Genomic DNA, 457,638 nt, shown 5'->3' with positions numbered 1-457,638 from the left:
GTGGGCGACGAGGTCCTCCGGTTCGATCTCCCAGGCGTAGTTGCGGATGTAGCGGCGGGTGCGGGCGATGTGCCGGCCCGCGCGGATGATCTTCGGGAGGTCGTCGCGGTCGTCGATCCAGCGGGTGTCGGAGGGGGATCCCGCGTCCCGGATCAGCAGGGTTCCCGTCCCCCGGTCGGTGAGCGCCTGCTTCTCGGCGGTGTCCGCGTCGACCGGGCCCTCGGCGCCCAGGCCGACATGGCAGTGGGCGTCGACCAGTCCGGGCAGCGCCCAGCCCGCGACGGTGGTGATGTCGCGGGCGCCGGCGGGGCGGTCGTAGGAGATCCGCCCCCCGACCACCCACAGCTCGTCACGGACGTCCTCGGGGCCGGCCAGGACCCGCCCCTTCACGTGCAGCACCGCGCCATCGCTCATGCACCGCACCCTAACGGCCTACGGTTCGTCCTTCCCGGCCTGGTCGGAGGTCTCCTCCTCGACCTCGGCCATCGCCGGGTCGAGCAGCCGGGAGAGGAAGTGCCGGGTGCGCTCGTGCTGCGGGTCGCCGATGACCCGCTCGGGGCTGCCGTCCTCGACGACGACGCCGCCGTCCATGAAGACGACCCGGTCGGCGACCTCGCGGGCGAAGGTCATCTCGTGGGTGACGACCATCATCGTCATACCCTCGCGCGCGAGCCGGCGCATGACGGCGAGGACGTCCCCGACGAGTTCGGGGTCGAGCGCGGAGGTCGGCTCGTCGAAGAGCATCACCTCGGGGCCCATGGCGAGCGCGCGGGCGATGGCCACGCGCTGCTGCTGGCCGCCGGAGAGGGAGGCCGGGTAGGCGTCCGCCTTCTCCGCGAGGCCGACCCGGGCCAGGTTCTCGGCGGCGATCCTCGCGGCGGTGGCCCTGTCCCGCCCGAGGACCCGGCGCTGCGGCAGCGTCAGGTTCCCGGTGACGTCCAGGTGCGGGAAGAGGTTGAACTGCTGGAAGACCATGCCGATGCGGCGGCGTACGGCGTCGATGTCGACGTCGGGGTCGGTGACCTCGGTGCCGCCGACGAAGACCTGGCCCTCGGTGGGCTCCTCCAGCAGGTTCACGCAGCGCAGCAGCGTCGACTTCCCGGAGCCGGAGGGGCCGATGACGCAGACCACCTCGCCCTGTCCGATCTCCAGGTCGATGCCGCGCAGCACCTCGTTGTCGCCGAAGGACTTGTGCAGTCCGCGTACCTCGATCTCCGGGCGGGTCACCGGATCGCCTCCTGTGCCTTGGACTCCATACGGCGGACGACGAAGCTGAGCGGGATGGTGACCAGCAGGTAGCACAGGCCGGCGACCAGGATCGGCGTGGAGTTGGCGGTCGTGCTCGCCAGGTCGCGGCCGAACTTGGACAGTTCCCGCTCCTCCAGGGTGACGCCGAGGAACAGCACCAGCGAGGAGTCCTTGAAGAGCAGGACGAGTTCGTTGGTGAGCGGCGGCAGGATGATGCGGAAGGCCTGCGGGATGATGATGGAGACCATGGCCTTCGCGGGCGAGAAGCCGAGCGAACGGGCCGCCTCCGTCTGCCCCTTGGGCACGGCCTGGATGCCGGCGCGGATTGTCTCGGCCATGTAGGCGGCCGAGACCAGGCCGAGGGCGAGGGCGACCTTGCCGTAGGTGCCGCCCGGGATCTCGGTGCCCGGGAACGCGAGCGGCACGGCCACGCCGACGAAGATGAAGATCAGCAGGGCGGGCAGCCCGCGGAAGATCTCGATGTAGATGCCCGCCAGCCAGCGGTAGGGGCCCACGGAGGACAGCCGCATCAGCGCGATGACCATGCCGAGGACGAGTCCGACGACGAAGCCGGACAGCGTGTAGAGCACGGTGTTCTTCAGCGCCAGGGTGATGACGTCGGGGAACATCTGCCGTGCGATGCCGGCCTGGGCGAACTGGTTGCGCAGCCGGCCCCAGTCGGCCGTGACCGCGAAGGCGATCACGGCGGCGGCGAAGACGGCGTACTGCGCGCCGCGGGACAGGGTCCGCTTCTGCCGCCGGGTCAATCCCTTCCTCTTCGGCCCCAGCGGTACGTCCGTGTCGCTCATGAGGCCGCGGGAGAGGCGACGGAGGCGTTGTACGGGCCGATCCACTTCTCGTAGATCTTCTTGTAGGTGCCGTCGGCCTTGGCGTCCTTGAGCGCCTTGTTGATGGCGTCGAGCAGCGCCTTGTTGCCCTTCTTGACGGTGAAGCCGTACTGCTCACCGGTCTTGAGGTTGTCGACGACCTTGAACCTGTCCGCGTTGGCCTTGTCCTTCAGCCAGCCCTGGACGACCGGGTAGTCGATGACGACGGCCTGGACCTGGCCGGTGCGCAGGCCGTTGAGGACCGCGTCGGAGGACTCGAAGGAGACCGGGTCGTAGCCCTTGTTCCTGACGTAGTCCTCGCCGGTGGTCTGCGCCTGGGCACCCAGCTTCTTGCCCTTGGCCTTGACGTCGGCGAGGGACTTGACGCCGCTCTTCCTGTCGACGAGGACGGCCTGGGTGGCCTCGAAGTAGGGGTCGGAGAAGTCGACGTTCTTCTTGCGTTCGGCGGTGATGGTCATGCCGGCGGCGGCCAGGTCGCACTCGCCCGAGTTGAGGAAGGCGCCCGTCTTGAAGTTCTCGAACGGCGTGTCGCGGATGTTCTGCGGGACGCCGAGGTCCTTGGCGACGAGGTCGATCAGGGAGACGTCGAAGCCCTGCACCTTTCCGTCGACCTCCGACTGGAACGGCGGGTAGGGCAGGTGGGTGCAGGTGGTCAGCCGGCCGGCCTTGGCGAGGTGGACGCCCTTGACGGTGGTCTTGCCGCTCCCCCCGCCGTCCGAGGAGCAGCCGGCGGCCACTAGCACGAGCCCGGCGGTCGCGGTGGTGGCAGCCAGGAGGCGGGTCCGGCGCCCGAGGAGCGTTGTCATGGGGGGATTCTCCTATGCGGGAACGAAGGGTTTCGATTATAAGGAAATGTTGGGGTCTCTCAAATCAAACCGGTGACTTCAGAGCCGTCCGGCCTAGGAAGTCACCGGTCGGGGAGCGGGTGGGAGCGGAGAGTTACGCTCGTCCCGGCCGTCTTCCGGCGGCCCCCGTGGAACCTCGTGAGCGAAGAGAGCACCGCTGTGACCCACCCCTTCCTCGACCTTCCCCCGCTGAGTGCCGAGCGCTTCGCCGCCATCGAGGACCGGGTGGCCCGGCTGTTGGACACCCGGCAGACCGTCCTGGTCACCCAGGGCGAGGCACTGCTGCCGCTGGAGGGCGCGATCCGCGCGGCGGCCGGTCCGGGCACGGTGGCCCTGAACGTGATCACGGGCCCGTACGGGCAGACCTTCGGCAACTGGCTGCGCGACGCCGGGGCGACCGTGCACGATCTGTCCATCCCCTTCCACACGGCGGTGACCGCCGCCCAGGTCCGGGAGGCGTTCGCGCGGCACCCGGAGACCGACTTCGTGTCCCTGGTGCACGCGGAGGCGGCGACGGGCAACACCAACCCGGTCGCGGCGATCGGTGAGGCGGTACGGGAGCAGGGCGCGCTGTTCTACCTGGACGCGGTGGCCTCCGTGGGCGCGGAGCCGGTGCTGCCGGACGCGTGGGGCGTGGACCTGTGCGTGATCGGGGCGCAGAAGGCGATGGGCGGCCCGGCGGGCGTGTCGGCGATCTCGGTGAGCGAGCGGGCGTGGGCCCGCATGGCCGCCAACCCGCGCGCCCCGCGCCGCTCCTACCTGTCCCTGCTGGACTGGAAGGAGCGCTGGACCGACGCCGGCCGCACGGCACTGCCGCACGCGCCGGCCCAGCTCGAGATGCTGGCGCTGGAGGCGTGCCTGGAGCGGATCGAGTCGGTGGGCCCTGCGACGGTGATGGCCCGGCACCGGGCCGCCGCCCTGGCCGCACGGGCCGGGGCGGTGGCGCTGGGCGGGGGCCTGGAGCCGTACGTGTACGAGGAGAGGGACGCGGCGCCGGTCGCGACGACGCTGCGGGTGCCGCCGGGCACGGTCGCCTCGGAGCTGGTCGCCGACGCGCTGCGGTCCGACCCGGCCCTGCCCCTGGCCGCCGGCGGCGGGGCGCTCGCCGGGGAGATGATCCGCGTCAACCACTACGGGCCCGACGCGACCCCGGACGCCGTCACCGAGTCGCTGACGGCTCTGGGCGGGGCCATGGCCGGCCGGGGCCTGGCCGTGGACCCCGAGGGTGCCCGCCGGGCCGCGGCGGACGCCTGGCGCTAGCCGCCGCCCACGTGTTCCCGGGGGCTCTGCCCCCGGGGGCACCGAATCGTGAATTCAATTCCCCTTCACCATTCCCGCCAATTTCGCGGGCGATAGCTTCCGGTCTCCTTCTGCCCGATTTTTGCAGAGCTAAACAAGAGACTTTGCGAACGGATTTTCCGGGCGTTTCCGGACTGTGACACAACCCACAGATGCACCCTTTTGTCATTATTTGCTGCAGGGCATCTCGGGCATATCGCCGAAGCGACCCTCCGTCACTCCCGTCACTCCCGTGCATTTTCTAATTCGCCTCGCTAAATTCGTGACGCATGACTGCCGCACTCGCAGACCTGCTCATCGAACGGCCGGCGACGACGGACGGAGCCGCGCTCTGGCGTCTCGCCAAGGATTCGGAAACCCTCGACCTCAACTCCTCCTACAGCTATCTGCTGTGGTGCCGGGACTTCGCCGGCACCTCGGCGGTGGCGCGCGGTGCGGACGGGGAGCCGGTCGGTTTCGTCACCGGATACGTGCGGCCGGACCACCCGCACACCCTGGTCGTCTGGCAGGTGGCCGTCGCCGCCGCCCAGCAGGGACGCGGCATCGCCGCCGCCCTGCTGGACGGCCTGGCCGGCCGGCTGGTCACCGAGCACGGCATCACCGCGCTGGAGACCACCATCACCCCCGGCAACACCGCCTCCGAGCGTCTCTTCACCTCGTTCGCCGAACGCCACGGCGCGCAGGTCACCCGCGAGGTGCTGTTCCCGGCCGAGCTGTTCCCGGACGGCCCGCACGACCCCGAAGTCCTGTACCGCATCGGCCCGCTGACCGCGTCCACCGCCCACTGAGGAGCGATTCACCGTGACCATCACCCAGCCCGACCTCAGCGTCTTCGAGACCCTCGAGTCCGAGGTGCGCAGCTACTGCCGCGGCTGGCCCACCGTCTTCGACCGCGCGCAGGGCAGCCGGATGTACGACGAGGACGGTCATGCGTACCTCGACTTCTTCGCCGGTGCCGGTTCGCTCAACTACGGCCACAACAACCCCGTCCTCAAACGGGCGTTGATCGACTACCTGGCGCGGGACGGCGTCACCCACGGCCTGGACATGTCGACCACGGCCAAGCGGTCGTTCCTCCAGACCTTCCAGGACCTGGTGCTGCGCCCGCGCGACCTGCCGTACAAGGTCATGTTCCCGGGCCCGACGGGCACCAACGCCGTCGAGTCCGCGCTGAAGCTGGCCCGCAAGGTGAAGGGGCGCGAGGCGATCGTGTCGTTCACCAACGCCTTCCACGGCATGTCGCTGGGCTCCCTCGCCGTCACCGGCAACGCCTTCAAGCGGGCCGGCGCGGGCGTCCCCCTGGTGCACGGCACCCCGATGCCGTTCGACAACTACTTCGACGGCAAGGTCCCGGACTTCCTGTGGTTCGAGCGGCTGCTGGAGGACCAGGGCTCCGGCCTCAACAAGCCCGCCGCCGTGATCGTGGAGACCGTCCAGGGCGAGGGTGGCATCAACGTCGCCCGGCCCGAATGGCTGCGCGCGCTCAAGGAGTTGTGCGAGCGCCAGGACATGCTGCTGATCGTCGACGACATCCAGATGGGCTGCGGCCGCACCGGCGCCTTCTTCTCCTTCGAGGAGGCCGGTATCACGCCGGACATCGTCACCGTGTCCAAGTCGATCAGCGGTTACGGGCTGCCGATGTCGCTGTGCCTGTTCCGGCCCGAGCTGGACGTCTGGGAGCCCGGCGAGCACAACGGCACCTTCCGCGGCAACAACCCCGCCTTCGTCACCGCCACCGCCGCACTGGAGGCGTACTGGGCGGACGGCGCGGCCATGGAGAAGCAGACGCGGACCCGTGGCGAGCAGGTCGAGCAGGCGCTGATCGCCATCACCGAGGAGAACCTCGCCGACGTGCGGGAGTACCGCGGGCGCGGTCTGGTGTGGGGCCTGGAGTTCCGCGACAAGCAGCGGGCCGGCCGGGTGGCCCAGCGCGCCTTCGAACTCGGGCTGCTCATCGAGACCTCCGGCCCGGAGAGCGAGGTCGTCAAGCTGATGCCCGCGCTGACGATCACCCCCGAGGAGCTGGACGAGGGCCTGAGCATCCTCGCCCGCGCCGTCCGGGAAACCGTCTGACCAGCAAGGAGGAGAGTGCATGATCGTCCGATCGTTCGAGGACATCGAGGGCACCGACCGGCACGTCAGGGCGAAGTCCGGCACCTGGGAGAGCAAGCGGATCGTCCTCGCCGAGGAGCGGGTCGGCTTCTCCCTGCACGAGACCATCCTGTACGCCGGGACCGAGACGTCGATGTGGTACGCCAACCACGTCGAGGCCGTCGTCTGCACCCGGGGCGAGGCCGAACTGACCGACCGGGAGACCGGGAAGACGTACACGATCACCCCCGGCACCATGTACCTCCTCGACGGGCACGAGCGGCACACGCTGCGCGTCAAGGACGACTTCCACTGCATCTGCGTGTTCAACCCGCCCGTCACCGGACGGGAGGACCACGACGAGAACGGCGTCTACCCTCCCCCAGAGCCGAATGCCTGGGGGGACCCCCAGCTCACCGAGCCCGAGGAGGTGTGACGCACGATGACCACCGCGACCGTCACCGACCTGTACCCCACCCGTGGAACCAGCGAGGTCGCCGTCCCCCGCCGGGACCCCGTCCTCTGGGGCTCCCCGGACACCCCGGGCCCGGTGCCGACGGCCGAACTCCAGGCGTACGAGCGGGACGGCTTCCTCACCGTCGACCAGCTCATCACCCCGGACGAGGTCGAGGTCTACCGGCGTGAGCTGGACCGGCTGGTCGCCGACCCGGCGATCCGCGCCGACGAGCGCTCCATCGTCGAGCCGAGGTCCCAGGAGATCCGCTCGGTCTTCGAGGTGCACCGGATCAGCGAGGTGTTCGCGAACCTGGTGCGTGATCCGCGGGTGGTGGACCGGGCCCGGCAGATCCTCGGCTCGGACGTGTACGTCCACCAGTCCCGGATCAACGTCAAGCCGGGCTTCGGCGCGAGCGGCTTCTACTGGCACTCGGACTTCGAGACCTGGCACGCCGAGGACGGCCTGCCGAACATGCGCACGGTGTCCGTCTCGATCGCGCTGACCGAGGACCACGACACCAACGGCGGCCTGATGATCATGCCCGGGTCGCACCGGACGTTCCTGGGCTGTGCCGGGGCGGCGCCCGAGGACAACCACAAGAAGTCGCTGCAGATGCAGGACGCGGGCACCCCGTCGGACGAGGCGCTGACCGCGCTGGCGGGCGAGCACGGCATCCGGCTGTTCACCGGCCCGGCCGGGTCGGCGACCTGGTTCGACTGCAACTGCATGCACGGCTCCGGCGACAACATCACGCCGTTCCCGCGCAGCAACGTCTTCATCGTGTTCAACAGCGTGGAGAACACGGCGGTGGAGCCGTTCGCGGCGCCGGTGCCGAGGCCCGAGTTCATCGGAGCGCGGGACTTCACCCCCGTACGGTGACGTGCGGGACCAGCGGGCCGGGGCCTCCTTTCCGTGGGACGGGGAGGCCCCGGCCCGGTCGTGTCAGCTCGCCAGTGCCTGGAGCAGGCGGTCCACGTCCGCGGCGGTGTTGTAGAGGTGGAAGGCCGCGCGCAGGTTGCCGGCGCGGTCGGAGACCTCGATACCCCACTCGCTCAGCTCCTGCTGCCGGGAGCCCAGTCCGGGGACGGAGACGATCGCCGAGCCGGGCGCCGGCCGGGGCTCATGGCCCAGGTCCGCGAGTCCGGCCCGGAACCGGTCGGCGAGTCCCACCGTGTGCGCGTGGACGGCGGACAGCCCCAGTTCCTCGATGAGTTCGAGCGAACGGCGCAACCCGGCGTAGCTGAACAGGGCGTGGCTCAGATCGAACCGGCGCGCGGAGTGGGCGAGTTCGCTGACCGGGCCGTAACAGCTTTCCCACGGCGTCTCGGCCGCGACCCAGCCGGCGAGGACCGGGACGAGCCCGCCGAAGTCCTCGGGGACCGTGAGGAAGGCGGCGCCGTGCGGGCCGAGGAGCCACTTGAAGGCGACGGAGGCGGTGAAGTCGTGGGCGCCGGCGTCCACCGGCAGCCAGCCGGCGGCCTGGGAGAAGTCGACGTAGGTGCGGGCGCCGTGCGCGCGGGCGGCCTCGCGCAGGGCGGGCAGGTCGGCGAGCCGGCCGTCGGCGGACTGGGCGGCGCTGACCGCGACGAGCGCGGTGCCCGGCCGGACCGATTCGGCGATCCGCTCCAGGGGGACGGTGCGGACCTTGAGGTCGCCGCGGACATGGAAGGGGTTGAGCACGGACGTGAAGTCGTCCTCGGCGGTGAGGACCTCGGCGCCGGCGGGCAGCGAGGCGGCGATCACGCCGGTGTGCGCGGCGACCGAGGCGCCGGCCGCGACGCGGCTTCCGGGAACGCCGACGAGGCGGGCGTAGGCGGCCCGCGCCGCCTCCACGTCGTCGTACAGCGGGAGCAGGGGCCGGCCCTCGGCCCGCAGCAGCGCCGCTTCCCCGAGGGCGGCGACGGTACGGGCGGGCAGCAGACCGTTGCTCGCGGTGTTGAGGTAGATGCTCTTCCGGCTGAACTCGGCGCGGACGAGGCTCTCGAACGTCTCCGTGGTCTCCATGGCTCCACTGTGCGGCCGCCCGGGGTCCCCGTCCATGGCGATTTTCCGCGTGGATCCGCCTGGTGGTCCTTGTACCTGCGCCCCGGCCTGCGGTCTCAGCGGTGCGGCGGCAGCGCGCACCCGTCCGGGCCGCAGGCCTGCCCGCCCTCCCCGCCGACCGGCTCCAGCACGGAGCGCTCGCCCCAGGCCTGGGCCAGGGCCCGGGTGAAGACCTCGGCGCTCTGGGCGCCGGAGACGCCGTAGGTGCGGTCGAGGACGAAGAAGGGCACGCCGGTCGCGCCGAGCCGGGCGGCCTCGCGCTCGTCGGCGCGGACGTCCTCGGCGTACGCGTCGGGGTCGGCGAGCACCGCGCGGGCCCGGCCGGCGTCCAGTCCGGCCTCGGCGGCCAGCTCCACCAGGCGCTCGTCGCCCTCGGTGAAGACGGACCGCTCCTCGGCGAAGTTGGCCCGGTAGAGAACGTCGACGAGTTCGTCCTGCCGGCCCTGCTCCCTGGCGAAGTGCAGCAGGCGGTGCAGGTCGAAGGTGTTGCCGTGGTCGCGGCCCCGGGTGCGGTAGGGCAGGCCCTCGGCGGCGGCCTGGGCGCCCAGGTTGTCCTCCCCGGCCTCGGCCTGCGCCTCGCTCATCCCGTACTTCCGGGTGAGCATCGTGATCACCGGCTGCGCGTCGCCCTTGGCCCGGTCCGGGTCCAGCTCGAAGGAGCGGTGCACCACCTCGACCTGGTCGCGGTGCGGGAAGGCGGCCAGCGCCTTCTCGAAGCGGGCCTTGCCCACGTAGCACCAGGGGCAGGCGATGTCGCTCCAGATCTCGACGCGCATGTCTTGGGCTCTCTCCGGTTCGTACGGACGCGGGGACGCTCCCCGATCGGTACGTGAACCTTCAAGCAGCCGGTTTCATTCCCGGGCCGGTACGGGCAGGCACAGGAAGAGGTGGTGGTCGTCGGGGGCCGGCGGATGGGCGGGGTCCGGGGCCCAGCCCTGGCGGGCGTAGAAGGCCTGGGCGCGGTGGTTGTCCACGTGGACGTCGAGGACGGCCCGGCGCCTGCCGTCGGCGCGCCACTGCTCGACGCAGGCCGCGTGCAGCGCCGTACCGATGCCGGCGCGCCAGCGGTCGGGGTCGACGTGGAACTGGAACAGCTTCACGGTGTCCGCCGGGCCGTCCTGCGGGGGCCGGAAGGAGGCGACGCCGGTGATCGCGCCCCGGTCCACGACGCACAGCACCTGGCCGTCGGGGCGCTCGACGGCACCACGCCAGGCGGCGGTCCAGTCGGTGCCGTCGTCCGGGAGGCCGTCGGGGTAGTACGTCGAGCGGGCGCGGTGATGCAGCGCGGCGATCGTCCCGGCCTCGGCGGTCAGGGCGGTGCGGATCACCCGGGCGCCTGTCACACGGTCATTGATCATGCAACGGAGGACGTGGCCGGCCGCGGCCCGGTTCCGCCGGGCCGGGCGAACTGGGTCCGGTAGACGCTCGGGGTGAGGCCGGTGCGGCGGACCACGTGGGCGCGGAGCGAGTCGGCGGTGCCGAGACCGCAGGCGGCGGCGACCTGGTCCATGCGCAGGGTCGTGGTCTCCAGCAGTTCCCTGGCGCGCTCCATGCGCTGGTGCAGCAGCCACTGGAGCGGGCTGACCCCGCTCTCGGCGTGGAACCGGCGGGTGAGGGTGCGCACGGAGACGCCCGCGTGCCGGGCCAGGTCGGTCAGGGTGAGCGGCTTGTCCAGGTTGCGCATGGCCCAGCCGCGGGTGTCGGAGCAGACGGTGCCGCGTTCGGGCGGCAGCGGGGTGTGGGTGAACTGGGTCTGACCGCCGGGTCGTACGGGGGCGACCAGGGCGAGCCGGGCGACCTCGTTGGCGACGGCGGCGCCGTAGTCGGGGCGGATGACGTGCAGACACAGGTCGATGCCGGCGGCGTAGCCGGAGGAGGTCAGGAACTGGCCGTCCTGGGCGTAGAGGACGTCGCCCCGGACGTCGACGTCGGGGTGGCGGCGCCGCATCTCCTCGGGCGTGCGCCCAGTAGGTGGTGGCCCGGCGGCCGTCGAGCAGCCCGGCCTCGGCGAGCGAGAACGCCCCGGTGCAGAGGGAGGCGATGCGCACGCCGTTCGCGGCGGCCTCGCGCAGCGCCCGGAGCACCCGCGGGTCCGGGGCGAAGGGCCGGCCGGCGCCCGCCACGATCACGGTGTGCGCCCCGCGCAGGGCCTCCAGGCCGTACGGCACCCGCAGTTCCAGCGTGCCGGTGGTGGCCACCGGTCCGGCGTCGGGTGCGCAGATCACCACCTCGTCCCGCTGGCCCTCGGCTGCGCGCTGACCATCCCGCCGCTGACGGTGGTGTGCTGGACGCCGTGCCGGCCGAGCGGGCCGGGCTGGCGGCCGGGGTGCTCAACGCGGCCCGGCAGGCGGGCGGCGGACTGGGGATCGCGGTCTTCGGGGCACTGGTGTCTGGGGGTTTCGTCGCGGGCATGCGGGTGAGCCTGGCCGGTTCCGCGGCCCTGTTCGCCCTGGCTTTCGTCCTAAGCTGCCGCCTGGGGCGCGGCCCGGCCGGCTCCTGAGGACTCGGGGCCCCGCCGGCGGGGCCCGCGCCCCCGCCGGTCAGCGCTCCAGTACCCCGTTGAACCGCCGGGGAAGGTTCAGGGGGTTGTCGTCGCGGAGTTCCGCGGGCAGCAACGCCTCCGGCGCGTTCTGGTAGGCGACCGGCCGCAGCCAGCGTTCGACGGCCGTGCCCCCCACCGAGGTGGACGTGGAGGTGGTCGCCGGGTACGGACCGCCGTGGTGCTGGGCCGGTGCCACGGCCACCCCCGTCGGCCACCCGTTGACCAGCACCCGCCCGGCCAGCGGGGTCAGTTCGGCGAGCAGCTCCGGGCCCCGGCCGTGGCCGGCGGCCTCCTCGGAGGACAACTGGACGGTGGCCGTCAGGTTGCCCGGCAGCCGCGACAGCACCGCCGTCGCCTCACCGTCGTCCTCGTACCGGACCACGACGGTGACCGGTCCGAAGCACTCCTCCAGCAGCAGGTCGTACGCCCCCTCCTCGGTGAGCCGGCTCGCCGGCACGGTGAGGAACCCGGGGCTGACCGTGTGCTCGTCGCCCGGGCCCGGCGTCACCGGGGCCTCCACGCCCTCCAGGCCGGCGCGCTCCCGCACCCCGGCGACGAAGTTGTCCCGCATGCGGTGGTCGAGCAGCACCCCGGCCTCGGTGTCGCCGACGGCGTCGGCCAGCGACTTCACGAGCCGGTCGCCGCCCGTGCCGGACGGCACCAGCACCAGGCCGGGCTTGACGCAGAACTGGCCGGTGCCGAGGGTCATCGACCCGGCGAGCCCGCCGCCGATCTCCTCGGCCCGCTCGGCCGCGGCGGCCTCGGTCACCAGGACCGGGTTCAGCGAGCCGAGTTCGCCGTGGAAGGGGATCGGCACGGGACGTGCGGCGGCGGCGTCGAAGAGCGCCCGGCCGCCCCGTACCGAACCGGTGAAGCCGGCCGCGGCGACCAGCGGGTGCCGGATCAGCTCGAGGCCCGCCTCGAAGCCGTGCACGAGGCCGACGACACCCTCGGGGATGCCGTGCCCGGCGGCGGCCCGGCGCAGCACCCCGGCGACCAGTTCGGACAGGGCCGGGTGGTCGGGGTGCGCCTTGACGACGACCGGGCAGCCCGCGGCCAGCGCGCTCGCGGTGTCCCCGCCGGCGACGGAGAAGGCGAAGGGGAAGTTGGACGCGGAGTAGACGGCGACGACGCCGAGCGGGACCTTGTAGCGCCGCAGGTCGGGGACGGGCGGGGTCGCGGTGTCGTCGGGGTGGTTGATGATGACGTCGAGGAAGGCGCCCTCGTCGACGATGTCGGCGAAGGCCCGTAGCTGGTAGGCGGTGCGGGCGAGTTCGCCGGTGAGCCGGGCCGGGCCCAGCGCGGTCTCGGCGTCGGCGGTCTCCACCAGGGTGTCCCGGGCCGCCTCCAGGTCCGCGGCGGCCGAGCGCAGGAAGGCGGCGCGGACCGCGCGGTCGGCGAGGGTGCCGCGCGCGGCACCGGCCGCCCGGACCGCCGCGTCCACCTCCTGGGCCGTGGCCTCCACCGCAACCTGTTCACGCTGCTTCCCGGTGCGCGGGTCGACGCTCCAGACTGGTGCTGATACCACCGCGGGGTCCCTCCAGTTAAGGCCGCAATACTGGGTCAACCATCAGCCGCGTTCGATATACTGAACACTGTCTCTGATGATGAATACGCTGCTCGGAGACTATTTCCCGGCGATTGAAGGGGTCAAGCGCGATGTCGGCTGGCGAGACAGGCGGGGCGCAGGTCAAATCCGCGGTACGGACGGTCGAACTGCTGGAGTACTTCGCCGGCAAGCCCGGTATGCACTCCCTCGCGGCCGTCCAGGAGGCGGTGGGGTACCCCAAGTCCAGCCTGTACATGCTGCTGCGCACACTCGTGGAGCTGGGCTGGGTGGAGACCGACGCGACGGGCACGCGGTACGGCATCGGGGTGCGCGCGCTGCTGGTCGGCACGTCGTACATCGACGGCGACGAGGTGGTGGCCGCCGCCCGCCCGACCCTGGACCGGCTCTCCGACGACACCACGGAGACCATCCACCTGGCCCGGCTCGACGGCACCAACGTCGTCTACCTCGCCACCCGCCAGTCCCAGCACTACCTGCGCCCGTTCACCCGCGTCGGCCGCCGGCTGCCCGCCCACTCCACCTCCCTGGGCAAGGCCATCCTCGCCACCTGCACCGACGAGCAGGTCCGCGCCCTGCTGCCGCAGACGCTGCCCGCGCTCACCGAACACACCATCACCGACCGGGAGAAGCTCATCGAGGAGCTGCACCAGGTGCGGGAGCAGGGCTTCGCGGTCGACCGCGAGGAGAACACGCTGGGCCTGCGCTGCTTCGGCGTGGCGATCCCGTACCGCACCCCGGCGCGGGACGCCATGAGCTGCTCGGTGCCGGTGGCCCGGCTGACCCCCGCCCACGAACAACTGATCAAGGACGCGCTGTTCGACGCGCGGGACCGGCTGACGCTGGCGACCCGCAGGCTCTGAGCCCCGACACCACGAGCCGGGGCCCCCGCCGCGTCCGTCGGCCCCGGGCGCCCGCGGGGTCGTAGGCTCGGGCCCCATGGAGATCGTGCTGCGCGCTGTCGAGGACGACGACCTGCCGGTGTTCTTCCGGCAGATGACCGACCCGGAGTCCCTCCGGATGGCCGCCTTCGGCCTCGACGTCCAGGGCGACCGGGCCGCCTTCGACGCCTGGTGGCAGCGGCTGCGGGCGTCCGACGCCGTGTCCCGCACGGTGCTCGCCGACGGGCGGGTGGCCGGCAGCGCGGCCGTCTACGGCGAGCCGGGCGGGCGCGAGGTGACGTACTGGATCGACCGCTCCGACTGGGGCCGGGGACTGGCGACGGCGGCCCTGCGGGCGCTGCTCGCCGAGGTGCCCGAACGGCCGCTGTACGCGCGGGCCGCGGCCGACAACGCCGGCTCCCTGCGGGTGCTGGCGAAGTGCGGCTTCCGGGAGACGGCCCGAGCCCAGGGGTTCGCGAACGCGCGGGGCCATGAGATCGAGGAGGTCGTCCTCGTCCTGGGGGACTGAGGGACTGGGGGACTGGGGGACTGAGCGGGGCGAGGGACCGGGGAGGACATGCAGGAACCGGCCTTCCAGGATGAACGGGGCATGAGAAAAGGGGGCGTACGGGAACGATTGCCCCGCCCCGCTCGTCTTCCGGGCGGGATGAACACAACGATCAGGCGGGCGTCCGTCTTCGCGCTGCTGCTCGTGCTCGCTCTGCTGGTCAGGGCGACCTGGGTGCAGTTCTACGACGGCAAGGCCCTCGCGGACGACAACGACAACCGGCGGAACGCGATCGAGACGTACTCGCGGCCCCTGGGGAACATCATCGTGGCCGGGAACGCGATCACCGGTTCGGCCCGGACGAAGGGAAGCGACCTCGCGTACAGGCGGACGTACACGGACGGCAGGCTCTACGCGGCGGTGACGGGCTACGCCTCACAGGCCTACGCCCCCACCCAACTGGAGGGCGTCTACCACGACCTGCTCAACGGCACCGACAACCAGCTCAAGACCGTGCTGGACACGGTCACCGGGGAGCGCGCCGATCCGGGCGACGTCATCACGACGATCGACCCGGCCGTGCAGAAGGCCGCCTACCGCGCGCTCGGTGACAACAAGGGCGCGGCCGTCGCGCTCGACCCGAGGACCGGCAGGATCCTCGCCGTCGTCTCGACGCCGTCGTACGATCCCTCCGCCCTCACCGACGCAAACACCGCCGGCGCCGCCTGGAAGCGGCTCACGGCGGACAAGGAGAAGCCGCTCACCAACCGCGCGCTGCGCCAGCCGCTGCCGCCGGGCTCGACGTTCAAGCTGGTCGTGGCCGCCGCCTCGCTGGAGGACGGGCTGTACCGGAACGTGGACGAGCACACCGACAGCCCCGACCCCTACACGCTGCCGGGCACGGTGCGGGTACTGGCGAACGAGAACAGGTCGGCTCCGTGCCGGAACGCCTCCATCCGTGTCGCCCTCCAGTACTCCTGCAACAACGTCTTCGGCCACATGGCCGTCCGGCTCGGGCAGGACAAGGTGCGGGCCATGGCCGAGAAGTTCGGCTTCGACGACGACCGGCGGGACGTGCCGGTACGGGCCTATGCCAGCGTCTATCCCTCCGGGATGGACAAGGCGCAGACGGCGCTGTCCGGCATCGGCCAGTTCGACGTCACCGCCACTCCTCTCCAGATGGCCATGGTGTCCGCGACCATCGCCAACGGCGGCAAGCTGGTCTCGCCGCACATGGTGTCGCGGACCACCGACAGCGGCGGTGATGTGGTGAAGGACTACGACAAAGACGCCGGCACCGAGGAGGTCCTCAGCCCCGCCACCGCCGAGCAGCTCCGGTCGGCGATGGAGACGGTGGTGAAGGAGGGCACCGGCACGAACGCGCTGATCGACGGGGTGACCGTCGGCGGCAAGACCGGTACCGCCCAGCACGGCGAGAACAACAGCAAGACGCCGTACGCCTGGTTCACCTCGTACGGCAGGTCCGACAGCGACGGCAAGGAGGTCGCCGTCGCGGTGATGGTCGAGCAGTCGGACGCGGCGCGCTCGGAGGTCAGCGGCAACGGGCTGGCGGCGCCGGTCGCGCGGGCGATGATGCGGGCGGCGCTGAAGTAGGCGGTCCGCGCGGTGCGTTCGCCCCCTCGTGCGGGGGGGTCTCGGTGTGCCACAGTCGGGTTCGGCCGGCCACATGGCGTCCGGCCCCCCGCACAAGAACGCGAAACGATCACTGCTACGCTTCCGGATCTCCGTCCGGGCGCTCCTCCGGACCCTCGCATGTCATTCACATGACACTCACAGAGCCGCACCGAGAAGAGGTCACCCGTGGGCACAGTCGTGGACGACGCCGCCTCCGTGGAGTTCCATGCCTTCTTCGAACGGCACTACGCCGAACTCGCCCGGCTCGCGCATCTGCTGACCGGCGAGGCGGACGCCGCGGACGACCTCGCGGCGGACGCGCTGCTGGCGCTGTGGCACCGCTGGGACCGGGTGCGGGCGGCCGACCATCCGGCCGCGTACGCCCGGGGCGTGGTCGCCAACCTGGCCCGCACCCGGATCCGCAGCGCGGTGCGCGAGCGGCGGCGGATGGCGCTCTTCTGGTCGCGCGGCGAGGAGCGCACCGACGGACCGGACGTCGCCGGTGCGGTGGACGTCCAGGAGGCGCTGCGCAGGCTGCCGTTCCGGAAACGGGCGTGCGTGGTGCTGCGGCACGCCTTCGACCTGTCGGAGAAGGACACCGCGCTGGCGCTCGGGGTGTCGGTGGGTACGGTGAAGAGCCAGACGTCCAAGGGCATGGCCGAACTCCAGCGGCTGCTCGGCCCGCGGCACGATCCGCGGCGGGTGCACGCGGCGATGGCGGTCCGGGGCGGCGAGAGCGGAGGAAGGAACCGATGAGGCAGCAGGACGTGCACGACGAGCTGCGCGCCCGGCTGCACGAGGCGGCCGGGGCCCACGAGCCCGACCGCGCGCGCATCCTGGCGCGCATGGAGCGGGGCATGGCCGCGCCGTCCCGGTCCGGCCACCGGGCCGGACGGCCGCCGGCGTCCGGCTGGTTCCGGGTGGCCGCCGCCACCGCCGCGGTGGCCGGGGTGCTCGCGGTCGGCGGGTACGCGGTGGCGTCCGCGGTGAAGGACGAACCGCCGGTGCGGCGGACCGTGGCCGCGTCGCCGTCCGCCACGCCCACCCCGTCCCCGGACGCGCCGGCCCGGCCCTCCGCCCCGGCGCGCCCGACGCCCGGCGGGCACGGCACCGGGCCGTCCCGCACGCCGGCGCCGCCCCCTTCCCGCATGCCGGGCGCCACCGCCCCGGCCCGGCCGCCGGCGGCGCGCGCCGAGCAGGACGGCCCGCTGTGGTCGGACGGTTCCGTGGACGCCCACAGCAACGACTTCTGGGCCCAGAGCAATCTGACCCTGAGGACGACGGAGCCGCTCACCGCCCTCACCGTCCGGCTGAAGGTCGCGCAGACCGGCGGGGTGACGTCCACGGGCGCCTGGCGCTCCCTTCCCGAGGCGGACTTCAGCCAGAGCGTCGAGGAGCGGGACGGTTTCCTCGTCTACACCTGGACCCTGAAGGCGGGCCGTACGGTGCCGGCGGGCCGGTGGGTGTTCGCGGGGCAGTACGACCACGCGCGCGGCGGCCGGGACGCCAAGGACGACTCGTACACCATGACGGGCACGGCGGACGGCCACGGCCACGCCGTGGCCGGTGACTTCGCCCCGCACCGCGACGGCGACGGCGGCTCCTGAGCCGGGCCCCCGTCCACCGGCTGCGAGCCGCCCGCCGGCCCCCGCCACGGCACGGTGCTGCCGGTGACGGGAGCCGAGTACGAAAGGCTGCTCAGGACCTACCGCCGAGCGGACGGGGGACGACCCGTCAGGAGACGAAGTACGTCGGGTTCGGCAGCTTGTAGGTGCGGTCCGCGTACCCGCCGTCCAGGTCCGAGTACTGGTCGCCGAAGTTGGCGATGATCTCGTACCCGAGGTCCTTCTCGATGTGCCTGCGGGTGCCCGCCTTGTACTGCACGGTCGTGCAGGTCCAGGTGCCCGGGGTGGCGCAGTCCTTCAGATAGGCCGGCGGAGCGGCCTTGTCCTTGAGGAACATGTGGTCGGCGTCGAGGTTCACATCGGCGCCGACCTTCTTCAGGTTCTGCACGGCGGCGGTGCGCTGGGCCTCGCTGAGACCGGAGTTGTAGAACACCTCGACACCCCGGGACGCGGCGTAGCGCACCAGCTCCGGGCTGCCGAAGACGGCCGGGCGGTCGGCGCGGTTCACGTAGTCGGCCCATGTGGTGCCGTTGTACGTGTAGTTGTAGCGCTTCTCGTAGTCGAGGCTGAGCAGCAGCGTGTCGTCGATGTCGAAGACGACGGCCGGCTTCTCGCCCCGGTGGTGCGCCTTGCGGGCGGCCTTGTCGATGGCGGACGTGGCGGCGGCGTCGATGCGCGCCAGGTCCTTGGCGTACGGGCTGTCGGGGGACGCCTGGTAGACGCCTTGGCTGTCCGCGGCGGTGCCGTAGTACGTGTCGATGTCCTTCACCAAGAGGCCTATGTTGTAGGGCTCGTGGGTGGAGTTCGCCGTCGACTGACCGGCGGTGGCCGCGCCCGCGCCGTAGAGCGCCGCACCGGCGACGACACAGGCGGCGCCGGCGGCGGCCGCCTTGAGGGACTTCCTCATGAATTCTCCGGGTCTGGTGGATGAGAGTGATGTACCAGGTCACGCACTGTCTACGCGCATCACACACGGACGGCGAGGTCTTTTACCCGATCGATACGCACACACGGGCTGCTGACGGCCCGTCAGTCTCTCGCGGCCCACTTCTCTTGCCACCCCATAACCCCGTCGTTTAACATAAGATTTCGTATTGCAAATAAAATCCCGATCGGCAGATCGTGGCCATACAGGGCTCGGACCGGCGCATTTCTCACAGCACTTGGGGGATTAATTGGGGGGCTTCCGCGTCACCGACCGCGACCGGGCCGTACGCATCACCGGAATGGGCTGGACGACAGCGCTCGGAGACGGCCTCGACGAGGTCTGGCAGCACCTGGGAGACGGCCGCAGCGGAATACGGCCCCTCCCGGACGACGGCCCGCTGCCCGCGCCCGCCGCCGCCCTGCTGACGGACGACGGCCAGGACCGCACCCCGACCCGGCGCCAGGTCCGGCTCGCCGTGACCACCGCGTCCGCCGCCCTGCGCGACGCCGGCTGCCCCGCCGGGGACGTCGACGCACTCGTCCTCGGCAGCAGCCTCGGCCCCCACCTCGACGACGCCGCCGAGACCCCGCCGCACGCCCTGACCGCCGCGGTCGCCCGGCAGCTCGGCGTGGCCCGGTCCGTCTCGGTGAGCACCGCCTGCTCCTCCGGCGCCGACGCGGTGCTGACCGGGGCCGCCCTGCTCACCCGCGGTGAGGCCGAGCGCTGCCTGTGCGGCGGCATAGACCTGCTGACCGCGGGCAAGCTCCTCGGCCACCAGGCGCTCGGCACCCTCTCCGCCTCCGGCACCGTCCGCCCCTTCGACACCGGCCGCGACGGCACCCTCTTCGGCGAGGGCGCCGGCTTCCTGCTGCTGGAGACCCCGGCCGCCGCCGCGGCCCGCGGCGCCCGCGTCCTGGCCGAGCTGGCCGGCTGGGGCGCCTCCAACGACGGCACCGGGCCGACCGCCCCCGACGAGACCGGAGCCGGAGCGGTCCTCGCCGTCCGGCACGCCCTGGCCCGGGCCGGGGCCGGCCCCGGCGACATCGCGGTGGTCAACGCCCACGGCACCGGGACCCGCGCCAACGACACGGCGGAGGCGGCCTGTTACGGCACCGTCTTCGGCACCGCCCCGCACCCGGTCGTCTTCGCCACCAAGCCCGCCCTCGGCCACACCCTCGGCGCCACCGGCGCGCTGGAGGCCATCGCCCTGCTCCTCGCGCTGCGCCACGGCAGCGTGCCCCCGGTCCTGAACACCCGCGCCGTCATGCCCGAGCTGACCGTGCCCCTGGCGGCCGGCGCCGGCCGCCAGGTCACCGGCTCCCTGGGCATCAGCCTCACCCTCGGCTTCGGCGGCTTCAACACCTGCCTCGTCCTCGCGGCACCGGAAGGGAGTACCGCGTGAACCGCACCCAGTGGTGCCCCGAGGGCGCCGTGGTCACCGGCGCGGCCACCGTCGAGACCGACGACCCGGGCACGGTCCGGCGCCGGATCGCCGGGGTCTACGCCGACCCGGTGGCCTGGCTGCTGGCCGAGGCGGTGGCGGCCGCCCTGGCGGAGTGCGGGGACGCCGCACCGGACCGGCCCGCGGAGGTGGGCCTGATCGGGGTGAGCGAGCACGCCGCACGGCACACCCTGCGCGGGCTCGCCGACGCCGTCCCGCGCGGCCGGCTCTCCCCCATGCGGTTCGCCGGCGCCGGGCCTGGCTCCCTGGCCGGCACGGTCTGCTCGGCGTTCGGCTTCCACGGGCCGGTGTCGATGCTGCCCATGCCGCTCGCGGCGGCCGTGGCGCCGGCCAGGGCCCTGTGCGGCGACTGGCTGTTCGGCGACCCGCCCGGCGCGGCGCACGTCCTGGTCGTCACCCACACCACGACCGACGAAGGCAAGCACCAGGCGCACTGCCTGGTCGTCAGTGGGCCGGCGCCCACGCGGAGGCCCCGGAGAACATGACCGCGCAGAACATGACGGAGCAGCACCTCGACCCCACCGCGGTCGGCGATTTCCTCACCCGTACCGAAGAGGTGTCGCCGACCCAGGACCCGCCTGAACCGACCGCTCTGGTGGACCGGTTCGCCGCACTGCCCGCCCCGCCCGGCGCGGTCGTCGTCATCGCCCTGCCGAACGGCGTCCGCGCCCTGCGGTTCTTCTTCGCCGTCTCCCTCGCCGGGCACACGCCCGTGCTGCTGTCCCCCTCGACCCCGGCCGGCCGGGTCCGTGAGGTGGCCCGCGAGCTGGGCGCCTGCGCGCTGGTGCGGGCGGCGGTCAGGACCGAGGGCGTCACCGGCGTCACCCGCGCCGGCGGCGCCGACATCGGCGTCTTCACCGACTGGCCGTACCGGCACCACGGGCCGGGCCGGGTCATCCTGATGAGTTCCGGCACCTCCGGCATGGCCACCGGCTGTCTGCACCGGATGGACGCCCTGCTGCGCAACGCCGGCCGCCACAGCCGTTCCATCGGCCAGCGGCCGGCCGACACCGCGCTGGTCAGCCTGCCCGTCTACTACTCCTTCGCCCTGGTGGCCCAGGTCCTCGGCGGGCTGGTCAGCGGCTCCCGCCTGGTCATGGCGGGACCGCCGTTCTCGGTGGCCGACTACCTGGACACGGTCACCGCCCGGAACGTCACCCTGTCCTCCCTCACCCCGAGCCTGGTGAAGTCGGTCGTCACCGCCGGCGGTGAACTGCCCCCGCCACTGCGCACGCTCACCGTCGGCGGTCAGGCCCTCGACCCGTCGTACGTCTCCCGGCTGCTCAAGCTCAATCCGGAGCTGGGCCTGTACGTGACCTACGGGCTCACCGAGGCCGGGCCGCGCGTGTCCACGCTCGCCGCGCACCGCGAACCCCCGCACCGGCACGGCTCGGTCGGGCTGCCCCTGGACGGCGTCGAGGTCCTCACCCGGCCCGCCGACACCGGGGAGCGGGAGCTGCTGGTGCGCTCCGACACCGTCTACCGGCGCCGGGTCGGCGAGCCGGCGCCGTCCAAACGCGGCGATCTGATCGAGCCGGACCTGCTGGCCACCGGCGACATGGGGCACGTGGACGACGACGGGTACGTGTACGTCCACGGCCGCTCGTCGGACTTCGCGGTGGTGCGCGGCGAGAAGGTGTCCACGGCGACCGTGCGCCGGGCCGCCGAGTCGCTGCCCGGCGTGGTCCGCGCCGCGACCAGGATCACCGGCGCCGACGACGACTCCGCGGTGGTGGAACTCGACGTCTACGTGGACGCCGCCGCACCCCCCTCGGAGGCGGAGCTGCGGCGGCACCTGCGGTCCCTGCTGACCCGCAACGAACTGCCGCTGGCCGTCCGCATCCAGCCCCTGCGCGCCGGCGAGCACCACAAGTGACGGCGCCGGAACCGCTCACCCTGTACTGCGTGCCGCACGCCGGCGGCTCCGCCCGCAGCTTCGTGCGCTGGCGGCGCGAGACGCCCCCGCGGGTGCGGGTGCTGCCGCTGGAGATCGCGGGCAGGGGCCTGCGCTCCCGCGAGTCCCGGCCGGCGACGCTGCGGGAGGCCGCCGCCGACCTCGCCCACCGCGTCGAACCGCCCGGCCGGTACGCGCTGTTCGGCCACAGCATGGGCGGTCTGCTGGCCTACGAGACCGCCCGCGCCCTGCGCGCGCTCGGCCGGCCCGCCCCGGCGTTCGTCGTCGTCGCCGCCACCCGCCCGCCGCATCTGCTCGGCGACTCCCCGTACGGCCCGCTGCTCGGCCCGGGTGACGACGACGCCCTCCTCGACGCGCTCGCCGGCCACGGCCGCATCCCGCCGGAGCTGCGCAGGTCCCCGATGCGGCACCAGTTCGTGCCGGTCATCCGCGGCGACCTCGCGCTGGTCGCCGGGCACCGTCCCGACCCCGTGCCCGAGCCGCTGGAGAGCGACCTCGTCAGCTGGTACGGCACCGGCGACCCGGACACCCCGCCCGACGTGATGGCCGGCTGGCGGCACTACACGCGCGGGGAGCACCGCGTCGAGGGCTTCGAGGGCGGCCACTTCTTCCCGCACGAGCGCTTCGAGGAGGTCACGGCCCGCCTCCTGGACCTCGCCCACCGGCCGGCGGACCACTGACAGGGGAACCCGGACGACGAGCCACCGTCCGGCCCGGAACCACCGCCGGACGGACCACCGACGGGCTCCGGACCGCGCCGCGAGGACCACCGGCGGGCGGGGGGCCAGGGCAGCGAGCGGGCCGCCGCCCCGCGGAGGGGTGGCGGCCTCGTCCGTACGGTCCGGTCAGTGCCGCACCGGGCAGCCGTTCCCGCCGCCGCGCACCGGGGCGTCGGTGTCGTGCCGGGTGCCGAGCAGCCAGTAGGCCTCCTCCGCCGCCCGCCACAGCTCCGGGAACAGCGTGAGCTGGGAGCGGGCCTCCAGCGTCGCCAGTGACCGGCCGCCCAGGCTCTGCGGCAGCCCGGCCGCGTCCGTCTCGGCGCTCTCCTTGCGCAGACCGGGCTGGCCGCCTAGCTGGGACCACACCATGATCAGGTGGTGCTGCTTCCAGCCGAGGACACTGCCGTCCAGCCGCAGCATCGCCTCGCGGACCAGGGCAAGGGTCTGCGCCTGCGGCGAAGCGGGGCCGGTGCGGCCGTCGTCCTGCTGGGCGATCAGGTCCTGGAGGGAGAGCCCGGCGCGCTCCACCGCCTGCTCGTACGCCTTCCACACCGGCCGGGCCACGCGCCGCAGGTTGCGGTAGCCGGGCGAGTCGAGCCCGGTGGCGTCCTCGGGCAGGGCGTTGCGCATCATCAGCAGGCCGTGCTGCGGCAGGTGGTCGGTGATCAGGCGCACCGCCTGCACGGTGATCTCACTCAGCGCGGTCGCCCGGTCGAACAGTCGTACCGCCTGGGGGTGGCGGTCGTGGTCCAGGTGGGTGAGGGCGCGGCGCAGCTCGTAGTGGATCTGCACCCAGGCGTACTCGGTGATGAGGTGCGCCACCTGGAAGAACCGCTGGTCGGGATGTTCGGTCTCGCTCTCCGGGACCAGCGCGCCGAGGGCCTCGGTGAGGTGCAGGACGCTCTCGTAGTTGCTGCCCCGGTCGAAGTCGTACGACAGCAGCGCGTTGGGCTCGTCGGGGTTCAGCGAGCGCTTCACCGTGTCCCTCCCTTGGTGAACTCGATCAGCCAGTGACCGGGCAGCTCGAACTTCCTCGCGTCCGTGAGGGTGAGGCCCACCGCGCCGCCGAGGGTGCGCAGGTCCTCCTGGCTGCGCTCGCGCCCGCCGAGCAGCACCAGCATCAGCAGGTCGGCGTAGCTCGCCATCACCGGATCCTTGCCGCTGTCCAGCAGCCGCTCCACGACGACGACCCGGCCCCCGGGCTCCAGGGCCTCGGCGCAGCGGCCGAGGATGCGGCCGGCGTCGCGGTCGCTCCAGTTGTGCAGGGTGTTGGCGATCAGGTAGACGTCGCCGCCGGCCGGCATCGGGTCGAAGAAGCTGCCCGCCACCAGCTCGCAGCGGCCGGCCACCGGGCTCACCGTCCCCCTGGCCTCCTCGATCACGCTCTCCAGCTCCAGCAGCGTGCCCCGCAGCGCCGGGTGCTCGGTGAGCAGCTTCAGCAGCAGGGAGCCGTTTCCGCCGCCGACGTCGACCACGTGCCGGACGGAGGACCAGTCGTAGCTGCGGGCGAGTTCGGGGACGAGCCGGTTGGCGATGCGGGCGATGCCCGCGTTGAACGACTTCTCGATGTCCGGGTGGGCCTCCAGGTCCGCCCAGAAGGGCCGGCCGTGCGCCTGCTCGTACACCGGCGCACCGGTGCGTACGGCGTCCATGAGCAGCCCGATGGCCGGTTCGAAGCGGGCCTCCATCGCCCGGCTCGGGTCCTCGTAGTCCAGCCAGCGGCGGAGGTTGCCCGGGTGGTCGCCGAGCAGCACCCGGCCCACGTCGGTCAGCTCGTAGGCCGTCTCCCCGCCCTCCGGGGCCTCGGTCCGGGTGAACAGGCCGAGCAGGCTGACGTAGTGCAGGACGCGGCCCAGGGACTGCTCGTCGGTGCCGGTCTCGGCGGCCAGGGCGGACACCGTCCGGTGCCCCTGCTCCACCAGGTCCGGCAGGCGCAGGGTGGCGGTCACACGCACGGCGGTGGGCGTGAACCCGGAGCCCAGCGCCAGGATCGTGTTCAACGGGTCTTGACGGAACACGCAATTGCTCCTTGTCGTTCTCGTTCAGCGTTTTCGCCGGGCTTCCCCGAGAAATACGGGAGGCGTTTCAGGGGGTTCTCTCGATCTCGTCGAGGGCGTCGAGGAACCGGACGAGGTCTTCCTGGGTGCCGAGCGACGTGCGCAGGTATCCGGGAAATCCGAACAGCCCCGCATTGCGAACGAGAATTCCGTGGTCGGCGGCGAGGCGGTCCTGTGCGAGCGTGCAGTCCCGGGCGGCGACCGCGACGAAGTTGGTGACGGAGGGCAGGTGGGCGCGCCCGCGGCGGTCCAGTTCCGCGGTGAACCAGCGACGCCGCTCGGCGGTGGACCGGCGCACCCCGTCCAGGAAGTCCCGCTCGCCGAGGGCTCCGACGGCCGCCGCCTGCGCGAGCCGGTTCACGCTGAACGGCAGCGCGCGCAGCGTCCGGCGCAGTACGGCGATCAGCGCGGGCGGGCCGACGGCGTAGCCGACGCGCAGCGCGGCCAGTCCGTAGGCCTTGGAGAAGGTGCGCAGCGCGAGGACCGGCGCGTCCCCGCCCAGCAGGTCGCGGGTCTGCGGGGCGTCGGGCCCGGCGAACTCCATGTACGCCTCGTCGAACACCAGCGGGACCCCGCTGCGCGTGGCGGCGTCGGCCAGCGCGGCCAGCTCCTCGCGGGTGTGGGCCGCGCCGCTGGGGTTGTGCGGGTTGCAGAGGTAGCCGATCCCGTGCCCGGGCAGCCGCGCGGCGAACGCGTCCACGTCGATGTCCGTACCGGCCGGCGGTACGGCGGTGCAGCCGCGTCCGGTCAGTTCCAGGCAGGTGCGGTAGCCGGGGAACGTGCCGTCGGTGACGAGGCCGGGCCGGGTGCGGTCGCCGAGGGTGAGGGCGGTGGCCAGGACGAGTTCGTCACTGCCGTTGGCGACGGCGATGTGGTCCGGGGTCACGTCCCAGTGCTCGGCGAGGGCGTGGACCAGGTCGTGGCGCTCGGGGTCCGGATAGACGTTCACCCGGGCCAGCTCGCGCTCGGCCGCCCGGAGGGCCGCCTTGCCGGCGCCGTAGGGGCTTTCGCTGAGGTGCAGGCGGATCAGGTCGTCGGCCCCGGCGACGCGCGTGTTGAACGGCTGTCCGGGGCCGGCGGGTGTCGCGTTCCCGTCGGCGGTGGGGGGCGGGGTCACTGATGGTCACCCAGCAGGACGCCGAAGCAGTAGCTGCCGACCTCGGCCTCCAGGGTCAGGAAGCAGTGCTCGCTGCCGGCCGGGATGCGCATCACGGCGGGTGAGAGCAGCTCGTGCCGTACGCCGTCGAGCTGGACCTCGATGCGGGCTCCTCCCTTGTTCGGGGAGACCAGCAGGTACAGCTCGTCCACCGGGTGGGTGTGCGGCGCGGCGACGGGTTTGCCGATCAGCGCGGTGAGTTCACCGCCGGCGAGCTGCACGGGCAGGCCGCCGAACATGTCGGCGGTGAGGTAGAAGGGCGCGGGCTGGTGATGGCCGGCCACGGCGAGCGGGATGGGCAGGTCCCCGATGATCTCGGCCTCGCCCGGACGTCGGTCGCTCATCACTGGGCCTCCAGAACGAAGAGGTAGGTGTGCGGGGCGCCGAAGGGGATGGTCCGGCGCAGGTGCAGGCCGCCTTCGCGGAAGAGGTTCTCGTACTCCTCGCGCGTGTAGATCGGGACGCCCATCAGGGCGTGCGCCAGCTCGAAGCCGGTGGAGAACACCGGCAGGGTGTCGCCCTCGCCGCGCGGGCGGACGGTGGTGTCGCCGAGCAGGAAGGTGTGCGCGTGGGGGAACGCCTTGCGCAGCGCCGGGATGACGTCCCGGCGCGTGCGCGGGTCGACCAGCAGGTCGTGCAGGAACATGAAGCTCATCGCGACGTCGACCCCGTCGGCGCCCTCGATGCGGCGGCCCCGGAAGAGGACGTCGAGGACGTCGGCGCAGATGGGCTGGACGCGGTCGGTCAGGCCGTGGCGTGCGACGGTGCCGGCGGCCAGCCGCGTGGCCGAGGCGCTGATGTCCAGGCCCAGTCCGCGGGCGCCGGGGCGGGACTTCACCAGCCGGGACACGCGCTCGCTGATGCCGCTGCCGAGGTCGGCGAGGACGGAGAAGTCGAGTTCGGCGATCTGCTCGTCGAGGATGTGCCGCATCAGGGCCAGGTCGGCCTGGGCGGAGCCGAGCGCCACCATGCCCTCGTCGCGCCGGACGTCCGTGCCGAAGACGCGCTCTCCGCGCGTGATGGACGCGGCGTTCGCGAACACGTCGTGGTATCCGCCGACTCCCCAGGTGAAGAACCCTATTTTGCGGCGGAGATCGTCCCAGGCGGGGGTGGGCGCGACCGTGTCGCCGGTCAGGACGAGATACCCGAATGTCTCCGCGGCGGACAGCAGCCGGCGGAGAACGGTTTCGTCCAGTTGCCGCGCCCGGCAGTAATCCGGGACGTCGAGCCGGCCGTTTTCCTCGAACCAGGTGAACAGGCCCAGTTGTTCCAGGGCGAAGACGACGTTGGTGGAGATGAATCCGTTGAACGCGGTGTCGGCGTCGAGCGGGGTCTTCGCGCCTCCCCGCCAGTCCGCGGGGAGGAGAACACTGTCGCTTGCCTCTTGGATGCCGTCGCGGGAAACGGGAGCGGTCACAAGAAGAGCCTTCCTGATTCAGTCGGGGCCGACGACATTCGGGTCACGGTGCGGCAGATCACGTGAGGGGGGACGTGGTGGCGATACGCTCCACGGCAGCCGCCAGTTCGCGCACGGTGGGGTGGTCGAAGAAAAGCCGGTTGGGCAGGCGTACACCGAGTTGCCGGCGAAGCCGGATCAGCACCTGCGCGGCTTTGAGGGAATGGCCGCCCGCTTCGAGGAAAGGGGTGTCGTCGTCAAAGTCGTCATGCCCGAGTACGTCGGTCCAAGCGGCCCTGACCTGGTCGGTCATCGTCGGCGAGGGCCTGGAGGCGGACGCGTCGGAATGCGTCGTGGGATGCGGTTGCGGACGTGTTCTCACACCGTCGTCGGTCAAGAGGGATTCCCCCGTGTCATCGCGGCTCACGATTGAGGCCCCGAATACGGCGCAGCCGTGGAACGGCGGCGCACAGGGGCGTGTGACTGTATGCGCTTTATCTTCTTGATCCCCCGTGGAAACAGACGCACAACCGGTGGATCAAACCGGTTCGGTCCCCGAGCCGAATGCTCGCCGTGGTGGCCAGATTGCCGTTGTCGGAGCGTAGGCAGCAGCCATCGGGCCAGTCAAGGGTCGTTCGTCGGCCACACTCGGCCGTATCGACTCAGGCCAAATGATCGACACTTCGCGTCATCAGCCCGCACGAGGGTGCGCCCACCGGCCATCCGTTGGCCGAAAAGAAGGTTGACGGCCGAAATCTGACGCCCTTACAGTCTGAGTCGTTTGTGAACGCAGTATTTCAGCATCGCGTTCGGCGGTGATCTGGATCCGGCGTGACAGGGGGAATCATGTACGCCGCCACGGGGAGTACGCATCGGCCGATCGGCCGCATGTACACATCAACGAAGTAGCGTCTTGACTCCGTTCGATATCAGGGGCGTTCGGCCGTCCGACCCGCGGCCGTCGGACCCTTCAGGGCCGTAGCCGGCTATTTCGTTTCACGTTCTACTTTCCTTCGTCCGGTGTCCCTTCCGGCCGCCCGCCGTGCGCGGTCGGGCCGTGCGGGCACCGGTGTTCTCACGAGACGCTCCGGGAAACGTGTTGAGGCATGCGATTCTGGGCGCCGGCGGAGTGGGGCTCGCCCTCGGGGCGGCCCTGGCCCGCGGCGGCCACGACGTCACGCTGGTGATGCGGGAGTCCACCCGGGCCCGCTACTCCGGCGTGATCGACGTCCACAGCAGACTGCGCGGCGACCACTCCGTGGCGGTCCGCGCGGTGGGCCGGCTCGACGAGCCGGTCGACGTCCTGTGGGTGACGGTGAAGGCACCGGCACTCGGGGCCGCCCTGTCCCGGACCGGTCCGGGACCGCTGCCGGGCGCGGTGGTGCCGTTGCTCAACGGGCTCGACCACCCCGCCCTGCTGCGGGAGCGGTTCGGCTCCCGCCAGATCGTCGGCGCGATCCGCGTCGAGGCGGAGCGGACGGGGCCGGGCCGGGTGACGTGGAACTCCCTGTTCGCCGAGGTCAGCCTGGCGGCGACCGAGGGCACGCCGGCCGGGTCCGGCGCCGCCACGCCCGGCTCCGCCGCACCATGTGCGGACGGACCATGTGCCGACAGGCCGTGTGCCGACCGGCCATATGCGGACGGACCACATGCCACCCCATCAGGTGTCGGTGCACCACATGTCGGTGCACCACATGTCGGTGCACCACACACCGGCGCCTCGCGCGCCACCGCGTTCGCCGGTGTGACCGCGTCCCTCGCGGACGCGGGCATCGCCTGCACCACCGAGCCGGACCCGGCCCGCGTTCTGTGGCGCAAGCTGGTCCTCCTGCTGCCGCTGGCCCTGGCCACCACCGCGGCCGACGGCCCCCTGGGCGCCGTCCGGCGGCAGCCCGGGCTGAAGGCGCTGCTGCACGGCGCGGCGCGCGAGGCCTGCGCCGTCGCGGCGGCCGAGGACGTCGCCGTCGACGGGCCGGGCCTGCTGCACACCCTCGACACCCTGCCCGGCCGCACCGACACCTCCCTGCACCGGGACGTGGCCACCGGTGTCCGGCCGACCGAACTGGCCGCGCTCACCGAGCCGGTACTGCGCCGCGCCCGGGACCACGACCTTTCCCTGCCGGCGATCACCGAGCTGGCGCGCCGGGCCGCGGAGCGGGAGCGGCGCGCCGAGGCCCCCGCGCCGCACCGATCCACCTACAGCAAGGGAGAAACGTCATGACCCTCGGTTCGGGCGAGAAGCAGGCCGAAACCCTGGAAGCGACGCTGAAGGAGATCCTCGTCGACGACCTCTTCCTGGACGTGCCCGCGGAGCGCATCGGGGACGACGACGGCCTCCAGGACGTCCTGGGGCTCGACTCCCTCGGTTTCGTGGAGCTGCGTGCCCAGTGCGAGCAGCGCTTCGGTGTGACGATCACGGACGCCGAGTTCACCCCGGTCCACTTCCGCTCCGTCCGCACGGTCGCCGGTCTGGTGCGCACCCTGCGGGCGGACGCCGCCGGCGAGCACGTGGCGGTCCCGAAGTGAGGACACCGGCCTCCTCCGAGCAACTGGACGTCTGGCTCGCCTGCCAGCGCGAACCGGATTCCGACCGCTACAACATCACGGTCGACCTGGAGTTCGTCCCGGGTGTCGACGTACCGGCACTGCGGGCCGCCCTCGGCGACGTGCTGCGGGCGCACGCGGCGCTGCGCGGCTCCTTCGCCACCGAGGGCGGCGAGCTGTGGCACGACACCGAGGCGGAGCCGCCCCTGGCCTTCGTCACCGACCGGCTGCCCGGCCGCTATGACCGGGCCGAGGCCCTCGCCCGCGCGGTCGTCGCCGGCCGCGCGCCCTTCGACCTCGCGACGGCACCCCTGCTGCGGGCGGCCCTGCTGACCGGGGACGGCGGCGCCCTGCTGGCCGTCACGATGCACCACATCGTCTCCGACGGCTGGTCCAGCCGGATCCTCGCCGAGGACCTGGTGACCGCGTACCGGTCCCGGGCGGCGGGCGGGCCCGGCACCGCACCGCGCGCCACGTCGCACCCCGCGGACCGGAGCGACGCGGAAACCGACGACCGGACCGGCACCGGCACCGACGACCCGACCGGCGCCGACGCGTACGCCGACGCCGACGTGGACGCACACGCCGACACCGACGGCTACGCCGACGCCGAGGAGTACTGGGCCGCGGTGCTGCACGACGCCCCCGCCTCCCTCGCGCCGCCGCACGACCTGGTGCCCGAGGACGGCTTCCCCGGGCCCTCCGGCCGGGTGGAGGTGCGGCTGCCGGACGAGGTGACCTCGGGCGTCCAGGCCCTGGCCACGGCCGGCCGCGGCTCCCCCGCCGTGGTGGTCCTCGCGGCCTGGTCGGTGCTGCTGCACGCGTGGGCCGGCGAGTCCGAGGGCGTCCTCGGCATGGTGTTCGCCGGCCGCCGGGACGCCGACGCCGAGCGCGTCGACCTGTTCAGCCGGGTCCTGCCGATACGCGACCGGCTGGACCACGAGGACCGCTTCACGGACGTGACCGCCCGGCTGCGCGAGCAGATGCTCGACGCGATGGAGCACACCCATCTGCCGATGCGCCGGCTGCGCGAGATCCGCAGCGAACGGTCGGACGGCCCGGGCGTGGAGCGCACGGCGTTCATGTACACGCCCGCCTACGAGGACGAGTGGCAGGCCGGCGAGGTCACCGTCCGCCGTTTCGACCATCCGGACGAGACGACGAAGTACGAGTTCTCGGTCAACGTGCTGGAGGGCTCGGCCGGCACCCGGCTGTGCGTCTACTACGACACCGCCCGCTACCGCCACGCCACCGCCGAGCTGTTCGCCGAGGAACTGCGCGAGCTGCTGGCCCGCGCGGTGGCCGCCCCGGACACCTCCTGCGGCGACCTGCTCGCCGCGTGCGACCCGGGCCTGTCCCAGGTCGCCGCGCACGGCGCGCCCGCCACCGCGCCGGCGCCCGGCATCCCCGCGCTGGTCCTGCGGCACGCGGCCGGCCGGCCGGACGCGGTCGCCGTACGCCACGGGGACCGCGTCCTCACCTACGGCGAACTCGGCGCCCGCGCCGGGGAACTGGCCGGCTGGCTGCGCGAGCGGGGCGCCGGGCCCGGTGACACCGTGGCCCTGCTGCTCTCCCCCGGCCTCGACACGCCGGTGTTCTGGCTGGCCAGCGCCCTGGCCGGGGCCGCGTACCTGCCGCTCGACCCGGCCTACCCCGAGGCCCAGCTCCAACTCATCGTGGACGACGCCCGCCCGGCCGTCCTCGTCGTCGACCCGGACTGCGGGCACACCCTCGACGTGCCGCGCGACACGGCCGTACGGCTGGACGAGGTACCGGCGCGGGCGGGCGGGCCGGCCGCGCCCGAGGTCCCGTACGACGACGCGGCGACCCTGTGCGTGCTCTACACCTCCGGTACGACCGGCCGGCCCAAGGGCGTCGTCCTGCCGCACCGCGGGCTGGCCCGGCTCCTCCAGCGGCCCGACTTCATCCCGCTGGACGAGACGGACGTGGTCGCGCAGTTGTGCCCGCTCAACTTCGACGGCGCCAGTTACGAGATCTGGGGCGCGCTGACGCACGGCGCCGAACTGGTCGTCCTCGACAAACACCTGGTGCTCAGTCCCCGCGAGATGCGCAGGGTCGTCCGTGCGCGCGGGGTGACGACCCTGCTGGTGACGACGCCGCTGCTCAACCGGATCATCGAGGACGCCCCGGACACGCTCCAGTCGCTGCGGCGCGTCTACTTCGGCGGCGAGCTGATCTCCGTGCGGCACATGCGCCGCGCCCTGCGCTGGAGCCGTCCCGGGGTGCTCCTGCACAGCTACGGACCCACCGAGAACTCCTTCACCTCGACCTGGTTCCCGGTCGCCGAGGTCGCGGCGGACGCCCGCACGGTCCCCATCGGCCGTCCGGTGCCCGGCACCGAGGTGCGGGTGGTGCAGGAGGGCGGCACCCGGCCTGTCCCGCGCGGTGTGCCCGGTGAACTCCTGCTGGGCGGCGCCGGGCTGGCCGACGGCTACCTGAACGCGCCGGAGCTGACCGCCGGCCGCTTCGTCACCGACGGCACCACCCGGCTGTACCGCACCGGTGACCGGGTGCGCTGGACGCCGGAGGGGCTGCTGGAGTTCATCGGCCGCGACGACAACCAGGTCAAGATCCGCAGTCAGCGCGTCGAACTCGGCGAGGTGGAGGCCGTGCTGGACGCCCATCCGGCCGTCGAGTCGGTCTTCGTCACCACCCGTGTCAACGGGCGCGGCGAGAAGGAGATCGTCGCCTACGCGGTCGCCGCGCCCGGCACGGACGCCGACGGGATCGGCCGGCACGCCAGGCTGCGGCTGCCCGCCTTCGCCGTCCCGAGCCACCTGGTGCTGGTGGACGAGCTGCCGCTCACCCCGACCGGCAAGATCGACCGGCGCCGGCTGCCGGACGTGGACCGAGGGGGACACGCCCTGAAGCCCGCTCCCGCCGCACCGGCGCCCACCGCCCCGGCCGCGACCGCGACCGTCGCTGCGGCTGCGGCTCCCGGCCCGGCCTCCCTGCTGGACGGCGTACGGGCGGCCTGGCGGGCGGTGCTGGGGCACGACGGTTTCGGTTCCGACCGCAACTTCTTCGACGCGGGCGGCCATTCGCTGCTGCTGGTGAAGCTGCGCGAAGAGCTGAGGCTGGCGACCGGCGCCGACGTCCCGGTCATCGACCTGCTGCGGCACGTCACCGTCCGGGACCAGGCCCGCCTGATCGCCACCGCCCACCGTCCCACGGCCGCCCCGGCGGCCACGCCCGCCGGGGCGGCCGTACGGCGGCGGCCCGCACCGCGCACACCGCCCGGGTACGCGGCGCCGGAGCGGCGGCCCGTGACGGGCGGGGCCCGGCACCATGTCCTCGCCCTGTCCGCCGTCACCGCGGAGGCCCTCGCCGTGGCCCGGGAGCGGCTGGCCGCGTATCTGGAGGCGAACCCGCGGGTGGCGCTGGGGGACGTGGCGCACACCCTGGACCGGGGGCGGGAGCGGTTCGCGCACCGGTTCGCCGTGGTGGCGGACGGCCGGGAGCAGACGGTACGGGCCCTGCGCGACGGTGCCGGCCACCCGGCCGCGCCGCCCGTCCCGGGACCGGCCCCCGCCGTGGTGTTCGCGTTCGCGGAGGCCGGTGACGGCAGCGCCGACGCCCTCACCCGTCAGGTGTGCCTCGCCGGCCGGTTCGCCCAGTGGGGGGTGACCCCGGCGGCGGTGCTCGGCGCCGGCCCGGGCCGGATCGCGGCGGCCGTGGTGAGCGGGGCCCTCGGCATGGAGGAGGCCCGCCGGTACGCGGCCGACGAGTCCGGGACCGTACCCCTGCCCGGCCGCCCCGGTGTGCTGTGGAGCACCGCGCTCGGTCCGGTCACCCCCGACGGGCCCGCCCCGCGACAGGCGCACCTGGCCACCGGGGCCGAGCCCGCCAAGCTGCTCCAGGTCGTCCGCGACCAGCTCGGCGAGGTGGCCGTCCTGGAGCTGCCCGCGGCGGACCTGGACGACGAAGCCCTGCTCAGGGCACTCGCGGCGCTGTGGTGCCAGGGCGTCGGGGCGCGGCTGACCCCGGACGGCACGGCACGCCGGCCACGGCTGCCCGGCCACCCCCTGTCCTGGGCGACCACCGCCCGCGCCGACCACTCGTGAACATCCCCGAAGGAAGGTCCGCATGCCGCACGTACGTGGCGAAGCCGCCGTTCTCGTCGAACCCGGGCGCCTGGAGGTGGAGGACGTCGCCTTCCGGGAGCTGAACGAGGACGAGGTGCTGGTCCGCAACACCGTGGCCGCCATCTGCGGCAGCGATGTGCACCGGGTGCGCGCCGAGTCCCCGTTCTTCCGGGACATGCGGGACCACCCCTACCCCTGCCCGGCGGGATATCCGGGGCACGAGGGCGTCGGCCGGGTCGTGGAGAGCCGGTCGGCGCGGTTCGCGCCGGGCGACCTCGTGCTGACCGTGCCGAACCACGCGTACATGGCGTCGTTCGCGCGCTACCAGACCATCGCCGACCGGTTCCTGCTGCCGCTGCCGGACACCGGTTCGCCGACGGTCCATCTGATGGCGCAGCAGCTCGGGACCGTCGTCTTCGCGCTGAAGCGGTTCTGGCCGGAGCCGGTGCCCCAGGGCCGGACGGCCGCCGTCGTCGGCATCGGCTCGGCCGGCCTGCTGTTCCTCCAGATGCTCAAGCACCGCGGCTTCGAGCGGGTCGTGGCGGTCGATCTGGAGCCGGGACGGCTGGCGGTGGCGCGTGCGCTCGGCGCGGACGCCACCGCGCACGTGCCCGGGCAGAGCGCCGAGGAGGTCGTCATGGAGCTGACCGGCGGCGCGGGCGCCGACCTGGTGATCGAGGCGGCCGGCACCGACGGGGCGCGCGTGCACGCGATGCGGATGGTCGGCCAGCAGGGCCGGCTGGGCTTCTTCGGCATGCCCGAGGACTACGACATGCGCATTCCGTACGCCCATCTCTTCGTGCGCAACGCCCAGTTGATCCACGCGGTGGGCGGCGCCCAGCTAGAGCCGGGGCTCGCCTCCTTCCGCACGGCCCTGGACCTGATCGGGGGCGGCTCGATCCGCGTCGACGACCACATCACCCACACCTTCGACATCAAGAACATCGCCGACGCCCTCGACCTGGCGCACCACCGCGGGGACGGGGTCGTCAAGGTCGCGCTCACCTTCGACTGAGGCAGGGTCGCATGTCAGAACTCTCCGATCGTTCCGGCCCGGTGGCCGTCATCGGTGTGGGCGGGCGGTTCGCCGACGCGCCCGACGTCGAGGCGTTCTGGGACAACCTCGTCGCGGGCCGCGACTGCTTCCGGCGGGAGCCGGTGCCGGTCGTGGAGGACCTGGGCGGGGACCGGCTGCGCGTCCACTCCTGGGGGTGGGCGCCGCACCGGGACCGCTACGACAGCGCGCTCGTCGGCGTCGAGGGCCTGGACCCGCAGCACGGCATCCTCCAGGAGTCGCTGTGGCAGGCGGCGGAGGACGCCGGGGTGCGGCTGTCGGCGATCGCCGACCGGACCGCCGTGTACGCCGGCTGCGCCCGCACCAAGCACGTGCCGCGGGCCGCCTTCGACGACGTGGTGCACGTCGACCCGACGTTCGCCGGGCCCTACTTCTCCTACCTCCGTGACCTGTGGGGCGAGTCGGTGATGCTGGACTCGGCGTGCGCCACCTCGGCCGTCGCCGTGCATCTGGCCTGCCAGAGCCTGCGCGCCCACAGTTGCGACTACGCCCTGGCCGGGGCGGTGGCCGTCCAGGAGGACGCCGACGGCACCTACGTGCGCACCCCGCGCAGCATCTACTCCACCGAGGGCATCGTGCGCCCCTTCGACCGCCGGCACAACGGCGTGGTCCCCGGTGACGGTTCCGGGGCCGTCCTGCTGCGCCGGCTCGACGACGCGCTGCGCGACGGCGATCCGGTCTACGCCGTCATCCGGGGCAGCGCCGTGACCAACGACGGCCGCGCCAAGCCCGGTTTCGTCATCCCCGGTGTCGACGGCAAGGTCCGCGCGGTACGCCGGGCCCTGGAGGCGGCGGGCCTGACCGGGGCCGACGTCGACTACGTGGAGACGCACGGGGTCGGCATCCCGCTGAACGACCAGATCGAGGCGACCGCCCTGATCGAGGCGCTCGGCACCGAGGGCGAGCCGGTGGCGGTGGGCTCGGTGAAGGCGTCCGTCGGCCACTGCGACACCGCGGCCGGCATGGCGGCCCTGATCAAGACCTGCCTCGCGATGGACCGCGGCTTCCTGCCCGCGACCCCCAACACCGAGGACCCCGTCGAGGAGTTCACCGGGCGCGGCGCGCGCTTCGGCATCCTCCCCGAGGGCCGCCCCTGGCCCGCGCACGGCCGCTCCCGCACGGCCGGCCTGATGTCGGCCGGCGTGGGCGGCACCAACGCCTTCCTCGTCCTGGAGGGAGCACCGTCGCTCTGACGCTCCCCCGTTCCCGCACCGAGTCACAGCAAGGAGTACCCATGTCCGTCAACGCCGACCTGTACATCGAGGTCAAGGACTTCTACGCCCGCCAGATGCGCGTCCTGGACGACCTGGACATCGAGCGGTTCACGGCCACCTTCACCGAGGACGGCTCGGTCGCCCACCCGCACCGCGGGGAGAAGGTGGAGGGCCGCGAGGCGATGCGCGCCAAGATGAAGAGCATGCTCCCGATGTACGAGGGGCTGGTCACCCGGCACTGGTTCGACCACTTCCTGATCGAGCCGGCCGGCGACGACGGCCTGCGCGTCACCTACTACTCGCTGGTGACCCAGACCGACACGGAGGACCAGATGCGCTTCTTCTCCTCCTCCAGCGTCGAGGACCGCATGGTGCGCGTCGACGGTGAACTGCGCATCCGGGAGCGGGTCATCCACCGCGACAACCCGAAGTTCGGCCGCGTCATCTGACGATCCGCCGCCCGAGCGGGCCTGAACGAAGGAGGGCAGAGCAGATGGCAGAGCCCTGGGAGCTGCCGCCGGCCGCGTGGAACGACACGGCACGGCCGTTCGAGGACCAGGTGAGCATGGTCGACCTGATCGAACGGCGCGTACGGGAGAACCCGGACGCCCCGGCCGTCCGCCTCGGGGAGGGGGAGGTCAGGACGTACGGGCGGCTGTGGGACGACTCCGGTCTGCTCGCCCGCTTCCTGAGCGGCCGGGGTGCGGGCCCGGGCGCGTTCGTCGGCATCCTGCACGAGAACTCGTACGACAGTGTGCGGGCGGTCGTCGGGGTGCTGCGCACCGGCGCCGCCTACGTGCCGCTGGACGCGCGCTGGCCGGCCGCGCGGATCGCCGCCCCCGTGCGCCGGCTGGGGATCGGCTGGATCGTCACCGGACGCGCCCTGGCGCGCCGCGCGGAGGAGGCCGGGCACCTCGCGGGCACCGGGCTGCGGCTGGTCTGCACGGATCTGCGGGCCCCGGCCCCGGACCCGCTGGACGCGGAGGCGGTGGGCCTGCTGTGGGACACCGTCGCCGAGGACGGGGACCAGGCCCGCGCCTCGGGCTTCAACCGGAACCCCGCCGACGGCGTCTCCGACGAGCAGATCGGGACGTACGTCTCGCATGTGCGCGACCTGGTGCTGTCGGTGACGGACCGGCCCCGGGTCGTCGAGGTGGGCTGCGGTGCCGGCCTGATCGCCTGCGCGCTGCGGGACCGGGTCGCCGCCTACACGGGCGTCGACGTGTCGTCCGTGGCCCTGGAGCGGGCCGGCCGGGAGTACGGCGGGGGCGCCCGGTTCGTGCGGGCCGCCGCCGACGGGCTCGGTGACGTGGTGCCGCCGGCGAGCGCCGACGTGGTGGTACTGGCCAGCGTCGCCCAGTTCTTCCCGGGGTTCGAGTACCTGCGGTCCGTGCTGCGGGACGCGCTGGGCGCGCTGACGCCCGGCGGGGCGGTGGTCCTCGCGGACCTGGAGGAACCGCGCGAAGGAGGGGAACCGGGTCATCTGCGGGTGCCCGCCGACTGGTTCGGCGCGCCGGCCGCCGGGCTCGGTCTGCCGGTGCGGGCGGAGATCCACCGCCGCGAGGGTGACGACTGGCCGGCCGTCCTGCGGGACCGCTACGACGTCGTCCTGCGCCCGGCACCGGCGGAGGGCGGGGAGCCGTACGAGCCGGTGGTCAGCACGTGGAGCGACGTGGAGGCCGCCCGCGGTCTGCCGCTGCCGGCCGGGCCCGGTGCCGGCGACACCGCGTACGTCATCTTCACCTCGGGCTCCACCGGTGTGCCCAAGGGCGTGTCGGTGCGCCACCGCAGTGCCGTGAACGTCATCCAGTGGGTCAACGAGACGTACGCGGTGGGGCCGGACGACTGTCTGCTGTGGGTGACCGCGCTGACCTTCGACCTGTCGGTGTACGACCTGCTGGGCGTCCTGGCGGCGGGCGCCAGCCTGCGCGTCGTGCCGGCGGACGAACTCTCCGACGGCGAACGGCTGATGGAGATCATGCTGCGGGAGCCGGTCACCTTCTGGGACTCGGCACCGGCCGCGCTGAGCATGGTGATGTCCTTCGCGCAGGAGGCGCCGCCGGATGCCCCGGAGCCCCGTCTGCGGCTGGTCTTCCTCAGCGGCGACTGGGTGCCGCTCACCCTCCCCGACCGGGTCCGGGACCGTTTCCCCGGGGCCCGTGTCGTGGCCCTGGGGGGCGCGACGGAGGCGACGATCTGGTCCAACCACTTCGACGTCGGCGCGATCGACCCGGAGTGGACCAGCGTGCCGTACGGCAGGCCGATCCGGAACGCCCGCTACTACGTCCTGGACGAGGACCGCAAGCCGTTGCCGGTCGGCGTGGAGGGCGACCTGTACATCGCGGGCGTGGCCGTGGCCGACGGGTACGTGGGCGAACCGGAGCTGACGGCCGCGAAGTTCACGGCCGACACGGTCGGCGGGCCGGTCGGCGAGCGGATGTACGCCACCGGCGACCGGGCCCTGTGGCGCGCCGACGGCAACCTGGAGTTCCGGGGCCGCCGGGACGACCAGGTCAAGGTGCGCGGCTACCGGATCGAGCTGGGCGAGGTGCTGGCCGCGCTGCGGCGGGTGCCGGGGGTGGTCGACTGCGCGGTCACCACGCTGCGCGGCGAGGACGGCCCGCAGATCGTGGCCGCCGTGGCCACCGGGGCGGCGGAGCGGGAGCTGTCCGGCGGGTTCGTCCGCCGAAGTCTCGCCGGGGTCCTGCCGAGCTACATGCTGCCGGAGCACGTGCTCGTCCTGCCGGCCCTGCCGGTCGGCCCCACCGGCAAGGTGGACCGCGACCGGCTGGCCCGGCTGGCGGCCCGCCCCCGCGGACGCCGGGCGCGCTGACGGCGCGGGCGCGGGGCGCCCGGTGGAGCGGTCGGACCGCCGGGCGCCCGCGGGCTGCTCTCCAGCCGGTCAGCCGCGCACGCCGAGCTTCCACACCATCGCCGCGACGGCGTCGCTGTTGACGTCGAGGGCGTGCCGGTCGATGTCGGCGGGGGTGTCGCAGGCCAGGTGGTAGCAGACGTCCATGGCCAGGCCGGCGGTCCCGCCCCACTTCGCGGCCTGTTCCGGGGTCTTGATCTCGGCGGACCCGGTGAAGATACCGCCCACCGGGACGTGCTCGGCGAGGAACGGCTCGTGGTCGCTGCGGCCGTTGAGCGCGGTGGCGGGCTCGGTGGGGATGCCCTTGGCGTCGAAGAAGGCCTTGAAGTGCCGGGCGACCTCGGGGCTCTGGTCGTAGACGAAGTACCCGGGGTTGGGTGAGCCGATCATGTCGAAGTTCAGATAGGCGCTGATCCTGGACAGTTCGGCGGGCGGCAGGCTGTTCACGTAGTGCGTGGAACCGATGTAGGTCTCCTCCTCGGTCCCCCAGAAGGCGAACCGGAGGTGCTGGGCGGGGGCGGCCTTCCTCGCGGAGACCGTCAGCGCGGTCTCCAGGATGGCACCGACGCTGGAGCCGTTGTCGTTGATTCCGGGTCCCGTGTCCACGGAGTCGAGGTGCGCGCCGACCATGAGCACCTTTCCGGAGCGCCCGCCGTGCGGCCAGTCGGCAATCAGGTTCCAGCTTTTCTTTCCACCGAACTCGAATTGCTGGAGGGAGGTTCTGTATCCGGCGGCGTCCAGTTTCCCCCGGACGTATTCGACGGACGCCTGATATCCGGCCGTGCCGTGGGCCCGGTTGCCGTGGTGGGCGTCGGCGATCTTCTGGAGCGCGTCGAGGTGCCGCATCACCCCGGTGACGGAGATGTCGGGCACATCACCTGCCTGAGCAGGCGCTTCGGCGTGCACACCGGCCGTTCCCAGGAGTAGCAGGGACAGCGTGGAGGCCGCGACGACGGCAGAACGCACGGATGTGAATGGCACTGCGCATTTCCCCTCTGCGATGCGGGTGCGTGCATGTCCGATCAGGGGATCCCCCGTGACCGCCCCGAATATTTCACGACACCCGCCCGGACGCACCGCCCTTTCCTCGGCCTTCACAAACGGAATGAAGTGGACGCCCGTTTCCCGCCAGGGCGAAATCTCGCGAATTCATGCACGAATTCGCCCGGGTATCACGCGACGGCGGGCACGACGGCGACGGAAAAGGGGACAATTCCTGGCGTGTTTCCTACGCCCGGCCCGCCCGCCGCGCGACGGGTCCGGTCAGCGTTCCCTCCAGGGCGTCCAGTCCCCCAGCCAGGCTGCCCTGGTCGCCGCCGCGGCCTGCTCCCGGGTGAGCTGGGGACGGTTCTCCGGGACGGTGATCACCGCGCCCGGGCCCCTGTCGCGGTACTCGGCGAACCGCTGCCGCTGCCAGGGGTGGGCGGCCGACATGTCGGTGTAGGGGGCGGCCGTGTCGATGCCGGGGCCGAGCCAGGTCTCGCGGACGGTGAGCATCGGGCGGGCGGTCGGGTCGGAGCTGGGCACCCAGGGGCGGGCCAGCTTGTAGTAGCCGTCCGGGGCCTCGCTGGTGACCCGCCCGCGCAGGACCAGGTAGCCGCGCAGGTCGGCGACGGCCGTGGAGGGCGCGAGGACGAAGCCGTAGGGGGCTGCCGCCAGGTCGGTGCGGTCGAGGGTGCGGAAGTGGCAGTTGTCGTAGACGGCGGTGGCCCGGCCGAAGACGAAGTCGACGTCGCCCTCGACATGACAGTGCGCGTAGTACTGGCGGGCGAGGACGCCGAGGGCGGTGGAGTCGGCGTAGAGGGTGTCCTGGTGGCCGAGGAAGCGGCAGTGCAGGAAGGCGCCGCGGTCGCCCTGCACCTTGGCGGCGACGGCCTGGGTGCCGGTGATGTCCGGGTGGTCGGCGCGCAGCCAGTCGTTGGCGAAGGTGATCCAGCGGGCGGTGAAGCCGTCGGCCCGGACGGTGGTCGTCGCGGAGCCGGAGGTGCCGTAGGTGCCGCCGCCCGGCTTGGGGGTGCCGGCCGCGTTGTCGTACACGATGACGACGTCGCGGGGGTTCTCCGAGGCACCGATCCAGGTCATCTCCGTGCGGCCGGCGTCGACGGCGACCGTCTCCCGGTAGGTGCCGGGCGCGATGACCAGGGTCCGTCCGCTGCCGGTGGCGGCGGTCACCGCTTCCTGGACGGCGGTGAAGTCGCCCCGGCCGTGCGGGTCGACGTACAGGGTGTCCGGGGTGAGGCGGCGGGCCGGGGATCCGTACCGGCCGAACGGGCGCGGTGCGGCGGCGGCCCGGGCGGGCGCGGACGCGAGGCCGGGCGCGACGGCGGCCACGGCGCCCGCGGTGAGGAAACCCCGTCGGGACAGGGGCATGGGTGTGCTCCTTCGGATGCGGCTCGGCCGGGGGGACGGGGGCCGGGGACGGGCCCGGCCCCCGGGGTGTCAGCGCAGGCGTCCGGCGCCCGCGTGGTGGCCGACGAGTGCGGGCACGGCCTGCGGCCGGTCCACCCGGGTGCGCAGGACCGGAGTCCAGCCGGCCCCGGGCCGCAGGATCTCGCCGGGCACCTGGGCGTTGTGGGCGGCGATGAGGTCCACCGGCGTGCCGTTGACCCAGTTGTCGGCGGCGGTGACCGGCGCCTCCTTCCACTTCTTCAGCACCGACCCGGCCAGGACGCCGTCCGGCAGGGTGAACGCGTTGTGCTCGGCGACGAGCTGGGACTCCATGCCGATGCCGTAGCTGTACGAGTAGCCGTCCCCGGCGACGAAGTGGTTGTCGTACGAGTCCACCTGTCCGAAGCGGACGCGCGGGGCCCGCTCGACCAGGTTCCGGAACAGGTTGTGGTGGAAGGTGACCTTGAGGTGCCCCCGGTCCACGGCGGCCGTGGCGGCGCTGTCGCTGTTGCCGATGAGGATCGTCTTGTCGTGGTCCTCGAAGACGTTCCAGGAGGCGGTGACGTAGTCGGCGCCCTTGACGATGTCCAGCTCGCCGTCGTGCTGTTCGTAGATCCGGCCGTAGTAGGACGGCAGGGTGCTGTCGGGGTGATCACCGTCGGTGAAGGTGTCGTGGTCGATCCACACATGGGCCGACCCGTGGACGACGGCACTGTCGTACTCGGAGTTCCAGTTGCCCTCGGCGGTGTCGGTCGGGTCCCACTGCGGGAAGCAGTCGAGGGGGCTCTCGAAGGCGAGGTTGCGGACGATGACGTTGTCGGCGCCCTTGATCTGGAGGCTGGCGCCCTGGAAGCCGGCGTCACGGCCGATGCCGACGATCGTCGTGTTGGCGGGGACGGCGGCCTTGACGAAGGCGTCCTGGCGGGCGGCGGAGGCGCGGCGCAGGCCCTCGGGGCTGTCGTCGGGCTCGTTGTCGAGGGTGCGCGTCCGCCCCCAGACCGCCGGGTCGTAGGTCTTCAGATAGGTGGCGAAGTCGTAGCCGGGGACGGCGAACGAGTCGCAGCCCGGCCCGTCGGCGTCGATCGTCCCCTTCACGCGGACGATCTTCGGCGTGCTGCCGCCGTCGGCGAGGGCGGCCTCGAACTGCTCCCAGGTGCTGACGGTGTACACGTGCGCGGGGTCGGCGGCGGCCCCGCCGGTGGTGCCGGTGCCGTAGGACGCCCAGCCGTCCCGGGCGGGCAGGACCTGGCGCTCCGGCCCGGTGCGGTGGCCGGTGCGGTGGCCGGTGGCCGGGCCGGACGCGGCGGCGGTGCCGGTGAGGGACAGCACGAGGGCCGTGCACCCCGCCAGCGTTGCTATGACACGTCCATGACAGTTGGATGTACTCATGGTGCGGCTCTCCTCGGTGACGGTCAGGACCGCGGTGCGGGCGGCCAGGTGATCCAGGACGCCGGAACGTCCTCGTGCAGCCGGACGACGTCGTGCCGGGCCAGTACCCGGGTGCGCAGCAGCTCCCGCGCCACGAGCCGTGCCACGGCGATGGCGCCCGGCGGGTTGAAGTGGGTGTTGTCCTGCTCGCTGGCGGTCCAGTTGAAGTAGGTCTTCGTCCCCTCCACGCCGAGTCGCTGCCACAGCGCGAGCGAGAGCGCCTCGATGTCGAGCAGCGCCACCCCCTCCTCCCCGGCCAGCGCCCGCATCGCCGCCGGGTAGTCGCCGTGGGTCGGCAGGGCGTTGCCGTCGGCGTCGAACCTGCGGCGCTCGACGGGGGTGGCGAGGACGGGCCGGGCCCCGCGGGACCGGGCGCCCGCGACGTACCGCCGCAGACACTCCTGGTACGTCGTCCAGGGCTCGGTGTACCGGGCGGGGTCGGTGGCCTTCTCGTCGTTGTGCGCGAACTGGACGAGCAGCAGGTCACCGGGCCGGATCGAGGCGAGGACCGCGTCGAGCCGCCCCTCGTCCAGGAAGCTTTTCGAACTGCGGCCGTTCACCGCGTGGTCGGCGACGGTGACGCCCTCGCGGAGGAAGAAGGGCAGTGCCATGCCCCAGCCGGTCTCCGGGGCCTCGCCGGCGTCCTTCGGGGCGGCCGTGGAGTCACCGGCGATGTACAGGGTGCGGGGACGGCGCCCGGCGGCCCGGGCCGTGCCGGTCGCGCCGAGGGCGAGGGGAGCGGTGGCGACAGCGGCGAGCCCGAGCTGTCTGCGCGTGAGAGACAAGGGGGTGCCTTTCGGACGCGGGGAACTGCGAAGGGGGTTCGGGGCGGGTGTCCGGGTGCGGCTCCGCCGCGGGGGCGCGGCCGGCCGGAACCGCCCGGCAGGCCCCCACGGGCCGGAACCGCCCGGCGCTCAGTGGTTCTTCTTCCAGTCGGCCTGGGCCTTGTCGAGCTGGTCGGCCAGTGTGTCCAGGAACTCCTTCGCGCTCAGCCTGCCGAGCAGCACCTTCTGGAAGTTGGACTCGTTGTCGGCCTTGGAGAGGGTGTTCCAGTCCGGCAGGTAGTACGGCAACTGCACGACCTTGGTGCCGGCCCCGCTCAGCGCCTCGGCGGCGAGCCGCGTCGGCTCCGACGCCCGCACCCACGCGTCCCGCGCGGCCTCGAGGTTGGCCGGCACCTGCCCCGCGACCCGGTTCCACCTGCTGTTGGACTCGTGCGAGGCGGCGAACTCGATGAACTTCCAGGCGGCGGCCTTGTGCCGGCTGGACCTGAACAGCGCGAGCCCGTCGACCGGGTTGGACACCTGCACCCGGGTGCCGTCGTCCAGGGTCGGGTTGGGCACGCCCTTGAACCTGCCCTTCAGCGCCTTCTCGTGGTCGGCGTAGGACCCCAGGTTGTGGCTCAGCATCCCGATGCTGCCGGAGTCCCACTGCGCGACCATCTTGGTGAAGTCGTTGTTGACGTCGGCGGACGGGGTGTCCTTCTTGTACAGGCCGGCGTACTTCTCCAGCGCGGCCACGTTCCTCGGGTCGTTGACGGTGGTCCGGTCGCCCTTCCAGAACGACGTGATCCCGCTCTGCCCGTACATCGCGTCCAGGGCCTGCGCGATGGAACCCTCGCCGCCGCGGATGGTGTACCCGAACCGGTTGCGGTCCCGGTCGGTGAGCTTGCCGGCCGCCGCGTAGAACTTCGTCCAGGTGGTCGGCGGGTCCAGCCTGGCCGCAGCGAACAGATCGGTGCGGTACCACAGCGTGCCGTTGTTGGCGGAGGTCGGCACCGTGTACGTACGGCCGGCGCCGCCGGCGGCCTTCACGCTCTCCAGGAACTTGGCGTTGAGCCTGCCGTTCAGGGAGCTGCCGGAGATCCGGTCGTCGAGCGGCTCCAGCGCACCCTGCGCGGCGACCTCGGCGAGCATGGCCGTACCGACGCCGCCGACGTCGGGCAGGCCGCCGCCCTGGATGGCGGTGTCGTACTTGGACTGGACGCTCGCGGCGGGCACGCCGACGTACTTGACCTCGATGTCGGGGTACTTCTTCTCGAAATCGGCGATGATCTGCTTCCACACGTCGGTGCGGACACCGCCGTTGTTGTCCCAGAACGTGATCGTGCCCTTGCCGGAGCCCTCGTCCCCCTTGTCCCCCGCGCTGCCGCTGCCGTCGTCGCCGCAGGCGCCGGCCGTCAGGGCGAGGACGCAGGCCAGGGCGGCGGCCGAGGCGGCCCGTCTGCTGGTGCGGATACGGATGCTGCTCTTCATCGGTCGGCTCTCTTCTTCTCTGCTGGTTCTCTTCTGGTTCTCTTCCGGATCCAACGGAAGGGGTGAGGCGGTGGCACGCGTGGCGGGGCCTACAGAGGGCTGATGCGGAACCGGGTGAAGGTCGCCGCGCCCGCGGGTCCCGGCCCGCCGGGCGCGGTGGCGAACAGGCCGAGCAGGGCGCCGACCCAGCGCCAGGGGGTGGCCGCGAAGACGGGTCCGGACGGGCGCGGGCCGTCCCCGAGGTCGTACCGGAACCGGCAGCGCGCCCCGGCCCCGGTCTCGATCCGCAGCCGAGCCCGGCCCCCGGGAGCGGGGCACGGCACACCGGCGTCGCGTTCGCCGCCCCACGGCGCCGCGGCCGGGGCGGGCGCCGCGCCGTCGGCCGCCTCCGCGAACCGGTGCACGAGCCGGACCGTCCCGTCGGTCCCGCCCTCCAGCCCGATCCAGGCGTAGGCGTCCCCGAGCACCACGAGCCCCGCCCGCGCGCCCGGCTCGGTGCCGTCCAGCCGCAGTTCGACCTCGACCGCGCCGGGTGGGCCGGGCAGCCGCTGGGTGAGGATGTTCGGCAGTCTGCGCAGGTCGTCGGCGTCGGCCGAGCGCAGGCAGGTCAGCCGCAGGCCGTCCCCGGAGTGCTGGGTGGCCCAGCCGTCGCCGGGGTTGGCGGTCCACTGCCACTGCCGGCCGTACCGGCCGCCGGGGAAGTCGTCGTCGGTGGCGGGCGCGGCGGGCGGCTGCGGCGGCAGGGCGGGCCGCCGGTGCACGGCGACCGGGGCGCCGTCCGCGCCCAGTACGGGCCAGCCTCCCCCGCTCCCGGCTTCGCTCGAGCGGGAGGTGCCCTCATCGCCCCAGCGCATCGGCTGGAGGTGGACGACCCGGCCGTGCGCGCCGCGCTGCTGGAAGTGCAGGAACCAGTCCTCGCCGGCCTGGGTGCGCACCCAGCCGCCCTGGTGCGGCCCGTTGACGTCGGTGTCCCCCTGCTCCAGGACGATCCGCTCCTCGTACGGGCCGAAGAACCCGCGCGAGCGGAACGCACCCTGCCAGCCCGTCGCCACTCCCCCGGCGGGCGCGAGGATCCAGAACCAGCCGTCGTGCCGGTACAGCTTGGGGCCCTCCAGCGTGAACCAGCCGGGGATGCGGTCGCCGTCCACGATCACCTCGCCCTCGTCGAGCAGCGAGGTGCCGTCGGGACGCATCCGGTGGCCGGTGAGGCGGTTCTTCACGCCGGAGCGGGACCTGGCCCAGGCGTGCACGAGATAGGCCTCGCCGGTCTCCTCGTCCCACAGCGGGCACGGGTCGATCAGGCCCTTGCCCGGCTCGACCAGGTGCGGACGGGTCCAGGGGCCCCTGATCCCGGGGGCGTTGACCTGGAAGATCCCCTGGTCGGGGTCGCCCCAGAAGATCCAGAAACGGTCGTCGTGGTGCCGCAGGGACGGCGCCCAGACCCCGCGGTCGTGCCGGGGCGCCGCGAACTCCTCCTCGGGTTCCAGGCGGGCGAGGGCGTGGCCGACGAGGGTCCAGTTGACGAGGTCCCGCGAGTGCAGCAGGGGCAGGCCGGGGACGCGGCCGAAGCTGGAGGCGGTGAGGTAGAAGTCGTCGCCGACCCGGACGACGTCCGGGTCGGACCAGTCGGCGTCCAGCACCGGGTTCGTGTACGTGTCGGGGGTGCTCATGGGCCGACCGCCTTCCGGACCAGGGCCGCCGCCTCGTCCGGTCGCAGCCGGCCGTCGGCGACGACGGTGACGATCCGGCGTACGACGGTCCCGCCGGGCGCGACGGCCAGCCGCTCGCCGTGCGCCAGGGAGGAGCCGACCCCCGGGTACTCGGCGGCCCGCACGAACCACGGGTCCCGCCGGGTCTCCTCGGTGGCCCCGGCGAAGACCAGCGTCCAGTCCGCGCCGGCCAGCGCCAGCCAGTCGGCGCGGGTGCCGTGCACCTCCGTCTCGCCCTCCCGGCCGGCGGTGAACACACTGGGCGTCCCCTCCTCCTTGCGGGCCCGCCAGAAGAAGCCGCCGTAGGCCGCGCCGGGCCGCCCGTTGGTGGCGGGGCTGCCGATCGACACGGGACCGGGGGTGACGTTGGTGAGGGAGAAGGTGAAGTCCAGCGCCCAGGCGGTGGCGGTGAGCCCGGTCGCGGCGACGGTACGACGCTCGCGCAGCAGGTTTGTTCCGGCGGCGGCCCAGCGCAGCTCCTCCACGAAGCCGTCGGGGTCGCGGAGCTGGAAGCCGGTGTGCCGCTGGACGCCGTGGTTCTCCAGCTCGGCCGGCCCCCGGCCCCGGACGAAGGTCCGCCCGCCCCAGAAGTTGTGCCCCTCGACGTCGGGAACGGCGACACCGACGCCGAGGTGGTGCGCGTGGTCGGCGGGGGACACCTCGGTGACCGCCGTGCCGGCCAGGGTGGTGACGGGGTGCAGGTAGGGGCGCGGGGAGAGCCGGGCGGGCAGCTCGGGCCGGATGACGTACCGGCCGACCGGACGGCCGGCGGCCCGCAGGACCAGGGTGTCGGTCGACGTCATCGGGTGCTCACCTCTTTCGACGGCGCCCAGGAGGCGCCCAGTTCGGAGTAGAGGGCGAGGCGGTCGGCCGCCGCCGCGACCAGGTCCTCGATGCCGGGCACGACCCGGCGCCGCTCGGCGGGCAGCAGCCGCCAGGCGTCCGCGGGCAGCGGCACCGGGTCGGGGGCCGTCCGGACGGCCTCGACGACCCGCATGAAGGCGCCGGTGTCGACCGGCGGGACCAGCAGCGCGTCGCCGCCGGCCAGGTGTCCGGCCAGGTTCTCCAGCAGGTCCGTGCGGCCGTACACCCGTTCCTCGGGGCCGTGGCCGGCCCGCTGGAGCAGCACCCGGTCCTGCTTGTACCAGAAGGTGATCCGGCCGGCGCCGCCGTGCACCACCACGTACGGCTCCCCGGGCCGTTCGGCGCACAGGGTCGCCGCGACCGTCATCGGGCCGCGGGGGGTGCGGACGCGGACGCAGGAGGTGTCGTCGGATTCGATGGCATTGGCGTGCAGCAGCTCGGTCTCGATGCCGGTGACGTCCTCGGCGCGAGTGGTGCCGAGGACGGCGAGGCCGGTGGCGACGGCGTGCGCGAGGGGGTTGGTGAGCACGCCGTCGACCACGTCGGTGCCGTTCAGGCGCCGCCGGCCGGCCCAGGGCGCGCGCCGGTAGTAGGCCTCGTCGCGGGCCCAGGCGCCGGCCCCGCCGACGCCGGTGACCTCGCCGATCGCGCCCTCGGCGACGAGGCGGCGGATCGCGGGCACGGCGTGCGAGCCGAGGGACTGGAAGCCGATCTGGCAGACCACCCGGGCCTTCGCGAGGCCGTCGGCCATGCGGCGGAACTCGGCGTAGGAGGGCGCGGGCGGCTTCTCCAGCAGCACGTGCGCCCCGTGCTCGGCGGCGGTGAGGGCCAGGCCGGTGTGGGTGGGGATCGGCGTGCAGATGACGGCGATCCGGGCGCCGGTGGCCGCCAGGAGCGCCCCGAGGTCGGCCGACTGCTCCGGTGTGCCGAGGCCGTCCGGGATCTCGTCGGCGGTGAGCGGGGTCAGTTCGCAGATCCCGGCCAGCCGGAGGGTGCCCCGGGCCTGGAGCCGGCGGATGTTGTCCAGGTGCCAGTGGCCGTGTCCGCGCGCGCCCGCCAGGACGACGGGTACGGTCATGGGGTCCTCCCCGCGCCCGCGCCGCGGGCCGTCCGCCGGGAGGTGACCGGGTGGTGTGTCATCCCTTCACCGCCCCCGCGCTGAAGCCGGTGATCAGCCACTTCTGGATGAAGGCGAACACGATCACCACGGGTACGGCGGCGATGATGCCGCCCGCCGCCAGGGCGCCCAGGTCGACGCTGTCCGCGCTCATCAGGGTGTTGAGGCCGACCGGGACGGTCTGCTTGCTCTGGTCGGAGAGGAACATCAGGGCGAACAGGAAGTGGTTCCAGGCGTGCACGAAGGCGAAGGAGCCGACGGCGATCAGTCCGGGCCGCAGCAGCGGCAGGACGACGATCCGGAAGGCGGTGAGCCGGTTGCAGCCGTCCACCCAGGCGGCCTCCTCCAGCGAGTAGGGCACGTTCCGGATGAACCCGCTGATGAGGATCATCGACAGCGGCAACTGGAAGACGGTCTCGGCGAGGACGACACTGCCGAGGGAGTTGATCATCGACAGCTTGGCGAAGATCTGGAACAGCGGCACCAGCAGCAGCGCGCCCGGCACGAACTGGGAGCACAGCAGGGCCAGCATGAAGCCGCGCTTGAGCCGGAAGTCGAAGCGGGCCAGGGCGTAGCCGCCGGCCAGGGCGACGACGGTGGTCAGCAGCAGGGTGGCGACGCCGACGTAGACGCTGTTGGTGAAGTAGGTGCCGAAGCCGCGTTCGGTCCACACCTTCTGGAAGTGCTCGCCGGTCATGGGCCAGGGCACGAGCGAGGTGGAGCCGGCCGGGCGGAGCGCGAAGAGCAGGATCCAGTAGAAGGGGATCAGGGTGAAGAGGAGGTAGATCCCCAGCGGGACGTAGATCTGCCAGCGCGGCGCCTCGTCCCAGGCGCGCCGTTTCCGGCCGGCCGGTGCGGGCTCGGGCGCCACGCGCTCGGGTGCCGGAGCGATCTCGGTGATCACCTGGACTCACCTCCGAACTTGCTCAGCCGCAGATAGACGATCGAGCAGAAGAGCAGGATGACGAACGCCACCGTGGTCAGGGCGGAGGCGTAGCCGAAGTTGTGGGCGTCGACGCTGGTCTTGGCGATGTAGAGCGGCAGCGTCGTGGTCTCGCCGGCCGGGCCGCCGCCGGTCAGGGTGTAGAGCAGGTCTACGTTGTTGAACTCCCACACCGCGCGCAGCAGGGTGGCGAGGACGATCGCGTCCTTCAGGTGGGGCAGCGTGATGTGCCAGAACTGCTTGAGCCGGCCGGCCCCGTCGACCTCGGCGGCCTCGTACAGGTCCCGGGAGACGGACTGGAGGTCGGCGAGGAGGAGGATCGCGAAGAAGGGGACTCCGCGCCACAGGTCGGCGGCCACCGCCGCCGGGAAGACCGTGGAGGTGTCCGACAGCCAACTGGTGCCGTAGGAGCCCAGGCCCGCGTCGGCGAGGTAACGGGTCACGCCGGTCTGGGAGTTGTAGAGCAGCACCCAGATCGCGGAGGTGAGGACGCCGGAGACGGCCCAGGGTGAGAAGACGAGGGCGCGGCCCACCGCCCGCCCCACGAAGGTCTGGTTGACGATGAGCGCGAGGGCGAGGCCGAACAGCAGTTGCAACCCGACCTCCACCACGACCCACTTGGCACTGAAGGTCAGCGTGTCCCGGAACTGCGGGTCGTGGCCGAAGGCCTGGGTGAAGTTCCCGAGGCCCGCGAAGCCGTTCCGCCACGGCTTGGTGGGGTTGTAGTCCTGGAGGCTGTAGTAGAAGACGTTGAGCACCGGGTAGGCGATGAAGCCCAGCATGAGCAGGGCCGCCGGGGCGATCAGCAGGTACGGCAGCCTGCGCGGGGTCGCGGAGGCACGGCGCCGCCGGGGTGGCGCGGGCGGTTTCGCCACGGCTGCGGCTTGGGCCATGACTGTTCTCCGTTCACAGGGGGGCGGGTACAGCGGGTGGACCGGGGGGATCGGAGGAACCGGACGTAGGAAGCGCTTGCTACGTACACATGGGTGAGGGCCTCCACCCGGGGATGGGCGTCAGCCGGCGTACGGGTCCGGGACCGTGCCCGGCCTGGCGAGGAACTCGAAGTCGCAGCCGGTGTCGGCCTGCGTGATCTGCTCCTCGTAGAGGGCGCCGTAGCCGCGCTCGAACCGGGCGGGCGGCGGGGTCCACGCGGCCCGCCGGCGCTCCAGCTCCTCGTCGTCCACGTGGAGGTGCAGACCGCGGGCCTCGACGTCCAGGGTGACGAGGTCGCCGTCGCGCACCAGGGCCAGCGGTCCGCCGACGTACGACTCCGGGGCGACGTGCAGGACGCAGGCGCCGTAACTCGTGCCGCTCATCCGGGCGTCGGAGATCCGGACCATGTCCCGCACCCCCTGCTTCAGCAGGTGGTCCGGGATGGGGAGCATGCCGTACTCGGGCATGCCCGGGCCGCCCTTGGGGCCGGCGTTGCGCAGCACCAGCACGCTGTCGGCGGTGATGCCGAGCGAGGGGTCGTTGATGGTGCGCTGCATGGTCCGGTAGTCGTCGAAGACGACGGCCGGGCCCGTGTGCCTGAGCAGGTGGGGTTCGGCGGCGATGTGCTTGATGACGGCGCCGTCCGGGCAGAGGTTGCCGCGCAGCACGGCGACCCCGCCCTCGCTCGCGACGGGGTTGTCCCGGGGCCGGATGACGTCGTCGTCGTGCACCTGCGCGCCCTCGAGCTGTTCGCGCAGGGTGTCGTGCGACACGGTCGGCCGGTCCAGGTGGAGCAGGTCGGTGATCCGGGAGAGGAAACCGGGCAGGCCGCCGGCGAAGTGGAAGTCCTCCATCAGGTACCGCCGGCCGCCGGGGCGGACATCGGCGAGGACCGGGACCGTGCGGGCGACGCGGTCGAAGTCGTCCAGGGTGAGCCGTACGCCCGCCCGGCCCGCCATGGCGATCAGGTGGATCACGGCGTTGGTGGAACCGCCGAGGCCCAGCACGGTGGTGACCGCGTCCTCGAACGCCTCGCGGGTCAGGATGTGGGACAGCCGCCGGTCCCGGTGGACCAGTTCGACGACGGTCAGGCCGGCCCTGGCGGCCATGCGGTCGTGCCCGGAGTCCACCGCCGGGATGCTGGACGCGCCCGGCACGGTCACGCCGAGCGCCTCGGCGGCGGCCGTCAGCGTGGACGCCGTACCCATGGTCATGCAGTGGCCGGGCGAGCGGGCCAGGCCGCTCTCCAGCTCGGTCATCTCGCAGTCGCCGATGAGGCCGGCCCGCTTGTCGTCCCAGTACTTCCACATGTCGGTGCCGGAGCCCAGGACCTCGCCCCGCCAGTGGCCCGGGAGCATGGGCCCGGCCGGCACGAACACGGCGGGCAGGTCCACGGAGGCGGCGCCCATCAGCAGGGCGGGCGTGGACTTGTCGCAGCCGCCCATCAGCACGGCGCCGTCGACCGGGTACGAGCGCAGCAGCTCCTCGGTCTCCATGGCGAGCATGTTGCGGTAGAGCATCGGGGTCGGCTTCTGGAAGGTCTCGCTGAGGGTGGAGACCGGGAACTCCAGCGGGAAGCCGCCCGCCTGCCACACCCCGCGCTTGACGGCCTGGGCGCGGTCGCGGAGGTGGACGTGGCAGGGGTTGATGTCGGACCAGGTGTTGAGGATCGCGATGACCGGCTTGCCGAGGTGTTCCTCGGGCAGGTAGCCGAGCTGGCGGGTGCGGGCGCGGTGGCTGAAGGAGCGCAGCCCGTCGGTGCCGTACCACTGGTGGCTCCTCAGGTCCCGCGGGCTCCTGCGCGGTGCGTTCATATCGACCACCCGGCGGCGATGGCGGCGACCTCGGCGCGCTCGTCCTCGGGCAGCGGCCGGCTGGGCGGGCGGACGTCCCGGCGGCACAGGCCGAGCGCGGCGAGGGCCTCCTTCACGACCGTGACGTTGTTGGCGTTGCCGTGCGCGGCCCGCAGCTCCTCGAAGCGGCGGATCTGCTCCCACACCTTCATGGCGGCCGGGTAGTCGCCGGAGCGGAGCGCCTCGATCATGTTCCGGGAGACGGCGGGCGCGACGTTCACCAGCCCGGAGGTGAAGCCGGTGGCGCCCGCGGAGAAGTAGGAGGGGGCGTACGGTTCGGCGAGGCCCGCCACCCATACGAAGCGGTCCAGGCCCGCGTCCCGGGCGAAGGCCGCGAACCGGGCGGCGTCCGGGACGGCGTACTTGACCCCGATGACGTTCGGGCAGTGGTCGGCGAGTTCGGCGAGGCGGGCGCCGGGTAGCTGGGCGTTGCGCAGGTACGGCACCACGCCCAGCTCGGGGACGGATTCGGCGATGGCGCGGTGGTAGTCGACCCAGCCGGCCGCCGACACGTACGGGTGCACCGGCTGGTGGACCATGACCATGCCGGCGCCGAGGTCACGGGCGTGCCGGGCGGAGGCGGTCGCGGTGGGCAGGTCGTGCCCGACACCGACGAGGAGCGTGGCGCGGTCGCCGGCCTCCTCGACCGTCCACTCCGTGACCAGGCGGCGCTCGTCGGGGGTGAGGGCGTAGAACTCGCCCGTGTTGCCGTTCGGGGTGAGGGTGGTGATCCCGCCGTCGAGCAGGCGACGCAGCAGGGCCCGGTGGGTGTCCCGGTCGACGGAGCCGTCCTCGGCGAACGGGGTCACCGGGATGGCCACCACGTCGGCCAGGGCCGCCCGCCGGGTCTCGAACGTCACGCTGCTCATTGATGACCTTCCGCTGGGGGGAGCTCGGGGAAAGCACGGCGCACGAAGGACCCGATGTGGGCGTGCAGGGCGCCCGCCGCGCCGTCCGCGTCGCCGTCCAGCGCGAGCCGCAGGATCTCCCGGTGCTCGGCGGCCTCCCGCTCCCAGGAGGGGTCCGCCGCCCAGGCCACGGCGGAGACGAGGGCGGCCTGGTCGCGGACCTCGTCCAGCATCCGGCCGAGCAGCGGGTTGCCGCACGGCAGATAGAGGGCGCGATGGAACTCCCGGTTGGCCAGGGAGCGTTCGGCGGTGTCGGTGGCGGCGTCGGCGCGGGCGAGCGCGTCGCGGGCGGCGTCGAGGGAGGCACCGCGCGCGACCGCCCGCCGCAGGGCCTCCGGTTCCAGCAGCAGCCGCACGTCGTAGACCTCGCGCGCCATGTCCGCGTCCACCATGCGCACCGTGACGCCCTTGTACTGGCTCATCACGACCAGACCGGTCCCGGCGAGGGTCTTCAGGGCCTCCCGCACCGGGGTCTTGGACACCCCGAACTGCGCGGCCAGCTCGGTCTCGACCAGGGCCTGACCGGGTGTCAGCAGCCCGGTCAGGATGCGGTGTTTGATCGCGTCGAGCACGACCTGCGTGCGGGACGGGATCGGGGTGGGCACAGAGGTCATGCGGCCCTCTCGGATCTCACATATCGCGTCTCATATATGACGTACGAAGTACGACGCGTCGAAGGTAGGAGGGGGCACGTGTTTCGTCAATGCTTCTGACAAAGGAAGCCGCGACGATCCGTGAACGCGGTCTCAGAAGGTGTGCCGGTCGCCCTCGCGGGCCGTGCCGGCTGGCCGGCCGAGGACGGCGGCGGCCCGGGCGGTGGCCGACTCCCGGGTGAGGGTGGGCCCCACATGGGTCACGAGCAGTTCGCGCACGTGGGCGTCATGGGCGACGCGGCCGGCGTCCTCCGGCGTCAGATGGACCTGCCCGTGGTGTTCGCCTTCGCGATGTTCCCCGATGTCCGCCTCGCACAGGAACAGGTCGGCGCGGGCGGCGAGTTCGGTGAGCGCCGGGCACGGACCGCTGTCCCCGGAGTAGGCGAACACACTCCCCTGGCACTCGGCCCGCAGCCCGTACGCCTCGGTGCCGTGGGCGACGGCGCGCGCGGTGAGGCGCAGGTTCCAGTGCCGGACGTCATGGCCGTCGTACAGGCTCCGGAAGTCGAGGACGTCCTTCAGGAAGCCGACGTCCGGGTGGCCGAGGAATCCGGCCAGGCGCCGGGCGCAGTCCGGCGGGGCGTACACCGGGACCGGTGCGGGCGGGGTCATCCCGCCGAAGGCGAACGCGTAGGCGGCGGCGAGCAGGTCGGCGCTGTGATCGGCGTGCAGGTGCGAGACCCAGATCGCGGTCAGCCGCGCGGGGTCCGTGTACTGCTGCAACGCGGCGAACGTGCCGGGCCCCGCGTCCACCCACACCTCGGCGCCCCCGCCCGAGAGCAGATATCCGGAACAGGGCCGGCCCGGACCCGGGTGCGGCGAGGCGGTGCCGAGGACGGTGAGGGTGAGGGGCATGAGAGGGAGCGTACGACGGGGCCCGCGGCCGGGGCGCGGGAAGGGTGCACCGAGCAGCGTCCGACCCGGTTTCCGCCCGTCCCTCCCCGCCCCGCCGGGCCGCTCGGATGCGTCGCGCGCCACATGACCGTCAGGCGCCCGGTGCACCGGGCCCGGCCCACCGGCCGCCGCACGCACGCCGGGCCCGCCCGCCCCCTCCTACGGCCGCCAGCCCGGCTCCCGGCCGCTCAGCCCCACCGTCCGCTCCAGCAAGGACGCGTCCGCGGGGACGGGGACGACCGGGCCGAACGGCGCCTTCCCCCGGCCGGGGTCTTCGGCCGCGGCGAGCAGGAAGCCGTGGGCCGCGTCGAGGGCGGCGGGGTCGGGGGTGTAGTCCTGGCCGGTGGCGCGGGCCAGGTCCCAGCCGTGGATCACCAGTTCGTCGGCGACGACGGCGCCCGCGACCGCGCCCGGCAGGTCCACGCCGCCGGCGCGGGTGCGGCCGGTCCAGGCGGCCGGCTCGCGCCAGGCGCCGGCCAGCTCGTCGAGCACCCCGGGCAGCTCCTCGCGCCAGCCGGGGCCGATGTCCGGGACGACGGCGTCCGGGCTGGTGTCGGTCGTCGGGCCCAGGTTCTTGCGGGCGGCGTCACGGAACGCCACGGACAGCGTCAGCAGGTGGCCCAGCAGGTTCCGCACCGTGAGGTCCGGGCACGGTGTGGCGCCCGTCAGCCGCGCGTCGGTCACGGCCCCGGCGAGCCGCGCCACGATCCTGGCCTGCGGGCCCAGATCCACCCCGGTCATCTCTCATCACTCCCTCGGTGTCGGGTCCCCCGTACGGAATGCTGACCGGTGGATCCCCCGGAACTCATCGGCCGCCCGCCGCCGATATCCGGCACCTTGCCGATCCGGCAGGGGACGCCTCAGGCGCACGATGCGTCGGTATGACGACTTCCTGGACCGTGGTGCGTGTGTTGCGGGATCGCACGGCGGGGCTGTATCTCGCCGGTGCGGTGGTGTCCGCGTTCGGTACCTCCTCGCTGTGGCTGGCCTCGGGTGTGTGGGTGAAGGACCTCACCGGGTCCGACGGCCTGGCTGCCCTGTGCCCGCTCGCCCTGTGGGCGCCCACCCTGGCGGGGCCGGCCCTGGGCACGCTCGCCGACCGGACGCGCCGCAGACCCCTGCTCGTCGGCCTGGAGCTGGGCCTGGCGGGACTGCTCCTCGTGCTGTTCGCCGTCGACTCCCCCGGTCGCGTGTGGCTGCTGTTCGCCGTGCTGTTCCTGTACGGCGCCGCCGACGCCGTCCACGACGCGGCCGAGTCCGCCCTGGTCACGGCCGCCGTCGGCCCGGACCTCCGCGGCGATCTCAACGGGCTGCGGATGACCGTCACGGAGGGCATGAAGCTGGTCGCCCCGCTGACCGGGGCGGCCCTGTACGCGGCCCGCGGCGGCCCGGCGGTGGCCTGCCTGGACGCGGTCACGTTCGTCCTGGCGGCCGGGCTGTGCGCGCTGCTGCGCGTGCGGGAGCAGCCGCCCGTCCGGTCCGGCGACGGCTGGCGGACGCGGACCGCGGAGGGCGTCCGGCAGCTTTGGGGGCAGCCGGAGCTGCGCACGCTGGTCCTGGCGGGCGGTACGACGATGCTGCTGACCTCGCTCGGCAGCGCGACCGTGTACGCCGTCGTCGGCCGCCTCGGACACTCCCCCGCCTACACGGGCGTGCTGTACGCCGCCCAGGGCGCCGGCTCGGTGGTGGCCGGGCTGCTCGCCGGGCCCGCGCTGCGGCGGTTCGGCGAACACCGGTGCGCGGCGGCCGGGATCGCGCTGACGGGGGCCTCGGCGATCGCGCGGGCCGTGCCGTCGGACTCGGTGGTGCTGGTGTCCGGTGCCGCGGCCGGGCTGGGGCTGCCCTGTGTGCTGGTCGCCGTGCTCACCGCCGTGCAGCGCCGCACCCCCGGCCCGCTGCTCGGCCGGGTGACGGCCACCGCCGGCACGCTGGTCCTCGCCCCGAACGTGCTCGGGCTCGCCCTCGGGGCCGGCCTGGTGGAACTGGCCGGCCCCGGGCTGCTGCTGCCGCTCTACGGCGTCGCGCTGCTGCTGACGGCGATCCGGACGGCTCAGCGGGCGGCCAGCGCCTCCCGGACCGCCTCCAGATCCCCGTCCGATGCCAACCCGGCGTGATACAGCCGCAGTTCCGTGGCGCCCCGGGCACGCGCGCGGGCCGCGTCCGCCGCGAGGGTGCCGGGGCCGCCGCCCATCCCGGCGACGACCGTGAGGTTGGCGGCCAGCACCGTCCGCTCCCCCGCGTGCGCGGCGAACGGCGCCAGCGGGGCCGTGCCGCCCGTGCAGGGCACCACCACGCCGTCGGCGACGGAGAGGATGCGGGCGGGGTCGACGCCGGCGTTGGCGCCGCAGTGGTAGGACACCGGGTCGGCGTGCAGGAGCACCTGGAAGCCGGCGGGCGCGGCGGCGCGTACGGCGGTGACGGCCTCCTCCTGGAGGGTGTGGGCGGTGGTGTCGCGCCACGCGCGCGTGGCGGCCGCCGTGTCCGCTCCCAGGAGCCTGTCCACCGTCGGCCAGCCCTCGTCGTCCGCCGCGCCCCGCCACAGCGGTTCCAGCGCGGTCCGTACGGCCGCCGCCAGCTCGTCGGCGTCCAGGCCGTGTGCGCCGTAGCCGACGCGGCAGGACGGGCAGAAGCACAGGGACATCAGGTACTGCCCGGCCTCGCCGAGGCCGACGCCGGCCGTCTTGTCATGGGCGTGCAGGTGCGCCAGCCCGTACCAGCCGAGGGACTCCAGTTCGGTGCCGTGCGCGCCGGGGCGTACGGCGGCCTCGGCGGCCAGGTCGACCAGGTACGCGCGCGTGGCGGGCTGGGCGATGCAGGGCGCCCACGGGTAGCGGTCGCCGTAGGCGTTGACGACCGAGATGTCGGGATGCTCGGCGCCGAGGCGGGAGTTGTGCGCGAGGACGACCCAGGTGTGCACCTCCAGGCCGGCGGCGGCGAGGGCGTCGGCGGCCTCGCCGTAGGCGTTGCCGGGGGCCCAGCGGCCGGCGGGGTAGGGCCGCAGGCCGCGACCCGCCCAGCGGCCGCCCGGCGGGTAGAGGACGGCCGCGTACTCGGCGGTGACGATGCGGTGGCGGGGGTGGCGGGGGGTCAGGGCGCGGGTGGAGTGGTAGGCGGCGGCGAGGGTCACCTGGCCGACACCGAGTCCCGCGATGCGTGCGGGGGCCCCGGGGTCCCCGTTGACGTCCCAGGGGTACACGAACGCCGACGCCTTCACGCGGCCTCCTCCTCGTGCGCGCGGCCGGGCCCGCTCACGCGTCCCCCTCCAGCAGGGCGTAGCCGCGTTCGATCAGCCGGGCGAGCTGTTCGACGTGCTCCTCGGCCGGCTCGTGCAGCGGGGGCCGCACCTCGCCGACGTCCAGGCCGCGCAGCCGTACGCCGGCCTTGACGAGGGAGACGGCGTATCCGCGGCCCTGGGCGCGCAGTTCGACGAACGGGCGGTAGAAGCCGTCCAGCAGGCGGTGCGCGGTGCCCAGGTCGTCCGTCTCCAGGGCGCGGTGGAAGGCGAGGGCCGGTTCCGGCGCGAAGCAGAACACGGCCGAGGAGTACAGGGTGATGCCGAGGGCGCGGTAGGCGAGCTGGGTCTGCTCGGCGGTGGGCAGGCCGTTGAAGTAAAGGAAGTCGCCGGGGGCCTCGGTGCGGACGGCGCTGACGGTGCGCTGCATGAGGTCGAGGTCGCCGAGGCCGTCCTTGAGGCCGATGACGCCGTCGGTGCGGGCCAGTTCGACCACGGTCGACGGGGTGAGGACGGCGTTGTCGCGCTGGTAGACGATCACGGGCAGGGCGGTGGCCGCGGCGATCTCCCGGTAGTGCCGCAGCAGGCCGCTCTGGCCGGCGAGGACGAGGTACGGCGGCAGGGCGAGGAGGCCGTCGGCGCCCGCGGCCGCGGCGAGGCGCGCGTAGCGCACGGCGAGCGCCGTGCCGTAGCCGGCGCCCGCGACGACCGGGACGCGCCCCTCGGCCGCCTCGACGGCCGCCCGCACGCAGGCCTCGAACTCCTCCGGGAGCAGCGCGTGGAACTCCCCGGTGCCGCAGCAGGCGAACACGGCGGCGGCACCGGCCGCCACACCCCGGCGCACATGGGTGCGGTAGACGTCGAGGTCGAGTGAGCCGCCGGGACCGTAGGCCGTGACGGGGAAGAAGAGCGGCCCGCTCGGGTCACGGAGCCGGGCGGCGAGAGGGGCTGGCGTCACGGGCGCTCCCTGTCGGTGCATGTTTCTGATCGGCGTCCATATTTCTGAACAGCCTTACGCTACGGGCCGTCATCGGAGCGGGTCAAGCGCCCGAACGGGCAACACTGCGGCGGATTTCGCCCTGTCACGGCACACTTGACGGAGCGCGCCGCCGCTCCCTAGCGTGTCCACGGATGTGAATGCCGTCCACGCACGCGGCGTGTTGCAGCGGCACCGAGGACCCCAAGGAGATCGAAGGATGCCCGCTCCCCGTACCCTCCTGCTCACCGGTGCCGCCGGCGGGCTCGGCACCCTCATGCGGTCCCTGCTGCCGGAGTACGGCTACACGCTGCGCCTGTTCGACGTGCGTCCCGTCGAGGACGCGCCGGACGCGATCACCGCGGACCTCACCGACACCGAGGCGCTGCGCAAGGCGGTGCGCGGCGTGGACGCCGTCCTCCACCTCGCGGGCATCTCCCTTGAGGCGCCCTTCGAGAAGATCCTGCGGTCGAACATCGAGGGCACCTACAACCTGTACGAGGCCGCCCGCCAGGAGGGTGTGCCGCGGATCGTGTTCGCCTCCTCCAACCACGCCGTCGGCTTCACACCGGCCCCGCGCGCGGGCGAGCCGCTGATCCCGGTCACCACCCCGCGCCGCCCGGACACCTTCTACGGCCTGTCGAAGTGCTTCGGCGAGGACCTGGCCCAGCTCTACTGGGACAAGCACGGCCTGGAGACGGTCTCGGTGCGCATCGGCTCCTGCTTCCCGGAGCCGACCAGCGTCCGCATGCTCTCGGTGTGGATGAGCCCGGCCGACGGGGCCCGCCTCTTCCACGCGGCCCTGACCGCCGAGGACGTCGGCCACACCGTGGTCCACGGCTCCTCCGCCAACACGCGCCTGTGGTGGGACCTGGGCAGCGCGCGGGCCCTCGGCTACGAGCCGCGGGACGACTCCGAGCCGTACGCCGCCAAGCTGATCGCCGAACAGGGCGAGCCGGACCCCGAGAACCCGGCCCACACCCGTCTGGGCGGGCACTTCGTGAACGACCCGCCGATCTGGCCGTACTGAGGTCCCGGCGGCCGGGGCGGTCGTCGCGGTGGTGGTGCCGTGACCCGTTCGGCCGGTAAGGGAACGGTAAAGCGGTGCCGTTCGTTCACCCGGCATGACAGCTATGACCCCTGGCTCGAACATCTCCCTCTCGGCCGCGCGCGTGACGGTGGACGTCGCCGCTCCGGTGCGGCTCGACGTGTCGGGCCTGCTGCTCACCGCCGACGGCAAGGTGCGTTCCGACGACGATTTCATCTTCTACAACCAGCCGACGGGCCCGGGCGTGACCTACCGCTCCGGTGGCGGCTCGGCCCCGGACACGGTCACGGTCGACACCGCCGCCGTGCCGCCGGACATCGAGAAGATCGTCGTCACGGCCAGCCCGGACGCGGCCGGCCGGACCTTCCAGGGCGTCGAGCCGACGGCGACGATCAGGAACGCGGACGACGGCGCGGTGCTGGCCACGTTCACCCCGCCGCAGCTCGGCACCGAGACGGCGCTGGTGGTCGTGGAGGTCTACCGCCGGGGCGGCGCGTGGAAGGCGCGCGCCGTCGGCCAGGGGTACGCCGACGGACTGGCCGGCATCGCGACGGACTTCGGCGTGACGGTCGAGGAGCCGACCCCGGCCACGACCCCGGCCCCGGCCGCGACGCCGGCCCCCGTCGCGCCCGCGGCTCAGGTCGCGCCCCCGGCGCCGGCCGCGTCCGTGCCCGCGCCGTCCGCCGCCCCCGCACCGGGCGCCGGCAAGATCAACCTGGACAAGGGCCGGGTCAGCCTGGAGAAGAGGCAGACCGTGTCCCTGGTCAAGGACGGCCGGCCGCTGCTCTCCCAGGTGCGGATGGGCCTCGGCTGGGAACCGGCGTTCCGCGGCAGGGACATCGACCTGGACGCCTCGGTCATCGCCTACGGACCGCAGCGCGACCACATCGACAGCTGCTACTTCGGCAAGCTGACGATCCTGAACGGCTCGGTCAAGCACTCCGGTGACAACCTCACCGGCGAGGGCGGGGGCGACGACGAGGTCATCGTGGTCGACCTCGGCCGCCTCCCCCAGGAGGTCTCCGGCCTGGTCTTCACGGTGAACTCCTTCTCGGGCCAGAAGTTCACGGAGGTGGCGAAGGCCTACTGCCGCCTCGTCGACGCCGCGACCGACGAGGAACTGGTCCGCTTCGACCTCACCGGCGCCGAGCCGCGGACCGGCGTGCTGATGGCCAAGCTGGTCCGGCAGTTCTCCGGTGAGTGGGACATGACGGCACTGGGCGACTTCGTGAAGGCGCGCACGGTACGGAACATGGTGGACCCGGGAGCGAACGCGCTGTAGCGCGCCGGCTGATCACGCGGTTCCCCGCGCTCCTCCGGGCGCGGGGCTACGGCCGCAGGCCCTCCGTCAGCAGGATCAGGCAGCGGCGGATCTCCTTGCCGGGTTCGTCCGCCAGCTCCGACGCCGTGGCCATCCCGTGCGCCAGCCGCAGGATCTCCACCGGCTCCAGGTCGGCCCGCAGTGCGCCGTCCGCCTGCGCCGCTTCCACGAGCCGGCCCGCCGCGCCCTTCACCGCCGTACCGCAGGCCACGCCGCACGCCGTCGGCGCCGTCGGGGCGCCGTCCGTGACCGCCGCCCCCAGCAGGGCCTTCATGCCCCGCAGCTCGATCGTGGCGAGGCACAGCTCGTTCAGCCACTCCGTCAGCGCCTCGCCCGGCGGCAGCTCCCCGGCAAGTGCGTCGGCCCGGCGGCCCAGCGCCTCGATCCGGTCCACGTACGCCGCCTCCAGCAGCGCCTGCCGGGTCGGGAAGTGCCGGTAGAGCGTGCCCGAGCCGACGCCCGCCCGTCTGGCGATCCGGTCGAGCGAGGCGTTCTCCCCCTGCTCGGCGAAGGCCTCCGCCGCCACCGCCAGCAGGCGCTCGTGATTGCGCCGGGCGTCCGCGCGCATGGGTCTGACCCGCGTCATCCAGCAACTCCCTGCCGAGCCGCCGAACCGGCGACTTCCCCCGGATCCTATCGAGCGCCTGCTGGCCGGTCCGCACCGGCCGGTGGCGGGAGACGGACCCTCGGCCCCCCGGAGTGGACGGCACTCCGGGAGGGGGCCGCGGGGCGTCGCGGGCCCAGGTGGTGCGGCGTGCGGGTCAGCCGCGCTTCTGCCGCTTCCAGGGGCCGGTGATGGCGAGCATGATGCCCGGCGTCTGGATGTTGGCGAACAGGGTCCGGCCGTCGGGCGAGAAGGTGACGCCGGTGAACTCGCTGTACTCCGGCTCCTCGGCGGTGCCCATGTTCATCTCGTTGCGGGCGATCGGGTAGGTCCGGCCGCTCTCGGTGGCGCCGAACAGGTGCTGGACGCCCTCGCCGTCCTCGGCGATGACCAGGCCGCCGTACGGCGAGACGGTGATGTTGTCGGGGCCGTCGAAGGCGCCGTCGGCGGACGGGTCCGGGTTCACGCCGAACAGCACCTTCAGGGTCAGCGTGCGGCGCTTGGGGTCGTAGAACCAGACCTGGCCGTCGTGCTGGACCGGGCTCTCCGAGCGGGCGAAGGAGGAGACGACGTAGACGCCGCCGTCGCCCCACCACATGCCCTCCAGCTTGCGGGCGCGGGTGATCTGGCCGTCGGTGAACTGCTTGCGGGTGGAGACCGTCCTGGCGTCGCGGTCCGGGACGTCCACCCAGTCGACGCCGTAGACGGTGCCGATGCTCGTGGCGCGGGAGAGGTCGTCGACGAACTTGCCACCGGAGTCGAAGCACTTGAAGGCCTGGAGCACCCCCGCGTCGTCGGCGAGGGTGCGCAGCCGGCCGCGGCCGTGGCGGAAGCCCTCCGGCGGGGTCCAGCGGTAGAACAGGCCGTTGGGGCCGGCGGCGTCCTCGGTGAGGTAGAGGTGGCCGCGCCGCGGGTCGACGACGACGGCCTCGTGGGCGTAGCGGCCGAGGGCCTTGACGGGCTTCGGGTCGCGGTTGGCCCGGCGGTCCTCCGGGTCGACCTCGAAGACGTAGCCGTGGTCCTTGGTGAAGCCGTTCTTGCCGGCCTTGTCCTCGGTCTCCTCGCAGGTCAGCCAGGTGCCCCAGGGGGTGCTGCCACCCGCGCAGTTGGTGGCGGTGCCGGCGATGCCCACCCACTCGGCGACCTGGCCGCCGCGGCGGACCTCGACGACGGTGCAGCCGCCGGCCGCCGCCGGGTCGTAGACGAGGCCCTCGACGAGCGGCACCGGGTGCGGCCACTGGGCGCGGGCACCGGCCAGCTCGTGGTTGTTGACCAGCAGGGTGGTGCCGCGCGGGCCGTCGAAGGTGGCGGTGCCGTCGTGGTTGGACGGGGTGAACTCGCCGGACTCCAGCTTGGTCCTGCCGCTGTAGGTGACGATCTCGTACGTGAAGCCCGCGGGCAGGGCGAGGATGCCGTCCGGGTCGGGGATCAACGGGCCGTAGCCGACACCGTGGTGGTGGTCACCGTGCGCGGACCGCGCCTGAGCGCTGTCGGTGTCCGTGGCGGCCAGAGCGTTCGGCGCGGTGGCGAGCGCGCCGACGCTGCCCGCCAGGGCGACCCCGGCACCGGTGATCGCGGATTTTCTGGCGAAGTCCCTGCGGGTGAGCGACATGGTGTCTCCTGTGACGACGGTGGCGGTGCCGTGGAGGGTGGCGGGCCTCGGTTCGGCGCACACGCTCCCGCCCGGTGTTGAACACGGTCTGAACACCGGGGTACTTCGAAGGTCCCTGTTCAAGAACCCGTACGCACCGCCCCGTGGCCGGCCGGGGCCCAGGTCGGGACCGCCGCCACCGGCCCCGTCTCAACCGGCCTGCTGGGACCGGGCCTTGAACGCGGCCTTGCGTGCCTCCTTCGCCACCTTCTTGTCCGGGTGCAACCGTCCCATCGCCTCCAGCACGTCCGCGGTGGCGGGGTGCTCCACCCGCCAGGCCGCGGCGAAGAACCCGCTGTGCCGGGAGGCGAGACCCTCCACCAGTGCCTGGAGCTCCTCGGAGTTGCCCTCGGCCGCCAGTTGCGCGGCCACCGTGTCGACGGTGAGCCAGAACACCATCTCCTGCGACGGTGCGGGCACCCCTTCGGCGCCCCGCTCGCTCAGCCACACCCGCGCCAGCCCGCCCAGTTCGGGGTCGTCCAGCACCTCGCGCAGCGCCGGCTCGGCCTCGATGCCCACCAGCGACAGCGCCTGCTGGCAGCGCAGCCTGCGCAGCGGCGCAGCCGCGTCCGCGCCCCGCGCCGCCCTCAGCAACTCCCTTGCCGCGGCGAGAGGTTCGCGACGGTCGAGCCACTGCCCGGTCTCGGCCCGGGCGGCGTGCTGCCCGTACCGTGGCGGTGCCGTCGAGCAGCGCGTCCGCGCCGGCGTCGGCCAGGTCGCCGACGGCCGGCGCGTCGAACCCGGCCTCCAGCAGCCGTGCCCGCAGCCCGTACACGCCGAGCGGGGTGAGCCGGACCATGCCGTAGCGGGAGACGTCGGTGTCGTCCACCGGCGCGGCGGGCTCCTCGTCGGCGTCCGACATCAGCGCCTCGTCCACCGGCTGGTACTCCACCAGCCCGACCGGTTCCAGCACCCGGAACTGGTCGTCCAGCCGCATCATCGCGTCGGACACCTGTTCAAGGACGTCGTTGGTGGGTTCACCCATCCCGCTGGGCACGATCACCGAGGCGGCGAGGGCGGGCAGCGGCACGGGGCCCCCGACGGGATTCTCCTCACCGACGGTCAGGAGGTACAGGTTGCCGAGGACGCCGTCGAGGAACTCCGCCTCGGCCTCCGGGTCCCAGCCGAGTGACGAGAAATCGACCTCGCCGCCCTGGTCCAGCGCGTCGACCAGGTCGTCCAGGTCGGGCACGCTCGCGTCGGCGAGCGCGGTCTCCAGCGCGGCGCGCCACACGGTGAGCACGTCCTGCGGGGAGCCGGCGGTGAGCAGCTTCAGCTCCTCGCCCGTCCGGACGGTGCCGGCCTCCTCGTCCGCGATCTCCACCAGTCCGGCGTCCAGGGCGGCGCGCCAGGCCTCGCCGGCGTGCGCGGCGGCGTCGTCGCCGCTGAGGTCCAGCAGCTCGACGGCGGCCGGCAACTGTTCCTCGGCCAGTGAACCGCCGGCGTCCACGCGGGTGGCGGGCCCGGCCCAGTGGGCGAGGCGGGCCGCCCGGGAGAGCAGCGGCGTGGACAGCGCGGCACGCGCCAGCTCCGCTTCGGGGCGCAGCCGCGCGGGCGGCAGGGGGGAGCTGTCTGACATCGGCTGGTTCTCCTCGGACCGTGAACGGACTCAACCCCTCAGCCTAGACGGATTTCCACCCATGCCACCCGGTTCACTCCCGCGCCCACCGCCGTACATGGCCGAAACCTTGACAACTTCCCGTGCCAGGCAGGAGATTGACGCGCGTAGAAGTTGGGGGGACAACTGTTCACTCGGCTCTGCGCGTGTCACAGAGGGCCACCGGCCCGGCACGCTCCCGTTCCACCCTCGTCCCGGCGCTCACGCACGTCCCCGGAGGGATCCCCTTGCCGAGCAGGTCTTCCGCGCGCCTCGCCGCGCTCACCGTCGCCGCCGTCTGTTCCGCAGCGTCGGCCGTCGTCCTCACCTCGCCCGCGCACGCCGACGCGGTGCGCATCCACGACGTCCAGGGCACGACCCGGGTGTCCCCGTTCGCCGGGCAGAAGGTGTCGGACGTGCCCGGCATCGTCACGGCCACGCGCACGTACGGTTCCTCCAAGGGCTTCTGGATGCAGGACGCCACCCCCGACGAGAACCCCGCGACCAGCGAGGGCGTGTTCGTCTTCACCAGCTCCGCGCCGAAGGCCGCCGTCGGCGACTCGGTCACGGTGACCGGCACGGTCTCCGAGTACGTCCCGGGCGGCACCTCGTCCGGCAACCAGTCGGTGACGGAGATCACCAAGCCGGTGGTCACCACCGTCTCCTCCGGCAACGCCGTCCCGGCGCCGGCCGTCGTCGACGAGGACGCGGTGCCGGACGCGTACAGCCCGGCCGGCGACACCGCGGCGAACGGCTCCGTCAACGGCCTCACCCTCGACCCGTCGGCGTACGCCCTGGACTACTACGAGTCCCTGGAGGGCATGACGGTCCAGGTCCACGACGCCCGGGTGGTGACGGCGACCGACCCGTACAGCGAGCTGTGGGTCACGGTGAAGCCGCACGAGCACCGCAACCGCCGCGGCGGCACGGTGTACGGCTCCTACGACTCCCAGAACACCGGCCGGCTCCAGATACAGTCGCTGGGCGCAACCGCCGACTTCCCGAAGGCGAACGTCGGCGACACCCTGGGGGGCACCACCACGGGCCCGCTGGACTTCAACCAGTTCGGCGGCTACACCCTGGTGGCGAGCACGCTCGGCACACTGGAGAGCGGTGGCCTCCAGCGCGAGACGACACGGCGGCAGTCGGGCCGCGAGCTGGCGGTGGCGACGTACAACGTCGAGAACCTCGACCCGTCGGACACCACCTTCGCCTCGCACGCCTCCGCGATCGTGAACAACCTGCGGTCGCCCGACATCGTGTCCCTGGAGGAGATCCAGGACGACAACGGCGCCAAGGACGACGGCACGGTCGGCTCCGGCGAGACCGTGCGCAAGCTGATCGACGCGATCGTCGCGGCGGGCGGCCCCAGGTACGACTGGCGCACGATCGACCCGGTCAACGACCAGGACGGCGGCGAGCCCGGCGGCAACATCCGCCAGGTGTTCCTGTTCAACCCCGAGCGGGTGTCCTTCACGGACCGCGCGGGCGGCGACGCGACCACCCCGGCCGGTGTCACCGAGGTGCACGGCAAGGCGCGGCTGACGATCTCCCCGGGACGGATCGACCCGTCGAACGCGGCCTGGAAGAGCAGCCGCAAGCCGCTCGCCGGCGAGTTCGTCTTCCGCGGCAGGACCGTCTTCGTGATCGCCAACCACCTCAACTCCAAGGGCGGCGACCAGGGTCTGGCCGCGCAGTACCAGCCGCCGGTGCGCAGCTCGGAGATCCAGCGGCACGCGCAGGCCACGGCGGTGAACGCGTTCGTCAAGGACATCCTGTCCGCGCAGAAGAACGCCGACGTCATCGCGCTCGGCGACATGAACGACTTCGAGTTCTCCGGCACCGCGGAGATCCTCGAGGGCGACGGCGAACTGTGGTCGGCGATCAAGTCGCTGCCGAGGAGCGAGCGGTACACGTACGACTACCAGGGCAACGAGCAGGTCCTGGACCAGATCCTGATCAGCCCGGCGATCCGGCGCGGCTGCGACTTCGAGTACGACAGCGTGCACATCAACTCGGAGTTCAACGACCAGATCAGCGACCACGACCCGCAGGTGCTGCGGTTCCGTCCGTAGTACGGCACGGCGGGGCCGGCCGGGCACCTCCGCCCGGCCGGCCCCGCCGTTCGACGCCCACCGGCCCCGCCGGCCCGCGCTCACCCTTGGCGGCCGGCCCGGTACCAGAGCACGGCCCCGGTGACGGCGGCGGCGCCCACCGCGCCCGCGAGCAGTGCGGGCCCCGGGTGCCGCAGCGCGGCGCCCGCGGCGGACCGCACCGGGCGCGGCACCCGCTGGTCGTCCTCCACGGTGCGTCCGGCCCGCGCCGCCCGTTCCTGGAGGGAGTGCCCGCTCTCCACGGCCCGCTCCTGCACCCGATGACCGGCCCGCGTCATCCGTTCCTGCGCGCCGTGGCCGGCCCGCACGGCACGGTCCTGGACCAGGTGCCCCGCCCGGGCCGCCTGGCCCTGCACGCCGTGCCCCGCGTGCGCGGCGCTCTCGCGTAGCTGCACGGTCATGGCACCGGCCTTGTCCTTGAGATCGGCGGTCCGCGCCCGGGCCCGGCCTTTCACATCGGCCCTGTCCGCCAACTGGGCGACGGTGTCGCCGAGTCGGCTCCTGGTCTGTTCGATCTGCTGCCGCAGCTCGTCGGGGCCCTTGGCGCCCGAGCCGTGCGGGTTCGTGTCCGTCATCGGTGTGCCCTTTCCCTGCTCGCGTCGGCGTCCGCCCCGGCACTGCCGGGTGTCCGCTCGGGGCCGGCCGTGGGCCGGGCGTACGGGGTCGCGGTCACGGTGGTCCGCCTCCTTCCTCAGCGCGGCTTCCGGGTACCCGGGCCGAAGATCCTCAGCCGTGCGCGCCGCTCCCGGTGCCGCGTTCGCCGAGGCGCGCGAGCTGGGACTGCAACCAGTCGAGGCGGGCCTGCAACAGGGCTGCCTCGGCGATGAGTTCGGGCACGCCCGGCTCGGCGGCCAGCGCCGACCCGGACGGTGCGAAATCCGTACCGGCACCGCCGGCCACCACCCGCAAGCCCTGCCCGGCCAGCCGGGCGAACTCCGCGAGGGAGACGGAGGGGCGGCCCCGCACGCAGCCCGCGCAGGCCGGGGCGAGGGCACGCCGTCCGGGGCGGCCCCAGCCCGCGTCGGCGAACGCGACCGCCCTGATCCCGCAGGCGCACGGGCCGGCCGTGGCCGTGCGGACCCGCTGCCGGGCGTAGCGGAAGCCGCGCTCGAAGCGGATGTAGGCGCCGAGGACGGAGACCTCCAGCAGGACGGCCGTCCGGTGTTCGGCGGTGCACAGCAGGGCCTCGGCCGCCGCCCGGTCGTGCACGCAGTGGAAGCCGCAGTCGCACCGGCGCGCGGGCGGTCGGTGCCGGCGGCCGTAGACGCAGACGGCGTCGTCGAGCACTCCGTACGGCAGCGCGCCGCCGAGCGACACGCCGGTGAACCCGGCCCGGGTGCCGTCCTGGGACAGCACCGGGTGGGCGATCTTGTATCCGGTCGGCGGCTCCGTGGGACGTTCGGCCGGGAGCCGTGCCCTCATCGGGCGGCCGGGACCTCTTCACGGACCGGCTCGGCCGGTCCGGGGCGGACGGCCTCCTCGCGGGGCCGCGGCTCCTCCTCGCGGACGAGCGGCCGCTCCTCGGCGGTCCCGGTGGCCAGTGCCTTGCCGAGCTTCATGGCGCCTCCCATGACCTGACGTAGGTGCCCCTCCGCCCATAGTGACCCATGAGGGGCCGAGTGCGACACAGGGCGGGTGCCGACGCCCGACACCATCTCAGGATCACTCGATTGGAGAGCGCTCGACCTGGCGGGCGCGCAGCGGCTGGCCGTGCGCCTGGTGGCGGAGGGCTGCGACGGCCTGGTCCTCAACGGCACCACCGGCGAGTCGCCCACCACCACGGACGACGAAGAGGTCCTGCGGGGGCCCGCTGTAGTACGGCGTCACCACCAGCACGCCGTCGGCGCCCGCCTCACCGGCCGCTCGCGCCAGCTCCACGGTGCCGGGTGTCGGCGGTGCCCACGCCCGCCACGAGCGCGACCCGGCCGCCCGACCGCCTCCCGCACGGCCGCGACGAGCCGCGCGTCAGTTGTTGCTGTGCAGGATGTCGTTCAGGCCGCCCCAGACCGCGTTGTTCGGGCGGGCCTCGACGGTGCCGGTGACCGAGTTGCGGCGGAAGAGGATGTTCGAGGCGCCGTTCAGCTCGCGGGCCTTGACGATCTGGCCGTCGGGCATCGTGACGCGGGTGCCCGCGGTGATGTAGAGGCCGGCCTCGACCACACACTCGTCGCCGAGCGCGATGCCGACGCCCGCCTCGGCGCCGATCAGGCAGCGCTCGCCGACGGAGATGATCACGTTGCCGCCGCCGGACAGGGTGCCCATGGTGGAGGCGCCGCCGCCGATGTCCGAGCCGTCGCCGATCACGACACCCGCGGAGATGCGGCCCTCGACCATCGACGTGCCCAGGGTGCCGGCGTTGAAGTTGACGAAGCCCTCGTGCATGACGGTGGTGCCCGCCGAGAGGTGCGCGCCCAGGCGGACCCGGTCGGCGTCGGCGATGCGCACGCCCTTGGGTACGACGTAGTCCGTCATGCGCGGGAACTTGTCGATCGAGGTCACCTGGAGGTGCAGGCCCTCGGCGCGGGCGTTCAGGCGCACCTTCTCGATGTCGTCCACGGCGACCGGGCCGAGCGAGGTCCAGGCGACGTTGGCGAGGTGGCCGAAGACGCCGTCCAGGTTCTGGCCGTGCGGCCTGACCAGGCGGTGCGAGAGCAGGTGCAGACGCAGATAGACGTCGTGCGCGTCGACGGGCTTGTCGTCCAGCGAGGCGATGACCGTGCGGACCGCGACCACCTCGACGCCCCGGCGGGCGTCCGGACCGGTCGCCGCGGTGGCTCCGCCGCCCAGCAGCCGCGCCGCCTGCTCGGCGGTCAGCCGCTCGGTGCCGGCGGGGCCGGGCTCCTCGACCAGCTCGGGGGCCGGGAACCAGGTGTCGAGCACGGTGCCGTCGGAGGCGATCGTGGCGAGGCCGGCGGCGGCGGCGCCGGTGGTACGGGAAGCAGAGTCGGTCATGGAGGAAAACCTAACGCGGTCGGGCCACCGAGAGCGAACCGCGTCCCACGTGCCGGCTGCCCGGACACGCGGAAGGGGCCACGGCGCGCCGCCGTGGCCCCTTCTCGTGCGCTCTGCCGCGAGGACAGGCGGCTCAGACGTTGAAGCCGAGTGCCCTGAGCTGGTCGCGGCCGTCGTCCGTGATCTTGTCCGGCCCCCACGGCGGCATCCACACCCAGTTGATGCGCAATTCGTTGACCAGGCCGTCCGTCGCGGACTTCGCCTGGTCCTCGATGACGTCCGTCAGCGGGCAGGCCGCCGAGGTCAGGGTCATGTCGATCGTCGCGATGTTCGCGTCGTCGACGTGGATGCCGTAGATCAGGCCCAGGTTGACGACGTCGATGCCCAGCTCGGGATCGACCACGTCCATCAGGGCCTCACGGAGTTCCTCCTCCGAGGCCGGCTTCATCTCGACGGTGTCGCTCATGCGGTCTTCCTTTCGGCGTCGGCGCCGTTCAACGCCTGGGCCGTCGCGTCCTTCCACGCCATCCAGCTCAGGAGGGCGCACTTGACCCGCGCGGGGTACTTGGAGACCCCGGCGAACGCGACCGCGTCCTCCAGGACCTCCTCCATCGCGTCGTCGGGCTCGATCCGGCCCTTGGACTGCATCAGCTCCAGGAAGGTCTCCTGGATCTTCTGCGCCTCGGCGAGTTCCTTGCCGACCAGCAGCTCGTTCAGGACCGACGCGCTGGCCTGGCTGATGGAGCAGCCCTGGCCCTCGTACGAGACGTCCGTGATCGTCGAGCCCTCGTACTTCACGCGGAGGGTGATCTCGTCGCCGCACGTCGGGTTCACGTGGTGCACCTCGGCGTCGCCGTCCCTCAGACCACGCCCGTGCGGGTTCTTGTAGTGGTCCAGGATGACTTCCTGGTACATCGAGTCCAGCTTCACCTTTTCAGCACGCCCCTCAGCCGAAGAAGTTCCGTACGTGCTCCAGGCCGTCGACCAGTGCGTCGATCTCGGCCGGCGTGGAGTACAGATAGAACGACGCTCGCGTGGTCGCAGGAATTCCGTAGCGCAGGCAGACCGGACGGGCGCAGTGGTGCCCCACACGGACCGCGATGCCCTGCTCGTCGAGGACCTGGCCCACGTCGTGCGGGTGGATGTCACCGAGGGCGAAGGAGATCGCCGCGCCTCGGTCCTCGGCCGTCGCCGGGCCGATGATGCGCAGGTCCGGGACCTGCGCCAGACGCTGCACCGCGTACTCCGTCAGCGCGTGCTCGTGGGCGAGGATCCGGTCCATGCCGATCGCGTTCAGGTAGTCGATCGCCGCGCCGAGACCGACCGCCTGCGCGATCGGGGGCGTGCCCGCCTCGAACTTGTGGGGCGCCGGGGCGTACGTGGACGAGTGCATCGAGACGGTCTCGATCATCTCGCCGCCGCCCAGGAACGGGGGAAGGTCCTCCAGCAGTTCCTGGCGGCCCCACAGGACGCCGATGCCCGTCGGGCCGCACATCTTGTGGCCGGTGAAGGCCACGAAGTCGGCCTGGAGGGCCTGCACGTCCAGCGGCATGTGGGGGGCGGCCTGGGAGGCGTCGATGCAGACCAGGGCGCCGACCTCCTGGGCGCGGCGGACTATCGCCTCGACCGGGTTGACCGTGCCCAGGATGTTCGACACCAGCACGAAGGAGACGATCTTCGTCTTCTCGGTGATGATCTCGTCGATGTTGGACAGGTCCAGGCGGCCGTCGTCGGTGAGGCCGAACCACTTCAGCTTCGCGCCCGTGCGCTGCGACAGCAGCTGCCACGGCACGATGTTGGAGTGGTGCTCCATCTCCGTGATGACGATCTCGGTCTCGTGGTCCACGCGGTAGGGCTCGTCGGCCCAGCCCAGCATGTTCGCCACGAGGTTCAGCGACTCGGAGGCGTTCTTGGTGAAGATCACCTCGTCGCGGCTCGGCGCGTTGATGAACTCCGCGACCTTGTCGCGTGCGCCCTCGTACAGCGCCGTGGCCTCCTCGGCGAGCACATGCACACCGCGGTGGACGTTGGCGTTGTAGCGCTCGTAGTACTCGCTCATGGCGTCCAGTACCTGGCGCGGCTTCTGGCTGGTCGCCGCGTTGTCCAGGTACACGAGCTTCCGGCCGTCGTGGACCACGCGGTCCAGGATGGGGAAGTCCTTGCGGATCGCCTCGGTGTCGAGGAGGCCCGGCAGCTGTGTCACGCGGATGCGCCACCCTTCACGTATGCCTCGTAGCCCTCGTTCTCCAGCTTGTCCGCCAGCTCCGGGCCGCCCGACTCGACGATGCGGCCGGCGGAGAACACGTGGACGTGGTCGGGCTTGATGTAGCGCAGGATGCGCGTGTAGTGCGTGATCAGCAGGGTGCCGACCTCGCCGGTGCCGTGGACGCGGTTGACGCCCTCGGAGACGATGCGGAGCGCGTCGACGTCCAGGCCGGAGTCGGTCTCGTCGAGGATCGCGAACTTCGGCTTGAGCAGCTCGAGCTGGAGGATCTCGTGGCGCTTCTTCTCACCGCCGGAGAAGCCCTCGTTGACATTGCGCTCGGCGAAGGACGGGTCCATGTGGAGACGCTCCATGGTCTCCTTGACCTCCTTCACCCAGGTGCGCAGCTTGGGGGCCTCGCCGCGGACGGCGGTGGCGGAGGTGCGCAGGAAGTTGGAGACCGAGACGCCGGGGATCTCGACGGGGTACTGCATCGCCAGGAACAGGCCCGCGCGGGCACGCTCGTCGACGGACATCTCCAGGACGTTCTCGCCGTCGAGGGTGACGGTGCCCTTGGTGATCGTGTACTTCGGGTGACCCGCGAGGGAGTAGGCGAGCGTCGACTTGCCGGAGCCGTTGGGGCCCATGATGGCGTGCGTCTCGCCCTGCTTCACGGTGAGGTCGACGCCCTTGAGGATCTCCTTCGTGGCGTTGTCGGCCTCGACGGTGACGTGCAGGTCTCGGATTTCAAGCGTTGCCATGGGTGCCTCAGGACTCCTGGGAGAGGGAGACGAGAACGTCGTCCCCTTCGATCTTTACGGGGTATACGGGGACGGGGCGCGTCGCGGGGAGGCCGGACGGCTTGCCGGTGCGCAGGTCGAAGGCGGAGCCGTGCAGCCAGCACTCGATCTGACAATCCTCCACCTCCCCCTCGGAGAGGGAGACGTTCGCGTGGGAGCAGATGTCGTGGATGGCGAACACCTCGCCCCCGGTCCTGACGACCGAGACCGGCGTGCTGTCGATCTCCACGCGCTTGGGGGTGTCCTCGGCCAGTTCGCCCAGCCCGCAGACGCGTACGAAGGTCATGCGACCGAAGCCTCCAGCTCGTCCTCGATCCTGGCGAGCAGGCGCTCCTCGATGTCGGGGACACCGATCTGCTGGATCAGCTCGGCGAAGAAGCCGCGGACCACCAGGCGACGCGCCTCGTGCTCCGGGATGCCGCGGGCCATCAGGTAGAAGAGCTGCTCGTCGTCGAAGCGGCCGGTGGCGGAGGCATGGCCGGCACCGATGATCTCGCCGGTCTCGATCTCCAGGTTCGGCACCGAGTCGACGCGCGCGCCGTCCGTGAGGACCAGGTTGCGGTTCATCTCGTAGGTGTCCGTGCCCTCGGCGCTGGCCTCGATGAGCACGTCACCGATCCAGACCGCGTGCGCGTTCTCACCCTGGAGCGCGCCCTTGTAGACGACGTTCGACTTGCAGTGGGGGGCGTTGTGGGTGACCAGCAGGCGGTGCTCCTGGTGCTGTCCGGCGTCGGTGAAGTACAGGCCGAACAGCTCGGCCTCGCCGCCGGGGCCGGCGTACGCCACGCGCGGGTGCAGGCGGACGACGTCGCCGCCGAAGGTGAGGACCACGGACTTGTAGGAGGCGTCGCGGCCGATCAGCGTGTTGTGCTGGGCGACGTGGACGGCCTTGTCGTCCCAGTCCTGGACGCTGACCACGGTCAGCTTGGCGCCGTCGCCAAGGACGTAGTCGACGTTGGCGGCGAGCACCGCGTCACCGGTGTGGTCGATCACCACGACGGCCTCGGCGAAGGCGCCCAGCTCGATCACCTGGTGGGCGAAGGCGGTGCCGCCCCGGCCGTGGACCGCGATGCGGATCGGCTCGGTGAGGACGGTGTCCTTCGGGACGGTCACGACCGAGGCCTTCTCGAACGCGGAGTACGCCTGCGCGGCGATCCGGTCGACCGGGGTGCCCGCCCTGCCGATCCGCGCGTCGTCACGGCCGACGGTCTCGACGGTGACGCCCTCGGGGGCCCGGACGTCGACCTTCAGGCCGTCGCCGTTCGGGACGGCGGTGCCGTCGTGCAGTCCGCGCAGCCGCTCCAGCGGGGTGAACCGCCACTCCTCCTCGCGGCCGTGCGGGACCGGGAAGTCCGTCACGTCGAAGGACGGGGGCGCGCTCATGCGCGAGACGACGGTCGACTCCGCGGCGACCGCGATCGAGCCGGCGGTGGTGGAACCCGCCGGCGGGGGTCCCCCCGCTCTCGAGCGGAGCCGAGAGTGGGGGAGTTCTGGGCCTCAGCCATGGGCTGTCGTAGTGCTCTCTTTCTGAGTGAGACGTCTGCCGGTGATGGGGCGGGTCAGCCGACCGCGCCTTCCATCTGAAGCTCGATCAGCCGGTTCAGCTCCAGCGCGTACTCCATGGGCAGCTCTTTGGCGATCGGCTCGACGAAGCCGCGCACGATCATCGCCATGGCCTCGTCCTCGGAGAGGCCGCGGCTCATCAGGTAGAAGAGCTGGTCGTCGGAGACCTTGGAGACGGTGGCCTCGTGGCCCATGGACACGTCGTCCTCGCGGACGTCGACGTACGGGTACGTGTCCGACCGGGAGATGGTGTCCACCAGCAGCGCGTCGCACAGCACGTTCGACTTGGAGCCCGAGGCGCCCTCGCCGATCTCGATCAGGCCGCGGTACGACGTACGGCCGCCGCCGCGCGCCACGGACTTGGAGACGATGTTGGACGACGTGTTCGGCGCCATGTGGACCATCTTTGCGCCGGCGTCCTGGTGCTGGCCCTCGCCCGCGAAGGCGATGGAGAGGGTCTCGCCCTTGGCGTGCTCGCCCATCAGGTAGACCGCCGGGTACTTCATCGTCACCTTGGAGCCGATGTTGCCGTCGACCCACTCCATGGTCGCGCCCTCGTAGGCCACGGCGCGCTTGGTGACCAGGTTGTAGACGTTGTTCGACCAGTTCTGGATGGTCGTGTAGCGGCAGCGGGCGTTCTTCTTGACGATGATCTCGACGACCGCGCTGTGCAGCGAGTCCGACTTGTAGATCGGGGCCGTACAGCCCTCGACGTAGTGCACGTAGGCACCCTCGTCGACGATGATCAGGGTCCGCTCGAACTGGCCCATGTTCTCCGTGTTGATGCGGAAGTAGGCCTGGAGCGGGATCTCGACGTGCACGCCCTTCGGCACGTAGATGAAGGAGCCGCCGGACCACACCGCGCTGTTCAGCGACGCGAACTTGTTGTCGCCGACCGGGATGACCGTGCCGAAGTACTCCTTGAAGAGCTCGGGGTGCTCCTTCAGGGCGGTGTCGGTGTCGAGGAAGATGACGCCCTGCTCCTCCAGGTCCTCGCGGATCTGGTGGTAGACGACCTCCGACTCGTACTGGGCGGCGACACCGGCGACGAGGCGCTGCTTCTCGGCCTCCGGGATGCCCAGCTTGTCGTAGGTGTTCTTGATGTCCTCGGGCAGGTCCTCCCAGGACTCCGCCTGCTTCTCCGTGGAGCGCACGAAGTACTTGATGTTGTCGAAGTCGATGCCCGAGAGGTCCGAGCCCCAGTTGGGCATGGGCTTCTTCTCGAAGAGCTTCAGGCCCTTCAGGCGCAGCTTCGTCATCCACTCCGGCTCGGACTTCTTGCCCGAGATGTCACGGACGACGTCCTCGTTCAGGCCACGCCTGGCGGAGGCACCGGCCACGTCGGAGTCGGCCCAGCCGTATTCGTACTTGCCCAGGCCCTCGAGTTCGGGGTGAGCAGTCTCCGTGGGGAGAGTCATGCGGGGTTCCTCCCGGCCGTGCTTGCAGGTGCGTCAGTGGAAATCTCGGGGATGAACGTCGTGCAGACGCCGTCGCCGTGGGCGATGGTCGCCAGTCGCTGGACGTGGGTGCCCAGCAGCTCCGCGAAGACCTCGGTCTCCGCCTCGCAGAGCTGCGGGAACTGCTCCGCGACGTGGGCGACCGGGCAGTGGTGCTGGCAGAGCTGCTCGCCGACCGGTGCGCTGCGCGCCGTGGCAGCGTACCCGTCGGCGCTCAGGGCCCTGGCGAGCGCTTCGGCGCGCTTGTCGGGGCCGGCGGCCTCGATCGCCTTGCGGTACGCGCTCGCCTGCGCGGTGATCCGGGCGCGGGCGAAGGCGGCGACCGCCTCGGCGCCGCCCCCCTGCTCGGCGATCCAGCGGAGCGCGTCCACGGCGAGCTTGTCGTAGGACTGGTCGAAGGCGTCCCGGCCGCAGTCGGTGAGCGCGAAGACCTTGGCGGGCCGGCCGCGCGTGCGCGCGCCGTAGACCCGCTGTTCGCGCGCCTCCACGACGTCGTCGGCCACCAGCGCGTCCAGGTGACGCCGTACGGCCGCCTGGGTCAGTCCCAGCCGGCCGGCGAGTTCCGCGACGGTCGACGGCCCGTGGTCCAGGATGGACCGCGCGACCCGGTTGCGCGTCGAGCGCTCACCGGTCGCTAGCTCCTCCTGCGGGGTCCCCACCGGGGTCTCCCGAGCCTCGCCGACGTTTTTCACAACGCCATTGTTGCGTAATTCCTCGGAGCCTGACAAGCGGCGTCCGGATCACCGGGCGGTGCCCTGCGTCACTTAGGTGAACCTAATGTGACCTGCGGAAACGATCTCTGATCGATCATCCGGGGCGGGCCCGCCGATCAAAGAGGTGGCGTGGGACCGCCCCGTCGGGAAGACTCCCGGACCATGCCCATACCCCCTCCCACCGGCCCTCTTGTCACCCGGGACACCGTCGCCGCGGGCCTGCGGCTGCTCGGTGTCGGGACCGGCGAGATCCTTCTCGCGCATTCCTCCCTGAGTTCCCTGGGCTGGGTCAACGGAGGGGCCGTCGCGGTCGTCCAGGGCATCCTCGACGCCCTCGGCCCTTCCGGCACGCTCGTCGTGCCCGCCCACTCCACCCAGGTGTCCGACCCGGCGTCGTGGAGCAGGCCGCCGGTACCCGAACAGTGGTGGGACCGGATCCGGGCCACCATGCCCCCGTACGACCCCCGGACCACGCCCACGTACGGGATCGGTGCCGTCCCCGAGACGGTGCGGACCTGGCCCGGTGCCCTGCGCAGCGCCCACCCGCAGTCCTCCTTCGCGGCGGTCGGCCGCCGCGCGCGGGAGGTCACCGACGGCCATGCCCCCGACTGCCGGCTGGGCGAGCGCAGCCCGCTGGCCCGGCTGGAGAAGCTGGGCGCCCGGGTGCTGCTGCTCGGCGCGGGCTACGACTCCTGCACCGCCTTCCACCTGGCCGAGTACCGGACACCGGCACCGCGCGTGGAGATCGGCCGGCCCGCTCCCGGCGGCGGCTGGGAGACCGTGGTCGAGGTGTCGATCGACTCCGGCCGGTTCGACGAGCTGGGGCACGACTTCGAACGGGACCGGCCCGTCGTGCGCGGGACGGTGGGCGCGGCGGACGTACGGCTGTTCCCCGTGGCGGACGCCGTGGCCTACGCCGAGCGGTGGCTGCCGCTGCACCGTCCCCGGGAGGAGGAGTTCCCGCACCCGGCCGCCTGACCGGCCGGCGCTCTCCCTAGACTCTGGACTCATGCGAAGTGAGCCCGTGGTCCAGGTCCAGGCCCTGGTGAAGCGGTACGGCACGAAGACCGCGGTGAACGGCCTCGACCTGGTGGCCCAGCCGGGCGTGACCGCCGTACTCGGCCCCAACGGGGCGGGGAAGACGACGACCGTCGAGACCTGCGAGGGCTACCGGAAGCCGGACGGCGGCACGGTGAGCGTCCTCGGACTCGACCCGGTGCGCCAGTCCGCGCGGCTGCGGCCCCGCATCGGCGTGATGCTCCAGTCCGGCGGGGTCTACTCCGGCGCCCGCGCCGACGAGATGCTGCGGCACATCGCGCGGCTGCACGCGCATCCGCTGGACGTCGACGCCCTGATCGAGCGCCTCGGCCTCGGCTCCTGCGGCCGGACCGGCTACCGCCGGCTGTCCGGCGGCCAGCAGCAGCGGCTCGCGCTCGCCATGGCCGTCGTGGGCCGCCCGGAACTCGTCTTCCTGGACGAGCCGACCGCCGGGCTCGACCCGCAGGCCCGCCGCGCCACCTGGGACCTGGTGCGGGACCTGCGCGCCGACGGCGTCTCGGTGATCCTCACCACGCACCACATGGACGAGGCCGAACAGCTCGCCGACGACGTGGCGATCATCGACGGCGGCCGGGTCATCGCCCAGGGCTCGCCCGACGAGCTGTGCAGGGGCGGCGCCGAGAACACCCTTCGCTTCACCGGCCGCCCCGGCCTCGACGTCGCCTCCCTGCTCATGGCCCTCCCGGCCGACTGCACGGCCGCCGAGCTGACCCCGGGCAGCTACCGCGTCACCGGCAAGGTCGACCCGCAACTGCTGGCCACGGTGACCTCCTGGTGCGCCCAGCACGGGGTGATGCCGGACCGGATCTCGGTGGAGCGGCACACGCTGGAGGACGTCTTCCTGGAGCTGACCGGCAAGGAGCTGCGCGCGTGACCACCACGGGTACCTACACCCCCGCCCCCGGGGCCGCCCCGCTCCCCCGCATGATCGCGGCGCAGGCGGCACTGGAGACGAAGATGCTGCTGCGCAACGGCGAGCAGTTGCTGCTGACGGTCGTCATCCCGGCCCTGCTGCTCGTGCTCTTCAGCTCGGTCGACATCGTGGACACCGGCGCCGGCGAGGCCGTCGACTTCCTCGCCCCCGGCATCCTGGCGCTCGCCGTGATGTCCACGGCGTTCACCGGCCAGGCCATCGCGACGGGCTTCGAACGCCGCTACGGCGTCCTGAAGCGGCTCGCCTCCTCCCCGCTGCCGCGCTGGGGCCTGATGACCGCGAAGACGCTGTCGGTGCTGGTCACGGAGGTCCTCCAGGTGATCCTGCTGACGGCGATCGCCCTCGCCCTCGGCTGGCACCCGCACGGCAACCCGTTCGCGGTGCTCCTGCTGCTGCTCCTGGGCACGGCGGCGTTCTCGGGCCTCGGCCTGCTGATGGCCGGCACCCTGAAGGCGGAGGCCACGCTGGCCGCCGCCAACCTGGTCTTCCTGCTGCTGCTCGTGGGCGGCGGGGTGATCGTCCCGCTGGAGAAGTTCGGTGCGGCGGGACAACGGGTGCTCGGCCTGCTGCCGATCTCCGCCCTGTCCGACGGGCTGCGCGACGTCCTCCAGCACGGCGCCGGCATGCCGTGGGGCGACCTGGGCGTCCTCGCCGTGTGGGCGGTGGCGGGGCTCGCCGCGGCCGGGAGATTCTTCCGCTGGGAGTGACCCTCGTGAACGCGTGCACAAGCGGCGGCCTACGATGGTGGGCGTGCCAAAGCTGAACCGCGCCGACGCCCGGGCCGCCCTGCGCAACCCGCTCGCCCTCATCGCCGACCGCTGGAGTCCGGATCCCCGGACCGTCCGGCGGGCGGCGCTCGCCGCGCTCGTGATGTCGGTGGTCATCGTCGTGACCGGCGGCGCCGTCCGCCTGACCGGCTCCGGGCTGGGCTGCCCCACGTGGCCCACCTGCACCGAGGACTCGCTGACCACCACCCGGGCCATGGGCTTCCACGGAGTGGTCGAGTTCGGCAACCGCATGCTGACGTACGTGCTGTGCGCGGCCGTCGGCTGGGCCATCGTCGCGGCCCGTGCCCAGAAGCCGTGGCGGCGCGCCCTGACCCGGCTGGGCTGGGCGCAGTTCTGGGTGGTCATGGGCAACGCGGTGCTCGGTGGCGTCGTGGTGCTGGTCGGCCTCAACCCGTACACGGTCGCCGCGCACTTCCTGCTCTCCTCGGCGCTGATCGCCGTCGCCACGCTGATGTGGCAGCGCGCCCGGGAGGGCGACGGGGCCCCGCGTCCGCTGGTCGGCGCGGCGGTGCGGCAGCTCGTGTGGGTCCTGGTGGCCGCGTCGGCGCTGCTCATCGCGGTGGGCACGGTGGTGACCGGGGCCGGGCCGCACGCCGGTGACTCCAGCGAGGTCGAGCGCATCCCGATCGACTGGGAGAACGTGGCCAAGCTGCACGCGGTGCTCGCCTGGATCGTGGTCACGCTGACCTTCGCGCTGTGGTTCGTGCTGAAGGCGGTGGACGCCCCGAAGGAGCCGGTGGCGCGGACGCGGGAGCTGTTCGTCGTCCTGCTGTGCCAGGGAGCCCTCGGGTACGTCCAGTACTTCACCCATCTCCCCGAGGCCCTGGTCGCCGCGCACATGGCGGGCTCCGCCGTGATGTGGATCTGGGTCCTGCGCGTCCTGCTGTCGCTGCGGGAACGCCCCGCGCTCGTCGCGGACCTGCCGGGCCCCTCCGCCGAGGTGACGGTCGCCTCCCGCGCCTGACCCACCCGCACGCGGCGACGAGGGCGTCTCACCCGTGCGCGGCCACGAGGGCGTCGATCGCCGGGCCCAGGAAGGCACGGGTCAGTTCAGCGCGGCGGGCCCGCCGGGCGGGGTCCGGCGGGGCGGGGGTGCCGTAGCGCCGCCGGGCGATGTCCTCGACGACCTCGGCGGGCGCACCCAGTCCGGACAGCTCGCCGAGCGCCTCCTTCTTGGAGATCAGCCGCCCCTCGCGCAGAGTGACGCCGGCCCGGGCGTACGTCAGCAGGCCCAGGTCGACCCAGACGTCCTGCTGCCACCGCCGGGCCCGGTCCACCGCCGGCCGCCAGAAGTCGCGCTGGTCGCGCACGACGAAGTCGGTGAGCTGCCGGTCCGGCACCGCGGGCAGCAGCGCGGCCGGTGCCTGCCCGTACAGCACCCGGCCGAAGGTGTGCAGCTCGCGCCGGGTGACGGGGGTGACGGGACGGCGCAGCAGTCCGTCGTGCGCCCAGGTGAGGTGCGAGCGCCCGGGGCCGTCCAGGGTGGCCGGGGTCAGATAGCTGCAATGGAGATTCACGGCGAGCGGTGTGCCGCGCAGCTCGCGGTGCAGGCGCGCCACCTGCCGGATCCGCCCGATGCCCAACGGCCCGGGGAGTACGGAGATGAGGTCCAGGTCGCTGCGTCCCTCCTGGTAGTCCCCGCCGGCCAGGGAGCCGTGGGCCCACAGGGCGAGGGGGCGCAGGGGCGCGAGGTCGCGCAGGAAGCGGTCGAGCAGGGCGTCGGTCTGCATCGCCCCAGTCTCCGCGCCCGGGCGTACGGCCGTACAGTCTTATCCCAGTCCGTACACCCGGCGCGCGTTGTCCGCCGCGATCAGCCGGGCCACCCGCTGGGCGTCCGCCCGGACCCACGCGCCCTCGGCGACCCAGCCGCCCAGGACGCGGGAGAGGGCCTCGCGGAAGAGGCGGGCGCCGATGACGTGGAGTTCGGGCAGGCCGTGGGCGCCGGTGGAGAAGAGGATCTTGCCGAAGGGGGCCAGCTCCAGGATCTCGGCGAGGACCGTGGCCGCACGGGCGCCGGTGCGCACCAGGGCGGCGCCGGAGTCGGCGTAGACGTGCGGGAAGACGCCGGCCAGGTGGGCGGTGTGGCGGTGGTACGGGTAGCCGTGCAGCAGGACCAGGTCGGTGCCGAGGCCGGCCGTGGCCCGGATGAAGTCGGTGAGCAGCACCGGGTCGGTGCGGTCGGCGCGGTAGCCCGGCTCGCCGAGGCCCGCGTGCAGTTGCAGGGGCAGGCCCGAGGCGACCGCGTTCCACAGCAGGTGCCGCAGCAGCACGGGGTCCGTGAGCGCGCCGCCGACCCGCCGGCCGGCCAGCCAGCGGCCCGCCGCGCCCCGCACCTCCCCCGGCCCCGGGGGCTCCGGCGCGAGGGCCAGGCCGTGCCGCAGTCCCGCGACGGAGGTGAAGGCGACGGCGGTCGCCGCGGCTCCGTGCACGGACTCGGCGAGGTTGGCGAGGAAGGACTCGACGGTCCCGGAGGTGTCGGCGACCTGCTCGGCGAGCGGCTCCAGCCGGACGATCTCCCGGGCCTCGGCGTCCCCCGCCGAGGCCATCTCGCCGGGACCTGTGAGGTCCCCGGGCAGGCCCGTATCGACCAGGTAGGTGGTGATGCCGCTGCCCCGCAGCAGCCTGCGGCCCGCCTCCAGGGCGCCCAGTTCGCGGCGCCGGGCCAGATAGCGGGCGGGCGCGCAGTGCGGTTCGAGGCCGAGCAGGGGCGGGCACCAGCGCCGTACGGCGAAGCCGGTCTGGGTGTCGAAGAGGGTGGTGCCCGGCGCCGGGGGCCCCTCGGTGCGGGAGAGCTGGGCCTCGAAGGTGCCGAGGCCCAGCTCCGTCCGCAGTACGCCGTGGCAGTACTGGTCCACGAGGAACGGCGTTTCGATCATTCCGGCTCCCCGTGCGGACGCGCTGTGCTGCCTTGCACGTCCTAACGGGTGAACGGGGTCCGAGGTCGCGGCCGGGCCCCGCGCGCGGTGGCCCGCGCCTCGGCTCAGCCGTTGGCGGGGCCGCCCACCTGGATGCCGGCCATCCGCTTCCACTCGTAGGGGCCCGTGCGCACCTTCGCGGCGAACTCGCCGTCGAAGGACTCGTGGACCGTGATCCCGGACGCGCGCACCGCCCGCTCGGCGACGGCGCAACTGGGGGCCACCAGGTCCCCCCAGCCGCCGTCCTCGCCGACGAGGACGATGCGGGCGCCGCGCTCGCCGAGGTAGGCCACCTGGCCCTCGGCACCGCCGTGGGCCTTGGAGAAGGCGCCGATCCGCCGGGCGAGCTTCGCCACCGTGCGCTCGGTCCGGGCGTCGGCCTTCGGGTCAACCTGCTGCGTGTCTGCCATGGCCAGGATGCTACCGACGGGTAGGCCGAACGGCGACGGGAGGGGTGCGTGGCCTTGGCCACGCACCCCTCCCGTCGGTGTACGAGGGCTCTAGCGCAGGAAGGGGTCCACCGCGATCGCCACGAACAGCAGCGACACATAGGTGATCGACCAGTGGAAGAGCCGCATCTCCTTCAGCTTCACGCCCGTCTCCTCGGCCCTGGCCCGGTTCTGGAGCGCGTGCGCCTCCCACAGCCACCAGCCGCCCGAGGCCAGCGCGACCGCCGTGTAGAACCAGCCGGTGTAGCCGAGCGGGGTGAGCAGCAGGGAGACGGCGACCATGACCCAGCTATAGAGGACGATCTGCCGGGCGACGACCTTGTTGGAGGCGATGACCGGCAGCATCGGGACGCCCACGCGCGCGTAGTCGTCCTTGACCTTCATGGACAGCGGCCAGTAGTGCGGCGGCGTCCAGAAGAAGATCACCAGGAAGAGGATGAGCGGGGCCCAGGAGAGCGAGTCGGTCACGGCCGACCAGCCGATCAGCACCGGCATGCAGCCGGCGATGCCGCCCCACACGATGTTCTGGGACGTACGCCGCTTGAGCAGCATCGTGTAGACGACGACGTAGAAGAGGAGCGCGCCGAGGGACAGCCAGGCCGACAGCCAGTTGACGGTCAGGCCGAAGAGCAGGGTGGAGACGACCGCGAGGGTGATGCCGAAGGCCAGGCACTCGCGCGGGCCGACCATGCCGGTCACCAGCGGGCGCTGGGAGGTGCGGTCCATCAGGGCGTCGATGTCCCGGTCGATGTACATGTTCAGCGCGTTGGCGCCGCCCGCGGACAGGTAGCCGCCGACGCAGGTCAGCAGGACCAGCTTCAGGTCGGGCACGCCCTGCTGGGCCAGGAACATCACCGGGACGGTGGTGATGAGGAGCAGCTCGATGATCCGTGGCTTGGTCAGCGCCACGAATGCCTTGACACGGGCCCCGAACGGCCGGTGAACCGGGCCCTGGCTCGCACCGAGCACCCCCGCTGGACGGGATTCGACGGCCGTCACGCACACCCCTGACAGAGACATCCCAGCGAGCCTCCCCGTGGGAAGCGGGGACCAGGGCTCGCGCGTACCACGCCACTTTAGACGTTGCCCATACCCCGGCCTTCGCGGGGGTGGGGTCGTGTTGACGGGGCGGTCGACGGGGGCGTTCGGACGTGCGTACAGAGGCTCGATTGAGCAGTCAGATGAGCGGCTCCGTATTCATGTGCCACATGCCTTCCCGGCCAGTCGGGAGGCGGATCGCACCGACTCCCGGCAGTCTGTGAACACTCGAAAAAACGCACGTCCTCGCGGGGGTAGGCTCGACAACGGCCGGTGGGCGACAAGCACGCCGGCGGCCGGGTGGGCGTATGCCCCGAAGACCGGCGACCGACATGTGGAGAGGAGCCCTGACCCAGGGTGAGCACCAAGCCGACCACCACAGACCTCGAGTGGACCGAGCTGGACCAGCGGGCCGTCGACACCGCCCGCGTCCTGGCCGCAGACGCCGTACAGAAGGTCGGCAACGGCCATCCCGGTACGGCGATGAGCCTGGCCCCGGCCGCGTACACGCTCTTCCAGAAGGTGATGCGCCACGACCCGGCCGACCCGGAGTGGGTCGGGCGCGACCGCTTCGTGCTGTCCGCCGGCCACTCGTCCCTGACCCTCTACACCCAGCTCTACCTGGCCGGGTTCGGCCTGGAGCTGGACGACCTGAAGTCCTTCCGGACGTGGGGCTCCAAGACCCCCGGTCACCCGGAGTACGGACACACCAGGGGCGTGGAGACCACCACGGGCCCGCTGGGCCAGGGTGTCGCCAACGCGGTCGGCATGGCGATGGCCGCCCGGTACGAGCGCGGCCTGTTCGACCCGCAGGCGCCCGCCGGCGAGTCCCCGTTCGACCACTTCATCTACTGCATCGCCGGTGACGGCTGCCTCCAGGAGGGCATCTCCGCCGAGGCGTCCTCGATGGCCGGCCACCAGAAGCTCGGCAACCTGGTCCTGCTGTGGGACGACAACCACATCTCGATCGAGGGCGACACCGAGACGGCCGTGTCCGAGGACACCGTCAAGCGGTACGAGGCCTACGGCTGGCACGTCCAGCGGGTCGAGGCCCAGGAGAACGGCGACCTGGACCCGAAGGCGATCTTCGCCGCGATCCAGGAGGCCAAGCGGGTCACCGACCGGCCGTCCTTCATCGCGATGCGCTCGATCATCGCCTGGCCGGCCCCGAACGCGCAGAACACCGAGGCCGCGCACGGCTCGGCCCTGGGCGAGGAGGAGGTCGCGGCCACCAAGCGCGTCCTCGGCTTCGACCCGGAGCGGACGTTCGAGGTCGCCGACGAGGTCCTCTCCCACACCCGCCAGGCGCTCGACCGGGGCCGGCAGGCCAAGGCCGAGTGGGAGAAGTCGTTCCAGGAGTGGCGCAACGGCGACGCCGAGCGCGCCGCCGAGTTCGACCGGATCGCCAAGGGCGAGCTGCCCGCCGGCTGGGAGGAGAAGCTCCCCGTCTTCGAGCCCGGCAAGGCCGTCGCGACGCGTGCCGCCTCCGGCAAGGTGCTCCAGGCGCTCGGCGCGGTGATCCCCGAGCTGTGGGGCGGCTCCGCCGACCTCGCCGGGTCGAACAACACCACGATCGACAAGGACAGCTCGTTCCTGCCCGAGGGCAACCCGCTGCCCGAGGCCAACCCGTACGGCCGGACGATCCACTTCGGCATCCGCGAGCACTCCATGGGCGCGGAGCTGAACGGCATCACGCTGCACGGCAACACCCGCGTCTACGGCGGCACCTTCCTGGTGTTCTCCGACTACATGCGCAACGCCGTGCGCCTGTCGGCGCTCATGCACCTGCCGGTGACGTTCGTGTGGACGCACGACTCCATCGGTCTCGGCGAGGACGGCCCGACCCACCAGCCGGTGGAGCACCTGGCCTCGCTGCGCGCGATCCCGGGTCTGAACATCGTCCGCCCGGCGGACGCCAACGAGACCGTGATCGCCTGGCGCGAGATCCTGCGCCGCTGGACCAAGGAGTTCGGCAAGGGCCAGCCGCACGGTCTCGCGCTGACCCGCCAGGGCGTGCCGGCCTACGAGCCGAACGAGGACGCCGCCCGCGGCGGCTACGTGCTGTTCGAGGCCGAAGGGCCCGAAGGGCGGAGCGCTGAGGCGCAGGTCATTCTGATCGCCACCGGTTCCGAGGTGCATGTGGCCGTGGAGGCGCGTGAGCAGCTCCAGGCCGACGGCGTTCCCACCCGGGTCGTGTCGATGCCGTCGGTGGAGTGGTTCGAGCAGCAGGACCAGGGGTACCGGGAGTCCGTGCTGCCGCCGTCCGTGAAGGCCCGGGTCGCCGTGGAGGCGGGCGTCGGACTGACCTGGCACAAGTACGTCGGGGACGCCGGCCGCATCGTCTCCCTGGAGCACTTCGGTGCCTCCGCCGACGCCAAGGTGCTCTTCCGCGAGTTCGGTTTCACGGCCGAGAACGTGGCCGCCAAGGCGCGGGAATCCCTCGCCGCCGCCCAGCGCTGACGCTCACACACGACACGTAGGAGATGTATTCCATGACAGACGCACTCAAGCGCCTCTCCGAGGAAGGCGTCGCGATCTGGCTGGACGACCTGTCGCGCAAGCGGATCACGTCCGGCAACCTCGCCGAGCTGATCGACCAGCAGCACGTCGTAGGCGTCACCACCAACCCGACGATCTTCCAGAAGGCGATCTCCCAGGGCGACGGCTACGACCAGCAACTGTCGGACCTCGCCGCCCGCAAGGTCACCGTCGAAGAGGCCATCCGCATGATCACCACGGCGGACGTCCGCGACGCCGCCGACATCCTGCGCCCGGTCTTCGACGCCACCGACGGCCAGGACGGCCGGGTCTCCATCGAGGTCGACCCCCGGCTGGCCCACGACGAGCACGCGACCGTCGCCGAGGCCAAGCAGCTCGCCTGGCTGGTCGACCGCCCGAACACCCTGATCAAGATCCCCGCCACTCTGGCGGGCGTCCCGGCGATCAGCGAGGTCATCGGCCGTGGCATCAGCGTCAACGTCACGCTGATCTTCTCGCTGGAGCGCTACCGCGAGGTCATGGACGCCTACCTCTCCGGCCTGGAGAAGGCCAAGGAGCGCGGCCTGGACCTGTCGGGGATCCACTCCGTGGCGTCCTTCTTCGTGTCCCGCGTCGACACCGAGATCGACAAGCGCCTGGACGAGATCGGCACCGACGAGGCCAAGGGGCTGCGCGGCAAGGCGGCCCTCGCCAACGCGCGCCTCGCCTACCAGGCGTACGAGGAGGTCTTCTCCTCCGACCGCTGGAACGCGCTGGAGAAGGCGGGCGCCAACAAGCAGCGTCCGCTGTGGGCGTCGACCGGCGTGAAGGACCCGGCGTACCCGGACACCCTGTACGTCACCGAGCTGGTCGCGCCGAACACGGTCAACACCATGCCGGAGGCCACGCTGGAGGCCACCGAGGACCACGGCGAGATCGGCGGCAACACCGTCGCCGGCACCTACGAGCAGGCGCGTGCCGACCTCGACGCGCTGGAGAAGCTCGGCATCGCGTACGACGACGTCGTGCGCGTCCTGGAGGAGGAGGGCGTCGAGAAGTTCGAGGGGTCCTGGAACGACCTCCTGAAGTCGACCCAGGCGGAGCTCGAGCGCCTCGCCCCTTCGGAGGGCTGAGTTGTCACCCGTTTCCGGTTCCGGAGCGAACCCGCTTCGTGACCCGGCCGACCGGCGGCTCCCGCGTATCGCGGGGCCGTCGGGCCTGGTCATCTTCGGCGTCACGGGCGACCTGTCCCGCAAGAAGCTGATGCCCGCGGTGTACGACCTCGCCAACCGGGGTCTGCTGCCGCCGGGCTTCTCGCTGGTGGGCTTCGCCCGCCGCGACTGGGAGCACGAGGACTTCGCCCAGGTCGTGCACGACGCGGTCAAGGAGCACTCGCGCACCCCGTTCCGTGAGGAGGTCTGGCAGCAGCTCATCCAGGGGATGCGCTTCGTCCAGGGCACCTTCGACGACGACGAGGCCTTCGAGCGGCTGCGCGCCACCATCGGGGAGCTGGACAAGGCACAGGGCACGGGCGGCAACTTCGCCTTCTACCTGTCGGTGCCGCCCCGCTCCTTCCCGGTGGTCATCCAGCAGCTCAAGAAGCACGGCCTGGCCGACCAGTCGGGCGGTTCCTGGCGGCGCGCGGTCATCGAGAAGCCCTTCGGGCACGACCTGGCGTCGGCCGAGGAGCTGAACAAGGTCGTGCACGAGGTGTTCGAGCCGGACCAGGTGTTCCGGATCGACCACTACCTCGGCAAGGAGACCGTCCAGAACATACTCGCGCTGCGGTTCGCCAACACGATGTTCGAGCCGATCTGGAACCGGTCCTTCGTGGACCACGTGCAGATCACCATGGCCGAGGACATCGGCATCGGCGGCCGGGCCGGCTACTACGACGGCATCGGCGCCGCCCGGGACGTCATCCAGAACCACCTCCTCCAGCTTCTCGCGCTGACCGCGATGGAGGAGCCCTCCTCCTTCGGCGCGGACGCGCTGGCCGCGGAGAAGACCAAGGTGCTCGGTGCCGTTCGGCTGCCGAAGGACCTGGGCCGCAGCACCGTGCGCGGGCAGTACGCGGCCGGCTGGCAGGGCGGTCAGAAGGTCATCGGCTACCTCGAAGGAGGAGGGCATCGACCCGAAGTCGAAGACCGACACGTACGCGGCGGTCAAGCTGGGCATCGACAACCGCCGCTGGGCGGGCGTCCCCTTCTACCTGCGCACCGGCAAGCGGCTCGGCCGTCGCGTGACGGAGATCGCGGTCGTCTTCCAGCGGGCCCCGCACTCCCCCTTCGACCACACGGCGACGGAGGAACTGGGCTCGAACGCGATCGTCATCCGCGTCCAGCCCGACGAGGGCATCACGGTGCGGTTCGGCTCGAAGGTGCCGGGCACCTCGATGGAGATCCGGGACGTGTCCATGGACTTCGCCTACGGCGAGTCGTTCACGGAGTCCAGCCCGGAGGCGTACGAGCGGCTGATCCTGGACGTGCTGCTCGGCGACGCCAACCTCTTCCCGCGCACGGAGGAGGTCGAGCTGTCCTGGGAGATCCTCGACCCGATCGAGGAGTACTGGGACAAGCACGGCAGGCCCGCGCAGTACCGGTCCGGTACCTGGGGCCCCGCCGAGGCGGACGAGATGCTCGCACGAGACGGACGGAGCTGGCGCCGGCCATGAAGATAGACCTGACCGACACCACCGCCGGCGAGATCAACAAGGCGCTCGTCAAGGGCCGCCGCGCCATCGGCACCCCCGCCGTCGGCATGGTCCTCACCCTCGTCATCGTCACCGACGAGGAGAACGCCTACGACGCCCTGAAGGCCGCCAACGATGCCTCGCGCGAGCACCCCTCGCGCACGCTGGTGGTCATCAAGCGGGTCTCCCGCGGCCCGCGCGACCGCACGTCCTCACGGCTGGACGCCGAGGTACGGGTGGGCGTGGAAGCGGGCACCGGAGAGACGGTCGTACTGCGGCTGTACGGCGAGGTCGCCGACCACGCCGACTCCGTCGTCCTGCCGCTGCTGCTGCCGGACGCCCCGGTGGTCGTGTGGTGGCCGGTGACCGGGCCGCTGGACCCGGCGAAGGACCCGCTGGGCGCGCTGGCGCAGCGCCGGGTCACCGACACCTACGCCGCCGAGCATCCGGTGCGGGAGCTGTCGGCCCGCGCCGAGGCCTACGAGCCCGGCGACACCGACCTCGCCTGGACCCGGATCACGCCGTGGCGCTCGATGCTGGCGGCGGCCCTGGACCAGGTCACCTGCGAGGTGACGGCCGTCGAGGTGGAGGGCGAGGAGTTCAACCCGAGCTGCGAGCTGCTGGCGATGTGGCTCGCGGACCGGCTGGACGTGCCCGTGCAGCGGTCGCTGTCGTCCGGTCCCGGTCTGACGGCGGTCCGCATGGACACCAGTCAGGGGCCGATCGTGCTGGACCGGGCCGACGGCTCGCTGGCCACGCTGACCATCGAGGGCCAGCCGGCCCGCGCGGTGGCGCTGAAGCGGCGGGACACCGCCGAGCTGATCGCGGAGGAGCTGCGCCGGCTGGACCCGGACGACACCTACGCGTCGGCGCTGCGCTACGGCGTGGAGCGGCTGACGACGGTTCCGCGGCAGCAGGCGGCCGACGCGTCCGTCGCCGAGGCGGAGGCGCCCGTCACCGAGCCGGAGCCGGTCGAGGAGGCCGCGAAGGCACCCGCGAAGAAGGCGGCGGCCAGGACCGCGAAGAAGGCCCCGGCGAGGAAGGCGGCGGCGAAGTGAACACACCGCAGCTGGTCGTCCACCGCGACAAGGAGCTGATGGCGCAGGCCGCCGCGGCCCGTCTGATCACGAAGATCGTGGACGCGCAGGCCTCCCGGGGCAGCGCGTCCGTGGTCCTCACCGGCGGCCGCAACGGCAACGGCCTGCTGGCCGCGCTGGCGGCGGCGCCCGCCCGGGACGCCGTCGACTGGGGCCGCCTCGACCTGTGGTGGGGCGACGAGCGCTTCCTCCCCGAGGGCGACCCCGAGCGCAATGTCACGCAGGCCCGCGAGGCCCTGCTGGACTCGGTGCCGCTGGCCCCGGAGCGCGTGCACGCCATGCCCGCCTCCGACGGCCCGTACGGTTCGGACGCCGAGGCGGCGGCCGAGGCGTACGCGACGGAGCTGGCCAAGGCGGCCGGCCCCGAGGACCACGGTTCGGTGCCGGCCTTCGACGTCCTGGTGCTGGGCGTCGGCCCGGACACCCACGTGGCCTCGCTCTTCCCGGAGCTGCCGGCCGTACGGGAGACCGAGCGCACGGTGGTCGGCGTGCACGGCGCGCCCAAGCCCCCGCCGACCCGGATCTCCCTGACGCTCCCGGCGATCCGCTCGGCGCGGGAGGTGTGGCTCCTCGCGGCCGGCGAGGACAAGGCGGAGGCCGTGGCGATCGCCCTGTCGGGCGCGGGCGAGGTGCAGGCCCCGGCGGCGGGCGCGCACGGCCGGTCCCGCACGCTGTGGCTGCTGGACACCGCGGCGGCCTCGCAGTTGCCGCGGTCGCTGTATCCGCCGGCATCGCCGTGAGGCCGTGACGCGCCACCGGGGCGGCGGGAACTCTCCCGCCGCCCCGGTGCTGTTTCGGCGTCCTGCCGTCCTCGGCTCGGTCGTGCCGGCCGGAGGCCGTCCCGGGTCACTTGACGGACCCGGCCATCACCCCCTGCACGAAGTGCCGCTGGAACGCGAAGAACACGACCACCGGCACGATCAGCGACAGGAACGCGCCCGGCGCCAGCACGTCGATGTTGCTGCCGAACTGCCGTATCTGCGACTGGAGTTGAACGGTCAGCGGCTGGGCGGAGCTGTCGGCGAAGAGCAGGGCGACCAGCATGTCGTTCCAGACCCACAGGAACTGGAAGATGGCGAGCGAGGCGATCGCGGGACGGCCCACCGGCAGCACCAGCCGGGTGAAGATGCGCCACTCGCTGCCGCCGTCCATCCGCGCCGCCTCCAGCATCTCCTTCGGCATCTCCGCGAAGTAGTTGCGCAGCAGGAAGACGGCGAAGGGCAGTCCGTACGCCACATGGAAGAGGACGACCCCGGGGATCGTGCCGAACAGGCCGAGCGCGCCGAAGAGTTTGGCCACCGGCAGCAGGCCGATCTGCACCGGCACGACCAGCAGCGCCACCACGAGCAGGAAGAGGGGCTCCCGGAGCGGGAAGTCCAGCCAGGCGAAGGCGTATCCGGCGAGGGCCGCGATCACGACGACCAGGGTGGTGGCCGGCACCGAGATGAGCACGGTGTTCCAGAAGGCCTGGGTGATGCCCGCGTTCTTCAGCAGGGCCGTGTAGTTGTCGAAGGACAGCCGGCCGGGGTCGGCCAGGGCGGTCCACCAGCCGCCGCGGGCCGTGTCCCCGGCCGAGCGCAGGGAGGAGAGGAACAGTCCGGCGAGCGGGGTCAGCCAGACCAGCCCGATGACCACCAGGAAGGCCTGCACCAGGCCGCTGCCCAGGCCGCGCCTGATCGCGTTCATCGCTGACTCCTTCGGAAGCGGCGGACGTTGAACACCATCGCGGGGACGACGAGGAGCAGGAGCAGGACGCCCAGGGCGCTGCCGAGACCCTGGTCGTTGCCGCCGCCGAACGACACCAGCCACATCTGGGTGGCGAGGACGGTGGCGTCCTCCTGGACCGGGCCGGGCGCGATGACGTAGACGAGGTCGAAGACCTTCATCACGTTGATGACGAGGGTCACGAAGACCACGGTGAGCACGGGCGCGAGCAGCGGGACGGTGATCCGGCGGAAGATCTGCCACTCGTTCGCGCCGTCCATGCGGGCGGCCTCCAGGGTGTCGCGCGGAAGGGTGGAGAGCCCGGCGCCGATGAGCACCATGGCGAAGCCGGTCCAGATCCACAGGTAGGCGCCGATGATCGCCGGGGTGACGAGGGTCGGGCCGAGCCAGGAGACGCCCTGGTAGGGCGGGGCGAAGTTGGCGGCGGGCAGCCGCACCGTGTACGAGCCGTCGTGCAGGCCGGTGAAGCGGAAGGAGCCGTCGGCCGCGGTGGCCGTGCTCGCGACCGTCCTGCCGTCACGTACCGCCTCCACCCTCATCCCGGGCAGCCCGCTCTCCCGCGGATCGACCCTGCCCTGCTTGCCGCCCCCGCCGGGGGTGAAGTCCAGGTAGACGACGCCGCGCAGGTCGCCGGGGGCGGCCCTGGTGCCGGCCGCGCGGGCCGCGGGTGCCGCGTCGCGCGGCAGGTCACCGGGCAGGACGCCGACCATCGGGAGGGTCACCGTCTCGCCCGGGGTGGCACTCGTGCGGTAGGAGCCGTCCCGGTCCTGGGCGAGCAGTCCGGCGCGCCCGCGGGCCGTCGGGTACGTCGACGTCCCCTTGAAGGCGTCGTGGACGGAGACGACGGCGGCGTTGAGCACGCCCTTGTCCGGGTCCGCGTCGTAGGCGAGGCGGAAGATGATGCCGGCGGCGAGGAAGGACACGGCCATCGGCATGAAGAGGAGCAGCTTGAAGGCGGTGGCCCAGCGGACCTTCTCCACCAGGACGGCCAGGATCAGGCCGAGCCCGGTGAGCAGGGCGGGGGCGACGACCACCCAGACGACGGTGTTGCGGATGGCCTTGAGGGTGGCCGGGTCGCGGAACATCTCCGCGTAGTTGCCGCCGCCGACGAACCGGGTGCCGGAGGCGTCGAAGAAGCTCCGGCCGACGGAGAACAGCACCGGGTAGACGACGAGCGCGCCGAGCAGGAGCAGCGCGGGGAGGACGAAGAGCAGGGCGATCAGCCGGGTGCGCCGCCGGCCGCGGCGCACGCGCGCCGGGCCGGCGGCGGCCCGCGGGCCCGCCTGCTGTTTCTCGACAGTGATGGCGGTCATGGCGCGGCTCAGTCCCGGTAGGCCTTGGCGGCGGCGGACTCCAGCTTCGCGGCGGTCCCCCTGGGGTCGGACGGGTCGCGCAGGAAGTCCTGGAGGAGCTTCCACTCGCCGGTGCCCTTGGTGCCGCCGAAGGCGGCCGGTGCCTGGTCGGACATGTCGAAGCGGACCGAGTTCCCGGCGCCGGTCAGGGACTTGGCGGTGGCGCGGGTGACGTCGTCGCCGTACCGGTCGAGGCCGAGCTTCCTGTTGGGCGACAGGAAGCCGCCCGCCTTCGCCCAGACGGCCGCCGCCTCGGGGGTCGCCAGGTACTCCAGCAGCTTCATGCCGGCCTTGGCGTTCTTGGCGTCCTTGAGGACGACCGCCGCGTCACCGCCGCTGACGACGGGAGCGCTGCCGCCGCCGACCGCGGGGAAGGGGAAGAAGTCGGCGTCCTTGCCGATGGCCTTCCCGTACTGGTCGTGGGCGACGCCGGCGACGAAGTCTCCCTCGTAGACCATGCCGGCCCGCGGCTTCGGGCCGAAGACCTTCTCCACGGAGCCGGGGAAGTCGGTGTTCAGGGCCTCGTTCGGGCCGCCCGCGACGAGTTGCTTGTCCTCGAACAGCTTGCCGAGGGTGGTGAGCGCCTTCACGACGCTGGGGTCCGTCCACTTGAGCGTGTGGGCGGCGAGGGCGTCGTACTTCCCGGGGCCGGCCTGGGAGAGGTAGACGTTCTCGAACCAGTCGGTGAGGGTCCAGCCGTCCTGTCCGGCGACCGCGAAGGCGGCGAGCCCGGAGTCGGAGACGGTGCGCCCGGCCTTCAGCAGCTCGTCGTACGTCTTCGGCGGCCGGACCCCGGCGGCCGTGAGCGCTTCGGGGCTGTACCAGACGGTCGACTTGTGGGCGGCCTTGAAGTAGAGGCCGTACAGGGTGCCGTCGACGCTGCCGTACTTCTTCCACACGGGGGCGTAGTCGGCGTCGACGGTCCGCCGGGCGGTCTGCGAGAGCGGCGTGAGCCAGCCCTTCTTCGCGAACTGCTGCAGGACGCCGACCTGCGGGACCATCACGACGTCGGGTGCGTTGCCGCCCTCGATCTTGCTGCCGACGACGGTGGAGACGTTGTCGCCGGTGGACACGAACTGTGTTCTGGCGCCGGTCTTCTCGGTGAAGGCGTCCAGCACCTTCTGGAAGTTCTTCTGTTCGCTGCCGGACCAGACACCGGCCACGGTGACCGTCTGGCCGTCGAGGGCCTTGTCACCGCCGCCCGCGGAGACCGGTCCGCCGCCACAGGCGGTGGCGCCGAGGGCGAGCGCGAGGGCGGTGCAGCCGGTGAGCAGGGTCGTGCGTCGTCGCATCATCGTTGACGGACCTTTCCTAGGGGAATGGCGGTGGATCAGAGGCCGGTCAGCCACCAGGCGGCCGTGGAGCCGGGCAGGACGCCGGGCGGGCAGGGGCCGTCGCTGGAGAGCAGGGGGGTGCCGGGGGCCGGCGCGGGGGTGGGGGCCGTACCGAAGTTGACGGCGCAGACCAGTCCGTCGCCGCGGACGAAGCCGAGGACGCCGGGCGGGGTGTCGAGCCAGCGCAGGGCGCCCTCGCCCAGTTGGGGCAGCGAGTGCCGTAGCTGGAGGCCGTCGCGGTACAGGTGCCAGAAGGAGCGGGTGTCGGCGAGGGCCCGGTCGGTGGCGTACTCGGCGAAGTACGACGGCTGGGGCAGCCAGGGTTTGGCTCCCTCGGTGCCGGAGGTGAAGCCGAACGGCGAGGCCTGCCCGGACCATGGCAGGGGCACCCGGCAGCCGTCGCGGATGCGGGCGCGGCTGCCGGTGCGCCGGAAGATCGGGTCGGTGAGGACGTCGTCGGGCAGGTCGACGACCTCGGGCAGGCCCAGCTCCTCGCCCTGGTAGATGTACGCGGCACCGGGCAGGGCCAGCATCAGCAGCGCGGCGGCGCGGGCGCGGGCGGCGCCCAGTCCGCTGCCCTCGGTGGCGGGTTCGCCGTAGCGGGTGACGGTGCGGACCTGGTCGTGGTTGTTGAGGACCCAGGTGACGGTGGAACCGGTGCCGGCGATGTCCTGCATGGCCTCCGAGATGACCTTGCGGAAGGCGTCGGCGTCCCAGGCGGCACCGAGCAGGTCGAAGAAGAAGGCCTGGTGGAGTTCGTCGGGGCGGACGTAGAGGGCGTGTTCGCGGGCGGTGGGGACGGAGACCTCGCCGACCAGGAGGCGTTCGCGTCCGTCGCGGCCGGTGTACTCCTCGCAGACGGCGCGCCAGCGGCGCCACACCTCGTGCACCTCGGGCTGGTTCCAGGCGAGCGGGTTGACCGAGTCGCGGGTGCGGGCGTCGGCCTGCGGGTCGTCGGAGTCGGGCAGTGCGGGGTGCTTGTACAGCCCGGCGGCGACGTCGATGCGGAAGCCGTCCACTCCCCGGTCGAGCCAGAAGCGCAGGACGCGCTCGAACTCGGCGGGGACGCCGGGGTCGCGCCAGTTCCAGTCGGGCTGTTCGGGCGTGAACATGTGCAGGTACCACTGGCCGGGGCGGCCGTCGGACTCCGTGACCCGGGACCAGGCCGGGCCGCCGAACATGGCGTGCCAGTTGTTGGGCGGCGCGCTGCCGTCGGGGCCCCGGCCGTCGGCGAAGTGGAAGCGTGCGCGGGCCGGACTGCCGGGCTCGCCCGCCAGGGCGGCGCGGAACCACGGGTGCTCGCTGGAGCAGTGGTTGGGGACGATGTCGAGGAGCACCCTGATGCCGAGCCGCCGGGCCGCGGTCATCAGCAGGTCGAACTCGGCGAGGTCGCCGAAGACCGGGTCGACGTCGCAGTAGTCGGCCACGTCGTAGCCGTGGTCGTGCTGCGGGGAGGGGTAGAACGGGCTCAGCCAGATGCCGTCGACGCCGAGCTTCTTGAGGTACGGGAGCCCCGCCCGGACGCCGGCGAGGTCGCCGATGCCGTCGCCGGTGCTGTCCAGGAAGCTGCGGACGTAGACCTGGTAGATCACCGCGTCGCGCCACCAATGATGCCTGTTCAACCCTGTGGAACCTGTCTCTGAAAGGGGGCTGTTGTGCATGCATGTTAGGTAGGAGACGAGCAGAGGTGTCAACGAAGTGAACGAAAAATACTGACCAGTTGCGTGGATGAACAAGGGCAAATCGCCGCACGACGCACACAGTCGTGATGGCGGCGTTACCTAACAAGTAACTAAAGACGCCCCATGGTGTCGCGTCAGCGACGGGCGATGGCGTCGAGTTCGCGCGCCAGCCGGCGCACGGCCCGGCCGGGCGTCTGCCGCCCGGTGAGCGCGTCCTGCACGACCGCCTGCACGGCCAGGCTGACCTGGTCGTAGTGCGGGCTCCTGGGGCGCGGCCTGGCGGTCACGACCGCGGTGCGCAGGGTCGGCAGGTAGGGGAACCTTCGCACCAGCGCGGGATCCTCGTACAGCGCGGCGCGCACGGGCGGCAGCGCGCCCCGTACGAGCACCTCGCGCTGGACGGGCGCGCTGGTGAGGTAGGCGATCAGCCGCGCGGCGGAGTCGGGGTGCCGGGCGTGGGCGTTGACCGCGAGGTTCGAGCCGCCGAGGACGCTCGTCCCCGGCCCGTCGGGCCCCGGCAGGGGTACGGCGCCGATCCTCCCGGCGACCTTCGAGCCCGCGGCCGAGGCGACGGCGTACGCGTAGGGCCAGTTGCGCAGGAAGAGCAGCCTGCCGTCCTGGAAGGCCCGCTTGGACTCCTCCTCCTTGTACGTCAGCGCCTGCTTCGGTATCCAGCCCTCGCGGACGCCGCGGGCGAGGAAGCCGATGCCCTCGCGGGCCGCGGCGGAGTCGACGGTGACACGCCTGCCCTCGCCGCCGAGGATCGTGCCGCCCGCCGAGTACACGGCCTCGGCCGCGTTCACGGTGAGCCCCTCGTAGGGCAGGAACTGGCCCGCGTAGCCGGCGAGCCCGTACTTCGGCGCGATGGTCCGCGCGTCGTGCTCCAGTTCGGCCCAGGTGCGCGGCGGGGGCACGCCCTCCTTCGCGAGGACGTCCTTGCGGTACAGGAGCAGCCCGGCGTTCGTGACGTACGGCACCGCGTACAGCCGGCCGCCGTACGTCGCCGTGTCCACCACCGGCGCCAGGAAGCTGCGCAGCGGGAAGCGGTCGCGGGGCAGCGGGCTGATCCAGCCGGCCGCCGCGAACTCCGAGGTCCAGTCGACGTCGATGTTGAGGACGTCGAACCGGCCCCGGCCGCCGCCGCGCAGGTCGGTCGTCATCTGCGCGTGCGTCTCGTCGGCGGAGTCCGGCAGCTCGACGAGGGTGACCCTCTCACCGGGGTGAGTGCGGTTCCAGCCCCGCAGCAGGGGGCCGAGATAGCCGGTGAGGTCCCCTGCGGTGGCCAGGGTGAGCGGGCCGCGACCGCTGCGGGCGGCCTCGTCGGCACGGGCACCGGAGGCCACGTACCCTGCCATGATCACCACGAGTACGAGAAGGACCCTACCGGCGGCGTGCGTCCACCGCATAGGTTCCTCCCTGTACACCGGCACCACGGGCGTCTTCGCCCGGGGACAGAGGCCATGTATACCTGTTAGGTATGCGCGATACTAGGGCCTGGAGCACATGCGGCAGACAGGAGGACAGCACGCGTGCGCCTGCCCCTCCTGGCACTCCTCGCCCGCGGCCCGGCCCACGGCTACGAGCTGAAACAGGACCTTGAGCAACTGCTGGGCTCCGCGTACCCTCAGCCGAACATCGGCCAGGTCTACGTCACCCTCGGCCGCCTGGAGAAGTCCGGGCTGATCGAGGGCGAGGACGTCGAGCAGTCGAGCCGGCCCAACAAAAAGGTCTACCGCCTCACCGACGCCGGACGCGAGGCACTGCACGTCTGGTTCGAGGAGACCGAGGACGAGCCGCGGGTGCGGGACGAGTTCTTCATGAAGCTCGCCCTCGCCCCGCAGACCGGTCTCGCCGACCAGATCGCCCTCATCAACCGGCAGCGGCGCCAGTACCTCAACACCATGCGCGTCCTGTCGAAACTGGCCGCGGCCGAGGACCGGGACAACCGAATCGCCCATCTGCTGATCGAGGGCGCGATGCTGCACCTCCAGGCGGACCTCGACTGGCTGGAGCGGTGCCAGGAGGAACTGGAATGAGCGAGCACGCCGCCCCCGTGCTGCGGGCCGAGGGCCTGGTGAAGACCCACCACGGCGAGGGCGCGCCCGCGCGTGCCGTGCGCGGGGTCGGCCTGTCCGTGGCGCGCGGCGAGTTCGTGGCGATCACCGGCCCGTCCGGTGCGGGCAAGTCGACGCTGCTGCACCTGCTCGGCGGACTCCAGCGGCCGGACGAGGGCAGCATCTGGCTCGACGGCCGGTGCACGGACTCCTTCGGCGAGGCCCGGTGGGCGGTGGAGCGCAGGAAGTCCATCGGGATCGTCTTCCAGTTCTTCAACCTGGTGTCGAACCTGTCGGTCGCCGACAACGTCGAGCTGCCCGCGCTGCTGGCCGGTGTCCCGCCGAGGAAGGCCCGCGCCGAGCGCGCGGAACTCCTCGCCGAGCTGGGTCTGGAGGGCAAGGAGCGCAGCATGCCGGGCGAGCTGTCCGGCGGCGAGCAGCAGCGGGTCGCGCTCGCCCGGGCACTGGTCAACCATCCGCCGCTGCTGCTCGCGGACGAGCCGGCCGGCAGCCTGGACAGCAAGGGCACCCGCGAGGTGATGCGGCTGCTGTCCCGCTTCCACGGCCGCGGGCAGAGCATCGTCCTCGTCACCCACGACGCCCGGCTGGCCAGCGCCGCCGACCGGGTGATCAGCTTCTTCGACGGCCGCATAGCCGACGACGCCACGCTGGACGGCACCCCGCCGCCCCGGCGCGGCGGCATCTCCGCCGTACTGGAGCTGAGGGACTGATGGGCCGACCGCACACCCGCCCGCCGGCGAGCCGCCCCCGCGTGAGCCGCCCGGGACCGACGAGGCGGCCCCCGGCGCGGGCCGGACTGAGGGGCTGAGGCGGGTGCGGGCCGCTCTGCGCTGGGCGCACTCCGATCTGCGCACGCACCGCGGCGAGGCGCTGTTCCTGGTGCTGGCCACCGCCGGCATCGTCGCCTCGCTGTTGTTCGCCACCGCCCTGTTCGGGTACGCCACCAACCCCTGGCAGCGCACGTTCGCCGAGGCGCGCGGGGCACACGTGTGGCTGCACACCACCCCGGCCGCCGACACCCGTGCCGTGGCCCGGCTGGACGGCGTCACCGCGGTCGCCGGTCCCTACCGCACCGAGTCCGCCACCGTCACCGCCCGCGGCACCCGCGCCGCCGTGGAGCTGCGCGGCACCCCCCGCCCGCCCTCCGTCGGCCGGCCGCTGCTGACCGCCGGGCACTGGCTTGACCCGGCCGTGCCGGACGGCGTGGTGCTGGAGAGCAGCCTGGCCCGCGCCCTGCTGGCCGAACCCGGGGACACCCTGGCCCTGCCGGGCACGGCCCGCACCGTGACCGTCGAAGGGGTCGCGGACAGCGCCGACCCCCCCTACCGCCCGGGCGAGCAGCCGGGGCTGGTGTGGGCGTTGCCGTCCGCCGTACGCGCCTCCGGCGGCCAGGTCGTCGGGCTGCGGCTCGACGACCCGGCCGACACGGACTACGCCGTGCAGCGCGCCGTCACCGTGCTGGGCGCGGGCGTCGTCGGGGAGGTCTCGACCTGGCAGCAGGCCCGCGCCGCGGCGCAGGGCGAGAACCGTCTGCTGGGCCAGGTGCTCGGGCTGTTCGGCCTGGGCGCCCTGATCGCCGCCGGGTTCGCGGTGCACGGCGCGATCGCCACCCGCATCCGCGGACATCTGCGGGACCTGTCGGTGCTGAAGGCGATCGGCTTCACCCCCGGGCAGGTCGTACGGATCTTCCTGCTCCAGCACCTGGCGTACGCCCTGCTCGGCGCCGTGGCCGCGGCGGCGCTCACCGAGGCGCTGGGCAGCCGGGTCCCGGGACGGCTCGGGGACGCCGTGGGCGTGTGGCAGGGGCTGCCCGGGCACACCGTGGCGCTGTCCGCGGTGCCGACGGGCGCGGTGCTGTTCATCGGCCTGACCACGGGGCTCGCGGCCTGGCGGGCGGGGCGGGTGCCGCCGGTCCCGGTGCCGCGCCCGGCCGGGCCGGCGGGCGGCCGGCTGACCGGGCCGGCCCGGCGGGCGCTCGGCCTGCGGCTGCCGGCCGCGCTGGTCCTCGGCTGCCACAAGGCGTTCGCGGGGCGCGGCCGGTCCCTGGCCACCGTGGCCCGGCTGACGCTGCCGCTGCTGCTGATCGTGGTGGCGCTCAGCGCGTGGACCACGCTCGACCGCTTCCACAGCAGCCCCGAACGGATGGGCCTGCCCACGGCGCTCACGGTCCGCTCGGACGGCGCGCCGTCCCCGTCCGGCACCCGGGCCCTGCTGACCCGTGATCCCCGGGTCGCCGCCGCCTACCCCGGCGTCGAGGTGGCCGCGCTGGTCCCCGGGCAGACCGGGACCATCGCGCTGCGCGGCATCGGCACCCGCGCGGAGCCCTGTCCCCGCGTCCTCGCCGAGGGCCGGGCCGCCCGCGGGCCGGACGAGGCGGTGGCCGGCCAGGGCCTGCTCGACCTGCTGCACGCGCGGGTCGGGGACTGGGTGCGGATGACGGTGGGCGACCGGCCGCAGATCCTGCACATCGTGGGCCGCAGCATCGAACCGCAGAACGCCGGGCGGGTCGTGACCACGTCCCTGGACACCCTCCGCGAGAACGATCCGGGCGTGTCCGCGGCCTTCTGGGAACTGCGGCTGCGCCCCGGTGCCGACCCGCGGCGGGTGGCCGCCGCCCTCACCGCGGCCGGCCGCGGCCACCTTGACGTGCATCCGGTGACGAACCCGGCCGACGGGCTGTCCCCGCTGCGCGCGGTGGTCGCCGGGCTGATCGCCGTGCTGGCCCTCATCGGTCTGGTCGAGCTGCTCACCGCGATCGGCGGCACCGTCCGCGAGGGCGAGCGGGACGTGCTGGCGCTCCGGGCGATCGGGATGTCGCCGCGTCAGATCACCGGGATCGCCGTCACCGCGACGAGCTGTACGGCCCTGGCGGCGGCCGTCGCCGCCATGGCGCTGGGGCTGCCGCTGGCCCGCCGGCTGATCGACGCCCAGGGCGGCTCCAGCGGCATCGGGGCCGGGATCGCCCAGTACCCCGCACCGGGGCAGCTTGTCCTGCTGGGGTCGGCGGCGGTGCTGGGCGCGGCGGCACTGGCCGCGCTCCCGGCGGCCCGGGCGGCCCGCCGGCGCCTCGCGGACACGCTGAGCGCGGTGGGCTGAACCCGGCCCGCGGGGGCTGTTGCGCCGGGCCGGACGGCGCCGTACCGGACAGTGCCGGGCCGGGCCGGTCAGAGCCGGGGGCCGGCACCGCGATGTGTCAGCTACGGCCGCGCAGCTCCCGGTAGGCGGCGACGAGGGCCCTGGTGGACGGGTCGAGGCCGGGTACGTCGGTGCCTTCGGTGAGGGCGGGTTCGACGCGTTTGGCGAGGACCTTGCCCAGTTCCACGCCCCACTGGTCGAAGGAGTCGATGTTCCACACCGCGCCCTGGACGAACACCTTGTGCTCGTACAGGGCGATCAACTGGCCGAGCACGGACGGGGTCAGCTCCCGCGCCAGGACCGTCGTGGTGGGATGGTCACCGTGGAAGGTACGGTGCGCGACCTGCTCCTCGGCCACCCCCTCCGCACGGACCTCCTCGGCCGTCTTGCCGAACGCCAGCGCCTGCGTCTGCGCGAAGAAGTTCGCCATCAGCAGATCGTGCTGCGCGGCCAGTTCACCGCTCAGCTCCCCCACCGGACGGGCGAAACCGATGAAGTCCGCCGGGATCAGCTCGGTGCCCTGATGGATCAACTGGTAGTAGGCGTGCTGCCCGTTCGTGCCCGGCGTGCCCCACACCACCGGCCCCGTCCGCCACTGCACCGGCGTGCCGTCACGCTGCACCGACTTGCCGTTGGACTCCATGTCCAACTGCTGAAGATAGGCCGTGAATTTGGACAGGTAGTGGCTGTAGGGCAGCACCGCGTGCGACTGCGCGCCATGGAAATTGCCGTACCAGATACCCAGCAGACCCAGCAGCAGCGGGGCGTTGGCCTCCGGCGGCGCGGTACGGAAATGGTCGTCGACCAGCCGGAAACCCTCCAGCATCTCGGTGAACCGCTGCGGACCGATCGCGATCATCAACGACAGACCGATCGCGGAGTCGAAGGAGTACCGGCCGCCGACCCAGTCCCAGAACCCGAACATGTTCTCCGGGTCGATACCGAAGTCGCTGACCTTCTCCCCGTTCGTGGACAACGCCACGAAATGCCTCGCCACCGCCTTCTCGTCCCCGCCGAACGCCCGCAGCAGCCAGGTCCGCGCGGAGGTGGCGTTCGTGATCGTCTCGATCGTGGTGAACGTCTTGGACGCCACGACGAACAGCGTCTCGGCCGCATCCAGGTCCCGGGTCGCCTCGTGCAGGTCCGCGCCGTCCACGTTCGACACGAACCGGAACGTCAACTCCCGCGCCGCGTACGGACGCAGCGCCTCATAGGCCATCGCCGGACCCAGATCCGAGCCCCGATACCGATGTTGACGACGTTACGGATCCGCCGGCCGCTGTGACCGGTCCACTCACCCGAACGGACCCGCTCGGCGAACCCGGCCATCTTCTCCAGCACGGCGTGCACCTGGGGCACCACGTTCTCACCGTCGACCTCGACCACCGCGTCCCGCGGCGCACGCAACGCGGTGTGCAGCACCGCCCGGTCCTCGGTGACGTTGATCCTCTCACCGGCGAACATGGCATCGCGCAGACCGAACACGTCCGCCGCCGCCGCCAGCTCCCGCAACAACCGCAGCGTCTCGTCGGTCACCAGCTGCTTGCTGTAGTCGATGTGCAGATCACCGACCTGAAGCGTGTACCGCTCCGCACGGCCGGGATCGGCCTCGAACAACTCCCGCAAACGCGGCTGGTTCCCGGCGCGATGATCGGCCAGAGCCGTCCACTCGGGCGTCCGGTTGAGCCTCGTACGGCCGTCCGCGTTCATTTCCGACCTCCGCCTTCCGTCGTGCCTGTCCCAGCCGTTCCAACCTAGTTGATCAGCATGGAACGTGAGCCGGCACGTCGACGGCAGACCGGGGCGGCGCGCCGCACACGGCTCCGGCCAGGCACCCTCGGGTACCCGGCCGGTCGGTGTCGCTAGATCTCGCCCCGCAGTTTGGCGAGCGCCTCGGCGAGGATCGCCTCGCCGTCCGCGTCGCTGCGCCGCTCCCGTACGTACGCGAGGTGCGTCTTGTACGGCTCGGTGCGCGGCGGGTCCGGCGGGTTGTCCCGGTCCTGGCCGGCCGGGAAGCCGCAGCGTGGGCAGTCCCAGGTCTCGGGAACCTGCGCGTCGCTGGCGAAGCTCGGCTGCGTCTCATGCCCGTTGGAGCACCAGAAGGAGATGCGCAGACGCGGCGCGGACTCGCCGCGCTCGGCCTCGCCCATCGGCCCCGCCCCGACCCGGCTTCCTCGGATCGCGTTGCCACTTGCCACGGTCGTAACTCCCTGCGTGATGGTGCCGCGAAGCGAGTCGGCGTTTCGCTTCGCCGCGAGCGCCTCAGTCTACGTAAGGCCCAACGCGCGTCCAGTGACTGGAGTTACCGGCCCCCACATCAAGACGCAAGCCCCATGATAGGCCGCGCTCAGGATCGCGTACCGAACATGGGGCTTTACGTGCGAAACGGGCGGGTTGCGCTGTTCGCGTGTCAGCCGTTCGACTTCATCAGCAGGCCGAGGACGATGATGCACGCGAACCACAGCACAGCGATCACGATGGTGATCCGGTCGAGGTTGCGCTCGGCGACCGAGGAACCGCCGACGGAGGACTGCATGCCACCGCCGAACATGTCGGAGAGGCCGCCGCCCTTCCCCTTGTGCATCAGCACCAGCAGCATCAGCAGCAGGCTGAAGACGATCAGGGCGATCGAGAACCCCAAAACCACGGCTGGACCAACTTCCTCGGATTCTGATGGACGACGGGGCCGACGCTCCCGCGGGGGCTGGCAGCTCCCGTGACAGTTCCGGCCCCGCAAGGGTACGACGTATCGCCGCTACCGCCTACTCATGGCCGCGTCACTGGTCGCGGAACCGCACGATCCTGACGAACTCGTCGGCGTCCAGCGAGGCGCCGCCGACCAGGGCGCCGTCGATGTCGGCCTGAGCCATGATCTCGGCGACGTTGCCCGACTTCACGGAGCCGCCGTACTGGATGCGGATCTTGTCGGCCACGTCCTGCGAGTACAGCTCGCCGAGCCTGGCGCGGATGGCGGCGCAGACCTCCTGGGCGTCCTCGGCACCGCAGACCTTGCCGGTGCCGATGGCCCACACGGGCTCGTAGGCGATCACGACGGTCTCGGCCTGCTCGGCCGGCAGGTCCCTCAGACCGCCGTCGACCTGGGCGAGGGTGTGGGCGACGTGGTCGCCGGCCTCCCGGACGTCCAGCTCCTCGCCGACGCACAGGATCGGGGTCAGGCCGTGCTTGTAGGCGGCCTTGACCTTGGCGTTGACCAGTTCGTCGGTCTCGTTGTGGTACTGGCGGCGCTCGGAGTGGCCGATCACCACGAACGTGCACTTCAGCTTGGCCAGCATCGGGCCGGAGATCTCGCCGGTGTAGGCACCGGAGTCGTGCTGCGAGATGTCCTGGGCGCCGTACTTGATGCGGAGCTTGTCGCCGTCGACCAGGGTCTGCACGGAGCGGAGGTCGGTGAAGGGCGGCAGGACGGCGACCTCGACGGCCTCGTAGTCCTTGTCGGCCAGGGCGAAGGCGAGCTTCTGGACGTGCGCGATGGCCTCGAGGTGGTTGAGGTTCATCTTCCAGTTGCCCGCCATGATCGGCGTGCGGGTGCTCAAGGGTCAGTCCTCCAGTGCGGCGAGGCCGGGGAGCGTCTTGCCCTCGAGGTATTCGAGGGAGGCGCCGCCACCGGTCGAGATGTGGCCGAATGCGTTCTCGTCGAAGCCGAGCGTACGCACGGCCGCGGCGGAGTCACCGCCGCCGACGACGGTGAAACCGCCGGCGCCGACGAGGGCCCGGGCGACCGCTTTGGTGCCCTCGGCGTAGTCGGGGTGCTCGAAGACGCCCATCGGACCGTTCCAGAACACGGTCTCGGCGTCGGCGAGCTTCGAGGCGTACAGCTCCCGGGTCCTCGGGCCGATGTCCAGGCCCTCCTGGTCGGCGGGGATCTTGTCCGCGTCGACCACGGTGTGCTCGGTCGGGGCCTTGGCCTTCAGGTCCGGGAACTCCCGGGAGACCACGACGTCGACGGGGAGCACCAGCTCCACACCCTGCGCCTCGGCGCGCCGGATGTACTCCTGGACGACCGGGACCTGGTCCTCCTGGAGCAGGGAGATGCCGACCTCGTAGCCCTTGGCCTTGAGGAAGGTGTAGGCCATGCCGCCGCCGACGAGGATGCGGTCGGCCTTGCCGAGGAGCTGGTCGATGACGGCGAGCTTGTCGGAGACCTTGGCGCCGCCGAGCGCGACGACGTAGGGGCGCTTGACGTCGTCGGTGAGCTTCTTCAGGACGCCGACCTCGGTGGCGATGAGGTAGCCGGCGTAGTGCGGCAGGCGGGCCGGGAGGTCGTAGACGGAGGCGTGCCCCCGGTGCACGGCGCCGAAGCCGTCACCGACGTAGACGTCCGCGAGGGCGGCGAGCCGGTCGGCGAAGGCGCCGCGCTCGGTGTCGTCCTTGGCGGTCTCGCCGGGGTTGAAGCGCAGGTTCTCCAGGACGGCGACCCGGCCGTCGGCGAGACCGGCGACCGTGTCCGCGGCGGACTGCCCGACGGTGTCGGTCGCGAAGGCCACGTCGGAACCGAGGAGTTCACCCAGGCGGGAAGCGGCCGGCGCGAGGGAGAAGGCGGGGTCCGGAGCGCCCTTGGGGCGGCCCAGGTGGGAGGCGACGACCACCTTGGCGCCCGCGTCGGCGAGGGCCCTGACGGTGGGCAGGACGGCGCGGATACGGCCGTCGTCGGTGATCGTCCCGTCGGCCAGCGGCACGTTGAGGTCGGCGCGGACGAAGACCCGCTTGCCGCGTACGCCGTCGGCGAGAAGTTCGTCGATCGTCTTCATTGAGTGGACTCCTGAGGAGGGCTCGTGGTGCACCTGATCGTAAGAGGACGTGGTCAGTACGCGGGACAGGGCCCGGGCAGCGCGGCGGTGCGCTGCCCGGGCCCTGCGCCCACTTCGGGGTCCTGCTCCAGCGATCAGAGCTGGTTGCCGACGAAGACCGTGAGGTCCACGAGGCGGTTGGAGTAGCCCCACTCGTTGTCGTACCAGCCGATGACCTTCACGCTGTTGCCCTCCTGGACCATGGTCAGGGAGGAGTCGAAGGTGCAGGACGCCGGGGCGTTGACGATGTCCGAGGAGACGATCGGGTCCTCGGTGTAGTCGATGAGGCCCTTCAGCTCGCCCTCGGCGGCCTTCTGGAAGGCGGCGTTGACCTCTTCCTTGGTGACCTCGCGGCTGAGTTCCACGACGAGGTCGGTGACCGAGCCGGTCGGGACCGGGACGCGCATGGCCATGCCGTCCAGCTTGCCCTTGAGCTGCGGCAGCACCAGGGCGGTGGCCTTGGCGGCGCCGGTGGTCGTCGGGATGATGTTCTCGGCGGCGGCACGGGCGCGGCGCAGGTCCTTGTGCGGGAAGTCAAGGATGCGCTGGTCGTTCGTGTACGCGTGCACTGTCGTCATCAGGCCCCGGACGATGCCGAAGTTCTCGTCGAGGACCTTGGCCATCGGCGCCACACAGTTGGTGGTGCAGGAGGCGTTGGAGATGACGTGGTGGTTCGCCGCGTCGTACTTGTCCTGGTTGACGCCCATCACGATGGTGATGTCCTCGTCCTTGGCCGGAGCCGAGATGAGGACCTTCTTGGCGCCGCCGGCGATGTGCTTGGCGGCGTCGTCCTTCTTGGTGAAGATGCCGGTCGACTCGATGACGATGTCGACGCCCAGCTCGCCCCACGGGATGTCCGAGGGGTTGCGCTCGGAGAGCACCTTGATGGTGTGACCGTCGACCGTGATCGTGTCGGCGGTGTGGGAGACCTCCTGCTTGAGGCGGCCCAGGATCGTGTCGTACTTGAGCAGGTGGGCGGTGGTCGCGGTGTCACCCAGGTCGTTGACAGCCACGACCTCGATGTCTGCGCCCTGCTCCAGCAGTGCGCGGAAGTAGTTACGCCCGATACGGCCGAAGCCGTTGATGCCTACGCGGATCGTCACGAACCGATCTCCTCGTTGGTACGCCGGCCATGCGGTGCCGGCGAGCTCTGTTTGGGATGTCCCCGACCACCACCGACCCTACCTCTCTGCGGGCCCCGGGGTGACATCGAGATGGCGCATACACGGGCAGGCGGTCCGTACTGGTCAGTAGGGGTACGGACCGCCTCGGATCGGCAACGGTTTCATCCGTATGTGCGACGAATTGCGGGGCACTTTCGGCGCCATTTTCACTCGTTCGTGAGCGGGTCGGCTCACTTGATGGGCACCCCGTTCGCGCACCGTTGAGAAGGGGGTCCGCTCACCTGTCGAGCGAGTCGAACGCCTTCCTCAGCAGAGCCGCCCGGTCGGCCGCCGACGCCATCTGTTCGAGGCCGAATCCGAGCAGCACGGTGTCGTCCGTGGCGACCGCTGCGTACGTCCGGAACAGCGTCCCGGTGCGCGCCCAGTCCTTGAGCACCGCCGGGCTGCCGGGGGGAGGTCCGGCCGCCCTCCAGGCGCCCAGGGACGACTCGAAGCCCTCGGTCTCCCTCGCCGTGCCGCCCACCACCAGTGAGGCGTCGTCGGCCAGGACACCGTGGCCGCCGCTGCCGGGGTCGGTGACGTAGCCGAGCGACACCTCGACGGACTTCCCGGCGTACCCGCTCAGGTCGAAACTCACCTGCCGCCACCCGCCGGAGCTGCCGGTGAGGCTGTTCCAGGAACCGGTGGTGCCGGTCGCCGTGCAGGTGTTGCCCGTCAGCGTCAGGTAGTGCTTGAGCCACGGGTGCTCGCCGATCAGGAAGCCGTCCCCGCAGTCGGCCGGCACGGCCGTGCTCGTGGCCCCGCCGGCCTCCGGCAGGGTCGTCCAGTCGGCGGCGCCCGTGGTGTGCGCCTCGACCACCGCGTGGTCGTAGCCGGGCTCGGTGTCCCACAGCAGCCGCATGCTCAGGGCCGGCTTGTCGGCGGCGCCGACACCGGTGAGGTCGATGGTGCGGGTGAGTCGTTTGTAGGCGTCGTCGGTGTGCACGGCGGCGGCCATGGCGGCACCCGTGTACGGCCCGTACGGGTCGGCCGTCCCGGGGAACGTCCCCGCGCCCGCGCTCCTGAACTGCGGGTACGTGGAGTCCGGCAGCTCGTCGGAGGTGACGCCGTAGGTGCCCGCCCTGTCCAACGGGTTGCCGGGCGCGTCGCCGAGGGTGCCGGTGACGCCGTCGAGCGCGCCGGTGCCGGTGAAGCCGGTGGCCCCCTTGGTCGACGTACGGCTGAAGGCCCCCAGGTAGTACTGGCTGAAGTCGTCCGACAGGGTGCCGTCGCCGAGGTCGACGCTGCCGCCGGCCAGCTCACCGGCCTCGATCAGTCTGCCGCCCTCGTTGAGGTAGGCGCGCAGCTCGAGCTGGGTGGGGTTGGCCGGGCCCTTCGCCCCCGAGTAGTGCACGACCGTCCGGAAGTGCCGCAGCACGCCGAGCGCGTCGGGGGCGCCCTGGGTGGCCACGTCCCACACGAGGGCCCTGTGCCCGGCCGCCTTCAGCGCGTCCACGTACGCCCGCGCCTGGGTGGCGGCCGTCCCCTCCTCGGCGACGACGAGGGTGTCCGCCTTCGGGCGCTCGGCGACGGTGTACGTGAAGTGGGAGCTGGAGACCTTCCTGCCGGCCCTGGTCTCGCCGGTGAACCACACCTCGACCCGGTCGCCCGGCGCGCCGTCGCGCACCCTGGCCCGGTACTCGTCGAAGTAGAGGTTGTCCTCGCCGCCGTAGGTCTGCCCGCCCTTCCAGGGCCGCAGCGCCTGGTCGAGCGTACGGCCGCCGTTGACGCGGTACTTCAGCTCCTTGTCCCGGATCGCCTTGCGGACGACGGCCGAGACCTCCTGGTCCGCGCCCCGGGAGTACGACGTGGAGAACGCGGCCGGGGTGAAGTCGGCGGCGCTCAGACCGACCGAGGAGGCCGGCCTGTCGGGGTGTACGGCGGTCTCCGCGACGGAGAGCGCGAACGGGACGTTCTTCTCGAACTCCTGCCGGATCAGCTTCTCGTCGTCCGGGAAGCTGAAGACCGACCGGCAGTCCTGGGCCTTCCAGGCGTCGTCCGGATCGAGGTCCGACGCGGTCTGGCAGGTCGACATCTCCGGGGTGAACATCGCCATCCCGTTGACGTTCGACGCGTGGCCGTCCGCCTCGCCGTTGGTGGTGTACAGCTCCGAGGAGACCTGCGAACGGTAGCCGGGAACGGCCGGGTTGTCGGGGGTGCCGGCCAGCGCCCGGTAGAGGACGTCGTCGGGCGTGGGGGTGGCCACCTGCCAGCCGACGCCGTAGAGCAGCAGTTCGGCGGCGGAGTGGTAGTTGATGGCGTACCTGAAACCGATGCGCTTCTCGAAGGCGTCCAGCGCCCGGGTCTCGGGCTCGGACGCGGGGCTCGCGCCGCGGTAGGTCTGGCTGGTCGGGTCGGGCGACGAACCCTCGTCGTCGTAGCCCCACTTGTACGGGAAGTTGCGGTTGAGGTCGACGCCGTCACCCGTGCCGATGACGCCGTCGCCGTTGACGTCCCGCAGGTTCTTGCGCCACAGGCGGGTGCCGGCGTCCCGGAAGGTGTAGTCGTAGCCGTCCGGGTTGGCCGACAGGACGAACCACAGCTCGGTCGAGTCGACGATCTTCTTGACCCGCCGGTCGGTCGTGTAGTGGTCCAGGTAGTAGTGCATCAGACGCCGGGTCATCTCCGGGGTGATCCACTCGCGCGCGTGCTGGTTGGACATGTACAGCACGGACGGCTTGGAGCCGTCCCGCGACCTCTCGGCGTTCCTGGTGAGTCTGAGCGCGAGGATGTCCTGGCCGTCGACGGTCCTGCCGATGGACTCCACCTTGGTGAGACCGGGGTGGTCCCGGGCGGTGCGCAGGATCTCCTCCCTGAGCCCGCCACTGCCGCTGTAGGGGCGGAACACGCCCTGCCCGGCGTCCTCGACGCGCGCCCGTGCCCGGGCGGACAGGGTGCGCTCGGTGAGGTCGACGCCCTGTTCGCGCAGCCGCGCGGCCTGCTTGCCGGTGAGGTAGACCTCGACCTCCGTCCGGCCCTTTCCGGTCACCTGTTCGCCGAGTTCGCGGCCGTCCTGCCCCGCCTCGAGCAACAGGGGCACCTGCTGCCGGGTGACGTCGGCGCGGAAGACCCTGACCTCGTCCGGCCGGGGTGGCGCCGGACGTCCGTTCTGTGCCTGGGCGATGGGCGCAAGGCTCGCTCCGCCGATCAGAAGCGCGCCGACAGCGAGGATCGATCTCGCTCTGTGTCTCATGAACCCCCCTAGCGGTGGTCCGCCACAGCGACGAACCGCTGCCAGGCTCATGTCACTCCTTGATCGAGTCAAGAGCGCCTCACGGACACGCCGAGGGAGGCGGTGAACGAGCCCCGAACGGCCGGTGCCGAGGCTCCGACCGGTCCCCGGCACCCGCAGTGTGACGTATCGTCAGCCGACCAGGTTGTCCGCCAGCTCCTCGCTGAGGTTGGCGTCCGTGCCCGGGATGCCCAGGTCGGAGGCGCGCTTGTCGGCCATCGCCAGCAGGCGGCGGATCCGGCCCGCGACCGCGTCCTTCGTCAGGGGCGGGTCGGCGAGCGCGCCCAGCTCCTCCAGGGAGGCCTGCTTGTGCTCCATGCGCAGCCGTCCGGCGGCGGCGAGGTGCTCCGGCACCTCGTCCCCGAGGATCTCCAGGGCGCGCTGGACCCGGGCCCCGGCGGCCACCGCGGCGCGCGCCGAACGGCGCAGGTTGGCGTCGTCGAAGTTGGCGAGCCGGTTGGCGGTGGCCCGCACCTCCCGGCGCATCCGGCGCTCCTCCCAGGCCAGCACCGACTCGTGCGCGCCCAGACGGGTGAGCAGGGCGCCGATCGCGTCCCCGTCCCGGACGACCACCCGGTCCACACCGCGCACCTCGCGGGCCTTCGCGGCGATGGAAAGTCTGCGGGCCGCGCCGACCAGCGCAAGCGCGGCCTCCGGGCCCGGGCAGGTCACCTCCAGGGAGGAGGAGCGGCCGGGCTCGGTCAGCGAGCCGTGCGCCAGGAACGCCCCGCGCCAGGCCGCCTCCGCGTCACAGGTGGCCCCGGACACCACCTGCGGGGGCAGCCCGCGGATCGGACGGCCCCGGCGGCCGTCCACGAGGCCCGTCTGGCGGGCCAACTGGTCACCGCCCGCGACCACGCGCACCACGTACCGCGAGCCGCGGCGCAGCCCGCCGGGCGCCATCACGATCAGCTCGGAACTGTGGCCGAAGATCTCCAGGATGTCCCGCTTGAGCCGGCGCGCCGCCATCGCGGTATCCAGCTCCGCCTCGATCACGATGCGCCCGCTCACCAGATGGAGGCCGCCGGCGAACCGCAGAACGGCGGAGACCTCTGCCTTCCTGCAGCAGGTCCGGGTGACGGGGAGCCGGGAGATCTCGTCCTTCACCGCTGCCGTCATCGCCATGGGCCGATCCTCCTTCCATGCATCCGAAAAATACGGTCGTACGCGGCGGCCAACAGCTCCGGATCATGCCGGGGCGTTCCGTCGGTCCGGGCCACCGGCGCCAGCTCGACCGCGGCTCCCAGCCGCTTGGCGGCCTCGGTGAGCGATTCACGGTCGGGCACGGCGGCCTCGTCGGCCAGCACCACGTCCAGGGCGAGTTTAGGGGCGTGTCGGCCCAAAACCTCCAAATGACGCTGCGGTGAGAAGCCCTCGGTTTCTCCCGGCTGCGGCACGAGGTTCAGGGAGAGCACCCGGCGGGCCTTGGTCTCGGTGAGGGCGTCGAGCAGCTCGGGAACGAGCAGGTGCGGGATCACCGAGGAGAACCAGGAGCCGGGACCGAGGACCACCCAGTCCGCGTCCAGGACCGCCGCCACGGCCTCCGGCACGGCCGGCGGGTCGTGCGGCACCAGGTGCACCGACTGCACCTCGCCGGGCGTGAGGGCCACGGTCGCCTGCCCGCGGACCGTGTCCACGTCGTCCGGGCGCTGCGGATCGTGCCCCTTGACCAGGGCCTGCAGCTCCAGCGGCACGGCCGACATGGGCAGCACGCGCCCGTGCGCCCCGAGCAGCCTGCCGACCAGGTCCAGGGCCTGCACATGGTCGCCGAGCTGCTCCCACAGGGCGACGATCAGCAGGTTGCCGACCGCGTGGTCGTGCAGGTCGCCCCTGGAGTGGAAGCGGTGCTGGATGACCCGGGACCAGGTCTGGCCCCAGTCGTCGTCCCCGCACAGCGCGGCCAGCGCCTTGCGCAGGTCGCCGGGCGGCAGCACGCCCAGCTCGTCCCGGAGCCGTCCGCTGGAGCCGCCGTCGTCGGCCACGGTGACGACGGCGGTGAGATCGCCGGTGATCCGGCGCAGCGCCGTGAGCGACGCGGACAGGCCCATGCCGCCGCCGAGCGCGACCACCTTGGGCTGGGCGCCGCGCCGCCGGGGCCGGCCCCCACGGACCTCGGCCGGGCGGCCGGCACGGGCCTCGGGCACCCTGCGGCGCAGCCTGCCCAGCCGCGGTGTACGTCCTGTCATTCCCGTCCCATGTCCCGGTGCACGACCACCGTCTCCACGCCCTCGGCCGCGAGCCGCGCGGCGAGCTTCTCCGACATCGCGACCGAGCGGTGCTTGCCGCCGGTACAGCCGATGGCGATGGTCACATACCGCTTGCCCTCGCGGCGGTAGCCGGCCGCGATGAGCCGCAGCAGCTCGGCGTACCGGTCCAGGAACTCCTTCGCACCGGGCTGGTTGAAGACGTAGGCGGCGACCTCCTCGTTGACGCCGGTGTACGGGCGCAGCTCCGGGACCCAGTGCGGGTTGGGCAGGAACCGCATGTCCGCGACCAGGTCGGCGTCGACCGGCAGACCGTACTTGAAGCCGAAGGACATCACGGTGGCCCGCAGCTCGGGCTCCTCCTCTCCGGCGAACCGGGCGTCCATCTTGGCGCGCAGCTCGTGCACGTTCAGGCTGGAGGTGTCGATCACCAGATCGGCGTCGCCGCGCAGCTCGCGCAGCAGCTCCCGCTCGGCGGCGATGCCGTCCACGATGCGGCCGTCGCCCTGGAGGGGATGCGGCCGGCGCACCGACTCGAAGCGGCGCACGAGTGCCTCGTCGGAGGACTCCAGGAAGACGATCCTGCGGGTGACGCCCCGGGTGTCCAGGTCGGCGAGGGACTCGCGCAGGTTGTCGAAGAAGCGCCGGCCCCGGACGTCCACGACGACCGCGATCCGCGCCACGTTGCCCTGGGACCGGGCGCCCAGCTCCACCATGGTGGGGATCAGCGCGGGCGGGAGGTTGTCCACGACGAACCAGCCGAGGTCCTCCAGACACTTCGCGGCCGTGGATCTGCCCGCTCCGGACATGCCGGAGATGATCACCAGCTCGGGGATGGCCGCCTCGGGGGCCCCGGCTGTCTCGCTGCCCGTACTCACCTGTGCTCCGTTGTCCTCGCCCGCTCCCTGGCCGGCGTCCTGCCGGGCGACCTCGTCGCCCGTGTCGCTGTGCGTCTGTTCTCGCCGCGCTGTGGGCTGTGCCTCGTGCTCGGTCATGTCTCCTGCCCCCGTCGTCCGTCCGGGGGGCCCGTGGTCACGGGCTCCCCCGAGGAACCCCCCGTCGTGTCGGGTTCCTCGTCCTCAATAATCTCTCCGGTCGCCGTGTTCACGGCGGGTGCGGCCGGGACCGCCCGGGCGAGGGCCACGGCGATGGTCTCGGCCGTCTTCCGGCCTATCCCGGGCACTTCCTGGATCTGCTCGATGGTGGCGGACCGCAGTTTCTTCACCGAGCCGAAGTGCTTGATGAGCGCCTGCTTGCGGGTCTCGCCCAGCCCGGGCACGTCGTCCAGCGGGCCGGCCCGGAAGCGTTTGGCACGCTTGGTCCGCTGGTAGGTGATCGCGAACCGGTGGGCCTCGTCCCGGACCCGCTGGAGCAGGTAGAGACCCTCGCTGGTGCGGGGCAGGACCACCGGGTCGTCCTCGCCGGGCACCCAGACCTCTTCCAGGCGCTTGGCGAGCCCGCAGACCGCGATGTCGTCGATGCCCAGCTCGTCCAGGGCGCGCCGGGCCGCCGCGACCTGCGGCTGACCTCCGTCGACGACGACGAGTTGCGGCGGATACGCGAACTTCCTGGGACGCCCGTCGTCGTCCTTGAGGGAGTCGGTGACCACTTCCGGGCCGGCGAGCGCGCCGTCGCCGTCCGTGAGCACCTCCTCGGTGCCGGCGCCGTCGGCCCACTCCCCCGTCCGCTCCTTCTCGGCCAGGTAGCGCCGGAAGCGCCGGGTGATCACCTCGTGCATGGAGCGGACGTCGTCCTGGCCGGCGAAGCCCTTGATCTGGAAGCGGCGGTACTCGTTCTTGCGCTGGAGGCCGTCCTCGAACACGACCATGGAGGCCACCACGTCGTCGCCCTGGAGGTGCGAGATGTCGTAGCACTCGATGCGCAGCGGGGCGCTGTCCAGGTCGAGGGCCTCGGCGATCTCCTCCAGCGCACGCGAGCGGGTGGTCAGGTCGGAGGCGCGTTTCGTCTTGTGCAGGGCGAGGGACTGCTGGGCGTTGCGCTGCACGGTCTCCATGAGCGCCTTCTTGTCGCCGCGCTGCGGGATGCGCAGCGAGACGTTCGACCCGCGGCGGGCGGCCAGCCACTCCTGGACCGGCTCGACCGGCTCGGGCAGGGCCGGCACCAGCACCTCCTTGGGAACCGCGTCCCCGGTCTCCTCGCCGTAGAGCTGCTGGAGGGCGTGTTCGACCAGGGCGCCGGTGGTGACCTCCTCGACCTTGTCGGTCACCCAGCCGCGCTGGCCGCGGACCCGGCCGCCGCGTACGTGGAAGATCTGGACGGCCGCCTCCAGCTCGTCCTCGGCGACGGCGATGAGGTCGGCGTCGGTCGCGTCGGCGAGCACGACCGCGTTCTTCTCCATGGCCCTCTTCAGGGCCCCGATGTCGTCGCGCAGGCGGGCCGCCCGTTCGTACTCCATCTCCTCGGCCGCGTCCGTCATCTGCTTCTCCAGACGGCGGAGGTAGGTACCCGTGCGGCCGGTCATGAAGTCAGAGAACTCGTCGGCCAGGTCCCGGTGGTCCTCGGGGGTGATCCGGCCGACACAGGGGGCGGAGCACTTGTCGATGTAACCGAGCAGGCAGGGGCGGCCGGTACGGGCGGCGTTCTTGAAGACACCGGCCGAGCAGGTGCGCACCGGGAAGACCCGCAGCAGCAGGTCGACGGTGTCCCGGATCGCCCACGCGTGCGCGTACGGACCGAAGTACCGGACGCCCTTCTTCTTGTGACCGCGCATCACCTGCACGCGCGGGAACTGTTCGTTCATCGTCACCGCGAGGTACGGGTAGCTCTTGTCGTCGCGGTACTTGACGTTGAACCGGGGGTCGTACTCCTTGATCCAGGAGTACTCAAGCTGGAGCGCCTCCACCTCCGTGGACACCACGGTCCACTCCACGGACGCGGCGGTGGTCACCATCGTCCGGGTGCGCGGGTGCAGGTTCGCCAGGTCCTGGAAGTAGTTCGCCAGGCGCTGGCGCAGGCTCTTCGCCTTTCCGACGTAGATCACCCGGCGGTGCTCGTCACGGAACCTGTACACCCCGGGAGAGTCCGGGATGTCTCCCGGCCTGGGGCGGTAGCTGGAGGGATCGGCCATGTCTCACACCCTACTGGCGAGCACCGACACCGCGTCGCGCCTGTGGACGACGCCCGCCCCCCTGCGGCGCCCCGGGAGTGCGTCGGCGGCACCGCCGCCGCGATGTCCGCACCCCTGTCCGTGCGCCCTGTTCACCGGCCTCCTCACCAGCAATGCTCACCGGCGCGGCCCCCCGATGGCCCTCCCCCGCCGCCCCCGCCGCGAGATGGTGAGGTCCGGCCAGCCGTCCACTGCGGTCGGGCGCCAGGTGTTGTCGGGTCCTGGTCAACACGCTTCAATGCGGGGGAACTCGGGGCCGTGCACGCCTGCACACGGGCGCGGCGTGCCCGGCCACGGGCCCGCAGCGCCCACGGGGGTGGCCCGCGGACCCGCACAGACGGCCCGACCAGCCGGAGTGACACCTCACAGAAAGGCCCCTCGGCATGCGGCATGCCACAGAGCACGCGGACGTCCCCACCGCGGAACTCGACACGGCCCTGCGCGGCGGCCCCTTCCACGTGGCGCTGCGCGCCGCGATCGCCGCACGCGGACTGCCGCTCCAGCGCGTGCAGCACCATCTGTCCCGCCACGGAGTCAAGGTGGGCGTGACCAGCCTCAGCTACTGGCAGCAGGGCGCCCGCCGCCCACAGCGGCCCGAGTCGCTGCGCGCCGTACGAGCGCTGGAGGAGATACTCCAGCTCCCGGACGAGTCACTGATCCGGCTGCTCGCCGAGGTCGGCGAGCGCTCGACGGCCGGCCGTCCGGGGGGCCGCTCCTACCGCTCCCTGGTGGAGGCCTCGGACGTCCTGGACCGGCTCACGGCCGACCTTGGCTGGTCCGTGGACGGCGGGCTGCACACCCTGGGGCACCATGAATGCGTCCGGATCGGCGCCCGGCGCGAGCTGGCCGGCCGCGAGGCCCACCACATCGTGCGGGCCCACAGCGACGGCGTCGACCGCTTCGTCGCCGTCCACCACGGCGACCGGGGCTGCGATCCCCGCCGTATGACCGTGCGCGCCCTGGAGAACTGCCGCACCGGACGCCTGCGCTGGGACCAGGACACCGGCGTGCTGGTGGCCGAGCTGCTGTTCGACACCCGGCTGCGCTCCGGCGACACGTTCCTCTTCCGGTACGCCGTGGAGGACGGCACGGCCGGTACCGCTCGTGAGCATGTCCAGCGGTTCGGCTCTCCCGGTGGCCAGTACGCGCTCCAGGTGCGCTTCGATCCGGCCGCCCTGCCGGCCCGCTGCCACCGCTTCGCCCAGCACTCGCCGGCGGCTCCGCGCAGCGGCCGCCAGGACCTCGCCGTGACCGGCCTGCACCACTGTGCGCACGTGGTCGAGCCGCGCATCCGGCCGGGCATCGTGGGGATCGCCTGGGAGTGGGAGTGACGGACCCCTCCGGCCGCCTCTCCGCCCGCCACTTCGTGCGCGGCGACCGGTCCGGGCGGCCCGGGGTGACTTCGGGCAGCCCTCCGTCAGGTCGCCGGGCCGGCGATGATCCTGCCGTTCGCGGCCTTCACCTTCAGCTCGCCCAGGGGCTCGGTGGCCGGCGCCTGGACCACCTTGCCCGTCACGGCGTCGAACTCGCTGCCGTGGCAGGGGCAGACCAGAGTCGTCCCCCGCAGCTTGTTGATGGGGCACCCGCCGTGCGTGCAGATCGTGCTGTACGCCCTCAGCGTGCCGTTCCGGTCACGGCTGACCACCACGTTGTGGTCCTGGTAGAGCTGGGCGCCGCCGTTCACGACCTCGCTCTCGGCACCGAGATCGACCGGTGCGGTCGGGGTGGCCGCGGCAGACCCGCTCCCGCCCGGTGCCGAGCACGCGGCCAGGCCGAGCCCGGCGACCGGGGCGGCGGCGGCCCCTCGAAGGACGGTACGGCGGCTTGCCGAGGAGTGGGCGGGCATCTGGGGCTCCACAGGTCACGGGGTGTGCAGGGCGACGATACCCGGGGGTGGGGGCGCGCGGACCCGTGGGGCGGCAGGCGCTCACGTACCCGTTTACGCGGGGTGAGATGGTGAGATACCGTCCCGGTTCGGCCGGCCCGGGGCGCAGGCTGGGACGGCTCGGTCGGCGGCCCGGGTGCGCGGTTCGGTCCGGATTCACCTGTACCGGGGAACCGGCGGAGGGACCTGGCCGACTCGCGGCTCGGGCGGCGCAGGGACCGGGCCGCTCTCGGCTCGGGCGGCGCGGGGATCGGGGCCGCTCACTGTTCGGGTCCGCCAAGGAGGGAACCGCCTCATGATCGTCGTTGCCGGTGAGGCACTGATCGACCTCGTACCGCAGGGCCCCGGCGCCCTCGCGGTGCTGAGACCGGCGCTCGGCGGTGGCCCCTACAACACCGCCGTGGCCCTCGGGCGGCTCGGCTCCCGCACCGCCTTCTGCTCCCGGGCGTCGAACGACGCCTTCGGCGAGGCCCTGCTGGACGGGCTGCGGCGGGCCGGGGTCGACGTGTCCGGCGTACAGCGGGGGCCGGAGCCGACGACCCTCGCGGTGGCCACGGTCGACACCGCCGGCTCGGCGGCCTACTCCTTCTATGTCGACGGCACCGCCGACCGCCTGTTCTCCGGCCCGGTGACGCTGCCCGCCGGTACGCGCGCGGTGTCCTTCGGTACCTGTTCGCTCGCCCTGGAGCCGGGCGCGAGCGCCTACGAGGAGCTGATGCGTACCGCTGCGGGACAGGGGCTCTTCACCGCGCTCGACCCCAACATCCGGGTGGGGCTGATCCCGGACGCGGACGCCTACCGGGCGCGTTTCGAGAGCTGGCTGCCCTCGGTGACGCTGCTGAAGCTGTCCGCGGAGGATGCCGCGTGGCTCGGCGGCACCCCGCGCGAATGGCTGGCCGCGGGACCGGCGGCCGTGGTCGTCACCCGGGGCGGGGAGGGCCTGACCGTGTTCACCCGGGACGGCGGGGAGCACGCCGTGCCCGGTGAGAAGGTCGCCGTCGTGGACACGATCGGCGCCGGTGACACGGTGAACGCGGCCCTGCTGCACGGACTGGCCGTGCGGGACGCGCTGACGCCGGAGGCGCTCGCCTCCCTCGGGACGGAGGGCTGGACGCGGCTGCTGCGCTTCGCGGCCCGCGCGGCGGCGGTCACCTGCTCACGGGCGGGGGCCGAGCCGCCGTACGCGGCCGAGCTGGGCGGGCCGGCCGCGCTGTGAGCGGTCTGTTCTCCCTGTGCTGTTGACAAGGTACGGCCGGCCCTGCGGTGTACGGGGACCTGTCGGATCGCAGGACCGGGCTGGCTGTTGGTGGAACGAACGGCGCCCCGCGAGGAGTTCCCGCGGGGCGCCGGTTTCTGATGATGCGTCAGTCCGGGGCCGGAGGGCGTCCTGACCGCCTCCCGGTCCGGCCGGCTCAGGCCTTGCGGGTCCGCGTGGCCTTCTTCGCGGGCGTCGTCTTCTTCGCGGCCGGGGCGGTCTTCCCGACCGGGGTGCTATCGGCCTTGGCCGTCACCGTCTTCTTCGCCGGCGACTTGGCGGCGGCCGTCTTGCGGGCCGTCGTGGCCCGCGGCGCCTTGACCGGTTGCGCGTCGCTGACGCGGTCGGCGCCGAGGACCTCGCGCAGGAACTTGCCGGTGTGGCTGGCCGGAACACCGGCGACCTCCTCCGGCGTGCCCTCCGCGACCACCAGGCCACCACCGGCGCCGCCCTCCGGACCCATGTCCACGATCCAGTCGGCGGTCTTGATCACGTCGAGGTTGTGCTCGATGACGATGACCGTGTTGCCCTTGTCGACCAGCCCGCCGAGCACCGTGAGCAGCTTGCTGATGTCCTCGAAGTGCAGACCGGTGGTCGGCTCGTCCAGGACGTAGACCGTGCGCCCGGTGGACCGCTTCTGGAGTTCGCTGGCGAGCTTGACGCGCTGCGCCTCACCACCGGAGAGAGTGGTGGCGGCCTGGCCGAGGCGGACGTAGCCGAGGCCGACGTCGTTCAGCGTCCTCAGGTGACGGGAGATCGCCGGGACCGCCTCGAAGAAGTTCATGGCCTCCTCGATCGGCATGTTCAGCACCTCGGCGATGGACTTGCCCTTGTAGTGGACCTCCAGGGTCTCCCGGTTGTACCGGGCGCCGTGGCAGACCTCGCACGGGACGTAGACGTCCGGCAGGAAGTTCATCTCGATCTTGATGGTGCCGTCGCCCGAGCAGTTCTCGCAGCGGCCGCCCTTGACGTTGAAGGAGAAGCGTCCCGGCAGGTAGCCGCGGACCTTCGCCTCGGTGGTCTCGGCGAACAGCTTGCGGATGTGGTCGAAGACGCCGGTGTACGTCGCCGGGTTGGACCGCGGGGTGCGGCCGATCGGCGACTGGTCGACGTGCACGACCTTGTCGACCAGGTCGTCGCCCGCCACGCGCGTGTGACGGCCGGGAACGGTCCGGGCGCCGTTCAGCTCGCGGGCCAGGTGCGTGTACAGGATGTCGTTGACCAGCGTCGACTTGCCGGATCCGGAGACGCCGGTGACGGCCGTGAAGACACCGAGCGGGAAGGAGACGTCGATGTCCTGCAGGTTGTTCTCGCGGGCACCGTGCACGGTGAGCTGCCGGGACGGGTCGAGCGGGCGGCGCACGTCCGGGAGCGGGATCGACTTGCGGCCCGAGAGGTACGCGCCGGTCTGCGACTCGGTGTTGGCGAGCAGTTCCTTCACGGAGCCGCTGTGCACGACCTTGCCGCCGTGCTCGCCGGCGCCGGGGCCGATGTCCACGATCCAGTCGGCGACCTTGATGGTGTCCTCGTCGTGCTCGACGACGATGAGCGTGTTGCCCATGTCACGCAACCGGACGAGGGTCTCGATCAGCCGGTGGTTGTCGCGCTGGTGCAGGCCGATGGAGGGCTCGTCCAGGACGTAGAGGACGCCGACGAGGCCGGAGCCGATCTGGGTGGCCAGGCGGATGCGCTGGGCCTCGCCGCCCGAGAGTGTGCCGGCCGCGCGGTTGAGCGAGAGGTAGTCCAGGCCGACGTCGACCAGGAAGCGCAGCCGCTCGTTCACCTCCTTCAGGACCCGCTCGGCGATCTTCTTGTCGCGGGCGCTGAGCTTCAGTTCGCCCAGGAAGTCGGCGCAGTCGCTGATCGACATCGCGGCGATCTCGGCGATCGACCTGCCCATGATCGTGACCGCGAGGACGATCGGCTTCAGACGCGTGCCCTCGCACGTGGGGCAGGGCACCTCGCGCATGTAGCCCTCGAAGCGCTCGCGACTGGCGTCGCTCTCGGCCTCGCTGTGCCGGCGCTTCACGAACGGCACCGCGCCCTCGAAGGGGGTCGTGTAGACGCGCTCGCGGCCGTACCGGTTGCGGTACCGCACCTCGATCTGTGTCTTGTGGCCCTGGAGCAGAGCCTTCTTGGCGCGCTGCGGCAGACCGGCGAAGGGGATGTCCGTGCGGAAGCCGAGGGCGTCCGCGAGGGCGCCGATCAGGCGGCTGAAGTAGTCCTTGGTGTGCCCGTGCGACCAGGGGTGGATGGCACCCTCGTCCAGCGACTTGTCGGGGTCCGGGACGATCAGCTCGGGGTCGACCTCCATGCGCGTGCCGATGCCGGTGCACTCGGGGCAGGCGCCGAAGGGCGAGTTGAAGGAGAAGGAGCGGGGCTCCAGCTCCTCGAAGGAGAGGTCGTCGTACGGACAGTAGAGGTGCTCCGAGTACATGCGCTCGCGCTCGGGGTCGTCCTCGGGGAGGTCCACGAAGTCGAGCACGACCATGCCGCCGGACAGGCCGAGGGCGGTCTCCACCGAGTCGGTGAGACGGCGCTTGGCGGAGTCCTTCACCGTCAGGCGGTCCACGACCACCTCGATGGTGTGCTTCTCCTGCTTCTTCAGGACCGGCGGCTCGGAGAGCTGGACGGTCTGGCCGTCGACGCGCGCGCGGGAATAGCCCTTGGTCTGGAGGTCGGCGAAGAGGTCGACGAACTCGCCCTTGCGCTCGCGCACCAGCGGGGACAGCACCTGGAAGCGGCTCCCCTCCGGGAGCTCCAGGACCCTGTCCACGATCGCCTGCGGCGACTGGCGGGAGATCGGGCGACCGCACTCGGGGCAGTGCGGCTTGCCGATGCGCGCGAAGAGCAGACGCAGGTAGTCGTAGACCTCGGTGATCGTGCCGACCGTCGAGCGGGGGTTGCGGGAGGTCGACTTCTGGTCGATGGAGACCGCCGGGGAGAGGCCCTCGATGAAGTCGACGTCGGGCTTGTCCATCTGCCCGAGGAACTGCCGTGCGTACGAGGAGAGCGACTCCACGTAACGGCGCTGGCCCTCGGCGAAGATGGTGTCGAAGGCCAGGGAGGACTTGCCCGACCCGGACAGGCCCGTGAAGACGATGAGCGAGTCACGAGGCAGGTCGAGCGACACGTTTTTCAGGTTGTGCTCGCGCGCGCCACGGACGATGAGACGGTCGGCCACGCCGGTCCGCACCTTTCTAGAGAAGTGACAGGGGCGGGGCCCCCGAGCTTCTTCAGACTAGGGGGAGCCACTGACAACGCCGGTCGGATTGCCCGGTTGCATAACAACCCCCGACCCTCCAGCATGCCCGACGCCACCTTCGACGATATAGCACGTGCTTTCGATTTGCGGGCGAGGTTCCTCACCTTCACCCGAAGGTGTGGCCGCACTAGGGTCAGCACCATGATTGATCACGCTCATGACCTGGCACGTGTACGTGACGCGACCGACCGGCTCCTCGCCGCGGTCGCCGAACTGGACAACGCGTCACTCGCCCTGCCGTCACGGCTACCCGGCTGGAGCCGCGGGCATGTGCTCGCCCACCTCGCCCGCAACGCCGACGCGCTCGTGAACGTCCTGGAAGGGCGTCCCATGTACGCGAGCGCCGAGCAGCGCGACGCCGACATCGAGCGCGACGCCCCGCGCCCCGTGGCCGTCCAGCTCACCGACGTCCGGGAGAGTGCGGCCCGCTTCCAGGCGGCCGGGGACACGCCGGCGGACTGGACGCGCACCGTCGAACTGCGCAACGGGGTGACCGACTCGGCGGCCCGGATCCCGTTCCGGCGATGGGCGGAGGTGGACCTGCACCACGTCGACCTCGGGACCGGGTACGAGCTGGAGCACCTCCCGGCGGAGTTCCTGGAGCGGGAGACCGGCTTCCTCGCACAGCGGTTCGCCGGGCACCCCGACGTCCCCGCGACCCGGATCACGGACGGCTCGCGCGCGTGGAGCACCGGCCGTGAGGCGGACGTGCCCGAGATCACCGTCACCGGACGGCCGGCCGATCTGCTGGGCTGGCTCGCCGGGCGCCGCGACGGGGCGGCGCTGGAGGTGGAGGGCGGCGCGCTGCCGAAGCTGCCCCCGCTGTAGGACGACAGCGTCCGGCGGGTCTCCCCCGCTATAGGCTGGCCGCCATGACGTACTCCGGAGAGGTCAAGGTCGGCGGACCGGCGGACGTGCACGAGCTGAAGGACCTGATGATCACCAAGATCGCGGTCGGCCCGATGGACAACAACGCCTATCTGCTGCGCTGCCGGGCCACCGACGAGCAGCTTCTGATCGATGCCGCCAACGAGGCGGAGAGGCTCCTGTCCATGATCGGTGACGACGGCATCGCGTCCGTCGTCACCACACATCAGCACGGCGACCACTGGCAGGCGCTCGCCGGGGTCGTCGCCGGCACGGGCGCGCGCACGTATGCCGGCCGCGACGACGCCCCCGGCATCCCGGTGCCCACCGATGTCCTCGTCGACGACGGCGACGTCATCCGGGTGGGCCAGGTGCAGCTCACCGCGCGTCACCTGGTCGGGCACACCCCCGGTTCCATCGCGTTGATCTACGACGACCCGCACGGCCACCCGCACGTCTTCACCGGCGACTGCCTCTTCCCCGGCGGGGTCGGCAACACGCGCAAGGATCCGCAGGCGTTCGCCAGCCTGATCCACGACGTGGAGACGAAGATCTTCGGCGCACTGCCGGACGAGACGTGGGTCTACCCCGGGCACGGCGACGACACCACGCTGGGCACGGAACGGCCGCACCTGCCGGAGTGGCACGCGCGCGGGTGGTGAGCGGCGCGCGCCGGGCCTCACAGCGGCGCGCCTCGCTGTGAGCGCCCGGCGAGGGGGCGCCTCACCGATATGGTGCGCCGGAACCCGTACGCGCGAGGACGCGGCCCGGGCCGGCGTGCTCACCCTGCCTTCACGCGGGGCGTGCGCCCTGCTCGTACGCCCCGCGCGCGGCACGTACCCCGCGCCCCGTGTGAACATTTCGCGCGCACCGGGCGCGCATGCGCGCTCCCCCGGAGCGGTGTGAGGCGGTCAACTGGGGACAGCACCGCGCAGGATGACGGCTCCTGAGCGGCAAGGGCCGCCGGTCTTCACCCCGCCCTCGGCCGGCGGCCCGGGCTCCGGAACGCGCGCGTGGGTGGCTGTCTTCCCCTGCGTTCACACGGCCGCAACACCCGTTCCCAGTATGCGGACAACCACCGCGGTGACCTGGACATACGCGTCGTTCGCTGCCACTCTCCGGCCATGCATCCTGCTCATCGCCCCCTGCGCCGCGCGGTGGCCGCCGCGACCATAGCTCTGCTCGCCACCGCCGTCGGCTGCGCTCCGCAACCCGAGGACAGCGCGTCGGCGGCCCCGTCCGGGCCGGCCGCCAAGAGCTGCGCGAAGGGCGGGCTCGCCACCAAGACGTCGGGCAAGCTGACGGTGGCGACGGACGAACCGGCGTACGAGCCCTGGTTCAAGGACGGCAAGCCCGCCGACGGCAAGGGCTACGAGTCGGCGGTCGCCTACGCCGTGGCGAAGCGACTGGGCTACGACAGGAGCGCGGTCGTCTGGCAGAGCGTGCCGTTCAACAAGGCGTTCGCGCCGGGCGTGAAGACCTTCGACTTCGACATCAACCAGGTGTCGATCAGCGCCGAGCGCAAGAAGGCCGTGGACTTCTCCTCCGGCTACTACGACGTGCGTCAGGCCGTCATCGCGCTGAAGGACGGCAAGGCCGCCGGGGCGACGGACATCGCGGACCTGAAGAAGCTCAAGCTGGGCGCCCAGGTGGGCACCACGAGCCTCGACTACATCACCGACGTGGTGAAGCCGACCCGGGAGCCCGCCGTCTACGCCAAGAACGACCAGGCCAAGTCCGCGCTGCGGAACGGGCAGGTGGACGCCGTCGTCACCGACCTGCCGACCGCGTTCTACATCACCGCGGCCGAGGTGACGGAGGCGAAGATCGTCGGCCAGTTCGAGAACCAGGGCGGCGCGCCCGAGCAGTTCGGGCTCGTGCTGGACAAGGGCAGCGCGCTGACCCCGTGCGTGACCCGCGCCGTCGACGCCCTGCGCAAGGACGGCACGCTGGCCCGGATCGAGAAGCAGTGGCTCTCGGACGCCGTCGACGCCCCGGTGCTCAAGTGACGGTCACCCGGGGCGAGCCGGCCCGGGAGGGGGCGGACGACAAGAGCGGCATGGCCGCCCCCGAAGGCGGCGCAACCGGTGAGGGCGCTTCCGGTGACGGCTACGTGCCCTCCGAGCGGCGGCTGGCGCGCGAGCGTTACCAGCGCGCGCGTGCCCACCGCGCCACGGCCGTCGCGGCCCTCTCGACGCTCGTCACGGCCGCCGTGCTGTATCTGGTCGTCGTCGGCGCGCCGGGGTGGCAGCGCACCAAGGAGACCTTCTTCAGCGCGCACTACGCGCGCGAGGCGCTCCCGAAGGTTCTCGAGGGTCTGTGGCTGAACGTCCGTCTGCTGTTGATCTGCGGTGTGGCCGTCCTCGTCCTCGGCATGCTGATCGCCGTCGCCCGGACCCTGCGCGGCCCGGTCTTCTTCCCGCTCCGGGTGCTGGCGGCGGCGTACACCGACTTCTTCCGCGGCCTTCCGCTCATCATCAACCTGATGATCGTGGTCCTGGGCGTCCCCGCGCTGCGGCTCCAGGGCGTGACGGTCGATCCGGTACTGCTCGGCGGTACCGCGCTGACCCTGACGTACTCGGCGTACGTGGCGGAGGTCTTCCGGGCCGGCATCGAGTCCGTCCACCCCTCGCAGCGCGCGGCGGCCCGCTCGCTGGGCCTCACCAACCGGCAGGCGCTGCGCCACGTCGTCCTGCCGCAGGCGGTGCGCCGACAGGTGCCGCCGCTGCTCAACGACCTCGTGTCGCTGCAGAAGGACACCGGCCTGGTCTCGATCGGCGGCGCGGTGGACGCCGTCCGCGCGGCCGACATCATCGTGGGCCGCAGTCTGAACTACACGCCGTACATCGTCGCGGGGCTGGTGTTCGTGGCGCTGACCATCCCGATGACCCGTTTCACGGACTGGGTGACGGCCAGGATGGACAGGCGACGGGCTCAGGGAGGATCCCTGTGAATACCTGGGGAGGACCCCTGTGAGCACCACTGCGAGCACCACTGCGAGCGCCCCGGGGAGCAGCGCGCCCGTCCTGCGGATGGAGTCCGTCCGCAAGACCTTCGGCGGTTCGGTCGTCCTGCGGGACGTCGGCCTCGAGGTCGCCGCGCACACCGTGACCGCGCTGATCGGCGCCTCCGGCTCGGGCAAGTCCACGCTGCTGCGCTGCGCCAACCTCCTGGAGGAGATCGACGACGGCGCGATCTGGCTGGACGGCGAGGAGATCACCGACCCGCGTGCCGACCGGGACGCGGTGCGCCGCCGTATCGGCGTGGTCTTCCAGGCCTACAACCTCTTCCCGCACATGACCGTGCTCGACAACATCACCCTCGCGCCGCGCCGGGTGCACGGCGCCTCCCGGCAGGAGGCCGAGGAGAGGGCCAGGGGGCTGCTGGAGCGCCTGGGCCTGGCCGGCAAGGCGGACGCCTACCCGGACCGGCTCAGCGGCGGCCAGCAGCAGCGTGTGGCGATCGTGCGGGCTCTGGCCGTACGACCCCGGCTTCTGCTGCTGGACGAGGTCACGGCCGCCCTCGACCCCGAACTCGTGGGCGAGGTGCTGGAGGTGGTGCGCGACCTGAAGGACGACGGCATGACCATGGTGCTGGCGACGCACGAGATGGGGTTCGCGCGGGACGTCGCCGATCAGGTGTGCTTCCTCGACGGCGGGGTGGTGCTGGAACGAGGCACGGCCGAGCAGGTCTTCGGCGACCCGCAGCAGGAACGCACCCGGCGCTTCCTGCGGCGGATCGTGGAGGCGGGCCGGCTGTAGCGCTCCCGCGCGGGCCTACGCGTCCGCCCGCGCCGCCCCCAGCAGGGCCGCGACCCGCTCCACGCCGAACACGTAGCCCTGCACCCCGCAGCCGGCGATGACGCCGTCCGCGCGCAGCGACACGTAGGAGTGGTGCCGGAACGCCTCGCGCCGGTGGATGTTGGAGATGTGCACCTCCAGGACGGGCATGCCGTCGCAGGTGTTCAACGCGTCCAGGATCGCCACCGACGTGTGCGAGTACGCCCCGGGGTTGATGACGATCCCGCAGTGGGCGAGCCGTGCCTCGTGGATCCAGTCGACCAGCTCGCCCTCGTGGTTGGACTGCCGGAAGTCCACCGTACCGCCGTGCGCGGCCGCCGCCTCGGCGCACCGCGCCTCCACGTCGGCCAGCGTGTCCCTGCCGTAGATCTCGGGCTGGCGCTGGCCGAGCAGGTTCAGGTTGGGCCCGTTGAGAATCATGATCGGGGCGTTGGCCAGGGTGCGGGGCACGGTTCCTCCGGGTCCGTTCGGGGCGGTGCGTCGGCGACCGCTGCTCGCCCCCGGTCTATCACGGTGGCCGGAGCGGACAAGGAGCCGTGCGCGCCGGTCACCACGGCGCGTGCCCCGGCCCCGCGCGGCGCTTCCGCACGCCCCGTGACTCCTGATCGTTCCGGGCGGTTGACGCGGTATGCACGAGGTACGCCGCGTCAGCACACCGTCCATGCCGCGGCTCGCCGCCGCCTCACTCGCCGGGACGGCGATCGAGTTCTACGACTTCTTCGTCTACGGCACCGCCGCCGCGCTGGTCCTGGGGCCGCTGTTCTTCCCGACGTTCTCGCCGGTCGCGGGGACGCTGGCGGCGTTCGGGACGTTCGGGGTGGGGTTCGTGGCCCGGCCGCTGGGAGCGGCGGTCTTCGGGCATCTCGGGGACCGGCGCGGACGGCGGCCCGTGCTCGTCGCCGCCCTGCTGCTCACCGGCGCCTCGACGGTCGCGGTCGGCTGTGTGCCGTCGTACGGGACGATCGGTGTCGCCGCGCCCGTGCTGCTGCTCGTCCTGCGCTTCCTGCAGGGGCTGGGGCTCGGCGGGGAGTGGGGCGGGGCGGTGCTGCTGACGGCCGAGCACGCGCCCGCCGGACGGCGTGCCCTGTGGTCGAGTTTTCCCCAGGTGGGCCCGGCCCTCGGCTTCGTACTGGCCAACGGGATCATGCTCGCGCTGTCGGCGTCGCTGTCCACCGCGGAGTTCGCGCGGTGGGGGTGGCGCGTGCCGTTCTGGGCGGCCGGAGCGCTGGCGCTGGCCGGTCTGTGGCTGCGTTCGTCGCTCACGGAGAGTCCGCGGTTCCTGGAGATCGACGACCACGCGCGCGTGCCGCTCGTGGAGGTCGTACGGCATCACGGGCGGCTGGTGCTGCTGACGGCCGGGGCGCTGGCCGCCGGGTACGCGGTGTTCTACACGGTGACGACCTGGTCGCTGGCCTACGCCACGGAGCGGCTCGGCGTGAGCCGCCCGGTCATGCTGACGTGCGTCATGGCCGCGGTACTCGTGATGGGCGCGCTCACCCCTCTCGCGGCCCTGCTCGGTGACCGCTACGGGCGTCGGCCGATGTGTATGTCGGGGTGCGCGGCCAGCGTTCTGTGGATGCTTCCGATGGTCGCGCTGCTGGCGACCGGCGAGCCGCTGCTGATGTTCCTGGGCATCCTGGGCGCCCTGCTCGCCTTCGTCACCATGTTCGCGGTGATCGCCGCCTACCTGCCGGAACTCTTCGAGCCGCGGGTGCGCTGCACGGGCGCCGCCCTGGGCTACAACCTCGGCGGGGTGCTCGGCGGCGCACTCACCCCCCTCGTGGCCACGGCACTCGCGGAGCGGGGCGGGCGTGTCCCCTGGGGGGTGGGCGCATATCCGAGCGGTATCGCCCTGCTCAGCCTGGCGTGCTTCGCACTGCTGCCGGAGACCCGGCCGGTGCCGGTGGCGGCGGATCCGGTGACGGAACCGCTGACGGGTTGACCGGACGCACCCCGGGCGCTCGCGGGGCCCGGCGTGGGGGCGGGACCAGGCGTGGTGGCGGGCTCGGTGACGGCGGGTCGGGGGTGATGGCGGCCTCGGGGGTGATGGCGGCCTACGGATTGATCGCCAGCTCCAGGTAGGCCGCGAAGAGCACCAGGTGCACGCCGCCCTGAAGGGGGGTGGCCCGGCCCGGCACCACGGTCAGGGAACTGACGACCACGGTCAGCGCGAGCAGCAGCATGTGGGTCGAGCCGAGGCCGAGGACGAGCGGCCCGGACAGCCAGACGGAGGCGAGCGCCACGGCTGGGATGGTCAGGCCGATGCTGGCCATCGCGGAGCCGAGCGCCAGGTTGAGGCTGGTCTGCACCCGGTCACGGCGGGCGGAGCGCAGCGCGGCGATGGTCTCGGGCAGCAGGACGAGCAGCGCGATGATCACACCGACGACGGCAGGAGGAAGGCCCGCCGCCGCCACACCGGACTCGATGGTGGGTGACACTCCCTTCGCCAGGCCGACCACGCCGACCAGCGCCAGCCCGAGCAGCGCGAGGCTGCTCCAGGCGGTGCGTGCGGACGGAGGGCCGGCGTGGTCGTCCGCGGCGATGACCTCGCCCTGGTGGGTGATGGGCAGGAAGTAGTCGCGGTGGCGCACGGTCTGGGTGGCCACGAACAGCCCGTACAGGATCAGTGACGACACCGCGGCGAACGTCAGCTGGACCGTGGAGAACTCGGGTCCGGGCTTGCTGGTCGTGAAGGTCGGCAGCACCAGACTGAGCGTGGCCAGCGTCGCCACGGTCGCCAGCGCCGCGCCCGTGCCCTCCGGGTTGAAGACCGCCGTGCCGTGCCGCAGTGAGGCGACGAGCAGACAGATCCCGACGATGCCGTTGCAGGTGATCATCACGGCGGCGAAGACAGTGTCGCGGGCCAGGGTGGAACTCTTGTCACCGCCGTCGGCCATGAGGGTGACGATCAGGGCCACTTCGATGATCGTGACCGCGATGGCGAGCACCAGCGAGCCGAAGGGCTCACCCACCCGGTGGGCGACCACCTCGGCGTGGTGCACCGCCGCCAGGACCGCGCCGGCGAGAACCAGGGTCACCAGTGCGACCATCGCGCCGGGCAGGTTCCGACCCCAGGTGAAGACCAGGAGGAAGATCGCGAGCACCGGCACGAGGATCGTCCACTGCCGGGTGAGCGACCGCCACCGAGTGATCATGCGGCGATGCTCGCAGAGGCTTACAGAGTTCGCATTCCGTTCTTTTCGGATACCTCTCATCCTTTCCGGTGCGGGGCCCGGTGCCGGCGGGCCCCGTCCACCGGGCCCCGCCGGCACCGGCCGGACCACCGCGTCGCACCGGGACCCCGCGGAGCCGTCGGTGCGGTCAGGCGTCGGCGTTCTCCTTCGGAGTGCCTCCGTCCACGCGCGCCTCTTCCACGGCCGCCTGCTTCCGCGAGGCCATCAGGCTGGTGATCGTGGTGACGGCGAGGACGGCGCAGATCACGCCGAGCGAGACCGGGATGCTGATCTCCGGCACGTGCACACCGGACTCGTGCAGGGCGTGCAGCACCAGCTTGATCCCGATGAAGCCGAGGATGATCGACAGTCCGTACGACAGGTGGACCAGCTTCCTGAGCAGTCCGCCGATGAGGAAGTACAGCTGACGCAGACCCATCAGGGCGAAGGCGTTGGCGGTGAAGACGATGTACGGGTCCTGGGTCAGGCCGAAGATCGCGGGGATGGAGTCCAGGGCGAACAGCACGTCGGTGGTGCCGATGGCGAGCATCACGACCAGCATCGGGGTCATGACGCGCTTGCCGTTCTGCTGGATCCACAGCTTGGTGCCGTGGTACCGGTCGGCCACGCCGAACCTGCGCTCCGCGGCCTTCAGCAGCTTGTTCTCCTCGAACTCCTCGTCCCCCTGGTCCGCTCGGGCCTCCTGGATGAGCTTCCAGGCGGTCCAGATCAGGAAGGCGCCGAAGAGGTAGAACACCCAGGAGAAGCTGCCGAGGATCGCGGCTCCCGCGGCGATGAAGACGGCCCGCAGGACCAGGGCTATGAGCACGCCGACGAGCAGCACGCGCTGCTGGTACTGAGTGGGCACCGCGAACTTCGCCATGATCAGGACGAAGACGAAGAGGTTGTCGACGCTCAGCGACTTCTCGGTGATGAAGCCCGCGAAGAACTCGCCGGCCGGTTGTCCGCCGCCGAAGACGAGGAGACCGAGGCCGAACAGGCCGGCCAGGGCGACCCAGACGACGGTCCAGACACCCGCTTCCTTGACCGACACCTCATGGGGCTTGCGCCCGATGAGGAAGTCGACGGCGATCAGGGCGGCCAGGCCCACGATGGTGAGGACCCACAGGGTCAGGGTGACTTGCACTGCACCTCCGGCATTACGTAACGGCAAATACGTCAGCGTCGTCGCTGCCGGAGGTCTCTTCCACCCGCGTTGGGCCGGCGCCCCGGGACCGGAACCGGTCCGTATTGACGGGTGCGCCGCAGTCAGGGAGTACTCCCCTCCGCACGGAAAACACTACCTCAATGACCAAGGAATGGTAAAGAGCAAAGTAAAGATAGATCCAAAATGGCTGCTCAGAGGCCCTTTACTCATACTTGGGCAGAGCTCCGGCCACCCGCGCGAGCACCTCGCCGCGAGGTCGTCGGCGGCGCTCAGCCCCTGGTCGGCGAGGAGCGCGGGGAGGCCGCCGGCATGGCCCTGTCCCATCACCCGCACCTTCCAGACACCCTGTCTGCGGTACAGCTCCACGGCGGTCACCGCCGCCTCGGCGTCCAGACCCGTGAGGGTGTACGAGACGAGTTCGGTGCCGTCCGGGCCGCTGACCGTGGTGTGCGGGGCGGGGGCGGCACCGAAGCGGAGCGACCCCGTGGTTCCGGTGGGCAGGGCGAGGAACACCCCGAGGCGGTGCACGGCCTCGGGCAGGGCGGCCAGGTCGACGGCCAGGCGATGCTCGGCGGCGGCCTGCCGGGACACCTCGACGCCGGGCAGTGCGGGGGTGCCGGGGTGGGCCACCCACTGGGGGCCGCGCACGATGCCCCGCTCGTCGCCGAGTGTGGCTCCGGCCAGGACCGGCACCCCGGCCGAGATCCGGATCTCCAGCCGTACCCGGGACAGCGGGTGGTTCTGGCCGCGCACCAGCTCGGCCGTCATCGCCGTCGCCCCCTGTGTCGTGGTGTCCCGCGTGTCGCGCCCGAAGGCCGGCCGAACCTACAGATGCGGCAGGATCGCCGGCATCAGGTCCTGGAAGGTGCGGCCGCTGGCCGGGGCGCCGATGGCGGTCATCGTCCAGCCGGAGCCGGCACGGTGCACCTTGGCCATGATCTGGGCGGTGTAGTCGCCGCCGCCGGCCAAGGTGTAGCGGGCGAGTTCCTGGCCGTTGGTCTCGTCCACGAGGCGGCAGAACGCGTTCTGCACCTCCTGGAAGGTCTGGCCGGTGAAGGAGTTCACCGTGAAGACGATCTGGTCGACGTGGACCGGGACGCGCTGGAGGTCCACCAGGATCGCCTCGTCGTCCCCGCCCTGGCCGGCGCCGCCGACGCGGTTGTCACCGGTGTGGCGCACCGAACCGTCGTCGCTCACCAGGTGGCGGAAGAAGACGACGTCCTTGGGCTCACCGCCGGCGAAGAGGACCGCCGAGGCGTCCAGGTCGATCTCGCGGGTGCGGGAGCCGAACAGGCCGCGCCGCTTCGCCGCCTGCCAGCCGAGGCCCATACGGACCGCTGCCAGGGTGCCCCCGTCCTTCTTCTCCAGGCTGATGGCCTGACCCTTGGACAAGTTCACGGACACGGCTGATTCCCCTCTCGACAGTCCCCTGTTGCCGCGCCATGGTGCCGCGCGGTTGTCAGAACCCTACGCAGGGGCGGCGACGGCGCCGAACCCCGAACTGCGCTTTGTGTCGGTGTTGCAACACTTGGCGCAACAGCGACGTCCGGCACGGTCGCGGAGGTCAGGCGAGGCCGGCTTCCCGCATCTGCCGCAGTTCCTTCTTCATCTCGGAGACCTCGTCGCGCAGCCGGGCCGCGATCTCGAACTGCAGTTCCGCGGCGGCGGCGCGCATACGTTCGGTCATCTCCTCGATCTGTCCGGCGAGTTCGGCCGCCGGCCGGTCCGTCGGCACCGTCCTGCCCTTGGCCGCCTTGGCGTTCTTGCCGGCCTTCGCGCCCCTGGCCGCCTTGTCACCGAGCGAGGGGACGGGGGCCTTGGCGGCCTTGCCGTCCTTCGCCGCGCGGTAACCGGAGCCGAGGAGCTGTTCGGTGTCGACCTCCTCGCGGGCGATCTGCGCGACGATGTCGTTGATCTTCTTCCGCAGCGGCTGCGGGTCGATGCCTCTGGCCTTGTTGTAGGCGACCTGCTTCTCCCGGCGGCGGTTCGTCTCGTCGATGGCCTTCTCCATCGCCGGGGTGATCTTGTCGGCGTACATGTGGACCTGGCCGGAGACGTTACGCGCGGCGCGGCCGATCGTCTGGATCAGTGAGGTGCCCGAGCGGAGGAAGCCCTCCTTGTCGGCGTCCAGGATCGCCACGAGGGACACCTCGGGCAGGTCGAGGCCCTCACGGAGCAGGTTGATGCCGACCAGGACGTCGTACTCACCGGCGCGCAGCTCGCGCAGCAGTTCCACGCGGCGCAGGGTGTCGACGTCGCTGTGCAGATAGCGGACCTGGATGCCGAGTTCCAGGAAGTAGTCGGTGAGGTCCTCGGCCATCTTCTTGGTCAGCGTGGTGACGAGGATCCGCTCGTCCTTCTCGGTGCGCTTGCGGATCTCGTGCACCAGGTCGTCGATCTGGCCCTCGGTGGGCTTGACCACGACCTCGGGGTCGACCAGGCCGGTGGGGCGGATGATCTGCTCGACGACGCCGTCCGAGCGGGACAGCTCGTAGGTGCCCGGGGTGGCCGACAGATAGACGGTCTGCCCGATGCGCTCCTGGAACTCCTCCCACTTCAGGGGGCGGTTGTCCAGGGCCGAGGGCAGGCGGAAGCCGTGGTCCACGAGGGTGCGCTTACGGGACGCGTCGCCCTCGTACATCGCGCCGATCTGCGGGACGGTGACGTGCGACTCGTCGATGACGAGCAGGAAGTCGTCCGGAAAGTAGTCCAGCAGGGTGTTGGGCGGGGAGCCGGGCAGGCGGCCGTCGAAGTGCATCGAGTAGTTCTCCACGCCGGAGCAGGTGCCGATCTGGCGGAGCATCTCGAGGTCGTACGTGGTGCGCATCCGCAGGCGCTGGGCCTCCAGGAGCTTGCCCTGCTTCTCCATCTCGGCGAGGCGCTCCCCCAGCTCCTTCTCGATGTCGTTGACGGCCCGCTCCATGCGCTCGGGGCCGGCGACGTAGTGGGAGGCGGGGAAGACGTACAGGTGCTGGTCGTCGCTGATGATCTCGCCGGTGAGCGGGTGGAGCGTGGAGAGCGCCTCGATCTCGTCACCGAACATCTCGATGCGGACGGCCAGCTCCTCGTAGACCGGGAAGATCTCGATGGTGTCGCCGCGGACCCGGAAGGTGCCGCGGGTGAAGGCCATGTCGTTGCGGGTGTACTGGATGTCGACGAAGCGGCGCAGCAGCTCGTCCCGGTCGACCTCGTCGCCGATCCTGAGCGGGACCATGCGGTCCACGTACTCCTGGGGGGTGCCGAGGCCGTAGATGCAGGACACCGACGCGACCACGATGACGTCACGGCGGGTCAGCAGTGAGTTGGTGGCCGAGTGGCGCAGGCGCTCGACCTCCTCGTTGATCGAGGAATCCTTCTCGATGTAGGTGTCCGACTGGGGGACGTAGGCCTCGGGCTGGTAGTAGTCGTAGTACGAGACGAAGTACTCGACGGCGTTGTTCGGGAGCAGCTCGCGGAACTCGTTGGCCAGCTGGGCGGCGAGCGTCTTGTTCGGCGCCATCACGAGCGTGGGGCGCTGGAGCTTCTCGATCATCCACGCGGTGGTGGCGGACTTGCCGGTGCCGGTCGCGCCCAGGAGGACGACGTCCTTCTCACCGGCCTCGATGCGCTTGGCCAGGTCGGCGATGGCCGCCGGCTGGTCGCCGCTGGGCTGGTAGGAGCTGACGACCTCGAAAGGCGCCACCGTGCGTTCGATGTGGGAAACGGGCCGCATGTCATCCACCGTACGGCCCCCCACTGACAATGGGCCCCGGTCAGCGGTTCTGCGGGGTGGGATGGCCGTGGTGCTCGGGTCGGTGGCCCCCGTGGAGGGCGGGCCGGCGGTCCGCGTGGGAGGGGACGGCGGCGGCCGGCACGCCGGGCTTGTGCTCGACGGGCGTCCAGTCGGGGCGGCTCGTGACCATCAGCGGATCGAAGATCACGACCACGCCCGCGAGGAGCAGGAAGGCGAGCGGGCCGATCAGCATCGGCGCGAGCACGGACGCCTCCGGCGCGCCTCCGGTGGCGTGGGAGACGCTGTCGAGGTGAACGCCGAGGGCGGCCATCCCGGTGTAGTGCATGCCGCTGACCGCGAGTCCCATGACCAGGCTCGCGCCCACGCTCCACAGGAAGCCCCGGACGCGGCCGGCGGCCCACAGGGCACTGGTGGCGGCGACTACCGCTATGACGACGGAGGCGGCGACGGTGAACGTGTTGTAGGTGAACCGGCCGTGGAAGCGGACACCCGCCATGCCGAGGTAGTGCATGGAGGCGACGCCCAGACCGGTGATCGTTCCGCCGGTGAACAGCGGGGTACCGGTGGCGCCCCGGTAGCCGACGATGAAGATCCCGATACCGACCATGACGATGGCGAGACCGAGACTCGCGTAGGTGATCGGCCCGTCGTAGTGGATGGGGGCCCCATGGATGGAGAAGCCCATCATGGCGACGAAGTGCATGGTCCATATGCCCGAGCCGATCGCGGCCGAGCCGAGGGCCAGCCAGGCGGGCCGCCTGGAGTGCGTGACCAGCAGGGATCTGGTGGTGCAGCGCAGGCCGAGGGCGCTGCCGAGGCAGGCCATCAGGTAGGCCACCAACGGGGTCACGGCCCCGTAGCTGAATCCGTCGACCGTGCCTTGCATCGCGGCTGCCCTTCCGCCTTCTTACGTCCCGGAATGTTAGAAAATGCGCCCCCGTCCCAGGACCGCGCGGCGGTCAGGGTTGTCGCAGAGAGTATGACCCCCACCGGAATGGTCGAACGACTTCGCGGCAAAGAAACACGGCGTTGCCGCACTTGTGCGGCACTGGTCAGGGGTGGAGGAGATCCCCGTTCGGTCTGTGGTCATCGTGCGCCCGGGTGTTGTCCACGCTGTGCTGTCAGTCTGGTGCTGTCGGTATTCGCTCGACGCGAGGAGTACACATGTACGCGCGCGTGGTCGCCGCCACCGTCGCCACGGTCCTGGGCACGGGCACGGCCCTGCTGAGCCCCACCTCCGACGCCCGGGCGGGCGAGAACGGCCCACCCACGGTGATCGCCCACCGGGGCGCCTCCGCCTACGCCCCCGAGAACACGCTGGCCTCCGTCGACAAGGCCGCCGAGCTGGGCTTCTCCTGGGTCGAGAACGACGTCCAGCGCACCAAGGACGGCGTACTGATCGTCCTTCACGACGACGGTCTGGAACGCACCACGGACGTCGAGCAGGTCTTTCCCGGCCGCGCGCCGTGGAAGGTGAAGGACTTCACCGCCGCCGAGATCGCCAGGCTGGACGCGGGCAGCTGGTTCTCCCCCGCGTACGTCGGCACGCGCGTGCCGACCCTGACGGAGTACATGCGGCGGTTGGAGCACAACCACGAGAAGCTGCTCCTGGAGATCAAGAATCCGGAGTTGTACCCGGGGCTCGAACAGCAGACCCTGAAGCTCCTCGCCAACGTGGGCTGGCTGGACGACCGGCATCTGGGGCGGCTGATCGTGCAGAGTTTCAGCGCCGACAGCGTGCGGACCGTGCACGAGCTGAAGCCGGCGGTCACCACCGCCTACCTGGGTAGGCCCGCCGTGTCGGACCTGCCCCGGTTCGCGGACTTCGTCGATCTGGTGAATCCCTCGTACGACTCGCTCTCCCTGGGCTACGTCTCGGCCGCGCACGCCATCGACGGGCCGCACGGCAGGCCGCTCGGGCTGTTCGCCTGGACGGTGAACGACGCGGCCACCGCACGCCGGGTCGCCGGCTACGGCGTCGACGGGATCATCAGCAACAAGCCAGACGTGGTGCGGGCGGCGCTGGCCTCGGACTGAGCGGAGGGCGTTGTCAGTGGCGGGTCGTACCGTGGGCGCATGGACAGCCATGGGCGGGATGAGCAGCGGCTCGTGTGGGCCGTCGTCGGCACGGACATCGGCCCGCTGATGCTGGCAGCGACCGGCGACGGCCTGGTGAACGTCGTCTTCCACGCCTCGGACGCCGTGCGCCTGCGGGCGCTGGAGCGGCTCGCCGCCCGGCTGGGCCGCGAGCCCGTGGAAGATCCGGACGCACCGCTGCTGGCGGAGGCCGTGCGCCAGGTGCGGGCCTATCTGGCGGGCGAGCGCCTCGTCTTCGACCTGCCGCTGGACTGGTCGCTGATATCCGGGTTCAACCGGCAGGTGCTGCGCGAACTGGCGTCCGGAGTGCCGTACGGCACCGTGGTCGGATACGGCGATCTGGCGGGGCGGGTCGGGCAGCCCGGGGGTGCGCAGGCGGTCGGCGCGGCGATGGGCGCCAATCCGCTGCCGGTGGTCGTGCCGTGCCACCGGGTGGTGGAGAGCGGCGGTGGCATCGGCGGTTTCGGGGGCGGGCTGGAGACCAAGCGGAAGCTGCTCGCCCTGGAGGGCGTGCTGCCCGAGCCGCTGTTCTGACCGGCCCCCGCGCGCCGCGGCTAGTCGTCGTAGTGCCGGGCCTCGAATATGTTGCCGTCGGGGTCGCGGAAGTAGAAGCTGCGAGTGGCGGCGCCGCGGGCGCCGGACAGGCCGTGGTCGATGTCCGACACGGGGACACCGTGTTCGCCGAGGCGGACGCGCAGGGCGTCGAAGGCGTCGGCGGGCAGGGACAGGCAGACGTGATTGACGGGGTGACCCGCGCTGTCGGCCGAGCCGGGCAGCATCGTCATGCGTGCGGCGAAGGTACGCGGGGCGAGGTCGAGGATGGTCTCCTCGTTGACGCGTACGGAGGGGAAGGCCACCTTTCCCTCGGTGAACTCGGTGACCCTCGTCGGCTCCAGGCCGACGGCCGTCTCGTAGAAACGGGCTGCCGCGACGGGATCGGCCACCCACAGGACTATGTGGTCGAGACGTGTGGTGTTGTTCGTCATGCGGCAAGGCTGGTGGCGTCCCGCACAGGCCGCAAGCGTTTATTCGGTGCCGACGCCCGCCAGGGATGAGGGGTAACCGACGGACAGGAGGCGGGCACGTGGTGCTGGTGGTGTCGGAGGAAGTGCGGGAGGCGATCGACGCGGCGCGCCCGGTGGTCGCCCTGGAGTCCACGATCATCGCGCACGGCCTGCCCCGTCCGCGCAACCTGGAGGTCGCGCGGGAGCTGGAGGAGACGGTGCGGCGGGAGGGTGCCGTGCCGGCGACCGTCGCCGTGCTCGACGGGCAGCCCCGGGTCGGCCTGGACGAGGGGCACCTGGAGCGGGTCGCGAACGAGGACGGCGTCCGCAAGCTGGGCCACCGTGACCTGCCGCTCGCCGTGGCCGCGGGGGCGAGCGGGGCGACGACCGTGTCGGCGACGGCACGGCTGGCCGCGCTGGCGGGGATCCGGGTGTTCGCCACGGGCGGGCTGGGCGGTGTGCACCGGGAGTGGACGCTGACCCAGGACGAGTCCGCCGACCTGGGGCTGCTGGCGCGGACCCGGATCACGGTGGTGTGCGCGGGTGTGAAGTCGATCCTGGACGTGCCGGCGACGCTGCAGCGGCTGGAGACGCTGGGCGTGGCCGTCGCCGGATTCGGCACGGACCGGTTCCCCGGCTTCTACCTGTCGGACTCGGGCCATCCGGTCGACTGGACGCTGGACAGCCCGGAACAGGTCGCCGCCGTCATGCGCGCCCAGGACGAACTGGCCGCGCCGGACTCCGCGCTGATCGTCGCGAACCCCGTCCCGGAGGCGGAACAACTCGATCCCGGGCTGCACGCGCGCGTGCTCTCCGACGCGCTGCGCGCCTGCGCGGAGCGGGGTGTCACCGGGCAGGCGGTGACGCCGTTCCTGCTGGACCACCTGGTCCGTCACACGGACGGGGCCTCGCTGAGCGCCAACCTGGCGGCGGTGCGCGGCAACGTACGGCTGGCGGCGCGGATCGCCACGGCCTGGACCAAGGGGTGACCGCTGAGCGGCACGGGGCGCTGCTGGTCGTCGGGGACGTGGTCACCGACGTGGTGGCCCGGCACCGGGGGCCGCTGGCGGCCGGCACCGACACGGCCGCCGTGATCCGGACGCTGCCGGGTGGTGCGGGCGCCAATGTGGCCTGCTGGGCCGCTCACGCGGGCTGCGCGGACGTACGGCTGCTGGGGCGGGTGGGCGCGGACACCGCCGCGTGGCACGAGCGGGAGCTGGTGGCGGCCGGGGTGCGGCCCCGGCTGGTGGTGGATCCGCAGGCGGCGACGGGGACGGTGATCTGCCTGGTCGACACGGGTGCGGCGGCCGAACGGACGTTCCTGACGGACAGCGGGGCGTCGTTGCGGCTCGACCCCGCCGACTGGTCGGACACCCTGCTCGACGGCGTGGCCCGGCTGCATCTGTCGGGCTATCTGCTGTTCACCGAGCCGAGCCGGGCACTGGTCCGCAGGGCCATGGCCGCGGCACGCGCACGTGGAGTGCCGGTCAGCCTGGACCCGGCGTCGGCCGGCTTCTTGGTGGAGCTGGGAGTGGACCGTTTCACGGCGTTCGCGGAGGGGCTGGACGTGCTCCTGCCCAGCCGGGACGAGGTGTGTCTGCTGACCGGGGTGGTGGATCCGGTGGAGGCGGCGGCCCGGCTGAGCCGGCTCGTGCCGCTGGTGGTGGCCAAGGCGGGCGCGGACGGGGCGCTGGTGGCCCGGTCCGGTGCCGTACCGGTCCGGGTCCCGGCCGTGCCGGCGGCGCCTCGGGACACCACGGGCGCCGGTGACGCCTTCACGGGTGCGTTCCTCGCCGCGCTGCTCGCGGGGGCGGCGCCGGAGGAGGCGGCGGCGCGGGGCTGCCGGGCAGGCGCGGAGGCGGTGGAACGGGTGGGCGCCAGACCACCCCAGCCGGGACCATCACAGGCGGGACGCGTGGACTGACCCCGCGGAAGGTGTTCGCCGCTGCCGGCGGGAGAACGGTCCGGTGTCAGCCGGCCCTGCCACCTCGTCGGCCGGGCGGTGGAGTCGGGGGAACGAGGGCTACGCCTTGCGGCCCCACGCCGAGATCATCGGTGCGGTGGCCAGGTCCATGCCACCGGCCTCGACGTTGGCCAGGTGCTGGTCGATCTCCTCGTCGGTGGCCAGACCGGCGGCGACCAGCCGGGCGCGGATCTGACGGACCGTGGCGGCCTCCAGGGCGGTGCAGGCGGGTGAGGTCACGGGGAAGTACGCGTCGGCCTGCACGTCCTGCAGCCCGGCCTCCCGCAGCAGGCGCGGGAGTTTGCGGCCGTACGACAGGTCGGCGCCGCGGTCGGCGAGCAGCCTGCGGAAGCCCTGGCGCAGCCGGTTGGCGAGCCGCTGCTCGGGGCCGTGTTCGTCGGGGCAGATCAGGGGCTGGAGGGCGGGGTCGGCGTCCTCGACCAGCAGGTGTCCGCCGGGCCGCAGGGCCTGGATCATGGAGCCCAACGCCCGGTCCCGGTCCGGGACGTGAACGAGGACCAGCCGGGCGTGGACCAGGTCGAAGCCCTCCCCCGGGGGTTCGTCGGCGCCCACGTCATGGACGTGGACCTCCACCGGTGGACGGGCCGCGGCGGCGAACCGGGTCGTGTCGATGTCGGTGGCGATGACCTGGCCGGTCGGCCCGACCCGCTCGGCGAGCCAGGACACGACGGAGGTGCCGCCGGCGCCGACTTCCCAACAGCGCCAGCCGGACCGGACGCCGAGTCCTTCGAGGTGCCGGAAGGTCGTGGGGTCCAAGAGGGTGGCGAAGGCGTCGAAGCGCCGGCCTGCCTCGTTCTGCTGGTTGTCCAGGAGGTATCCGTCGGATCGCGTCATGCCGCGATCATCCCAGTCACCCGGCTTGTCCGGTTCGACCGACCTCTGTCCACAGGTGGGACACAAGCGGAACTCTTTGTTCCCACAGGCTCGCTCACGTTGTGTCCGGGACTGGCAGACTTGCCGGGCAAGGGCACGGAAGCACTGCACGGAGATCCACGCGAGGAGATCCAGATGTCGATGGCAGGGAATCTGCGGAAGGTCACGGGGCTGCGCGGAGTCGGCGGTCTGCGCAAGGTGGCGCGGCTGGCCCGGCGCCGGCCGCGCGTGGACCTGAGTCATCCCGCCAGGTCACCGCTGGGCTCGTCGGTGGTCAACTGCGTGACGTATCAGGACGGCGTGCGGGTGCCGGGCTGTGCCGACCTGGTGGACGCCGTGCGGCTGGTCCGCAAGAGCGGCGAAGGCTTCGTCTGGCTCGGGCTGCACGAGCCGACGGAACGTGAGTTCGCGGGTGTGGCCGAGCTGTTCGACCTGCATCCGCTGGCGGTGGAGGACGCGGTCGAGGCCCATCAGCGTCCCAAGCTGGAGCACTACGGGGACACGCTCTTCGCGGTGTTCAAGACCGTCTGTTACGTGGAGCACGAGCAGTTGACGGCGACCAGCGAGGTGGTGGACACCGGCGAGATCATGCTCTTCGTCGGCAAGGACTTCGTCATCACGGTACGGCACGGCCGGCACGGCTCACTGGGCCCGCTCCGTGAGGAATTGGAGGCGAACCCGCAGCAGCTCGTCAAGGGGCCGGCGGCGGTGCTGCACGCGATCGCCGACCATGTGGTCGACGACTATCTGAACGTCACGGACGCGGTGCAGGCTGACATCGACCAGGTGGAGACGGAGGTGTTCTCGGAGGACGGCGCCTGCCTCGATCCGGGCCGCATCTACCAGATGAAGCGTGAACTGCTGGAGCTGAAAAGGGCGGTGGTACCGCTGGGCCGTCCGGTGGAGGATCTGGCCACACGGCCCATACGGGTCGTCGATCCGGAGATACAGGCGTACTTCCGGGATGTGTACGACCATCTGATACGGGCGAAGGAGCAGATCGCCGCGTTCGACGAACTGCTCAACTCCATCCTCCAGGCGCATCTGGCGCAGGTGACCGTCGCGCAGAACGAGGACATGCGCAAGATCACGGCCTGGGCCGCGGTGATCGCCGTACCGACCATGGTGTGCGGGGTGTACGGCATGAACTTCCAGCACATGCCGGAGCTGCACTGGCGGTTCGGCTATCCGCTGGTGATGGGCGTGATGGCGGCGGCGTGTCTGGTGCTGTACCGGGGCTTCCGGCGCAACGGCTGGCTCTAGACGGCGGTGCGCCGGCGTACGGCGGCGCACCGCGTCGCCTGAGCTGGTTCGTCGGCTGGACGGGTGTGTCGGGTGGACGAGTTCGTCGGCCAGCGGTCGTCACAGTCGAGCGGGTGGGCCCGGTTCTGGTGACCGCGCCTCCGGGTCAGGTGCTCCAGGCCGGATGGCGCGGGTCGTCGGTGCGTACGAGAACGTCCGCCGTCCCGGCCGGGTCGGTCTCGGCCTCGTAGCGCGCGAAGGCAGGGAGGGTCCAGTGGTCGGTCTCGGGGGTGCGGCGGCGCAGGGCGCCCGGGGAGAGGAGGAGGTGCACGGTCAGGTCGAAGGGGAACCAGTGGTGTAGCAGGAGGGGGCCGTGGAGAAGCAGGATGCCGCGGGGCGGGAGTTGGACGTACGGGCTGCGGGTGGCCCGGTCGGTGGCGGGATCCCACAGGTCGGGCAGGATCCGCCCGGTGCCGCCGGGATCGAGCGGGCCGAAGACCTCCCGCCACAGGGCGCCCGTGTCGAACCATCCGCTGTAGTACGACTCCGCGTCCCGCCGCCCGTGCTCCAGCCGCAGGGAGGCAGGGCGCAGGAAGCCTCCGGCGCCGACCACGAGCGAGGGCCGGCCGCGCAGCCGCAGGGCCTCCCCGACGCGCTCGGCGAGTTCACCGGGCCGGGCGGCTGGGGCCCCGTCGAAGCCGACACGCGGCCAGGCCCCTCCGTCGGCCGGCTCCAGGCCGGCCAGCCGGTCGGCGAGCAGCTCGGCGAGCCGGCCCCAGGTGATCGCTTCGAGTCGCACAGAGCCCATGATGCCGGGTGCCCAGGAGACCGGTGGGGGCGCCGGGCTTCGAGCGGTACCGCATCGGCGGGCAGCGGCTCCGCGGCACCCCCGCGCCCCCGCCCGGAAGGGAGACAGGAATGCCTGATGGACGAGAGGAAGTCGCGACCGGAGGGAGGGCTGCAGGCGGAGGCCCGGGTGGGCGGCGGCGGTGGACGGGAGACATGAGCGGTGGACGGGAAAGTACCGCGTATGGCGTTTCCCACGACCCCCCGCTCCCCCGGCAGGCTGGTCGTCGTCCAGCCGCTGAAGCGGAAGCGGTGCGCCGGCTGTCGGCGCGGTCCGCTGTCGCTGCTCCTGCTGGAGGACGGAGCCCCGTGGTGCCTGGCCTGTGCCGACCTCGGACACCTGGTGTTCCTGCCGCGCGGCGACACGGCGCTCACCCGCCGGTCGTGGGAGGAGAGTTCGCTGTCGGCGGTGGTGGTGCGGTTCAACCGCCGCAAGAGCCGCTACGAACGCCAGGGCGTGCTGGTGGAGGCGGCGGCGCTGGCCCGGGCCGAGGCCCGCTGTCTGGCGGACGCGGAGGCGCGGCGCCGGAGGCGGGCGCGGGAGGCGCGGGGCAGGGCCATGGCGGACGAGCGGTTCGCTGCGGCGTTCACCGCCGAAATCCTCCGGCTGTTCCCCGGTTGCCCGGACGGACGGGCTCGGGCGATCGCGGCCCACGCGTCGGTACGGGGCAGCGGGCGGGTCGGGCGCAGCGCTGCCGGGCGCGTGCTGTCCGAGGGGGCGGTGACAGCGGCGGTGGTGGCGGCCGTACGGCATGTGGACACGCCGTACGACCGGCTGCTGATGAGCGGAGTGGCACGGTACGAGGCGAGGCGCCGGATCGCCCCGTCGGTGGAGGACGTGCTGCGGACGTGGCGGGGGGCCGGGGAGGAGTACGCGGGCTGAGGAGGCAGGACGACCCCGCCGCGGTGTGCGGAACGGTGCGCTCCTGTGGTGGCCGGCACCGGCCGCAGGGCCGGCTACCGGTCGCAGGGCCGTCGGCAAGGGTGGTGTGGTGCTGGTGCCGTGCCGCCGGCCGGCGCTGCCAGGAAAAGCCCGCCAGAAAGCGCTGTCCGCCACTCTGCGCGGTTGCCGGCGCGGACGTATCGTGGCCGCAAGAGCGGTGCCCGTCGAGGCCCCGCCCGTCGTACATCCGGTGCCTTCGGTGCCCCGTACGCGAGGAAGACGCCCATGGCCGATCCCAAGGGGTTCATGACCACGCCGCGCCAGGAGTGGCCGCGGCGGCCCGTCGAGGAGCGGGTGCGGGACTGGGACGAGGTCTACGTCCCGGGAGCGTTGCTGCCCATCATCAGCAAGCAGGCCGACCGGTGCATGGACTGCGGCGTCCCGTTCTGCCACCACGCCTGTCCGCTGGGAAACCTCATCCCCGAGTGGAACGACCTGGTGTCCCGGGAGGACTGGCGGGACGCGAGTGACCGGTTGCACGCCACGAACAACTTCCCCGAGTTCACCGGGCGGTTGTGTCCGGCGCCGTGCGAGGCGGGGTGTGTGCTGGCGATCAACCAGCCGGCCGTCACGATCAAGAACGTCGAGTGCGCGATCGCGGACCGGGCGTGGGAGGAGGGTTTCACCCCGGCCCGGCCGCCCGAGCGGTTGTCCGGGAAGACGGTCGCCGTCATCGGCTCCGGGCCCACGGGGCTGGCCGCGGCGCAGCAGCTGACCCGGGCCGGGCACACGGTGGCGGTGTACGAGAAGGATGACCGGATCGGTGGGCTGATGCGGTACGGCATCCCCGCGTTCAAGATGGAGAAGCTGCATCTGGAGCGGCGGATCGAGCAGATGCGGGCCGAGGGAACGAGGTTCCGTACGTCGACGGTGGTCGGACGGGACGTTCCGGCGGCGGAGCTGCGGGCCCGGTACGACGCGGTGGTGATCGCGACGGGTGCGACGGCGTGGCGGGAACTTGTGGTACCGGGCCGTGAGTTGAACGGGATACACCAGGCGATGGAATATCTGCCGCTGGCCAACCGGGTGTGTGAAGGGGACCTGGAGGCCTCTCCGCTGTCGGCCTCGGGCAGGCACGTCGTGATCGTGGGTGGCGGGGACACCGGGGCGGACTGCCTGGGCACCGCGGTGCGGGAGGGGGCCGCGTCCGTGACCCAGTTGGACATCTACGCCCAGCCGGGTGCCGAGCGCGACGAGGACACCGAGCCGTGGCCGACGTACCCGAAGACCTACCGGCTGTCGGGCGCGCACGAGGAGGCGCGGGACCTGCGTACGGCGCCGGCGGCGGACGCGGACGCGCGGCTGTTCGCGGCGTCCACACTCCGCTTCACCGGGGACGAGAGGGGGCGGGTACGGGCGCTGCACCTGGTGGAGGTCGACAAGCGGCGGCTTCCGGTGCCGGACACCGAGCGGACGCTCCCCGCCGACCTCGTGCTGCTCGCCCTCGGGTTCACCGGGCCCGGCCGCGAGGACGGGCTCATCGAGCAGCTGGGGCTGCCCCTGGAGCCGCGCGGCACAATCACCCGGGACGACGGCTTCGCGACCCGGGCGCCCGGGGTGTTCGCAGCCGGTGACGCGGCGCGCGGACAGTCACTCATCGTGTGGGCGATCGCGGAGGGGCGGGCGGTCGCGGCGGCCGTCGACCGTTACCTGACGGGCAGTTCACGGCTCCCGGCCCCGATAGCGCCCACCGACCGGCCGATGGTGGTCTGAGCGGTGTCCTGCGGCCGGGCGGCGCGCCGCCGGTTCCGGCCGGTGCGGCGCGGCCCGGCCGGTGCGGCGCGGCCCGTGCGGTGCGGCGCGGCCCGTGCGGTGTTAAGGGGGCCCGTGCGGTGTTGGAGTGGCCCGTGCGGTGTTGGAGTGGTCGAGCGTCGTCGCGGCGGTTGATGCGGTCCGCGCCTGCGAGGGGGTGCACGCCGGCGCAGCGACCCTGACCGAGTGCCTGGAGGCGCTCCTCCAGGACGTGGCAGTCCCGGCGCGGTGCGCCCTGGGGCGAGCGCCGCGCTGACCGGCCGGTGGCACGGGGCGGGGCCGGTCAACCGACGCGTTCGTCGGTGCCCGCCACCTTGCCCGTCGCCAGGGCCACACGGTTCCAGGTGTTGATCGTGAGGATCAGGGCGAGGACGTGGCCCAGTTCCTGGTCGTCGAAGTGGGCGGCGGCCTCGGCGTAGACGGTGTCGGGGACGCCTCCGTCGGCGACCCGGGTCACCGCGTCCGTCAGGGCGAGGGCGGCCTGTTCCCTCGGGGTGAAGAAATGACGGGCCTCGCGCCAGACGGCGGTCATGTGCAGCCGGTCCTCGCTCTCGCCGGCCTTGCGGGCGTCGTTGGTGTGCATGTGCAGGCAGTAGGCGCAGTGGTTGAGGTGCGAGGCACGGACCTGGATCAGTTCTACGAGGGACGGGTCGAGGCCTTCGCGGGCGGCGGCGTCGAAGCCGACGAGGGCGCGGAAGACCTTGGGCGCGGCCTTGGCGAGGTTCAGCCGGGGGCGGGTGGCCTCGGCGGCGGTTCCGGTGGCGAGTGCGGGGGTGGTGGTCGTGTGCGTCGTCATGTGTTCAATCTAGGGGACCGTAAAGACCGGCGGTAAGGTGCATTTCCATGACGGGATCGTGGGTCAATTCTGCGCAGAGCATCGGTGTCGACCTGCACCTGGAGCTGTCGGGGCCGGGCGGTCGGCGGGCGGCGCTGACCCAGGCACTGCGGGACGCCGTGCGCAGCGGACGGCTGGCCCCGGGCACCCGGCTGCCGCCGTACCGCTCACTCGCCGCGGACCTGGGCGTGGCCCGCAACACGGTGGCCGACGCATACGGGGAGCTGGTGGCGGAGGGCTGGCTGACCGCCCGGCAGGGTTCCGGGACCCGGGTCGCCTTGGGGGTGGTGTCTCCGCGTTCCGGCCGGCGCGAGAGCGCCGAGCCGCGGCGACAGGCCGTGAGCATGCCCGTGGAGGCTCCTTCACGCGCGCGTGGGCCGCGGCACGACCTGCGGCAGGGCACGCCGGATCCGTCGGCGTTCCCGCGTGCGGCTTGGGCGGCCTCGTACCGCCGGGCGCTGCTGACGGCGCCGAGCGAGGCGTTCGGGCCGGGTGACCCGGCGGGGCGCCGCGAGTTGCGGGAGGCCCTGACGGAATATCTGGCTCGCGCGCGCGGGGTTCGGACCGAGCCGGACCGGATCGTGATCTGCTCGGGCTTCGGGCACGCCCTTCGGCTGCTCATCACTCCGGACACGCCGGGCAGGCCGAACAGCCCGGGGACGCCGGGCAGGCCGGGTGCCGGTGGCGTGCTGCGCGGTCCGCTCGGCGTGGAGGCGTACGGGCTGGCCTTCCACCGGGATCTGCTCGCGGCGGCCGGCGTGCGCACCGTACCGCTGCCGCTGGACGAGGACGGGGCACGGGTGGAGACACTGGCCCGGGAGCGGGCCGTGCTGCTCACGCCCGCGCATCAGTTCCCGACCGGCGGTCCGCTGCACCCGGAGCGCCGGGCGGCGGTGATCGACTGGGCACGCGCGCGGGAGGCGGTGGTGCTGGAGGACGACTACGACGGCGAGTTCCGCTACGACCGCCGGCCCGTCGGCGCGCTCCAGGGCCTCGACCCGGAACGGGTGATCTACGTCGGCTCGGTCAGCAAGAGCCTGTCGCCGGCGCTGCGGCTGGGCTGGATGGTTCTGCCACACCGTTGTGTGGAGCCGGTGCTGGCGGCTAAGGGCGAGCGGGAGGCTTGGGCGAGCGTGCCGGACCAGCTCGCCCTCGCGGATTTCGTGGCCGGTGGATCGTACGACCGTCACGTGCGGCGGATGCGGCTGAGGTACCGGCGTCGGCGGGACCGGCTCGTCGCCGCCCTCGCCGCGCACGCGCCGCACATCGAGGTGACCGGTGTCGCGGCCGGGCTGCACGCGGTGCTGCGGCTGCCGCCCGGTACGGAGGGACCCACCCTGAGGGCCGCCGCACGGCGGGGCATCGCCCTGGACGGCCTCGCCGGGTTCCGGCACCCGGACGCGGCGACGGGGAGAGATGCGGACGGGGACGCGGAGAGCGATGTGACGATGGGCGAGGGACTGGTGGTGGGGTACGCGGCTCCCGCCGAACACGCCTACGGGGCGGCGCTGGAGGCGCTGTGCGGGGTACTGCCGCCGGGGTGACGGCCGGTGTGACGCCGGATGCCCTGAGCCGCCACCGGTTCCGCACGGCCCGGCAGCCGCGGCGCATCGCCTCTCACGTTCCGGTGACGGTCTCGGTGGCCGGTCGGCTCCTGCCTTGCCGTGCGGCACGCCGGGGACGCCGCAGCCGTCGGGTTGCCCGGTCGGTCAGTGGGCTGTCCGGGTTGCCCGGTCGGCCAGTGGGCTGCCGTGAGGGGGCCGGTGACAAGAAGCAGAAATGGTCGGCGCGGCGCGGGAGCGGGCCGTCCGACGGGGTCAGGACAGCAGGAAGTCGGCCTCCCCCGCCTTGGCGCCCTCGATGAACGCGGTTATCTCGTCCGTCGTGTAGATCAGCGCGGGCCCGTCCGGGTCGGTGGACTGGCGCACCGCGACCCGGCCGTCGGCCAGCTTCATCGCCTCCAGGCAGTTCCCGCCGTTACCGCCGCTCCACGGCTTGTGCCACCCCTCGCTGCCCAGCTCCCGCGCGGGCATCCCGTTGTAGACGCGTCCGCGCGGCTTGATGCGATCCATTCACAGCTCCTTGCGGAGATCCCGGAGGATCTCCTTCGTGCGTCGTGCCGTAGCGGCCTGCGCCGCCATGCGGTCCATGACCTCCAGGTGGGTCGCCACCTCGGTGCGCGCGTCCAGATAGACCGCGCCGGTCAGGTACTCGCTGTAGACCATGTCGGGCAGTTCCGGCATGGCGAATCGGAAGAGCACGAAGGGTCCGTACGTACCCGGATGCGGCCCGTTGGCGAACGGGGCGACCTGGAGCGTCACCTGGGGCAGCTTCGTAGCCTCGAGCAACTTGTCGATCTGCGCGCGCATCACCTCCGGGCCGCCGACCGGGCGGCGCAGGACCGTCTCGTCCATCACCGCCCAGAAACGGGGGGCGTCGGCACGAGTGAGCAGTTCCTGTCGTTGCATGCGCAGCGCGACGTGCCGCTCCATGTCGTCCGGGCTCGTCCGGCCCACGGCGCCGGATCTCAGCACCGCGCGCGCGTAGTCCTCCGTCTGGAGCAGGCCGGGGACGAAGTGCGGATCGTAGGAACGGATGAGGGCGGCTGCACCCTCCAGGCTGACGTACATCGAGAACCAGCCCGGCAGGATGTCGTGGAACCGCTGCCACCAGCCGGGCCTGTTGGCCTCCTCGGCCAGCCGGACGAAGTCGTCCGCCTCGTCGTCGGGGACGCCGTAGGCCTTCAGCAGCAGTTGCAGGTAGGGAATTTTGAGGCTGACCTCGGCCGTCTCCATGCGGCGGACGGTGGCGGGGGCGACGCGGAGGACGCGGGCGGCCTCCTCGCGCTTCAGGCCGGCGCGTTCCCGCAGGTCCAAGAGGCGCCGCCCGAGGACCACCTGGCCCACGGTCGGCGCGGACCGCGGTTCGCTCACGCTGCCACCTCCACCGAAAGCTCCGGAACCCAGGGCTCCGAGTTCCAGAGCTCCCGCAAGCTCCACCGAAAGTTTCCCGACAGCCCTACGGCGCCATTCGAAAGTGCATTCGAAGACCGGATCATGTCTCCGACGACTTCAATTGGCGCCGTTCATGGTGCTGTTGCGAGCAGTGTGCCACGCCCCCTGACCGAGTCATACAGCACTCTGCAATTTTCAGAGTGACACTTGCCAAGTGTCCGCGGCAGGGAGATAGTGACAGGCGTGATTCCGTCCGCGCCCTTAGGAACAGACGCCGCCGCAGACCGCCCCGGTCTCGGTGCCGCGGCGGGGGCACCCCCTCAGGGGGGCGTCGCCGAGCGCAGGTTCCGCTTCGAGCTGGCCGCCCGTCCGGGCTCCGTCGCCCAGGCGAGACGCCTGACGCACGCCCGGTTGACGGGGTGGTCGGTGTGCGCGGACACCTGCGACAACGCGGCCCTGGTCATATCCGAGCTGGTCACGAACGCGGTCGTGCACACCGCCAGCAGCCGGGTCGTGTGCGAGTTGCACGAGCACGGCGACACGGTGCGCATAGCCGTGCACGACGAGGGCTGTGCCCCTGGTGAACCCCACCCGTCCGCGCAGCGGCCCGACGAGGAGCACGGGAGGGGGTTGCTTCTCGTCGACGCGCTGTGCCGGGCCTGGGGTGCCCAGGGGCACGGCCCCGGACTGCTGGTCTGGGCCGAGCTGGCCCACCGGACCGACACGGCCCACGACACCGCCGAACCGCGCGGCGACCTCGGCTGGGGCGCCCGCCCCAAGCCGGGCCGCCCGGACGACTCCGGCGAGGAACAGCAGACCGAGGCCGACGAACACGGGCCGGAGCGGCACCGGCCGGGGATGCCGTCGGGGCCGGACGTGCAGGGGCGGTCGCGGCCGCACCCGCAGGAGCAGGGGCAGGGTGTGTCGGAACAGCACCGGCTCGGGGAGCCGGAGCAGTACCGGCATCCCACCACGGGTCAGCCGCTGCACCGGGCGCCCGAGCAGTATCGGCACGCTCCGGCGGACGGGCATCCGCACGTGACCGGGGAACAGCAGCACCGGCAGGGCAGGCATCCGGACCAGCATCGGTATGCGGCACCCGGCCGGCCCTTGCACCACGCCCCCGGGCAGTACCGCCGCGGGGAGCGCCCGTGACCGGCGTCGGCGCGCTCGGCGGCTCCGGCCGGTCCGCCGGCACCGGTGCGGGCCGGGAGGTCACCGTCGGCCTGAACGCCCTGGTGCGCATGCAGCGTCGCCGGCCGGCCGTGGATCCGGTTCGCCGGCTACCGGTGCCGGACGGTATGACGGTCCCGCTCGGTTGTGACGCCGTAGCCGTCCCCGACCGTCTCGGTCCGCTCGTCGTGCCCCTGCTGCCGCGGCTGGGATGCGTGTACGCCGACGGCTCCCACTGGTGGTGGATCGTTCCGTCGGACTCCGACTACGCCCTGCCGTGGCCGTACCCGGCGCACTACGCCACCGGTGCCCTGATCAACGGCACCGCCCGACTCATCCACCGGCCGGAGGGTACGGTTCCGTACACCCCGCCGATCCCGCTCTACCTCGCCCTGTGCCGGGTGACGGGGACGGCCCCCGACTGGTCGCGGGCCGTCCCGGCGTAACCACGGCGCCGGCGTCCGCCACCACCGCGTCCCCCACACCATCCCGGCCACCACACTCCCGCCGCGCGCACCCGCCCACCACACTGCGGCCCGCGCACACTGCCGCCCGCACACCCGCCCACCGCCTCTCGAACCACCTACGTCCCACCCCCGCGCCCCGTGCCCCCTCCGCGCCCCCCGTACGTCGGTTCGCGCCCTGCCCAGTCGGTGCGCCGACCGCGATAGTGGCCGTTCCGGTGGGGCGCGGGAGGTCGTGGTGAGGAAGAGACGGGAGGTGGTCCAGCCCGCGGTGTCGGAGTCGGAGCGGCTGCTGTTCGGCGGGCCGCTGCGGTACGACATGGGCTGGAACAAACACGCGGACGCCTTCCTGGAGCTGGGCTTCCGGGCGATGATGACCCGGCTCCCGGGCATGCTGGCGTCCAGTCTGCGGCTGGCCCGGCAGGCCGACGCGCGGGCCGCCCGGGTGGTCATGGCCGCGGAGGTGGGCCGGGGTGTGACCCAGGCGGTGAGCCTGCTGGCGGTGAACAGCGCGCTCGGCAAGCTGCTCACCGGGCCGGACATCGGGCAGCGGCTGCACTCGGCGGCCCCCGCCCTGGTCGTGCTGGCCTGCGTGATGCTGCTGGCCGCCCTCCTGCGAGCCGCCTCCACCTACGCCACCGGGCGGCTGGAGCCCAAGGTGGAGCGGGTGGCGACCGAGCTGTATCTGGAGCGGGCGGCGAACGTGGAGCTGGCCGCGATCGAGGACCACGCCTTCCACAAGCTGCTGGACACGGCGCAGTACGGCGCCCGGTCCGCGCGGCACATGATCGGGCACGGCACCCGGGTGATCAACTCGATGATCTCGCTGGTCACCGCGGCGGGCGTGCTCACCGTGCTGCATCCGGGGCTGCTGCCGCTGCTGGTCACCATGACCCTGCCCAGCGCCTGGAGCGCGCTGACCAACGCCCGGCGCCGCTACGAGTCCTTCCATACCTGGGTGCAGCACGCCCGGGCCGGCCAGTTGATCGGCAACCTGCTCACCGAGCCGGCCGCCGCCCCGGAGATCCGGGTGCACGGGATGGGACCGTTCCTGCTGCGCCACTTCCGGTCCATGTCGGAGACGGCGGAGGCGGAACAGGCCCGGCTGTCCCGGCTGGCCGCCCGGACCGGTCTGATCGCCGCTGGCTGGACGGGGCTGGCGACCCTCGCGACGTACGCGACGCTCGGCGCGTTGCTGCTGGCCGGCGCCATGGCCCTGTCGGTGGCGGGTACGGCGGTGATCGCGGTCCGCACGGGCGCGGCGAGCCTGGACACGCTGGTCCTGGCGGTCAACGAGCTGCACGAGGAGGCTCTGTTCGTGGGCGATCTCCAGCGGCTTTACGTCGAGGCGGCCGAGCGGGCCATCCCCGTGGGCGGGGAGCCGCTGCCGGAGCACCCGGAGGAGATCCGCTTCGAGAACGTCACCTTCAGCTACCCGCGTGACCCGCAACCGCGGACGCCGGGCGCGCAACCGCGGACGCCGGGCGCGCATCCGCAGGACGGCGGTGAGCGGAGCACCTCGCGTCCCGCTCTGGACGACGTCACCCTCACCCTGCCCCTCGGGCGGATCATCGCGCTCGTCGGCGAGAACGGGTCGGGCAAGACCACGCTGGTCAAGCTGCTGGCGGGCCTGTACACGCCGGACCGCGGCCGGATCCTGTGGGACGGCGTCGATGCCGCCTGTGCCGACCGGCGGCTGCTCGCCGAGCGCGTCGCGATGGTGGCACAGGACTTCAAGCGCTGGCCGTTCACCGCCCGGGTCAACGTGGCCGTCGGCCGCTCCAGCGCGGCCATCACGGAGGAGCGGCTGGCCGCTTCGGTCGCCGAGGCGGGGGCCGCGGACGTGGTCGCGGATCTGCCGCGCGGCCTGGACACCCTGCTGGCCCGCAACTTCAGCGGCGGACACGAGCTGTCCGGTGGTCAGTGGCAGCGGCTCGGCATCGCCCGGGCCGCGTACCGGCGCGGGAGCATCCTGATCGTGGACGAGCCGACGGCGGCGCTGGACGCGCGGGCCGAGCTGGAGGTGTTCGAGAAGATCCGGGCGCTGGCGGGCAGCGGGCAGACGGTGGTCCTGATCACCCACCGGCTGGCGTCGGTCCGGCACGCCGATCTGGTGCACGTGCTGGAGCACGGCCGTCTGGTGGAGTCCGGCACTCCGGAGCAGCTACTGGCCAGGGGCGGTGTCTACGCCGAGCTGTACACGCTCCAGGCGGAGCAGTTCACGGCGAAGGCAACGGCGGCACCCCGGAAGGTACCCTCCCCCAAGCCGGCCTGAACGGTTCCCGTCCGAGCCGTTCCCGTGGGCCGCCCCTCCCGCCCGAGCCGCTCCGGGCGGGGCCGGCGGAGGAACCGGCGCCGGCTGGCCGACCCACCCGCTGACCGGTACAACGGCTCACTCGACGGCCTCGCTCCCCCGCACGATGACCAGGAACGTGTCCGTGGCGAGATCCATGACGACCTCCGCGGCCAGCCCCTCCAGACGTCGCGCGTGCGCGAACTCCTCCGCGGGCCAGGATCCCCGCGGACCTCCGGCGGAAAAGCGCTCGAGCACCGTTCGCCCGTTCACCATCTCGCACCTCCAGAAAGCGTCGTTCGTGTAGGAGTTAACGCTCTGGAGAGGGGAAACGCCTCGCTCAGTGACGCGACTGATACCTTCTCGACACCTGATCGGCGCGGACCGTGAGGATCCGTTCACCTTGTGACACGAACAGGACCGCATGTGCCCGGTTCCAGGGTCGGGGCAGGACCGTCCGTGTCATAGGTCGTACTCGTCGTGGAGGCGGAGGCGGTCGCTGCCCGCGGGGTTGCGGCCGAGCACCGTCAGATCGAGCAGGTCGGCGGTGGTACCGAGTCCGTCCAGTCCGTCGTCGAACACCGAGTACGTGTGGAAGACCCGGTCGTGCTCGCGCAGGAAGCAACTGAGGCCGGGGCGCTCGACCAGTTCCCCGTCCGACTCGACGGTGGCCTCGAAATCGCGGTTGAAGTCTCGGCCGGGGTCGTGGCCGCAGTCTCCCCGTCCCGAGGAGTACCAGGGCACCGTCCAGCCCATCCGGGCCTTGAACGGCAGGATCCGGGTGAACGGCGCCCGGGAGACGGCCGCGAAGGAGGTGTGCCGGGCGCGCAGATGGGCGAGGTGGCCGACCTGGTCCAGGAAGGCGGCGCAGCACAGGCAGCCGCTTCCCCACTCCGGCGCGAACGCGAAGTGGTGGACGACGAGCTGGGCCCGCCCCTCGAAGAGGTCGAGGAGAGTGGCCTTGCCGTCGCCGCCCTCGAAGACGTACTCCGGGTCGACCTCGGTCACGGGCAGCCGCCGCCGCTCGGCACCGAGGGCCTCACGGGCCCGTCCGACCGCCTCCTCCTTGCGCAGCAACTCCTCGCGCGCCGTGCGCCACTGCTCACGCGAGACGATCTCCGGAAGCGACATGGGCCCTCCTGTCCGACGGTCGGTTCCGGGTGGTGACCGTCGGTCCGAGCGGAACTCATCGCCTGGTACGGAGCGTTTTTCGGCCAGTCTCGTCCGGGCACCGCTGCACCTCCCGGCGCCCGGGCCGCTGTGGACCGGTCATGCCGCCACGGGCAGCGGCACCCGCTCCCCCCGCGTCTCCAGCTCTCCCAGTGCCTCCTGCAGTCGCCGCGTGTGCCGGGGGCTGAGCCGACCGGTGTCGTCCAGCTCCACGGCGCAGGCCGTCGTCGTGTCCACGAGCCGTTCCAGCACCTCGGCGACGGCGTCCGTGCCCTCGGTGTGCCGGGCGAGGGCGGGCAGTTCGGCGGCGGCGACCGCGATGGCGGTACGGGCCTCGGCGAGGGTGCGGTAGGCCTCCCGGCGCAGCGCCCACCGCTCGGCGCGGTCGCCGGACCCGCCGAGGACGTGCAGGAGGTAGGCGTGCGCGGCGTTCTCGGCCGCGGTGAGCCGGGACCGTACCCCGCCGCCGCGCTGCCCCGGCATCGGCAGGTGCCCGACGAGCAGCACGAGCACGCAGGCCAGCAGTGTCTCGCCGATCCGGCCCACGGAGGCCTGCGGTTCCCCGCCGGCCATGACCAGGGCGAGGACGAGGACGGTGACGACGGCGGTGAGCGCCGCGAAGTGCCGGGTGGCGACCGGTACGAGCGCGCCGCACACCGCGACCAGCGCGACGAGTCCGGCCGGGCGGGGCAGGAGCGCCGCGCAACCGGCGAACACCAGGGCGCCCAGCACGGTGCCGGCGGCCCGGCACAGCACACGGGAGGCGAGCGGGCCGAGATCGGGCTTGACGAGGAAGACGGCGGTGGCGGGCAGCCAGTACCAGTGCTCGTGCTGCCCGTACCAGCGTGCGTGGTGCAGGGCCTGGGCGATGGCGGCGCTGGCGCCGAAGCAGAGGGCGACGCGCAACCCGTACTCTCGTCCGCCGACCCCGAGCGCGGCACGCAGCGCCCGTCGGACGCCGCGGCGCCGGCCGGACAGCCCGTGGTGGGCGCCCTCGCCCCGGTCGAAGACCTCGGCGGCGCGCAGCAGGGCGTCGTCCAGGGCTCGCAGGGCGGGCGCCGACCGGTGCGGCGCGGGCAGCGGGCCGGGGCCGGTGCCGGTGCGGATCGCCGTGGCGAGCCGCCGCGGGCCCTCCCCCGTCCGCGCCGGCACCGGCTCTCCCGCCCAGTACAGGGCGGTGGCGGCCTCGGCGAGCGGCAGCGCCGCCGCGAACCGGGCGTGCAGCCGTCGCTCGGCGGCGGAGCCGGCGTACCGGCGCAGCCGGGGCCCGGCGAGGGCGTCCTGGGCGTGGTCGAGGGCGGCGGTGAGCGCGGCCCGCCGGGCCGTGGCGTGCTCCCCGCCCACGGCGTCGAGGAGGGCGGCGACCGCGTCGTACACGTCGGCGACCGCCGCTCGCTCCCCGTCGAACCTGAAGTCCCCGGGGAGCGAGCCGGGGGTGGGCAGGGCCAGCCGCAGGACGAGCAGCCAGCCGGCCCCGGCGAGGAAGGCCAGGGCGCGCTGCCAGCCGGGCTCGGCCGCCGGCATCCCGGCCCCGACGGCCGCGGCGACGAGCAGTTGGGTCCCGGCGGCGGAGGCGACGGGCCCGATCGCGCTGACGGCTCCGGCGACCAGCCCCAGCAGGGTGAGTGCGAGGGTCAGCGGTAGGGCGGCGAGCCCCTGCCCGGCGTATGTGCCCGCCAGCAGCCCGAGGGCACCGGCCAGTGCGGGCACCCCGAGCCGCTTCACGGAGGCCCGCCGGCTGCCGGGCCGGTCGTTGATGCCGGTCAGCATCGCGGCGATGGCGGCGAGCACCCCGACGGCCGTCCGCCCGCCGAGCAGGCCGGCGAGCAGCAACGGCCCGGCGGTGAGTGCGCCCCGGGTCACGGCGCTCCAGGGAACGGGACCTCGCTGGGCACGGAAGGCGTGGGCGAGCCAGGGGGGTGCGGCGGGCCGGGACAACGGGGCTCCTGTTCGTACGAGGGCGGGGTGGGCCTTCGGACGACGGCGGCCGGCGGACTGTGTTCCCACCGTAGAGCGTGTTCCCGGTGCGAACGGTGTGCTCACGTTTCACCCGTGTGAAAGGTGCCTGGCCGACCGGTTTCTTTATGAACGCAATCCCTGGCCGCCCTCCCGCCGTGCCCGGCGACGGCCCGGCGTCCGCCCCGAGCCGGATAATTCGGATGCGGTCGCGGCCGGGAGGGGACGATCATCGGGCAGTTGCCCATGGACCGTCCCAGGAGCCGCTTCCATGATCCAGCGCGTCACCGTCCCCACTCTTTTCCCTCCGCCCACCTATTCCCACACCTCTGTCGTGGAGGCCGGCACCAGGCTGGCGTTCCTCGCCGGGGCGGTGCCGCTCACCGCCGACGGCCACCTGGCGGGCCCGGGAGACCCCGTACGCCAGGCCGAGCAGGTCATCGCCAATCTGCGCGAGCAACTGCAAGCCGTCGGCAGCGACTTGGAGCATGTGATCGCCACGGAGGTGTACGTGGTCAGCAGCGAGACCGCGACCCTGTCCGCCGTGTGGGAGGTGGTCGAGGCGTCCGGCCTGAGCCGGGGGCCGCACTCGTCCACGCTGCTCGGCGTCGCCTGCCTCGGATACACGGGACAACTGGTGGAGATCACGGCCACGGCCGTGGTGCCGGACGCACCTGACCACGCCTGACCGGCCCGAGCGGCCTGAGCGGCAGGCTCAGACCGCGGTCTCGGGGGCCATGTCCGCAGGCCAGGGGGCGTGGACGCCCGGCGGTGGCCGTCACAGCAGCCCGGCCGTTCGCGCCGCCGTGCGCAGCACCTCGCGGAGCATCTCGGGGGTGAGGCGGCCGGTGAAGGTGTTGCGCTGGCTGACGTGGAAACAGCCGAACAGGTCGAGGCCGTCGAGCGCGACCCGGGTGCCGTGGGCGAAGGCCGGACGGGGCCGGGGCACGGTCCAGCCCGCTTGCGCGAACGCGGGCAGTGCGGCCTGCCAGCCGAAGGCGCCGAGGACGACCGCGGCCCGCAGTGTCGGGCGGAGCAGTGTCAGCTCCTGGACCAGCCAGGGCCGGCAGGTGTCGCGCTCACCCGGGGTCGGCTTGTTGGCGGGCGGGGCGCAGTGCACCGGTGCGGTGACGCGGACGCCGTACAGCTCCAGGCCGTCGTCGGCGCGGACGGACGTGGGTTGCGAGGCGAGCCCCACGTCGTACATCGCCTGGTAGAGCACGTCGCCGGAGCGGTCGCCGGTGAACATGCGGCCGGTGCGGTTGCCGCCGTGCGCGGCCGGGGCCAGACCGATGATCACCAGCCGGGCGTCGGCGGGCCCGAAGCCGGGGACCGGCCGCCCCCAGTACGTCTCGTCGGCGAACGCGGCCCGCTTGGTACGGGCCACTTCCTCGCGCCAGTCGACCAGCCGGGGGCAGGCCCGGCAGTCGGCGACGCGCCGGTCGAGGCGGCCGAGGGTACTGCTGTCGTCCATACCGTCCCGTGTGCCCCGAGGCACTCAGGCGAACGCAGCAGGCCCCCGGCTCCCCCGGCGTCGACGGTCGGGCGCCAGGGCTGTCACCGTCGGCCCAGCAGGCCCAGCAGATCCGTGTTGTGCTGCCGCCGAACCCAGGCGATCAGGAGGAGGGGTACGACGAGGATCAGCGGGGTCGCCGCGTTCTGGCCGTCGAACGCGGTGAGCTGGACGATGAACGCGCCGACCATGAGCGCGCCGAGGGCGAGAGCGGCCACGGACTGGAGCACCGGTATCAACAGCGCGACGGCTCCGGCGAGTTCGAGCGCGCCGATCGTGTACATGGCCCCGCTGCCCCAGCCGATCTTGTCGAAGGCCTCGACGGCCGACGGATGTGCGATGAGCTTGGGCAGGGCGCTCGCGACGCCGTAGAACAGGGCGAGCAGCACCTGCACGGTCCGCAGGGCGATCCGTAGCCCGCGTGCCCGGCCGGTGGCGGGCGAGCCGAGGCTGCTCGTGGGTGTCGTGGTGCCGACGGGAGCGGTGGTCTCCGACATGGATGTCTCCTGGTGAAGCGGTGCAGTGGTGCCGGTTGCTTTCACCGAGGTAGACCGGCCGGATGCCGGAAACTCATCGCCGGAGCGACCCCGAAGACGCCTCCGGAAGGCGCCCCTCCAGGACCCCTCCGGGACGCACCGTGCCCCATGGCGCCCGTTCCGTAGGCGCGGTCCCGTCGGCCCCCTCCGCCGTCACGCCCTGGGCAGTGCCCTCACCCAGATCCCGTCCGGGGTCAGATACGCGTCCACCTCCAGTCCCGCCTCCGCCAGCGCCGATTCGAACCGCTCCTTGGTCAGGGGCCGGGACAGGAACGTCTGTGTCCAGACCGCGTCGGGGAACACATACTCGGCGCGGACCGAGTTCACCCCGTCCCCGACCGGTTCCGCCGAGAGGATCCGCACGGTGAACCCGCTGGGGTCGACCCGCTCCCTCGGCACATCGGTGTGGTAGTCCTCGCCCTCGCGCTGGATGAGGACGCAGCCACCCGCCGCCACATGCCGGACGCAGGCACGCAACAGGTTTCCGCGCACCTCCTCGTCACCGGCGTGCACCAGGAACGAAGCGAGCGTCACCACGTCGAACGTCTCGTCCAGGTCGAGGCTCTCGATGGGACTGCATATCGTGCGCGCCCCGCGGACCCGGGCCAGCATGTCGGCGGACTCGTCCACCGCCGTGACCGTGAACCCGCGCTCCAGCAGGGCGTGGGTCACCCGGCCCACACCGCTGCCCAGTTCCAGGATGTGCGCCCCTGCCGGTACCGCCGCGGCGATGACGTCCGGCTCGCCGCCCACCGGCAGCCGCGCGTACAACTCCACCGCGCAGCCGTCCGGGGTGATGGCACCCGGGCCCGTGCCCTCGTATCCCTCACGCGAGTCGATCCTCATGCCCGTACAACGGCCCACCTTCGCACGCCCGTTCCCCTCCTCCCCCGGTTCACCCCTTCGAGTTAATCGGCGCGGAACGGGAACCATCCGTGCCCGGTGTACCAGTGGCCGCCCGCCCGCAGATGGTCGCCGACCGCCCGCTCCACGGACGTACGGCGGGGCAGCCCGGCTGCCGGGAGGTCCGGGCCCCCGAAGACGAACCGGACGGGTTCGGTGTCGGCCGGTTCGGTCTCGTCGCAGGCGATGCGGAACCGCTCCTGGAAGCGGACGATGCCGGATTCGGCGGGCAGGTAACGCCGCAACTGCCGGTCGAGGAGCCAGGAGTCGCACAGTACGGCGCCCGGCCGTTCCTCGGGGAAGTGGAGGGGGAAGAACGCGCGGGCCAGCGCCAGGGAGCGGTCGCAGGCGGACGGGGTCAGCGGGCCGTGGAAGTCGGGGACGTGCAGGATAAGGCAGGGTGTTCCGGGTGCCGCGTCCAGTCCGGCCGCCGCCGTCACCCGCGCCTCACGGTCCCCGAGCCGCGCCCGCTCGAACTGCAACCGGCCCAGTTGGTACAGCTCCCCGCGGAAATGGCGGACCAGCCGGCGCCGCGACTGCACACCGGTCCTGCGGTGCCGCCCGCGGTACGCGGCCATGTGCCGGCCCAGGTCGGCCAGGGTGCGCCGGGAGATCTCGGCCGGGATGCCGCGTGCCCGGTGATACGCCCGCGTACGCGGGAGGGCGGCGACGAAGACGTACACGGGGAAGACACCGGCCAGTTCGGCCGGGGCCGCGGCGAACGGCTCGGCGAGGTCGGGTGTGCGGCCCGTGTCCCACGGTTCCCGGAACAGTTCCTCGACGCAGTCCGTCAGGAGCCTGAGCGTGCCCGGGTCCCCGGTCACCCTGCGCCACCGCGCGACGAGTTCGTTGATGTCCTCGTGCGGCACGGCCAGGTCGAGGAGCAGTTCGGGCAGGTGGTCGATGTCCGGCAGCACGTGCGGTTCCCCCTGTCGGTTCCGGCGGACGGCGTCGCCGCGCGCGTCTCACCGAGCATGATCGGCGGTGATCGTTCCCGTGCGCCCGGCGTCGCTCCAGGTCGCCCGGCGCACGCTGTCGCACGTCCAGTGGCCGCCCGTGGACCCGGCACCGTCCGGCCGGCTGCCACTCCCGGTCACCCGTCGAGCCCGCCCCGCACGCCGCCTCACATCGCCCCGTCGGACGTTGACGCACACCGCCCCATCGGGCGTTGATGCCCCTCGTCATCGAAGAGTACGGTGCGAAGGAGGAGTGGAGTGGTGGTCCGATGCGCACCGGCAGTGAACCGAGGACCGCGCGCAGCCCCCTGCGGGCGCGGTTCTGGCTGAGCGTGTGGGGGCTGCTGTGGGCGGTCCTCGGCACGGCGGCGTTCGTGCTGGCCGGGCGCCCCGGCTGGGCGGTGGCCTGCGGGGTGCTGTCGCTGGTGATCGCCGTCGACATGGCCATGATCCTCAGGCACCTGCGCCAGGGCCCGCACTACCAGCCGGGCCGTGACATCCCGCCGTATCGGCCGCCGGATGCCGGACCGCCCCGCCCACGGCCCCCCTACCCCCGGCCGCCCCACCCCGGGCCGCCCGGACACCGGCACCCGTGATCGACGGCACCGGCGCAACGGCCGGCCGGGCGAGCGCCGGAGCGGCATGCCGTCAGGCCTCGAAGCGTGCGGCCTTCAGGTAGTCCGGGTTCGGGTCGAGCGCGGCGGCCAGCCGGAAGTGGCGCTTGGCCTGCTCGGGACGGTTCTGGCGCTCGTAGGTGCGGGCCAGCGCGAAGTGCGCGAAGGCGTTGTCCGGTTCACGTTCCAGCACGATGGTGAACTCCAGCTCGGCCGGTCGCAGTTGTGCCGCGGCGAAGAAGGCACGCGCGCGCAGCAGCCGGGCGGCGGTGTTCTCGGGGTGGGCGGCGATGACTCCGTCGAGCAGCTTGACCGCGCCCTGCGGGTCCCGCGCGTTGAGCAACTGCTCGGCGGCGCGGAAGTCGATCACATGGGTTTCCGGCGTGGGTCCGATGGAACCGCTGGTCTGGGGCACGACAGAGTCCTTCCCTCGCTCCACCGTTGCAACGCTCCGCGCGGGGCCGCTATTCCGCGGCCGCGCCGCCCTCGTCCCGCGCCGTGCCCGCGCCCCGACGGGCTCGCCGTACGAGGTCGTCCCAGACCTCGGCGACGCGCTTCCTCAGCGTGTCCAGGGGTACGTCGTTGTCGATCAGGATGTCGGCGATCTCCCGGCGTTGCTCGCGGGTCGCCTGCGCGGCCATACGCGCGCGTGCGTCCTCCTCGGTCATCCCGCGCAGCCGGACCAGCCGGTCGAGCTGGGTCGCGGGAGCGGCGTCGACGACGATCACCACCTCGTAGAGCGGCGCGAGGCCGTTCTCGGTGAGCAGCGGCACGTCGTGGAGGACGACGGCGTCCTCGGCCGCGGTGCTCTCCAGCTCGCGGGAGCGGGCGCCCACCAGGGGGTGAACGATCGAGTTGAGGAGGGCGAGCTTCTCGGGGTCGGCGAAGACGATCGAGCCGAGCCGGGGCCGGTCGAGGCTGCCGTCGGCGGCGAGGACGCCGGTGCCGAAGGCGTCGACCACGGCGGCGAGTCCGGGCGTGCCGGGCGCCACCACCTCGCGCGCGACGCGGTCCGCGTCGATCAGCACGGCCCCGTGTTCCACGAGCAGCCGCGACACCTCGCTCTTGCCGGCACCGATCCCACCGGTCAGGCCCACTGTCAGCATGAGCGGAAGCTTAGGCCCTGCCGCTGCGGGCGGACCCGGCGGAGGCCGGTTCCGCCCCGCCCGGCCCGCCGACGGGCCGAGGTCAGTTCTCGCCCTCGCGCTCCGCCAGGAACCGCTCGAACTCCTGCCCGATCTCGTCGGCCGACGGGATGTCCACGGCCTCGGCGATCATGTTGCCCCGGGTCTCGGCGCCCGCGGCGGCGTCGTACTGGTGCTCCAGGCCCTGCACGAGCGCGGTCAGCTCCTCGTCGCCCTCCTGGATCTGCCGGTCGATCTCGGTCTGCGTGCGGTGCGCGTCCGTGCGCAGCGCGTGCGCCACGCCGGGCAGGACCAGACCGGTGGCGGCCGTGATGGCCTCCAGGACGGTCAGGGCGGCGTCCGGGTACGGGGAACGGGCGATGTAGTGCGGGACGTGCGCGGCGACGCCCAGGACGTCGTGCCCGGCTTCCATGAGGCGGTACTCGACCAGCGACTCGGCACTGCCGGGCACCTGGGCCTCCTCGAAGGGGCTGCGGTGGCCGGGGACGAGGTCGTTGCGGTTGCCGTGCGGGGTCAGGCCCACGGGGCGGGTGTGCGGGACGCCCATGGGGATGCCGTGGAAGTTCACGGACAGGCGGACGCCGAGCCGCTCCACCATCTGCCGCACCGCCGCCGCGAACCGCTCCCACTCCACGTCCGGCTCCGGGCCCGACAGCAGCAGGAACGGGGCACCGGTGGCGTCCTGGACGAGGTGGACCTCGATGGCCGGGACCTCGTAGTCGGTCCAGCGGTCCCGCTTGAAGGTCAGCAGGGGCCGGCGGGCGCGGTAGTCCACGAGCCGGTCGTGGTCGAAGCCTGCCACGAGCTGGTGGGGCAGCGAGTCGAGCAGCCGGTCCACGATCTGGTCGCCGGTCTCACCCGCGTCGATGTATCCGTCGAAGTGGTAGAGCATGACCAGGCCGGCCGACTCCTGGGCGAGCGCCATGTCGACCACGGCCAGGCCCTTCGGCTCCCATGCGTACAAACCCTGCGGATCAAGCACTGTGACCGCCCCTCCTCGTGTTCCCCTCCCACAACGCGGCCCGGAGCGGAGGAATTCCCGCGACACGCCGCTGATCAGCGATCTCGCGCGCGGCCCCTTGACGGCCCGTCACCTGGTCCGTACCTTCACGACGATTCGGATTCATGGTGAGGTTCGCCGTTCATGTAGGAGAACGTACGACAGGAGCACTCATGCGCGCACGCACGTCGCTCATCTCTCTGCTCGCCACCACCCTCGCCGCCGGCGCCGCCCGGCCCGGCGACACGATCCATCTGGCGGACGGCACCTACACCGGCAACTTCAAGGCGGCGACGCCGGCCACGGCGTCCGCGCGCATCACCCTGACCGGCTCCCCCCGGGCCGTACTGACGGCCGGCGGCGGCTACGGCCTGCACCTGAACGGCGCCTCCTACTGGACGGTCAACGGCCTGACCGTGACCGGCGGCCAGAAGGGCATCATGATCGACGCTGCCGAGGGTGTCGTCGTGGACGGGGTCACGGTGCACGATCTGGACATGGAGGGCGTGCACTTCCGCGACTCCAGCACGGATGGCGTGATCAGGAACTCCAGGATCTTTGACACCGGGAACGACGGCCGGGGCATGGGCGAGGGCGTGTACGTGGGCACCGCCAACACGCTCACCGACCGGAGCGACCGCATCCAGATCGTGGGCAACACGATCGGCCCGGACGTGGGCGGCGAGAACGTCGACATCAAGGAGGGCACGACGGGCGCCCGGATCATCGGCAACACCTTCGACGGGAGCGGCCTGACGGGTGCGGACTACGACGACTCCTGGGTCGACGTGAAGGGCAACGACGTACTCGTGCAGGACAACACGGGCAGCGGCACCACCAACGACGGCTACCAGACCCACACCCAGCAGTCCGGCTGGGGCTGCGGCACGGTCTTCGAAGGCAACCGGTCGACGTTGACCGGCGCGACCGGTCCGACACGTCTGGCCATCGACGTCACCAACGACAGCGCCACCTGCCGGACGACGGTCCACAGCACCAATACCGTGACGGGCGGCAGGGGCTTGACCAACGTCCAGGTGACGCCGTAGGCGGCTGGTTGGACCGCGCGGCAGACCACAGCCGGCAGCGCACAGCCGGGCGGGCACAACCGTCGGCAGTCCACCGCCGGCCGGGCGGGGAAGCATCCTGCGGCCCGGGAAACGCCTGAGGGGCCGTACCTCGAAAGGTACGGCCCCTCAGCCGACTATCGGCTAAGCCTCAGCGGCAGCGATCAGCTCTGGCCGCCGGCCAGCTTCTCGCGCAGCGCGGCCAGCGCCTCGTCCGAGGCCAGGGCACCGGAGGTGTCCGCGCCCTCGGAGGAGTACGAACCGCCGCCGCCGCCACCACCGGCGGACGCCGCCGGAGCCGCAGCCTCGCCACCCTCGGCCGCAGCGGCCTCGTCGGCCTCGCGGGACTTGATGACCTGCTGCTGGTGCTGCTCGAAGCGGGACTGCGCCTCGGCGTACTGGTGCTCCCACGCCTCCCGCTGGGTCTCGTAGCCCTCGAGCCAGTCGTTGGTCTCGGGGTCGAAGCCCTCGGGGTAGATGTAGTTGCCCTGGTCGTCGTAGGACGCGGCCATGCCGTACAGGGTCGGGTCGAACTCGACCGAGGCCGGGTCCGTACCGAAGGCCTCGTTGGCCTGCTTCAGCGAGAGGCTGATGCGACGACGCTCGAGGTCGATGTCGATGACCTTGACGAAGATCTCGTCGTTGACCTGGACGACCTGCTCCGGGATCTCCACGTGGCGCTCGGCCAGCTCGGAGATGTGGACCAGACCCTCGATGCCCTCGTCCACGCGGACGAACGCACCGAACGGAACCAGCTTCGTGACCTTGCCGGGCACGACCTGGCCGATCTGGTGGGTGCGGGCGAACTGCTGCCACGGGTCTTCCTGGGTCGCCTTCAGCGACAGGGAGACGCGCTCGCGGTCCATGTCCACGTCGAGGACCTCGACGGTGACTTCCTGGCCGACCTCGACAACCTCGGAGGGGTGGTCGATGTGCTTCCAGGACAGCTCGGAGACGTGGACCAGACCGTCGACGCCACCCAGGTCCACGAAGGCACCGAAGTTGACGATCGAGGAGACCACGCCGGAGCGGACCTGACCCTTCTGGAGGGTCGTGAGGAAGGTCTGGCGGACCTCGGACTGGGTCTGCTCGAGCCAGGCACGGCGGGACAGGACCACGTTGTTGCGGTTCTTGTCCAGCTCGATGATCTTGGCCTCGAGCTCCTTGCCCACGTAGGGCTGGAGGTCGCGGACGCGGCGCATCTCGACCAGCGAGGCCGGAAGGAAGCCACGGAGGCCGATGTCGAGGATGAGACCACCCTTGACGACCTCGATGACGGTACCGGTGACGATCCCGTCCTCTTCCTTGATCTTCTCGATGGTGCCCCAGGCACGCTCGTACTGGGCGCGCTTCTTCGAGAGGATCAGGCGGCCTTCCTTGTCCTCCTTCTGGAGAACAAGGGCCTCGATCTCGTCACCGACGGCGACGACCTCGTTGGGGTCGACGTCGTGCTTGATCGAGAGCTCGCGGCTCGGGATCACACCTTCGGTCTTGTAACCGATGTCGAGCAGGACCTCGTCCCGGTCGACCTTCACGATGACGCCGTCGACGATGTCGCCGTCGTTGAAGTACTTGATCGTCTCGTCGATCGCGGCGAGGAAGGCTTCCTCGTTACCGATGTCGTTGACCGCTACCTGCGGGGTGGTGGCGGTGGTCTCGGTGCTGCTCGTCATGTGGGAAAGGGCTCCGGTACGGACATTGAAGTCGTAGGTACTGCTTACGCCGGGAGCCCGTTTCGCTCTGAAGAAGCCGGACAGCCAAGGAAGCGCCACTTGAGCACCGGGTACCCGGTGGCGCCTCGACAACCGAGGGGACATACAACAGATGCGAGCGCAGCCTGCTACGTCTGAGGAGCGCAGGCCCGCAGCGCAACTTGTAGCATACGGGGGCAGCCGGGCAGGGTCAATGCGCGAAGGCGCACACCCGGGGCGGATCACCGCATACCCGGCACAAGAAATGTCTCAGCGGGCCGCGCGGGCCCGCAGAAGTCCTCCCGTGGGACCCCTGAGCGGGTTGGACGGAAGGATACGACGAGGGAGCCGATCATCCAAGAGCCGGAAGCATACGAACCGGAGGGCTCCGAGGGGTTCGAGCCGGAGGCCACCCGGCGTCACGCGGACGTCACGGAGAGCGCGCGGGCCAACCGCGGCTGGTGGGACCGCAACGCCGACGAGTACCAGACCGAGCACGGCACGTTCCTCGGCGACGACCGCTTCGTGTGGTGTCCGGAGGGCCTGGACGAGGTGGAGGCCGAGCTGCTCGGCCCCGCGGAGGAGCTGAAGGGCAAGGCGGTCCTGGAGATCGGCGCCGGTGCGGCGCAGTGCGCGCGCTGGCTGGCCGCGCAGGGCGCCCGCCCGGTGGCCCTGGACCTCTCGCACCGGCAGTTGCAGCACGCGCTGCGGATAGGCGGCTCGTTCCCGCTGGTCTGCGCCGACGCCGGCGCGCTGCCCTTCGCCGACGGGTCCTTCGACCTGGTCTGCTCCGCGTACGGCGCGCTGCCGTTCGTGGCCGATCCGCGGCTGGTGCTGCGTGAGGTGCACCGGGTGCTGCGGCCGGGTGGCCGGTTCGTGTTCTCGGTGACCCATCCGATCCGCTGGGCGTTCCCGGACGAGCCGGGCCCCGAGGGCCTGTCGGTGGCCTCCTCCTACTTCGACCGCACGCCCTACGTGGAGCAGGACGACGAGGGCCGCGCGGTCTACGTGGAACACCACAGGACGCTCGGTGACCGGGTGCGGGACATCGTGGCGTCGGGTTTCCGGCTGGTGGACCTGGTGGAGCCGGAGTGGCCGGCCTGGAACACCTCGGAGTGGGGTGGCTGGTCGCCCCTGCGCGGGCACCTGATCCCGGGCACGGCGGTCTTCGTGTGCGAGCGGGACCAAATCTCCTAGGCGGCCTCCACTTGGGTGCGCGCGTGGGAGCGGTTCTCGCCGTCGTACGACACTGGGGGCGTGATCCGTGACGACGCCCTCGACGCGCTGCCCGTGCGTTCCGCCCTGCCCGCCCTGACCGACGCCCTGGAGGGCGGCGGCGCCGCCGTGCTGGTGGCGCCGCCCGGCACGGGGAAGACGACCCTGGTGCCGCTGGTGCTCGCGGGGCTGGTCGGCGGCGGTCCCGCGCGGCGGGTGGTGGTGGCCGAGCCGCGGCGGATCGCGGCCCGGGCGGCTGCCCGGCGCATGGCCTGGTTGCTCGGCGAGAAGCCGGGCGACAGCATCGGCTTCACGGTGCGCGGCGAGCGGGTCGTGGGACGGCACACGCGCGTGGAGGTCGTGACGACGGGTGTCCTGTTGCAGCGGCTCCAGCGCGACCAGGAGCTGGCCGGTACCGATGCCGTCGTCCTCGACGAGTGCCATGAGCGGCATCTGGACGCCGACACGGTGGCCGCGTTCCTGTGGGACGTGCGGCAGACGCTGCGGCCGGACCTGCGGCTGGTGGCCGCGTCGGCGACCACCGACGCCGGGGGGTGGGCGCGGCTGCTCGGCGGGGCGCCGGTGGTCGAGGCGACCGGCGTGACGCATCCCGTGGACCTGGTGTGGTCTCCCCCGGCGCGTCCGGTACGGCCGCCGCACGGGATGCGGGTGGACCCCGCGCTGCTGGCCCACGTGGCGGCGGTGGTGCGGCGGGCGCTGGAGGAGCGGGAGGGGGATGTGCTGTGCTTCCTGCCCGGCGTCGGCGAGATCGCGCGCGTGGCCGGGCAACTGGGGGACCTGGGGGCGGTGGACGTGCTCCAGGTGCACGGGCGGGCGCCGGCCGCGGTGCAGGACGCGGTGCTGGCGCCCGGGGAGCGACGCCGGGTGGTGCTGGCGACGTCCGTGGCGGAGTCGTCGCTGACGGTGCCCGGGGTGCGGGTGGTGGTGGACTCGGGGCTGGCGCGCGAGCCGCGGGTGGACCACGCGCGCGGGCTGAGCGGGCTCACGACCGTACGGGCGTCGCGGGCGGCCGGGCGGCAGCGGGCGGGGCGGGCCGGGCGTGAGGCGCCGGGGGCGGTGTACCGGTGCTGGGCGGAGGCCGAGGACGGCCGGCTGCCGGCGTTTCCGGCGCCCGAGATCAAGGTGGCCGATCTGACGGCGTTCGCCCTTCAGGCGGCCTGCTGGGGCGTGCCGGACGCCTCCGGGCTGGCGTTGCTGGATCCGCCGCCGGGCGGGGCGATGGCGGCGGCGCGGGAGGTGCTGGCTGCCGTGGGCGCGGTGGACCGCGCCGGGCGGGCCACGGAGCTGGGTGTGCGGCTGGGCCGGCTGGGGGTGCATCCGCGCCTGGGCCGGGCCCTGCTGGACACCGCCGGTGGGGGCGCGGAGGTCGTCGCCCTGCTCTCCGAGGAGGTGCCGAGGGAGTACGGGGACGATCTCGCGGGTGCTCTGCGGCGTGCCCGGCACGGGGGTGACGCCTACGCGGGGCGGTGGGCCGCGGAGGTACGGCGGCTGCGGGCCGTCTCGGCGGAGGTCTCCCGTCCGCCCGCCGGAAGGGCGGACCCGGGTGGTGCCGTCCGGGTCGGACCCGGCACGGGTGACGACCGCCTCGCCGGGATCGTGGCGTCGCTGGCCTTCCCCGAGCGTGTCGCCCGGCTCGACGGCGGGTCGTATCTCATGGTCTCCGGGACGCGGGTGGAGCTGGGCGACGGGTCGGCGCTGCGGGGGGCGCCCTGGATCGTGGTCGCGGTCGCCGGCCGGCCCGGCGGGACGGGGCACGCGCGCGTGCGGCTGGGGGCCGCCGTGCCGGAGGACGTGGCGCTGGCCGCCGCGGGGGCGCTTCTGGAGGAGCGGGAGGAGGTGCGCTGGGCCGACGGGGACGTCGTGACCCGGCGCGTGGAGCGGCTGGGGGCGGTCGAGCTGGCCGTACGGCCCCTGAGGGACGCGCGTCCGGCACTCGTACGCGCCGCCCTCCTGGAGGGGCTCCGTCAGGAGGGACTGGGGCTGCTGCGCTGGCCGCCCGGGGCGGAACTGCTGCGGCAGCGGCTGGCGTTCCTGCGCACCCACCTCGGACAGCCGTGGCCGGACGTGTCGGACGAGGCGCTGCACGCGCGCGTGGACGAGTGGCTGGAACCGGAGCTGGGCCGGGCCCGGCGGCGGGCGGATCTCGGGCGGATCGACGCCGGGCAGGCACTGGCGCGGCTGCTGCCCTGGGCGGGCGGGGAGGCGGCCCGGCTGGACGAGCTGGCGCCCGAGCGGATCACCGTGCCGAGTGGGTCCAGGGTCCGGATCGACTACGGGGATCCGGAGCGGCCGGTGCTCGCGGTGAAGCTCCAGGAGATGTTCGGGCTCCAGGAGACGCCGGCCGTGGCGGGGGTGCCGTTGCTCGTCCACCTGCTCTCCCCCGCCGGACGGCCCGCCGCCGTCACGGCCGACCTCGCCTCCTTCTGGCGGGACGGCTACCGGGCCGTGCGCGCGGAACTGCGCGGGCGCTATCCCCGGCATCCGTGGCCCGAGGACCCGGCGGCGGCACGGGCGACCCGGCACACGAAGGCGCGGGCGGACCGGGGTTGACCGCGGGGAAGCGCGGGGTGAGGAGTTCGACGGGCTGCTCGCTTCACCGTCACCGACTTTGACGGGGCGTCGGATGGGCGCGGCGATGCGCGGGTGGGGCGACGACGGCGGGCGCCCTGTCCCGCCGGAGCGGGGAGGGCGCCCTTTCGGTCGTGTGCGGGCTCAGGAGGCGGCGGATCCCGTCGGGGACGGGGCGTTCGGGGACGGAGTGGTCGGAGTGGTCGGGGACCCGGCGGGGGCGACCTTCAGTTCGAGGGTGAGGGTCGCGCCGCCGGTGGTGGTGATGCGGAGCAGGAAGGTGCCGGTGGTGTCGTCCGCGTACAGCTTCGGCAGGGTGAGCAGGCCCTTGTCGTCCGTCTCCAGGGTGGTGAGGGTGCGTACGGGCTTGCCGTCGGCGTCCTTGAAGTAGGGGCCCTTGTCGTTCTCGGTGGCGTCGGTCGCGGACCTGACCAGGGTGGCGGTGGCCGCGACCTTGTCCGCGACGGTGCCCAGGTACGTCGCCTTCACCTGGACCCGGTCGGCGAACTCACCGCTCGGGGCGCAGGTCAGCGGGGTGTCGCCGATGCGGGCCAGGGCGTCGGCGGCGCGCGCGGTGACCGTGGCGGTGTAGTCGACGCCCTTGACCGGGCGGCCCACGACGGACACGGTGACCTTGAAGTCACCGGTCTTCTCGCCGGCCCGGAGCGCCGGGGCGAGCGCGACGCCCTTGGCGTCGGTGGCGACCGTCGCCACGGTCTCGCCGCCGGTGAAGGTGGCGTCGGTGCCGCCGGTGATGGTGAACCGGAGCCTGACCTTGGCGACCGACTTGCCGACCTTGGTCTCGGCGCGGGCGCTGATCCGGTCGGTGAAGGCGTCGCCGGCCATCGCGGTGAGCCTCCCCGTGCCCGCGTCCTCCAGGTGGTCCACCAGGTCGGTGTTGGACGGCGGGGGCGTCGGCGGGACGGGGGGCGTCGGCGGCTTCGGGTCGGGGGTCTCGTGCCCGCCGTTGCCGTTGCCGTTCCCGCCGTTGTCACCTCCGCCGTTGCCGTGGTCGCCCTTGCCGTCGTCCTTGCCGGGCCTATCGGGCTTGCCGGGCTTGTGGGGCTTCGGGGCGGGCTCGGTCGTCGACGGGTGTGTGGGCAGCGGGGAGACGGGGAGGCCGGAGCCGGTGTCGCTGCGGTGCTCGGGCACCCCGCCGGTGCCGTCGGGGATGGAGTGGGTGCCCTTGCGGTAGTACTCCATCCAGTTCAGGACCAGGTCGAGGTAGTCCTGCGAGTTGTTGTAGCTGAGGATCGCCCGGTGCAGCTCGGCCTCTTGGGACAGGTCCCAGCCGTTGCGGCACAGGTAGTGGCCCGCGGCGAGCGCTGCGTCGTAGACGTTGTTGGGGTCCTTCTTGCCGTCGCCGTTGCCGTCGCGGCCGGCCCAGGCCCAGGTGGACGGGATGAACTGCATGGGGCCGATGGCCTGGTCGTACGCGCTGTTGCCGTCGTACGCGCCGTCGTCGGTGTCCGCGATGAGCGCGAAGCCGTTGCCGTCCAACTGCGGGCCCAGTATCCGGCGCAGTGTGGTGCCGCCGGCGTCGACCTGGCCGCCGCGGGCCTGCCCCGACTCCACGTTGCCGATGGCGGCGAGGAGTTGCCAGGGCAGGTTGCAACCGGGCTTGGAGGCGCGCAGGTCGGCCTCCGCTTTCTTGTACGCGTCCAGGACCGTCGCCGGGATGCCGCCCTCGGCCCTGCTGACGGGGGTGGACGGGCCAGCGCTCGACGAGGGACTCGGGCTGGGGCTCTTCAGCGGGGGCAGGTCCGTGTAGTACGGCGAGTTGCCGGTGGCGTTGCCGTCGGTGTCCGGCGCGGGCGCGGCGGCACCGGCCGCCGTCTGTCTGCCGTGCTCCTCGCCGGCCGCTCCCGGAGCCTGGGACGCGGAAAGAGCCGCGACCGCCGCCGCAGCCACGGCGGTGCTCGCCGCTCCCTTGCGCAGTCGCCTGCCGAAATGCGCCGCCATGAAGTGAACCCCTCCCGTGGACGCCCGTGCGTCCGTCTCCGCCCGACTGCCTCGCTCTGGTGTGACGGTTGACCCGGTGCTGTGGTTGCCCCTGTTCCGCATTTCCATGTGTGCGATATGCGTTCGACCGCGCGTGAGGCACGGTGACGCAGGTGACCCTACGACAACTTGCTGTGAGCGGGCACCCGTTCGGACCCGATTCCGGTGGCCGGCCGGCGTTCGCCGGCGGGAACGTGCCCGCATGACGGTCCCGCATACTGGGGCGGACCCGATCACCGGCGCCGAGCCCCGGTCCGGTGACCGCTCCAGGGGGTTTCCGTTGCCGTTCACACTCAGCCATGCGGCAGCCGTGCTGCCCGCGATCCGCCGGGACGGGAGCGGCCGCGGCCGGCTGGTGCCCGCGGTGCTCGTCACCGGTTCCTTCGCACCCGACGTGCCCTACTACGCGGCCGGGATCCTGCCGGGCGGCATGGAGTCCGGCACGGTCACACACGCTTTCACGGGTGTCGTCACCGTCGACGTCCTCATCGCCTGGGCGCTCACGGGGCTGTGGCTGCTGGTCCGGGGACCGTTGCTCGCGCTGCTGCCGACGGCCCGGCAAGGAGCGCCGGCCGCCCTGCTGCGCCTCGGTGCGCCACGCGCGCGCGTGGGCGCCCGCGCGACGGGCCGGTGGTACGGCTCCGCGGTGCTCGGCGCGCTCACCCATGTGATGTGGGACGCGTTCACGCATCACGACCGGTGGGGGACGCGGCTGATCCCGGCCATCGGGCGGGACCGTCCGGCGGGCATGCCGTTGTTCACGTGGCTTCAGTACGGGTCGTCCGTGGCGGGTGCCGTGGCGATCGCCCTGTTCGTGGTCCGTGCGCTGCGGCGGGCGCCGGGCGGGACGCCGCCGGGGGTGCCCGTGCTGTCCGTACGGGACCGGTGGTGGGCGCTCGCGGTGATCGGCGGCTGCGCGCTGGCCGGAGCGGTGCAGCGGGCGGCGGGGTGGTGGGAGCACCGGGGGGCGGTGGTGCGGCCGTGGGAGCTGGTGCCCACCCTGTGCTTCGGGGTGGGCGCCGGGGTGGTGCCGGGGCTGCTGCTGTACGCCGTCGGGGTCAGGGTCCGGCGTCCGGCCGTGGATTTCGGGGCCCCTGGTGGGGCGACCGGTGCGGGCCGGGAGCGGCCGGTCGCTCGGTGAAGGACGCCACGAAGACGGTGAGGGTGTACCGGGGACGTGCCCTCGGGGGCTGCGTGAGCGCGAGGGCGAGGCAGGCGCGGGCCAGGCCGGCCCACTGGCGCCGGTCGGGGATGCGGGCCGTACGGCCGGCGAGCCGGCGCCGGAGGTCCCTGGTGACCCTGCGGACGGTGACGGCCAGGTCGGCCGGGTTGCGGGCGGTGCTTGCGTCGGCCGCGAGAGCCGGGACCCGCGTGGGGGGCATGGCCTGCGCCGAGAAGGTGTCCGCCCAGGCCCGGGGCACTGCCTCGGGCGTCCGGCGGTGAAGCATGCGTATACCCATGCCCGCAGTGTTGCGGCTGCGGGGGGTGGTGGGCGTTCTGACGGGGGCCACGAGAGTGACGGCCCCTGCGGGAAACCGTCCTGTCCGCCGCGCGGCATCCGGCGCGTTGCGCAGGTGGGGGGGGTACCGGGCGGCACCGGACTCCGACGCCGAGGGAATCGGCCGGCCGGGGTGGCCGACCGGCGCGGCGGCGGGGCGCGCCGATGGGACGGGAGGGGCTTGCGGGGGACGCGAGTGGCGCGGTGCGCGGTGGGCTCGGCGCCGCCGGGATGCGCCGCGGTGGTACCTCGTCGTCGCGGCGGAGAAACACCTCCTGGCACCGGGTGGGGCCAGGCGGCGCGATATCGCATGCGGTGAGGGCGGAGCCGACGCAAGCCGGCTGCGTGGTGGACCGCCGATCGGTGGGAGGGGCGTGTGAGGGGGGCGCCCCCGACCCGCCGGTGTGGTGCGTCGCCGGTCGGTGGGAGGGGCCTGCGAGGGGGGCGGGTGGCCCCGGCCGGGGAGGGGGCGTCGTGGCCGGGCGGCCGTGACGCCCCCTCCGGGCCGGGGGCGTGGGCTAGTGGGCTGCCGATTCCCAGTCCGGGCCCACACCCACGGAGACGTCCAGCGGCGCTCTCAGGTGGACGGCGTTCGCCATCTCGCGGCGGACGATCTCCTCCGCGGCCGCCCGTTCGCCGGGGGCGATCTCCAGCACGATCTCGTCGTGGACCTGGAGGAGCATGCGGGAGGTGAGACCGGCTTCCCGCAGGGCGTTGTCCACCTTGAGCATGGCGAACTTGACGATGTCCGCCGCGGTGCCCTGGATGGGCGCGTTGAGGGCCATGCGCTCGGCCGCCTCGCGGCGCTGGCGGTTGTCGCTGTTGAGGTCGGGGAGGTAGCGGCGGCGTCCGAAGAGGGTGGCCGTGTAGCCCGTCGCCCGGGCCTCGTCGACCGCCCGGCGCAGATAGTCCCGGACCCCGCCGAAGCGCTCGAAGTAGGCGTCCATCAGGGCCCGGGCCTCGGCCGCCTCGATGTTGAGCTGCTGGGACAGGCCGAACGCCGACAGGCCGTAGGCCAGGCCGTACGACATGGCCTTGATCTTGCGCCGCATCTCCGCGTCGACCGCGTCCCGCTCGACGCCGAACACCTGGGAGGCGGCCGTGGTGTGCAGGTCCTCACCGGAGGTGAACGCCTCGATGAGGCCCGCGTCCTCGGAGAGGTGGGCCATCACCCGCAGCTCGATCTGGCTGTAGTCAGCGGTCATCAGGGACTCGAAGCCCGCGCCGACCACGAAGCCCCGGCGGATCGCCCGGCCCTCGTCGGTGCGGACCGGGATGTTCTGGAGGTTCGGGTCCGTGGAGGAGAGCCGGCCGGTCGCGGCCACCGTCTGGTTGAAGGTGGTGTGGATGCGGCCGTCGCTCGCGGTGGTCTTGATCAGGCCCTCGACGGTGACGCGGAGCTTGGCCTGCTCCCGGTGCCGGAGCATGATCACCGGCAGTTCGTTGTCGGTCTGGTTGGCGAGCCAGGCCAGGGCGTCGGCGTCGGTGGTGTAGCCGGTCTTGGTCTTCTTCGTCCTCGGCAGGGCCAGCTCGCCGAAGAGGACCTCCTGGAGCTGCTTGGGCGAGCCCAGGTTGAACTCGTGGCCGGCCGCCGCGTGCGCCTCCTTCACGGCCTGCTGCACCGCGCCGGCGAACATCTGCTCCATCGCCTCGAGGTGCGCACGGTCCGCCGCGATGCCGTGCCGCTCCATGCGGGCGAGCAGCGCGGACGTGGGCAGCTCCATGTCGCGGAGCAGGTCCGCGGCGCCCACCTCCGCCAGGCGGCCCTCGAAGGCCTCGCCCAGGTCGAGGACCGCGCGGGCCTTGATCATCAGGGCCTCGGCCTCGGCCCCGTCGTCCGCGCCGAAGGCAAGCTGGCCGTCGGCCGCGGCGGCGGGGGCCAGCTCTCGGTGGAGGTACTCCATGGACAGCGCGTCCAGGTCGAAGGAGCGGCGGCCCGGCTTGACCAGGTACGCGGCGAGCGCGGTGTCCATGTGGACGCCCTCGACGGTCCAGCCGTGCTCGGCGAGGACGCGCATCGCGCCCTTGACGTTGTGGAACACCTTGGGGCGGCCGGCGTCGGCCAGCCAGGCCGCGAACGCGTTCTCGTCGGCCTCGTCCAGCTCGGACGGGTCGAACCAGACCGCCGCTCCCCCGGCCGCGGCGAGGGCGACCTCGGCGACCGAGCCGGCGCCCAGCGCCCAGGTGTCGACGGTGGCGACGCCCAGGGTGCCGGTGCCGTGCTCGGCGAGCCAGGGGGCCAGCTCGCCGGTGTGAAGGACGCTGCCGTCGATCTCGACGCCGTCGGCGGCGACCGGGGTGGCCTCGGCCTCCTCCGTGCCGGGGTCGACGGCGAAGAGGCGCTCGCGCAGCGAGGGGTTGCGGATCTCCAGGGTGTCCAGGACCATCGCGACGGCCTTGCGGTCGTACGGGGCACGCTCCAGCTCGGTGACCGCCCTGGGCAGCTCGACCTGGCGCTCCAGCTCGGTGAGGACGCGGTTGAGCTTGACCGACTCCAGATGGTCGCGAAGGTTCTGGCCGGCCTTGCCCTTGACCTCGTCGGCCCGCTCGACCAGCTCCGCGAACGAGCCGAACTGGTTGATCCACTTGGCGGCCGTCTTCTCGCCGACGCCGGGGATGCCGGGGAGGTTGTCGGACGGGTCGCCGCGCAGGGCGGCGAAGTCGGGGTACTGGGCGGGCGTCAAGCCGTACTTCTCGAGAACCTTCTCCGGGGTGAACCGGGTCAGCTCCGAGACGCCCTTGGTGGGGTAGAGCACCGTCGTGTGCTCGGTGACCAACTGGAAGGAGTCGCGGTCGCCGGTGACGATGAGCACGTCGAAGCCCTCGGCCTCGGCCTGGGTGGCGAGGGTGGCGATGATGTCGTCCGCCTCGAAGCCCTCGACGGCGAAGCGCTGCGCGTGCATCGCGTCGAGCAGCTCGCCGATCAGCTCCACCTGCCCCTTGAACTCGTCCGGGGTCTTGGAGCGGTTCGCCTTGTACTCGATGAACCGCTCGGAGCGCCAGGTCCTGCGCGAGACGTCGAAGGCCACGGCGAAGTGCGTGGGCGCCTCGTCACGCAGGGTGTTCGCCAGCATCGACGCGAAGCCGTAGATCGCGTTCGTCGGCTGGCCGGTCGCGGTCGTGAAGTTCTCCGCGGGCAGCGCGAAGAACGCGCGGTAGGCCAGCGAGTGCCCGTCCATGAGCATCAGGCGGGGACGCGTGCCGCCGGGGATCTTGTCGGTCTGCTTCGATGCTGTTTCTGCCACGTCCCCGATCCTGCCACGCCGCACTGACAGTCCCGACCGGGCGCCTCGGCCGGGTGGGCGCCGCCACGGTGACCGGGGGCCGGCACGGTGACCGGAAGCCGGTGGCGGGCGGTGAGGGCGCGGGGTCCGTCTGCCGTCGGCCCGCCCGGCGGCGTTGTCAGTGGGCCGTGGGAGGATCGTCCGCGTACTTGTCACGCGCAGTCGAAGGGGAGCGTGCGATGGCGACGAAGCCGCCCAAGGGTGATCCGGTTCAGGACGCGCCGCAGGTCGGGGAGCCGAAGCACGCCGCGGCGGGGCTGCCGGCCATCGGACACACGCTGCGGATCGCGCAGCAGCAGATGGGGGTGCGGCGCACCGCGCTGACGCTGCTGCGGGTGAACCAGAAGGACGGCTTCGACTGCCCGGGCTGCGCCTGGCCGGAGCCGGAGCACCGGCACGCGGCGGAGTTCTGCGAGAACGGCGCGAAAGCGGTGGCCGAGGAGGCCACCCTGCGCCGGGTCACGCCCGAGTTCTTCGCCGCGCACCCGGTCGCGGACCTCGCCGGCCGCAGCGGCTACTGGCTGGGCCAGCAGGGCCGGCTCACGCACCCCGTGTATCTCCCCGAAGGCGGCACGCACTACGAGCCGGTCGGCTGGGACCGGGCCTTCGACATCATCGCCGAGGAGATCGCCGCCCTCGGCTCTCCGGACGAGGCCGTCTTCTACACGTCGGGCCGCACCAGCAACGAGGCCGCGTTCCTGTACCAGCTCTTCGCGCGCGAGCTGGGCACGAACAATCTGCCGGACTGCTCGAACATGTGCCACGAGTCGTCGGGTTCCGCACTCAACGAGACCATCGGCATCGGCAAGGGCAGCGTCCTGCTGGAGGATCTGCACCAGGCCGACCTGATCATCGTCGCGGGCCAGAACCCGGGCACGAACCATCCGCGCATGCTGTCCGCGCTGGAGAAGGCCAAGGCGAACGGCGCGCGGGTCATCAGCGTCAATCCGCTGCCCGAGGCGGGTCTGGAGCGGTTCAGGAACCCGCAGACCCCGCAGGGCCTCCTCAAGGGCGCCGCGCTCACCGACCTGTTCCTCCAGATCCGCATCGGCGGCGACCAGGCGCTCTTCCGGCTCCTCAACAAGCTGGTCCTGGAGACGGACGGCGCGGTCGACGAGGAGTTCGTGCGCGAACACACCCACGGGTTCGAGGGGTTCGCCGAGGCCGCGCGTGCCGCCGACTGGGACGAGACGCTGGCGGCGACCGGCCTGACGCGCGCGGAGATCGAGCAGGCGCTGTGCATGGTCCTCGCCTCGCGGCGGACCATCGTGTGCTGGGCCATGGGCCTCACCCAGCACAAGCACTCCGTCCCGACCATCCGCGAAGTGGTCAACTTCCTGCTGCTGCGCGGCAACATCGGCCGCCCGGGCGCGGGTGTGTGCCCGGTGCGCGGGCACAGCAACGTCCAGGGCGACCGCACCATGGGCATCTTCGAGCGGCCCGCCCCGGCCTTCCTGGACGCCCTGGAGAAGGAGTTCGGGTTCGCGCCGCCGCGCGAGCACGGTCTCGACGTCGTACGGGCCATCCGCGCGCTGCGCGACGGGGAGGCGAAGGTCTTCTTCGCCATGGGCGGCAACTTCGTCTCCGCCTCGCCCGACACCGAGGTCACCGAGGCCGCGATGCGGCGGGCGCGGCTGACCGTGCACGTCTCCACGAAGCTGAACCGCTCGCACGTGGTCACCGGCGCGCGGGCGCTGATCCTGCCCACCCTGGGCCGCACCGAGCGTGATGTGCGTCAGAGCGGTGAGCAGTTCGTGACGGTCGAGGACTCGATGGGCATGGTGCACGCCTCGCGCGGGCGGCTGAAGCCCGCGAGTCCGCATCTGCGGTCCGAGCCGGCCATCGTCTGCGGCCTGGCGCGCCGGGTGCTCGGCGCGCGCAGCGTCGTGCCGTGGGAGGAGTTCGAGAAGGACTACGCGGTGATCCGGGACCGCATCGCGCGCGTGATCCCCGGCTTCGAGGACTTCAACGCGCGCGTGGCCCGGCCCGGCGGCTTCGCGCTGCCGCACGCCCCGCGCGACGAGCGGCGCTTCCCGACCGCCACGGGCCGGGCGAACTTCACGGCGGCGCCGGTGGAGTACCCCGCGCTGCCCGAGGGCCGGCTGCTGTTGCAGACGCTGCGCTCGCACGACCAGTACAACACCACGATCTACGGGCTGGACGACCGGTACCGCGGCATCACGGGCGGGCGCCGGGTGGTGCTCGTGCATCCCGAGGACGCGCGGGCGCTCGGGGTCGCCGAGGGGGCGTACGTCGACCTGGTGAGCGAGTGGCGGGACGGGGTGGAGCGGCGGGCGCCCGGTTTCCGGGTGGTGCTCTATCCGACGGCACGCGGGTGCGCGGCGGCGTACTACCCCGAGACGAACGTGCTGGTGCCGCTGGACGCCACCGCCGACACCAGCAACACCCCGGCCAGCAAGTCCGTCGTCGTACGCCTCGAAGGCCACACCGGGGACGCGGGGAGCCGTCTGGAACAATCGGCGACCGACTGAGCGTTTGCTCAGCAGAAGTCAGGTGGACGACGAACGGAGCCGGCCGATGGGTGAACAGCAGCGAGTGAAGTTCCCGCAGGAGGTCCTCGACGAGTACGCGGCGCTCGGGGTCGACCTGCCGGCCCTGTTCTCGGCCGGTCATCTCGGCACGCGCATGGGTGTGCAGATCCTGGAGGCCTCGGCGGACCGGGTCGTCGGGACGATGCCGGTGGAGGGCAACACCCAGCCCTACGGCCTGCTGCACGGCGGGGCCTCGGCGGTGCTGGCGGAGACCCTGGGCTCGGTCGGCTCGATGCTGCACGGCGGCAGCTCGAAGGTCGCGGTCGGTGTGGACCTGAACTGCACGCACCACCGGGGGGTCCGCTCGGGCCTGGTGACGGGTGTGGCCACGCCGGTGCACCGCGGCCGGTCGACGGCGACGTACGAGATCGTGATCAGCGACGAGGAGGACCGGCGGGTCTGCACCGCCCGGCTGACCTGTCTGCTGCGGGACGTCGGGCAGAGCGAGGGGACGCCCGCGCGGCCCGCCCAGAGCTGAGCCCGGCCCGCCGCACCGTCCGTCGGAGCGTCGTTCCGGCACCGCACCGCCCGCCCGGCGTCACCCCCGCGCCGCACTGTCCGCCGGGAGCCGATCCCGGCCCCCCGGAGCGTTGCCCCCCGCCGTCCCTCCCCTTAGCTTCGGCACATGGGACGGCGAGGAGGCCCCCGGCGGGGGGTGGGGTTCCTGGTGTACGGGCTGCTGGCGGTGCCGCTGTCGCTCTCCGCGACGGGCTGTGGCGGACCCGACGGCTTGGCGCACCCACCCCCGGGCCGCCCCGACGGCTCCGCGCACCCACCCCCCGGCGCAGCCGTCAGCCCCGGCGGCACCACGCCCGTACCCGCTCCCGCACCCGCGTCCACGTCACCCTCCGCGGCCTCCGACACCGACCTGTGCGCCAGGATCGTCGCGTACTGGTCGCGCAGGGCGCTCGGTGACGACACCTACGGCGACTACCAGTCGATGGGCCTGTCCCACGGTCAGTACCAGATCCTGAGGGACGTCGTGGACGCGGCCCGCATCACCCTGCGGCGCCAAGGAGCGGAAGCCGCCGATGAGTTGATTGACCGTCAGACGCGTCGGGCGTGCACCGAGCGCTATCGCCACGGGCCCCCGAGCGAAGGCCCCTGGACATGAGCGGCGTCGGCCCGCCGGAGCCAGGTGAGGGCACGCGCGCGCGGGACACCCGGCAGCCGCGGGGCCCGCGTCCGGCCGGCCGGACGCGCGCGGCCGTGGCCGCCCGGTACGCGCGCCACCGGCGCACCACCCTGGCGCTGGCCACCGCGACCGCCCTCCTCGGGGCCGGCGGCGTCCTCTACGTCACCCGGCCGCAGCAGCCACCACCGCGCCCGGCACGGCCGCGTCCCGAAGTGCCTTACCCCGCCCAGGTGGTGGACATGACCTACCTGGCGGACCGGCCCCCTCCGGCGGACGCCCCGCCGCACAGTTTCAGCTTCGCGGTCCTGCTGAGCGTGGCCTCGGGGCCGCCGGTCACCGTGACGCGCGTGACCCAGCCGTACGCGGGGCTGTCCCTGACGACGGAACCACCCGCTCCGTGGCCGACCGGCGCGGGTTCGGCGCGCGAGATCACCGTGACCATGCGCGTGACGAAATGCGGAGAAGTCCCCTGGGACGCGGGACTTCCATTCCTGGACGTAACTCTGCGTAATACACGCGTAATACAGGTACAGAGCTTCATCCTCGGCGACCGTTACGCACGGCACCTCTCCCACGCTGTGGAAGTAGCCTGCGGCAACAGAGTTCGGTAATCAGCAAAACGACCGAGACGCCTGGATGGATCATGGCACGTCCTGCGGGTTCTCAGAATGCGGACAGCGCGAATCCACCTTAATTCGTCTGTTCCCCCCACGTCGTACCGCTCTGCATTACGCCGTGTCATAACAAGAGCGTCACAGCCTTGGCCAGACACTCCTCCACGTTCCCCACACACGCCTAGAGTCACGGCCAGTCACCGCGCCATCGGAATCTCACTTCAGCGCGGCGCGCGACTCGGCCGTTTCCATGGGGAGACGGTTGTGCCTGGGGAAAGGACTGATCGTGCGTCAAGGTTCGCTTATCGCCATCACCGCCGCGCTGGCGGCGGGAGCGCTCACCCTCACCGCCTGCGGCTCGCGCGACAGCGGCGACAAGGGCTCGGACTCCGGCAAGGGTGACGGCGGCAGCACCGTCGTCATCGGCGTCGACGCCCCGCTGACCGGCGACCTGTCCGCCATGGGCCTGGGTATCAAGAACTCGGCGGACCTCGCCGCCAAGAACGCCAACAAGCAGAACCTCGTCAAGGGCGTCACCTTCAAGGTCGAGGCCCTCGACGACCAGGCGCAGCCGTCGGCCGGCCAGCAGAACGCCTCCAAGTTCGTGTCGGAGCAGAACGTTCTCGGTGTCGTCGGACCGCTGAACTCCTCGGTCGCGGAGTCGATGCAGAAGGTCTTCGACGACGCCAAACTGGTCCAGGTCTCCCCGGCCAACACCGGCCCCGCCCTGAGCCAGGGCACGGACTGGCAGACCAAGAAGGTCCGCCCGTACAAGGCGTACTTCCGCACCGCGACCACGGACGCCATCCAGGGCCCGTTCGCCGCCCAGTACGTCTTCAACACCGCCAAGAAGAAGAAGGTCTTCGTCATCGACGACAAGAAGACCTACGGCGCGGGCCTGGCCGCCACCTTCACCGACGAGTTCAAGAAGCTCGGCGGCAAGGTGGTCGGCACCGAGCACATCAACCCCGACGCCAAGGACTTCTCCGCGGTCGCCACCAAGGTGAAGAACTCCGGGGCCCAGGTCGTCTACTACGGCGGTGAGTACCCGCAGGCCGGCCCGCTGAGCAAGCAGATCAAGGCTGCCGGTGCCAAGATCCCGCTCGTCGGCGGCGACGGCATCAAGGACGACACCTTCATGAAGCTGGCGGGCGCCGAGAGCACGGGCGACCTCGCCACCTCCGTCGGCGCGCCGGTCGAGGACCTGCCCTCGGCCAAGCAGTTCGTCAACGACTACAAGTCCGCCGGCTACAAGGAGGAGTACTCGGCGTACGGCGGTTACGCCTACGACTCCGCCTGGGCCGTCATCGAGGCCGTGAAGAAGGTCGTCGACGCCAATGGCGGCAAGCTTCCCTCCGACGCCCGCGCGAAGGTCACCGCGGCCATGCAGGACGTGTCCTTCGACGGCGTGACCGGCAAGGTCTCCTTCGACGAGTTCGGAGACGCCACCAACAAGCAGCTCACCGTCTACGCCGTGAAGAACGGTGCCTGGACGCCGGTCAAGTCCGGTACCTACACGGGCTGACCCCCGCCCGCACCACCTGAAGAGCCGCGCGGGGCGCTGTTCCACTGGCGCCCCGCGCGGACTCGCATCCGGCCACATCCGTCGAACTTTCCGAACGCTCGGAGGACATGCGGTGCACGAACTGCCGCAGCAGCTGGTCAACGGCCTGCTACTAGGATCCATGTACGGGCTGGTCGCCATCGGCTACACAATGGTCTACGGCATTGTCCAGCTCATCAACTTCGCCCACGGCGAGATCTTCATGACGGGAGCGTTCGGCGCTCTCACCGTGTGGCTCTGGCTTCCCGGCGGCACCACCATGTGGATCGCGCTGCCACTCATGATCATCGGTGCCGTCATCGTCGCCGTCGCCATCGCGGTCGGGGCGGAACGATTCGCCTACCGTCCCCTCCGCAACGCCCCACGGCTCGCCCCGCTCATCACCGCCATCGGCCTCTCCCTCGCGCTCCAGCAGGCGGTGTGGGCCTGGTACCCGGAGGCGAAGTCCGCGCGCACCTTCCCGCAGATCGAGGGCGGCCCCTTCGAGATCGGCAGCGTCACCATCCAGACCGGTGACATCTTCCTGGTCGTCGCGGCCCCCCTCAGCATGGCCGTCCTCGCCTACTTCGTGATGAAGACGCGCACCGGCCGCGGCATGCAGGCCACCGCGCAGGACCCGGACACCGCCAAGCTGATGGGCGTCAACACCGACCGCATCATCGTGATCGCGTTCGCCCTGGGCGCCGCGTTCGCCGCGGTCGGAGCCGTCGCCTACGGCCTGAAGTACGGCGAGATCAACTTCCGGATGGGCTTCATCCTCGGCCTGAAGGCGTTCACCGCGGCCGTCCTCGGCGGCATCGGCAACATCTACGGAGCCATGATCGGCGGCGTGGTCCTCGGCGTGGCCGAGACCCTGGCCACCGCCTACATCGCCGACATCCCGGGCATGGACAAGTTCGGCAGCCAGTCCTGGGCCGACGTCTGGGCCTTCGTACTCCTCATCCTCGTACTGCTGTTCAGGCCACAGGGCCTGCTCGGCGAGCGCGTCGCGGACAGGGCGTGAGACCGATGACCACACAGACCACCGCACCCGACACCCCCGGCGCCGCCGGGACCCCCGCCCCGTCCGGTCTGCTGCCCCTGCCGGAGAAGGCCGGCCGCGCCCTCGCCCTCGGCGGCAGCGTGCTGACGGCCGTCTCCACCTTCCTCGCCTGGACGTGGACCCAGGACTTCCCCGGCGACCTCACCGTCTACGGCTACCCGGGCGGCCTCCAGGTCCTCGTCCTCATCGGCGCGCTCCTCGCCACCCTGTTCGCCCTGGCGGCCTACGGCGTCCGGGGCCTGGCCCGGCTGACGCCCGCCGGGCCCGGCGCGGCCCTGCGGTTCGCCACCCTGGCCGCCTTCGCCACCAGCTGGTACACGGTCCTCGCGATCGGCACCGAACTCGGCGGTCTCGTCAACCTGGAGCCCGGCGGCTTCCTCGTCGCCGTCGCCAGCCTCGCCGCCTTCGCCGGCTCCCTGGCCCTGCCGTTCCAGCGGCCCGAGCCGGAACCGGCCGACCCCGACGACAGCGGCTGGGAGAAGTTCAAGCACGGTCTCGCCCACCAGTGGGAGACGGTCAAGGCGGTCTTCACCGCCGGTCCCGCGCGGCCCGTGGGCCCGCTGCCGTCGTACGTCGAGATTCTGATCATCGTCGCGGTCCTCGGGCTCGGTCTGACCGTCTTCACCTACGGCATCGGCACCGAGTACGACGAACTGTTCGTCGGCTTCCTGATCACCGCGGGCCTGGGCTTCGCCGCGCTCAACAAGGCGGGGCTGATCTCGCAGGCCTCGCAGATCACCTCCCGGCACCAGAACATCACCACCTGCGGCGCGTTCGTCGCGGCGGCGCTGTTCCCCTTCACCCAGACGAACGACCAGTACGCGACCCTCGGCGTCTACATCCTGATCTTCGCCACCGTCGCCCTCGGCCTGAACATCGTCGTCGGCCTCGCCGGCCTCCTCGACCTCGGCTACGTCGCCTTCCTCGGCGTCGGCGCCTACGCGGCCGCCCTGGTCTCCGGCTCCCCCAGCTCGCCCTTCCACGTGCACTTCCCGTTCTGGGCGGCCGTCCTCGTCGGCGCCGCCGCCTCACTCGTCTTCGGCGTGCTGATCGGCGCCCCGACGCTGCGGCTGCGTGGCGACTACCTCGCCATCGTCACCCTCGGCTTCGGTGAGATCTTCCGGATCACCGCGAACAACCTCGACGGCACCTCCGGGCCCGACCTCACCAACGGCTCGAACGGCATCTCGTCGATCCCGAACCTCGACGTCCTCGGCTTCGACTTCGGCACCCAGCACGACATGGGCGGCTTCACCATCGGCCGGTTCGCCAACTACTTCTTCCTGATGCTGATCATCACCGCGGTCGTGGTGCTGGTCTTCCGGCGCAGCGGCGACTCCCGCATCGGACGCGCCTGGGTGGCCATCCGCGAGGACGAGACCGCCGCGCTCGCCATGGGCATCAACGGCTTCCGGGTCAAGCTGATCGCCTTCGCCGTCGGCGCCTCGCTCGCCGGTCTCGCGGGCACCGTCCAGGCCCACGTCACCTACACGGTGACGCCCGAGCAGTACCTGTTCGCCGGTCCCATCCCGCCCAACTCCGCGTTCCTGCTCGCCGCGGTCGTCCTCGGCGGCATGGGCACCATCAGCGGTCCGCTGATCGGCGCGGCCCTGCTCTTCCTGATCCCGAACAAGCTCCAGTTCCTCGGGAACTACCAGCTCTTCGCCTTCGGCCTCGCGCTGGTCCTGCTCATGCGGTTCCGTCCCGAGGGCCTCATCCCCAACCGCCGCCGCCAGCTCGAGTTCCACGAAGAGGCGGAAGCACCCACCCTCCTGACGAAGGCGGGGGCCTGACACCATGACCACCGACACCACCACCAAGGACACCGCCTCCGGCGCCACCCGGCCCGGCGAGACCGTCCTCGACGCCCGCGGCGTGACCATGCGCTTCGGCGGACTGACCGCCGTGCGCGGCGTCGACCTCACCGTCAACGCCGGCGAGATCGTCGGCCTGATCGGCCCCAACGGCGCCGGCAAGACGACCTTCTTCAACTGCCTGACCGGTCTGTACGTCCCCACCGAGGGCGAGGTCCGTTACAAGGGCGCCGTCCTGCCGCCCAAGTCCTTCAAGGTCACCGCGGCCGGCATCGCGCGGACGTTCCAGAACATCCGGCTGTTCGCCAACATGACGGTCCTGGAGAACGTGCTCGTCGGCCGGCACACCCGCACCAAGGAGGGCTTCTGGTCGGCCGTGCTGCGCGGCCCCGGCTTCCACCGCGCCGAGAAGGCCTCCCGGGAACGGGCCCTGGAACTGCTGCGGTTCGTGGGCCTGGACCACAAGGCCGAGCACCTCGCCCGCAACCTGCCCTACGGCGAGCAGCGCAAGCTGGAGATCGCCCGCGCCCTGGCCAGCGAGCCCGGCCTGCTGCTCCTCGACGAGCCGACGGCCGGCATGAACCCGCAGGAGACCCGGGTCACCGAAGAACTGGTCTTCGCCATCCGGGACATGGGCATCGCCGTCCTCGTCATCGAGCACGACATGCGGTTCATCTTCAACCTGTGCGACCGCGTGGCCGTCCTCGTGCAGGGCGAGAAGCTGATCGAGGGTGACAGCGCGACCGTCCAGGGCGACGAGCGCGTGATCGCGGCCTATCTCGGCGAGCCCTTCGAGGACGCGCCCGGCGCCGAGGAGGTGGCCGAGGTGGAGGCCGCCGAGGCGCACGCCGGGACCACGACGGACGCCGCGCCCGGCAAGGAGGACGACCGATGACCGCACTGCTGGAAGTCGAGGACCTGAGGGTCGCCTACGGCAAGATCGAGGCCGTCAAGGGCATCTCCTTCAAGGTCGAGGCCGGTCAGGTGGTCACCCTCATCGGTACCAACGGCGCCGGTAAGACCACCACCCTGCGCACGCTGTCCGGGCTGCTGAAGCCGGTCGGCGGACAGATCAGGTTCAACGGCAGGTCGCTGAAGAAGGTCCCGGCCCACGAGGTGGTCTCACTGGGCCTCGCCCACTCCCCCGAGGGGCGGCACATCTTCCCGCGCATGAGCATCGAGGACAATCTGCGCCTCGGCGCGTTCCTGCGCAACGACAAGCCGGGCATCGAGAAGGACATCCAGCGCGCCTACGACCTGTTCCCCATCCTCGGGGAGCGCCGCAAGCAGGCCGCGGGCACCCTGTCGGGCGGTGAGCAGCAGATGCTGGCGATGGGCAGGGCGCTGATGTCCCAGCCGAAGCTGCTGATGCTGGACGAGCCGTCGATGGGCCTGTCGCCGATCATGATGCAGAAGATCATGGCGACGATCGCCGAGCTGAAGGCCCAGGGCACGACGATCCTGCTGGTCGAGCAGAACGCCCAGGCGGCGCTGTCGCTCGCCGACCAGGGTCATGTCATGGAGGTCGGCAGCATAGCCCTGTCCGGCACGGGCCAGGACCTGCTGCACGACGAGTCGGTGCGCAAGGCCTATCTCGGCGAGGACTGAGTCCTCCGGCCGGTCGCACAGTGCCCCGCGTCCCTTCCGGGCGCGGGGCACTCGTCGGTCCTGGGCGGATGTCGGGCGGCGGGCGTCAGTCGTTCTTGGCGGACTTCTTCTCCTCGCTGTCCGCGATGACCGCTTCGGCGACCTGCTGCATCGACATGCGGCGGTCCATGGAGGTCTTCTGGATCCAGCGGAAGGCGGCCGGCTCGGTCAGGCCGTACTCCGTCTGCAGGACGGACTTCGCGCGGTCGACCAGCTTGCGGGTCTCCAGCCGCTGGGAAAGGTCGGCGACCTCCTGCTCGAGCTGCTTCAGCTCGGTGAACCGGGAGACGGCCATCTCGATCGCCGGGACGACGTCGCTCTTGCTGAACGGCTTCACCAGGTACGCCATGGCACCCGCGTCGCGGGCGCGCTCGACGAGGTCGCGCTGCGAGAACGCGGTGAGCATCAGGACCGGCGCGATCGACTCCTCGGCGATCTTTTCGGCCGCGGAGATGCCGTCCAGTTTGGGCATCTTCACATCGAGGATGACCAGGTCCGGCTTGTGCTCGCGAGCCAGCTCGACGGCCTGCTCACCGTCCCCGGCCTCGCCGACGACGGTGTACCCCTCTTCCTCGAGCATCTCTTTCAGGTCGAGCCGGATCAGGGCCTCGTCCTCGGCGATGACGACGCGGGTCGTCAGCGGAGGTACGTGCGACTTGTCGTCGTCGGGCACGTCTACGGGCTGGGGCGACTCGGCGGTCACGGGGGCTCCTCGTTCGGGGCAGGGGCGCTGCTGACAAGAGCCTACCTAGCTACGGTATGGTGGACGCGCGGAGGGTCGGGGGGAACCTTCGATCCTGCGAGCCCCGGTAGCCCAATTGGCAGCAGGCAACGGATTCAAAACCCGTACAGTGTCGGTTCGAGTCCGACCCGGGGCACTTTTCCTTGGTTTCCAAGGTCAGCATTCGGTTTCCAAGGTCAGCATGAAAGAGGGCCCCTCGGGTGAGGGGCCCCTTGTCGCGCGTCCCTACTTCGGGCTGTCGTCCTCGCCGATGTGATGGACCCGGACCAGATTGGTCGAGCCGGAGACACCGGGCGGGGAACCCGCGGTGATCACCACGACGTCGCCCTTCCGGCAGCGGCCGTACTTCAGCAACAGCTCGTCCACCTGTTCGACCATGGCGTCCGTGGACTCGACGTGCGGGCCGAGAAAGGTCTCGGCGCCCCAGGTGAGGCTGAGCTGGGAACGGGTGGCCGGCTCGGGGGTGAAGGCGAGCAGCGGGATCGGCGAGCGGTAGCGGGAGAGCCGGCGGGCGGTGTCCCCCGACTGGGTGAACGCCACCAGGAACCTCGCGCCGAGGAAATCACCCATCTCGGCGGCGGCCCGGGCGACCGCGCCACCCTGGGTGCGCGGCTTGTTCTGCTCGGTCAGCGGCGGCAGGCCCTTGGCCAGCATGTCCTCCTCGGCCGCCTCGACGATCCGCGCCATGGTGCGCACGGTCTCGACCGGGTACTTGCCGACGCTGGTCTCGCCGGAGAGCATGACCGCGTCCGTGCCGTCCAGCACCGCGTTGGCCACGTCGGAGGCCTCGGCGCGGGTCGGCCGCGAATTCTCGATCATCGAGTCGAGCATCTGGGTGGCGACGATCACCGGCTTGGCGTTACGCCTGGCCAGCTTGACCGCGCGTTTCTGCACGATCGGCACCTCCTCCAGCGGCATCTCCACGCCCAGGTCGCCGCGCGCGACCATCAGCGCGTCGAAGGCGGCCACGATGCCGTCGAGGTTCTCCACGGCCTGCGGCTTCTCGATCTTGGCGATCAGGGGCAGGCGGCGGCCCTCCTCCTCCATGATCCGGTGGACGTCCTCGGCGTCCCGGCCGCTGCGGACGAAGGAGAGGGCGACCAGGTCGAAGCCGGTGCGCAGCGCCCAGCGCAGATCGTCCTCGTCCTTCCGGGACAGGGCGGGGACGGAGACGGCGACGCCGGGGAGGTTCAGCCCCTTGTGGTCGGAGACGACGCCGCCCTCGACCACCCGCGTGTGCACGCAGGGGCCGTCGACGGCGGTGACCTCCAGGCAGACCTTGCCGTCGTCGACGAGGATGCGCTCACCGGGGGTGACGTCGGCGGCGAGGCCGGCGTAGGTGGTGCCGCACCGGTGGCGGTCGCCCTCGACGCCGTCCTCCACGGTGACGGTGAAGGTGTCGCCGCGTTCAAGCAGTACCGGTCCTTCGGCGAAGCGGCCGAGCCGGATCTTCGGGCCCTGAAGGTCGGCGAGGATTCCGACGCTGCGGCCGGTCTCGTCGGCCGCCTTCCGCACCCGCTGGTAACGCTCCTCGTGCTCGGCGTGGGTGCCGTGGCTGAGGTTGAACCGGGCGACGTCCATTCCGGCCTCGACCAGTGCCTTGATCTGGTCGTACGAGTCGGTGGCGGGCCCCAGAGTACAAACGATCTTTGCTCGGCGCATACGTCGAGCCTAGGCCTTACCCGCGGGTAGAGAATTGGCCCCGCGTGACTACTCAACAGACTTTCGGCAAAGGGATATTGACAACTGTTGAATTGAGTGCCGGGGTGCTCCGATGAGCGATGGTCATCAGATCGCAACCTGCCGGACCTGTTGACACAGGTCATGCTCAGGTCAGAATCTACGCGCGTCGTCGACCATGCGCCAAGGAGACCGAGAATGCCGCTGAACCGCCGGAAGTTCCTGAAGAAGTCCGCCGCCACCGGAGCGGGAGTGGCGGTCGCCGGCGCGGCGGCGGCTCCGGCGGCCCGGGCGGCGGACGGCAAGAAGCCCCAGCATCCCGCCAAGCGGTACTCCCTGACCGTCATGGGCACCACCGACCTGCACGGCCACGTCTTCAACTGGGACTACTTCAAGGACGCGGAGTACGCCGACAAGGCCGGCAACGCCATGGGGCTCGCCCGGATCTCCACCCTGGTGGAGCAGGTGCGCGCGGAGAGGGGCCACTGCAACACCCTGCTGCTGGACGCCGGTGACACCATCCAGGGCACCCCGCTGACCTACTACTACGCCAAGGTGGAGCCGATCACCGCCAAGGGCGGCCCGGTGCACCCGATGGCGCAGGCCATGAACGCGATCGGGTACGACGCGGCGGCCCTCGGCAACCACGAGTTCAACTACGGCATCGAGACGCTGCGCAAGTTCGAGGACCAACTGGACTTCCCGCTGCTCGGCGCCAACGCCGTGGACGCGAAGACGCTGCGGCCCGCGTTCCCGCCGTACTTCATGAAGACGTTCCACGTGCGGGGCGCCAAGCCGGTCAAGGTTGCCGTCCTCGGCCTGACCAACCCGGGCATCGCGATCTGGGACAAGGCGTACGTGCAGGGCAAGCTGGCGTTCCCGGGCCTGGTGGAGCAGGCCGCCAAATGGGTGCCGAAGCTGAGGTCGATGGGCGCGGACGTGGTCGTCGTCTCGGCGCACTCGGGTACGTCGGGCACGTCGTCGTACGGCGACCAGGTGCCCTACGTGGAGAACGCGGCGGCCGACGTGGCCCGGCAGGTGCCCGGCATCGACGCGATCCTGGTCGGCCACGCCCACCTGGAGATCCCGGAGCTGAAGGTCGTCAACGAGAAGACCGGCAGGACCGTCGTCCTCTCCGAGCCGCTGTGCTACGCCGAGCGGCTCACCCTCTTCGACATCGAGCTGGTGTTCGGCAAGGGCCGCTGGGAGGTCGAGTCGGTCTCCGCCTCGCTGCGTGACTCCAGCTCCGTCGCCGACGACCCGAAGATCACCAAGCTGCTCACGGACGAGCACAAGAAGGTCGTCGCATACGTCAACCAGGTCGTGGGCCGGGCGACCGGGACCCTGACCACGGTCGAGGCCCGCTACAGGGACGCCCCCATCATCGACCTGATCACCAAGGTCCAGGAGGACGTGGTCAAGGCGGCGCTCGCGGGCACCCCTTACGCCTCGCTGCCGGTGATCGCCCAGGCCTCGCCGTTCTCCCGGACCTCCGAGATCCCGGCCGGCGACGTCACCATCCGGGGCCTGTCGAGCCTGTACGTGTACGACAACACACTGGTGGCCAAGCTGCTGACGGGGGCCCAGGTGCGCGCCTACCTGGAGTACTCCGCCGAGTACTACGTCCAGACGGCCGCCGACGCCACGGTCGACGTCGAGAAGCTGACCAACGCCGGTGGCCGCCCGGACTACAACTACGACTACGTCTCCGGTCTGTCGTACGACATCGACATCGCCCAGCCGGCCGGGTCGCGGATCAGGAACCTGACGTTCCAGGGGGCCGCGCTGGACGACGCCCAGCAGTTCGTGCTCGCGGTGAACAACTACCGCGCCAACGGCGGCGGCGCCTTCCCGTACGTCGCCACCGCCAAGGAACTGTGGTCGGAGTCCACGGAGATCCGCACCCGGATCGCCGAGTGGGTCACCGCGAAGGGCGTCCTGGACCCGAAGGACTTCGCGTCGGTGGACTGGAAGCTGGTCCGCAACGGCACGCCGGTGTTCTGAACGACGTGAACGGCGTCGGTGCCCGCGCGGGCACCGGCGCCGGGCGGGTGCGGCCCCGCGCGGCGGGTCACCTGCCCTCGACCAGCGGGATCAGCCGCCCGGCGGGTCTGCTCTGCGGGACCCGGCCCGCGGGTTCCCGGAGTCCGAAACTGGTGAAGGCCGTGCGGGCGGCGAGCGGATACGCCTCCTTGCCCGTGAGCGAGTTGAGGATGGTGGCACTGCGCCAGGCGGCCAGGCCGAGGTCGGGGGCGCCGACGCCGTGCGTGTGCAGCTCGGCGTTCTGGACGTGGACCGAGCCGGTGACCGAGGGGTCAAGGACGAGCCGGAACTCCTCGTCGATCCGCGGCCGTCCGCCGCTGTCCCGGCGGATGTAGGGGTCGAGTCCGGCCAGGATGCGGTCGAGGGGACGCTCGCGGTAACCGGTGGCGAGGACGACGGCGTCGGTGGTGAGCCGGGACCGGCTGCCCTGCTGGAGGTGTTCCAGGTGGAGTTCCACCTGGGTGGTGGCGACCCGGCCGGCGGTGCGGACGCGGACGCCGGGGGTGAGGACCGCGTCGGGCCAGCCGCCGTCCAGGGAGCGGCGGTACAGCTCGTCGTGGATGGCGGCCAGGGTGCCCGCGTCGACGCCCTTGTACAACTGCCACTGGGCGGCGACGAGCCGGTCCCGGACGGGCTCGGCAAGGGCGTGGAAGTAGCGGGTGTAGTCGGGCGTGAAGTGCTCCAGGCCCAGCTTGGAGTACTCCATCGGCGCGAACGCCTCCGTACGGCCGATCCAGTGCAGCCCTTCCCGGCCGGCCGGGCGGTGGCGCAGCAGGTCGAGGAAGACCTCGGCGCCGGACTGTCCGGAGCCGACGACGGTGACGTGCCCGGCGGCCAGCACGGTGTCGCGGTGGTCGAGGTAGTCGGCGGCGTGGAGGACGGGTACACCGGGCGCGTCCACCAGGGGCCTGAGGGGGTCGGGCACGTAGGGGGCGGTGCCGATGCCGAGCACGATGTTGCGGGTGTGCGTACGGCCGAGGGCCTCGGCCTCGCCGTCGGCGTCGAGCTCGCTGTGGTCGACCTCGAACACGTCCCGCTCGGGGTTCCAGCGGACGGCGTCGACCTGGTGGCGGAAGTGCAGCCCGGGTAGCTGCTGCGCGACCCAGCGGCAGTAGGCGTCGTACTCGGCGCGCTGGATGTGGAAGCGCTCGGCGAAGTAGAACGGGAAGAGCCGGTCGCGGCTCCTGAGGTAGTTCAGGAAGCTCCAGGGGCTGGTGGGGTCGGCGAGGGTCACCAGGTCGGCGAGGAAGGGCACTTGGACGGTGGCGCCGTCGATGAGCAGCCCGGGGTGCCAGTCGAAGCCGGGACGCTGTTCGTAGAACACCGCGTCGAGTTCGGCGAGCGGCTGGGCGAGCGCGGCCAGGGAGAGGTTGCAGGGGCCGATACCGATGCCGACCAGGTCGCGCGGGGATGCGGGGTCGCGGCGTGGGGGGTGGGTCATCCGGGGGTGCTTCCTTCGGCGAGTGCGGCGAGTTCGACGAGTGTGAGCAGGCGGGCCAGGTCGTCGCGCCGGGTGTGGGGGTTGAGGAAGGTGGCCTTGAGCCAGAGACGGCCGTCGAGGCGGGCACGGCCGAGGACGGCCCGGCCCTCGTACAGCAGTCTGCGGCGCGCGGTGGCCACAGCGGTGTCGTCGGCCTCGGCCGGACGGAACAGGACGGTGCTGATGTCGGGCCGGTCGTACAGCGCGAAACCGGGGTGCTCACGGACGAGGGCGGCGAACTCGCGGGCCAGCGCGCAGACCTGGTCGACCAGGGCGCCGAGGCCGTCGCGGCCCAGTGTTCCCAGGGTGACGGCGATCTTCAGGATGTCGGGGCGGCGCGTGGTGCGCAGGGAGCGGCCGAGGAGGTCGGGGAAGCCGGCGTCGGTGTCGTCGTCGGCGTTGAGGTAGTCGGCGCGCTGCTGGAGGGGGGCCAGTTCGTGGGGGTGGGCGACGGCGAGGAGTCCGGCCGCGACCGGCTGCCAGCCGAGCTTGTGCAGGTCGAGGGTGACCGTGTGGGCGGCGTCGAGCCCGGCGAGCTTGTCGCGGTGCCGGTCGCTGAAGAGGAGGCCTCCGCCGTAGGCCGCGTCGATGTGCAGTCGGACGCCGTGGGCGGCGCACAGGGCGGCGATGTCGGGGAGCGGGTCGATGAGGCCGGCGTCGGTGGTGCCCGCGGTGGCCGCCACCAGCAGTGGGCCGGAGAGCGTGCTGAGGGCTCCGTCGAGGGCGGCCGGATCGAGAGTGCCGTCGGGTGCCGGGATGACGACCGGGTCGGGCAGGCCGAGCAGCCAGGCGGCGCGCGGCAGGGAGTGGTGGGCGCCCGCCCCGCAGACCAGCCGGACACTGCCGCCGTGGGCCTCGCGGGCGAGCAGCAGGGCGAGCTGGTTGGCCTCGGTGCCGCCGGTCGTGACGAGGGCGTCGGCGAGGCCGGCCGCGCCGGCCAGGGCGCGGGCGACGACGGCTTCCAGGGCGGAGGCGGCCGGGGCCTGGTCCCAGGAGTCCAGGGAGGGGTTGAGGGCGCTTGCCGCGAGGTCGGCGGCGGTGGCCACGGCGAGCGGCGGGCAGTGCAGATGGGCGGCGCACAGCGGGTCGGCGGGGTCCGCGGCGCCCTCGGCGAGGGCCTGGACGAGGGTGCGCAGGGCGTCCGGGTCGCCGGTGTCCGGCAGGACGTCCCCGAGGGCGTCGGCGACGCGCGCTGCGACGGCGTCGGGTCCGCCGGCGGGCAGCGGTCCGCCGCGCCGGACGGCGCCGGCCGCGAGCGCGTCCAGCACGGTGGTGAGCAGGGGGCGCAGGGCGTCGGTGCCGCCGGGCCCCGAGGCGAGCGGCGGCAGGTGCGGGGAGTGTCCTGCGCTCATGGGCTCTCCTGGCGGGCACGGGAACGTCCAGCGGGCTACCGGCTTGTGGGTGGACTTCCAGCTTGTACCGGAAGGGTGCCCTGCGTCCCGAAAGCCCGGTGAACGGAACCCGAAAGTGTGTACTGCCGTCCCGGGAGCCCCGTGGGGGGACCGGTCGCGCGCCCTGCCGGTTACGCCCGGAAGTCCCCGGCGTGGTCGCGGGCCCACCGGTCGAAGGGGCGGGCCGGGGCGCCGGTGAGCTGCTCGACCGTGCCGGTGATCTCCGGGGGTGTGCCGACGGTCTCGGCGAAGGTCCGCAGCAGGCGTTCGAGCATCTGCGGCGGCACGTGCGGGAAGAGTTCCGGGCCCGCGTCGGCCGGGTCGGTCTCCACGAACGTCAGCTTCCTGCCGAGTGCCGCGCCGATGGCCGCGACCTGGTCGGCGTTGCTGGTCGCCGCGGGCCCGGTCAGCCGGTACGCGGCGCCCTCGTGCCCGTCGTCGAGCAGGACGCGCTCGGCGACGGCCGCGATGTCGTCCTCGTGGATGGGCGCGGAGAGCCCGTCCGCGAAGACGCCCCGGACGGTGTCGCCGGCACGGATCTGCGGCGCCCACTGGAGCGCGTTGGTGGCGAAGGCGTTGGGGCGCAGGAACGTCCCGGCGAGCCCGCTGTCCCGGATCTGCCGCTCGGCGGTGGCGTGCATGACGTGGATGGGGTGGGTCTCGTCGGCGCCCTCCTGGATGATGCCGCTGGAGAGCAGGACGACGTGCCGTACCCCCTGGGCGCGGGCCGCCGCCAGCAGCGGGGCGGTGCCGGCCTGCGCGTACAGGAAGAACTTCGTCGCCCCGGCGAACAGGGCGTCGGGCTCCTCCGGCCGGAACGGCACCACCTCCGCCCGCGCGGGCAGCTCGGCCCGCTCCGGGTCGCGGGTCAGCGCGCGGACGGGCTGACCCGCGGCAAGGAGACGGTCTACGAGGGCACGGCCGACATTGCCGGTCGCGCCGGTCACTACGATCACGATGCCGCCTTTCGGGGGCTGGACTGATCTCTGACCGCCCGAGCCTAGGGACGGCGGCCGGTCCGGCGCATCGTCTCCAGGGACCAGCCGCGCCCTACGTCGTCGGGCCTACGTCCGAACGCCCCGCACCCTCGGGCCTACGCCTGGACCCGCGCCTCCTGTGCCGCGGCCCGGCCGGTCTCCCGTGCCGGCCGCCCGTCGCGCGCCCGGAGGGCGCGGGACAGGTCGTCCAGGCGGTCGGCGAGGGTGCGGCGCAGGGCCGGGGTGAGGTCGGCGTCGCGCAGACAGGCCTCGCCGAGACGGAGGTTCCCGGCGTCGACGGCGTGGGCCGGGAAGCACCAGCGGCCGGCGGCGACCCCGATGGCGGGGCCGCGGCGGGCGGCGACGGCGACCGCGTCCTCGTAGAAGCGCGGCACGTACTCCCGGACCAGCTCGGCCTGTTCGGGCTGCCAGAAGCCCTGCGCGGTGGCCGTGAAGAGGTAGTTGGACAGCGAGTCGCCGGCGAACATCGCCTCCCAGGCGGCGCGCTTGGCCCCGGGGTCGGGCAGCGCCGCACGGCAGCGGGCGGCGCCCTCCTGGCCGGTGGCGCTCGGGTCGCGCTCCAGCTCGGCGGCGATGGCGGCCTCGTCGGTGGCGCCGAGCACGGCGAGCCGGACAAGGACGCGCCAGCGCAGCTCGGGGTCGAGTTCCGGGCCGCCGGGCACCGTGCCGTCGGCGAGCCAGGCGGCGATGGTCTCGGGGCGGGCGGTCACGCCGATCAGGTGCCGTACGGCGATGAGCCGCAGCCCGGGGTGGTCGCCGTCCTCGGTGCGCCGCAGCAGGTCGCGGCAGAGGGAGGTGAGGGTGGCCAGGGCGGCCGGGCGGTCCTCGGGCGCCAGGTACTGGTCGGCGATCTGGCCGGAGGCGAAGGCGAGGACGCCCTGGGCGACGGCCAGGTCGGTCTCGTACGGGAGATGGGCGCGGGCCGTCTCCAGATAGGCGGCGGCCGGCAGCTCGCCGTCCCGGACGGCGTCCCGCAGGGCGTTCCACACGACCGCGCGGGTGAGCGGTTCGGGCAGGCCGGACAGGTGGGTGCGCACCGTCTCGGCGGACGCGGCGTCGAAGCGGATCTTGGCGTAGGTGAGGTCGCCGTCGTTGAGGAGGACGAACGCGGGTCGCGGGCCGGCGATGCGCAGGCCGAGGCCGCCGCCGGCGGGGAGGTCGGCTTCCACGCGCTCGCGCAGGGTCAGCCCGCGCTCGTCGTGCAGGTCGCGGTCGTAGACGCCGAGGGTGACGCGGTGCGGGCTGCTGCCGCCGTCCCCGGCGGTCGCGGTTTCGGAGAGGACGCCGGCGCTGCCCAGGTGCCGGACGTCGAGGTGCCAGGTGCCGTTGTCGGCCGTGACGCCGGGCACGAGGGTGTCGACGCCGACGGTGCGCAGCCAGCTATCGGCCCAGGCGTGGACGTCGCGGTCGGTGGCCGAGGCGAGGGAGTCGATGAAGTCGGCGAGGGTGGCGTTGCCGAACCTGTGCCGGGCGAAGTGGGTGTTGATGCCGGCGAGGAAGTCCTTCTCGCCGAGCCAGACGGCTAGCTGACGCAGCGCGGAGGCGCCCTTGGCGTAGGAGATGCCGTCGAAGTTGAGCAGCGCGGAGGCCGTGTCGTCGACGTTCTCGGGGGCGACCGGGTGGGTGGTGGGCCGCTGGTCGGCGTCGTAGCCCCAGGACTTGCGGGTGACGCCGAACTCGGTCCAGGGGTCGGTGAACCGGGTGGCCTCGGCGGTGGTCTGGTAGCCCATGTACTCGGCGAAGGACTCGTTCAGCCAGATGTCGTCCCACCACTTGAGGGTCACGAGGTCGCCGAACCACATGTGGGCCATCTCGTGCGCGATGACCATGGCGCGGGTCTGCCGCTCGGTGTCGGTGACGGCGGAGCGGTAGACGAAGTCGTCGCGGAAGGTGACCAGGCCCGGGTTCTCCATGGCGCCGGCGTTGAACTCGGGGACGAACGCCTGGTCGTAGGAGTCGAAGGGGTAGGGCTCCTCGAACTTCTCGTGGTAGCGGTCGAAGCACGCGCGCGTGACGTCGAAGATCTCGTCGGCGTCGGCGTCCAGGTGGGGCGCGAGCGAGCGGCGGCAGTGGATGCCGAAGGGCAGTCCGCGGTGCTCGGTGCGCAGCGAGTGCCAGGGACCGGCGGCCACGGCGGCGAGGTAGGTGGAGATCAGCGGGGTGGGCGCGGCCTGCCAGAGGCCGTCGCCGCGCTGCTCGGTGACGCCGTTGGCGAGGACGCTCCAGCCCTCCGGCGCCCGGACGGAGATCTCGAAGACGGCCTTCAGGTCGGGCTGGTCGAAGACGGCGAAGACCCGCTGGACGTCGTCCATGAAGATCTGCGTGTAGACGTACGTCTCGCCGTCACTCGGATCGGTGAAGCGGTGCATGCCCTCGCCGGTGCGGGAGTAGCGCATGACCGCGTCGACGCGCAGCTCGTGCTCGCCGGCGGTGAGGTTGCGCAGCGGGAGCCGTCCCTCGTGCAGCGACTCCGGGTCGAGCGGCCGTCCGTCCAGGGTGACGCCGCGCAGTTCGGCGGGCTTCAGCTCGACGAACGTCTCCCCGTCGGACCGGGCGGTGAACCGGATCGCGGTCCGGGAGCCGAAGGTCTCGTCCCCGGTGGTGAGGTCCAGTTCGATCGTGTAGCGGTGGACGTCGAGGAACTGTGCTCGGAGCTGCGCTTCGTCGCGCGTGAGTACGGACATGCAGGCCATGCTGCCTGATGGGGCCGACAGCGCACAGGGGCGGATCGGTACACGGCTTATGTCCTTTGTGCGCCCCTGGCCGGTCCGCCGCCCGGTCCCCCCGCCGGTCGGGCGGCCGGTCCGCCGGTCAGACGGCGTCCGCCGCGTCCCCGCTGTGGGTGTCCTCGGCGATCCGCTCGTGGTGCCGGATCACCTCGGCGATGATGAAGTTCAGGAACTTCTCGGCGAACGCCGGGTCGAGCTTGGCGTTCTCGGCGAGGCGACGCAGCCGATCGATCTGCCGGGCCTCGCGGGCCGGGTCGGCGGGCGGCAACTGGTGCACCGCCTTGAGCCTGCCGACCTGCTGGGTGGCCTTGAAACGCTCGGCGAGCATGTGGACGACGGCCGCGTCGATGTTGTCGATGCTGTCGCGCAGCCGCTCCAGTTCATGGCGGACCTCGGGGTCCACGGCACCCGTGCGGGAATTGCTGGTCGTCATGGACGCCAACCCTATGTGCTGGAGCGGCCGGCCCCCACGAGGTGTCCGGGGACCGGATCGCCGGGCGGATCCCCGGGGCCGGGATCCGCCTACAGTGGAGGGGAGTTCCGGCGTCTGAAGGGGGTAAGGACGTGGCGAACGGCGGACCGGTCGAGCACGGCTACCCGCATCTGGAGACGGTCCGGGCCGCGGTCACCGCGCTGTACCGGCGGCTGTCCCACGGCACCGTGGAGACGTTCTCGGCCAGCGTGACCCCCGCCGACGTCGCCTTCTGCGACACCGACGACCTGCATCTGGGCGCCCAGCGCGTGGCCCGCGAGATCGTGCGGCACTTCCGGCTGCCGGACGCGCGGCTGATCGTCGGCTTCCGGGAGATGACCCATGCGGCCAACGTGGAACTGACCTCGGGCCCGGAGTACTTCGTCGAGCTGAACGACCGGTTCCGTGCCCATCGCCGGGACATCGGCGCCGCGCTCGCCCACGAGGTGGCCCACGTCTACCTGCACCGCCTGGACCTCTCGTTCCCCACCACGGCCGAGAACGAGATACTGACGGACACCGTGACGGCCTACCTGGGCGCGGGCTGGCTGCTGCTGGACGCCTACCGGGAGGACGGCGTCTCCTCCCAGAAGCTCGGCTATCTCACCCCGGAGGAGTTCGGTTACGTCCTGGCCAAGCGGGCCCTGTTCTTCCACGAGGACCCGTCCGTGTGGTTCACCAGTCCGCAGGCCCACACCGCCTACGTCAGGGGAATGGCCCGGGCCCGCCGCGACGAGCAGCAGCCGCCGCTCACCGCGGCCGGCTGGGCGGGCCGCCGCCGCTACGCCCACGATCGCCGCCACGCCCCGGACGTGCCCCCGGCCGCCTCGTACGCCTTCGCCCCCGACGGCCTCGGTCACCTCCAGGTGACCTTTCCCTGCCCGACCTGCCACCAGCGGATCAGGCTGCCGGTCCGGGGGCGGGTACGGGCGCGGTGCGGGTTGTGCCGGACGGTGCTGGAGTGCGACACGTAGGTCGTGCGCCGTGGCCGGCCGCCCCGCATCGACACCGCCCGGACGTGCAACGGCGCCTGCCCAGTCGTCCGGTCGGGGACAGGCGGGCAGGCGCCGTCAGTGTTCCGTACGCCTTTGTACGGGACGTCTTCGTGGCCGCCGTCAGACCGCCAGGGCGCGGTCCGTCGGGCGGATCGGGGCCGGCAGGTCACTGGCCCCGGTCAGGTGGCGGTCGACGCCGCGGGCGGCCGAGCGGCCCTCCGCGATCGCCCACACGATCAGGGACTGGCCGCGGCCGGCGTCACCGGCGACGAACACACCCGGCACGTTGGTCTGGAATTCGGCGTCGCGGGCGATGTTACCGCGTGCGTCCAGCTCCAGGCCGAACTGGTCGACCAAACCGTTCTCCCGGTCGGTGCCGGTGAAGCCCATGGCGAGGGTGACAAGCTGGGCGGGGATCCTGCGCTCGGTGCCCGGCTTCTGGGTCAGGCGGCCGTCGACGAACTCGACCTCGGCGAGGTGCAGCCACTGCACGTTGCCGTCCTCGTCGCCCTCGAAGTGGGTGGTGGAGGCGGAGTAGATCCGCTCGCCGCCCTCCTCGTGCGCCGAGGTGACCTTGTAGAGGATCGGGAAGGTCGGCCAGGGCTGGTTCGCCGGGTGCCGCTCGTCGTTGGGGCGGGGCATGATCTCCAGTTGCGTGACGGAGGCCGCGCCCTGGCGGTGGGCGGTGCCCACGCAGTCGGCGCCGGTGTCGCCGCCGCCGATGACGACGACGTGCTTGCCCTCGGCCGAGATCGGGGCGGTGACGTAGTCGCCCTCCTGCACCTTGTTGGCCAGGGGCAGGAACTCCATCGCCTGGTAGATGCCCTTCAGCTCGCGGCCCGGCGCCGGCAGGTCGCGCGCGGTCGTGGCACCGGCGGCGATCACGATCGCGTCGTACCGCTTCTTCAGGTCGCGGGCGTTGATGTCGCGGCCGATCTCGACGCCGGTGCGGAAGCGGGTGCCCTCCGCGCGCATCTGCTCGATGCGGCGGTTGATGTGCCGCTTCTCCATCTTGAACTCGGGGATGCCGTACCGCAGCAGGCCCCCGACGCGGTCCGCGCGCTCGTAGACGGCGACCGTGTGGCCGGCCCGGGTGAGCTGCTGGGCTGCGGCGAGACCCGCCGGTCCGGAGCCGATGACCGCGACCGTCTTGCCGGACAGGCGCTCGGGGATCTGCGGGGCGACGTCCCCGGTCTCCCACGCCTTGTCGATGATCGAGACCTCGACGTTCTTGATGGTGACCGGCGGCTGGTTGATGCCGAGCACGCACGCCGACTCGCAGGGGGCCGGGCAGAGGCGACCGGTGAACTCCGGGAAGTTGTTGGTCGCGTGCAGGCGCTCCTGGGCGGCGGCCCAGTCCTCGCGGTACGCGTAGTCGTTCCACTCGGGGATCAGGTTCCCCAGTGGACAGCCGTTGTGGCAGAAGGGGATGCCGCAGTCCATGCACCGGCTGGCCTGCTTGCTGATGATCGGCAGCAGGGAACCGGGGACGTAGACCTCGTTCCAGTCCTTGACGCGCTCACCGACGGGACGGGTCTTGGCGACCTCGCGGCCGTGGTTCAGGAAGCCCTTCGGGTCAGCCATTGATCGCCGCCTCCATCATCTTCTCGGTGATCTCGGTCTCGGGGAGACCGGCTCGCTCGGCGGCGTCCTTGGCGGCGAGCACTGCCTTGTACGTGCTGGGGATGATCTTGCCGAACCGCTCCACGGCCGTGTCCCAGTCGGCGAGCAGCTTCGCGGCGACCGTCGAGGCGGTCTCCTCGGCGTGGCGGCGCACCACGTCGTGCAGCCACTGCTTGTCCGTGTCGTCCAGCGCCTCGACGGCACCGGCGTTGCCGGCGTTGACGTTGTCGCGGTCGAGGTCGATGACGTACGCGATGCCGCCGGACATGCCCGCCGCGAAGTTGCGGCCGGTCGGGCCGAGGACGACCGCGTGACCGCCGGTCATGTACTCGCAGCCGTGGTCGCCCACGCCCTCGGAGACGACGGTCGCGCCGGAGTTGCGGACGCAGAACCGCTCACCGCTACGGCCGCGCAGGAACAGCTCGCCGCCGGTGGCGCCGTAGGCGATGGTGTTGCCCGCGATGGTCGAGTACTCGGCGAGGTGGTCGGCCGCGCGGTCCGGGCGGACGACGATCCGGCCGCCGGACAGGCCCTTGCCGACGTAGTCGTTGGCGTCGCCCTCCAGGCGCAGCGTGACGCCGCGCGGCAGGAACGCGCCGAAGGACTGGCCGGCGGAGCCGGTGAAGGTGATGTCGATGGTGTCGTCGGGCAGGCCCGCGCCGCCGAACTTCTTCGTCACCTCGTGGCCGAGCATGGTGCCGACCGTGCGGTTGATGTTGCGGATGGCGACCTGGGCGCGCACCGGCTGCGCTTCTGTGGCGTCGTCGGCCGCGAGGGCGTCGGCGGCGAGCTTGATCAGCTCGTTGTCCAGGGCCTTCTCCAGGCCGTGGTCCTGGGCGATCACCCGGTGGCGGACGGCGCCCGCGGGCAGGTCGGGCACGTGGAACAGCGGCTTCAGGTTCAGGCCCTGGGCCTTCCAGTGGTCGACCGCGCGCTCGACGTCCAGCACCTCGGCGTGGCCGACGGCCTCCTCGATGGAGCGGAAGCCCAGCTCGGCCAGCAGCTCGCGGACCTCCTCGGCGATGAACCGGAAGAAGTTGACCACGTGCTCGGCCTTGCCGGCGAAGCGCTCGCGCAGGGCCGGGTTCTGGGTGGCGATGCCGACCGGGCAGGTGTCCAGGTGGCAGACGCGCATCATCACGCAGCCGGAGACGACGAGCGGCGCGGTCGCGAAACCGAACTCCTCGGCGCCGAGCAGCGCGGCGATGACCACGTCACGGCCGGTCTTCAGCTGACCGTCCGTCTGGACCACGATCCGGTCGCGCAGGCCGTTGAGCAGCAGGGTCTGCTGGGTCTCGGCGAGGCCCAGCTCCCAGGGGCCGCCCGCGTGCTTCAGCGACGTCAGCGGGGACGCGCCCGTGCCGCCGTCGTGCCCGGAGATCAGGACGACGTCCGCGTGCGCCTTGGACACACCCGCCGCGACCGTGCCGACGCCGACCTCGGAGACCAGCTTCACGTGGATCCGCGCCTGCGGGTTCGCGTTCTTCAGGTCGTGGATGAGCTGGGCGAGGTCCTCGATGGAGTAGATGTCGTGGTGCGGCGGCGGGGAGATCAGGCCGACGCCCGGCGTGGAGTGACGCGTCTTCGCGACCCACGGGTAGACCTTGTGGCCGGGCAGTTGGCCGCCCTCGCCGGGCTTGGCGCCCTGGGCCATCTTGATCTGGATGTCGTCCGCGTTGACCAGGTACTCGCTGGTGACGCCGAAGCGGCCGGAGGCGACCTGCTTGATGGCGGACCGGCGGGCCGGGTCGTACAGGCGCTCGGAGTCCTCGCCGCCCTCACCGGTGTTGGACTTGCCGCCCAGCTCGTTCATGGCGATGGCGAGGGTCTCGTGCGCCTCCTTGGAGATGGAGCCGTACGACATGGCGCCGGTCGAGAACCGCTTGACGATCTCGGAGACCGGCTCGACCTCCTCGACGGGGATCGGGCCCCGCTCCGACTTGAAGCCGAACAGGCCGCGCAGCGTCATCAGGCGCTCGGACTGCTCGTTCACGCGGTCGGTGTACTTCTTGAAGATGTCGAAGCTTCCGGTGCGCGTGGAGTGCTGGAGGCGGAAGACCGTCTCCGGGTCGAACAGGTGCGGTTCTCCCTCGCGGCGCCACTGGTACTCGCCGCCGATCTCCAGCGCGCGGTGCGCGGGAGCGATGCCGGAGGCGGGGTAGGCCTTGGCGTGGCGGGCGGCGACCTCCCGGGCGATGACGTCGATGCCGACGCCGCCGATCTTGGTGGCGGTGCCGTTGAAGTACTTCCCCACGAAGGTCGCGTCCAGGCCGACGGCCTCGAAGACCTGGGCGCCGCGGTAGGAGGCGACGGTGGAGATGCCCATCTTGGACATGACCTTCAGGACGCCCTTGCCCAGGGCGTAGATCAGGTTCTTGATGGCCTGCTCGGGCTCCAGGCCGTTCAGGAAGGTGCCGGCGCGCAGCAGGTCCTCGACGGACTCCATCGCCAGGTACGGGTTGACGGCGGCGGCGCCGTAGCCGATGAGCAGGGCGATGTGGTGCACCTCGCGGACGTCGCCGGCCTCGACCAGCAGGCCGACCTGGGTGCGCTGCTTGGTGCGGATGAGGTGGTGGTGGACGGCCGAGGTGAGCAGCAGCGACGGGATCGGCGCGTGCTCGGCGTCGGAGTGCCGGTCCGACAGGACGATCAGCCGGGCGCCGTTCCCGATGGCCGCGTCGGCCTCGGCGCAGATCTCCTCGATGCGCGCGGCGAGCGTCTCGCCGCCGCCGGAGACGCGGTACAGGCCGGAGAGGGTCGCGGCCTTGAAGCCCGGCATGTCGCCGTCGGCGTTGATGTGGATGAGCTTGGCCAGCTCGTCGTTGTCGATCACCGGGAAGGGCAGGGTGACCGTGCGGCACGAGGCGGCCGTCGGCTCCAGCAGGTTGCCCTCCGGGCCCAGCGACGAGCGCAGGGAGGTGACCAGTTCCTCGCGGATCGCGTCCAGCGGCGGGTTGGTGACCTGCGCGAAGAGCTGGGTGAAGTAGTCGAAGAGCAGCCGCGGGCGCTCGGACAGGGCCGCGATGGGCGAGTCCGTGCCCATGGAACCGATCGGCTCGGTGCCGGTGCGGGCCATCGGCGCGAGGATGATGCGCAGCTCCTCCTCGGTGTACCCGAAGGTCTGCTGGCGGCGGGTGACCGAGGCGTGGGTGTGGATGATGTGCTCGCGCTCGGGCAGGTCGCCCAGCTCGATCACGCCGGCCTCCAGCCACTCGGAGTACGGCTTCTCGGCGGCGAGGGCCGCCTTGATCTCGTCATCCTCGATGATGCGGTGCTCGGCGGTGTCCACGAGGAACATGCGGCCGGGCTGGAGGCGGCCCTTGCGGACGACCTTGGCCGGGTCGATGTCGAGGACGCCGACCTCGGAGCCGAGGACGACGAGGCCGTCGTCGGTGACCCAGTAGCGCCCGGGACGCAGGCCGTTGCGGTCGAGGACGGCGCCGACCTGGGTGCCGTCGGTGAAGGTGACGCAGGCCGGGCCGTCCCAGGGCTCCATCATCGTGGCGTGGAACTGGTAGAAGGCGCGCCGGGCCGGGGCCATGGTGGCGTGGTTCTCCCACGCCTCGGGGATCATCATCAGCACGGAGTGCGGCAGCGAGCGGCCGCCCAGGTGCAGGAGCTCCAGGACCTCGTCGAAGGAGGCGGAGTCGGAGGCGTCCGGGGTGCAGAGCGGGAAGATCCGCTCGAGGGCCTTCTCGTCCGAGCCGAACAGGCCGGAGACGAGCTGCGACTCGCGGGCCTGCATCCAGTTGCGGTTGCCCTTGACGGTGTTGATCTCACCGTTGTGGGCGACGAAGCGGTACGGGTGTGCCAGCGGCCACGACGGGAAGGTGTTCGTGGAGAACCGGGAGTGCACGAGCGCGATCGCGGAGGCGAAGCGGCGGTCGGACAGGTCCGGGAAGAAGGGCTCGAGCTGGCCGGTGGTCAGCATGCCCTTGTAGACGATCGTCCGGGCGGACAGGGACGGGAAGTAGACCCCGGCCTCCCGCTCGGCGCGCTTGCGCAGCACGAACGCCTTGCGGTCCAGCGCGATGCCCTCGCTGGCGCCTCCCCCGGGCTCCGTCCCGGTCACGAAGATCTGGCGGAAGGCCGGCATGGTGGAGCGGGCGGTGGCGCCGAGCAGCTCCGGGGCGACCGGGACCGCGCGCCAGCCGAGGACGGTCAGCTCCTCCTCGGCGGCGATCGTCTCGATGCGCGAGACGGCGGCCTCGGCGCCGTCCTCCGGGAGAAAGGCGATGCCTACCGCGTAGGAGCCGGCTGGGGGAAGGTCGAATCCGGCCACCTCACGCAGGAAGGCGTCGGGAACCTGGGAGAGGATGCCCGCACCGTCGCCCGAGTCGGGCTCGGAGCCGGTGGCACCGCGGTGCTCCAGGTTGCGCAGGACGGTGAGTGCCTGCTCGACCAGCGTGTGGGACGCCTCGCCGGTAAGAGTGGCGACGAAACCGACGCCACAGGCGTCGTGTTCGTTGCGGGGGTCGTACATACCCTGCGCAGCAGGGCGAGCATCCATGAACGACCAGTTCTGGCCGTTCTCGGAATGCTGGGACGGCTGGCGCGGCGTACGCATCGGCTCTCCCGTCGTCGTCATATGGCATGTGGCAGGTGCCGAGGGACGACGTTGGCCCTCTGCGTCAGATCAAAATTTCGTGCAGGTTACATGATGGAGCGGTTCTCGGGAACCGGATACTGCGTTCCAACATGCGGACGCCACGGTCGCGGCGGAGGTGCCGCGCGAACGCGGCGCGTGCCGTGGGTGGCGGCGGGTGCCGCGCTGTGGCGGCGAACGGTGTCGCGGGGGCCGTTACGGCCAGGATCGGTCGGATCCGCGTCCGTCGGCCCGGAGGGGCCGGGGGGAGCGTCATCGCCCACCCCGCAGGTGTGCGGCAGGCGTCATTGCCCACAGCGCTTACGGCTGATGCCCGGTGGTCATGCGCGCGAAACCAGCGAGTAACGGCTACTTATGCGGTCCCTCGCATAGCTAGCGGTCGCGCTATCCTACGGCCGTTCCGAACAGAGTGCCCAGGGCGTACGTCACACCGGCCGCCGCACCGCCGAGCGCGAGCTGCCGCAGGCCGCTGAACCACCAGCTACGCGCGGTCACCCGGGCCACGACGGCACCGCACCCGAAGAGGCCGACGAGGGCGAGCAGCACAGCGGGCCACAGCACGGTCGCGCCGAGCAGGTACGGCAGCAGGGGCAGCAGGGCGCCGAGCGCGAACGACCCGAAGGAGGAGACGGCCGCGACCAGCGGCGAGGGCAGGTCGCCGGGGTCGATGCCCAGCTCCTCACGGGCGTGGATCTCCAGGGCCTGCTCGGGGTCCTGGGAGAGCTGTCGGGCGACCTGCCGGGCCAGCCCGGGCTCGACCCCGCGGGCCATGTACAGCGCCGCCAGCTCGTCCTCCTCGTCCTGCGGGTGCTTGCGCAGCTCACGGCGTTCGACGTCGAGTTCGGCCTCGACGAGCTCCCGCTGCGAGGCGACCGAGGTGTACTCGCCGGCAGCCATGGAGAAGGCACCGGCGGCGAGCCCCGCGAGGCCGGTGATGATGATGGTGTGCTGGCCCACGGACCCGCCGGCCACGCCCGTCATCAGGGCGAGGTTGGAGACCAGGCCGTCCATCGCACCGAAGACGGCGGGGCGCAGCCAGCCGCCGTTGACGTCGCGGTGGGTGTGGTTGTCGCGGTGCGCCTCGTGGAGCGCGGCCTCGGTTTCGATGATCGCCATGCGGGTCCCCCAGGATAGCTAAGCCAAAGCTAACTTTGGACGAGATCTAGTCTTCGACAACTCCGAATCTACCCTCCCGATTCCTCGCCCGCCACCAAGGAAAGGCTGGGCTAACCTGCGGTTTTCCCTCGTGTCCACAGCGGTCGCCCGGCCCGCCCGAGAGGATGATCGGGACATGGCACCCGAAATCTTGAAACACCCCAAAAGACACAGAACGCTCAAAAGTGGTCGCTCGTCCGACCTGGCGGCAGCCGTCGCACAGGCCCGCCCCGACGCGGCTCCCGACACGGTGGCGGCCCACACCGTCAGCAGCGTCTACGCGGCGATGACCACGGCCACCGCCATCGCCGCCGGCTTCCACAACGGTATCGGCTTCGACACCCTGGCCCACCTCACCCGCCCGGAGGCGACCCGCCCATGACCCAGATCGCGGTCCTCGGCAGCACGAACATGGACCTCGTCACCTACGTCGCCAGGGCCCCGCAGCGCGGGGAGACCGTGACCGGGCGGGAGTTCCGTACGGTCCCCGGCGGCAAGGGTGCCAATCAGGCGATCGCCGCCGCCCGCGCCGGCGCCACCGTCTCGATGATCGGCGCGGTCGGCAACGACGCCTTCGGCATGCGGCTCCGGGACACCCTGGAACACTCCGGGGTGGACACCGACTCCCTGCGCACGGTCGAGGGCCCCTCCGGCACCGCGCACATCGTGGTGGACGACGAGGGCGGCAACTCCATCGTCGTCATCCCGGGCGCGAACGGCACCGTCGACCACCTCTCCCCCGGCGACGAGGGGGTGATCGCCTCCGCCGACGCCCTGCTGCTGCAACTGGAGATCCCGCCGGCGGCGGTCGTCGCGGGCGCGCAGGCGGCACACCGGCACGGGGTGCGTACGGTGCTGACCCCGTCCCCCGTCCGTCCGCTGCCGCCCGAACTCCTCGCCGCCACCGACCTGTTGGTGCCGAACGAATACGAGGCGATCACCCTCACCGGGCGCACCGACCCGCGCGAGGCGGCGGCCGCCCTGCTGGAGCTGGTGCCCCAGGTCGTCGTCACCCTGGGCGCGACGGGCTGTCTGTACCGGGCCCGGGGCACCGAGCCGCTGGTGGTGCCCGCGCCCCGCGTGACCGCGGTCGATTCCACCGGCGCGGGCGACACCTTCGCCGGCGCGCTCGCCGTGGCCCTCGCCGAGGAGAGACCGGTGCGCGAGGCCCTGTCCTGGGCCGCTGCCGCGGCGGCGATCTCCGTGCAGCGGGCCGGGGCGTCGGCGTCGATGCCGTACCGGCCGGAGATCGAGGCGCGGTACGGCACGTGAGGGCGACGGCACCGGCCGCCCGCACGTGCCGAGGGCGCCCGGAGGATCCCGGACGCCCTCGGTGCCGTACGTCCGGCGGTCAGGTCTTCTCGGCCGACTCCGCCTCGTTCTTCCGCGGCTCCCCGGACCCCTCGGTCCTCTCCTCGGCCCCGGCACCCGCCTCCGTACCGCCGTCGGTCCCGGCACCGCCGCCGGCCTCCGCGTCAGCGGCGGCCGGAGCGCCGGAGACGTCCGGCTCCACGACGGCCTCCCGGCCCGGCCGCTTCTTCGCCGACACCACGAGGTACGCCACCGCGAGCAGGAACACGACCAGGGCCGTCCAGTCGTTGAGGCGCAGGCCCAGGATGTGGTGGGCGTCGTCCACGCGCATGTACTCGATCCAGCCGCGGCCCACGCAGTAGGCCGCGACGTACAGCGCGAACGCCCGGCCGTGGCCCAGCTCGAAGCGGCGGTCGGCCCAGATCACGAGGAGGGCGACACCGACGCACCACAGGGACTCGTAGAGGAAGGTCGGGTGGTAGTAGCCCGGCACCCGGCCGCCCTCGGCGGAGGTGATGTGCAGCGCCCAGGGAAGATGCGTCTCCCGGCCGTACAGCTCCTGGTTGAACCAGTTGCCCCAACGGCCGATGGCCTGCGCGAACGCGATGCCGGGCGCGACGGCGTCGGCGTACGCCGGCAGCGGGACGCCCCGGCGGCGCGCGCCGATCCACGCGCCGAGCGCGCCGAGGGCGATCGCGCCCCAGATGCCCAGGCCGCCCTCCCACACCTTGAAGGCGTCCACCCAGTCACGGCCCTTGCTGAAGTACAGCTCGTAGTCCGTGATCACGTGGTAGAGCCGGCCGCCGACGAGGCCGAACGGGACGGCCCAGACGGCGATGTCGGCGACCGTGCCGGACTGTCCGCCGCGGGCGATCCAGCGCTTGTTGCCGAGCCAGACGGCAACGAAGACGCCGATGATGATGCAGAAGGCGTAGCCGCGCAGCGGGATGGGGCCGAGGTACAGCACCCCGTGCGACGGGCTGGGAATGTAGGCAAGTTCCATGGCAGGTCCGACGCTACCGTGCCGGGCCGTGGGGACGGCGGGCAGCCCGGCTACGGGTCCATAACGGGGGCGTGCGGGAGGCGCTCATCCCTGGCCGGCCGTCTCCACCAGCCGCTTGAGCCTGGCCGGGGACATCGTCCGATCCTCCATGATGTTCTTGCCGCCGAGCAGGACGGTCGGCGTGCTGTTGTAACCGGCGGCGCCCATGGCCCGGTGGGACTTGTTCACCCAGGTGAGGTGGGTGCCGTCCTTGACGCAGGTGCGGAACGCGGGGGTGTCCAGGCCCTTCACCTTGCCGGCCAGCCGGATCAGCGTGTCGTTGTCGCCGAGGGTGTCGACGCTCTCCTGGGGCTGGTTGTCGTACAGCACGTCGTGGTACTCGCGGAACTTTCCGGCGTCCTGGGCGCAGGCCGCGGCGTTGGCCGCGCGCAGGGAGCCGGCGCCGCCGAGGTTGCCGTCGATCAGCCGGACCAGGTGGTAGTCGACTCTGAGCTTGCCGGCGTCGGTCAGTTGGTGGAGGGTCGGCCGGTACACCGTCTCGAAGGCCCGGCAGGCCGGGCAACGGAAGTCCTCCCAGACGGTGAGCGTCGGCCTGGCGCCGTCCTTGCCGACCGGGATCGCGAGGCTGTCCTTGCCCTGCGCGCCCGAGGGCGCCACGACCGGGCCCGCGCTGCTGCCCTTGTCCTTGCCGGCGTGGGCGGCGATCACGCCGATCACCGCCGCGAGGCCGAGGACACAGACCACGCTCGCGCCCACGATCAACGTGCGCCGCCGCTTGTCCCCGGCCTTCTGCTTCTCACGCTCGACCGCCAGCCGCTCCCGGGCGGTGCGCTTTCCGTCACGGTTCTTCTCGCTCACACCCCCAGAACGAACCGGGGAGGCGCAGCGCGCCTCCCCGGCCCAAGGTCCACCCCTTCGAGTGACCGCGCCCCCTGGAAAGGGGATCCCGCGTGCGGTCACACCTGTCCGCGGACGCCCTTCGCCAGGTCCGCCGCCAGCTCGCGGACCGCCGCGAGGCCGGAGGCGTGGTCGGGGGCGTCCAGCATCCGCTTCACGAACGCCGAGCCGACGATGACGCCGTCGGCGAAGCCGGCGACCTGGGCGGCCTGGGCCGCGTCGGAGACGCCGAGCCCGACACAGACGGGCAGGCCGCTGCCGGTGGCACGGGTGCGCTCGACCAGCTCGTGAGCCTGCGCGCCGACGGACGCGCGGGTGCCGGTGACGCCCATGAGGGAGGCGGCGTAGACGAAGCCGCTGCCCGCCGCGGTGATCCGGGCGAGCCGCTCGTCCCGGCTGCTCGGCGCCACGACGAAGACGGTCGCCAGGCCGTGCTTCTCGGCGTGCTCCCGCCACAGCGCCGACTCCTGCACGGGCAGGTCGGGCAGGATGCAGCCCGCGCCGCCCGCCTCGGCCAGCTCGGCGGTGAAGCGCTCGACGCCGTACCGGTCGATCGGGTTCCAGTACGTCATGACCAGCACGGGCTTGCCGGTGGCCGCGTGGGCCTCCCTGACCGTGCGCATGACGTCCACGATCTTCACCCCGCCGCGCAGGGCGATGTCGTCGGCGGTCTGGATGACCGGGCCGTCCAGGACCGGGTCGCTGTGCGGCAGGCCGACCTCGACGATGTCGGCGCCGCCGTCGAGGACGGCCTTGACCGCCTCGATGCCGCCGTCCACGGTCGGGAAGCCGGCCGGGAGGTAGGCGATGAGTGCGGCGCGGCCCTCGGCCTTCGCGGCGGCGAGGGTGTCCGACAGCAACTGGATGGTGCCGCTCACTTGGCGTCCCCCTCGATCTCGGCGGTGTCGGCTTCGTCGGCGGCCACCTCGGCGTCGGTGTCGTACAGGCCGAAGTAGCGGGCGGCGGTGTCCATGTCCTTGTCGCCGCGGCCCGAGAGGTTGACGAGGACGAGGCCGTCCGGGCCCAGCTCCCTGCCGACCTCCAGGGCGCCGGCGAGGGCGTGGGCGCTCTCGATGGCCGGGATGATGCCCTCGGTGCGCGACAGCAGGCGCAGGGCCTGCATGGCGGCGTCGTCGGTGACCGCGCGGTACTCGCCGCGGCCGGAGTTCTTCAGATAGGCGTGCTCGGGGCCGACGCCCGGGTAGTCCAGGCCGGCCGAGATCGAGTACGGCTCGGTGATCTGGCCCTCCTCGTCCTGGAGGACGTAGGAGCGGGAGCCGTGCAGGATGCCGGGCTCGCCGGCGGTGAGGGTGGCCGCGTGCTCGCCGCTCTCGATGCCGTGGCCGGCGGGCTCGCAGCCGATCAGGCGGACGCCCTCGTCGGGGAGGAAGGCGTGGAAGAGGCCGATGGCGTTGGAGCCGCCGCCGACGCAGGCGACGGCGGCGTCCGGGAGGCGCCCGGCACGCTCCAGAAGCTGCCGGCGGGCCTCCACCCCGATCACCCGGTGGAAGTCGCGCACCATGGCCGGGAAGGGGTGGGGGCCGGCGACCGTGCCGAACAGGTAGTGGGTGTGGTCGACGTTGGCGACCCAGTCCCGGAACGCCTCGTTGATGGCGTCCTTGAGGGTGCGGCTGCCGGACTTCACGGCGACGACCTCGGCACCGAGCATGCGCATACGGGCCACGTTGAGGGCCTGGCGCTCGGTGTCGATCTCACCCATGTAGATCGTGCAGTCGAGGCCGAACAGCGCGCAGGCGGTGGCGGTCGCGACACCGTGCTGGCCGGCGCCGGTCTCGGCGATGACCCGGGTCTTGCCCATGCGCCGGGTCAGCAGGGCCTGGCCGAGCACGTTGTTGATCTTGTGGGAGCCGGTGTGGTTGAGGTCCTCGCGCTTGAGGAACACCCGGGCGCCGCCCGCGTGCTCGGCGAAACGGGGGACCTCGGTGAGGGCGCTGGGGCGGCCCGTGTAGTGGGCGAGCAGATCGTCGAGTTCGCGGGCGAACTCGGGGTCCGCCTTCGCCTTGTCGTACTCGACGGCGACCTCGTCCACGGCGGCGACGAGGGCCTCCGGGATGAACGTGCCGCCGAACGCGCCGAAGTAGCCTCCCGCGCTGGGCACCTGCCCCTCGGGGTCAGGGATGAAGAACTGGCTGGGCATGCGGATACCTCACGGTGAGTGTGGTGAAGAGACACTGATCGCCGTGGGGGCGGGGCTTGTCGGACGTCAGGCCGTTGGTGACCGGTCGCGCCCGCGCGGCGGTAGCCGCAGATCGAACAGAGCCCCGCGCCCCTGGAGGGCGCGGTGCCATCGACGGCCGTTCACCTGACCGGGTTCGTCCCCGATGACGTACCGCACGCGACGGCCGTGCACCCGGCGGGCGGGCGCGCGGCAGCCCCGCGGGCGGCAGCCGCGCGCGAGGCGGGCGTACCGGTCCACGGTCGTCACAGTGGTCGTCGTCCTCATCGGAAGCCAAGCCTAACGGGAGGTCAGCCGCGTCCGTGCCGCAATGCCGGATGCTCGCCCGCCGCCACCAGGTCGGCGACGGCCGCCTTGGGGTCGCGGCCGGTCACCAGGGACTCGCCGACCAGGACCGCGTCGGCGCCGGCGTTGGCGTAGGCGATCAGGTCGTGCGGCCCGCGCACTCCGGACTCGGCCACCTTGACGACGCTGTCCGGGATCTCCGGGGCGATCCGCTCGAAGGTGCCGCGGTCGACCTCCAGCGTCCTGAGGTCCCGCGCGTTGACGCCGATGACCCTCGCGCCCGCGTCCACCGCCCGCTCGACCTCGTCCTCGTCGTGCACCTCGACGATGGGCGTCAGGCCGATGGACACCGCCCGCTCGATCAGCGACTCCAGGGCCGGCTGGTCCAGCGCGGCCACGATCAGCAGCGCGAGGTCGGCGCCGTACGCCCGGGCCTCCCAGAGCTGGTACGACGTGACGATGAAATCCTTGCGCAGCACCGGGATGTCCACGCGCGCGCGGACGGTCTCCAGGTCGGCGAGGGAGCCGCCGAAGCGGCGCTGTTCGGTGAGCACGGAGATCACGGCCGCGCCGCCCGCCTCGTAGTCCGCCGCGAGTGCGGCCGGGTCGGCGATCGCCGCCAGCGCGCCCTTGGACGGGCTGGAGCGCTTGACCTCGCAGATCACCTTGACGCCGTCGCCCTTGAGCGCGGCCACCCCGTCCTTGGCGGCCGGGGCCTTCGCCGCACGCTCCTTGAGCTCGTCGAGGCTGACGCGTGCCTGCCGCTCCGCGAGGTCGGCACGGACTCCGTCGATGATCTCGTCGAGCACACTCACGCGAGCGGCCCCCTTTCAGGACGGTGGTTCTTCAGGTTCTGAAAACCCGTGGTCACTGCGATGGTATCCGCAGGAGGGCCGAGGCTTCGCATCCACTTCCGGGCGGTCCCACTACCTGGACGTTCGCTGTTCGATCAAGGGTGTAGCCAGCCACCGAACGGCAGGTTCCGGACGACGGTGAACACCAGCAGCAACGCGCCGAGCGCCCACAGCGGTGCCGGCCCGGGGTCGATCCGGACCGGCCGGCCGCGCGCCGCGCGGACCACCCAGACGGCCCACAGCACGGCGAAGCCCAGGCAGGCGGCCACCACCGGCGCGTTGTCGCGCAGGGCGGTGAGGAGGTCGCCGTGGACGAGGGCGTGGGCGCCGCGCAGCCCGCCGCACCCGGGGCAGTACAGGCCGGTGGACCGGTACAGGGGGCAGGCGGGGTAGTGGCCGGGCTCGTTCGGGTCGACGGCGCCGACGTAGGCGAAGGCCCCGCCGGCCGCCGCGAGCAGCCCCGCCGCGACGGCGAGCCGTCGCCGCACGGGCGGGGGCGGGGCGGGGCGCGGGAGGCTCCGCGGAGCCCAGCACGGGACCGGGGGGCTGTCGGCTTTCACCCGGGCAGCCTCCCCCACGCCCCGGCTCCGCGCACGCGGAGCGCGTCCGGCCGGGGGACGAGGGGGCAGGGCCGCACGCACGCGCACGGGTACGGGTCCGGTCAGCACCCGCGTGCGGAAGGAGGCCATCCCCCCAGGGGACGACGCGGGGGCCGGGTACGGCGAAGGGGCGGGCCGGGTTCCCTTCCGGGTCGCCGGGCCGCCCCTCGGGGAAGCGCTGTGCCGCTCAGCTCTCGGCGCCGGCCGGCTCGCGGGTCGCGGCGGGGGCGGTGTGCGGGGCGGGGCGCGACGCCTTGGGCTGGCCGAGACCCATGGCACGCATGATGGCGCCGACGACGCCACCGAGCACCACGACCACCATGCCGGCCCAGAAGCCGACCGGCCGGGCCATCACCATGAAGGCGCCCGAGACGCAGAAACCGATGAAGGCGATGATGACACCGGTCCAGGCGGCCGGGGTGTGACCGTGGCTGCTGCCCGCCATGACTTGCTCCTCGTTGCTGTGTACGTGTGCGTGTCGAGTACGCGTCGTACGTCGTGTCCGTACGGTTCCGAGCCCGCCCGTCACTGTCCGAGCCGGACGCTCAGTGCCCATTGTCCCGTACGCGTGCGGCCGCAGGACGCGGGGGTGGCGTCTGTTGCGCCACACCGGGCGACACGGGACCGCACCGGGCCCGGCCCGCCGCCGCGGCTCAGGCGCCGGTCGGGTCCTCGCCCCGGTCCAGGGCCTTCCAGATCTCCTCCGGCCGCTCCGGGTCGACCGGCCGGGCCGTGCGCCGCGGGCGGGGCGTGCCGCGCTCGTAGCGGCCGGACATCGCGGGCCACAGCCACCCGTAGCGCAGGGCGAGCAGCCCGGCGAGCAGGATCAGCAGGCCGCCGGCGGCCGCGACGTAGGGCCAGGCGGTGTGGGTGAGCGCGTCGACCGCGGCGGAGGTGTCGCCGCCGGCCCTGGCGGCCTTCTCGTCCAGGGCGGAACTGTCGGAGGCGCCCACGAGGGCGGCGGCGGCGATCCCGGCACCGGACAGCGCGAGCAGCCCGGAGACGGCGAGGCGGCCGGCCCGGCGGACGGCGAAGACGGCGACGAGCGCGGCGAGGCCCACTATGGCGAGGGCCGCGGGGACGCCCGTGACGTCGCTGCCCCTGGCGGTCAGCGGGAAATCGCCGCCGGCCACCGTCGCGGTGCCCTCCGCCCAGCGCTGCCGGGTCGCGAGCAGCGTCACGGCCGCGCCGAGCGCACCGCACAGGAGGGCCGCGGCGAGGCTGCGCCGGCCGGACCGGGCGGGTGCGGCGGCTTCGGAAGGGGGGTGAGGAACGGCAGTCACGTACTCCACTATCGCCTGGACCCCGGGCGAACCGTCACCCGGGGCCTTCTCGGGCGGGTGTCCTACCGGCTCAGCCGGTTCGCCGTGTGCACCGCCCGCAGCACGGCGGCGGCCTTGTTGCGGCATTCCAGGTCCTCGGCGGCCGGGTCGGAGTCGGCGACGATGCCGGCGCCGGCCTGGACGTACGCGGTGCCGTCGCGGAGCAGGGCCGTACGGATGGCGATCGCGGTGTCGGAGTCGCCGGCGAAGTCCAGGTAGCCGACGCAGCCGCCGTACAGTCCGCGCCGGGACGGCTCCACCTCGTCGATGATCTGCATCGCCCGGGGCTTGGGCGCGCCGGAGAGGGTGCCCGCCGGGAAGCACGCGGTGAGCACGTCGAAGGCGGTGCGGCCCGGGGCGACCCTGCCGGTGACGGTCGAGACGATGTGCATCACGTGCGAGTAGCGCTCGACGGACATGAAGTCGACCACCTCGACCGAGCCGGGCTCGCAGACCCTGCCCAGGTCGTTGCGGCCGAGGTCGACGAGCATCAGGTGCTCGGCGCGCTCCTTGGGGTCGGCGAGCAGTTCCTCGGCGAGGGCCTGGTCCTCCTGGGGGGTGGCCCCGCGGTGCCGGGTGCCGGCGATGGGGTGGACCATCGCGCGCCCGTCCTCCACCTTCACCAGGGCCTCCGGGGACGAGCCGACCACGTCGAACCCGTCGAGGCGGAAGAGGTACATGTACGGCGAGGGGTTGGTGGCCCGCAGCACCCGGTAGACGTCCAGGGCGCTCGCCGTGCACGGCGTCTCGAAGCGCTGGGAGGGTACGACCTGGAAGGCCTCGCCCGCGCGGATGCGCTCCTTGATGTCCTCGACGGCCCGCCGGAAGTCGGGGCCGCCCCACAGGGCGGTGTGGTCGGGCAGCTCGGAGGGCGGCAGGACGGCCGGCGGCTGGGCGACGGCGCGGGTGAGGTCGGCCTCCATGGCGTCGAGACGGGCCACGGCGTCCGCGTACGCCTCGTCCACGCCGGTGTCGAGGTCGTTGTGGTTGATCGCGTTGGCGATCAGCAGGACCGAGCCCTCCCAGTGGGTGGTCCATCACGGCGAGGTCGCTGGTCAGCAGCATGGTCAGCTCGGGCAGCCGCAGGTCGTCGCGCTCGCCGGGGCCGATCTTCTCCAGGCGGCGGACGATGTCGTAGCCCAGGTAGCCGACCATGCCGCCGGTGAAGGGCGGCAGGCCCTCCTGGTGCGGGGTGTGCAGGGTCTCCAGGGTGGCGCGCAGGGCCACGAGGGGGTCGCCGTCCACGGGGACGCCGACCGGCGGGGTGCCGAGCCAGTGGGCGCGGCCGTCCCGTGTGGTGAGCGTGGCGGCGCTGCGGACCCCCGACGAAGGAGTACCGGGACCAGGAGCGGCCGTTCTCCGCCGACTCCAGCAGGAAGGTGCCGGGGCGCTCGGCGGCGAGCTTGCGGTAGAGCGCGACCGGGGTGTCACCGTCGGCGAGGAGCTTGCGCGTGACCGGGATGACGCGCCGGTCGGCGGCCAGCTTGCGGAAGGTCTCGAGGTCCATGGCCGCTGACCTTACTGAGCGGAGGCGGTCGGGCCGGAATCGGCGGCTTCGAGGAGGACGTCCGCGTCGAAGCAGGTGCGCGCGCCGGTGTGGCAGGCGGCGCCCACCTGGTCCACCTTGACCAGCAGCGTGTCGGCGTCGCAGTCCAGCGCGACCGACCGCACGAGCTGGAAGTGGCCCGAGGTGTCGCCCTTGACCCAGTACTCCCGGCGGCTGCGGGACCAGTAGGTGCAGCGGCCGGTGGTCAGCGTCCGGTGCAGCGCCTCGTCGTCCATCCAGCCGAGCATGAGCACCTCGCCGGTGTCGTACTGCTGGGCGATGGCGGGGACGAGCCCGTCGGTGCTGCGCTTGAGCCGCGCGGCGATCTCCGGGTCGAGGCTGCTGGGGCGGGGCGTACCGGCCGTACTGGTCATGGGTGCCATTGTGCCGCGCCGAGCCGGCCGGGCGGCCGGGGCGTCCGGGGAGTGGTCACGGCGCCGGCCGGGGCCGTCCGGGGAGCGCGGTGGGGACGATGAGGGGGTGACGGGTGGGAGGACGGCCGGCGGGGCCGTAGGCTGGCTGCATGTCGACCTTCGCCAAGCGTGAACGGCTCCTTCTCGCCGACCTCTTGGAAACCGTCGGTCCGGCCGCGGAGACACTCTGCGAGGGCTGGCGCACCCGGGACCTGGCCGCGCACGTGGTCGTGCGCGAGCGCCGCCCCGACGCGGCGGGGGGCACGCTGGTCAAGCAGCTCGCGCCGCGCCTCGAGAAGGTGATGGCGGAGTACGCCGCGAAGCCGTACGAGGAACTGATCCGGCTGATCCGTACCGGCCCGCCGCGCTTCTCACCCTTCCAGCTCAAACAGCTCGACGAGGCCGCCAACATCATCGAGTTCTACGTCCACACCGAGGACGTCCGCCGCGCCCAGCCGGGGTGGAGTCCGCGCGAGCTGGACACGGTCTTCCAGGACGCGCTGTGGTCCCGTCTCGAACGGGCCGCTCGGCTGATGGGGCGGGGCGTACCGACGGGGCTGGTGCTGCGCCGCCCGGACGGGCAGACGGTGGTGGCGCACCGGGGCACTCCGGTGGTGACGGTGACCGGTGAGCCGTCGGAGCTGCTGATGTTCGCGTTCGGCCGGCAGAGCGTCGCCCGGGTGGACCTGGAGGGTGACGCCGACGCGATCGCCACGCTGCACGAGTCCCGGCAGTTGGGCATCTGAGAGGGGCCGCCCCGTGATCAAGGTGGCGATGACCGGCGTCTACGTGGACGACGTGGCACGGGCGCACGCCTTCTACACGGGCATCCTCGGTTTCGAGACCCGGCTCCACATGGACCTCGGTGACGGCACGCTGTTCGTCACCGTGGGGGCGCCCCAGGGGGCCCAGCCGGACCTCCAGCTACTGCTGGAGCCCGGCGAGGGACCGGTCGCGGAGCCGTACCGCAGGGCGCTGTACGAGACGGGGCTGCCGTGCATCGTCTTCTCCGTGGACGACATCCGGGCCGAGTACGAGCGGCTGCGCGGGCTCGGGGTCCGGTTCACGCATCCCCCGCGGAACCAGGGGCCGGTGCTGGCGGCGGTGTTCGACGACACCGTCGGCAATCTGGTGCAGCTCGTGCAGCCGAAGGAGTGAGGCGCCGTCAGCCGGGGATCTCCGCGCGGCGCAGGTCCGGCACGAGCAGGGCGACGGCCCCGCCGAGGCCGCAGACGACGGCGCTGACCGCGAAGACCGGCCCGAGGCCCCAGACGCCGATCGCGGCGGCCGCGAACGGCATGCTCAGCGGGGCGAGACCGAGGCTGACCAGGCCGGCCACTGCGGTGACCCGGCCGAGGCAGGCGGGGTCGGACTGGGTCTGGAGCAGGGCCCCGCACAGGGCGCCGCTGAGCCCTGCGAGCAGGCCGACGAGCAGGGCCACCCCGACGGCGGCGGTGAGCGCGGGCACGAAGGCGAGGGCGCCGATGGCGACGGAGCCCGCGACGCACGCGCACCCGGTGACCAGCCCCGCGCGGGGCACCCGGCCGCGCACGGCCAGCAGCAGTGAGGCGGCACCCGCGCCGGCGCCGAATCCGGCGAGCACCCATCCCATCCCGGAGGCGCCCCAGCCACGCCGGTCGGCGAGCAGGTCCCGGACTCGGACGGAGATCAGCAGCGGCACGGAGACGGCGATCAGCACGCCTGCCAGGGTGAAGGCCGCGCAGGCTCCGCCGACCGCGACGCCGAGGCCGCCGAGCGGGGCCCCGGCGACGTTCGCGAACCGGATGGCGAGGCCGCGCATGCCCTGCACCCGGGCCAACTGGCGGGTGCCGGTGATCCGGGCCGGGAGGGCGCCCACGGCGGGCATGAAGACGGCGTCGACGGTGCCGAAGACCAGCGCGAGCAGGGCGAGCAGCCACAGTCCGGGGCTGGTGAGGAACAGCAGGGCGGCGACCGCGAGGACGGCGGCGCAGCGCACGGCGTCGCTGCCGATGACGACCTTCCTGGGGCCCAGCCGGTCTGCGACCACTCCCCCGCCGAGCATCAGCACCGCCCTGGGCAACGCGCTGGCCGACATCACCAGGCCGGCCCGCGCCGGGCTCCCGGCCTGGACGGCCGCCCAGGACAGGGCGAGTTAGTAGACGCTGTCACCGAGCATCGAGCAGGTGTAGGCGCCGAGCCAGCGCAGGACGTTCGGGTCGCGGTGGGCGGGGCGGTCGGGCGTGGCGGGGGCGGGGGCGGGAGGTATGACGGTGGCGGTCACGGAGGGGTCCTCTCAGCCACGCATCCGACGCGAACCGGACACGAAGCGATGCGGATCGGGCGCGGATCGGGCGCGGATCCGGCACGAACCGACGCGGGCCAGGCGCGGGTCAGACGTGGATCAGGCGCGGGCCAACCGCGGGCCAGCCGCAGGTCAGCCGCGGAAGGGGAAGCCGTACGCGAACAGCGCGACGTGTTCGCGGCCCTCGGTGTCGCCCGCGGCCTCGGCGGCGCGGGCCCGCTCGTCGTGCCTGCGCAGCAGCGCCTCCAGTTCCCGCTTCAGCGCGGTGAGTTCCGCCGGGGTCAGCCGCATCCAGCACCCTAGATACGAAAGAGAAGTTGCACAATCAATCTTGCGCAACTTCTCTTTCGCATTCCTCGCGGGTGTCACCGCACCGGGTGCCCGGCCTCCCGGAGGGTCTGCTTCACCTCGCCGATCCGCAGGTCACCGAAGTGGAACACCGACGCGGCCAGCACGGCGTCCGCGCCCGCCTCGACGGCCGGCGGGAAGTCGGCCAGGGCGCCGGCGCCGCCGGAGGCGATCACCGGGACGGTCACGTGCTTGCGGACCGCCGCGATCATCTCCAGGTCGTAGCCGTCCTTGGTGCCGTCCGCGTCCATGGAGTTCAGCAGGATCTCCCCCGCGCCCAGCTCGGCCGCCCGGTGCGCCCACTCCACGGCGTCGATGCCGGTGCCGCGCCGGCCGCCGTGGGTGGTCACCTCGAAGGTGCCCCCGGCGGTGCGCCGCGCGTCCACCGAGAGGACCAGCACCTGGCGCCCGAAGCGCTCGGCGATCTCGCGGATCAGCTCCGGGCGCGCGATCGCCGCGGTGTTGACGCCCACCTTGTCGGCGCCCGCCCGCAGCAGCTTGTCCACGTCCTCCGCCGTGCGGACACCGCCGCCGACCGTCAGCGGGATGAACACCTGCTCGGCGGTGCGGCGCACCACGTCGTAGGTCGTCTCCCGGTTGCCGGAGGAGGCGGTGATGTCCAGGAAGGTCAGCTCGTCGGCGCCCTCGGTGTCGTACACCTTGGCCATCTCGACGGGGTCGCCCGCGTCGCGCAGGTTCTGGAAGTTGACGCCCTTGACGACCCGGCCGTCGTCCACGTCCAGGCAGGGGATGACTCGTACGGCCAGGGTCATGCGGACACCCCGGGTTCTCCGCCGGAGCGGAACGCCTCCACCTCGACCTCGACGACCAGACTGGGGTCGACGAGACCCGAGACGATGATCATGGACGCGGCGGGCCGGACGCTGTCGAACAGCTCCTTGTGGGCACGGCCGACCTCGTCCACGTCCCGGGCGTGCGTGAGGTACATGCGGGTGCGCACCACGTCGTCCCGGCCGAGCCCCACCTTCTCCAGCGCCGCCAGCGCCACGTCGAAGGCGTTGACCGCCTGCTCGTACGGACCGCCCCCGGCGATCTGGCCATCCACGATGGAGGTGCAGCCCGAGACCAGCACCAGGCCGTTCGGCAGGGCCACCGCGCGGGCGTAGCCGAACTGCTCCTCCCAGGGCACGCCCGTCGTCACACGCCGTACGTCACTCACCGGGCCACCGCCTCCAGGGCCTCTTCCAGGGTGAACGCCTTCGCGTACAGCGCCTTGCCGACGATGGCGCCCTCGACGCCGAGCGGTACCAGCCCCGCGATGGCGCGCAGGTCGTCCAGGGACGACACGCCGCCGGACGCGACGACCGGGCGGTCGGTGGCGGCGCACACGTTCTTCAGCAGCTCCAGGTTGGGGCCCTGGAGGGTGCCGTCCTTGGCGATGTCGGTGACGACGTAACGGGCGCAGCCCTCCTTGTCGAGGCGCTCCAGCGTCTCGTACAGGTCACCGCCGTCGCGGGTCCAGCCGCGGCCCCGCAGGGTCGTTCCGCGCACGTCCAGGCCGACGGCGATCCGGTCGCCGTGCTCGGCGATGACCCGGGCGACCCACTCGGGGGTCTCCAGGGCGGCCGTACCGAGGTTTACCCGGGTGCAGCCGGTGGCGAGGGCGGCGGCGAGGGTGTCGTCGTCGCGGATGCCGCCGGACAGCTCCACCTTGATGTCCATCGCGCCGGTGACCTCGGCGACCAGGGCGCGGTTGTCGCCGGTGCCGAACGCGGCGTCCAGGTCGACCAGGTGCAGCCACTCGGCGCCGGAGCGCTGCCAGGCGAGGGCGGCCTCCAGCGGGGAGCCGTAGGACGTCTCGGTCCCGGACTCGCCGTGGACGAGGCGTACGGCCTGGCCGTCGCGGACGTCGACGGCCGGGAGCAGTTCGAGCTTGGCCATGGTCTACAGGGTTCCGATCCAGTTGGTGAGGAGCTGGGCACCGGCGTCGCCGGACTTCTCGGGGTGGAACTGGGTCGCCCGCAGGGCGCCGTTCTCCACGGCGGCCACGAACGGCTTGCCGTGCGTCGACCAGGTGACCCGGGGCGCCTCGATCACCGGGTTGTGGCTCTCCAGGGTCCACTCGTGGACGGCGTAGGAGTGCACGAAGTAGAAGCGGGCGTCGGCGTCCAGGCCGGCGAACAGCTCGGAGCCGGCGGGCGCGTCGACGGTGTTCCAGCCCATGTGGGGCACCACGTCGGCCTGGAGCGGCTCGACGGTGCCGGGCCACTCGTCCAGGCCCTCGGCCCGGACGCCGTTCTCGATGCCGCGCGCGAAGAGGATCTGCATGCCGACGCAGATGCCCATGACCGGGCGCCCGCCGGACAGCCGGCGGTCCACGATCCAGTCGCCGCGGGCGGCGCGCAGGCCGTCCATGCAGGCCGCGAACGCACCGACGCCCGGCACCAGCAGCCCGTCGGCGTTCATCGCGCGGTCGAAGTCACGCGTGATCTCGACTTCGGCGCCCACGCGCGCGAGGGCGCGCTCGGCGGACCGGACGTTGCCGAAGCCGTAGTCGAAGACGACGACCTTCTTGGTGCTCAATTCCACACCTCCAGCCGCACGACGCCCGCGACGAGGCACAGGGCCGCCCCGATGGAGAGCAGCACGATGAGGCTCGCGGGCATCTTCTGCTTGACGAAGGAGATGATCCCGCCGGCCAGGAAGAGGCCGACGACGATCAGGAGGGTCGACAGACCGGTCATGGGTTACAGGGCGCCCTTCGTCGAGGGGAGGATGCCGGCCGCGCGCGGGTCGCGCTCGCTGGCGTAGCGGAGCGCCCGGGCGAGCGCCTTGAACTGGCACTCCACGATGTGGTGCGCGTTGCGTCCGTAGGGCACGTGCACGTGCAGCGCGATCTGCGCCTGGGCGACGAACGATTCCAGGATGTGCCGGGTCATCGTCGTGTCGTACGCGCCGATCATCGGCGCCATGTTCTCGGGCTCGGTGTGCACGAGGTACGGGCGGCCGGACAGGTCGACGGTGACCTGGGCGAGGGACTCGTCCAGCGGGACCGTGCAGTTGCCGAAGCGGTAGATGCCCACCTTGTCGCCGAGCGCCTGCCTGAAGGCGGCGCCCAGCGCGAGGGCGGTGTCCTCGATGGTGTGGTGGGAGTCGATGTGCAGGTCGCCGTCGGTCTTCACGGTCAGGTCGAACAGACCGTGCCGGCCGAGCTGGTCGAGCATGTGGTCGTAGAAGCCGACGCCGGTGGCGATGTCGGTCCGTCCCGTGCCGTCGAGGTCGATCTCGACCAGGACCGCGGTCTCCTTGGTGGTGCGCTCCACGCGTCCTATGCGGCTCATGCCTCAAGCTCCTTCTTCAAGTCCCGTACCGCGTCGAGGAACGCGTCGTTCTCCTGCGGGGTGCCGGCGGACACCCGCAGCCGTCCCGGTACGCCGTTGTCCCGGACCAGGACGCCCCGGTCGAGGATCCGCCGCCAGGCGTCTTGGGCGTTCCTGAAGCGGCCGAACTGCACGAAGTTCGCGTCGGACTCGGTGACCTCGTAGCCCATCGCGCGCAGTTCGGTGACCAGCCGGTCCCGTTCCGCCTTGAGCTGCTCGACGTAGCCCAGCAGGGTGTCGGTGTGCTCCAGGGCGGCCAGGGCGGTCGCCTGGGTGATCGCCGACAGGTGGTAGGGCAGGCGTACGAGCTGGACGGCGTCCACGACCGCGGGGTGCGCGGCGAGATAGCCGAGGCGGAGCCCGGCGGCGCCGAACGCCTTCGACATGGTGCGGGAGACGACCAGGTGGGGGCGGTCCGCCAGCAGCGGCAGCAGCGAGTCGCCGTGGCTGAACTCGACGTAGGCCTCGTCCACGACGACCATCGACGGCTTCGCCCGCTGCGCCGCCTCGTACAGCGCGATGACCGTCGCCGCCGGCACCGTGTTGCCGGTGGGGTTGTTGGGGGTGGTGATGAAGACGACGTCCGGCCGGTGCGTGGCGATCGCCCGCTCCCCGGCGGCGGGGTCGATGGTGAAGTCCTCGTTGCGCGGGCCGGGGATCCAGCCGGTGCCGGTGCCGCGCGCGATGAGGGCGTGCATCGAGTACGACGGTTCGAAGCCGATGGCGGTACGGCCCGGTCCGCCGAAGGCCTGGAGGAGCTGCTGGATGACCTCGTTGGAGCCGTTGGCCGCCCAGACGTTCTCGGTGCCGATCGGATACCCGCCGGTCCTCGTCAGGTATTTCGCCAGCTCGGTGCGCAGCTCGACCGCGTCCCGGTCGGGGTAGCGGTTCAGGTCGCGGGCCGCTTCCCGGACCCGCTCCGCGATCCGCTCGACCAGCGGTCCGGGCAGCGGGTAGGGGTTCTCGTTGGTGTTCAGCCGTACGGGCACGTCTAGCTGGGGCGCGCCGTAGGGGGACTTGCCGCGCAGCTCGTCCCGTACGGGGAGGTCGTCGATGCCGAAGCTCACTTGTTCGCCGGAACCTTCCATCCGAACCGCGCCTTGACCGCCGCGCCGTGCGCCGGCAGGTCCTCCGCCTCCGCCAGCGTCACCACGTGGTGGGCGACCTCGGCGAGCGCTTCCCTGGTGTAGTCCACGATGTGGATGCCGCGCAGGAAGGACTGGACGGACAGGCCCGAGGAGTGGCAGGCGCAGCCGCCGGTGGGCAGGACGTGGTTGGACCCGGCGGCGTAGTCGCCGAGCGAGACGGGGGCCCAGGGGCCGATGAAGACCGCGCCCGCGTTCCGCACGCGGTCGGCGACCTCGGCGGCCCGGGCGGTCTGGATCTCCAGGTGTTCGGCGCCGTACGCGTCGACCACCCGCAGGCCTTCCTCGATGCCGTCGACGAGGACGATCGCGGACTGCCGGCCCTTCAGCGCGGGCACGATCCGGTCCTCGATGTGCTTGGTGGCCGCGACCTGCGGCTCCAGTTCCTTCTCCACCGCGTCCGCCAGCTCGGCGGAGTCGGTGACGAGGACGGCCGCCGCGAGCGGGTCGTGCTCGGCCTGGCTGATCAGGTCCGAGGCGACGTGCACCGGGTCGGCGGTGGAGTCCGCGAGGATCGCGATCTCCGTCGGGCCGGCCTCGGCGTCGATGCCGATCCTGCCGGTGAAGTAGCGCTTGGCGGCGGCGACCCAGATGTTGCCGGGGCCGGTGACCATGTTGGCGGGCGGGCAGGACTCGGTGCCGTACGCGAACATCGCGACGGCGGTGGCGCCGCCGGCGGCGTACACCTCGTCCACGCCGAGCAGGGCGCAGGCGGCGAGGATCGTCGGGTGCGGAAGGCCGCCGAACTCCGCCTGCGGCGGGGAGGCGAGCGCGATGGACCCGACGCCGGCCTCCTGGGCCGGCACGGCGTTCATGATCACGGAGGAGGGGTAGACGGACCGGCCGCCCGGCGCGTACAGCCCGACGCGCTGGACCGGCACCCACTTCTCGGTCACCGAGCCGCCGGGCACCACCTGGGTGGTGTGCGTGCTCCGGCGCTGTGCGCGGTGGACCAGGCGGGCGCGGCGGACGGACTCCTCCAGGGCGGCGCGCACCGCGGGGTCGAGGCCGTCGAGCGCGTCGGCGAGCGCCCGGGCCGGGACACGGACGGATTCCAGCCGTACTCCGTCGAACTTCTCGGCGAAGTCGATCAGCGCCGCGTCACCACGATGATGCACGGCCTCGCAGATCGGACGCACCTTCTCCAGGGCGGCCGAGACGTCGAAGTCGGCTCGGGGCAGCAGGTCGCGCAGGGCGGGGCCCTCGGGAAGGGCGTCGCCGCGCAGATCGATTCGGGAGATCACAGTCCCAATTCTCTCAGACCGGCGTCGGGAGTCGTCCGCACGTATCAATGGCTGATACAGAACGCGGGCCAATGACTGGTACATAGGCTGGCCGGAACCCGGAAGATCCCCTTCACCTGCTGTGTTCCGAGGGTCACTCACCGGGCATGAACGGCTGTACGAAACTACTGGACCGGGACCGGACCGGGAGAGGACAACGGTGACCGAGGGGACCGGCATCCGCGCCGGGGACCTGCCGGACGACCTGACGGCGGCCGAGGCCGGCATGTGGCAGGCCTTCCGCAACGGCAGCGGCTACGACCTGAGCAGCGGAGACGCCATAGTGGACGACCCGCACGGCGGTCATCCGTGGGGTCCCGAACGCACCGTGCGGGCCCGCATCGTGTGCTGGCTGCTGCTGGACGGCCCGCCGGCGCTCGCGGGCCGGGTGTCCGCGCTGAAGCTCGCCGGCGTGCGGATCACCGGCACGCTGGACCTGGCGGGCGGCCAGGTCACGCCGTACCTGGAACTGAGCGGCTGCCGGTTCGACGAGGAGGTCCGGCTGCCGGAGGCCCGGTTCACGACCGTGCGCCTGGTGGACTGCTCGGTGCCGCGGCTGGAGGCGGCCCGCGTGCACACCGAGGGCGATCTGCACCTGCCGCGCTGCCGCTTCCAGAACGGGGTCCGGCTGACCGACGCCCACATCGGCACCGACCTGCTGCTCAACCAGGCGATCGTGTACCGCGACCGCAGCGGGCGGTCGATCGCGGCGGACGGCATGACCGTCGGCCAGGATCTCCAGGCCGAGCTGCTGGAGTCGCACGGCGAGCTGAGCCTGCGCGGCGCCAAGGTCGGCGTGTCGCTCAGTCTGCGCGGTGCGAAACTGGCCAATCCGTACGCCCGCCTGGCCCTGAACGCCCCCCAGCTCACCGTCGGACGCACTCTGTACCTGACCCCGGCCGGCGTCGGCAGCCCGCTGCTGAGCGGCACGACACCCGCGCGCGGGACGCGCATCCAGCGGTTCGAGTGCCGGGGCGGGGTGCGGCTGGACGACGGGCGGTTCGGGGACGCCGTCGACCTGGAGCGGGCCCGGTTCACCTTCACCGACGACCAGGAACTGTCGCTGCGCCGGGTGCAGACGCCCGAACTGCGCTTCCTCGGGGACCGGCCCGAGCGCGGCAAGGTGGTGCTGTCCGGCGCGCGGATCGTGAACCTGGTGGACCGCGCGAGTAGCTGGCCGGACGAGGGGAACCTGCACATGGGCGGGTTCACCTACGAGAACCTGGTGCCGCAGGGCCCGTTCCCGCTGACCCGGCGCCTGGACTGGGTGTCGGCGGCCACCGCCGAGTACGCCCCGGAGCCGTACGAGCGGCTGGCCGCGGTGCTGCGCGCGGCCGGGGAGGACGAGGACGCGCGCGAGGTGCTGCTCGCCAAGCAGCGCCGGCGGCGCGAGACGCTGCCGCTGGCGGGCAAGCTGTGGGGCCACGTCCAGGACTGGACGGTCGCCTACGGCTACCGGCCCGGCCGGGCGGCGGTGTGGATGACGGTGCTGTGGGCGGCGGGCACCCTGGCGTTCGCGCACGCCTACCATCCGCCGACCAACCCCGGTGGCCACCCGGCCTGGAGCCCGGCGCTGTTCACACTGGACCTGCTGCTACCGGTGATCGACCTGGGGCAGGCCGGCCAGTGGCAGCTTCGCGGCGGCTGGCAGTGGCTGGCGGCGGTGATGGTCCTGCTCGGCTGGATCCTGGCGACGACGGTGGCGGCGGGCGCGACCCGGCTGCTGCGGCGTAGCTGAGGCCGCGACACGCCACGCCGGGCACCCTACGCCTCGGCACCCGTCCTTCACCTCAGGGTATGGACGTACACAATTTGAACATTCATCCTTTACAGGTCCTTGACCCTGTGACGTACAACTTTCGCCGACTTGCCCGGACCCTCTGGCGCCGCCGGGACCTGCGGACTTTCAATGGTCGGCACCATGGCTCTGCTGCCCTCGTTCATCCGCCCCACCCGGATGGCCAAACGCTCCGCGCGCCCGACCGGACTGCCGCCGGCCGGGGACGAGACGGTGCTCGACGCACCCGACGACCGCCTCTCGCCCGCGCTGGTCGCCGCCGCCCGCGGCGAGTACGCCGTCGCGGCCGGCCTGCTGGCCGCCACCCGCGCCGGTGCCGAGTGGGAGAACCGGGACCGGTACGCGCGCCGCCTCGCCGCCTTCGCCCGCTCGCGCCCCGAGTGGTACGAGGAGTGGCGCGCCGCCGCCCCCGAGGACCCCGGCGCGCTGCTGGTCGGCGCCCAGCTCGCGGTGGACCGCGCCTGGCCGTCGCCGGCCCGCGCCGAGCTGCTGCGCGAGGTGAGCCCGCACATCACCGCCGCCGCCCGCGCGGACGACCGCGACCCGGTGCCCTGGCGGATCGCGCTGGACCACGCGCGCGGCTCACGGGCCGGGCACCGCTACTTCGAGGAGCTGTGGGAGGCCGCGGTCCGCCGCGCCCCGCACCACTACGGCTGTCATGTGGCCGCCCTGCGCTACCTCGCCGCCTCCTGGCACGGCTCGCACCACGCGTGCCTCGACTTCGCCGACCGGGCGGCGCAGGACGCCCCCGCCGGCTCGCTCGTCCAGGCCCTGCCCGCCCGCGCGGCCTTCGGCTACCTGACCGACGGCTGCGGCCCCGAGGTGCCGCGCGCCCGGCTGGACGCGGCGGCCGACCGGGCGATCGGGCTCTCCGGGCACTTCCCCGAGGCCGATCCGTGGCCCGCCGAGGTCCGCAACAAGCTGCTGTACGTCCTGCTGCGCCTGGACCGCCGGGAGGACGCCCGCACCCAGCTTCGGCTGATCGGCCCGTACGCCACGTCCTTCCCCTGGGAACGGTTCTCCGACGACCCGCTCGGCCACTTCCTGCGCCTGCGCGAGCACCTGCTGACGGCGGGGCCGCGCCCCCTCCCGGCCGGGCTGATCACAGCACCCGGGGACCCCCTCGGCGAGCACGGCGGACACGTCCGCGCCGACGACCACTAGGCTGGGGCGCCGTGACCACCGTCCGTCTCCCGCTCTTTCCGCTGAACTCGGTGCTGTTCCCCGGGCTCGTGCTGCCGCTCAACGTCTTCGAGGAGCGGTATCGCGCCATGATGCGCGAGCTGCTGAAGACCCCCGAGGACGAACCGCGCCGGTTCGCCGTCGTGGCCGTCCGCGACGGCCACGAGGTCGCGCCGAGCGCCCCCGGCATGCCGGATCCCACGGCCGAACCCGAACGCGGCCCGTCCGCCGGCTTCGGCCCCGACCTCGTGCGGGCGTTCCACAGCGTGGGCTGCGTGGCGGACGCGGCGACCGTCCGGGAGCGGTCCGACGGCACGTTCGAGGTGCTGGCGACGGGCACGACCCGCGTCCGCCTGCTGTCCGTGGACGCCTCGGGCCCGTTCCTGACCGCGGAGCTGGAGGAGCTGCCGGAGGAGCCCGGTGACGAGGCCGGCGCGCTGGCGGAGGGTGTCCTGCGGTCCTTCCGTCAGTACCAGAAGCGTCTGGCGGGCGCCCGCGAGCGCTCCCTGTCCTCGGGGGCGGAGCTGCCGGACGATCCGAGCGTGGTGTCGTACCTGGTGGCGGCGGCGATGGTGCACGACACGCCGACCAAGCAGCGCCTGCTCCAGGCGCCGGACACCGCGTCCCGGCTCCGGGACGAGCTGAAACTCCTTCGCGCGGAGACGGCCATCATCCGTAACCTGCCGTCGTTGCCGGCGTTCGAGCTGACGCGGACGCCGACCAGTCTGAACTGAGGGGGGACCGGCACTCTCGATGGCGAAGAAGCAGAAGCAGCAGTCCGGGGGCACGCCCGCGACGGTGGCCCTGGCGGCGGCAGGGGTGGACTTCACGGTGCACGCCTACGCGCACGACCCGTCCCACCCCTCCTACGGCGAGGAGGCGGCCCAGGCGATGGGCGTCTCCCCCGACCGGGTCTTCAAGACCCTGGTCGCCGACGTCGACGGCTCACTGGTGGTCGGCGTGGTCCCGGTGGCGGGCTCCCTGGACCTGAAGGCCCTCGCGGCGGCGGTCGGCGGCAAACGCGCCGCGATGGCCGACCCCACCCTCGCCGAACGCACCACCGGCTACGTCCGCGGCGGGATCTCCCCGCTCGGCCAGCGCAAGAAGCTCCCCACGGTGCTCGACGACTCGGCCGGGTCCCACTCCACGATCTGCGTCTCGGCGGGCCGCCGCGGCCTGGAGGTGGAACTGGCCCCGCGGGACCTGGCCGACCTGACGGACGCGGTCCTGGCCCCGATCGGCAGGGTCTGAGGAGAACGGCCCCGGTGCCCGCCGGCGGCAGGGACTGTGGCGACAGTCGTCGGCCGGCCGGGGCCGCGGAGGGCCGGGCGGGTGCCGGGCCGGGCGTCGCGGTCAGAAATGCGGATACGGCCGCTCGGTCACGGGTGCGGATACGGCGGCTCGGGGTCCTGCGGGCCGAAGAGCGCCGGCTCGGGGTCCCTCGGCCCGAAGAGCGCCGTGAGCCCGAGATGCACCAGCGCCCCGCCCAGCGGCCAGGCCAGCAGCGCGCCCTTCGCCCCGAGCTTCAGCGGCGCCGAGAACGTCACGCCCTTGCCCACGGCCCGCGCGTGCGCCAGCACGTCGGACCCGGGACCCAGCCACACGCCCAGCCGCCAGGCCAGCAACGAGCCGAGCAGCCCGCCCACGCCCAGTGCCACCACGACCGGCACACCTCCGCGCCGCCGCAGCAGAAAGAGGACCACCGCGCTGACCAGCCCGAAGGCGAGGCCCAGCAGCGCGAACGTACCGTCCACGCCGATCGCCTGCTCGCCCTCGGTGTCCTTGAGGTAGACGACCCAGTTCTTGTCGATCACGTCACCGACCAGCGGCACGTGCGGCGCCAGCCACCACCACAGCAGCCCCAGCAGCACCCCGCCGAGCGCCACCGCCACCGTGATCACGGCGGCCTCCCGTACTTCCGTCTTCATCCCGGGGCCGTCCTGTTCGTACGGACCCGCGCCCGGCGCCCCGGACGGCGGGGCCTGCCGTACCTGGTGCGGGGAGTCGTCGTGCGGGGGCGGAGGCGGAGTCAACGGTGCGGTCACCCTGACATCGTGCCAGGTCGCGCCGCGCGGCGCGTCACCGGACGGCGGCCCTGCGGTACGCCCGGGCCGCCACGGCCAGCGAGACCACTCCGACACCCGCGCACACCCCCAGGTCAACGAGGACGACCGCCCAGTCCGGGTGGGCCCCGAACGTGCGGGCGTACGCCTCGACGCCGTAGGTCGAGGGCAGCAGATCACGGGCCAGCCGTACGATCTGCGGCATCCGGTCGGCCGGCAGCACGCCCAGCAGCAGCGCCGCCGACATGCCCAACTGACCCAGCAGCGTGGCCAGCTCCGGCCGGGGCGCGAGCAGCCCGCAGGCGGCGCCGAGCCCGGACAGCGCGGCCCCGGCGAGCGGGATGACGGCCAGCAGGATCCACAGGTTGGACAGCGGCAGCCCGAACAGCACGCACCCGAAGACGGCGGTCACCAGCGTGCCCGGCACGGTGAAGGAGGCGTACGCCGCCGCCACGCCCAGCACCACGGCGGCCGGCGGCACCGGCAGCGTGGCGTAGTGGTCGAGTCCTCCGCTGGCCCGAAGCTGCCCGAAGTACTGCGACAGCAGGTTCAGCGCGACGAACGCGACGACCAGCACCGACGACCCGGCCACCACGGACTGGGCCTCGCTGCCGCTGTCGACGACCCCCCGCATCATCACGGTGATGCCGACGGACTGGAAGGTGGCCACGAACAGCAGGGGGATCCGCGCCACCCTGGCCCGGGAAAGCTGTGCCCGGTAGACGGCCGCCAGCGACGGCCACAGCCGAGCGGACGGCCCCAGCTCGGCGGGGCCGGGCGCCGTCTCGGGCACGGCCCGGGTGCCGCCCGGCACCACCTCGGCGGGTACGGCACTCACGGCGAGCTGCTCCCCTTCCCTACGGCGGTCGCGTGGACCCGTACGCACGGCGCGGCCCGGTGCGCTCATGCCCTCACCAGTCCCTGCCGGGCCGCGCCGCCCAGCGCCAGGTAGACGTCCTCCAGGCTGGGCGTGGCGAGCGTGAAGTCGTCCAGGGCGGCGAAGGCGGCGCCGCCGGTCACGGTGGCGACGACGGCGCGGGCCTCCTCGGGCGCGAGCCGGAGCGTCCAGCGCCGGCCGGACTCCACGGCCCGCTCGCCGAGGACGGCGACCTCGGGCACCTCCAGGGGCGGACGGTCCCGCCACACCAGCTCGACCCGTACCTCGCCGGCGACCTGCGCCTTGAGTCCGGCGGGGCTGTCGCAGGCGATGACCCGTCCCCGGTCGAGCACGGCGACCCGGTCGAGCACGGTCTCGGCCTCGATGACGTTGTGGGTGACCAGCAGCACGGTCGTACCGCGCTCGGCCCGGCGCCGGTCCACGGCCGCCCACACCGCGCGCCGGGCCACCGGGTCCATGCCGGTGGTCGGCTCGTCCAGCACGAGCAGCGGCCGTTCCCCGACGAGGGCGGCGGCGAGGCAGGCGAGCCGCCGCTGCCCGCCGGACAGCTTCTTCAGCGCCCGCCCGGCGATCGGGGCGAGCCCCAGTTCCTCCAGTACGGCGTCCCGCTCGGCCCGTGCCCGCCGTGCGTCCAGGCCGCGCAGGCGTGCGGTGGTCTCGGCGGCGAGGGAGACGGTCAGCTCGTCCAGGGCGGAGGACTCCTGGCCCAGGTAGGCGAGGAGCCGCGCCGCCCGCTCGGGGTGGCGCACGATGTCGTGCCCGAGGATCTCCACGCTTCCGGTGTCCGGCCGCAGCAGCCCGGTCAGTTGCCGTACGAGGGTGGACTTGCCCGCACCGTTCGGTCCGAGCAGCCCGAAGATCTCCCCGCCCCGCACGTCCAGCTCGACGCCGTCGGTGGCGCGCACCTCGGGGGTGCCGGGTGCGCCCCGCCGCCCCTTGACGGGCGGATAGGTCTTGGCGAGTCCGCGCACGCGTACGACCTCGTCGTACCGAAGTGCCTGTCCCGCGCGCGTACTCACAAGGGACGAGGGTACGGGGTCCGGGGCCTTTACTCGCCTTTGGGGCCGCTTCTCCCCGCCATCGGGACACGGCCGCGCCGCCGCCGACGGGACGGCCGCGCGGTACTCGGCGGGGTGGGTCGCGTCAGCCGGCGGGGTGGGTCGCGTCAGTCGGCCGCCGGCGCGCTCTCCGTCGCCGCCGGAACGTCGACCTCCCGCCAGAAACCGGCCCGGATGGCGTACCGGTCGTGCTCGTCGATCTGGTCATCCTTGTGGGCCAGCAGCCCGAAGCGGGCCGCGTAGCGCAGCAGCTCCCCGTCGATCCGGTGCGGGATCCGCGGGTACATCTGCGACAGCCGCTGACGGTGGTTCTGGTCGCCGCCGAGCCGGGACATCCAGCGGCGGGCGAAGACCTGGCCCACCTCGTACGGGTCGCCGCCGACGGTGGTGATGTCCTCCTCCCGGTCGGCCCAGCGCTGCTCGGCCGTGGTGAGCTGGGCCAGCGTCGGCATGGAGGCGGCCTCGGGCGGCTCGGTGACCGCGCCGGGCCGGTCGACCCAGCCCTTGTCGGAGGACCAGCGCAGGGTCGCGGTCGGCGGGTGCTGCGCGGACGGGGCGCCGGGCGCGCGCAGTGCGGCGAGGTCCTTGGGGGTCGGTACGGTCCTGGCGGCGGGCGTCCGCTCCTGGGCGCCGTTCTCCGTCCCGGCGGTGGCCGGCGGGTGGTCGGTCCGCTCGGCGGAGCGTTCGGTGGCCGCGGACGGCGCCGACTCGGGCAGCGGCGCGGACAGGATCGCGGCGATCTCGGGGCGGGGCACGGGCGGCGGCGCGCAGACCCCGGTCAGCTCCTTGGCGCGGACGGCCTGGGTGATCCAGGCGCGGTCCAGCACGCGCCGCTCGTCGGCCTCGGCGACCAGATCCTCCGACTGGTTGTAGTCGCCGTCGGCGGCCTGGACGGCCCACAGGTGGACGGCGACGCCGTGCTCCTTGGCCGCCATCATCCCCGGCAGCAGATCGCCGTCGCCGGTGACGAGGACGACGTCGGAACAGGCGCGGTTGCGGGCCAGCTCGGTCAGCTCGGCGTGCATGGCCGCGTCGACGCCCTTCTGGGCCCAGCGTCCGTCGCTGCGGGTGAGGGCGCCGAGCCGGACGGTGACCCGGGGCATCACGCGCAGCCGGCGGTGCTCCGGCTGGGGGACGCGGTCGGGGGCGCCGTCGAACCAGTAGATCCGCAGCAGCGGACGTTCGGTGTCGAACTCCGCGCGTTCACGCAGCGCCTGGATCAGGGCGGCGTGGTCGACGGTGATCCTGGACCGCGAGGGCTCACCGGCGAGGAGGCTGGCGGCGGCTCCCAGCAGATACCCGGCGTCCACCAGGACGATGCAGCGGTCCACGCGACTCACCCTCTTCCCGGGAGGTTTTGCTCCGGACTTCCCTCGAGTCTGCCCGACCGCGCGGGGGTTAACGGCCGGAACTCGATCTTCGGCGTGGCGTTTGCGGATCCCGCGTGCCCACCTGCCCTGTCACACACGGTAATTATCCGACATGCGCCTGATGTCAGCGTATGTGAATCTGGTCCCGTCCCTGGCCCCCAGAGCCCCCGCAGGAGGCAGATCCCCATGGCCAAGAACAAGAACCGCAAGCAGGGCGGCCCGCAGAACCGCGCCCCGCAGGCCGAGCAGGCCCATGAGCGCACGCACCGTCCGCCGGCGGAGGAGCAGGAGTCCTCGATGGCGGGCATACCGGGCAGCCCGGCGGATGTCGCGCGTAAGCAGCAGAAGCGCTTCGGCCACAACTGAAGGGCCGGAGCACAGGGCAGTTGAAGCCCTGACACCGTCAAGGGGCGCACCCGTGACGACGGGTGCGCCCCTCGACGCTCAGGGACCTCAGCCGGCCAGGCAGGACGGGCCGAGGAGCACCTTCAGGTCGCCGAAGAGCGCCGGGTCGGGCTTGACCCGGTGGCGGTCCAGCCGCAGGACGGTGGTCTTGCGCGGACCCTGGAGCTTGATACGGACCTCGCTGTCGCCCTTGTGGTGGCTGAGGATCTCGCCGAGCCGGCTGACCATCGGCGGGGTCACCTTCACCGAGGGGATGGTGAGGATCACGGGCGCGTTGGTGCCGGCGTTGGACAGGTCCGGGACCATCAGCTCCATGGCGACGAGGCGGGGCACGTCCTCGCGCTTGTCGAGCCGCCCCTTGACGAACACCACGGCGTCCTCGACGAGTTGGGTCGACACCAACTGGTAGGAGGCCGGGAAGAACATGCACTCGATGGAGCCGGCGAGGTCCTCCACCGTGGCGATGGCCCAGGCGTTGCCCTGCTTGGTCATCTTGCGCTGGAGGCCGGAGATGATCCCGCCGATCGTCACGACCGCGCCGTCCGCGTGCTCACCGCCGGTGAGCTGGGCGATCCCCGCGTCGGCCTTGTCGGCGAGCACGTGCTCCAGGCCGAACAGCGGGTGGTCGGAGACGTACAGACCGAGCATCTCCCGCTCCTGGGCGAGCAGATAGGTCTTGTCCCACTCGTCGGTGGAGAACTCCACGTCCAGCCCGAAGCCGGGTTCGCTGCTGCTCTCCTCGCCCATGCCGCCGAAGAGGTCGAACTGCCCCTCGGCCTCCTTGCGCTTGACCGCGACCACGTTGTCGATCATCGGTTCGTACTGCGCCGTGAGGCCCTTGCGGGTGTGGCCCATGGAGTCGAAGGCGCCGGCCTTGATCAGCGACTCCGTGGTCCGCTTGTTGCAGACCACCGCCTCCACCTTGTCCAGGTAGTCCGGGAAGGAGGCGTACTTCCCCTTCGCCTTGCGGCACTTGATGATCGACTCGACGACGTTGGTGCCGACGTTGCGGACGGCGGAGAGGCCGAAGAGGATCACGTCGTCGCCCTGGGCCGCGAAGTTGGACTCGGACTCGTTGACGTTCGGCGGGAGCACCTTGATGCCCATGCGGCGGCACTCGTTGAGGTAGACCGCCGACTTGTCCTTGTCGTCCTTGACGGAGGTCAGCAGGGCGGCCATGTACTCGGCGGGGTAGTTCGCCTTGAGGTAGGCGGTCCAGTACGAGACAAGGCCGTACGCGGCGGAGTGCGCCTTGTTGAACGCGTAGCCGGCGAAGGGGACCAGCACGTCCCACAGGGCCTGGATGGCCTCGTCGCTGTAGCCGTTCCTCTTCGCGCCGGCCTGGAAGATGGTGAAGTTCTTCGCCAGTTCGTCGGGCTTCTTCTTGCCCATCACGCGGCGCAGGATGTCGGCCTCGCCGAGCGAGTAGCCGGCGATGATCTGGGCGGCCTTCTGGACCTGCTCCTGGTAGACGATCAGGCCGTAGGTGACGGCCAGGACCTCTTCGAGGGGCTCCTCCAGCTCCTTGTGGATCGGGGTGATCTCCTGGAGCTTGTTCTTGCGCAGCGCGTAGTTGGTGTGCGAGTCCATGCCCATCGGGCCGGGACGGTAGAGCGCCGAGACGGCGGAGATGTCCTCGAAGTTGTCGGGCTTCATCAGGCGCAGCAGCGAGCGCATGGGGCCGCCGTCGAACTGGAAGACGCCGAGGGTGTCGCCGCGCTGGAGCAGTTCGAAGGTCGTCGGATCGTCGAGCGGGAGGCTCAGCAGATCGATGTCGACACCCTTGTTGGACTTCACCATCTTGACGGCGTCGTCCATGATCGTCAGGTTGCGCAGGCCGAGGAAGTCCATCTTCAGCAGGCCGAGCGACTCGCTGCTCGGGTAGTCCCACTGGGTGATGGTCACGCCGTCGGTGTGCCGGACCCAGACGGGCACGTGCTCGGTGATGGTCTCGCTGGACATGATCACGCCGGCGGCGTGCACGCCCATCTGCCGGACCAGGCCCTCGACGCCCTTGGCGGTGTCGATGACCTTCTTCACGTCCGGCTCGTTCTCGTACATCGCGCGGACCTCGCCCGCCTCCGAGTACCGGGGGTGGCCGGGGTCGGTGATGCCGTTGAGATCGATGCCCTTGCCCAGGACGTCGGCGGGCATGGCCTTGGTGATCCGGTCGCCCATCGCGTACGGGTAGCCCAGCACGCGCGCGGAGTCCTTGATCGCGTTCTTGGCCTTGATCTTGCCGTACGTGCCGATCATGGCGACCTTGTCGGCGCCGTACTTCTCCGTCACGTACCTGATCACCTCGACGCGCCTGCGCTCGTCGAAGTCGATGTCGACGTCGGGCATGGAGACGCGCTCGGGGTTGAGGAACCGCTCGAAGATCAGGCCGTGCGGGATCGGGTCGAGGTCGGTGATGCCCATGGCGTACGCGACGATCGAGCCGGCCGCGGAGCCTCGGCCGGGGCCGACCGCGATGCCGTTGTTCTTGGCCCACATGATGAAGTCGGCGACGACGAGGAAGTAGCCCGGGAACCCCATCTGGATGATGACGTCCATCTCGTACTCGACCTGCTTCTGGCGGTCCTCGGGGATGCCGCCGGGGAAGCGGCGCTCCATGCCGCGGCGGACCTCCTCCTTGAACCAGGTGACCTCGGTGTAGCCGTCGGGGATGTCGAACTTCGGCATCAGGTCGCGCTTCTCGAACATGCCGGTGGTGTCGACCATCTCGGCGACGAGGAGCGTGTTGGCGCAGCCCTCCTGCCAGGCGTCCGAGGAGTCGATGGCGTACATCTCGTCCGTGGACTTCAGGTAGTAGCCGGTGCCGTCGAACTTGAAGCGGTCGGGGTCGGAGAGGTTCTTGCCGGTCTGGATGCACAGCAGGGCGTCGTGGGCGCCCGCCTCGTGCGCGTACGTGTAGTGCGAGTCGTTCGTCACCAGCGGCGGGATGCCGAGCTTCTTGCCGATCTCCAGCAGGCCGTCGCGGACCCGGCGCTCGATCTCGATGCCGTGGTCCATCAGCTCCAGGAAGTACCGGTCCTTGCCGAAGATGTCCTGGTAGTCGGCGGCGGCCTTGAGGGCCTCGTCGAAGTGGCCGAGGCGCAGCCGCGTCTGCACCTCGCCGGAGGGGCAGCCGGTGGAGGCGACGATGCCCTCGGACCACCGCGCGATGGTCTCCTTGTCCATCCGGGGCCACTTCGTCAGCCAGCCCTCGGCGTACGCGTCGGAGGACAGGCGGAAGAGGTTGTGCAGGCCGGTCCGGTTCACCGCCCACATCGTCTTGTGGGTGTAACCGCCGGAGCCGGAGACGTCGTCCCGCTTCTGGTGCGGCTGGCCCCACTGGATCTTGCGCTTGTTGCGCCGGGACTCGGGGGCGACGTATGCCTCGATCCCGATGATCGGGGTGATTCCGGCCTTCTTCGCGCTGTGGAAGAAGTCGTACGCCCCGTGCAGGTTGCCGTGGTCCGACATGGCGATATGGGTCATGCCCATGTCGTTGCAGGCGTCGAACATGTCCTTGAGCCGCGCGGCACCGTCCAGCAGCGAGTACTGGGTGTGGACGTGCAGGTGCGTGAAGGGCGGCTTTGACACGGTTCGAGCCTCCAGGACAAACGTGCGTCGACGGGGGTCCCACGGGCTGTGGACAGTCTGGGGGACAGCGTCGAAGTCTATGCCCCCGCACTGACACGCGCGGGCCCCGTCCGCGTACCTTCGTGCGGGAACCGGGCACTCCCGCGTGGCGTCGCCCGTTGAAGACGCGGAAGCGCCGTCGTACGCGTTCCCGCACCCACACGCACCACCCGTCCCGCACCAGGAGGCACCCCGCGATGTCGGTCCCCCAGCTCAACGACGAGCAGCGCGGCGAGGAGATCCTCGCCGTCTTCGACACCGCCTTCGGCCGGCTCCTGGCCGCCGACCCGGCCGCGTTCCGGGTGAAGTTCCGCAAGATGGCGGCCTCGGCCTTCGCCTTCTACCGCGGCACGGCGGCCCTCTTCTACCACGACCTCGACGCCGAGAAGCGCGGCGGTCCGTACCTGGACGACCGCACCTCGCGCGTGTGGATCCACGGCGACCTGCACGCGGAGAACTTCGGCACGTACATGGACTCCAACGGCCGCCTGGTCTTCAACGTCAACGACTTCGACGAGGCCTACGTCGGCCCCTTCACCTGGGACCTGAAGCGCTTCTCGGCCTCCATCGCGCTCATCGGTTACGCGAAGGCCCTCGGCGACGAGCAGATCACCGAGCTGGTGACGGTCTACGCCGACGCCTACCGCGAGCGCGTCCACGCCCTGGCCACGGGCGCCAAGCGGGACGAGGTGCCGCCGTTCACGCTGGACACCGCGCAGGGCCCGCTCCTCGACGCGCTGCGTGTGGCCCGCTCGCTGACCCGGTTCGGCCTGCTGGACTCGATGACCGAGATCCGGGACTTCGAACGCCGCTTCGCCCCGGGCGGCGGCTCCGTCGAGCTGGACGCGGCCACCCGCTACAAGGTCCTGGCGGCCTTCGACGGCTATCTGGAGACGCTGCCGGACTCCTCCCTGGCCCGCCCGGACTCCTACCGGGTGAAGGACGTCGTGGGCCGGCGCGGCATCGGCATCGGCTCGGCGGGCCTGCCGTCGTACAACATCCTCCTGGAGGGCCACAGCGACGCCCTGGAGAACGATGTGGTGATCTACATCAAGCAGGCGCAGACCCCGGCGGTCTCCCGGCACATCACGGATCCGGCCGTCGCGGGGTACTTCCAGCACGAGGGCCACCGCACGGTGATCTCCCAGCGCGCCCTCCAGGCGCACGCCGACCCGTGGCTGGGGTGGACCGAGCTGGACGGCTCGGGCCAGTTGGTCGCGGAGGTCTCGCCGTACGCGGTGGACCTGGACTGGGGCGACATCGACGACCCCGAGGAGATCGCGGCCGTCGTCGCCGACCTGGGCCGGGCCACCGCCACCATGCACGCGGCGGCGGACGACCAGTCCGGCGAGTCCCTGGTGCCGTTCTCCACCGAGCGGGCCATCGACGCGGCGCTCGCGGCCGACGAGGAGGGCTTCGCGCCCCCTGCTGGTGGACTTCGCGCACCGCTACGGCGCACGCGCGCGTGCCGATCACCAGATCTTCGTGGACCTGTTCCGCAACGGCCGGATCCGGGGGCTGTGACGCCGCGGATTCACAGGCATCCTTTAGGGGTCTCTTACCCGCGTACGTGACAGACTCTGCTCTCGCTATGGACATATCCGGGACCCAGCTCAGAGCCGTGCGCGCGGCGCTGTTCACGGCCTTCGTCGTGACGCTCGGCACCGCGTCGCACGTGCTGCTGTCCCGTGCTCCGCTGCCGTCGGCCACCGTGGCCGCGGTCGCGGCCGGAGTGTTCGGCACCGCCTACGCGCTCGCGGGCCGCGAGCGCGGCTTCGGCCGGATCGCGGCCCTGCTGGTCCCGCTGGAGCTGGCCGCCGACACGGTGTTCACCACCGGCCAGCACGCCTGTTACGGCCGGGCGGGCGGCCCGGTCGCCGGCCCGCTGCGCGCGGTCGGTCTGGACGTGCTGTGCGAGGGCCGGGTGGGCACCCCGCTGGCCCAGGTGACCGGCGGCGACCGTAGCGGCGCCCTGCTCGCCCATGCCGGCCCGGCCGCCGCCTGGCTGCTGCTCGCCGCGCACGTCGGCGTGGGCCTGCGGGCCGCCGCCTGGCTGCGCCGGGGCGAGCGGGCCCTGGCCCAGCTTCTGTGCGCGGTGGCCGGCACGACGTTCCGGCCACTGCTGCTGGCGGTGGCCGCGGTCACCGTACGGGCGCTGCCGGCCCGCCGGGCGCCCCGCCCGGCGCCGCCCCGCACCGCGGCCCGCGACCGGCTCCTCGTGCACTCCCTGGGACGGCGCGGACCGCCGTGCTCCCCCGCCGCGGCCCTCGCCTGAGCCGTCCCGGCTCCCGCACGGCCGGCGGCGTCCGGACCCGACCAGTCCCCCACCCGCGTCCCGCGTACGACGGATGCGCGTCCCCCAGGGAGATCACCAGCATGAGCAAGCGGAACAGCCAGACGGCGAAGACGGCGGCCCGGGAGCGGCTGCGCCAGGAGCGCGAGCGGCAGGCCAAGCGCGACAAGGCCAGGCGGCAGATCATCGTGGCCGCCTCGATCGTGGCCGTGCTGGCCGCGGCCGGCGGCATCGGCTACGCCGTCGTCCAGAACAACAAGCCCCAGTACTGGGAGGCCGCGAAGGACGACAAGCTCGTCAAGCCGGCCCACGCCACGGGCGCCGACGGCACGACCGTCGTCCTCGGCAAGGCGAGCGCCGAGAAGACCCTCGTGATGTACGAGGACCCGCGCTGCCCGATCTGCGCGTCGTTCGAACAGGCGGTCGGCCCGACCGTGAAGAAGGACCTCGACGCCGGCAAGTTCAAGCTCAAGTACGTCGGCGCCACCTTCATCGACAGGAGCCTTCCCGGCGAGGGCTCCAAGAACGCGCTCAGCGCCCTGGGCGCCGCGCTGAACGTCAGCCCCGAGGCCTTCCTCGAGTACAAGTCCGCGATGTACGCCAAGAAGTGGCACCCCGAGGAGACCACGGACAAGTTCAAGGACGACGCCTACCTGATCAAGATCGCCGACACCGTCCCCGCACTGAAGGGCAACGCGGCGTTCCGCAAGGACGTGAAGGACGGCACCTACGACCGGTGGGCACTGGAGGAGTCCAAGGTCTTCGACAAGGACGGCGTCTCGGGCACCCCGACCCTGAAGATGAACGGCAAGAACGTGACGGGCCCCGACGGCAAGAACGCCCCCATGAGCGCCGCCGACTTCAACACCGCGCTGGACGCGGCCCTGAAGGGCTGAACCGACGCACGGTCAAAGAGCGGGCGAACTTTCGCGAGTTCGCCCGCTCTCGCGCGTACTGATCAGTAGCCTGATCGTTCGTGACCAGTCGATACAGATCATCCGAGGCCGCCCAGAGCCTCGGCACGCCTTTCCCTCGCCGCCGTACGGTCGTCAAGGCCGCGGCGGCGACCGCTGTCCTGGCCGGCCCGCTCGCCGCCGCCCTCCCGGCCCGCGCCGCCACGGACGCCCCCGCCTTCCTGCACGGCGTCGCCTCCGGTGACCCGCTGCCCGACGGCGTACTGCTGTGGACCCGGGTCACCCCGGTCCCGGAGGCGATACCGGGCTCCGGCACCGGCCCGGACACCCAGGTGAGCTGGGTCGTCGCCCGGGACCGGGCACTGACGGACGTCGTCGCCCGAGGCTCCACCACCGCGACCGCCGGCTCCGACCACACCGTGAAGGCCGACATCCGCGGCCTGGCACCGGCCACCGACTACTGGTTCCGCTTCTCGGCCGGCGGCACCGACTCCCCGGTGGCGCGCACCCGCACCGCGCCGGCGGCGGACGCCGACGTGTCCGGGCTGCGCTTCGGCGTGGTCTCCTGCGCCAACTGGGAGGCGGGCTACTTCGCCGCCTACCGCCACCTCGCCGCCCGCAACGACCTGGACGCCTGGCTGCACCTCGGCGACTACATCTACGAGTACAAGACCGGCGAGTACGCGGCCCGCGGCGCGGTCGTCCGCCCGCACGCCCCGGCCAACGAGATCCTCACCCTCGCCGACTACCGCATCCGCCACGCCCGTTACAAGACAGACCCCGATCTCCAGGCCCTGCACCTGAAGGCGCCCGTCATCGCGATCTGGGACGACCACGAGTTCGCCGACAACGCCTGGTCGGGGGGCGCGGTCAACCACACCGAGGGCGCCGAGGGCACCTGGACGGCCCGTCAGGCCGCCGCCAAACAGGCCTACTTCGAGTGGATGCCGGTCCGCCCGGCCGTCGCCGGCACCACCTACCGGCGGCTGCGCTTCGGCAAGCTCGCCGACCTGTCCCTGCTGGACCTGCGCTCCTTCCGCTCCCAGCAGGCGTCCACGGCCAGCGGCTCGGTGGACGACCCGGACCGCACGCTCACCGGGCGCGCCCAGCTCGACTGGCTGAAGGCCGGGCTGAAGGCCTCCGACACCAGGTGGCGGCTGGTCGGCAACTCGGTGATGATCTCGCCGTTCTCCTTCGGCTCCCTCACCGCCGACCTGCTCAAGCCGCTCGCCAAGCTGCTCGGGCTGCCGCAGGAGGGCATCGCCACCAACACCGACCAGTGGGACGGCTACACCGACGACCGCCGCGAACTCCTGGCCCACCTGCGCTCCAACGCCATCGGCAACACCGTCTTCCTGACCGGTGACATCCACATGGCCTGGGCCAACGACGTGCCGGTGGACGCGGGCACCTACCCCCTGTCGGCGTCGGCGGCCACCGAGTTCGTGGTGACCTCGGTGACCTCCGACAACCTGGACGACATCGTGAAGGTGGCCGAGGGCACGGTCTCCGCGCTCGCCTCACCGGCCATCAAGGCCGCCAACCGGCACGTCCACTGGGTGGACACCGACCGCCACGGCTACGGCGTCCTGGACATCACCGCCGACGCCGCGCAGATGGACTACTACGTCCTGTCCGACCGCACCGACGCGCACGCCACGTCGAGCTGGGCGCGCTCCTACCGCACCCGCAGCGGCACGCAGAAGATCGAGCGGACCTACGACCCGGTGTGACGCATCGCTCAGCCGAGCGTCTCCAGGAAGCCGAGTGCCACCCGCCAGGTGGCCTCGGCGGCCTGCGCGTCGTGGTCCGGCAGGCCGGGGTCGGTGTAGAGGTGCCCGGCCCCGGCGTACCGGTAGACCTCCACGTCGGCGCCCGCCCGGCCCATCTGGAGATACCAGGCGCTCAGCCAGTCGTCCGTCTCGAACGGGTCCGGCTCCGCCACGTGCAGTTGCACCGGCAACTCGTCCACCTGCGCGTTCGGCGCGATGTCGGAGGTGCCGTGCAGAAGCAGCAGCCCGCGCGCCTTGTCGTCGCCGAGGGCGAGGGTCTGGGCGACGGACGCGCCCAGTGAGAACCCGGCGTACACCAGCCCCCGGTCCGAGTACGGCGCCGCCGCCAGCACGGCCCGCTTCAGCAGCTCCTCCTTGCCGGTGCGCTCCTGGAACTCCATGCCGTCCTCGACGGTGTCGAACGTGTGTCCGTCGAAGAGGTCCGGCGTCCACACCTCGTGTCCCGCCGCGCGCAGCCGGTCCGCGGCCTCGCGCACCGCGGGCCTGAGCCCGTAGGCCGAGTGAAAGAGCATGATGTTCATGAGGCCATGGTGCCAGCCGCCGCCTTGGCGGCCGTATCGGCGGCCATACCCACACACGCTCGGAACACACATGTTCATCACCCGCCGAGCCCGGTTACGTTCGGAGGCATGGAGAACGTACTCCGCCCCCTGATCGTGGTGGGCAGCTCGGTGCTGCTCACCCTTGCCCTCGGCTGGGCCACCGACCGACTGCTGCGCAAGGCCGACGAACGCAACCCGGACTCGCCGCTGTGGGAACTGCTGCGGCGGGGCCGCATTCCCTACCAGGTGGTGCTGTGCGCCGCCCTGCTCAGAGGCTCCTACGACCAGGCGCAGCTCTCCGAGCAGCACCACACCGGCATCGGCCGCGCGCTGACGCTGGTGCTGATCGGGTCCACCGCCTGGCTGTTGATCCGGATCGCCGCCGCCGTCGTCGAGACCTCCTACAGCCGCTACGCGCGTGTCCACCGGGACGCGGCCCGGGTGCGCCGGGTCCGCACGCAGGTAGAGCTGATCATGCGGGTGGTGTCCGCGATCGTCATCGTGATGGCGATCGCCTCCATGCTGCTGACGTTCCCCGCGATGCGCGCGGCCGGCGCCTCGCTGCTGGCCTCCGCCGGCATCCTCGGCATCGTCGCCGGTGTCGCCGCCCAGTCGACCCTGTCGAACCTGTTCGCCGGGCTCCAGATCGCCTTCGGCGACATGGTCCGCATAGGCGACACGGTCGTCGTGGACGGCGAGTGGGGCACGGTCGACGAGATCACCCTGACCTTCCTGACCGTACGGACCTGGGACGAGCGCCGGATCACCATGCCGGTGTCGTACTTCACCTCCAAGCCCTTCGAGAACTGGTCCCGGGGCACCCCCCAGATGACCGGGACCGTCTACTGGTACCTGGACCACAGCGCGCCGGTCGAGGCGATGCGCGAGAAGCTGCGGGACATCCTGCGCGGGTGTCCGGCCTGGGACGGCCGCGCCTACAGCCTCCAGGTGACCGACACCACGCCGAACACCGTCCAGGTGCGCGCCCTGGTGACGGCGAAGGACGCGGACGACATCTGGACGGTGCGGGTCGCGGTCCGCGAACAGATGATCACCTGGCTGTCCGAGAAGCACCCCTACGCGCTGCCCCGGGTCAACACCTCCGAGGCCGTGCTCCCGCCCTACCGCGTCCCGTCCCCCGACGGCGCCTCGCTGCGCAAGGCCTACGAGTTCCCCCGCACCGGCCGGGGCTGACCGGCCCGGGGGCCGGGGGCCCGACCGCTGCAGCCGCAGCCTCCGCGACACAGGTCCCCGAGCCTGCGGCTGCGGCTGCGGCTGCGGCTGCGGCTGCGGCTGCGGCTGTCACGGATCGCCGCGGCCACCGGAACGGGTCACCGCATGCTGCGCACGTCGAGGTGGCGCAGCACCCGGTCCACGATCTCCGGATTCGCGCCGGGCTCGCTGCGCGCCGCCAGTACCTCGTGCCGCGCCGCGCTGAGCATCTCGTCCTGGATGCGCCGCACCCGCTTGAGCCGCCTGACCCGCTGGTGCTGCGCCTTCCGGCGCTCCTCCTCCCCCATGTCCGGACTGATCCGGATGCCGATGTCGAAGGCGCGCCGCAGCATCTGCTCGGAGAGGTCGTCGGGCAGGTCCTCCACCTGCTCGATCTCCCGCAGCCTGCGCTTCGCCGCCTTCGCGGCCCGCACCGCGAGTTCCTTCTCGAACTCCTTCTCCCCCTCGGAGTCGGCCCGCACGCCCAGCCGCCTCACCAGCCACGGCAGCGTCAGCCCCTGCACCACCAGCGTGGCGATGATCACCCCGAAGGCGATGAACACGAGCACGTCCCGCTGCGGGAAGGGCGAACCGTCGTCGGTCTTCAGCGGGATCGCGAGGACCAGCGCCACGGAGGCCACCCCGCGCATCCCGGACCACCACATGACGACGGTCTCCCGCCAGCTAACCGGGATCTCCTCCTCGTAGTTCCGGCGGGCGTGCAGCCGCTTGGTCAGCCAGGTGGCCGGCAGCAGCCACAGCAGCCGTACGACGACCACCACGCCCACCACGGCCGCCGACCAGCCCAGCAGCTCGCCCCAGCGCCCGCGGCCCGTGTGGATGGCGTTGTGCAGCTCCAGGCCGATCAGCCCGAAGGCGACCCCCGTGACGAGGGTGTCGATGATGTCCCAGAAGGCGTGCCCGGCCAGCCGGGTCATCACGTCGTCGGCGTCGGTGGCGTACTCGGCGAGGAACAGAGCCGTGGTGAGCACGGCGAGCACCCCGGAGCCGTGCAGCTTCTCCGCCAGCACGTAGGAGGCGTACGGCACCAGCAGGGTCATGCCGATCTGGAGGGTCGGGTCGCCCAGCAGGTCCATCAGCCTGTTCGCGCCCCAGCCCAGCACCAGCCCCACGGCCACCGCGACGACGGCGGACAGCACCAGGTCGAGCCCGGCCCGCCAGGGCGAGAAGGAGCCGCTCAGGGCGGCGGCGATCGCCACGTGGTAGAGCACGATGGCCGTGACGTCGTTGAAGAGGCCCTCGCCCTCCAGGATGGACACCAGGCGGCGCGGCAGCCCGAGCTGTCCGGCGACACTGGTCGCGGCGACCGGGTCGGGCGGCGCGATCAGGGCGCCCAGCGCGACGGCGGCGGCGATCGGCAGCCCGGGCACGATCGCGCGGGCGATCAGCGCCACGCACACCGTGGTCACGAACACCAGGGCGACGGCCAGCAGGAAGATCGGACGGACGTTGGCCGCGAACTGCCGCCAGGAGGTCCGGCGCACGGCGGCGTAGAGCAGCGGGGGCAGCAGCGCGGGCAGGATCAGGTCGGGCGGGATGTTCACGTCGGGCACGAAGTCGGCCACCGCCAGGGCCCCGCCGAACAGGGTCATCAGCACGGGCGCCGGCACCCCGAACCGGTCCCCGACCGGGACGCTCACCAGGGCCCCGAGCAGCAGGGCGAACAACAGGGCCAACTGATCCACGGACTGCGCTCCGGGCTCGACGATCACACGGCAGACCTCTAGCCTGCCACGACGCCGCCGCCCCGGCCGTACCGACGTCTCCCGGACCGCGCACCCGTCCCGCCGGGCGGCGGGGCTACCGGGAGCGGTGGGCGGGGGCTACGGGGAGTGGCGGGCGGGGGCTACGGGGAGTGGTGGGCGGGGGCTACAGGGCGCGGCGCATCGCCCGGTGCGGTATGCCGGCGTCCGGGAACTCCGGGCCGTACGCCACGTATCCCAGCCGCTCGTAGAAGCCCAGGGCGTGGGTCTGCGCGTGCAGGTCCAGGGCGGTGAGGCCCTGTGCGCGGGCGGTGTCCTCGATGGCGCGCACCAGGGCCGCGCCGACGCCGAGCCCGCGTGCCTCCCGGGTGACGGCGAGCCGCCCCAGGGAGCCCACCGCCGGGTGTCCGCCGGTCTTCGCCGCCGCCTCGCCGTGCAGCAGCCGCCCGGTGCCCAGCGGCACTCCGTCCTCGCGGACCGCCAGGACGTGCACGGCCACGGCGTCGCGGGCGTCGTACTCGATGTCCTCGGCGACGCCCTGCTCGGCCACGAAGACCTCTTTGCGGACCGCGAAGCAGGCCTCGCGGCCGGCGAGGTCCGTCACGACCCGGACGGTGAAGCGCGGGCTCACGCCCACGTCTCCTCCCGGACCTGGTCCAGGGCCTGCCGCAGGTCCTCGGGGTAGTCGCTGGCGAACTCCACCCACTGTCCGTCGCCGGGGTGCTCGAAGCCGAGCCGGACCGCGTGCAGCCACTGACGGGTCAGGCGCAGCCGCTTGGCGAGGGTGGGATCGGCGCCGTACGTGAGGTCGCCGACGCACGGGTGGCGGTGCGCGGCCATGTGGACGCGGATCTGGTGGGTGCGGCCGGTCTCCAGCTTCACGTCGAGCAGGGAGGCGGCGCGGAACGCCTCGACGAGGTCGTAGTGGGTCACCGACGGCTTGCCGTCCGCCGTGACCGCCCACTTGTAGTCGTGGTTCGGGTGGCGGCCGATCGGGGCGTCGATCGTGCCGCTCGTCGGGTCCGGGTGGCCCTGGACCAGGGTGTGGTAGCGCTTGTCGACCGTGCGCTCCTTGAACTGGCGCTTGAGCGACGTGTAGGCGCGCTCCGACTTCGCGACCACCATCAGGCCGGACGTGCCGACGTCGAGGCGGTGCACGATGCCCTGGCGCTCGGCGGCGCCGGAGGTGGAGATCCGGTATCCGGCGGCGGCGAGACCGCCGATGACGGTCGGCCCGGACCAGCCCGGCGACGGGTGCGCGGCCACGCCGACCGGCTTGACGATCACGACGACGTCATCGTCGTCGTACACGATCTCCATGCCCTCGACCGGCTCGGCTACCAGTTGTACCGGCGCCGCCGCCTGCGGCATCTCGACCTCGAGCCAGGCGCCGCCGTGCACCCGCTCGGACTTGCCGACCACCGCCCCGTCGACCTGGACCTTGCCGGTCGCGGCCAGTTCCGCCGCCTTCGTGCGGGAGAAGCCGAACATGCGGGAGATGGCGGCGTCGACGCGCTCGCCCTCCAGGCCGTCCGGCACGGGCAGGGTGCGGATCTCGGGAATCGTGCTCACCCGTCGAGTATGCCGGACGGGTGCCCTGCCACCGAACGGGCCTGTGGAAAACCTCCCGGCCGCGGGCCCCGCGGACCGGCGTGAGCGGCCTCAGTCCTGGTGGACCGTGCCGTCCGGGTCCAGGCCGCGGAAGGACAGCAGCACGATCAGGATGCCGCCGCACACGATCGCCGAGTCGGCGAGGTTGAACACCGCGAAGCCCTGGGGCGCGATGAAGTCCACGACCTCGCCCTCGAAGATCCCCGGCGCCCGGAAGATCCGGTCGGTGAGGTTGCCGAGCGCGCCGCCCAGCAGCAGGCCGAGCGCGATGGCCCAGGGGAAGCTGTAGAGCTTGCGGGCGAGACGGATGATGACCAGGATCACGGCGGCGGCGATGAGGGTGAAGATGATCGTGAAGGCCGCGCCGAACCCGAAGGCGGCCCCCGGGTTGCGGATGGCGTGCAGCTCCAGCCAGTCGCCGACGACCCGGATCGGCGCGTGGCCCTCCAGGCGGGCGACGACGAGCATCTTGCTGATCAGGTCGACGGCGTACGCGAACGTGGCCACCGCGAACAGCACGGCGATCCGGCGCCCGCGGCCGGTCCGCCGGCCCACCGGGGCCGGCCCCTCGCTCGCACCGGCCGGACCGGACGCGCGCGGGCCGGCGGACGTTCCGGCCGCCGCAGTCCGCTCGCCGCCGTCGTCCGGGGTGTCCGGCGTACCGATGATGCGCTCCGCCTCTGCCACGTGAGTCCCTCAACCTAGGTGCCTGACTGTGGACGAGACTACGGCACACCCCCACGGCCGCCGGCGTTCAGGAGCGGCGTTCCTGCTTCTGCTTGCACTCCACGCACAGCGTGGCTCGGGGGAAGGCCTGCATGCGTGCCTTGCCGATGGGGTTGCCGCAGTTCTCGCACAGGCCGTAGGTGCCCGCGTCCAGCCGTTCCAGGGCCCGTTCGGTCTGGTCCAGCATCTCCCGCGCGTTGGCGGCCAGCGCCATCTCGTGCTCGCGCGTGATGTTCTTGGTGCCGGTGTCGGCCTCGTCGTCGCCGGCACCGTCCCCGGAGTCCCGCATCAGACCGGCGACGGACGCCTCCGACGAGCTGATCTCCGTCCGCAGCCGCCCCGCCTCGGAGTCCAGCTCCGCGCGGGCCTCCGCGACCTCTTCCGGGGTCCAGGGGTCCTCGCCGGAGCGCACCGCCAGTTCGCCGGGCTCCACGGCGGCGGCCCGCGCCTTGGGAAGGGGGCTCTGTTCCGCCGTGACCGTGCCAGGGGTCTTCTTCGCAACCACTGTCGTGGCTCCCGTCTGCTTCGCGGCCCGCGCCGCACCCGCCTTCTTGGCCGTGCTCTTGTGGGCCGTCTCCGTGGAGACGTCCTCGTGGACCGCCCGCCCGCCACCGGTCTTCCTCACCGCCGGCTCCCTGGGGGCCGCCTTGTCCGTGGCCACTTTGTCCCCGGCCACCCTGTCCGTGACCTTGTCCGCAGCCGCCTTGTCCGTGGCCGTACTCTCCGTGGCCGTCCTCGCCGTGGGCCTCCTCGCCGTGGGCTTCCTCGGCGTCGCGGCCTTCCCGGCCGCGTCCGTCACAGCCGCCTTCTTCCCGGCCGTCTCCTTCGCGACCGTTCCCTTTCCGACGGCCTGCTTCACGGGCGTCTTCCGCACGGCCGCCTTCTTCGTGCCCGTCCTCTTCACGGCGGCTCTCCCCGCCGCCCGCTCCTGCGCCTCCTCCCCGTCCTCCCCCGCTTCCCGTTCCTCCCGCACAGCCGCGTGACCGGCTGCCGGCTTCCCCGCAGCCGTCCTCCTGGTGGCAGCTTCCGGGCCCGTCCTGCCGGTCGCCGGCTGCTGTACGGCGGTCTTCTTCGCCACCATGGCCGCGGCCCCTTCACATACTGTGATCTTGCTCGCGAATCGTGCTGGGACGATAAATCGACTTGAGTCCCGCGGCAACGGGGCACACCGCCCGATTCGCCCGCCCGCACCCCCCGAGCCACGGGCCTGCATCCGTTGTGCCCAGCTCCCCGCCCGGTAATCCGTCCGGTCCGGCCCGCGCGGACACCTGCGCCCGCCCCCTCGCCATTCGGGTCACGCGGCCCGGCCCGGGCCGGGCGTCCGCACCGCGCGGAAAACCGGTCCGCCGCTGTCCGCGGGGCGCCGTACACTGGGCGGAGCGAAAAGCGTGGATGGGGACGAGTAGCGGCGTACGCAGCCCAGAGCGACCCGGGGACGGTGTGAGCCCGGGGGCGAGCGCGACGTGAAGATCACCCCGGAGCCGCCGGAAGAAAGCCGCAGCCTCAGGGCGGCGGCCAGTAGACCCGGTATCGCGACCCCAATGAGGGGGCCCACCGGCGCGTAGGGCGCGGCGGAGGGCCAAGGAGGGTGGTACCGCGGGAGCGCGCCGCACACGGCGTAGACAGGATCGATGGCTCTCGTCCCTCCGACGGAAGGCAGCAAGTCCGTTGGAGGATGCTCGCAGATGACAGCGCCGACGTACCGCCAGGTGCCCGCACAGGTCGACCTGCCCACTCTTGAGCACGCCGTGCTCGACTTCTGGCGCGAGCAGAAGATCTTCGCCAAGAGCCTGGAGCAGTCCGAGGGTCGCCCCGAATGGGTGTTCTACGAGGGCCCGCCCACCGCCAACGGCATGCCGGGCGCCCACCACATCGAGGCCCGCGTCTTCAAGGACGTCTTCCCCCGCTTCCGCACCATGCGCGGCTACCACGTGGGCCGCAAGGCCGGCTGGGACTGTCACGGCCTGCCGGTGGAGCTGGCCGTCGAGAAGGAGCTGGGCTTCTCCGGCAAGCAGGACATCGAGGCGTACGGCATCGCCGAGTTCAACGCCAGGTGCCGCGAGTCGGTGACCCGGCACACCGACGCCTTCGCCGAGCTGACGACCCGCATGGGCTACTGGGTCGACCTGGACGACGCCTACCGGACCATGGACCCCGAGTACGTCGAGTCGGTGTGGTGGTCGCTGAAGGAGATCTTCAACAAGGGGCTGCTGGTCCAGGACCACCGGGTCGCCCCCTGGTGCCCGCGTTGCGGCACCGGCCTGTCCGACCACGAGCTGGCGCAGGGCTACGAGACGGTCGTCGACCCCTCCGTGTACGTCCGCTTCCCGCTCACCTCCGGCCCGCTCGCCGGCGAGGCCGCCCTGCTGGTGTGGACGACGACCCCCTGGACCCTGGTGTCCAACACGGCGGTCGCCGCGCATCCGGAGGTCACCTACGTCGTCGCCACCGACGGCGAGGAGAAGCTCGTCGTCGCCGAGCCGCTGCTCGCCAAGGCGCTCGGCGAGGGCTGGGAGGCCACCGGCCGGAGCTTCACCGGCGCCGAGATGGAGCGCTGGACGTACCAGCGCCCCTTCGAGCTGGTGGAGTTCCCGAGCGTCAGCGAGGGAACCGACGGGCACAGCCCCCAGCCGGCGCACTACGTGGTCAACGCCGAGTACGTGACGACCGAGGACGGTACGGGCCTGGTCCACCAGTCCCCCGCGTTCGGTGAGGACGACCTCAAGGTCTGCCGCGCCTACGGCCTGCCGGTCGTGAACCCGGTCCGCCCGGACGGCACCTTCGAGGAGGACGTCCCGCTGGTCGGCGGCATCTTCTTCAAGAAGGCGGACGAGAAGCTCACCGAGGACCTGGCGCAGCGCGGCCTCCTCTTCAGGCACCTGCCGTACGAGCACAGCTACCCGCACTGCTGGCGCTGCCACACCGCGCTCCTGTACTACGCGCAGCCCTCCTGGTACATCCGCACGACGGCGATCAAGGACCGCCTCATCCAGGAGAACGAGAAGACCAACTGGTTCCCGGACACGGTCAAGCACGGCCGCTTCGGCGACTGGCTGAACAACAACATCGACTGGGCGCTGTCCCGCAACCGCTACTGGGGCACGCCGCTGCCGATCTGGCGCTGCGAGGAGGACCACCTCACCTGCGTGGGCTCCCGCGCGGAGCTGACCGAGCTGACCGGCACGGACCAGTCGGGCCTGGACCCGCACCGGCCGTACATCGACGACGTCACCTTCGCCTGCCGTCACGACGGCTGCGGGAAGACGGCCACGCGCGTACCGGAGGTCATCGACGCCTGGTACGACTCGGGTTCCATGCCGTTCGCGCAGTGGGGCTACCCGTACAAGAACAAGGAACTGTTCGAGAGCCGGTATCCGGCGCAGTTCATCTCCGAGGCGATCGACCAGACCCGCGGCTGGTTCTACACGCTGATGGCCGTCGGCACCCTCGTCTTCGACCGGTCGTCGTACGAGAACGTCGTCTGCCTGGGCCACATCCTCGCCGAGGACGGCCGCAAGATGTCCAAGCACCTGGGCAACATCCTCCAGCCGATCCCGCTCATGGACCAGCACGGCGCGGACGCGGTGCGCTGGTTCATGGCGGCCGGCGGTTCCCCGTGGGCGGCCCGCCGGGTCGGCCACAACACCATCCAGGAAGTCGTCCGCAAGACCCTGCTGACGTACTGGAACACGGTCGCCTTCCAGGCCCTGTACGCCCGCACGTCCGGCTGGGCGCCCTCCGCGGCGGACCCGGCCCCGGCCGAGCGCCCGGTGCTGGACCGCTGGCTGCTGTCCGAACTCCACGCCCTCACCGACCAGGTGACCCAGGCGCTGGAGGCGTACGACACCCAGCGCGCCGGCAAGCTGCTGTCCGCGTTCGTGGACGACCTGTCCAACTGGTACGTCCGCCGTTCGCGCCGCCGCTTCTGGCAGGGCGACAAGGCCGCGCTGCGCACCCTGCACGAGGTGCTGGAGACGGTCACGAAGCTGATGGCGCCGATCACGCCGTTCATCACCGAGCGGGTGTGGCAGGACCTGGTCGCGCCGGTCACGCCGGGCGCGCCCGAGTCCGTGCACCTGGCGCCGTGGCCCGAGGCGGACCTGTCCGCGATCGACCCTGAGCTGTCGCGGCAGATGGTCCTGGTCCGCCGGCTGGTGGAGCTGGGCCGCGCCACGCGCGCGGAGTCGGGCGTCAAGACGCGTCAGCCGCTGTCCCGTGCGCTGATCGCGGCCACCGGCTTCGAGTCCCTCCACCCGGAGCTGCACGCGCAGATCACGGAGGAGCTGAACGTCGAGGGGCTGGCCTCGCTCAGCGAGGTCGGCGGCAGCCTGGTCGACACGACCGCCAAGGCCAACTTCCGGGCGCTGGGCAAGCGGTTCGGCAAGCGGGTGCAGGACGTGGCCCGGGTGATCGCCGGTGCCGACGCCGCCGCGCTGTCCCTCGCGCTGCGTGCGGGCACCGCGTCCGTGGAGGTCGACGGGGAGACGGTCACCCTCGCTCCCGACGAGGTCATCATCACGGAGACCCCGCGCGAAGGCTGGTCGGTGGCCTCCGACTCCGGTGCCACGGTCGCCCTCGACCTGGAGATCACCGAGGAGCTGCGGCAGGCAGGCCTGGCCCGCGACGCGATCCGGATGATCCAGGAGGCCCGCAAGAACAGCGGCCTGGACGTGGCCGACAGGATCGCCCTGCGGTGGACCTCGACCGACCCCGCCGTCATCGCCGCACTGTCCGAGCACAGCGCCCTGATCGCCGAGGAGGTCCTCGCGACCGACTTCGCCCAGGGCGAGGCGGACGGCACCTACGGCGACGCCTTCACCGACGAGGGCCTGTCCCTGACGTTCCGGCTGCGCCGGGCGTAGGCGCCCAGGCGTACGGAAGGGCCCGGTCTCCGGCAAGGAGACCGGGCCCTTCCGCGTGAATCGCCGGACCAGAGGTTCCCGCCCGGGTACCGGGCCGTGGGCTACCGCCCGGACGCCGGGCCGTGGGCTCCCGTCGGGATACCGGACCGGGCCTTCCGCCCGGATGCCGGCCGGTCCCGTCACCGCCGCGCGGTGTCCCGCACCCCGACGGCCGACGCGGGCGACCCACGCAAAAGGGGCGGGCCCCCGGACCGAAGTCCGGGGGCCCGCCCCTTGGGCGCTGCCGACGCCGTTGTCGTACTAATGCCCGGTGCTCAGTTGTCGTCCTCGTCGATCAGGAACCCGCGCATCGGCGAGGGCGCCTGGCCCATCGGGGACGGACCCTGCGGGCGGACCGGGGCCATGGGCTGGGTCATGGCCGGGGTCATCTGCTGCTGACCGCCGTAGGACGGGCCGGAGGGGCCGGGGTTGCCGCCCATCCCCTGGTTCCCGCCGTAGGACGGGGCGCTCGCGCCGGCCGGGGCCATGGAGGGCGCCGGGGACGGCGGCAGGGACGCGGCGGCCGGAGTGCGCGGCGGGGCCAGGGAGTCGTCGGCCTGGGTCTCCAGCTGACGCAACTGCGACTCGAGGTACGACTTCAGCCGCGTGCGGTACTCGCGCTCGAAGCCGCGCAGGTCCTCGACCTTGCGCTCCAGCGTGGCGCGCGCGGACTCCAGGGAGCCCATGGCGACGCGGTGCTTCTCCTGCGCGTCCCGCTCCAGGGCGTCGGCCTTGGCACGGGCGTCCCGCTCCAGACCCTCGGCGCGGCTGCGGGCCTCACCGACGATCTTGTTGGCCTCGGAACGGGCCTCGGCGATCGCCTGGTCAGCGGTCTGCTGGGCCAGCGAGAGGACACGGGCGGCGCTGTCGCCACCGGGGCCCTGACCGTGGCCGCCCATGGGGCCGCCCATCGGACCGCCCATCTGCTGCTGCATGGGCGGCTGACCACCCATGTGGCCCTGTCCCATGGAGCCCTGACCCATCGAACCCTGGCCCATGGAGCCCTGACCCATGGAACCCTGGCCCATGGAGCCCTGACCCATGGAACCCTGGCCCATGGAGCCCTGACCCATGGAACCCTGACCCATCGGACCCTGACCCATCGGGCCGGGACCCTGCGGGCCACCCTGACCGCCGGGGCCGGCGGGCAGCTGCGGGGCACCGCTCGGCAACTGGGGCGGACCACCCATGGGGCCGCCCATCTGCTGCTGCGGCGGGCCCGATATGCCGGCGGGCACCGGTGCGCCGGGACCTCGCATGCCCTGCTGGGGCATCCCCTGCTGAGGCATGCCCTGCTGCGGCATCCCCTGCTGGGACATCCCCTGCTGGGGCATCCCCTGCTGCTGCTGGTCCTGCTCCGGAGGCTTGCGCATGTTCTGCTGGTTCTGCGCGGCCGCGCGCGTGGCCGCGGCCAGTTTGGCGCGCAGGTCCTCGTTCTCGCGGAGCAGACGGGTCAGTTCGGCTTCGACCTCGTCGAGGAAGGCATCGACCTCGTCCTCGTCATAGCCTTCTCGGAGGCGGACGGTCGTGAACTGCTTGTTCCGCACGTCCTCGGGGGTCAACGGCATCTCTTCACCTCAACGTAGTCATCGGCAGTCGGCAAGACCGTATCGTCCATCCTCATCTCACGAAGTGCTGCGCAATGGAGATGAGGACGTAAACGATGATCATCAGTACGAAGAAGGACAGGTCGAGCGCCACGCCCCCGAGACGCAGCGGCGGGATGAACCGCCGCAGAAGCTTCAGCGGTGGATCGGTGACAGTGTAGGTGGCCTCCAGTACGACCACCATCGCCTTGCCGGGTTGCCACGAGCGGGCGAACTGGAACACGTAATCCATGACCAGTCGGAAGATGAGCACGACGAGGAACACCATCAGCGCGATGTAGATCACCTGCGCGAACACGCTCATGGCCTGCGGTTCCCTCTCCCCTGCTCCGTGCTTTCCGTACTGCGGTCCGGTCCTGCGTCTCAGCTCTGGTTGAAGAACCCGCCCTCTGCGATGCGGGCCTTGTCCTCCGCCGTGACATCGACGTTAGCAGGAGACAACAGGAACACCTTCTGCGTCACCCGCTCGATGCTGCCGTGAAGACCAAACACCAAACCTGCCGCAAAGTCGACAAGTCGCTTCGCGTCTGTGTCGTCCATCTCAGTCAGATTCATGATCACCGGGGTGCCCTCACGGAAGTGTTCCCCGATGGTACGGGCCTCGTTGTAGGTCCGCGGGTGAAGCGTGGTGATCCGGTAAGGCTCTCGTTCCGACACGACCTTGGGCATGATCACCGGTGCGTTCTTCTCCAGGGACTGACGTTCTTGTGTGATGGATGCCACGGGCGCGATCCGCGCCGGGCGTCCGGATTCCGCGGCGAGCGAAGTCGAACGGGCCACCGGCTCGCGCGGCGCGGGCGGTTGCGCGATTCGCACCTCTTCGTCCCTTTGGGACTGATGCGCACCATGCGGCTGATGTGACGGTTCGTGCCGTCGGTGGTCCCGCTCGGGCTCCGGGTCCAGCTCGGGCTCGAAGTCGTCGTCGGGGTCGAATCCGCGGCCGTCGTACCCATCGTCCTCCACGAGGCCGAGGTAGACCGCCATCTTGCGCATCGCGCCGGCCATGCTCTGAGTCCTCCGCTCTGTGGTGGATCGACTGACGACTGCCAAATGCCCGCGATCCACGTGGTCGTTGTGCCCGCCTTGACGGGCACTGACCATATTTTCTGCTGTGGTCCGACTTCCTGGCGACGTTACCCGAGCCTGGGGCGGACTCCGAGTACCGCACTGCCGACGCGTACATGTGTCGCCCCGGCGGCCACGGCCTGTTCGAGGTCCGCACTCATCCCTGCCGACACCATGGTTGCAGCCGGATGGGCCCGGCGCAGGTCGGTCGACAAATCCATGAGCCGTGCGAACGCGGCCTGTTCGCGTCCCGCGTATTCCCCGGTGAGCGGAGCGACGGTCATCAGGCCGTCGAGCCGCAGTCCGGGCGCGGCGGCCACGAGGTCGGCCAACTCTTCGATTCCGTCCGGGCCGACGCCACCGCGCTCGCCCCGGCCGTCCGCCCCCGCGTCGAGCGCGACCTGGAGGAGGCAGCCCACCTCGCGCTCCGCCCGTACCGCCTCCCTCGACAGCGCGGCGACGAGCCGGGAACGGTCGACAGACTGCACGATGTCGGCGTAACCGACCACGGAACGAACTTTGTTGGTCTGCAACTGACCGACGAAGTGCCACGTCAGGGGCAGATCCGCGCACGCGGCGGCCTTCGGGGCCGCGTCCTGGTCGCGGTTCTCGGCGACTTGGCGCACGCCGAGGCCGGACAGGATCCGCACATCGCTCGCCGGGTAGGTCTTGGTGACCACGATCAGGGTCACCTCGTCCCGCTCGCGCCCGGCCGCCGCACACGCGGTGGCGATGCGCTCCTCCACCTTCGCCAGATTCGCGGCGAGTTCCGTCTTACGGTCCGTCATGCCCGATCAGTCCAGCCACACATAGCCGGCGAGTCGCCCCGTGGTGCGGTCGCGGCGGTACGAGAAGTGGTCCTGCGACTCCAGCGTGCACACCGGCGACTGCGCCCGGTCGCACACCCCGAGCCCAGCGAGCTGCGCGTGCACGCCGGCGCTCACGTCGACCGCGGGCGTGCCCCAGCTCGTCTCGGCGTGCGCCGCCGGTTCGACGGCGGCCACCTCGGCGCGCATCGCCTCCGGCACCTCGTAGCACCGGCCGCAGACGGCCGGTCCGGTACGGGCGACGATCCGGTCCGGTACGGCGCCGAGTTCGACCATGGCCCGTACGGCGGCGGGGACGATCCCCCGGACCAGGCCGGGCCGGCCCGCGTGGGCCGCGGCGGCGACCCCGGCGACGGGGTCGGCCAGCAGTACCGGCACGCAGTCGGCGGTGAGGACGGCGAGGGCGAGTCCGCGCCGGGCGGTGACGACCGCGTCGGCCTCCGGCACCGGACGCCCGCCCCACGGCGCGTCCACCACGACGACGTCGGCGCCGTGCACCTGCTGCATCCAGACCACCGAAGCGGCGTCCAGACCGAGCGACTCGGCCGCCAGCTCCCGGTTGGTCCCCACGGACTCCGGGGCGTCGCCGACCGCGCCGCCGAGGTTCAGCGCCTCGTACGGAGCGGCGCTCACCCCGCCCCACCGGTCGGTGAAGGCGAAGTGCGCGCCGCTCACGCTCTCGCGCCGTCCTATCACTTGAGGAAGTCCGGGACGTCCAGCTCCTCGGCCGTGCTGTCCACGTAGGCGGGTCGCGGCGCCGGCGTGACCGGCGGCGGGACCGGGATGTCGGCCACCGGCTCGGGCGCCGGCTCCGGCTCCTCCTTCGGCTTCACGCTGCCCAGCGAGCCGAAGGACGGACGGCTGGGCTCGCTCGGCCGCACCGGCGCGGGCTCCTCGCGGCGGGTGGGCGCCGAGCCGGAGGCCGAGCCGAGGACGTTGTCCCGGCGGGCCGGCGGCTGGCCGCCGTCGAAGCCGGCCGCGATCACGGTGACCCGGACCTCGTCGCCCAGGGCGTCGTCGATGACGGCGCCGAAGATGATGTTGGCCTCGGGGTGCGCGGCCTCGCTGACTAGCTGGGCGGCCTCGTTGATCTCGAACAGGCCGAGGTCGGAGCCGCCGGAGATGGAGAGCAGCACGCCGCGGGCGCCGTCGATGGAGGCCTCCAGCAGCGGGGAGGAGATCGCCATCTCGGCCGCGGCCACCGCGCGGTCGTCGCCGCGGGCCGAGCCGATGCCCATGAGAGCCGAACCGGCCTCGGACATGACCGACTTGACGTCGGCGAAGTCCAGGTTGATCAGGCCGGGCGTGGTGATGAGGTCGGTGATGCCCTGCACACCGGAGAGCAGGACCTGGTCCGCGGACTTGAAGGCGTCCAGGACCGAGACCTGGCGGTCCGAGATGGACAGCAGCCGGTCGTTGGGGATGACGATGAGGGTGTCGACCTCTTCGCGGAGTTCCGCGATGCCGTCCTCGGCCTGGTTCGCGCGGCGCCGTCCCTCGAAGGTGAACGGGCGCGTGACCACGCCGATGGTAAGGGCGCCCAGATTGCGCGCGATGTTGGCCACGACGGGCGCGCCGCCGGTGCCGGTGCCGCCGCCCTCGCCGGCCGTCACGAAGACCATGTCGGCCCCCTTGAGGACCTCCTCGATCTCCTCGCGGTGGTCCTCGGCGGCCTTGCGGCCGACGGCCGGGTTGGCTCCGGCGCCGAGTCCGCGGGTGAGTTCGCGGCCGACGTCGAGCTTGACGTCGGCGTCGCTCATCAACAGCGCCTGTGCGTCGGTGTTGATGGCGATGAACTCGACGCCCTTGAGACCGACCTCGATCATCCGGTTGATGGCATTGACACCACCGCCGCCGACACCGATGACCTTGATGACTGCGAGGTAGTTCTGCGGTGCTGCCACGTCGAAGGCCTCTCGCCTCGAATTACGTTGTCGCCGCCGTGCGGTTGCCCCGCACCGGGACGACGGATGCCGAATGGGACGGTCCGTAGCGCCGACCCGAACCCTAACCTTGAAGTTTAGGGTTACCAGTGTGTCTGTTCCCTGGAGTCTTCTGAACAGGACACTAAGTCGACAAGTGGCGCCCGTTCAACGAACACGCCGAACCTCCCGTTTTTCTTTTCACCCTATGTGATCAGCCATAGCAGTGCCCAACCAGGGTGCTGGCCTGCGCTGATGTGCGTCAACTCCCCGATGACGCAGGGGCGGTGGGAACGGTGACATCAAAGTGCCGTGCGCCGGGAACTGCTTTCATGAGAGCCGTGAGGGCCCGTGCCTTGGCGCTGCCGTTCTCGCCGCTGCCCCATGCCACCGTGCGCCCGTCGCCCCACTCCAGCGAGATCGCGTCGTAGGAGCGGACTTGGACGGCCCGGGTGGCCCTGAGCACGGGCTCCGGCAGGTCACCGGCGACCCGGACGGCCTCACGCACCAGCCGGTCCATGCCGAAGCGCCGGAAGCTCGCGGCGCCGGGTCCCTTGCGGGAGGCGGACATCTCCAGCGCCGGAACGCCTTTCGGCGCCCGTGAAACCGTGGCGAACCGGACACCTTCGTCATCGACCTCGACGAAGTTCCCGCCCTTTCGGACAAGTAGAACCGGAGTGCGCTCGATCACTTTCAGGCCGATTCCATGAGGCCAGGAACGAACCACGTCTACGGTGTCAATTCGGGGCAATTTCCGGCGGAGCCGGGCTTCGACGGCGTCCGTGTCGGCGGAGACCATCGGCTCCCCGACGGGCACGGCCGCCGCCTCGCGCACCTGGGCGGGGGTCAGCACCCGCGTCCCGGACACCGAGACGTGGTCCACCCGCAGCCATGCGGAGCCGTACAGCGCCCAGGCGACGCCGGCCCCGAGAAGTACGAGGAGGGCCGCGAGGGCGGCGAGCACCAGAAGGCGCCGCCTCCTGGTCCGGGAAGCGGGCGGCGGGCCGGACGACTCCTGCCGGCGTTCACCGCGCTCGGCGGTCGTCGGTCCGGCCACGCTCACTCCTTTTCCGGGCCCGGTTCACCTCCGGGGCGCCCCCAGCCGGTGCGCGCCCCGTCGGCCCACCCGCCCATGCCTTACTGCTGACGGCGCGAGGCGATCGCCTCGTACACCATGCCGACGAGCAGGTCGTCGGCGTCCCGGCGGCCGAACTCGCTTGCCGAGCGGGACATCTCGTACAGCCGGTGGGGGTCGGCGAGCACGGGCAGGACGTGTCGCTGCACCCACTCGGGCGTCAGTTCCGCGTCGTCGACGAGGAGTCCGCCGCCGGCCTTGACCACCGGCTGGGCGTTCAGCCGCTGTTCACCGTTGCCGATGGGCAGCGGGACGTACGCGGCCGGCAGCCCGACGGCGGAGAGTTCGGCGACGGTCATCGCGCCCGCGCGGCAGAGCATCATGTCGGCCGCCGCGTACGCGAGGTCCATCCGGTCCAGATAACTTACCGGGATATAGGGGGGCATTCCCGGCATCTGCTGCACCTGCGGCAGTTCGTTCTTCGGTCCGACCGCGTGCAGGATCTGGATCCCGGCCTGCTGGAGCCAGGGAGCGACCTGCTGGACCACCTCGTTGAGGCGCCGGGCGCCCTGGGAACCGCCGGAGACCAGCAGCGTGGGCAGGTTCGGGTCGAGCCCGAAGCGGGCGCGGGCCTCCGGGCGTACGGCGGCGCGGTCCAGGGTGGCGATGGAGCGGCGCAGCGGGATGCCGATGTAGCGGGCGTCACGCAGCTTGCTGTCCGGGGTCGAGACGGCGACCCGGGCCGCGTACCGCGAGCCGATCTTGTTGGCCAGGCCCGGCCGGGCGTTGGCCTCGTGGATCACGATGGGCACACCGAGCCGCTTGGCGGCCAGGTAGCCAGGCAGGGCGACGTAGCCGCCGAAACCGACCACGGCGTCCGCCTTGGTGCGCTCCAGGATCTGCTCGGCCGCCTTGATCGTGCCGCGCAGCCGGCCCGGGACGGTGATCAGCTCGGGTGTGGGCTTGCGGGGCAGCGGCACCGCCGGGATCAGCGCCAGCTCGTAGCCGCGCTCCGGGACGAGCCGGGTCTCCAGGCCGCGCTCCGTGCCCAGGGCCGTGATCCCCACGGTGGGGTCCTGCCTGCGCAGGGCGTCCGCGAGGGCGAGCGCGGGCTCGATGTGGCCGGCGGTCCCCCCACCGGCGAGTACGACATGCACCGAAATTCACCGCTCTCCGGACGTACGCGCCGCCGAGGCACGCCGTCGCATCGTGTTCCATCTCCGTGGCCCCCGGCCGGACACACGTCCGGCACCGGAGCCTCCCGCCCGCTTTCTACCAAAGCGAGGTTGCCGCGTCGCGAGCGCCGCCCGCGCAGCGGGCTCGTCGCGTGCGAAGGCGATCAGCAGCCCGATGGCGAACATGGTCGGCAGCAGGGCGGAACCTCCGTAGGAGAACAGCGGGAGGGGGACACCGGCGATCGGCAGCAGACCGAGCACCGCACCGATGTTGATCACCGCTTGGGCGGTGATCCAGGTGGTCACGCCTCCCGCGGCATACCTCACGAAGGGGTCCTCCGTGCGTCCGGCCACGCGGATACCCGCATAGCCTAGAGCCGCGAACAGGGCGAGCACCGACAGCGTCCCCGCGAGGCCCAGCTCCTCGCCGGTGACGGCGAAGATGAAGTCGGTGTGGGCCTCCGGGAGTTGACCCCATTTTTCCACACTCGCGCCGAGTCCGGAGCCGAAGAACCCGCCCGAGGCGAGGGCGTAGATGCCGTGCACGGCCTGCCAGCAGTCGGCGACCCCGGTCTTCGGCTCGGTGGCGCCGATGCAGGCGAGGCGGGCCATCCGGTTGGGGCTGGTCTTGATGAGGACCACACCGATCAGGGCGGCGGCCGACAGCACGCCCGCGAACAGCCGGGTCGGCGCGCCCGCGAGCCACAGCAGGCCGAACAGGATCGCCGTGAGGATGATCGCGGTGCCCATGTCGCCGCCGAGCATGATCAGCCCGAGCAGCAGGAACGTGACCGGAACCAGCGGCACCAGCATGTGCTTCCACTGGGTCAGCAGCCTCCTCTCCTGCTTGCGGGCGATCAGGTCCGCGCCCCACAGCACCAGGGCCAGCTTGCCGAACTCGCTGGGCTGGATCTGGAAGGAGCCGCCGAGCGAGATCCAGTTCTGGTTGCCGTTGACCGCCATCCCTATCCCGGGCACCTGCACCAGGGCCATCAGGAAGACGGCGCCGGCGAGGATCGGGTAGGCCAGGGCACGGTGCAGTTTCACCGGCATGCGGGAGGCGGCGAACAGCAGTGCGCCGCCGATGAGCGCGGCGAGGAACTGCTTGCGGAAGAAGTACGACCCCGGCAGCGACAGTTGCAACGCGGTGATCTGGGAGGCCGAGTAGACCATCACCAGACCGAGCACGGTGATCAGGACGCTGCCGCCGGCGATCAGGTAGTAGGCGGTCAGCGGCCGGTCCCAGGCCCTGCGCGCGCGCGTGCAGAACCGCTGGACGGGGTTCTCGCGCGGGGGCCGGGGAACGGCGGGACGCGGGCGCCGGGGCGCCCGTTGCACGGGCGGCCGGCCGGTTCGGCTACTGGGCATCGGCGCCTCCACTGAACGTCGACCGTCCCACGCGTCCCTCCCAAGATCCGCCCGGCGGGCGGCCGGGGTCAGGCTCCGAGTTCGCGGACCGCCGCCGCGAACGCGTCACCGCGCTGGTTGTAGTTGGTGAACATGTCCATCGAGGCGCAGGCCGGGGCCAGCAGCACCGTGTCGCCGGGCCGAGCCAGCCGTTTCGCCTCCGTCACCGCCTGGAGCATCGCCCCAGTGTCGGTCCGGTCGAGGTCGACGACGGGTACTTCCGGGGCGTGTCGCGCGAGGGCCTCACGGATCAGTGCCCGGTCGGCGCCGATCAGAACGGCTCCGCGCAGTCGCTTCGCCGACCTGGCGACCAGTTCCCCGAAGGTCGCGCCCTTCGCCAGACCGCCCGCAATCCATACGATCGGTTCATATGCCGCCAACGAGGCTTCCGCCGCGTGGGTGTTGGTCGCCTTGGAGTCGTCGACGTACGCCACCCCGTCGATGTCGGCCACGTGCGCGATGCGGTGGGCGTCGGGCCGGAAGGCCCGCAGGCCGTCGCGGACGGCCGTCGCGGGCACGCCGAAGGCGCGCGCGAGGGCCGCCGCCGCAAGGGCGTTGGCGATGTTGTGCGGGGCCGGCGGGTTCACGTCGGAGACCTGGGCCAGCTCCTGCGCGTTCTTCTGCCGGTTCTCCACGAAGGCCCGGTCGACCAGGATGCCGTCCACCACGCCGAGTTGGGAGGGTCCGGGCGTGCCCAGGGTGAACCCGACGGCCCGGCAGCCCTCTTCGACGTCGGCCTCGCGCACGAGGTCCTCGGTGGCCCGGTCGGCGGCGTTGTAGACGCAGGCGACCCGGTTCCCCTCGTAGATACGGCCCTTGTCGCGCGCGTACGCCTCCATGGAACCGTGCCAGTCCAGGTGGTCCGGTGCGAGGTTGAGGACGGCCGCCGAGTGGGCGCGCAGGGAGGGCGCCCAGTGGAGCTGGTAGCTGGAGAGTTCCACGGCGAGGACGTCGTGGCGCTCCTCGCCGAGGACCGCGTCCAGCAGGGAGACGCCGATGTTGCCGACGGCGGCCGTGCGCAGGCCCGCCGCCGTCAGGATGGAGGCGAGCATCTGGACGGTCGTGGTCTTGCCGTTGGTGCCCGTGACGGCCAGCCAGGGGGCCGCGTCGGGGCCGCGCAGCCGCCAGGCCAGCTCCACGTCGCCCCAGACGGGCACGCCCGCCTCACCGGCCGCCAGGAACAGCGGCTTGTCCGGCTTCCAGCCGGGCGCGGTGACGATCAGCTCGGTGCCCTCGGGCAGGGTGGCCCCGTCGCCGAGGCGCACGGTGATGCCGAGCGCCTCCAGCTCCGCGGCCTGTTCCCGCGCGCGGGCGTCGTCGCCGTCGTTGACGACCGTGACGAGCGCCCCGCGCGCGTGCAGCGCCTTCGCCGCCGGGATCCCGGAGACGCCGAGCCCGGCGACGGTGACGTGCCTGCCCTGGAACGCGAAGGTCTCTGAAGGCGCCGAGGAGGTCACTTGTCCGCTGCCCATCCCGCGTAGAAGAGGCCCAGTCCGACGATCACACAGATGCCCTGGATGATCCAGAAGCGGACCACCACGAGTACCTCGGACCAGCCCTTGAGTTCGAAGTGGTGCTGGAGTGGCGCCATCCGGAAGACGCGCTTGCCGGTGAGCCGGAACGAGCCGACCTGGATGACGACCGACATGGTGATGAGGACGAACAGGCCGCCCATGATGGCCACCAGCAGCTCCGTGCGGGAGAGGATGGCCAGGCCGGTGAGGACACCGCCGAGCGCGAGCGAACCGGTGTCGCCCATGAAGATCTTCGCCGGCGAGGTGTTCCACCACAGGAAGCCCAGGCAGGCGCCCATCAGCGCGGAGGCGACCACGGCGAGGTCCAGCGGGTCGCGTACCTCGTAGCAGGCGCCCGGGTTGGTCAGGGTGCCCGCGTTGGCGCAGGACTCCTGGAACTGCCAGACGCCGATGAAGGTGTAGGCGCCGAAGACGAGGACGGAGGCGCCGGTGGCGAGGCCGTCCAGACCGTCGGTCAGGTTCACGCCGTTCGACATCGCGAGGATCATGAACAGCGCCCAGACGACGAACAGCACCGGGCCGAGCGACCAGCCGAAGTCGGTGATGAACGACAGCTTGGTGGAGGCCGGGGTGTTGCCGCGCGCGTCGGAGAACTGGAGCGACAGCACGGCGAAGGCGATGCCGACGATGAGCTGGCCGGCCATCTTGGCCTTGGCCCGCAGGCCCAGCGACCGCCGCTTGACGATCTTGATGTAGTCGTCGAGGAAGCCGACCAGACCCATGCCGGCCATCAGGCCGAGGACCAGCAGTCCGGAGTAGGTGGGGGGGTAGCCGGTGATGAGCTTGCTCAGGAAGTACGCGGCGATCGTCGCCAGGATGAAGGCGATACCGCCCATGGTCGGCGTGCCGCGCTTGCTGGCGTGCTCGCGCGGGCCGTCGTCACGGATGTACTGGCCGTAGCCCTTGCGGGCGAGGAGCTTGATCAGCAGCGGGGTGCCGACCAGGGTCAGGAAGAGGCCGATGACTCCCGAGAACAGGATCTGCTTCATCATCGGGCATCGACCCCGCCCTCGGCACCGGCCTCGGTGAGCGCCTGGGCCACGCTCTCCAGCCCCACCGACCGGGACGCCTTCACGAGTACGACGTCCCCCGGGCGCAACTCGCTGCGCAACAGGTCGATCGCCGCCTGTGCGTCGGACACGTGCACCGACTCCTCACCCCACGAACCCTCGTTATATGCGCCCAGTTGCAGCCAGGAGGCCTCAATCCCCCCGACGGCGACGAGCTTGCTGACGTTGAGCCGGACGGCGAGCCGTCCGACGGCGTCGTGCTCGGCGAGCGTCTCGTCCCCCAGCTCGGCCATCTTGCCGAGCACCGCCCACGTGCGGCGCCCCTTGCCCATGGCCGCGAGCGCCCTGAGGGCGGCCCGCATGGACTCGGGGTTGGCGTTGTAGGCGTCGTTGACGATGGTCACGCCGTCCGGGCGCTCGGTGACCTCCATGCGCCAGCGGGAGAGGGAGCCCGCCTCGGAGAGCGCGGTGGCGATCTCCGCTGCGGACATGCCCAGCTCATGGGCGACGGCGGCCGCGGCGAGCGCGTTCGACACGTGATGCTCACCGTACAGGCGCATCGTCACATCGCTTGCACCGGAGGGTGTGTGAAGCCTGAAGGCGGGCTGTCCGCTGTCCGTGAGTCGTACGTTCTCGGCGCGTACGTCCGCTTCGGCCGACTCTCCGAAAAGGACCACCTTCGCCTTGGTACGGGAGGCCATGGCCCGCACCAGCGGGTCGTCGGCGTTGAGGATCGCCGCGCCGTCCCCGGGAAGCGCCTCCACGAGTTCGCCCTTGGCCCGGGCGATCTGCTCGCGCCCGCCGAACTCGCCGATGTGGGCGGAGCCGACGTTGAGCACCAGGCCGATCTTCGGGGGCGTCAGACCGGCGAGGTAACGGATGTGCCCGATGCCGCGGGCGCCCATCTCCAGCACGAGGAACCGGGTCTCCTCGGTGGCGGTCAGGGCGGTCAGCGGCAGCCCGATCTCGTTGTTGAGCGAGCCGGGCGTGAACACCGTCGGCGCCTTGCGCCGCAGGACCTGCGCGATGAGGTCCTTGGTGCTGGTCTTGCCGGCCGAGCCGGTCAGGGCGACGAGGGTCGCGCCGAGCCGGCGTACGACGTGCCGGGCGAGGGCGCCCAGGGCCGTCTGGACGTCGTCGACGATCGCGGGGACGCCGACCGGCCGGGACGCCAGCACGGCGACCGCGCCGTCCTGGACGACCCGGGCCGCGTAGTCGTGGCCGTCCACGCGCTCGCCGACGAACGCGGCGAACAGGCTGCCGGGCACCACCTCGCGGGAGTCCCGGACGACCGGTCCCGTGACCTGCGCGGACGGATCCGGTATGTCGTGCGTCTGCCCGCCGACGACTGCTGCGATCTCGGCGAGGGAGAGGGCGATCACAAGTTCATCCCTGGGTCTTCTGGATAGCTTCGCGAAGCACCTGGCGGTCGTCGAAGGGACGGATCACGCCGGCGATGTCCTGGCCCTGCTCGTGACCCTTGCCCGCGACCAGTACGGTGTCGCCGGCCCGGGCGCGGCCCACGGCGGCGGCGACGGCGGCGGCCCGGTCCTCGAGAAGGAGCACCTCGCCGCGCTCGTGCGCGGGCACGGAGGCCGCGCCCTGGAGCATGGTCGCGAGGATCGCGAGGGGGTCCTCGGAGCGGGGGTTGTCCGAGGTCAGTACGGCCGTGTCGGCGAGCCGGGCCACGGCGGCGCCCATCGGGGCGCGCTTGGTGCGGTCGCGGTCGCCGCCGCAGCCGAGGACGACGTGCAGCCGGCCCTTGGTGACCTTGCGCAGCGCCTTGAGCACCGACTCGACCGCGTCGGTCTTGTGGGCGTAGTCGACGACCGCGAGGTAGGGCTGCCCGGCGTCGACGCGCTCCAGACGGCCGGGGACGCCCGGTACGGCCGCGATGCCGTCGGCGGCGGCCTGCGGGTCGAGGCCGGCCGCGGCGAGGGCGACGATCGCGGCGAGGGTGTTCGCCACGTTGAACGGGCCCGGCAGCGGCGACCTGGCCTGCACCCGCTCGGCGTTCGGGCCGAGGACGGTGAACGTCGAGTCCATCGGGCCCACCTGGACGTCCTGGGCGCGCCAGTCGGCGTCGGGGTGGCCCTCGGCGGAGAAGGTGACGACCGGGACGCCCGCCTCGGCGGCGAGCCGGCGGCCGTACTCGTCGTCGGCGTTGACGACCCCGAGCCTGCTGCGCAGCGGCGTGAACAGCTGGGCCTTGGCCTGGAAGTAGTCCTCCATGCCGGAGTGGAACTCCATGTGCTCCGGGCTGAGGTTGGTGAAGACGGCGATGTCGAAGACGCAGCCGTCGACCCGGCCGAGGACCAGGGCGTGGCTGGAGACCTCCATGGCGACCGCCTCGACACCGCGTTCGCGCATGACGGCGAACAGGGCCTGGAGGTCGGTGGCCTCGGGGGTGGTGCGCTCGGACTTGATGCGCTCCTCGCCGATGCGCATCTCGACGGTGCCGACGAGGCCCGTGGTGCGCGCGGTCTTCAGGCCGCCCTCGACCAGGTAGGCCGTGGTGGTCTTGCCGGAGGTGCCGGTGATGCCGATCTGGAGCAGGCCGCGGCCGGGCCGGCCGTAGATGGTGGCCGCCAGTCCGCCCATCCGCGCGCGCGGGTCGTCCACGACCAGGACGGGCAGTCCGGTGGCGGCGGCGCGTTCGGCGCCCGTCGGGTCGGTGAGCACGGCGACCGCGCCCAGGCCGGCGGCCTGGGTGACGAAGTCGGCGCCGTGCAGCCGGGCACCCGGCAGGGCGGCGTACAGGTCGCCGGGGCGGACGGCACGGGAGTCGTGGGTGATGCCCGTGACCTCGGCGGGGCCGGCCGGAGCGGCGGCACCCAGCTGATCGGCGAGTTCCGCGAGGGGTGTGGCGGAGACCTCGACCGGTCGCGGCGGTCCCGGATATGTCACGGAAGCGCCCTTCTGGGTGGTTTGGGACTGATCGGCGTGTGGCACGGCGGTGAGCGTACCGGGCGCACCCGCTCCGGAGCGAAGTGAGGGGTTCTCGGCCCCGTGGTTCCCGTCGTCGGGGGTGATCGTTGTCACGAGCTGGTTCCTGGTGGTTTCCGGGGTGCTGATCAGGGCTTGTAGTCGACGGGCAGGTTGGCGGGCTGCGCTCCGGTCGGCGGGATCTGGAGGGTCTTGAGGGCGAACTCCATCACCTGCTTGTAGATGGGCCCGCAGATCTGACCACCGAAGTAGCTGCCGGCGGTGGCGTTCTGGATGGCGCAGTACACGGTGACGCGCGGGTTGTCCGCGGGGGCGAACCCGGCGAACGACGAGGTGTAGCCGCGGTAGCGACCGGTGGCCGGATCCACGCGGTTGGCCGTGCCGGTCTTGCCCGCGACCCGGTACCCGGGGATGCGGGCCTTGATGCCGGTGCCCTGCTCGTCGTCCACGACCGACTCCAGCATCTGGGCGACCGCCTTGGCGGTCTTCTCGCTGACCACCCGGGTCTTCGCGGGCTTGCGGGCGGGTGTGAACCGCCCGTCGGCGCCCTTCGTGCCGCGCACCAGGCTCGGCTCGACGCGGACTCCGCCGTTGGCGATGGTCGAGTACACGGAGGCGGCCTGCATCGCGTTGATGGAGAAGCCCTGGCCGAAAGGAATCGTGTACTGCTGCGAGGTGGACCACTTCTGCGGCGGTGCGAGGATGCCGCGGGTCTCGCCGGGGAAGTCCAGCCCGGTGTAGTCGCCGATGCCGAACCGGTGCAGGTAGGAGTGGAGGACCCGGTTGGCCTCCGGCTGGGACCTGCCGAGTTCGCCGGTGGCCAGGATGGTGCCGATGTTGCTGGACTTGGCGAGCACGCCGTTGAGCGTGAGGTACCAGGTGGCGTGGTCGATGTCGTCCTGGAAGAGGCGGTCGCCGCGGTGCAGCCGGTTGGGTACGACGACGTGGGTGAGCGGGGTCGCCACCTTCTGCTCCAGCACGGCCGCCATGGACATCACCTTGGCCGTGGAGCCGGGCTCGTAGGCGTCCTGGAGGGCCGCGTTGCCCATGGCGTCGCCGTCGGCCTTCGACAGGTCGTTCGGGTCGAAGCCGGGCGAGTTGGCCATGGCCAGGATCTGGCCGGTGCGGGTGTCCTGGACGATGACGTACCCGCGGTCCGCCCGGGACTTGCGCACCTGCTCGGTGATGGCGTTCTGCGCGGCCCACTGGATGTCCCGGTCGATGGTCAGCTCGACGTCGGATCCCGGCACGGCCGGTGTCTGCGTCGAGCCCACGGTCGGCACCTGGCGCCCGCCCGACTGGGCGTAGCGGACCTCGCCGTCCTTGCCGGTGAGCTGCTTGTCCAGTTCCTGCTCGACACCGCCGCCGCCCCGGCCGTCGGCGTTGACCCAGCCCAGTATCCCGGCGGCGAGGTCGCCGTTGGGGTACACGCGCTGGCTGCTGGGGTCAGCGAAGACACCGGCCAGCACGTTGGCGGTGTGACGGTCCGTCTCCGCCTTCTTGGCCAGCGCCGCCTTCAGGTCCTTGATCTGCTTCCAGACCTGCGGGGTCTGCCGCGCGGCGAGCCGGGTGTAGCGGGAGTTCCGGTTCACCGGCCGCAGCTTCCTGACGAGCGCCGCCCGGTCCTGGCCGAGGATCGGCGCGAGCAGCGCGGCGGCCTGCTCCGGGCCGTCGCCGGTCTTCAGCCGCTCGGCGGTGAACATCGTCGGGTCGGCCGTGATGTCGTAGGCGTCCTCGCTGATGGCGAGGGCCACGCCGTTGCGGTCGGTGATCCCGCCGCGCGCGGCGGCCAGGGTGTGCACCACGTAGCGGTTCTGCTCGGCGCGGGCCGCGTAGGCGCTCGCGTCGACGGCCTGGACCTGGAGCAGCCGCACGACGAAGGCGAGCAGCACCAGGGTCAGGCCGAGGCTGACCAGACGCAGCCGGGGCCGGGGGCTGCCGAGGCGGAGGGGGGGGCGGGGGCATGGGCCGGGCCCCGCCCGGGCGGCGGGCCGGGCGGGCGCCGGGCCCGGGCTGCCGCCGGTCGGCGCCCCGCGGCCGGGGCGGCTTGGCGGGTCCGGGCACACGGCGGCGCGGCGGTTGCCTGTCGGACACTTCCGTCACCTGCCGGGGGTCGGGGTGGGGGCGGGCTGGGGGGCGAGGGGCGGCACGGTCGCCGGGACGGGGGCCTGGGGACCGCCGCCCGCCCCGGGCTGGGCCGCCGGGGCGGCGGGCGCCGCGGTGGAGGGCTCGGGCGGGGTCGCGGGGAGGCCGGCGGCCGGGGGCACCGTCCCGGGGGCGAGGGGGTCGGAGAAGACCGCGGACTCGGGGGCGGGGCTGGGGACGCCGCGCACGGTGCCGCCGGGGCCGAGGAAGGCCGGGTCGCCGCCGGGGACCATGCCGAGTTCCCGGGCGCGGCGCTGGAGGGCGTCGGGGGACGAGTAGGCGTCGATGTCCCGCTGGAGGGACTGCTCCTCGTCGGTGAGGTTCTTGGTCTGCTTCTGGAGGTCGGCCAGTCGGAAGGAACCCTCGCTCAGCGCGGAGTTCAGCACCAGCAGCCCGATGAGGCCGCCACCCAGGAGCAGGACGACGAGGAGCACGAACGGGGTGCGGGCCGCCCGGGCGCGGCCGGCCGGGAAGAGCCGGGCGAGCCGGGCCGCCCTCCCCTTCGGCTGGGGTTTCCTGCTCACCGCTCCCCCCGTGCCCGGGGGTGACCGGTCCCCGGGTGCGTGGCGGGAACCGGTTCCCGGTGCGTGGGGGGAACCCACCGACCCGTCTGGCTCACTCGACGTCCTCCCTGATGCGCTCGGCCCCCCGCAGTCTGGCCGGGGCGGCCCGGCGGTTCTCGGTGATCTCTTCCTCGGTGGGAAGTTCGGCACCACGGGTGAGCAGCTTGAGCCGCGGCTGGTAGCGCTCGGGCACGACCGGCAGTCCGGGCGGCGCGGTGGACGCCGCGCCGGCCGCGAACACGTGCTTGACGAGCCGGTCCTCGAGGGAGTGGTACGACAGCACGGCGATCCGGCCGCCGACGTCCAGGGCCTTCACGGCGGCCGGGACCGCCCGCTCCAGGACGGAGAGTTCGCCGTTCACCTCGATGCGCAGCGCCTGGAAGGTCCGCTTGGCCGGGTTGCCGCCGGTGCGCTTGGCGGCCTGCGGCAGGGCGTCGCGGATGAGCGTCACGAGCCGGGCGCTGTTCGTGAACGGCTCCTTCCCCCGCTCGCGGACGATCGCGGAGACGATCCGCTTGGCCTGCTTCTCCTCGCCGTACGCGCGCAGGATGCGCACGAGTTCGCCCGCCGGGTAGGTGTTGAGGACCTCGGCGGCGCTGATGCCGGCCGTCTGGTCCATGCGCATGTCCAGGGGCGCGTCCTGGGCGTAGGCGAAGCCGCGGTCGGCCTCGTCGAGCTGCATGGAGGAGACCCCGAGGTCGAACAGCACGCCCTGGACGCGCGTGACGCGGAGCCGGTCCAGTACCTCGGGCAGTTCGTCGTAGACGGCGTGCACGAGGGTGGCGCGCTCCCCGTACGGCGCGAGCCGCTCGCCGGACAGGCGCAGCGCCTCCTTGTCGCGGTCGAGGCCGATCAGTCGTGCCCCGGGGAAGCGGGCCAGCAGCGCCTCGCTGTGGCCGCCGAGCCCGAGGGTGCAGTCGACGACCACCGCTCCCGGGCGCTCCGCAGCGGGCGCCAGCAGGTCCAGGCACCGCTGGAGCATCACCGGGACGTGTCGACTCTGGCTCAAGGGGGCCTCTCAGGATCCGGCGCGGCCGGTACGCACCGCCGGGTCCCCGCCGGCTCGTGGAGGGGTGGCCCGCCGGCGCCGGAAGCGTCGGCCGGCCGGGAGCGGGAGGAGGCCGAGCCGTACGTACGCGCCCGCGCACGTGGGGGAGACGGTCCGGACGTGTGCCGGGGTCTTCAGGTGTTTCACCAGCAGGGAGAGCCACGCCTCCCGCTTCGCGCCACTTTAGTCCACCGTGTCTCGCGGTCAATCAACCGGCCTGCGCGTCGTGCGCCGCAGCGGGACCGGGGCGGCTGTTCGAGCCGATTCATCCGTCCGGTACGGGTCCGTCCCCCTGTGGGTTGGCTCACAACAAGCCGCGATGGCGTTCTTTGTCCCCTCTCACAGCAGGCCGGAACGGCACGTGACCAGTAACGTCGTCCTCATGACGACTTCCGCAGCAGTGCCCACTGGATCCGGCGGCGCCATAGCCGAGGGCGCCGAAGTGACCGACCGCCTGGTGGCGGCCAACCAGCACTATGCCGAGGCCTTCACGGACCCCGGCATGGACGCCCGTCCCGTACTCCGCGTCGCCGTCGTCGCCTGTATGGACGCCCGTCTCGACCTGCACAAGGCGCTCGGCCTCCAGCTCGGAGACTGCCACACGATCCGCAACGCGGGCGGTGTGGTCACCGACGACGTCATCCGCTCCCTGACCATCAGCCAGCGCAAGCTGGGCACCCGCAGCGTGGTGCTGATCCACCACACCGGTTGCGGACTGGAGTCCCTCACCGAGGACTTCCGCACCGAGCTGGAGATGGAGATCGGCCAGCGGCCCGCCTGGGCGGTGGAGTCCTTCCAGGATGTGGACCAGGACGTGCGCCAGTCCATGCAGCGCGTGCGCACCTCGCCCTTCCTGCTGCACACCGACGACGTCCGCGGCTTCGTCTTCGACGTGCGCACCGGACGCCTGCGCGAGATCGACCCGGCCTGACCCGCACGGCCCGGACACCGGCCGGCCGCCCCGGAACGCATCCCGCCGCGCACGTACCGAAAATGTGGTCGAAAAGGCCGTAAGGCCGACATCGTGCGGGCAGTTGTCCACAGGCGAGTGACACGAATCGGTAACGGCAGCAAGAATGCGGGATGTGACGTCACGCGGAACCTTTCCCGCGTGGTGTCCGTGTTTCGGGGTGGGCCGGTTTCGCGTCGTGAGCGTCGGCCCGGAAAGTACGGGCCGAGGAGGGCCGGGTGTCGACCTATGACGATCCAGCGAGCCATGGGGGCGCCCCCGCCCGGCCGTACGCGGGGGCGGGGGACGATCTGACCGCCACCGTGGAGCGGGTGCGCGCCTCGGTGGAGAGTGTGATCGAGGGCAAGCCCGAGGTCGTACGGCTCGCGCTGACCGTCCTGCTGGCCGAGGGTCACCTGCTGCTCGAGGACGTTCCCGGCGTGGGCAAGACGATGCTCGCCAAGGCGCTGGCGCGGTCCATCGACTGCTCGGTGCGGCGCATCCAGTTCACGCCGGACCTGCTGCCCTCGGACATCACCGGCGTGTCCATCTGGGACCAGCAGCGCCGGGATTTCGAGTTCAAGCCGGGCGCCATCTTCGCGCAGATCGTGATCGGCGACGAGATCAACCGCGCCTCGCCGAAGACCCAGTCGGCGCTGCTGGAGTCCATGGAGGAGCGGCAGGTCACCATCGACGGGCAGACGTACGAACTGCCCAGCCCCTTCATGGTGGTGGCCACCCAGAACCCGGTCGAGATGGAGGGCACCTACCCGCTGCCCGAGGCCCAGCGCGACCGCTTCATGGCCCGTGTCTCCGTCGGCTACCCGAGCGTGGAGGCCGAGTTGCGGATGCTCGCCGTGCACGGCGGGGTCAGCCCGCTGGAGGACCTGCGGCCGGTGGCGCACGCGCACGAGATCGTGAAGCTGACCGAGGCCGTGCGCGAGGTGCACGTCTCCGAGGCGGTCCGGCGGTACGCGGTCGAGCTGGTCGCGGCCACGCGCACGCACCCCGACCTCAGACTCGGCGCCTCCCCGCGCGCGACGCTGCACCTGCTGCGGGCCGCGAAGGCCTCCGCGGCCCTCGCCGGCCGGGAGTACGCGCTGCCGGACGACGTCCAGGCACTCGCCGTCGCCGTCCTGGCCCACCGCCTGCTGCCCACCGCCCAGGCCCAGCTCAACCGGCGCACGGCCGAGCAGGTCGTGCTGGAGATCCTCCAGCACACCTCGGTGCCCGCGGTGCCCGGGCAGCAGAGCGGCTTCGGCGGCCTGGGCCGGACCATCCCGGCCTATCCCCGGCAGCCTCCGCGGAGTCTGTGATGGACGCCGGGGGGGCCGGACCGGTGGACACCGGCCGCGGGGAGGCGGGCGGGGTCCGTACGGCCCTGGCGGGGCTCACCACCCGTGGCCGTTCCTTCCTGGCGGCCGGGACCGCCGCCGCGGTCTGCGCGTACGTGCTGGGTCAGAGCGATCTGCTGCGGGTCGGGCTGCTGCTGGCCGCGCTGCCGCTGGTCTGCGCGACCGTGCTGTACCGCACACGCCACCGGGTGGCCGCCGCCCGCCGGCTCTCCCCCGGGCGGGTGCCGGCCGGCAGCGAGGCGCGGGTGCACCTGCGCATGGACAACGTCTCCCGGCTGCCCACCGGTCTCCTCATGCTCCAGGACCGGGTGCCCTACGTCCTCGGCCCCCGGCCCCGGTTCGTGCTGGACCGGGTCGAGCCGGGCGGGCGGCGCGAGGTGTCCTACCGGGTCCGCTCCGACCTGCGGGGCCGCTATCGGCTGGGTCCGCTCCAGCTACGGCTCACCGACCCCTTCGGCATGTGCGAGCTGACCCGCTCCTTCTCCGCGTACGACACCCTGACGGTCGTCCCGCGCGTGGACCCGCTGGCCCCGGTCCGCTTCAGCGGCGAGGCCCAGGGGTACGGCGAGGGGCGGCAGCGCTCGCTGGCCCTGGCGGGCGACGACGACGTGATCCCGCGCGGGTACCGCTACGGCGACGACCTTCGCCGGGTGCACTGGCGGTCCACCGCGCGCTACGGCGAGCTGATGGTGCGCCGCGAGGAGCAGCCCCGGCGCGCCCGGTGCACCGTGCTCCTGGACACCCGGGGCGGCGCCTACGAGGGCACGGGCCCGGACTCGGCCTTCGAGTGGGCGGTCTCCGGTGCCGCCTCGGTGCTGGCGCACATGCTCGAACGCGGCTTCTCGGTACGGCTGCTGACCGACGGCGGCAGCGCGGCGCCCGGCGAGGGCGCCGACGGCTTCGCGGGCACGGGCCAGGAGACGGCGGACGCGGCCGGGCTGATGATGGACACCCTCGCCGTGCTCGACCACTCCGACGGCGACGGCCTGTCCCGGGCGTACGACGCGCTGCGCGGCGGCGACGACGGGCTGCTGGTCGCCTTCCTCGGCGACCTGGACGAGGAACAGGCCACGACGGTCGCCCGGATGAGCCGGCGCAGCGGCGCCGTCGCCTTCGTGCTGGACCCCGACACCTGGATGCGCGAGACGACCGACGTGCCCCGCCCGGGCGGGGCGCACGAGCAGCGGCTGCGGATGCTGCGCGAGGCGGGCTGGACGGCACTGAGCGTGCCGCGCGGTGCCTCACTGGACGGACTGTGGCGGCAGGCCGACCGGGAACGCTCGGGCCTGGCCGCCGTGAACGGGGAGGCACGGGGATGAGCGGACGGGCACGGCTGGCCCTGAGCGCGGCGGCGGCCACGCTGCTGACCTCGTGCGCGCTGCTCCCGCTCGTCGACCAGCCGACCTGGCTGCTCGAGCTGGTGCCGCTGCTCGCGGTGCAGACCGCGGTGGGCGCGGCGGCCCGGCGGGTGCCACTGGGCCGGCCGCTGACGGTGGCGGCGCAGGCGCTGGCCACGCTGCTGCTGCTCACCCTGGTGTTCGCCCGGCAGCACGCGTTCGCGGGGCTGGTGCCGGGCCCGGACACCTTCCGGTACCTCACCGACCTGTTCCGGCAGGGCTCGGACGACGTCAGCCGGTACGCGATACCGGCGCCGCTGCACGACGGCATCCGGCTGATGCTGATCGGCGGTGTGCTGCTGGTCGGGCTGCTGGTGGACACGCTGGCGGTGACCTTCCGCAGCGCCGCCCCCGCCGGGCTGCCGCTGCTCGCGCTGTACTCGGTGGCCGCGGGCCTGTCCGACGGCGGCGCCGACTGGCTGTGGTTCCTCGCGGCGGCGGCCGGTTACCTGATGCTGCTGCTCGCGGAGGGCCGGGACCGGCTCGCGCAGTGGGGCCGGGTCTTCGGCGGCGCGCCCCGCACCCCGGGCGCTGTCGACGGCGGGGCCCTCGCCCCGGCGCGCACCGGGCGCCGGATCGGCGCGGTCGCGCTCGGTGTGGCCCTGACGGTGCCGCTCGCCCTGCCCTCGATGCACGGCGGGCTGCTGGACCGCACCGGCACGGGCGTGGGGGCGGGCGACGGCCCGGGAGCCGGCGGTTCCGCGGTCAGCCTGCTGGTGTCGCTGCGCGACGATCTGAACACCGAGGACGACCGCCGGCTGCTCTCCCTGCGCACCGACGCCGACGACGTCTCCGACCTGTATCTGCGGATCGTCTCCCTGGACGACTTCGACGGCACCACGTGGAAGCCGGCGCAGCGGCACGTCGTCGGCGTGCCGGGCACCTTCCCGACCCCCGTCGGACTCGGCTCCGACGTCAGACGCGGCACGGTGCGCACGACCGTCACGGCGGCGGACACGTACGACCAGGACTGGCTGCCGATGCCCTATCCGCCGAGCGGGGTGAGGATCGCCGGGCGGTGGCGGTACGAGCCGCTCGGCATGGCCCTGGTCGGCGACCACGGGCAGACCACGCGCGGCGAGACCTACCAGGTGACCAGCCTGGCCGTGCGGCCGACCGCCCGGCAGTTGGCCTCCGCGCCGCAGCCGCCGGCGGACCTGCGGCGCGAGTACACCAGGGTGCCGTCCGCGCTGCCGAAGGTGGTGGCCCGCACCGCCCGGAGGATCACCGCGGGCGCCGGCAGCCACTACGAGGAAGCCGTCAAGCTCCAGGACTACTTCGCCGTCACCGGGGGCTTCCAGTACGACACCCAGGTGGAGGTCGGCCGAGGTCCCGGGGCCATAGCGAACTTCCTGAAGAAGAAGCAGGGTTTCTGTATCCACTTCTCCTTCACGATGGCGGCGATGGCCCGCACCCTCGGCATCCCGGCCCGGGTCGCGGTGGGCTTCGCGCCCGGCACCCCGCAGGCCGACGGCACGGTCGCGGTGAGCCAGAAGGACGCGCACGCCTGGCCGGAGCTGTACTTCGAGGGGGTGGGCTGGACCCGGTTCGAGCCGACCCCGACCCGCGGCACCACGCCGTCGTACACCCAGCCGGACACGCCCGGCACCTCGCTGCCGCAGGAGTCGCTGCCGTCCGGCAAGGCCTCCTCGGCGCCCTCGGCGGCGGCCTCGCCGAGCGCGGGCTGCGCCGGCGAGCTGCGCCGGCCGGTGCCCTGCGGCAGCGCGTCCGCGGCGGCGGCCCCGCAGCACGGGGGTGACGGTCCCGCCCCGTGGGGGTGGCTGCCGGCCGGGCTGGGCGGGCTGCTGGTGACGGCGGTGGCGTTGTCGCCGCTGCTGTGGCGCAAGCGGATGCGCGCGCTTCGGCTGGGCGGGCACTCCCGGACGCCGGAGGGCGCGGTGGCGCACACCCTGGCGGCCTGGCAGGAGCTGACGGACAGCGCCTGGGACCACGGCATCACGCCCGACGAGTCGCTGACCCCGCGCGGTGCCGCCGCCCGGATCGTCCGGCTGGGGCACCTCGATCCGGCGGCCGGGGCCGCCGTGCACCGGGTGGCGGACGCGGTGGAGCAGGTGCTGTACGCGCCCCGGCCGCGCCCGGCCCCGGGTGCGGCGGAGGATGTGCGCCGGACGACGGAGGCGCTGCGGGCCGCGGTGAGCACCGGGACGCGGCTGCGGGCGCTGCTCCTGCCCCGCTCTGCCGTCCGCGTCCTGTGGAAGGTGTCGGCCCGCTGGTCCGCGCTGCGCACCCGCGCGGCCCTCCGCCCGGGGTTGCGCCGTCCGTCGGGACAGCGGGGCTGAGCGCACGCGTGGAGGGGCGGTCACCCGGTGGTGACCGCCCCTGCACGTCTGTCCGTCGTGGTCGGTGCCGCTGCCGTCGCGGCGGGTCAGTGGCCCTGTTCGTCCCGGCGGCGCTGCCAGCGCTGCTCGATCCGGTCCATCACGGAGCGCTTCGGCCGCACCGGGCGGGCGCCCGGGGGCTGCTCGCCCGGTTTCGGGGCCTTGCGCCAGCCGGTGACGGCGAGCACGGCACAGCCGAGCATGACGAGGAAACCCACCACGCTGATCCAGATCAACTGGGCGACCATTCCGGCCATGAGAAGCGCGATACCGACGAGGAAGCCCGCGACCGCCTGGTAGACCCGCCGCCGGGTGTACGTCCGCAGTCCGTTTCCCTCAAGCGCTGACGCGAACTTCGGATCTTCGGCGTACAGCGCTCGCTCCATCTGCTCGAGCATGCGCTGCTCGTGCTCCGAGAGCGGCACGGAGTCCTCCTCATCGTGCAGTCGCCGGGGCGACCCGGGGGGTCCCTTCAGGATAGGCAGGGAATCGCCCCCGTGAAACCCGCCCCTCTACGCCAATTGGCCAACCGGAGTCCGTCATGGCTGTCCCGGCCCACTGAGGCTTCCATTCCCCAGCGGCCGACCCGTCATGCCGGGCGGTGTACCTCGATCATACGGCGCAAACCCCTCGTTCGGGGGGCTTGTGGCGTACTGCATCCGCCGCCGAGGGCCTGATCAGCGGCCGGTCACGGCGGTGCCGGTCAGGCCTGTGCGGCACCCGCCGTCTCACCGAGCACGTGCAACTGGGTGGCGACGGAGTGGAACGCGGGCAGCTCGGCCGCCGCGGCCTCCAGCCTCAGCAGCGCGTCGAGCGCGCCGGGCTCGGTGTCCACGAGGACGCCGGGTACGAGGTCGGCGAAGACGCGCACGCCGTGCACCGCGCCGACGCGCAGACCGGCGCCCTCCACGAGCCCGGTGAGCTGCTCGGCGGTGAAGCGGCGGGGCATCGGGTCGTTGGTGCCCCAGCGGCCGTCGGGGTCCTGCAGGGCCTGGCGGGCCTCGGTGAAGTGGCCGGCGAGGGCACGGGCGAGCACGGCTCCGCCGAGGCCGGCGGCGAGCAGACTGAGGACACCCTCGGCGCGCAGCGCGGCGACCGCGTTGCGGACGCCCTCGGCCGGGTCGTCCACGTACTCCAGGACGCCGTGGCACAGAACGGCGTCGTAGCCGCCGCGCTCGACCACGTCGAACAGGCCGTGCGCGTCGCCCTGGACGCCCGTGACCCGGGCGGCGACCTCGGCCTCGGCGGCGCGGCGCTCCAGTGCGAAGAGCGCGTTGGGGCTGGGGTCGACCACGGTGACGCGGTGGCCGAGGCGGGCGAGGGGCACGGCGAACTTGCCGCTGCCGCCTCCGGTGTCGAGGACGTCCAGCGTGTCCCGGCCGGTGGCCCTGACCCGGCGGTCGAGGGCCTCCTGGAGGACGTCCCAGACCACGGCGGTACGGGCGGAGGCGCGGGGACGAGGAGGGTCGGAGCGCAGCGACGTCGTGTGCGGGTGGTGGGGGGAGACGGGCGGGCGCATCGGGTCCGACACGGCAGTTGACTCCTCGGCAGGGCGAACGCTTCAGGCGACCTCCACCCTATTGCCTCGACACCTCCCCTGGTCACTGCGGCAACCCCCGCCCCCGTCGGCCGGTCCGGGCGACAGCCGGCGGGCTCAGCCGGTGGGCGGGAGATCGCCCGCTCCTTCCGGGTCGTCGGGGTCGGAGTCGCGGCGCGGGGCGGGCAGGACCGGCTGGAGGACGAGCATCCGCTCCACGATGCGGAGGAACATCGCGACGTCTCGTACGAGGTCGTCGGCGTCCCGCTGTCCGGCGGCGCCCTGGATGCCCGCCTCGGCGCGGGCTCTGCGCGCGGCACCGGAGGCGAACAGCGCGCTCCACTCGGTCAGTTCGGGAGCGACCTCGGGGAGCACCTCCCAGGCGGGGCGGATGCGGGCCCGGCGGCGCGAGGAGGTCTCGGGGCGGCCCCGGGCGGCGAGCACGGCCGCGGCGGTGCGCAGCGCGGCGAGGTGGGCCGTCGCGTAGCGCTCGTTCGGCGTGTCCAGGGCGGTGGCCTCCTCCAGTCCGGCACGGGCCTGGGCGAGCAGGTCGAGAGCGGCGGGCGGGGCCGTGGCCCGGCGGAGCACGGGGTGTACGTCGCTCGCCGGGCCGGTCAGTGAGGGGGCAGGGCCGGCGGCGCGGCGCCGGCGGGCGGCGGCTGCGGACGGGTGGGCCATGACGAACCTCCTGTCGTCTGGGTGACGGCACGTATGCCGTATGTACCCATCGTGAGGTGTGCCACTGACAATCCGTCCTGACCTGGTCTTTTGCCTCGACCGTCAGTTCGGGCTTATTTTTGCACTGACCAGTCAGTTCAATTCATGGTGCAGGGGGGCGAGTGGACGGCACGGACAGCACGGCCGGCGCGGACGTCAGGGCCGGGGGTCTCGGGCTCAAGGGGCCACGGGGGTGGGCCTTCCGCGGCGTCACCGTCGACGCGGAGCCCGGCTCGCTGGTCGCGATCGAGGGACCGTCCGGCTCCGGCCGCACGTGTCTGCTCCTCGCACTCACCGGACGGATGAAACCCACTGAGGGAATGGCCGCTGTCGGCGGTTTCGAACTTCCCCGGCACATGGCGGCCCTGCGCTGCGTCAGCGCGCTGGCCAACGTGGCCGGCGTGACGGATCCGGAACCGGCCCTGACCGTCGGGGAACACCTGCGTGAACGGTCGCTGCTCCAGCGCCGGTTCGGCGACTCCCTGCGCGAGCTGCTGCACCCCCGGGCCCGCCGCGCGCACGAGGCCCGGCTGCGCGTGGACGCGGCCCTGGCCGCCGCCGGACTCGACCTCGACAACCTGCCCAAGGGCTCCCGCACGGCCGTCCGCGACCTGGAACGGCCGGATGAGCTGCGCCTGTCCGTCGCCCTGGCCCTGATCGGCCGGCCCCGGCTGCTCGGTGTGGACGACGTGGACATGAAGCTCTCGGACGCCGAGCGCGCCGAGGTGTGGGACCTGCTGCGGTCCCTCACGCGCGCGGGCACGACGGTCCTGGCGGTGTGCCGCACCGCTCCCGGGGACTGCGTGTCCGTCTCCACCCTGCGCGGCGACGGCGCCGGCGAGGAGACGACCGGTATCGGCACGGACGACGGGACCGGCTCCGGCGCCGGCGACGACGAGAGCGGCGCCGGTGACGACGACGGCGGCGACCCGCAGGACGGCCCCGAGGACGCGAAGGAGGAGAGCGATGCGCTCACCGAGGCTCGCCGCGCTTGAACTGAGGCGCTTCGGGCGCGGGAGGCTGCCGCGCGCCGCCCTGGTCGCACTGCTCGTGCTGCCCCTGCTCTACGGCGCGCTCTACCTGTGGTCCTTCTGGGACCCGTACGGCCGTCTGGACCGCATCCCGGTGGCCCTGGTGAACGACGACAAGGGCGCCACGGCGGGCGGGAAGAAGATCACCGCCGGTGACGACATCGTCGGCGGACTGCGCGACAGCCGGACCTTCGAGTGGCACGAGGTGAGCGCCGAGGAGGCCCACACGGGCGTCGAGGACGGCACCTACTACCTGTCGCTGACCATGCCTGCCGACTTCAGCCGGCGCATCGCCTCCAGTTCCGGCGACTCCCCGGAGACCGGCGCCCTCCAGGTGCGTACCAACGACGCGAACAACTACATCGTCGGCCAGATCTCACGCACGGTCTTCAACGAGGTCCGCTCGGCGGCGTCCGAGAAGGCCTCCCGGGGCTTCCTCGACAAGATCTTCGTCTCCTTCTCCGACATCCACGACAAGACCGTCACGGCCGCCGAGGGCGCCGACAAGCTGAACACCGGCATCGGAAAGGCGGAGAAGGGCTCCAAGGACCTCGCCGACGGGCTGCGGACCGCCAAGGACGGCAGCGGCAAACTGGCCAAGGGCCTGAAGAAGCTCGACACGGGCTCCGGCGACCTTCAGGACGGGTCGCGGCAGGTCGCCGACGGCACCCGGCGACTCGTCGACAAGGTCAACGGGGTCTATGCCGAGGCGGGACCGTTCCTGAGGAGCAACGAGAAGACGATCGGCGACACGGCCCGGCTGGTCTCCGACTCGGCCAGGACGGTCAAGGACAACCTCGACGTGCTGGTGAAGCTCGCGCCGGGCGCCGCCAGGACCGCCCACGCGTCCTCGGCCCTCATCGACGGCATCTACAAGGTGCGCTGCGAGAGCGCGACCGTCCCGGACCCGGCCTGCCCCGACCTGAAGCGGGTCAAGCTGGCCGCCGCCGAGGTGGCCACCGTCGCCGACGACCTCAACACGCTCATCGCCGACCAGGACGGCGACCTGAAGACGATGCGGGACAACCTCGGCACGCTCCAGAAGCAGGCCGACGCCCTCGCCGCGCGCGCTCCGCACCTCTCCGAGGACGTCGAGGACGCCGTCAAGAAGATCAACAAGCTGAACACCGGCGCGCAGCAGGTCGCCGCCGGGGCCGAGAAGCTGCACACCGCGCTCGGCACCGCGCACACCGGCGCGGACCGGCTCGACCAGGGCATAGGCACGGCGAAGTCCGGCGCCGAGACCCTCAACGGCGGCCTGTACAAGCTGTCCGACGGCTCCGGCAAGCTGGCCGGCGGGCTGCACTCGGGTGCGAAGAAGATCCCGGACTACGACAAGCGGGACCGCGACCGGCGTACCGGCGTGATGGCCGACCCGGTGCAGCTTGCCTCCCACGACCTGCACCAGGCCCCGAACTACGGCACCGGGTTCGCCCCGTACTTCATTCCGCTGTCCCTGTGGGTGGGCGCGATGGTGGCCTACATGCTGATCGCGCCGCTCAACCGGCGTGCCCTCGCGGCCGGCTCGTCCGCGTGGCGGATCGCGCTCGCGGGCTGGCTGCCCGTGGTCGCCGTGGGGGTCCTCCAGGTGGTCGCGCTGATGGCCGTACTGCACTGGGCGATCGGGCTCCAGATGCTCCGGGCCGCCGGCACGATCGGCTTCCTGTGCCTGGTCACGGCCTGTTTCGCGGCGATCGTGCAGTGGCTGAACGCCCAGTTCGGCGCGGCGGGCCGGATCCTGGTCCTCGCGCTGCTGATGCTTCAGCTCACCTCGGCGGGCGGCACCTATCCGGTGCAGACCAGCCCGGGCTTCTTCAACGCCATCCATCCCTTCCTGCCGATGAGCTACATCGTGGAGGCGCTGCGCCGGCTGATCACGGGGGGCGGGCTGGGCCCGGTGTGGCAGGCGTGCGCCGTGCTCGCCGCGTTCACCGCGGGCGCCCTCGCGCTGACCGCCCTCGCGGCCCGGCGCCGCCAGGTGTGGACGCTGGACCGGCTGCACCCGGAGCTGAGCCTGTGATCACCGGAAAGCACTCGCACGCCCGCGAACCTGTGAGAATCGGGGCCATGGAAAGCAGCAGCGCCAGGTCCGGCGGCAGCACGCGCCGCGAGGCCACCCGCCAGAAGCTCTACGAGGCGGCCGTCACGCTCATCGCCGAGCAGGGGTTCTCCGCGACCACGGTGGACGAGATCGCCGAGCGGGCCGGGGTCGCGAAGGGCACGGTCTATTACAACTTCGCGAGCAAGTCCGTCCTCTTCGAGGAGCTGCTGAAGCACGGCGTGGGCCTGCTCACCGCCTCCCTGAAGGAGGCGGCCGAGCGGACCGCGGCCGAGGGCGGCGGGAAGGTGGACGCGCTGGATGCGATGATCCGCGCGGGTCTGGTCTTCATCGACCGCTACCCGGCCTTCACCCAGCTATACGTCGCCGAGCTGTGGCGCACCAACCGGGCCTGGCAGTCCACGCTGATGGTGGTGCGGCAGGAGGCCGTCGCGGTGGTGGAGGGGGTGCTGCGCGAGGGCGTGGCGGCCGGGGAGTTCAGCGAGGAGATCGACGTGCAGCTTACGGCGGCGGCACTCGTCGGCATGGTGCTGGTGGCCGCGCTGGACTGGAAGTCCTTCCAGCCGGAGCGGTCCCTGGACGACGTCCACGCGGCCCTGTCCCGGCTCCTCCAGGGCCGGGTCAGCGGCAGGGTCTGAGCACCTGGCACACCCGGCTCACCTGGGCATGTCCGGGCGCACGAGAAAGGCGCCGGTCCGTCTGTGGACCGGCGCCTCCCCCTTCCCCGTACTCCCCCGTGTGTCCCCCGCTGCTCCCCCGTACTTCCTTTCCGGACTCCCCCGTACGGCTTCCCGTACGGTTTCCCGTGCGGACCCCTGGTGGTCTTCCCCGGGACCCCCCTGTCTCGCTCCCGCCGACGGATCGGCGGAAGGAGCGGCCGACGGGCGTGCACCGTTCCGCCGCCCCGTGCCGGCGGTGCCGGGTCACGCCCCCTGCCGTGGGCACCACTCTCCCCCGTCCGGGGCCGGCATCCCATCCGCGCGCATACTCATCCGGACCTCTGAGTACGTGTACTCAGTCGTCCTGCGCAGGCCCACGACACCGGTCCGCGGCCTGGTTACGATCGTCCCCGTGTCCGTACTCCCTCTGGTCTTCACGAGCGGCTGGGCCAGCGGCATCAACGCCTACGCGGTGGTGCTGCTGCTCGGCCTGTTCGGCGCGACGGGACTGAGCGACGACGTCCCGCAGACCCTCCAGAGCCCCCCGGTGCTGATCGTCGCGGGCGTGCTGTTCCTGTGCGAGGCCGTCGCGGACAAGATCCCGTACGTCGACTCGGTCTGGGACTCCGTGCACACGGTGGTCAGGCCGGCCGCCGGCGCCTGGGTGGGGGCGCTGCTCGCCGGCCGCAGCGGCTCCCTCCCGGACGTGGCGGCCGGCCTGATCGGCGGGTCGACGGCGCTGGCCAGCCACACCGTCAAGGCCGGGACGCGGATGGCGGTCAACACCTCACCGGAGCCGTTCAGCAACGTCGTGCTGAGCCTCGCCGAGGACCTCGGGGTCGGGGGCGTCGTCGCGTTCGCGATGTTCCACCCCGAGGCGGCGGCGGTCATCGCGGCCGTACTGCTGGCCGGCGGGCTGCTGCTCCTGGTGTTCCTCGTCTCCCGCATCCGGCGCTTCCTGCGCCGCCGGGCCCGGCGGCGCGAGGAGCGGCGGACGGCGATTCGGACCCCCTGACCCGCGTCCCGGCCGCCCGGCGGACGCATGGTCGGTGGCGGTCGATAAAGTCGCGGGCATGGCACGGATTGCGGTGATCGGCGCCGGGATGGGCGCGATGGCGGCTGCCGCCCGGCTGGCCGTCGCGGGCCACCGGGTGACGGTGTACGAACGGACGGAGACGTACGGCGGCGGAGTGCGCCGGTTCGAGCGGGACGGGTTCCGCTTCGACACCGGCCCGGGACTGCTGACGCTGCCCGCCGTGTACCGCGATCTGTTCGTCAAGACCGGCAAGGAGCCGCTGGAGGACTGCGTCGAGCTGGTCCAGGTGGATCCGTCGGCCCGGCACGTCTTCGCGGACGGCACGGCGGTGTCCCTGCCGAACGCCTCGCGCGCGGGTGTCGTCGCCGCTCTGGACGAGGCGCTGGGTGAGGGGGCGGGCCGGCGCTGGGGCGATTTCCTGGTGCGGGCCCGCGAGGCCTGGGACCGCACGCGCCGGCCGCTGCTGGAGGAGCCGTTGTGGCCCGACTGGCAGGTGCTGGCCGGGAAGGAGCCGTATCCGGCGGTGCCGCACAAGCGGCTGCTGCGCACGCGGACGGCACGCACGGTGGCCGACATCGGCCGGTGGGAGCTGCGCGACGAGCGCCTGGCGGACCTCCTGGACAGTCAGGTGCTGGCGTACGGCCTGGATCCCCGCAGCGTCCCGGCGAGCGCGGCCGTGCTGCCGTACATGGAGCACGCCTTCGGCACCTGGTACGTGCGCGGCGGCGTCCGGGAGCTGGCGCGCGCCGTGTACGAACGGTGTGTGCGGCGGCGGGTGGAGTTCCTCTTCGGCGCCGAGGTGACCCGCATCGTCGAGAAGGACGGCCGGGCCGCGGGGGTGGAGCTGGCGGACGGCACGGTGGCCGACGCCGACCATGTCGTGGCGGACGTGGACCCGGCCCGGCTGCGCGCCCTGACGGAGCGTCCGCTGGACACCGGCGGTGACGTGGGGGCCGAGCCGCTCGCCGCCCCGTTCGCCCGGTTCGCCCTGCTGCTCGCCCTGCGCGGCGCGCCGGAGCCCGGGATCGCGCACCGCACGGTCGTCCACCCGGCGGCCCCGGAATCGGAGCTGGACTTCCTGGTCTCCCCCGGCGGTGACGTGCCTCCGCCGCCGACGGTGACCGTGCTGCGCCCCGACGACCCCGCGCTCCGGCCCGATGACGGACACGAGTCGGTGGTGCTGTCCGCCGTGGTGTCGCCCGAGGCTCTCTGGGAGGAGGAGGCCACGGTGCGGCGGTACACCGAGCTGCTCCTCGATGCCGCCGGGCGCGCGGTGCCCGGTCTGCGGGAGCGCCTGCTGTGGCACGAGGTCCGCGTGCCCGGACACGTGGAGGACGAGACGGGCGCCCGCTCCGGGGCCGTGCCCGCGCCCGCGCTCGCCGCCGGCGAGGGGCGCTTCCTGCGTCCGGGGAACACCACGCGCCTGCCCGGTCTCTACCGGGTCGGCGGCTGGTCCCACCCGGGCGGCGGCCTCCCGCACGCCGGCATGTCGGGCGCGCTGGTGGCCGGGCTCATCGTGGAGGGCCCGGGGTTCCGCGGCTCCCAGTGACCCGCCCGTCAGCGACCCGCCCGTCAGCGACCGGCCGTCTGTGACCGGGCCGTCGGCGAGTGGGCCGTCGGCGAGTGGGCCGTCGGCGAGTGGGCCCGCTGGTCGCGGCCCGGTTTCTCAGAAGCGGTACTGCTCGTCGTACCCGGCGCCGTGCTGCGGCTGCTGGGCGCCCGCCTGGTGCGGGTAGGGCTGCTCCTGCGGGAGTTCACCGCCGTACGTCTCGTCGGTGCGCTGCTGCGGCACCCACACCCCGTTGGCCGGGGTCTCGCCGTAGCCGCCGCCGGGGTACGGGTCCTGGGCGTAGCCCTGCTGGCCGTAGTGCTGGGAGTAGTCGGTGCCGTAGGAGGCGTCGCCGTAGGGCCGGCTGCCGATGTACGGGTCGGAGTAGTTGGCGTAGGGCTGCTGGCCCGCGCCGTCGTAGCCGTAGCCCTGCTGGCCGTGGCCGGAGTAGTCGTAGGCGTAGCTCTGCTGGTCGGCGCTCTGGGGCTGGGCGGCGCCGGCGGGGGCGGGGCCGCCGTAGACGCCGTAGTTGCCGGTGTCGTCGGGGAGGGGCTGCGGCGCGTAGACGCCACCGGTGCCGGCGGCGGTGGGCTCGGCCGGCCGGGAGGGAGGCGGGGTGAAGACGTCGTCGCGGTCGTAGTCGTCGTGGTCACCGGATGCCTGGGCGTGGCTGCCGTGGGCGTCGAGGCCGGCGTGGACGCTGTGGACGCCGTGGTCGGTGTCCGGGTCGTCGGCGGTGTCACCGAACCGCGTGCCGGCGCCCTGCGGGTCCGTGGCGTGCCGGTCCCCCCTGCCGCGACGGCGCTTGCTGCCGCCGTCGGCCTCGGGGCCGGGGCGCTTGACCGCCCAGCCCGAGGCGAAGCCGCGGCGGAACGACAGCGTGACGTAGGTCTGGCCGACCGCGAAGGCGATCGCGCCCAGTCCGATAACGATGACCGACGGGATCAGCACACCGAGCACGACCCCGACGAAGCCGGCGAAGGCGAGGAGCCGCCAGCGCAGGCGCGCCTTGTACTGCAGCAGTACCTCGCCGAGCAGCCACAGCGCGACGCCGCCGAATGCGATGTAGAGGACCGTCCAGCCCATGTACGCCCCTCTCCCAGTGGCTCCGCAGTGTGTCGTATCGCGGTGCGGCCGGTCTAGGCCTGCGGGGGATGGTGCAGGCCCAGGTTCTCGTAGATTTCCAGGGTCGCCGTGGAGTTGTTGAGCGTGATGAAGTGCAGTCCGGGCACTCCCTCGGCCAGCAGCCGTGCGCAGAACTCCGTGGCGAAGTCGATACCGATGGAGCGTACCGCCGCCGGATCGTCCCTCGCTGTGAGGATCCGCTCTTTCAGGGCATCCGGGAAGCGGGCGTTGCTGAGCTTCGGCAACCGTTCCAGCATCTTCACACTGGTGACCGGCAGGATCTCGGGGATGACCGGGGTGTCGCAGGCCGCCGCCACCACCCGGTCACGCAGCCGCAGATAGGACTCCGGCTGGAAGAACATCTGTGTGATGGCGTAGTCGGCACCCGCGCGGCACTTGTCCACGAAGTGCGCGACGTCGGTGTCCCAGTCCGCGGAGCGCGGATGCATCTCCGGGAACGCGGCGACGCCCACGCAGAAGTCGCCCGACTCCTTGATGAGCCGGACGAGTTCGGCGGCGTAGGTCAGGCCTCTGGGGTGCGGCACCCACTCGCCCATGGGGTCGCCGGGCGGGTCACCGCGCACGGCGAGCATGTTGCGGATGCCGGCGTCCGCGTACTGGCCGATGATGTTGCGCAGTTCGGCGATGGAGTGGTCGACGGCGGTGAGGTGGGCGACCGGGGTCAGCGTCGTGTCGGCGACGATCTGCTGGGTCTCCTTGACCGTGCCCGCGCGGGTGGAACCGCCGGCGCCGTAGGTCACGGAGACGAAGTCGGGAGCGACCGCCTCGACCCGCCGCAGCGCGCTCCACAGGTTCCGCTCGCCCTTGGGGGTCTTCGGCGCCGAGAACTCGAAGGAGTAGACCGTCTTGCCGGTGGCGAGCATGTCACGCACGGTACGTGCGCGATCAGTCCTGGTGGACGCGGTTCCGAGGGCCATACCCGCAGGTTAACCAGGGGTGGGCGGTCCCCCAACCGGTCAGCGGATATTCGCCTGAATTATCTGCTTTTTGTCCAGCAGGTGGACAGCGGGCGCCGACCGGAACCGGCCGGCCGCTCGCGGATCCCGCGCTACCGGATCTCGCGCAGCCGCTTCGCGAACTCGGCCGCCGCGGCGCCCGGGTCGTCGGCCTCGGTGAGGGCGCGGACCACCACGACCCGGCGGGCGCCCGCGTCCAGCACCTCGTCGAGGTTTTCGAGGTCGATGCCGCCGATGGCGAACCAGGGGCGGCCGGTGCCGAGGGAGGCCGTGTGGCGGACCAGGTCGAGGCCGGGGGCGTGCCGGCCGGGCTTGGTGGGGGTGGGCCAGCAGGGGCCGGTGCAGAAGTAGTCCACGCCCCGCTGGGCGGCGGCGGCGGCGGTGGCCTCGGCCCGGGAGTGCGTGGAGCGGCCGATCAGCACGTCGTCGCCGAGGATCGCGCGGGCGGCCGGGACCGGCAGGTCGCCCTGCCCGAGGTGCAGCACGTCGGCGCGGGCGGCGTGGGCGACGTCCGCGCGGTCGTTGACCGCGAGGAGCCTGCCGTGCCGGGGCGCACGCGTCGGCGAGGACCTGGAGGTGCTCCAGCTCCTCGGCGGCCTCCATGCCCTTGTCGCGCAACTGCACGATGTCGACACCGCCGGCCAGGACCGCGTCCAGGAACTCCGGCAGGTCGCCCTGGCGCCTGCGGGCGTCCGTGCACAGGTACAGCCGGGCGTCGGCGAGCGCGGCGCGGGCGGTGTCGGACATGCGTGGGTCCCCCCGTGGTCGGTGTGTCTGACGGTCCGGGTGGCGTGCGGGCGCGGGCCCGCACGCCACCCCTGGTGCGGGTCGCCTCAGACGGCGAGCGCCTGGGCGCGGCGCTTCACCTCCGTGCCGCGGTTCTCGCTCAGGGCCTGCGCGGGGGTGCCGGGCAGGCTCGGGTCGGGGGTGAAGAGCCACTCGATGATCTCTTCATCGGTGAAGCCGTCGTCCCGCAGGAGCGTCAAGGTCCCGGTCAGGCCCTTGACGACCTTGTCCTCGTCGATGAAGGCGGCGGGGACGTGCAGCGCCCTGTTCTCACCTCGGCGTACGGCGATGAGCTGGCCGTCCTTGACCAGTTGCCGCACACGCGTCACCTCGACACCGAACATCTCGGCGATGTCGGGCAGGGTGAGCCAGGCGGGGACGAGAGCATCGATCTTTGCGTCAATCTCGGTCACAGGACAAGCCTGCCATCCCCCACTGACAGTCGGAAGCCAGGTAGGTCCACCTGGGACGATGTGCCGGGGCCGGCCGGTGCGCGCCGGCGTCCCCGGGAGCCGGCCCCGGCTAGTCCGCGCCGGCGTCCTTCAGGGGGCGGCTCGGGTCGGCCAGTGCCCGGGCGTCCATCCGCCGGCCCGCCTCGATCAGCCGTCGTCCCTGCGCCAGATCCCGGGGGCGGCCGACCGCCAGCAGGGCCACCAGCCGGTCCTCGCGCAGCCAGCACACCGTCCACGCAGGTCCCGTCGGGTCGCCGCGCCGGACCATGCGGTCGGCGGCGGCGTGGTGGCCGGCGTGCTGCACGAACCGGCCGAACTGCTCGGACCAGAAGTACGGCACCGGGTCGTAGACCTGCGGGGTGTCGCCGAGGTGGTCGGCGGCGAGGATGTTGGCGGCGACCGTGCGCGGGCCCTGGAGGGCGTTGTCCCAGTGGTGGACGAGCAGCCGTTCGCCGTACCGGGCCGACGGGAAGGAGGCGCAGTCGCCGACGGCGTACACGTCCGGCAGGGAGGTGCGCAGGTGGGCGTCGGCGAGGACCTCGCCGTGCGCGCCCAGCTCGATGCCGGAGCCGGCCAGCCAGGCCGTGGCGGGGCGGGCGCCGATGCCGACGACGACGGCGCCGGCCGGCAGCCGTGTGCCGTCGGCGAGCAGCACCGCGCCGGGCTCGACGCGCTCCACGCGCGCGTGGGTGCGCAGTTCCACGCCCGCGTCGGCGTACCAGGCGGCCATGGGGGCGGCGACCTCGGCGGGCAGGGCACCGGCGAGCGGCCGGTCGGCGGCCTCGACGACGGTCACCGCGCAGCCCGCCTCACGGGCGGCGGTGGCGAACTCGGCGCCGATCCAGCCGGCGCCGACGACCACGATGTCGTGCTGCCGGGCGAGGACGGGCCGCAGCCGCTCGGCGTCGTCCAGGGTGCGCAGCAGGTGCACGCCGGGCACGCCCCCGGTGCCGGGCAGGGTGATCGGTTCGGCGCCGGTGGCGAGGACCAGGACGTCGTAGGGCACCGGGCCTGTGCCGGTGTCCAGTTCGCGATCGCCGGGGCGCAGGCCCCGCACCTCGCAGCCGAGGCGCAGCTCGACGCCGAGGGACTCGAAGTCCACGTCGAAGGCGGATCCCTCGGCCTTGCCGAGCAGGACGGCCTTCGACAGCGGCGGCCGGTCGTACGGCTGGTGGGCCTCGGCCCCGATGACGGTCACTGCGCCCCGGAAGCCCTGTTCCCGCAGGGCGACCGCGGTCTGGACCCCGGCCATGCCCGCGCCGACGACGACCACGCGCGGTCCCTGCGACGTGCCCTCTTGCGCTGTCTGCTCGCTCACCCGATCACCATAGTCAGGTGACGCTCCGTCAGTCAGGGGGCGTGCTCGGTGACCTGTTCCACAACGCTGGTGCCGGAGCCGGGCGTACGACGTCGCCGCCGGCCTGTCCCGCCCAGATCGCGCTGTATTCCCAGCCGGGGCCGTCTCCCGGGGGCGCCGGCGCGCACCGGCCGGCTCCGGCTCAGTGGTGGGTGAACCGGGTGCCGGTGCCCACCTGACCTGGGGCCTGGTCCGACACGGGGACGAACACCAGTCCGCCGAGCGAGCGGATCACGGCCGAGGGCTCCTTACGCGTGGTGAGCGGGGCGGGCTAGGGTGGCCACCGTACAAGCACTCGCGGGAGCCCGGACGCACCGGGCTGAGAGGGAGGCTGGCGGCCTCCGACCGTACGAACCTGATCCGGGTCATGCCGGCGAAGGGAGGGGCTGGACGCCCATGTCGTCACGTACGTCCGACGTCCTCGTCATCGGGGGCGGGATCATCGGCCTGGTCACGGCCTGGCGGGCCGCGCAACGCGGGCTCACCACGGCCGTGGTGGACCCCGAACCGGGCGGCGGGGCCGCTCGCGTAGCGGCCGGGATGCTGGCCGCGGTCACCGAACTGCACTACGGCGAGGAGACGTTGCTCGCCCTCAATCTGGAGTCGGCGCGCCGTTACCCGGAGTTCGTGGCCGAGCTGACCGAGCTGACCGGCCACGACGTCGGCTACCGCCGCTGCGGCACCCTCGCCGTCGCGCTCGACGCCGACGACCGCGCCCACCTGCGGGACCTGCACGCCCTGCAGCAGCGCTCGGGGCTCGCCTCCGAGTGGCTGTCCGGGCGGGAGTGCCGGCGCCTGGAGCCGATGCTGGCGCCCGGGGTGCGCGGCGGCCTGCGGGTCGACGGCGACCACCAGGTCGACCCGCGGCGGCTGTCGGCGGCCCTGATGGCGGCGTGCGAGCGGGCCGGTGTGGTGTTCCACCACGCGTGGGCCGAGCGGCTGGACGTCGCGGGGGGCCGGGCCACCGGGGTCACCACGGCGGACGGGACCGGGCTGCGCGCCGGTCGGGTGGTCCTCGCGGCCGGGAGCCTGAGCGGGCGGCTCGCGGGCCTGCCGGAGGAGCTGCGGCCCCCGGTCCGGCCGGTCAAGGGTCAGGTGCTGCGGCTGACCGTGCCGCGCAGGTTCGCGCCCTTCCTGAGCCGTACCGTGCGGGCGGTGGTCCGCGGCAGCCAGGTCTACCTGGTGCCCCGGGAGAACGGCGAGCTGGTCGTCGGCGCCACCAGCGAGGAGCTGGGCTGGGACACGACGGTCACGGCGGGCGGCGTGTACGAGCTGCTGCGCGACGCCCATGAGCTGGTGCCCGGCATCACCGAGCTGCCGCTCACCGAGACCCGGGCCGGGCTGCGGCCCGCCTCCCCCGACAACGCCCCGCTGCTCGGCCCGTCAGGCCTGAAGGGGCTGCTGCTGGCGACCGGGCACCACCGCAACGGGGTGCTGCTCACGCCGGTCACCGGGGACGTGCTGGCGCACACCCTGGTCACCGGTGGCCTTCCTCAGGAGGCACGTCCGTTCACCCCGCGGCGGTTCGGCGCCGCACCCGTGGAACCGCTGGAGCAGTCCGCATGAGCGTCTCCGTCACCATCTCCGTCAACGGCGAACCCCGCCGCGTCGTCCCGGGCACCGCGCTGGACGCCCTGGTGGAATCCCTCACCGCGGCGCCGCGCGGGGTGGCCGCCGCCGTCAACGAGACCGTGGTCCCGCGTGCGCGGTGGGCGGCGACCGCTCTCGCCGAGGGCGACCGTGTCGAGGTCCTCACCGCCGTGCAGGGAGGCTGAGCCATGGCTGACGACCCCCTGGTCCTCGGCGGGCTGACCCTGTCGTCCCGGCTGATCATGGGCACCGGCGGGGCGCCCAGCCTGGATGTGCTGGAGCGCTCGCTCGTCGCCTCCGGCACGGAGCTGACCACGGTCGCGATGCGCCGGGTGGACCCGGCCGTGCACGGTTCGGTGCTGTCCGTGCTGGAGCGGCTCGGCATCCGGGTGCTGCCGAACACGGCGGGCTGTTTCACCGCCGGCGAGGCCGTGCTGACCGCCCGGCTGGCCCGGGAGGCGCTGGGCACGGACCTGGTCAAGCTGGAGGTCATCGCCGACGAGCGGACGCTGCTGCCGGACCCGGTGGAGCTGCTGGAGGCCGCGGAGACCCTGGTCGACGAGGGGTTCACGGTGCTGCCGTACACCAACGACGACCCCGTCCTCGCGCGGAAGCTGGAGGACGCAGGCTGCGCGGCGGTGATGCCGCTGGGTTCGCCGATCGGGTCCGGGCTCGGTATCCGCAACCCGCACAACTTCCAGTTGATCGTGGAGCACGCGCGCGTGCCGGTGATCATGGACGCGGGGACCGGTACGGCGTCCGACGCGGCCCTGGCGATGGAGCTGGGCTGTGCCGGGGTGATGCTGGCGTCCGCGGTGACGCGGGCGCAGGAGCCGGAGCTGATGGCCACGGCCATGAGGCACGCCGTGGAGGGGGGGCGGCTGGCCCGGCGGGCCGGGCGGATCCCGCCGCGCCACTTCGCGCAGGCCTCCTCCCCGGCCGCGGGCCTCGCCCGCCTGGACCCCGAGCGGCCCGCCTTCTAGAACGCTGTGCACCGAGGCGGGGCCGGCCCCGGCCGGCCCCGCCTCCCGCCGGGCTCCACGTCGCGTGACAGTCACAGCTCTGCTGCATTCCGCCACCCGGGGCACCGCGGCCGGCGGTGGTGTCGGTGGGCCCTCGTAGACTCCCCTGCGTGGATACGACCCTTCAGGACCCCCTCGTCGGTCAGCTCCTCGACGGCCGCTACCGCGTCGACGCGCGGGTCGCGGCCGGCGGGATGGCCACGGTCTACCGGGCCCTGGACACCCGCCTGGACCGCGTCCTCGCGCTGAAGGTGATGCACCCGGCGCTCGCGGTCGACGGGGCCTTCGTCGAGCGGTTCATCCGGGAGGCGAAGTCCGTCGCCCGGCTCGACCACCCCAACGTGGTGCAGGTCTTCGACCAGGGCACGGACGGGTCGTACGTGTACCTGGCGATGGAGTACGTCGCCGGGTGCACCCTGCGGGACGTGCTGCGCGAGCGGGGCGCCGTGCAGCCGCGGGCCGCGCTGGACATCCTGGAGCCGGTGCTGGCCGCGCTCGGCGCCGCGCACCTGGCCGGGTTCGTGCACCGGGACATGAAGCCCGAGAACGTGCTGATAGGGGACGACGGCCGGGTCAAGGTGGCCGACTTCGGGCTGGTGCGCTCCGTGGACACGGTGACCAGCACCACGGGCGCCGTCCTCGGGACCGTCTCCTATCTCGCCCCCGAGCAGATCGAGCAGGGCGTCGCCGACCCGCGCGTCGACGTGTACGCGTGCGGTGTGGTCCTGTACGAGATGCTGACGGGCGGCAAGCCGCACGCCGGTGAGTCCCCGGCCCAGGTGCTCTACCGGCACATCCACGAGGACGTACCGCCGCCCTCGGCGCTCGTGCCCGGACTGCCGTACCGGCTGGACGAGCTGGTGGCGTCGGCCACGGCGCGCACCCCCGACATCCGGCCGCACGACGCCGTGGCGCTGCTCCTGCGGGTGCGCGAGGCCCGCGCCGGGCTGACCGACGAGCAGCTCGACGCGCTGCCGCCGCAGGCGGTGACCGCGGAGCACGACAACGCCGCCGACCGCACGAGCGTGATCCCGCGCTCGCTGACCGTGCCCCGGCCGCTGTCCGCCGACGGCGGCCCGCCCGCGGACGTCACCGATCGCACCGCCCGCTTCGCGAGCCCCCCGCCGCCTCCCCGGCGGCGCCCGGCGCGGCCCCGGCGCGCGGTGCTGGCGGTCGTCGCGGCGGTGCTGGTGGTGCTCGGCGTGGGCGCCGGGGTCTGGTACATCAACTCCGGCCAGTTCACCGAGGTCCCGCCGCTGCTGACGAAGAGCGAGCCGCAGGCGAGGGAGCGGCTGAAGGACGCCGGGCTCGACGTCGGACAGGTCAGGCACGCGTACAACGACACGGTCAGGCGCGGCACGGTCATCAGCAGCGACCCGGGGCCCGGTGCCCGGATCCGGGACCACGACGCGGTGACACTGACCGTGTCGCTGGGTCCGAGGACGGTGAAGGTGCCGGACGTGGCGGGCCGGCCGCTGGCGCAGGCGCAGGCGCGGCTGAAGGCGGACGGCCTGGAGCCGGGCATGGTCACGCGCGCGTTCAGCGACGACGTCCCCAAGGGCTCGGTGATCGGTACGACCCCGGACGCGGGCACCGAGCGGCACTCCGGGTCGGCGATCGCGCTGACCGTCAGCAAGGGCGGCCCCATCGACGTGCCGGACGTCACCGGCGAGGACGTGGACGGCGCGAAGCAGGAGCTGACGGACGCGGGGCTGACCGTGCGGATCGCCACCGGGCGGGTCAACTCCTCGTACGACAAGGGCGAGGTGGCCGCCCAGAGCCCGCGGAACGGCAGGAAGGCCGCCGAGGGCGACACGGTGACCCTGACGCTGTCCAGGGGCCCGGAGATGATCAAGGTTCCGGACGTGGTCGGGGACAGCGTGGACGATGCGCACCAGCGGCTGGAGGCCGCCGGCTTCGAGGTCGACGACGACCGCGGGCTGCTCGGACTGTTCGGCGACACCGTGAGGAAGCAGTCGGTGGCGGCCGGCGACAGGGCGCCCAAGGGGGCGACGATCACGATCACCATCCGGTGAGCGGGGTCACCGCGGTCCGGGCGCCGGGCCGGGCATGACACCCTGAACGGGTGAGTCCCGATCCGTCCTCCCTCCTCCCCCGCAACCCGGTCGGCAGCCATGTGCCCGTGGCCGGCGGCCTGCACTCCGTGGGCCTGTCGTACGCCCGTGAGCTGAGGGCCGAGACCGTGCAGGTCTTCGTCGCCAACCCGCGCGGCTGGGCCACGCCCGCCGGGAACCCGCGGCAGGACGAGGCGTTCCGCGCGGCGTGCGCCGAGGAGTCGCTCCCGGCGTACGTCCACGCCCCCTATCTGATCAACTTCGGCTCGCACACCGAGGCGACCGTGGAGCGGTCGGTGGAGTCGCTGCGGCACTCGCTGCGGCGCGGGCGGGAGATCGGCGCGCTGGGCGTGGTCGTGCACACCGGGAGCGCGACCGGCGGGCGGGCGCGGGAGGTGGCGCTGAAGCAGGTGCGGGAGCATCTGCTGCCGCTGCTGGACGAGCTGACCCATGACGACGACCCGTTCCTGCTGCTGGAGTCGACCGCCGGACAGGGCTCCTCGCTGTGCTCGCGGACCTGGGACTTCGGGCCGTACTTCGAGGCGCTGGACGCGCATCCGAAGCTGGGCGTGTGCCTGGACACCTGCCACATCTTCGCCGCCGGGCACGACCTGACCGGGCCGGACGGCATGCACCGCACCCTGGACCTGCTGGTGGACACGGTCGGCGAGGGCCGGCTGAAGCTGATCCACGCCAACGACTCCAAGGACGTGGCGGGCGCGCACAAGGACCGGCACGAGAACATCGGTGCCGGCCACATCGGCGAGGATCCGTTCCGCGCCCTGATGACCCATCCGGCCACGGCGGGCGTCCCGCTGGTCATCGAGACGCCGGGCGACCGCGAGGGCCACGCGGCGGACGTGGAGCGGCTGAAGAGGCTCCGGGATTCCTGACCGCGCCCAGGAATACCCCCAGGGGGTATCTGGTTCCTCTGGAGGACAGGAACCGCCACTCGGCTTGGGGGAAACCATGGACCGGACCCACACCGGCCACGCACACGAGCACCACCAGCACGGCGCGCACGGCGGACACCACCAGCACCACGGGGACAGCGGCACCACGGCGACCTGGCCGACGGCCGTCCGGGCCACGCTGCACTGCCTGACCGGCTGCGCGATCGGCGAGGTGCTCGGCATGGTCGTGGGCACCGCGTTCGGCTGGGGCAACCTGCCGACCACGCTGCTGGCGATCGTCCTGGCCTTCGCCTTCGGCTACTCGCTCACCCTGCGCGGGGTCCTGCGCGCCGGGCTGGACCTCCGTACGGCCGTCCGGGTGGCACTGGCCGCCGACACCCTCTCCATCGCCGTGATGGAGCTGATCGACAACGGCGTGATCGTGCTCTGGCCGTCCGCGATGGACGCGGCGCTCGGCGATCCGCTGTTCTGGATCTCGCTCGCGGTCTCGCTCGCCCTCGCCTTCCTGGTGACCACGCCGGTCAACAAGTGGACGATCGGGCGGGGCAAGGGGCACGCGGTGGTGCACCGGTACCACCACTGACCCACTGGGGGGCGGGCGTCACAGTTCGGGGCCGTCGCCGGGTTCCTCCTGGTAGGAGTAACGCTGCTCCTTCCAGGGGTCCCCGATGTTGTGGTAGCCGCGCTCCTCCCAGAAGCCGCGGCGGTCGGCCGTCATGTACTCCACGCCCCGGACCCACTTGGGCCCCTTCCAGGCGTACAGGTGCGGCACGATCAGGCGGACCGGGAAGCCGTGCTCGGCGGTGAGCAGCTCACCGTCCTTGTGGGTGGCGAAGATCGTGCGGTCGGAGGCGAAGTCCGCGAGGCGCAGGTTCGAGCTGAAGCCGTACTCCGCCCAGACCATCACATGGGTGACGTCCGGCGCCGGCGGCGCGAGGTCCAGGATCGTGCGGGCCGGGACGCCGCCCCACTCCGCGCCGGTCATGCTGAACTTCGTCACGCAGTGCAGGTCGGCGACCACGGTGGTGTACGGCAGCGCCGTGAACTCCTCGTGGTCCCAGGTGCGCTTGCCGCCGTCGGCGGTGGCGCCGAAGATCCCGAACTCCCAGCGCTCGGGCCGGAACTTGGGCACCGGCCCGTAGTGCGTGACCGGCCAGCCGCGCTGGAGCCGCTGACCCGGCGGAAGCTCGGACCCTGCCCCTGCCCCAGACTCTCGCTCCACCGGATGACCCATGTATCCATCCTGACAGACCTCGGGCGATGCCCTTGACCACGTACGCGCGAACCCAACAATTGCCAACACTCCGGTGCATACTCACTAAGTACGCACTTACTGGACGATCTTCGTCGCCGGTGCAATCATGCCGCCGCACACCTCCCCCGTCCCCCGTGTGGAAGGAGCCGCTGCGATGCAGGGCGACCCCGAGGTCATCGAGTTCCTCAACGAGCAGCTCACCGGCGAGCTGACCGCCATCAACCAGTACTTCCTGCACGCGAAGATGCAGGAGAACTTCGGCTGGACGAAGCTCGCCAAGTACACGCGGCACGAGTCGTTCGACGAGATGAAGCACGCCGAGGTGCTCACCGACCGGATCCTGTTCCTGGAGGGGCTGCCCAACTACCAGCGGCTGTTCCACGTCCGCGTGGGGCAGACGGTCCGGGAGATGTTCGAGGCCGACCGGCAGGTCGAGGCGGAGGCGATCGACCGCCTCAGGCGGGGCATCAGGGTGATGCGCGAAAAGGGTGACATCACGTCCGCGAACATCTTCGAGGACATCCTCGCCGACGAGGAGCACCACATCGATTACCTGGACACCCAGCTCGAACTGCTGGAGAAGCTCGGTGAGGCGCTCTACATCGCCCAGGTGATCGAGCAGCCGGAGAGCTGAGCCGCGTCGGGGCTACGCCGCGTCCGCGATCTCGGGGAGGGCCGGGCGACCCCGGTCGGCCGGCTGGGGGCGCGGGCAGGCACCCCGGCCGAGGATGGCCTGGATACGGCGGACGCAGGAACCGCAGTCGGTGCCCGCCTTGCAGGCGGAGGCGACCTGACGCGGGGTGCAGGCGCCGTTCTGCGCGTGTCGCTCGACCTGGGCCTCGGTGATGCCGAAGCAGCTGCACACGTACACGCGGTTCACCTCCCGACGGGGTCGCTGTCCTCTGCCACCCCGTTCCCGGTGAGGCAACCCTAACCTAACCCATGTCGCGGGACCCGCGACAGTGCGAGGGGCGCGGATCGCATGTGATCCGCGCCCCACAAGGCCGGTGCGCCCCGGTCAGTGCTCCCCGGTCACTGGTCCCGGTACATCTCGGCGACGAGGAACGCCAGGTCCAGCGACTGGCTGCGGTTGAGCCGCGGATCGCAGGCCGTCTCGTAGCGCTGGTGCAGGTCGTCGACGAAGATCTCGTCGCCGCCGCCCACGCACTCGGTGACGTCGTCGCCGGTCAGCTCCACGTGGATGCCGCCCGGGTGGGTGCCGAGCGCCTTGTGGACCTCGAAGAAGCCCTTGACCTCGTCGAGCACGTCGTCGAAGCGACGGGTCTTGTGCCCGGAGGCCGCCTCGAAGGTGTTGCCGTGCATCGGGTCGGTCACCCAGGCCACCGTCGCACCGGACGCCGTGACCTTCTCCACCAGCTCCGGGAGCCGGTCGCGGATCTTGTCGGCGCCCATGCGGACGATGAAGGTCAGCCGGCCCGGCTCCCGCTCGGGGTCGAGGCGGTCGATGTACCGCAGCGCCTCCTCGGCCGTGGTGGTCGGGCCGAGCTTGATGCCGATGGGGTTGCGGATCTGCGAGGCGAACTCGATGTGCGCGCCGTCCATCTGCCGGGTGCGCTCACCGATCCACACCATGTGCGCGGAGACGTCGTACAGCTTGCCGGTGCGGGAGTCGACCCGGGTCAGGGCGGACTCGTAGTCCAGCAGCAGCGCCTCGTGCGAGGAGAAGAACTCGACGGTCTTGAACTCCTCCGGGTCCGTGCCGCAGGCCCGCATGAAGTTCAGCGCGTTGTCGATCTCCCGCGCGAGCTGCTCGTAGCGCTGGCCCGACGGCGAGGTCCGCACGAAGTCCTGGTTCCAGGCGTGCACCTGGCGCAGGTCGGCGTAACCGCCGGTGGTGAAGGCGCGGACCAGGTTCAGCGTGGAGGCCGAGGCGTTGTACATGCGCTTCAGCCGCTCGGGGTCCGGGATACGGGACTCGGGGGTGAAGTCGAAGCCGTTGACGGAGTCGCCCCGGTACACCGGCAGGGTGACGCCGTCGCGGGTCTCGGTGGGCTTGGAACGGGGCTTGGAGTACTGACCCGCGATGCGGCCGACCTTCACCACCGGGACGGAGGCCGCGTAGGTGAGGACGGCACCCATCTGGAGCAGCGTCTTCAGCTTGTTGCGGATGTGGTCGGCCGACACCCCGTCGAAGGCCTCGGCGCAGTCGCCGCCCTGGAGGAGGAACGCCTCTCCCTTGGCGACGGCCGCCATCCGGGCGCGCAGCTGGTCGCACTCGCCCGCGAAGACGAGCGGCGGATACGACTCGAGGTCCGCGATCGCTGCGCGCAGGGCCTCGGCGTCGGGGTACTCGGGCTGCTGCGCCGCGGGCAGGTCTCGCCAGGTGTTGCCAGCGCTCGGGCTGGTCTTAGCGTTCACGGTCACCCCACAAACACTACGGGGTCATGTCGAATGATTTCGCCCTGGCCCGAAGAATGAGACGCGGAGATTACCCCGTGGACACCGCGGGGGTGAGGTAGGGTTTTTCGCATGTTCGCGCCGTCGATCCAGAACTGGTGGTGGACCGCTTCTCCGGCGGCCCGCTGATCGCGCGTACCCACACTTCGCGAAGGCCGCCCGAGGGGCGGCCTTCGGCGTTCCCGGGACCGTTCCTCTCCGTCACACGATCGAGAAGGAATGCGACCCGTGCACCTGAAGGACCTGCTCCGCGACCCCCGCCCCTTCGCCCTGCTGCGCCGCCGCACCCCCGGCCACGACGAGGGGACGGTGGAGGTGCTGCTCGGGCCGGTGACCCGCCGCGAGCGGCTCGCCGACCTGCCCGACGAGGGGCTCGCCCTCGTCCCGTTCCGCCAGATCCGCGAGCGCGGCTTCGACGTCCGCGACGACGGCACCCCGCTGCTCGTGCTCACCCCCGAGGAGACGCACACGCTGCCCCTGGACGAGGTCCTCGCGCAGCTCCCCGCGCACGACGTGCGGGTCGAGGACGGCGGCTTCGACGTGGCCGACGAGGAGTACGCGCGGATCGTCGGCCGCGTGCTGCGCGAGGAGATCGGCCGGGGCGAGGGCGCGAACTTCGTGATCCGGCGCACGTACGAGGGCCGCGTCCCCGGCTTCGGCCGCGCGGACGCGCTCGCGCTGTTCCGGCGGCTGCTGGCGGGCGAACGCGGCGCGTACTGGACGTTCGTGGTGCACACCGGGGCGGAGGCGGGCGGGCGGACGCTGGTCGGCGCCAGCCCGGAGGTGCACGTCCGGATGTCCGGGGGGACGGTCGTGATGAACCCGATCAGCGGGACCTACCGCTATCCCGCCGGGGGCCCGACGCCGGAGCACCTGCTCTCCTTCCTCGCCGACGGCAAGGAGACCGAGGAGCTGTCGATGGTCGTCGACGAGGAACTGAAGATGATGTGCACCGTCGGCGACATGGGCGGGGTCGTCGTCGGGCCGCGGCTGAAGGAGATGGCGCACCTGGCGCACACCGAGTACGAGCTGCGCGGCAGGTCGTCCCTGGACGTGCGGGAGGTGCTGCGGGAGACCATGTTCGCGGCGACCGTCACCGGATCGCCGGTGCAGAACGCGTGCCGGGTGATCGAGCGGTACGAGCCCGTCGGGCCGGACGGCACGGGCCGCGGGTACTACGCCGGTGCGCTGGCGCTGCTCGGCCGGGATGCCGGGGGCGCCCAGACCCTCGACTCCCCCATCCTGATCCGCACCGCCGACATCGGTGCCGACGGCCGGGTGCGCGTCCCGGTCGGGGCGACGCTGGTGCGCGGCTCGGACCCGGCCGGCGAGGTCGCCGAGACCCACGCCAAGGCGGCGGGCGTGCTGGCCGCCCTCGGCGTCCGGCCGGGCCCGCCGCGCACGGAGCGCGGGCGGCCCCGGCTCGCCGACGACCCGCGGGTGCGGTCCGCGCTGGACGGGCGGCGGGCCGCGCTCGCCCCGTTCTGGCTGCGGATGCGGGACCGCGCCCCGGAGCCCACCGGGCACGCCCTCGTGGTCGACGGCGAGGACACGTTCACCGCGATGCTGGCGCACGTGCTGCGCTCGGGCGGCCTCGGGGTGACCGTACGGCGCTACGACGAGCCCGGGCTGCGGGCGGCCGTGCTCGCGCACGGGGGACCGGTGGTGGTGCTCGGGCCCGGTCCGGGTGACCCCCGCGACGCGGCCGACCCGAAGATGCGGTTCCTGCGGGCGCTCGCCGCCGACCTGCTGCGGGAGCGCCGGCACGGGGTGCTGGGCGTCTGCCTGGGCCATGAGCTGATCGCGGCCGAGCTGGGCCTGGACCTCGTCCGCAAGGAGGTGCCCCACCAGGGGGCGCAGACGGTGATCGACCTGTTCGGGCGGGCGGAGACCGTCGGCTTCTACAACAGCTTCGCCGCCCGCTGCGACGACGGGACGGCGAGCGCGCTGGCCGCTCGCGGCGTCGAGGTGAGCCGGGCGGCGAACGGCGAGGTGCACGCGCTGCGGGGGCCCGGGTTCGCCGGGGTGCAGTTCCACCCGGAGTCGGTCCTCACCCTGAACGGCGCGGCGGTCGTCCACGAGCTGCTCGACCGGCTGCGCGGGGCGAGCAGGACGGCGTAGGCCGGGCGGGTCCGGGGGCCGTACGCGATCCCCGGACCCGGCCGGGTCTCAGCCGAAGAACACGCCGGCCTCCCGGTACAGCGCCGGGTCCACCGTCTTCAGCCTGGCCGTCGCCTCGGCGAGGGGGACACGGACGATCTCGGTGGCGCGCAGGGCGACCATCGTGCCGAAGTCGCCGTCGCGGACGCAGTCGACGGCGTGCAGCCCGAAGCGGGTGGCGAGCCAGCGGTCGAAGGCGCTGGGGGTGCCGCCGCGCTGGACGTGCCCGAGGACCGTGGTGCGGGCCTCCTTGCCGGTACGGCGCTCGATCTCCTTGGCCAGCCACTCGCCCACCCCGGACAGCCGGACGTGCCCGAAGGAGTCCGTCGACCCGTCCTTGAGCACCATGGCGCCGTCCCTGGGCACGGCGCCCTCGGCGACGACCACGATCGGCGCGTACGACGCCCGGAAGCGGGAGGTCACCCAGTCGCAGACCTGCTCGATGTCGAAGCGCTGCTCGGGGATGAGGATGACGTTGGCGCCGCCGGCCAGGCCCGAGTGCAGGGCGATCCAGCCGGCGTGCCGGCCCATCACCTCCACCACCAGGACCCGCATGTGGGACTCGGCGGTGGTGTGCAGCCGGTCGATGGCCTCGGTGGCGATGTTGACGGCGGTGTCGAAACCGAAGGTGTAGTCGGTGGCGGACAGGTCGTTGTCTATCGTCTTGGGCACCCCGACGCAGGGCACCCCGTACGCGTCGGACAGCCGCGCGGCGACGCCCAGGGTGTCCTCGCCGCCGATCACGACGAGGGCCTGGACGTCCAGCTTGGCCAGGTTGTCCCTGATCCGGCGGATGCCGTCCGCCGCCTCCAGGGGATTGGTCCGCGACGAGCCGAGGATGGTGCCGCCGCGGGGCAGGATGCCGCGCACCGCGGGAATGCCGAGGGGGACGGTGGCGCCTTCGAGGGGGCCGCGCCAGCCGTCCCGGAAGCCGACGAAGTCATAGCCGTACTCCTGCACGCCCTTGCGGACGATGCCCCGGATGACGGCGTTGAGCCCGGGGCAGTCGCCGCCTCCGGTCAGTACTCCGACCCGCATGGGGAAGTCCCTTCTCGCGGTTGCCTGACGACCGGTCACGCTAATGGTGAGTCAGGTCACACGGGAGGGGCGGGACGGGTGATTCCGGGGCATGACCCGGCGCGCGCTACGCGTCGTCGAGTCCCCGCTCGATCGCGTACCGCACCAGCTCCACCCGGTTGTGCAGTTGGAGCTTGCCCAGGGTGTTCTGGACGTGGTTCTGCACCGTGCGGTGGGAGATGACGAGGCGTTCGGCGATCTGCTTGTAGCTCAGGCCCTTCGCCACCAGCCGCAGCACCTCCGTCTCCCGGTCCGTCAGCCGCGGCGCGCCCGGCTCTCCGGCGTCCGGGGCGGGTGCGGGCTCGGCGGCCAGGCGCCGGTACTCACCGAGGACCAGACCGGCGAGGCCGGGCGTGAACACCGGGTCGCCGGCGGCGGTACGGCGCACCGCGTCCAGCAGTTCCTCCGTGGAGGCGGACTTCAGCAGGTAGCCGGTCGCGCCGGACTTCACGGCCTCCAGCACGTCCGCGTGCTCGCCGCTGGCGGAGAGGACGAGGACCCGCAACGCCGGGTTGTGGGCGACCAGTTCCCTGCACACCTGGACACCGGGCTTGGCGGGCAGGTTGAGGTCCAGGACCAGGACGTCGGGAGCGGCAGCCCTGGCGCGGCGGACCGCCTGCTCGCCGTCGCCGGCGGTGGCGACCACCTCCATGCCGGCCTCGGCCAGGTCCCGGGCGACCGCGTCCCGCCACATCGGGTGGTCGTCCACCACCATGACCCTGATCGGGCCCCGCTGCTCCGTCATCACTGATCCGCCTTCTTCCCCCGCGCCCGTACGGCGCCCTTGGGTACCTTGAGTTCGACTTCCGTGCCCTGCCCCGGGACCGAGACGACGTCGGCGCCGCCGCCGAGGTCGCGCAGCCGGCCCCGGATCGACAGGGCCACCCCGAGCCGCCCCTCGCCCTCGGCCTGGGCGAGCCGGCCGGCGGGGATGCCGGGGCCGTCGTCCCGGACGGTGACGACGACCTCGCCCGGCTCGTCCTCCACCAGGATCCAGGCCCGCGCCTCCTCCCCGGCGTGCCGGCGCACGTTGTCCAGGGCGGCCCCGACGGCGGCGGCCACCTCCCGGGCCACGGCCGGCGGCAACGACACGGGGGCGCCGGGCTCGGCCAGGGCGACCCGGGCGCCGGCGTACGGGGCGAGCAGGCAGCGCAGGTCGACCGGGCCGGCCGGTCCGTCGGGGCCGTCGTGGTCCCCCACCTCGACGGGGGGTACGACGGCTCCGGCCGCCGCGTCCCGCGACACCGGCACCAGACCGCCCGACACCAGCGTGCGCAGCGCCACCTCCTGCTCCCCGGCCAGCCGGCCCAGCTCGGCCGCCTCGCCGCCGAGGGCCGTGCCGCGCCGCTTCACCATCGCCAGCACCTGGAGCACGCCGTCGTGGATGTCCCGGGCCAGCCGCTCCCGCTCCCGGGTCGCGGCCTCGATCTCCAGGGCGCGGGCGAGGGTGCGTTCGGAGGCGCGGGCCACCTCCACGACGTAGCCGATCGCGATGGACGCGACCCAGACGAGGATCACGTTGTGCACGGTGTCCCGGGCGGGGTGGCCGCGCTCGGCCAGGTTGGCGGCGGCCACGGCCGTGGAGGCGACGGCCGCCCAGCGCCAGCCGCCCTTGATGGCGAAGGCCAGCACCGCGCCGGCCGTCCATATCGACGGCAGGGTGGGTCCGCCGCCCGCGATCCGCTCGTGGCTGTCGGCGAGCGGGGTGAGCAGGATGCCGGTGAGGGCGACGGCCAGGTCGGCGGCCAGGAAGCGCCGGGTGCAGCTCGCCGCGTTCGCCACCCTGGGCAGGGTGGCGAGGGTCCACACCACCAGGACGGCGTAGTAGCCGACGGCGATCCAGGGCCGGACGAACCGGTCGTACGCGGTGGCGCACAGGCCGATCGCGTACAGGGCGGTCAGGACGCGGTAGCCGGCGAGCGCGCGCCACAGCGGCAGCTCGACCGACATCCGTACGACGCGCTCGCGCTCGGGCATCTCCCCCGGTCCCCCCCCGATGTCCCCGGCTCCCGGACCCCCCGTCCAGCAGCCGCCCGGTTACTGCTCGGCCTTCTCGGCCTTCTCGGCCTTCTCTGCCTTCTCCGCCGCCGCGGCCTTCTCCGCTTCCCTGGCCGCCTTCGCCGCCTCCGCGAGCTGCCGTTTGGCGGCGGTGGCGTACATGTCGACGTACTCCTGGCCGGAGAGCTTCATGATCTCGTACATGACCTCGTCGGTCAGCGCGCGCAGCACGAACCGGTCGTGTTCCATGCCCTGGTAGCGGCTGAAGTCCATGGGCCTGCCGATGCGGATGCCGGGCCGCATCAGCTTCGGCACGACCTTGCCGGGCGGCTGGATCTTCTCCGTGTCGATCATGGCGACCGGGATGACCGGCGCACCCGTGGCGAGCGCCACGCGCGCGAGGCCGCCGGGCTTGCCCCGGTACAGCCGCCCGTCGGGCGAACGGGTGCCCTCCGGATAGATGCCGAACAGCTCGCCGCGCTCCAGGACCTCCATGCCGCTCCTGATCGCCGCCTCGCCGGCGCCGCGCGACCCGGAGCGGTCCACCGGGAGCTGGCCCACGCCCTTGAAGAAGGCCGCGGTGAGGCGGCCCTTCACGCCGGGGGTGGTGAAGTACTCGGCCTTGGCGATGAAGGTGACCTTGCGGTCCAGCACGGCCGGCAGGAAGAAGGAGTCCGAGAAGGACAGATGGTTGCTGGCCAGGATGGCGGGACCCTCGGCCGGGATGTTCTCCATGCCTTCCACCCAGGGCCTGAAGGCGACCTTGAGCGGCCCTCCGATGGCGACCTTCATCGTGCCGTACAACACCCGTGTGCCTCCCGTTTCCGTCGAACAGACCATAACCCGGAGGACCGTCAATGGGCCCGACGACCCTGGTCGGTGTCAGTGCGGTCGCGTACGGTGAAGCACATGCCAGTTCTCCCCGGAGCCGAGCCGTACCGCCACCAGGGCGGGGAGGTGGGGGTTCTCCTCTGCCACGGCTTCACCGGCTCGCCCCAGTCGCTGCGCCCGTGGGCGGAGCACCACGCGGCCCACGGCCTGACCGTGTCCCTTCCACTGCTGCCCGGCCACGGCACGCGTTGGGAGGACATGCAGCTCACGGGCTGGCAGGACTGGTACGCGGAGGTGGACCGCGAGCTGCGCGTCCTCACCGAGCGCTGTTCCCGGGTGTTCGTCGCGGGTCTGTCGATGGGCGGGGCGCTGGCCCTCAGGCTCGCCGCGCGGCACGGCGAGCGGGTCACGGGCGTGGTGGTCGTCAACCCCGCGAACAAGGTGCACGGCCTGTCCGCGTACGCCCTTCCGGTGGCCCGGCACCTCGTGCGGACGACGAGGGGCATCGCCAGCGACATCTCGAAGGAGGGCGCGGCCGAGCTGGGGTACGACCGGGTGCCGCTGCACGCGGCGCACTCGCTGCGGGAGTTCCTGCGCCGGCTGGACGGCGAGCTGCCGCAGGTCACCCAGCCGTTGCTGCTGCTGCGCAGCGCCCGGGACCATGTCGTGCCGGCGGCCGACGCGGCCCGGGTGCTGAGCCGGGTGTCGTCCACGGACGTGACGGAGAGTGTGCTGGAACACAGTTACCACGTGGCGACGTTGGACCTGGACGCGGACCGGATCTTCGAGGAGAGCCTCGCCTTCGTCGGCCGGCTCGCACCCAGTGTCGGCAAGGAAGGGACGGCCACAGTTGGCTGAGCAGGACTCCGGCCGGGAGGACCGGGAGCCGGACGAGCAGGGGGTGCCCTTCGACGAGGACGCCGCCTGGCGGGCCATCGTCGCCGGGTACGGCAAGGAGCCGCCGGACCCGCCCGGCGCCCGGCCCTTCAAGGCGGTGGAGGACCTCGCGCTGCTGGAGAAGAACGCCGGGGCGGACACCGCGGCGGACACCGCGAAGGACACGGGTCCGGACAGCGGTACGGACACCGCCGAGGACGGCGAGGGCGACGACGCGGCGGGCCGGCGGCCCGCCCGGCCGCTGGGCGGCTCGGTCTCCTTCGCGGTCGGGGTCGGCCCGCGCGACCACACGCCCGCCGAGCCGTCCGACGACGACTTCGACGAGGACGACGAGGGCCACTTCGTACCCCCGGAGCCGCCGCCGCTGCCGGCCGCCGACACCACCTCCAGGTTCGCCTGGCTGGGTGTCGTCGGGGGCCCGGTGCTGCTCCTGCTGGCGGTGCTGCTCGGCTGGGACATGACCTGGTGGCTGGCGACCTGCGGCATCGGCGGCTTCCTCGGCGGCTTCGCGACGCTGGTGACGCGGATGCGGACGGACGACGACGAGGACGACCCCGGGCGCGGGGCCGTGGTCTGACCTCGGAGCGGGTCCCGCCTCAGGCGGCCGGGACCCGCAGGGCGGCCAGCACCGGAAGGTGATCGGTGGCGGCGGTCAGGTCGGGCGTGCGTGACGCCCGGCTGGTCCAGCGGGACGCCGCAGCCGAGCACCTCGATGCCTCCGGTGGCGAAGACCGCGTCGATGCGCTGCCGGGGATCGGCCGGGGGTCGAGGTGAACTCGCCGCCCCAGGGCGCCGTGGCACGGCAGTCCTGGAGGCGGGCGGCGAGGTGGCGGAAAGTACCGCCGTCGGGGCGCTCGTTGAGGTCGCCGCCCACGACGGCGTGTTCCACACCGAGCCCGGTGAGGTGTTCCAGGAGCTGGGCGCCCTGGTCCCGGCGCTCCTTCTGACTCAGGCTGAGGTGGTAGCTGATCACACCGAGACGGACGCCGCCGAACCGGACCACCGCCGTGGCCAGTCCGCGGCGGTGCAGGCCGGGGGTGAGCGGGAGCAGCACGTCCTCCGTGCGCTCCACCGTGGCCCTCAGCGCGCACAGGACCGCCGGCCCCGCGGCCGTGGCACCGCCGGTCAGGACGACCTGGCCGGAGGCCGCGGCGAGCCGGGCGAGCTTCTTGCGCCAGCGGAAGAAGCGGGGGGCCTCCTGCAGGAGGACCAGGTCGGGGGCGCAGGCGGTGATGACACGGGCGAGCGCGTCCGTGTCGTCGCGCATCGACCTGATGTTGTAGCTCAGGACCCGGATGACCGCGGAACCATCGGGCTCCGTGCGCGAGTTGGGAAGCAGCGGAGTTGCCATGCCGTCAATTTACGCCGCCCGGGGGCGGGAGGGGCACGTGTGGCCCGGGCAGCGAGCCCGGCCGGCGGGGCCCGGGGGTCCGGCTGGGATGGGGGCCGTTCGGCCGGGTCGGCGCCCGCGTCCCTCGGGAGGGTGCGGGCGCCGTGGCGCGGGTGCTAAATGATCGGGTCGGGCTCACGGGCCAGGTCCGCCGCGCCGACCATGCCCGCCTTGTTGCCGAGCTGGGCCGCGATCACGTCGGCCACCGGACGCCAGTTGCCGCCGACCAGCCAGCGCTTGTACGACTTGCGGATCGGGTCGAGGACCAGGTCCCCCTCGTCGGAGAGGCCACCGCCGACGATGAAGGCGGAGGGGTCGAAGAGGGAGGCCAGGTCGGCGAGGCCGGCGCCGGCCCAGCGGGCCAGCTCGCGGTAGGAGTCCACCGCGACCGGGTCGCCCTGGCGGGCGGCCATGGAGATGTGCTTGCCCTCGATGCCGTCGGGGGTGCCGTCGCCGAGCGACAGCAGCACCTCGGCACGCTCGGGCGTGGCGTTGGCGCGCTGCTTGGCGTAGCGGACCAGGGCGCGGCCGGAGGCGTACTGCTCCCAGCAGCCCTGCGAGCCGCAGCCGCACAGCAGGCCGTCCGGGACCATCCGGATATGACCGAACTCGGCGGCCACGCCGAAGTGGCCGCGGCGCAGCTTGTTGCCGATGATGATGCCGCCGCCGAGGCCGGTGCCGAGCGTGATGCAGATGACGTTGCGGTGGCCCTTGCCGGCCCCGAACCTGTACTCGCCCCAGGCGGCGGCGTTGGCGTCGTTCTCGACCACGACGGGCAGGCCGGTACGGGCCTCGACCTTCTCCTTGAGCGGCTCGTTGCGCCAGTCGATGTTGGGCGCGAAGTACACCGTGGAGCGCTGCCGGTTGACGTATCCGGCCGCGCCGATGCCCACACCGACGATCTCGTGCCCGGCGCGCGCACCCTCCACCGACGAGGCGATGGCGTCCACGATGGCCTCGGGCGTGGTGGGGGTCGGCACCTTGAAGGTCGAGAGGATGTTGCCTTCCTCGTCGACCACGCCGGCCGCGATCTTCGTGCCGCCGATGTCGACGCCGATGGTGAGTCCCATGAATCCCTCAGTTCCGGTCGAGCCCCGCTACGGCCAACCGTACCCGAGGCCCTGCGGTGGCAGGGCTTCAGTCCAGGTCGATGCGTTCGCCCGGGCCGGTGCCCTCGTCCCCGTCGGACGGGCCCGGCCGGCCGGCCGGGCCGGCGGTCCAGCGGCGCTCCTGGGCCTGCACGGCGGAGCGGTAGGCGGCGAGCAGCTCACCGCCGGCCGCGGCCAGGTGGTCGAACACGTCCGGGTTGCGCTCCACGACGGGTTCGACGGCGGCCTTCGCCTGCTCGACGACCTGCCGCACCACCTGCTGCGCGGCGGGTCCGGCGAGGGTGCCGAGCAGCGGTGAGCGCAGGCCGGACAGCTTGTCGGCGACCGTGTCCATGAGCTTTCTCAGCTCCTCGGCCGCGGAGCCCGGCGGCGGGCCGTGGCCGGTGTGCCGGCGGGCCTTCTCGGCGGCGAGGTCCTCGGCACAGGCCGTGGCCCAGGCGTCGGCGTCGGTCGCCCGCTGCTCGTCGGGTTCGGGTGCGGGGCGCTCTTCGCTCATGGCGGACTCCTGACGACGGTTCGCCCTTACGACGTTACCCGAACGGACGTGCCCCGTTCACCGTCCGGCGGCGGGCCACAGGCCGGGATCGGGGGCGAACCGGATGCGCAGCTCGCCCTCGCGGAGCGCGGCTCCGGCGACGGTGCAGCGGCGCAGGGCGGACGGCAGCGCCACGATCCGGCGGAACGGGCCCGCGGTGATCAGGAGTTCGTCGCCGCGCCGGACCAGGTCCAGCTCCTCCCGTATCGCGCCGGGCAGCGGGAGGTGCCAGACCAGCACGCCGTCCTCGGCCGTCCGGTCGGTGACGGGCCACTCGACCGGGGCGGCCGCCGGGTTGACGCCGGGTACGGCGAGGGCCGCCAGGTCGTCGGAGCCCTGCGGGTCGCGTCCGAGGTGGGGCACGGGGTGGACGTCGTACGGCTGCTCCCGCCAGCCGTCGAGGGCCTTGCGCTGCTGGGCGAGGAGCCCGGCGAGCCAGTCGCCGCCGGCCTCGGGCAGGACCCGGTTGGCGATCAGGGACTCGGTGCGCAGGCCGCGCAGGGCGAGGCCGAGACCCGCGGCGCGGACGGCGTCGGCGCCGGCCGGGCCGGGTTCGGCGACCAGGCGTACGGCGGTGTCCCGGTCGGCGAGGACGGCCTGCACGGCGGCGAGTTCGGCGTCCCAGCGGGCCGCCGTCTCGTACAGCCACTCGGCGGGCATGGGGACGCCGGCCAGCTTGCCGAGGACCGGGCGCAGGGCGCGGGCGGCCTGCCGCTCGGGCGGCAGCAGGCGGCGCAGGTAGCGGCGCAGTTCCTCGGGCAGGGCGAGCAGGGCGAGGGACTGCGGGAGGGGCGGGAGGTCGACGACGAGGAGGTCGTGGCGCTCGGAGAGGGCCGCGTCGCGCAGGGCGCGCAGCAAGGACAGCTCCTCGGCGCCGGGCAGCGGGGTGATCTCCTCGGCATCCGGGCGGGCGGCGCCGAGGAGGTCGAGGAGGCTCGCGGCGCGGGTCTGGAAGGCGGTGAGGTCCTCGCGGAAGCGGGCGGCCGCGTCGGGCCGCCAGGCGGTGAGGCGCTCGGCGGCCCCGGCGGGGTCCGTTCCTGTCGCGGCGCCCAGTGCCGTGCCGGGGGTGTCGGTGCGGTCGGCACTCAACAGGAGGGTGCGGTGCCCCTCGCGGGCGGCGGTGAGCGCGGTGGCGGCGGCGATCGTCGTACGGCCGCTGCCGCCCGGGCCCGTGATCAGGATGGTGCGCATGGAGGTGAACGCTACCGCCGGGCGCGCGGCGGAGGCCGGGGTGACTACGCGTCCCCCGACTCGACCCGCTTCTTCAGTCCGGCGAGCGCGCGGTCGATGATGACCTTCTCGGCCTTGCGCTTGATCATGCCCAGCATGGGGATCTTCACGTCGACCGTCAGCCGGTAGGTGACCTCGGTGGCGCCCGCGCCGGCCGGCTTGAGCTGGTAGGAGCCGTCCAGGGAGCGGAGCATCTGGGACTTGACGAGGGTCCAGGAGACCTCGTGGTCGCCCGTCCAGGTGTAGGCGAGGGTCTGGTCGTCCTTGATGGCGCCGGCGTCCATGACGAGGCGGACCCGTTCGGCGCGGCCCTGTCCGTCGGCGGCGAGGACCTCCGCCTCCTTCACCTCTCCGGTCCAGTCCGGGTAGCGCCCGAAGTCGGCGATCACCGCCATGACGTCGGCCGGGGCCGCCTCGATCGTGGTGCTCGAACTGGTGTGTTCCGCCATCGTCGTGGCTCCTCCGGATGCGGGCCGTGTGGAGAGGGGTGTGTGCGCCGGACTGCGCACGTGTGTGCAGCGTGAAGGCTACCGCGCCACCGCCCCGCCGCCGTCACCCCGCCTGCGCGGCCTCACCATTCGAGCGCCCAGGGCGTGCCGGTACCGGCGAAGTGGCCCACGTTGACGCACTCGGTGGCGCCGATCCGCATCCGGCGCGCCAGCGGCTGGTGCACGTGCCCGAACAGCGCGTACCGCGGCCGGGTGCGGCGGATGGCGGCCAGCAGGGCGCGGCTGCCCCGCTCGAAGCGGCGCGCGACGGTGTCGTAGACCAGCTCGGGCACCTCCGGCGGGATGTGGGTGCACAGGACGTCGACCTCGCCGACCGCCTCGATCTTCGCCGCGTACTCCTCGTCGCCGATCTCGTAGGGCGTGCGCATCGGGGTGCGCAGGCCGCCGCCGACGAAGCCGAAGGTCCGGCCGCCGATCTCGACGCGGTCGCCGTCGAGGACCGTGGTGCCGGGCCGGGCGTACTCCTGCCACAGGGCCGGCATGTCGACGTTGCCGTAGGTGGCGTAGGTGGGGGCCGGGAACGCGGCGAAGAGTTCGGCGTACTGCTTGCGCACCGCCCGTTCGATGGCGGCGGCCCGGTCGGTGCCGATGCCGCTCCACAGGCGGGCGCCGAAGGCGCGGGCCTCCTCGAAGCGGCGGGCGGTGCGCAGCTCGACGATGCGGTCGGCGTTCTCCGTGCCGAACAGGTCGGGGAAGATGCCGCGGGAGTGGTCGGCGTAGTCGAGGAAGAGGACGAGGTCGCCCAGGCAGATCAGGGCGTCGGCACCCTCGCCGGCCCGGGCCAGGTCACGGGCGTTGCCGTGGACGTCGCTGACCACGTGGACGCGGGTCCGCCGGCTGCCGGTGTGTGTGGATGCCATGGCGATCAAGCGTAGGCGGCGCGCCGCACCTGTGAACAGTGCCGGTCGGGCCCGCGGTTACTCGCCGGTCGGAGCGGCCGTCGACTAATGTGCGCGAAGGAACGCCCCCGTGTGTGACGCAGCGAACATCTGCCCTGGCCCCCCTGTCCTAGACGGCATACCGGCGGGTAACGTCCGGGCAGTCCAGCGTGCTCAGGATTTCAACATGTGAATCCGCGAGCACTTGCCCGAGCCTTGGACCGCACCGTCGCATCGCACAACGTCGTGGCGCCGGCGCCCTATGAGGAGCAGCAGTCTTGCGCGAGTTCAGCCTTCCGGCTTTGTACGAGGTCCCCGCGGACGGGAATCTGACCGACATCGTCCGCAGAAACGCCGCGCAGCATCCCGACGTCGCCGTCATCGCCCGCAAGGTGGGGGGTGTCTGGCAGGACGTGACCGCCCGGACGTTCCTCGCCGAGGTGCACGCCGCCGCCAAGGGGCTCATCGCCGCCGGGGTGCAGCCGGGCGACCGGGTGGGCCTGATGTCCCGCACGCGCTACGAGTGGACGCTGCTGGACTTCGCGATCTGGAGCGCGGGCGCGGTCACCGTGCCGGTGTACGAGACCAGCTCGCCGGAGCAGGTGCGCTGGATCCTGTCCGACTCGGGCGCCACCGCCTGTGTCGTGGAGCTGGACGGCCACGCGGCGGCCGTCGAATCGGTGCGCGAGTCGCTGCCCGCGCTGAAGCACGTCTGGCAGATCGACGCCGGCGGCGTGGAGGAGCTGGGGCGGCTCGGCCAGGACGTGTCGGAGCGGACGGTCGAGGAGCGCGGCTCGCTGGCCAGGGCCGACGACCCGGCGACCATCGTGTACACGAGCGGTACGACCGGGCGGCCCAAGGGCTGTGTCCTCACCCACCGCAGCTTCTTCGCCGAGTGCGGGAACGTCGTGGAGCGGCTGCGTCCGCTGTTCCGCACCGGCGAGTGCTCCGTCCTCCTCTTCCTGCCGCTCGCGCACGTCTTCGGGCGGCTGGTGCAGGTCGCGCCGATGATGGCGCCGATCAAGCTGGGCTGCGTGCCGGACATCAAGAACCTCACGGACGAGCTGGCCGCGTTCCGGCCGACGCTGATCCTCGGCGTCCCGCGGGTCTTCGAGAAGGTCTACAACTCGGCGCGGGCCAAGGCGCAGGCGGACGGCAAGGGCGCGATCTTCGACCGGGCCGCCGACACCGCGATCGCCTACAGCAAGGCGCTGGACAGCCCGTCGGGCCCGTCCCTGGGCCTGAAGATCAAGCACAAGGTGTTCGACAAGCTGGTCTACAGCAAGCTGCGCGGGGTCCTGGGCGGGCGGGGCGAGTACGCCATCTCCGGCGGCGCCCCGCTGGGCGAGCGGCTCGGACACTTCTTCCGGGGCATCGGCTTCACCGTGCTGGAGGGCTACGGCCTGACCGAGTCGTGCGCGGCGACCGCGTTCAACCCGTGGGACCGGCAGAAGATCGGCACGGTCGGGCAGCCGCTGCCCGGCTCGGTGGTGCGGATCGCGGACGACGGCGAGGTGCTGCTGCACGGCGAGCACCTGTTCAAGGAGTACTGGAACAACCCGGCCGCGACCGCGGAGGCGCTGGCGGACGGCTGGTTCCACACCGGTGACATCGGCACCCTCGACGAGGACGGCTATCTGCGGATCACCGGCCGCAAGAAGGAGATCATCGTCACGGCGGGCGGCAAGAACGTGGCCCCGGCCGTGATCGAGGACCGGATCCGGGCGCACGCGCTGGTCGCCGAGTGCATGGTGGTGGGCGACGGGCGGCCGTTCGTGGGCGCGCTGGTCACCCTGGACGAGGAGTTCCTGGGCCGCTGGTGCGCCGAGCACGGCAAGCCGGCCGGCTCCACCGCGGCGTCGCTGCGTACGGACGCGGATCTGATCGCCGCGGTCCAGACGGCCGTGGACGACGGCAACGCCGCGGTGTCGAAGGCGGAGTCGGTGCGCAAGTTCCGCATCCTGCCGTACCAGTTCACGGAGGAGTCGGGCCACCTCACCCCGTCGCTGAAGCTCAAGCGGAACCTGGTGGCGAAGGACTACGCCGGCGAGATCGAGGCGATCTACGCCAAGTGAGCAGGTCCGACGGCGCGGTGTCCTCGGTGAGGACCCGCGCCGTCGCGCCGCTCGGTCGGCTGACGGAACGTCGACTCCCGCGCGGGGCAGGGTCACCGGGAGCAGGACCGCGGTCGCGGCCGGCCGGCCGCGCGGTTCACAGCAGGGCTTTCAGCCTCTCCGCCAGCAGGTCCCAGCGCCACTTCTCCTCCACCCATCGCCGGCCGCGCTCGCCCATGCGGCGGCGCAGCGCGGGGTCCTGGAGCAGGACGACGATCCGTTCCGCGGTCTGCTCGGCCGAGCCGCCCCGGACGACCCAGCCCGTCTCCCCCTCCAGTACCGCGTCCGGCGCGCCGCCCGAGTCGCCCGCGACGACCGGCAGGCCCGTGGCGGACGCCTCCAGGTAGACGATGCCGAGGCCCTCCACGTCCAGGCCGCCGCGGCGGGTGCGGCACGGCATGGCGAACACGTCGCCGGCGCCGTAGTGCGCGGGCAGCTCGGACCAGGGCACGGCGCCGGTGAAACGGACCGAGCCGGCGACCCCGGTCTCGTGGGCGAGGCGGCGCAGGTCCTGCTCGTAGGGGCCGCCGCCGACGACGAGCAGCACGGTGTCCGGCTCGGCGGCGAGGACGCGGGGCAGGGCCCGGATGAGGGTGTCCTGGCCCTTGCGCGGCACCAGCCGGGAGACGCAGACCACGACCGGCCGGTCGGTGAGGCCGAGCCGCGCGCGGACCTCGTCGCCGCCGGAGCCGGGGTGGAAGGTCTTCTCGTCGACCCCGGGCGGAAGCTGCGCCATCCGCCGGACCGCCGCCGGGGTGAGCGCGGTGGCGATCCGGGAGCGGGTGTACTCACCGAGGTAGGTGACCGTGTCGGTGCTCTCCCCGATCCGGCGCAGTAGCTGCCGGGCGGCGGGCAGTTGGGCCCAGCCGGCCTCGTGTCCGTGCGTGGTGGCCACGAGCCGCTCGGCGCCGGCCCCGCGGAGCGCGGGCGCCATGAGGCCGAGCGGCGCCGCGGCCCCGAACCACACCGAGGTGCACCCGTGCTCCCGCAGCAGCCCGGCCGCCCGCCGGGTGACCCGCGGGGTGGGCAGCAGCATCGTCGTACGGTCGCGGACGACGGTGAAGGGCTGCTCGGCGTCGAAGGCGGCGGTGGCCTCGGCGCCCTCACGGCCGTGCTTCCAGGTGGAGGCGTACACGACGAGCCGGTCGGGGTCCAGGCGCAGCGCCATGTTGTGCAGGAAGGCCTGGATCCCGCCCGGGCGGGGCGGGAAGTCGTTGGTGACGATCAGGGTCTTGCGCATCGTCCGCCGACCCTACCCAATCGCCCGTCCGGCGCCGGGCGCGGCCGGGTCTGTGGCATCGCACAGGTGCGCAGGACATCATGGTCGCCCGAGACGGAATCGAACGGCGCGCCCGTGTGCCGGGGACGGACGACAGGGGTTCACGTGGAGACGAAGGCCGTCCGGCGGTCCCTGGCCCGGCCGCTCGTGACATGGGGCGTCACCCGCGCGGTGCTGCTGCTGTTCGTCTTCCGGGTGTACGCCTTCCCGGGCCCGGACGTCACCTCGGACGTGTCGGTGATCTACCGCGGCTGGTACGAGGTGCTGCGCCACGGAACGTTTCCGCTGGACGACGTGACCTGGCAGTACCCGCCCGCCGCCGCCCTCGCCGTCCTCTCCCCCGCCGTCCTGCCGTTCCTGTCCTACGCGCACGCCTTCTTCCTGCTGGCGTGCCTCGCCGACGCCGCCGTGCTGGCCGCGCTGCTCGTCGCGGGCGGGCGCCCCGGCCGGTCGCCCCGGGGGGCCTGGGTGTGGGTGGCGGGCGTGCCGCTGCTCGGCCCCACGGTGTACGCCCGCTACGACGTGATGGTGACCGCGGTGGCCGTGGCGGCGCTGCTCGCCGGGACGCGGCACCCGCGGGCGCTGGGCGCGCTGGCCGCGTTCGGCGCGCTGCTGAAGGTGTGGCCGGTGCTGCTGCTGGCCGGGGCCGTGCGGCGGGCCTGGCGGACGGCGGCGGTCACCGCGGCGGGCCTCGCGGCGCTGTTCGCGGTGTCCGTGCCGGGCGCGTTCGCCTTCCTGGCCTTCCAGCGGGAGCGGGGCACCGAGGTGGAGTCGCTGGGCGCGCTGGTCTTCCACGTGGCCCGGCACTTCGGCTGGCAGGGGCAGGTGCTGCTGAACTACGGCTCGATCGAGTTCCTCGGCCCGTACGTGGACCGGGTCAGCACGGCCGCGCTGGGGCTGACCGTGGCCGCGTTCGGCTGGCTGCTGCTGTGGCGGCTGCGCGCGGGCCGCCTCCCCGCGCACGTCCTCGCCGAGGCGGCCCTGACGGCGGTGCTGCTGTTCACGGTGACCAGCCGCCGGGTGATCAGCCCGCAGTACCTGGTGTGGCTGGTCGGTCTGGCCGCCGTGTGCCTGTCGCACCGGGCCAGCCGCATGACGGCGCCCGCGCTGCTGGTCGTCCTCGCGTCGTTCGTGACGGTCCTGGAGTTCCCGCTCGGCTTCTCGCACGTGGTGGCCAGCGACTGGTACGGCGTCGCGCTGCTGGCGGTGCGCGACGGCCTGCTGCTCGCGGCCGGCCTGACGGCGGCCCGCCGCCTGTGGTCCTCGACCGCCCCACCGTCCGCGGCCACCGCCCCGTTCCCACCCCCGGCCACCCGGCCGAAGGAGACCCCGGTCTCCTCCTGACACCCGGCCCGCCGTCCGGGAGGGCGTGTCGCGGGTCGCGGGGGTGAGTGGGCGGCCGAGCGGCAGTGGTCGCGGGAGGCCGTGGACCGGCTCAGCCGAGCTGTGCCGTGACGTACTGCCGCCAGCGCGCGGTGAACTCCCGCGGTGTCGTGTGGAGGACCTCCCGCAGCGCCCCCTCGACCGCGCCCGCCCGTTTCCCGTGGCCGCCTACGGCCCGGTAGAAGGCGTCGAGCCGGGCCGTGCCCCACTGCCCGGCGATCATGCGGCAGGCCAGCCAGCCTCCCTCGTAGGCTCGCGCCAGGTCGGTCGGATCGCTGGTGAAGCCGAAGTCCCGGTCGGCGGGGAGGGCCTCGGGCGGCTCGCCCCTCCCCACGGCCCGGGCGAGTTCCGGGGCGGCCTCGGCCGGGGTGCGCCCGGTGTCCAGGTAGCCGATCCAGTCGGCGTAGCCCTCGGAGAGCCACAGCGGGGTGGCGGCGGTGGTCTGCGCCCGGGTGGCGACATGGGTGGTCTCGTGGGTGAGCACGACCTGCTTGCCCAGGTCACCGAGCACGGCGTACGCCTCCGGGTTGACCACCACCCGGTCGGCGGGGGCCGCACCGGCGGACCCGGCCGGGGTCGCGCTCACCTCGCCCGTGGTGACGGCGGCGATGCCCCGGTAGGTGGCGGCCGGCGAGCCGAGCAGGGCCGCCATCCCCGCCAGGGACCGCGGGACCAGCACGACGACCCGGCGGCTCCAGCCGGTGCCCCAGGCCCCGGAGACGGCCGGGACCGCGCGGTCGGCCAGCCGGGCGTACGTCCGCAGACCGGCGGCGGACCCGCCGGCGCCGAGCACCAGGCTGTGCGCGCCCCGCACCGCGGTCACCGTGCCCTGGTCCCAGAGCTGCTGTCCGGCCCTCCCGGCGGGCCTGTCGGCGGTGACGTGCCAGCGGCCGCCGGCGGTGCGGCCGAGGGTGAGGGTACGGCGGGCCGCGACGGGGGCCCGGTCGTAACCGGCGACGCGGTAGCGCAGGTCCGCGTCGGCGGTGGCGCCGGCGCCGGTGCGGTGCAGGCCGGTGACCCGGTAGCTCCAGGAGGCCAGCGGGAGGGCGCGCAGCCGGGCGTACTCGGTGCGGGCGCCCGTCGCGCCGTACGCCGTCTCGTCGTGGCCGAGCAGGGCCGCCGCGCGCCGGTCGAGCACCTGCTGCACCTCGGCCCGGGCCGGGTCGGACACCGGTCCGCCGCCGCACCCGGCGAGGGGCAGCAGCAGCGCGAGCCCCCACGCTCCGACACCCCACGCCCGCCTGCGACCAGCCACTTCCCGATCGTACGGCGCGCGGGCGGTCAGGGTCTGGTGACCGAGGAGACGGGCATCATGCCGACCGGGTCGTAGCGCACCGGGGCACCCGGGTAGGGCGCGTGGATGACCTGGCCGTTGCCGACGTACATCGCCACGTGGCTGGCGTCGGAGCGGTACACGACCAGGTCGCCGGGGCGGGCCTGGGAGAGCGGGACCTGCCGGCCGGCGAAGCGCTGCCCCTGCGAGGTGCGCGGCAGATGGATGCCCGCGTGCGCGTACGACCACTGCATCAGGCCCGAACAGTCGAAGCCGGTGGGGCCGTTGGCGCCCCACACGTAGGGGCGGCCGAGGGCGGAGCGGGCGGCGGCCAGGGCCGCGGCGGCGCGGCCGTCGGCGGCGACGGCGCCGATCGGGTCGGGCAGGCCGGCGCGGCTGCCCCGGGAGGCCCGGTCGTAGGCGGCGCGCGCGGCGGCGGGCAGGGCGTTGATCAGCCGCCGGGCCCGGGCGAGCTTCTGTTCCACGGTCCGCTTGTGGGCGGCCACCGCCCTGCGGCTGCGTTCCAGTTCGGCGAGCTTGCCGGTGGCCTCCGCGCGTTCCTGGGCCAGGTCGCGCAGCGCGGCCTGCAACTGCCGGAGCTGGCCCGCCTGCCGGCTGCCGATGCGGTCGAGGGTGGAGGCCTTGTCGAGGTAGTCGTCGGGGTCGTCGGAGAAGAGCAGGGCGACGGCCGGGTCGATGCCGCCGGCGCGGTACTGGGCGCCGGCCAGCGAACCGAGCCGCTCCCGCAGGGTGTTGATGCGCTGCTGCTGCCGGGCGATGTGGTCCTGCGCGGCACGGACCTCCCGGCGCAGCACCCCGGCCCGCTCGTCGGCCCGGTCGTAGGCCTGGGTCGCCTTCTCGGCGGCCTCGTACAGACGGTCCACCTCGGCGCGGGTGTCGGCGTCCGGCGCCGCGTGCGCCGGTACGGCGCCGAGCGCGGCCGCCGCGGCCGACACCACGCACAGGGCGACGGAGCCCCGGTCGAATCCGGACGGGGCGAGGCGACGATGAGAGCCCACGAGAAGCCGTGTTCCTTCCGCTGGCCTTGCAGGACGCGTCGCCCCGGCGCCGGGGACGGGGAGGCCCCGGCGCCGGGGAAACGCGGCAGACAGTAGCCGTGCGGAGGGGTCGCGGCCAAAGACCGCGGAGTCAACGCGGATTGACCCCCCGCCACTGACGCAGGTCATGGGCGGGGCGTGACGTCAGCTCCGGTCACCGGGATTCGCCCGTTCGGGCGCCTCCCGTATCCGTGTCGTACGGGGTCAGACCCGGACGCCGAACTGGAACGGCATGTTGCCGATGGCCTCGTAGCGGACCACGGCACCGGTGTGCGGGGCGTGCAGCACCTGGCCGTTGCCGGCGTACAGGCCCACGTGGTGCAGGTCGCCGTAGAAGAAGACCAGATCGCCGACCTTCAGGTCACCGACCGAGCCGATCCGGGTGCCGATGTTCGCCTGCGCCTCGGAGGTGCGCGGGATGGACACGCCGGCCTGGGCGTAGGCCCAGGAGGTCAGGCCCGAGCAGTCGAAGGAGGAGGGGCCGGTGGCGCCGTAGACGTACGGCTTGCCGATCTGGCTCTGGGCGGCGGAGAAGGCCGCCGACGCGCGTCCGGAGGCGGGCGGGGCGTCGTCGCCGAGGTCCACGCGCTCGGTGGAGGAGCGGTTGGCGCGCTGCTGCTCCTGCGCGAGCTGCGCCTTCTCCTTGGCGGTCAGGGTGTTCAGGAGCTTCTGCGCGGCGGCGAGCTTCCCCTGGACCTCCTGCTTCTTGTTGCCCAGTTCGGTGCGGGTGGCGGCGAGGTCCTTGAGCTTCTCGGTGGCCTCCGCCCGCTCCTGGGCGAGTTCGCGCTGTTTGTCCTGGATCTTCCTCAGCGCGTCGACCTGCTGACTGCTCAACTGGTCGAGCGTGGAGGCCTTGTCGAGGTAGTCGTCCGGATTGGAGGACAGGAAGAGCTGGACGGAGGCGTCGATGCCGCCGGAGCGGTACTGGGCGGTGGCCAGCGAACCCAGGCCGTCGCGGAGCTTGTTCAGCTCCTCCTGGCCGCGGGCGACGTCGTCCTGGATGGTGGAGATGTCCTTCTGCAGCTTCTGCTGCTTCTCCTTGGCGCCGTTGTACTTCTCGGTCGCCTGCTCCGCCTGCTCGTAGAGCTTGTCGACCTTGGCCTTCACCTCGTCCTTGCTCAGCTTCTCGCTGGGGGCGGCGTTGGCGGCGTTCGCGCTGAGCGCGACGGCAGCGGCGGCTGCGGTGGTCAGCACGGTCACACGGGTGCGACTGGGCTGCTTGGGTCGACGGTGGGACGCCACGGAGGACGAACTCCTTCTTGTGAGTGATCACCCGTTCGGAGGTTCGAGCCCAGACCCTAGTGACACAGTTGTGATCAGTTCAAATCCTCAAGCAAAAAACCCTGTCACGCCATGCATTCTTTGCACATAACTCACCTGCAGTGAGAGCCGATTGACGCTACGTTGCGTGACGTTACGCCCAATCCGGGCATGTATGACGCCCGTTGGACCTTCAGGACAGTCGCTTCAGAAGCACCGCAGAAGCCACGGGACGGGCACCCGCCCTGGCGACCCCGTCGGCCACCTCGCGGTCGGTGGAGGCGACGATGACCGGACGCCCCGGCGGCTCCGCACGCACCAGTTGGCGGATCAGCTCGTCGGCCGTGACCCCCGGCTTGGAGAACAGCACGCGCACCCCGCGCGGCGGCGCGAGCAGCACCGGCGCGGCCAGTTCGGCGCCGTCGAAGACGCACGTCACCTCCGCCCCGGTCTGCGCGGCGAGCGCGGAGAGCTGGCCCAGCAGTCTGAGCCGCTGCTTCTCCAGCGGCATCTGCGGATAGCCGGTCTTGGTCACGTTGTAGCCGTCGACGACCAGATGCGCCTGCGGCAGTGCGAGGAGCTGGTCGAGGATGGCCGGGTCATGCTCGGACAGGGCGCGTGCCGCGATGTCCTTCGGGGTCATCCGGCCCGGCTCCACCGCGTCGACCGTCTCGGCCGGCCGCACGGACACCGGGGGGAGGGCGAGTTCACGCCGCAGGCCCTGGGTCGCCTCCAGCAGGGTGTCGAGCAGCAGCCGTACCCGCATGTCCTCCACACTGCGGCCCTCCCGGGCCGCCCGCCGGGTGGCCTCCAGCGCGGCCTCGGCCTCGCTCAGACGGGCCTTGAGCCGCCGCGACTCGCTGTCCGCGGCCGACACCCGCGCGTGCGCCTCGGCGCGCGCGGCGTCGATCTCGCCGTGCGCCTTGCGCAGGGCGGCCTCGCCCCGCCTGACGTCGCTGAGCGCGGCCCGCAGCTTGCGGTGCAGCGACTCGCCCTCCTTCTTCGCCGACTCCAGCTCCGCGCGCAGCCGTTCGGTCTCGGCGCGGATGTGGTCGCGGGCCTGTGCCAGCTCCGCGCGCAGCCGGTCCAGCTCGGCGCGGCTCTCCTCGTCGGCCCGCTCGGCGTCCGCGCGCTGGGCCTCCTCGCCGGCCGCGGTGACGAGTTTCACCCAGCCCGCCGGGCGCAGTACGTAGGCCGCGGCCGCCACGTCGAGCGGGTCCGCGGCCGGGGGCGGCGAGCCGGAGCCGAGGGCGCCGGCGAGTTCCGGCTGCGCCTCTCTGAACTTTTCGCCGATCCGCTGCCGGAACAGCGGATCGGTCTCCAGCGCCGCCGCCATCGCGTTGCCGGCGAACTTGGCCCGGCGGTTCGGGGCGAACCGGGCGTACTGCCGCAACTGGGCGGGAAGTTCGGCCACGGTCAGCCCGCCGAAGCCGTCCGAGACGATCTGCACCACCCGCCGGCGCACGCCGTCGGGCAGCGGACGGTCAAGCACCTCGGCGGTGCCGTCGTCCGGCCCCCCGCCCGCGGTCTCCACCATCCGTCACACCCCAATACCGAAAAAGCCGCTCCCGGGACCGCTCCGCTCAGGAGCCGGTGCCCGGCCTGTCCACGAGTTCCACCTGGTCCACCGCGTTGCACCAGCGGCAGCGCACCGACTCGATGGTCTCACTGACCACCTCGCGCTCCTCCACCGTCGGCTCACCGGCCAGGTCGAGATGGACGTACTCGACGACCTTGGACGAGCGGGTCACGTCGAAGCGGGTGAGGTTGCCGCACAGGGTGCAGCGCCATCGTGTCGTGGCCGTCGGCAGGGGAACCGTCATCGTGACTGTCCGCTTCCTTCTCGTGTCGGTCCGCGCCGTTCCCCGGCGCGTATGGCTCGTAACCCTACGGCCTGCGGGGTCTTCGCCGCCCGCCCGTCCACGGCGGCGAGGCGGTCTGTCAGCTTGCGTCCCGTTACGTCATGCTCTGTAGTCATGATCAGCACCTGGAGCACGGCGGCCGGCAGGACTCTCAGGGCGGTCCGGGGCATCCCGGCACCGATCACGTACGGGCTCATCGTCCTGTGCTGCCTGATCTTCGTCCTCGGCCCCGCGTCCGGGCTCACCCCCGGGTACCGCGCCGGGGACGCGCTGCTCGCCGCGCAGCGGACGTACTTCCGGCGCTGGGGCGTGGTCCCGGCCGACCTGTTCGGCAGACCGGCCCGCGAGGCGCTCACCCCGGCGACCGCGCTGTTCGTGCACGGCGGCTGGGTCCACCTGCTCGGCAACATGCTGTTCCTCTTCGTCTTCGGGGCGATGACCGAGGAACGCATGGGACGGGTGGCGTTCACCCTGTTCTACGTCGGCTGCGGGTACCTCGCCCTGCTGGGCTACGCGGCCGCCAACGCCACCTCCGAGCAGTCGCTGGTCGGCGCCTCCGGGGCGATCTCGGCGGTCCTCGGAGCCTTCCTCTACCTGTTCCCCCGCGCCCGCGTGACCAGTCTTCTGCCCTTCCTGTTCTTCCTGCCGCTGCGCTTCCCCGCCTGGGTGGTGCTGCCGTTCTGGGCGGCGCTCCAGTGGTTCGCGGCGGGCCGGGCCTCCGACGGGCCCGGAGTGGCCTACCTCGCGCACATGGTCGGGTTCGGCCTGGGGTTCTGCTACGCGTGGCTGCGCTACGGACGCGGGCGCAGCCGCGCGGGCGGTCCCGGCGGGGCGGTGGTGGGGGACGGCCGGGCGACTAGAGTGAAGGCCGCACCAGCTCCGGTCACCGAGGGAGAGACACAGCCGTGATCACCGCGATCGTTCTGATCAAGACCAGCGTGGACCGGATCCCCGAGATCGCGGAGCGCATCGCCGCGCTGGAGAGCGTCAGCGAGGTCTTCTCGGTCACCGGCACCTACGACCTGATCGCCATGGTCCGGGTCGGGCAGCACGAGGACCTCGCCGAGATCATCCCCGGCCGGATCAGCAAGATCCCCGGCGTGGAGGCCACCGACACGCACGTCGCGTTCCGCACCTACTCGCAGCACGACCTGGAGGCCGCGTTCGCGATCGGCCTCGACAACTAGGGAGCCCGCCACCCCGGCGGGCGGCGGGCCGGCCGTCCTCAGACCGCCGGGACGCAGCGGCCGTCCTCCGTGCGGTACTGCCACCGGGCGCCGTCGCGCACCAGTTCCCGTACGGCGGTCACGAAGCGCTCGACGTGCTCGTCGGGGGTGCCGGCGCCGAAGCTGACCCGGACGGCGTTCAGGGACTTCTCGCCCGGGGCCGTCTCCGGGGCGCCGCACTCCCCCTGGGTCTGCGGGTCGGTGCCCAGCAGGGTGCGGACCAGGGGGTGGGCGCAGAAGAGGCCGTCGCGGACGCCGATGCCGTACTCGGCGGAGAGGGCGGCGGCGAAGTGCGAGCTGTTCCAGCCCTCGACGACGAAGGAGAGGACACCCACGCGCGGCGCGTCGTCGCCGAAGAGGGAGAGGATCCTGACCTCCGGGACCTCGGCGAGGCCTTCGCGGACCGTGCGGATCAGGTGCTCCTCACGGGCGACGAGGGTGTCCCAGCCGGCCTCGGTGAGGGCCTTGCAGGCGGCGGCGATGGAGTAGGCGCCGATCACGTTCGGGGAGCCGGCCTCGTGGCGGGCGGCGCTGTCGTGCCACTCCACGTCCACCCCGCCGTCCTGCCGCCGGGTGACCTTGCGGCTGGCGCCGCCGCCCGCGAGGTACGGCTCGGCCGCCCGGAGCCAGTCGGCGCGGCCGGCCAGGACGCCGGAGCCGAACGGGGCGTACAGCTTGTGGCCGGAGAAGGCGACCCAGTCGACGTCCAGGTCCCCGAGGTCCACCGGGTGGTGGGGGGCTAGCTGGGCGGCGTCCAGGACGATGCGGGCGCCGTGGGCGTGCGCGGCGGCGGCCAGCTCGCGCACCGGCCACAGCTCACCGGTGACGTTGGAGGCGCCGGTGACACAGACCAGGGCCGGGCCGTGGGGGTCGCGCTCGGCGAGGGCCCGCTCCAGGGTCCGGACGGCCTGCTGCGGGGTGCGCGGGGCGTCGAGGTAGGTGACCCGGGCGTCCTGCCAGGGCAGCAGGGAGGCGTGGTGCTCGGTCTCGAAGACGAAGACCTGGCAGCCGGCGGGCAGCGCGCGCGCCAGGAGGTTGAGCGAGTCGGTGGTCGAGCGGGTGAAGACGACCTGGTCGTCCGGGCGGCAGCCGAGGAACCCGGCGACGGTCCCGCGGGCGTTCTCGAACAGGTCGGTGGAGAGCTGGGAGAGGTAGCCGGCGCCGCGGTGCACGCTGCCGTAGTACGGGGCGTAGGCCGCGACGTCGTCCCAGACGCGCTGGAGGGCGGGGGCGCTGGCCGCGTAGTCGAGAGCGGCGTAGGCGACCTCACCGCCCGTGACGAGCGGGACGGTGACATCCCGGCCCAGCACGGGCAGCGGGGCGCAGAGGGACCGGTCGGCGGCAGCGGTGGAGACGGACATGGCTGAACTCCCGTGAAGGCAGGTGGAATCCGCCGGGCGAGCGGGCGTGCTCTGGCGCCGGTGGGGTGAAGGGGGATGCGGAGGCGGGGCTCTGCGGCCCTAGCGCATTCGCTTGCTCACGGGAGGCTCCTCGACGACCAGGATCCCTGGTCCCACACTTGCGGTAAGTGTGCGAGGGATCCGCGCTTGCCGTGGACCTTGCTGTCCACGGCCTGGTCTTCACCCGGGGCACCCCGCCACGGACGGAGGGTTGCCGGACAGTCGGCCGGGGCCTCATGACTGTCACTCATGACCTGGTGGAAGAACGTACGCGAACTGATCGTCGCCCCGCAACCCGTGTCCGGATCGCGGGACGACGTGCGGTGCGGTCAGGCGTTGCTGGCCGCCACCCACCGCTCCAGCGTCCGCCGGGCCGCGCCCGAGTCGACCGACTCCGCGGCCTTCGCCATGCCCGCGCGGAGCTGCTCGGTGAGCGGCGCGTCCGTCGGCTCCAGGGCCACCAGGGCCGCCGCCGAGTTCAGCAGGACGGCGTCCCGTACGGGCCCCTGCTCGCCGTCGAGCAGGCGGCGGGCGACGTCGGCGTTGTGGGCCGGGTCGCCGCCGCGCAGCGCCTCCACCGGGACCAGGGGGAGGCCGGCGTCGCGCGGGTCGAAGGACTCCTCGCGGACCCGGCCGTCGCGGACCACCCACACCCGGGAGGTGGACGTCGTCGTCAGCTCGTCCAGGCCGTCGTCGCCGCGGAAGACCAGGGAGGAGTTGCCCCGTTCCGCGAGCACGCCCGCGACGATCGGTGCCTCGTGCGCGACGGCGACGCCGACCGCCTGGGCCCGCACCCGCGCCGGGTTGGTCAGCGGGCCGAGCAGGTTGAACACGGTCCGGATGCCGAGCTGTCCGCGGGCGGCGCCCACATGGCGCAGCGCCGGATGGAACTTCACGGCGAAGCAGAAGGTGATGCCGGCCTCCTGAGCGACCTCCACGACCCGGCGGGGGGTCAGGTCGAGGTTGACGCCGAGCTTCTCCAGGACGTCGGAGGAGCCGGACGCCGAGGACGCGGCGCGGTTGCCGTGCTTGACGACCTTCGCGCCGGTACCGGCCACGACCAGCGAGGACATGGTGGAGATGTTCACCGTCCTGGCCCCGTCGCCGCCCGTGCCGACGATGTCGACGGTGCGGCCGGGCACCTCGATCACGTTCGCGTGCTCGTACATCGTGCGGACCAGGCCGGTGATCTCCTGGACCGTCTGCCCCTTCGCCCGCAGCGCCACCGCGAACCCGGCGATCTGGGCGTCGGTCGCCTCACCGCGCATGATGCGGTCCATCGCCCACGCGGTGTCGTCGGCCGCCAGGTCACGGCCCTCCAGCAGGCCGTTCAGGAGGACGGGCCAGGAGCGGCCCGCCGCGGTGTCGCCTCCAGCGGGGGTCACAGCGCTCATCAGCCGCTCCTCGTACGCAGTCCTGCTCCGTCGTACCCCACCCTATCCAGCCGCGGGCACCGCGAAGGGCCCCGTCCGCGACACGGACGGGGCCCTTCTGCGTGGTGTGGCGACGCGGGGATCAGTGGTGGCCGTGGCCGCTCGTGATCTCCTTGAACTCCTCGACGGTCGGCTTCGGGATCTGGCTGTCCTCGCCGTAGTAGGCGTTGGAGAGCTTGACCCGCAGCTTCTCGGAGGCGCCCACCTTGCGCTCGACGCCGTTCTCGTCGGTCGTCGGACCGATCTCGGCCGGCCGGTACTGCTCGTGCGCGGTGAGCGTGTGAAGCTGCTCCTGGCTGAGCGGCTCGTGCACCTCGATGAACTCACCGTGCGGCAGCCGCTTGATGATGCCGGTCTCGCGGCCGTGCAGCACCTTGTCGCGGTCGCGACGCTGGAGGCCCAGGCAGATCCGCCGGGTGACGATGAACGTCAGGACCGGCCCGGCGAAGAACGCGATCCGGACGAACCAGGTCACCGCGTTGATCGACAGGTGGAAGTGCGTGGCGATGATGTCGTTGCCGCCACCGATCAGCATGATCACGTAGCCGGCGACCCACGCGGCACCGAAGGCGGTGCGGGTCGGGGCGTTGCGCGGCCGGTCCAGGATGTGGTGCTCGCGCTTGTCGCCGGTGATCCAGGACTCGATGAACGGGTACAGCGCGATCACCGCGAGGAACAGCCCGAACAGGGCCAGCGGGACGAACACGCCCAGGACCAGGGTGTGGCCCCAGAAGTTGATCTCCCAGCCCGGCATGGCGCGGACGAGACCCTCGGCGAAGCCCATGTACCAGTCGGGCTGGGCGCCCGTGGAGACCTGGTCCGGACGGTAGGGGCCCATCGCCCAGATCGGGTTGATGGACGCGATACCGGCGATGAGGGCGATGAAGCCGAACACCAGGAAGAAGAACCCGCCGGCCTTGGCCATGTACACCGGCAGCAGCGGCATGCCGACGACGTTCTTGTTGTTCCGGCCGGGGCCCGCGAACTGCGTGTGCTTGTGGTAGAAGACCAGGATCAGGTGCGCCACCATCAGGCCGAGCATGATGCCCGGCAGCAGCAGGATGTGGATCGAGTAGAACCGGGCCACGAAGTCGTGGCCGGGGAACTCGCCGCCGAACAGGAACATCGAGATGTACGTGCCGACGATCGGCACGGACAGGATCGCGCCCTGGGTGAAGCGGACACCGGTGCCCGAGAGCAGGTCGTCCGGCAGGGAGTAGCCGGTGAAGCCGGTGAACATGCCGAGGACGAACAGCAGGAAGCCGAACAGCCAGTTGATCTCACGTGGCTTGCGGAACGCGCCGGTGAAGAACACGCGCATCATGTGCACGAACATGCCGGCGAGGAAGACGACCGCCGCCCAGTGGTGGATCTGCCGGATGAGCAGGCCACCGCGCACGTCGAACGAGATGTGCATGGTCGAGTTGAACGCCTCGGACATCAGCTGTCCCTGGAGCGGGATGTAGCTGCCGTGGTACTCGACCTCGTTCATCGACGGGTGGAAGAACAGCGTCAGATAGACACCCGTCAGGATGATGATGATGAAGCTGTACATGCAGATCTCGCCGAGCATGAAGGACCAGTGGTCCGGGAAGATCTTGCGCATGTTGGCCTTGGCCAGGGAGTAGATCCCCAGCCGGCCGTCGGCCCAGTCGGCGATCCGCTCGCCGGCCGGTGCCCGCCCGCGGGAGCGGGTCTCGTCGTTCGATGCAGTACTCATCCGCGCTCCCAGAAAGCAGGACCGACGGGCTCCTCGAAGTCGCCGAGCGCCTGGAGGTAACCCTCACTGTCCACACCGATGCGCAGCTGCGGCAGGGGGTGGCCGGCGGGGCCGAAGATGACTCGGGCGCCGTCGGAGAGGTCGAAGGTGGACTGGTGGCACGGGCACAGCACGTGGTGCGTCTGCTGCTCGTACAGCGAGATCGGGCAGCCCACGTGGGTGCAGATCTTCGAGAACGCGACGATGCCCTCGTGCGACCAGTCGAGTTCGCGCTTGTCCTTGATGTTGCCCGGCTGGAGCCGGACGATCATCAGGGCCGCCTTGGCCATCTGGTCCTGGAAGTCCTCGGCGCGCTCCTCCAGGCCGTCGGGCTTGGCGAAGGTGAGCGAGCCGACGGCGATGTCCTCGGGACGCAGCGGCTGGTTCGTGTTCATGTTGACCAGGCGCTTGTTCTTGGCCCACAGGGTGTGGCGGAGCTTGGTCCCGGGGGCCGGGCCCAGACCGCCGAGCAGCATCACGCCGGAGAGCGGCACCAGGGCCAGCGCGCCGAACATGGTGTTGCGGATCAGCTTGCGCCGGCCGAGCGCCGATTCCTTGGCACCCAGGCGGAAGTCGTCGTGGACCTTCGCGCGGACCTCGGGGGAGGCCTCGATCGGGTGACGGTCGTCGGCGACCTCCACGTCGGACATGAGGGTGCGGGCCCAGTGGACCGCGCCCGCGCCGATGCAGAACAGGGCGATGCCCAGGGTCAGCCCCAGCGCGAAGTTCATCGCGCTGATGTGCCCGAGCGGGAAGACGAAGATCGACTTGTCGTTCGGGATCGCCAGGTAGGCGGCGATGAAGCCGATCGTCGCCAGCATCGACACCGTGAACAGCAGGGCGACCACGCGCTCGGACCGCTTGGCGGCCCGCTCGTCGATGTCCTGGATCCGGTGCTCGTGCGGCGGCAGTCCGGGGTTCGCGAACGGGTTCTCGTGGTCCGCGACGTCTACCGCGCCGTGCGCGTGGTCCCGCCCGGCGGGCAGGTTCTCTTCTGGAATGTCTTGGCTACTCATGACTTCTTGGCCTTTGCGGTCCGGGCGGCAACCCACACGGCGACGGCGATCAGTCCGCCGAGACCGAAGATCCAGCCGAAGAGACCCTCGCTGACCGGCCCGACGCCGCCCAGCTCCAGACCACCCGGGTTCTCCGTCTCATCGCCGTCGACCGCGTTCAGGTACGCGATGATGTCCTTCTTGTTCTTCTCCGACATCGTGGTGTCGGGGAAGGACGGCATGTTCTGCGGGCCGGTCTGCATGGCCTCGTAGATGTGCTTCGGAGCGACACCCTCCAGGCTCGGCGCGTACTTGCCCTTGGTGAGGGCACCGCCCTTGCCGGTGAAGTTGTGGCACTGCGCGCAGTTGGTCCGGAACAGTTCGCCGCCCTTGGCGATGTCCGCGCCGGCCGGGCCGTACTGGTCCTTGGTCGGCACGTTCGGGCCGGCGCCCAGCGACGCGACGTACGCGGCGAGCTGGTCGATCTCGGTCTGCGTGTAGCTGACCTTCTTGCGCGGAAGCTGGGCCATCTGCGAGGTGGAGGCCGGCATGCGGCCGGTGCCCACCTGGAAGTCGACCGCGGCCGCACCCACGCCGACCAGGCTGGGGCCGTCGGAGGAGCCCTGGCCACCGGTGCCGTGGCAACTGGCGCAGCCGACCTCGTAGAGCTTCTTGCCCTCCTTGATGGTGAGGGACTGGGAGGTGTCATCGGCCTGCGCCTTGCCCGCGGGCGCGAACGCGGCGTACAGCCCCCCAGTGGCCGCCAGCGCGAGGAGTAGGACGACGACCGCCGCCAGCGGATGGCGTCGTCGTGCGGAGAGCTTTTTCACGGATTACCCCGGTGTCAGGATCTTCTGCGTCGGTGCTTCTGGAATGCGGGAGCGGTCGCCGCTACTTGATCAGGTAGATCGTGGCGAAGAGGCCGATCCAGACGACATCGACGAAGTGCCAGTAGTAGGACACGACGATGGCGGCGGTCGCCTGCTCGTGCGTGAACCTCTTGGCCGCGTAGGTGCGGCCGAGGACCAGCAGGAAGGCGATGAGACCGCCCGTCACGTGCAGGCCGTGGAAGCCGGTGGTCAGGTAGAACACCGAGCCGTACGGGTCGGAGGAGAGCGAGATGCCGTCCTTCTTCACCAGCTCCGTGTACTCGTAGATCTGACCGCCGATGAAGATCGCACCCATGATGAAGGTGAGAGTGAACCAGCCACGGAGCTTCTTCACGTCGCCGCGTTCGGCAGCGAAGACACCGAGCTGGCAGGTGAGGGAGGAGAGCACCAGGATCGTGGTGTTCGTCGCGGAGAAGGGCACGTTGAGCGCGTGCGCCATCTCCTTCCAATGGGCCGGTCCGGTCACCGACCGGAGGGTGAAGTACATCGCGAAGAGGGCCGCGAAGAACATCAGCTCGGAACTCAGCCAGATGATGGTTCCGACGCTGGTGAGGTTCGGCCGGTTGACCGACGGGTGCGCGTGCCCGGTTTCTACTGTCGTTGCTGTCGCCACGACCGACATTATGTCGGTCGCTTATCCCGCCCTCACTCCGGGGGGTGCCGTTCGGAGTGTTGCCACCCGCCGAACCGGTGCTGACGTGGTGTTCATGGGAGTAGCATCCGCCCGAACGGCCCTGTCCGTCCTGTCCGTACGACGCTGACGTCCCGGAGGAACAATGCAGCCGACCGCCACGGTGCTGGTCTACAGCGACGACTCCAACACCCGCGAGCAAGTACGGCTGGCAGCCGGGCGCAGGCCGGCCCCGGACGTCCCCCCGCTGGAGTTCGTGGAGTGCGCGACTCCCGAGGGGGCGCTGCGCGAGCTGGACAAGGGCGGCATCGACGTCTGCGTGCTCGACGGCGAGGCCGTGCCGCTGGGGGGCATGGGGATGTGCCGGCAGATCAAGGACGAGGTGTTCGACTGCCCGCCGGTGCTCCTGCTGATGGGCCGCCCCCAGGACGCCTGGCTGGCCACCTGGAGCCGCGCCGACGCCGCTGTGACGCTGCCGGTGGACCCGGTGGAGTTCGCCTCCTCGCTGGCCTCCCTCCTGCGCCGCAAGAGGCTCCTGAGCGCCTAGGGGCCCGGGGCGCCGGGCCGTGCGCCTGTACGGCTCCGTGGGCGCTCCTCGCGCCCGCACGGACGGTCCGCACGCCGGTACGGCCCCGCGCCCCCGGGGGACGCTCACACGGCCGTCGGCTGGAGACGCAGCGCGTCCCCCGGCGCCGGGCCGTCCGGTGTGCCGTTGAAGAGGGCGCTGCCCTGGCGCCACTTCGCCCAGTCGACGTTCCAGTCGCCGAAGCCGTTGCCGAAGGGCTCCATCGCGTCGCCGTCGGAGTTGACGACCCGCACGATGTCGCCCTCGCGGACGGTGTCGAAGAACCATTCGGCGTTGGACGTGTTCATCCCGGTGCAGCCGTGGCTGACGTTGGCGTAGCCCTGGGAGCCCACCGACCAGGGGGCGGCATGGACGTACTCGCCGGACCAGGTCACCCGGGTGGCGTAGTAGACCGGCAGATCGTAGGAGTCGGAGCTGCCCTCGGCGATGCCGACCGTGGTGCTGCGCATGCGTACGAAGTACTGCTTGCCGAGGACGACCTTGACGCCGTTGCGGGTCTCGTAGCCGGTTTTGCCGGTGGTGACGGGGATCTGGTTGATCTCCGCACCGTTCTTGTAGACCGTCATCTGGTGCGACGAGGCGTCCGTGACGGCCTCGATCCGGTCGCCCGTGGTGATCTTCAGCGGCTTGGCGGCGCCGCCCCACAGCCGGTCGTCGATCCGGATGCCGTCCAGGTTGCTGTGCACCCGGACGGTGGCGTGGGTGGGCCAGTACTCCTTGGGGCGGTAATGGAGTTCCTTGGCGTTCACCCAGTACCAGGCGCCCTGTACGGCCGGTGTGGACTCCACCCTCAGGGCGCGTTCCACGACGGCGCGCTGCCCCTTGTCCTTGATCTCGTGGTCGAGCTGGGCCGTGATGGGCTGCCCGACGCCGTAGGTGCCCGCCTGCGGCCCGAACGTGACGGTCAGGCGCTTCTTGCTGGTGGGCTTGCTGGTGTCGAACGTGAGGACCTTGCGGCCGGGTGCGCCGTCCTCGTCCTCGGTGCTGACCGTGACCGTGTAGTGGGCGTTGGCGGCCAGGGGGGAGGTGCTGTGCCAGCGGCTGCCGTCGGCGGCGAGTTCGCCCGCGACGTAGCGCCCGGTGGAGTCCTGGGCGGTGACGTCGGTGATGCGCCCCTCGTCACCGTTGGCGGTGACCTCCAGGGGCTTGTCCGGATCGGCCCGCTTCTCTGCACCGGTGGGGCCGTTGAAGGAGATCAGGCCCGCTGCGTCGTACGGCTTGGCCGACAGGGGGTTGCCGTCCGAACCGCAGGCGGTGACGCCCGCGCCCAGGGCGGTCACCAGCAGGGTGCAGCTGACGACGGTGCGGGTCCGCGGAGTGTGATTCATATGATCACGCTATGAGGTGGAGACCTTACCGGCACGGCAGGTAATCCGTACGAGCGAACGACACTCCGGCAAAGGACTGACACGCCCGGCCAAGGAAACGCCGGGAGCCCGGACCCCCCTTGCGGAGGATCCGGGCTCCCGGTGCGTTCGGTACGTGCTACTGGGTGCGGTTCTCACCGTGGTAGTACTCGAACACCCAGCCGAACAGGCCGATCATGATGATCGGGGCGGCGAAGTAGAGCAGCCACCAGCCGACCGCGACACCGAGGAAGGCGAACGCGCCGCCGACACCCAGCATGAGCGGCTGCCAGCTATGCGGGCTGAAGAAGCCCAGCTCTCCCGCGTCGTCCGCGACGTCGGCCTCCTTGTCGTCCTGGGCGCCCGCGTCGACCCTCCGGGCGGTGAAGCCCAGATAGAAGCCGATCATGACGGTCAGGCCGAAGGCCAGGAAGAGCGCGGTGGTACCGGCGGGCTCCTTCGACCACACGCCGTACACGACGGCCATGATCAGGATGAAGGCGCTCAGCCAGATGAACAGCCAGCCCTGGATCTTCACTTGCCGGCCTCCTTGCTGCCCGTGACAGCGCTGGTGCCGTGGCCGGCGTGCTCAAGCTGCTCGAGGGCGGCGATCTCGGGGTGGTGCAGGTCGAACGCCGGGGATTCGCTGCGGATCCGCGGCAGGGTGACGAAGTTGTGCCGCGGCGGCGGGCAGGAGGTCGCCCACTCCAGCGAGCGGCCGTAGCCCCACGGGTCGTCCACGCCGACCGGCTTGCCGTACTTGGCCGTCTTCCACACGTTGTAGAGGAACGGCAGGATCGACAGGCCCAGCAGGAACGAGCTGATCGTCGAGACCGTGTTCAGGGCGGTGAACCCGTCGGCCGCCAGATAGTCGGCGTACCGGCGCGGCATGCCCTCGGCGCCCAGCCAGTGCTGGACCAGGAAGGTGCCGTGGAAGCCGATGAACAGCGTCCAGAAAGTGATCTTGCCGAGGCGCTCGTCCAGCATCTTGCCGGTCCACTTCGGCCACCAGAAGTGGAAGCCGGAGAACATGGCGAAGACGACCGTGCCGAACACGACGTAGTGGAAGTGCGCCACCACGAAGTACGAGTCGGAGACGTGGAAGTCCATCGGCGGCGAGGCCAGGATGACACCGGTCAGACCACCGAACGTGAAGGTGATCAGGAAGCCGGTGGCCCAGAGCATCGGCGTCTCGAAGGACAGCGAGCCCTTCCACATCGTGCCGATCCAGTTGAAGAACTTCACACCGGTCGGGACGGCGATCAGGAAGGTCATGAAGGAGAAGAACGGCAGCAGCACACCGCCGGTGACGTACATGTGGTGGGCCCACACGGTCACGGACAGGCCGGCGATCGCGATGGTCGCGGCGATCAGCCCCATGTAGCCGAACATCGGCTTGCGGCTGAACACCGGGATCACTTCGGAGATGATCCCGAAGAACGGTAGCGCGATGATGTACACCTCTGGATGGCCGAAGAACCAGAAGAGGTGTTGCCACAGCAGCGCTCCGCCGTTCGCGGCGTCGAAGACGTGGGCACCGAACTTGCGGTCCGCCTCCAGGGCGAACAGGGCGGCGGCCAGCACCGGGAAGGCCAGCAGGACCAGGACACCGGTCAGCAGCACGTTCCACACGAAGATCGGCATGCGGAACATGGTCATGCCCGGCGCGCGCATGCAGATGATCGTGGTGATGAAGTTGACCGAACCGAGGATGGTGCCGAAGCCGGAGAAGGCCAGACCCATGATCCACATGTCGGCGCCCAGGCCCGGCGAACGCACCGCGTTCGACAGCGGGGAGTAGGCGAACCAGCCGAAGTCGGCCGCACCCTGCGGGGTGAGGAAACCGGCGACCGCGACGAGCGAGCCGAACAGGTACAGCCAGTAGGCGAACATGTTCAGCCGCGGGAACGCCACGTCGGGCGCGCCGATCTGGAGCGGCATGATCCAGTTCGCGAAACCGGCGAACAGCGGGGTGGCGAACATCAGCAGCATCACGGTGCCGTGCATCGTGAACGCCTGGTTGAACTGCTCGTTCGACATGAACTGCAGGCCCGGCCGGGCCAGCTCGGCGCGCATCAGCAGCGCCATCACGCCACCGATCAGGAAAAACGCGAACGACGTCGCCAGATACAGCGTGCCGATCGTCTTGTGATCGGTGGTCGTGAGCCACTTGACGACGACTTCGCCGCGGCGCTGGCGCCGGACCGGCAGCTCGTCCTCATAGTGGGACCCTGCTGCCGCGGCACCCTGGGATTCGTTGAGGATGCTCACAGGATGTTCGACTCCCGGTTCTTCTCGTGGGTCGTCTGCTCGATGCCCGCGGGAATGTAACCGGTCTGCCCCTTCTTGACGAGGTCCTTGAGGTGCTGCTCGTAACGCTCCGGCGAGACGACCTTCACGTTGAACAGCATGCGGGAGTGGTCCACGCCGCACAGCTCGGCGCACTTGCCCCGGAAGGTGCCCTCCTTGTTGGGAGTCACCTGGAAGGCGTTGGGGTGGCCCGGAATGACGTCCTGCTTCATCAGGAACGGCAGCACCCAGAACGAGTGGATGACGTCACGCGAGGTCAGGACGAAGCGGACCGTCTTGCCCTTGGGCAGCCACAGCGTCGGGCCGGGGTTGCCGTTCTGCGGGTTCCGCGTACCGGGCGTACCGGCGTCGTAGACACCGCCGGCGTTCGCCGGGAAGTACTTCTTGTACCGGTCCGGGACACCGGCCAGGTTGGCGTCGGTCCGCGCGTCACCGGTGGAACCGGGGACGTCCGCGATGTAGTTGAAGCCCCAGCTCCACTGGTAGCCGACCACGTTGACCGTGACGTCGGGCTTCTTCGACATGTCGAGGAGCTTGGACTCGTCCCGGGCCGTGAAGTAGAAGAGCACCGAGATGATGATGATCGGGACCACTGTGTAGAGGGCCTCGATCGGCATGTTGTACCGCGTCTGCGGAGGTACTTCGATCTTCGTGCGGCTGCGCCGGTGGAAGAAAGCACTCCACAGGATCAGGCCCCACACCAGCACGCCGACGGCGAGCGCGGCGGCCCAGGAGCCCTGCCACAGGGAGAGGATCCGCGGAGCCTCTTCCGTGGTCGGGGTGGGCATGCCAAGGCGGGGGAAGTCCTTGTATGTGCAACCGGTTGCGGTCGCCAGGACCAGGCCCGCGGTCAGTGCCTGCAGCAGCTTCCGCCGCATCGGGCGCCGCGGCGAGCGGTCGGAGCCGTTGGGACTCACGTAGCGCCTTCCCGAGAGTCTCGCCCGCGCGGTCGGCTGCGGCCTTCTCGCTGGTCGGTCGCCGCCCTGCGTCGGGCAGGGGTTTGGATGTTTATGCGGACCAAACCCTAGCCGACGCCCTTGGGGGGCTCGCGGGGAGGGGGGCATACGCGCCGCCTGTCACTCCGACGGGGTGGGATCGGGCGCCTGATAGCTCGGGGTTGTCGCGGTTTGGGGCACCGCCGCTCACACGTAATGGCTGCTCGCGCCGTACGGCGGGCCCTCGTTCGGGCCTGGCCGCGTGCCCCTGCGGCAGGCCGCCGCGGACCACGTTCTACCGTGGCTGTGTGTCCTACTTCGACGCCGCTTCCGCCGCCCCGCTCCACCCCGTCGCCCGCCAGGCCCTGTTGGCCTCGCTGGACGACGGCTGGGCCGACCCCGCCCGGCTCCACCGGGAGGGACGCAGGGCGCGGATGCTGCTGGACGCCGCGCGGGAGGCGGCTGCCGAGGCCGTGGGGTGCCGGGCGGACGAGGTCGTGTTCACCGCGTCCGGCACCCGGGCCGTGCACAGCGGGACGGCGGGGGCGCTGGCCGGACGGCGCCGGGTCGGACGCCACCTGATCGTGTCCGCGGTCGAACACTCCTGCGTACTCCATTCGGCTGACGTGTTCGAGGCGGACGGGGGCACGGTCACCCGGGTGGGCGTCGGCCGGACGGGAGCCGTCGACCCGTCCGCCTTCGCCGCCGCGCTCCGCCCGGACACCGCGCTGGCCTGCCTCCAGTCGGCCAACCACGAGGTGGGCACCGTACAACCGGTGGCCGAGGTGGCCGAGGCGTGCCGGGCGGCCGGGGTGCCCCTGCTGGTGGACGCGGCACAGTCGCTGGGCTGGGGGCCGGTCGCGGGCGACTGGTCGCTGCTGGCGGCCAGCGCGCACAAGTGGGGCGGGCCGGCGGGGGCCGGGCTGCTCGTCGTGCGCAAGGGCGTGCGGTTCGCCGCCCAGGGGCCGGTGGACGAGCGGGAGTCGGGCCGGGCGCCCGGCTTCGAGAACCTCCCGGCGATCGTGGCGGCCGTGGCCTCGCTGCGCGCGGTACGGGCCGAGGCGGCCCAGGAGGCCGTACGGCTGAGGGAGCTGACGGAGCGGATCCGGGCGCGGGTGCCGGCGCTGGTGCCGGACGTGGAGGTGGTCGGCGACCCCCGGCACCGGCTCCCCGGGATCGTCACCTTCTCCTGCCTCTACGTCGACGGTGAGGCGCTGCTGCACGAGCTGGACCGGGCGGGCTTCTCGGTCTCCTCCGGCTCCTCCTGCACGAGCAGCACGCTGACCCCCAGCCATGTGCTGAAGGCGATGGGAGTGCTGAGCGAGGGAAATGTCCGGGTGTCCCTGGCGCCGGGCACCGCCGAGGCCGACGTGGAGCGCTTTTTCCAGGTGCTGCCGGGAGCGGTGGCCGGGGTACGGGAGAAGCTGGGTGCGCCGGCACCGGCGCCGGCGACGGCCGTCCGGGCGGCGGAACTCCTCGTCGACGCGCTCGGCAGACGGTGCCCCGTGCCGGTCATCGAGCTGGCCAGGGTGATCGGGGACGTGCCGGTGGGCGGCACCGTGCGGGTGCTGTCCGACGACGAGGCGGCCCGGCTGGACATCCCGGCGTGGTGCGAGATGCGCGGGCAGGAGTACGCCGGTGAGGAACCGGCGGAACGGGGCACGGCGTACGTGGTCCGCCGGGTGAACTGAGGGAGATGGTCCGGGGAGCGGTTCCCGGCGGTTCCGGGAGGGCGGCCGGGCGGATCCGGGAGCGCGCATCCGCACGGTTCACGGGAGCGCTGATCTGGCACGGATACGGGGGCCACGGATACGGGAGCCCCGGTTCCCGGAGGCACGAATGCGGGTGACGCCCATCCGGGAGGCGCGGTTCCGGGAGGCGCGTGGGGAGCCGTCGGTGAAGTCCCCCACGCGCCCCGGGCCGGGGCCGGGTCTCAGCGCAGGTGGCCCTGCACCTCTTCGGCGGCCGACTCCCCGTACGCCTTGGTGAACCGCTCCATGAAGGACGCCCGACGCAGCCGGTACTCCTGCGTGCCGACCGTCTCGATGACGAGGGTCGCCAGCATGCAGCCGACCTGCGCCGCCCGCTCCAGGGAGACCCCCCAGGCCAGCCCGGAGAGGAAGCCCGCGCGGAAGGCGTCGCCGACACCCGTGGGGTCGGCCTTGCGCTCCTCGTCCGGGCAGCCGACCTCGATCGGGTCCTCGCCGACCCGCTCGATGCGCACGCCGCGTGAGCCGAGCGTGGTGACGCGGTGGCCGACCTTGGCCAGGATCTCGTCGCCGGTCCAGCCGGTCTTGGACTCGATGAGGCCCTTCTCGTACTCGTTGGAGAAGAGGTAGGTGGCGCCGTCCAGCAGGATCCGGATCTCCTCGCCCCCCATGCGGGCGATCTGCTGGGAGAAGTCGGCGGCGAACGGGATGCCCCGGGAACGGCACTCCTCGGTGTGGCGGAGCATCCCCTCGGGGTCGTCGGCGCCGATGAGGACCAGGTCCAGGCCGTTCACCCGGTCCGCGACGGTCTTGAGTTCGATGAGGCGGGCCTCGCTCATCGCACCGGTGTAGAACGAGCCGATCTGGTTGTGGTCGGCGTCCGTGGTGCACACGAAGCGGGCGGTGTGCAGGGTCTCGGAGATGCGGACGGATTCGGTGTCCACGCCGTGCCGGTCGAGCCAGGCGCGGTATTCGTCGAAGTCGAAGCCGGCGGCTCCGACCAGGATGGGCCGGGTGCCGAGCTGGCCCATGCCGAAGGCGATGTTGGCGCCCACGCCGCCCCGGCGTACGTCGAGGTTGTCGACAAGGAAGGAGAGGGAAACCGTGTGCAGCTGGTCCGCGACGAACTGGTCCGCGAAGCGGCCGGGGAAGGTCATGAGGTGGTCAGTGGCGATGGAGCCGGTGACTGCGATGCGCACGACGCGAATTCTCCTGCGGGAGGCTGAGTTGACAGTTCACGCTACCCGCTCGGGGGCCGCCGCTGTAGCTGACGAAACTACCCGATAGTAGACCTTTCTTCGCGGCTCATGCCGTGCTTACGGTGCGGACATGACGAACCCGAAGGTCACTTCCTCCGCCCCGGCCGACACCGACGGCGACCTGGCCGCCCTGCGTGGCGACTGCGCCCGGATGGCCCCGCACTGGGCGGCCCCCGAGCACGCCGACCCCCGGCCCGTGCCGCCGTCCCGCATCCACGGCGTGTCGGTGCCCGCGCGGTCCGCCCGGCTGCTGGACGCGATGTCGGACTACGGCGACTGATCCGCGGGACGCGGCCCGCAGGGGCGTGACCCGCGGGACGGGTTCCCCGGGACGCGCTCCGGGGAACCGTGCGCCGCCTTCCCTCGCTCCGGGGAACCGTGCGCTCCCCTCTCGCGTCCCATCGGCGTCCCCCGTGCCGGGGACCGGGACACGACCCAGCGAGGAGCGATGCGGTGAACACCGAGCGGCCTGAGAACCCTGGGAACGCGGAGGTTCCCCGGGCATCCGGGGAAGGGCCGGTGAAGCCCTCCGGGGCGTCCGGGCCCGACGAGAGCAGTTCCCGGACCCCTGCGGAGACGCCCTCCCGACCCCCTGCGGACACGCCCTCCCGGCCCTCTGCGGAGGTGCCGGACATCTCCGCGGATCGCGAGACCGATCGCGAGACCTCCGGGACCCCCGAGGCGACGGGGCGGCGGCGGCCGGCCGCCGTCGTGGTGTCCGTAGCCGCCGCGGCCGTGCTGCTGGCCGGGGGCGGCGGCGCGTACGTCGCCGCGAGCGACGGCGGCGGCCGTACGGGCGGCCCGGCCACGTCCGGCGGGGGCACCGCACCCCCGCCGCTCGCCCTGGACGGCTGGGCCACCGACGGCACGGGCGGTGTCGCGCCCGGCGAGCCGGACCCGTACGGCGTCCGGTACGTGGCGCGGGGTGAGCTGCCGGACGGGCCCGGTTCCGCGCCGGTGTACGAGCCGGGGGCCGGGATCGGCCGGGACCGGGTGGTCCGGCTGGCGAAGGCGCTCGGCGTCGGCGGCACCCCGGTGGCCGAGGGGCGCTTCTGGCGGATCGGCGGGCAGGACGGTTCCGGTCCGGTCCTGGAGGTGAGCCGGGACGCGCCCGGGAGCTGGACCTTCACCCGGTCGGCACCCGGCACCGACAACTGCCGGAAGGTGACCGTCTGCACGCACGACCCGGCTGCCCCGGCAGGCGCCCCGGTGAGCGTGGCCGGCGCCGAGAAGGCGGCGGCGCCGGTCCTGAAGGCGGCGGGGCTGGACGACGCGAAGACCGACGCGAGCGAGGTCATGGGTGACCAGCGCGTGGTCAACGCCGACCCGGTCGTCGGCGGCCTGCCCACGTACGGCTGGACGACCGGCCTGGCCGTCGGCCGGCGGGGCGAGCTGGTCGGCGGGCACGGGCTGCTGGCCGCGCCGGTGAAGGGTGACACGTACCCCGTGCTGGGCGCGCGCCGGACGCTGGAGCTGATGAACGGGCCGGCGGCGAAGGGCGGCCACCGGATGGGGATCGGCGGGTGTGCCACCCCGGTGCCGCTGAAGGACCGGCTGGAACAGCCGTGCGGTCAGGCCCCCGAGGCGTCCGCACCCGGGGCGGCCCGGGACACGGTCACCGTGGAGAAGGCGGTGTTCGGGCTGGCCGCGCACTCCGTCGGGGGCCGGCAGACGCTGGTGCCGTCCTGGCTGTTCCGGGCGCGGGGGTCCACGGCGGGGGGCGCGTTCACGGTGACGTACCCGGCGGTCGACCCGGCGTATCTGGCGTCGGCGTCCCCGTCCCCGGCGTCCGTCACGCCCTCGGCGCCGCGGACGTCCGGTACGTCCGGGAAGAGCCGGAGCGTGCGGGTGGACGCCTACACGGCCGACGGGCGGACGCTGAACCTGAGCTTCTCCGGCGGGGTGTGCGCCGACTACCGGACGTCGGCGCGGGAGAGCGGCGACCGGGTGACGGTGAAGGTCACCGAGACGCCCTGGCCGGACCGGGTGTGCGTGCTGATCGCCAGGCAGTACGTGAAGACCGTGCGGCTCCGCGCACCCCTGGACGGACGGACGGTGGTCGGCACCGACGGCGGGAAGGTCGCGAGGGCGGAGGCGGGCTCGCTGCGGCCGGACGCGTCGGCGCGACCGCGCTGACCGGTCGCGCACGCACGAAGGCGGCGGCCCCCTGTCCGGGGGCCGCCGCCTTCGTCACACCGCCGGCGGTCACGCCGCCGGACGGCCACGGCATCAGCTGAAGGAGTCGCCGCAGGCGCAGGAGCCGGTCGCGTTCGGGTTGTCGATCGTGAAGCCCTGCTTCTCGATGGTGTCCACGAAGTCGACGGTCGCGCCGCCCAGGTACGGAGCGCTCATGCGGTCGGTGACGACCTTGACCCCGTCGAAGTCCTTCTCCACGTCGCCGTCGAGCGAGCGCTCGTCGAAGAAGAGCTGGTAGCGCAGGCCGGAGCAGCCGCCGGGCTGGACGGCGACGCGCAGCGCGAGGTCGTCACGGCCTTCCTGGTCGAGCAGGGCCTTCACCTTGGCCGCGGCGGCGTCGGTCAGGATGATGCCGTCGGTGACGGTGGTGGTCTCGTCCGATACGGACATCTACATCTCTCCCGGGTTGTACGGAGACTGCTTGCCGACGAGTGCAACCAGCGCTTCCGCGGATTCATTCCGGGCCGGGCAGTCACGTGGTCGCGTTCTTTGTTCCTTCTTCATGCTCGCACATGCCCATGGGGGCGGCAGCGGCCCGGAAGGGGACTTCGGCGGGCGGGGAGGGACCGGAGCGGGCCCCCGAGGGGATTCACGTCACATGGACGGTATGGCCGTCGTCAAAGTGACGTGAACCGGCTATGATAGATAGCGTCAATTAGACGAAAAGCAGAAAGGGTCGCGTGTCGTGACCACCGCCCAGACCCCGGAACTCGACGTGCAGCCGACTCCGCTCGCCCTGCTGCTGCTCGGCCGTGAGGCCGACCCGAAGAGCGAGCGGGGCGTCGAGTGCCCCGGTGACCTGCCCTCGCCGTCCGACCCCGACCTGGTCGAGCGTGCCCGCGCGGCCAAGGAGAAGCTCGGCGACAAGGTCTTCGTGCTCGGCCACCACTACCAGCGCGACGAGGTGATCCAGTTCGCCGACGTCACGGGCGACTCCTTCAAGCTCGCCCGGGACGCCGCCGCGCGCCCCGAGGCCGAGTACATCGTCTTCTGCGGTGTGCACTTCATGGCCGAGTCGGCGGACATCCTGACCTCCGACGACCAGAAGGTCGTCCTCCCCGACCTCGCCGCCGGCTGCTCCATGGCCGACATGGCGACGGCCGAGCAGGTCGCGGAGTGCTGGGACGTGCTGACCGAGGCCGGGGTGGCCGACCAGGTGGTCCCCGTCTCGTACATGAACTCCTCCGCCGACATCAAGGCGTTCACGGGCAGGCACGGCGGCACCATCTGCACGTCGTCCAACGCCCGGCGCGCCCTCGACTGGGCGTTCGAGCAGGGGGAGAAGGTGCTCTTCCTGCCCGACCAGCACCTGGGCCGCAACACGGCCGTCCGTGACATGGGGATGTCCCTGGACGACTGCGTGCTCTACAACCCGCACAAGCCGAACGGCGGCCTGACGGCGGAGGAGCTGCGCGCCGCGAAGATGATCCTGTGGCGCGGCCACTGCTCGGTCCACGGCCGCTTCGGCCTGGACTCGGTGAACGACGTCCGCGCGCGCATCCCGGGCGTGAACGTCCTGGTCCACCCCGAGTGCCGGCACGAGGTCGTCGCCGCGGCGGACCAGGTCGGCTCGACCGAGTACATCATCAAGGCGCTGGAGGCGGCCCCGGCCGGCTCCAAGTGGGCCATCGGCACCGAGTTGAACCTGGTGCGCCGCCTGGCGAACCGTTTCGCCCCCGAGGGCAAGGAGATCGTCTTCCTCGACAGGACGGTCTGCTTCTGCTCGACCATGAACCGCATCGACCTGCCCCACCTGGTCTGGACCCTGGAGTCCCTGGCCGAGGGCAACCTGGTCAACCGGATCGAGGTCGACAAGGAGACGGAGGCGTTCGCGAAGCTGGCGCTGGAGCGGATGCTGGCACTGCCGTAGCCGGCGGTGCCGTAGCCCGTACCGCCGCCGCGCGCGCGAAAGGGCCGGATCTCCCTGAGAGGCCCGGCCCTTTCTCGTGCCGTCACCCCCCGGCTCTCATGCCGTCGCGTGCCGGGTGCGCGTGCCGTCACACCCCGGCCGGTTCCGGCGTCCGCTCCGCCGCCCGCTTCCGCGCCCGACGCTCCTCGCGCAGCTCCAGCATCGCGTTGCTGCTGCCCAGCGCCGAACTGCCCATGGTGTCGGTGACCGCCCCCTGCCAGGGCGCCTCGCCCGATGTCGTGGAGCAGGCCGTCGAGCCGATCGAGGACAACCTCCAGGCCGTCGACGGCGTCACCGGTGTCACCTCCACCGCGAGCGAGGGCAACGCCGTGATCATGGCGTCGTTCGACTACGGCAACGACACCAAGCGGATCGTCTCCGACGTCCAGCAGGCCGTGGACCGGGCCCGCAACCGGCTCCCCGCCGACGTCGACCCGCAGGTCGTCTCCGGATCAACGGACGACCTGCCGACCGTGGTCCTCGCCGTCACCTCCGACAAGGACCAGCGGGCCCTCACCGACCAGCTCGATGCGGCGTGATCTGGGGGATCGCGATCATCCCAAGGCGAGCGCGACGAGCGCGACGAACCCGACGAGGGCCCGTTGCGCGAGGCTGGACCGGGACAGCCAGGACCTGGGTGAGGGTCTCTCCTCTGTGAGCGGCAGAAGTGCTTCGCCACGCGGCCGAAGCAGCGACGGGACGCACAGGTGAGCGCCCCTGCTCCGCGCGCAGTACACCCGGGTGGAGATCACTCCATCCGGGGACGGACCAGCCCCGACTCGTACGCGATCACGACGAGCTGGGCCCGGTCGCGCGCGCCCAGCTTGGCCATGGCCCGGTTGACGTGCGTCTTCACCGTCAGCGGGCTGACCGCGAGGCGCTCGGCGATCTCGTCGTTGGAGTGGCCGCCGGCGACCAGGCCGAGGACCTCCCGTTCCCTGCCGGTGAGCGCGCCGAGCCGCTCGGAGCGGGCCGGATCCGGGCCGTCGCCGTCGTCGCCCCGGGCGAGGAAGCGGGCGATCAGGCCCTTGGTGGCGGCCGGGGACAGCAGTGCCTCGCCGCCGGCCGCGACGCGGATGGCGTTGAGCAGCTCCTCGGGCTCGCTGCCCTTGCCGAGGAAGCCGGAGGCGCCGGCGCGCAGCGCCCGGACGACGTGGTCGTCCACTTCGAAGGTGGTCAGGATGACCACCCGGACCTGCCCGAGGGAGGGGTCGGCGCTGATCAGCCGGGTGGCGGCGAGGCCGTCGGTGCCGGGCATCCGGATATCCATGAGGACGACGTCGGGGCCGTGCTCCCGGGCCAGCCGGACCGCCTCCGCCCCGTCGGCGGCCTCCCCCACCACCTCCATGTCGGGCTCGGAGTCGACCAGCACCCGGAACGCGCTGCGCAGCAGCGCCTGGTCGTCGGCGAGCAGGACACGGATCGTCATGCGGGCTCCCCCTGGGCCGTCACCGTCTGGACCGGCAGGATCGCATGGACGCGGAAGCCGCCGCCGGGGCGGGGGCCGGTGGTCAGGGTGCCGCCGAGGGCGGTGACCCGCTCGCGCATGCCGAGCAGCCCGTGCCCGCCGCCGGCCTCCGGCGCGCCGGGTCTTCCCAACCCGTCGTCGAGGACGGTGACCTCCACGTCCGGGCCGGCGCGGACGACGCTCACCTCGGCACCGGCCCCGGGACCCGCGTGCTTCTGCACATTGGTCAGCGCCTCCTGCACGATGCGGTAGGCGGCCAGGTCGACGGCGGCGGGCAGGCCGCCGGCCCCGTCGGCGCCGGCCGCCCGCACCGGGAGGCCGGCGCTGCGGAAGGTGGTGAGGAGGTCCTCCAGACGGTCCAGGCCCGGGGCGGGCTCCGTGGGGGCCTCCGGATCCCCGCACTGGCGGAGCAGGCCGACGGTGGCGCGCAGTTCGTTCAGCGCGCTGCGGCCGGCCTCGCGGACGTGGGCGAGGGCCTCCTTGGCCTGGTCGGGCCGCTTGTCCATGACGTGTGCGGCGACACCGGCCTGCACGTTCACCAGGGCGATGTGGTGGGCGACGACGTCGTGCAGGTCGCGGGCGATGCGCAGCCGTTCCTCGGCGACCCGGCGGCGGGCCTCCTCCTCGCGGGTGCGTTCGGCGCGTTCGGCGCGGTCCCGCATGGCCTGGACGACCGCGCGGCGGCTGCGTACGGCGTCCCCGGCGGTGGCGCCGATACCGGTCCAGGCCAGGACGCCGAGGTTCTCCTGGGCGTACCAGGGCAGCGGGCCGGCGAACACGGCGGCGGCCGTCAGCACGGTCATGGTGAGCAGGCCGAGGCGCCAGGCGTTGGCGCGGTCCGTGGTCGAGGCGACGGTGTAGAGGGCGACGACGGCGGACATCGCTACCGGGGCGCGCGGGTCGCCGGTGACGCACTCGACCACGGAGACGGTGCCGGTGAGGGCGAGGACCGCCTTGGGGTTGCGGCGGCGCAGGGCGAGCGCGGCGGCGCCGACCAGCATCAGCAGGAGGCTGAGGGGGTCCGGGACGCGTACGCCCCAGGTCACGGCGTTCTCCCGCCGGGGCACCACGAAGGAACCGGCGACCATGCAGACCAGCACGCCCGCGGCGAGCGCCGCGTCCAGCGCCAGGGGGTGGGCCCTGAGGCTGCACCGGGCGCGTTCGAGAGTGCTCACGGGGTGAACAGTACGGCCCGGCCCCGTACCGGTCAGCCACACCGCCGAACGCCGCCCGGCCGGGGTCAGCTAGGGATCAGGCCGTCGTCGCTGAGCAGTTCCCGGACCTCCTCCAGCGTCGCGTCCGGCGACGGCAGGATCAGTTCCGAGGGTTCCAGTGCCTCGTCCGGCAGCGGGGTGCCGAGCCGGCGGACGGCGTCCAGGAGAGCGTTCAGCGTGCGGCGGAAGCCGTCGCCGTCGCCGCTCTCCATCTCGGCGAGCAGTTCGTCGTCCAGCCTGTTCAGCTCGGTGAGGTGGACGTCGTCCAGCTCGACCTGGCCCTCCCCCATGATCCGTACGATCACGTCGGCCTCCTCGGCTCGGACCCGGCGCCGGGCTACTGCTTGTCGAAGCGCGGGGTGTCCTGTGGCTGCTGCTGGGTCTGTCCCTGGCCGGTGCCGCCCTCGATGGCCTGCTGCGGGGAGCCGCCGGCCAGCTCCGCCTTCATGCGCTGAAGTTCCAGCTCTACATCCGTACCACCGGAGAGCCGGTCCAGCTCGGCCTGGAGGTCGTCCTTCTGCATGCCGGAGGGGTCGTCCAGGGCGCCGGAGGCGAGCAGTTCGTCGATGGCGCCGGCCCGGGCCTGGAGCTGGGCGGTCTTGTCCTCGGCGCGCTGGATGGCCAGGCCGACGTCGCCCATCTCCTCGGAGATGCCGGAGAAGGCCTCGCCGATCCGGGTCTGGGCCTGGGCGGCGGTGTAGGTGGCCTTGATGGTCTCCTTCTTCGTGCGGAAGGCGTCCACCTTGGCCTGGAGGCGCTGGGCCGCGAGGGTGAGCTTCTCCTCCTCGCCCTGGAGGGTGGTGTGCTGCGTCTCCAGGTCCGTGACCTGCTGCTGGAGGGCGGCGCGCCGGGACAGCGCCTCGCGGGCCAGGTCCTCACGGCCGAGCGCGAGCGCCTTGCGGCCCTGGTCCTCCAGCTTCGAGGACTGCTGCTGGAGCTGGTTGAGCTGGAGCTCCAGGCGCTTGCGGCTGGTCGCCACGTCGGCGACACCGCGCCGCACCTTCTGGAGCAGCTCGAGCTGCTTCTGGTAGGAGTAATCGAGGGTCTCGCGCGGGTCCTCGGCCCGGTCAAGGGCCTTGTTCGCCTTCGCGCGGAAGATCATCCCCATACGCTTCATGACACCGCTCATGGGCTTCGCGCGCCCCCTTCTGACGGACTCCGGCTCACCGATCCTGCGACAGGACCCACAGTACGGGCCCTGCCTCCATTACCGCACTGTTCGGGGAGTGATGCGCTCATCCCCGAGGACGACTGCGGTCCGCACCGCTCCGGCGTGAGGAGTAGGTGATCGCACCGGAGCGCCCGCTCGCGTGTCCTCTCTGTCCCCTTGAGGACGTCCGGTGTTGCCGGATCGTTCCCCGCCGGGCGGGGGACCATGCCGGTGCAGCCCTTACCCTTGGGTTTTGTGTTCCGTAGCCGTGCCAAGGAAGAGAAGGCCCCGACCGCCGACAAGGCGCAGGTGACCCTCTCCAAGCAGCCCCGTGACCCGCAGGCCCCCAAGGGTCGGCCCACGCCCAAGCGCAGTGAGGCCCAGTCCCAGCGCCGCAGCGTGGCCAGTACCCCGACGAACCGCAAGGAGGCCGCCAAGCGGCAGCGCGAGGAGCGGCGCCAGGCCCTGGAGCGGCAGCGCCGGGCGCTGGCCGGCGGGGACGAGCGCTATCTGCCGGCCCGGGACAAGGGCCCGGTCCGCAAGTTCGCCCGGGACTGGGTGGACTCGCGGTTCAACGTGGCCGAGTTCTTCCTGCCGCTCGCCGTCGTGATCCTCGTGCTGAGCGTGGTCCGGGTGCCCGCGATCCAGAGCGTCGCGCTGCTGTTGTGGCTGATCGTGATCGTGCTGATCGTGCTGGACGCGGCCGTCAGCGGTTTGCGGCTGAAGAAGCGGCTCAAGGAGCGCTTCCCGGACGGGAACACGCGCGGCGCGGTCGCCTACGCCCTGATGCGGTCCCTTCAGATGCGTCGGCTCCGGATGCCGAAGCCGCAGGTCAAGCGCGGAGAGCGGCCCTGAGCGCAGAGGCTTTCACCGGGGATGGGGCGCAGGCCGGCCCGGCCGGGTCCGGCGGGCTGCGTGAGGTCGTACGGCAGGAGCTGGTGTCCCGGCAACTGGATGAGCAGATAGCCGGGCGGTTCCCGGTCGGGCGGCGGCTGCGGGTGCTCGACGTGGGCATGGGCCGGGGCGCGCAGGCGCTGCGGCTGGCCCGGCTCGGCCACCAGGTGACCGGGGTCGAGCAGGACGCGGCGCTGCTCGGCGCCGCCCAGGAGACGCTCGGCCGGGAACCGGAGGGCATCCGGGAGCGGGTCCGGCTGGTGCAGAGCGACGGCCGGGACACCGGCGTGCACTTCCTGCCGGGCAGCTTCGACGTGGTGCTGTGCCACGGCGTGCTGATGTACGTGACGGAGCCGGACCCGCTGGTGGCGGGCCTGGCCCGGATGCTGGCCCCGGGCGGTCTGCTCTCCCTGCTGGTCCGCAACGGCGACGCGCTCGCCATGCGGGCTGGTCTGTGCGGGGACTGGGCGGGCGCGCTGGCCGCCTTCGACACCACCGCCCACCTCCCCCGTGCCCGGACGGACTGGGACACAGGGGCCCCCGTCCGGTTCGGTCCGGACGTCCGGGCCGACCGGCTGGCGACCCTCACCGCCACGCTCGACGGCATCGCGGCCCCGCTGCACGCCTGGTACGGCGTGCGGGTCTTCACGGACGCGGTGGCGGACGGCGCGGTCGTCCCGGAGGACCTCCGGGCGCTGCTCGCGGCCGAGGAGCGGGCGGGCCGCACGGACCCCTACCGCTCGGTGGCGGCACTGCTGCACCTGTGCGGCGTACGCGGCTGAGCCCGTTCGGGGGAACAGCGCGGGCCGGGTGATCACCGCGCGGTGAGACTCGGGACATGAACGCTTCCCCTGCCCCTGCCCCGCGGACGGCCGCCCGGGTGACCGCCGTGCTGGCGTGCTTCGCGGCCCTGGCCGCCGGCTGCTCCGGTCCCGCCGCCCGGACCGGGGCGGACACCGCGGCGGCCACCCGGGCGGCGGTGCCGGCGTCCGTGGCCGATCTGGAGGGCCAGTACCTGAAGGTCATCGGTGAGGTCCTGCCGTCGGTCGTGCAGATCCAGGCGAGCAACGACCTGGGCTCCGGGGTGGTGTACGACGGCGAGGGGCACATCGTCACCAACGCGCACGTGGTCGGCTCGGAGAAGACCTTCCAGGTGACCACCGCCCACAACCAGGAGCCGCTCACCGCCAGGCTGGTGTACTCCTATCCCGAGCAGGACCTCGCGGTGATCAGGCTGGACCGGCCGCCGGGCGGGCTGCGGCCGGCGGTGTTCGGGGACTCCGAGAAGGTCCAGGTCGGCCAGATCGTGCTGGCCATGGGCTCGCCGCTCGGGCTGTCGTCGAGCGTCACCCAGGGAATCGTCTCGGCGACCGGACGGACCGTCAGCGAGGGCAGCACCGGCGGCGGTACGGGCGCGACCATCGCGAACATGGTGCAGACGTCGGCCGCCATCAACCCCGGCAACAGCGGCGGCGCCCTGGTCGGCCTGAACGGGCGGGTCGTCGGCATTCCGACGCTGGCCGCGACCGATCCGGATCTCGGGGGCGGGGCGGCGCCGGGCATCGGGTTCGCGATTCCCGCGTCCATGGTGCGCACGGTCGCCGACCAGATCATCGAGAAGGGCAAGGTCGTCGACTCCGGGCGGGCCGCCCTCGGCATCACCGCGCGGACGGTGGTGGACGACCACTACCAGCCGGCCGGGGCGGCGGTGGTCAGTGTGCGCGGCGGCGGCCCGGCCGCCCGGGCGGGCCTGCGTCAGGGCGACGTCATCACCCGGCTCGGTGACCAGCCCGTCACCTCCATCACCTCGCTCTCGGAGGCGCTGGCGGCGGGCCGGCCGGGGCAGCGGACCACGGTGACGTACCAGCGGGACGGCACGGAGCGGACGGCTCAGGTCACGCTGGGCGAGCAGTGAGGAGGGAGGCGGCCCTCCTCACCGCCGGCCGGATCACGCGTCGGCGTGCAGGCTCATCGGCCCGTAGATCTCGCTGGTCTCCTCGAACAGCCGCACCTGGTCGGCCCCGCCCTCTTTCAGGCTCTTCCAGTGCTCGCCGATCCAGGACTCGGCATCCCCCTGCGTGGTGAAGTCCTCCGGCTGCACGGCCGGCTGGACCTCCGTCCCGTCGGCCGTCTCGAACCGCCACGTCCATGCCGTCATGTGGTCCTCCTTCGATCCAACACCTGCTGGCAGCCTAGCCGGAAGCGCAAGACCTGCGGGGACAGGCGAAAATCGGTGCGTGGAAATCACTCTGCTCGGTACCGGTGCCCCCGCGGGACTGCCTCGCCCCGACTGTTCCTGCGCCGCCTGCGCGACCGCGCTCGGGCCGGACGCACGGGCCGCGACCGCCGTGCTCGTGGACGGGACGCTGCTGCTCGACCTCACGCCGGGCGTGGCGTTCGCGGCGGCCCGCGCCGGGCACTCGCTGGGCGGGGTGCGGCAGGCGCTGCTGTCGCATCCGCACGACGGCCCGGCGGTGGAGGTGCCGGCCGGGCTGCCGCAGCCCGGCCGGGTCCCGGACGGCCGGGAGCTGGCGCTGCTGACGGGGCATCGGGTGCGGGCGGTGGCGATGGACGCGGGCGGCACCGGGTACGCGGTGACCGGGCCGGACGGGCAGCGGCTGCTGTATCTGCCGCCGGGCGGGGCACCGGCCGGCCTGGAGGGGGCGGCGGCGGAGTCGTACGACCTGATCCTGGCGGACGTCGTGGGCCGGCCCGACGCGCTCGCCCGGCTCTCGCGCGGCCGGTTCGGCCGGTCCGGCGACGGACGTGCTCGCCGTCCACCTCGACCACGACGTGCCGCCGGGCGCGGAGCTGCGGCGCCGGCTCGCGGCGGCCGGGGCGCGGGCGGTCACGGACGGTACGACGCTGACGGCCGGGGTGTACCAGAACGTGCCGGACCTGCCGGACGTGCCGCGCCGGACGCTGGTGCTGGGCGGGGCCCGTTCGGGGAAGTCGGTGGAGGCGGAGCGGCGCCTGGAGTCGTTCCCGGGCGTGCTGTACGTGGCGACCGGCGGCACCCGGGGCGGGGACACCGAGTGGGCGGAGCGGGTGGCCACGCACCGGGAGCGGCGGCCCGGGTCGTGGCGTACGGCGGAGACGACGGACCTGGTGCCGTTGCTGGCCGGGGAGGGGCCGCCGTTGCTGATCGACTGTCTGTCGCTGTGGCTGACCGACGTGATGGACGCCGTCGGGGCGTGGGACGACTCGGAGTGGGCGGGCGGGGCGCGGGAGGCGTTGCGGGGACGGGTGCGGGAGCTGATGTCCGCGGTGCGCGCGACGCGGCGGACCGTGGTGGCGGTGTCCAACGAGGTGGGGTCGGGGATCGTACCGGCGACGGCGTCGGGCCGGCGCTACCGGGACGAACTCGGGCGGCTGAACGCGGCGTTCGGGGCGGAGTGCGAGCAGGTGGTGCTGGTCGTGGCCGGGCAGGCGCTGGTTCTCAGGGGCTGAGCGGCGTCCGGCTCACCGCGTGTCCTTGCGCGCGACGATCCGGTACGCGTTGGCGAACGGTGTACGGCGCAGCAGGGGCGCCAGCGTGCGGTCCACCGCCCCGGCCAGCGCGGGCACGGGTTCGGCCATGCCTCTCAGCAGCGGGTTGACGTGGGCCAGCGCCAGGACGACGGCCGCCGACAGGTCGTACGGCTGGTGCGGGGTCGTGCGGTCGGTGACGAGCACCGTGCAGCCCTGGGCCCGCAGTTCCGTGCGGAGGTTGGCGAGCGGGAGCAGGTGCAGGTGGCGGGGCTGGCCGTGGGGCAGCCACCACCTGCCGAGGAGCGTGGCGAAGAGACAGCGCGGGTCGGGGAGTTCGACGACCAGGTGACCGCCGGGGCGCAGCACCGTGAGCGCGGCGCGGAGTTCGGCGCGCGGGTCGGGGGTGTGCGCCAGGTGGTGGAACATGCTGACGACGTCGTAGCGGGCGCGCAGCCGGGCCGCCGTCCCGGGGGTGGTGAGGTAGCCGCGGTGCGCCTCCTCCACGCGGCCCTCCAGCAGCGCCTGTTCCACGCGGACCGTCGGGTCGAGCCCGTCGAAGCTGGTGTACGGGAAGAACTCCTTCGCCGCCTCGGGGAAGCGGGCGTGGCCCGTGCCGACGTCCAGCCAGCTCTCCGGTTCGCGCAGTGCCGACAGGCGCCAGGCGGTGGCGCGGTGCCGGCGGCGGGCCACGTGGGCGGGGACGACGCGTTCGGTGAGCCGCTCAAGCTGCCGCTCGTAGAAGTCGCGGTGGAAGAAGGCGAGTCCCTCCGCGCTGAGCCGGGGGTTCTGGAAGGCGTGGCCGCAGTCACGGCACCCGTCCAGGGCGAACGCGCCCGGCCGGTGCCGCAGCGGGTCGGGGGCCCGCAGCCGGGTCCGCAGGCGCCGGGAGCCGCACCAGGGGCAGTCCTCGCGGCGCGGCTCCTGGAAGGGGTCGGTGGGGGTGGTGGTCCGGGGGACGAGAGGCGAGGTCGGCATGGGCGGCTCCCTGTGCGACATTCCGCTGCAAACCGGAACGTATGGGATACCGCCGTGAGGTGCAATGACGTCGTGGGTGTGTGGTGGCCCTGTGGCGCCTCGGTGTTCGTCGGCCGGCTGTACTGTTCGGCGAATGAGCAGGCTTAATCTGGACGACTTCACCGATCTGATCGAGCGCCCGGACGGGGGCGTGCGCCGTGACGCCGAGGCCCGTCGGGAGCGTCAGACCGTGCCGCCCGGGGCACTGGGCCGCCTGGACGAGCTGGGCGAGTGGCTGGCCGCCGCGCAGGGTGCCGTACCGGTACGGCAGGTCGAACGGCCGCGGGTGGTGCTCTTCGCCGGCGACCACGGCATCGCCGGGCTGGGCGTCTCGGCGCGGCCCGCGGGCGGCGCGGAGCGGCTGGTGCGCGAGGTGCTGGAGGGTGCGAGCCCGGTCGCCGTGCTCGCCCGCCGGCTCCAGGTGCCCGTACGGGTCGTGGACATGGCCCTCGACTGCGATCCGCGGACCCTGCCCGAGGACGTGGTACGGCACCGGGTGCGGCGGGGCAGCGGCCGTATCGACGTCGAGGACGCGCTCACCCTGGACGAGACCGAGGCGGCCCTGCGCGCGGGGGTCGCGATCGCCGACGAGGAGGCCGACTCGGGAACCGATCTCGTGGTGCTCGGTGACGTCAGCGTGGGCGGGACGACGGCGGCGGCGGTGCTCGTCGCCGCGCTGTGCGGCACCGACGCGTCCGTGGTGACCGGGCGGGGCGGCCTCGCGATCGACGATCTGGCGTGGATGCGCAAGTGCGCGGCGATCCGGGACGCGCTGCGGCGGGCGCGGCCGGTCCTCGGCGACCAGACGCAACTGCTGGCCGCCGTGGGCGGGGCGGACCTCGCGGCGATGACCGGGTTCCTGTTGCAGTGCGCGGTGCGCAAGCTGCCGGTGATCCTGGACGGCGTCGTGGCCGCGGCGTGCGCGCTGGTCGCGCAGCGGGTGGCGTTCCGGGCGCCGGACTGGTGGCTGGCCGGCCACGACAGCGGGGAGCCCGGGCAGGCCAAGGCGCTGGACCGGATGGCCCTGGAACCGCTGCTGGAGCAGGGTGTGAAGGTCGGCGAGGGCGTGGGCGCACTGCTGGCCCTGCCGTTGGTCCGCAGCGCCGCCGCCCTGGCCGCCGAACTTCCCGAACTTCCCGAACAGCCGGACCCCGAGGCCACCCCGGTCCACCCGGAGTCCGAGGCCACCCCCCTCGCACGACCGGAGTAGCCGCCTCCCCGCTCCGCCCCGGCCCGTCGCCCGTCTCCCGATGGGGTGGTGTTGTGGGGGAAAGTCGGGTGGATGGTGGCGGCCGGGTGGAATGGGTCTGGTTCGCCGGGGTCGCGCCATATGATCCTGCCCTATGGGAGATGCCCGAATTGCCGTGGAGCAGCGCGCCGAGGCGGAACGGTCGGACGGACGGGCGCGGTGGTCCGCCGGGGCCTCCCGGAGGGCCGCCGCCTTCGCCGTCTGGTACCTGCGGACGGTCGCGTTCATCAACTTCCTCAGCGGGGTGTGGGTCTCGCTCGGCCAGGACGTGCGCCGGCACAACCAGGACGACTTCTTCACGCCCTACCTGCTGACGGCCGGCTTCGCCTCCGGTGTGTTCACCGCCTTCCTGGCGATCACCATGCGGCGCAGGAAGCGGGCCGCGTGGATCCTGAACCTGGTGGTGAGCGGCCTCTTCCTGGCCCTGTTCGCGTTCGCCATGGCGTTCCCGGACATCCGGCGGTACCCGCAGAACTGGGTCTCCCTCGCGCTGACGGCCGCCTTCGTGGGCGCGCTGCTCGCCGGCCGCCGGGAGTTCTACGCCAAGGGCGACCGCGCCAACCCCCGGCTCGCGGCCACGGTGGCCGTCGTCGGGGGGCTCGCCGCGAGCCTGCTGGCCGGGCTGCTGGTGACGGTCACCAACCAGGCGCCGGACGCGGCCCGTTCGACGTTCCCGGAGCGCTGGCACTACGGCACCCTGCGCCTGGTGTCGGTGGCCGCGCAGGAGTCCCGCTTCCCGGGCATCGACCCGCCCAACTGGGCCAATGTCACCGTCAACGTGCTCAGTACGGTCCTGGTCCTCGCCGTGTTCTACGCCGCCTTCCGTTCCCGGCGGGCCGTCGACCCGCTCACCGAGGACGACGAGAAGCGGCTGCGGGCCCTGCTGGAGCGGCACGGTGACCGGGACTCGCTCGGCTACTTCGCGCTGCGCCGGGAGAAGAGCGTGGTGTGGTCGCCGACCGGGAAGGCCGCCGTCGCCTACCGGGTGGTCGGCGGGGTGAGCCTGGCGTCCGGGGACCCGATCGGGGATCCGGAGGCCTGGCCCGGGGCGATCGTGCCGTGGCTGGCCCAGGCGCGGACGCACGGGTGGATCCCGGCGGTGATGGGGGCCGGCGAAGAGGCCGGCACCGTCTACGCGCGGCACGGCCTGGACGCCCTGGAGCTGGGCGACGAGGCGATCGTGGAGGTCGACGAGTTCACCCTGGAGGGCCGGGCGATGCGCACCGTCCGGCAGGCGTACAACCGGGTGCGGCGGGCCGGGTACCGGGTGCGCATCCGGCGGCACGAGGACATCCCGGCGGACGAGATGGCCTGCCTCGTGGAGCGCGCCGACGACTGGCGGGACGGCGCGACCGAGCGCGGCTTCAGCATGGCGCTGGGCCGGCTCGCGGATCCGGAGGACGGCCGGTGCGTGATGCTGGAGTGCACGGACGCGCAGGGCCGGCTGCGGGCGCTGCTCTCCTTCGTGCCGTGGGGGCCGCACGGGCTTTCGCTGGACCTCATGCGGCGGGACCGGGACTCCGACAACGGGCTGATGGAGTTCATGGTCATCGAGCTGCTGCGGCGGGCCCGCGAGATCGGGATCACGCAGGTCTCACTCAACTTCGCCATGTTCAGGTCGGTCTTCGAACGTGGCGCGCGCCTGGGCGCCGGGCCGGTGCTCAGGCTGTGGCGGTCGCTGCTCAGCTTCTTCTCCCGCTGGTGGCAGATCGAGTCGCTGTACCGCGCCAACGCCAAGTACCGGCCCATCTGGGAGCCGCGGTTCCTGCTCTTCGAGAAGAGCGCGGACCTGCCGCGCATCGGCCTCGCCTCGGCCCGCGCGGAGGGCTTCCTGGAGGCGCCGGGACTGCCGAAGTGGCTGCACCGCAGGCACCTGGACACGCACCGGTGAGGAACGTCTGATGGATACGCTCGCCCGCTGGGCCCGCGCCGAGTGGGGGCCGCTGTACGGCACCGTGCGCGCGTCCCTGCGGGAGCGGGGCCCGGCGGCACTGCCGATGACCGTCGGGGCGGTGTGCCTGACGGCGTTGCTCCAGTACGTGCAGAACCAGCCGTGGGGGTACCGGGTGGTGCAGGTCCTGGGTGCGGTACGGGCCGAGGACCCGCTGTGGCTGGCCCTGCTGCGCACTCCCCTGTCGCTGTTCGTGCCGGCGCTGGACCTGCCGGTGTGGGGGGCGCTGGCGCAGCTCCTGCTGGTGTTCGGGGTCGCCGAGCTGTGCCTGGGCTGGTGGCGGACGCTGGTCGTCGCGTACGTCGCCACGCTCGCCGGCACGCTGTACGCGCGCGTCGGCATCACGCTCGGCGCGCACGCCCCGTTCGGGCTGCCGTGGACCGACGCGCAGGTGGTGGACACCGGCCCGTCGGCGGCCGTCGTGGGGCTGGCGGTGTTCGTGAGCTGGCGGTACGGCGCCTACGGCACGGCGGGCGCGGTGACCCTGGCGATGGTCGTCGAGGTGCTGGTGAAGGAGAACCTGGCCGGCAAGGAGCACCTGGCCGCGCTGATGGCCGTGGGGCTGCTGTGCCTGCTGGTGGCGGTGCGGCACCGGCACGGCCGCGTGTCGCGCGGGGCCCCGCGTCACCGGCGGCCGGGCAGGCGCGCCGGCCGGGGGTCGGGCTTGCCGCCGATCCAGTCCTGAACGGCGCGGCGCGGCCGGGCCCAGCGGCGGTCGTGGCGGTAGGCGCGCAGGGCCGCCCTGGCGCGGGCGCGAGGACGGCCGCCGTAGAAGCGGCGGGCCCACGCGGAGCCGGGGCGGGCCAGCCGGACGGCGCCGACGAGCGCCACCAGCGGCACGATCGTGCCGAGGACCGCGGTGCGGGTCTTGCCCTTGCCCAGGGCGATGAGCGAGAAGAGGAAGTTCCCGGCGAGGGTGGCGATGGCACTGCCGCGGTCCGCCAGTTCCTGCTGGGTCAGGTCGTTGACGCCGAACGGTGAGAAGCCGGCCAGCAGCAGGCCGACGAGGGCGGCGGTGAGCACGACCACCTCGACGCTCTTGCGGCCGTCCTCGGTCCAGTAGACGTCGTCCAGGTGCAGGATCAGCGCGAACTCGTCCAGGACCAGGCCCGCGCCGATCCCGAACACGACGGCCGCGACGGCCCCGCCGGCGCCGTGCCGGTCGCTGGCCACCGCGCCGAAGCCGCCGACGACGGTGAGGACGACCCCGGGGACGACGTGGTGGATGTGCAGGCCGCCCGCCTTGACGTTGCCGAACGGGCCCTTGCCGGCCCGGATCAGACGGGTGATGACGCGGGTGACGACGAACGTCAGCACGAAGGCGGCGAGGGCGAGCAGCAGGGGCAGCTTGCCCGGCTCTACGATGTTCCGCACCCACCAGTGCCCCATAGGCGAACATTACCCGGATATACCCCATCGTCTCCGTGCGACTCGGTGCGCCCGGGGGCTGGAGGCGGCCCCGCGGGCGCCGGGTAACCTGCGCCGGTGCTCACGTCCTTGCCTCTCGACGGTCTCCGCTTCGCCTTCGGCACCCTCACCGTGCTGCCCGTCCGGGTGCGCCGGTGGGACCGGGAGGCCGCCCGCGGGGGCATGCTGTGCGCCCCGGTGGCCGGTCTCGTCGTCGGCGGCTGCGCGGCCGGGCTCGGCCTGCTGCTGCTCCTGCTCGGCGCGGGACCGCTGCTCGCCGCCGTCGCCTCGGTCGCCGTACCCGCCGCGCTGACCCGTGGGCTGCACCTCGACGGGCTCGCCGACACCGCCGACGGGCTGGGCAGCGGCAAGTCCGCCGAGGACGCGCTCCGGATCATGAAGCAGTCGGACATCGGGCCGTTCGGGGTGCTCACCCTGGTCCTGGTGCTGATGGCGCAGGTGGCCGCGCTGGCCCAGCTCTATGCCGGCTCCTGGGCGCGGGGCGCGCTGGCCGCCGTCGTCGCGGCGGCCAGCGCCCGTCTCGCGCTCACCCTGGCCGCGCGCGCCGGGGTGCCGGCCGCCCGCCCGGAGGGGCTGGGGGCGGCGGTGGCCTCGGTGGTGCCCAGGGGCGCGGCGCTGGGCGTGGCGGCCGGGGTGGTGGGTGCGGCCGGCGCGGCGGGGGCCTGCCTCGGCGGGTACGACGGCGTGCGCACCGCCCTCGCCGTGGCCGCCGCCGTCGCCGTCGCCGAACCACTGCTGCGCCGCTGCGTCCGCCGGTTCGGCGGGGTCACCGGGGACGTGTTCGGCGCGCTCGCGGAGACGGCCGCGACGGCCGCGCTCGTCGTGCTGTGCCTCGGCCGTTAGCCGCCGCCCGGGGCGTACGACGGCGTGCGGACGGTTCCCCGCGCCCCTTCGGGTGCCGCCCTACGGCAGTCTCAGCGTGAGCGCCGTCTGGAGGGCACCCGGTGTCCCCCACGCCGAGCGCTTGCCCGCGTACGGCGTGCCGAAGGCGGCGGAGGAGAGCAGGAACTGCTGCTTGGTGCCCTCCGGTGCCGTCACCGGGATCCTCGTCCCCGACGGGGCGGTGACCGTCACGGTGTTCCCGACGCGGTAGGCGGTGACCTTGCCCGCGTCGAGGGCGGTCTGCCATCTGGCCCGGTTCTGGAGTTCGGCGCCGATCGCGCTCTGGCGGAGGTTCACGACGGGGGTGTTGTCGGCGAACAGTGCCTGGTGGTCGGCGAGGACCCGGTCCAGCACCGGGTAGAGGACGCGGTCCTCGGCCAGGTTGGACTGGTGGGCGTAGTGCGGCCGGGGGTCGTTGCTCAGGACGTGCCCGAGGTCGGTGTGCGCCTCGGCCGGCACGATGCGGTCGGTGAATCCGGTGGCGGTGTCCAGCGGCTCGGACAGGCAGGTGGAGGCCGGGTTGTCCGTGCAGAGGCCGCTGCCGCCGTCGGCCTTGGCGGTGTAGATCCAGTTGTACTCGTCGGCCATCTCGGCCCTGGTGCCGGCGTTGTAGTACACGTTCATCGGGTAGCGGGGCACGGTGAGCGCGCCGCTGCCCACGGCCCGCTGCCCGGACTCGCGGGAGTTGTCGGAGGCGATCCACCTCACCCCGTCGGCGGCCAGCGCGGGCCCGAGGTGGGGATTGTCCTCCGGCTGCTGCGGCAGGGTCTTCAGCCCGGAGTGCTCACCCGTGACCAGCTCGCTGCGGTCGACGGACAGGCCGTGCAGGAGCGCCCAGTCGGCGTTGTCGGAGATCTCGCCGGAGATGTCGGAGCGGCTCACCCATCTGGTGGAACCGTCGGCGTTCTTCGCGCAGCTCCACGGCACGGCCGAGGTGTCCTGGACGCAGCCGAGGAAGAGGTGGGTGTAGGTGTGGTTCACCCAGCGGTAGGCGGCCTTGTCCTTCAGCAACTGGTCGGCCAGCGGGTCCTTGCCGCCGTTCCCGGTCCGCCACTCCTCGCCGGCGCCCGCGTTGAACGCCAGGTCCAGGGTGAAGCCGTGGCTCTGCTCCCACTGCGCCGCGTACTGCGCGTCGGCCGCCGTCATGCGGATCGGTGTCCCGGCGTCCTCGCCGCCGCCCGTGCAGTCGATGTCGCCGGGCGTGCAGTTGCGCTCGGTGTCCCAGCGGGCGTCCGGCGCGAGGACGTCGTCGACGTGGACGGCGAAGTAGTCGCGGGCCTGTCCGAGGTGGACGCCCTGGGTGAGCCACTCGACCATGCCGCGGGCCAGCACCCGGAACTGCTGCTGGTACTGGTTGTAGGCGAAGGTGACGACCAGCTCGCGGCGGCCGTCGTGCGCGTACTCGCCGAGCAGGGTGCCGGTGCCGGGGCCGCCGGGCACGGGGGCGTCGACGTAGCTGGTGAAGCCGGTGCGGGGCTGGGCGACGAAGCCGTAACTCTCGTCCACCGAGGGCGCGTTGTCCTCGAAGGAGAAGGAGCCCCGCAGATAGCCGAAGGGGCCAGTCCGGCCGGCCGGGGTGACGGTGGCGCTGCGGCCGTCCAGCGGGCCGACGTAACCGTCGTGGTCGGCGTAGTCGAGCCCGACCTCGGGGTGGGCCCAGGTGTAGGCGTCGACCTGCGGGATGCCGTACGTCTTCTCGTACGCCTCCAGGGCCGATCGCTCGGCGGAGTCCGCGCCGAACGGGGCCTCGTTCGGCAGGACCACGCCCTGGAACCTGGCCCGGGGCCGGCCGCCGACGGTGTCGCTCAGGAAGGCGGCGGTGATCGTGGGGCGCCCGGAGTCGCCGAGGTCGAGGACGGTGTACGGGACGCCCTCGCTCCTGAGCTGGGCGGTGATCGCGCCGGCCGGGCCCGCGCCGTCGTCGACGACCAGCACCCGGAGGTCGACGCGTGGCTCGGCCGCCGCCGAGGCGCCGGGTGCGGCGAGCCCCAGCGTGAGCAGTCCCGCGGCCGTGACGGTGACGCCGGCCGCTCTCCAGCGGTGCGCGCGGTGGGTCATGACAGGTTCCTCCCCCCAGAGGATCCGCCGCGGTGAGCGCGGGGCGGATCAGTGGCAATCTTGCGAACCGGTGGGTCGTCACCCCGTCGGAACCCGTCGAGTGTGGCTCAGGTCACGTGCGCGCGGGGCGAGAAGTGGCCATCGCGCCACGTGCGGGTGAACGTCCGAAGGAATGAGCGATCGCGGGTACGCGCGTAGGCTCGTCCCGGGTGTTCGCCGACAGGGTGAAGGCCCCGGTGCCACCTGCCTCCACGCCTGGACCTAGGGTCGGCTCTCGGGCCCGGTCGACCCACCCCTTATCGGCCACAGCAACTTCACATCGGAAGCGAGATCTCACCACCGTGACTGCTCTGACTCTCAGCACCGCCGCGGCGCCCGGCCTGCGGGCCGACGCGATCGTGATCGGTGTCGCCAAGGGCGCCCAGGGGCCCGTCCTCGCGCCGGGCGCCGAGACCGTGAACGAGGCGTACGACGGCAAGCTGGCCGGCCTCCTGGAGACCCTCGGCGCCTCGGGTGCCGAGGGCGAGCTGACGAAGCTGCCCTCCCCGGCCGGCTTCCGGGCCCCGCTCGTGGTGGCGGTGGGCCTGGGCACCGGACCCGACGGCGAGGACGCCGAGGCCGGTTACGACGCCGAGGCGCTGCGCAGGGCCGCCGGCGTGGCCGCCCGCGCGCTCGCCGGGTCGAGGAAGGCCGCGTTCGCGCTGCCCGTCGACAGCCTCGGCGCCATCGAGGCCATCGGCGAGGGCGTGCTGCTCGGCGCGTACTCCTTCGACACCTACAAGGGTGGCGCCGACGACCCGAAGGCCAGGAACGGCAAGGCCCCGCTCGCCGAGGCCACGCTGCTCGGCGGCAAGCCGCGCGACGCCGCCCACAAGGGCGCGGTCGCCCGCGCGGTCGCGATCTGCGAGGAGCTGAACCGGGCCCGCGACCTGGTCAACATGCCGCCGAACGACCTCACCCCCGCCGACTTCGCCGGCATCGCGCAGGCCGCGGCCAAGGAGCACGGCATCAAGGTGCAGGTGCTCGACGACAAGGCCCTCGTCAAGGGCGGCTACGGCGGCATCCTCGGCGTCGGCGGCGGCTCGGAGGCACCCCCGCGCCTGGTCAAGCTGTCGTACACGCACCCCGAGGCGGAGAAGCACCTGGCCTTCGTCGGCAAGGGCATCACCTACGACTCCGGCGGCATCTCGCTGAAGCCGGCCGGCCACAACGAGACGATGAAGTGCGACATGGCGGGTGCGGCCGCGGTGTTCGCCGCGGTCGTCGCCGCGGCCCGCCTGGGCCTCGCGGTCAACGTCACCGGCTGGCTGGCGCTGGCCGAGAACATGCCCTCGGGTTCCGCCGTCCGTCCGGGCGACGTGCTGCGCATGTACAGCGGCAAGACCGTCGAGGTCCTCAACACCGACGCCGAGGGCCGCCTCGTCCTCGCCGACGCGCTGTGGGCGGCCTCGCAGGAGAACCCGGACGCGATCGTGGACGTCGCCACCCTGACCGGCGCGATGATGCTGGCGCTGGGCAGCCGGACGTTCGGGGTCATGGCCAACGACGAGGCGTTCCGCTCCTCCGTGCACGAGGCGGCCGAGGAGGTCGGCGAGCCGGCCTGGCCGATGCCGCTGCCGGAGCACCTGCGCAAGGGCATGGAGTCGCCCGTGGCGGACATCGCGAACATGGGCGAGCGCTGGGGCGGCGGGCTGGTCGCCGGCCTGTTCCTGCGCGAGTTCGTGGGCGAGGGCATCGCCTGGGCGCACCTGGACATCGCCGGCCCCGCGTTCAACGAGGGCGGCCCGTTCGGCTACACGCCCAAGGGCGGCACGGGTACGGCCGTGCGGACGCTGGTGCGACTGGCGGAGCTGACGGCCGCGGGCGACCTCGGCTGACGTCCCCCTGACCGCCCGGCGCGATCCGCCGGGCGGTGGACCCCGGGGCGCGGGGAGCCGTCTCCACGGTTCCCCGCGCCCCTTCTCCGTGCCCCACGTCTCCCGGGGGACGTGGGGTGCGTCACACCCCGGCCCGGCGTCTCGTCCGCCTCGAACAAGTGCAAAGATGGAGCCCGGCAGGACAGGGCCCCCACCGAAGGGCCGAAGCATCAAGCGGCCGGACACCAGCCGACCGGCCGGTCACCTCCCGAATGGACAGGGTGCCCGGCGCGCGGCACACATGCATGGAGGACGTGACGTGGCGAACGACGCCAGCACCGTTTTCGACCTAGTGATCCTCGGCGGTGGTAGCGGTGGTTACGCCGCGGCCCTGCGCGGGGCGCAGCTGGGTCTGGACGTCGCCCTGATCGAGAAGGACAAGGTCGGCGGCACCTGCCTGCACCGGGGTTGCATCCCCACCAAGGCCCTGCTGCACGCCGGTGAGATCGCCGACCAGGCCCGCGAGAGCGAGCAGTTCGGTGTCAAGGCCACCTTCGAGGGCATCGACGTCCCGGCCGTCCACAAGTACAAGGACGGTGTCGTCGCCGGTCTGTACAAGGGCCTCCAGGGTCTGATCGCGTCCCGCAAGGTGACGTACATCGAGGGCGAGGGCCGGCTGTCCTCCCCCACCTCCGTCGACGTCAACGGTCAGCGGGTCCAGGGCCGCCACGTCCTGCTGGCGACCGGCTCCGTGCCGAAGTCGCTGCCGGGCCTGGAGATCGACGGCGACCGGATCATCTCCTCCGACCACGCTCTCGTCCTGGACCGCGTGCCGAAGTCCGCGATCATCCTGGGCGGCGGCGTCATCGGCGTCGAGTTCGCCTCGGCGTGGAAGTCCTTCGGCGCGGACGTCACCGTCATCGAGGGCCTGAAGCACCTCGTCCCGGTCGAGGACGAGAACTCCTCCAAGCTGCTCGAGCGCGCGTTCCGCAAGCGCGGCATCAAGTTCAACCTGGGCACCTTCTTCGAGAAGGCCGAGTACACCCAGGACGGCGTGAAGGTGACCCTCGCCGACGGCAAGGAGTTCGAGGCCGAGGTCCTGCTCGTCGCCGTCGGCCGCGGCCCGGTCTCCCAGGGCCTGGGCTACGAGGAGCAGGGCGTCGCCATGGACCGCGGCTACGTGCTGGTCGACGAGTACATGCGCACCAACGTTCCGACCGTCTCCGCCGTCGGCGACCTGGTCCCGACGCTCCAGCTCGCGCACGTCGGCTTCGCCGAGGGCATTCTGGTGGCGGAGCGTCTGGCCGGTCTGAAGACCGTCCCGATCGACTACGACGGCGTGCCGCGGGTGACGTACTGCCACCCCGAGGTCGCCTCCGTGGGTATCACCGAGGCCAAGGCCAAGGAGATCTACGGCGCGGACAAGGTCGTCGCTCTGAAGTACAACCTGGCGGGCAACGGCAAGAGCAAGATCCTGAACACCTCGGGCGAGATCAAGCTCGTCCAGGTGAAGGACGGTGCCGTGGTCGGCGTCCACATGGTCGGCGACCGGATGGGCGAGCAGGTGGGCGAGGCCCAGTTGATCTACAACTGGGAGGCGCTGCCGGCCGAGGTCGCCCAGCTCATCCACGCCCACCCGACGCAGAACGAGGCGATGGGCGAGGCCCACCTGGCGCTGGCCGGCAAGCCGCTGCACTCCCACGACTGAGCCTTCGGTCAACGGGCGCGACGACACAGACTTCCGCAATTCGTTAGGAGCAACCGAAACCATGGCGGTTTCCGTAACCCTTCCGGCGCTCGGTGAGAGCGTCACCGAGGGCACTGTCACCCGCTGGCTGAAGGCCGAGGGAGAGCGCGTAGAGGCCGACGAGCCGCTGCTCGAGGTGTCGACCGACAAGGTCGACACCGAGATCCCCTCGCCCGCCGCCGGTGTGCTGGCCTCCATCAAGGTCGCCGAGGACGAGACCGTCGAGGTCGGCGCCGAGCTGGCCGTGATCGACGACGGCACGGGCGCGCCCGCCGCCGCCCCGGCCCCCGCCGCCGAGCCCGCCCCGGCCGCCGAGCCCGCCCCGGCCGCCGAGCCCGAGCCGGCGCAGGCCGAGGCGGCCGTCCCGGCCGCCCAGGCCGCGCCGTCCACGGAGCAGGCCGCCCCCGCCCCGGCCCCGACGGCCGAGGCCGCCTCCGGCGGTTCGTCCGCCGAGGGCACGGACGTGGTCCTGCCCGCGCTCGGTGAGTCCGTCACCGAGGGCACCGTCACCCGCTGGCTGAAGTCGGTGGGTGACTCGGTCGAGGCCGACGAGCCGCTGCTCGAGGTCTCCACGGACAAGGTCGACACCGAGATCCCGGCGCCCGCCTCCGGCGTGCTGCTCGAGATCGTGGTGAACGAGGACGAGACCGCCGAGGTCGGCGCCAAGCTCGCCGTCATCGGCGCGCCGGGCGCGGCTCCGGCCGCCGCTCCGGCTCCGGCCGCCCCGGCCGCGGAGCCCGCCGCCGCCCCGGCCGCCCAGGCCCCCGCGCCCGCTCCGGCCCCCGCGCCCGCTCCGGCCCCCGCGCCGGCTCCGGCTCCGGCCCCGGCCGCCCCGCAGGCGCCGACGGCTCCGGCCCCGCAGCAGGTCACGGCCCCGGCGCCCGACCCGGTGCCGTCCGCTCCGGCGCCCGCCCCCGCCCCGGCCGCCCCGGCGCCCGCCGCCCAGGCGACCGACGAGGGCGCGTACGTGACCCCGCTGGTGCGCAAGCTGGCCGCGGAGAACGGCGTCGACCTGTCCGGCGTCAAGGGCACCGGCGTCGGCGGCCGTATCCGCAAGCAGGACGTCATCGCCGCCGCCGAGGCCGCGAAGGCCGCCCCGGCTCCGGCCGCCGCCCCGCCCGCCGCGCCCGCCGCGAAGAAGGCCCCCGCCCTGGAGGCCTCCCCGCTGCGCGGCCAGACCGTCAAGATGCCCCGCATCCGCAAGGTCATCGGCGACAACATGGTCAAGGCGCTGCACGAGCAGGCCCAACTGTCGTCGGTCGTCGAGGTCGACGTCACCCGCCTGATGCGCCTGCGCGCCCAGGCCAAGGACTCCTTCGCCGCACGCGAGGGCGTCAAGCTCTCCCCGATGCCGTTCTTCGTCAAGGCGGCGGCCCAGGCGCTGAAGGCCCACCCGGTCATCAACGCCCGGATCAACGAGGCCGAGGGCACGATCACCTACTTCGACACCGAGAGCGTCGGTATCGCGGTGGACTCCGAGAAGGGCCTGATGACCCCGGTCATCAAGCACGCGGGCGACCTCAACATCGCCGGCATCGCGAAGGCCACGGCGGAGCTGGCGGGCAAGGTCCGCGCCAACAAGATCACCCCGGACGAGCTGTCCGGCGCGACCTTCACCATCTCCAACACCGGTTCGCGCGGCGCGCTGTTCGACACGATCATCGTGCCGCCGGGCCAGGTCGCGATCCTCGGCATCGGTGCCACGGTCAAGCGTCCGGCCGTCATCGAGACCGAGGAGGGCACGGTCATCGGCGTCCGCGACATGACCTACCTGACCCTCTCCTACGACCACCGCCTGGTCGACGGCGCCGACGCGGCCCGTTACCTGACGGCGGTCAAGGCGATCCTGGAGGCGGGCGAGTTCGAGGTCGAGCTGGGCCTGTAGCCGCCGACCGGCTGCCACACGCTGGTGCCCCCGCCCGGGACGTTCCGGGCGGGGGCACCTGCGTTGAGGGCACCGGCGTCGGGGGGACCGGCGTCCGGGGGGACCGGCGTCCGGGGGGAACCGGCGTCGGAGGCGCGACGTCACCCACACCGTGTGCGCCTCGTCTCACCTGCACCGAAGCACCCCCGAGCGCCCTGCCCACGGAGCCAACCCGCCGTATTGTCTACACGTCAGCCCTCCCTAAGGAGCCCTCATGACCGCGCCCGTCGTCCACTCGCTGCGCGAACAGATCCGCGAGCACATCGTGGAGGGGATCGTCAGCGGGCGCTGGCAGCCGGGTGAGCGGATCGTGGAGCGCCGGATCGCCACCGAGCTGGAGGTCAGCCAGACCCCGGTCCGGGAGGCCCTGCGCGAGCTGGAGTCCCTGCGCCTGATCGAGTCGGCCCCGAACAAGGGCGTCCGCGTCCGCAACCTGACCGCGGCCGACCTGGAGGAGAGCTACCCGGTCCGGGCGGGCCTGGAGGCCATCGCGGCGGAGCTGGCCGTGGAGCGGCTCGCGGAGGACTGCTCGGCGCTGGAGCCCCACGTGCTGGCCCTGTACGAGGCGGACCGCGAGGCCGACGGCACCGCCCAGGTGCGCCACACGGTCGGCTTCCACCGCGAGCTGGTCCGCGCGGCGCGGAACTCCGTGCTGCTGCACACGTGGGAGGGCCTGGGCATCGAGGTGTTCACGGCGCTGTCCATCCGCTGGCTGGGCACGGTCCAGCAGTCGTACGCGGAGGAGCACGAGGAGCTGGTGCAGGCGTTCAAGCGCCGGGATCCGCGGATCGCGGAGCTGGTGAAGGCGCACGTCCTGGGCTGCGCCCCGCGCGCCTGACGCACCCGAGCATTCCCCCGCTCACCTGCGAAAACACTCTCTCAACGCGTCACCGGGTGCCAGTATCGAAGGCACCGGGTGCCGACTTTCTTCAAATCAAGAGGTTTTCGCGCTCAACCCTTTGATCGATCATCGATCAGGGAGTTACAGTCGCCGACGGACTTCTACCGGAGTCCGCTGCCCTGTCCTGCCAAAGACCAAGGGCAACCCCGAACCCTTACCGATGAGGGAACCCCCTTCGACTGAGGAAGGCGGCGACATGACCGACCCCCACGCCATCCAGCCGAGCGCGCTCGACCAGCTCCCGGACCGCGACCCGGAGGAGACCGCCGAATGGCAGGCCTCCCTGGACGCCGTCGCCCGGGAGGCGGGACCGCACCGCGCCGCGTACCTGATGCGCCGCACGCTGGAGCGCGCCGAGGCGGGCGGCATCGCGCTGCCGAAGCTCCTCGAGACCGACTACGTCAACACCATCCCGACCGCCGCCGAGCCGTCCGTGCCCGGCGACCCGGAGATGGAGGCCCGGATCACCGCCTGGAACCGCTGGAACGCGGCCGCCATGGTGACCCGCGGCGCGAAGCACGGCGTCGGCGGCCACATCGCCACCTTCGCCTCCGCGGCCTGGCTGTACGAGACCGGCTTCAACCACTTCTTCAGGGGCAAGGAGGGTGACGGTTCCGGCGACCAGCTCTACATCCAGGGCCACGCCTCCCCCGGCATCTACGCCCGCGCCTTCCTCGACGGCCGCCTGGACGAGCACCACCTGGACAACTTCCGCCAGGAGGCCGGCGGCACCGGCCTGCCGTCGTACCCGCACCCGCGCCGGCTGCCCTGGCTGTGGGAGTTCCCGACGGTGTCGATGGGCCTCGGCCCGCTCTCCGCGATCTACCAGGCGCGCTTCAACCGCTACCTGACCAACCGCAACATCAAGGACGTCTCCGCCTCGCACGTGTGGGCGTTCCTCGGCGACGGCGAGATGGACGAGCCGGAGTCGACGGCGGCCCTCGCGCTCGCCGCCCGTGAGGAGCTGGACAACCTCACCTTCGTCATCAACTGCAACCTCCAGCGCCTCGACGGCCCCGTCCGCGCCAACTTCAAGATCGTGCAGGAGCTGGAGGCCCAGTTCCGCGGCGCCGGCTGGAACGTCGTCAAGACGCTGTGGGGCTCCGCCTGGGACGAGCTGTTCGAGCTGGACACCACGGGCGCGCTGGTACGCCGGCTGCGCCAGGTACCGGACGCGCAGGTCCAGACGTACCAGACCCGCGACGCCGCCTATATCCGCCAGGACTTCTTCGGCGCCGACCCGGCGCTGGCGGAGATGGCGAAGCTGCTGAGCGACGACAAGATCCTCGAGTGTTTCCACCTCTCGCGCGGCGGTCACGAGTCCCGCAAGGTGTACGCCGCGTACAAGGCCGCCGTCGAGCACAAGGGCGCGCCGACCGTGATCCTGGCCCAGACGGTCAAGGGCCACACCCTCGGCGAGGGCTTCGCGTCGAAGAACGCCAACCACCAGATGAAGAAGCTCTCGGTGGACGAGTTCAAGGCGATGCGCGACCTGCTGGAGCTGCCCATCAAGGACAGCGACTTCGTCGACGGCGTGGTCCCCTACGGCCACCCGGGCGCCGACTCCCCCGAGGTCCGCTACCTCCAGGAGCGCCGCGCGGCCCTCGGCGGACCGGCCCCCGCCCGCCGCGTCCACGCGCCGGCCCCGCTGCCCGCCCCCGCCGAGAAGTCCTTCGCCTCCTTCGACAAGGGCTCCGGCTCCCAGAACGTGGCCACCACGATGGCCTTCGTCCGTCTGGTCAAGGACCTGGTCCGCGACAAGGAGACGGGCCGGCGCTGGGTGCCGATCGTCCCCGACGAGGCGCGCACCTTCGGCATGGAGTCGCTGTTCCCGTCCCTGGGCATCTACTCCCCCAAGGGCCAGACGTACGAGCCGGTCGACCGCGACCAGCTTATGTACTACAAGGAGGCCGAGAACGGCCAGATCCTCAACGAGGGGATCACCGAGGCCGGTTCGATGGCCGACTTCATCGCCGCGTCGACCGCGTACGCCACGCACGGCGAGACGATGATCCCGTTCTACATCTTCTACTCGATGTTCGGCTGGCAGCGCACCGCCGACCAGATGTGGCAGCTCGGCGACCAGCTCGGCCGCGGCTTCCTCGTCGGCGCGACGGCCGGCCGTACGACCCTGACGGGCGAGGGCCTCCAGCACGCCGACGGGCACTCCCCGGTCATCGCGGCCACCAACCCGGCCGCCCTGAGCTACGACCCCGCGTTCGCCTACGAGATCGCGGTGATCGTGCGTGAGGGTCTGCGCCGGATGTACGGCGAGGCCAGGCCGGGCGAGGACCAGGACGTCTTCTACTACCTGACGGTCTACAACGAGCCGCTGCCGCAGCCCGCCAAGCCGCAGGGCCTCGGCATCGACGAGGGCATCGTCAAGGGCCTGTACCGCTTCAACACGGCCGAGTCCGCGGGCGTCGCCGTGCCCGCCGACGCCCCGCGCGTCCAGCTCCTCGGCTCCGGTACGGCGATCCACTGGGCCCTTCAGGCGCAGCGGCTGCTCGCCGACGACTGGGGCGTGGCCGCCGACGTGTGGTCGGCGACGTCCTGGACGGAGCTGCGCCGGGACGCGCTGGAGGCCGACGCGGCACTGCTGCGCGGCGAGGAGCGGGTGCCGTTCGTCCGCCAGGCGCTCCAGGGCGCCGAGGGCCCGGTGCTGGCCGTGTCCGACTACATGCGCCAGGTTCCCGACCAGATCGCGCAGTGGGTCGAGCAGGACTACTCGTCGCTGGGCGCCGACGGCTTCGGCCTGTCGGACACCCGCGAGGCCGCCCGCCGCCACTTCGGCATCGACGCCCCGTCGATCGTCGTCGCGGCCCTGGCCCAGCTCGCCCGGCGCGGCGAGGTGAAGGCCACCGCGGTCAAGGAGGCCCGGGAGAAGTACGGGCTGTAGGACACCGGGTACCGCGGTCGCGGCGGACCGGGGACGCTTGTTCGCGTCCCCGGTCCGCCGCGTCCGTGTTCTCCGCCGTGACGGCGCTCGGTCCGCGCGGCGGTGGCCGGCGGCCGACCGTGCCCGGCCGCGCCGTCGGTGGGCTCCGGCATCATGAGTCCATGCGTGCGGCCCGGCTCATCAGGATGGTTCTCCTGCTCCAGTCGCGGCCGGTCATGACCGCCGCCGAACTCGCGCGGGAGCTGGAGGTGTCGGAGCGGACCGTGGCGCGGGACGCGCAGGCGCTGTCGGAGGCCGGGGTGCCGGTGTACGCCGACCGCGGGCGGGCCGGCGGATACCGGCTGGCCGGCGGGTACCGGACGCGGCTGACGGGGCTGGCGCGCGGCGAGGCGGAGGCGTTGTTCCTGAGCGGGGTGCCGGGGGCGCTGCGGGAGATGGGGCTCGAGGAGACCGCCTCGGCGGCCCGGCTGAAGGTGGCGGCAGCGCTGCTGCCCTCGCTGCGGGACGCCCCGGACAGTGCCGCCCAGCGGTTCCATCTGGACGCGCCGGCCTGGTTCCGGGAGCCGGCGACGCCCGAGCGGCTGCCCGTGATCGCGGAAGCGGTGTGGGACGACCGGCGGATCGACGTGGTCCACCGGCGCGGGGAGAGCGCCGTGGAGCGGCGGCTGGAGCCGTACGGGCTCGTGCTGAAGGCAGGCGTCTGGTACCTGTGCGCGCGGGTGGCCGGCGGTGGTTCCCTGCGGACGTACCGCGTCGACCGGTTCGACACCGTCGACGCCCTCGACGAGCGGTTCGCCCGCGACCCGGACTTCGACCTGCCCGCCCACTGGGCGGACCAGGCGGAGCGCTTCGCCCGGTCCATCCTGCGCGCCGAGGTCGTCGTACGGCTGTCCCCGCGGGGCCTGCGCGGGCTGCCGCACGCCGTCGACCCGCTCTCCGCGCGCCGGGCGCTGGAGGGCGTGGGAGCGCCGGACGCCGACGGGTGGGTGACGGTGACGCTGCCCGTGGAGTCGGAGGAGGTCGCGCACGCCCAGCTAACGGCGCTCGGGCCGGAGGCGGAGGTGCTGGCCCCGGCGAGCCTGCGGGAGCGGTGCGCGGCGGACGCGGCCCGGCTCGCGAGGCTGTACGGGCGGCCGGACGCCGGGTAACGATCCGCGGCACTCCGCGTGCGGCGCACCGGCCGAGGCCCGATGCTGGTGGCGTGATGGACGAGACGGAGTTCTGGGAGCTGATCGACGCCGCCCGCGAGGGCGCCGGGGGCGACCCCGAGGAACAGGCCGACCTGCTCGTGGAACGGTTGCTCCGGCTGGACCCCGAGCTGGTCCTCGACTTCGCCCGGCACTTCGAGGCCCGCTACAACCGCGCCTACCGGTGGGACCTGTGGGGCGCGGCCTGGGTGCTGCTGGACGGGTGCAGCGACGACGCCTTCGACTTCTTCCGGTGCTGGCTGATCGGCCAGGGCCGGGAGGTCTTCGAGGGCGCGCTGCACGATCCGGACGCGCTGGCCGGGCTGCTGGGCGAGTTCGACGAGGAGATCGACGGCGACGGCGAGGAGCTGGGCTACGCGGCGGACGAGGCGTACGAGCAGCTGACCGGGACCGTCGCACCCGATCTGGGCATCGCCCCGGCGCCCGCCGAGCCCGAGGGCACACCGGTGGACCTGGAGAACGAGCGGGCGCTCGCGCAGCGGTACCCGCGCCTGTGGGAGCGGTTCAAGGACTGACGTCCGACGTCGGCGCCCGTCCGCGCGGCGGTGGACCCGTCGACGGGGGTGACGCGGCGGGGCCGTGGCGGCCCGGACGAGGGCGGACGCGGGGGCCCGGACGAGGGCGGACGCGGGGGAGGGACCTTCCCGGTGGAACCATCGCCCGGGTCCGGGACGTTTCCGGGGTACACACGTACGTGAGCCGGTTTCGCTGCCGGGTGTGCTCACGCACGGGCGGCCGGCCGGCGGGCCCGTCCCGGCCGTTTGGAGGGGTCCGAGAGAAAGGCGGCTCCGTGGACCTGCTCGACCTGCTGCTCACGCTGGTGATCGTCGTGTACGCGGTGTCCGGCTACCGGCGCGGGCTGGTGGCCGGATGTGTCTCGCTGGCCGGGTTCGTGGGCGGCGCCGCCGTCGGGGTGTGGGTGCTGCCGTGGGTGACGGGCCAGGTGGAGCGGGGCACGACGACGGCGACGGTGCTCGCGCTGCTGACGGTGCTGGTGCCGGCGGCGGTGGGGCACGAGCTGGCGGGCCGGCTGGCGCTGCGGCTGCGTGGGGAGCTGGACCGGGGGCCGCTGCGGGTGGCGGACGGTGCCGGGGGCGCGGCGGCGAACGCGGTGGCGGTGCTGATCGTGGCCTGGGTGGCGGCGAGCGTGCTGGGCGCGGCCCCGGCGCGGACGCTGACGACGCAGATACGCGACTCCGCGTTGCTGGGCGCGGTGCAGCGGGCGATGCCCGAGACGACGCCGTCGTGGTTCTCGCGGGCGACGTCCGCGCTGACCGAGGCGGGTTTCCCGCAGGTGTTCAACCCGTTCGAGAACGAGTCGACGGCCCGGGTGGCCCGGCCCTCCGGTGACAGTGTGACGCCCGCGGCGGCGGAGGCGGCCCGCAGGAGTTCGGTGAAGATCGAGGGCACCGCGGGCAACGAGGGCCGGGAGGGCAGCGGGTTCGTGTACGCGCCGGAGCGGGTGATGACCAACGCGCACGTGGTGGCGGGCATCGACCGTCCGGGCGTGCGGGTCGGCGGGGTCGGGCCGTCGTACGAGGCCCGGGTGGTGCTGTTCGACGCCGACCGGGACGTGGCGGTGCTGTACGTGCCGGGGCTGCGCGCCCCGGTGCTGCGGTTCGGCGGGGGCGCCGTGCGCGGGGACTCGGCGGTGGTGGCCGGCTATCCGCAGGACGGGGGCCTGGACCTCCAGGCGGCGACGGTCGCGAACCGGGTGCGGGCGACCGGGCAGGACATCCGCAACGACCGCACGGTCGTCCGGGAGGTGTACTCGATCCGGTCCACGGTCCGGCCGGGCAACTCCGGCGGCCCGCTGCTGACGACGGGCGGCCGGGTGTTCGGGGTGGTCTTCGCCCGCTCCACCTCCGACGCCGAGACGGGCTACGCGCTGACGGCGGACGAGGTGGCGGCCGACGCCCGGCGCGCGGCCACGGCGACGGCGCCGGTGGACACGGGCGAGCTGGTCGGCTCCTGAGGGCGGCCGGTGGCCCCCGCCCGGCCCGCCGGGTGCGCGGTGCTCACAGCCGGCGGCCCATGAGGACGTCGTCGACGTCCGTGCCGTCCAGGTGGAACTCCCCGGGCAGCACGCCTTCGACGACGAACCCCTCGGACTCGTAGAGCCGGCGTGCCGGGGTGTTGTGCCCGAGCACGCGCAGGGTGAGGCGCCGGGCACCGCGCCCGCGGGCCTCGGTGACGGCGGCCCGGATCAGGGCGCGTCCGACGCCCCGTCCGCGTGCCTCGCCGGCGACGACGAAGCCCTGGATCGCCAGGACGTGCGCGTGGGAGGCGAGCGGGGTCGGGCGGACGAGGCGGACGTAGCCGAGGAGGCGGCCGTCGGCCTCGGCGACCAGGTGGTCCCGCGGGTCGTGCCGCTCGAAGAACGGCGCGTAGGGCGGCTCGGGCGCGGGCACCACCTCGTGCAGGGTGGACCAGGCGGCCCGGTCGAGGCGGGCCAGTTCCGCGTCGTCGTCGGGGCGGGCGGCACGCAGGGACGGCTCAGACATGACGATCACCCTACGGCGGACCGTCCGGGGCGCCCACCGGGTTTCCCGGCGCCTGTGCGGTCATGCTGGTGGTCATGGAACGTTCACGCATCGCGGTGGCCGGCGCGTCCGGCCTCATCGGCAGCGCTCTGGTGCGGTCCCTGACCGCGGACGGGCACGAAGTGGTACGACTGGTGCGCCGTGCGCCCCAGGGCGCGGACGAGGTCCGCTGGGACCCCGGGCGGCAGTACGTCGACCCGGCCGGGCTGGCCGGCTGTGACGTGGTGGTCAACCTGGCGGGCGCCGGGGTGGGCGACCGGCGCTGGACGCCGGAGTACAAGCGGTTGCTGCGGGACAGCCGGGTGCGGGGCACGGCCGCGCTCGCCGAGGCGGTGACCGCGCTGGCCGAGCCGCCGCGGGTGTTCGTCAACGGCAGCGCGATCGGCTTCTACGGCGAGACCGGCGACCGGGTGGTGGACGAGGACGCCCCGCCGGGCGACGGCTTCCTGTCCGGGCTGTGCGTGGAGTGGGAGCGGGCGGCGGCCCCCGTGCGGGAGGCGGGGGTGCGGACGGTGTTCCTGCGCACGGGGCTGGTCGTGGCCCGGGGCGGCGGGGCGTGGGCACGGCTGTTCCCGCTGTTCCGGGCGGGGCTCGGGGGACGGCTGGGCGACGGGCGGCAGTACTGGTCGTACATCGCGCTGCACGACGAGGTCGCCGCGATCCGGCATCTCGTGGACACCGACACCCTGTCCGGGCCGTTCAACCTGACGGCGCCCGAGCCGCTGACGAACCGTGAGATCACGGCGGCGATGTCCCGGGTGCTGCGCCGTCCGGCGGTGTTCGCGGTGCCCGCGCCGGCGCTGCGGGCGGCGCTCGGGGAGATGGCCGGGGACGTGCTGGGCAGTCAGCGGGTGGTGCCCAGGCGGTTGCTGGAGTCGGGGTTCCGGTTCGCGTTCCCGGGCATCGATGAGGCGATCCGTGCGGCGGGGTGAGCCGACTGGCAACACCGGCGAACGAAAGTGACCGTATGCGACCTCTATGCGACCGTGCTCTGTTGATGCGCGACTGCTTCTGACCGAATGCGGCCCCTAACCTCGACGCGAACTCCGGTATCCCTGGCGCCAGTTGGGGGCATCACGTCTCCACCGGCCGCGCAACCACAGGAGGGCCTCGTGCTTGAGCCCGCGTACCAGGTGGACGTCGTCGTCGTGGGGGCCGGAGTCGCCGGCCTCTCGGCGGCTCACCGGCTGACCAGCGCAGGACTGACGACCGCGGTCCTGGAGGCCGCCCCGTACGTCGGCGGCCGTATGTCGACCGAGAAGGTCGACGGCTTCCGGCTCGACCGCGTCGGACAGCTCCTGTCCACGTCCTACCCCGAACTGCGTCTGCCCCCGGGCCCGGGCGCCCTGGCCGTGCGCCGCTTCGCGCCGGGCGTCCTGCTGCACCGCGACGGCCGCACCCAGCGCGCGGGCGCGCCGGCGCCCGGAGGGAGCGCGCGGGGCGCACGAGGCGCACTTCACGCGGTGCGCGCCCTAGCCGGCACCCCCCGGGGCACCGTGTCCCCGCCCGGCCGGGCCGGCGCGCCGGTGGGCGGCGCGATGGACCAGGCCCGGCTGGGCGCCGCGCTCGGCCGGATCGCGGCCACGCCCGTCGAACGCCTCCTGGCCCGTCCCGAGATGCCGGCCGCGCTGGCCCTCGCCCGGCGCGGGGTACCGGCGCGCACCATCGAGGGCTTCCTGCGCCCGCTGCTCGCCGCGCTGCTGTGCGACCCGGAGCTGATCACGTCCAGCCGGTGCGCCGACCTGGCGCTGCACGCCTTCGCGAGCGGGCGCCTGTGCGTGCCCGAGGGCGGTGCGGAGACACTGCCCGAGCTGCTGTCCCGGGCGCTGCCCGCGGGCACCGTGCGCACCGGGGTGCGGGTCACCTCGGTGTCCACGACCTCCGTGGCCACCGCCGAGCACGGGGAGATCCGGTGCCGGGCGGTGCTGCTGGCGACCGACGCGCGGGCCGCGGCGGAGCTGCTGCCGGGACTCAGGGTGCCGGACTTCCACCCGGTGACCGTGGTCCACCACACCACCGAGGACCCCTCGGCGGCGTTCTCGACCGGGACCTCGCTGCTGCTGGACGCCGACCGGGGCGGGCCGGTGGCGCACACGGCGGTGCTCAGCAACGTGGACCCGAGCCGGGCGCCGGCCGGCCGGGTGCTGATCTCCTCGACCGTGCTGGGCACCCCGCCGGAGGGCGTGGACACGGCGGTCCGCATCCACCTCTCCCGGCTCTACGGCACCTCGACGCGCCGCTGGGAGACGCTGGCCGTGCACCACACGCCGGAGGCGGTCCCGGTGATGCGCCCGCCGCACGATCCGCGCCGGCCGGTACGGCTGCTGGCGGGACTGTACGTCTGCGGCGACCACCGGGACTCCAGCACCGTCCAGGGCGCGCTGCACTCCGCCCGCCGGGCGGCGACGGCGATCCTCTCCGACCTGGGCATGACGGCCTCCCTGCACCGGGCCGACCCGGCGCCGACGCTGCCACGGGCGGCGTGAGACCCGGCCGGGGGCACGCTCAGCTCAGGGCCGCCACCTTCTCCCGGTAGGTGCGGACCGGGGGCGCGTCCCGGTAGGGCTCCAGGCGGCGTTCGAAGTCCCGCACGTACTCGACCGCGCGGGCGGAGCGCATCTCGGCCGCCTGGCCCGCGGCCTCCGCGGCGAGGGCGCAGGCCTGGTCGAGTTCACCGAGGGCGAGGCGGGCGGTGGCGAGCACGACCCGGCAGAACAGGCGGCTGCGGGCGTACACGGGGGCGCGGAGCTGGAGCGAGCGCTCGGCGTGCTGGGCGGCGGCCCGGAACTGCTGGAGATCGCGATGGCAGTGCCCGAACTCGTCGGCGAGCTGCGCCTCGTCGAAGAACGCGGCCCAGTACGGCACGTCGTCCCCGGTCCGCGCCGCGTCCAGGGCGCGTTCGGCCCGCACGAGCGCCGCGGTGCACGCCCGTACCTCGCCCAGGACGCCGTGCGCCCGCGCCTCGGCGGCGTGCAGCAGCGCCTGGACGACCGGCGGGGCGCCCGTGCCGACGCCCTGCTGGGCCACCCGCGCCAACTGCACGGCCTCCCTGCCGTGGCTCAGGTAGACGGCCTGGCGGCTCATGGTGACCAGGACGAAAGAGCCGTACGCCCGGTCACCGGCCGCCTGCGCGAGCCGCAGGGCCTGCACTGCACGAAGTACCGCTGGGCCAGTCCGTGCGCGGCGATGTCGTACGACGTCCAGCCCGCGAGCCGGGTGAGGTCCGCGGCGGCGCCGAACAGCCGGCGGCCGGTCTGCTCGTCGTAGCTGCCGCGGAGCATCGGCTCGCACTCGTGCTCCAGATAGCGCACCAGCGCCTGCCGGGCGTGGCCGCCGCCGAACCGGTCGTCGAGGGTGCGGAACAGTTCGCCCACCGAGCGGAGCGCCGAGATGTCGCCGCCGGTGACCCGGTGGCCGGGGCCGCGCTCACCGGTCCCGCGCACCCGCGTCGGCACCGGCACCCCCTGTCGGCACCGGTGCCGCCGGCTGCACCTGCGGCTGCGGCCGGGCGGCGCCGGGGCGGCCCTGGGCGGGCACCCGGGGTGCCGGCTCCCGGGCCACCCGGTCGTCGGGCTTGCCGATCAGCCAGTCGCGGCTGGGCACGACCAGCCCGGCCGGGGTGAAGGCGATCTTGCGCAGCTCGGCGTGGCTGCCGGAGTCCTTGCGCCACAGCCCGCTGACGATGTCGACGGCCTCCTCCGGGCCGGCCGCGAACTCCAGCCCGGCGTACACCGGCGCGCACGCGTCCAGGCCGAGGTCCTGGGCGGTGAGCCGGCGCCCGAGCCGGCGGGTGAACACCTCGGCGATGAGGGCGGGCGTCGTCCCGCGCGGCTGCTGTCCGCGCAGCCAGCGGGTGACCGAGGTCTTGTCGTATCTGAGGTCCAGCCCGTGCTCCAGGCCTAGCTGGTCGACGCGACGAGCCAGACCCGCGTTGGAGAACCCCGCCTCTGCGATGAGCGCGGCGAGCTGGCGGTTGGGGGTGCGCTGCGCGGGTCGGTCCGTCATCTGTGGTGCGGTCTCCTGCCTTCCGGGCCTGTGAAGTGCCCGGAGCGCCTTTGAGCAGCCCATATGGCCTCACGAACGGCGCGAATGTAGCGGAGAGTGAGCGGAAGATCGCACATTTCGCTGGGCATTCATCCGATCGTGTGAGGAACGCCCGCAGGGCTGACGTACGCCGGTCGGACGTACAGTGGCGTGGGCGCGCGCTCCACGCGCCTGACACACCGGTCGCTGAGGGAGGCGCTTGCCGTGAGTGAGTTGCGGTTCGTCCGTATGGGGTTCGGTGCGGATGCCGTCGAGTACCAGGAGGCCTGGGACGAGCAGCGCCGGGTGCACGCGGCCCGGTTCGCCGACGAGGTCCCGGACACCGTGCTCCTCCTGGAACACCCCCCGGTGTACACGGCGGGCCGCCGCACGGCGGACAACGAGCGCCCGCTGGACGGCACCCCGGTCGTCGACGTCGACCGCGGCGGCAAGATCACCTGGCACGGACCGGGCCAGTTGGTGGGGTACCCGATCCAGAAGCTGCCCCGCCCGGTGGACGTCGTCGCGCACGTGCGGCGCCTGGAGGAGGCCCTCATCCGCACCTGCGCCGACTTCGGCCTGGAGACCACCCGGGTGGAGGGCCGCAGCGGTGTATGGGTGCTCGGCGACCCGGTCGAGCGGCGCCCCGCCCCCGGCGGCCTCTCCCTCGACTTCGACCCGCGGCTGACCGACGAGGAGTTCGACCCCCGCCTCGACGGCCCCGAGTACGCCCCCTCCAACGCCGGCCAGCGGCGCGAGGATCGCAAGATCGCCGCGATCGGCATCCGGGTCGCCAAGGGCGTCACGATGCACGGCTTCTCCTTCAACGTGAACCCGGACAACGTCTGGTTCGACCGGATCATCCCGTGCGGCATCCGCGACGCGGGCGTCACCTCGCTCACGGCCGAGCTGGGCCGGGACGTCACGGTCGAGGAGGTCCTGCCGGTGGTCGAGAAGCACCTGAGCGACATCCTGGAGAACGCGGACCTCAGGCCGCGGGTGATCGAGCGGACGCCCGCGTAGCAGCGGCCCGCCGCCCCCCGCTGGACGGCGCCCGCGCCGGGCCATGAAATCAACGGGCGTACCCTGGGGAACGCCGAAGAATCAATCGCTAGGGAGCCGGTCGTGTCCGCAGTCGCACCCGACGGACGCAAGATGCTGCGCCTGGAGGTCCGCAACAGCCAGACCCCCATCGAGCGCAAGCCCGAGTGGATCAAGACCCGGGCGAAAATGGGCCCCGAGTACACGAAGATGCAGGGCCTCGTGAAGAGCGAGGGCCTGCACACGGTCTGCCAGGAAGCCGGCTGCCCGAACATCTACGAGTGCTGGGAGGACCGCGAGGCGACCTTCCTCATCGGCGGCGACCAGTGCACCCGGCGCTGCGACTTCTGTCAGATCGACACCGGCAGGCCCGAGGCGCTGGACCGGGACGAGCCGCGCCGCGTCGGCGAGTCCGTGGTCACCATGGACCTGAACTACGCCACCATCACCGGCGTGGCACGTGACGACCTCGACGACGGCGGCGCCTGGCTGTACGCCGAGACCGTGCGGCAGATCCACGAGCAGACCGCCGGCCGCGCGGAGGGCCGCACCAAGGTCGAGCTGCTCGCCCCGGACTTCAACGCGGTCCCCGAGCAGCTCGCGGAGGTCTTCTCCGCGCGGCCCGAGGTCTTCGCGCACAACGTCGAGACGGTCCCCCGGATCTTCAAGCGCATCCGCCCCGGCTTCCGCTACGAGCGCTCGCTGAAGGTCATCACCGAGGCCCGCGACTTCGGCCTGGTCACCAAGTCCAACCTGATCCTCGGCATGGGCGAGACCCGTGAGGAGGTCGGCGAGGCGCTGCGGCAGTTGCACGACGCGGGCTGCGAGCTGATCACCATCACCCAGTACCTGCGTCCCTCCGTCCGCCACCACCCGGTGGAGCGCTGGGTCAAGCCGCACGAGTTCGTGGAGCTGAAGGAGGAGGCCGAGCAGATCGGCTTCTCCGGGGTGATGTCCGGCCCGCTGGTGCGGTCGTCCTACCGCGCCGGCCGCCTCTACCGGATGGCCGTGGAGAAGCGCGGCGCGTACATCGCGGCCCAGGCCGTCTGAGACGCCGGGCGGAAAGCCCTGCGAGACCCGCTGTGTGAAGTCACGCACAAGCACTTACCGGCCGGTAATGGCCGGACCCACGCGGTCCTGACCGTCCTCGCTGATGAGGACACACGTCAGGACCGCGTCGGCGTTCACGGGGCGACGCATTCGGGTTCATGCCCGTTTGACCGGCCGGACACGCCCTGGTAACACCGAACAGTGACTCTGGTATCACGCCCCGTACACCATCCGCTTCCAGGGGGGACCCCGACCATGCAGGCCGCGCCGGTACACGCCACCGCGATCCCGTCCTTCACCGACGCTCTGAAGGCCGTCGAATCGCTGCTGATGAGCGGCGGTCAGCGCACCGCCCGCCGCAACGCCTGGACCTCCGTCCTGGAGGACCGCCGCCGCGCCAAGGACCGGGTCGAGGCCCAGCGGTTCCTGGAGCAGGCCGCCACCCGCTCCTGACGCCCGCCGCGGTCCCGGCGCCCTCCCGCCGGACACTGTCGTCGTCCGCGCTCCCGGGGGCACGTAGACTTCGTGGCATGGCGAGGAAGGAAACCGCGGCGGACGCCGCGAATGCCGGGCGACTGAAGCAGATCGCCCTCACGTACAAGATGACCCGCAAGGCCGACAAGACGATCGGCCTGGTGCTCGCGGCCGTCGGCATCGGCACGCTCGGTGTCTTCCTCGCGATCGGCTTCCTGATCGGCCACCCGGTCTACCTGGGTGTCTTCGGGCTGCTGATCGCCCTGCTGGCGACGGCCGTCGTGTTCGGCCGTCGTGCCGAGCGGGCCGCCTTCGGCCAGATGGAGGGCCAGCCGGGTGCCGCGGCGGCCGTGCTGGACAACGTCGGCCGGGGCTGGACGACCACTCCGGCGGTGGCGATGAACCGGAGTCAGGACGTGGTGCACCGGGCGGTCGGCAAGGCCGGCATCGTGCTGGTCGCCGAGGGCAACCCGAACCGGGTGAAGAGCCTGCTGGCCGCCGAGAAGAAGAAGATGAACCGCATCGTCGCGGACATCCCGGTGCACGACCTGATCGTCGGCACCGGCGAGGGCCAGGTCGAGCTGAAGAAGCTCCGCACGACCATGCTGAAGCTGCCGCGCGTGCTCACCGGCCCCCAGGTCACGGCCACCAACGACCGGCTGCGCGCCCTGGGCGACCTGATGAGCAACATGCCGGTGCCCAAGGGCCCGATTCCTGGGCGTGGCCTTCCTGGTCGCCCGCCTCGCGGGCGCTAGTTGCGGCAAGGATGACCCCGGGCCGCACCTTCCCGGTCATCTGCATCTTCGGGAGTCGGTGACGGGGGGCCACAGGCACCCCGTCACAGCCCTTCATAACCTCCATGACGCGTTCCCAACGTCCCTGCTTGCTCCAACGCTTCCACTGACCGATCAGGCCCTTAGAGCCCGTCTCAGCCTCCAGGGCGGGCCACGACGCCCCCGTGCGAGCCTTCTTGAGGAAGGCCTCAAGCACGGTCCGAGGCGCCACCCCGCCCGCCTGACGAGGAACGAGCCCCCCGTTCGGGAAGCCCTCTAGCTCAGCAATCCGCCCCCAGACCTGATCGTCCAGAGTCGGCACGTCGCGCTCATGCTCCCGGAACCACTCGCCGACAGGGCAAGCGAGACCCCGACGCATCGGGGGCGGGTTCTCAAGAACCTTGACCTTGATGTCCAGCAGGGCAAGCCACTCCGCTTGCTGCTCCTTCGTGAAGGTCTGCAAGCGCCCGTGCGCCGACTGCGCAAGCGCGTGAAGATCCTTCGCCCGCTGATCAGCTTCCTGAGCCTCCGACTGCCACAGCTCGATGTCAGCTCGTTCCTTCTGAAGCTGCTCAAGATCCGCGTAGTGCGGCTGGAGCTTCCTTTCGACCGCGGCCTCAGCAGCCTGCCCTGTGAGCCCTTGCCGGGTCACTTGCGTTGCGAAGGTGGCCGTCATGAGGTCGATGGTGTCGCTCTTCTCGGCGATCTTCTGATCCAGCGAAGCAAGGCGAGAGGAGTAATCCACCTGCTTCTTCGCGGTTGCCCCCACCCACTCATCAGCAAGCGCCAAGAGTCGGTCCCGGTCACCAAGCAGGTTGCAGACGTTTTCCCAGACCCACCCCTCAACGCCGTCCGCGTAAATCTGGGAGCAAGAGCACGTTGCAGCGCCGGCATACTCGGGCCTCTTGCCAGCGCACACGTAGTGCAAACTCTCGTCCTCCTTGGGGCTGCTGCCTAAGGGCTGTCCCGTAAATGATCTTTGACGTGCCTGGTGACCTGCTTGTTTTCTCGTCACCCGGCGAGGGTGAGGTTGTACAGGCGGGCGATGCCGAGCATGGCGTGATGGACGCCGTCGCCTTTGAGGCGGCAGTCGCGGAGGATCTTCCAGGTCTTCATGCGGGCGAAGGCGTGCTCGACGCGGGCGCGGACCTTGCGGTGTGAGGCGTTGTGTTCCTCTTTCCATTCGGGGAGGTCGGCCTGGCCGGGCTGGCGGCGGTGCGGGATGACCAGGCCGGTGCCGCGGTAGCCGCCATCGGCGATGACGGTGGTGTGGCCGACGGCATCCTTGGTGCCGGACAGCTCCCACGCCTTGCAGTCGTTACGGTTGCCGGGCAGTGGTCGGCCGACAGCGACGACGAGCCGGGTGTCGGCGTCGATGACGACCTGGTGGTTGGTGGAGTACCGGTAGTTCTTCGACTGCTCGGCCACCTGGTGGTCGCGGGTGGGGACCAGGGTGCCGTCCACGATGAGCATGGTGTCCTTGCGGAACCGCTTGCGCTGCTGCAGCGCGAGCGCCGGGCCGAGGTGGTCGATGATGCGGTCCGCGGCCGACTTCGACACCCCGAACAGCGGCGCCAGTTGGCGCAGGGTGAGGTTCGTGCGCCAGTACGCGGCGACCAGCAGGACCCGGTCCTCCAGCGGCAGGCTCCACGGCCGGCCCTTGCGGACCGGATCCGCACCCTCCCGCCGCAGCGCGGTGACCAGCTTGCCGAACTGCCGCGGGCTCAGCCCGGTGAACGGGGCTATCCAGGAAGGCTCCGACGCCGTGATCACACCAGACACGGCAAGATCATCCCACCTGTGACCAGCAGTTACGGGACAGCCCTTAGCTACACAGTGCGGACCGGTACTCAGCCCACTCTTTGGCTGCGAGCACCATTCGAGCCGTCCAAGGGTCCGGTGAATTCCCGCCAATCTCGTTCCAAAGATTAGCGTTGGCCACAGCGAAGGCTTTGATTCCTTCGCAGGGCGCGGTTCTCCAAGAAGGCACCTTTGCGGCCCACCACTCCGCTTGTTCGGCCGGGTGTCCTCCAGCGGCCATGAGCCAAATTACCCAATAACCTGCATCTAGCCAGGCGGCTCCGCGGGTGGCCCAGGCCCAATCGACCATATAGGCGTGTTCTCCTTGGATCAGAACGTTCTCATTATTCAGGTCCGTGTGGAGGAGTGCGTTCCCCTCAAATAGGGAGAGCAGTGCGGGGTCATCTACGTAACTGCTCAGCCTTTGTCCCGCTTCCCGTAGCTCGATTGATGGGGCTTCCACCCCTCCGAGTCGCGTAAGCAGGTCAACCACAAGAGGGAGATCAGGCGATTCCGGCGTGTAATCGGCGTGGTGGCCAGTAATGAGGGAGAATCCGAGAACATCCCAGCCACTCTCTCTAACCCGCCAGAGCAGTTCTGGAGAAATTCCCCTGAGGTAGGCGTTCACTTCGGCTTCACGCTGCTGTGTCCAGGCCCACTTATGGTCAGAGCGAAGGCCCTTCACATGCACGTCGCCGGCATCGCAGTACAGCCGGGCCGCTACCTGACTGTTGAGGCCCGAGGACACAGGGTCGACACGGTGAATTCGCCCTGTGTGCAACTCGATGGCCGTACGGACGGCAGAGGGCAGCTCTTCAAAGGCGGTACGAGAGGCCATGAGGTCACTTTCTCATCAACGCGACGCAGGCCCCGCCGAAGCGGGGCCTGCGCCTGGAACGTGCTGGTCACTGGTACGGGTTGTCATCCCCACAGCCGGGCGTGGTGCCCTCGGCCAGGGCCTCCACGTCGTCCACGAGGACGACCTCGCTACTCTCCTCGGTCGTGTTCACGAGTCCTCCTTGAAGCCGTGCTGACAGTAGTGACTGAGCGGCGCTTCGGCCTGCTGGTAGAGCTTGGCGAGCGGTCGACACACCCGACAGGAGCCGGAGAGCTTGCACCCGCTGCATCCCCCAGTCCGAAGCATCTGGGCATCTGCGATGAGCGGCAGATGCCGCAGACCACCAACCCCGGTCCTCATGAGATTGATGGGGTTCTCGCGTCCGACCTTGCACATAGTTGCGCTGCCGAACGGGTCCAAGTGGTAGAAGCTGTGTCCGGCGGGACATCCGCGGAACACCTCTTCCCTGTTGATGTACTCGGTTGCCTGGAAGTCGAGTGGGCCTCTGTCACCGTCGTAAGACGGAGACATATTGGCGAATACCTTGTACGGGACGTCAGGCTGTCCGCCAGGGCCCTCATGGAATCGACTTCGTGCGCGTTGTGTTCGGTGACGATGAGCGAAAGTTCAAGGGGCAGCCCGGCGGCCGTAGCCGCCCTGAGTCCTCGGAGAACTCTCCGGTAGGCCCCTCGCGTCCGCGTTAGCGCCTCGAAGGTCTCGGCCGAGGCCCCGTACAGGGAGACTGTGACCTTGTGGGGCGGCAGATCGGTGAGGGTTTCCAGCGTAGGGCCGTGGTCAAGCCGCGACCCGTTCGTTAGCACCTCCACCATCATCCCCATGTCGTACGCGGTGCGGTACGACTCAATGAAGTCCGGGTCGATGGTCGGCTCACCTCCCGTGAACTGGAACCAGAGCACGCCGGTATCCCGAACCATCTCCAGGAGTCTGATCTTCTCCCCCATCGGCAGACCAGCGAAAGGGCGCTGCCAGACCACGCACATGTCACAGGCGAAGTTGCAACCCTTGTTGATCTCCCAGGTTGCTCGGCTGTAGTTCAGCGCCGTCTCAGGGCGGACCAGGACAGTGTTCGACGCGGACCCGCTGTCCAGGCGCAGCCCCCAGACCTTCTTTGTGGCGTCGATGAACCACGCGGGCAAGGGACTGCCAGCGCTCACAGTTTCACGTACTTCCACGTACTTCTCACGAGGAAGCTGCATCCCGCCGCGTGAACCAGGACGCACGGCAACGTACTTTTTGTGCTGGGGACTCACGATCACCTGATGCATGGTCTCTCCCGGCCTCGATTGTTTCGGGCTCGCCCTGGTGGCGCTCGGGCTGTCCTGGACCTTGTGCCCCAGGGCGAGCAGTCCCCTTGCCCGGACTTGAACCGTGAGTCTCCCCGCGCCCGATCGCCCCGAATGTGGCCTTATGCGCGTTGGGGTGTTTTCCCTGACTAAACTACAAGGGGTTGAGGGGGGTGCCCATGTCCGGGATTGGACCGGATCGGCCAGCCGCAGCCGTAGGTAATTTTCGAATGGCCTTGGTTCATGGGCCATCTGCCGGACACTTGTCGTCCCCCCTTGAGGATCGCCCAATTAAGGACGCCGACAGACGAAATCAGATCCCTACTGCGTACTGGCCTCTTCGTATGCGTCCGCGGCCAGGTCGTTGAGGAGGAGGTCGTACTTATCCCGCGCCGTAGCCCTCCGCCGCTGGCGAGCGCTCTCCCAGTACCGCCGGTTCGACTCCAGGCCCATGAAGGTGTCCAGGGCCTCACGGAGACTGCCGCCGCTGTAGTAACCCAGGCGCAGCATGGCCCCCCAGAGGGTCATCCATCGGTTCGCCGTCAGCCTCTTCGCCGTCTCGGCGTGATCCAGCCCCGGCCACACGGTATCCGACAGGATCTCGGACCCGCTGATGCCGCGGCAAATGTCGGCGTGCAGCTTGACGAATTCGAGCTGCTTCTCTTCGCGGTGACGCTCCTCAGCCCGCCAGAGATGAGCTGCCCCGAGTCCCAGGCCGGCCAAACCAATCAAGGTGATGGACTTCAATGTGACTCCTCTTCCAGGTGCGGACTGGCCCTCTCCCCTCCCTGGAGGAGGGCCTCCTGATCACCCTCTTCTCAATGCCGGCGTCGATCGTCTGAGCCAGCTCATCGGCCTGGGCCACGGTCAGCCCATGAGGGAAGTAGATGTGGAAGCCTCTCACGGTCCCCTTGACTTTCACGTCCACCAGCCAACCCACCCTGATGAAGGCGGCGTTGAGTTTGGCGAGGCTGTCATGTGCCGTGTTGAGGCGATCCGTGGGTGTAGGTGTGTCATCGGGCATTGATGGACTCCTCGGGGTGCTTCTGCCTCAAGGTCATGCCGTCTCGAAGGAGGTTGTAGAGAGCCAAACCCGCGCGCACGTTGCACTGCCCGAGCTGCACCAGCCACTCACGCTCTTCCCTCGGTGCCGTGGGACCGATTGCCGTGATGCCCACCAGGCGAGGGAGCTGGATACCAGCCTCCGCGAGGACCCCGGCCAGGGCCTCGGTGACCTCCTCGGCCTCGATCACCAGCCGGTCCGACGTGTCATCGTCACTGCTGTTGGGGAGCATCGAGCGATCCTTCGCGTCATCGGCCGCAGAGCTGTAGCCCTCTGTAGTGATTCCGCTACCGAGGAACTTCAGCGTGGACTACTGTCGCCCTGTCTTCAACTTGCGCGTTCCGTTTAGAGAGTTGAGGTTGGTCCGTTGAACCGAAGGAAGCTCGACCCGCAGGCGTCGGCCAAGGCAGCGTTCGGCCAGCTCCTCCGCAGGCTGCGAGACAAGGAAGGGCTGACACAGCAGGAGCTAGCTGATCGGATCGGCTGCACCGATTCGCACATTTCGGCTGTCGAAACTGGTCGCCGTTCTCCAACTCCACAGTTTGCGGCAAGTGCTGACAGGGCGCTTGGCACTGGGTACCAGCTTCAGCGCGAGTGCGAGGAGGTACACCGTCCGTCGTTGCTAGAAGGGTTCAGGGAGTACGTCCCTCATGAGCTACGGGCAGTCGAAATCCGACTCTTCGAGGTCGGGATCATCCCCGGCTTGCTCCAGACACCCGAGTACGCCGCAGCCATCCAGGCTGGAGCGGTCAGGCGGGGTGCGATCACGGAGTCACAGGCGGAAGAACGGTTGTCGCACCTCGCGGAGCGGCAAGCGGCATTAGCGCGCACGCCGGTCCCTCTGGTGCATGCCGTGTTGGACGAGAGCTGTATCAGGCGGCCCGTGGGCGGTCCTGAGGTCATGGCGGGTCAGCTCGACAGGTTAATTGAGTTCGCGGAGCTGCCGTCGACTGTTCTCCAGGTGGCCCCGTACGCTCTTGGTGAGCGCCGGGCTTTCGACCTGCCAGTAACCATGCTGACGCTGAGGGACAGAACGCAGCTCGTCTACGCCGAGTCGGCGCAACGTGGCCATCTCGTAAGGGAAGCCACGTCCGTCGTTACAGCCTTGACGGCCTACCATCAGCTTCAGGTCGAGGCGGAGTCTCAGACCGCCAGTGTGGCCATGATCCGTGAGTTACGAAAGGGCATCCTGTGACGACCGAACACCCGCAATGGTTCACGTCCTCCTACAGCAGCAACGGCGGCCAGTGCGTCAAGGTCGCCACGAACCTTGCCGCTAGCCATGGCCTGGTCCCCGTGGGGGACACCAAGTACGACGATGGTCCGATACTGAACGTCTCGGCCGGCGCCTGGGCCGCCTTCATGGAGATGGCCAAGAGCGTGCAGCCCTGACGCCCTGACAGAATGAATCCGGTGCGGGCTGGGGGCCCGGACGGCTGCCGACACACGATCGGGTGAGTAGGTGGCGGGCTGTCAGTGCCGTGGATGAGACAGGGAAGGCCCGGCCTGCTGGCCGGGCCTTCTTCTTGTCCGGTCTGCGAGGCCGGCACCGCCTTACTGAGGCTGTCTGCGCAGGTCAGAGCGTCGCTGACAGAGTGAAGGGCCCGATGCCGAAGGGCATGAAGCTGCCCAAGGGTGGCCCGCGGGGGCGCTGAGCACTCCGCCGCACCACCACGCACCACCACCGGCCGTCCGCAACCGTCAGGCCCCGCACGACCGTCAGGCCCCGCACGCCCCCGGGCGTTGTCGGGGCCGGCGTCGTCCCGGGCCGGCGTCCTTGGGAGCGGGGGCGCTCGGGGCCGTCCGGATCAGGCGGAACAGCGGGCCGTAGTTGCCCGGGGCGTCCGGGATCGTGAACTCCATCAGCCGCACGGCGGGCTCCTCCATCGCACGCATGGGTTCGAGTGCCACGGCGCCTCCAGGGCCTGCCTCGGCCAGCCGACCCCGCGGTCCGCCTCGGGGACGGCGAGCGGTCCCGCCACGGGCCGCCCGCCGGGCCCGGCGGGCGGCCCGCACTCCGGCAGCGCGCCGGCCGGGTCGGGACCCCCGGCCGGGTCGGGTCCGCGGCCCGCGCCGAATCTGCGGCCCGCGCCGAATCTGCGGCCGGGACCTGGGCGGCGGCCACCAGGGCCGCCGACGCCAGGAAACTCCGGCGCCCGAGGGGGTCGGCTGCCGCACCGTGCGCGTCCTGCGTGGAACCGGTCACCGTTGCCCCCGCTCGCAGCCGTGGCCCCGTCCCGCCCCGGGACGGGGCGGAGCCGTCGGACCGCTCGCGAAGCTAGCGTCCCGCACGGCCGTTCCCCGGACGCCCGTGCGGGACGCTCCCCCGACTCCGGTGGACACGCCGCCGAACGGAGCATCCACCGGGTGATCGGGTCATGCGCTCCTAGCCTTCGGATTGTGAAAAAACGCCAAATCTCGTACCTCGCGTGCACCGCGGCCCTCCTCGGCACGTTCGCCGGCACCACCCCGGCGTCGGCCGCCCATCGGACCCTCGTGGTGCATCCGGGTGAGTCGATCCAGAAGGCGGTGAACGCCGCCCGGTCCGGCGACACCGTGCTCGTACTCGCCGGCACCTACCGGGAGAGCGTCACGGTGCGGACACCGGGACTGACCCTGCGCGGTGCCGGTCACCGCACGGTGATCCGGCCCGCCGGGAAGAAACCCGCCACGACCTCGAAGAAGCCGAAGAAGGCCTCCGTCACCTGTAGCGGGAACGGCAACGGCATCTGCGTCGTCGGCGGGAAGAACAAGGCCCTGCGGGACGTCACCGTCGCCGACCTGAAGGTGGCCGGCTTCTCCCGGACCGGCCTGTGGGCCATGGGCACCGACCACCTGACCGTGCGCCGGGTGACCGCCGACGACAACGGGCAGTGGGGCATCGCCCAGGAGCACTCCACCCGCGGCGTCTTCCGGGAGAACACCGCCCGGGGCAACGGCGACGCGGGCCTGTTCCTCGCCAACAACGTGAAGGCCGAGCAGGGCGCCGCCGACAGCAAGGGCGCGCTGGTCCAGCACAACCACCTCGAGGACAACCGCATCGGCATCACCGTCCGCCGACTGCGCAACCTCACCGTCACCGGCAACTACCTCACCGCCAACTGCGCCGGCGTGTTCGTCGTCGGCGACGAGAACAAGCCGCGGGCGGGCGCCCTGACGGTGAGCGACAACCGCCTGGAGTGGAACAACAAGTACTGCCCCAAGACCGCCCGGCTGCCCTACCTGAAGGGGTCCGGCATCGTGCTGACCGGCACCGAGAAGGCACTGGTGACGGGGAACACGATCATCGGTCACTCGGGGAAGTCCCCCCTGTCGGGCGGCATCGTCCTGTTCAAGAGCTTCGTGGGCGCCGCGAGCGAACAGAACCGGATCACCGGCAACCACCTGGAGGACAACGCCCCGGCGGACCTGGTGAACCAGGAGGCCGTCAAGCGCAAGAACACCTTCGACGGCAACTCCTGCCGGGCCTCCAAGCCCGCGGGACTGTGCTGACCGGACAGGCGTACCCCACCCACGCAAGGAAGGAAGGCGGCACATGACCGCACCATCCCCCGAGCTGTCGGCACCGGCCGGGCAAGGGGCGCTCCCTCCTCCTCCGCCGTCGATGCGGCTGAGAGAGCTCGTGTTCGGGGCGGCCTGTGCCGCCGCCGTCCGCGCCGCCGCCCGGCTGGGCGTCGCCGACGTACTCGGCGACGCGCCCCTGACCGTGGAGCACCTGGCGACGGCGGTGCGGGCCGAGCCCGAGCCGCTGCGCCGGCTGCTGCGCGCCCTGTCCTGCCAAGGCGTCTTCGCCGAGCGGCCGGACGGGACGTTCACCCACACCGAGATGTCGCGGCTGCTGCGCGAGGACGACCCGAACAGCCTGCGCCACATCTCCCTGTGGTGCACCGAGCCGTGGACCTGGGACGCCTGGCCGAGGCTGGACGAGGCGGTCCGCTCCGGCCGCAACGTCGTCGAGGACCTCTACGGCAAGGAGTTCTTCGTCTACCTGAACGAGGACGCCCCCGAGTCGGCGGACGTCTTCAACCGCGCGATGACCACCTCCAGCGAGCAGTCGGCGCGCGATGTCGCCGCCCTGCTGGACCTGTCCGGCGCCACCTCCGTCGCGGACCTCGGCGGCGGGCAGGGTCACGTGGTGGCGAGCCTGCTGGACAAGTACCCGGCGATGCGGGGCTACCTGCTCGACCTGCCCCGGGTGGTGGAGAAGGCCGTGCCGCGGCTGCGCGAGGGCGGCGACCTCTCCGACCGGGCGCGCATCGTGCCCGGCGACATCCGCGTGTCCGTCCCGGTCGAGGCCGACGTCTACATCATCAAGAACATCCTGGAGTGGGACGACGGGTCCACGACCAGGCTGTTGCGCAACGTGGTGGAGGCGGGCGGACCCGGCACCCGGGTCGTGGTCATCGAGAACCTCGTCGACGACACCCCGTCGATGCGGTTCAGCACCGCCATGGACCTGCTGCTGCTGCTCAACGTCGGCGGGGCCAAGCACACCACCGCCAGCATGGTCGCGCGGCTGGAGCGCGCGGGTCTGGCCGTCGGTGACATCCGGCCGGTCAACCCCTATCTGCACGCGTTCGACTGCACGGTCTCCGCGTGAGCGGACGCCTCGCACGCCACACCGGTGCCGGGCCCGCGTCGGACGCGGGCCCGGCACCGGTGGCCGGACGGGGTCTCACGCTCCGGCGTCGCGCTCCCAGAGGTAGAAGCGCTGCGCCATCGCGTCCTTCGGGGACCGCCAGGTCTCCGGGTCGTACGCGCTGACGTACGCCGAGAGGCGCTCGCTGACCTCGACGAAGTCGGGGTGCGAGGTGACCTTGGCGATGGCCGGTCCCGGCTCCCGCTCGGACTCGACGAGGTGCATGTACACGTCGCCGAACTGGAAGAGGCTGCGCCGGACGACGCCGACGAGGTGCGGCAGCTCTCCGCGGTCGGACTCCGCGAACACCTTGGCGATGTCGGAGGCGGAACCCGGGGCCATGCGGGCGACGATCAGGGCCTGGTGCACGGTCTTCTCCTGTCGTCCGGCTCAGTCGGCCAGAGCCGGGGCGGGCCGGTGGCCGGCGGCCGCCTTCTCGATCCTGTCCCGGATCAGGGCGAGCTGGACCTTGGAGTTCTTGTTGATGTTGTCGGTCATCCAGGCGTCGTCGACGGGCGCGTCGGGCTTCATGGCGAAGTCCTGCGTCCAGATCATCCGGGTGCCGTCCGGTACCTCCTCGTACTCCCAGCGGATGTCCATGTGGGCGAAGGGGCCGGTCTCGATGCGGCGGGCCGTGACGCACAGCCGGTCCCGGTCGGTCTCCCGTTCCGAGACCCAGCTCCACACCGTGCCGTTCTCGTCGGGGTGCATGGTGAGCCGGAAGGTGACCTTGTTCCCCTCCTGGGAGATGATGTCGGCCCGGGCGTACTCGCTGAACAGCCGTGGCCAGTTCGCGACGTCGTTGGTCATGTCCCAGACCAGGTCGACGGGGGCCGCGATGGTGATCTCGTTCTGGGTGTGTCCGGTCATGTCAGGCTCCCGCGGGCAGTGCGCTGTTGACGAGGTCGAGGAACTGGCGGGGCGTCCTGGAACGCTCCGCGTCGGTCGGCATCGGTGCCCCGTGCCGGTTCTCCAGCTCGCCGACGATGCCGAGCAGGCCGAGCGAGTCGACGCCGAGGGCGTCGAAGCCGGAGTCGTACCGCTGCTGGAGCTCCTCCGCGGAGACGGTGACTCCGGCGGCCTTCTTCATGAGTTCGGACAGCTCTTCCACGGTGATGCGGTCACTCATGGCGATTCCTTCTCCTTTGCTGCTGGTGTGCTGCTGGGCGGGCGGCGGTGCGGTTCACCCGACGGCGCCGTGGCGCACGACGAGTGCCGAGTTCGACCCCATCAGGCCCCGGCTGAGGATCAGCGCCGTACGCAACTCGGCGGGGCGGGCTCGGCCGGTCACGAGGTCGAGGTCGTGGCAGACGGCGACGACACCCGGGGTGGGTGGGATCAGGCCGTGCTCCAGTGCCAGCACGGCCGCCGCGGTGTCCAGCACCGGTGCCGCGCAGTAGCCGCGGCCGGTCCCGGTCTTGGGCGCCGTGACGGGCACGCGCCGGCCGTGCGCGCCGAGGACGTCGGCGATGGCCAGCGCCTCGGCGCGGTCGGCCTCCGGTACCCCGAGGGCGTCGGCGAAGACCACGTCGACCTCCTCCGGGGCGCAGTCCGCCTCGGCCAGGGCGCCGCGGATCGCCTGGGCGAGCCCCTCGCGGGATTCCGCCCAGCGGGAGGCGCCGGTGAAGGTCGCCGCGTGTCCCGCGAGATGGGCGCGGATGTCCGCGCCGCGTTCCCGGGCGGCCGTCTCCGCCTCCACCACGAGCATCGCGCCGCCCTCGGCCGGCACGAACCCGCAGGCGTCCTCGGTGAACGGGCGGTAGGCGCGGGACGGGTCGGCGACGGTGCTCAGCTCGTCGTAACCGAGCTGGCAGACCACCGAGTACGGCGCGAGCGGCGCCTCGGTGGAACCGGCCACGATCACGTCGGTGCCGCGCCGTACGGCCCGTGCCGCGTGCGCCAGGGCATCCAGGCCGCCGGCCTCGTCGGAGGCGACGACCGAGCAGGGGCCCTTGAACTTGCGGCGGATGGAGATCTGGCCGGTGCTGGCGGCGTAGAACCAGGCGATGGACTGGTAGGGGCCGACGAACCGGCTGCCCTTGCTCCATAGCTGCTGGAGTTCGCGCTGGCCGAACGCGCCGCCGCCGGAGCCGGCCGCCGTCACCACGCCGATGGAGTAGGGCGCCTCGGTGGCGTCGGCCTGCCCGAGCCGCGCGTCGTCGAGGGCGAAGTCCGCCGCGGCCATGGCGAAGTGGGTGAACCGGTCGGTCTGGACGAGGAACCGCTCCTCGATCGTCGCCGCCGGGTCGAAGCCGCGGACCTCGCCGGCCACCTTCAGCGGAAGGTGCTCACAGCCCTCGCGGGTGACCCGGTCGAGGACGCTGAGGCCTTCCTGGGTGGCCTTCCAGAAGGTGTCGGTGCTGGTGCCGTTCGGCGCGACCACCCCGATGCCGGTGATGGCCGCGCGCCGGTCGTGCGGTTCGCTCATGGTGTCCTCTCCCTCGTCCGGGTCAGGACCACGGCGGACTGGAAGCCCCCGAACCCGCTGCCCACGGACAGGACGCTGGAGAGCTTCCGTTCGCGGGCGACGCGCGGGACGTAGTCCAGGTCGCACTCGGGGTCGGGGGTGTCGTAGTTGGCGGTCGGCGGTACGGCCTGCTCGGCCAGGGCCAGCACACAGGCGACGACCTCGATCGCCCCGATCGCCCCGAGGGAGTGCCCCACCATCGACTTGATGGAGCTCATCGGCGTGTCGTAGGCGTGCGGGCCGAGCGCCCGTTTCACGGCCGCCGTCTCGTGACGGTCGTTCTGCCGGGTGCCGGAGCCGTGCGCGTTGACGTAGTCGATCGCCGTCGGGTCCAGCCGGGCGTGATCGAGGGCCAGTTCGATGGCCCGCGCCATCTCCAGGCCCTCGCTGGTCAGGCCGGTCATGTGGTAGGCGTTGCCGAAGGTGGCGTAACCGCCCAGTTCGCAGTACACATGGGCGCCGCGGGCCCGGGCGTGCTCCAGTTCCTCCAGGACGAGCACCGCGCCGCCCTCGCCCATGACGAATCCGTCACGGTTGTTGTCGAAGGGCCGGGAGGCGTGGGCGGGGTCGTCGTTGTTGGGGGACGTGGCCTTGATCGCGTCGAAGCAGGCCATGGTGATCGGGGAGATCGGGGAGTCGGAGGCACCCGCTATGCAGATGTCCGCCCGGCCCTCCTCAACGGTGTGGAAGGCGTACCCGACCGCGTCCAGGCCGGAGGTGCAGCCGGTGGAGACGGTCTGCACCGGGCCCTGGGCGCCGAACCGTTCCGCCACCGCGGAGGCGACCGTGCTGGGCGAGAACGCCCGGTGCAGGTACGGCTCCGCCTGCCGGTGGTCGACGTCCCAGTGCTCGCCGCGATCGCTGACCAGGACGTAGTCGTGCTCCAGCCGGGTGGTGCCGCCGACCGCGGTGCCCAGGGACACCGCGACCCGCCACGGGTCCTCCCGCGCCAGGTCGAGGCCCGAGTCACGGACCGCCTCCGCCCCGGCGACCAGCGCGAACTGGATGTACCGGTCCGCGCGTGCGGCCTGCTCCTCGTCCAGGCCGTGGGCCGCCGGGTCGAAGTCGCACTCCGCCGCTATGCGCGACCGCAGTCCCGAGGGGTCGAAGAAGGTGATGCCCCGCGTCGCGGTCCGGCCGTTGGCGAGCAGATCCCAGAAGGCCGGTACGCCGATGCCGCCCGGGGCGACGATGCCTATGCCAGTGACCGCCACGCGCCGGGTCATGACCGGACCTGACCCCGGCCGCGGGCGGCACCCGCGACAGCGGGCTCCGTGACCACCGCGGCGGCCCCGATGACCTCCGTCTCCTCCGTGTCGACGTGTCCCAGGCTCGGGCGCGGGGCCAGCGGACCCAGGTGGAAGACCATCCGCGCCTCCACGTCGCCCACGTTGCGGAACCGGTGGCGCACGTCGATGGGGATCATCAGCCCCTGCTCCGGCCGGAGCGGGTGCGGCTCGCCGTCGAGGTCCACCTCCAGCTCCCCGCAGACGACGTACACGAACTCCTCGGAGTACGGGTGGTAGTGCTCGCCGATGCGCTCGCCGGGCCGGATGAGGGCCACGCCCATGAAACCGCTGGTGGAGCCCACCGTGGCCGGGGTGAGCATGGCTCGCAGATCGCCACCGCGCCGGGTGTTGTGCTCGACCTCGCTGAGGTCCACGATCTTCGGAAGGGGTTTGATCACGACGTTCCTCCGTGGGTGTGCTGCGCCTGACAGTCAGGCGACCGGCGAGCGGCGGTCGGTGATGAGTTCCATGCGGACGGCGTCGCCGTCCAGCAGGGCGTCCAGCGGGGCCCGCGCCGCGCGTCGCGGCAGGACCGCGTCGGCGCCCGGGCCGGGGCGCACGTCGATCAGCCGGACGACGACGTCGTCACGCTGGAAGATCGTGCTGCGCAGGACCGGGCTGCCCGGGTCCTCCGCCGCCTCCTCGTCCTGCCGGGCGAGCAGCTCGGCCAGCCGCATCCCGAGGCCCGGCCTCGCGGGGTAGTACAGCGCGTGCCGCTCGCCCTCGGGCAGTTCGTCCGCGCTGACGTGGTGGACGGCCGGCAGCGCCGCCCGGGTGAAGAACACCCGTGCGGACTCCTGGTCGTGGAGGTCCCGCTCCTGCTCCAGGTAGGGGTTGATGGCCTCCTCGACCGCCCGTACCTCGGGCTGCCGGGCGACGTGGCGCAGTGCGGCGAGCAGGTCACCGCGGACCTCGATGGCCCGGACGACCCGGTTGCCGTGCATGAACAGGGAGGTGCGCATCAGACGGGTGGTCTCGTCGACCCGCGCCTCGGGCGAGGCGTAGTCCGCGAGGATCTTCGCGACCTGCGGCTCGCTGCCCGGCCTCACCGTGAAGGTGAGCGCGTGCCGGATCACGCCGTCGCCGATCCGCGGGGCCGTCTGGAGCCGGCGCTGTGCCGCGCTGGCCGCGGCGGCGTCGCCGCCCGTCTCGCGGACGACGTGGAAGCGCAGCGAGCGGGTGTCCCGCACGCAGCTATGGAGCGGCTCCACCATCCGCACGTGCTCCTCGCTGTTCACCCAGGCGAGGAACGGCGGGGCGCTCTCCCACTCGCTGGTGATGAGCCACTGGGAGGGGTTCTCGATCGACTGGCACAACTGGTCGCTGACGTGGCCGGGCACGGACGCGACCTGGCTGCACAGTTGTTCGTAGGCCTCCAGGAACTGCTGCTGGGCGCCGTCGTGTACGTCCACCAGCAGGACGACGCGGAGGCGGGAGCCGTCGAACACGGACTGGGAGACCCGCTTCGACACGTGTCGCGTCAGCTGTTCAGAAACCTTTTCCGACGTGGTGGTCATGCTGCGCACATCTCCTTCACGGGGGGCAGAGCCGAACGCCGGCCGCCGATGACGCGACGTCAGCGCTTTCTGATCCTGTGCCGGTCCCCCGGTGCGCGCGACTCGCGTGAACCACGCGGGTGATTGCGCACGCGGAACCCCTCCCACCGGGCATGGACACTCCGACACGCCTCACACCCCACACCCCACCTCTGCCTCAGGAGCCTCGATGCAGCACAAAGCCGATCACCAGGTTCCCGTCCTCGTCGTGGGCGGCTCTCTGGTGGGCCTGTCCATGTCCCTGTTCCTGGGCCGTCTCGGCGTACGGCACATGCTCGTCGAGCGGCACTCCGGGACCTCGGTCCACCCGCGCGGACGCGGCAACAACGTGCGGACGATGGAGCTGTTCCGGGGGGCCGGCGTCGAGCCCGGCATCCAGGAGGCGGCCGCGCTCCTCGCGGGCAACCACGGCATCCTCCAGACCCCGTCCCTGGTCGGTGACGCCGGGGAATGGCTGTTCAAGGAGATCGACCCGGGCGGCGGGCTCGCGAGACTCAGCCCCACGGGGTGGTGCCTGTGCAGCCAGAACGACCTGGAGCCGGTCCTCGTGAAGGGGGCCCGCGCGCTCGGCGGCGACCTGCGGTACTTCCACGAGCTGGAGTCGTTCGCGCAGGACCCCGAAGGAGTGACGGCGTACATCCGGAACCGCGACAGCGACCGGATGTACACCGTCCGCGCGGACTACCTGGTCGCGGCCGACGGCCCGCGCAGCCCCGTCCGGGGCCGGCTCGGCATCGGGCAGGACGGCCCCGGCGACCTCTTCGCCAACGTGAGCGTCACCTTCCGGTCCAAGCTGCTCGCCGACGTCGTCGGCGACCGGCGTTTCATCTGCTGCTACCTCACCGACCCGGGGGGTGACGGGGCGCTGCTGCCGGTCGACAACAAGGAGAACTGGGTCTTCCACGCCCCCTGGCACCCGGAGCACGGCGAGACCCTGGAGGAGTTCACCGAGGAGCGGCTCCAGCGGCACATCCGCCACGCGGTCGGCGCCCCGGACCTGGATGTCGAGATCACCGGAAAGGCGTCCTGGCGGGCCGCCGAACGGGTGGCCGAACGGTACGCGGCCGACCGGGTGTTCCTCGCGGGCGACTCCGCCCACGAGATGTCGCCCACCGGCGCGTTCGGCTCCAACACCGGCATCCAGGACGCCCACAACCTGGCCTGGAAGCTGGCCGCCGTACTCGGTGGCTGGGCCGGGCCCGGCCTGCTGGGGACGTACGACACCGAGCGCCGGCCGGTGGCCCTGGCGACCAGCGCCCGGGCCTCGGCCCGCTCGGTGGAGCACAGCCACCCCGGTTTCGCGCCCGCGCCCGGCATCGGTGGCGGCAAGCGCGGCGGCATCCTCAACGTGGTCCTCGGCTACCGCTACCCCGAGGGCGCCGTCGTGGGCGCCGACCCGGACCAGCCGGTCGTCCCCGACGGGCTGCGGCTGACCGGGGAGCCGGGCAGCCGGGCCCCGCACCTGTGGCTGCGCCGCGCGGGCGAACGGATCTCCACCCTCGACCTGTACGAGCGGTTCCCGGTGCTGCTCTGCGACGCCGGGTCTGCGGCCGGCGCCGGCTGGCACGCCGCCGCGGGCCGTGTCGCCGGCACGGACGGCGTGCCCCTGGAGGCGTACCGGATCGGTGCGGGCGCGGACGCCGGGCTGACGTACGACACGGAGGGCGAAGACTGGGCGGCGGCCCACGGCGTCACGGCCGACGGGGCGGTGCTGGTGCGGCCGGACGGATTCGTGGCCTGGCGTGCCTCCGGCACCGTCCGGGACCCGGAGGCCGGGCTGCGGGAGGTGCTGGCGGACATCCTGCGCCGCGGCTGAGACGGCCGCGCACACGCCGGACGCCGCCCGCACCTGGGGACACGGGCGGCGTCGGACGCCGTGCGTCGGATACCGTCCGGGGGTGCGGATGGCGGCCGGCACGTGGGGCATCCGCTGTGCGGGTTTCCTCCGGCACGCGGGCGGTGCCCGGCGTCCAGGCCGCCTCCGGCATGCGGGTGCCGTCCGGGACGTCGGTGCCCGTCCGGCACGTGTGTCAGCTGCGGACTTCGACCGTCCTGGCGAGCCGGTCGTGCAGGCCGCGGCCGTCCCGGTCCCAGACCAGGGCGGGGATCGCGAGGCACAGCAGGACCGTGCGCAGCAGCGAGCGCCCAGGGCTGACAGTGCCGGTCTCCAGGGCCACGACCCGGATGCCGAACAGGCGCTTGCCCGGGGTGAAGCCGACCGTGCCGACGGTCAGGGCGCTCAGGACGAAGAAGACGCCGAGTGCCCAGTTGCTGGTGGCGGGGCCGTAGCCGTGGGTGATCAGGCCGTATGCGATCAGCACGCACAGCGCCCAGTCCACGACGAGGGCGCCGAGCCGCCGTCCGGGCCGTGCGATCGAGTTCGGCCCGTCCTCCGGCAGACCTAGCTGCTCGCCCCGGTATCCGAAGTCGGCGCCCGCGTCCTCCATGGCCGCGCGGGGGCCGGAGAGCCACGATCCGAGTGCCTGCCTGTTGTCCACCCGTCCACGGTACTGTGCCCGGTTCCGGGCACTACGCCCAGGGGTGTACCCGGAGCTACGGCGGACAGGTGACTGGTTAACTTCTGCGAAACAATCGGGTCACGCCCGAGAAATCACCCGTCCCTAGGGTCGGGACCAGCGTGTGCCACCGCACTGGCCGCACGAACGACATACCACCCCGGCGTCGACGGTCGGGAGTAGGAGGAGCTGGATGTTCCAGAACGCCGACGAGGCCAAGAAGTACATCGCGGACGAGGACGTCAAGTTCGTCGACGTCCGGTTCTGCGACCTGCCGGGCGTCATGCAGCACTTCACGTTGCCCGCCGAGGCGTTCGACCCCGACGCCGAGCAGGCGTTCGACGGGTCCTCGATCCGCGGTTTCCAGGCCATCCACGAGTCGGACATGGCCCTGCGGCCCGACCTGTCCACCGCGCGGGTCGACCCGTTCCGCCGGGACAAGACCCTCAACATCAACTTCTTCATCCACGACCCGATCACGGGCGAGCAGTACTCCCGTGACCCCCGCAACGTGGCGAAGAAGGCGGAGGCCTACCTCGCCTCGACCGGTATCGCGGACACCGCGTACTTCGGTCCCGAGGCCGAGTTCTACGTCTTCGACTCCGTGCGCTTCCGGACCGCCGAGAACGAGTCCTTCTACCACATCGACTCCGAGGCGGGCGCCTGGAACACCGGTGCGCTGGAGGACAACCGCGGGTACAAGGTCCGCTACAAGGGCGGTTACTTCCCGGTCCCGCCGGTCGACCACTTCGCCGACCTGCGCGCCGAGATCTCCCTGGAGCTGGAGAAGTCCGGCCTGAAGGTCGAGCGCCAGCACCACGAGGTGGGCACCGCCGGCCAGGCGGAGATCAACTACAAGTTCAACACGCTGCTGGCCGCCGCGGACGACCTCCAGCTCTTCAAGTACATCGTGAAGAACATCGCCTGGCGCAACGGCAAGACCGCGACCTTCATGCCGAAGCCGATCTTCGGTGACAACGGCTCGGGCATGCACGTGCACCAGTCGCTGTGGAGCAACGGCGACCCGCTGTTCTACGACGAGGCCGGTTACGCGGGCCTGTCGGACACCGCCCGCTACTACATCGGCGGCATCCTCAAGCACGCGCCGTCGCTGCTGGCCTTCACCAACCCGACGGTGAACTCCTACCACCGCCTGGTGCCGGGCTTCGAGGCCCCGGTGAACCTGGTGTACTCGCAGCGCAACCGCTCGGCCGCGATGCGTATCCCGATCACCGGCTCCAACCCGAAGGCCAAGCGCGTCGAGTTCCGCGCCCCCGACGCCTCCGGCAACCCGTACCTGGCCTTCTCCGCGCTGCTGCTGGCCGGTCTGGACGGCATCAAGAACAAGATCGAGCCGGCCGAGCCGATCGACAAGGACCTCTACGAGCTGGCTCCCGAGGAGCACGCGAACGTGGCCCAGGTCCCGACCTCCCTCGGCGCGGTCCTGGACCGCCTGGAGGCCGACCACGAGTTCCTCCTCCAGGGCGACGTCTTCACGCCCGACCTGATCGAGACGTGGATCGACTTCAAGCGCACCAACGAGATCGCGCCGCTCCAGTTGCGCCCGCACCCGCACGAGTTCGAGCTGTACTTCGACGTCTAGGAAGCACGGTCGGGTGACCTGAACGGAGCCCTGCGCGAAGCTGTGACCTGCGAGGGTCGCTGCCCCACGGTCGGGGGTGGCGACCCTCGCCGGCGTATCCGGGCCCGAATGCGGGGGCGTCACGCCGCGGGCGGCTCGGGAATGCGCCAGGTGATGCGGAAGCGCTCGGTGTCGGGAAGCCCGAGCGGGCCCACGGGGCTGATCTGCTTGATCAGATAGCCGAAGACCATGTGATGCGCTTCCTCCGACACCTCGTGCCAGGTGTCCGGAGTCACGATCATCACCTCGCGCATCAGGCTCAGGTCCGACTCGTTCTCCAGCATCTCCGCCCGGTCGTCCCGGTCCATCGTCTCGTCGGCGCGCATGGCGAGGATCGACGCCGCGAGGAGATTCGGCTCGCCGCCCAGCCGCCGGAGGATCTCCCGGCAGCCGTACCGGAAGGCCGCGTACGCCTCCATCGCCTCCCGGTCGGGGTTGCGGTATCCGTACGGCGCGCCCTCCGCCGCCCCCACGTAATCGCCCTTCAGCATGTGCAGTAGGACACGCAGTGCGTGTTCGGCGCCCTGCTCCTCCATGTGCTTCAGCATGAGCCGGACCCAGTCGTCCTCCGACACCAGCGGCTCGTGCGGGACGGCGAGCGACGGGTGGATCTCGATGGCGTTGAAGGGGTTGAGCAGGGCGCCCATGACCAGCTCCGGCGTCCACTTGCCGTCCTCACCTCCCCAGCCGCCGTTGACGAGTTCCTGGAACGACTTCAGCGCGCCCGACTCCCCTTCACGGATCGCGCGCCACAGCGGCAGGAACCTGGCCGTCTCGGACTCCTCGTCCCGGGGCGGGCTGCACAGGCCGGCGAGCACCATGACGATGTCGTGGACGGTCTCCCATCGCGGCACCCGTATCCCGTTGACGGCGGACCGCACGCTCTCATGACTGGCTTCCGACAACCGGTCGTCACGGCCGCGGATGAGCGTGCTCACTTTCCGGAAGCTCAACCGGCCGGCTGCCCGGTGCAGCTCCCGCAGGGCTTCGGCCAACTCCGAGTGTGCCTTCAGCGGTTGGGATGAGGCGTTGGAAGCGGCCACGCGGGTTCCTCCCTGCTCGGGGTGTCAAGTTCCGCCAACACCGTAGAAGCCACTGGCCAGAGCCGAGTCAGCTTTCGTCAAGTTCGCCGTCCCGCCCGCCAAACCGTGACTCGCGGCCGAACGTCGAGGTGAGCATGGGAAGGGCGCCGATGGAGCGCCGCCAGCCGAGGAGTCGCCACCCATGCACATCCCCTCCTACGCCCATGGCACGATCCGCGCCGCCATGCCCAGCATGCCCACGTCACGTCAGGTGGGCGGCCTTGACTGCTGTCTGTGCGACGAGCCGTTCAGCGACGACCTCGCGGCCATACCGCTCGGGCCGACACCGACGTCCGGGCTGTTCGGATGCCGTCCGTGTCTGACCCGGTTGGTCACCCGGGCGCGGCGGACCCGCGACGCCGCTCTGCCCCAGGACGCCAGGCGGGCCCGAGAGGAGTCCGCGGCCTGGCTGCCGGCGCGTGAGCGGCATCTCACCCGGCTCGACCGTGTGAGGCAGGCCGCGGAGGCCGTGGCCCGGCTGGCCCGGGACGGTGGTACCGAGGCGCTGCCGGTCGCCTGGCTACTGGTCTCACTGGAATCGGCGTACACCTGGGTCCCGGAGGCACCCGAGCCGCCTGCTTCTGTGGATCGCGAGGACTCGCAGCTCAGGGACGAGGCTTTCCGGCTCGACCTGGCCATGATCACGGCGCGGGAGGCGGTGGCGCAGCGGCTCGCCTATCACCTGATCAACGAGGCGCAGCCCGAAGAGCCTGACATGTGCGAGGAGTTCGAGTGTCCGGAGGGTTGCTCGGGACGCCACGACTCCTCACACATCGACTGCGGGCCGGACGCCGTCTTCGAGGATCTGTTGGAGCACGGAATCACCGTGGAGAAGCCGCAACCGGAACCCCTGTCACCTCGGCTTGCGTCGCTCCTGAAGGAGACCGAGGCCGAGGAGAAGCGTCCGCCGCTTCCGGCCGTCGAGGAACAGGCCCCCGCTGTTCTGGCGCGCTACGGCATCGACACGGACGACACCGATGTTCTGGTGAGCGCGGCGGCGGCCGGTCTGGTCGCCGACGCCTGGTGCGAGGGGCCGCTGGATGTGATCCGCGCCGACGGCGGGCCGAGCGAGGGGGAAATCTTCGCGCAAAGCGTCGATCTGTACCGCAGGGCCCGCGCGGCGCTGGTGGCCGCGCGGCATGACGGGCCCGAAGCGCTGCTCGCGTTCTTGGCCGTCGCCTCGGACGTGGACCTCCCGTGGGCCGGCGGCTCGCGCTTCGCGCTGCGGACGGCGTCCGGATCCGCGGTGGCGGAGTTCGTCCGGCACGTGGACGACGAGGTCCGGTTCACCGCGGAGGTGATGCGTGAACAGGGCTGGCGCGCAGGGCTGCTGCACAGAGCCGCTTCGGCCGCGTCCAAGGCTCCCACCGGCTTCGGTATGCCAGGCTGGCCCGGCGCTGTCGCCTCGGCGATGGACCGTCTCGCCGTGCTGGACCGTTCGGGCGCGCCCGAGGCGCTGGCCGGCCTCTCGGCCGTGGAGGCCGCCTTGCTCGAAGCACCCGACCGGCTAGGGGCAGACACACTCGACTGGATCTCCCGCCAGGCCCTGCTCGGCTGACGCGCCACCCCGGCTCGCGGCGAGTCGGTGGGCGGCGCGCCACGGGCCCCGGCACCCGTGGTAGCCGCACATGGGCGTGGATCATCCAACTCCGCCACGCGGACATCAGTGGTTCACCAGGTATGTCACCCTAAGTGCCGGCCCGGGTGGCGCGAGGTAACGAATGCACAGAAGCACGGGCACCACCTTGGCTCGCACGCGTATCCGAATCCTCTGGCGACCGCAACGCGCCCGTCTCGGCGACCACACCGGCGTCGGACTCGGTCACGCGGCGCCGTGGCTGTCCGCGCGGCGCGAACCGGCCCGGCAGAACAGGGGGGCCGCGCTGTGAAGTGGGACGACGTCAGCCTGGTGATCCTTGCCGCGTTCGGGTGCGTCACGCTACTGCTGACGCAGATCAGCGAGGTTCTGTCGAGGCTGCCACAGATCATCCGCGCGTGGCGGCAGGTACGGCAGGAACTGAGCGGTGGTACCGGGTCCGGCGGCCTGGACCACTCGACGAGCGCCACCAGCCCCGGCACGCTCGCGGCCGACCTCAGCAGCAGGGAAGGCCATGCATCCGGAGAGCCGGAAGCGGAGCGGGACGACTGATCCGGACCGATCATCCGCCTTGTACGCGCGGCCCCCTGTTTGCGGCAGACTCGGGGAAGGCCGTCAGGCGGCCGATCCCGGTCCTGCACCGCCCCGTTGCAGGGTCGTTCGTGGATGAAGGAGCCATGGCCCCATCTGTCCACCGATGACACGCCGGGTGTGCAGGTCACGGTGTCGTCGGTCTGCGCGTGGCAGACATCGAACGGTGGCACCGCTGGACGGAGGCTGGGTACCCGCCGCTGTGGCGAAGCCCTTCGCTGACCGATCACGAAGAGGCCGATATACGCGGCTACCCGGAGACGTGGAAGGACGAGCGCGACCTCGACTGGATCGGGTCCGCGCTGCTGCGCTGCTTCCGGCGAGCAGCCCCGGCCTGCGGGCCGTCACCATGCGTCACAGTGTGGCCCGGCGGCCGGAATGGGGGAGTCGCTGATGGCCTGGGACGGCATCCTCCCTCTTCATCCTCGCATTCTTCGGCGCGGTTTCACTCCTGCTGGCGCAGGTCAGCGACGTGCTGGCGAGACTGCCGCAGATCATCAGCGCCTGGCGCCGGGTACGGCAGGAGTGGAACGGTGCGGTCGGGTCCGGGGGGCGTAGCCGGTCGGCAGGTGCCGACTCCCCCGGCACCCATGTGGCCGGCTCGAACGGCGGAACCCCTCGGCGTGCGCCACTGGGAGCACACGTCAGTGAGGACAGCGACGGTGCGAGCGCCCCGTGAGCGTCCTCGGTGCCTCGCGCCCACCGCCTGCCGGGACTGTCTTCGTCAGCCCGGCTGGCCGGTCCGCTCCCCCGTGCAACCTTGCGCGCTTCCCGGACTTCCTATTGTCGGGGGATCGTCCCTCCGGGCTCTGCCGGACGAGAGAGGTGGCACGGGGAATGCCGGAACAGGAAGAGTGGGAGCGCGAGTTCGATCACAGGTGGGCGAACTCGGCCGAGCACAAGGAGCCCTCCGCGCGGGCCCGGATGCTCGCCGCCCGCTGGAAGGAGAACCCGCCGGACCCGGCGCCCTTCCGCGCCGACCCCGGTCCGGTGCCGCGCCGCTCGTCGTGGGTGTCGACGGCCGTGGTGCTCGGCTGCGTGGCCGTGGTGATCGTGCTGCTGGGCTACGCGCAGATGCGTTCCTCCTACTGACGCGCGCCGGCGCGGCCGTGGCCTCTTTGCCGCCCCTGGGCGCGTTCCCGACCGCTTCATGGGGAGCGGCGGGTGCACACTGGATGCGGGACGAGTGCCTGAGTGCGGGGTGATGCAGCATGCAGAGCCGATTCCGGAGCGACCGGCGCCTGACCGTGCGCATGGGTCTGACGCTGTTCATGCTCGGGCTGCTGTACGTCGGGTTCGTCGCCGCGCTGATCGTGCTGCTGCGGTCCTGGGTGCTGGTGGCCGTCCTGGTCGGGGCGATGTTCGTGGCGCAGTTCTGGTTCTCCGACCGGATCGCCATGTTCGCGATGCGCGGGCGGGTCGTCGAGCGCGAGGAGTATCCGGAGCTGCACGCGGTGGTGGACCGGCTGTGTGCGATGGCCGACCTGTCCAAGCCGGCGGTCGCCGTGTCCCCGATGGACATGCCGAACGCGTTCGCGACCGGGCGCAGCCCCGAGCACGCCGTCGTCTGCGTGACCACCGGGCTGCTGCGCCGGCTGGATCCCGGGGAGCTGGAGGGCGTGCTGGCGCACGAGCTGTCGCACGTGCGGCACAAGGACGTCGCCGTGATCACGATCGCGTCGTTCCTCGGGGTGCTCGCCGGTCTGGTCGTGCGGTTCGCCCTCTACTCGCAGATCCTGGGCGGGGGGCCGCCGGGACCAGAACACGGCCGCCGTGCTCGCCGCCGTACTGGGTGTCTCCCTGGCCGTGTACGCGATCAGCTTCCTGCTGATCCGAGCGCTGTCCCGGTACCGGGAGCTGGCGGCCGACCGTGCGGCGGCCCTCCTCACCGGGCGGCCTTCGGCGCTGGCGTCGGCGCTGACCAAGGTCTCCGGGGAGATCGCCCGGATCCCGGCCGAGGACCTGCGCACGGTCCAGGCGTTCAACGCCTTCTACTTCACCCCGGCGACCGGCGGGAAGGCCGGTCTGGAGCGGTTCTTCTCCACCCACCCGGCCCTGGAGCAGCGGCTGGAGCAGCTCGGCCGGATCTCCGCGGAGCTGGGCGAGGCCGCCCGTCCGGGCAGGGCGGGCTGAGCGGTGGGCCTGCTGGACATCCTGCTGGGCCGTACGAGACCGGTCGCGCCGGATCTCGACCGGCTGTTCGCGCTGCCCTCCGCCGCCGTGACCCTCCAGGCGGCGGCCGGTTTCACGGCGACCGGCGACGGTGCGGTGTGTTTCGCCACCGTGGAGGGGGCGGCCTTCGAGCAGACCCACCGTGAGGTGCGGGCGCTGCTGGACGCGGACAGCGACCGCACCGGCCCGCCGGTGGAGCTGCGCCGGGACGGCTACGGCTACTCCTGGCTGGTGTCCCGCCGCTCCCCCGACCGGCTGCCGCAGCTCGTCGGTGACCTGCACGCGGTGAACACGTCCCTGGAGGCCAACGGCTTCGGTCCGCAGCTACTCTGCTCCCTGGCCGGCTTCAGGGATGACACCGGCCGGAAGCTGGCGCTCGTCTACCTGTACAAGCGCGGCACGTACTACCCGTTCGGTCCACTGCCCGGTGGCGCCGGGCGGCGGGACAGCGCGCTGGAGCTGCAGGTGCGGGCGGTGCTCGGGGACGACCTGCGGATCGAGCCGGACCTGGGCCGCTGGTTCCCGGTCTGGGGCGCCCCGGGCCTGTGACGTCCGGCGCCGCCCGGAGTGGGTGCCGCGTCCGGGGAGACCGGGCGGAGGGGCCGTCGCGCCTCCGTTCCGCCCGGCGCGGGGAGAGCGTCACCGCGGGTGCGTCCGGTTCTCCGGCCGCGGGGCCGGCGTGAGTGAATGACCCGCATGGACGAACTCACCGGTTTCAGCTACGCGTACGACGGCGAACGGCTCAGCGGGGTGAGCGCCGGTCCGGCCGGCCGGGCCACGGCGATCCTGCTGCACGGCGCCGGCAACGGCAGCAAGGAACGGCTGTCGCCGCTGCTCGCCGACTTCGCCGGCCACGGCTGCCGTGCCCTGGCGTTCGACTTCTCCGGACACGGCGACAGCACGGGCGCGCTCGCCGAGCTGAGCCTGCGCCGGCGCCACGAGCAGGCGGTGGCGGTGCTCGACGCGCACGCCCCGGCGGACGATCCGCTGATCCTGGTCGGCTTCAGCATGAGCGGCCAGACGGTCGCGGATCTGATGCGGCACTACGGACGCCGGGTCGCCGCCGTCGGCCTGTGCGCGCCCGCCGTCTACTCCCCCGAGGCCTGGGAGGTGCCGTTCGGCGACGGTGACAGCCGCTTCTCGGAGATCATCCGCACTCCCGATAGCTGGCGGACCTCCCCCGCCCTGGAGGCCTTCTCGTCCTACGAGGGCCGGGCGGTCCTGGTGGTCCCGGGCACCGACACGGTCATCCCGGCGGTGGTGACCCGAGCCGTGCAGGAAGCGCTGTCGGCCCGCGCGCGGTTCTCGCGCCTGGAGCTAACGGACGCCGACCACTGGCTGGGGCTGTGGCTGCGCGACCACGCGGAGGACCGGAGGGCACTGGTGGCGGCGCTGGTGGAGGCCGTGTCGGAGCGGGAGCCGACGGCGTGACGGTGCCGGGTGCCCCGCACCGGCGGGGCACCCGGCGGCACGGCCGGTTCAGCGGGAGTAACGCATCAGCGCCCGCACCATGTGGCACGTCGTGTCGGACGGCGGACGCATCCCGATCCGCTCCGCAGTGCCGCGGATGGTCTCGTCGCGGGCCTCGCCCGGGAGGTGGACCCCGGAGTCGAGCAGGGCTATGGCGAGGCGCATGGCCTTCAGGCGCCGGTTGTGCGCGACGTACCACTCGCGTGGCCGTCCGGCCGGCAGGGGGCGCTTCGCCACGGGCTCGTAGGGCGAGTCGAACAGCACGGATCGCTGGGCGGTGGACTGGGTCGGCAACGGCTTCGGCTTCAGGGCGGCAGCGGGCACGGGCATCCTCCTGTCGCGGTCAGGGCAGCCGCCGGCGGTCCGGCGCCTGCCCTCGAACACTGCCTCCAGTCTACTGCCGGGCACTGACAACCGGGGGCGTGCCGGAGTCAGTAAAGCGCCAGGTGAGGCGGGAAATTGGCGCCCCGTCACGGCAGATGACGGTGGGGCTGCCGAGGTGTCGGGAATTCGAACAGGGGTGGGGCCGGGTACCGTGTGCCGCATGGAAATCTGGATCAACCCGGCCTGCTCCAAGTGCCGTAGCGCCCTCAGCCTGCTGGACGCCGAGAAGGCCGACTACACCGTCCGCCGCTATCTGGAGGACGTGCCGGGCGAGGACGAGATCAGGGCCGTTCTGGAGCGGCTGGGCCTGGAGCCGTGGGACATCACCCGCACCCAGGAGGCGGTCGCCCAGGAGCTGGGGATCGGGGACTGGGCCCGGGACGAGGCGTCGCGGGGGCGGTGGATCACGGCCCTCGCCGAGCACCCCCGGCTGATCCAGCGGCCCATCATCACCGCCGACGACGGTACGGCCCTGGTCGCGCGGACCGAGGAGGCGGTGCGGGAGGGCGTGTCCCGTGGCAGAGAAAACTGAGCGCTTCTCAACTCGCCTGTGACTCACGTTACTTGAGACAGTGCCGGGACCGTTGAGTCACTTCGTTCGGTATCTCGTACATAGCGGCGTACGCTCCCCTAGCTCTTCAGGAGGCGCGCATGTCGCGCAAGCGAAGTCTCGGTACGAAGAAGAAGATCGCGCTGCTCGTCAGCGCCGCGGCGGTGGCGGGCGGTGGGGCCTTCGCGCTGGCCGGCACGTCCGGCGCCGCACAGCCACAGCAGGCGAAGACCCTGTCCACCGGTGATTCGACGGTCTGCCAGGGGCTCGCCACCGCCCTCGGCAACAACCAGAAGTTCATCGACGGCCAGAAGGCGAAGCCGGACGCGCAGTCGGCGGCCCGGATCGCCAACCGGCAGGCGGTGATCGACCAGATCAAGGTCCAGCAGAAGGCGTCCGGTTGCACCGTTGGGGAGTCGGCTCAGGACTCCCAGGCGGCGCAGAACGGCGGCGCCCAGCAGGGCTCGGGCCAGCAGGCGGGCGGCGCTCAACAGGGCAATGGCCAGCAGGCGGGCGGCGCCCAGCAGGGCAACGGCCAGCAGGCGGGGGGCGCCCAGCAGGCCTCCGGTCAGCAGGTGTGCAAGGGCTCCACCGTGACGCTCTCCGGTGAGGGCGGCGCCCCGGCCGCCTCCAGCGGCCAGTTCCCGGCGGGGACGACGCTCAAGGTCACCAACCTGGACAACAACAAGTCCACCACGGTGAAGGTGACGTCCGTCTCCGGAAGCTGCGTCCTGCTGAACAACGCCGCGTTCGAGCAGGTCCGCGAGCCCGGCAAGTTCCTCATCCGGCGGGCGGTGATCGAGAAGGTGGGGTGAGGCCCGGACCCGGGAACCGGTCCGGTGATGACGCGGGTGTCCCGCTGTCCACGGCCACGGAGAGCGGGACACCGGCCCTCGAGGACCGCCGCCCGAACGCCAACGTCGACCCGTACGCGGTGACCCGCCTGTCGGTGGACACCTGCTGCGCCGCGCCGGAGAGGGCCGGTCAGGTCTGATCCGCCGGACCGCATCCGAGGGGCGCCCGCCGTCATGGCGGGCGCCCCTCGCGCATGCCGCCGCCTCGCGGCCGCGACGGTGCCGTCCGAGGAGTGAGACGGGATTCCGGACACGCCGACCGGCCCCCAGGCCCCTGACCAGGCCTTCGGGCCGGTCCCGCGGTCGCACGCAATGTCAATTTCATGCCAAGGAAGCGTCCAAGCAGTGAGAGGAGACTCCTGCCGGGCGTGCGCCTCTGCTTCAATGGGCCCATGGCCGGCTTCCAGATGATCACCGCGACGGGTCGTCACGACCTCCAGCCGTTCTGGCCTTCCCGTCAGCACCACGACTTCGACCGTGTGTGTTGCCGCGCGACGAACGCGCGGGCCCTCTAAAGCCGTACACCCCCGGCCTTCGGCCAGCGCGAAACGACGTACGTCCCCGGCGTGCCCGACCACGAATCGTGGCCGCCGTCCTGCCCGACGAACCTCTCGCGCGAAAGAGCTGACCTCTCATGGCGACCACCCGTTCCCTCTCCACCGCCGCCGTCAACTCCCCTGCCCAGAACGGCTCCCGGCACCGGCTGCGCGCCGTCGACCGGGACGAGGTGGTGGACGTCGCGGACTTCCTGCCGCCCGGCGCCACCTGGCTGCCCGCGCCGCAGCACACCCTGCCCACCCTGCCCGGCCAGCCGCCGATGGTCGGCTACCTGGTGCTGGTCCCGGCCGACCAGCGGCCCCCGTTCCTGCCGGTCGCGGTCCCGGACCAGCCGGAGGCCGAGCAGGACGCCGGCGACGCCGAGCCGCTGGTGCGGATCGACCCCGTGCAGCGCACCGCCAGCGTGGACGGCCGTGAACTCGACCTGACCTACCTGGAGTACGAGCTGCTCGCGCACCTGGTGGCGCACCCGCACCGGGTGCACACCCGCGACCAGCTCGTCACCACGGTCTGGGGGTACGGCCACGTCGGTGACGGCCGCACCGTCGACGTCCACATCGCCCGGCTGCGCCGCAAGCTGGGCGCCCAGCACCGCCAGACCATCCAGACGGTGCGGCGCGTCGGCTACAAGTACACCCCGCCGGCGGGCCGCTGACCCTCCTGGCGGCTCTGCCCTCGGCAGAGTCCGGTTCCGGTCCGCCCCCGGACGGGGCACCATCCCGGCATGAGACTTCTGGTGCTGGGCGGTACGGAGTTCGTGGGGCGGGCCGTCGTGGAGGCCGCGCTCGGACGCGGCTGGGAGGTGACCGTCCTCAACCGGGGGCGGCACCCGGCCCCGCCGGGCGTGCGGGCGTTGACCGGTGACCGTACCGCCGCCGACGGCCTCGCCGCGCTCGCGGCGGACGGCGGCGGCTGGGACGCCGTGGTCGACACCTGGCCGGGCGCGCCGCGTGCCGTGGACGCGGCGGCCCGGCTGCTGCGCGGCCGGGCCGGGCGGTACGTGTACGTCTCCAGCCGGTCGGTGTACGCCTGGCCCCGGCCCCGCGGCGGCACGGAGGACGCCCCGCTGGTCGAGGGTGCCGCCGCCGACGCTGAGGCGACGGACTACGCCCGGGACAAGCGGGGCGGCGAGCTGGCCGCCGTCGGGGCCTTCGGCACCGCCGGTTCCCTCCTGGTCCGGGCCGGGCTGATCCTCGGCCCGTACGAGAACATCGGCCGGCTGCCCTGGTGGCTGACCCGCGTGGCCCGCGGCGGCCCCGTCCTCGCTCCCGGTCCGCGTGGGCTGCCGATCCAGTACGTCGACGCGCGCGACCTCGCCGACTGGCTGCTGGGCGGTGTGGAGCGGGAGTTGAGCGGGCCGTACAACCTGGCGAGCCCCCTCGGCCACACCACGACGGACGAGCTGCTCCAGGCCTGTCTGCGTGTCACCGGCGCGGACGCGGAGCTGCGCTGGACCGACCCGGACGTGATCCTCGGCGCCGGGATCGAGCCGTGGACGGAGCTGCCGGTGTGGGTGCCGCCGGACAGCGAGCTGCACGTCGCGGTGTACGGCGCCGACGTGTCGCGGGCGCTGGCGACGGGCCTGGTGTGCCGGCCGGCCGCCGAGACCGTCGCGGACACCTGGCGGTGGCTGACGGAGACCGGGGGCACGGCGCCGCTGCGGCCGGACCGGCCCCCCACGGGCCTGGACCCGCGGGTGGAGGCGAGGCTGCTGGCCGGCGCCGGGGGTGTACCTGGCACCACCCCCTGACGTGGGGCTGCGCCCAGTGACCGGGCGGGCCGGGCCGGACAGACTGGCCCCATGGACACGGACACGTACGAGGACGACTTCCGCAGCCGCGCCCGGGAGGCGGTGCTGGCCGCGGTACGGGGGCTCGTCCTCGCCCTGGTGATGCTGCCGGTGACGCTGCTGTGCCTCACCCTGACCCTCGTCTCGCTGGAACTCCTCCCGGTGGGACTCGGGTTCCTGCTGACCCCCTGGATCCTCGGCGGGCTGAGGGACTACGCGAACACCCGGCGCCGGCTGGCCGAGGAGTGGTGCGGGGTGCGGATCCCGGTGGCGTACCGGCCCGTCCCGCAGGGCGCCGGCCCCTGGACGCGCACCCTCACCATGCTCCGCGACCCACAGACCTGGCGGGACGTGCGCTGGCTGCTGGTCGACATGACGGCGGGCTTCGTCACCGCGCTGCTCCCGGCCCTGGTGCTGTTCTTCCCGTTTCAGGGGCTGCTGCTGCCGGCCGGGCTGTGGCGCGCGTACGTGTCCGGTCCGGCCGACACCTATTGGTACGCCTTCGTGCCGGTCACCGGCCAGGCCACCGCCTTCCTCGCCGCCGCGCTCGCCGCCGCGGTGCTGGTGTTCGCCCACCGCTTCGCCCCGCGGCTGCTCACCGCGCACTTCCGGCTCACCCGGGCCGTTCTCGGCGGGGAACAGGGCGAACTCGTGGAGCGGGTACGGGTGCTGACCGAGACCCGGCAGGACGCGGTGGACACCTCGGCCGCCGAGCTGCGCCGCATCGAGCGGGACCTGCACGACGGCGCCCAGGCCCGGCTGGTCGCGATGGGCATGGACCTGGGCACCATCGAGATGCTGGTCGAACGGGACGCGGCGCAGGCGAAGAGGCTGCTCGCCCAGGCCCGGCGGAACTCCGCGGAGGCCCTGGAGGAACTGCGCGACCTGGTGCGCGGCATCCATCCGCCGGTCCTCGCCGAACGCGGACTCGGTGACGCCGTACGGGCGTTGGCGCTGCGGCTGCCGCCGGTGACGGAGGTGTCCGTGGAGCTGGCGGGCCGGGTGGAGGCGCCGGTCGAGTCGGCCGCCTACTTCGCGGTCAGCGAGGTGCTCACCAACGCGGTCAAGCACTCCGGGGCCGACCGGATCTGGATCGACGTGCACCACGACGACGGCCGGCTGCGGATCACGGTCACGGACAACGGACGGGGCGGCGCGGCCGTCGGGCCCGGCTCGGGGCTCGCCGGGATCGAGCGGCGGCTCGGTACATTCGACGGAGTCCTGGCCGTCAGCAGCCCCGCCGGCGGTCCCACCATGGTGACCGTGGAGATCCCGTGCGTGTTGTCCTAGCCGAAGACCTGTTCCTGTTGCGCGACGGACTGGTGCGGATGCTGGAGGCCTACGGCTTCGAGATCGCCGCCGCCGTCGGGACCGGTCCCGAACTCGCCCGCGCGCTGGCCGGGTCGGGGCCGGACGTGGCGGTGGTCGATGTGCGCCTGCCGCCGACGCACACCGACGAGGGTCTCCAGTGCGCGCTCGCGGCCCGGCGCGAGCGGCCCGGGCTGCCTGTGCTGGTGCTCTCCCAGCACGTCGAGCAGTTGTACGCGCGCGAGCTGCTCGCCGACGGCGACGGCGGCATCGGCTATCTGCTGAAGGACCGGGTGTTCGACACGGACCAGTTCGTGGACGCGGTACGACGGGTGGCGGCGGGCGGTACGGCGATGGACCCGCAGGTGATCCAGCAGCTCCTGGCACGGCGGTCGGCCGGCGACCGGGCGCTGGGCCGCCTCACCCCGCGCGAGCGGGAGGTGCTGGAGCTGATGGCGCAGGGCCGGTCCAACGCGGGTATCGCGGCACAGTTGGGGGTGACGGAACGGGCCATTGCCAAACACACCTCCAACATCTTCGGCAAACTGGGCCTGGAGGTGTCGGACGATGACAACCGACGCGTTCTGGCCGTGCTCGCCCACCTGGACCGCGACCGCTGATTTCCCGCGAACATCCGCTGTTCAGGCGGTTGTTGGTGCGGAAGTGGCGTGGTGGCCCCGGGACTGATTCGCGGGACGGTTGAACACCTGCGCGACGGCGTGCGTATGGAAGGGCGCCGCTTCACTCCTGTCGGGCGCCTCGATGCTGCCCCGCAAGGAAGTCAGAGGAGTTCCATGGGACGCAACACACGCAAACGCCGCACGCCGCTGGCCACCAAGGCCATAGCCGCATCGGCGGCCCTAGCGCTCGGCGGGGGCGGGCTGATCTGGGCGAATTTCTACGCCTCGGCGCACGAGCCGGACCACCAGACGTGGGGAGGCAACCAGACCAAGGCCTCGACGGCGCAGGTCGCGACCATCTCCTGCCCGGACGTCGGCCAGAAGCTGACGAACGTGCCGAACGCGGCCCGGCAGGGCGTGGCGACGGAGGTGGCCAACCTCGACAAGCAGATCACCGAGGCCTACACCCGGCTCGCCGCCACCCGCAACGCGCAGACGCGGGACGCGAGCTTCGTGCAGAACGCGATCGTCGGCCCCCTCAAGGAGAAGCGGGCGGCGACGATCGACCGGATCCGGATCGACATCCAGCGGGTCGGCGGTTCCTTCGACGACGCGCTCCGGCAGCTCGCCGCCTGTACGACGCAGGCCGCCAACCAGACCAACGCCGGCGGTCAGCAGCAGAACGGCGGCCAGCAGAACAACACGGGCGGTCAGCAGCAGAACAACACCGGTGGCCAGCAGCAGAACGGCGGACAGCAGCAGGGCCAGAACGGGCAGCAGCAGGGCAACAACGGTCAGCAGGGCAATGTCGGCGGGCAGGCCGGCAACGGCCCGGCGGCGGCCGACTTCGTCGACATCACCAAGGTGGCGCCGAACGTCCAGGGCAAGCCGCGCAGGAGCGGGAACGCCTCGACCGGCACGTTCACCACGCGCTGCGGTGTGAACGCCAACAAGAACTTCAACACCGACAACGTGATCGTGGCGCCCGGCGTGACCAACGGCGCGCACCACCTGCACGACTACGTCGGCAACCAGAAGATCAACGCGTTCGCCAGCAACAACACGTTCCTCCAGGGCGGCACTAGCTGCCAGAACACCAGCGACCTGTCGTCGTACTACTGGCCGGTCGTGCGCGTCCAGGACGGTACGCAGGACTTCGACCAGAACAAGGACGGCGGTGGCAAGGAAGGCAACGTCGGCAAGATCCTGACCCCGGCCCAGGCCCAGATCAAGTACGTGGGCAGCCCGGCGAGCAAGGTGGTCGCGATGCCGCAGTTCCTGCGCATCATCACCGGTGACGCCAAGACCACCACCAACGGTCTGGCGAACGCCAACGCCCACTGGAGCTGCACCGGCTTCGAGGGCAAGGTCCAGTTGACGCAGCAGTACCCGATCTGCCCGCAGGGCAGCAAGGTGGTGCGGAGTTTCGCCTTCCAGAGCTGCTGGGACGGGCAGAACGCCGACAGCGCCAACCACCGCACGCACGTCGCCTTCGCCGACCCGGCGAGCGGTGTCTGCCCGAACGGCTTCAAGGCCATCCCGCAGCTCACGATGCGCCTGGTGTACAACATCACCCCGCCGACCGTGCAGAACGGCCAGGTGAAGAACGCCTACGCGGTGGACGGCTTCCCGGAGCAGCTACACAAGGCGGCCACGGACCACGACGACTTCATCAGCATCACGAAGAACGGACTGGCCAACAAGATCGCCAACTGCCTGAACCGGGGCCAGAACTGCGCCTGATCCCCGCGAGGGACACATGACAGAAGGCCGGTGACGAGTCCCCCTCCCGTCGCCGGCCTTCGTCGTGCCCCGTGGCACGGCCGGGTCAGCCGCTGTGCGCGTGATGGTCGGTGCCGGCCTCCAGATCGCCGCCGAGCGTGCCGCGCAGCGCCTTGACCACCCCGTCGTCGCCGACGGCCACCCACTTGCGGCCGACCAGGTAGTGGCCGCCGTAGTCCTTCGCCTCGTTGATCCACTCGCGCTGGCCCCGGTCGGTGGCGAAGGTGGCGAGGACGAACCTGCCGTCGCCGTTGCGGCAGATGGCCTGGCGGATCTCGTCGGCGTCGGTCTGCATGTCCGGCTTGCAGCGCACCTCGGCGGCCAGGCGTTCCAGGCTGCCGGTCGCGGTGGGCGGCACCGCCTCGGTGCGGCCGCCCGGGGCGCAGCCCGCCAGCGCCGTCACGGCCGCGGCGCCGAGCAGCAGCCTTGTCAACCTCATCTGTTCCTCCGGTCCTGGTGGGCCGAGCATGCCCCGGCGTCCACGGATACGGATGCCGCGAGCGGTCCGCTCAAATTCCTCGCCGGGGTGCGCGCCCGTGTGCCAGGGTGACCCGGTGAACCAGGACTGGGAAGACCGCGTGGCCGCCGCCTGGGCGTCCTTCGACGAGTATCCGCAGGAGCGGGCGGACGAGTTCCGCGCGGTGATCGAGGGCCTCGTCGCCGAGCTGCCGGCCGGCAGTCCGCTGGGTCCCTTCGAGTCGGCGTGCGCCTGGGACTCGACCGGCCACTCGGACCGGGCGGTGCCGCTGTACCGGCTGGCGCTCGCCCGCGGGCTGACGGGGTACAAGGGCCGCCGCGCCCGGATCCAGTTGTCGAGTTCGCTGCGCAACATCGGACAGGCGGCGAAGGGCGTCCGGCTCCTCACTCCCGAACTGGACGCGTCCTCGGACGAGTTGGACGACGCCGTCCGCGCCACCCTCGCCCTGTGCCTGTCCTCCCTCGGCCGTGACCGCGAGGGGCTGGCCCTCGTGCTCGGGGCCCTGGCCCCGCATCTGCCGCGCTACCAGCGGTCGATGGCGGCCTACGCGCGCGCCCTCACCGGACCGGAGGCGTGAAACGCTGGTCCGGCGGTGACCAACCCACCGCCCGCTCGTTCTTCCGGACGTGCAGTCACAGGAAGTAGCCCAGCGTCACGCACCCGCCTCCGCCGGTCACGTCGGCGTCGAGCAGGCCGAGGCCGCGCTCGTCGAGCACTACCCCCGGCTGGTCCGGCTCGCCTACCTCGTGCTGCCGCCGGGCCCCGGCCGCAGTCGCCGCGTGCTGACCGCACACGCCCTCGCCCAGCGCGCCCTGCCCCGCGGGCGCAAGCGGCCGGCCGTGATCCCGGCCCGAGTGCCGGGCCGGGAGGGCGACCCGGGGTACGCCTATCTGCGCGGGCGGGTCCTGCGGGCGGCCCTCGAGGCGGCCCGCCCGCGCACGGGCCTGCCCCGGCTGACGCTGCCCCTGGTGTGGGGCCTGCGGCTGTCCCCGGGCTCGGGCGGCGCGGACGCACTCGCGCTGGACCAGCGGCTGGCCACCCTGTCCGCCCCGGCCCGCGCCGCCTACGTGCTGCGCGGCCTGGAGAAGCTGTCCGACCGGGACGTCCGCGAGATCCTCCAGGACGCCGGCGTGGACGACCCGGATGGCGCGCTGGCCTCGGCGAACAGCGTGCCCACGCACCCGGCCCTGCTCGCCTCCCCCGAGTTCGACCCGTGCGCGCTCCAGGCCCGCCCCACCGACCTGAGGCGCCGCCACCAGCACGCCAGGGGCGCGCTCGCCGCCGCCGCGGCGCTCGCGGTGTGCGGCGTACTGGTGGCCGTGCCGGGCGGCGGCTGGGGCCCGGACGGCGCCGCCGCGCCCGTCTACGCCGAGAACCCGGCCGCCGAGGCCGCCCTGGACCCCGGCAGGCTCACCCGGGTCTCCCCCACCGCCTGGCACACCTCGGCCCGCACCGACTTCTCGGTGTGGCCCGCGCGCGGTCCCCTCACCGGGGACCGCGCCCTGCTGCGCCGGGCCCTCGCGGTATGGGCCCGTCCCGGGGGGACGGTCCGCGTCTCGGCGCCCCCGGGCACCGCGACCGGCGGCCCGGCCGGCCCGCCCCGACTGCTGTACGCGGGCGAGGTGGACAACGCCCGAGTGGTGCTCCTGTACGACGGGCTGCGCATCGCCCGGTACGCCGAGCCGAGGGACGGCACCCAGGGCGCGGCCCTCGACTTCGCCCGGGTCGACGGCGCGACGCGTGCCGGGTCGAGCGCGCTGGTACTGAGCCGCGCCGACGGCAACGTCCGCTATCTCACCGCTCCGTGGGTGCGCGGGGCGGCCCGGCGTGACCTGACGAAGCCGGACACGGCCGCGGTGCCGCTGACCGTGACCGACGGGGTGACCGCGCCGGTGGCCGGCCCGGCCCCGCGGTCAGGTTCCTGCACCTCGTGGACCGTGCTCCAGTTGACCGGCCCGTCCGGCACCCAGGTGGCCAGCGACCTCGGCGAACTGGTCCCGGCCCGTCTCACGGCCGGCCGCCCCGGCTCGCCCCGGGAGGTGACCGGTGGCGAACGGCTGCGCACGTGGGCGCCGTTCGCCTGCTCGCTGGCGGCCGAGCGGTCGGCGGGCATCCGGAGCGTCAACGCCTGGGCCTACGCCGAGCAGCCGCTGCCCGACGGCAGCGGGGCCGGTTCGTGGGTGTGCACACGGGCCGAGACCTGGCGCGGTGACGGCACGGCCGCGCTGGCCCAGTTCCGTACGCCGGGCGGGGCGACCGGGGCGGTCGTCGCCAAGGGCACGGACGTACCGGCCTGCGGGCCGCGGGATCCCCATGTGCTGGCCGGAGTGCTGTGGAAGTCGGCGGGCGGGCGCTGGTATCTGCTGGCCGCGGGCAGCTCGGGGACGTCGTCGGTCTCGGCGACGGGCGGGGTCACCGCGTCGGCGCGGGGCCCGCTGCTGGCCGTCAGGGCGACGCAGGGCGTCCGGGCCGACCTGGCCGGCACGCTGGCGGACGGCCGGCGGATCACCGGGCTGCGCTAGCCGGGCCCTGGCTGACAGCGGCGTCAACAAGGTGTAACGCGGGGGTTCTCACATGCCGTACCCGCCAGTGCATTGACGCCATGTCTCATAAGCGGGCCCGGCCGGTGGAGTCCGAGCGGGTCGCCCTCAAAGCAGGCGGAGTCGTACGTCTTCGTCGCCGGCGGTATCGGCATCACCCCGATCCTGCCTATGCTGCGGGCCCTGCCGGAGGGCGCCGAGCGACGGCTGCTGTACGCGGACGCGGGCGTCGATGCCGTACCTGGACCGGCTGCGCGGGCTCGCCGGGACGGGGCCGGCGGGGGGAGGCTGACGGTCGTCGCCGAGGACGGGCGGCCGGACCTGGACGCGCTGTTCGCGGACGTGACCGAGGGAACGGCGGTGTACTGCTGCGGCCCGGAGGGTCCGACGGCGGCGGTACGGGATCGGCTGCCCGCCGGGGTGACCCTGCACGCGGAGCGGTTCGCGCCCGGTGCCGGGGGCGGCGGCGACGCGGAGTTCCAGCTCGAACTGCGCCGCAGCGGGCGGACCCTGACGGTGCCGGCCGGTTCCACGGTGCTGGCCGCCGTGCGGCGCGCGCTGCCGGACACCGCCCTACTCGTGCGAGCAGGGGTTCTGCGGGACCTGCCGACAGCGGGTGCTGGAGGGCGAGGTCGATCACCGCGACGAGCTGCTGACGGCCGCGGAGCGGGCCGACTCCCTGCTGATCTGCGTCTCACGGGCCCGGAGCGACCGCCTGGTGCTCGACAGGTGAACACCGGCGGCCGAATCTGATCGGTAAGGTGTTCGCATGAGTACCGGGGTTCGCCGCAGGATGGGCGTCGAGGAGCGGCGGCAGCAACTGATCGGTGTCGCCCTCGACCTCTTCAGCCGGCGTTCGCCCGACGAGGTCTCCATCGACGAGATAGCGACGGCGGCGGGCATCTCGCGCCCGCTCGTCTACCACTACTTCCCCGGCAAACTCAGCCTGTACGAGGCCGCGTTGCAGCGGGCCGCGGAGGATCTCGCGAGCCGCTTCGACGAGCCGCACGAGGGCCCGCTCGGCGCCCGGCTGCTGCGTGTGATGCGCCGCTACTTCGACTTCGTGGACGACCACGGGCCCGGTTTCTCGGCGCTGATGCGCGGCGGCCCCGCCGTGCCCGCGGACGGCGTGGGCTCCCGGGAGCACGCGTCGGCGACCAACGCGCTCATCGACTCCGTACGGCAGGCCGCGTACGACCGGATCCTGTCGCATCTCGGCGTGGCCGAGGCGTCCGCACGTCTGGAGCTGGTCGTCCGCTCCTGGATCTCGCTGGCCGAGTCCACGGCCCTGCTCTGGCTGGACGGCCGCCGCGTCCCGCGCGCCGAGCTGGAGACGCAGCTCGTGCACGACTTCGCCGCGCTGGCCGCCGTCAGTGCCGCCTACGACCCGGACACGGCGGCGCTGCTGCGCACGATGATGCGGGACGAGCCGGCCGACGGCCCCTTCGCGGAGCTGGCCGGCCGGCTCGTGTCCCTGGCGTCCTGAGCGGTGCCTACCGGTCGAACTTGCGGTACGACGCGTCGAGGTCACGGACCTCGGCGGAGGCGTGCAGGGTGACCGCCGCCTGAGCCACGTGCTCGCGGAGCAGTTCCAGGACCGCCCCGGTGAGCCTCGCCTTCGTCTCCTCGCTGCGGCCGGCGAGGAGCCCGATCGTCACGTGCACGACGGCGTGCCCGCGCGCCTCGGGATCCTCGTACCCGAACACCGTGTACGCGCTCGGCCGGAACTGCGTCTTGCAGGCTTCCGGCTTCGCCGCCGCGATCTCCACGGTCGCCTCGTGCAGCGCCCGCGCGAACCCCTCGCGGTCGAAGGCGTCTTGCACGGTGTCGGAGTAGTCGATGGTGATCTGCGGCATGCGCACTCCTGTTCCACGGCAACGGTGTCAGCCTAGTTCCCGGTCCTGGTGAACACCGCCACGGTCCGCGCCGGCACGGTGAAGGTACCCGGGCCGGCCGCGTAGGAGGCGGTCCTCACCACCGGGTCGGCACCGGCCGCCTGCACCGGGTGCAGCCGGTAGTGCGTGCCGGCGAGGGCGCCGATCCGCTGCTCCTGCCGGTGCGGGGTGGCGTTGAGGACGACGACCAGGCCACCGAGGCGCATGGTGATCACGCCGGGTGTCTCGTCCTTGCCGGACAGGGGGAAGGACAGCCGGTCCTGCACCTGGGCGGCCGTGCCGAGGGAGAAGGCCTTCTCGCTCGTCCGGATCCTCAGCAGGTCCTGGTAGGCGGCCGAGGCCCCGGTGATCTGCGGACAGCCGGCCTTCACCGTGGTGAGCAGCGGTCGGGCGTACGTCCACTTGGACCGGTTGTCGGCGGCCATGGGCAGTCCGCGTCCGAAGCCGTTGCCGTCGGCGCAGTTCCAGTGGATGGCGTTGAACCAGTCCCCGCTGTCGTGCGAGTTGCGGTCCAGGGACTTGGACCGCAGCAGGTCGGTGCCCGCCTGGGAGAGCGACGGTCCCTGGGAGAGGGTGGCCGTGGCCATCGCCAGGACCTGCATCCGGGCCCGGTCGGCGGCGCTTGTCGAGGCGGGCAGTTTGTAGGTCAGCGTGTCGAAGAGGGATTCGTTGTCGTGGGCGTCGGCGTAGGCGAGGGCGTCGCCGGGCGCGTCCGCGTATCCGGCGGGCGAGCCGTTGTAGTCGACCTCGGAGCCCGTGACCTGCTTGCCGTCGGTGTCGGTGAAGGCGAACGACTTCAGGTTGCCGGTGAGGCCGATCCTGATCAGGTCCTGGTAGTGCAGGAGCCGGGTCCTCTGTTCCGCCTCGGAGCCGTTGGCGGTGGAGGAGTTGGGGTCGGTGTAGAGCCCGGAGGCGAAGCCCTGCACGCCGGGGTCGGAGTCGAAGGGGCTGCCGCCGCGCACGGCGTCGCGGGCGCGGTCGGAGAAGGTGGCGATGCCGGTGCCGGCCATGTTCTTCTGGGTGGCCTGCACGAACCGGGCGTCGTCGGCGACCTCGCCGAAGTTCCAGCCCTCGCCGTAGAGGATGATCTTCCTGCCGTCGACGCCGTCCTTCTCCGGGGTCAGCGCGTCCAGGGCCTTGCGGACGGCGAGGATGTTGGCCTTGGGGTGGTGGCCCATGAGGTCGAAGCGGAACCCGTCCACCTTGTACTGCTTCGCCCAGGTGACGATCGAGTCCACGACCAGCTTGCCCATCATGGCGTTCTCGGGCGCCGTGTCGGCGCAGCAGGTGCTGTCGGCGACCGAGCCGTCGGCCAGGAGCCGCTGGTAGTAGCCGGGCACGATCTTGTCGAGCACGGAGGTGTCCGCCCGGCCGCTCGCCGCGGTGTGGTTGTAGACGACGTCCATGACGACCCGCAGGCCGTCCTCGTTCAGCGCCTTGACCATCTTGCGGAACTGGACCGTGCGGGCCGTGCCGTCCGGGTCGGTGGCGTACGAGCCCTCGGGGACGGTGTAGTGGTACGGGTCGTACCCCCAGTTGTAGGCGTCCTTCGCGGCGGTCTTCGCGACGCACTCCTGCTGCCGGTCGGAGTCGGCCGGCAGGGCGGCCAGGTCGCAGTCCGGGGTCGCCTGGTCGGCCTTCTTCTCGGGGATCGTGGCGATGTCGAACGCGGGCAGCAGGTGCACGTACGACGTGCCCGCCTTCGCCAGCGCCTTCAGGTGCCTGGACCCGTCACTGTCCTTGTCGGTGAAGGCCAGGTAGGTGCCCGGGTGCTTCGCGGTGCGGTCCCCGACGGAGAAGTCCCGGATGTGCAGCTCCTGGATCTGCGCATCCCGCAGCGGTACGGCCCGGGGCTTGCGCAGCGCCGACCAGCCGGCCGGCGCCAGGGACGCGTCGTTCAGGTCGGTGACGAGGCTGCGCTCGGAGTCGGCCGTGAGGGCGACGGAGTAGGGGTCGGTGACCTTGTCGGTGACCAGCTTGCGGACACTGGGCGCCCACACCCGTACGACGTACCGGTAGGGCTTGTCCTTCCAGGACGCGGGGCCGGTGACGGACCAGACGCCGGTGGCGGTGTCCCGGTGCATCGCGACGCCGCGGCCGTCCAGGTCGAGACGGACGGAGCGGGCCGTCGGCGCCCAGACGGAGAGGGTCGGCTTCCCGTGGTGGAAGACCGGGCCCAGCCGGGCCTTGGTGGCGCCGGGGTAGAGGTCGTCCAGCACGCCGGCGGTCTGCACGCCGGTCGCGGCGAGCACGGCACCGTCGGCGGACCGCTGCGAGGCGACGAGCTGGCCGGTGAGCGCCTCGCGCACCCGGTCCCGGTCGCGCGGGTCCACGGACCAGGCCGTGCAGCCCTTCAGATGCGGGAACCGCGCCTTCTGCGCGTCGGTGAGCGCGGTCTTCGTCAGCCGCAGCCAGCGCTCGTCGTCGCTGGTCAGCGTCCCGTTCTTGACGGCGATCGAGCCGTCGGCGGAGTACAGCAACTGGGTGGAGGCGGCACCGTCGGTGCCGTTCCAGGCCACCGTGTCCCGGTCGATCCAGACCGCCTGGGAGGTGGTCAGGTCGAGCGCGGCGGCGTTGTCCGCGGGCTGCGGCAGCAGGTCGTGCTCCTGGCCGTTCAGCAGCCACACCTCGTGGCCGTCGGCGGTGAGGTCCAGGGACCGGTCGGTCGGGAGGTCCTTCTCGTCGCCCTTGTGGACGATGTAGCCGAGGCTGCCGGCGCCCTCGGTGAGGGGCACCTCGAAGACCGCGCCGTAGGGGTCGGTCCGCACCGGCTCCAGGGGTTTCGACCAGTCGGTGGGGTGTGCGGCACCCGTCCGGACGTGCAGGCCCCAGCCGTCGTAGTTCCCGTCGGCCCGGTGGTAGTGGAGGACGGCCTTGGTTCTGTCCTGGGCGGGGTACTCGGGGCGCTGGGTGCGGACGTCGGCCTTGCCCTGCTCGATCCACACCTCACCCGTCCTGGTGACGTCGATCGACCGGTCGGCGGTGACGTCCTTGTCGCCGTCCTTGTCGACGACCAGGAAGCCGGCGTTCGAGGCGCCCGGTTCGAGCCTGACGTAGGCGAAGGCGCCGTAGGCGTCCCGGCCGGTGAAGGGGTGGCCGGCCGGCCAGTTCGTGGCCTCGCCGTCGGCGAGGTCTCCCCAGGCGTACAGGTTCCAGTCGGCGTAGTCGCCGTCGGTGCGCTTGTAGTGGACGACCGCGTAGTCCCGGGAGGTGGCCGTGGGCACCTCGGCTGCGGGCGGGGTGCCCGTGGTGCTGCTCGCCGTGGCGCTCGCGGCGAGCTTCGCGTCCGAGGGGGGCGCGGGCGGGGTGGCGGCCCGGGCGGCCAGTGGCTGGACCAGGGCTGCGGCCAGGGCGACGACGGTGACGGCCGCCGCCCTTCTGCGACGCGGGGTACGGCGCGTGCGGGGCGCCGGCCATCTCGGTATCACAGGCGGTAACTCCTTGCGGTTGCGGCTCTCTTGGGGGCGACCCCGACGCCGGCGGCACGCTGCGCCGCCGGGCGCCCGCGCGACCGTACCGCCGGCGAAAAGATTTCAGCAATAGTCCTGAAACCATTGGCAAGACATTTCAGGGACGGGGGGCTGACGGGTCAGCAGCTCGACCTGCCGGCGTAGAGCGCCAGGGCCGTGTCCGGGCCCAGGGTGGCGGTGAACCGACCGCCGGAGTTCACGGTCACCGTGGTGTTGTTCTGGACGTTGCAGTAGGTGCCGGCCGCGAGCGACGTCTGGTAGGTGCGGGTCAGCGACGAGGTCTCGTGGTTGATCGCCACGTACCCCTTGGTGCCGCGCCCGAAGGCGATGGCGTTGTTGCCGTCGTCCCACCAGTTGGAGACCGCCTGGCCGCGGGTGGCGTTGCGGAAGGCCACCATGGACCTGATCTCCGGCCAGGCGTGCTGGCACTTCCAGCCGTCCTGCCAGCAGGCGTTGACCTTCCCTCCGTTGGGCGGGCCGGCGTCGGCGTCGGTCCACTCGTAGCCGGAGTTGATGTCGGGGGCGCCGTACGGCCAGGCGAGCATGAAGACATTGGCCAGGGTGTACCGGGCGCCGGCCTTGTAGTTCAGGGTGCTGCCGTTGCGCTCGGAGTCGTGGTTGTCCACGAAGACGCCCGCCAAGGAGCTGTTCAGATAGCCCCAGCCCTCGCCGTAGTTGCTCAGGTAGGCCAGCTTCTCGCTGGTGAAGACGCGCTTGAGGTCGTAGGCGTAGCGGAACTCCTGGACATCTCCGTTGCCGGTGTACTCGGTGGGCTGGACGGCCTCTCCGGCGCCGTAGATCACCTCCTGCTTCCAGTAGACGCCGGGGTTGGTCAGGCGGCTCTTGATGTCGGCCAGGTCGGCGCTGTCGATGTGCTTGGCCGCGTCGATGCGGAAGCCGTCGACGCCGAGGGAGAGCAGGTCGTTCAGGTAGCCGGCGATCGTCTTGCGGACGTGGTCCTCGCCGGTGTCCAGGTCGGCCAGGCCGACGAGTTCGCAGTGCTGGACGTTCCAGCGGTCCGCGTAGTTGCCGACCTGGGAGGTGCAGTCGTCGAAGTCGTACGAGGAGTACAGCCCGGGGTAGTCGTACTTCGTGTACGACGTGCCGCCGGTGCCGGTGCCGCTGCCGCTGCCGGCCGACATGTGGTTGATGACCGTGTCGGCGACGACCTTGACGCCCGCCGCGTGGCAGGTGTTCACCATGTTCTGGAAGGCGGCCCGGTCGCCGAGACGGCCGGCGATCCTGTAGGACACCGGCTGGTACGACGTCCACCACTGCGAGCCCTGTATGTGCTCGGCGGGCGGGGACACCTGGACGTAGCCGTATCCGGCGGGGCCGAGGGTGGTGGTGCACTCCCGGGCTACCGAGGCGAAGTTCCACTCGAAGAGGACCGCGGTGACGTCCTTGGTGCCGGGCGGGGAGGCCTCAGCGGTGGTCGGGTTCATGCCAATCATGAGTGCGGCTGCGAGGGCGAGCCCCGCGGGGAGGATCCTGCGTGCCATGTGGGGTCCTTCGACGTTGAAGGTTCTTGCTGCAATGTTGCGGAAACTTGCGGTGACGCAGATGTTAAAGGCCCGCTGCCGGAAAGGCAGCGGGCCGTCATGAAGTTGATGCGAGTAACTTTCGGACGGCCCGTCAGACCGCGGCGGACCACCACACGGTCGTGTCGGCGGGCACCTTCGCCTCGTCACCGGATTCCGCGATCTCGCCGCTGCTGAGCAGCACCCGGCCGTACGCCGGGATCCGTACCGCCTCGGCCGTGGTGTTCGCGACGCAGACGAAGTCGCCGCGCCGGAAGGCCAGTACGCCCTCGGGCGCCCGCAGCCACTCCACCGCGTCGCCCGCGCCGAGGTCCGGCCGCGACCGGCGCAGCCGCAGCGCGGCGCGGTACAGCTCCAGGGTGGAGCCGGGCGCGCCGGTCTGCGCCTGGACGCTCAGCTCGCCCCACTGGGCCGGCTGCGGAAGCCAGCTTCCGCCGTCGCCGAAGCCGTACGACGCCCCCTCGCGGGTCCACGGGATCGGCACCCGGCAGCCGTCGCGGAAGCCGTCCTGGCCGGCGCCGCGGAAGTACGCCGGGTCCTGGCGCACCTCGTCGGGCAGGTCGACGACGTCCGGGAGGCCCAGCTCCTCGCCCTGGTAGACGTAGGCCGAGCCGGGCAGGGCCAGCATCAGCAGGGTGGCCGCCCGGGCCCGCCTGAGACCCAGTTCGCGGTCGCCCGCGGTGCGGATCTGGGTGCCGAGGCCGGGCGGGTTGGCGAAGCGGGTGGCGTGCCGGGTGACGTCGTGGTTGGACAGTACCCAGGTCGCGGGCGCGCCGACCGGGCGCATGGCCTCCAGGGTGCGGTCGATGACGGCGCGGAGTTCACCGGCGTCCCACTCGGTGCCCAGGTACTGGAAGTTGAATGCCTGGTGCAGTTCATCGGGGCGGACGTAGTGGGCGGTGCGCTCGACGGTCGGGGTCCAGGCCTCGGCCACGAAGATCCGCTCACCCGCGTACTCGTCGAGGATCCCGCGCCACTGGCGGTAGATGTCGTGCACGCCGTCCTGGTCGAAGAACGGCATGACATCGTTGCCCAGCAGTTTGAGCTGTTCGTGCGAGCCGAGGTCGGGCAGGCCCTCCGCCTTGACCAGGCCGTGGGCCACGTCGATCCGGAAGCCGTCGACGCCCATGTCCAGCCAGAAGCGCAGGATCGAGCGGAACTCGTCACCGACGGCCGGGTGGTTCCAGTTGAAGTCGGGCTGCTCGGGGGCGAACAGGTGCAGGTACCACTCGCCGGGGGTGCCGTCCGGCTCGGTCACCCGGGTCCAGGCCGGGCCGCCGAAGATGGACTCCCAGTCGTTGGGCGGCAGTTCGCCGTTCCTCCCCTTGCCGGGCCGGAAGTGGTAGCGCTCCCGCAGCGGCGAGCCGGGGCCCTCCGCGAGGGCGCGCCTGAACCACTCGTACTGGTCGGAGGAGTGGTTGGGGACCAGGTCGACGATGATCCGCAGCCCCAGTCCGTGGGCGTCGCGGATGAGCGCGTCGGCGTCGAGGAGGCTGCCGAACATGGGGTCGACGGCGCGGTAGTCGGCGACGTCGTAGCCGGCGTCGGCCTGCGGGGAGGCGTAGAACGGGCTCAGCCACACGGCGTCGACGCCGAGGTCGCGCAGGTACGGCAGGCGGGAGCGTACGCCTTCCAGGTCGCCCATGCCGTCGCCGTTGCTGTCGGCGAAGCTGCGCGGATAGACCTGGTAGATGACCGCGTCCCGCCACCAGTCGCGGCGGTGGGCGACGGTGGCGGCGAGGTGGCGGGCCGGTGCGGCGGAGTGCTGCTGGCTCATGGCGTCCTTGATACGTGACAGGGGCATGGTGGTCGTGGGTACGGCGGCGGACGGAGGGTACGAGGCGGGCCGCGGGGCCGGCGGGGTGCGGTCGTCCCCCCGCTCGGACAGCGGGGGGAAGGCCACCGCGGCCCGCCCGCCCGCGCGGCGGGGCCGCGCGGGAGTCACTCCCCGGCGGGCGTCAGCCCTTGGTGCCGCCGGCGGTGAGGCCGGTGACGAGGTTCTTCTGCACGAGGTAGAAGAACACGGTCACGGGTATGGCGATCAGCACCGCGGTGGCGGCCATGTAGTTCCACTGGGCGTCGTGTTCGCTGACGAAGGTCTGGAGGCCGACGGCGAAGGTGTACTTGGAGTCGTCCAGCATGAAGGTGGTCGCGAAGGCGACCTCGCCGACGGCGGTGATGAAGTTGTAGAACGCGGCGACGGCCAGGCCCGGGCGGGCCAGCGGCAGGACCAGCCGGAAGAACGTCCCGAACGGGCTGAGCCCGTCCACGCGTCCGGCCTCGTCGATCTCGAAGGGGATGGTGTCGAAGTAGCCCTTGAGCAGCCACGCGCTGTACGGCACCGCGGTGGTGCAGTTGACGATGATCAGCGACCAGTAGGTGTCGATGAGGCCGAGTTCGCCGAAGATCTCGTACATCGGCACGATCAGGATGGCGATCGGGAAGGCCTGGGTGAGCAGCAGGACCCACATGAGCTGCTTGTAGCCGGGGAAGCGCATGCGGGAGACCGCGTAGCCGGTGGTCGCGGCGACGAAGACACCGATGACGGTGGTGCCGAGGGCCACGATCATCGTCGACCTGAACCAGTCGAAGAAGGCGGTGTGCTCCAGCACGAAGCGGTAGTTGCCGATGGTCAGCTTGTCCGCGATCTTGCCCGGGTGCAGGTAGTCGTCCTTGTCCGGGCCGAGGGACAGGTAGAACAGCCAGGCCACCGGGGCCAGGGCGATGAGGCTCGCCGCGGTGAGGCCGCCGTGCAGCAGGGCGGTGCCGAGCGGGCCGCGCTCGCCGCGCCGGCGGGTGCGGCGCCCGGCCGCGGCGGCGGGGGCCGGTGCGGCCTCGGTCATTTCCAGGGTCGGGGTGCTCATGGCGGCGGCTCCTGCGGCGTCAGACGGCGAGCTGGTCATTGCGCTTCAGCCAGCGGAAGTAGAAGGAGGTGAAGACGGTCAGGACCGACAGCAGCAGCACGCCGTACGCGGCGGACTGGGCGAAGTCACGCGGCTGCTGGCCGAAGCCGAGGTAGTAGGCCCAGGTGACGAGGATCTGGGCGTCGGGCGCGCCGGTCGGGCCGAACAGCAGGAAGATGATGGCGAACTGGTTGAAGGTCCAGATGACACCGAGCAGGACGACGGTGGAGCTGACCGAGCGCAGACCGGGCAGGGTGACGTGCCGGAAGCGCTGCCAGGCGGTGGCGCCGTCCATCTCCGCGGCCTCGTAGAGCGAGGAGTCGATGGACTGCAGGCCGCCGAGCAGGGAGAGCATCATGAACGGCACGCCGCACCAGGTGTTGACCATGATGGCGGCGAACCGCTGCCAGAACGTGTCCTCCAGCCACTGCGGCTGGGGCAGGTGGAGGGCGCCGAGGAGCTGGTTGAGCACGCCGGAGTCGGCGAGCATGATCCGCCAGGAGAAGACGGTGACGAAGGTCGGTACGGCCCAGGGCAGCACGAGCAGCAGCCGGTAGACGGTGCGGCCGCGCAGCTTCTGGTCGAGCATGAGCGCGAGGCCGAGACCGATGGCGTAGTGCAGGACCACGCAGGCGGCCGTCCAGAAGACGGTCCACAGGAAGTGCGACCAGAAGCGGTCGTAGGCCGTCGGGCCGAACAGGATGTCCTTGTAGTTGTCCAGGCCGATGAACCGGTAGGTGGCGTCGATGTGGTTGACGCCGATGGTGCGCGCCGAGTTGAGGCTGTTGGCGTCGGTGAGGGTGAGGTAGACGCCGCGGAGGAGCGGGTAGGCGACGATGCCGCCGAGTACGGCGACCACCGGGGCGATCATCGCGTAGGCGTACCAGTGCTTCTGGCAGCCGTGTCTGATGCGCCGGCCCAGCCCGGGCCGAGGCGCGCGGTCACCGCGGCGCTTGCCGGTCGCGCGGTCGATGGCGACTGTCATGGTTCGACACCTTCAAAAGATCACGGGTTCGGGCTGGGCACAGGGCGGTGGCCGTCGGATCCTCCTCTCCTGACGAGAGGATCCGACGGCCACCGCGGGCTCACTTGCTGAAGTCGGGCACCAGCTTGGCGATGGCCAGCTCGACGTCGGTCAGGCCCTTGTCCAGGGACTCCCGGCCCGAGGCGATCTTGGGCAGCTCGGTGTCCAGCGGGCCCCACAGGGAGCTGTACTCGGGCAGCGCCGGGCGCGGCTGGGCGGCGGCGAGGACGCCCTGGTAGCCGGCGATGCCGGGGTTGGCCTTGACCTGGGCGGTGTAGGCGTCGGAGCGGGTCGGCAGGGTGGAGTTCTTCAGGGCGACGGCCTCCTGGGACTTCGCGGAGGTCATGAACTTGACGAACTTCAGGGCCGCCTCCTGGTGGGCCTTGTCCGAGCCGGCGTAGACCGAGAGGTTGTGGCCGCCGGTCGGGGCGCCCGCCTTGCCGGAGGAGCCGGCCGGGACGGTGGCGATGCCGAGGTTGGCCTTGTCCTTGAAGGCCGCGCCCTGGTAGAAGTTCGTGATCTCCCACGGGCCCTGGATGATCGCGGCGACCTTGCCGTTGACGAACGCGTCCTGGATGTGGGCGTAGGCGTCGGCGGTGGTGTCGGCCTTGTGCAGGCCCTTGCCGGAGAACGTGCTCAGCCAGGTGCCGTAGGCCTTCTTGGCGGCGGCGGAGCCGACGGTGATCTTCTTGGCGGCGGCGTCGACGGTGTCGGTGCCCTCGCCGTAGAGGAAGGTCTGGGCGTAGTAGCCCTGGGTGGAGCCCCAGTAGCCGTCGGCCCCGGCCTTGGCCCGGACCTTGGCGGCGTCGGACTTCAGCTCGTCCCACGTCTTGGGCGCCTCGGTGATGCCGGCCTTCTTGAACAGCGCCTTGTTGTAGACCAGGGCGAGGGTGTCGGTCACCAGCGGGACGCCGTAGGTCTTGCCCTGGTACTGGGCCTGCTGGATCAGGCTGGGCTGAAACTTCGCCCGGTCGGCGAGTGCCTCGGTGCCGTCCAGCGGCAGGAAGAAGCCCTTCTTGGCGAAGGCGGGGGTCCAGCCGACCTCGGAGCGCAGCACGTCCGGGGCGCCCTGGGCGCCGGCGGCGGTGTCGAACTTGTTCTGCGCCTGGTCGAAGGGGACGTTGACGTACTTGACCTTGATGTTCTTGTTGGCGCTCTCGAACTGCTGGACCAGGGTCTTGTACGTCGGCGCCTCATTGGTGGCGTTGGAGGTGTCCCACCAGGTGATGGTGACCGGGCCGTCCGACTTTCCGCTGTCGCTGTCGTTCCCGCCGCACGCCGTCGCCGTGAGGGCGAGGGACGCCACCAGCGCGGAGGCCGCTATGCCACGCCGCATGAGTTCTCCTTGAGGGTTAAGCCCGAGTGGTACAGGAGGCGGCCCCGTCCGCCGCCCCTGCGACTTGCCGACTGCGCCGTTGCCGCGGCCGGGCGACTGGGAACGTAACAGCGATGTAAGCGTCGCGAAAGACCTTGCAGAAAAAAAGTGCAAGGGAACACGATGGTTACCCACCCGTGACCGGCGCTCGACCGCGGTGCGACCCAACGGGGGACCGGCTGAGCGGCGAGGACGACTCCTGTGCAAGACTCTGCAAGCTCTTGCCACCACGAATCCGAGGGAGCGCGATGAGGCAGCAACCCACGGCAGGCCCCGCGGCCGCCCGCGCCCGGCGTCCGGCCGGTGTGCAAGGGGACATACGACCGGTACAGTCCAGTGGCGTGACCACACGGCTTGCCGATATCGCCGCGCAGGCGGGGGTGAGCGAAGCGACCGTCAGCCGGGTCCTCAACGGGAAGCCGGGCGTCGCCGCCACCACCCGCCAGTCCGTGCTGGCCGCGCTGGACGTGCTCGGCTACGAACGTCCGGTGCGGCTGCGCCAGCGCAGTGAGGGCCTGGTGGGCCTGATCACGCCGGAGCTGGAGAACCCGATATTCCCGGCGCTGGCCCAGGTCATCGGCCAGGCGCTGACCCGTCAGGGGTACACACCGGTGCTCGCCACGCAGACCCCGGGCGGGTCGACGGAGGACGAGCTGACCGAGATGCTCGTGGACCGCGGGGTCGCCGGGATCATCTACGTCTCCGGGCTGCACGCCGACACCACCGCCGACATGCAGCGCTACGACCGGCTGCGCGCGCAGGGCGTGCCGTACGTGCTGGTGGACGGCTTCTCGCCGAAGGTGCAGGCGCCGTTCATCTCCCCCGACGACCGGGCGGCGATGGCGCTGGCGGTGACGCACCTGGTGTCGCTGGGGCACACCCGGATCGGGCTGGCGCTCGGGCCGAAGCGGTTCGTGCCGGTGCAGCGCAAGATCGAGGGCTTCGTGCGGACCGTGCAGGAGCAGCTCGGCATCCCCGCGCAGACCGTCGAGACGGAGCTGGTCCAGCACTCGCTGTACACCCTGGAGGGCGGTCAGGCGGCGGCCACGGCGCTGATCGAGCGGGGCTGTACGGCGGTGGTCTGCGCCAGCGACATGATGGCCCTGGGGGCGATACGGGCGGCCCGGCAGCGGGGCCTGGAGGTGCCCCGGGACGTGTCGGTGGTCGGGTTCGACGACTCCCCGCTCATCGCCTTCACCGACCCCCCGCTGACCACCGTCCGCAAGCCGGTCCCGGCGATGGGGCAGGCGGCGGTGCGCACGCTGCTGGAGGAGATCGGCGGGACCCCGGCGCCGCACAGCGAGTTCGTGTTCATGCCGGAGCTGGTGGTGCGGGGTTCCACGGCCTCGGCCCCGCACGTCGTGCGCGCCTCGTAGCGTGCCCCGCAGAAGGTGCGCGGCACATCCGTCCAGGGGATGATCGGCGGAGAAACCTTTTCTGGCAGACTCTGTGTCTATGGGTGACTCGACCGTGACAGAGCCGGAAGGTCGCGAACAGGTGGCCGTTCCGCGGGTCGTCACGGGCGAGGCCGGACGAGGTCCGCTGGGACGGCTGCGGCGTCCGCGGCGGCCCCGGCTGTGGTTCGAGATCCTTCTGGTCGCAGTGAGTTACTGGACGTACTCGCTGATCCGCAACGCCGTCCCGGAGCAGCGGGCCGAGGCGCTGCGCAACGCGCGCTGGATCTGGCGCGTCGAGCACGACCTGGGCGTCGCCGTCGAGCAGTCGGTCAACCACGCCGCCAACTCGGTGACTTGGCTGATCGTCGGCATGAACTACTACTACGCCACACTGCACTTCGTGATCACGATCGGGGTCCTGGTGTGGCTGTACCGGTGGCATCCCGGCCGGTACGCGGCGACCCGGCTGGCACTGTTCGCGACGACGGGCGTGGCCCTGGTCGGTTACTACCTGTTCCCGCTGGCGCCGCCCCGGCTCATGCACGGCGGGCACTTCGTCGACACCGTGCTGAGGCACCACACCTGGGGCTCGATGGCGTCCGGCGACCTCAAGCACATGTCGAACCAGTACGCGGCGATGCCGTCGATGCACATCGGCTGGTCGCTGTGGTGCGGGCTGACGGTCTTCGCGCTGGCCTCGGTGCCGTGGGCGCGGGTGCTGGGACTGGTGTACCCGGCGGCCACCCTCCTCGTGATCGTCGCCACGGCCAACCACTTCTGGCTCGACGCGGTGGGCGGCGTGGTCTGTCTGTGCTTCGGGTTCGCGGTGGCCCGGCTCTGGTACGGCAGCCTGCCGCACGCGCTGCCGCGGCGGGTGACGGTGCAGGCCGCGGGTGAGCCGGTGCCCGCCGGCCGGTCCGCGTAGCGCCACGGCGCGGCGTCCCGCACCGCCTGCCGTGTGCGTGGCCGGTTCAGTCCGCGTAGAACAGCTCCTCCACGACCGTGCGCGCCCGGCGGGCGGTGCGCCGGTAGGCGTCCAGCATGTCCCCGGCGTGTCCGGCGCCGTAGCCGAGGTAGCGGCCGACGGCGGCCAGCTCGCGGGGCTCGGTGGGGAAGGTGTCCCCGGCCCGGCCGCGGACCAGCATGACCGCGTTGCGCACCCGGGTGGCCAGCACCCACGCCTCGTCCAGGATCTCCGCTTCCGCGGCCGGCAGCAGCCCGGCGTCGCGGGCGGCGGCCAGGGCCTCGCGGGTGCGGGTGGTGCGCAGGCCGGGCTCGTGGTGGGCGTGGCGGAGCTGGAGGAGCTGGACGGTCCACTCGACGTCGGACAGGCCGCCGGGGCCGAGCTTGGTGTGCAGCTTGGGGTCGGCGCCCCGGGGCAGCCGCTCGGACTCCATCCGTGCCTTCAGCCGGCGGATCTCGCGGACCGCCTCCTCGCCGAGGCCCTCGGCCGGATAGCGCAGCGGGTCGACCAGGGCGGTGAAGCGCCGGCCCAGGTCCTCGTCGCCGGCGACCGGCTCGGCCCGCAGCAGCGCCTGTGACTCCCAGACCAGGGACCAGCGGCGGTAGTACGCCTCGTACGACTTCAGGGTGCGCACCAGCGGGCCCGACTTGCCCTCCGGACGCAGGTCGGCGTCGATGAGCAGCGGCGGGTCGGCGCTGGGGAGCTGGAGCAGGCGGCGCATCTCGGCGACGATCCTGTTCGCGGCGGCGGAAGCCTCGTGCTCGTCCGCGCCGTCGCGGGGTTCGTGCACGAACAGCACGTCCGCGTCGGAGCCGTAGCCCAGCTCGTGCCCGCCGAAGCGGCCCATCCCGATGATCGCGAACCGGGTGGGCAGGGTGTCGCCCCAGCCGTCCCGGACGACCGCGCGCAGAGTGCCGGCGAGGGTGGCCGCGGTGAGGTCGGAGACGGCCGCGCCGACCCGGTCCACGAGGGCGCCCTGGTCGGTCTCGGCGGCGTTGGCCTCGGTGCCGTAGGAGCCGACGATGTCGGCGGCGGTGGTGCGGAACAGCTCGCGGCGGCGGACGCCGCGGGCCGCGGTGACGCCCTGCTCGGCGTTGGCCGCGCGGCCCACCGCGGCCATGATCTCCTGTTCCAGGGGGACGCGGTCCCGGGGCGCGAGGCCGCCGGCGTCGCCGTCGCCCAGCAGGGCCACCGCCTCGGGGGCGCGCATCAGCAGGTCGGGGGCGAGGCGGCCCGCCGACAGGACGCGGGCCAGGTTCTCGGCCGCGGCGCCCTCGTCGCGCAGCAGCCGCAGGTACCAGGGTGTCTTGCCGAGCGCGTCGGAGACCTTGCGGAAGTTGAGCAGGCCGGCGTCGGGGTCCGCCGAGTCGGCGAACCAGCCGAGCAGGACCGGGAGCAGGGTGCGCTGGATCGCCGCCTTGCGGGTCACCCCGGAGGCCAGGGCCTCCAGGTGGCGCAGGGCGGCGGCCGGGTCGGCGTAGCCGAGGGCGACCAGGCGTGCGCGGGCCGCCTCGGGGCTCAGCCGCGTCTCGCCGGGCGCCAACTGGGCCACGGCGTCGAGCAGCGGGCGGTAGAAGAGCTTCTCGTGCAGCCGCCGTACGGCGCCGGTGTGCCGCCGCCACTCGCGGTTCAGGCCGGTCACCGGGTCGGTGCGCAGGCCCAGGGAGCGGCCGAGGCGGCGCTGGTCCGCCTCCGCCTCGGGGACGAGGTGGGTGCGGCGCAGGCGGTAGAGCTGGATACGGTGCTCCATCGAGCGCAGGAAGCGGTACGCCTCGTCCAGGCGGGCGGCGTCCTCGCGGCCGACGTAGCCGCCGGCGGCGAGGGCCTGGAGGGCGTCCAGGGTGGTGCCGCTGCGCAGGGCCGGGTCGGTGCGGCCGTGCACCAGTTGGAGGAGCTGCACGGCGAACTCGACGTCGCGCAGCCCGCCGGGGCCGAGTTTGAGTTCGCGGTCGATCTCGGCCGCGGGGATGTTCTCCACCACGCGGCGGCGCATCCTCTGCACGTCCGTCACGAAGTTCTCGCGGTCCGCCGCCTGCCACACGAGGGGGTGCAGCGCGTCGAGGTAGGCCTGGCCGAGGTCGGCGTCGCCGGCCACCGGGCGGGCCTTGAGGAGGGCCTGGAACTCCCAGGTCTTCGCCCAGCGCTGGTAGTAGGCGAGGTGGCTGCTGAGGGTGCGCACGAGGGGGCCGTTGCGGCCCTCGGGGCGGAGGTTGGCGTCGACCGGCCAGATGGAGCCCTCGACGGTCGTCTCGGAGCAGATCCGCATGAGGTGGGAGGCGAGCCGGGTGGCGGAGTTGAGGGCCTTGGTCTCGGGTGCGCCGTCGGCCGCCTCGGCCACGAAGATGACGTCCACGTCGGATACGTAGTTGAGCTCGTGGCCGCCGCACTTGCCCATGGCGATCACGGCGAGGCGGCAGGCCGCGGCGTCCTCGGGGGCGGCGCGCCGGGCCATGGCCAGGGCCGCGCGGAGGGTGGCGGTGGCCAGGTCGGCGAGTTCCGCGGCGGTCTCGGCCACGTCGGTGGTGCCGCAGACGTCCCGGGCGGCGATGGAGAGCAGGCAGCGGCGGTAGGCGACGCGGAGGGTGACCGGGTCGTCGGCCTCGGCCAGGCCTCGTTCGAACTCCGTGAGGCCCGGGTGCAGGTCCTGCGGCTCGTACGTGACCAGGACCTGCCAGTCGGTGGCGTGGCGGGCCAGGTGGTCGGCGAGGGCGGCGGAGGCGCCGAGGACGCCGAGGAGGCGGTCGCGCAGGGGCTTGGCCGCGATGAGGGTGTCCAGCAGGGAGCGGTGGGCCGTGGGGCCGTCCTGCGCCTCCAGGAGGCGGACCAGGCCGTGCAGGGCGAGGTCGGGGTCGGCGGTGGCGGCGAGGGCTTCGAGGAGGACCGGGTCGTCGCGGACGGGGGCGAGTTCGGGGCCGTCCAGGAGGCGCTCGGCGGCGGAGGGGTCGGTGAAACCGTGCCGCAGCAGACGGGTGAAGGTGCTGCTCGTGCGCCCCGGCGTCATCCCCGTGGTCTCCCCTCGGATCTTCGGTCGTCCTGGCCAGAGCCTAACCGGAGCGGGCCGGGGCAGCTCCGCCCGCGGTCGGGTGGGGACGCGCCCGTGCGCGAGGACGCACGCGGCTGTACGGGCCGTACGGGTCCCGGTCAGGCGATCACCCGGCTCGTGCGGTCCTGCTGGTGCGGGAACGCCGTCGTCAGCAGGTCGTGCATGGCCTGTGCCGCCCTCGGCGCCGCGTCGCCGCAGCAGTTGTTGAAGAGGAGGTGCAGTTCCCCGGTCTGCCGGGACAGGTCCCGGACGCGCGGCAGCCATTCGGTCAGTTCCGCCGGTGTGTAGGTGTGGCGGAAGCGCTCCTCCTTCGTGCCCGTGCCCCACAGGGGGCTGCGGCCGTGGAAGCGGACCACGGCCAGGCGGGGGGTGGTCACGACGGCCGGCGTCATGCCCTCGACGGTGTCCGTGGCCACGGCGGAGGCGTCGATGTCCGCGAGGAACGCGGCGGTACGGCCGGTCCGCCACCAGGCGGGGTCGCGGAACTCGACGGCGAACGGCCAGTCGCGGGCGCGTTCGCGGGCGGCGCGCACGAAGGCCTCGGCCTCGGGGCCGGGGGTGAGGGAGGGCGGGAACTGGAAGAGGAGGGTGCCCAGTCGGCCGGCGTCGCGCAGGGGGGTGACCGCCTCGGCGTAGCGTGCCCAGACCTCCGTGCGCAGGGCCTCGTCGCGGCGGTGGCCGCGCAGGTCCGCGGGGAGCGCGGCCGGGCGGGTGGAGTGGCCGGTGAGGAGGGAGAACGCCTTGACGTCGAAGCGGAAGCCGGGCGGTGTGCGCTCCGCCCACAGGGTGGTGGTGCGCGCGGTCGGCAGGGCGTAGTACGGGGAGTCGACCTCGACCACGGGGAAGCGGGTCGCGTAGTGGCGCAGGCGTTTCTCGGCGTCGCGGTGGCCCGGTGGGTACCAGCCGCTGGTGAGGAGTGCCGGGTCGGTCCAGCCGCAGGTGCCGATGAGGATGTCCGCCATGGGGCGCGGGTACCCGCCGTTCACCGGCTCTTCACCCACGGGGTCGGCCCGCGTGGGCCACGGGAATATTGGCGTGTGCATGCTCTGAGCGCACCGCCAGCCGTCCATCCCTACCCGGAGGTTGATGTGTCCGGCAGTTCCGTGTACCGCCGTGCCCGTACCGTCGTGGCGTCCGCGTCGGCCCTCGCCGCAGCCGCGTTCGGGCTGTGGACCGGTCTCGGCAGCGGATCCGCGCACGCCGCGGGCACCGTGCCCAGCCCGGACCACGTCGTCGTCGTGGTCTTCGAGAACCACGCCTACAGCCAGGTCATCGGTTCCTCCAGCGCGCCGTACATCAACTCGCTGAAGACCGGCGGCGCGAACCTCACGCAGTCGTACGCCGAGACCCACCCGAGCCAGCCGAACTACTTCGCGCTGTTCTCCGGCTCCACGCAGGGCATCACCGACGACAGTTGTTACACGCCGGGCTTCTCCTCGGCGCCCAACCTGGCGTCCGAGCTGATCGCCGCCGGGCGCGGCTGGGCCAGTTACAACGAGACCCTGCCGAGCCAGGGCTCCACCACGTGCAGCAGCGGCACGTACGCGCGCAAGCACAACCCCTGGTTCGGTTTCAGCAACGTGCCGGTGTCGTCCGCTAAGACGTTCGCCCAGTTCCCGGCGGACTACTCGACGCTGCCCCAGGTGTCCTTCGTCGTGCCGAACCTGTGCAGCGACATGCACGACTGCTCGGTGTCCACCGGTGACACCTGGCTGAAGAACAACCTGGGCGCGTACGCGACCTGGGCCAAGACCCACAACAGTCTGCTCGTCGTCACCTTCGACGAGGACAACCGGCTCAGCGGGAACCGGATCCCGACCGTGCTCTACGGGCAGCCCGTGACCGCCGGGTCCAGCTCCTCGGTCACGTACAACCACTACGACCTGCTGCGCACCCTGGAGGACAGCCAGGGCCTGACCACGCACGCGGGCAACGCGGCCGGCGCCAAGGACATCACCGGCGTCTGGGCGTCCTGACGTGTACGTAGCGGACAGTCGCGCGTCCACGTCCGCTCACGGCGCCGCCCGGCCTGCTGCCGGGCGGCGCCGCGCCGCGGTCGCGCCGACGGTGCTCGCGCTGGGGACGGTGAGCCTGGTCACCGACGTGTCGTCGGAGATGGTGACGGCGGTGCTGCCGCTGTACCTGGTGACCGGACTCGGCCTGTCCCCCCTGGGGTTCGGGCTGCTGGACGGCATCTACAACGGCTTCTCGGCGCTCGTACGCCTCGTCGGCGGGCACTTCGCCGACCGGGGCGGCGGGCGGCACAAGTGGGTCGCCGGACTCGGGTACGGCATCTCGGCCCTCTGCAAGCCGCTGTTGCTGGTGGCGCACTCGCTTACCCCCCTCGGGGCCGTGCTCGCCGCCGACCGCACCGGCAAGGGGCTGCGGACGGCCCCGCGCGACGCGCTGATCTCGCTGTCGAGCACGCCGGAGACGCGCGGGCGGGCCTTCGGGGTGCACCGCGCGATGGACACCGCCGGGGCCCTGCTCGGGCCGCTGGTGGCGTTCCTCATCCTGCGGGCCACGGTGGACGGTTACGACGCGGTGTTCGCCGTCAGCGCCTGCGTGGCCGCACTGGGCCTGCTCGTGCTGGTGCTCTTCGTACCGGGCGGGCGCGCGCCGGCGGCCCCCGGGCAGCGGCCGACCCTGCGGGCCGCCGTCGGGCTGCTGCGCCGCCGCGACCTGCGCCGGATCACCGTCTGCGCGCTGCTGCTGGGCCTCGCGACGGTCAGCGACTCCTTCGTCTACCTGCTGCTCCAGCGCCGGCTCGGGGTGCCCGACCGCTGGTTCGCGCTGCTGCCGCTGGGTACGGCCGCCGCGTTCCTGCTGCTGGCGGTGCCGCTCGGCCGGCTCGCGGACCGGGTGGGCGGCTGGGCGGTCTTCCTCGCCGGGCACGGGGCCCTGCTCCTCGCCTACGCCCTGCTGCTGACCTCCTGGCACGGCACGGGACTGCTCTGTCTCGTCCTCGCCCTGCACGGCGGCTTCTACGCGGCCACCGACGGGGTACTGATGGCCGCCGCCTCGGACAGCGTGCCGGAGCGGCTTCGCTCCTCCGGTCTCGCCGTCGTCCAGACCGGGCAGGCGCTGACCCGGTTCGCCTGCTCCCTGCTGTTCGGCACGGCCTGGACGGTGTGGGGCGACCGGGCGGCGCTGGCGGGCGCGGCGGTGGCGCTGGCCGCGTGTGCCGCGTTCTCCCTCACCCTGCGCCCGGCGAGGACGGTGACCGCATGACCGTACGCTCGCGCGTCCTGATCCTCGTCGCGGCCGTCGCCGTACTCGCGGCGGTCGGGCTGGCCGCCGTGCTGCACGCCTCCGCGCGCGCCGAGCGCCGTGACCGCACGCAGGCGGGCGGTCCGCGCGTCACCTCGGGCACGGTGACGCTGCACGGGTCCGGGCGCCTGGTGTTCCGCAACATGGCGTGGGGCCCCCACCGCGACGAACTGACCGCCGTACCGGCCGGGGACCCGGGCGGACCGCGCACGGCCGCCGGCCTCAAGTGCCTCCGCTTCCACGCCGCCTCGGGCACCGGCGTGTGCCTGCAAGCCGTGCACGGGCCGGTCTCGGACACCTACCGCGCGCTGATCCTGGACGCCCGTCTGCACATCGTGGACCGCTACGACGTGCCGGGCATCCCCTCGCGCGCCCGGGTCTCCCCCACCGGGCACTTCGCGGCCTGGACGGCGTTCGTGGGCGGCGACTCGTACGCCGGGACGAACTTCTCCACGCGCGCCGCGATCGTGGACACCCGCACGGGGGAGCTGATCCCGTCGCTGGAGTCCTTCCGGATCGTCCGGGACGGGCGGCCCTACCGGGCGGCGGACGCCAACTTCTGGGGCGTGACGTTCGCGGCCGACGACCGCACGTTCTACGCCACCCTGGCCACCGGCGGCCGGACCTACCTGGTCCGCGGCGACCTGCGCGGCCGCACCGTCACCACCCTGCACACGAACGTGGAGTGCCCGTCCCTGTCCCCCGACGGCACCCGGGTCGCGTACAAGAAGCGGGTGGCGGGGCTGCCCGGGGACGCGCCCTGGCGGCTGTACGTCCTCGACCTGCGCACCATGCGGGAGACCCCGCTCGCCGAACCGCGCAGCGTGGACGACCAGGCGCTGTGGCGGGACACGCGCACGCTCGTGTACGCGCTGCCCGGGGACTACGGCGCCGACCTGTACGAGGTCCAGGCGGACGGGTCGGGACGGCCGCGGCGGATCAGTGCGGCCGCCGTGTCGCCGGCGTACCTCGGATAGCCGCACCCCGGGTCAACACGGCAGCCGGGCTTTCCGCCATCACGGTGTCTTCCCGACCCGGGCTACGCACATCCGGCGGGCCGCCCCGCAGACTTCCCGGGGCGGCGGCCGGGCGGCTGCCGGGAGAGACGAGGGCACGGATGTCCGACAACAAGATCCTGGTGGCGGTGCCCGAGCATCCGCACGCCGAGGGCGCCGCGGCCGAGCAGCTTCGCAAGATCCGGGACGCGGTGGAGGCGGGTGGCTTCGGGGTGCGCTGGGCGGTCACCGCCGAGGACGCGGAGGCCGTACTGCGCACCGAGGCGGGACTGGCGGCGGCCCTGATCGCCTGGGACCTGCCCGTGCCAGGCGCGGGGGCGCGGATCAGCGGCGACGGTCACCGGATCAGCGGGGACGGTCACCGGATCAGCGGCGACGGCCCCGGAGCCGCGCTCGCCCCGCCGGCCCTGCGGGACGGCGCCGCCCGCCGGAGCACGGACGGCAGGGGCCGGACGGACGGGCGCACGGACGGGGCCACGGACGGGGCCACGGCCGGGAGCACGGAGGGGGCCACGGGCGGGGCTGCCGTACTGCGCGGGATCGGGCGGCGGTTCCGGGATCTGCCGGTGTTCCTGGTCATGGCCGACGAGGGCCTGCAGGACCTGCCGCTGTGGGTGTCGGAGACGGTCGTCGGATACGTGTGGCCGCTGGAGGACACCCCCGGGTTCATCGCCGGCCGCATCACCACCGCCGCCCGCGCCTACCGGGAGGACGTCCTGCCGCCGTTCTTCCGGGCGCTGCGCCGCTTCGACGACGCCCACGAGTACTCCTGGCACACCCCCGCCCACTCCGGTGGCGTCGCCTTCCTCAAGTCGCCCGCCGGACGGGCCTTCCACGACTACTTCGGCGAACGGCTGCTGCGCAGCGACCTGTCGATCTCCGTGGAGCAGCTCGGCTCGCTGTTCGAGCACACCGGCCCCATCGGCGACGCCGAACGCAACGCGGCCCGCGTCTTCGGCTCCGAGCTGACCTACTTCGTGCTGCACGGCGACTCCACCTGCAACCGGCTGGTGGGCCACTTCAGCGTCACCCGGGACGAACTGGCCCTGGTGGACCGCAACTGCCACAAGTCGGTGCTCCAGGGCCTGGTCGTCTCCGGTGCCCGGCCCGTCTGGCTCATCCCCACCCGCAACGGCTACGGCCTCGCCGGCCCGCTGCCCCCGGCCGAGATGGCGGCGGACTCCGTCGCGGCCCGGATCGCCGCCCACCCGCTCACCGAGGGCGCCGTCTCCCAGGACGCCCAGTACGCGGTGTTCACCAACTCCACCTACGACGGCCTCAGTTACGCGGCCGTCCCGGCGGCGCGGGCACTCGCGGCCAGCACGCCCCGGGTGCACTTCGACGAGGCCTGGTTCGCCTACGCCCGGTTCCACCCGCTGTACGCGGGCCGGTACGGCATGTCGGTGGACCCGGAGGCCTTCCCCGGCCCGGACCGGCCGACGGTCTTCGCGACCCAGTCCACGCACAAGCTGCTGGCCGCCCTGTCGCAGTCCGCGATGGTGCACGTGCGGCCGGCGCCCCGGGCACCGGTGGAGCACGACCGCTTCAACGAGGCCCTGATGATGCACGGCACCACCTCCCCCCTGTACCCGATGATCGCCTCGCTGGACGTGGCGACCGCGATGATGGACGGGCCGCAGGGCGAGTGGCTGATCGACGAGGCGGTGACGGAGGCGGTCCGTTTCCGGCAGGAGATGGTCCGGCTGCGCCGGCGGGTGGAGAGCGCCGGGGACCGGCCGCCGTGGTTCTTCGGCGTCTGGCAGCCGGAGGAGGTCACCGACCCGGCGACGGGCGAACGGCTCGCCTTCGACGCGGCCCCGCCGGAGCTGCTGCGCACCGAACAGTCCTGCTGGCTGCTGGAGCCGGACGCCGACTGGCACGGGTTCCCGGGGCTGACCGAGGGTCACTGCATGCTGGACCCGGTGAAGGTCACGCTGACCTGCCCCGGCATCTCCGCGACCGGTGAGATGGCCGAGGAGGGCATCCCGGCACGCGTCCTGACCGCGTACCTGGCCACCCGGAACATCGTGGTCGAGAAGACCGACAGCTACACCACGCTGGTGCTGTTCTCCATGGGCATCACCAAGGGCAAGTGGGGCACGCTGCTGGATGCCCTGATGGACTTCAAGGCACTGTACGACGGCGACGCCCCCCTGGACCGGGTGCTGCCCGAGGCGGTCGCCGGGCACCCCCGCCGCTACGCCGGAATGACCCTGCGCGAGCTGTGCCGCCAGATGCACGAAGAGCTGCGCTCGGCACGCCTGGTGGAACTGCTGGACACCGCGTTCCAGCGGCTGCCCGAGCCGGTCTTCCCGCCGCAGCACTGCTACCAGCGACTGGTGCGGGGCGGCACGGAACGGGTGCGGATCGCCGACGCGGCGGACCGGGTGGCGGCGGCGATGGTCACGGTGACGCCGCCCGGCATCCCCGTCCTCATGCCGGGCGAGTCCACCGGCACCCACGACGGTCCCCTGCTGCGCTACCTCACCGCCCTGGAGACCTTCGACCGCCGCTTCCCGGGCTTCCGCAGCGAGACGCACGGCGTGACGATCGACGAGGACACCGGCGACTACGAGATCGAGTGCCTGCGCCGGGAGTGACCCGGGCGTTCTCGTCGGTCCGCTCACCAGGACCGTGACATCCCGAATCCCCACGGGAGTGTCAATCCCGGACAAATGGCCACTCGGAGCGGGACGGACGGTCCCGTGCGGTGCCCGGCGCGAGGCCTCGCGGCACGCGCCGGCCGGCGCACCCACGGGAGCGCACGCGAACCATCCGATGAGGAGAAGTCGCCGATGAGTGAGTCCATACAGACCGGCACCGGGACCACCGGTGAGAAGGTCATGACGGAGGCCTCCGCCACCGCCGGCCAGGCCGGACAGGCGGCGACCGAGGTCGCCGGGACCGCGGCGGAACAGACCAGGGCCGTCGTGGGAGAGGCGCGGCAGCAGGCGGGAAACGTCATCGATCAGGTGCGCGGCCGCGTGATGGACGAGGCCGACGGGCAGGCCAAGCGCGCGGCAGGCAGCCTGCGGCAGTGGGCGGAAGACCTCGGCGGTCTGGCCGGGAACGCCCAGCACGACTCCCCGGCCCGCAGCCTGGCGACCCAGGTGGCCGACAAGGGCCACCGGGCGGCCGACTACCTGGAGAAGCAGGGGGTGCAGGGCGTCGCCTGCGACCTTCAGGGTTTCGCCCGCCGGCGTCCCGGCGTCTTCCTGGGCGGCGCACTGCTGGCCGGACTCGCGGTCGGGCGCATGGCGAAGGCGGCGGGAACCGCCTCCCGGTCCGGCGGATCCGGGCCGGAGCAGGCCGCGGAAGGGCCGGGCCGCGCGGTGACGGACGAGCCGGCCCCCCAGCCGGTGCCGCTCGCCGCGGCGGAGCCCGCACCCGGAACCGCCTCGCAGCCCGCCCCCGCCACGGGAACACCGCGGACACCGCCCGCGCCCCCCGCCGAGCCCGCCGCGGGAGCACCGGTGCCGCCGCCTCCGCAGGTCCCGCCGGCCGTCGGTACACCGCCGGACGGCACACCGGGCCGGACCTACCCGGAGGTGTGAGATGGCCACCGCCTCACCCACGCCCGGTGTGCCCAGGCCGCCGGAGCGGGACGCCTCCGTGGGCCAGCTCCTGTCCGTGGTGACGTCGGACCTGCAGACGCTCTTCCGTCAGGAGGTGGAGCTGGCCAAGGCCGAGATCAGAGAGGAGGGCACCCGAGCGGGCAAGGCCGCCGGCATGTACGGCGGAGCCGGGTTCGCCGGCTACATGGTCCTGCTGTTCCTGTCACTGGCCGCCGTGCTCGGTCTGGCCAATGTGATGGACGGGGGCTGGGCCGCCCTGATCGTCGCCGCGGTGTGGGCCGTCGTCGCGGCCGTGCTGTACCAGAAGGGCCGCAGCCGGATGCGCACCGTCTCTCCCAAGCCCGAGCGAACCGTCGAGACCATGAAGGAGAACGCGGAATGGGCACGTCACCCGACCAGGTGAGGGCCGATATAGAGGCCACTCGCGACCGACTGTCCGCGGACGTGGACCAACTCGCCGACCGGACCAGCCCCAGACGAGTGGTCCGCCGCCGCACCCAGCGGATGCGTGGCGCGGTGTCCGGCATCCGGGGCCGGGTCATGGGCACCGCGTCCCAGGCCGCGCACGGTATGACGGGCACCGCGCAGTCGGCGGCCGGCTCGCTGCACGAGGGCGCCGGACAGGCGGCCGGCTCGGCACGCGACGCGGCCGGCGAGGCGGCGCAGGCCGTCCAGCGGGCGCCCGAGCTGGCCCGGGAGCAGGCGCGGGGCAACCCGCTGGCCGCCGGGCTGATCGCCTTCGGCGTCGGTGTCCTGGCGTCCTCGATGCTGCCCGCCACGCGGACCGAGCAGCAGGCGGCGTCCGATCTCCTGCAGAGCGAGGCTCTGGAGCCCGTCAAGCAGGCCGCCGTCGAGGCCGCGCAGAGCGTGAAGGAAGGCGCCCGGGACGCGGCGCAGAGCGGGGCCGCCGAGGTGCAGGACAGCGCGGCGCGCGCGGCCCGGACCACGCAGGAGGAAGCACGCGACCGAACCGGCCAGGTCGTCGACCAGGCACGTGACTCCGGCCGGCATCTGACGGACGAGACGCCCTGAAGAAGGGCCGGGTCGCTGCCTGCTACGACACCGCCCCGCGGCGAGGAGCCTCGGGGCGGTGCCGTCCGATCAGCGCCCGAGCAGCGGCCTACAGCACCGGCAGGTTCTTGCGCAGCTCGAACGCCGTGACCTCGCTGCGGTACTCCTCCCACTCCGACTTCTTGTTGCGCAGGAAGAAGTCGAAGACGTGTTCGCCGAGGGTCTCGGCGACCAGGTCGCTGCTCTCCATGAGGGTCAGGGCCTCGCCGAGGTTCTGCGGGAGGGGCTCGATGCCCATGGCGCGGCGTTCGGCGTTGGACAGGGCCCAGACGTCGTCCTCGGCGCCCGGCGGGAGTTCGTAGCCCTCCTCGATGCCCTTCAGGCCGGCGGCCAGCAGGACCGCGTACGCCAGGTAGGGGTTCGAGCCGGAGTCGATGGAGCGGACCTCCACGCGGGCGGAGCCGGTCTTGCCGGGCTTGTACATGGGGACGCGGACGAGGGCGCTGCGGTTGTTGTGGCCCCAGCAGATGTACGAGGGGGCCTCACCGCCGGCGCCGGCGGTCCGCTCGGAGCCGCCCCAGATGCGCTTGTAGGAGTTCACCCACTGGTTGGTGACCGCGGAGATCTCCGCCGCGTGCCGGAGCAGGCCCGCGATGAAGGAGCGGCCGACCTTGGAGAGCTGGTACTCGGCGCCGGACTCGTAGAAGGCGTTGCGGTCGCCCTCGAAGAGGGAGAGGTGCGTGTGCATGCCCGAGCCGGGGTGCTCGGAGAACGGCTTGGGCATGAAGGTCGCCTGGACCCCCTGCTCCAGCGCCACCTGCTTCATGACCAGGCGGAACGTCATGATGTTGTCGGCCGTGGAGAGGGCGTCGGCGTAGCGCAGGTCGATCTCCTGCTGGCCCGGGGCGCCCTCGTGGTGGGAGAACTCCACGGAGATGCCCATCGACTCCAGCATGGTGATCGCCTGGCGGCGGAAGTCCATGCCGACGTTGGTGGGCGTGTGGTCGAAGTAGCCGGAGTTGTCGGCGGGGGTGGGGCGGGAGCCGTCGAGCGGGCGGTCCTTCAGCAGGAAGAACTCGATCTCCGGGTGGGTGTAGAAGGTGAAGCCCAGGTCGGAGGTGCGGGCGAGGGCGCGCTTGAGGACGTAGCGCGGGTCGGCGAAGGACGGGGAGCCGTCCGGCATGAGGATGTCGCAGAACATGCGGGCCGTGCCGGGGGTCTCCGCGCGCCAGGGCAGGACCTGGAAGGTGGACGGATCTGGCTTGGCGATCATGTCGGACTCGTAGACCCGGGCGAAGCCCTCGATGGCGGAACCGTCGAAGCCGATGCCCTCGTCGAAGGCCTGTTCCAGCTCGGCGGGGGCCACGGCGACGGACTTGAGGAAGCCCAGCACGTCCGTGAACCACAGGCGTACGAACCGGATGTCGCGCTCCTCCAACGTCCGGAGCACGAACTCCTGCTGCTTGTCCATCTTCCGCTTCCCCATCCTTGCTGGTCAGGCCGCCTGTCTCCCGTGTCGCGGGAGGCGGTCGGGCACCTGAGCATCCCACCACAACACCATTTCGTGCGCGTTGCGGACCTTGATCGCCCGGGCGTCCTGGGACTGAACGCCTCTCGTACGGCCGGTGTACTGCTCTGCCGCCCATCTTGCCTGCTCCGGCCGTCATCCGTAATGGCCGGTCCGCTTCGCCCTGGTGGCCGGTCCGCTCCGTCGGTGAGCAACACCACGCCCGCTTAATTTGCATACGATATGCAAATTTTCATAGCGTGCCGGTCAGCCGAGTCCTCCGAGGAGTCCCGATGCTGACCGAGCAGTCCGCAGCCACCGTCCGCGCCACCCTCCCCGCCGTGGGCGCGGCCATCGGCGAGATCACCGAGCGCTTCTACGGCCGCCTGTTCGCCGCCCACCCCGAACTGCTGCGGGACCTGTTCAACCGCGGCAACCAGGCCGCCGGCACCCAGAAGCAGGCCCTCGCCGGTTCGATCGCCGCCTTCGCCGCGCACCTGCTGGACCACCCGGACCAGCGGCCCGACGCGATGCTCTCCCGGATCGCGCACAAGCACGCCTCCCTAGGGGTGAGCGCCGAGCAGTACGAGGTCGTCCACGAGCACCTCTTCGCCGCCATCGCCGAGGTGCTCGGCGATGCCGTCACGCCCGCGGTGGCCGCCGCCTGGGACGAGGTGTACTGGCTGATGGCGCACGCGCTCGTCGCCGTCGAGAAGCGGCTGTACGACGAGAGCGCCGGCCGGGGCTTGCGGGAGTTCGAGGTCGTGGAGCGGGTGACGGAGACCGCGGACGTCGTCACCTTCCGGCTGCGGCCGGCCGACGGGGGCCCGGTGGCCGGCTTCCGCGCCGGGCAGTACGTCTCCGTCCGCGTCACCCTGGACGACGGGGCCCGGCAGATACGGCAGTACAGCCTGTCCGGGGCGCCGGGCGAGACGGTGCGGCAGATCAGCGTCAAGCGGGTGCACGGCGGTACGACGCCCGACGGCGAGGTCTCCCATCACCTCCACGCGCGCGTGCGCCCCGGTGACGTGCTGGAGCTGTCCGAGCCGTACGGCGACCTCGTCCTGGCCGGCGGACCCGACACGCCGCTGCTGCTCGCCTCGGCGGGCATCGGCGTGACCCCGATGGTCGCGATGCTGGCCGACCTCGCCGCCTCGGGCCACCGCGGCCCGGTCACCGTCGTGCACGGCGACCGCTCCCCCGCCGACCACGCCCTGCGCGCCGACCAGACGGCGTACGCCGCGAAGCTGCCGGAGGCGGCCGTACACCTCTTCTACGAGCGGGACGCAGAGCCGGGCACCCGGACCGGCCTGGTCGACCTGGCCGGCATCGCCGTACCGCCCGGCACGCGCGCGTACCTGTGCGGCCCGCTGCCCTTCCTGCGCGCGGTCCGCGCCCAGTTGATCTCGCGGGGCGTGGCCCCGGCGGACGTGCACTACGAGGTGTTCGGCCCCGACCTGTGGCTGGCCCAGGGCTGAGCGGCGTCGCCGTCGGCTTCGTCGCCCCCGGGCCGGCCGCCGAGCGTTCAGGCCGGTCCCGGCCCCCGGGTCAGGCCCAGCAGCAGCGGACCCGTCGGCTCGGCGACGATCTCGGCGACCGTGACCGGGTCCAGCGTGGCGAAGAACGCCTCCTGGGCGCGGCGCAGGGCACCGCGCAGCCGGCAGCCGTGGCGCAGGGGGCACGGGGTCGTGCCCTCGCAGTCGACCACGTCGCCGTCGCCCTCGAAGGCGCGCACCACCGCACCGACCGACGCCGTCCGCCCCCGTTCGGACAGGGCAAGGCCGCCGCCCCGGCCGCGGCGGGCGTCGACGAGGCCGAGGTGCTGGAGTTCGGCGACGACCTTCGCGGCGTGCGTGTAGGGCACGTCCATGTCCGCGGCGACCTGGCGGGTGGTGGGCGTGGTGCCGGCGGCGACCGCGAGTCGCATCAGGACGCGCAGGGCCAGGTCGGTGGAGCGCAGCAGCCGCATACCGCGAGGGTAGGTAACGCGCGTCCGAGCGCCAAATCAGCCGGTTCCCGCGCCCTCCCTACGGAAGTACGGCCCCGCCGCATTACGATCAGCGGGCCCCACCGTCCACGTCCCCTTCCGCAGAAGGACACGCCTCATGGGTTCCGGCAAGAACAGCAGCACCGCGGCGCGCAAGGCGCGCATCGAGGAGATGCGGCGCGCGGACCGTGTCCGCGAGCGCCGCAACCGGGTGCTCAGCATCGCCGCGAGTGTGGTGGTCGTCGCCGGTCTCGCCGTCGGCGGTGTGGTCCTCGTGAACAAGCAGTCCGGGGACAAGGATCCGGCCGCGAGCGGTGACGCCAAGGGTTCCGGGGACTCCGGGCACTTCACCACCGGCAAGGACGGGGTGCGGACCTGGTCGGGCAAGCTGTCCCGGACGCACGTGACGACCAAGGTGTCGTACCCGATGCACCCGCCGGTCGGCGGCAACCACAACCCGGTCTGGCTGAACTGCAACGGCGACGTCTACAGCAAGCCCGTGCAGGACGAGAACGCCGTGCACGCGCTGGAGCACGGCGCGGTCTGGGTGACGTACACGGGCAAGGCGCCGAAGGCGGACGTCGACGCGCTGGCGGCGAAGGTGAAGAAGACGCCGTACTCGCTGATGAGCCCGTACGAGAACCAGGGCGCCCCGCTGGTGCTGTCGGCGTGGGGCCACCAGGTGGCGGTGAAGAGCGCGAGCGACCCCGAGGTGGACAGGTTCTTCTCCACCTATGTGCAGGGCCGGCAGACGCCCGAGCCGGGTGCCTCGTGCACCGGCGGGGTCATGAAGTGAGGCGCCGGCACGTCGGCTGGACCGCGGGGGCCGCGGCGGCGGTGCTCGTCGCGGCCGGCGCGATCACGTACGCGGTCGCGGAGGACACGGGCGGGGCGGGTACGAGCACGCCGGGCGCGGAGTCGGCCGACGCCGGGTTCGCCCGGGACATGGCCGTCCACCACCAGCAGGCCGTCGAGATGTCGTACATCGTGCGGGACCGCACGAAGAACGCGGAGGTCCGGCGCCTCGCGTACGACATCGCGCAGACCCAGGCCAATCAGCGCGGCATGCTGCTGGGCTGGCTGGACCTGTGGGAGCTGCCGAAGGTGTCGGCCCGGCCGCCGATGACGTGGATGGGCATGGGGGACATGCCCGCCGGCAAGGACGGCGCGCTGATGCCGGGCATGGCGACCAACACCGACCTGAGGAAGCTCGGGACGCTGAGCGGGAAGCAGGCCGAGGTCTTCTACCTCCAGTTGATGACGGACCATCACAAGGGCGGTGTCCACATGGCCGAGGGGTGTGTCGCCAAGTGCGCCGTCGGCGTGGAGAAGCGGCTCGCCAAGGGCATGGTGGAGGCCCAGCGGTCGGAGCTGCAACTGATGGCCGACATGCTCAAGGAGCGTGGCGCGCAAGCCCGTTCGTAATAACCCGGTCACGACGAAAGCCTCAAAGCGCCCCGTATGACGGCTCCTTGGGCTTCTCTTGACTTTTACGTTCCCCTGACATGAACGGTTCATCGCAAGAGTGGCCCCCATCGTGTGATCCCTTCGCCGGCCGACACCGCCGCGGGCCGGCGCGCGGAACCGCGACGTACCAGCCACTACATGCATGCGAATCGCATCGCAGGGGGTTCTATGAGATCCAACCGTGCCACCATGCGCGCCGGTGTGAGCATGGCAGCGACACTGCCCATGATCGCCGGTGCGCTGGCGCTCGGCATACCCGCGGCGCACGCCGCGGGCTCCCCGGCCCGCGACACCCTCAAGGGCTCCAGGCCCGCGTGGGCCACGGCCAAGGCGGACAAGGGCGCCACCTCCGACAGCGCCCAGGTCAAGGCCCGGGTCTACCTGGCCGGCCGGGACGCGGCGGGCCTCGCCGCCTACGCCAAGGCGGTGTCCGACCCCGGCTCGCCGCTGTACGGCAAGTACCTCGGCGCCAAGAAGGCACAGGCCCGCTTCGGGGCCACCAAGGCCCAGGTGGCCGCGGTCACGTCCTGGCTGAGGTCGGCCGGTCTGACCGTCACCGGGGTCACTCCGCACTACGTCGCCGTCTCCGGTGACGTGGCCGCCGCCGAGAAGGCGTTCGGCACCCAGCTTCACAACTTCGCCAAGGGGTCGAAGACGTACCGCGCCCCCGCGCGGACCGCGTCGGTGCCGGCCGGCCTGAAGGGCGCCGTCCTGACCGTCACCGGCCTGGACAACGCCCCGCACAAGGCGACCCACGACGACGAGCTGCCGCCCCCGGACGCCGTGTTCAAGAACTCCGGGCCGTTCTCCTCGTACTACGGCTCGAACACCGCGAGCACGCTGCCGGACGCCTACGGCCACAAGATCCCGTACGCGGTCAAGGGCTACACCGGCACGCAGCTTCGCGCCGCCTACGGCGCCGGCACGTACACCGGCAAGCACGTCCGCATCGCCATCACGGACGCGTACGCCTCGCCGACCATCGCCGCCGACGCCGGCCGGTACGCCTCGAAGAACGGCGACGCACCCTGGAAGAACGGCCGGTTGCACCAGGTGCTCCCGGACTCCTACAACAGCACCGACGAGTGCGGGGCGGCCGGCTGGTACGGCGAGGAGACCCTCGACGTGGAGGCCGTGCACGCGGTCGCGCCGAACGCCGATGTCACCTACGTCGGTGCCGCGTCCTGCTCCGACGACGACCTGCTGGACTCCCTCCACAAGGTCGTCGACCACGATCTTGCCGACATCGTCTCCAACTCCTGGGGCGACACCGAGGCCAGCCAGACGCCCGACCGCGCGGCCGCCTACGACCAGGTCTTCCAGCTCGGCGCGGTCGAGGGCATCGGCTTCTACTTCTCCTCCGGTGACGACGGCGACGAGGTCGCCAACTCCGGTACGAAGCAGGTCGACTCCCCCGCCAACTCCGCCTGGGTGACCGCGGTCGGCGGTACCTCGCTCGCGGTCGGCAAGGGCGACACGTACCAGTGGGAGACCGGCTGGGGCACCGAGAAGGCGACCCTGTCGGCCGACGGCAAGAGCTGGGACGGCTTCCCGGGTGCCTTCACCTCGGGCGCGGGCGGCGGCACCAGCAAGACGGTCGCCGAGCCGTACTACCAGAAGAACGTCGTCCCGGACGCGCTCGCCAAGGCGGAGAACGCCGCCGGCAACCGTGTCGTCCCGGACATCGCGGCCGTCGCCGACCCGAACACCGGCTTTCTGGTCGGCCAGACCCAGACCTTCCCGGACGGTTCGCAGCAGTACAGCGAGTACCGCATCGGCGGCACCTCGCTGGCCGCTCCCGTCATCGCGGCGGTCCAGGCCCTGGCCCAGGAGGCACGCGGCGGCAGGGCGCTCGGCTTCGCCAACCCGGTCATCTACGCCAGGTACGGCAAGAGGGGCGTCTTCCACGACGTCACGGACAACCCGACCGGCTCCGGCCTGGCCGTCGCGCGTGTGGACTTCGCCAACGGCCTCGACGCCGCAGACGGCCTGCTGACCTCGGCCCGCACCCTCGGCCAGGACAGCTCGCTGTCCGCGGCGAAGGGATACGACGACGTGACCGGCGTGGGTTCACCCGGACACTGGTACGTGCGGTCGTACCGCCGGCACTGATGTCCTGATCCGCTGAGCGGAAGGGGGTGTGGGTCCAAAAACCCGCACCCCCTTTTCCTATGTCCCGAAACAGCGTCAATAGCCGATTCGCCGAAGGCAGGGCACACCGAGAGGAAAAACATCACCTGCATCAGGGAAAGATTTCTTTGGAGGAATGAAGGATTCCAGAGTTGATCTTCACATTCGAGCATGCGTACGATTGCAGTGGCTCAGGGGGGAGTCCACGTCGCACAGCGGGGCGCTGATATCCGCTCTGAATCATGAGTACGGTTCCGCATTCATTGCTCAACACCAGCGAAGGAACCCCATGTCTCGATTCAGACCGCGTTCCGTGGTCACGCTCGCCCTTTCCGCCTCCCTGCTCGCCGTCGGGGGGCCGGTGGGCATGGCCCACGCCGCGGTACCGTCCGGCTGTACGGGCCTGGTCGGCAAGTTCTCCGGCACGGTGTCCCCGGGCTGCGGTACGCCCACCCCCACACCCACTCCGACGGCGTCCTCCACGGGCGTGCCCGGCGTGGACATCGGCGCCGACGGGTGGATCACCTACTCGGACGACGACGCGACCAGCAAGTTCGGTGTCACCGGAACCGTGAGCACCGTCGACGGCACGGTGCAGAGCGACGGCACCTGCCAGTTCGACGGCTCCGTCAGCAGCTCCTCTTCCGGCACGGCGTACGAGCAGGAGGTCGGATACAACCCGACCACCTGCCAGGAGCGCATCCGCACCGGCACCATTTCGGCGAGCCAGGAAGCCAGCCTGGTCTCGCCCGCGGACACCAACGCCACACCCGAGACGCCGCAGGCCGATTCCACGGCCGGTGACACCGGCGCCACCGTCGACCCGGCCTCGGGGCCGTTCAGCGACACGGGCGCGGCCGACGCGGCGAGCAGCACGCCGTACAGCAACGCGCACACCAAGACGGCGTGGATCGACCCGGTGAACGTCACCATCACGTCGCTCACCACGAACCTGCGCTGGCCGCTGTACGGCCACGGGGGCTCTCTGAGCGCCCGGAACAACGCGTACAAGTTCAAGTACGACGGCTGGTGGACGTCCGGCACCCCGAAGCCGACGTTCAGCACCCAGAGCGACGGCTGGGGCACCGGCGGCGCCGAGACCTTCAAGAACACCGACTTCGAGAAGATCGTGATCGCGCTGCTCGGACCGTCCGGCTGGGCCGCCTGCGGCTTCAGCACCGACACGGCCGTCTTCAAGCACAACGTGCACGTGTACGGCAAGCGCAACGGCAACGAGGTCAGCACCTGGCACGACACCAAGGCGGGCGGCTGCTCCAACCTGGTGCACCACCGCCGCTCGACCGGCTTCGGATGGACCTCCTGAGAATGAGCCCGCTCCACAGGCCGTCCCACGCGCTCCGTCCTCACCGGACGGTCGCGTGGGGCGCCGCCCCCCTCATGGCAGCGCTGGTGCTGGCGGCCACCGGATGCTCGTCCGGCACCACCGGCACCACCGGCACTCCCGGTACGCCCGGTACGCCCGGTGCCGCGGCCGACACCAAGGGCATGGACCCGGGCACGGTGGCCGTGCAGTACTCGACGGCGCTGTTCTCCGGCCAGTTCACCCGCGCCTCCTCCTTCGTCCTCCCGCGTGAGCGGGGTGTGCTGAAGGTGCTGTTCACCGGTATGACCAACTCCTCCGTCCGGGCCCAGGACCTCGCCGTCGGCGCGGTCGACGTCGGGGCCGGTTCCGGGAGCGTCGTACTGACCGGGAAGATGTGCAGCTCGGGTGTCATTCCGAAAGGCGCCACCGTCCAGCCGCGACAGAACGAGAAATGCGTCACGAACCACCGGCGCGACACCTCGGACCCGGCCTTTCATGTGGCGGTCTGCAAAACCTCCGGGAAATGGTACGTGTGTTTCCCGAGATTCGACGAGGCCATGCGGAAGGGTTCCGCCTCGACATCGACGGGCAAGGCCGCACCCAGCCCCCGGTCCAGTCACTGAGGAGCGCTTCTCCGCCTTCCGGCACGCCCGGGCGGAAAGGCGGAAAGGCGCCCTCAGCTCATTCCGTTCCCCTGCGCCGGCGGTCGAGCAGGAGGAAGACCAGGAAGCCGGCGACGAACAGCAGCGCACCGCCGGCCAGGAACGGCACGGGCGTGTACTCGTCGGTGCAGGACTGCCCGCCCGCCGTCGAGTGGCACACGGTCCCGGGGCCGCCCCGGTTCAGATAGGCGAGGTGGAACAGGGGCAGGGCCAGGCCCGCGAGTCCTCCGGCGACGGCGGCCCGGTGCCCCTTGCGAAGCAGGAACACGGCGGCCACCACGGCGAGCACGATCAGGACCACACCGACCGACAACAGGGCCGCCAGCCCCAGCGCGAGACACCCGCCGACCGCCAGCCAGGCGAGGAACCAGCCCCACTCCGCACCACGTCGATCCCGGACTGTGACGATGTCGCTGTGCACGATGCCTCCCACGGAGGGTGAGACTGCGCGAGCTGCCGATGCGATCACGGTACACCCCGCCCGCCGCCCCAGGGCGACGGCCAAGTCAACGGTCCCTAAAGGGATTTGAGCGAGGCGATAAAGGGGCCCCAGGCGTCGGGGGTGAGGAGGAGGGCGGGGCCGCCGGGGGACTTGGAGTCCCGGACGGGGACGAGGCCGGGGAAGCCGCCGGCCACTTCGACGCATTCCCCGCCATCGCCGTTGCTGTAACTGCTCTTGAACCAGAGCGCGTCACTCCAGTCGATCCCGCTGCTCGCCATTTCGGTGATCCTCTGCCGCTGCCTTGATCATGGCCAGGGACGTGTCTGGGGACAGCGCGACGGCCCTGAGCCGATCGTATGCCTTGCGGTACTGCTTCACGAGGGCCGGATCGTCGATGGTGTCACCGCTGTAGGACGCCTCGGTGTAGACCAGCGGCGGCGCGTCCGGGAAGGTCATCACCATGATGGAGGCAGCCATGAGGGGATACGCCCCGCACGTGCGCGGAACGATCTGCGGAGTGATCCGGCGCCTCTCGGCCAGCTCCACGATCCGGTCCAGTTGTTCGGCCATCTCCAGCGGCGGGAGGAGCGGGTCCGCGATCAGCGACTCATGCAGGACCGTCCAGTACTCCGGTGTGGACCGATCCTCGTCGAACAGGCGGGCGCGGGCGAGTCGGGCCGTCACCTTCTCCTCGACCCATTCGTCGGAGGCGGCGGGGTGAGCCGACCGGACCAGCGTCCGAGCGTACGCGGCGGTCTGGAGCAGCCCGGGAAAGATAACGGGAGACCACAACTCAATGGTCTCCGCGTATTTCTCCGCCTCCAGAGCCTTCTCGAAGTACGCGGCATGCGGCCCCCTCCGCGCCTTCCGCACATCCTCGCAGCACCGCTCGAAGAACCCGTCGGTCCCCAGCACCCGATCCGCGTGCCGGGCCAGATCCAGCGGCATCCTCCGTTCCCCGTGCTCGATGTCGCTGAGGTACGTCTTGCCGTAGAAGCTGCCTTCGAGGAACGTCTCCAACGACATCCCGGCCGCCTCCCTCTTCCACCGCAACTCCTTGCCGTAGAAGGTCGGGACGCTGACCGAGCCGTCGATGTCCTTGCCGCGAGCCACCACTCGCCCTCCTCCGCTGCCCTGGTCGCGAACGCGAAACCTCTTCCACGGTAGCGAGCCGGGCGACACTCTGTGAGGTGTTCGTCACACACCGCACAGAAGGTCAATACACCCCCATGCCCGACCGCTCCCCCACCGCCTACGACGTCACCCTGTGCGTCGAGGAACTCCGCACCGCCCTCGCCCTGCACGGCATCACGCTGCCGTCCCTCCGCGTCGATCTGCCGGGCTTCGCCGGTACGTACTCGCCGCCCGCCGGGCTCGTGACGCTCGGCAACTGCAACACGGCCACGGCCCGCGCCCTCGCCGCCGCGCTGCGGAAGACGGCGGCCGAGGCATGACGCCACTGGAACTGCGTCTGCTAGCCACGCCCAAGGCCGCGCCGGAACTCCGCCGCCACCTGCGTGAGCACGGCTTCGACGTCCGGCTCTGTGCCACGGAGCTGCTGACGAACGTCATCGACCACCTGGGCGAGGGCACCCCGGTGACCGTACGGGTCACGGGTGCGGCGGCCGGCGGCCGTACCCGTGTCGAGGTGACCGACCCCGATCCGCGCGCGTTGCCCGTACTGCTGTCCGCCGCGACCACGGCGGAGTCCGGGCGTGGCCTGGCGCTCGTCGACGCGCTCGCCGAGCGGTGGGGCGTGGACCGGGAGCCGGACCGCAAGACGGTCTGGTGCGAGCTGGGGAGCTGAGCCGTGCCCTGGTCGGAGCCGGTTTCATTGCCTGAAGCTCCTGTTCTGCGAGGCGCGCCGAACTGTCGCATATTGGCAGGTGATGACCTTTTCCAGGGACGGGGTGGCACCCTGTGGCGCCGCCGCGCCGACAGACCGGGTCCGTTCGACGGCCGGCCGTGTCGGCGCCTTCCCGTATCGCCCCCGGGGTCCACGGCCGTCCCCCTCGCACCCTCGCAAGTGACGCGCCCAGCGGCGCACCAAGGAGGCTGTATGTCGTTCCATGACCCGGCAGTGCTCGACTGCCCCTTCGACTTCGCCGACGCGCTGGAATATGACCCCTCACTGGCCTCGCTGGCAGAGCGCGGCCCGGTCAGCCGGATCCGGCTGCCCTACGGTGAGGCCGAGGCCTGGCTGGTGACCAGCTTCGCCGGAGTGCGTCAGGTGACGTGCGATCCCAGGTTCAGCCGGGCGGCGATCATCGGGCGGGACTATCCGAGGATGACCCCGGAGCCGATCGTGTCGCCGGAATCGATCAACGTGACGGACCCGCCGTACGTGACCCGGTTGCGGCAGACGGCGGCGCAGGCGTTCACCCGGGAGCGGGTGGTGGCCATGCGGCCCGCGGTGGACGGGGTCGTGGCCAAGCTGCTCTCGGCGATGGCCGAGGCGGGGCCGCCGGCGGACCTGGTGACGTCTTTGTCGGTTCCCCTGCCCCACCTGACGATCTGCGAGCTGCTGGCCGTCCCGGAGGCCGACCGCGAGCGGCTGCGTACGTACACGATGCGGCTGCTGGCCACCTCTCCGGCCGCCCGGAAGGGCGCGGCCGACGCCAAGGCCGCCCTGCGGGAGTACTTCGCCGGGCTGATCCCGGCCCGGCGCGCCACGCCGGGCGAGGACCTGCTCAGTGCGATGGTCACCGCC

General features: G+C 72.3%; 401 protein-coding genes, 1 tRNA gene, 21 pseudogenes and 2 riboswitches (2 of these 425 running past the window's edge). Of the genes and pseudogenes, 186 read left to right on the top strand and 237 right to left on the bottom strand.

The features are described 5' to 3' along the window. The 4 genes in view from D9753_RS27465 to D9753_RS27450 are tightly spaced (at most 18 nt apart) and all read right to left on the bottom strand, a layout consistent with a single transcriptional unit that may run on beyond the window. On the bottom strand, window positions 1–414 hold the beginning of the coding sequence (locus D9753_RS27465; RefSeq protein ID WP_121789444.1) for an amidohydrolase family protein. Its footprint begins 678 nt before the window's first position; only the first 414 of its 1,092 coding nucleotides appear in the window; it begins with the start codon at window positions 412–414; the stop codon falls past the left edge of the window. 18 nt (window positions 415–432) lie between these two features. Further along, a complete protein-coding gene (locus D9753_RS27460; RefSeq protein WP_121789443.1) occupies window positions 433–1,227 on the bottom strand; it encodes an amino acid ABC transporter ATP-binding protein in 795 nt (264 codons plus the stop codon). Beyond that, window positions 1,224–2,057: an amino acid ABC transporter permease gene (locus D9753_RS27455; RefSeq protein ID WP_121789442.1), complete on the bottom strand. Its 834-nt coding sequence runs from the start codon at window positions 2,055–2,057 to the stop codon at window positions 1,224–1,226. Before D9753_RS27455 ends, D9753_RS27460 begins: the two co-directional genes overlap by 4 nt. Beyond that, window positions 2,054–2,902 (bottom strand): transporter substrate-binding domain-containing protein, encoded by an 849-nt coding sequence (locus D9753_RS27450; protein ID WP_121789441.1) that lies wholly within the window; start codon window positions 2,900–2,902, stop codon window positions 2,054–2,056. Before D9753_RS27450 ends, D9753_RS27455 begins: the two co-directional genes overlap by 4 nt. Window positions 2,903–3,100: 198 nt before the next feature. Here D9753_RS27450 and D9753_RS27445 point away from each other — a divergent pair, with 198 nt between their 5' ends. The 5 genes from D9753_RS27445 to thpD all read left to right on the top strand — a co-directional run bounded on the left by D9753_RS27445 (window position 3,101) and on the right by thpD (window position 7,667). After that, entirely contained in the window at window positions 3,101–4,201 is a 1,101-nt protein-coding gene (locus D9753_RS27445; RefSeq protein ID WP_121789440.1) for an aminotransferase class V-fold PLP-dependent enzyme, read from the top strand. Window positions 4,202–4,509: 308 nt separating this feature from the next. Continuing rightward, complete coding sequence (gene ectA, locus D9753_RS27440; RefSeq protein WP_121789439.1) at window positions 4,510–5,028, top strand: diaminobutyrate acetyltransferase; 519 nt, start codon at window positions 4,510–4,512, stop codon at window positions 5,026–5,028. 13 nt (window positions 5,029–5,041) lie between these two features. Continuing rightward, the gene (gene ectB, locus D9753_RS27435; RefSeq protein WP_121789438.1) at window positions 5,042–6,313 is read left to right on the top strand and encodes a diaminobutyrate--2-oxoglutarate transaminase; all 1,272 of its coding nucleotides are present in this window, start codon (window positions 5,042–5,044) and stop codon (window positions 6,311–6,313) included. A gap of 19 nt (window positions 6,314–6,332) precedes the next feature. Then, a complete protein-coding gene (locus tag D9753_RS27430; RefSeq protein WP_121789437.1) occupies window positions 6,333–6,767 on the top strand; it encodes an ectoine synthase in 435 nt (144 codons plus the stop codon). Between the two features lie 6 nt (window positions 6,768–6,773). Continuing rightward, window positions 6,774–7,667 (top strand): ectoine hydroxylase, encoded by an 894-nt coding sequence (gene thpD, locus D9753_RS27425; protein ID WP_121789436.1) that lies wholly within the window; start codon window positions 6,774–6,776, stop codon window positions 7,665–7,667. 63 nt (window positions 7,668–7,730) lie between these two features. Here the strand turns inward: thpD and D9753_RS27420 are convergent, their stop codons facing one another. From D9753_RS27420 to D9753_RS27405, 4 genes and pseudogenes are all read right to left on the bottom strand, one after another. After that, window positions 7,731–8,792: an aminotransferase class V-fold PLP-dependent enzyme gene (locus D9753_RS27420; RefSeq protein WP_121789435.1), complete on the bottom strand. Its 1,062-nt coding sequence runs from the start codon at window positions 8,790–8,792 to the stop codon at window positions 7,731–7,733. Window positions 8,793–8,887: 95 nt separating this feature from the next. Then, on the bottom strand, window positions 8,888–9,607 hold the full coding sequence (locus D9753_RS27415; RefSeq protein ID WP_121789434.1) for a DsbA family oxidoreductase: 720 nt from the start codon (window positions 9,605–9,607) through the stop codon (window positions 8,888–8,890). 75 nt (window positions 9,608–9,682) lie between these two features. Beyond that, entirely contained in the window at window positions 9,683–10,189 is a 507-nt protein-coding gene (locus D9753_RS27410; protein WP_205614277.1) for a GNAT family N-acetyltransferase, read from the bottom strand. Beyond that, window positions 10,186–11,062, bottom strand: a pseudogene (locus D9753_RS27405) (GlxA family transcriptional regulator); the annotation flags it as partial. The gene D9753_RS27410 and the pseudogene D9753_RS27405, both read right to left, overlap by 4 nt. Between D9753_RS27405 and D9753_RS27400 the strand changes: the two are divergent. Next, window positions 11,060–11,331: pseudogene (locus D9753_RS27400) on the top strand (MFS transporter); the annotation flags it as partial. The pseudogenes D9753_RS27405 and D9753_RS27400 sit on opposite strands and share 3 nt — an antisense overlap. 40 nt (window positions 11,332–11,371) lie before the next feature. Here the strand turns inward: D9753_RS27400 and D9753_RS27395 are convergent. After that, window positions 11,372–12,901, bottom strand: a complete 1,530-nt coding sequence (locus D9753_RS27395; RefSeq protein WP_121789433.1) for an aldehyde dehydrogenase (NADP(+)) — start codon at window positions 12,899–12,901, stop codon at window positions 11,372–11,374. Between the two features lie 131 nt (window positions 12,902–13,032). Between D9753_RS27395 and D9753_RS27390 the strand changes: the two genes are divergently transcribed. From D9753_RS27390 to D9753_RS27370, 5 genes are all read left to right on the top strand, one after another. Next, a complete protein-coding gene (locus D9753_RS27390) occupies window positions 13,033–13,803 on the top strand; it encodes an IclR family transcriptional regulator (protein WP_121789432.1) in 771 nt (256 codons plus the stop codon). A gap of 76 nt (window positions 13,804–13,879) precedes the next feature. Next, a complete protein-coding gene (locus D9753_RS27385) occupies window positions 13,880–14,350 on the top strand; it encodes a GNAT family N-acetyltransferase (protein ID WP_121789431.1) in 471 nt (156 codons plus the stop codon). 138 nt (window positions 14,351–14,488) lie between these two features. Further along, a complete protein-coding gene (locus tag D9753_RS27380; RefSeq protein ID WP_121789430.1) occupies window positions 14,489–15,943 on the top strand; it encodes a peptidoglycan D,D-transpeptidase FtsI family protein in 1,455 nt (484 codons plus the stop codon). 207 nt (window positions 15,944–16,150) lie between these two features. Further along, complete coding sequence (locus D9753_RS27375) at window positions 16,151–16,720, top strand: SigE family RNA polymerase sigma factor (RefSeq protein WP_121789429.1); 570 nt, start codon at window positions 16,151–16,153, stop codon at window positions 16,718–16,720. Continuing rightward, window positions 16,717–17,571, top strand: a complete 855-nt coding sequence (locus D9753_RS27370; RefSeq protein WP_121789428.1) for a hypothetical protein — start codon at window positions 16,717–16,719, stop codon at window positions 17,569–17,571. The genes D9753_RS27375 and D9753_RS27370 overlap by 4 nt, the downstream gene beginning before the upstream one ends. Before the next feature lie 127 nt (window positions 17,572–17,698). Here D9753_RS27370 and D9753_RS27365 read toward each other — a convergent pair whose 3' ends face one another. Then, window positions 17,699–18,496 (bottom strand): HAD family acid phosphatase, encoded by a 798-nt coding sequence (locus D9753_RS27365; RefSeq protein ID WP_121789427.1) that lies wholly within the window; start codon window positions 18,494–18,496, stop codon window positions 17,699–17,701. Window positions 18,497–18,764: 268 nt separating this feature from the next. On the opposite strand from D9753_RS27365, the gene D9753_RS38755 reads away from it, so the two are divergent. Genes D9753_RS38755 through D9753_RS27345 form a run of 4 tightly spaced genes read left to right on the top strand, consistent with a single transcriptional unit; the run spans window position 18,765 to window position 22,574 of the window. Then, window positions 18,765–19,919, top strand: a complete 1,155-nt coding sequence (locus tag D9753_RS38755) for a beta-ketoacyl synthase N-terminal-like domain-containing protein (RefSeq protein ID WP_276209446.1) — start codon at window positions 18,765–18,767, stop codon at window positions 19,917–19,919. Continuing rightward, window positions 19,916–20,464 (top strand): polyketide synthase, encoded by a 549-nt coding sequence (locus tag D9753_RS27355; RefSeq protein WP_121789426.1) that lies wholly within the window; start codon window positions 19,916–19,918, stop codon window positions 20,462–20,464. The genes D9753_RS38755 and D9753_RS27355 overlap by 4 nt, the downstream gene beginning before the upstream one ends. Then, window positions 20,461–21,855: a class I adenylate-forming enzyme family protein gene (locus tag D9753_RS27350; protein WP_121789425.1), complete on the top strand. Its 1,395-nt coding sequence runs from the start codon at window positions 20,461–20,463 to the stop codon at window positions 21,853–21,855. The genes D9753_RS27355 and D9753_RS27350 overlap by 4 nt, the downstream gene beginning before the upstream one ends. After that, window positions 21,852–22,574, top strand: a complete 723-nt coding sequence (locus D9753_RS27345; protein ID WP_121789424.1) for a thioesterase II family protein — start codon at window positions 21,852–21,854, stop codon at window positions 22,572–22,574. The genes D9753_RS27350 and D9753_RS27345 overlap by 4 nt, the downstream gene beginning before the upstream one ends. Before the next feature lie 165 nt (window positions 22,575–22,739). Here the strand turns inward: D9753_RS27345 and D9753_RS27340 are convergent, their stop codons facing one another. From D9753_RS27340 to D9753_RS27315, 6 genes are all read right to left on the bottom strand, one after another. Continuing rightward, window positions 22,740–23,591 carry a hypothetical protein gene (locus D9753_RS27340; protein ID WP_121789423.1) on the bottom strand — a complete coding sequence of 284 codons (852 nt, stop codon included), beginning with the start codon at window positions 23,589–23,591 and terminating at the stop codon, window positions 22,740–22,742. Continuing rightward, window positions 23,588–24,631 (bottom strand): methyltransferase, encoded by a 1,044-nt coding sequence (locus D9753_RS27335; RefSeq protein ID WP_163010805.1) that lies wholly within the window; start codon window positions 24,629–24,631, stop codon window positions 23,588–23,590. The genes D9753_RS27340 and D9753_RS27335 overlap by 4 nt, the downstream gene beginning before the upstream one ends. A 67-nt stretch (window positions 24,632–24,698) precedes the next feature. Beyond that, window positions 24,699–25,787 carry a pyridoxal phosphate-dependent aminotransferase gene (locus D9753_RS27330; RefSeq protein WP_121789421.1) on the bottom strand — a complete coding sequence of 363 codons (1,089 nt, stop codon included), beginning with the start codon at window positions 25,785–25,787 and terminating at the stop codon, window positions 24,699–24,701. Beyond that, window positions 25,784–26,170: a cupin domain-containing protein gene (locus D9753_RS27325; protein WP_121789420.1), complete on the bottom strand. Its 387-nt coding sequence runs from the start codon at window positions 26,168–26,170 to the stop codon at window positions 25,784–25,786. Before D9753_RS27325 ends, D9753_RS27330 begins: the two co-directional genes overlap by 4 nt. After that, window positions 26,170–27,243 carry an SAM-dependent methyltransferase gene (locus tag D9753_RS27320; RefSeq protein ID WP_240468298.1) on the bottom strand — a complete coding sequence of 358 codons (1,074 nt, stop codon included), beginning with the start codon at window positions 27,241–27,243 and terminating at the stop codon, window positions 26,170–26,172. The genes D9753_RS27325 and D9753_RS27320 overlap by 1 nt, the downstream gene beginning before the upstream one ends. A 58-nt stretch (window positions 27,244–27,301) precedes the next feature. Beyond that, window positions 27,302–27,535, bottom strand: a complete 234-nt coding sequence (locus tag D9753_RS27315) for an acyl carrier protein (protein ID WP_121789419.1) — start codon at window positions 27,533–27,535, stop codon at window positions 27,302–27,304. Window positions 27,536–28,321: 786 nt separating this feature from the next. Between D9753_RS27315 and D9753_RS27310 the strand changes: the two genes are divergently transcribed. From D9753_RS27310 to D9753_RS27280, 7 genes are read left to right on the top strand one after another with little or no spacing between them, the layout of a single operon-like run. After that, on the top strand, window positions 28,322–29,443 hold the full coding sequence (locus D9753_RS27310; protein ID WP_163010804.1) for a ketopantoate reductase family protein: 1,122 nt from the start codon (window positions 28,322–28,324) through the stop codon (window positions 29,441–29,443). Then, window positions 29,440–29,748, top strand: coding sequence for an acyl carrier protein (locus tag D9753_RS27305; protein WP_121789417.1), 309 nt, complete (start codon window positions 29,440–29,442; stop codon window positions 29,746–29,748). Before D9753_RS27310 ends, D9753_RS27305 begins: the two co-directional genes overlap by 4 nt. Continuing rightward, entirely contained in the window at window positions 29,745–33,851 is a 4,107-nt protein-coding gene (locus D9753_RS27300; RefSeq protein WP_121789416.1) for a non-ribosomal peptide synthetase, read from the top strand. Before D9753_RS27305 ends, D9753_RS27300 begins: the two co-directional genes overlap by 4 nt. 22 nt (window positions 33,852–33,873) lie before the next feature. Then, window positions 33,874–34,887: a zinc-binding dehydrogenase gene (locus D9753_RS27295; protein ID WP_121789415.1), complete on the top strand. Its 1,014-nt coding sequence runs from the start codon at window positions 33,874–33,876 to the stop codon at window positions 34,885–34,887. Window positions 34,888–34,898: 11 nt separating this feature from the next. Next, window positions 34,899–36,140: a beta-ketoacyl [acyl carrier protein] synthase domain-containing protein gene (locus D9753_RS27290; RefSeq protein WP_121789414.1), complete on the top strand. Its 1,242-nt coding sequence runs from the start codon at window positions 34,899–34,901 to the stop codon at window positions 36,138–36,140. 41 nt (window positions 36,141–36,181) lie between these two features. Beyond that, a complete protein-coding gene (locus D9753_RS27285; RefSeq protein WP_121789413.1) occupies window positions 36,182–36,610 on the top strand; it encodes a nuclear transport factor 2 family protein in 429 nt (142 codons plus the stop codon). A 44-nt stretch (window positions 36,611–36,654) separates the two neighbouring features. Next, entirely contained in the window at window positions 36,655–38,994 is a 2,340-nt protein-coding gene (locus D9753_RS27280; protein WP_121789412.1) for an amino acid adenylation domain-containing protein, read from the top strand. Window positions 38,995–39,063: 69 nt separating this feature from the next. Here D9753_RS27280 and D9753_RS27275 read toward each other — a convergent pair whose 3' ends face one another. The 15 genes from D9753_RS27275 to D9753_RS27205 form a co-directional block, all read right to left on the bottom strand. Next, window positions 39,064–39,999 carry a M28 family metallopeptidase gene (locus tag D9753_RS27275; protein ID WP_240468297.1) on the bottom strand — a complete coding sequence of 312 codons (936 nt, stop codon included), beginning with the start codon at window positions 39,997–39,999 and terminating at the stop codon, window positions 39,064–39,066. A 297-nt stretch (window positions 40,000–40,296) separates the two neighbouring features. Beyond that, the gene (locus tag D9753_RS27270) at window positions 40,297–41,403 is read right to left on the bottom strand and encodes a pectinesterase family protein (protein WP_121789410.1); all 1,107 of its coding nucleotides are present in this window, start codon (window positions 41,401–41,403) and stop codon (window positions 40,297–40,299) included. Window positions 41,404–41,472: 69 nt separating this feature from the next. Continuing rightward, window positions 41,473–42,810 carry a pectate lyase family protein gene (locus tag D9753_RS27265; protein ID WP_121789409.1) on the bottom strand — a complete coding sequence of 446 codons (1,338 nt, stop codon included), beginning with the start codon at window positions 42,808–42,810 and terminating at the stop codon, window positions 41,473–41,475. A 23-nt stretch (window positions 42,811–42,833) separates the two neighbouring features. Further along, window positions 42,834–43,634: a rhamnogalacturonan acetylesterase gene (locus D9753_RS27260; RefSeq protein WP_121789408.1), complete on the bottom strand. Its 801-nt coding sequence runs from the start codon at window positions 43,632–43,634 to the stop codon at window positions 42,834–42,836. A 129-nt stretch (window positions 43,635–43,763) separates the two neighbouring features. Further along, window positions 43,764–45,104, bottom strand: a complete 1,341-nt coding sequence (locus tag D9753_RS27255; RefSeq protein WP_121789407.1) for an ABC transporter substrate-binding protein — start codon at window positions 45,102–45,104, stop codon at window positions 43,764–43,766. An 89-nt stretch (window positions 45,105–45,193) separates the two neighbouring features. After that, a complete protein-coding gene (locus D9753_RS27250; RefSeq protein ID WP_121789406.1) occupies window positions 45,194–46,774 on the bottom strand; it encodes a glycoside hydrolase family 43 protein in 1,581 nt (526 codons plus the stop codon). Next, a complete protein-coding gene (locus D9753_RS27245; protein WP_121789405.1) occupies window positions 46,771–47,616 on the bottom strand; it encodes a DUF6807 domain-containing protein in 846 nt (281 codons plus the stop codon). Before D9753_RS27245 ends, D9753_RS27250 begins: the two co-directional genes overlap by 4 nt. Next, window positions 47,613–48,755 (bottom strand): Gfo/Idh/MocA family protein, encoded by a 1,143-nt coding sequence (locus D9753_RS27240; protein ID WP_121789404.1) that lies wholly within the window; start codon window positions 48,753–48,755, stop codon window positions 47,613–47,615. The genes D9753_RS27245 and D9753_RS27240 overlap by 4 nt, the downstream gene beginning before the upstream one ends. Before the next feature lie 58 nt (window positions 48,756–48,813). Next, the gene (locus tag D9753_RS27235) at window positions 48,814–49,698 is read right to left on the bottom strand and encodes a carbohydrate ABC transporter permease (RefSeq protein WP_121789403.1); all 885 of its coding nucleotides are present in this window, start codon (window positions 49,696–49,698) and stop codon (window positions 48,814–48,816) included. Next, window positions 49,695–50,630, bottom strand: coding sequence for a carbohydrate ABC transporter permease (locus D9753_RS27230; RefSeq protein ID WP_121789402.1), 936 nt, complete (start codon window positions 50,628–50,630; stop codon window positions 49,695–49,697). The genes D9753_RS27235 and D9753_RS27230 overlap by 4 nt, the downstream gene beginning before the upstream one ends. A gap of 120 nt (window positions 50,631–50,750) precedes the next feature. Further along, window positions 50,751–52,484, bottom strand: coding sequence for an L-arabinonate dehydratase (gene araD, locus D9753_RS27225; RefSeq protein WP_121789401.1), 1,734 nt, complete (start codon window positions 52,482–52,484; stop codon window positions 50,751–50,753). Further along, window positions 52,481–53,392: a dihydrodipicolinate synthase family protein gene (locus D9753_RS27220; RefSeq protein ID WP_121789400.1), complete on the bottom strand. Its 912-nt coding sequence runs from the start codon at window positions 53,390–53,392 to the stop codon at window positions 52,481–52,483. The genes araD and D9753_RS27220 overlap by 4 nt, the downstream gene beginning before the upstream one ends. After that, on the bottom strand, window positions 53,389–54,045 hold the full coding sequence (locus D9753_RS27215) for a GntR family transcriptional regulator (protein WP_121789399.1): 657 nt from the start codon (window positions 54,043–54,045) through the stop codon (window positions 53,389–53,391). Before D9753_RS27215 ends, D9753_RS27220 begins: the two co-directional genes overlap by 4 nt. A 132-nt stretch (window positions 54,046–54,177) precedes the next feature. Further along, a complete protein-coding gene (locus tag D9753_RS27210) occupies window positions 54,178–54,939 on the bottom strand; it encodes an MBL fold metallo-hydrolase (protein WP_121789398.1) in 762 nt (253 codons plus the stop codon). A gap of 198 nt (window positions 54,940–55,137) precedes the next feature. Continuing rightward, entirely contained in the window at window positions 55,138–55,719 is a 582-nt protein-coding gene (locus D9753_RS27205) for a TIGR03086 family metal-binding protein (RefSeq protein WP_121789397.1), read from the bottom strand. A 140-nt stretch (window positions 55,720–55,859) separates the two neighbouring features. Here D9753_RS27205 and D9753_RS27200 point away from each other — a divergent pair, with 140 nt between their 5' ends. Beyond that, window positions 55,860–57,092 carry an MFS transporter gene (locus D9753_RS27200; protein WP_121789396.1) on the top strand — a complete coding sequence of 411 codons (1,233 nt, stop codon included), beginning with the start codon at window positions 55,860–55,862 and terminating at the stop codon, window positions 57,090–57,092. Here the strand turns inward: D9753_RS27200 and D9753_RS27195 are convergent. Both D9753_RS27195 and D9753_RS27190 read right to left on the bottom strand, forming a co-directional pair. Continuing rightward, entirely contained in the window at window positions 57,029–58,192 is a 1,164-nt protein-coding gene (locus D9753_RS27195) for a hypothetical protein (protein WP_121789395.1), read from the bottom strand. The two genes, D9753_RS27200 and D9753_RS27195, sit on opposite strands and share 64 nt — an antisense overlap. 34 nt (window positions 58,193–58,226) lie before the next feature. Beyond that, window positions 58,227–59,168, bottom strand: coding sequence for a 5-dehydro-4-deoxyglucarate dehydratase (locus tag D9753_RS27190; RefSeq protein WP_121789394.1), 942 nt, complete (start codon window positions 59,166–59,168; stop codon window positions 58,227–58,229). 238 nt (window positions 59,169–59,406) lie between these two features. Here D9753_RS27190 and D9753_RS27185 point away from each other — a divergent pair, with 238 nt between their 5' ends. After that, window positions 59,407–60,216: an NAD-dependent epimerase/dehydratase family protein gene (locus D9753_RS27185; RefSeq protein ID WP_121789393.1), complete on the top strand. Its 810-nt coding sequence runs from the start codon at window positions 59,407–59,409 to the stop codon at window positions 60,214–60,216. 103 nt (window positions 60,217–60,319) lie between these two features. Further along, window positions 60,320–61,516 (top strand): TerD family protein, encoded by a 1,197-nt coding sequence (locus D9753_RS27180; RefSeq protein ID WP_121789392.1) that lies wholly within the window; start codon window positions 60,320–60,322, stop codon window positions 61,514–61,516. 46 nt (window positions 61,517–61,562) lie between these two features. Here the strand turns inward: D9753_RS27180 and D9753_RS27175 are convergent, their stop codons facing one another. From D9753_RS27175 to D9753_RS27165, 3 genes and pseudogenes are all read right to left on the bottom strand, one after another. After that, window positions 61,563–62,141, bottom strand: a complete 579-nt coding sequence (locus tag D9753_RS27175; protein WP_121789391.1) for a TetR/AcrR family transcriptional regulator — start codon at window positions 62,139–62,141, stop codon at window positions 61,563–61,565. Between the two features lie 175 nt (window positions 62,142–62,316). Beyond that, complete coding sequence (locus D9753_RS27170) at window positions 62,317–63,771, bottom strand: alkaline phosphatase PhoX (RefSeq protein ID WP_121791313.1); 1,455 nt, start codon at window positions 63,769–63,771, stop codon at window positions 62,317–62,319. 189 nt (window positions 63,772–63,960) lie between these two features. Further along, window positions 63,961–65,389: pseudogene (locus D9753_RS27165) on the bottom strand (hypothetical protein). 266 nt (window positions 65,390–65,655) lie between these two features. Between D9753_RS27165 and D9753_RS27160 the strand changes: the two are divergent. Continuing rightward, entirely contained in the window at window positions 65,656–67,482 is a 1,827-nt protein-coding gene (locus D9753_RS27160; RefSeq protein WP_121789390.1) for an endonuclease/exonuclease/phosphatase family protein, read from the top strand. Between the two features lie 80 nt (window positions 67,483–67,562). Here D9753_RS27160 and D9753_RS27155 read toward each other — a convergent pair whose 3' ends face one another. The 3 genes from D9753_RS27155 to D9753_RS36710 form a co-directional block, all read right to left on the bottom strand. Then, entirely contained in the window at window positions 67,563–68,096 is a 534-nt protein-coding gene (locus D9753_RS27155; RefSeq protein ID WP_121789389.1) for a DUF3618 domain-containing protein, read from the bottom strand. A gap of 151 nt (window positions 68,097–68,247) precedes the next feature. Continuing rightward, window positions 68,248–68,943, bottom strand: coding sequence for a hypothetical protein (locus tag D9753_RS27150; protein ID WP_121789388.1), 696 nt, complete (start codon window positions 68,941–68,943; stop codon window positions 68,248–68,250). After that, window positions 68,940–69,080 (bottom strand): hypothetical protein, encoded by a 141-nt coding sequence (locus tag D9753_RS36710; RefSeq protein ID WP_163010803.1) that lies wholly within the window; start codon window positions 69,078–69,080, stop codon window positions 68,940–68,942. The genes D9753_RS27150 and D9753_RS36710 overlap by 4 nt, the downstream gene beginning before the upstream one ends. Before the next feature lie 76 nt (window positions 69,081–69,156). Here D9753_RS36710 and D9753_RS38220 point away from each other — a divergent pair. Next, window positions 69,157–69,372 (top strand): annotated as a pseudogene (locus D9753_RS38220) (dihydrodipicolinate synthase family protein); the annotation flags it as partial. Here D9753_RS38220 and D9753_RS27145 read toward each other — a convergent pair. The 10 genes and pseudogenes from D9753_RS27145 to D9753_RS27100 all read right to left on the bottom strand — a co-directional run. Then, window positions 69,316–69,497, bottom strand: a pseudogene (locus D9753_RS27145) (dihydrodipicolinate synthase family protein); the annotation flags it as partial. The pseudogenes D9753_RS38220 and D9753_RS27145 sit on opposite strands and share 57 nt — an antisense overlap. Beyond that, window positions 69,487–70,473, bottom strand: coding sequence for a 2,3,4,5-tetrahydropyridine-2,6-dicarboxylate N-succinyltransferase (gene dapD / locus D9753_RS27140; protein ID WP_121789387.1), 987 nt, complete (start codon window positions 70,471–70,473; stop codon window positions 69,487–69,489). The pseudogene D9753_RS27145 and the gene dapD, both read right to left, overlap by 11 nt. A 133-nt stretch (window positions 70,474–70,606) precedes the next feature. Beyond that, window positions 70,607–70,939: a metal-sulfur cluster assembly factor gene (locus tag D9753_RS27135; protein WP_121789386.1), complete on the bottom strand. Its 333-nt coding sequence runs from the start codon at window positions 70,937–70,939 to the stop codon at window positions 70,607–70,609. After that, window positions 70,936–71,403 (bottom strand): Fe-S cluster assembly sulfur transfer protein SufU, encoded by a 468-nt coding sequence (sufU, locus tag D9753_RS27130; protein WP_121789385.1) that lies wholly within the window; start codon window positions 71,401–71,403, stop codon window positions 70,936–70,938. The genes D9753_RS27135 and sufU overlap by 4 nt, the downstream gene beginning before the upstream one ends. Window positions 71,404–71,419: 16 nt before the next feature. Further along, window positions 71,420–72,676, bottom strand: a complete 1,257-nt coding sequence (locus tag D9753_RS27125; RefSeq protein ID WP_121789384.1) for a cysteine desulfurase — start codon at window positions 72,674–72,676, stop codon at window positions 71,420–71,422. Further along, the gene (gene sufC / locus D9753_RS27120) at window positions 72,673–73,437 is read right to left on the bottom strand and encodes a Fe-S cluster assembly ATPase SufC (RefSeq protein ID WP_121789383.1); all 765 of its coding nucleotides are present in this window, start codon (window positions 73,435–73,437) and stop codon (window positions 72,673–72,675) included. Before sufC ends, D9753_RS27125 begins: the two co-directional genes overlap by 4 nt. Window positions 73,438–73,444: 7 nt before the next feature. After that, on the bottom strand, window positions 73,445–73,762 hold the full coding sequence (locus tag D9753_RS27115) for a non-heme iron oxygenase ferredoxin subunit (protein ID WP_121789382.1): 318 nt from the start codon (window positions 73,760–73,762) through the stop codon (window positions 73,445–73,447). Next, window positions 73,759–74,859 (bottom strand): Fe-S cluster assembly protein SufD, encoded by a 1,101-nt coding sequence (gene sufD, locus D9753_RS27110; RefSeq protein WP_240468296.1) that lies wholly within the window; start codon window positions 74,857–74,859, stop codon window positions 73,759–73,761. The genes D9753_RS27115 and sufD overlap by 4 nt, the downstream gene beginning before the upstream one ends. A 176-nt stretch (window positions 74,860–75,035) precedes the next feature. Further along, on the bottom strand, window positions 75,036–76,457 hold the full coding sequence (gene sufB / locus D9753_RS27105) for a Fe-S cluster assembly protein SufB (RefSeq protein ID WP_121789380.1): 1,422 nt from the start codon (window positions 76,455–76,457) through the stop codon (window positions 75,036–75,038). After that, window positions 76,454–77,188 (bottom strand): helix-turn-helix transcriptional regulator, encoded by a 735-nt coding sequence (locus D9753_RS27100; protein WP_121789379.1) that lies wholly within the window; start codon window positions 77,186–77,188, stop codon window positions 76,454–76,456. Before D9753_RS27100 ends, sufB begins: the two co-directional genes overlap by 4 nt. A 183-nt stretch (window positions 77,189–77,371) precedes the next feature. Between D9753_RS27100 and D9753_RS27095 the strand changes: the two genes are divergently transcribed. The 4 genes from D9753_RS27095 to D9753_RS27080 are packed head-to-tail and all read left to right on the top strand — an operon-like array spanning window position 77,372 to window position 80,954. Beyond that, complete coding sequence (locus D9753_RS27095; RefSeq protein WP_121789378.1) at window positions 77,372–78,187, top strand: aminoglycoside N(3)-acetyltransferase; 816 nt, start codon at window positions 77,372–77,374, stop codon at window positions 78,185–78,187. Window positions 78,188–78,218: 31 nt separating this feature from the next. Further along, on the top strand, window positions 78,219–79,142 hold the full coding sequence (locus D9753_RS27090) for an ABC transporter ATP-binding protein (RefSeq protein ID WP_121789377.1): 924 nt from the start codon (window positions 78,219–78,221) through the stop codon (window positions 79,140–79,142). Window positions 79,143–79,192: 50 nt separating this feature from the next. Continuing rightward, window positions 79,193–79,909, top strand: coding sequence for an ABC transporter permease (locus D9753_RS27085; RefSeq protein ID WP_121791312.1), 717 nt, complete (start codon window positions 79,193–79,195; stop codon window positions 79,907–79,909). 34 nt (window positions 79,910–79,943) lie between these two features. Beyond that, window positions 79,944–80,954 carry a COX15/CtaA family protein gene (locus D9753_RS27080; RefSeq protein WP_121789376.1) on the top strand — a complete coding sequence of 337 codons (1,011 nt, stop codon included), beginning with the start codon at window positions 79,944–79,946 and terminating at the stop codon, window positions 80,952–80,954. Between the two features lie 28 nt (window positions 80,955–80,982). Here D9753_RS27080 and D9753_RS27075 read toward each other — a convergent pair whose 3' ends face one another. The 4 genes from D9753_RS27075 to D9753_RS27060 all read right to left on the bottom strand — a co-directional run bounded on the left by D9753_RS27075 (window position 80,983) and on the right by D9753_RS27060 (window position 84,359). Continuing rightward, entirely contained in the window at window positions 80,983–81,720 is a 738-nt protein-coding gene (locus D9753_RS27075) for a nucleotidyltransferase (RefSeq protein WP_121789375.1), read from the bottom strand. Window positions 81,721–81,759: 39 nt separating this feature from the next. Then, window positions 81,760–82,866 carry an amidohydrolase family protein gene (locus D9753_RS27070; protein ID WP_121789374.1) on the bottom strand — a complete coding sequence of 369 codons (1,107 nt, stop codon included), beginning with the start codon at window positions 82,864–82,866 and terminating at the stop codon, window positions 81,760–81,762. Between the two features lie 104 nt (window positions 82,867–82,970). Next, window positions 82,971–83,315: a hypothetical protein gene (locus tag D9753_RS27065; RefSeq protein WP_121789373.1), complete on the bottom strand. Its 345-nt coding sequence runs from the start codon at window positions 83,313–83,315 to the stop codon at window positions 82,971–82,973. A gap of 90 nt (window positions 83,316–83,405) precedes the next feature. Continuing rightward, a complete protein-coding gene (locus D9753_RS27060) occupies window positions 83,406–84,359 on the bottom strand; it encodes a heme o synthase (protein ID WP_121789372.1) in 954 nt (317 codons plus the stop codon). A 390-nt stretch (window positions 84,360–84,749) separates the two neighbouring features. On the opposite strand from D9753_RS27060, the gene tkt reads away from it, so the two are divergent. The 5 genes and pseudogenes from tkt (at window position 84,750) to pgl (ending at window position 91,399) form a co-directional block, all read left to right on the top strand. Next, a complete protein-coding gene (tkt, locus tag D9753_RS27050) occupies window positions 84,750–86,852 on the top strand; it encodes a transketolase (protein WP_121789371.1) in 2,103 nt (700 codons plus the stop codon). A gap of 32 nt (window positions 86,853–86,884) precedes the next feature. After that, entirely contained in the window at window positions 86,885–88,003 is a 1,119-nt protein-coding gene (gene tal / locus D9753_RS27045; protein WP_121789370.1) for a transaldolase, read from the top strand. Between the two features lies 1 nt (window position 88,004). Beyond that, a pseudogene (zwf, locus tag D9753_RS27040) lies at window positions 88,005–89,544 on the top strand (glucose-6-phosphate dehydrogenase). After that, a complete protein-coding gene (gene opcA, locus D9753_RS27035) occupies window positions 89,541–90,620 on the top strand; it encodes a glucose-6-phosphate dehydrogenase assembly protein OpcA (RefSeq protein ID WP_121789369.1) in 1,080 nt (359 codons plus the stop codon). Before zwf ends, opcA begins: the two are co-directional and overlap by 4 nt. After that, window positions 90,617–91,399 (top strand): 6-phosphogluconolactonase, encoded by a 783-nt coding sequence (pgl, locus tag D9753_RS27030; protein ID WP_121789368.1) that lies wholly within the window; start codon window positions 90,617–90,619, stop codon window positions 91,397–91,399. The genes opcA and pgl overlap by 4 nt, the downstream gene beginning before the upstream one ends. A 106-nt stretch (window positions 91,400–91,505) precedes the next feature. Here the strand turns inward: pgl and D9753_RS27025 are convergent, their stop codons facing one another. The 5 genes from D9753_RS27025 to D9753_RS27005 form a co-directional block, all read right to left on the bottom strand. Then, window positions 91,506–92,345 carry a carbohydrate ABC transporter permease gene (locus tag D9753_RS27025; protein WP_121789367.1) on the bottom strand — a complete coding sequence of 280 codons (840 nt, stop codon included), beginning with the start codon at window positions 92,343–92,345 and terminating at the stop codon, window positions 91,506–91,508. Then, a complete protein-coding gene (locus D9753_RS27020; protein WP_121789366.1) occupies window positions 92,342–93,697 on the bottom strand; it encodes an ABC transporter permease subunit in 1,356 nt (451 codons plus the stop codon). Before D9753_RS27020 ends, D9753_RS27025 begins: the two co-directional genes overlap by 4 nt. Window positions 93,698–93,705: 8 nt before the next feature. Beyond that, entirely contained in the window at window positions 93,706–95,031 is a 1,326-nt protein-coding gene (locus tag D9753_RS27015; RefSeq protein ID WP_121789365.1) for an ABC transporter substrate-binding protein, read from the bottom strand. Window positions 95,032–95,066: 35 nt separating this feature from the next. Continuing rightward, a complete protein-coding gene (locus tag D9753_RS27010; protein ID WP_205614275.1) occupies window positions 95,067–96,731 on the bottom strand; it encodes a glycoside hydrolase family 13 protein in 1,665 nt (554 codons plus the stop codon). A gap of 155 nt (window positions 96,732–96,886) precedes the next feature. Then, window positions 96,887–98,158 (bottom strand): ABC transporter substrate-binding protein, encoded by a 1,272-nt coding sequence (locus D9753_RS27005; protein WP_121789363.1) that lies wholly within the window; start codon window positions 98,156–98,158, stop codon window positions 96,887–96,889. Window positions 98,159–98,281: 123 nt separating this feature from the next. On the opposite strand from D9753_RS27005, the gene D9753_RS27000 reads away from it, so the two are divergent. The 3 genes from D9753_RS27000 to D9753_RS26990 all read left to right on the top strand — a co-directional run bounded on the left by D9753_RS27000 (window position 98,282) and on the right by D9753_RS26990 (window position 101,923). Further along, entirely contained in the window at window positions 98,282–98,788 is a 507-nt protein-coding gene (locus tag D9753_RS27000; protein ID WP_121789362.1) for a PadR family transcriptional regulator, read from the top strand. Further along, the gene (locus D9753_RS26995) at window positions 98,785–99,537 is read left to right on the top strand and encodes an ABC transporter ATP-binding protein (protein WP_121789361.1); all 753 of its coding nucleotides are present in this window, start codon (window positions 98,785–98,787) and stop codon (window positions 99,535–99,537) included. The genes D9753_RS27000 and D9753_RS26995 overlap by 4 nt, the downstream gene beginning before the upstream one ends. 103 nt (window positions 99,538–99,640) lie before the next feature. Beyond that, the gene (locus D9753_RS26990; protein WP_121789360.1) at window positions 99,641–101,923 is read left to right on the top strand and encodes an FtsX-like permease family protein; all 2,283 of its coding nucleotides are present in this window, start codon (window positions 99,641–99,643) and stop codon (window positions 101,921–101,923) included. A 97-nt stretch (window positions 101,924–102,020) separates the two neighbouring features. Here D9753_RS26990 and pgi read toward each other — a convergent pair. From pgi to uvrC, 11 genes and pseudogenes are all read right to left on the bottom strand, one after another. Further along, window positions 102,021–103,672, bottom strand: a pseudogene (gene pgi / locus D9753_RS26985) (glucose-6-phosphate isomerase). Between the two features lie 152 nt (window positions 103,673–103,824). Beyond that, complete coding sequence (locus D9753_RS26980; RefSeq protein WP_003976875.1) at window positions 103,825–104,160, bottom strand: RNA polymerase-binding protein RbpA; 336 nt, start codon at window positions 104,158–104,160, stop codon at window positions 103,825–103,827. 212 nt (window positions 104,161–104,372) lie between these two features. Further along, complete coding sequence (secG, locus tag D9753_RS26975; RefSeq protein WP_121789359.1) at window positions 104,373–104,609, bottom strand: preprotein translocase subunit SecG; 237 nt, start codon at window positions 104,607–104,609, stop codon at window positions 104,373–104,375. A 130-nt stretch (window positions 104,610–104,739) separates the two neighbouring features. Continuing rightward, window positions 104,740–105,516, bottom strand: coding sequence for a triose-phosphate isomerase (tpiA, locus tag D9753_RS26970; protein ID WP_121789358.1), 777 nt, complete (start codon window positions 105,514–105,516; stop codon window positions 104,740–104,742). 3 nt (window positions 105,517–105,519) lie between these two features. Beyond that, window positions 105,520–106,731 (bottom strand): phosphoglycerate kinase, encoded by a 1,212-nt coding sequence (locus D9753_RS26965; RefSeq protein ID WP_121789357.1) that lies wholly within the window; start codon window positions 106,729–106,731, stop codon window positions 105,520–105,522. A 134-nt stretch (window positions 106,732–106,865) separates the two neighbouring features. Further along, the gene (gap, locus tag D9753_RS26960) at window positions 106,866–107,873 is read right to left on the bottom strand and encodes a type I glyceraldehyde-3-phosphate dehydrogenase (protein WP_121789356.1); all 1,008 of its coding nucleotides are present in this window, start codon (window positions 107,871–107,873) and stop codon (window positions 106,866–106,868) included. 298 nt (window positions 107,874–108,171) lie between these two features. Then, window positions 108,172–111,126: a M14 family metallopeptidase gene (locus tag D9753_RS26955; protein ID WP_121789355.1), complete on the bottom strand. Its 2,955-nt coding sequence runs from the start codon at window positions 111,124–111,126 to the stop codon at window positions 108,172–108,174. 171 nt (window positions 111,127–111,297) lie between these two features. Further along, complete coding sequence (gene whiA / locus D9753_RS26950) at window positions 111,298–112,290, bottom strand: DNA-binding protein WhiA (protein ID WP_121789354.1); 993 nt, start codon at window positions 112,288–112,290, stop codon at window positions 111,298–111,300. Further along, a complete protein-coding gene (locus D9753_RS26945) occupies window positions 112,281–113,351 on the bottom strand; it encodes a gluconeogenesis factor YvcK family protein (RefSeq protein ID WP_121789353.1) in 1,071 nt (356 codons plus the stop codon). The genes whiA and D9753_RS26945 overlap by 10 nt, the downstream gene beginning before the upstream one ends. Further along, window positions 113,348–114,364, bottom strand: coding sequence for an RNase adapter RapZ (gene rapZ / locus D9753_RS26940; RefSeq protein WP_121789352.1), 1,017 nt, complete (start codon window positions 114,362–114,364; stop codon window positions 113,348–113,350). Before rapZ ends, D9753_RS26945 begins: the two co-directional genes overlap by 4 nt. Next, a complete protein-coding gene (gene uvrC / locus D9753_RS26935; RefSeq protein WP_121789351.1) occupies window positions 114,361–116,457 on the bottom strand; it encodes an excinuclease ABC subunit UvrC in 2,097 nt (698 codons plus the stop codon). The genes rapZ and uvrC overlap by 4 nt, the downstream gene beginning before the upstream one ends. A 422-nt stretch (window positions 116,458–116,879) precedes the next feature. On the opposite strand from uvrC, the gene D9753_RS26930 reads away from it, so the two are divergent. Further along, window positions 116,880–117,827 (top strand): hypothetical protein, encoded by a 948-nt coding sequence (locus tag D9753_RS26930; protein WP_121789350.1) that lies wholly within the window; start codon window positions 116,880–116,882, stop codon window positions 117,825–117,827. Between the two features lie 86 nt (window positions 117,828–117,913). Here the strand turns inward: D9753_RS26930 and D9753_RS26925 are convergent, their stop codons facing one another. Then, window positions 117,914–118,342, bottom strand: a complete 429-nt coding sequence (locus D9753_RS26925; RefSeq protein WP_121789349.1) for a Rieske (2Fe-2S) protein — start codon at window positions 118,340–118,342, stop codon at window positions 117,914–117,916. A gap of 334 nt (window positions 118,343–118,676) precedes the next feature. On the opposite strand from D9753_RS26925, the gene D9753_RS26920 reads away from it, so the two are divergent. Beyond that, on the top strand, window positions 118,677–119,597 hold the full coding sequence (locus D9753_RS26920; protein ID WP_121789348.1) for a carbohydrate kinase family protein: 921 nt from the start codon (window positions 118,677–118,679) through the stop codon (window positions 119,595–119,597). A gap of 196 nt (window positions 119,598–119,793) precedes the next feature. On the opposite strand, the gene uvrA is transcribed toward D9753_RS26920, so the two are convergent. After that, on the bottom strand, window positions 119,794–122,820 hold the full coding sequence (gene uvrA / locus D9753_RS26915) for an excinuclease ABC subunit UvrA (RefSeq protein ID WP_121789347.1): 3,027 nt from the start codon (window positions 122,818–122,820) through the stop codon (window positions 119,794–119,796). 222 nt (window positions 122,821–123,042) lie between these two features. Between uvrA and D9753_RS26910 the strand changes: the two genes are divergently transcribed. From D9753_RS26910 to D9753_RS26890, 5 genes are all read left to right on the top strand, one after another. Beyond that, window positions 123,043–123,729, top strand: a complete 687-nt coding sequence (locus tag D9753_RS26910) for a maleylpyruvate isomerase family mycothiol-dependent enzyme (RefSeq protein ID WP_121789346.1) — start codon at window positions 123,043–123,045, stop codon at window positions 123,727–123,729. 44 nt (window positions 123,730–123,773) lie between these two features. Continuing rightward, on the top strand, window positions 123,774–124,430 hold the full coding sequence (locus D9753_RS26905; protein ID WP_121789345.1) for an MBL fold metallo-hydrolase: 657 nt from the start codon (window positions 123,774–123,776) through the stop codon (window positions 124,428–124,430). 462 nt (window positions 124,431–124,892) lie between these two features. Continuing rightward, window positions 124,893–125,777 carry an ABC transporter substrate-binding protein gene (locus tag D9753_RS26900; RefSeq protein ID WP_121789344.1) on the top strand — a complete coding sequence of 295 codons (885 nt, stop codon included), beginning with the start codon at window positions 124,893–124,895 and terminating at the stop codon, window positions 125,775–125,777. A 50-nt stretch (window positions 125,778–125,827) separates the two neighbouring features. Then, window positions 125,828–126,721 (top strand): amino acid ABC transporter permease, encoded by an 894-nt coding sequence (locus D9753_RS26895; RefSeq protein ID WP_394346815.1) that lies wholly within the window; start codon window positions 125,828–125,830, stop codon window positions 126,719–126,721. A gap of 79 nt (window positions 126,722–126,800) precedes the next feature. Then, window positions 126,801–127,529 carry an amino acid ABC transporter ATP-binding protein gene (locus D9753_RS26890; RefSeq protein ID WP_121789342.1) on the top strand — a complete coding sequence of 243 codons (729 nt, stop codon included), beginning with the start codon at window positions 126,801–126,803 and terminating at the stop codon, window positions 127,527–127,529. 15 nt (window positions 127,530–127,544) lie between these two features. Here D9753_RS26890 and aroQ read toward each other — a convergent pair whose 3' ends face one another. Further along, window positions 127,545–128,018, bottom strand: a complete 474-nt coding sequence (gene aroQ / locus D9753_RS26885; RefSeq protein ID WP_121789341.1) for a type II 3-dehydroquinate dehydratase — start codon at window positions 128,016–128,018, stop codon at window positions 127,545–127,547. Window positions 128,019–128,196: 178 nt separating this feature from the next. Here aroQ and D9753_RS26880 point away from each other — a divergent pair, with 178 nt between their 5' ends. Next, the gene (locus tag D9753_RS26880; RefSeq protein ID WP_240468294.1) at window positions 128,197–129,510 is read left to right on the top strand and encodes an MFS transporter; all 1,314 of its coding nucleotides are present in this window, start codon (window positions 128,197–128,199) and stop codon (window positions 129,508–129,510) included. A gap of 112 nt (window positions 129,511–129,622) precedes the next feature. On the opposite strand, the gene D9753_RS26875 is transcribed toward D9753_RS26880, so the two are convergent. The 6 genes and pseudogenes from D9753_RS26875 to D9753_RS26850 form a co-directional block, all read right to left on the bottom strand. Further along, window positions 129,623–130,723 carry a calcium:proton antiporter gene (locus tag D9753_RS26875; protein WP_121789340.1) on the bottom strand — a complete coding sequence of 367 codons (1,101 nt, stop codon included), beginning with the start codon at window positions 130,721–130,723 and terminating at the stop codon, window positions 129,623–129,625. Between the two features lie 166 nt (window positions 130,724–130,889). Further along, window positions 130,890–131,888: a TerC family protein gene (locus D9753_RS26870; RefSeq protein WP_121789339.1), complete on the bottom strand. Its 999-nt coding sequence runs from the start codon at window positions 131,886–131,888 to the stop codon at window positions 130,890–130,892. Window positions 131,889–132,158: 270 nt separating this feature from the next. Continuing rightward, window positions 132,159–132,677 (bottom strand): annotated as a pseudogene (locus D9753_RS26865) (TerD family protein); the annotation flags it as partial. Between the two features lie 57 nt (window positions 132,678–132,734). Then, window positions 132,735–133,313, bottom strand: a complete 579-nt coding sequence (locus D9753_RS26860) for a TerD family protein (protein WP_121789338.1) — start codon at window positions 133,311–133,313, stop codon at window positions 132,735–132,737. Between the two features lie 160 nt (window positions 133,314–133,473). Then, a complete protein-coding gene (uvrB, locus tag D9753_RS26855; protein ID WP_121789337.1) occupies window positions 133,474–135,621 on the bottom strand; it encodes an excinuclease ABC subunit UvrB in 2,148 nt (715 codons plus the stop codon). Window positions 135,622–135,661: 40 nt separating this feature from the next. Continuing rightward, on the bottom strand, window positions 135,662–136,528 hold the full coding sequence (locus tag D9753_RS26850; RefSeq protein WP_121789336.1) for an MHYT domain-containing protein: 867 nt from the start codon (window positions 136,526–136,528) through the stop codon (window positions 135,662–135,664). Between the two features lie 278 nt (window positions 136,529–136,806). Here D9753_RS26850 and D9753_RS26845 point away from each other — a divergent pair, with 278 nt between their 5' ends. Then, window positions 136,807–137,679 carry a glycerophosphodiester phosphodiesterase gene (locus D9753_RS26845; protein WP_121789335.1) on the top strand — a complete coding sequence of 291 codons (873 nt, stop codon included), beginning with the start codon at window positions 136,807–136,809 and terminating at the stop codon, window positions 137,677–137,679. A gap of 39 nt (window positions 137,680–137,718) precedes the next feature. Further along, a complete protein-coding gene (locus D9753_RS26840) occupies window positions 137,719–138,273 on the top strand; it encodes a methylated-DNA--[protein]-cysteine S-methyltransferase (protein ID WP_121789334.1) in 555 nt (184 codons plus the stop codon). Window positions 138,274–138,293: 20 nt separating this feature from the next. Here D9753_RS26840 and D9753_RS26835 read toward each other — a convergent pair whose 3' ends face one another. After that, window positions 138,294–138,725, bottom strand: a complete 432-nt coding sequence (locus tag D9753_RS26835) for a VOC family protein (RefSeq protein ID WP_121789333.1) — start codon at window positions 138,723–138,725, stop codon at window positions 138,294–138,296. 98 nt (window positions 138,726–138,823) lie between these two features. Here D9753_RS26835 and D9753_RS26830 point away from each other — a divergent pair, with 98 nt between their 5' ends. Both D9753_RS26830 and D9753_RS26825 read left to right on the top strand, forming a co-directional pair. Further along, complete coding sequence (locus D9753_RS26830; protein WP_163010802.1) at window positions 138,824–139,732, top strand: pseudouridine-5'-phosphate glycosidase; 909 nt, start codon at window positions 138,824–138,826, stop codon at window positions 139,730–139,732. Further along, window positions 139,717–140,667: a carbohydrate kinase family protein gene (locus D9753_RS26825; protein ID WP_121791309.1), complete on the top strand. Its 951-nt coding sequence runs from the start codon at window positions 139,717–139,719 to the stop codon at window positions 140,665–140,667. Before D9753_RS26830 ends, D9753_RS26825 begins: the two co-directional genes overlap by 16 nt. Before the next feature lie 99 nt (window positions 140,668–140,766). Here the strand turns inward: D9753_RS26825 and D9753_RS26820 are convergent, their stop codons facing one another. Next, complete coding sequence (locus D9753_RS26820) at window positions 140,767–141,561, bottom strand: methyltransferase domain-containing protein (protein WP_121789332.1); 795 nt, start codon at window positions 141,559–141,561, stop codon at window positions 140,767–140,769. A 174-nt stretch (window positions 141,562–141,735) separates the two neighbouring features. Here D9753_RS26820 and corA point away from each other — a divergent pair, with 174 nt between their 5' ends. Next, on the top strand, window positions 141,736–142,863 hold the full coding sequence (gene corA, locus D9753_RS26815) for a magnesium/cobalt transporter CorA (RefSeq protein WP_121789331.1): 1,128 nt from the start codon (window positions 141,736–141,738) through the stop codon (window positions 142,861–142,863). Window positions 142,864–143,008: 145 nt separating this feature from the next. Here the strand turns inward: corA and D9753_RS26810 are convergent, their stop codons facing one another. Further along, complete coding sequence (locus tag D9753_RS26810; protein WP_205614274.1) at window positions 143,009–143,650, bottom strand: nucleoside/nucleotide kinase family protein; 642 nt, start codon at window positions 143,648–143,650, stop codon at window positions 143,009–143,011. Between the two features lie 222 nt (window positions 143,651–143,872). Here D9753_RS26810 and D9753_RS26805 point away from each other — a divergent pair, with 222 nt between their 5' ends. Together D9753_RS26805 and D9753_RS26800 are read left to right on the top strand one after the other, a co-directional pair. Continuing rightward, window positions 143,873–144,571, top strand: coding sequence for a DUF2293 domain-containing protein (locus tag D9753_RS26805; protein WP_121789329.1), 699 nt, complete (start codon window positions 143,873–143,875; stop codon window positions 144,569–144,571). Window positions 144,572–144,856: 285 nt separating this feature from the next. Then, entirely contained in the window at window positions 144,857–146,344 is a 1,488-nt protein-coding gene (locus tag D9753_RS26800) for a glutamate synthase subunit beta (RefSeq protein ID WP_121789328.1), read from the top strand. Between the two features lie 322 nt (window positions 146,345–146,666). Here D9753_RS26800 and D9753_RS26795 read toward each other — a convergent pair whose 3' ends face one another. Beyond that, window positions 146,667–147,179, bottom strand: a complete 513-nt coding sequence (locus D9753_RS26795) for a carboxymuconolactone decarboxylase family protein (protein ID WP_121789327.1) — start codon at window positions 147,177–147,179, stop codon at window positions 146,667–146,669. Between the two features lie 47 nt (window positions 147,180–147,226). Here D9753_RS26795 and pdxR point away from each other — a divergent pair, with 47 nt between their 5' ends. Further along, window positions 147,227–148,762: a MocR-like pyridoxine biosynthesis transcription factor PdxR gene (pdxR, locus tag D9753_RS26790; RefSeq protein ID WP_121789326.1), complete on the top strand. Its 1,536-nt coding sequence runs from the start codon at window positions 147,227–147,229 to the stop codon at window positions 148,760–148,762. Window positions 148,763–149,035: 273 nt separating this feature from the next. Here pdxR and D9753_RS26785 read toward each other — a convergent pair whose 3' ends face one another. Together D9753_RS26785 and D9753_RS26780 are read right to left on the bottom strand one after the other, a co-directional pair. Continuing rightward, on the bottom strand, window positions 149,036–149,290 hold the full coding sequence (locus D9753_RS26785) for a DUF397 domain-containing protein (RefSeq protein WP_121789325.1): 255 nt from the start codon (window positions 149,288–149,290) through the stop codon (window positions 149,036–149,038). Then, window positions 149,291–150,151 (bottom strand): helix-turn-helix domain-containing protein, encoded by an 861-nt coding sequence (locus tag D9753_RS26780; RefSeq protein ID WP_121789324.1) that lies wholly within the window; start codon window positions 150,149–150,151, stop codon window positions 149,291–149,293. 264 nt (window positions 150,152–150,415) lie between these two features. Here D9753_RS26780 and D9753_RS39440 point away from each other — a divergent pair, with 264 nt between their 5' ends. The 3 genes from D9753_RS39440 to D9753_RS26765 all read left to right on the top strand — a co-directional run bounded on the left by D9753_RS39440 (window position 150,416) and on the right by D9753_RS26765 (window position 154,084). Further along, on the top strand, window positions 150,416–151,327 hold the full coding sequence (locus D9753_RS39440; RefSeq protein ID WP_394346756.1) for an ATP-binding protein: 912 nt from the start codon (window positions 150,416–150,418) through the stop codon (window positions 151,325–151,327). Between the two features lie 89 nt (window positions 151,328–151,416). After that, entirely contained in the window at window positions 151,417–151,791 is a 375-nt protein-coding gene (locus D9753_RS26770) for a hypothetical protein (RefSeq protein ID WP_205614425.1), read from the top strand. A gap of 337 nt (window positions 151,792–152,128) precedes the next feature. Next, entirely contained in the window at window positions 152,129–154,084 is a 1,956-nt protein-coding gene (locus tag D9753_RS26765) for an ABC transporter ATP-binding protein (protein ID WP_394346814.1), read from the top strand. Between the two features lie 117 nt (window positions 154,085–154,201). Here the strand turns inward: D9753_RS26765 and D9753_RS36705 are convergent, their stop codons facing one another. The 3 genes from D9753_RS36705 to D9753_RS26755 form a co-directional block, all read right to left on the bottom strand. After that, a complete protein-coding gene (locus D9753_RS36705) occupies window positions 154,202–154,378 on the bottom strand; it encodes a hypothetical protein (RefSeq protein WP_163010801.1) in 177 nt (58 codons plus the stop codon). A 186-nt stretch (window positions 154,379–154,564) separates the two neighbouring features. Beyond that, window positions 154,565–155,233, bottom strand: coding sequence for a DUF899 domain-containing protein (locus D9753_RS26760; protein WP_121789320.1), 669 nt, complete (start codon window positions 155,231–155,233; stop codon window positions 154,565–154,567). 138 nt (window positions 155,234–155,371) lie between these two features. Continuing rightward, window positions 155,372–157,210 carry an FUSC family protein gene (locus D9753_RS26755; protein ID WP_121789319.1) on the bottom strand — a complete coding sequence of 613 codons (1,839 nt, stop codon included), beginning with the start codon at window positions 157,208–157,210 and terminating at the stop codon, window positions 155,372–155,374. Window positions 157,211–157,499: 289 nt separating this feature from the next. Between D9753_RS26755 and D9753_RS26750 the strand changes: the two genes are divergently transcribed. Continuing rightward, entirely contained in the window at window positions 157,500–157,916 is a 417-nt protein-coding gene (locus D9753_RS26750; protein ID WP_121789318.1) for a RidA family protein, read from the top strand. A 90-nt stretch (window positions 157,917–158,006) separates the two neighbouring features. On the opposite strand, the gene D9753_RS26745 is transcribed toward D9753_RS26750, so the two are convergent. From D9753_RS26745 to D9753_RS26730, 4 genes are all read right to left on the bottom strand, one after another. Then, window positions 158,007–158,702, bottom strand: coding sequence for a uracil-DNA glycosylase (locus D9753_RS26745; RefSeq protein WP_121789317.1), 696 nt, complete (start codon window positions 158,700–158,702; stop codon window positions 158,007–158,009). Window positions 158,703–158,785: 83 nt separating this feature from the next. Further along, a complete protein-coding gene (locus tag D9753_RS26740; protein WP_121789316.1) occupies window positions 158,786–159,238 on the bottom strand; it encodes a DoxX family protein in 453 nt (150 codons plus the stop codon). A gap of 192 nt (window positions 159,239–159,430) precedes the next feature. Continuing rightward, window positions 159,431–160,123 (bottom strand): class I SAM-dependent methyltransferase, encoded by a 693-nt coding sequence (locus tag D9753_RS26735; protein WP_121789315.1) that lies wholly within the window; start codon window positions 160,121–160,123, stop codon window positions 159,431–159,433. 62 nt (window positions 160,124–160,185) lie between these two features. After that, the gene (locus tag D9753_RS26730) at window positions 160,186–161,097 is read right to left on the bottom strand and encodes an acyltransferase domain-containing protein (RefSeq protein ID WP_121789314.1); all 912 of its coding nucleotides are present in this window, start codon (window positions 161,095–161,097) and stop codon (window positions 160,186–160,188) included. Between the two features lie 308 nt (window positions 161,098–161,405). Here D9753_RS26730 and D9753_RS26725 point away from each other — a divergent pair, with 308 nt between their 5' ends. Further along, complete coding sequence (locus D9753_RS26725; RefSeq protein ID WP_121789313.1) at window positions 161,406–161,732, top strand: DUF6343 family protein; 327 nt, start codon at window positions 161,406–161,408, stop codon at window positions 161,730–161,732. Between the two features lie 52 nt (window positions 161,733–161,784). Here D9753_RS26725 and D9753_RS26720 read toward each other — a convergent pair whose 3' ends face one another. The 3 genes from D9753_RS26720 to D9753_RS26710 form a co-directional block, all read right to left on the bottom strand. Then, window positions 161,785–162,165: a tetratricopeptide repeat protein gene (locus D9753_RS26720; protein WP_121789312.1), complete on the bottom strand. Its 381-nt coding sequence runs from the start codon at window positions 162,163–162,165 to the stop codon at window positions 161,785–161,787. 49 nt (window positions 162,166–162,214) lie between these two features. Then, the gene (coaE, locus tag D9753_RS26715) at window positions 162,215–162,856 is read right to left on the bottom strand and encodes a dephospho-CoA kinase (RefSeq protein WP_121789311.1); all 642 of its coding nucleotides are present in this window, start codon (window positions 162,854–162,856) and stop codon (window positions 162,215–162,217) included. Between the two features lie 82 nt (window positions 162,857–162,938). After that, window positions 162,939–163,877 carry a PAC2 family protein gene (locus D9753_RS26710; RefSeq protein WP_121789310.1) on the bottom strand — a complete coding sequence of 313 codons (939 nt, stop codon included), beginning with the start codon at window positions 163,875–163,877 and terminating at the stop codon, window positions 162,939–162,941. Window positions 163,878–164,068: 191 nt separating this feature from the next. Between D9753_RS26710 and D9753_RS26705 the strand changes: the two genes are divergently transcribed. Next, a complete protein-coding gene (locus D9753_RS26705; RefSeq protein WP_121789309.1) occupies window positions 164,069–164,944 on the top strand; it encodes a right-handed parallel beta-helix repeat-containing protein in 876 nt (291 codons plus the stop codon). A gap of 182 nt (window positions 164,945–165,126) precedes the next feature. Here the strand turns inward: D9753_RS26705 and rpsA are convergent, their stop codons facing one another. Further along, window positions 165,127–166,635: a 30S ribosomal protein S1 gene (rpsA, locus tag D9753_RS26700; protein ID WP_121789308.1), complete on the bottom strand. Its 1,509-nt coding sequence runs from the start codon at window positions 166,633–166,635 to the stop codon at window positions 165,127–165,129. 369 nt (window positions 166,636–167,004) lie between these two features. Here rpsA and D9753_RS26695 point away from each other — a divergent pair, with 369 nt between their 5' ends. Further along, window positions 167,005–167,850 carry a class I SAM-dependent methyltransferase gene (locus D9753_RS26695; protein ID WP_121789307.1) on the top strand — a complete coding sequence of 282 codons (846 nt, stop codon included), beginning with the start codon at window positions 167,005–167,007 and terminating at the stop codon, window positions 167,848–167,850. A 60-nt stretch (window positions 167,851–167,910) separates the two neighbouring features. Next, complete coding sequence (gene hrpB / locus D9753_RS26690; RefSeq protein ID WP_121789306.1) at window positions 167,911–170,439, top strand: ATP-dependent helicase HrpB; 2,529 nt, start codon at window positions 167,911–167,913, stop codon at window positions 170,437–170,439. Between the two features lie 162 nt (window positions 170,440–170,601). Here the strand turns inward: hrpB and D9753_RS26685 are convergent, their stop codons facing one another. After that, window positions 170,602–172,419: a lytic transglycosylase domain-containing protein gene (locus D9753_RS26685; RefSeq protein ID WP_121789305.1), complete on the bottom strand. Its 1,818-nt coding sequence runs from the start codon at window positions 172,417–172,419 to the stop codon at window positions 170,602–170,604. A 319-nt stretch (window positions 172,420–172,738) separates the two neighbouring features. On the opposite strand from D9753_RS26685, the gene D9753_RS26680 reads away from it, so the two are divergent. Further along, window positions 172,739–173,599 (top strand): DUF4184 family protein, encoded by an 861-nt coding sequence (locus D9753_RS26680; protein ID WP_121791307.1) that lies wholly within the window; start codon window positions 172,739–172,741, stop codon window positions 173,597–173,599. On the opposite strand, the gene D9753_RS37170 is transcribed toward D9753_RS26680, so the two are convergent. Next, window positions 173,517–173,918, bottom strand: a complete 402-nt coding sequence (locus D9753_RS37170) for a hypothetical protein (RefSeq protein WP_205614273.1) — start codon at window positions 173,916–173,918, stop codon at window positions 173,517–173,519. The two genes, D9753_RS26680 and D9753_RS37170, sit on opposite strands and share 83 nt — an antisense overlap. 556 nt (window positions 173,919–174,474) lie before the next feature. Continuing rightward, window positions 174,475–177,201, bottom strand: a complete 2,727-nt coding sequence (gene polA / locus D9753_RS26670; RefSeq protein WP_121789304.1) for a DNA polymerase I — start codon at window positions 177,199–177,201, stop codon at window positions 174,475–174,477. 218 nt (window positions 177,202–177,419) lie between these two features. Between polA and D9753_RS26665 the strand changes: the two genes are divergently transcribed. The 9 genes from D9753_RS26665 (at window position 177,420) to D9753_RS26625 (ending at window position 187,569) form a co-directional block, all read left to right on the top strand. Beyond that, entirely contained in the window at window positions 177,420–179,732 is a 2,313-nt protein-coding gene (locus D9753_RS26665; protein WP_121789303.1) for an FdhF/YdeP family oxidoreductase, read from the top strand. 46 nt (window positions 179,733–179,778) lie between these two features. Then, window positions 179,779–180,270 carry a PaaI family thioesterase gene (locus D9753_RS26660; RefSeq protein ID WP_121789302.1) on the top strand — a complete coding sequence of 164 codons (492 nt, stop codon included), beginning with the start codon at window positions 179,779–179,781 and terminating at the stop codon, window positions 180,268–180,270. A 147-nt stretch (window positions 180,271–180,417) separates the two neighbouring features. After that, window positions 180,418–180,906, top strand: coding sequence for a hypothetical protein (locus tag D9753_RS26655; RefSeq protein WP_121789301.1), 489 nt, complete (start codon window positions 180,418–180,420; stop codon window positions 180,904–180,906). After that, the gene (locus D9753_RS38210) at window positions 180,903–181,538 is read left to right on the top strand and encodes a Tat pathway signal sequence domain protein (protein ID WP_121789300.1); all 636 of its coding nucleotides are present in this window, start codon (window positions 180,903–180,905) and stop codon (window positions 181,536–181,538) included. Before D9753_RS26655 ends, D9753_RS38210 begins: the two co-directional genes overlap by 4 nt. A gap of 289 nt (window positions 181,539–181,827) precedes the next feature. After that, window positions 181,828–183,066, top strand: coding sequence for a branched-chain amino acid ABC transporter substrate-binding protein (locus D9753_RS26645; protein ID WP_163010799.1), 1,239 nt, complete (start codon window positions 181,828–181,830; stop codon window positions 183,064–183,066). Between the two features lie 112 nt (window positions 183,067–183,178). Next, entirely contained in the window at window positions 183,179–184,108 is a 930-nt protein-coding gene (locus D9753_RS26640) for a branched-chain amino acid ABC transporter permease (RefSeq protein ID WP_121789298.1), read from the top strand. Window positions 184,109–184,113: 5 nt separating this feature from the next. Beyond that, on the top strand, window positions 184,114–185,940 hold the full coding sequence (locus D9753_RS26635; RefSeq protein ID WP_121789297.1) for a branched-chain amino acid ABC transporter permease: 1,827 nt from the start codon (window positions 184,114–184,116) through the stop codon (window positions 185,938–185,940). 4 nt (window positions 185,941–185,944) lie between these two features. Then, entirely contained in the window at window positions 185,945–186,856 is a 912-nt protein-coding gene (locus D9753_RS26630; protein WP_121789296.1) for an ABC transporter ATP-binding protein, read from the top strand. Further along, the gene (locus D9753_RS26625; protein WP_121789295.1) at window positions 186,853–187,569 is read left to right on the top strand and encodes an ABC transporter ATP-binding protein; all 717 of its coding nucleotides are present in this window, start codon (window positions 186,853–186,855) and stop codon (window positions 187,567–187,569) included. Before D9753_RS26630 ends, D9753_RS26625 begins: the two co-directional genes overlap by 4 nt. A gap of 85 nt (window positions 187,570–187,654) precedes the next feature. Here the strand turns inward: D9753_RS26625 and D9753_RS26620 are convergent, their stop codons facing one another. Beyond that, window positions 187,655–188,311, bottom strand: a complete 657-nt coding sequence (locus tag D9753_RS26620; protein ID WP_121789294.1) for an ANTAR domain-containing response regulator — start codon at window positions 188,309–188,311, stop codon at window positions 187,655–187,657. A gap of 100 nt (window positions 188,312–188,411) precedes the next feature. On the opposite strand from D9753_RS26620, the gene D9753_RS26615 reads away from it, so the two are divergent. Beyond that, window positions 188,412–188,486: transfer RNA gene (locus D9753_RS26615), tRNA-Leu, on the top strand. Between the two features lie 89 nt (window positions 188,487–188,575). Here the strand turns inward: D9753_RS26615 and pyk are convergent. Then, window positions 188,576–190,012, bottom strand: a complete 1,437-nt coding sequence (gene pyk, locus D9753_RS26610) for a pyruvate kinase (protein ID WP_121789293.1) — start codon at window positions 190,010–190,012, stop codon at window positions 188,576–188,578. Between the two features lie 216 nt (window positions 190,013–190,228). On the opposite strand from pyk, the gene D9753_RS26605 reads away from it, so the two are divergent. Next, a complete protein-coding gene (locus D9753_RS26605; protein WP_121789292.1) occupies window positions 190,229–192,034 on the top strand; it encodes a bifunctional metallophosphatase/5'-nucleotidase in 1,806 nt (601 codons plus the stop codon). A 67-nt stretch (window positions 192,035–192,101) separates the two neighbouring features. Here D9753_RS26605 and D9753_RS26600 read toward each other — a convergent pair whose 3' ends face one another. The 5 genes from D9753_RS26600 to D9753_RS26580 all read right to left on the bottom strand — a co-directional run bounded on the left by D9753_RS26600 (window position 192,102) and on the right by D9753_RS26580 (window position 199,104). Continuing rightward, window positions 192,102–193,514 (bottom strand): lysine N(6)-hydroxylase/L-ornithine N(5)-oxygenase family protein, encoded by a 1,413-nt coding sequence (locus D9753_RS26600; protein WP_121789291.1) that lies wholly within the window; start codon window positions 193,512–193,514, stop codon window positions 192,102–192,104. Then, window positions 193,511–194,905: a pyridoxal phosphate-dependent decarboxylase family protein gene (locus D9753_RS26595; RefSeq protein ID WP_121789290.1), complete on the bottom strand. Its 1,395-nt coding sequence runs from the start codon at window positions 194,903–194,905 to the stop codon at window positions 193,511–193,513. The genes D9753_RS26600 and D9753_RS26595 overlap by 4 nt, the downstream gene beginning before the upstream one ends. Window positions 194,906–195,075: 170 nt before the next feature. Then, window positions 195,076–195,900: an NAD(P)H-binding protein gene (locus D9753_RS26590; RefSeq protein WP_121789289.1), complete on the bottom strand. Its 825-nt coding sequence runs from the start codon at window positions 195,898–195,900 to the stop codon at window positions 195,076–195,078. 137 nt (window positions 195,901–196,037) lie between these two features. After that, window positions 196,038–198,635 (bottom strand): aminopeptidase N, encoded by a 2,598-nt coding sequence (pepN, locus tag D9753_RS26585; protein WP_121789288.1) that lies wholly within the window; start codon window positions 198,633–198,635, stop codon window positions 196,038–196,040. A gap of 118 nt (window positions 198,636–198,753) precedes the next feature. Then, a complete protein-coding gene (locus tag D9753_RS26580; RefSeq protein ID WP_121789287.1) occupies window positions 198,754–199,104 on the bottom strand; it encodes a chorismate mutase in 351 nt (116 codons plus the stop codon). A gap of 131 nt (window positions 199,105–199,235) precedes the next feature. On the opposite strand from D9753_RS26580, the gene D9753_RS26575 reads away from it, so the two are divergent. Continuing rightward, window positions 199,236–200,117, top strand: coding sequence for a hypothetical protein (locus tag D9753_RS26575; RefSeq protein WP_121789286.1), 882 nt, complete (start codon window positions 199,236–199,238; stop codon window positions 200,115–200,117). A gap of 141 nt (window positions 200,118–200,258) precedes the next feature. Here the strand turns inward: D9753_RS26575 and D9753_RS26570 are convergent, their stop codons facing one another. The 3 genes from D9753_RS26570 to D9753_RS26560 form a co-directional block, all read right to left on the bottom strand. Next, a complete protein-coding gene (locus D9753_RS26570; protein ID WP_121789285.1) occupies window positions 200,259–201,722 on the bottom strand; it encodes a glutamate synthase subunit beta in 1,464 nt (487 codons plus the stop codon). After that, window positions 201,715–206,244 carry a glutamate synthase large subunit gene (gene gltB / locus D9753_RS26565; protein WP_121789284.1) on the bottom strand — a complete coding sequence of 1,510 codons (4,530 nt, stop codon included), beginning with the start codon at window positions 206,242–206,244 and terminating at the stop codon, window positions 201,715–201,717. Before gltB ends, D9753_RS26570 begins: the two co-directional genes overlap by 8 nt. Window positions 206,245–206,751: 507 nt before the next feature. Further along, window positions 206,752–207,483: a VIT1/CCC1 transporter family protein gene (locus tag D9753_RS26560; protein ID WP_121789283.1), complete on the bottom strand. Its 732-nt coding sequence runs from the start codon at window positions 207,481–207,483 to the stop codon at window positions 206,752–206,754. 175 nt (window positions 207,484–207,658) lie between these two features. On the opposite strand from D9753_RS26560, the gene D9753_RS36700 reads away from it, so the two are divergent. Continuing rightward, a complete protein-coding gene (locus D9753_RS36700) occupies window positions 207,659–207,904 on the top strand; it encodes a hypothetical protein (RefSeq protein WP_163010797.1) in 246 nt (81 codons plus the stop codon). Next, window positions 207,901–208,794, top strand: coding sequence for a ribokinase (gene rbsK, locus D9753_RS26555; RefSeq protein WP_121789282.1), 894 nt, complete (start codon window positions 207,901–207,903; stop codon window positions 208,792–208,794). Before D9753_RS36700 ends, rbsK begins: the two co-directional genes overlap by 4 nt. Window positions 208,795–208,873: 79 nt before the next feature. Here rbsK and lgt read toward each other — a convergent pair whose 3' ends face one another. The 11 genes and pseudogenes from lgt to hisI all read right to left on the bottom strand — a co-directional run bounded on the left by lgt (window position 208,874) and on the right by hisI (window position 217,910). Then, window positions 208,874–209,836, bottom strand: coding sequence for a prolipoprotein diacylglyceryl transferase (lgt, locus tag D9753_RS26550; protein ID WP_121789281.1), 963 nt, complete (start codon window positions 209,834–209,836; stop codon window positions 208,874–208,876). 84 nt (window positions 209,837–209,920) lie between these two features. Next, on the bottom strand, window positions 209,921–210,694 hold the full coding sequence (locus D9753_RS26545) for a DsbA family protein (protein ID WP_121789280.1): 774 nt from the start codon (window positions 210,692–210,694) through the stop codon (window positions 209,921–209,923). 98 nt (window positions 210,695–210,792) lie between these two features. Next, a complete protein-coding gene (gene trpA, locus D9753_RS26540; RefSeq protein ID WP_121789279.1) occupies window positions 210,793–211,611 on the bottom strand; it encodes a tryptophan synthase subunit alpha in 819 nt (272 codons plus the stop codon). After that, window positions 211,608–212,891 (bottom strand): tryptophan synthase subunit beta, encoded by a 1,284-nt coding sequence (gene trpB, locus D9753_RS26535; RefSeq protein ID WP_121789278.1) that lies wholly within the window; start codon window positions 212,889–212,891, stop codon window positions 211,608–211,610. The genes trpA and trpB overlap by 4 nt, the downstream gene beginning before the upstream one ends. A 66-nt stretch (window positions 212,892–212,957) precedes the next feature. After that, window positions 212,958–213,197, bottom strand: a complete 240-nt coding sequence (gene trpM, locus D9753_RS39435) for a tryptophan biosynthesis modulator TrpM (protein WP_121789277.1) — start codon at window positions 213,195–213,197, stop codon at window positions 212,958–212,960. A gap of 23 nt (window positions 213,198–213,220) precedes the next feature. Next, window positions 213,221–214,030: an indole-3-glycerol phosphate synthase TrpC gene (gene trpC, locus D9753_RS26525; RefSeq protein ID WP_121789276.1), complete on the bottom strand. Its 810-nt coding sequence runs from the start codon at window positions 214,028–214,030 to the stop codon at window positions 213,221–213,223. Between the two features lie 134 nt (window positions 214,031–214,164). Further along, window positions 214,165–214,557: a DUF2752 domain-containing protein gene (locus D9753_RS26520; RefSeq protein WP_205614271.1), complete on the bottom strand. Its 393-nt coding sequence runs from the start codon at window positions 214,555–214,557 to the stop codon at window positions 214,165–214,167. 298 nt (window positions 214,558–214,855) lie between these two features. After that, a complete protein-coding gene (locus D9753_RS26515; RefSeq protein ID WP_121789274.1) occupies window positions 214,856–215,113 on the bottom strand; it encodes an HGxxPAAW family protein in 258 nt (85 codons plus the stop codon). 208 nt (window positions 215,114–215,321) lie between these two features. Then, the gene (locus D9753_RS26510) at window positions 215,322–215,960 is read right to left on the bottom strand and encodes a TIGR02234 family membrane protein (RefSeq protein WP_121789273.1); all 639 of its coding nucleotides are present in this window, start codon (window positions 215,958–215,960) and stop codon (window positions 215,322–215,324) included. Between the two features lie 53 nt (window positions 215,961–216,013). After that, window positions 216,014–217,497: pseudogene (locus D9753_RS26505) on the bottom strand (anthranilate synthase component I). Window positions 217,498–217,508: 11 nt separating this feature from the next. Next, entirely contained in the window at window positions 217,509–217,910 is a 402-nt protein-coding gene (gene hisI, locus D9753_RS26500) for a phosphoribosyl-AMP cyclohydrolase (protein ID WP_121791306.1), read from the bottom strand. A gap of 149 nt (window positions 217,911–218,059) precedes the next feature. On the opposite strand from hisI, the gene D9753_RS26495 reads away from it, so the two are divergent. After that, window positions 218,060–218,695 carry a TIGR03085 family metal-binding protein gene (locus D9753_RS26495; RefSeq protein WP_121789272.1) on the top strand — a complete coding sequence of 212 codons (636 nt, stop codon included), beginning with the start codon at window positions 218,060–218,062 and terminating at the stop codon, window positions 218,693–218,695. Between the two features lie 13 nt (window positions 218,696–218,708). Continuing rightward, window positions 218,709–219,107, top strand: a complete 399-nt coding sequence (locus tag D9753_RS26490; RefSeq protein ID WP_121789271.1) for a VOC family protein — start codon at window positions 218,709–218,711, stop codon at window positions 219,105–219,107. 7 nt (window positions 219,108–219,114) lie between these two features. Here the strand turns inward: D9753_RS26490 and D9753_RS26485 are convergent. The 10 genes and pseudogenes from D9753_RS26485 to hisD form a co-directional block, all read right to left on the bottom strand. Continuing rightward, window positions 219,115–220,212: pseudogene (locus D9753_RS26485) on the bottom strand (MFS transporter). Between the two features lie 153 nt (window positions 220,213–220,365). Next, window positions 220,366–220,524: pseudogene (locus D9753_RS26480) on the bottom strand (transcriptional regulator); the annotation flags it as partial. A gap of 74 nt (window positions 220,525–220,598) precedes the next feature. After that, complete coding sequence (gene hisF, locus D9753_RS26475; protein WP_121789270.1) at window positions 220,599–221,354, bottom strand: imidazole glycerol phosphate synthase subunit HisF; 756 nt, start codon at window positions 221,352–221,354, stop codon at window positions 220,599–220,601. Further along, window positions 221,351–221,761: a RidA family protein gene (locus D9753_RS26470; protein ID WP_121789269.1), complete on the bottom strand. Its 411-nt coding sequence runs from the start codon at window positions 221,759–221,761 to the stop codon at window positions 221,351–221,353. The genes hisF and D9753_RS26470 overlap by 4 nt, the downstream gene beginning before the upstream one ends. Beyond that, window positions 221,758–222,483, bottom strand: a complete 726-nt coding sequence (priA, locus tag D9753_RS26465) for a bifunctional 1-(5-phosphoribosyl)-5-((5-phosphoribosylamino)methylideneamino)imidazole-4-carboxamide isomerase/phosphoribosylanthranilate isomerase PriA (RefSeq protein ID WP_121789268.1) — start codon at window positions 222,481–222,483, stop codon at window positions 221,758–221,760. The genes D9753_RS26470 and priA overlap by 4 nt, the downstream gene beginning before the upstream one ends. A gap of 3 nt (window positions 222,484–222,486) precedes the next feature. Further along, window positions 222,487–223,131 carry an imidazole glycerol phosphate synthase subunit HisH gene (gene hisH / locus D9753_RS26460; RefSeq protein ID WP_121789267.1) on the bottom strand — a complete coding sequence of 215 codons (645 nt, stop codon included), beginning with the start codon at window positions 223,129–223,131 and terminating at the stop codon, window positions 222,487–222,489. Beyond that, the gene (locus D9753_RS36695; RefSeq protein WP_163010796.1) at window positions 223,122–223,286 is read right to left on the bottom strand and encodes a hypothetical protein; all 165 of its coding nucleotides are present in this window, start codon (window positions 223,284–223,286) and stop codon (window positions 223,122–223,124) included. Before D9753_RS36695 ends, hisH begins: the two co-directional genes overlap by 10 nt. A 3-nt stretch (window positions 223,287–223,289) precedes the next feature. Beyond that, a complete protein-coding gene (gene hisB / locus D9753_RS26455) occupies window positions 223,290–223,883 on the bottom strand; it encodes an imidazoleglycerol-phosphate dehydratase HisB (RefSeq protein ID WP_121789266.1) in 594 nt (197 codons plus the stop codon). After that, window positions 223,880–224,989, bottom strand: coding sequence for a histidinol-phosphate transaminase (locus D9753_RS26450; RefSeq protein WP_240468292.1), 1,110 nt, complete (start codon window positions 224,987–224,989; stop codon window positions 223,880–223,882). Before D9753_RS26450 ends, hisB begins: the two co-directional genes overlap by 4 nt. After that, window positions 224,986–226,311, bottom strand: a complete 1,326-nt coding sequence (gene hisD / locus D9753_RS26445) for a histidinol dehydrogenase (protein ID WP_121789264.1) — start codon at window positions 226,309–226,311, stop codon at window positions 224,986–224,988. The genes D9753_RS26450 and hisD overlap by 4 nt, the downstream gene beginning before the upstream one ends. Before the next feature lie 199 nt (window positions 226,312–226,510). On the opposite strand from hisD, the gene D9753_RS26440 reads away from it, so the two are divergent. The 4 genes from D9753_RS26440 to ybaK all read left to right on the top strand — a co-directional run bounded on the left by D9753_RS26440 (window position 226,511) and on the right by ybaK (window position 230,581). After that, window positions 226,511–228,088: an oxidoreductase gene (locus D9753_RS26440; RefSeq protein WP_121789263.1), complete on the top strand. Its 1,578-nt coding sequence runs from the start codon at window positions 226,511–226,513 to the stop codon at window positions 228,086–228,088. 171 nt (window positions 228,089–228,259) lie between these two features. Next, a complete protein-coding gene (locus tag D9753_RS26435) occupies window positions 228,260–229,312 on the top strand; it encodes a hypothetical protein (RefSeq protein ID WP_205614270.1) in 1,053 nt (350 codons plus the stop codon). 11 nt (window positions 229,313–229,323) lie between these two features. Beyond that, window positions 229,324–230,064, top strand: coding sequence for an LON peptidase substrate-binding domain-containing protein (locus tag D9753_RS26430; protein WP_121789262.1), 741 nt, complete (start codon window positions 229,324–229,326; stop codon window positions 230,062–230,064). A gap of 19 nt (window positions 230,065–230,083) precedes the next feature. Further along, window positions 230,084–230,581 (top strand): Cys-tRNA(Pro) deacylase, encoded by a 498-nt coding sequence (ybaK, locus tag D9753_RS26425; protein WP_121789261.1) that lies wholly within the window; start codon window positions 230,084–230,086, stop codon window positions 230,579–230,581. A 128-nt stretch (window positions 230,582–230,709) separates the two neighbouring features. Here ybaK and D9753_RS26420 read toward each other — a convergent pair whose 3' ends face one another. The 4 genes from D9753_RS26420 to D9753_RS26405 all read right to left on the bottom strand — a co-directional run bounded on the left by D9753_RS26420 (window position 230,710) and on the right by D9753_RS26405 (window position 234,680). Then, window positions 230,710–231,375 (bottom strand): AAA family ATPase, encoded by a 666-nt coding sequence (locus D9753_RS26420; protein ID WP_121789260.1) that lies wholly within the window; start codon window positions 231,373–231,375, stop codon window positions 230,710–230,712. A 34-nt stretch (window positions 231,376–231,409) separates the two neighbouring features. Further along, window positions 231,410–232,231, bottom strand: coding sequence for an ABC transporter permease (locus D9753_RS26415; protein ID WP_121789259.1), 822 nt, complete (start codon window positions 232,229–232,231; stop codon window positions 231,410–231,412). A 65-nt stretch (window positions 232,232–232,296) separates the two neighbouring features. Beyond that, on the bottom strand, window positions 232,297–233,310 hold the full coding sequence (locus D9753_RS26410; RefSeq protein WP_121789258.1) for an ABC transporter ATP-binding protein: 1,014 nt from the start codon (window positions 233,308–233,310) through the stop codon (window positions 232,297–232,299). A gap of 146 nt (window positions 233,311–233,456) precedes the next feature. Next, the gene (locus D9753_RS26405) at window positions 233,457–234,680 is read right to left on the bottom strand and encodes an NYN domain-containing protein (protein ID WP_121789257.1); all 1,224 of its coding nucleotides are present in this window, start codon (window positions 234,678–234,680) and stop codon (window positions 233,457–233,459) included. A 225-nt stretch (window positions 234,681–234,905) separates the two neighbouring features. Here D9753_RS26405 and D9753_RS26400 point away from each other — a divergent pair, with 225 nt between their 5' ends. Then, window positions 234,906–235,085 carry a hypothetical protein gene (locus tag D9753_RS26400; protein WP_121789256.1) on the top strand — a complete coding sequence of 60 codons (180 nt, stop codon included), beginning with the start codon at window positions 234,906–234,908 and terminating at the stop codon, window positions 235,083–235,085. A gap of 87 nt (window positions 235,086–235,172) precedes the next feature. On the opposite strand, the gene dnaE is transcribed toward D9753_RS26400, so the two are convergent. Beyond that, entirely contained in the window at window positions 235,173–238,712 is a 3,540-nt protein-coding gene (gene dnaE / locus D9753_RS26395) for a DNA polymerase III subunit alpha (RefSeq protein WP_121789255.1), read from the bottom strand. Window positions 238,713–238,948: 236 nt separating this feature from the next. Between dnaE and D9753_RS26390 the strand changes: the two are divergent. The 4 genes and pseudogenes from D9753_RS26390 (at window position 238,949) to D9753_RS26375 (ending at window position 243,691) form a co-directional block, all read left to right on the top strand. Then, a pseudogene (locus D9753_RS26390) lies at window positions 238,949–240,275 on the top strand (DUF2252 domain-containing protein). A gap of 67 nt (window positions 240,276–240,342) precedes the next feature. Beyond that, window positions 240,343–241,026 (top strand): hypothetical protein, encoded by a 684-nt coding sequence (locus tag D9753_RS26385; RefSeq protein ID WP_121789254.1) that lies wholly within the window; start codon window positions 240,343–240,345, stop codon window positions 241,024–241,026. Window positions 241,027–241,127: 101 nt separating this feature from the next. Further along, entirely contained in the window at window positions 241,128–241,940 is an 813-nt protein-coding gene (locus tag D9753_RS26380) for a thioredoxin domain-containing protein (protein ID WP_121789253.1), read from the top strand. Between the two features lie 80 nt (window positions 241,941–242,020). Beyond that, complete coding sequence (locus tag D9753_RS26375) at window positions 242,021–243,691, top strand: alkaline phosphatase D family protein (protein WP_121789252.1); 1,671 nt, start codon at window positions 242,021–242,023, stop codon at window positions 243,689–243,691. 8 nt (window positions 243,692–243,699) lie between these two features. Here the strand turns inward: D9753_RS26375 and D9753_RS26370 are convergent, their stop codons facing one another. Then, window positions 243,700–244,272, bottom strand: coding sequence for a dienelactone hydrolase family protein (locus D9753_RS26370; protein WP_121789251.1), 573 nt, complete (start codon window positions 244,270–244,272; stop codon window positions 243,700–243,702). A gap of 108 nt (window positions 244,273–244,380) precedes the next feature. Between D9753_RS26370 and D9753_RS26365 the strand changes: the two genes are divergently transcribed. Further along, complete coding sequence (locus tag D9753_RS26365) at window positions 244,381–245,487, top strand: mechanosensitive ion channel family protein (RefSeq protein ID WP_121789250.1); 1,107 nt, start codon at window positions 244,381–244,383, stop codon at window positions 245,485–245,487. Between the two features lie 137 nt (window positions 245,488–245,624). Here the strand turns inward: D9753_RS26365 and D9753_RS26360 are convergent, their stop codons facing one another. From D9753_RS26360 to D9753_RS39080, 5 genes are all read right to left on the bottom strand, one after another. After that, entirely contained in the window at window positions 245,625–247,211 is a 1,587-nt protein-coding gene (locus D9753_RS26360) for a Na+/H+ antiporter (protein WP_121791304.1), read from the bottom strand. Between the two features lie 184 nt (window positions 247,212–247,395). Next, window positions 247,396–247,860, bottom strand: coding sequence for a GNAT family N-acetyltransferase (locus tag D9753_RS26355; RefSeq protein ID WP_121791303.1), 465 nt, complete (start codon window positions 247,858–247,860; stop codon window positions 247,396–247,398). Further along, the gene (locus D9753_RS26350; protein WP_121789249.1) at window positions 247,857–248,801 is read right to left on the bottom strand and encodes an RluA family pseudouridine synthase; all 945 of its coding nucleotides are present in this window, start codon (window positions 248,799–248,801) and stop codon (window positions 247,857–247,859) included. The genes D9753_RS26355 and D9753_RS26350 overlap by 4 nt, the downstream gene beginning before the upstream one ends. A 90-nt stretch (window positions 248,802–248,891) precedes the next feature. Continuing rightward, complete coding sequence (lspA, locus tag D9753_RS26345) at window positions 248,892–249,527, bottom strand: signal peptidase II (protein WP_121789248.1); 636 nt, start codon at window positions 249,525–249,527, stop codon at window positions 248,892–248,894. 67 nt (window positions 249,528–249,594) lie between these two features. Beyond that, entirely contained in the window at window positions 249,595–250,191 is a 597-nt protein-coding gene (locus tag D9753_RS39080; RefSeq protein ID WP_338057991.1) for a TraR/DksA family transcriptional regulator, read from the bottom strand. A 58-nt stretch (window positions 250,192–250,249) separates the two neighbouring features. On the opposite strand from D9753_RS39080, the gene D9753_RS39075 reads away from it, so the two are divergent. Beyond that, window positions 250,250–250,549, top strand: coding sequence for a hypothetical protein (locus tag D9753_RS39075; protein WP_338057990.1), 300 nt, complete (start codon window positions 250,250–250,252; stop codon window positions 250,547–250,549). 702 nt (window positions 250,550–251,251) lie between these two features. Beyond that, the gene (ileS, locus tag D9753_RS26330) at window positions 251,252–254,428 is read left to right on the top strand and encodes an isoleucine--tRNA ligase (RefSeq protein WP_121789246.1); all 3,177 of its coding nucleotides are present in this window, start codon (window positions 251,252–251,254) and stop codon (window positions 254,426–254,428) included. Window positions 254,429–254,742: 314 nt separating this feature from the next. Here ileS and D9753_RS26325 read toward each other — a convergent pair whose 3' ends face one another. The 16 genes and pseudogenes from D9753_RS26325 to rsmH all read right to left on the bottom strand — a co-directional run bounded on the left by D9753_RS26325 (window position 254,743) and on the right by rsmH (window position 272,753). Beyond that, complete coding sequence (locus tag D9753_RS26325) at window positions 254,743–256,035, bottom strand: DivIVA domain-containing protein (protein ID WP_121789245.1); 1,293 nt, start codon at window positions 256,033–256,035, stop codon at window positions 254,743–254,745. Window positions 256,036–256,087: 52 nt separating this feature from the next. Continuing rightward, window positions 256,088–256,378, bottom strand: coding sequence for a YggT family protein (locus D9753_RS26320; RefSeq protein WP_121789244.1), 291 nt, complete (start codon window positions 256,376–256,378; stop codon window positions 256,088–256,090). A 59-nt stretch (window positions 256,379–256,437) separates the two neighbouring features. Continuing rightward, window positions 256,438–257,079 carry a cell division protein SepF gene (locus D9753_RS26315; protein WP_121789243.1) on the bottom strand — a complete coding sequence of 214 codons (642 nt, stop codon included), beginning with the start codon at window positions 257,077–257,079 and terminating at the stop codon, window positions 256,438–256,440. A 128-nt stretch (window positions 257,080–257,207) separates the two neighbouring features. Continuing rightward, window positions 257,208–257,927 (bottom strand): YggS family pyridoxal phosphate-dependent enzyme, encoded by a 720-nt coding sequence (locus D9753_RS26310; protein WP_121789242.1) that lies wholly within the window; start codon window positions 257,925–257,927, stop codon window positions 257,208–257,210. Window positions 257,928–257,933: 6 nt separating this feature from the next. Further along, entirely contained in the window at window positions 257,934–258,662 is a 729-nt protein-coding gene (gene pgeF / locus D9753_RS26305) for a peptidoglycan editing factor PgeF (RefSeq protein WP_121789241.1), read from the bottom strand. Continuing rightward, window positions 258,659–259,870, bottom strand: a complete 1,212-nt coding sequence (ftsZ, locus tag D9753_RS26300; RefSeq protein WP_121789240.1) for a cell division protein FtsZ — start codon at window positions 259,868–259,870, stop codon at window positions 258,659–258,661. Before ftsZ ends, pgeF begins: the two co-directional genes overlap by 4 nt. 280 nt (window positions 259,871–260,150) lie before the next feature. Further along, window positions 260,151–260,945 carry a cell division protein FtsQ/DivIB gene (locus D9753_RS26295; protein ID WP_121791302.1) on the bottom strand — a complete coding sequence of 265 codons (795 nt, stop codon included), beginning with the start codon at window positions 260,943–260,945 and terminating at the stop codon, window positions 260,151–260,153. A gap of 80 nt (window positions 260,946–261,025) precedes the next feature. Then, window positions 261,026–262,120 carry an undecaprenyldiphospho-muramoylpentapeptide beta-N-acetylglucosaminyltransferase gene (murG, locus tag D9753_RS26290; protein WP_121789239.1) on the bottom strand — a complete coding sequence of 365 codons (1,095 nt, stop codon included), beginning with the start codon at window positions 262,118–262,120 and terminating at the stop codon, window positions 261,026–261,028. A gap of 6 nt (window positions 262,121–262,126) precedes the next feature. Beyond that, a complete protein-coding gene (ftsW, locus tag D9753_RS26285) occupies window positions 262,127–263,506 on the bottom strand; it encodes a putative lipid II flippase FtsW (protein WP_121789238.1) in 1,380 nt (459 codons plus the stop codon). A gap of 68 nt (window positions 263,507–263,574) precedes the next feature. Then, a complete protein-coding gene (murD, locus tag D9753_RS26280) occupies window positions 263,575–265,017 on the bottom strand; it encodes a UDP-N-acetylmuramoyl-L-alanine--D-glutamate ligase (protein ID WP_205614269.1) in 1,443 nt (480 codons plus the stop codon). After that, complete coding sequence (mraY, locus tag D9753_RS26275) at window positions 264,999–266,069, bottom strand: phospho-N-acetylmuramoyl-pentapeptide-transferase (RefSeq protein WP_121789236.1); 1,071 nt, start codon at window positions 266,067–266,069, stop codon at window positions 264,999–265,001. The genes murD and mraY overlap by 19 nt, the downstream gene beginning before the upstream one ends. Then, window positions 266,069–267,472, bottom strand: coding sequence for a UDP-N-acetylmuramoyl-tripeptide--D-alanyl-D-alanine ligase (locus tag D9753_RS26270; protein ID WP_121789235.1), 1,404 nt, complete (start codon window positions 267,470–267,472; stop codon window positions 266,069–266,071). The genes mraY and D9753_RS26270 overlap by 1 nt, the downstream gene beginning before the upstream one ends. Window positions 267,473–267,476: 4 nt before the next feature. After that, window positions 267,477–269,132 (bottom strand): UDP-N-acetylmuramoyl-L-alanyl-D-glutamate--2,6-diaminopimelate ligase, encoded by a 1,656-nt coding sequence (locus D9753_RS26265; RefSeq protein WP_394346755.1) that lies wholly within the window; start codon window positions 269,130–269,132, stop codon window positions 267,477–267,479. A gap of 32 nt (window positions 269,133–269,164) precedes the next feature. Further along, a pseudogene (locus tag D9753_RS26260) lies at window positions 269,165–271,130 on the bottom strand (penicillin-binding transpeptidase domain-containing protein). 5 nt (window positions 271,131–271,135) lie between these two features. Beyond that, on the bottom strand, window positions 271,136–271,705 hold the full coding sequence (locus tag D9753_RS26255; protein WP_121789234.1) for an FtsB family cell division protein: 570 nt from the start codon (window positions 271,703–271,705) through the stop codon (window positions 271,136–271,138). A 91-nt stretch (window positions 271,706–271,796) separates the two neighbouring features. After that, window positions 271,797–272,753 carry a 16S rRNA (cytosine(1402)-N(4))-methyltransferase RsmH gene (gene rsmH / locus D9753_RS26250; protein ID WP_121789233.1) on the bottom strand — a complete coding sequence of 319 codons (957 nt, stop codon included), beginning with the start codon at window positions 272,751–272,753 and terminating at the stop codon, window positions 271,797–271,799. 358 nt (window positions 272,754–273,111) lie between these two features. Between rsmH and D9753_RS26245 the strand changes: the two genes are divergently transcribed. The 4 genes from D9753_RS26245 (at window position 273,112) to D9753_RS26230 (ending at window position 278,793) form a co-directional block, all read left to right on the top strand. Continuing rightward, the gene (locus tag D9753_RS26245) at window positions 273,112–273,723 is read left to right on the top strand and encodes a beta-class carbonic anhydrase (protein ID WP_205614268.1); all 612 of its coding nucleotides are present in this window, start codon (window positions 273,112–273,114) and stop codon (window positions 273,721–273,723) included. Between the two features lie 257 nt (window positions 273,724–273,980). Continuing rightward, window positions 273,981–275,057: an AAA family ATPase gene (locus D9753_RS26240; RefSeq protein WP_394346754.1), complete on the top strand. Its 1,077-nt coding sequence runs from the start codon at window positions 273,981–273,983 to the stop codon at window positions 275,055–275,057. Further along, window positions 275,057–276,415, top strand: a complete 1,359-nt coding sequence (locus D9753_RS26235) for a DUF58 domain-containing protein (protein ID WP_121789232.1) — start codon at window positions 275,057–275,059, stop codon at window positions 276,413–276,415. The genes D9753_RS26240 and D9753_RS26235 overlap by 1 nt, the downstream gene beginning before the upstream one ends. Next, window positions 276,412–278,793 (top strand): transglutaminase TgpA family protein, encoded by a 2,382-nt coding sequence (locus D9753_RS26230; protein WP_121789231.1) that lies wholly within the window; start codon window positions 276,412–276,414, stop codon window positions 278,791–278,793. The genes D9753_RS26235 and D9753_RS26230 overlap by 4 nt, the downstream gene beginning before the upstream one ends. Window positions 278,794–278,879: 86 nt before the next feature. Here D9753_RS26230 and D9753_RS26225 read toward each other — a convergent pair whose 3' ends face one another. From D9753_RS26225 to D9753_RS26215, 3 genes are all read right to left on the bottom strand, one after another. Beyond that, window positions 278,880–279,257: a DUF3040 domain-containing protein gene (locus D9753_RS26225; RefSeq protein WP_121789230.1), complete on the bottom strand. Its 378-nt coding sequence runs from the start codon at window positions 279,255–279,257 to the stop codon at window positions 278,880–278,882. 278 nt (window positions 279,258–279,535) lie between these two features. Beyond that, a complete protein-coding gene (locus D9753_RS26220) occupies window positions 279,536–280,363 on the bottom strand; it encodes a class I SAM-dependent methyltransferase (protein WP_163010795.1) in 828 nt (275 codons plus the stop codon). Window positions 280,364–280,486: 123 nt separating this feature from the next. Further along, a complete protein-coding gene (locus tag D9753_RS26215) occupies window positions 280,487–281,047 on the bottom strand; it encodes an SAV_6107 family HEPN domain-containing protein (protein WP_121789229.1) in 561 nt (186 codons plus the stop codon). 161 nt (window positions 281,048–281,208) lie between these two features. On the opposite strand from D9753_RS26215, the gene D9753_RS26210 reads away from it, so the two are divergent. From D9753_RS26210 to D9753_RS26190, 5 genes are all read left to right on the top strand, one after another. Continuing rightward, window positions 281,209–282,081 carry an ATP-binding cassette domain-containing protein gene (locus D9753_RS26210; protein ID WP_121789228.1) on the top strand — a complete coding sequence of 291 codons (873 nt, stop codon included), beginning with the start codon at window positions 281,209–281,211 and terminating at the stop codon, window positions 282,079–282,081. Continuing rightward, window positions 282,053–284,137: a YhgE/Pip domain-containing protein gene (locus D9753_RS26205; protein WP_121789227.1), complete on the top strand. Its 2,085-nt coding sequence runs from the start codon at window positions 282,053–282,055 to the stop codon at window positions 284,135–284,137. Before D9753_RS26210 ends, D9753_RS26205 begins: the two co-directional genes overlap by 29 nt. Before the next feature lie 47 nt (window positions 284,138–284,184). Beyond that, complete coding sequence (locus tag D9753_RS26200) at window positions 284,185–284,814, top strand: TetR/AcrR family transcriptional regulator (RefSeq protein WP_121791296.1); 630 nt, start codon at window positions 284,185–284,187, stop codon at window positions 284,812–284,814. Window positions 284,815–285,247: 433 nt separating this feature from the next. Then, window positions 285,248–285,850 carry a DUF4126 domain-containing protein gene (locus D9753_RS26195; protein ID WP_121791295.1) on the top strand — a complete coding sequence of 201 codons (603 nt, stop codon included), beginning with the start codon at window positions 285,248–285,250 and terminating at the stop codon, window positions 285,848–285,850. A 58-nt stretch (window positions 285,851–285,908) separates the two neighbouring features. After that, window positions 285,909–287,420 carry a phytoene desaturase family protein gene (locus D9753_RS26190; RefSeq protein ID WP_205614267.1) on the top strand — a complete coding sequence of 504 codons (1,512 nt, stop codon included), beginning with the start codon at window positions 285,909–285,911 and terminating at the stop codon, window positions 287,418–287,420. A 117-nt stretch (window positions 287,421–287,537) separates the two neighbouring features. On the opposite strand, the gene D9753_RS26185 is transcribed toward D9753_RS26190, so the two are convergent. The 5 genes and pseudogenes from D9753_RS26185 to D9753_RS26165 form a co-directional block, all read right to left on the bottom strand. Further along, the gene (locus D9753_RS26185; RefSeq protein ID WP_121789225.1) at window positions 287,538–288,506 is read right to left on the bottom strand and encodes an SCO2102 family sporulation regulator; all 969 of its coding nucleotides are present in this window, start codon (window positions 288,504–288,506) and stop codon (window positions 287,538–287,540) included. A 53-nt stretch (window positions 288,507–288,559) separates the two neighbouring features. Then, window positions 288,560–289,483 carry a methylenetetrahydrofolate reductase [NAD(P)H] gene (gene metF / locus D9753_RS26180; protein ID WP_121789224.1) on the bottom strand — a complete coding sequence of 308 codons (924 nt, stop codon included), beginning with the start codon at window positions 289,481–289,483 and terminating at the stop codon, window positions 288,560–288,562. A gap of 131 nt (window positions 289,484–289,614) precedes the next feature. Beyond that, a pseudogene (thiE, locus tag D9753_RS26175) lies at window positions 289,615–290,269 on the bottom strand (thiamine phosphate synthase). Between the two features lie 86 nt (window positions 290,270–290,355). Beyond that, window positions 290,356–290,721, bottom strand: a complete 366-nt coding sequence (locus D9753_RS26170; RefSeq protein ID WP_121789223.1) for an Rv2175c family DNA-binding protein — start codon at window positions 290,719–290,721, stop codon at window positions 290,356–290,358. Between the two features lie 109 nt (window positions 290,722–290,830). Further along, window positions 290,831–292,078, bottom strand: a complete 1,248-nt coding sequence (locus D9753_RS26165) for an NAD(P)/FAD-dependent oxidoreductase (RefSeq protein WP_205614266.1) — start codon at window positions 292,076–292,078, stop codon at window positions 290,831–290,833. Between the two features lie 326 nt (window positions 292,079–292,404). Continuing rightward, window positions 292,405–292,516: riboswitch (TPP riboswitch) on the top strand. Here D9753_RS26165 and thiO point away from each other — a divergent pair. The 6 genes from thiO (at window position 292,514) to D9753_RS26135 (ending at window position 298,301) form a co-directional block, all read left to right on the top strand. Next, window positions 292,514–293,683 (top strand): glycine oxidase ThiO, encoded by a 1,170-nt coding sequence (thiO, locus tag D9753_RS26160; RefSeq protein WP_121789221.1) that lies wholly within the window; start codon window positions 292,514–292,516, stop codon window positions 293,681–293,683. Its footprint overlaps the riboswitch before it by 3 nt. Continuing rightward, window positions 293,680–293,892 carry a sulfur carrier protein ThiS gene (gene thiS, locus D9753_RS26155; protein ID WP_121789220.1) on the top strand — a complete coding sequence of 71 codons (213 nt, stop codon included), beginning with the start codon at window positions 293,680–293,682 and terminating at the stop codon, window positions 293,890–293,892. The genes thiO and thiS overlap by 4 nt, the downstream gene beginning before the upstream one ends. Window positions 293,893–293,895: 3 nt before the next feature. After that, window positions 293,896–294,690, top strand: a complete 795-nt coding sequence (locus D9753_RS26150) for a thiazole synthase (protein ID WP_121789219.1) — start codon at window positions 293,896–293,898, stop codon at window positions 294,688–294,690. Between the two features lie 149 nt (window positions 294,691–294,839). Beyond that, a complete protein-coding gene (pknB, locus tag D9753_RS26145) occupies window positions 294,840–296,765 on the top strand; it encodes a Stk1 family PASTA domain-containing Ser/Thr kinase (protein ID WP_163010794.1) in 1,926 nt (641 codons plus the stop codon). A 50-nt stretch (window positions 296,766–296,815) separates the two neighbouring features. After that, on the top strand, window positions 296,816–297,697 hold the full coding sequence (locus D9753_RS26140; protein ID WP_121789217.1) for a deoxyribonuclease IV: 882 nt from the start codon (window positions 296,816–296,818) through the stop codon (window positions 297,695–297,697). 76 nt (window positions 297,698–297,773) lie between these two features. Next, window positions 297,774–298,301 carry a DUF4396 domain-containing protein gene (locus D9753_RS26135; protein WP_121789216.1) on the top strand — a complete coding sequence of 176 codons (528 nt, stop codon included), beginning with the start codon at window positions 297,774–297,776 and terminating at the stop codon, window positions 298,299–298,301. 18 nt (window positions 298,302–298,319) lie between these two features. Here D9753_RS26135 and D9753_RS26130 read toward each other — a convergent pair whose 3' ends face one another. Beyond that, on the bottom strand, window positions 298,320–298,952 hold the full coding sequence (locus D9753_RS26130; protein ID WP_121789215.1) for a sulfite oxidase-like oxidoreductase: 633 nt from the start codon (window positions 298,950–298,952) through the stop codon (window positions 298,320–298,322). Window positions 298,953–299,127: 175 nt separating this feature from the next. Between D9753_RS26130 and bfr the strand changes: the two genes are divergently transcribed. After that, window positions 299,128–299,607, top strand: coding sequence for a bacterioferritin (gene bfr, locus D9753_RS26125; protein ID WP_121789214.1), 480 nt, complete (start codon window positions 299,128–299,130; stop codon window positions 299,605–299,607). Between the two features lie 12 nt (window positions 299,608–299,619). On the opposite strand, the gene D9753_RS26120 is transcribed toward bfr, so the two are convergent. Continuing rightward, window positions 299,620–299,853: a (2Fe-2S)-binding protein gene (locus D9753_RS26120; protein WP_121789213.1), complete on the bottom strand. Its 234-nt coding sequence runs from the start codon at window positions 299,851–299,853 to the stop codon at window positions 299,620–299,622. 152 nt (window positions 299,854–300,005) lie between these two features. Then, a complete protein-coding gene (locus D9753_RS26115) occupies window positions 300,006–301,358 on the bottom strand; it encodes a class II 3-deoxy-7-phosphoheptulonate synthase (RefSeq protein WP_121789212.1) in 1,353 nt (450 codons plus the stop codon). Between the two features lie 105 nt (window positions 301,359–301,463). Between D9753_RS26115 and D9753_RS39430 the strand changes: the two genes are divergently transcribed. Next, window positions 301,464–301,520: a trp operon leader peptide gene (locus D9753_RS39430; protein ID WP_121791294.1), complete on the top strand. Its 57-nt coding sequence runs from the start codon at window positions 301,464–301,466 to the stop codon at window positions 301,518–301,520. A gap of 99 nt (window positions 301,521–301,619) precedes the next feature. Next, complete coding sequence (locus D9753_RS26105) at window positions 301,620–303,512, top strand: anthranilate synthase family protein (protein ID WP_163010792.1); 1,893 nt, start codon at window positions 301,620–301,622, stop codon at window positions 303,510–303,512. 48 nt (window positions 303,513–303,560) lie between these two features. On the opposite strand, the gene D9753_RS26100 is transcribed toward D9753_RS26105, so the two are convergent. From D9753_RS26100 to D9753_RS26085, 4 genes are all read right to left on the bottom strand, one after another. Then, complete coding sequence (locus tag D9753_RS26100; protein ID WP_121789210.1) at window positions 303,561–304,589, bottom strand: 6-phosphofructokinase; 1,029 nt, start codon at window positions 304,587–304,589, stop codon at window positions 303,561–303,563. A 106-nt stretch (window positions 304,590–304,695) separates the two neighbouring features. Continuing rightward, window positions 304,696–305,373, bottom strand: coding sequence for a response regulator (locus tag D9753_RS26095; RefSeq protein WP_121789209.1), 678 nt, complete (start codon window positions 305,371–305,373; stop codon window positions 304,696–304,698). Beyond that, entirely contained in the window at window positions 305,373–306,605 is a 1,233-nt protein-coding gene (macS, locus tag D9753_RS26090; RefSeq protein WP_121789208.1) for a MacS family sensor histidine kinase, read from the bottom strand. Before macS ends, D9753_RS26095 begins: the two co-directional genes overlap by 1 nt. Window positions 306,606–306,665: 60 nt before the next feature. After that, window positions 306,666–307,418, bottom strand: a complete 753-nt coding sequence (locus D9753_RS26085) for a lysophospholipid acyltransferase family protein (protein ID WP_121791293.1) — start codon at window positions 307,416–307,418, stop codon at window positions 306,666–306,668. A 117-nt stretch (window positions 307,419–307,535) separates the two neighbouring features. On the opposite strand from D9753_RS26085, the gene D9753_RS26080 reads away from it, so the two are divergent. Together D9753_RS26080 and D9753_RS26075 are read left to right on the top strand one after the other, a co-directional pair. After that, window positions 307,536–308,315, top strand: a complete 780-nt coding sequence (locus D9753_RS26080) for an alpha/beta hydrolase (RefSeq protein ID WP_121791292.1) — start codon at window positions 307,536–307,538, stop codon at window positions 308,313–308,315. Further along, entirely contained in the window at window positions 308,308–308,931 is a 624-nt protein-coding gene (locus D9753_RS26075; protein ID WP_205614265.1) for a hypothetical protein, read from the top strand. The genes D9753_RS26080 and D9753_RS26075 overlap by 8 nt, the downstream gene beginning before the upstream one ends. Before the next feature lie 19 nt (window positions 308,932–308,950). Here the strand turns inward: D9753_RS26075 and D9753_RS26070 are convergent. From D9753_RS26070 to D9753_RS26045, 6 genes and pseudogenes are all read right to left on the bottom strand, one after another. Further along, a pseudogene (locus D9753_RS26070) lies at window positions 308,951–309,705 on the bottom strand (endonuclease/exonuclease/phosphatase family protein). A 155-nt stretch (window positions 309,706–309,860) separates the two neighbouring features. Continuing rightward, window positions 309,861–310,814, bottom strand: coding sequence for an ROK family glucokinase (locus tag D9753_RS26065; protein ID WP_121789206.1), 954 nt, complete (start codon window positions 310,812–310,814; stop codon window positions 309,861–309,863). Window positions 310,815–310,881: 67 nt separating this feature from the next. Then, window positions 310,882–311,349 carry a DUF5304 domain-containing protein gene (locus D9753_RS26060; protein WP_121789205.1) on the bottom strand — a complete coding sequence of 156 codons (468 nt, stop codon included), beginning with the start codon at window positions 311,347–311,349 and terminating at the stop codon, window positions 310,882–310,884. Between the two features lie 57 nt (window positions 311,350–311,406). Next, the gene (locus tag D9753_RS26055) at window positions 311,407–312,579 is read right to left on the bottom strand and encodes an ArsA family ATPase (protein ID WP_121789204.1); all 1,173 of its coding nucleotides are present in this window, start codon (window positions 312,577–312,579) and stop codon (window positions 311,407–311,409) included. A 44-nt stretch (window positions 312,580–312,623) separates the two neighbouring features. Further along, the gene (locus D9753_RS26050) at window positions 312,624–313,067 is read right to left on the bottom strand and encodes an SRPBCC family protein (protein ID WP_121789203.1); all 444 of its coding nucleotides are present in this window, start codon (window positions 313,065–313,067) and stop codon (window positions 312,624–312,626) included. Window positions 313,068–313,189: 122 nt separating this feature from the next. Next, window positions 313,190–313,987: a metallophosphoesterase family protein gene (locus D9753_RS26045; RefSeq protein WP_121789202.1), complete on the bottom strand. Its 798-nt coding sequence runs from the start codon at window positions 313,985–313,987 to the stop codon at window positions 313,190–313,192. Between the two features lie 296 nt (window positions 313,988–314,283). On the opposite strand from D9753_RS26045, the gene D9753_RS26040 reads away from it, so the two are divergent. Continuing rightward, entirely contained in the window at window positions 314,284–316,080 is a 1,797-nt protein-coding gene (locus D9753_RS26040; RefSeq protein ID WP_121789201.1) for an AMP-dependent synthetase/ligase, read from the top strand. Between the two features lie 136 nt (window positions 316,081–316,216). Here D9753_RS26040 and D9753_RS26035 read toward each other — a convergent pair whose 3' ends face one another. Further along, the gene (locus D9753_RS26035; protein ID WP_121789200.1) at window positions 316,217–317,359 is read right to left on the bottom strand and encodes a glycosyltransferase family 4 protein; all 1,143 of its coding nucleotides are present in this window, start codon (window positions 317,357–317,359) and stop codon (window positions 316,217–316,219) included. A gap of 144 nt (window positions 317,360–317,503) precedes the next feature. On the opposite strand from D9753_RS26035, the gene D9753_RS26030 reads away from it, so the two are divergent. Continuing rightward, window positions 317,504–318,742 (top strand): glycosyltransferase 87 family protein, encoded by a 1,239-nt coding sequence (locus D9753_RS26030; RefSeq protein ID WP_121789199.1) that lies wholly within the window; start codon window positions 317,504–317,506, stop codon window positions 318,740–318,742. A 91-nt stretch (window positions 318,743–318,833) separates the two neighbouring features. On the opposite strand, the gene D9753_RS26025 is transcribed toward D9753_RS26030, so the two are convergent. From D9753_RS26025 to D9753_RS26005, 5 genes are all read right to left on the bottom strand, one after another. Next, entirely contained in the window at window positions 318,834–320,036 is a 1,203-nt protein-coding gene (locus D9753_RS26025; RefSeq protein ID WP_121789198.1) for a hypothetical protein, read from the bottom strand. A 26-nt stretch (window positions 320,037–320,062) separates the two neighbouring features. Beyond that, entirely contained in the window at window positions 320,063–321,073 is a 1,011-nt protein-coding gene (locus tag D9753_RS26020) for a C40 family peptidase (protein WP_163010791.1), read from the bottom strand. Between the two features lie 243 nt (window positions 321,074–321,316). Beyond that, window positions 321,317–322,354, bottom strand: coding sequence for a C40 family peptidase (locus D9753_RS26015; protein WP_121789197.1), 1,038 nt, complete (start codon window positions 322,352–322,354; stop codon window positions 321,317–321,319). Window positions 322,355–322,565: 211 nt separating this feature from the next. After that, a complete protein-coding gene (locus tag D9753_RS26010) occupies window positions 322,566–323,909 on the bottom strand; it encodes an NYN domain-containing protein (RefSeq protein WP_121789196.1) in 1,344 nt (447 codons plus the stop codon). A gap of 46 nt (window positions 323,910–323,955) precedes the next feature. Further along, a complete protein-coding gene (locus D9753_RS26005; protein WP_121789195.1) occupies window positions 323,956–324,195 on the bottom strand; it encodes a hypothetical protein in 240 nt (79 codons plus the stop codon). Window positions 324,196–324,348: 153 nt separating this feature from the next. Here D9753_RS26005 and D9753_RS26000 point away from each other — a divergent pair, with 153 nt between their 5' ends. Next, entirely contained in the window at window positions 324,349–325,143 is a 795-nt protein-coding gene (locus D9753_RS26000) for a rhomboid family intramembrane serine protease (RefSeq protein WP_121789194.1), read from the top strand. After that, window positions 325,140–325,421, top strand: coding sequence for an Lrp/AsnC family transcriptional regulator (locus D9753_RS25995; RefSeq protein WP_121789193.1), 282 nt, complete (start codon window positions 325,140–325,142; stop codon window positions 325,419–325,421). Before D9753_RS26000 ends, D9753_RS25995 begins: the two co-directional genes overlap by 4 nt. A 38-nt stretch (window positions 325,422–325,459) precedes the next feature. On the opposite strand, the gene D9753_RS25990 is transcribed toward D9753_RS25995, so the two are convergent. From D9753_RS25990 to ctaE, 6 genes are all read right to left on the bottom strand, one after another. Further along, on the bottom strand, window positions 325,460–326,821 hold the full coding sequence (locus tag D9753_RS25990) for an aminotransferase class V-fold PLP-dependent enzyme (protein WP_121789192.1): 1,362 nt from the start codon (window positions 326,819–326,821) through the stop codon (window positions 325,460–325,462). Window positions 326,822–326,998: 177 nt separating this feature from the next. Continuing rightward, window positions 326,999–327,115: riboswitch (SAM riboswitch) on the bottom strand. Window positions 327,116–327,189: 74 nt separating this feature from the next. Then, entirely contained in the window at window positions 327,190–328,254 is a 1,065-nt protein-coding gene (trpD, locus tag D9753_RS25985; RefSeq protein WP_121789191.1) for an anthranilate phosphoribosyltransferase, read from the bottom strand. A gap of 121 nt (window positions 328,255–328,375) precedes the next feature. Then, complete coding sequence (qcrB, locus tag D9753_RS25980) at window positions 328,376–330,013, bottom strand: cytochrome bc1 complex cytochrome b subunit (RefSeq protein ID WP_121789190.1); 1,638 nt, start codon at window positions 330,011–330,013, stop codon at window positions 328,376–328,378. Continuing rightward, on the bottom strand, window positions 330,010–331,068 hold the full coding sequence (qcrA, locus tag D9753_RS25975; RefSeq protein WP_121789189.1) for a cytochrome bc1 complex Rieske iron-sulfur subunit: 1,059 nt from the start codon (window positions 331,066–331,068) through the stop codon (window positions 330,010–330,012). The genes qcrB and qcrA overlap by 4 nt, the downstream gene beginning before the upstream one ends. Continuing rightward, window positions 331,065–331,877: a cytochrome bc1 complex diheme cytochrome c subunit gene (qcrC, locus tag D9753_RS25970; RefSeq protein ID WP_121789188.1), complete on the bottom strand. Its 813-nt coding sequence runs from the start codon at window positions 331,875–331,877 to the stop codon at window positions 331,065–331,067. Before qcrC ends, qcrA begins: the two co-directional genes overlap by 4 nt. Before the next feature lie 61 nt (window positions 331,878–331,938). Next, window positions 331,939–332,559, bottom strand: coding sequence for an aa3-type cytochrome oxidase subunit III (gene ctaE, locus D9753_RS25965; RefSeq protein WP_121789187.1), 621 nt, complete (start codon window positions 332,557–332,559; stop codon window positions 331,939–331,941). Between the two features lie 154 nt (window positions 332,560–332,713). Here ctaE and D9753_RS25960 point away from each other — a divergent pair, with 154 nt between their 5' ends. Then, complete coding sequence (locus D9753_RS25960) at window positions 332,714–333,115, top strand: response regulator (protein WP_121789186.1); 402 nt, start codon at window positions 332,714–332,716, stop codon at window positions 333,113–333,115. A 104-nt stretch (window positions 333,116–333,219) separates the two neighbouring features. On the opposite strand, the gene D9753_RS25955 is transcribed toward D9753_RS25960, so the two are convergent. The 4 genes from D9753_RS25955 to ctaC form a co-directional block, all read right to left on the bottom strand. Further along, window positions 333,220–334,482 carry a L,D-transpeptidase gene (locus D9753_RS25955; protein WP_121789185.1) on the bottom strand — a complete coding sequence of 421 codons (1,263 nt, stop codon included), beginning with the start codon at window positions 334,480–334,482 and terminating at the stop codon, window positions 333,220–333,222. Between the two features lie 157 nt (window positions 334,483–334,639). Beyond that, window positions 334,640–335,038 (bottom strand): cytochrome c oxidase subunit 4, encoded by a 399-nt coding sequence (locus tag D9753_RS25950; protein WP_121789184.1) that lies wholly within the window; start codon window positions 335,036–335,038, stop codon window positions 334,640–334,642. Then, complete coding sequence (ctaD, locus tag D9753_RS25945; RefSeq protein ID WP_121789183.1) at window positions 335,035–336,771, bottom strand: aa3-type cytochrome oxidase subunit I; 1,737 nt, start codon at window positions 336,769–336,771, stop codon at window positions 335,035–335,037. Before ctaD ends, D9753_RS25950 begins: the two co-directional genes overlap by 4 nt. After that, window positions 336,768–337,727: an aa3-type cytochrome oxidase subunit II gene (ctaC, locus tag D9753_RS25940; protein WP_121789182.1), complete on the bottom strand. Its 960-nt coding sequence runs from the start codon at window positions 337,725–337,727 to the stop codon at window positions 336,768–336,770. Before ctaC ends, ctaD begins: the two co-directional genes overlap by 4 nt. Window positions 337,728–338,053: 326 nt before the next feature. On the opposite strand from ctaC, the gene D9753_RS25935 reads away from it, so the two are divergent. Further along, entirely contained in the window at window positions 338,054–339,436 is a 1,383-nt protein-coding gene (locus D9753_RS25935) for a cysteine desulfurase/sulfurtransferase TusA family protein (RefSeq protein ID WP_121789181.1), read from the top strand. Between the two features lie 242 nt (window positions 339,437–339,678). Here the strand turns inward: D9753_RS25935 and D9753_RS25930 are convergent, their stop codons facing one another. Then, window positions 339,679–340,653, bottom strand: coding sequence for a carbohydrate kinase family protein (locus D9753_RS25930; RefSeq protein WP_121789180.1), 975 nt, complete (start codon window positions 340,651–340,653; stop codon window positions 339,679–339,681). 130 nt (window positions 340,654–340,783) lie between these two features. Here D9753_RS25930 and D9753_RS25925 point away from each other — a divergent pair, with 130 nt between their 5' ends. Both D9753_RS25925 and D9753_RS25920 read left to right on the top strand, forming a co-directional pair. After that, on the top strand, window positions 340,784–340,993 hold the full coding sequence (locus tag D9753_RS25925) for a hypothetical protein (protein WP_121789179.1): 210 nt from the start codon (window positions 340,784–340,786) through the stop codon (window positions 340,991–340,993). A gap of 344 nt (window positions 340,994–341,337) precedes the next feature. Next, the gene (locus D9753_RS25920; RefSeq protein ID WP_394346753.1) at window positions 341,338–342,849 is read left to right on the top strand and encodes a hypothetical protein; all 1,512 of its coding nucleotides are present in this window, start codon (window positions 341,338–341,340) and stop codon (window positions 342,847–342,849) included. 93 nt (window positions 342,850–342,942) lie between these two features. On the opposite strand, the gene erpA is transcribed toward D9753_RS25920, so the two are convergent. Then, window positions 342,943–343,299 (bottom strand): iron-sulfur cluster insertion protein ErpA, encoded by a 357-nt coding sequence (gene erpA, locus D9753_RS25915; protein WP_121789178.1) that lies wholly within the window; start codon window positions 343,297–343,299, stop codon window positions 342,943–342,945. Window positions 343,300–343,594: 295 nt separating this feature from the next. Between erpA and nadA the strand changes: the two genes are divergently transcribed. Continuing rightward, entirely contained in the window at window positions 343,595–344,779 is a 1,185-nt protein-coding gene (gene nadA, locus D9753_RS25910; protein WP_121789177.1) for a quinolinate synthase NadA, read from the top strand. 209 nt (window positions 344,780–344,988) lie between these two features. Beyond that, a pseudogene (locus D9753_RS25905) lies at window positions 344,989–345,348 on the top strand (efflux RND transporter permease subunit); the annotation flags it as partial. A 218-nt stretch (window positions 345,349–345,566) separates the two neighbouring features. On the opposite strand, the gene D9753_RS25900 reads toward D9753_RS25905, so the two are convergent. From D9753_RS25900 to D9753_RS25885, 4 genes are all read right to left on the bottom strand, one after another. Further along, entirely contained in the window at window positions 345,567–346,247 is a 681-nt protein-coding gene (locus D9753_RS25900; RefSeq protein ID WP_121789176.1) for a response regulator, read from the bottom strand. Next, window positions 346,244–347,461: a sensor histidine kinase gene (locus tag D9753_RS25895; RefSeq protein ID WP_121789175.1), complete on the bottom strand. Its 1,218-nt coding sequence runs from the start codon at window positions 347,459–347,461 to the stop codon at window positions 346,244–346,246. The genes D9753_RS25900 and D9753_RS25895 overlap by 4 nt, the downstream gene beginning before the upstream one ends. Window positions 347,462–347,526: 65 nt before the next feature. Then, complete coding sequence (gene pspAA, locus D9753_RS25890) at window positions 347,527–347,805, bottom strand: PspA-associated protein PspAA (RefSeq protein ID WP_121789174.1); 279 nt, start codon at window positions 347,803–347,805, stop codon at window positions 347,527–347,529. A gap of 32 nt (window positions 347,806–347,837) precedes the next feature. After that, window positions 347,838–348,629: a PspA/IM30 family protein gene (locus D9753_RS25885; RefSeq protein WP_121789173.1), complete on the bottom strand. Its 792-nt coding sequence runs from the start codon at window positions 348,627–348,629 to the stop codon at window positions 347,838–347,840. A gap of 246 nt (window positions 348,630–348,875) precedes the next feature. On the opposite strand from D9753_RS25885, the gene D9753_RS25880 reads away from it, so the two are divergent. From D9753_RS25880 to D9753_RS25870, 3 genes are all read left to right on the top strand, one after another. Beyond that, window positions 348,876–349,505: a DUF3043 domain-containing protein gene (locus tag D9753_RS25880; protein ID WP_205614264.1), complete on the top strand. Its 630-nt coding sequence runs from the start codon at window positions 348,876–348,878 to the stop codon at window positions 349,503–349,505. A gap of 83 nt (window positions 349,506–349,588) precedes the next feature. Beyond that, window positions 349,589–350,326 (top strand): methyltransferase domain-containing protein, encoded by a 738-nt coding sequence (locus tag D9753_RS25875; RefSeq protein ID WP_121789171.1) that lies wholly within the window; start codon window positions 349,589–349,591, stop codon window positions 350,324–350,326. A 56-nt stretch (window positions 350,327–350,382) separates the two neighbouring features. Beyond that, a complete protein-coding gene (locus tag D9753_RS25870) occupies window positions 350,383–351,459 on the top strand; it encodes a S1C family serine protease (RefSeq protein WP_121789170.1) in 1,077 nt (358 codons plus the stop codon). A gap of 33 nt (window positions 351,460–351,492) precedes the next feature. On the opposite strand, the gene D9753_RS25865 is transcribed toward D9753_RS25870, so the two are convergent. Next, window positions 351,493–351,702 (bottom strand): hypothetical protein, encoded by a 210-nt coding sequence (locus tag D9753_RS25865; protein ID WP_121789169.1) that lies wholly within the window; start codon window positions 351,700–351,702, stop codon window positions 351,493–351,495. 79 nt (window positions 351,703–351,781) lie between these two features. Between D9753_RS25865 and D9753_RS25860 the strand changes: the two are divergent. Next, window positions 351,782–352,994: pseudogene (locus tag D9753_RS25860) on the top strand (bifunctional adenosylcobinamide kinase/adenosylcobinamide-phosphate guanylyltransferase). 12 nt (window positions 352,995–353,006) lie between these two features. On the opposite strand, the gene D9753_RS25855 reads toward D9753_RS25860, so the two are convergent. Further along, complete coding sequence (locus tag D9753_RS25855; RefSeq protein ID WP_121789168.1) at window positions 353,007–353,990, bottom strand: class I SAM-dependent methyltransferase; 984 nt, start codon at window positions 353,988–353,990, stop codon at window positions 353,007–353,009. A 133-nt stretch (window positions 353,991–354,123) separates the two neighbouring features. Here D9753_RS25855 and cobT point away from each other — a divergent pair, with 133 nt between their 5' ends. From cobT to D9753_RS37160, 3 genes are all read left to right on the top strand, one after another. Beyond that, window positions 354,124–355,239 carry a nicotinate-nucleotide--dimethylbenzimidazole phosphoribosyltransferase gene (cobT, locus tag D9753_RS25850; protein WP_121789167.1) on the top strand — a complete coding sequence of 372 codons (1,116 nt, stop codon included), beginning with the start codon at window positions 354,124–354,126 and terminating at the stop codon, window positions 355,237–355,239. 133 nt (window positions 355,240–355,372) lie between these two features. Then, window positions 355,373–357,169, top strand: coding sequence for a phosphatidylglycerol lysyltransferase domain-containing protein (locus D9753_RS25845; RefSeq protein ID WP_240468290.1), 1,797 nt, complete (start codon window positions 355,373–355,375; stop codon window positions 357,167–357,169). A 10-nt stretch (window positions 357,170–357,179) separates the two neighbouring features. Further along, the gene (locus D9753_RS37160) at window positions 357,180–357,914 is read left to right on the top strand and encodes a hypothetical protein (protein ID WP_205614263.1); all 735 of its coding nucleotides are present in this window, start codon (window positions 357,180–357,182) and stop codon (window positions 357,912–357,914) included. Here D9753_RS37160 and D9753_RS25835 read toward each other — a convergent pair. Further along, window positions 357,854–358,618: a hypothetical protein gene (locus tag D9753_RS25835; protein ID WP_121789165.1), complete on the bottom strand. Its 765-nt coding sequence runs from the start codon at window positions 358,616–358,618 to the stop codon at window positions 357,854–357,856. The two genes, D9753_RS37160 and D9753_RS25835, sit on opposite strands and share 61 nt — an antisense overlap. Window positions 358,619–358,714: 96 nt before the next feature. Between D9753_RS25835 and D9753_RS25830 the strand changes: the two genes are divergently transcribed. Continuing rightward, the gene (locus D9753_RS25830) at window positions 358,715–359,500 is read left to right on the top strand and encodes an adenosylcobinamide-GDP ribazoletransferase (protein WP_121789164.1); all 786 of its coding nucleotides are present in this window, start codon (window positions 358,715–358,717) and stop codon (window positions 359,498–359,500) included. A gap of 60 nt (window positions 359,501–359,560) precedes the next feature. Here the strand turns inward: D9753_RS25830 and D9753_RS25825 are convergent, their stop codons facing one another. Further along, the gene (locus D9753_RS25825) at window positions 359,561–361,597 is read right to left on the bottom strand and encodes a hypothetical protein (RefSeq protein WP_121789163.1); all 2,037 of its coding nucleotides are present in this window, start codon (window positions 361,595–361,597) and stop codon (window positions 359,561–359,563) included. A gap of 341 nt (window positions 361,598–361,938) precedes the next feature. On the opposite strand from D9753_RS25825, the gene D9753_RS25820 reads away from it, so the two are divergent. The 8 genes from D9753_RS25820 to D9753_RS25785 all read left to right on the top strand — a co-directional run bounded on the left by D9753_RS25820 (window position 361,939) and on the right by D9753_RS25785 (window position 374,107). Next, window positions 361,939–363,474, top strand: a complete 1,536-nt coding sequence (locus D9753_RS25820; protein WP_121789162.1) for a leucyl aminopeptidase — start codon at window positions 361,939–361,941, stop codon at window positions 363,472–363,474. Between the two features lie 298 nt (window positions 363,475–363,772). Further along, window positions 363,773–365,161: a dihydrolipoyl dehydrogenase gene (gene lpdA, locus D9753_RS25815; RefSeq protein WP_121789161.1), complete on the top strand. Its 1,389-nt coding sequence runs from the start codon at window positions 363,773–363,775 to the stop codon at window positions 365,159–365,161. A gap of 61 nt (window positions 365,162–365,222) precedes the next feature. After that, window positions 365,223–367,085: a 2-oxoglutarate dehydrogenase, E2 component, dihydrolipoamide succinyltransferase gene (gene sucB, locus D9753_RS25810; RefSeq protein WP_121789160.1), complete on the top strand. Its 1,863-nt coding sequence runs from the start codon at window positions 365,223–365,225 to the stop codon at window positions 367,083–367,085. Between the two features lie 253 nt (window positions 367,086–367,338). Then, on the top strand, window positions 367,339–367,962 hold the full coding sequence (locus D9753_RS25805; protein WP_121789159.1) for a GntR family transcriptional regulator: 624 nt from the start codon (window positions 367,339–367,341) through the stop codon (window positions 367,960–367,962). A gap of 259 nt (window positions 367,963–368,221) precedes the next feature. Continuing rightward, window positions 368,222–370,924, top strand: coding sequence for a pyruvate dehydrogenase (acetyl-transferring), homodimeric type (gene aceE, locus D9753_RS25800; RefSeq protein ID WP_121789158.1), 2,703 nt, complete (start codon window positions 368,222–368,224; stop codon window positions 370,922–370,924). Window positions 370,925–371,085: 161 nt separating this feature from the next. After that, window positions 371,086–372,072: a helix-turn-helix transcriptional regulator gene (locus D9753_RS25795; protein WP_121791289.1), complete on the top strand. Its 987-nt coding sequence runs from the start codon at window positions 371,086–371,088 to the stop codon at window positions 372,070–372,072. A gap of 56 nt (window positions 372,073–372,128) precedes the next feature. Then, on the top strand, window positions 372,129–372,647 hold the full coding sequence (locus D9753_RS25790) for a DUF4240 domain-containing protein (RefSeq protein ID WP_163010963.1): 519 nt from the start codon (window positions 372,129–372,131) through the stop codon (window positions 372,645–372,647). A gap of 275 nt (window positions 372,648–372,922) precedes the next feature. Next, the gene (locus D9753_RS25785) at window positions 372,923–374,107 is read left to right on the top strand and encodes a MarP family serine protease (RefSeq protein WP_121789156.1); all 1,185 of its coding nucleotides are present in this window, start codon (window positions 372,923–372,925) and stop codon (window positions 374,105–374,107) included. A gap of 43 nt (window positions 374,108–374,150) precedes the next feature. On the opposite strand, the gene D9753_RS25780 is transcribed toward D9753_RS25785, so the two are convergent. After that, window positions 374,151–374,636, bottom strand: a complete 486-nt coding sequence (locus D9753_RS25780; protein WP_163010790.1) for a GNAT family N-acetyltransferase — start codon at window positions 374,634–374,636, stop codon at window positions 374,151–374,153. 74 nt (window positions 374,637–374,710) lie between these two features. Between D9753_RS25780 and D9753_RS25775 the strand changes: the two genes are divergently transcribed. Both D9753_RS25775 and D9753_RS25770 read left to right on the top strand, forming a co-directional pair. Further along, a complete protein-coding gene (locus D9753_RS25775; RefSeq protein WP_121791288.1) occupies window positions 374,711–375,607 on the top strand; it encodes a TIGR01777 family oxidoreductase in 897 nt (298 codons plus the stop codon). Between the two features lie 180 nt (window positions 375,608–375,787). Beyond that, window positions 375,788–377,161: an NAD(P)/FAD-dependent oxidoreductase gene (locus D9753_RS25770; protein ID WP_121789154.1), complete on the top strand. Its 1,374-nt coding sequence runs from the start codon at window positions 375,788–375,790 to the stop codon at window positions 377,159–377,161. Window positions 377,162–377,180: 19 nt separating this feature from the next. Here D9753_RS25770 and D9753_RS25765 read toward each other — a convergent pair. Next, a pseudogene (locus D9753_RS25765) lies at window positions 377,181–378,680 on the bottom strand (regulator). 243 nt (window positions 378,681–378,923) lie between these two features. Here D9753_RS25765 and lipB point away from each other — a divergent pair. The 4 genes from lipB to D9753_RS25745 all read left to right on the top strand — a co-directional run bounded on the left by lipB (window position 378,924) and on the right by D9753_RS25745 (window position 382,018). Continuing rightward, the gene (gene lipB, locus D9753_RS25760) at window positions 378,924–379,721 is read left to right on the top strand and encodes a lipoyl(octanoyl) transferase LipB (RefSeq protein ID WP_121789153.1); all 798 of its coding nucleotides are present in this window, start codon (window positions 378,924–378,926) and stop codon (window positions 379,719–379,721) included. Window positions 379,722–379,823: 102 nt separating this feature from the next. Next, window positions 379,824–380,789, top strand: coding sequence for a lipoyl synthase (lipA, locus tag D9753_RS25755; RefSeq protein WP_121789152.1), 966 nt, complete (start codon window positions 379,824–379,826; stop codon window positions 380,787–380,789). Window positions 380,790–381,044: 255 nt separating this feature from the next. Beyond that, window positions 381,045–381,242 (top strand): SCO2195 family GlnR-regulated protein, encoded by a 198-nt coding sequence (locus tag D9753_RS25750; RefSeq protein ID WP_121789151.1) that lies wholly within the window; start codon window positions 381,045–381,047, stop codon window positions 381,240–381,242. A gap of 77 nt (window positions 381,243–381,319) precedes the next feature. After that, on the top strand, window positions 381,320–382,018 hold the full coding sequence (locus D9753_RS25745; protein ID WP_121789150.1) for a DUF4191 domain-containing protein: 699 nt from the start codon (window positions 381,320–381,322) through the stop codon (window positions 382,016–382,018). On the opposite strand, the gene D9753_RS25740 is transcribed toward D9753_RS25745, so the two are convergent. The 6 genes from D9753_RS25740 to D9753_RS25710 form a co-directional block, all read right to left on the bottom strand. Then, window positions 381,903–382,964: a transposase gene (locus D9753_RS25740; RefSeq protein WP_121789149.1), complete on the bottom strand. Its 1,062-nt coding sequence runs from the start codon at window positions 382,962–382,964 to the stop codon at window positions 381,903–381,905. The genes D9753_RS25745 and D9753_RS25740 overlap by 116 nt on opposite strands. An 83-nt stretch (window positions 382,965–383,047) precedes the next feature. Beyond that, window positions 383,048–383,818: a transposase gene (locus D9753_RS25735; protein WP_121788039.1), complete on the bottom strand. Its 771-nt coding sequence runs from the start codon at window positions 383,816–383,818 to the stop codon at window positions 383,048–383,050. A gap of 43 nt (window positions 383,819–383,861) precedes the next feature. Continuing rightward, window positions 383,862–384,674 carry an aminoglycoside phosphotransferase gene (locus D9753_RS25730; protein ID WP_121789148.1) on the bottom strand — a complete coding sequence of 271 codons (813 nt, stop codon included), beginning with the start codon at window positions 384,672–384,674 and terminating at the stop codon, window positions 383,862–383,864. 356 nt (window positions 384,675–385,030) lie between these two features. Further along, entirely contained in the window at window positions 385,031–385,960 is a 930-nt protein-coding gene (locus tag D9753_RS25720) for a radical SAM protein (protein WP_240468289.1), read from the bottom strand. 339 nt (window positions 385,961–386,299) lie between these two features. After that, window positions 386,300–386,725: a DUF6082 family protein gene (locus tag D9753_RS25715; RefSeq protein ID WP_121789146.1), complete on the bottom strand. Its 426-nt coding sequence runs from the start codon at window positions 386,723–386,725 to the stop codon at window positions 386,300–386,302. Window positions 386,726–386,991: 266 nt separating this feature from the next. After that, window positions 386,992–387,273: a hypothetical protein gene (locus tag D9753_RS25710; RefSeq protein ID WP_121789145.1), complete on the bottom strand. Its 282-nt coding sequence runs from the start codon at window positions 387,271–387,273 to the stop codon at window positions 386,992–386,994. Window positions 387,274–387,408: 135 nt separating this feature from the next. Between D9753_RS25710 and D9753_RS25705 the strand changes: the two genes are divergently transcribed. Beyond that, entirely contained in the window at window positions 387,409–388,236 is an 828-nt protein-coding gene (locus tag D9753_RS25705; protein ID WP_121789144.1) for a helix-turn-helix domain-containing protein, read from the top strand. Then, window positions 388,233–388,433 carry a DUF397 domain-containing protein gene (locus D9753_RS25700; RefSeq protein WP_121789143.1) on the top strand — a complete coding sequence of 67 codons (201 nt, stop codon included), beginning with the start codon at window positions 388,233–388,235 and terminating at the stop codon, window positions 388,431–388,433. The genes D9753_RS25705 and D9753_RS25700 overlap by 4 nt, the downstream gene beginning before the upstream one ends. 327 nt (window positions 388,434–388,760) lie before the next feature. Here the strand turns inward: D9753_RS25700 and D9753_RS25695 are convergent, their stop codons facing one another. After that, the gene (locus D9753_RS25695) at window positions 388,761–388,952 is read right to left on the bottom strand and encodes a hypothetical protein (RefSeq protein ID WP_121789142.1); all 192 of its coding nucleotides are present in this window, start codon (window positions 388,950–388,952) and stop codon (window positions 388,761–388,763) included. A 489-nt stretch (window positions 388,953–389,441) separates the two neighbouring features. Here D9753_RS25695 and D9753_RS25690 point away from each other — a divergent pair, with 489 nt between their 5' ends. Further along, window positions 389,442–390,533 (top strand): right-handed parallel beta-helix repeat-containing protein, encoded by a 1,092-nt coding sequence (locus D9753_RS25690; protein ID WP_121789141.1) that lies wholly within the window; start codon window positions 389,442–389,444, stop codon window positions 390,531–390,533. 43 nt (window positions 390,534–390,576) lie between these two features. Continuing rightward, the gene (locus D9753_RS25685; protein WP_240468288.1) at window positions 390,577–391,641 is read left to right on the top strand and encodes a methyltransferase; all 1,065 of its coding nucleotides are present in this window, start codon (window positions 390,577–390,579) and stop codon (window positions 391,639–391,641) included. A gap of 75 nt (window positions 391,642–391,716) precedes the next feature. On the opposite strand, the gene D9753_RS25680 is transcribed toward D9753_RS25685, so the two are convergent. Genes D9753_RS25680 through D9753_RS25650 form a run of 7 tightly spaced genes read right to left on the bottom strand, consistent with a single transcriptional unit; the run spans window position 391,717 to window position 396,953 of the window. Beyond that, window positions 391,717–392,049, bottom strand: coding sequence for a TcmI family type II polyketide cyclase (locus D9753_RS25680; RefSeq protein WP_121789139.1), 333 nt, complete (start codon window positions 392,047–392,049; stop codon window positions 391,717–391,719). A gap of 21 nt (window positions 392,050–392,070) precedes the next feature. After that, complete coding sequence (locus tag D9753_RS25675) at window positions 392,071–392,550, bottom strand: SRPBCC family protein (RefSeq protein WP_121789138.1); 480 nt, start codon at window positions 392,548–392,550, stop codon at window positions 392,071–392,073. 1 nt (window position 392,551) lies between these two features. Next, window positions 392,552–392,809, bottom strand: coding sequence for an acyl carrier protein (locus tag D9753_RS25670; RefSeq protein WP_121789137.1), 258 nt, complete (start codon window positions 392,807–392,809; stop codon window positions 392,552–392,554). A gap of 54 nt (window positions 392,810–392,863) precedes the next feature. Beyond that, window positions 392,864–394,108: a ketosynthase chain-length factor gene (locus D9753_RS25665; protein WP_121789136.1), complete on the bottom strand. Its 1,245-nt coding sequence runs from the start codon at window positions 394,106–394,108 to the stop codon at window positions 392,864–392,866. After that, window positions 394,105–395,373: a beta-ketoacyl-[acyl-carrier-protein] synthase family protein gene (locus tag D9753_RS25660; RefSeq protein ID WP_121789135.1), complete on the bottom strand. Its 1,269-nt coding sequence runs from the start codon at window positions 395,371–395,373 to the stop codon at window positions 394,105–394,107. The genes D9753_RS25665 and D9753_RS25660 overlap by 4 nt, the downstream gene beginning before the upstream one ends. After that, window positions 395,370–395,834, bottom strand: coding sequence for a cupin domain-containing protein (locus D9753_RS25655; protein WP_121789134.1), 465 nt, complete (start codon window positions 395,832–395,834; stop codon window positions 395,370–395,372). Before D9753_RS25655 ends, D9753_RS25660 begins: the two co-directional genes overlap by 4 nt. Before the next feature lie 33 nt (window positions 395,835–395,867). After that, a complete protein-coding gene (locus tag D9753_RS25650; RefSeq protein WP_121789133.1) occupies window positions 395,868–396,953 on the bottom strand; it encodes a SchA/CurD-like domain-containing protein in 1,086 nt (361 codons plus the stop codon). Between the two features lie 208 nt (window positions 396,954–397,161). On the opposite strand from D9753_RS25650, the gene D9753_RS25645 reads away from it, so the two are divergent. Further along, a complete protein-coding gene (locus D9753_RS25645; protein WP_121789132.1) occupies window positions 397,162–398,808 on the top strand; it encodes an FAD-dependent oxidoreductase in 1,647 nt (548 codons plus the stop codon). Between the two features lie 214 nt (window positions 398,809–399,022). On the opposite strand, the gene D9753_RS25640 is transcribed toward D9753_RS25645, so the two are convergent. Beyond that, window positions 399,023–399,490, bottom strand: a complete 468-nt coding sequence (locus D9753_RS25640) for an RDD family protein (protein WP_121789131.1) — start codon at window positions 399,488–399,490, stop codon at window positions 399,023–399,025. A gap of 211 nt (window positions 399,491–399,701) precedes the next feature. Here D9753_RS25640 and glnA (D9753_RS25635) point away from each other — a divergent pair, with 211 nt between their 5' ends. After that, complete coding sequence (gene glnA, locus D9753_RS25635; RefSeq protein WP_121789130.1) at window positions 399,702–401,111, top strand: type I glutamate--ammonia ligase; 1,410 nt, start codon at window positions 399,702–399,704, stop codon at window positions 401,109–401,111. A gap of 119 nt (window positions 401,112–401,230) precedes the next feature. Here glnA (D9753_RS25635) and D9753_RS25630 read toward each other — a convergent pair whose 3' ends face one another. Beyond that, a complete protein-coding gene (locus tag D9753_RS25630; RefSeq protein WP_240468287.1) occupies window positions 401,231–402,088 on the bottom strand; it encodes a hypothetical protein in 858 nt (285 codons plus the stop codon). A gap of 286 nt (window positions 402,089–402,374) precedes the next feature. Here D9753_RS25630 and D9753_RS25625 point away from each other — a divergent pair, with 286 nt between their 5' ends. The 6 genes and pseudogenes from D9753_RS25625 (at window position 402,375) to D9753_RS25600 (ending at window position 408,023) form a co-directional block, all read left to right on the top strand. Beyond that, complete coding sequence (locus tag D9753_RS25625) at window positions 402,375–403,790, top strand: hypothetical protein (RefSeq protein WP_121789129.1); 1,416 nt, start codon at window positions 402,375–402,377, stop codon at window positions 403,788–403,790. 327 nt (window positions 403,791–404,117) lie between these two features. Next, on the top strand, window positions 404,118–404,381 hold the full coding sequence (locus tag D9753_RS25620; protein ID WP_121789128.1) for a hypothetical protein: 264 nt from the start codon (window positions 404,118–404,120) through the stop codon (window positions 404,379–404,381). A gap of 876 nt (window positions 404,382–405,257) precedes the next feature. After that, window positions 405,258–405,512 carry an SCO2583/SCO2584 N-terminal domain-containing protein gene (locus D9753_RS25615; RefSeq protein WP_121789127.1) on the top strand — a complete coding sequence of 85 codons (255 nt, stop codon included), beginning with the start codon at window positions 405,258–405,260 and terminating at the stop codon, window positions 405,510–405,512. 119 nt (window positions 405,513–405,631) lie between these two features. Further along, a pseudogene (htpX, locus tag D9753_RS25610) lies at window positions 405,632–406,553 on the top strand (zinc metalloprotease HtpX). Window positions 406,554–406,556: 3 nt separating this feature from the next. Beyond that, complete coding sequence (pspAB, locus tag D9753_RS25605) at window positions 406,557–407,141, top strand: PspA-associated protein PspAB (RefSeq protein WP_121789126.1); 585 nt, start codon at window positions 406,557–406,559, stop codon at window positions 407,139–407,141. Window positions 407,142–407,288: 147 nt separating this feature from the next. After that, window positions 407,289–408,023, top strand: a complete 735-nt coding sequence (locus D9753_RS25600; RefSeq protein ID WP_240468286.1) for an alpha/beta hydrolase — start codon at window positions 407,289–407,291, stop codon at window positions 408,021–408,023. A gap of 48 nt (window positions 408,024–408,071) precedes the next feature. On the opposite strand, the gene D9753_RS25595 is transcribed toward D9753_RS25600, so the two are convergent. Then, window positions 408,072–408,386 (bottom strand): hypothetical protein, encoded by a 315-nt coding sequence (locus tag D9753_RS25595; RefSeq protein WP_121789124.1) that lies wholly within the window; start codon window positions 408,384–408,386, stop codon window positions 408,072–408,074. A gap of 220 nt (window positions 408,387–408,606) precedes the next feature. Here D9753_RS25595 and D9753_RS25590 point away from each other — a divergent pair, with 220 nt between their 5' ends. The 8 genes from D9753_RS25590 (at window position 408,607) to D9753_RS25555 (ending at window position 415,868) form a co-directional block, all read left to right on the top strand. Continuing rightward, entirely contained in the window at window positions 408,607–408,978 is a 372-nt protein-coding gene (locus D9753_RS25590; RefSeq protein ID WP_121789123.1) for an ArsC/Spx/MgsR family protein, read from the top strand. 119 nt (window positions 408,979–409,097) lie between these two features. Then, window positions 409,098–409,811, top strand: coding sequence for an RlpA-like double-psi beta-barrel domain-containing protein (locus tag D9753_RS25585; RefSeq protein WP_121789122.1), 714 nt, complete (start codon window positions 409,098–409,100; stop codon window positions 409,809–409,811). Further along, window positions 409,808–409,990 carry a hypothetical protein gene (locus tag D9753_RS37155; protein WP_205614457.1) on the top strand — a complete coding sequence of 61 codons (183 nt, stop codon included), beginning with the start codon at window positions 409,808–409,810 and terminating at the stop codon, window positions 409,988–409,990. The genes D9753_RS25585 and D9753_RS37155 overlap by 4 nt, the downstream gene beginning before the upstream one ends. A 494-nt stretch (window positions 409,991–410,484) precedes the next feature. Continuing rightward, complete coding sequence (locus D9753_RS25575) at window positions 410,485–411,063, top strand: winged helix-turn-helix domain-containing protein (RefSeq protein ID WP_121789121.1); 579 nt, start codon at window positions 410,485–410,487, stop codon at window positions 411,061–411,063. Window positions 411,064–411,132: 69 nt separating this feature from the next. Next, the gene (locus D9753_RS25570) at window positions 411,133–412,158 is read left to right on the top strand and encodes an NAD-dependent epimerase/dehydratase family protein (RefSeq protein WP_205614262.1); all 1,026 of its coding nucleotides are present in this window, start codon (window positions 411,133–411,135) and stop codon (window positions 412,156–412,158) included. A gap of 51 nt (window positions 412,159–412,209) precedes the next feature. Then, complete coding sequence (locus D9753_RS25565) at window positions 412,210–413,487, top strand: sensor histidine kinase (protein ID WP_121789119.1); 1,278 nt, start codon at window positions 412,210–412,212, stop codon at window positions 413,485–413,487. Continuing rightward, window positions 413,472–414,125: a LuxR C-terminal-related transcriptional regulator gene (locus tag D9753_RS25560; protein ID WP_121789118.1), complete on the top strand. Its 654-nt coding sequence runs from the start codon at window positions 413,472–413,474 to the stop codon at window positions 414,123–414,125. The genes D9753_RS25565 and D9753_RS25560 overlap by 16 nt, the downstream gene beginning before the upstream one ends. Before the next feature lie 174 nt (window positions 414,126–414,299). After that, window positions 414,300–415,868, top strand: a complete 1,569-nt coding sequence (locus D9753_RS25555) for a DUF1996 domain-containing protein (RefSeq protein WP_121789117.1) — start codon at window positions 414,300–414,302, stop codon at window positions 415,866–415,868. Window positions 415,869–415,953: 85 nt separating this feature from the next. On the opposite strand, the gene D9753_RS25550 is transcribed toward D9753_RS25555, so the two are convergent. Beyond that, window positions 415,954–416,346: a hypothetical protein gene (locus D9753_RS25550; RefSeq protein ID WP_205614261.1), complete on the bottom strand. Its 393-nt coding sequence runs from the start codon at window positions 416,344–416,346 to the stop codon at window positions 415,954–415,956. Between the two features lie 97 nt (window positions 416,347–416,443). Here D9753_RS25550 and D9753_RS25545 point away from each other — a divergent pair, with 97 nt between their 5' ends. From D9753_RS25545 to D9753_RS25530, 4 genes and pseudogenes are all read left to right on the top strand, one after another. Next, window positions 416,444–416,962, top strand: a complete 519-nt coding sequence (locus D9753_RS25545; protein WP_121789116.1) for a tetratricopeptide repeat protein — start codon at window positions 416,444–416,446, stop codon at window positions 416,960–416,962. Window positions 416,963–417,011: 49 nt separating this feature from the next. After that, on the top strand, window positions 417,012–418,907 hold the full coding sequence (locus tag D9753_RS25540; RefSeq protein ID WP_121789115.1) for a hypothetical protein: 1,896 nt from the start codon (window positions 417,012–417,014) through the stop codon (window positions 418,905–418,907). Window positions 418,908–419,030: 123 nt separating this feature from the next. Next, window positions 419,031–419,658 (top strand): annotated as a pseudogene (locus D9753_RS25535) (flavin reductase family protein); the annotation flags it as partial. A 36-nt stretch (window positions 419,659–419,694) separates the two neighbouring features. Beyond that, window positions 419,695–420,411 carry a TetR/AcrR family transcriptional regulator gene (locus D9753_RS25530; protein ID WP_121789114.1) on the top strand — a complete coding sequence of 239 codons (717 nt, stop codon included), beginning with the start codon at window positions 419,695–419,697 and terminating at the stop codon, window positions 420,409–420,411. A gap of 7 nt (window positions 420,412–420,418) precedes the next feature. On the opposite strand, the gene D9753_RS25525 is transcribed toward D9753_RS25530, so the two are convergent. The 7 genes and pseudogenes from D9753_RS25525 to D9753_RS25495 all read right to left on the bottom strand — a co-directional run bounded on the left by D9753_RS25525 (window position 420,419) and on the right by D9753_RS25495 (window position 431,094). Then, window positions 420,419–420,781 carry a 5-carboxymethyl-2-hydroxymuconate Delta-isomerase gene (locus D9753_RS25525; RefSeq protein WP_121789113.1) on the bottom strand — a complete coding sequence of 121 codons (363 nt, stop codon included), beginning with the start codon at window positions 420,779–420,781 and terminating at the stop codon, window positions 420,419–420,421. A gap of 32 nt (window positions 420,782–420,813) precedes the next feature. Beyond that, window positions 420,814–424,092: pseudogene (pulA, locus tag D9753_RS25520) on the bottom strand (pullulanase-type alpha-1,6-glucosidase); the annotation flags it as partial. A gap of 317 nt (window positions 424,093–424,409) precedes the next feature. Next, window positions 424,410–425,792, bottom strand: a complete 1,383-nt coding sequence (locus tag D9753_RS25515) for an alpha-amylase (protein ID WP_205614259.1) — start codon at window positions 425,790–425,792, stop codon at window positions 424,410–424,412. 133 nt (window positions 425,793–425,925) lie between these two features. After that, on the bottom strand, window positions 425,926–427,608 hold the full coding sequence (locus D9753_RS25510; RefSeq protein ID WP_121791284.1) for a glycoside hydrolase family 13 protein: 1,683 nt from the start codon (window positions 427,606–427,608) through the stop codon (window positions 425,926–425,928). A 181-nt stretch (window positions 427,609–427,789) separates the two neighbouring features. Next, window positions 427,790–428,695, bottom strand: a complete 906-nt coding sequence (locus tag D9753_RS25505; protein ID WP_121789112.1) for a sugar ABC transporter permease — start codon at window positions 428,693–428,695, stop codon at window positions 427,790–427,792. Window positions 428,696–428,714: 19 nt separating this feature from the next. After that, window positions 428,715–429,719, bottom strand: a complete 1,005-nt coding sequence (locus D9753_RS25500) for a carbohydrate ABC transporter permease (RefSeq protein WP_121789111.1) — start codon at window positions 429,717–429,719, stop codon at window positions 428,715–428,717. 100 nt (window positions 429,720–429,819) lie between these two features. Further along, window positions 429,820–431,094 carry an extracellular solute-binding protein gene (locus D9753_RS25495; RefSeq protein ID WP_121789110.1) on the bottom strand — a complete coding sequence of 425 codons (1,275 nt, stop codon included), beginning with the start codon at window positions 431,092–431,094 and terminating at the stop codon, window positions 429,820–429,822. 380 nt (window positions 431,095–431,474) lie between these two features. On the opposite strand from D9753_RS25495, the gene D9753_RS25490 reads away from it, so the two are divergent. After that, the gene (locus tag D9753_RS25490; protein WP_121789109.1) at window positions 431,475–432,509 is read left to right on the top strand and encodes a LacI family DNA-binding transcriptional regulator; all 1,035 of its coding nucleotides are present in this window, start codon (window positions 431,475–431,477) and stop codon (window positions 432,507–432,509) included. A gap of 79 nt (window positions 432,510–432,588) precedes the next feature. Next, on the top strand, window positions 432,589–433,455 hold the full coding sequence (locus tag D9753_RS25485; protein WP_121789108.1) for a phosphatase PAP2 family protein: 867 nt from the start codon (window positions 432,589–432,591) through the stop codon (window positions 433,453–433,455). 46 nt (window positions 433,456–433,501) lie between these two features. Here D9753_RS25485 and D9753_RS25480 read toward each other — a convergent pair whose 3' ends face one another. Beyond that, window positions 433,502–436,495 (bottom strand): bifunctional [glutamine synthetase] adenylyltransferase/[glutamine synthetase]-adenylyl-L-tyrosine phosphorylase, encoded by a 2,994-nt coding sequence (locus tag D9753_RS25480; RefSeq protein WP_121789107.1) that lies wholly within the window; start codon window positions 436,493–436,495, stop codon window positions 433,502–433,504. Between the two features lie 140 nt (window positions 436,496–436,635). Beyond that, window positions 436,636–437,499, bottom strand: a complete 864-nt coding sequence (locus D9753_RS25475) for a DUF72 domain-containing protein (RefSeq protein ID WP_121791283.1) — start codon at window positions 437,497–437,499, stop codon at window positions 436,636–436,638. A 126-nt stretch (window positions 437,500–437,625) separates the two neighbouring features. Between D9753_RS25475 and D9753_RS25470 the strand changes: the two genes are divergently transcribed. The 7 genes from D9753_RS25470 (at window position 437,626) to D9753_RS25440 (ending at window position 445,430) form a co-directional block, all read left to right on the top strand. Further along, window positions 437,626–438,513, top strand: coding sequence for an alkaline phosphatase family protein (locus D9753_RS25470; RefSeq protein ID WP_121789106.1), 888 nt, complete (start codon window positions 437,626–437,628; stop codon window positions 438,511–438,513). 1 nt (window position 438,514) lies between these two features. Further along, complete coding sequence (locus D9753_RS25465) at window positions 438,515–439,768, top strand: MFS transporter (protein ID WP_205614258.1); 1,254 nt, start codon at window positions 438,515–438,517, stop codon at window positions 439,766–439,768. Then, window positions 439,765–440,784 (top strand): TolB family protein, encoded by a 1,020-nt coding sequence (locus D9753_RS25460; protein WP_121789105.1) that lies wholly within the window; start codon window positions 439,765–439,767, stop codon window positions 440,782–440,784. Before D9753_RS25465 ends, D9753_RS25460 begins: the two co-directional genes overlap by 4 nt. Before the next feature lie 140 nt (window positions 440,785–440,924). Then, window positions 440,925–443,423, top strand: a complete 2,499-nt coding sequence (locus tag D9753_RS25455) for an Orn/Lys/Arg family decarboxylase (RefSeq protein ID WP_121789104.1) — start codon at window positions 440,925–440,927, stop codon at window positions 443,421–443,423. A 195-nt stretch (window positions 443,424–443,618) separates the two neighbouring features. Then, window positions 443,619–444,377: a hypothetical protein gene (locus D9753_RS25450; protein ID WP_121789103.1), complete on the top strand. Its 759-nt coding sequence runs from the start codon at window positions 443,619–443,621 to the stop codon at window positions 444,375–444,377. 1 nt (window position 444,378) lies between these two features. After that, complete coding sequence (locus tag D9753_RS25445; protein ID WP_121789102.1) at window positions 444,379–444,801, top strand: phage holin family protein; 423 nt, start codon at window positions 444,379–444,381, stop codon at window positions 444,799–444,801. Beyond that, the gene (locus tag D9753_RS25440; RefSeq protein ID WP_121789101.1) at window positions 444,777–445,430 is read left to right on the top strand and encodes a DUF3618 domain-containing protein; all 654 of its coding nucleotides are present in this window, start codon (window positions 444,777–444,779) and stop codon (window positions 445,428–445,430) included. Before D9753_RS25445 ends, D9753_RS25440 begins: the two co-directional genes overlap by 25 nt. Before the next feature lie 88 nt (window positions 445,431–445,518). Here D9753_RS25440 and glnA (D9753_RS25435) read toward each other — a convergent pair whose 3' ends face one another. Next, a complete protein-coding gene (gene glnA / locus D9753_RS25435) occupies window positions 445,519–446,880 on the bottom strand; it encodes a type I glutamate--ammonia ligase (protein WP_121791281.1) in 1,362 nt (453 codons plus the stop codon). A gap of 329 nt (window positions 446,881–447,209) precedes the next feature. On the opposite strand from glnA (D9753_RS25435), the gene D9753_RS25430 reads away from it, so the two are divergent. Beyond that, window positions 447,210–448,394: a globin domain-containing protein gene (locus tag D9753_RS25430; protein ID WP_121789100.1), complete on the top strand. Its 1,185-nt coding sequence runs from the start codon at window positions 447,210–447,212 to the stop codon at window positions 448,392–448,394. Window positions 448,395–448,441: 47 nt separating this feature from the next. Here the strand turns inward: D9753_RS25430 and D9753_RS25425 are convergent, their stop codons facing one another. Then, window positions 448,442–448,885, bottom strand: a complete 444-nt coding sequence (locus tag D9753_RS25425; RefSeq protein WP_121789099.1) for an RrF2 family transcriptional regulator — start codon at window positions 448,883–448,885, stop codon at window positions 448,442–448,444. A 136-nt stretch (window positions 448,886–449,021) separates the two neighbouring features. Between D9753_RS25425 and D9753_RS25420 the strand changes: the two genes are divergently transcribed. From D9753_RS25420 to D9753_RS25400, 5 genes are all read left to right on the top strand, one after another. Continuing rightward, window positions 449,022–449,699, top strand: a complete 678-nt coding sequence (locus D9753_RS25420; protein WP_121789098.1) for a DUF3105 domain-containing protein — start codon at window positions 449,022–449,024, stop codon at window positions 449,697–449,699. Then, complete coding sequence (locus tag D9753_RS25415; RefSeq protein WP_121789097.1) at window positions 449,696–450,328, top strand: DUF305 domain-containing protein; 633 nt, start codon at window positions 449,696–449,698, stop codon at window positions 450,326–450,328. The genes D9753_RS25420 and D9753_RS25415 overlap by 4 nt, the downstream gene beginning before the upstream one ends. A gap of 210 nt (window positions 450,329–450,538) precedes the next feature. Further along, window positions 450,539–452,482 carry a S53 family peptidase gene (locus D9753_RS25410; protein WP_121789096.1) on the top strand — a complete coding sequence of 648 codons (1,944 nt, stop codon included), beginning with the start codon at window positions 450,539–450,541 and terminating at the stop codon, window positions 452,480–452,482. Window positions 452,483–452,789: 307 nt separating this feature from the next. After that, complete coding sequence (locus D9753_RS25405; RefSeq protein WP_163010789.1) at window positions 452,790–453,824, top strand: hypothetical protein; 1,035 nt, start codon at window positions 452,790–452,792, stop codon at window positions 453,822–453,824. Between the two features lie 74 nt (window positions 453,825–453,898). Beyond that, window positions 453,899–454,447, top strand: coding sequence for a hypothetical protein (locus D9753_RS25400; RefSeq protein WP_163010788.1), 549 nt, complete (start codon window positions 453,899–453,901; stop codon window positions 454,445–454,447). A gap of 58 nt (window positions 454,448–454,505) precedes the next feature. Here D9753_RS25400 and D9753_RS25395 read toward each other — a convergent pair whose 3' ends face one another. The 3 genes from D9753_RS25395 to D9753_RS25385 all read right to left on the bottom strand — a co-directional run bounded on the left by D9753_RS25395 (window position 454,506) and on the right by D9753_RS25385 (window position 456,041). Further along, entirely contained in the window at window positions 454,506–454,907 is a 402-nt protein-coding gene (locus D9753_RS25395) for a hypothetical protein (protein WP_240468285.1), read from the bottom strand. A 95-nt stretch (window positions 454,908–455,002) separates the two neighbouring features. Next, window positions 455,003–455,206: a DUF397 domain-containing protein gene (locus D9753_RS25390; RefSeq protein WP_121789093.1), complete on the bottom strand. Its 204-nt coding sequence runs from the start codon at window positions 455,204–455,206 to the stop codon at window positions 455,003–455,005. Further along, on the bottom strand, window positions 455,178–456,041 hold the full coding sequence (locus D9753_RS25385) for a helix-turn-helix domain-containing protein (protein ID WP_205614257.1): 864 nt from the start codon (window positions 456,039–456,041) through the stop codon (window positions 455,178–455,180). The genes D9753_RS25390 and D9753_RS25385 overlap by 29 nt, the downstream gene beginning before the upstream one ends. Before the next feature lie 116 nt (window positions 456,042–456,157). Between D9753_RS25385 and D9753_RS25380 the strand changes: the two genes are divergently transcribed. The 3 genes from D9753_RS25380 to D9753_RS25370 form a co-directional block, all read left to right on the top strand. Beyond that, on the top strand, window positions 456,158–456,382 hold the full coding sequence (locus D9753_RS25380) for a hypothetical protein (protein ID WP_121789092.1): 225 nt from the start codon (window positions 456,158–456,160) through the stop codon (window positions 456,380–456,382). Further along, the gene (locus D9753_RS25375) at window positions 456,379–456,735 is read left to right on the top strand and encodes an ATP-binding protein (RefSeq protein ID WP_121789091.1); all 357 of its coding nucleotides are present in this window, start codon (window positions 456,379–456,381) and stop codon (window positions 456,733–456,735) included. Before D9753_RS25380 ends, D9753_RS25375 begins: the two co-directional genes overlap by 4 nt. 252 nt (window positions 456,736–456,987) lie before the next feature. Then, window positions 456,988–457,638: the 5' portion of a cytochrome P450 gene (locus D9753_RS25370; RefSeq protein ID WP_121789090.1), read on the top strand. The gene runs 564 nt beyond the window's last position; the window shows 651 of its 1,215 coding nt (coding positions 1–651); its start codon is at window positions 456,988–456,990; the stop codon falls past the right edge of the window.

The organism is Streptomyces dangxiongensis (assembly GCF_003675325.1).
In the GTDB taxonomy this organism is placed as follows: domain Bacteria; phylum Actinomycetota; class Actinomycetes; order Streptomycetales; family Streptomycetaceae; genus Streptomyces; species Streptomyces dangxiongensis.
Note: the sequence above shows the minus strand (reverse complement) of the source record. Positions and strands in the feature narration are given on the sequence as shown.

What these genes read in the sequence shown, in the direction of transcription:
- D9753_RS27455 (WP_121789442.1), bottom strand. Translation starts at nt 2,057, where the DNA reads ATGAGCGACACGGACGTACCGCTGGGGCCGAAGAGGAAGGGATTGACC.
- D9753_RS27450 (WP_121789441.1), bottom strand. Translation starts at nt 2,902, where the DNA reads ATGACAACGCTCCTCGGGCGCCGGACCCGCCTCCTGGCTGCCACCACC.
- ectA (WP_121789439.1), top strand. Translation starts at nt 4,510, where the DNA reads ATGACTGCCGCACTCGCAGACCTGCTCATCGAACGGCCGGCGACGACG.
- D9753_RS27430 (WP_121789437.1), top strand. Translation starts at nt 6,333, where the DNA reads ATGATCGTCCGATCGTTCGAGGACATCGAGGGCACCGACCGGCACGTC.
- thpD (WP_121789436.1), top strand. Translation starts at nt 6,774, where the DNA reads ATGACCACCGCGACCGTCACCGACCTGTACCCCACCCGTGGAACCAGC.
- D9753_RS27420 (WP_121789435.1), bottom strand. Translation starts at nt 8,792, where the DNA reads ATGGAGACCACGGAGACGTTCGAGAGCCTCGTCCGCGCCGAGTTCAGC.
- D9753_RS27415 (WP_121789434.1), bottom strand. Translation starts at nt 9,607, where the DNA reads ATGCGCGTCGAGATCTGGAGCGACATCGCCTGCCCCTGGTGCTACGTG.
- D9753_RS27410 (WP_205614277.1), bottom strand. Translation starts at nt 10,189, where the DNA reads ATGATCAATGACCGTGTGACAGGCGCCCGGGTGATCCGCACCGCCCTG.
- D9753_RS27390 (WP_121789432.1), top strand. Translation starts at nt 13,033, where the DNA reads ATGTCGGCTGGCGAGACAGGCGGGGCGCAGGTCAAATCCGCGGTACGG.
- D9753_RS27385 (WP_121789431.1), top strand. Translation starts at nt 13,880, where the DNA reads ATGGAGATCGTGCTGCGCGCTGTCGAGGACGACGACCTGCCGGTGTTC.
- D9753_RS27380 (WP_121789430.1), top strand. Translation starts at nt 14,489, where the DNA reads ATGAACACAACGATCAGGCGGGCGTCCGTCTTCGCGCTGCTGCTCGTG.
- D9753_RS27370 (WP_121789428.1), top strand. Translation starts at nt 16,717, where the DNA reads ATGAGGCAGCAGGACGTGCACGACGAGCTGCGCGCCCGGCTGCACGAG.
- D9753_RS27365 (WP_121789427.1), bottom strand. Translation starts at nt 18,496, where the DNA reads ATGAGGAAGTCCCTCAAGGCGGCCGCCGCCGGCGCCGCCTGTGTCGTC.
- D9753_RS27350 (WP_121789425.1), top strand. Translation starts at nt 20,461, where the DNA reads ATGACCGCGCAGAACATGACGGAGCAGCACCTCGACCCCACCGCGGTC.
- D9753_RS27325 (WP_121789420.1), bottom strand. Translation starts at nt 26,170, where the DNA reads ATGAGCGACCGACGTCCGGGCGAGGCCGAGATCATCGGGGACCTGCCC.
- D9753_RS27315 (WP_121789419.1), bottom strand. Translation starts at nt 27,535, where the DNA reads ATGACCGACCAGGTCAGGGCCGCTTGGACCGACGTACTCGGGCATGAC.
- D9753_RS27305 (WP_121789417.1), top strand. Translation starts at nt 29,440, where the DNA reads ATGACCCTCGGTTCGGGCGAGAAGCAGGCCGAAACCCTGGAAGCGACG.
- D9753_RS27295 (WP_121789415.1), top strand. Translation starts at nt 33,874, where the DNA reads ATGCCGCACGTACGTGGCGAAGCCGCCGTTCTCGTCGAACCCGGGCGC.
- D9753_RS27290 (WP_121789414.1), top strand. Translation starts at nt 34,899, where the DNA reads ATGTCAGAACTCTCCGATCGTTCCGGCCCGGTGGCCGTCATCGGTGTG.
- D9753_RS27285 (WP_121789413.1), top strand. Translation starts at nt 36,182, where the DNA reads ATGTCCGTCAACGCCGACCTGTACATCGAGGTCAAGGACTTCTACGCC.
- D9753_RS27280 (WP_121789412.1), top strand. Translation starts at nt 36,655, where the DNA reads ATGGCAGAGCCCTGGGAGCTGCCGCCGGCCGCGTGGAACGACACGGCA.
- D9753_RS27270 (WP_121789410.1), bottom strand. Translation starts at nt 41,403, where the DNA reads ATGCCCCTGTCCCGACGGGGTTTCCTCACCGCGGGCGCCGTGGCCGCC.
- D9753_RS27265 (WP_121789409.1), bottom strand. Translation starts at nt 42,810, where the DNA reads ATGAGTACATCCAACTGTCATGGACGTGTCATAGCAACGCTGGCGGGG.
- D9753_RS27255 (WP_121789407.1), bottom strand. Translation starts at nt 45,104, where the DNA reads ATGAAGAGCAGCATCCGTATCCGCACCAGCAGACGGGCCGCCTCGGCC.
- D9753_RS27250 (WP_121789406.1), bottom strand. Translation starts at nt 46,774, where the DNA reads ATGAGCACCCCCGACACGTACACGAACCCGGTGCTGGACGCCGACTGG.
- D9753_RS27245 (WP_121789405.1), bottom strand. Translation starts at nt 47,616, where the DNA reads ATGACGTCGACCGACACCCTGGTCCTGCGGGCCGCCGGCCGTCCGGTC.
- D9753_RS27240 (WP_121789404.1), bottom strand. Translation starts at nt 48,755, where the DNA reads ATGACCGTACCCGTCGTCCTGGCGGGCGCGCGCGGACACGGCCACTGG.
- D9753_RS27230 (WP_121789402.1), bottom strand. Translation starts at nt 50,630, where the DNA reads ATGGCCCAAGCCGCAGCCGTGGCGAAACCGCCCGCGCCACCCCGGCGG.
- araD (WP_121789401.1), bottom strand. Translation starts at nt 52,484, where the DNA reads ATGAACGCACCGCGCAGGAGCCCGCGGGACCTGAGGAGCCACCAGTGG.
- D9753_RS27220 (WP_121789400.1), bottom strand. Translation starts at nt 53,392, where the DNA reads ATGAGCAGCGTGACGTTCGAGACCCGGCGGGCGGCCCTGGCCGACGTG.
- D9753_RS27215 (WP_121789399.1), bottom strand. Translation starts at nt 54,045, where the DNA reads ATGACCTCTGTGCCCACCCCGATCCCGTCCCGCACGCAGGTCGTGCTC.
- D9753_RS27210 (WP_121789398.1), bottom strand. Translation starts at nt 54,939, where the DNA reads ATGCCCCTCACCCTCACCGTCCTCGGCACCGCCTCGCCGCACCCGGGT.
- D9753_RS27205 (WP_121789397.1), bottom strand. Translation starts at nt 55,719, where the DNA reads ATGACCGGGGTGGATCTGGGCCCGCAGGCCAGGATCGTGGCGCGGCTC.
- D9753_RS27200 (WP_121789396.1), top strand. Translation starts at nt 55,860, where the DNA reads ATGACGACTTCCTGGACCGTGGTGCGTGTGTTGCGGGATCGCACGGCG.
- D9753_RS27185 (WP_121789393.1), top strand. Translation starts at nt 59,407, where the DNA reads ATGCCCGCTCCCCGTACCCTCCTGCTCACCGGTGCCGCCGGCGGGCTC.
- D9753_RS27180 (WP_121789392.1), top strand. Translation starts at nt 60,320, where the DNA reads ATGACCCCTGGCTCGAACATCTCCCTCTCGGCCGCGCGCGTGACGGTG.
- D9753_RS27175 (WP_121789391.1), bottom strand. Translation starts at nt 62,141, where the DNA reads ATGACGCGGGTCAGACCCATGCGCGCGGACGCCCGGCGCAATCACGAG.
- D9753_RS27170 (WP_121791313.1), bottom strand. Translation starts at nt 63,771, where the DNA reads ATGTCGCTCACCCGCAGGGACTTCGCCAGAAAATCCGCGATCACCGGT.
- D9753_RS27155 (WP_121789389.1), bottom strand. Translation starts at nt 68,096, where the DNA reads ATGACGGACACGAACCCGCACGGCTCGGGCGCCAAGGGCCCCGACGAG.
- D9753_RS27150 (WP_121789388.1), bottom strand. Translation starts at nt 68,943, where the DNA reads ATGAGGGCACGGCTCCCGGCCGAACGTCCCACGGAGCCGCCGACCGGA.
- D9753_RS36710 (WP_163010803.1), bottom strand. Translation starts at nt 69,080, where the DNA reads ATGAAGCTCGGCAAGGCACTGGCCACCGGGACCGCCGAGGAGCGGCCG.
- dapD (WP_121789387.1), bottom strand. Translation starts at nt 70,473, where the DNA reads ATGACCGACTCTGCTTCCCGTACCACCGGCGCCGCCGCCGCCGGCCTC.
- D9753_RS27135 (WP_121789386.1), bottom strand. Translation starts at nt 70,939, where the DNA reads ATGAGCGACACCGTCGAGATGAAGCCGGCCTCGGAGGAGGAACTCCGT.
- sufC (WP_121789383.1), bottom strand. Translation starts at nt 73,437, where the DNA reads ATGGCAACGCTTGAAATCCGAGACCTGCACGTCACCGTCGAGGCCGAC.
- D9753_RS27115 (WP_121789382.1), bottom strand. Translation starts at nt 73,762, where the DNA reads ATGACCTTCGTACGCGTCTGCGGGCTGGGCGAACTGGCCGAGGACACC.
- sufD (WP_240468296.1), bottom strand. Translation starts at nt 74,859, where the DNA reads ATGAGCGCGCCCCCGTCCTTCGACGTGACGGACTTCCCGGTCCCGCAC.
- sufB (WP_121789380.1), bottom strand. Translation starts at nt 76,457, where the DNA reads ATGACTCTCCCCACGGAGACTGCTCACCCCGAACTCGAGGGCCTGGGC.
- D9753_RS27095 (WP_121789378.1), top strand. Translation starts at nt 77,372, where the DNA reads ATGCCCATACCCCCTCCCACCGGCCCTCTTGTCACCCGGGACACCGTC.
- D9753_RS27090 (WP_121789377.1), top strand. Translation starts at nt 78,219, where the DNA reads ATGCGAAGTGAGCCCGTGGTCCAGGTCCAGGCCCTGGTGAAGCGGTAC.
- D9753_RS27085 (WP_121791312.1), top strand. Translation starts at nt 79,193, where the DNA reads ATGATCGCGGCGCAGGCGGCACTGGAGACGAAGATGCTGCTGCGCAAC.
- D9753_RS27080 (WP_121789376.1), top strand. Translation starts at nt 79,944, where the DNA reads ATGGTGGGCGTGCCAAAGCTGAACCGCGCCGACGCCCGGGCCGCCCTG.
- D9753_RS27075 (WP_121789375.1), bottom strand. Translation starts at nt 81,720, where the DNA reads ATGCAGACCGACGCCCTGCTCGACCGCTTCCTGCGCGACCTCGCGCCC.
- D9753_RS27070 (WP_121789374.1), bottom strand. Translation starts at nt 82,866, where the DNA reads ATGATCGAAACGCCGTTCCTCGTGGACCAGTACTGCCACGGCGTACTG.
- D9753_RS27065 (WP_121789373.1), bottom strand. Translation starts at nt 83,315, where the DNA reads ATGGCAGACACGCAGCAGGTTGACCCGAAGGCCGACGCCCGGACCGAG.
- tal (WP_121789370.1), top strand. Translation starts at nt 86,885, where the DNA reads ATGACAGACGCACTCAAGCGCCTCTCCGAGGAAGGCGTCGCGATCTGG.
- opcA (WP_121789369.1), top strand. Translation starts at nt 89,541, where the DNA reads ATGAAGATAGACCTGACCGACACCACCGCCGGCGAGATCAACAAGGCG.
- D9753_RS27025 (WP_121789367.1), bottom strand. Translation starts at nt 92,345, where the DNA reads ATGAACGCGATCAGGCGCGGCCTGGGCAGCGGCCTGGTGCAGGCCTTC.
- D9753_RS27020 (WP_121789366.1), bottom strand. Translation starts at nt 93,697, where the DNA reads ATGACCGCCATCACTGTCGAGAAACAGCAGGCGGGCCCGCGGGCCGCC.
- D9753_RS27015 (WP_121789365.1), bottom strand. Translation starts at nt 95,031, where the DNA reads ATGATGCGACGACGCACGACCCTGCTCACCGGCTGCACCGCCCTCGCG.
- D9753_RS27010 (WP_205614275.1), bottom strand. Translation starts at nt 96,731, where the DNA reads ATGCACAACAGCCCCCTTTCAGAGACAGGTTCCACAGGGTTGAACAGG.
- D9753_RS27005 (WP_121789363.1), bottom strand. Translation starts at nt 98,158, where the DNA reads ATGCGGTGGACGCACGCCGCCGGTAGGGTCCTTCTCGTACTCGTGGTG.
- D9753_RS26995 (WP_121789361.1), top strand. Translation starts at nt 98,785, where the DNA reads ATGAGCGAGCACGCCGCCCCCGTGCTGCGGGCCGAGGGCCTGGTGAAG.
- D9753_RS26965 (WP_121789357.1), bottom strand. Translation starts at nt 106,731, where the DNA reads ATGAAGACGATCGACGAACTTCTCGCCGACGGCGTACGCGGCAAGCGG.
- D9753_RS26955 (WP_121789355.1), bottom strand. Translation starts at nt 111,126, where the DNA reads ATGAGACACAGAGCGAGATCGATCCTCGCTGTCGGCGCGCTTCTGATC.
- whiA (WP_121789354.1), bottom strand. Translation starts at nt 112,290, where the DNA reads ATGGCGATGACGGCAGCGGTGAAGGACGAGATCTCCCGGCTCCCCGTC.
- D9753_RS26945 (WP_121789353.1), bottom strand. Translation starts at nt 113,351, where the DNA reads ATGACAGGACGTACACCGCGGCTGGGCAGGCTGCGCCGCAGGGTGCCC.
- rapZ (WP_121789352.1), bottom strand. Translation starts at nt 114,364, where the DNA reads ATGACCGAGCACGAGGCACAGCCCACAGCGCGGCGAGAACAGACGCAC.
- uvrC (WP_121789351.1), bottom strand. Translation starts at nt 116,457, where the DNA reads ATGGCCGATCCCTCCAGCTACCGCCCCAGGCCGGGAGACATCCCGGAC.
- D9753_RS26930 (WP_121789350.1), top strand. Translation starts at nt 116,880, where the DNA reads ATGCGGCATGCCACAGAGCACGCGGACGTCCCCACCGCGGAACTCGAC.
- D9753_RS26925 (WP_121789349.1), bottom strand. Translation starts at nt 118,342, where the DNA reads ATGCCCGCCCACTCCTCGGCAAGCCGCCGTACCGTCCTTCGAGGGGCC.
- D9753_RS26920 (WP_121789348.1), top strand. Translation starts at nt 118,677, where the DNA reads ATGATCGTCGTTGCCGGTGAGGCACTGATCGACCTCGTACCGCAGGGC.
- D9753_RS26910 (WP_121789346.1), top strand. Translation starts at nt 123,043, where the DNA reads ATGATTGATCACGCTCATGACCTGGCACGTGTACGTGACGCGACCGAC.
- D9753_RS26905 (WP_121789345.1), top strand. Translation starts at nt 123,774, where the DNA reads ATGACGTACTCCGGAGAGGTCAAGGTCGGCGGACCGGCGGACGTGCAC.
- D9753_RS26900 (WP_121789344.1), top strand. Translation starts at nt 124,893, where the DNA reads ATGCATCCTGCTCATCGCCCCCTGCGCCGCGCGGTGGCCGCCGCGACC.
- D9753_RS26895 (WP_394346815.1), top strand. Translation starts at nt 125,828, where the DNA reads ATGGCCGCCCCCGAAGGCGGCGCAACCGGTGAGGGCGCTTCCGGTGAC.
- D9753_RS26890 (WP_121789342.1), top strand. Translation starts at nt 126,801, where the DNA reads ATGGAGTCCGTCCGCAAGACCTTCGGCGGTTCGGTCGTCCTGCGGGAC.
- D9753_RS26880 (WP_240468294.1), top strand. Translation starts at nt 128,197, where the DNA reads ATGCACGAGGTACGCCGCGTCAGCACACCGTCCATGCCGCGGCTCGCC.
- D9753_RS26875 (WP_121789340.1), bottom strand. Translation starts at nt 130,723, where the DNA reads ATGATCACTCGGTGGCGGTCGCTCACCCGGCAGTGGACGATCCTCGTG.
- uvrB (WP_121789337.1), bottom strand. Translation starts at nt 135,621, where the DNA reads ATGCGGCCCGTTTCCCACATCGAACGCACGGTGGCGCCTTTCGAGGTC.
- D9753_RS26850 (WP_121789336.1), bottom strand. Translation starts at nt 136,528, where the DNA reads ATGCAAGGCACGGTCGACGGATTCAGCTACGGGGCCGTGACCCCGTTG.
- D9753_RS26845 (WP_121789335.1), top strand. Translation starts at nt 136,807, where the DNA reads ATGTACGCGCGCGTGGTCGCCGCCACCGTCGCCACGGTCCTGGGCACG.
- D9753_RS26840 (WP_121789334.1), top strand. Translation starts at nt 137,719, where the DNA reads ATGGACAGCCATGGGCGGGATGAGCAGCGGCTCGTGTGGGCCGTCGTC.
- D9753_RS26835 (WP_121789333.1), bottom strand. Translation starts at nt 138,725, where the DNA reads ATGACGAACAACACCACACGTCTCGACCACATAGTCCTGTGGGTGGCC.
- D9753_RS26820 (WP_121789332.1), bottom strand. Translation starts at nt 141,561, where the DNA reads ATGACGCGATCCGACGGATACCTCCTGGACAACCAGCAGAACGAGGCA.
- corA (WP_121789331.1), top strand. Translation starts at nt 141,736, where the DNA reads ATGTCGATGGCAGGGAATCTGCGGAAGGTCACGGGGCTGCGCGGAGTC.
- D9753_RS26810 (WP_205614274.1), bottom strand. Translation starts at nt 143,650, where the DNA reads ATGGGCTCTGTGCGACTCGAAGCGATCACCTGGGGCCGGCTCGCCGAG.
- D9753_RS26805 (WP_121789329.1), top strand. Translation starts at nt 143,873, where the DNA reads ATGGCGTTTCCCACGACCCCCCGCTCCCCCGGCAGGCTGGTCGTCGTC.
- D9753_RS26800 (WP_121789328.1), top strand. Translation starts at nt 144,857, where the DNA reads ATGGCCGATCCCAAGGGGTTCATGACCACGCCGCGCCAGGAGTGGCCG.
- D9753_RS26795 (WP_121789327.1), bottom strand. Translation starts at nt 147,179, where the DNA reads ATGACGACGCACACGACCACCACCCCCGCACTCGCCACCGGAACCGCC.
- pdxR (WP_121789326.1), top strand. Translation starts at nt 147,227, where the DNA reads ATGACGGGATCGTGGGTCAATTCTGCGCAGAGCATCGGTGTCGACCTG.
- D9753_RS26785 (WP_121789325.1), bottom strand. Translation starts at nt 149,290, where the DNA reads ATGGATCGCATCAAGCCGCGCGGACGCGTCTACAACGGGATGCCCGCG.
- D9753_RS26770 (WP_205614425.1), top strand. Translation starts at nt 151,417, where the DNA reads ATGCAGCGTCGCCGGCCGGCCGTGGATCCGGTTCGCCGGCTACCGGTG.
- D9753_RS26765 (WP_394346814.1), top strand. Translation starts at nt 152,129, where the DNA reads ATGGGCTGGAACAAACACGCGGACGCCTTCCTGGAGCTGGGCTTCCGG.
- D9753_RS36705 (WP_163010801.1), bottom strand. Translation starts at nt 154,378, where the DNA reads ATGGTGAACGGGCGAACGGTGCTCGAGCGCTTTTCCGCCGGAGGTCCG.
- D9753_RS26760 (WP_121789320.1), bottom strand. Translation starts at nt 155,233, where the DNA reads ATGTCGCTTCCGGAGATCGTCTCGCGTGAGCAGTGGCGCACGGCGCGC.
- D9753_RS26750 (WP_121789318.1), top strand. Translation starts at nt 157,500, where the DNA reads ATGATCCAGCGCGTCACCGTCCCCACTCTTTTCCCTCCGCCCACCTAT.
- D9753_RS26745 (WP_121789317.1), bottom strand. Translation starts at nt 158,702, where the DNA reads ATGGACGACAGCAGTACCCTCGGCCGCCTCGACCGGCGCGTCGCCGAC.
- D9753_RS26740 (WP_121789316.1), bottom strand. Translation starts at nt 159,238, where the DNA reads ATGTCGGAGACCACCGCTCCCGTCGGCACCACGACACCCACGAGCAGC.
- D9753_RS26735 (WP_121789315.1), bottom strand. Translation starts at nt 160,123, where the DNA reads ATGAGGATCGACTCGCGTGAGGGATACGAGGGCACGGGCCCGGGTGCC.
- D9753_RS26725 (WP_121789313.1), top strand. Translation starts at nt 161,406, where the DNA reads ATGCGCACCGGCAGTGAACCGAGGACCGCGCGCAGCCCCCTGCGGGCG.
- coaE (WP_121789311.1), bottom strand. Translation starts at nt 162,856, where the DNA reads ATGCTGACAGTGGGCCTGACCGGTGGGATCGGTGCCGGCAAGAGCGAG.
- D9753_RS26705 (WP_121789309.1), top strand. Translation starts at nt 164,069, where the DNA reads ATGCGCGCACGCACGTCGCTCATCTCTCTGCTCGCCACCACCCTCGCC.
- rpsA (WP_121789308.1), bottom strand. Translation starts at nt 166,635, where the DNA reads ATGACGAGCAGCACCGAGACCACCGCCACCACCCCGCAGGTAGCGGTC.
- D9753_RS26685 (WP_121789305.1), bottom strand. Translation starts at nt 172,419, where the DNA reads ATGGCGGCGCATTTCGGCAGGCGACTGCGCAAGGGAGCGGCGAGCACC.
- D9753_RS37170 (WP_205614273.1), bottom strand. Translation starts at nt 173,918, where the DNA reads ATGGGTATACGCATGCTTCACCGCCGGACGCCCGAGGCAGTGCCCCGG.
- D9753_RS26665 (WP_121789303.1), top strand. Translation starts at nt 177,420, where the DNA reads ATGGCGACGAAGCCGCCCAAGGGTGATCCGGTTCAGGACGCGCCGCAG.
- D9753_RS26660 (WP_121789302.1), top strand. Translation starts at nt 179,779, where the DNA reads ATGGGTGAACAGCAGCGAGTGAAGTTCCCGCAGGAGGTCCTCGACGAG.
- D9753_RS26655 (WP_121789301.1), top strand. Translation starts at nt 180,418, where the DNA reads ATGGGACGGCGAGGAGGCCCCCGGCGGGGGGTGGGGTTCCTGGTGTAC.
- D9753_RS38210 (WP_121789300.1), top strand. Translation starts at nt 180,903, where the DNA reads ATGAGCGGCGTCGGCCCGCCGGAGCCAGGTGAGGGCACGCGCGCGCGG.
- D9753_RS26635 (WP_121789297.1), top strand. Translation starts at nt 184,114, where the DNA reads ATGACCACACAGACCACCGCACCCGACACCCCCGGCGCCGCCGGGACC.
- D9753_RS26630 (WP_121789296.1), top strand. Translation starts at nt 185,945, where the DNA reads ATGACCACCGACACCACCACCAAGGACACCGCCTCCGGCGCCACCCGG.
- D9753_RS26625 (WP_121789295.1), top strand. Translation starts at nt 186,853, where the DNA reads ATGACCGCACTGCTGGAAGTCGAGGACCTGAGGGTCGCCTACGGCAAG.
- pyk (WP_121789293.1), bottom strand. Translation starts at nt 190,012, where the DNA reads ATGCGCCGAGCAAAGATCGTTTGTACTCTGGGGCCCGCCACCGACTCG.
- D9753_RS26605 (WP_121789292.1), top strand. Translation starts at nt 190,229, where the DNA reads ATGCCGCTGAACCGCCGGAAGTTCCTGAAGAAGTCCGCCGCCACCGGA.
- D9753_RS26600 (WP_121789291.1), bottom strand. Translation starts at nt 193,514, where the DNA reads ATGACCCACCCCCCACGCCGCGACCCCGCATCCCCGCGCGACCTGGTC.
- D9753_RS26595 (WP_121789290.1), bottom strand. Translation starts at nt 194,905, where the DNA reads ATGAGCGCAGGACACTCCCCGCACCTGCCGCCGCTCGCCTCGGGGCCC.
- pepN (WP_121789288.1), bottom strand. Translation starts at nt 198,635, where the DNA reads ATGGCCTGCATGTCCGTACTCACGCGCGACGAAGCGCAGCTCCGAGCA.
- D9753_RS26580 (WP_121789287.1), bottom strand. Translation starts at nt 199,104, where the DNA reads ATGACGACCAGCAATTCCCGCACGGGTGCCGTGGACCCCGAGGTCCGC.
- D9753_RS26570 (WP_121789285.1), bottom strand. Translation starts at nt 201,722, where the DNA reads ATGGCTGACCCGAAGGGCTTCCTGAACCACGGCCGCGAGGTCGCCAAG.
- gltB (WP_121789284.1), bottom strand. Translation starts at nt 206,244, where the DNA reads ATGTACGACCCCCGCAACGAACACGACGCCTGTGGCGTCGGTTTCGTC.
- D9753_RS26560 (WP_121789283.1), bottom strand. Translation starts at nt 207,483, where the DNA reads ATGGCGATCATCGAAACCGAGGCCGCGCTCCACGAGGCGCACCGCGAC.
- D9753_RS36700 (WP_163010797.1), top strand. Translation starts at nt 207,659, where the DNA reads ATGGCACCCGAAATCTTGAAACACCCCAAAAGACACAGAACGCTCAAA.
- rbsK (WP_121789282.1), top strand. Translation starts at nt 207,901, where the DNA reads ATGACCCAGATCGCGGTCCTCGGCAGCACGAACATGGACCTCGTCACC.
- lgt (WP_121789281.1), bottom strand. Translation starts at nt 209,836, where the DNA reads ATGGAACTTGCCTACATTCCCAGCCCGTCGCACGGGGTGCTGTACCTC.
- trpB (WP_121789278.1), bottom strand. Translation starts at nt 212,891, where the DNA reads ATGCCCAGCCAGTTCTTCATCCCTGACCCCGAGGGGCAGGTGCCCAGC.
- trpM (WP_121789277.1), bottom strand. Translation starts at nt 213,197, where the DNA reads ATGAGGACGACGACCACTGTGACGACCGTGGACCGGTACGCCCGCCTC.
- D9753_RS26515 (WP_121789274.1), bottom strand. Translation starts at nt 215,113, where the DNA reads ATGGCGGGCAGCAGCCACGGTCACACCCCGGCCGCCTGGACCGGTGTC.
- hisI (WP_121791306.1), bottom strand. Translation starts at nt 217,910, where the DNA reads ATGACCAGTACGGCCGGTACGCCCCGCCCCAGCAGCCTCGACCCGGAG.
- D9753_RS26495 (WP_121789272.1), top strand. Translation starts at nt 218,060, where the DNA reads ATGTCGACCTTCGCCAAGCGTGAACGGCTCCTTCTCGCCGACCTCTTG.
- hisF (WP_121789270.1), bottom strand. Translation starts at nt 221,354, where the DNA reads ATGACCCTGGCCGTACGAGTCATCCCCTGCCTGGACGTGGACGACGGC.
- priA (WP_121789268.1), bottom strand. Translation starts at nt 222,483, where the DNA reads ATGGCCAAGCTCGAACTGCTCCCGGCCGTCGACGTCCGCGACGGCCAG.
- D9753_RS36695 (WP_163010796.1), bottom strand. Translation starts at nt 223,286, where the DNA reads ATGACCGGTCTGTCGACCCTCCTGATCGTCGTCGGCCTCTTCCTGGCC.
- hisB (WP_121789266.1), bottom strand. Translation starts at nt 223,883, where the DNA reads ATGAGCCGCATAGGACGCGTGGAGCGCACCACCAAGGAGACCGCGGTC.
- D9753_RS26435 (WP_205614270.1), top strand. Translation starts at nt 228,260, where the DNA reads ATGGTCGGCACCATGGCTCTGCTGCCCTCGTTCATCCGCCCCACCCGG.
- ybaK (WP_121789261.1), top strand. Translation starts at nt 230,084, where the DNA reads ATGGCGAAGAAGCAGAAGCAGCAGTCCGGGGGCACGCCCGCGACGGTG.
- D9753_RS26400 (WP_121789256.1), top strand. Translation starts at nt 234,906, where the DNA reads ATGGCCAAGAACAAGAACCGCAAGCAGGGCGGCCCGCAGAACCGCGCC.
- D9753_RS26385 (WP_121789254.1), top strand. Translation starts at nt 240,343, where the DNA reads ATGGACATATCCGGGACCCAGCTCAGAGCCGTGCGCGCGGCGCTGTTC.
- D9753_RS26380 (WP_121789253.1), top strand. Translation starts at nt 241,128, where the DNA reads ATGAGCAAGCGGAACAGCCAGACGGCGAAGACGGCGGCCCGGGAGCGG.
- D9753_RS26370 (WP_121789251.1), bottom strand. Translation starts at nt 244,272, where the DNA reads ATGAACATCATGCTCTTTCACTCGGCCTACGGGCTCAGGCCCGCGGTG.
- D9753_RS26365 (WP_121789250.1), top strand. Translation starts at nt 244,381, where the DNA reads ATGGAGAACGTACTCCGCCCCCTGATCGTGGTGGGCAGCTCGGTGCTG.
- ileS (WP_121789246.1), top strand. Translation starts at nt 251,252, where the DNA reads ATGACAGCGCCGACGTACCGCCAGGTGCCCGCACAGGTCGACCTGCCC.
- D9753_RS26325 (WP_121789245.1), bottom strand. Translation starts at nt 256,035, where the DNA reads ATGCCGTTGACCCCCGAGGACGTGCGGAACAAGCAGTTCACGACCGTC.
- D9753_RS26320 (WP_121789244.1), bottom strand. Translation starts at nt 256,378, where the DNA reads ATGAGCGTGTTCGCGCAGGTGATCTACATCGCGCTGATGGTGTTCCTC.
- D9753_RS26315 (WP_121789243.1), bottom strand. Translation starts at nt 257,079, where the DNA reads ATGGCCGGCGCGATGCGCAAGATGGCGGTCTACCTCGGCCTCGTGGAG.
- D9753_RS26310 (WP_121789242.1), bottom strand. Translation starts at nt 257,927, where the DNA reads ATGACGGACCGTAAGACGGAACTCGCCGCGAATCTGGCGAAGGTGGAG.
- ftsW (WP_121789238.1), bottom strand. Translation starts at nt 263,506, where the DNA reads ATGCCCAGTAGCCGAACCGGCCGGCCGCCCGTGCAACGGGCGCCCCGG.
- murD (WP_205614269.1), bottom strand. Translation starts at nt 265,017, where the DNA reads ATGGGCAGCGGACAAGTGACCTCCTCGGCGCCTTCAGAGACCTTCGCG.
- mraY (WP_121789236.1), bottom strand. Translation starts at nt 266,069, where the DNA reads ATGAAGCAGATCCTGTTCTCGGGAGTCATCGGCCTCTTCCTGACCCTG.
- D9753_RS26245 (WP_205614268.1), top strand. Translation starts at nt 273,112, where the DNA reads ATGGCGTTCTTTGTCCCCTCTCACAGCAGGCCGGAACGGCACGTGACC.
- D9753_RS26235 (WP_121789232.1), top strand. Translation starts at nt 275,057, where the DNA reads ATGGACGCCGGGGGGGCCGGACCGGTGGACACCGGCCGCGGGGAGGCG.
- D9753_RS26230 (WP_121789231.1), top strand. Translation starts at nt 276,412, where the DNA reads ATGAGCGGACGGGCACGGCTGGCCCTGAGCGCGGCGGCGGCCACGCTG.
- D9753_RS26215 (WP_121789229.1), bottom strand. Translation starts at nt 281,047, where the DNA reads ATGGCCCACCCGTCCGCAGCCGCCGCCCGCCGGCGCCGCGCCGCCGGC.
- D9753_RS26205 (WP_121789227.1), top strand. Translation starts at nt 282,053, where the DNA reads ATGCGCTCACCGAGGCTCGCCGCGCTTGAACTGAGGCGCTTCGGGCGC.
- D9753_RS26200 (WP_121791296.1), top strand. Translation starts at nt 284,185, where the DNA reads ATGGAAAGCAGCAGCGCCAGGTCCGGCGGCAGCACGCGCCGCGAGGCC.
- D9753_RS26190 (WP_205614267.1), top strand. Translation starts at nt 285,909, where the DNA reads ATGGCACGGATTGCGGTGATCGGCGCCGGGATGGGCGCGATGGCGGCT.
- D9753_RS26185 (WP_121789225.1), bottom strand. Translation starts at nt 288,506, where the DNA reads ATGGGCTGGACGGTCCTCTACATCGCATTCGGCGGCGTCGCGCTGTGG.
- metF (WP_121789224.1), bottom strand. Translation starts at nt 289,483, where the DNA reads ATGGCCCTCGGAACCGCGTCCACCAGGACTGATCGCGCACGTACCGTG.
- thiO (WP_121789221.1), top strand. Translation starts at nt 292,514, where the DNA reads ATGTCGTCACGTACGTCCGACGTCCTCGTCATCGGGGGCGGGATCATC.
- thiS (WP_121789220.1), top strand. Translation starts at nt 293,680, where the DNA reads ATGAGCGTCTCCGTCACCATCTCCGTCAACGGCGAACCCCGCCGCGTC.
- D9753_RS26150 (WP_121789219.1), top strand. Translation starts at nt 293,896, where the DNA reads ATGGCTGACGACCCCCTGGTCCTCGGCGGGCTGACCCTGTCGTCCCGG.
- D9753_RS26135 (WP_121789216.1), top strand. Translation starts at nt 297,774, where the DNA reads ATGGACCGGACCCACACCGGCCACGCACACGAGCACCACCAGCACGGC.
- D9753_RS26130 (WP_121789215.1), bottom strand. Translation starts at nt 298,952, where the DNA reads ATGGGTCATCCGGTGGAGCGAGAGTCTGGGGCAGGGGCAGGGTCCGAG.
- bfr (WP_121789214.1), top strand. Translation starts at nt 299,128, where the DNA reads ATGCAGGGCGACCCCGAGGTCATCGAGTTCCTCAACGAGCAGCTCACC.
- D9753_RS26100 (WP_121789210.1), bottom strand. Translation starts at nt 304,589, where the DNA reads ATGCGGGTCGGAGTACTGACCGGAGGCGGCGACTGCCCCGGGCTCAAC.
- D9753_RS26095 (WP_121789209.1), bottom strand. Translation starts at nt 305,373, where the DNA reads ATGACGGAGCAGCGGGGCCCGATCAGGGTCATGGTGGTGGACGACCAC.
- macS (WP_121789208.1), bottom strand. Translation starts at nt 306,605, where the DNA reads ATGCCCGAGCGCGAGCGCGTCGTACGGATGTCGGTCGAGCTGCCGCTG.
- D9753_RS26085 (WP_121791293.1), bottom strand. Translation starts at nt 307,418, where the DNA reads ATGAAGGTCGCCATCGGAGGGCCGCTCAAGGTCGCCTTCAGGCCCTGG.
- D9753_RS26080 (WP_121791292.1), top strand. Translation starts at nt 307,536, where the DNA reads ATGCCAGTTCTCCCCGGAGCCGAGCCGTACCGCCACCAGGGCGGGGAG.
- D9753_RS26065 (WP_121789206.1), bottom strand. Translation starts at nt 310,814, where the DNA reads ATGGGACTCACCATCGGCGTCGACATCGGCGGCACGAAGATCGCGGCC.
- D9753_RS26060 (WP_121789205.1), bottom strand. Translation starts at nt 311,349, where the DNA reads ATGAGCGAAGAGCGCCCCGCACCCGAACCCGACGAGCAGCGGGCGACC.
- D9753_RS26055 (WP_121789204.1), bottom strand. Translation starts at nt 312,579, where the DNA reads ATGCGCACCATCCTGATCACGGGCCCGGGCGGCAGCGGCCGTACGACG.
- D9753_RS26050 (WP_121789203.1), bottom strand. Translation starts at nt 313,067, where the DNA reads ATGGCGGAACACACCAGTTCGAGCACCACGATCGAGGCGGCCCCGGCC.
- D9753_RS26045 (WP_121789202.1), bottom strand. Translation starts at nt 313,987, where the DNA reads ATGGCATCCACACACACCGGCAGCCGGCGGACCCGCGTCCACGTGGTC.
- D9753_RS26035 (WP_121789200.1), bottom strand. Translation starts at nt 317,359, where the DNA reads ATGCGCAAGACCCTGATCGTCACCAACGACTTCCCGCCCCGCCCGGGC.
- D9753_RS26010 (WP_121789196.1), bottom strand. Translation starts at nt 323,909, where the DNA reads ATGGTGGAGACCGCGGGCGGGGGGCCGGACGACGGCACCGCCGAGGTG.
- D9753_RS26005 (WP_121789195.1), bottom strand. Translation starts at nt 324,195, where the DNA reads ATGACGGTTCCCCTGCCGACGGCCACGACACGATGGCGCTGCACCCTG.
- D9753_RS26000 (WP_121789194.1), top strand. Translation starts at nt 324,349, where the DNA reads ATGATCAGCACCTGGAGCACGGCGGCCGGCAGGACTCTCAGGGCGGTC.
- D9753_RS25990 (WP_121789192.1), bottom strand. Translation starts at nt 326,821, where the DNA reads ATGTCCGTCTCCACCGCTGCCGCCGACCGGTCCCTCTGCGCCCCGCTG.
- trpD (WP_121789191.1), bottom strand. Translation starts at nt 328,254, where the DNA reads ATGAGCGCTGTGACCCCCGCTGGAGGCGACACCGCGGCGGGCCGCTCC.
- qcrB (WP_121789190.1), bottom strand. Translation starts at nt 330,013, where the DNA reads ATGAGTACTGCATCGAACGACGAGACCCGCTCCCGCGGGCGGGCACCG.
- qcrA (WP_121789189.1), bottom strand. Translation starts at nt 331,068, where the DNA reads ATGAGTAGCCAAGACATTCCAGAAGAGAACCTGCCCGCCGGGCGGGAC.
- ctaE (WP_121789187.1), bottom strand. Translation starts at nt 332,559, where the DNA reads ATGTCGGTCGTGGCGACAGCAACGACAGTAGAAACCGGGCACGCGCAC.
- D9753_RS25960 (WP_121789186.1), top strand. Translation starts at nt 332,714, where the DNA reads ATGCAGCCGACCGCCACGGTGCTGGTCTACAGCGACGACTCCAACACC.
- D9753_RS25955 (WP_121789185.1), bottom strand. Translation starts at nt 334,482, where the DNA reads ATGAATCACACTCCGCGGACCCGCACCGTCGTCAGCTGCACCCTGCTG.
- D9753_RS25925 (WP_121789179.1), top strand. Translation starts at nt 340,784, where the DNA reads ATGACGAACCCGAAGGTCACTTCCTCCGCCCCGGCCGACACCGACGGC.
- erpA (WP_121789178.1), bottom strand. Translation starts at nt 343,299, where the DNA reads ATGTCCGTATCGGACGAGACCACCACCGTCACCGACGGCATCATCCTG.
- D9753_RS25900 (WP_121789176.1), bottom strand. Translation starts at nt 346,247, where the DNA reads ATGACGATCCGTGTCCTGCTCGCCGACGACCAGGCGCTGCTGCGCAGC.
- D9753_RS25885 (WP_121789173.1), bottom strand. Translation starts at nt 348,629, where the DNA reads ATGAGCGGTGTCATGAAGCGTATGGGGATGATCTTCCGCGCGAAGGCG.
- D9753_RS25880 (WP_205614264.1), top strand. Translation starts at nt 348,876, where the DNA reads ATGCCGGTGCAGCCCTTACCCTTGGGTTTTGTGTTCCGTAGCCGTGCC.
- D9753_RS25870 (WP_121789170.1), top strand. Translation starts at nt 350,383, where the DNA reads ATGAACGCTTCCCCTGCCCCTGCCCCGCGGACGGCCGCCCGGGTGACC.
- D9753_RS25865 (WP_121789169.1), bottom strand. Translation starts at nt 351,702, where the DNA reads ATGACGGCATGGACGTGGCGGTTCGAGACGGCCGACGGGACGGAGGTC.
- D9753_RS25855 (WP_121789168.1), bottom strand. Translation starts at nt 353,990, where the DNA reads ATGCCGACCTCGCCTCTCGTCCCCCGGACCACCACCCCCACCGACCCC.
- cobT (WP_121789167.1), top strand. Translation starts at nt 354,124, where the DNA reads ATGAGCAGGCTTAATCTGGACGACTTCACCGATCTGATCGAGCGCCCG.
- D9753_RS25845 (WP_240468290.1), top strand. Translation starts at nt 355,373, where the DNA reads ATGGGAGATGCCCGAATTGCCGTGGAGCAGCGCGCCGAGGCGGAACGG.
- D9753_RS37160 (WP_205614263.1), top strand. Translation starts at nt 357,180, where the DNA reads ATGGATACGCTCGCCCGCTGGGCCCGCGCCGAGTGGGGGCCGCTGTAC.
- D9753_RS25835 (WP_121789165.1), bottom strand. Translation starts at nt 358,618, where the DNA reads ATGGGGCACTGGTGGGTGCGGAACATCGTAGAGCCGGGCAAGCTGCCC.
- D9753_RS25825 (WP_121789163.1), bottom strand. Translation starts at nt 361,597, where the DNA reads ATGACCCACCGCGCGCACCGCTGGAGAGCGGCCGGCGTCACCGTCACG.
- sucB (WP_121789160.1), top strand. Translation starts at nt 365,223, where the DNA reads ATGGCGGTTTCCGTAACCCTTCCGGCGCTCGGTGAGAGCGTCACCGAG.
- D9753_RS25805 (WP_121789159.1), top strand. Translation starts at nt 367,339, where the DNA reads ATGACCGCGCCCGTCGTCCACTCGCTGCGCGAACAGATCCGCGAGCAC.
- aceE (WP_121789158.1), top strand. Translation starts at nt 368,222, where the DNA reads ATGACCGACCCCCACGCCATCCAGCCGAGCGCGCTCGACCAGCTCCCG.
- D9753_RS25795 (WP_121791289.1), top strand. Translation starts at nt 371,086, where the DNA reads ATGCGTGCGGCCCGGCTCATCAGGATGGTTCTCCTGCTCCAGTCGCGG.
- D9753_RS25790 (WP_163010963.1), top strand. Translation starts at nt 372,129, where the DNA reads ATGGACGAGACGGAGTTCTGGGAGCTGATCGACGCCGCCCGCGAGGGC.
- D9753_RS25780 (WP_163010790.1), bottom strand. Translation starts at nt 374,636, where the DNA reads ATGTCTGAGCCGTCCCTGCGTGCCGCCCGCCCCGACGACGACGCGGAA.
- D9753_RS25775 (WP_121791288.1), top strand. Translation starts at nt 374,711, where the DNA reads ATGGAACGTTCACGCATCGCGGTGGCCGGCGCGTCCGGCCTCATCGGC.
- D9753_RS25750 (WP_121789151.1), top strand. Translation starts at nt 381,045, where the DNA reads ATGCAGGCCGCGCCGGTACACGCCACCGCGATCCCGTCCTTCACCGAC.
- D9753_RS25745 (WP_121789150.1), top strand. Translation starts at nt 381,320, where the DNA reads ATGGCGAGGAAGGAAACCGCGGCGGACGCCGCGAATGCCGGGCGACTG.
- D9753_RS25730 (WP_121789148.1), bottom strand. Translation starts at nt 384,674, where the DNA reads ATGGCCTCTCGTACCGCCTTTGAAGAGCTGCCCTCTGCCGTCCGTACG.
- D9753_RS25720 (WP_240468289.1), bottom strand. Translation starts at nt 385,960, where the DNA reads ATGCATCAGGTGATCGTGAGTCCCCAGCACAAAAAGTACGTTGCCGTG.
- D9753_RS25710 (WP_121789145.1), bottom strand. Translation starts at nt 387,273, where the DNA reads ATGCTCCCCAACAGCAGTGACGATGACACGTCGGACCGGCTGGTGATC.
- D9753_RS25685 (WP_240468288.1), top strand. Translation starts at nt 390,577, where the DNA reads ATGACCGCACCATCCCCCGAGCTGTCGGCACCGGCCGGGCAAGGGGCG.
- D9753_RS25675 (WP_121789138.1), bottom strand. Translation starts at nt 392,550, where the DNA reads ATGACCGGACACACCCAGAACGAGATCACCATCGCGGCCCCCGTCGAC.
- D9753_RS25670 (WP_121789137.1), bottom strand. Translation starts at nt 392,809, where the DNA reads ATGAGTGACCGCATCACCGTGGAAGAGCTGTCCGAACTCATGAAGAAG.
- D9753_RS25665 (WP_121789136.1), bottom strand. Translation starts at nt 394,108, where the DNA reads ATGAGCGAACCGCACGACCGGCGCGCGGCCATCACCGGCATCGGGGTG.
- D9753_RS25660 (WP_121789135.1), bottom strand. Translation starts at nt 395,373, where the DNA reads ATGACCCGGCGCGTGGCGGTCACTGGCATAGGCATCGTCGCCCCGGGC.
- D9753_RS25650 (WP_121789133.1), bottom strand. Translation starts at nt 396,953, where the DNA reads ATGACCACCACGTCGGAAAAGGTTTCTGAACAGCTGACGCGACACGTG.
- D9753_RS25645 (WP_121789132.1), top strand. Translation starts at nt 397,162, where the DNA reads ATGCAGCACAAAGCCGATCACCAGGTTCCCGTCCTCGTCGTGGGCGGC.
- glnA (WP_121789130.1), top strand. Translation starts at nt 399,702, where the DNA reads ATGTTCCAGAACGCCGACGAGGCCAAGAAGTACATCGCGGACGAGGAC.
- D9753_RS25625 (WP_121789129.1), top strand. Translation starts at nt 402,375, where the DNA reads ATGCACATCCCCTCCTACGCCCATGGCACGATCCGCGCCGCCATGCCC.
- D9753_RS25615 (WP_121789127.1), top strand. Translation starts at nt 405,258, where the DNA reads ATGCCGGAACAGGAAGAGTGGGAGCGCGAGTTCGATCACAGGTGGGCG.
- D9753_RS25600 (WP_240468286.1), top strand. Translation starts at nt 407,289, where the DNA reads ATGGACGAACTCACCGGTTTCAGCTACGCGTACGACGGCGAACGGCTC.
- D9753_RS25590 (WP_121789123.1), top strand. Translation starts at nt 408,607, where the DNA reads ATGGAAATCTGGATCAACCCGGCCTGCTCCAAGTGCCGTAGCGCCCTC.
- D9753_RS25585 (WP_121789122.1), top strand. Translation starts at nt 409,098, where the DNA reads ATGTCGCGCAAGCGAAGTCTCGGTACGAAGAAGAAGATCGCGCTGCTC.
- D9753_RS25575 (WP_121789121.1), top strand. Translation starts at nt 410,485, where the DNA reads ATGGCGACCACCCGTTCCCTCTCCACCGCCGCCGTCAACTCCCCTGCC.
- D9753_RS25570 (WP_205614262.1), top strand. Translation starts at nt 411,133, where the DNA reads ATGAGACTTCTGGTGCTGGGCGGTACGGAGTTCGTGGGGCGGGCCGTC.
- D9753_RS25565 (WP_121789119.1), top strand. Translation starts at nt 412,210, where the DNA reads ATGGACACGGACACGTACGAGGACGACTTCCGCAGCCGCGCCCGGGAG.
- D9753_RS25555 (WP_121789117.1), top strand. Translation starts at nt 414,300, where the DNA reads ATGGGACGCAACACACGCAAACGCCGCACGCCGCTGGCCACCAAGGCC.
- D9753_RS25550 (WP_205614261.1), bottom strand. Translation starts at nt 416,346, where the DNA reads ATGAGGTTGACAAGGCTGCTGCTCGGCGCCGCGGCCGTGACGGCGCTG.
- D9753_RS25530 (WP_121789114.1), top strand. Translation starts at nt 419,695, where the DNA reads ATGAGTACCGGGGTTCGCCGCAGGATGGGCGTCGAGGAGCGGCGGCAG.
- D9753_RS25525 (WP_121789113.1), bottom strand. Translation starts at nt 420,781, where the DNA reads ATGCCGCAGATCACCATCGACTACTCCGACACCGTGCAAGACGCCTTC.
- D9753_RS25515 (WP_205614259.1), bottom strand. Translation starts at nt 425,792, where the DNA reads ATGGCACGCAGGATCCTCCCCGCGGGGCTCGCCCTCGCAGCCGCACTC.
- D9753_RS25510 (WP_121791284.1), bottom strand. Translation starts at nt 427,608, where the DNA reads ATGAGCCAGCAGCACTCCGCCGCACCGGCCCGCCACCTCGCCGCCACC.
- D9753_RS25505 (WP_121789112.1), bottom strand. Translation starts at nt 428,695, where the DNA reads ATGAGCACCCCGACCCTGGAAATGACCGAGGCCGCACCGGCCCCCGCC.
- D9753_RS25500 (WP_121789111.1), bottom strand. Translation starts at nt 429,719, where the DNA reads ATGACAGTCGCCATCGACCGCGCGACCGGCAAGCGCCGCGGTGACCGC.
- D9753_RS25495 (WP_121789110.1), bottom strand. Translation starts at nt 431,094, where the DNA reads ATGCGGCGTGGCATAGCGGCCTCCGCGCTGGTGGCGTCCCTCGCCCTC.
- D9753_RS25485 (WP_121789108.1), top strand. Translation starts at nt 432,589, where the DNA reads ATGGGTGACTCGACCGTGACAGAGCCGGAAGGTCGCGAACAGGTGGCC.
- D9753_RS25480 (WP_121789107.1), bottom strand. Translation starts at nt 436,495, where the DNA reads ATGACGCCGGGGCGCACGAGCAGCACCTTCACCCGTCTGCTGCGGCAC.
- D9753_RS25475 (WP_121791283.1), bottom strand. Translation starts at nt 437,499, where the DNA reads ATGGCGGACATCCTCATCGGCACCTGCGGCTGGACCGACCCGGCACTC.
- D9753_RS25460 (WP_121789105.1), top strand. Translation starts at nt 439,765, where the DNA reads ATGACCGTACGCTCGCGCGTCCTGATCCTCGTCGCGGCCGTCGCCGTA.
- D9753_RS25455 (WP_121789104.1), top strand. Translation starts at nt 440,925, where the DNA reads ATGTCCGACAACAAGATCCTGGTGGCGGTGCCCGAGCATCCGCACGCC.
- D9753_RS25450 (WP_121789103.1), top strand. Translation starts at nt 443,619, where the DNA reads ATGAGTGAGTCCATACAGACCGGCACCGGGACCACCGGTGAGAAGGTC.
- D9753_RS25445 (WP_121789102.1), top strand. Translation starts at nt 444,379, where the DNA reads ATGGCCACCGCCTCACCCACGCCCGGTGTGCCCAGGCCGCCGGAGCGG.
- D9753_RS25440 (WP_121789101.1), top strand. Translation starts at nt 444,777, where the DNA reads ATGGGCACGTCACCCGACCAGGTGAGGGCCGATATAGAGGCCACTCGC.
- glnA (WP_121791281.1), bottom strand. Translation starts at nt 446,880, where the DNA reads ATGGACAAGCAGCAGGAGTTCGTGCTCCGGACGTTGGAGGAGCGCGAC.
- D9753_RS25430 (WP_121789100.1), top strand. Translation starts at nt 447,210, where the DNA reads ATGCTGACCGAGCAGTCCGCAGCCACCGTCCGCGCCACCCTCCCCGCC.
- D9753_RS25425 (WP_121789099.1), bottom strand. Translation starts at nt 448,885, where the DNA reads ATGCGGCTGCTGCGCTCCACCGACCTGGCCCTGCGCGTCCTGATGCGA.
- D9753_RS25420 (WP_121789098.1), top strand. Translation starts at nt 449,022, where the DNA reads ATGGGTTCCGGCAAGAACAGCAGCACCGCGGCGCGCAAGGCGCGCATC.
- D9753_RS25410 (WP_121789096.1), top strand. Translation starts at nt 450,539, where the DNA reads ATGAGATCCAACCGTGCCACCATGCGCGCCGGTGTGAGCATGGCAGCG.
- D9753_RS25405 (WP_163010789.1), top strand. Translation starts at nt 452,790, where the DNA reads ATGTCTCGATTCAGACCGCGTTCCGTGGTCACGCTCGCCCTTTCCGCC.
- D9753_RS25400 (WP_163010788.1), top strand. Translation starts at nt 453,899, where the DNA reads ATGGCAGCGCTGGTGCTGGCGGCCACCGGATGCTCGTCCGGCACCACC.
- D9753_RS25390 (WP_121789093.1), bottom strand. Translation starts at nt 455,206, where the DNA reads ATGGCGAGCAGCGGGATCGACTGGAGTGACGCGCTCTGGTTCAAGAGC.
- D9753_RS25380 (WP_121789092.1), top strand. Translation starts at nt 456,158, where the DNA reads ATGCCCGACCGCTCCCCCACCGCCTACGACGTCACCCTGTGCGTCGAG.
- D9753_RS25375 (WP_121789091.1), top strand. Translation starts at nt 456,379, where the DNA reads ATGACGCCACTGGAACTGCGTCTGCTAGCCACGCCCAAGGCCGCGCCG.